We start from the raw sequence: 461,373 nt of genomic DNA, 5'->3' as shown, positions 1-461,373 counted from the left end.
GTCATGGCAACCATATTTAGATTTTCCATCTCCGACTTAAGCGCTGACACCTCTTGGCTCATAACTGAGAGGCTTTGCTCCATCTCTTTATTACTCTTAACAACATCGGTAACTTCTTCCGCTAAGGTATCGATCAAGCGATCTAGCGTTTGCCTATCTGGTGACTTTGACAGATCCTGATGGAACTCACTCAGACTGACACTAAACTTAGCCGTCCCCGTTGTCACTGAGGTTAATTTAGACATCAAACTATTGATCAGAATTTGAGTTTCAACCTGCACATTCTCAATGATCTCGGGTGACTTCTCTTGAATAAAGTTGCTGTGCAAACTCGCGTTAACCTCAGGCGTAAAACTAACCTTATTAGATAACAAACCGTCGATGGCGCGCTTTAAGTCAAGGTTAACACCTAGAAAATACTCATACCATACAGCGTAATTATCAGGAGTTACGGGGATATCAAGTTCAGACATGCGTGGGACTGCATGACGCAAAATTCTAGCAGAGAGTTCGGTTTCACTAAGATGTTGGGCTAAATTCATAGATAGTCGCCGTTGTTTTATCATGGATATTAATTAGCGCAAAAATATGCTGTTAACATCATTAGCTATATAATGCTAACGGCATAATCTACAATAAACAAAAATCCACCTTAATACAGCTTTTTTGTTACTTATTTGTTGATTGCATGCAAGTTTACCGAATTGGACAACTCGAAAATAGATCCATCTCAGGGAGATATATTTGGGCTTTAACCTTCATGAATCCCGAGAGTGTGGAGAACAAGTTGTCATGAGAGAACCCGCATTTATTGGCATAAGCCTTAAGACAATCTGTCTCTATCCTATTTTCCGAAACAAACTCAGGGGATAACCACGTCAGCATAGGACAAAAGTTTGCTCATCAGGCGCGACAACATAGGGGCATCATGCAAATACATACCGCTTTCGCCGACCTTCCCCCTGTTGCCATCAGCCTTTGTCATTTACTGGAATACGTGCTCTCGCGAAGCGAGTGACTACTGTTTTTACTTACAGAGAGCACACTATACGCCCAAACATCTATTTTAAGCTCCTTGCATGAATCACCATCGATGCAAACACCACTAAACCAACTGCCTCCAAACCCTATATTCAGCCCGTTAATAATTATAAAGCATGCTTTTAAGATGTTGTTATTTTGCTTTTTTCATTCAAATGTGAGGATGCTGTCGTAATTTTCAATGAATTGCTATCTGGTGTCAGAATATACGCTGCCAGTAGGATAGTTGACTCGTATTGGATACAAGTTTAGCGACGCTACCTGTTTGTTATCACTCGATCACAAGCCCGATTTTAAATTTAAGAAAAAAGTTTCGTAATCTAGATCACTTTTAAAATACTCATAAAGTACCTTATTCGAAATATCCTTAACATTGTCGGAAAATGCTGGACCACTGAACATTAGAAGAAAATAACTAGGTAAACTTTCAATTAAACACCTTGTAGGTATAACGCCCGCCTCTGGGATACGGGACACGTTGAGAGGGCTAGACTTGCGCGAAGCAAAAAGCACATGACCTTTCGATAACAGGCTTTTTTAATATGGCCGAGAGATAGCCGACGTTAAACAACTAAAACCCTAGGGTTTTAGTTGCTATCTTTAGCGAGTATGAATCACAAAAGTACACAATGATGATACTAAAAACAGCAAAAAGCACATGACCTTTCGATAACAGGCTTTTTTAATATGGCCGAGAGATAGCCGACGTTAAACAATAGGAACCCTAGGGTTCTAGTTGCTATCTTTAGCGAGTATGACTCACAAAAGTACACAATGATGATACTACAAACAGCAAAAAGCCCGTTACCTTTCGATGATGGTTTCTTTAATATCGCGGAGAGATAGCCGATGTTAAACAATAGGAACCCTAGGGTTCTAGTTGCTATCTTTAGCGAGTATGACTCACAAAAGTACACAATGATGATACTACAAACAGCAAAAAGCCCGTTACCTTTCGATGATGGTTTTTTTAATATCGCGGAGAGATAGCCGATGTTAAACAATAGGAACCCTAGGGTTCTAGTTGCTATCTTTAGCGAGTATGACTCACAAAAGTACACAATGATGATACTACAAACAGCAAAAAGCCCGTTACCTTTCGATAACGGGCTTTTTAATATGGCGGAGAGATAGGGATTTGAACCCTAGACGGGCTATAAACCCGTGCCGGTTTTCAAGACCGGTGCATTCGACCACTCTGCCATCTCTCCAGCGGCGGTGATATTATAAGTATCCTTATAGGATGTAAAGCCTAAATACCGCACGTTATAGGAAAATAAAACTGATCGGCCAAGAAATAGGCCACCTCAGTTAATTTTTAAGTCACAACCTCAAAAACAAGCTACATAAAGACCAAAATAGCGAAACTTAATAGGGGCGATACAAAATTGTGCTAACATCTGAACATGTTTAAATAAAGCTCTCCAATATGAACGCAAATCCAATTTCGACTGCTTCGCTATCACCTAGTTTTACTATCCCATCTGTTACCAGTATCGACAAACATATTCAGTCAAGATTACTTGGCCAAGAACGCACTCTCGATGCATTTAAGCTGTTGGCGAATACCCAAGGTCAACATATGTACCTTGCCGACCAGCGTGGTATCGATCGTCTTAAATTGATTGAGTCGCTCGTTAATAGCCAACAGGCTAAATCAGATCTGTATTTAAACCAGATTAACAACGGCAGCAATGATCAAAACCAGCAGTTAAAGTGGCAAGCGAGCATAGGCGAAGATAACGTCAGCCAAGCACGAGTGCAATATCGCTACCTTAGTGGCAACATCAAAAGGCGTGATCTGATAGGACACCTAAGTGCAGCGAAACCACAACAATATCATGCTGGTGCCTTAGCTGATTGCCACTATTTATTTATCTGCGCCGAATCCTTGTGGAAACGCGAGTCTATGTGGGAACTATTACTGCAGATCATCGACCAAGGTTATTATGCAGTGCATTCTGATTGGCCAAACGTACCATTGCAATGCAAAGTCATCTTAGTGGGCAGTAGCGCGTTATACAGTGTGTCTTATGTTGAAGAGCGTCTGTTCTCGAGTCATTTCCCGCTGCTTGGCGAATTAGTTACCGAGATAGCCATACCTCAATATAGCGAGCAAGCTTATCTAAGTTGGCTGCTGACACTTGCAGATGAGCACAATGTCACCCTAGAACAATCAGCCGTTACACCATTGTTCACTTATAGCTCAAGACTTGCCGATCATCAGCAGCATCTGACACTATTAACTGTCCCATTAGTGCAATTAATGGAACAAGCTTGTGCTTATAGTGATTCACGTACCCTTAATGACCAAGCAATAGAACATGCACTGCTGCAGCAAACAAGACGCCATGATGCATCTCAAGAACTGTCGGCGCAGAGTTTTGATGATAACTTTATCAACCTGCCGACAGATGGAACTATGGTGGGGCAGATCAACGGCCTAACGGTGCTCGATACCGCAGAATACTGTTACGGTGAGCCCGCTCGTATCACCGCATCAGTACACTATGGCGATGGAGAAGTGGCTGATATTGAGAGAAAGTCAGAACTTGGCGGTAATATTCATGCCAAGGGGTTGATGATCCTTTCATCTTGCCTATATCGAATCTTTGGCAAGGATGCACCACTGCACTTAAACGCCAACATCGTCTTTGAACAATCATATCAAGAGATAGACGGAGATAGCGCCTCATTAGCAGAATACTGCGCCTTGATGTCAGCCATTGCCGAGCAACCGATTGATCAAGGTATTGCAGCCACTGGCGCAATAGATCAGTTTGGCCAAGTACAGGCGATTGGCGGCGTTAACGAGAAAATTGAAGGCTTTTTCAGTCTTTGTAAACGACGTGGGTTAACGGGAACCCAAGGGGTTATTTTGCCCAAATCAAACGTCCAGCAGCTCAATCTTCACCAGGAAGTCATCCAAGCGATTTCAGAAAATAAGTTCCACTTGTATCAAGTCGAACATATTGATGAAGCTGTCACGATTTTAATGAAGAAGCCTGCCGGTGCCCGAGATGAGAATGGACAGTTCGAAGAGAATAGCTTATATGGATTAGTGCAAACTCGCCTTGAAGGATTAGCGGGTTATCCAGACGAGGAGCCCTCTTTTTTTGCTAAGCTGCTCGAAAAGTTGAAACTTTCTAGCTGATCGGAGTTGTTTAGCTTACACGTGTTCGCTAACCTTGCATCTCTTATTACGGAGTGAAGTTAATAATGAATAAAGCAAACAGTTTCAACAAAGAAGAATTAGTGGCTTGCGGCCTCGGAAACCTATTTGGCGCCAACTCTCCTCGCCTTCCTATCGACAACATGTTGATGATCGACCGAATCGTAAAAATTAACGACAATGGTGGCGAGTTTGGCAAAGGTGAAATTGTAGCCGAACTAGATATTGACCCTTCTCTTTGGTTTTTTGACTGTCATTTTCAAACCGACCCAGTCATGCCTGGTTGTCTTGGCTTAGATGCGATGTGGCAACTCGTTGGTTTCTTCCTTGGTTGGGAAGGTGCTGAGGGCAAAGGCCGAGCACTCGGTGTAGGTGAAGTCAAATTTACAGGGCAAGTATTACCTGATGCTAAAAAGGTCACTTACAAGCTAACCATTAAGCGTAAAGTGTATCGCAAGTTAGTCATGGGGATTGCCGATGCTGTCATGGAAGTTGATGGACGTGAGATCTATTCAGCTAAAGATTTAAAAGTAGGTATTTTCAGTGACACTTCGACTTTCTAGTCAAGCACCTACGACCTATTAATGATATAAAAATGCCCTCTTTTAGAGGGCAACTCTGCGTCACTTGTTAAATAACCCACTGAGGCGACCATCGACGCCTTCACGCCACCCCCCTAACCAATGCGACTTAGAGTCTAATGTTGAATAAGGACAATTCTCCTTGGAACGTCCACCGATTCCAGCCTGAAATCCTTTCGAAAAAGCTCTATCTAGACGATCTCTTTTTTGTCTTTTCATGCAAGCATCCTCTGTTCTAAAGTCCGAGAAGCCGAAGCCTCACTGATAGAAATAGAACTTTTTTCTACTGAGATCAATTAAAAATTTGTCTTTTTGCCTGCTTATTTTTTAAGCTCATGAGTTCTCTATTAAAAAAAAATCGAGGTATTATCCTCGATTTTTAGCTCAAATAGTTCTAACAGCAATTAGCCATGGCGACGACGTCTAAACCACACTAACGGCAGTGCGAAAAGCCAAGCAAAACTTGCTGCACCTTTACGTTTATAATCTCCATTGCCGCTGTTATCATTCTCTTTTTCAGTACAAGCAGTACCCGATGAAGTAGGCTTTAACACCACCATTCTAGGAATATAAGAGGTCACGGGTTGTCCGTCGGCATTTAATAAAAACAATGGCTTACCATTTTCACCAATAACAAGATCACCTTTGATATCAAATTGATAAGACGGCTTACGAATAAACGCCGTACCGACAATGGTGCCGTCATCATTAATACTATTAGCTTCTACGATACGGATCTCGCTCTCATAAGAGAGCTCTTCTCCGCTATCGTCGATCACGGTAACTCTATTGCGTTTCCAATTGCCTTCGGCGTTTTGCACGTACCCTTTAGACTCACAGACTAGCAGGTCATTAATATCGTTAAATTCATCGGCTGCTTTATCAAAAAGGAAACCCGCTTTTATACGTGGCTTCTCCTTTTCGCTACTGACTTCAACATAACCCACCACTTGATCTTTATTATTGATCCCCTTCGGACGCGAGCTGCGATCTGACATCCCATTATAGAAATCATTTGGTGTCACTAAGACCGGGTCGGCTTGATTCGTATCTAAATAAAAGAACTTATCACGCAAATAGCCTTCAATATATTGCTTGTAACTGCCGACCAAAATGCCGTTATCATTGATATCGTAAGCAATAGATGAAAGTTGATCATTGTTCATCTTGACCCAATTGTACTGATACTTGCCAGTATCATCTTTTACCCAATACGCAGCATCATAGGCAAATTTATCTTTATCACCGTTACGATTGATGTGAGAACGACCTACAACCGTGCCATCGGCATTAATACCTAACCCTTGGGCGGTATAGACGCGATCACCTGTGGTATCTAAGTTCTCAGGTAACGCTAACTCAGTCGCAACAACAGAATCATTACCATCAAACTGCCAAACAAATGCGCGAGTTTGATAAAGAATACGACGATAACCATTGCTATCTGGATACTGATCTCTCTGCACACAGACATCGATAGGGTAAGTTTCACCCGAGATACACTTATCAATACGATCAGCACTAGATTTAGCGATATCCGTCGCGGCATAACCTGCGATCAGGTTATTTTCGTTAATTGCAGCTGCCACCGACAAACCACCAACGGTGACGCTAGTATCGTCTTTTATATATACATTATATGGTGGAACTAATGGAACATCGTTACCTGCAGCGGATTTAACAAAGCCTCGGTCTTCGAACTCTCGGAAATACCAGAACTCTTGATCTTCATGAACACCTGTCTTGTCACCGGTATATTCCACTTTTTGTTCTGGTGCGCTATAAGCGCCAACTTTTACACCCGCATTGTTGACATCGTAATAGTAGGCATTAACCGAATTAATGGACTCAGGCACATTTTCATCGGTATCTTTTGGTGGTGTCGTTCCAAATACAGAATCGAACATTGGCAACCAACCATTACCTTCAGCAAGAAAGGTAAAGTTGTTAGCTAAAATGGGCTTATCGACTGAGTAAGTCACCAACTCTTCTGGCGGAATACCATCTTCAATATCAATGAGATCGCCATCTTCATCGTCAACTTCTAGTTTTTTCTTACCCTTAGATATACCAACCACCTGATCATTTTGATTAACAGATATTCCATATCCATTGATCGTTGACTCTAAAGTACCATGGAGATCAAAGTCTTCAATGTTTTGAATCTCATAAACCGGTGCCGCATAAGCAGTTTGCAGTGCACCAATAACTCCAACGGCAACTAACGATAAGGCCCTATCAAACTTCAACTTCATTAATTTTATTCCTATTTATTTGTCGTTTACTTAAGGGCTTCTAACTCTTCCCAACGTTCAAAACAAACTTCCAATTGCTGCTCTAGCTCAGCTAGTTCGCTTAAACGACGACTCACGACATCTTGTTCTTGAACGTAAAAATCTGGTTCACTAATCACCAGTTGTAATGCTTCAATGTCCGCCTCCAGCTGCTCCATCTTTGCAGGAAGTGACTCGAGTTCTCGTTGTAATTTATAAGATAACTTTTTTTCTTGCTTTGCGGCAGGTTTAGCTTGCTGCTTCACAGGCTCGACAACCTTGGGTTGGACAGCGGTGGCGGCAACTGGTTCCTCAGAATAAAATTTTGCTCCTTGAGACACAGCATCTTCATAGCCGCCAACATACTCACTCCAGCCCCCATTGCCGGTAAACCACCATGAACTGGTCACAGTATTATCAATGAAAGCACGGTCATGGCTTACCAACAACAATGTTCCTTGATAGTCAGTCAGCAGAGACTCTAACAACTCTAAGGTCTCAATATCAAGATCGTTTGTCGGTTCATCGAGAATAATTAGGTTTGCAGGACGTAATAACAAACGCGCGAGCAATAAACGGTTTTTCTCGCCACCAGACAATGCTTTCACGGGTGTACGAGCTCGTAACGGCGAAAATAAAAAGTCTTGTAGGTAACTTAAAATATGGCGATCCTGCCCATTAATAGTGACCGTCTTCTTACCTTCGCCAACGTTATCTTCAACCGTCTTTTCTGGGTCGAGCGCTTCACGATATTGATCAAAGTAGGCTATCTCTAATTTTGTGCCGACTTTAACCTCACCCGATTGTGCCTCTAACTGACCAATAAGCAATTTAATCAGGGTCGATTTACCACAACCATTGGGGCCGATAAGCGCAATGCGATCGCCACGCATGACACTAGTGGTAAAGTTTTTGACTAGATTTTTATCGGGTAAATTGTAATTTAGGCTGTCAATATCGAAAACAAGCTTACCTGAGCGATCGGTATCGGCCACAGCCATCTTCGCACCGCCTTGGCGATTGATCCGCTCCATACGCTCCATTCGCAGGGCTTTTAGTGCTCTGACTCGACCTTCATTTCGAGTTCGACGCGCCTTAACGCCTTGGCGAATCCAAGTCTCTTCATCAGCAAGTTTCTTGTCAAACTGGGCATTCTTCTCCGCTTCTACCCTCAGCCATTCGGCCTTTCCATCGAGATAGGCTTGGTAATTACCTGGCCATGAAGTGACCACGCCGCGATCTAAATCGACGATACGGGTTGCCATACGTTGAATAAAACCACGGTCATGACTGATAAAGACGATAGCACCTCGATAACTTAACAGAAACTCCTCTAACCATTCGATAGTATCAATATCGAGATGGTTAGTCGGTTCATCGAGTAACAAGAGATCTGGCTCACTGACTAACGCCCTCGCTAACGCAACTTTACGCTGCCAACCACCAGACAGGCTTGTCAGACTCGCGTCCGCATCGAGTCCCAACAGTTCACAGGTTTGGTTTATACGCGAATCAAGCTGCCAACCATTAAGATGATCGATATCCTCTTGTAGACGCTCCATCTGCTTAAGCATTCTTTCCATCTGCTCAGGTGATGCACTGCCCACATCATGAGATAACTGATGATAACGCTCTAATTTTTCACCTACCTCTTGTAAGCCAGCAGAAATATACGCGTACACACTGCCTTGCTCAGCTTTAGGTGGGTCTTGCTGTAGACGACTCACTTTGATATCGGTAGCGATGTTAAACTCGCCCTCATCAAGTAACACTTCTCCGCACAGCACTTTCATTAAGCTCGACTTACCAGCGCCATTACGGCCAACAATACAAACCCGTTCTCCAGGTTCAATAGTAAAGTCAGCATGTTGAAGTAGCGGAGTGTAACCATAGGCTAATGAGCCATTGTTAATACGAACCAGACTCAATTTAAGCTCCTGTAAACTTTTGCAATTGTTGGATATCGAACGGCCAGTTTAATTCTGACTGATCAGCTTGACGTAACAATACCGGTATACGTGTTCCGTATCGCTCAGCTAATTCTTCGACATCACAAATATCTTGTTTAATATAATCGATACCCAATGTATCAATTAGCGCCTGCGCCTGTTCACACAGATGACAAACATCGGTGTGAAACAGTATATAAGAAGCGACACTAGGCATGGGTAATTAGCCAAGTGTTATGGATCTGAGGGTTACGCTTATAATCTAATGGTAATGTCTGATCATCAATATTGGTCACAGTAAAACCTAAACGAGCGATCGCATCACTATCCATCTTAAACTTACGCTTGTTATTAGAGAAAATAATTTCCCCATTAGCGTTAAGCAGTTTAACTAAACCACTCAATAGATTAACGTGATCACGTTGAACATCAAACGAATCTTCCATACGTTTTGAATTAGAAAATGTCGGTGGGTCGATAAAAATAAGATCATACTTTTCTTGGCAATCGGCTATCCATTGTAAACAGTCACCTTGAATAAACTGATACTGACGACCCGATAAACCGTTGAGCGCAAAATTATCCTGTGCCCAGTTAAGATACGTATTGGACATATCAACAGTTGTAACCGATTTAGCGCCACCTAAGGCAGCATGTACCGAGGCGGTACCTGTATATGCAAAAAGGTTAAGCACAGAGCGACCTTTCGATTTTTCGCCCACCAGTTTTCTTGTTAAACGGTGATCTAAGAACAGGCCCGTATCAAGATAGTCCTTAAGATTGAGCTTAAACTTAGCACCGTATTCGATGGTATTGAGTTCAAGCTTTTCAGCATCTAACTTTTGATATTGATTAGTGCCCTTTTGACGTTCACGGGTCTTTAGAATAATTTTGTCAGGTTCAACACCAATAGCGTTGGGCAACACCAACAAGATATCGGTTAAGCGGCGCTTAGTGACTGCCTCAGGGATATCCTTTGGCGCGGAGTACTCTTGGATCACCACGTAATCAAGATACTTATCGACAGCCACATTGTATTCAGGAATATCAGCATCATATAAACGATAACTGTCGATGCCTTCACGCTTAGCCCACTTACTCAGCTGCTTATAATTCTTTTTAATGCGATTGGCAAAAGGCGTGGCAACATCACTCACCTCTCCACCTTGCGCCAACACTTGGCTAGGATCGATGCGGCGAGTACTTTGTGCATGTAACGTGTACAGATTAAAAGCGCACTCTAACGCGCCATTAAACATCTTCATTTGTTTATCGGCTTTAAGCTTTAATGCCGAAAGTAACTCAATATCACTATTGAGTACGGCAATTTTCCAGCCGCCGAACTCACTCTTAAACTTGTCGCCTAATTGATAATAAAGCTGGAGCAATGAGGTTACCGTGCCAAGACGCTCACCATAGGGCGGATTGGTAATAAGAAAACCATGCTCTACTGGTGGTTTTACATTTAACGCATTTGAAACAGAAAACTCAATTAGCCCAGCGACGCCAGCATTTTCAGCATTGCGCTTTGCAAGGGCAACCAAGCGAGAATCAATATCAGAACCAAAAAACTTGACCTGACAACGGCTAATGCCTAACGACGCACGTGCTTTAGCTTCATCTATAAGGCCTTGCCAAATATGATCTTGATGGCGCAACCATTTTTGAAAACCAAACTTAGCACGGTACAGCGCAGGAGCAACGTCGCATGCCATCATTGCCGCTTCAATTAGAATGGTTCCGCTACCGCAAAACGGATCGAGTAGGTCTTGCGGTTGCTGCTTCCAACCACTTCTGACTAACATGTTGGCGGCTAAGTTTTCTTTTAGCGGCGCCTCACCCGTTGTTGCTCGGTAACCACGTTGATGAAGTGCTGGGCCAGAGAAGTTTACCCCGAGTGTAATTTGGCCGCGTCTGTAGTGCGCATCAATTTTAAAGTCTGCATCGACTCTTGCAACATTAGGACGCTCGCAGCCATCATCACGAAAACGGTCGACCACCGCATCTTTGACCTTTAACGCGCCAAATTGCGAGTTATTAATGAAGCCGCCAATACCATGGAAATCTATACTAAAAGTGCTTTTATTTGAGAAGTGAGTCTGCCAATCAACACAATAAGCTGCATTATAAAGTTGCTCTGGTGTTTCACAGGGACCTTTATAGATGACCAAAATGATCCGGCTAGCAAGACGAGACCATAATGTAATACGGTAAGCAAGCTCTAGCGATGCAGAGAAATAGACCCCTGCAACACTCTCTTTAATCTCACTAGCACCTAATTCGGCAAGCTCTAGTGATAACGCGTACTCATAGCCTCGAGGGGCCGCAGCAAAAAAATTTAACATGGATAAATAGACACACTTCAAAAATCAATGCGCTATTATACATTGTCCAACATCCAAAAGATAAAAAGTTCTGCTAATAGGTAAAGATAAATCTCCCTGCTCGCTTAATTAAACTGCAGTTTGCCGCTTTAATGAACGCTTAACAAATTAAAGCTGAATCTTACTTGCATTAGGCGAACCATATCGATATAGTTCGCCCCGCTTTGAAGGGCATTACGATAAACAGTCAATAAGCAACAGGCTGTTAGCTGTAGATTGACCTTATAAAGTTTCGGACGCGGGATGGAGCAGTATGGTAGCTCGTCGGGCTCATAACCCGAAGGTCGTTGGTTCAAATCCAGCTCCCGCAACCAATTCTTTTAGTAGATAGAATTAAAACAACTACAGCGTTCTTAGATTATAAATACGGACGCGGGATGGAGCAGTATGGTAGCTCGTCGGGCTCATAACCCGAAGGTCGTCGGTTCAAATCCGGCTCCCGCAACCAATTCTTTTAATAGATAGAATTAAAACAACTACAGATTTTCTTATTGCAGAAATACCGACACAAGATTGAGCAGTATACTAGCTAGTCGGGATCAGCGCTTTATAAAGCTAAGTAGAGCGTCGCCAAGCTTTTAAATAAGTAATATCACTCCCGCAACAAATTCTTTAATCTAAAGAGTTCAAACAACTCCATTTGCGAATAGTCATCCTAGAAAATTATCTATCTAGAAAAAATCTTCCCAAAAAATTTCCATAGAAAAAAGATTCGGGTAGAGATCTAATACCAGTTAGTATAAAAATGTGATCGCTCAGCGACCATTTAGCACTGAAGATTAGCACAAAAGGTTAGCGCTGATGAGGCAAGGTCATTAATTGCTCCTCGGCTTTAGCGTCCTCGGAACCGCTCCATGCGTTACCCTACCTTCTATATCCATATAGTCATGCATGAAAGACATTCACAACGTCTGACCTCGAAGGATGAAGGGAATGTCTTAAGTATGCCTGGAACATACAAGACCTCGTTGTTTGCAACAAGTTTGAACATAGTTGAACTAGGCTCAAACTCGTTAACACAGCATCAAAAGTACTAAAACTCGCCTATTAGGCGTGTTTTTACCTGCCTACTTCTGCGTTGAATGGCCTCACAAGGGGACGACGATTCCATCATCCATTCTCCTTGAATGAGTTGCCAAGAAACACATTGAGTCGATCACCACTTTCTTATAATGATTGGTATAAAAAACAAAAAAAGGGAGCTAATGCTCCCTTTCCTATTATTCATTTTTAACACTTAAATTCGTTTCATAATAAACCATACTACGCTGCAGCTGTTTGCCTTGTTATTTTTTTAGGATGAAGGCGATCATTCATCACCTTTATACATTCAAACTGCTTAAGCGATTTATTATCATTCAGCGCTAATTGTGAAGAAAGTAACATAACTAAAGAGGCCTGCAAATTACTTTCCACTACCATTACGTCAGCATCTACACCTTGGCATCTCAGCTGAAAGACTTTACCAAGTTCAGAATAAACACATATAGCCGAAGTATCGAAAAACCACGACTTTGGCATTTGTGGCTTCAGCATAAAATAAGCAGCCGTCGCATTTAACCCTAACTGAACTTTTATCGCGTCAGCAATATTAACTGACTTACCTAAACGCTCAACAAAGTCGATATAGAATCTTGCATGTTCAACACTAAATTCCGTTACAGATAGTGCATCTGGAATTAGCGCTTTAATTTTATAGGGAGTCAGAAATTCCATATCCGAACCTAACGAAACGCTTAATACTCCATACGCGTCGTTATATATCCATTGCCAATCCCTTTGTGGCATTAATAACATAACGTGTACCCATTGTTATAAATACAGCTCGATAATAGATGATATTTCAATCAATATCAAAAATTTTATTAAAAATATAACATGAATAACAATATCTTATACCGATCAAGCGCGATCAAAATTAGATCGCGCAATCGTCTAATAAGATCAAATACGATCCTATTATTTATCTGCTTCGATAAGCCTCAACAATCTCTTTAATTAATTCAGGTCCGCGATAAATAAATCCTGAATATATTTGTACCATAGTGGCACCAGCATCTAACTTATCCATTGCATCAGCAGCAGAGTTTATTCCGCCCACGCCCAGAATAGGAATTTGGCCATTAAGACTATCTGCAAGTTGCTTGATGATTTCTGTTGACAATGAATTCAATGGCTTACCACTCAACCCACCGACCTCATTTGAATTAACCAGTCCACTAACACCATCTCTAGATAACGTGGTATTGGTTGCGATAACGCCATCAAACTCATTTCGGATCAGTGATTCAGCTATTTTATCAATCTCTTCAGTTGATAGATCTGGCGCAATTTTAAGCGCTATCGGAACATATTTTCCATGCTTCTTAGCAAGATCTTTTTGCTTAGCTTTTAATGATCCTAATAGATCATCAAGCAGATCACCGTATTGCAGTGAGCGTAGATCTGGTGTATTTGGAGATGAAATATTTACCGCGATATAAGCCGCATATTGGTACACCTTTTCCATGCAGATGAGATAGTCATCCTTTCCCTGCTCTACTGGCGTGTCTTTATTTTTGCCAATATTGACACCGACCATCGCCCCTGATTTCGCCGCTTTAAGGTGAGCCACTAAACTATCGACCCCCTTGTTGTTAAAACCCATACGGTTGATAATTGCTTTAGCGGGTTTAAGTCTGAATAACCGAGGCTTGTCATTACCAGGCTGAGGTCTTGGTGTTACCGTTCCAACTTCGATATGTCCAAAACCCATTGCATGAAAAGCGTCAATGCACTCACCATCTTTGTCCATTCCTGCAGCTAAGCCAACAGGGTTTGGAAATGTGAGTCCCATAAACTCTACCGGTGCCGGATCAAACTTCTGTGCATAGAAGCAATCTAAAGGCGAATTGGATGTTGACTTCAGACTAGTAATGGCCAGATTGTGTGCCTTTTCTGGATCCATCTGAAACATCACTTTTTGCGCTATTTTGTAAAACATGCTTTCTCCTAGACCAAAAAAAGCCCCGGCTATGGCCAGGGCTTATTATTATTATTAAATTTTACTATTGACCTTCACAATGAAGTATCAATAGATTCAGCTCACGTAACGCGACCGAAAACTTCGCAAACTCATGAGTTTGCGAGGTTTTAAAGTCTGCAAGCATGTGGAACCATCTCTCCAATAAGCCCTGATTGGATTCGATCCACTGTGCAATGATAGTGTCTGCATCGCAACTTGGTGTACAGGTACGTAATACCACCGAACTAAGCGAACGCTGCTGCCAATCAAGCTCTTCTCTAAATGCCGCTCTTGCCAGTGCTTGCCAGTGGTTAGCGACTGGTTGTGCACTGATCTGTTCTAAGAACCAATGCAGGTCAATTCGAGCACCGAGTTTATAGTAAGTCTCGGCAACTAAGGCAACTGGCTTACTTTCAAGTTGAGCGATCTGCGAAATATCAAGCGCAGAGAATAGTGTACTCATATTAACCACATCGGTCGCCACTTTCTCTGGTACGCCCTCTTTTACAAGAGCGGAAATTTCGGAGCAGATGTCTTTAACTTCATCCTCAACCATATATTGATGAACATTCTGACGAAGTTCTTCAAACACAGGGCTATAGAAGGCTACTGTTTGCTCAATACCTTGGTTACGACTGCGGTGACGTAGGAACCAGCGACAAGCTCGGCGTAAGTTGCGTCTTAACTGATGTAACATTTCACCTTGTACGACGGCGGGTACAACACCGTTTAACGCGGTAATTGACTTAGTTAGTTCAGCTAAACCAAACACTTCTCGGGCCATAGTGTAACAAATTGCCGCTTCTGCAACTGAGGCACCAGTCTCATCTTGCATACGTTGTACAAAATTAAGTCCCATATCATTAACAAGTTCATTCGCTAATGAGGTTGCAATAATTTCAGCGCGAAGCGGATGATTTACCATGCGTTCGGTGTATTTCTCTTGTAATTGACGCGGGAAATACTCAATCAGCAGCTGACTTAAGAATGAATCATCTGTAATTTCTGGCGTAAGTAGCTGTTCTTTCAGCACCATTTTTGCATAAGCAACCAAAACAGATAGTTCAGGTCGAGTGAGTGCCTTACCATTAGCCAAACGTTCCGCAAGTTCATCATCGGTAGGTAAAAACTCCAATGCTCTATCCAATTTATCTTCTTTTTCGAGATAATGGATGAAACGGATCTGCTCTTTTAGTTGCTCGGCACCTCGTACTTGAGTAACAGAAATTGTTCGAGTTTGATCTTTACAGTCTTGCAGTACAATACGGCTTACTTCATCAGTCATATCGACTAATAGGCGGTTTCGCTGTTTAACCGTCATCTCGCCTTCTGCTACCATAGCATTAAGCAAAATCTTAATATTAACTTCGTTATCTGAGCAATCAACGCCACCCACATTATCAACGAAATCGGTGTTCATCCGTCCACCGTTAGCAGCATATTCAATACGGCCTAACTGAGTACAACCCAAGTTACCGCCTTCACCTATGATACGCGCTTGAACTTCATTACCATTAACACGAAGCGCATCGTTAGCACGATCACCCACTTCTACATGAGTCTCGCTGCTCGCCTTAACATAAGTACCGATACCGCCATTCCAGATCAAATCGACCTTCATCTTAAGTAACTCTTTGAGCAACTCATTAGGCGTCATAGATGCTTTCTTAGTATCAAGCATCTTTTTGATCTCAGGCGTTAAGGTGATTGACTTCGCCGAGCGTAGGAATATTCCACCACCTTTAGAAATCAACTCTTTATTGTAATCTTCCCAGCTTGAACGAGGTAGCTCGAACAAACGTGCACGCTCTTGATAGCTAGCTTGTGCATCTGGTGTGGGGTCAATGAAAATATGCATATGGTTAAATGCGGTAACTAAACGGGTATGTTCAGACAACAGCATGCCATTACCAAACACATCACCCGCCATGTCACCTATACCTAGACAAGTGAAGTCTGTGGTTTGGCAATCGATCCCAATCTCCCGGAAATGGCGTTTAACTGACTCCCAAGCACCGCGGGCAGTGATCCCCATCTTCTTATGGTCGTAACCGTTACTACCACCTGATGCAAATGCATCACCTAACCAGAAGTTGTACTCTTCAGAAATCGCGTTTGCAATATCAGAGAAGGTTGCTGTGCCTTTATCGGCAGCAACCACCAAATACGGATCATCTTCATCGTGACGAACCACATTCACCGGCGGTACGACTTCACCTTCAATAATATTGTCAGAGATATCGAGTAAGCCACGAATAAACAAGCGATAGCATTCTTGCCCTTCGGTAAAGACGGCATCGCGACCACCTTCGGTCGGCAACTGCTTACACACAAATCCACCTTTAGCACCAACAGGAACAATAACCGTATTTTTAACCTGTTGTGCTTTTACCAAGCCTAAGACTTCGGTACGGAAATCTTCACGTCGGTCAGACCAGCGCAAACCACCACGAGCCACTTTGCCACCACGAAGATGAACACCTTCGACTCTAGGCGAGTAAACAAAGATCTCAAATTTAGGCAATGGACGGGGCATCTCAGGGATATCTGCTGGAGAGAACTTAAATGAGACATACGGCTTGTTATTGCCGTCAGGTAACACTTGATAGAAGTTGGTACGCAAGGTAGCGTTAATTAAATCAAGATAACGACGGATAATACGGTCATCATCAAGACTTGATACATCATCAAGGCGTAAATTAATCTGTTCAACAAACTTTGCTAAAGTGCGAGTCTTAAGCTTCGGATTGAATTTACGAATAAACATCTTGACCAATAGTTCCGCTATTTGAGGGTAGCTACTAAAGGTTTCTTCGATATAAGCCTGACTAAAGGTCGCATCTATTTGGCGCATATATTTAGCATAAGCACGTAAAATAGACACTTCACGACCAGAAAGCCCAGTTGCTAATACTAGGCGGTTAAAACCATCGTCTTCTAATTGTTTATTCCACACTTGCGACAGCGCAGTTTGGAAACGATCTTGACTGTCTGCTAAGTTGTCAACCGCAGCGCCTTGCACTGTCATCAAGAAATCAAGGATCCAGAACGTCGCACCGTCGACTGTCTTAACTTCGTATGGACGCTCGTTAATCACCCGCAGACCGAAGTTTTCAAGCATGGGCAACACATCTGAGAGATGGATAGGCTCATCTTTATGGAACAACTTAAGCCGTACCTTGTTGTCTTTTAGTGCCGTTTCTTGTGGCTGATAGAACAACATCCCTAGCTTATGATCATCATCCAATGCTTCGAGATGTTCTACATCGACAACGGTAGAGCTTGGAAGTACATCTTCTTTGTAGCTACGAGGGAAAGCGTTAACGTAGCGCTTAACCAGATGATTACCCGATTCTTCGCCTTGCGCTGCAATTAATGCGCTGCTGAGTTTATCTTCCCATGAACGCGCGGCTTCAATAAGATTATTTTCGATAGCGACCACATCGACATCCGTATTATTATTATCAACTTTCACTATGTAATGAGTACGAGCCAGAGTCGACTCAGAAAAATACGTAGTAAACTCAACATCTTCTGTCGTATTAAAATGATTAGCCAAGATACGCTGAGTATCTTCACGTAACTTAGTGTTATATCGATCTTTAGACACATAGACCAAACAAGATAAGAAACGGCCAAAACCATCTTTGCGAACAAATAACTTCAACTTGTCGCGCTCTTGCATCTGAAGCACACCACGAGCCATGCTCGCTAGCTCAGATTCACGAGCTTGGATAATTTCATCTCGAGGTAAGGTCTCGAGGATGTGCATCAAGGCTTTATAATCGTGTGAGCGAGGAGTCAAGCCAGAATCATCTAATACACGCTGGATCTTTTCTGCTAGTAACGGGATCTCTCTTGGGCTGCGATTATAAAGATTAGAAGCATATAACCCTATAAACCGGTCTTCACCGATAACATTGCCTTTTTTATCGAATCGCTTAATACCAATATAATCGACATAAGCTGGACGATGAACTCGGCTCTTCTCACTACTTTTAGTCAAAATCAGTAAGCTGTTATCTAACGCTTCCTTCCGAGCGGTCTGCGATAATGTCGATAACATCAATCCCTTATCTGATTTAGGTTTACCCGGCACATTCATCAGACCTAGACTGGTATCATTATCGGGAACTAACTCTAAATCACCTTCAACCTTATTAAGGTTATAACGTCGATAACCTAACAAAGTGAAGTGATGATTATTGAGATAAGTTAAGAAGTTAATTGCTTCATCAAGCTCAGACTTCTCACCTGGGAATGGACGTTTAGCTAACTCTTTAATGGTGCTTGTTAGCTTATTAGACATCATTTGCCAATCGCTAACAGATGCTGAAACGTCACCAAGAACCGACGCAATCTCTTTCTCTAAACTCTTGATATCGGCTTCACTACTTAAACGGTCAATTTCGATCAGGAAAACAGCCACTGTCTCTGCATTATCCTGTTCATCACCATAGATAACATTGGCAATCTCGTCGCCGTCACGCTGCACTGTAAGCGGCGTGTGCAACATCATATGAGTGGTGATCCCCATACGGTTAAGAGCCATACCGACCGAATCAACAAGAAAAGGCATATCTGGATGGATCACTTCAATAATCGAATGTGAAGATTTCCAACCATGCTTAGATTGACTCGGATTGAATACGCGAATATGACTCTCGCCTACAGGCGTTTTATTAACGACATTCCAAAGGCTCAGCACCGCACCATAGAGATCGCTATCGTTACGGGCGTGCAGGTCGTCTTTTGACATGTGTGCATAGATACAAGTCGCGAACTGTTCGACTTGCTTGGCTTGTGCATTGGGAACTTTTGAATGAATTAGATTGACTACATTTTCGAGTAGTACTGAAGGCATTGCATCTTTCAAGGCCATGTTGCTGTTTCCTTTAGGGTCTATGGCAGCGCTTTTTGTAATTTTATGGATGCTTAATCACATGACCGGCCAATATTTGTGACCTAGGTCATGCGGGAAGTCTATTACTAAATGTGCCATATTTCGAGAAGTATTTTAGTGGTAGATCCTCCTGAACGTCAGTTCTGACGCGATTATTTGTTTCTCAATGAAAAAACAATCGCTCTGTTAGCGTTTTTATGCATAAAAAAGGAGAGCGCATGCTCTCCTATTTCATTGCTATCTAGGGTTTCGCCAAAAAACCGCGCCTATCGCAGGCAAAATAATTATTGCCCCCAACATATTTACCAAAAACATAAAGGTCAGCAATATCCCCATGTCCATTTGGAATTTCAGCGCAGAAAAGAACCACGTACTTACACCGATAGCGAGCGTTAACCCTGTAAAGATCACCGCACTACCACGTTCAACTAGGGCTTGATGATAAGCCTTTTGCACAGGCATACCATCTCGGAGCTTAACTGCCATTGTCGACAAGATGTAAATGCCATAGTCGACACCAATACCGACCCCGAGAGCAATCACGGGTAAGGTACTCACTGCGAGGCCGATATCGAGCTGAGTCATCAAAGCTTGCGCCAACGTCGATACCACGTAGAGCGGCAAGATCACCGCCACAGTAGCGCGCAATGAATGGAAACTGATCAAACACAGCACAAACACAGCGCCATAAACATAAAGCATCATGGGTAGCTGAGCCTCAGCAACGGCTTCGTTAGTCGCAGCCATCACTCCAACGGGTCCCGACGCTAGTTTAAAGCTCAACTTGTCATTATCCATTTTTGCCGCGAGCGCTTTGACCTTGTCGATGACCACTTCAATCGTTTCCGCTTTATGATCTTTCAAAAATAGATAAACGGGCATTACTGAGCAATCACCATTTAGCAAACCCGAGGTTGTTGGAATTCGACCCACCGCTTGCACTAAGCTTGCAGTCGTGCGAGGCAACACCTGCCATTTAGGGTTACCCTCGTTAAATCCCGCGTTAACGCGTTTTGCGATAGACGCCAGACTCGCCGTCGATTCAACTCCCGGCGTATTGGACACGAGCCACTCAAACTCATCGATTTGCATCAACGCATCATGATAAGTACAAGCCTCAGGGAAAGCCTCAACGATCACTGTCATCACATCGGTGGTGATAGAAAAATTATCTGTGATGTAAAAAGTATCTAGATTATAGCGACTATCAACATGTAATGCGGGGGCTCCGCCTTGAAGATCGCCTATTTTCATCTCATTAGCTTGCTGTAAACCTACGCCATAGAGCAATACAGTTAATACCAGTACAACGGCTGCATACTTAGGCGTCGCAAAATAAGATAATCGCAGCCACAACTTATCAATCTTGTTGTCGGCCTTTACTGTCAGCGGTTTAACTTCAATAAATGAGATAAGTAATGGCAATAAAATTAAATTCGTCAGAATAATGACCGCGACACCCAGCGATGCCGAAATAGCCAATTCACGAATGATACCGATATCGATGGCCAGTAACGTCATAAAGCCAACAGTATCTGATAGCAGTGCAATACCACCAGGGATCAGCAGGCTTCTAAAAGCCAGTGCCGCAGCCGCTTTAGTGATCTCTCCTTCACTCACTCGGCGACGCACAGCATTAATCATCTGCACGCTATGGCTCACACCAATGGCAAAGACTAAAAATGGGATCAGAATAGACATAGGATCTAATCCAAAACCAACCACAGTCAACAAGCCTAATTGCCAAACCACCGCCACTAAACTGCAAGCTAAGGGCAATAAGGTTAATTTAATCGACTTTGAAAAGAAGTACACCATTACCGCAGTCACAAGAATAGCGATAAGGAAAAACAGCACCACTCCTTTTGCACCTTCAGCGACATCACCGGCCATCTTAGCAAAACCTATGATATGAACTTTAATGTGCTCATTTTCATATTGTCCTCGCAATTCGTTTTCTAATTGCGCGGCAAAGGCCAACGTATCGAGGGGCTTACCCGTTTGCGGGTCAAAGTCCATAAGTTGAGCGGTAACCATGGCGGCAGAATAGTCTTCTGCGATCAGTCGTCCAACGATGCCTGCCTTCTCAATATTACTCCTGACGACGGCTAACCCCGCAGGGGTCGTGGAAAAGTTCGCGGGAATAACAGGTCCTCCCGCAAATCCATCTTCAACAACTTCGGTAAATCGTGTCGACGGTGAATAAAGTGATTTTACTTGCGCCCTATCGACACCGGGAATGAAAAAAAGTTGATCATGAACCTGCTTCAAGGTGTCGAAGAAATTAGCATTAAAAATATTACCGCTAGTATCTTCGACCGCAACCATGATGCTATTTGCGCCACCAAACTGTTTTTGATGCTTCAAATAGGTCTGCATGTAGCTGTGATTTAGGGGAATATTCTTAACAAATGCCGCGTCCATTTTCAGGTGACTGGCCTGAAATCCTAAAAACAGAGTAGCCAGCACAAACGCAAAAATCACATATCCACGTTGCCTAAACAGAAACGACTCTAATCCATTAACTAATTTATCTAACATGTCTGGGCCTTATTATTCTTGTTGTAATTCAACGAAACCTTTTGTACCCGCAACCCATTGTTTACCTTCAGTATCCATACCGATAGTTACTAAGTTTTCACCTTGACGCTGCTCTATCATTTTAACCGAATCATCACTGCCTACGTCGATAACAACTCCAGCATTACCCACCAATCTAACGATATGGTTATTCAGTACTAAACCACCATTTAATGTAGAATCAATTGGCAAAGCGATCTCTTGCCAAGATTCTATCCCCTCTTGACTCTTAAACAGGTGCCCCCTCAACCCCATTACATAGGTGCCCTGCTCAGCAATTAACACATTGAATAAAGAGCCTTCATAAGGAAAATCGATACGCTGCCACGTGACACCTAAATCATTGGACTTCGCGGCTAAACCTAACTCACCAACCATAAGTAGCCGCTGCTTATCGAGTTGAACCACTCGATTAAAATGCGGCAGCAAGGTACTACGCTCACTCAAGTAAAGCGCTTCGTCTTCGGCTTTTAATTCCTCAAGATAAGCATGATCTTCTTCAAATAGTAACTCGCTGTGGAACTCTTGTTGCCAGCTTTTTCCGCCATCAAAGGTGCGAAAGAACAACCCATATGCTCCAATCGCAATCCCCTGCTGCGCATCAAAAAATAAAATGTCCATCAAGGGTTTTTCAATTGCTGGCGAAGTCATCTGTACTTGCCATGTTTGCCCACCATCTTGAGTATGTAAAATGGTCGCATCATGACCCACGGCCCAACCTAGTTGATCGGTTAGCAATGTCACTTTAGTTAAAAGCGCAATTGTCGGTGAAGGACGTTGTTGCCAACCGTTATCGAATCTAAATAGGTGGCCGCGTTCACCAACCGCTATTGCAGTTTGTCCTTTAAGTGCCATATCTAAGACGATCGATTGAGTGGCCAGCGGCTGCAATGTACTTTCGTTTACGGCGGCGTTAACAGAGGTAACACTCGAAAAAATAAAAAGATAACACGAAATTAGTCGAAGCATGCTAAACGACATACAAACTTCCTTTTATAAGACGAGGGGCAGCACAGGCCGCCCCTATCCAAACAATGATTAACGAATACCTGCACGGCGCAACGCTGCTGGAGTGAAGTTAGCTTCACTCAAGCTTGCATCGAAATTGTACATTCTGCCTTCGTTATCAAGCCCCATGGCTAAATAACGACGTGACTGTAAATCATGAATTACCTCTAACGTCGTCCAATGTGTTGGAACTTCGTAGTAGTTAATGGCATGGGCTACCGCCACACGATATAGCTCATCTCGGTTATCATAAATATCGGTTAATGACACCTGCCACGAGTCTTCGTCGATATAGAAAACGCGAGTCTTATAGATATGACGCATGCCATCTTTTAGCTGTGCTTTAACAACCCATACACGATGTTTCTCCCAACGAACGTGCTCAGGATTAATATGACCAGGCGTTAAGATCTGATCGTATTTAAGCTTGTCAGAATGCAGCTTGTAATCGTTGTAAGGAATGTAGATCTCTTTCTTACCTAACAGCTCCCAGTTGTAGCGTACGGGCGATCCATTGAACATATCAAAGTCATCGGTAGTACGAAGACCATCTGATACTGTACCAGGCGTGTCGAACGCGACATTTGGTGCTTTACGTACGCGGCGCTGTCCTGTGTTGTAAGTCCAAGCTTGACGAGGCAAGGCTTCCTGATCCATGGTCTCTTTTACAAGTAAAGCGGTACCAGCCAAACGGGCTGGCTGAGTCACCACTTGTTTGAAGTAAAACAGCGTATTGCTTTCTTTAAGCTTATCTAAGGTCATCTCTGGGCGAGAGTATTCAAAACGAATCTCTTCTGCAGTTTCAACGAGCGTATAACCACCCGAAGCCGTAGGCGCAGCCTGACTACGCGAGGTTTCAACATCCACACCTCGGAAACGTAATATATGGTTCCAGATCGCCTCTAAACCATTTTGAGGTAGTGGGAATGGCACACCGATAGACGCACCTGAAATACCATTACCATCTGCTATTAGTTCAGCACGAATTGCATTAGCCTTAGTCGCATCATAAACAAATTGTGGCACAGCCGCTGTTCTGCGTGTCTGGTACACGTTCATTTCGAAAGTATCTGGATACAGTTCAAAAAGCTTACGTTGACCATCAGTCAGATTTTCTTTGTACTGATCTTTATTCGCATTTGAGATAGTAAATTCAATCTTGTCAGCAGCGAATGGATCTGGATGATGCATGCCCTTGGTATAACCTGCTGGTGCAGTAGTGATCCCACTATCCCAAGCAGGAATAGAACCGTCAGCGTTAGCAGCTTTCTCTGCACCCAATGGCGTTAATGTCGTTCCAAGCTTCGCGGCGTCGGCCTCTGAAACTTTAGCAAATGAAGATGTCGCAGTTAATGCAACGATCACAGCCGCCGACAATATCGTTAATCTTTTCATTATCATTGTCCTTGTGAATTAGATTGAATACTTGATGTTAAATGACACGTAATCGCGATCAGCCATCTGATTAGTCGTGCCTACACCACCAAAGAACGAGTTATAGGAAACATCAGCTCCCCAACGACTCTGATAATCGAAATTAACACCAATCGCTACAGACTTTTTCCCCTCAGTAAACAGGAACATAGGATCGGGGGTGATCCCCTCTACGTCATGGGAGAAAATAATGCGCGGAGACATGTTCACTCCGGCAAACAGGTTGTTATAGTCAGCCTTAGCCACTAAACGATAACCCCAAGCAAAATCCGTTGGGAATGGATTCGTTTCTGGGCCATTATGAACTGCCTCAATGATCCCTGGCATATCTGGGTTACCGCCAGAGCGCGCAGTGCCTGGACCATTTAACCTAAGTTCATCGAAGCCAGGCATATCATGGATCCACACACCACCAACTTCGGCAAGCATAATCAAGTTGCTCATGCCTAATGTGGGGCCAAATAGATGAGTAAAAGTCACCTGAGCCTGAGTCGTATCGAGTCGGATAAAGCCTTCTGCATATTCACCAGGCCCATAATTTGGCACCTGTGATATACCATCGAGATCACCTCTATAATGTGGAAGATTGGGGTCTATGTTTGCTAATTGCTGAGGCATAGCCGCAAACAACAATTCCACATCATCAATTTGTAATGGTTCATCAAGACGATGCGCTATTTCACCCGCTACAGAGGTATCACCGATCAAGGTATTGAAGCTGAAACCGTAAAGCTGAATATCTTCAGGATAAACGATCTGGGCTTTTGAGAAGGTCTCTAAGCCAAGTAGTGTATCGCGATCAACGGTAGCACCAGTAGCACCTATCATGCCTAGCTGAGCAAGGTCGCTCCCAATCGCTTCAGCGGTAAAGTTAGCGGTGGTACCGCTGATCAATGGACGGCGACTATGGTAATTCATGTAGTACAAACCAAACTCTGTTTCACCTAACTCCGGCGCATAATAACCGAGTTTAATACCGTATTGGCCTGAATTACTTGCACTTGCCTGATCTTGGATCAGCGTCGCTTTTGTAGGATATGCCAAGGCTAATTTGCCCAAGGTAGCCGCATCATATTGGCCAGAAGCCACCATAGCCGCCAAGTTTTGATATTCGGAAATAAGGAAATCTAAATTAATATCAGGGTTAGCATTAAAACCTAATTGTGCATTTTGACCATATCCGCCATAACCAGCAAAGTCATTAGAGGAGAAGTACGAACCGGGTGTGGGCACCCAAACTGGTTCCCAGTCATATTGATAGAAAGCTTCAACCGATAATCCGTCAGTCACGCCCAATGAAGCCCAAATCATTCCTTGTGGTCTAAACGCTTCTTTTAACTCAGCACCAGGTGCGTTAAGAATATTCAAGTCAACAGGGTTAATAACACCAATACCATGGGGGATCAGCGTGCTCTCCCCCCAAGAAACGACTTGGTTACCGACACGAACAGTGAGCGGGTTTGCACCATCGTTGAAATCGAAGTCACCATAAATAAAGGCATCGAGTAATCTGACATCTTTACATTGAACTTTTGACGCTTCTGAGTCGGTGCACGGATCATACTCTTTACCAGTAATAGGATCGCTATATCCATAGCTGCCGTTATTGGCTTTTTGATCATAAAAATACATTCCACGAGCAAATAAACCGTAATTCTTATATTTCAAGGACAATTCATGCAGTCCTTTAAATACCATAGAGGTGACATCACCTTGAGAATACAACATATTACTCAAGTCACCGTTGCTCGAATAAGAACCAGGCTGAGCCCAAATCTCAGCAGAGGTATATTTAGTATTGTTAAACGCAGAATAATTAGACCAGTCAAAACGAGGGTGATTAACTTTACCTATGTTGTCATCCCAGTTACGCTCCTCAACACGCCAACTTGCGCCAGCACTCCATGTCGAATCGAACGAACCTTGTACTTCTCCCCAATCAAACGACACAGCCGTAGCGGTAGTTGCCGTCCCAATACTCAACGCTGCGACGATCCCCAAAGCAAGCGTTGACTTATTAAAGCCTTTTTTTAGGTTTTTCATTTTAGCTCTTCTCCGTAACCTGCTGGATTCTTTGTTATAGGAATGATGGCCAACATCTTGTTAGCGTACAGGTAACACCATTGTTACAGCATTTACTGTAGATGAGCAAGATGAAAAAAGAGAAAATTACCTTGAGATTTGTACACTTAAGTCATACTAATACGTCATTTTCAAACGCGCGATTTAAACTATCTGTAACAAATGATTAACCAAGGGTGAAGTTTAAAAAAAAACCAATAATAAACAGGTGATTATATTTATGAAGACTGAAGAGCAGAACGAATAGGAATGCAACTAACCGTTTGGAGTATTGACTCTAATTATAATGTACGAGTAAGAGAATAAAAATTGCCATTACTGTCCAACTCCAATCTAAAATGACCAGATAGTCCAGATGGTGTTAAAAAAGGTCTAAAGTGGCGGGCATGGATCCAGAGAGTCTTGCCCCCAGTCTCTTTCACTTCGACTTTATCCACATACCCTTGGTAATAATTGAGAAAATCCCGATAATCGACAGAAATAGAAAAGAAATAAACCATAATATCATCAACATATTAGAATTAATGGCGAGGTAATCTTACCTCGCCATGTGGCATTTATGCTAAAGCCTTAGTGACTTTTTCATAAAGATCTTTCGATAAATCCGGTAAATTGAGAATAGACTCAAGGGAAGCCTTCATCAATTCTTGTCTCGATTTATCAAACTTTTTAAACAAAATTAATGGTGTAATGATCCGCGCAGCAACTTGAGGATTAAGAGTGTTAAGCTTAATAATTACATCGGTTAGCAACTTATACCCGGCGCCATCATTGCGATGAAAAACTTCAATATTTGCCGCTGAAAATGCGCCAAATAACGAACGAACACGATTAGGATTAGAGAAGCTAAATGCTGGATGATCGCATAACGCCATAATAGCGGCAATACGATCCTCTCCCGGGCATGTCGCTTGCAATGTTAGCCATTTGTCCATCACCAGAGGCGTATCCAGCCAGCGTTGTTGAAAATCGTCCAGCAAAGCTTGCCTTAACTCACCATCTTCACCATTAAGCGCGGACAAAGCACCCAAACTATCGGTCATATTGGTTGCACTATCATACTGAGCTTTAGCATAGCCTTGGTATTGGTCGGATAATGTTAACAACAGCTTCAGTGATACATTTTTCAGTGATCTAGCACCTGCATCATCTAATTGCGCCAGCTCTCTATAGCGCGCAACCAGCTCATCTTCACAGCCACTAGCGATCTCTTCAACCACAAAAGCCCTAGCAGTGATCAATGCATCTAGGTCGACGTCATTTTCTTGCTCAATCAAGGTTGCCACGTTCGGGAAATTAAGGATCTCCGCCAATAATGACCGATCGAGCGATTCGTCTAACAACAAACCTTTTATTGCGTCAGTTATACGACTATCTATATGCATAGCAGTATTAGTATGCAGATAACCAACGTTTTGCCACACTGCTTGACTGAACATGGTCACCGAGGCTTCCCATTTCGCAACTTCACTAGTCGCAAAACGAATAAGGTGAAGTAGCTGCTCAATCCTGTACTCGAAAATGAGTTTCACTGGCGCGGAGAAGTTTTGTAATAACGATGGTATCGGCTTGGCCTCAATACCATCAAAGACAAAGGTTTGCTTATCTTTAGTTACATCCAGTACGCGACTGAGTAAAGGTTGACCGTCAGCGCTGAGTAACTCAATATCAAATGGAATATGCAGCGGCAATTTTTCAGCCTGCTCAGCGGTTGGTGATGTATGCTGGGAAATGTGCAGACGATACTGATTAAGCGCGTGATTATAGTCTTCTTCAACCGTCACTTGCGGCGTACCAGACTGACTATACCAGCGCCTAAACAGTGTCAGGTCGACGCCACTGGCATCCTCCATCGCAGCCACAAAATCATCACAAGTGACCGCTTGGCCATCATGACGCTCAAAATAGCATTTCATACCAGCTTGGAAACCCGCCTCTCCCAATAAGGTATGCATCATGCGGATCACTTCAGCGCCTTTGTTATATACGGTGACAGTATAGAAATTATTCATTTCGATAACAGACTCAGGACGGATCGCATGAGCCATAGGGCCACTGTCTTCAGCAAACTGTTGGTTCTTAATTACTTTGATTGCATGAATGCGGTTTACGGCCCGCGACCCAACATCTGAACTGAACTCCTGATCGCGAAATACCGTTAAGCCCTCTTTCAAGCTCAATTGAAACCAATCACGGCAAGTAACACGATTACCCGTCCAGTTATGAAAATACTCGTGACCAACAACGGATTCAATACCATGATAATCATCGTCAGTTGCAGAGGCAGTATCAGCCAAAACGTATTTAGTATTAAAAACATTTAAGCCTTTATTTTCCATAGCGCCCATGTTGAAAAAATCAACTGCAACAATCATATAGATATCAAGATCGTATTCTAGGTTGAAACGCTGTTCATCCCAAAGCATCGACTTTTTCAGTGATGCCATGGCATGGCCTGCTTTATGTAAATTGCCTTTATCGACAAAAACTTGCAAAGCAACTTCTCGGCCACTTTTGGTGGTAAAGCTATCACTTAGTAAGTCAAAATCTCCCGCAACTAATGCAAACAAATACGCAGGCTTTGGAAATGGATCTTGCCAAGAGACAAAATGACGGCCACTTTCAAGCTCTCCTGCATCAATTTTGTTGCCATTACTGAGCAGATAAGGAAATGCCGCTTTATCAGCTTCAACACGCACATCATAAGTGGCAAGTACATCGGGCCTATCGAGGAAATAGGTAATGCGTCTAAACCCCTCTGCTTCGCATTGAGTACAATAGGCGCCATCCGACATATACAAACCTTCAAGCGCCTGATTAACTTCAGGGTCGAGCAAAGTAACAATACAAAGTTCAAACTCTTCACCAAGATCGTTAAGGATTAACTGCCCCGCTTTAATATCATATTGATAAGCCTCACCATCAACGGTGAGCGACTCGAGATTAAGATCGTCGCCATCTAACACTAAGGTTGATGCACTTTCATTAAGCCGACGAACTTTACTGGTTGCTGTCACTTTAGTGCCTGAACCCGCAAGGGAAAAATCAAGGGCAACATGAGTAATTGTGTAGTCAGGACTTCTGTAGTCCTTTAAGAATTTCGCTTGAACTTGTGTCATCACAGTTCCTCTTAATCGGTGTAAATTTGATAAAAAAAACGCGCCAATAGCGCGTTTTTTTGATGACTGATATCGGCTAATTAACCTGATTTTTTGCCATTTTGTCCATATCGACCATATCAAGGGTGATATAGACTGTTTCATCTAAGAATGCATCTGGCGCTTTAACGTCCACGTCTGCATCATCGAGCGTAGCCAATGGTGCTAAACCATCGACTGCGCGACGCTCATTTAGACGTGCTAACTGCTTATGGTCATTGCTCTCGCGTTCTTCAATACGCTCTTTCTCAACTAAAGAGACACTTTTTTCTTTATGGCTCTTCTTAAATTCAGCGATATCTTGGTAGATATAACCAAACTCAACGTCTTTTTTAATCCGCTGTTGATGGCGCTTATCCAAATTAGTAATTAAGTTTGGATTGATATCACCCAGAGTGCCATATTGTGCAACAGGTACTTTGTCCCACGGCAATGCGTTATCTTCTTCGGCTTCACCATATTCACCAGGTTCAAGCGCACTTGGGAATGGAATATCTGGGGTGACCCCTTTAAGCTGAGTGCTACCACCGTTAATACGGTAAAACTTTGCAATGGTATATTGCACATGTCCGATAGGCTTATCGTACATATCGTAGATTCGACCTAAACTCTTGTGCTGCTGAACTGTTCCTTTACCGAAAGTCGATTCACCGACGATAAGGGCACGATCATAATCCTGCAGGGCTGCAGCAAAGATCTCAGAAGCAGACGCACTATAACGGTCAACCATTACCGTTAATGGACCAGCATAAGATACTCGACCATCATTATCTCTGTTTTGAGAGACCTTTCCATTAGCATCACGAATTTGAACGACTGGGCCTTGTTCGATAAATAAGCCCGTAAGTAATGTTGCTTCAGTTAATGCACCACCGCCATTACCGCGAAGATCGATCACGACACCCTCAACTTTTGCTTCATTGAGTTTAGCTAACTCTTTTGAAACATCTTGAGAAAGGTTCATGTAAAAACCAGGCACTTTGATCACGCCGACTTTACGTCCAGCATAATCCCCAGTTTTAGGCTCAATCACTTCTGATGTGGCTGCACGGTCTTCAAGACGAATCTTATCGCGAACAATGGTCACATTAGTGGGTTTAGCTGCCGAACCGCCTTTCTTAGGTAGGATCTGCAATACAACCTTACTGCCTTTAGGTCCTTTGATTAACTCAACAACATCGTCAAGTCGCCAGCCAATCACATCGACGATCTCTTCGCCTTCTTGGCCAACACCAACAATACGATCTTCTGGTGCAAGCTTTTCACTACCCGCAGCGGGTCCACCGGCAACCAAACTCTTAATCACAGTATAGTCATCGTCCATCTGCAACACTGCACCAATACCTTCAAGACTCAGGTTCATTTCCATTTGGAAACGTTCAGCGTTGCGAGGAGATAGATAACTGGTATGGGGTTCGACGGTACGCGCAAAAGCATTCATCACACCTTGGAACACATCTTCGCTCTTAGTTTGGCTCAGACGTTTTATGGCGTTATTGTAGCGCTTTTCAAGCACCTCAACAATTTCGTCCCAATTTTTTCCCGTAAGCTTAAGATTCAGCGCATCATATTTAACCCGTTGACGCCAAAGTTCATTGAGTTCAGCTTCATCTTTTGGCCAAGCGGCATCATCACGATCATATTGATAACTATCGCCAGCAACAGTGAAATCAATTTCTTTATCAAGCAAAGATAGCGCGTAGGCAAAACGGTCATAACGGCGTTGTTGAACAAGCTCAAACATCTTATAAGCCGCAGTCAAATCGCCACTTTTAAGCATGTCATCAAATTGAGTTGAATAAACTTTAAAACCGTCGATATCGCGCTGGAGCATTACGTTACGACGGTAATCGAGTTGCTTTAAATATCGGTTAAACACCTGCTGGGAAAATGCATCATCAAGCTCAAAACGATGATAATGAGCGCGAGTGAACAAACCTGTCACTCGCTTGCTCGCCACTTTATGTTGTGGCTCTTGAGTTAGTGAGGGCAACTCGCTCGATGGAATTGTAGGCGTCAATGCCCAAGCCGAGAATCCTACAAAAATGCTGGCAATTGAAACAGCCAGAGTTAGTTTTCGCATCAACAAGTTACTCCTTTCACAATGAGACAGCTATAACAGGATGTGTTCAATCTTAACTTTAATGGTCAATCCTGAATCTAACTGTACTTGCACATCTTCTTTTTTGATGTCCAATACCACACCCGCAACGGGTGATTTACCTAGTTTGACATTGACGCGCTGATTTTGTTTCAGCTCCGTCAACACTGCGGGTACTAAATTTTCAACGACAGTCTCTGGCTTAGCGGTTTTTACCGCAGCAGACTTACGTTTCGGAGCAGGTTTCTTAAATGGTTTTTTCTCTGCCTTAGGCGCAGAGTTTTCACCTTTACTGGCCGCCGCTTTTGCAACACGTTTAGCCTTGGCCTTTTCTTGACTATCTTTTAGTGTAGCTTGTGCATGGTCGATATGCTCTTGCTCAAGTTCACCACACTCATTACCGTCAAGGTCTACACGCTGTGCGCCAGCTTTTACACCTTTAAGATAACGCCAGCTGCTCGTATAACGACGTAAGGCAATTCTCAATTGAGTTTTACTGACTTTAGAATCATCAGCTAACCTGTCAGCCAAGTCTTGAAACAATCCAATTTTAAGAGGTTTAGTTTCACCTTCAGCAATAAAGCACAAAGGAAATGTTTCATATAAATACGCAAGAATAGCGTTGGTGTCGGTCAACTTTTCTGTTGATTCCATCATTACTTCCACAGTTTAAAAGGGACTATCACCAAACCAAAACAGTGTTGGTAGGCGTGTCGTTCATATTTGTTAGACTTAAATTAAGAGGCTATTTCTTTATAGGATACTAACCATCTCTTCAGCACAATCCAACATACCTTATCAATTACATTTAACAAACGCCAAGCATTCATTTCAACTAATGAAATGTAACTGGGCATTTTTATGTTCGTCGAGCGGCCTATTATAAGCGTGCCTGAGACGATTGCGACCATCAATTGTGCAAAATTGGTTGTAGTTTAAGCAAATAAAGCATTTTCCAAGCTTTTAAGGACCAACTCTAGGCCAATTTGATCGGCTTCGTCGAATCTTGATAACGAAGGGCTATCAATATCCAATACAGCTATAACCTCTCCATTACATCGCATCGGGATGACAATTTCGGAGTTACTCGCCGAATCACAGGCGATATGCCCTTCAAATTGATGAACATCTGCTACTCGCTGTGTAGAATTAGTTTGCGCTGCAGTGCCACAAACCCCCTTTCCCATCGGAATTCGAGTACAGGCAACTTTCCCTTGAAAAGGACCTAGAATTAACTGTTCGCCTTCGACAAGATAAAAACCAACCCAATTGAGATCATCGAGATGATCATTAATCAAGGCAGAAAAGTTAGCCATGGCGGCAATAAGATTATCTTCTCCAGCAAATAGCGCTTCGGTTTGTCTCACTAAGGTGTCGTAACACACAGATGTCATAAAATTTTCCTAACTATTTTTACGTTTTAGATTCTGGCTTTTTAGCCGCTTTCTTGGTTGGTGCTGACTTTGGTGCTACCCCACCTTTTAGCAAGCCCATAAGTTGATCCTTATTTTCAGCCAAATAGAAACAAAGTTTCTCTGTCGCGCTGTCATCAAGCCCTAAAGCTGATTGCTCGATAAAAGGAAGAAGATTGTCCGCGATATCGAGCATCTTATCGTAGGCGTCAGCCTCCTTCTTAGATGTGAATGTCATCTTCTCAACCCCTTCTCTGACAACGACAAATTTAGTTATTACTGCCATGCCTACCCTCACACTGTTTTTATATACAGTTGTAGAATCTCACAATTATAAGTTCTTATGCAAGTGTTCAAATTTATCTGATAGAATCTTATGCTATATAAATAGTTAGACTCTGTATGCCCAAGGCGATAAAATTTATGTCCAACAGCATCATAGTAATACGTTAACATCAGCAGATTACTGGTCTATATCAATAAAGTGTCTTTCTCATAACGACCCTCAATGATAGGAATATATCAAAACGCATTATGGATAGAGACGTGTTAGATAAGAGTATCGTCCTTTGTCGTTCCTGCGATTTGGTCGTCAGAAAGCGCGCGCTCCCATCGGGAGTTCGTGCCTTATGTCCTCGTTGCAACAGCTACCTCTATGACACACCATATTGTTCAATTAACGGTATGCTTGCTTTATGCCTAGCGGCGCTAGCACTCTATTTTCCAGCAAATTTTTTCCCCGTGCTCGAACTTCACTTTCTTGGCAGTATCAGAACAACGACCATCTTTGGTGGGGCAATGTCTGTGGCAGATCAAGGATATTGGGTGGTGGCTATTGCAGTATTAACGGCAGCGGTAATAGCACCAGGTCTGCTGATCCTATCGGTATTGTTCCAAGTTCTTATTGTAAAATATCAGTTACATAATCCTTTTTTTCGTAAGATTTATAAGGGGTTTTTATGTCAACACAAGCTGATAAGTCAGCTGAGCATGTTAGAAATTTATATGATCAGTATCTTCGTTTCTGTATTTCAACTCTCTGATTATACGGATCTTTACTTCGGCATTGGTACCTTTTGCTTTACGATGTTATTTATCGTAGTCATTTTTTTGCAGAGAGAATATGACATAGAACATATGTGGAGCGTTCTTGATGAGTACCAGTAACACCTCAGTTCAAGGGCAGCGACTCGGGCTTACCTGCTGCCCGACTTGCACCAATTTATGTCAAACACAGCAAACGATCTGCTCTCGATGTGGACAAGCCGTCACCAGCCGAGATCACAGCAGCATACAAAAAAGTTGGGCACTACTGATCACAGCTGCAATCTTGTTGTTCCCCGCTAACCTCTATCCCATTACTGTTATGACTAGTCAAGGGCAGGTGAGAAAAGACACCATATTCAGTGGTATTAACCATCTAATTCAATTAGATCTTTTACCGATTGCTATTATCTTGTTTACTGCCAGTATATTAGTGCCAATGCTAAAAATAGTTGGCCTCGGCATCTATTTACTCGCGATTAGTTTTGAATTACCAATATCGAAAAGAAAACTAATGGCTGGTTTTCATATCATAGAATGGATTGGACGCTGGTCGATGTTAGACCTTTTTGTCATATCCATCACCGCTGCGCTCGTCAATATGGGACAGATATTCGACGCTAAGCCTGCGCCTGCAGCAACAGCGTTTGCATTAGTTATATTGCTGACTCAACTGGCGGCGAAAGTATTAGATACGCGTTTACTCTGGGACCGATTGGAATCGAACGATGACAGAAATTGAAGCACCTAAAGTGGTAAAGAAAAAGCTTTTCTCTCCTATATGGTTACTGCCTATAGTCGCACTCGTATTAGGCGCTTGGCTTGGTATTAAAAGTATTCGAGAATCGGGCGTTGAAGTTCGAATCCATTTCCCTAGTGCAACAGGCATTGACGTCGGCAAAACCTTAGTACGTTATCAAGGCTTAACCGTTGGTAAAGTTGTCGACATTAGTATTGATGATGCACTAAAAGGCGTTTACGTTGACCTTATTATGGATTATCGCTCAACGCCTTTCTTGCGTGATGAAACCAAATTCTGGTTAGTAATGCCTAAAGCTTCTATTACAGGTGTAGAGGGGCTAGATGCGCTGTTTTCTGGTAACTACATTGCAATCCAACCTGGGGATGGTGAATACCGAAGTGATTTTATTGCCGAAGATCAGGCTCCCCCGGTCGCACCAGGCAGCGATGGGCTGATGATTGAGCTTACCAGTGACAGCCTTGGCTCACTGGATGTCGGCTCACAAATTTTTTACCGACAAATTCCTGTTGGAAAAATCGTCAGCTACCGACTCGTTAATGATGACAGCATATTGTTTAATGCCTATATCCAGAAACAGTATGCTCACTTGGTTAAACAAAACTCTACCTTTTGGAATGTATCAGGGCTAACACTCGATGCTTCACTATCAGGCCTAAAAGTAAAAACAGAAAGTCTCGCAGCTATTCTAGCGGGAGGGGTTACCTTCTCTTCCGACCCCAATGCCCAAAAAGCCACAACTAATCATAAGTTCACTATTTATGAAGATGCCGATGCCGCACTCGGAGGTGCATCCTTTAGTTTGCTCGCTGACAATGCAGATGCAATACAGACTGGTGCGAGTATTGTCTTTAGAGGCATAGAGATAGGCCGAATTAACCAAACTCATCTGCTGGATAAAGGCGTTCGATTCGATGCCACAATCGATACAAAGTATGCCGATTTACTCAGTGGCACAGCTCAATTTTGGGCCGAAGGCGCAGACATATCACTCGCTGGAATAAAACATGCCTCACGCCTAGTCACTGGCAGCGTGATTAATTTTACTCCTGGCGTGGGTGAACCTAAATCGGAATATACACTACTTAATACAGCACCAGAGAACCGAGTCAAGCCGCTGCTGTTAACGCTGTCCACTGAGGATAACCCGGGCATAAAACCTGGCGCTGAGGTGCGATTCAAGCAGCTACCGATAGGCACAGTGACAGGCGTCAGATTCAAACCTGACTTTAGTGGTATCGAATATCAAATAGCGATTTGGTCCGAATACAGTCCGCTAATCACCAGTGGTAGCTATTTTATTCCTGAGTCTGCGCTCGCCATAGAAGCATCTCTCGATGGTGTATCTGTAAGCACTAGAGATTTAGACACTTTAACTAAAGGTGCAATTAGTTTAATAAAAAGCAAAAGCACCCAGCAGCTCCCAAGCGGCACATCACTGTCATTATTTGCCTCAATGCAACAAGCACAAGAAACTATTGAACAGCGTGAAATGTTAACGATCACGCTATCGAGTCCCGATGGAGCCAATTTGGCACCAAAATCGCCCATCTATTACAAAAAAATGCAAATAGGAAAAGTGCTTAGCCTTGATTGGAATGTCAGTAACGAAAATTTTGCTATCGTTTTAGGAATAGATAAAGCCTTTCGCAACTTAATCAAGGAAAACACGGTGTTTTGGCGAAATGATGCGATGACTATCGATGCGAGTTTAAGTGGCGTTAAAGTTGATGTTGCGCCCTTAGAAGGTGCACTAAAAGGCAGTGTCTCCCTAGGTTTGTTAAAAGAGGGAGAAACTGGCGATCAACAGCACCTTTACGGCTCACAATCATTGGCACTCGCTAGAGCTCAGCCCATTGAGTTAACTTTCCCAGCCAGTAGTAAAGTTGCCGCCCATGCCCCTATCCGATATATGGGTCACCAAATCGGTGAAGTAGAGCAAGTAAAACTCAATGCCGACCTAAGCGCTTTAAACATCGATGCCTATCTCTATGGGGAATATGCCAACGTTTTCACCCGCAAAGATTCGCAGTATTACCTTGTTGATGCGCAAATATCCCTTTCAGGGATCACTGCTGCAGAAACACTACTTACAGGGCCTTATGTTGCGGCGATCCCAGGGAGCAGTGCGCAAACTATCACTCAATTTGCTGGCACCATAGAGGCACCGATACACCTTGATGATGATGCGTTATCAATCACCTTAGTCGACTCAAATCTCGGCTCAATTAAAGTGGGGACGCCGATTATTTTCCGCGGCATTAAGATCGGTGACGTTAGAGATTATCGTCTTACAGGCGATGGTGTAGAGGTGCTGATAATGGCTCAAATTGATGCCAAATATAAACATCTCGTCAATCAAAGCAGTCAGTTCTGGGATCTTTCCGGGATTAAAGTCGATGTTGGCTTGTTTTCTGGCGCTCAAATTGAAGCAGGTTCTCTGGAAAATATTCTAGCGGGTGGAATAGGCGTTGTAACTGAACAGATTAGTTCAACTAACAATCAAATCAACGCAGATAAGCGCTTTATCTTACATCAGAAAATCGACCAGCAATGGTTAGAGTGGGCTCCTGCTCAACAAAGTAACAACTAATATGGAGAAGCCTATCTCCTCGCGCTATGCTTTGAAGTAACCTGTACACGATAACCTAGACGCCAATCACATTAAGTAAACACGCTTATTATTAATGTGATTGGTATAAAAATCTTTATGGTTGATACACTGGCCAAGATCAGCACTTGGTATACGATTTCAATTGATAGATGGCAAACCAAGTTCATCTAGGAAACAGCTAATTATGTCGAAAGAGTTAATGCGAACCGCGGCAACAAACCTAAAAAAAGCCGTACCTTTGATGTTGAAACATCAAATTCCAACAACGCCGACAAATTATGCTTTATGGTATGCCTATGTAGGTGAACAAGACCCTGCGCTCGTCGAAAAAATGGATACCATAGTTTCACAATACAATACCTGCCCCCCCATTAACGCTGAATTACTTTACCGCGAACATATCTCAGATCCCGTTGAGATTGATGTACTGGATATGCGCCAAAACCTCGAAGCGATGACGGTAGAGCTTGCACAATCTCTAAAAGATACTAACCATGATGCCACCCAATTCCAGCAACGGGTCGACAACAACTTTAATAAGCTTAATCAAATTGAAGAGGAAGGAGTAAGTTTAGAGAAGGTTCTCGGGCTTATCCGCAGCCTAGTAAAAGAGTCTGAAGAGATCCGTTCAAGCACCGAGTATTTTACTGGTCGATTAGAAAAAGCACAGAAAGAGATCGACGCGCTACGCGCCGAACTTAAGCGCTCAGAAAAAGATGTCTACTACGATGCATTAACAGGAGTGCTCAACCGCCGAGCATTTGATCAAGAGCTTGATGGATTGTTAGCTCAAGCGCCAGAAGGTACCTGCCTTATCATGGCAGATATTGATTATTTCAAACAATTTAACGATAACTACGGACATCAACTCGGTGATAGTGTCTTAAAAGCTGTTGCGAAACGCCTTGGTGACTCATGCCGTGATGGTATTAAAATCTATCGTTATGGTGGTGAGGAATTTGCCATTATTGTACCCAATAGCCATCAGCGCAAAGCACGGCACCTTGCCGAAGCGATGCGCCGTTCACTCGAAAAGGTTAGCTTGAAAGACCGCCGAAAAGATCAGCTTATCGACAACATTAGCGCCTCTTTTGGCGTATGTGAATGGCAAAAAAATGAATCGGCTAGCCAATTGATTGAACGTACCGATAAATTTCTCTACGAGGCTAAACGCCTAGGGCGAAATCGCGTCATGCCTATCTAGCGAAGCATTGGCAGCGACATCCGCCAACGCCTCGGTTTTAATTGGCTTAGCCACCACAACAAAGCGCCAGCGGCTTTGGGCAGCTAAACTCTCAAACGGATAGCAAGTGACTAATGTCAGCTGCAATTCGTCATGTAAGCCCATCAGAGAGGTATCATCTTCAGCAAGGATCGCTATCGTATCGACTCGATATAGTCTCTCCCGAGACGAACTATCTTGAAGCGAGATCAACTGGCCAGGCTTTATCCCTTTTAGACGAGCAAAATGAGTATCACGATGGCCAGCTATCACAGTATTACCCCAGGCGTTCATCTGACTATTTGACATGATAGCTGCTGGACCAAATGCCAAATTTCGGCCTGATGCGCCTGCAAGAATATAAAGCGCATCGCCCATTACGCTATGTTGTGAGTTCATAAACTGCATCTTGGCGATAGGATAAGTATCAGCCCAGCTCCAGGGTTTATTTAAGCCGCCATGGCTTAAGGTGTCATTCCACGCCTGCTCAATTAGAAACTGAGCAAAATGAGCTTTTGCCTGCATATATCCTCCCTTAAACAATAATGCACAAGCGACAACGGTGATAACTAATACCATTCGTTGACCTGAAACCTTGCTTGTTAGCCCTTTCATGCCCGAGCACCCAAACGACGCCTAAACAACACACCAGAAAAACTCAATGAATATGCGCCAACTAAAAACAATAACATCCCTCCAATCGCCATATATAGTCGGCTTTCACTCGCTGTTTGTGGCCAAGTCCCAGGAACGGCTAATGGTAATATCGTACTGGAATATGCATCGACACTCGCCTCGCCATAGGGACGAGATGGCGTTTTATCGACCGCAACTAAACTGGTATACGGACTCACAAGATGATAATCCAAGGCCACCTGAGTCACTTGTCGCTTTATCCTGTCACTATTGCTGCCATTTTTACTGAGCAGCAACGCCGCGATCTGTTTGCGTGCCCAGAGCAGATCAAATCCTTTGCCCTTGGCATCGCGCTGCAGCGTTAGGCGTCTTTGCCAAAACTGTCCGCCCAAGGTACCTGAAACGATGAGCTCATCGTTATGGGATTGATGAAATGAAGATTTCAGCTTTACCGCGACCATCACAGGCTCTTGAGCATAGAGATCGCCAATATTCACAGGCCAATAATCGGGTATAGTCCCATCCCCTAGCCTCAACTCCACATTACTCACAATGGGATGCTCAATTTTATCCATTAACTCAGCTATCTTTTGATCAACTTCATTAAGCTTACCTATGTAGGTATAGGTTCCTCGCCCCGCCTGTGCTGCTCGCTCCATAAAGTAACCATTAGGCGCAGCACCGATACCAACGGTGAATAAACGACTGTCACCTAAATGATCCGCTATCAAACTAAAAAGTTGCTCCTCATTGCCGATCGCGCCGTCGGTAATAAACACCACTTGTTTTAACCGACTAACACTGTCTAATGATTTCGAGGACGGTGCGCTCAATGCTCGCATGAAAGCTGGTGCCATCTCGGTGCCACCGTCGGCAACGAGTTCTCTAACAAACAGATTGGCACGCTCTAGATTCGCAGCCGTTGCCATCAACGGCCTAGGCGACAAAGTCTTAATTTTCGACTCAAACGCTATAATGTTAAACGTGTCATCAGCGCCTAAGCCCGCAAGCGCATGCAATAGTGCCCTTTTTGCTTGTACGATTGAGTCACCACTCATAGAGCCTGACGTATCGATAACCAAAGTCAGTTCACGAGCCATACCATGGCGCGATTTGTCTTGCGGAGGCATCAGCATCACTAAGCCATAGTCTTGGTTAACACTAAAGTCTTGGTTAGCACTAAAGTCATTATTGATGTTGGAGAATGAATCATCACTCGGTTTTATGTTCACAGTTTTAGTGCCAAGACTTGCAGGCTGATGAGTCCTCCCCTGCTGAGTAAAGGCTACTGCGGTAGGAAGCTCAGATAATAGAGGTTGCCAGCGCAATACAAAGTCTCGCTCTGCCTTTATCACTTGGGTTAACTCAAGCTCAATCACATTGTCACCAGTCACAGTTTGCTGCATCAAATGATAAGGCGTTTTAATATGGCTAAGCTCCATCCCTCCATTTAATTCAATATGTAAACTGACGTTATTGGACTCACTAGCATTAGTTCCCTTTGCTGTTAACATTGGTTCAACAAAAGACGGGGCAACAAACTGCGCTTGCGGCTCAGTGGGTAACTGATTTTTGGGGGAGTAGCGAGGCGTAATCGCCATAGGGAATCGTAAACTAAACTCCCCTTGTTGATAGTTGACTAGCTGTTGATAGGCGATCTCGACCACAAGGGTCTTACCTGGTGCCAAATTAGCAACTTGAGTAGAGAACAGATTAGGCTTATGTTGCTCAACCAAACTGGCCTTTTGACCACTGGCTTTGGCCACCTCAAACCGTTTTTTAGCCTCTAGCTTAGTTTTTATCTCCCCTTCCAATATCCGCTCACCAACGCGTAATGTCATCGAATCAACAGCCGCATCATGGGGCAATGGAAACTGATACGTGCCATTTAGCCAATGTTCACTATTATTATGAAAATACTGCTTCACCGTTACTCGGTTAAGCCAACCCGAGACCTGCATCTCAACTTGGGTATTAACTGGTAATGCTGTAAAACGCGCCTGCGCCTCCCCTTCGCTATCTACATCGCTACCTGCATCGCTTTTTGCATAGGTATAAACTAACTGAGCGCTGCCCAGTGGAGTCTCATCTTCTGTCAACGCCAATACATTTAACGGTAATAACAGAGTCAATGCCACGAGCAGACTTTTAGTGACAGTCTGCCTAATTGGATTTAAGAGGGAGTGAAAAAATGCCCCCCTCGGGGGGCAAAGGTTGGTTAAACGACAAAACACGGTTTTCATGTGCAAACTCCTTACTGCAACAACGCCAAGATTAATTTCTATGTGAAACCTCTAGTTGGCGGCGATGGCGGTATCGGCTGGCAATAACTTAATGGTCACCCGGCGGTCAAAGAAGTCATTTTCAAAGCTCTGCTCATCTTTCACTGGCGCCGTCGCACCAAATGCTTTGGCATCTAAACGAGACTCATTGACGCCTTGCTTAACCAAATAACGTCTAACTTCGGCGACGCGTTGCTCCGACAAGGCTTGGTTATAACTAGACTCCCCGCGTCTATCGGCATAACCGGTTAAATCGAGCTTAAGCTCAGGTGACATCGCCATCACATCAGCCACCTCGTTAAGCTGCTCCTTAAAGTGTGACTCCACCTCAGAAGAGCCCGTTTTAAACTGCACATTAAGCCCAAGTGCGAGCTCTTCTAATCGTGCACCTTGACGCTGCTTAAGGCCTTCAAGTTCTCGTTGCGCACTCACATACTGCTCATTGAGACTTTCAAAATGTTGTTTTTCCTGATTCAGCATGGCGATTTCACTCTCTTGCTGCGCTAACTGCGCCTGCTGAAACTTTATCTCACTATCATCTGCAACCGATTGACCAATCATTCCACCAGTAAAGGCACCGATAATGGCGCCAACTGGGCCACCGACAACAGCGCCCAGAACAATACCGGAACCCACACCAATTAACGCCTCTTTATCCGAAGGCTCAGAGGCGACCTCTTGGCCTTGAACCGATGCTGCATAGCTCATAGAACTGGTCAGTAAGGTGGTAGAGATAAGTGCTGCTAGGATCTGCTTTTTCATAATGGTCTTCCTTAAAGTATCTGGTGTTAACGAACTGCTTGAGTAATTGAACCGCGAGGTGCGTTTCGATGAGTTCATTAAACCTCAGCTAAGTGGCACACACAGGGAGTAAAAATGGCATTGCAGCTACCAATTGTGGCAACAAAATGGCAATTGCCTAGAACCACTTTTTTCAATGAGAAATTGCTGTATAGTCACAAACAATTAGTCAGTTAAGACCCTATGAGTGGACAATGAAACGTATCGCTATCGTGGAAGATGAAGCGGCTATTCGCGAAAATTACAAAGAAGTGCTTCAGCAGCAGGGCTACAGTGTTCAGGCCTATGCTAACCGCCCAACCGCGTTGCAAGCTTTTACAACGCGCTTGCCTGATCTTGCGATTATTGACATTGGCTTAGAAAACGAGATAGATGGAGGCTTCGCCCTTTGTCAATCGCTTCGAGCGATGTCGAGCAGTCTGCCTATCATTTTTTTAACCGCTAGAGACAGCGACTTTGATACGGTGTGTGGCCTGCGCTTAGGCGCAGATGACTATTTAAGCAAAGATGTCAGCTTTCCTCACCTCATTGCTCGCTTAGCGGCACTGTTTAGACGTTCAGAACTCCAAAATAGTGCAAGCGCAATGGAAAACCTAATTGAACACGGTGACCTCACCATCGACGTCAATCGGATCCAAGTCTACTGGAAACAGCAACCCATTGAGCTAACCGTGACCGAATTTTGGATGGTTCATGCACTTGCCAAACATCCTGGCCATGTTCGTAGTCGTCAAGCCTTAATGCAAGATGCAAAAATTTATGTAGATGACAGTACCATTACTTCTCATGTAAAACGGATCCGTAAGAAATTTATTGCCCAAGACAATAGCTTTGGCTGCATCGATACCGTATACGGCATGGGTTATCGCTGGGATAATCAAGGTTAATCATGTTCCATCTTCCCATTGGCCTGCGCACAAAAGTAGCCATCTTATCGCTATTTTTGCTTTGTTTACCTTGGCTTAGTTATCAATATGTCTGGGAAATGGAAAAATACCTCAGACATGGTCAAGAAAAAACCCTTGAAGGCACCACCCAAGCATTGGCAACGGCGCTACATGAGCGGCCAAAACTATTCGATAAACAAGCCAGTTTTCTGTCGCAAGTTGAGCAGGGGCGCGACCTTTACGCATACCCATTAGCCGGACCTATCCAGCTTGATGGTAAACTTGGCGATTGGGCAAGCTATCGTCATCGCGCGCTCCACTATGGTGAGCATCACCAACTCTTTAGCGCTGATGAGACTAAGTCATTAACCGTTGGCTTTACGCACATGGTCGGCAAGTACGCTGGGTATCTTTATGGCTTTTTTGAGGTCACCGATCCCAATGTAGTTTATCGCGGCAGCAATAGCCTAAGTATCGACAATAACGATCATCTTGCTATCGCCACATTGGCACCAGATGGCAAGTTTCGCCGCTATATTGTCGCGACAATTAAAGATGGCTGGATCAGTGCATTTGAACTGCCAGAAGATCCCAAACTTAAAATACCGGTGACGCCCGAGATAAAAATTCAAGGTAAATGGTTAAAAACCGACAAAGGCTACAATATTGAACTTCGAATTCCACTGGAAATGGTCGGCAGTAAACTCGGTTTTGCTATCGTGGATGTCAACGATAGCAAGTCTCGTCAAATAGAAGCCGTTGTGGGCACCTCAAGTACCGATAATGTCGAAAACTTAGGCACAGTCTTGGTCCCATCTCCTGAAATTGAGAGTATTATCAAAGGAATGAGCCATAACAGCTCACGTATTTGGGTGGTTGATAAACATGGACGTGTACTGGCAAAATCTGGTGACATTCACAGTAGCACTAACGTCTGGGCACAAACGACGATAGAGCAGCAAGATGACAGTTATTGGGGACGCTTTAAACGAGACTATCTGCATCCTTTTTATTACCGAATTCTCACTACGCCGCCCAAGGATTTTGTCGATTCCTTAAAAGACTCTACGGTGCTCGAAGGTAGCCATATTCGCCGCGCGCTTTCCGGTCACCTCGGCTCCACTTGGCGGCTTACTCCTGACGGTAAAGCCGTAGTACTCGCCGCCGCAAGTCCTATCTGGATCGATGATACCGTAATGGGAGTCGTTGTCGCCGAAGAAACCACCCACGGGATCAGAACCTTGCGCAACAAAGCGCTAGAAAAACTATTTAACGTGATCCTCACGGTAATGAGCATGGGCACTCTGGCGTTATTTTTCTTTGCATCTAGCATCTCTAGCCGTATTCGAAAACTCAGAGATGAAGCAGAACAAGCGATTGATAGCCAAGGCCGCATTAAAAAAGCCATTGTCGGATCAAAAGTACGCGATGAAATTGGTGATCTCTCCCGCAGTTTTGCCAGCATTGTTAGTCGCCTCGGGCAATACACCCATTATCTGGAAAACATGTCATCGAGATTATCCCATGAGCTGCGCACTCCAGTTGCTGTCGTACGCTCCTCCCTTGAGCACTTAGCGCTCCAAGAGCTATTGCCTTCACACCAAAAGTATGTGGATCGCGCACAAGAAGGTGTCAGTCGGCTAAATATGATCCTGAACAACATGAGTGAAGCAACTCGTCTTGAAGAAGCGTTAACTCATGCTGAAGTTGATCAATTTCCACTGTCGAAAGTGGTTTCAGGTTGCATGCAAGGTTATCAGATGACCTACCCTAAGCAGGGTTTTGAGGTCGATATCAGCCAAGAGCCCTTATTCATGCAAGGTGTACCCGAATATATCGCTCAGCTAATGGATAAATTAATTGCCAACGCCATTGAATTTAGCCAAGCTGGTAGCGCAATCGAAGTTAGGCTGAGTGCCAAAGGCAAAACGGCGATCTTATCTATCTATAATCAAGGTCCTGCACTACCTGACAACATGAGCGAGCAGATCTTCGAGTCTATGGTGTCGGTTAGACATCAACAAACCCAAGATAAACCTCACCTTGGGCTGGGATTGTATATTGCAAGGCTGATCACAGAGTTCCATCACGGTAGCATCAATGCCAAAGATAGAATAGTCGATGGCAAACACCTCGGAGTAGAATTCACCATAAAACTCCCTATTAGCCCGACATAAAATATAGAGATAAGCATTAAATAACTCACTTTCATTTAGCCATTTAGATGTTAAGATGGCTAAAATGGCAATTTAGATGTGGAATGAGGCGATGAAAAAAGAGACTCAAATAGTCAGTGTTGGCAGAGATAAAAAATGGAGTAAAGGGGTTATTAATCCCCCAGTATTTAGAGCATCCACTGTGGTTTTTGACACTATGGAAGAGATGCGTTTTGCGACCAAAAATCGTGCTAACGGTGAGATGTTTTACGGTCGCCGTGGTACACCAACCCATTTTGCATTCCAAGCTGCCATAGCTGAACTCGAAGGTGGCGTAGGCACAGCTCTGTATCCTTCGGGATCTGCGGCGATTTCTGGCGCACTACTCTCTTTTCTAAACGCTGGCGATCACCTATTGATGGTCGATAGCGCCTACGAACCGACTCGCGATCTATGCGATAAAATGCTTAAAGGGTTTGGCATAGAAACCACTTACTATGACCCTATGATTGGCGATGGTATCGGGGCGCTTATTCGCCCTAATACAAAGGTGCTATTTCTTGAATCCCCGGGGTCTATCACCATGGAAGTGCAAGATGTTCCCACGCTCAGTCGCATCGCCCACCAACACAATATTGTGGTCATGTTAGATAACACTTGGGCATCACCGATCAACTCACGCCCGTTCGACATGGGTGTCGATATCTCAATACAGGCTGCAACCAAGTATATTGTTGGTCACTCCGATGTCATGATGGGCACCGCCACAGCCAATAGCCAGAATTGGGATCAACTTAGAGAAAACAGTTATTTAATGGGCCAGTGTACCTCTGCAGATGATGTCTACCTCGCCAGTCGAGGACTGCGTACCTTAGGCGTTCGCATGGCACAACATGAGCAAAATGCCTTAAAAGTCGCTAATTGGCTACTCACAAGACCTGAAGTCGATCATATCCGCCACCCCGCCTTTGAAACCTGTCCGGGACACGAATTTTTTAAACGGGATTTTAGTGCCTCCAATGGTTTATTCTCATTTGTATTAAAGCAAGGCAACCTCAAATCGGTCACCGCGTTTGTCGAGAATATGGACCACTTTAAGATGGGCTTTTCTTGGGGGGGCTATGAAAGCCTTATCCTAGGGGTATTTGGCATCGATAAACTGCGCACAGCAACCGATTGGGACAGTAGTAAGCCGTTAATTCGCTTACATGTCGGACTCGAAAACCCAGATGATTTGATTGCCGATTTAGCCCGCGGATTTGAACGTTTTAATCAAGTTCAGGGGTAGATCCCCCCAGTTATACCGATTAGACGCTTAGGCTTGGGGGCCCCCCAAGAGATAATCGCCCCCGAGCCTTAACAGCGTTATTAAAATGTCGAGCGAGAAGCTTACTCTTGGGAGTGACGTAAGCTATACAAGATCGAGAGTGATATGGAATAAGTAAGCCAGTAAGCCGCGCGATTTAACGCACAGGTTTATCAGCTGTGCTTGCGCCGTCCTGCCAAGCTTGTGTGCCGTATAAAGGCACGGTTGAAATAGCGTGTTTATGGCTACCATTGGTTTCTTTAGTTGAATAGGATAGGTAAATTAAGGTTTGATTTTCAGCATCATAGATACGGCGCACCTTAAGTACTTTAAACAAAATGCTCAGTGATGCCTTAAACACTACCTCGCCACTGTGACTTTTATCAATATGAGCAAGATCTGCTGCTGTTATTGGCCCAGTTTGACGACAGGCGATCCCCATATCAGAGGGATCGGCAAAATCAAGATTCGCTTCTATCCGGCTAATATGACAGGTCACGCCGGGCACTTTAGGGTCGCTACGCGCATCAATAATCACATCTTTGGTGGTAAACATCCCAAGGCTCACCTTACCAACATCATCACCGCAACCATTTATGCTAAACATTAAAGTCGTCAGCAGTATCGCTTTGCTGAGTTTGCCGTTACTTTTCATCTTTAATAATCCTATTTTAGATCCAATGTACCGGATAAATATGTATTGATAACGCCTAGCCAAATACTTTTTGTGACCAGCGAGTTAAGCCAGCAGTCACACTGCCGAAGTGATCGCCAACCACTATCTCGATATCGGGATAGCTCGCCGCAATACGACTGTAAATCGCTGGGCTCTTAGCCGTACCACCGGTAACATAGATAATATCAGGCTTAACTTGCGCAGCGCTTAACGCCTGCGCCATTAAACTCTGAATTTGACGAACAGGCTGACTTATCGCTTCAACAAGCATTAACTCATCAACATTAGCATCGAGCTTATCACTAATGTAATCTAACGAGATTTGGATTTGAGCACTATCTGATAAGGCTATTTTTGCACTTTCAGCACTTCTTACAATACGGTAACCAAGCTGATCTTGCTGCACTTTTAACAGGCGTTGTAATAGATCGGCTCGCTCAGCATCTTTAATCAAATCCTTAATCATATTGCGACTGCTAAGGGTGGCAAACTCTCGCTGGGCACTAATATCGTTAACCGCGACCGCGTTCCAAAATGGCTTGCTAGGAACAGGTAAACCATTGACCATTTTCGTCTCCAAGCCCATATAAGACATAAAGGCTTTCATGGCCAACGCGATATCAAGATCGTTACCACCAATACGCTGACCGCTGTGACCTAAGAAATCATCACTGCGATCGGCTTTATCTATATGGGATGGCCCCATTTTAACGACAGAACAATCAGTCGTACCACCACCGACGTCGACCACTAACACAGTGTGATCGGCGGTTAGGCTCGCCTCAAAGTCCATCCCAGCGGCTAATGGCTCAAATAGAAACGCGACATCTGCAAATCCCGCCCGTAACGCGGCCAAGGTTAAAATACGTTCCGCTTGCTGGTTGCTCTCTTCCCCGCCAATGCCTTGAAAGTTTACCGGACGACCAATGACGGCATGAGTGATACCATTTGAAGACGAGTTGACTAATGTATCTGCCACTTTTTTGATATGCAGCATCATCATGGTGACAATATCTTCGAACAAGGCAACTTGATCGGCGCGTAATCCTGTCGCACCTAAAAATGATTTAGGTGAGCGGACATAAAATCCCTCTTCAGGCATGTCGAGATAATGCTTAACAGCCGCTTCACCGACGAAAACGGCTTGCTCATCACTATCAAGATCTAATGCTTGTCGAGCATGTCGTGCACGGCTGAGTTGTGCAGCACGAAGTTTTGCATACTCGGCTTGCTGATCGCTGGGCAGAGCCTTAAGCACGGCTTCGCAGATTAAATCGCGATCAAGTGCATAAAGCGTTGAAACCAAGTAATTAGAATCAGTGGCTAACGGTAGTAACTTGACTTCACCTTGCTCCATCACTCCAATGGCGCAGTTGGCACTGCCGTAATCGAATCCAACGAACATACTAAGGGCTCCAACCAATAAAAAGCCGTGCAAAATAGCACACTCCCGTTAAAAGACAACCAATGTCCAAAAATAATCGCGGTGCCAGCAATCAAATAATCTTAATTAGGAATAAATCGGGGCGTAATCTCCCTAACAACAACCATCGTTACCCGAAGCTCTGATGGGTGGTAGCCCCGTTTTGTAAACATTGTTATTTGCTACAAAGATGGCACCTGCCCAATGAAACTTAATGAACTAAACTTAATAATGGCTCGACTTAGGACGCCGTTATGAGCACACAATTAAGATTAGCAAACAGGGAACGCAAGGATAACGATCTGCGCGACCGCAGGCCGAATAAATGGCAAAGGATTAACCGCCAACAACTCAACCTGATAATGAGCATTATCATAGGTATGGTTACGGTACTGCTCCTGAGTATGAGTGTCTCAAGCACCGCTATGACGCAAACGGAGACCAACACCAAGCAGTCTGAACAATCCCATCGACTATCTCAACAATCAAATGCTCAAAAGGTAATCAAACAGCATCTGTCCATGACGCAAAAAATTCCTTTGTTACGCTTTGAAGGGGCAATTGGTCCAGCGGTGAGCGAATACTTGGTCAGCGAAATCACTGAGGCTAATAAACTCCCTGTGTCACAGCGGCCACAACTGCTGATGATCACTATGGATACCCCTGGCGGCCTTGTCAGTAGTTTACACACCATCAACCAAGCGATATTGGCATCAAGAATTCCTATTGTATGCTTAGTATCGCCATCAGGTGCCAGAGCCATGAGCGCCGGAACCTATATCTTGTACGCTTGCCATGTCGCTGCGATGGCACCCGCCACCACCTTAGGCGCGGCAACACCAGTAAAGATAGGGGGGTCGATGTCGCGCCCCCAGAATACGCCCACTCCTAATGAATCCAATCCTACTGTTCAAGGTGATAAAAGGAGCAGTGATGAAAAGAACAAAGATAGCGTCCGCCCAGCAGATAATAGTTCGTCTATAGAACGCAAGACCCTAAATGATGCCGTTGCGAGTATTCGCGCCTTAGCTACACTGCGAAATCGTAACATCGACTTTGCCGAGCGCGCGGTGACCGAGGCTGCCACATTAACGGCAACTGAAGCCTTGGCAGACAATGTCATTAACTTTATCGCTAATGACGCGCCAGATCTGCTGGCGCAACTTGATGGTACCCAAATCGAGTTGGGTGATCAGCGGCTCACATTAATCTTAAGCAATGCTGAACTCATTGCGCATCAGCGCAGCTGGCGTAATCACTTTATTGCGACCATTACCGACCCAAATATCGCTTACATTTTAATGCTGATTGGTATTTACGGCTTACTACTCGAGTTTTATAGCCCAGGCGTGGGTGTTGCTGGGGTAACAGGTGCGATATCACTGCTTATCGCATTATATGCTTTTCAGCTGCTGCCAATTAACTATGTCGGTCTCGGCTTGATGGTATTAGGTATCACCTTGTTGATTGCCGAATCTATGATGCCAAGCGTGGGGATTTTCGGTTTAGGCGGCGCGGTGGCATTTGCCTTAGGCTCCATTTTCCTTATCGACACTGATGTAGAGCATTTTGCCATTTCGCTACCGCTCATTGGCGCTGTAACCCTTACAACCTTGTTGTTTTCGCTATGGGTATTAACCACCCTGTGGCGGCAGCGTCACCGACAAGTGGTTAGTGGCGATGAGGCAATTATCGGTGCAGAGGCCATTGTTATAGAGGGCTTTATTGAAAAAGGAGTTGTCAGCCTTGATGGTGAACATTGGGCCGCAATAAGCAATAAACCCACCTATACGGATCAGCGAGTTTTGGTGGTGGCTAGAGAGCACCTCACCTTAAAAGTGACCCCGGTTCCCACCCTTTCCTCTAAGGAGATAGTCAATGGACGCGATTAGTTACAACCCTTCGGTATTTTTTGTGGCGCTAGCATTTTTATTACTGGCATTACTTTTTAGTACCTTCAAAATCTTACGTGAATATGAACGCGGCGTGATCTTTATGCTGGGGCGCTTTTACCAAGTAAAAGGGCCGGGACTGATCATTGTCATCCCCTTTGTTCAACAAATGGTGCGAGTGGATCTGCGTACCGTAGTAATGGATGTGCCCACTCAAGATGTGATCAGCCGTGATAATGTGTCAGTTAAGGTTAATGCTGTACTCTACTTTCGGGTGATTGATGCGCAAAAGGCGATCATTAACGTGGAAGACTACTTACAAGCCACCTCCCAGCTAGCACAAACGACCCTGCGGTCGGTATTAGGCCAACATGAATTGGATGAAATGCTCGCCAATCGTGAGATGCTCAATACCGACATCCAATCGATATTAGATAGTCGTACCGATGGTTGGGGCATTAAAGTGTCGAATGTCGAGATTAAACATGTGGATCTGAATGAAACCATGGTACGCGCCATTGCAAGGCAAGCTGAAGCTGAACGTACTCGACGAGCCAAAGTGATCCACGCCTCAGGCGAAATGGAAGCCTCGGCTAAGCTAGTTACGGCGGCGCAAACTCTGGCCAAAGAGCCTAACGCAATCCTACTGCGCTACCTGCAAACGTTAACCGAGATTGCTGGTGAAAAAAATTCAACGATCTTATTTCCGCTGCCGATGAACCTACTTAACGGTGTAATGGATCAAACCCTATCTGACGAGGTATCAGCCGCAACAGGCAAAGCGGCGACAAGTCATCATAGTGGTACAAGTAGCGACCTAAATAATAAAGTAAGTAGCGATGCCAGTTATGATGCTGTCAACGAGAATCGAGATGACATCACGCCAAATGAGGATGATCTAGTTCGCTCCGGCCGAGCGGTTCAGAGCGTAGAGGAACAATCGAAACCAGACTAAAAGCTTGGCCTAATAAGTGATAGCAACGACTTAGGCCAACTCTATTTACATCAAAAATTAAAGCAGACTAATGGCCAAAGCGAGTCGCTTCAAAACGATTCAATATACTGTGCACAACATAGCAAACGATAAGCGTGGCAACGATTGCTATCAAAATGCTGCTCGTACGATAAAGCCCACTAAAAATTAGATCATTATTCGGGGTTAAATTCTGTCCGTATAGAATGCCTAAAGTTGTCATGCCCGCAAAACCAACACCTGAGCCTATCGCCTCGGTAATATGCGCCTGACTAAACAGTAAAGTAAATAGCCAAAACAGAGGTAACAACAACAATAATTCATGAGACCAGTTATACAGCAAGAGTTGAATCAATAAACCACAACTGACACCAATGATCGTCCCTAAAGCTCTGCGACGGGCATACCCTAACGCCCCATTCCAATGCATAGGAAAAAGTAAGATTAAAGTCGTTGCCTGAGCCGATAGCGAATCTCGTAGATCCAAGACCTGAAAAACACAAAAGGAAATCGTTGCAACTGTAGCCCCCAGTAATGCTTCATGGCGCATTCGATGAGGTGCTTTATTTCCCCCTGAAAGCGCAGTTCTTGGTGCCACATCTGGAAATATTGCCATCATCAAAAAAGCGATGCCTATCGAGCTAATATGGCCCCAAAAGTTACAAAATATGAGATCGTTTACATTAGTATCGGGATAACTAGCAAAGTGCAGCATGATACTTAGGCTGATCACACCGTTAGCACCGAATAGGAATAAACTCCCTTTTGACATACAAGCAAAACGATACAGAAACAGCACAAAGGCAATTGCGGTCATCATCATTGGCTGGCCGCCAAATAGACCCGCTAACACGCCAACTTCAACAATTGATAATACCGACGAAGCGATCACTTGCCTCGTTATTGCAGCAGAGATGATAGGGACAAGTCCAAGCAATAACATGGGAGTGACCGTAAAAAACACGGCGTAATTAAACCCCATCACTTTGCTGATCATAAAACCCAGAGTTCCCCCTGTCGCAATACGAAGACATTGCCTAAGATCATTGCGACTCATGGGGTGGTGACGTATCAACTGCATACCCACCTCAATAGATGAAATGCAGCAAGCTAATGAGCTTTATTTGCAGCGTGGCCAAGATGCTAAAAAAACGGTTACTCGGTTGTAACTGTACTGTCGCCTTTGCCCCTGCAGGTAAACTATTCATCAAAGGTTGGTCGAGCTCAAGATGCAACCTGAAACGCTGTGCATCACGTACCCATCGATTAGATTCGGTAGGCGTTGCCAAACGACCATCGGCCGCAAATTGTGCATTGCTCACACCCGCATCAACACTTGTCACACTGGCCTGATATAACTGTCCAGGTTGACCATCAAAGGCCACCATTGCCACAGTACCGGGTGAGACATGACGCAGGCTCTTCTCACGGAAATCGGCAATCACATCCACATCACCAAGCACCAAAGCCATCACCGCTGCGCCATTATTAACCATATTGCCCGTGGCCAATTGCAGGTTGGTTACCACACCATCTTGTTCGGCGCGAACCTTGGTATAACTAAGCGACAGTTTCGCCTTTTCGACATTGTTTTTTGCCTGACGTAATTTAAGGTTTCCCTCTCCCGCTTCACCACGAAGCGTCACGATCTTAGCCAGTTGGGCTTTAGCCGCCAGTAACTGCGACAGACTCGCTTTAACCTCGGTCTGAGCCTGATCGATCATCTGCTGCGAGATGCTGTTATTAGCGTAAAGTGACTGCAAACGTTTAGCTTCTCGTTGTTTAAGGGCATAATTAGTTTCACTAGCGTTCACATCAGCTTCTGCAGCCGCGATAGAGGCATCAAGTTCTGCGTTGTCTTGACGAGCCTGTTCTAATGAAAGTTCCGCTTGCTCTAGTGCAAGCTCGTAGGGCGTAGCATCGAGACTAAATAACAGATCACCTTGCTTCACTTGCTGATTGTTTTTGACTTCAACCTTAATCACTCTACCGCTGATCTGCGGAGCAACCTGAGTTATTGTTCGTGTCGCCATCGCTTGAGTTGTGAGCGGCATCTGTAAATCGGCCAACAAGAAGTAACTAAATAACAGCATGAAGCCAACAATGGCAAACTTAACTAATCGGGTAAATTGTTGATCTGGTGTCATACTTTCTCTTATTCCTCGCCTTTTAACATAGTAGGATTTAATTTCTTAATCGCGTTATCACTGATCTGATTAAGGGTCGACTCAAACATCGACAATGCCTCTTCAGAAATGCCGGCATACAGCTGTGCTCGTATCCCCATAATCCGAGCTTCCATAAACTCGATCACTTCAAAGCCAGTTTGAGTTAACGATATTCTCCTCGCTCGCTTGTCAACGGGACAACAATGTCTATCGATAAGCCCTTGCTGCTCTAAATGCCCTAATGTACGCATCAATGACGCCAATTCTATCTCTAGGGCGTCAGCCAGTTCTTTTTGACTAATATCCTGACCCATACGATACAGCTTCCACAGCGCACTCCAACGCGAGTAGGTTAAACCTAACGGTGCAAGCTCTACGTCGGCAACCATACGCCACAAACGAGCTAGTCTGCCTAAACGTTCAGCAATCGATGATTGTGCTAGTTGATTTATACGTTCCATAAGAGGTTACTCATTACTTAGCATGCTAAGTATTATATATATTTAGCATGCTAAGTAAATCTATCGGTAAGGATTTAGATGTAAAAGAGGATGAAAAAGCAGATACACTAGTGCTAATGAATTGATATGCAATGGTAAAATTTTTTATTCGTTTGTCGCGATGATTTAGGCCTCTGTCGGGACAGAACCTTGTACAAGATAGGTTAACGCACATTAACAAGAGAAATAAAAAAGCGAGCATTGCTTAATACAATACTCGCCTTTGTTTTTTACACTAAAAAGTTAATAGAAATTAAACCAAAAACCAACTATTTACCGCTCTATTAACCCTGTCTTAAAACCGATATGTCGCCCGATGCAACTTATCAATGACAGTAATTGGAGTATAGCCCGTTATCCAAAAACTGCCCAATATCTAGTGAAAAAATCGCTTACTTTCTACTGTCGTTTTGGCTTTGTTTCAACGCAAGTTTATCTTGACGACGTTTCTCTATCACCGAGTTTACATCGCTACCTATGTGCGACTCACCACGGGCATTCGCAAGCTGAACCTGGCGCTCACGTTCTGCGAAACGCTGACGCTGCTTCTCGGTCACCTTGTCGATACAATGAGGGCAACTCACCCCTTTAACATAGTGCTCACTGGCTTTATCGGCTTCGGTGATAGGTAATCGGCAGGCGTTGCACTGATCGTAATCTCCTTTCTCAAGGCTGTGATTAACCGAAACGCGATTATCAAACACAAAACATTCACCCTGCCACATACTCTCTTCAGGTTTTACCTCTTCAAGGTATTTAAGCACACCACCTTCAAGGTGATACACCTCATCAAAGCCTTGTTCTTTGAGATAAGCTGTTGATTTTTCGCAGCGGATCCCACCGGTACAGAACATAGCGACTTTCTTATGCTTGGCCGGATCGAGATTTTCTTTCACGTAGTCAGGAAACTCTCTAAACGTTTGCGTCTTAGGATCAACCGCATTTTTAAAGGTACCAATACTCACCTCGTAATCATTACGGGTATCGATCAGCAACACATCGGGATCAGAAATCAGCTGGTTCCAATCTTGTGGTTTAACATAAGTACCGACCACTTTACGGGGATCAATGCCCTCGACGCCCATGGTGACGATCTCTTTTTTTAGCTTAACCTTAGTGCGATAAAATGGCATTTCATCATCGAATGACAATTTATAAACTATGTTATCTAGCCCAGGCTGTTGGTTTAACCATTGTAGTAATCCATCTATGGCTGCTTGAGTCCCAGCCACAGTCCCGTTAATCCCCTCGGCGGCAAGCAACAAGGTTCCTTTGATATTCGTTTGTTCCATTTGAGCCAATAACGGCTGCTGAATATCGGTATAGTTAGGCAGTGAAACAAACTTATATAAAGCACAAACAACAACTTGAGACATACTTTCCTCTATCTGCTGGCTGAGGCTTAATCCCCAGTGCATGGTCATTCGCTAGAAAACGTGATTTCTCGCGCAAAATTGAGGCGGAATAATACCTAAGTCACGCTCAAATAAACAGGGACAAAAAGTAAGGGTATTGGGTTAGCAAAGGCGTGAAGGCAAAGATAACAACGGCGCCAACACTAGCGATTGACAATCGACAGCCAATAATATTTCTATTTCTGTTTGCGATCTTGTCCAAAGCAGTGAAAACTATCTCATTTGAATAGCGATCTCATTTAAACAGCGAGCGCTTTTTCAAAGCAATCGCTTCGATAAAAGATCGACTCGAAGATGGAGAGTTTATGCCCCACCCAATATTATATTCATTTCGTCGTTGCCCTTATGCGATGCGCGCGCGACTGGGTATTTTGCTAGCAACACAAACCGTTGAGCTAAGAGAGATCGTGCTCAAGCACAAACCTCAAGCGATGCTAAAAGCAAGCCCTAAGGGCACTGTACCTGTGTTAGTTCTCGATACTGGTAAGGTAATTGATGAAAGTTTAGATATTATGCGCTGGGCGCTTGAGCAAAATGATCCACTCGATCTACTGATGCAAAACTCAATTAACCATCAGACAACTGCCGCCAAATTGATAGCGCACAACGATACTGATTTTAAGCTCTGGCTTGATAGATACAAGTACGCCGACCGCTTTCCTGAATATGAAGAAAGTTATTATAGAAACAAAGCCGAAAGTTATATATCACAACTAGAAGCACAGCTATTAGATAGAGACAATCTTGTTAGACAACAAGTGTCTATCGCCGATATTGCCATTTTTCCTTTTATCCGCCAGTTTGCCCACGTTAATTTGACATGGTGGAATAATTCGCCCTATCCCCGAGTCAAATCCTGGCTCGATATGCATCTTCAAAGTGAGCCATTCTCATTGATAATGAGCAAATACCCGACTTGGCTAGAAAGCGGGAAATCTGTGTTATTTGGCGCACAATAAGCTATCGACAACCCTTATCGCCCCAGATAGTGGCCAATAGTGCCACTTAAACTGAGCTAGGGTTAAGATACAGAATAACGCAACTCATTTTGCGCCGAATTAGCCGCAATCATTCACCACTCCTGACCGATTTCAACTTGTTTACAGCCTAATCAAGAATATTACTTTGTAAGTCTTAGATATCAGGCTAAATTTGACTTTAAGCGTATTGTTTCAACTTTAACCCCAATCTGGATAAGAGAATTCATGTGCCGGTTTTTAACTTACAGTGGCCCTAAAGCCTTGATGTCGCCATTGATATTTCAAGCGACAAACTCACTGGTGATGCAAAGCAAATATGCGCAAAAGCGTAAAGTCCCTACTAACGCCGACGGCTTTGGTTTGGGTTGGTACCCGACTCAAGATGATCCCATCCCAGCTACATTTGTTAACGTCGATCCCGCATGGAGTAATCGCAACCTTAAAATGATCGCTGAAAAGGTAGAAACAAGACATTACTTTGCCCATGTACGTGACGCATCAAAAGGGATGCCAGTAAGTCAGGCAAACTGTCATCCATTTGGCTGCATGCATTATTTGTGGATGCACAATGGTCGCCTAGATCAGTTCGAAAAATTTCGCCGTCCTTTACTCAATATGCTGACAAATAGAGCGTTTGACTTAATCAAAGGCAACACTGACTCAGAATATGCCTTCGCGCTATTTATGGATAAGCTTGGCTTTATAGCAAATGCGAGTTTAAGTCAGCTCGAACAGGCAATGGAAGCCACCATAGAAACCATTATGTTACTAAGAAAAGAAGCTGGTGCCGATAGTAATGCATTTATCAATTTTGCCGTTACTGACGGTTACCATACCCTTGTGACTCGATTTGCGACGCTCAAGGAAGCTAAACCTGCGTCGCTGTTTTTTGGCCAAGGGATCATATCTAACAATAACGGCATGATAGATTTCACCCCTGATACGAGTAACAGCGCATGCATTATCATTTGTTCAGAGCCCCCAACCGAAAACAACGGTCGCTGGACTAAGGTTGAACGCAATCATATTGTTTGTGCCAGTGGCCATGAAAGTGTATATCAAAGACCGGTCAACTTACCGTTTCAGGCGGAGCTTGGATAACATCGGCTAACATCGGATATGAAAAGTTAATCGCATTGGTCATCGCCGAAATAGCTAACAACAAACACTGCCTTGTTGGGCGGTGTTTTTATATAATACGCAAAAGATTTTGTTACAAAACCTCCATTTTAGATGCGATTCTAACGCAATAAACCATTAGCTAAAATAACTCCAGATACCGTACAATTAGCATTCTCCTAGATAACACCCCACCCATTGTTATCACACCTAATTTTTAATCTTATCGCTCACGAGGTACTAGTGAACAAAGCGTCGATCTCGAAATCAAGCAATCGAGCTAAGGCAAACATGCCTAATTTAGCGCTATTGATCCCCATGCTATCAGCAATTGTGGCGATCACGCCGTTAGCAATCGACATGTATTTGCCGGCAATGGCAACGCTTGCCGCAAGTTTTAACTCAAGCATCACTACAGTACAGCAGTCACTAAGCCTCTATTTAGCGGGTTATGGCCTCGGTATGCTCACTTTTGGCCCAATTGCAGACCGAATTGGACGCCGCCCCTTGGTCATTATTGGCTTATCGGGATTTATGCTAGTCAGCCTATCACTCGCATTTGTGACCAATATTGAACTGTTTTTAGGATTACGCTTCTTACAAGCCTTTATCGGCGCCGCTGCGACCGTGGTCGTGCCAGGTTATATCAAAGAGGTTTACGGCAGTAACACCGCTAAAGGTATGTCTTATGTCAGCCTTATCATGATGTTAGCACCGCTCATCGCACCAACGATAGGAAGCTTTATTTTAGAGTTGGGCGACTGGCACCTGATCTTCTTTATTTTGGCTTTCTATGCCTTAGCTTTGCTGATACTGGTATCAACCAAGCTAAGAATGCCATCTGACACCCAAATAGAAAACCGCAGTCAAAAGTCGTTTTTTGGTGCCTATGCCGTGGTATTCACCAAACCGGGCGTTAAGCTGCATATTGCCAGCGGAGTGATGACCTCTTTTGCCTTTTTTTGCTATTTAACCGCATCGCCTTTCGTCTATATGGAAGTGTTTGGTCTAGACAAATCACTGTTTGCGATTCTATTTAGCACCAACGTCGGCGCGTTAATGTTAGCCAACGTGATTAATAGCCGCATCGTAGGTCGATTTGGCTCAAGGCGAATGTTAAAAGTCGCAACCTTTTTAGCAGCCATCGCAGGTAGTGCACTACTAACGGTTAATCTATTGGGATTAAGTTATCACTACACTGTGGCGATGCTGATCCCATTTATGGGCTTTCTAGGCATAATGTCGGTTAATGCTGATGCCATAGTATTAATGAAGTTTCAAAAAGAAACAGGCACAGCAACAGCCGTAATTGGCACCCTACGTTTTGGATGTGGCGCGCTAGCGGGACCACTTCTCGCACTCTTTTATACGGGTACTGCAGTCCCCTTTTCAGCCTTAATGCTAGGTGCCGTTTGTCTTGTAGGTCTGTTTCAGTTTATCACCCATCATTCCCCCCCTTTAGGTGACGCCGCCTAACGAGACAAGTGTGGTGCAGGCTAGTTTTGCGGCACCACACTTGTCACAAATCAGAAAAGATTTCGACTTAGCATTTGTTTCAGATTAAACACTTCAATATCACCACCCAATCGATTATTTATTTGCCACTCAATAGCGTCTTTTTATCGACTCATCGTTAGTTTTTTTTCATCTTGATAAAGTTTTTCAATAAAAGGTTTGAATTAACAAGATTATTTTATATGATGAAAATCTGTTCATTTTTAAACAGTCACCCAAGCTTAATAAGCTCGAAAACGATTTCAGGGTGGTAAACGAGTTTGAATTACCCTTCAAACTTAAATTTCTAGCGATTACCGTCGCTGTATCAAGATACTGCATACCGTAGCGGTAACTTAATGAGGGATCAAAAATGGAGAAGTTATCCGGCGCCAGCATGATCGTCCGATCACTAATCGACGAAGGCGTTAAACATATTTTCGGCTACCCCGGTGGCTCAGTGCTCGATATCTACGATGCACTTCATCAAAAATCTGGCATCGAACACATACTCGTTAGACATGAACAAGCCGCCGTTCACATGGCAGATGGCTATGCACGCGCTACGGGAAAAGTTGGTGTAGTCCTTGTTACCTCAGGACCTGGCGCAACCAATGCCATCACCGGCATAGCGACCGCTTACATGGACTCAATTCCACTAGTGGTATTATCTGGCCAAGTACCCAGCAATCTTATCGGCAACGATGCGTTCCAAGAATGCGACATGATTGGTATCTCTCGCCCTGTGGTTAAGCACAGCTTTCTTGTGACCGATGCTAAAGACATTCCCGATATCATTAAGAAAGCATTTTATATTGCGTCAACCGGACGCCCTGGCCCTGTGGTCGTCGATATTCCAAAAGACTGTTTAAATCCACAAATACTGCATGAATATCAATACCCTGATGAAATTAACATGCGCTCGTACAATCCAACAACCACAGGACATCGCGGTCAGATCCGCCGCGGTTTACAAGCCTTATTGGCAGCCAAAAAACCGGTACTCTATGTGGGTGGCGGCGCGGTGATCTCTGGCTGCGACAAACAGATTTTAGCGATATCTGAGAAACTAGGTATTCCAGTTGTGAGCACCCTTATGGGCCTTGGCGCGTTTCCGGGCACCCATGCGAACAGCTTAGGGATGCTTGGTATGCATGGTTGCTATGAAGCCAATATGGCCATGCATAATTCAGATCTTATCTTCGGTATAGGGGTTCGCTTCGACGACAGAACCACCAATAACGTCGAAAAATATTGCCCCAATGCGACTATTTTACATATTGATATCGACCCATCATCGATCTCTAAAACAGTTCATGTGGATATTCCCATCGTCGGCTCAGCAGATAATATTCTCGACAGCATGCTTGAGCTACTTGAGGAAGACAATGCTGGCAAAAACGATGAGGCCGCTATCGACTATTGGTGGAGTGAAATTAATCAATGGCGCTCACGAGATAGCTTAGCCTATGACAAAACCAGCGGTCGTATTAAGCCACAGCAGGTGATTGAAACCCTTCACAAGCTCACCAATGGTGATGCCTATGTTGCATCCGATGTCGGCCAACACCAGATGTTTGCCGCCCTCTATTACCCTTTTAATAAACCGCGCCGCTGGATCAATTCGGGTGGACTAGGCACCATGGGGTTTGGTTTACCCGCCGCCATGGGCGTTAAAATGGCAATGCCAGATGAAACGGTCATTTGTGTCACTGGTGATGGCTCGATTCAGATGAATATTCAAGAGCTGTCCACGGCACTTCAATATGATACGCCAGTTAAAATCATTAACTTGAACAACCGATTCCTCGGCATGGTGAAGCAGTGGCAGGATATGATCTACTCAGGACGTCACTCTCACTCTTATATGGATTCGGTACCCAATTTTGCCAAGATTGCAGAGGCCTATGGCCATGTAGGCATGACCATTAGCGATCCCGCGGAGCTAGAAGCGGGTCTTGCCAAAGCATTAGCAATGAAAGACAAACTTGTCTTCGTCGATATTAGTGTCGATGAAACCGAGCATGTCTATCCTATGCTTATTCGTGGCGGTGCAATGAATGAAATGTGGCTAAGCAAAACGGAGAAAAGCTAATGCGTCGTATTATTTCTGTATTACTTGAAAACCAGCCCGGTGCCCTGTCACGAGTGGTTGGCCTGTTCTCTCAGCGTGGCTATAACATCGAAAGTTTAACGGTTGCACCAACTGATGATATTACGCTTTCTCGGCTCAATATTACCGTGGTTGCCGATGAAGCGGTCTTAGAACAGATAGAAAAACAGCTGCATAAACTGATCGATATTCTAAAAGTGTCTAATATCACTGAAGCTAGCCATATCGAGCGCGAACTCGCACTGGTAAAGGTAAAAGCTAAAGGTGCAGGTCGTGAAGAAGTAAAGCGCACAGCCGATATCTTCCGTGGCCAAATTGTCGATGTTACTGCAGAGCTTTACACCATTCAGATGACTGGCACCTCTGATAAACTGGATGCCTTTATTACGGCAATTGGCGAAGTGACTAAGGTCATCGAAGTGTCACGCTCTGGCGTAGTGGGACTGTGTCGCGGCGAAAAATCGATGCGTGCATAAAGCGTAGCTGCAAAACACTGCACATAAAAAACGCCAGCATAATATTGCTGGCGTTTTTTACTTAATAGTTCAGATACTTGATTCTAGTCCCAAAATCTATTCGGCTAGCTTAACCACTTCACCTGTTAGTGCTACACCCGCAATCATAGCACCCGCACCACATTGGAATGTGTCTTCGCTTGATGTCAGATTGTTCTTATAGTTAGATTTAATATTGACGATCGCATTACCACCTTGCTTAACCGCACTCTTTTTCAGCGCGATCATTGCAGAAAGAAATACCCATTCGCAGGCTTCTTTGTCTGACTTATTAAAAGCGTTAGTTTTTTTGTTTGTTTTGAGATCACCCAATTTTTGCAGTGGCTCAGCATAAACTTGTTCGCCAAAGTAAAATTGTACCTCGTTGCCTAACTTAGCTTTTGCGGTTTCTGAGCTCAATGCCTCTGAAATTGAATACGCACCAATGTCATTTCTTGCATAGGCTATCGATGAGAACAGAGTGAGTAAAGATAGACCTAGAATAGTGATTTTTTTCATGCTAACAGTTTCCATTTTATGAGTTATGACCCTAACGAAGATCATAACAACAAGATCTAGCAAGGCTAGATCGTCCTTTTGATAAGGTAGCTAATTTACAGCCCTACCCTCGATTTTGTGTCTTAAGCAATACAGAAGTCCAAAACACAATGACAACTCACGGGCATAATACAGATCTCAAGCCTATTGGTAAATTCCATTTGTCCATCCATTTGGAGATCTATTGTCTAAGGTTAATCAAACAATTAACTTGTTATCGGGCCTATTGTATATATCGAAATTCACAATAAATCGATATTATCCTTAAGGTATTTACGCCATGCACGATTGGGAGCGGTTCATTGAAGCAATTTGATTTTAATTTACTTACTGTACTTGAGGTCCTACTCGAAGAGCAAAGTGTCACCTCTGCAGCAGAGCGCCTGCATTTGAGTCAATCGGCAGTAAGTAAACAGCTCAACAAGCTCAGGGAATCCTTCGATGACCAACTCTTTGAGCGCACCGCTCACGGTTTACGTCCCACACCGAAAGCAAAACAATTAGGGCCCGAAATAAGACAAATACTAAATCAAGTCGCTAAGCTAACCCGTCCTAGCGATTTCGATCCCTCAAAAAGCCGCAGATGTTTTCGCATCGAGTTGGTTGAAACAGCATACTCACTCACCTACCCACATTTTATGCCACAACTTCTCAAGCAAGCGCCTAACGTCACGATAGACAGCCATACTTGGCATAACGACAGCATGGAGCGGCTACTAAGATGCGATAATGATCTTGGTATTACCGTCCGAGAAAGGGATGACCGCTCACTACTGCACATTAAAAACCTACCAAAATCTTTAAACTATGCCGAACTCACTCGCGATCATTCGCTCTGCCTTGTCCGCGAGGGACACCCATTGCTCGATGAAGAGTGGAATTTGGACACCTTTTTAAAATATCGTCACCTGCAAGTGACATTTGGTGGGATCTCCCGTTGGCTACTCGATGATGTATTGCAGATAAAACATTTAAAACGTGACATCGCGGTCAATCTCACTGACTTTCGCTGTGCAATGCAGCTCTGTGAGCACAGTGACTTAATTCTGTGTTCGCCAGCTAAATATGCACAAGAGATGATACCGCACTTCAAGTTGGTCACGCTGCCCGTTCCTACCGAGCTAGTGCCAGGTTCCTATGTATTGTTGTGGCACAAGCATTTCGAATTTGATTCCAGCCACCGCTGGTTGAGAGAGATGATCATCAACTCGGTGAACTCTTGAAGTGAATCGATGACAAGGAGAATCGTACAAGTTGAAAATAAAAACGCCAGCGAGATGATTGCTGGCGTTTTGTTTAGTGGAGATAAAAATAAGGAGTTAGAAGCCTTCCACACCTTTCATATCAGGTAAGTGATGAGCAATACCTTTATGACAATCGATACAGGTCTTTTCACCACTGGCCAATGATGTGGAGTGCATATTAGCCGCACGTGTCGATTGACGAGTAAAATCCATGTAATCAAAATTATGACAGTTACGACATTCCAAAGAATCGTTGGCTTTTAACCGTGCCCACTCATGTTCTGCAAGCTCACGTCGTTTAGATTCAAACTTTTCTCGCGTATTGATAGTACCAAATATCTTACCCCAAACCTCTTTAGAGGCTTGCATCTTACGTGCGATCTTGTCGGTCCAATTATGAGGAACATGACAATCGGGACAAGTGGCACGCACACCGCTTCGGTTAGTGAAATGGATCGTGGTTTTTAACTCTGCATACACGTTATTTTCCATCTCGTGACAACCGATACAGAAAGCCTCTTGGTTTGTTGCTTCGAGGGCAGTGTTAAAGCCCCCCCAAAATATGACTCCAGCGACGAATCCACCTAAGGTTAAAAAGCCTAAGCTATAATGCACGCTTGGTTTTCTTAGCACCTGCCAGATTTTTTTTAACTTATCTAACATAGGTTAACTCCTAGTGCTTAGTAGCTTCAGCTTTAATGAGATGATCAATATCAATGAAGTCATTTTCAACTAACATCTTCGCGTCTAGCTGTGGCACATGGCACTGAGTACAGAAATAACGTCTTGGTGACAAGTTGGCTAAAAAGTTATTCTCTCTATCCATATAGTGAGTCACGCTTACCATAGGAGCTTGTGAGTCGCCAACACGCTTACGAGCATGACAAGACATACACTTATTCACTTTAAGATCAATTTGATACCCGTCAATCTTATGAGGAATAACCGGTGGCTGCATCGGATAATTACGCACCTCTTTTACATCGGTATTGCGCACTTTCTGCATCACAGGTGGCGTTGGGTTCGTCGCTATTGGTGCCTGTCTTAAGGTCGCGATTTTTTCATCAGGAACGCTCGCCGCATCGCCGTAAAATGCCGCACTGAGACTCGTACTCATGATTACCGCTAATGTTACAATTTTTATCAGTTTCATGGTGATGCTCCTTACGCCTTAACCACTTTAACCGCACATTTCTTAAAGTCTGTTTGCTTTGACAATGGGTCTGTCGCATCAAGAGTGACTTTATTAATAAGCTGGCTTGCATCAAACCAAGGCACAAATACCAGTCCGACAGGAGGCTTGTTTCGACCACGAGTTTCCACGCGAGTCTTAATCTCACCACGGCGTGAAATAACTTTCACTTCATCACCACGACGCAATCCGCGCTTTTTAGCATCATCAGGGTGCATAAAACAAACCGCATCAGGGAAAGCACGATAAAGCTCCGGAACGCGCTGTGTCATCGAGCCAGAGTGCCAATGCTCTAATACGCGGCCAGTCGACAACCAGATGTCATACTCTTCATCAGGCGATTCTGCTGCTGGTTCATAAGGCAAGGCGAAGATAACTGCTCTACCGTCAGGCTTACCATAAAATTCAAATCCAGTGCCAGGCTTAACATATGGATCGCTGCCTTCACGGAAACGCCATTTAGTCTCTTTGCCGTTAACCACAGGCCAACGCAAACCATGCACTTGATGGTAGGTATCAAAGTCCGCCAAGTCATGGCCATGACCACGACCGAAAGTGGCATACTCTTCAAACAAACCTTTTTGGACATAAAAACCAAAATGTTGAGCCTCATCATTCAAGAACTTAGGATCCGCTTGTTCTAATGGGAATTTATCAACATTGCCATTTTGATAAAGGACTTCAAACAGGGTTTTGCCTTTGTACTGAGGATTCGCCGCGAGCACCTCTTTTGGCCACACTTCATCGGTGGTAAAGCGCTTAGAAAACTCCATCAATTGCCATAAATCAGAACGTGACTCGCCAGGCGCTTTCACCATTTGGTGCCAGAACTGAGTACGACGCTCAGCATTACCATAAGCCCCCTCTTTCTCTACCCACATCGCCGTGGGTAAAATAAGATCGGCAGCCTGAGTTGTCACAGTAGGGTAAGCGTCTGATACTACGATGAAGTTCTCAGGATTACGGTAACCAGGTAAGCCCTCTTCGTTAATATTAGGCCCCGCCTGCATATTGTTGTTCACTTGGACCCAATAGGCATTGATGTCACCATCTTTAAGACGACGATTCTGCTCTACCGCGTGATAACCAGGCTTTGGCGGAATAATGCCGTCAGGGATCTTCCAGATGTTCTCCGCAATCTTTCTGTGCTCTGGATTATTAACGACTAAGTCTGCAGGTAAACGATGAGAGAAAGTCCCAACTTCACGTGCTGTACCACAGGCAGACGGTTGACCCGTTAACGAAAAAGGACTGTTACCAGGCGTAGAAATCTTACCCGTTAGCAGATGAATGTTGTAAATAAGATTATTACACCAAACACCACGAGTATGCTGGTTAAAGCCCATGGTCCAAAATGAGGTTACTTTGGTATTAGGATCGGCATAGAGCTTGGCCAGTTCGATCAGTTTATCTTCAGGAACGCCTGACAGTTTACTTACCGATGTGACATCATAATCGGCAACAAAGGCTTTGAAGGCCTCGAAATCAATTGGGGTCGAATTACCCGCAGTCTTTACATTCTTGGCTTTTTGTTGCAAAGGATGCGTTGGACGAAGTCCATAACCGATATCGGTTTCACCTTTACGGAAGGTGGTGTGTTTGTTAACAAAATCCCAGTTAACGGCATCATTTTGAATGATGTAATTGGCAATAAAATTAAGCATCGCCAAATCAGTTTGCGGTGTAAAGATGATTCCCAAATCCGCTAAATCAAATGAGCGATGAGTAAAGGTCGATAGCACAGACACTTTGACATGAGGCGCACTTAAACGGCGATCCGTTACTCGGCTCCATAGAATAGGATGCATCTCTGCCATGTTCGATCCCCAAAGCACAAAGGCATCGGCATGTTCCATATCATCATAACAACCCATTGGTTCATCGATACCAAAGGTGCGCATAAATCCACCCACGGCTGACGCCATGCAGTGACGCGCATTAGGGTCAATATTATTCGAACCAAAACCGGCTTTCATCAGTTTCGAAGCCGCATAACCTTCCCAAACCGTCCACTGACCCGAGCCAAACATGCCTACCGCAGTAGGACCTTTGGCCTTGATGGTCTGTTTCCACTTCTGCGCCATGGTATCGAATGCGGTATCCCAACTGATAGGCGTAAACTCACCATGCTTATCATATTTGCCATTGGTCATTCGAAGCATTGGCGTATTGAGTCTGTCTTTGCCGTACATGATTTTTGACAGGAAATAACCTTTAATGCAGTTTAAGCCGCGGTTAACTTCACTCTCAGCATCACCATGAGTGGCGACAACCTTGCCATCACGGGTAGCGACAATCACCGAACAGCCAGTGCCGCAGAAACGACAAGGAGCTTTGTTCCACTCAAGTTTAGTTTGCTCTGAACTGGTAATTAAGTTACTCGCACCAGCAGGTAGCGCTAGTCCAGCTGCAGCAGCTGCGGTCATTGCCGCATTGGCCTTCATAAATTCGCGTCTATTCATGTTCATTTTTCACCTTCTTCAAGCACTTCACTTTGGTGATAAACCATCGCGGCCGACAACACGCCCTCAATATGGTTTATGCTCTCGATATCGGACAATAATCCCTTTTGAGTTTCGCCTTCCAACACCACCACGAGTTTCACCTCATCGTTAACAGACAACTCAGCATTTTCCATCTTCATAATGGCTTGCCTAACATTAGACATGTGCTCAGGCTTTACCTGAACCACTAAGCTTGTTACGTGAAGTTCTTTGCTCATTGATAAAATCACTCTTTATTTGATAACTTTTTCTTACTTATGTGATGACTCTGGATTAGCCTGCACCTGGTGGTCCCATGATGATCTGGCTAAACCAGATGGCAAAACCCAGTCCAGAAACCAATAACACAGAAAGCAGTGGTGCAAGAAAAACGGTTAGAAACACAAATATTTTCAGCTCTAAACTTTTCTCTTCATTTGATGTGGAACTCATACATCCTCCAACAGATCATGTCGGTTTTACACCTAGTGCGCATAACAGTGACATGAGCTAAATTTTGTTAAGTAAGACAGCCTCTTGCAGCGCCAATCTCCTTATGCGTTATGTTATCAATAACGCGTTAACATTCTGTATACCTCTTAATCGGTAAAATGCATGCATGTTTGATCTGGATCATCCTTTTAATACAGATAAAACCTAGATCACTTGCTATAACTGCAATTTCCGATTGAGAAAACAACAAAATGAATGAATTAGCTATTCATAATCTACTGAAACATAGTTCTTATTCGAGTAATTTGTAAGCAATAAAGTGATTTAAAATGACAAAATATATCGATAGAGGTAGTTGTAAAAAAAAAAGCACCTGATAACAGGTGCTTTACATTAGGGGAAACGAATTAAGCTTCGTTAATTCGATTGATGATCCGCTTTTCTGAAATCGGATAAGCCGTACCCAATACTTGTGCAAAACAGGACACTCGATACTCTTCAATCATCCAACGCGCATCAAGCAGAGCTTCTGGTATCGGTGACGTTCTCGGGACCTTCGCCAACTGCTGATCCAGCAAATTTTGCACATTGGTAATGCTGTGCAGGTGTAATCTGTCTCTGTTGGGGTCTACAGGAAGTTTATCGAGTCGATTATCAATGGCTTTTAGATAACGCACTAAGTCAGCGAGTCTTTGCCAACCGCATTGCTCGACAAAGCCTTTAAAGACTAATTTATCGAGCTGGGTCTGTATGTCACTCATGGCAAACGCAATATCTAGGCTTATCTTACCCTTTAGACGCTTTTTAACCTTCTGATATAAAGTTAGAATTTCTTCAACCTGCAAGGCTATTTTAGCCGCTGTAGGATTAAGCTCTTGGCGTACCCACTCTTTTGCGGCATCGAACTGCTCTGCGCTCCGTACATCTAGACCTTTTTCGTCCAATAGCTGCTGCACTGCGGCCGAAAGAATATCGTCAATCAAGATCTGAACTTGGCCAAAGGGATTAAAGTACATTGCCAGCTTAGCTTTGTTTGGCAAGGTATTTTGCAAGTGCTTAACTGGCGACGGAATATTAATTAATAACAATCGCTGTAAGCCAGTACGATGGGCTCGCTTCGCCTCATTCTCATCATCAAACAGCGCAATGGAAACACTGGTTTTGTCATCCACTAATGCAGGAAAAGCCTTAACCTCAAAGTTGCCTTTACGCTTTTCATATTGCTTAGGTAAAGCGCCAAAACTCCACTGAGTTAGCTCTTTCTGCTCAATCCCCGTTTCGGCGACATTTCGAATTGCTTGTGTCACTTGGCCTTGAAGTTGCCCTTTTAGGGAGTCTAAATCACGGCTCTGAGCCACTAATCGCCCTTTATCATCTTCAACCTTAAAATTAATCAACAAGTGCGCGGTCAGCTGGGATGTATCGAAATCATCGGGGGAGATCCGCACGCCACTCATACGTAGTAACTGTTTGCACATCGCGTCGAGTAAACTCATATCGGTCGAATTCATCGCCTGTAAACACGCCCTAGCGTAATCGGGCGCTGGCACAAAGTTACGCCGTAAGGTCTTAGGTAGTGACTTGATTAATGCTATGCATTTCTCTTCTCTCAAGCCTGGCACCAACCAATCAAAACCGGCGTTGTCGATTTGATTGAGCAGCGCCACGGGAATATGAACCGATACACCATCATCAAGATCTGCGGGTTCAAAATGGTAACTCAAGCTCAGCTTTAGGTTACCTTGGTGCCAGTAATCGGGGAAATCCAGTGCTGACACATGCTCATCACCACGCTTCATCAACTGTTCGCGTTCAAAATCGAGTAGATCGGGATTGGTTTTCTTTTCCTTCTTCCACCAGCTCAGCAGTTTCGGCGCGTTATAGATCCCTTGCGGGATCCTATGCTCATAAAAATCGACGAGAGCCTGCTCATCAACCAAAATATCACGGCGACGAGATTTATGCTCTAAGGCTTCAATATCCTCGAGTAGCTTACGATTCTTCACGAAGAAGGCTTCGTTAGTACGTAGCTCACCATCAGCAAGGGCACTGCGAATAAAGATCTCTCGGGCTTCAACAGGGTTAATCGGGCCATACTGGGTACGGCGGCGATTCACTATGGTGAGGCCATATAGCTGCTGATTCTCAAGTGCAACTACACTGCCCTGTTTCGCTTCGAAATGGGGCTCAACATAGTTTTTCTTAATCAGGTGAGCAGCTAATGGTTCCACCCATTCTGGTTGAATTTTGGCGCAGCAACGCGCAAACAAGCGAGAGGTTTCCGTCATCTCTGCCGCCATGATCCATTTCGGCCCTTTCTTTGCCAGAGGTGAACCGGGGAATACAAAGAACTTACGGTTACGGGCACCTAAATACTCGTTATCTTTGTCTTTAAAGCCAATATGACTTAATAGGCCCGTTAACAGTGACTTATGCAGCAATTCGTGATCTGCTGGCTCGCTGTTGAGTTTCCATTTAAGATCATGCACAGCTTGACGCAGTTGGGTGTATAAATCTTGCCATTCGCGCACCCGCAAATAGGCTAAAAACTCCTGTTTACAGAGTTTTCTGAATTGGCTGGCCGATAGTGCTTTTTGCTCTGTCTTTATGTGCTCCCAAAGATTCACCCACGCCACAAAATCAGAATCTTTATCATTAAAACGGCGATGACATTCGTCGGCGGCCTGCTTTTTATCGATCGGCCGTTCACGAGGATCTTGTATCGACAAACCCGCGGTGATCACCAACACTTCATGCAAACAGCCATATTCGTTGGCCTGAATCACCATACGTGCAAGTCGAGGATCGACTGGAATAGACGCTAATTGACGACCAAGCGGCGTTAACTGTAGCTGTCCCTTGTATTTTTTAACCGATTGCAGCTCTTCAAGCAGTAAAAAACCGTCGCGAATGTAACGTGAATCGGGCGGCTGAATAAAGGGGAAGCCTTCGATATCACCAAGTCCGATAGCGAGCATCTGTAAAATAACCGACGCAAGGTTAGTTCGTAAGATCTCGGGATCGGTAAATTCAGGACGATTATTGAAATCTAGCTCATCATAGAGCCGAATACAGATCCCCGGTGCCACACGACCACAACGGCCCTGACGCTGGTTAGCACTGGCCTGAGAAATCGCTTCAATGGGAAGTCTCTGCACCTTTGTGCGATAGCTATATCGGCTAATACGAGCGGTACCAGGATCGATAACATACCGAATGCCCGGCACGGTAAGTGAGGTTTCGGCCACGTTAGTCGCCAGTACAATGCGCCGACCAATATGGCTCTTAAATACTTTAGACTGCTCACCATAGGAGAGACGCGCATACAGAGGTAGAATTTCGGTATTACGGTATTGTTGTCTATTAAGCTGATCGGCAACATCACGAATTTCGCGCTCACCGTTCATGAAAATCAAAATATCACCAGGGCCCTCTCGCATCAGTTCTTCAACCGCCGCAAAAATTCCCTCGGTTAAATCCAGATCTTCATCTTGCTCACGTACTAATGGACGATATCGAGTTTCTACCGGATAGGTACGGCCTGAAACTTCAATCACTGGCGCATTATTGAAATGTTTGGAGAAGCGCTCAACATCGATAGTTGCCGAGGTGATGATCACTTTAAGATCTGGACGCTTCTTAAGAACGCTCTTTAGGTACCCCAAGATGAAATCAATATTCAGACTACGCTCATGAGCTTCATCGATAATAATGGTGTCATATTGATCGAGAAACTTATCCGAGGTCAGTTCTGCCAATAAAATGCCATCGGTCATTAACTTAATATAAGAGCTTGGCTTAATTGCATCGGCGAAACGCACCTTAAAGCCCACCACTTCGCCTAACGGACTGTTTAACTCCTCGGCCACACGAGTTGCGACGCTACGAGCCGCTAAACGACGCGGCTGAGTATGACCAATGAGTCCGCGCGAGCCTAACCCAAGCTCTAAACAGATTTTAGGTAACTGAGTGGTCTTACCCGACCCCGTTTCACCTGCAACAATCACCACTTGATGACCCGCTATCGCGCGCGCAATTTCATCACGCTTTTGTGAAATAGGCAGCTCTTCAGGGTAACAGATCTTAGGTATGCCCTCTCGGCGCTGCTTAACCTTAGTGGCTGCGGCAATAGCAAGCTCTTCGAGTTTAGCTAATTCGTCACGCTTTTTATCGGAGTCGGCTTGCTTATTTAAGCGAAAAAGACGACGTCTTATTTTAGACACATCTGCTTGATAACACTGCTTTAAGAAACCATTAGATAGGGGGTGAAGTGGCGAATTCAAATGCAAAACCCATTAAAGAAAGACACAAAGAAATGATCCTACCAAGTAACAGACGCTTTGGGTATGGCAAATGGCGTATTTATCCCTTAATAACGTTCACCTTTTGTCAAACTATGCGTCTGTTCAAAAGGTGGACGTTTGTGTGCTATTTTTGCAGCGATCTTAAGCGGGCTTGAGATAGCACTCTTGCATCGAGATATTAATGGCTCGTAGAACCAGATTTCTATCGATGATCCCAACGACCCGACCTTGATCGATCACCGGATATATTTTCGGTTTAGCTTGCAACATCTGCTCAGCCAAAGAAATGATGGGGGTTTCTTTCGTTACGGTTAATACATCTGTACGCATACAGTCGCTAACATTCGCAGTTAAATCACAGTGATAAGTACTCTTTAACATCACGGCTAAACAATCTTGTTGCGATAAAAACCCCACTAAATTACCTTGTAAATCCACCACCGCTGCTCCGAGTTTTTTTTGTGTGAGCAGCTTTTCTACCGCCGCAGCCAGTGTCATATCGGGATGTAACAATACTGGTTGACGGTCCATATAATCAACGACTTTCATCGACTCCATAACTAGCTCCTAGTTAGACATTACTCCTTAAGTGTATATAAGGTTGGTCTAAAAAGCTGAAGTTTTAACCAATATTATTTATAAGCCATAAAAACAATCGATTAGCCTAATTTGAATAATATGACGCCCATCATATATCCGTATCCCGTTGCGACATTTTGTCCCACTGGAGCAATGAAACATGATCTGGCTCATATGAATTCATTGTAAAACTTCGACTTATTCATAAGCGGTCAAAAGGTTGATATACATCAATAATTCATCGCAAATTGAGGCCTACACTTTAAAACTGGAACGTGCCACTACAATTTCTCCCCAAAATGACAACAAAGGGTTAACCATGGACACACATGCCGCCTTATATGAACAGGGCCAAGCGCGTATAAAAATGCTACGCAGCTTAGCACCTCGACATGCTCAGTCTTTGCAAAATAAGATGGAAGAGCATGGTATCTCTAGACGAGACTTTATGAAATGGAGCGCGGCGGTCACCGCCATGTTAGCTCTGCCTCTCCCTTTTAGCACCTTAGTAGCCGAAGCCGCCGAACTTGCAGATCGAGTTCCGTTAATCTGGTTACACATGGCAGAATGCACAGGCTGCTCCGAATCCCTCGTTCGTGCCGACACACCCAACTTAGACTCACTCATCTTCGATCACGTTTCATTGGAATACCATGAAACCTTAATGGCTGCTGCGGGTTGGCAAGCGGAAGAAAACTTAGAGCACGCGTTAGAGGCCTACAAAGGTAACTATCTACTTGCTGTAGAAGGGGCTATTCCAACGGCAAACAATGGTGCTTTCCTCACAGTCGGCTGTAAAGGCCATACTGGATTAGAGATCATTAAACACGCAGCCGAAGGCGCTGCCGCCATTATATCGGTAGGCACCTGCGCTTCTTTCGGTGGCGTACAAGCGGCCGCTCCGAACCCAACGGGGGCTAAAGGCGTCGATCAAGTCATCAATAAAACCGTAGTAAACTTAGGTGGCTGTCCACCAAGTGAGAAAAATATCGTCGGTACACTGATGTACTTCATTATGTTCGGCAAGTTACCTGCCCTCGATATGTTTAACCGTCCCAAATGGGCTTATGGCGCACGCGTACATGACAACTGTGAACGTCGTGGTCGTTTCGATGCTGGCGAGTTTGTTGAAGAGTTTGGCGATCAAGGAGCGAAAGAAGGCTTCTGTTTATACAAGGTGGGTTGTAAAGGACCTTATACCTATAACAACTGCCCCACAGAGCGTTTTAATCACCATACCAGCTGGCCAGTGCTTGCGGGTCACGGTTGTATGGGCTGCTCTGAGCCTAATTTTTGGGATGATATGGCTGACTTTGAAAAACCTCTCGGCAGACAACTACTCCACGGGCTAGATGCAACCGCCGACACCGTAGGTGCGGTTATTTTGGGTGCCACCGCAGTAGGTATCGGCGCCCATGCTGTTGCCAGCGTATTTGCCAATTCGAAAGAGGACTAATTCAATGAGCAAACGTGTAGTTATCGACCCCATCACTCGCATCGAAGGCCATCTGCGCATCGAGGTTGAAGTTGATGAAAATAATGTTGTTCAGAAGGCTTGGTCCTCTTCGACACTCTGGCGCGGTATTGAGGTTATCCTCAAAGGCCGCACCCCAATGGATGTTGGACTCATTGTTCAACGTATCTGTGGTGTATGTACCTATTCTCACTATCGCTGCGGTACTGAAGCTGTAGAGAATGCATTAGGTGTGAAAATTCCACTTAACGCTAAGTACTTACGCTCACTGATGCAAACCTCTCTCTATATGCATGATCATATTGTGCATTTCTACCATCTTCATGGACTAGATTGGGTTGATGTTGTCTCGGCATTGAGTGCTGACCCAGCCGCTGCCGCGCAAGTCGCACTAAAATACACCGACAAACCGATTGCTGCTGGTGAAGGTGAACTTCGTGCAGTGCAAGAGCGGGTTAAAGGATTTGTTGAAACAGGTAAACTTGGGCCATTTGCTAACGCATATTGGGGGAACGGCACCTATAAGTTCACTCCAGAACAGAACCTCATTGCCCTATCACATTACTTGAAAGCACTTGAAGTTCAGCGCGTTGCCGCCGAGATGCTCGCCATTTTCGGTGGTAAGCAACCTCACCCACAATCACTTGTGGTTGGTGGTGTTACCTCGGTACGCGACATGCTTAGCCCAGCACGTCTTCAAGAGTGGAAGCAGAAACACGCAATAGTGACTGACTTTATTCATCGTGCCTATAAAGCCGATATCGTGATGGCCGCCGAAGCATTTGGCAGCGAGCCAAGCGTGCTGGGCGGCGTCAATGTGAAGAACTTCATGGCAACGAATGACTTTGTATTAGCCGATGGTCAGTATATGTTCGACCAAGGCGTGATCATGAATGGCGATCTCGCTGGGGTTAGCGATCTCAATCCTGATTTTATTAAAGAGGATGTTAGCCACGCTTGGTACGATGCCGACGGACCACAACACCCTTACGATGGTACAACCATCCCTAACTACACAGGATTTGTCGAGCGCGATACTGTATACGGTAAGTTACCGACACTGGATGGCGACGGTAAGTACAGCTGGGTGAAATCGCCGCGTTATCAAGGTGAGCCAGTCGAAGTGGGCCCATTAGCAAGCTTATTAGTCAGCTATGCACGCGGTAATAAGGTGGTTGTCGATGCGGTTAATGGCTTACTCGAAGTGACAGGTCTGCCGATAGCTGCACTCTTTACCACCTTAGGTCGCACCGCGGCACGTATGCTGCAAACCGTGATTGTTGCCGAAGAAGGCCTTAAAACGTTCGATGCACTCATTAGTAACATTCAAGTAGATGAAGCGACCTATGTTAAACCTGAAATCGATTCAAACAAGGAGTATGTGGGCCACGCCATGATTGAAGCGCCTCGCGGTATGCTCAGTCACTGGATCCGTATAAAAAATGGTTTAGTTGAAAACTATCAAGCCGTTGTGCCCACAACGTGGAACGCAGGCCCTGTCGACAACGAAGGTAAAGTCGGTCCCTATGAAGCCTCTTTACTAGGGCTAAAGCTTGAAGATCCAACTAAACCATTGGAAGTTATTCGTATCATCCACTCGTTTGACCCTTGCATGGCATGTTCGGTACATGTGATGGATTATAAGGGCCAAGAGTTAGGTGAATTTAGAATCGATCCAAACGGAAACGTTTAAGGAGCAACTCATGGATACACAAAATGTACCCTATGAGAGAGCCTTTATCTTTAGCGCCGCGATCAGAATATTTCACTGGTTGCGTGCGCTGTCCATATTGGTTCTAGTCATAACGGGCTTCTACATTGCTTGGCCATTTTTGGTTGCGCCCAGTAGCTCAGATGTATTGGTACAAGGCTGGGTGAGATTATCTCACCTGATCTTCGGCTTTATTTTATGTGCCATTACAATTGTTCGCGCTTACTTGTTCTTCTTTAGCAAAAGCGATATTGAGCGGCGCTCTTTTAAAGATGTAACCAGCGTAAACAGTTGGATAGTTCAACTTAAGTCATACCTATGGATGGGACATTTAGACAAAAAAGGCGTCTATGGTCCTCTACAATTTGTGACCTATTTGGCAGTTTCTGTTTTTGCAGTTCTTATCTGCATCACTGGCTTAGTCCTCTATGCTAATGTTTATCATCTAGGACTCGGTGGCATGCTAGGAGGCTTTGCGGCTTGGGTTACTGGTATCATGGGCGGGCTGGCACCAGTGCGCATTTGGCATCATTACTTTACTTGGGTGTTTATTATCTTTGTGGTGATCCACGTCTATATGGCGGTTTGGACAGGCATTCGATTTAAACACAATTCGGTAGACTCTATCGTATCTGGATACGACTACCATCCAAAGAAGCATTAGAAAGGACGCCATGAAAATACTGTTACTCGGTATTGGTAATGTGCTGTACGCCGATGAAGGGATCGGCGTACATTTCGTTAATTACCTGCAAGAAAACTATCAATTTTCCCATCCGCAGCATCAACTCGATGTGATGGATGGCGGTACCCTCGCCCAGGGTCTTATTCCCATTATTTGCAAATACGATTACCTCATCGTCGTCGATACGGTAAATGCCAATGGCGTTGGGCCGGGCGAAGTGTACTTTTTTGATTTTGATAAAGCACCAAGCGAAATTGATTGGCAAGGCAGCGCCCACGAAGTTGAAATGCTGCAAACTCTCACCATGATGGAAATGGTTGGCGATCGTCCTAAAACCTTTGTCTTAGGATGCACCCCTACCGTGCTGGAACCTATGGTATTAGGACTTACGCCAAGAGTCTCTGCGGCTGTCCCCTTGATGGAAAAAACCATTATTGATCATCTAAACTCACTCGATTTTACGGTCACTCGCGTCAACAACATTGCGATCGAAAACCTCATTCCAGACTCTTATAAGCGCGGTGTAACAACAAATGAAAACAATAAAATTTGAATTTACCTGCTCACGACAGGTGCCGCTCTATGCGTATTTATGCAATCAATACCTAAATTATAATTCACTAAATATCACTGTTAGCTATCAACAGGGTTGTTACACTATCGAAGCCGATGGAGAACAAGCCGATCTTGAATCCCTTGCAGACGCAATAGCTGATGATTTTTTGATATCGGTATGGCTAACGGATTCTCGTATTGCACTTGTTGATAAAACCATCGGCAGCAAAAAAGAACTACAAAATGCAGCTATTGAACAAGAGTTTTGCCAACGATGTGCGCCGTTATTTGGCGACAATCAATCTACTCAATTTGGTGATATCGCACTGGCTTGTGAGTGCTGCCACGGCGAGCTACGCATTAGCCCAGACTACCGCGGACTGACGGCTGCAGATATCCAAGCTCTCTGCAACAAATTAATGACCAATGGCGAGGTAACGCTTGCAGGTAACTTGCCCATAACACTTTATCTCAAAGAGCCAAGCCTTAACACTAACGATATTAATCATCGACCTAGATTACTCATATGCAACCCTAATACACTTAATGCCCAGTTTCACCTCTGCGATCGTCAAGTGTTAGCATTATCAAGTATTGAAAAACCCTTAATCACAGTCAGACCCATTAGCGATCATCCTAAACTCAATGCCCCTTTATACGACCTCTGCTTTGCCTACAACCGACTACTCATTGTGATTGCCGAACGCTTACGTCAACAAGGCATAGATTGGTTATTTATTGACGATAGCCAGAAGTCGACACCATTAGCCTTTATCGATGGCGCTTGGGCAGAAATTGACCACACAGGCCCATCAACCATTAGCCTTACGAGTAAGGTCAAGGCGCTACATGATGAAGCAATCGTCGAAAGTCACGGTAATCACTATTTAGCCAGCAATAAAAAAGCGCTGTTTACGGTTAAACAACTCACTGGGCAACATGATTTAAGTCAATCAACACCGCTCGAACTGACAAATACTGAATATGGTTTATGTGCCTTACACAGTATTTATCTGGAACACGGTATCAATAAACACTGCGCCATACTCTATTTCAGCCAGTATCACGGCGGACAAATACAATCCATAGATGGTAAAGGCGAATCAGAGCTGTTTTTTGCGCTTCCCGAGTTACCACAAAGCGGTTATGAAATTTATCATCAGTTAGAGCAAAGTCCACAAAAACAAGTATTAGATAAGTTTAAACAGCGCTACCCTGACGACTACCTAAGACTGTTGGATCTAAAGCTTGATGCACCGAGCGACAATCTCACTTCATTATGGGCAATAGCTGCTGTGGTCTTGGGCTTAGAGAGTCGTTCAATGCATGTTGCAGATCTTAGTGATGCGCTTATTGCTAGCGCAATGGCTCACCGCGGTGCCAATTCTCCTCGCATCGATTATCCCCTCACCCGTGGCCATGCTTACCGTAGCTTAAACTGGTGCAAAACACTGGGTTCGCTAATGAGCTTCCGCCTCGCTGATGATAGAGACAACGCTAAACTGGCATTTGGGATGCATGACTCCTTTGCCGATTATTTGGCGAACTGGGTAGAGCATCTGGATCTTAACCTCAGCATTAAAGCCGTAGCCCTTGCGGGGAGCGAATGGCGTAATCCAGTGCTTAGTCAAAGAGTCGCATTGCGGGTAGGTAAAAACTTTGCCTTGAAATTTAACCAACAACTTGAAATCGATGGCAACAATTATGCTGTTGGTGCGTTGATGTTGAAAAAACGCAGAAGATAGTATGAGTATTTGCGGAAAAATTGATAGCGTAGATTCGCTTCCATCGAACAAAATCGAGCGGGTTAAATTAGCGGTATCGGGCATAGTTCAGGGCGTCGGTTTTCGCCCTTTTGTCTATCGCCTTGCCAAAGCGTTGCAACTTAACGGGTTTACTTTTAATCACAGCCAAGGAGTAACCATTGAACTGCAAGGTGCACGCTTAAACATAGATAAGTTCGTGTCGACACTCAAACAAAACCCACCCCCCTTGGCTCGTATCGATCGTTTTACCCAGCAAGCTATCGCCCCGAAGCACGAGTGCTACCAATTTGAAATCAAACAAAGCCAAGCTAGTGATGATGCCCAAGTGGCTGTGTCGGCAGATAAGAGTAGCTGCCAAGACTGCTTAGATGAGATAAACGATCCCGATAACCGCCACTATCACTATCCCTTTACGAATTGCACTAACTGTGGTCCACGCTACACCTTAATCAATACACTGCCCTATGATCGTAAAAACACCTCAATGGCCACTTTCGAGATGTGTGAACAATGCGCCAAGGCCTACAATGATCCACTTGATCGGCGTTATCATGCGCAGCCTGTGAGTTGCCCACGCTGCGGCCCATCACTCAGCTTAACCAGTGCAACAGGTGAGATCCTCGCGACAAAAGAGACTGCATTAGAGCAAACCGTTAGCTTGTTGAAGCAAGGCGATATTCTCGCGATTAAAGGACTCGGGGGCTTTCATCTCGTCTGTGATGCCACCAATGATGCAGCGGTCACTAAGCTACGATTGCGCAAACAACGTCCCGCCAAACCCTTTGCGGTGATGTGTAGCGATCTCGCCATGGCAAAAACCTTAGCCAAAGGATCGGATGCCGAGTGGCAGCTATTAAATAGCGCCGAGCGCCCTATCACTCTGTTAGAACGCAATAATGAGCAGCATATCTCCTTAAGCTCAAGTGTCGCACCAGACATCGACAGGTTAGGCTTGTTTCTGCCCTACACGCCTCTACATCATCTGTTACTTAGCGAGCTTAATCGCCCTCTTGTTGCCACCAGCGCTAATCGCAGCGGCGAGCCCATAATCACAGCCGCAAACGAGATATATGCTCATCTAGGCGAGGTAGTCGATGCCATATTGGATCACAACCGCCCTATACTCAACGGCTGCGATGACAGCGTTGTCCAGATGATTAATGGCCAGCTACAAGTTATTCGTTTAGCGAGAGGATACGCCCCCCTAACCTTGCATTGGCAACAACAAGTAAGTGCCCATACACTCGCTCTCGGCGCTCAACAAAAAAATAGCATCGCCTTTGGCTTTGGTCATAATCTGGTACTCAGTCCCCATATCGGCGATCTTTTTAGTGTCGAAGCTGAGCAGTATTTTATTGATACCTTAGCCACATTTAAGCGTTTATACCGCTTCACCCCACAATATTTGGTGAGCGATAAACATCCAGAGTATGCTTCCAACCGCTGGGCAAAACAGTATTGCCAAACTCACGACGATATCGAACGTTTTCAGGTACAACATCATTACGCCCATATTCTTAGCATAATGGCGGTGAATCAATACACAGATAAGGTGCTAGGATTTAGTTTCGACGGCACAGGACTTGGGGATAAACAGCAACTTTGGGGCGGTGAAGCCATGCTTGCCGACATCAATGGCTACCAACGGATTGCCCACCTTAAACCGTTTGCGTTAATCGGTAACGAACAAGCTATTAAAGATCCACGCCGTATTATGCTCGCACTATTGTTTGACCAATATACACCCGATGAACTCAGCGCACTTAATATCGCGGCAGTACAGTCGTTACCACCTTCCGTTATCAATAACCTATATCAACTGTGGCATAAAAAGGTCGCAAGCTATCAAACGAGCTCCATCGGCCGCCTATTCGATGCATTAGCCTGTGTATTAGGCCTAATGGAAAAAACGCTATTTGAAGGCCAAGCAGGAATGCTAATAGAGGCCTGTGCCAACCAAGTATCGGTCGATCAACTAGTCGCAGCTAATATTCATTTTGACCTGCCGTTAATCGATGGTGTTTGGCAAACCGATCTTCTTTGGCAGCAGATAGTCACGCTGTTATTAGCATCAGAGCCACTGGCTAACAAAAACGCATTAATCGCACGCGGATTCATGGATTGTTTGGCGAGGGCAACCGCAAACTTAGCAGCTCAATATCCATCGCTTCCAGTGGTGTTATCTGGCGGCGTATTTCAAAACCGCTATCTGCTCAGTCGCAGCCAAGATTTACTTAAACAGCACTCTTTGTTGCCGTCAAAACAAGTACCAGTAAACGATGGTGGCATCGCCCTAGGCCAGCTGTGGTATGGCATTCATCAACAGCATTAAATTTAAACAACAAATCATTCAAGAGTTTGCGTAAAAGTGACCAGTATCAATGAAGTTATCCTTTTCAAAGCGCAAACTGTCTGTATTAGCATTAGATTAAATGGAGTTTATTATGTGTAAAGATTGCGGCTGTTCCATTCCACGACATGATCATCATGCACACGATCATGACTATAGCCACTCCCATTCTCATGAGCATCATAGTCATTCCCATGATGAGCTTCATAGCAATCCTCAGCTCAATGATAAAAAAACCCTGTCGGTTATTCACAAGATCCTCGATAAAAACGATCATGAAGCGGCCCACAACCGAGCTCATTTTGAAGACCATCAGATCACCGCATTTAATCTAATGAGCAGCCCAGGTAGCGGCAAAACGACCTTACTTGAACATCTAAAAGAGTACACCGACCTTAATTATGCAGTGATAGAGGGTGACTTAGAAACCTCCCGCGACGCCGATCGTCTTATCGCTAAGGGGATTCCAGCCTATCAAATTCAAACCGGTTCAGCATGTCATCTCGATGCTTTTATGGTGCACAGCGCCCTGCATCATGTGGATCTTAAACCACTTGACATCTGTTTTGTTGAAAATGTAGGCAACTTAGTTTGCCCCGCGTCCTATGATGTGGGTACTCACATCAATGTGGTGTTGGTATCGATACCTGAAGGCGACGATAAAATTGAAAAGTATCCCGTCATGTTCCGAAAAGCCGACTTAGTGTTGATCACCAAAGCCGATCTTTTACCTCATTTCGATTTCGATATCGAAGAAGCCAAAGCTCAAGTCAAACGCCTTAACCCGCAAGCAGAAGTGTTAGTGACGTCGGTGAAAGACAGCGCCAGTATGTATGCCGTTGCCAACTGGCTAAATGAACACCGGAGAGCCTAACCATGTGCCTATCGATACCATCTAAGGTGGTCGCACTTCATCCCGATGAACAAGCGGTTACCGTGGAAACCATGGGAGTTAAGCGAAAAGTCAGTAGCCATCTACTCAGTGATCCGCTTGAACTCGATGACTATGTGTTGATCCATATCGGTTTCGTGATGAATAAAATCGATAAAGCCGATGCAGAGCAGAGCTTGGCGCTTTATCAAGAGATCGTCAAGAAAATGGACGAGCAGGAGTACTAGCCATGATTGAGCTCAAACAGCTTTACCAAGGTTTTAGAGATCCTGACACAATTAACAATCTGTCCAACGAGATCCATCGCTTAGCTAATGGCTATAGTGGCAAAATCAACATCATGGAAGTTTGCGGCGGTCATACCCATACCATCATGAAATATGGGCTTAATCAGCTGCTACCAGACAATATTGAGTTTGTGCATGGCCCCGGTTGCCCCGTATGCGTGATGCCCAAAGAGCGCATCGATCATGCGGCGATTTTAGCCTCTCAAAATAACGTCATTTTGGTCACACTTGGGGATATGATCAGAGTGCCAGGCTCAAAAGGCAGTCTCGCGCAGTTTAGGGCTAAAGGTTGTGATATCCGCCCAATTTATGACCCACTTGATACCCTGACTATCGCCAAAGATAATCCTGATAAAACCGTGATCTTCTTTGCCATAGGGTTCGAAACATCAACCCCTATGACTGCAGTGCTTATTGAACAAGCTGAAAACCAACATATCGACAACCTACTATTTCATATTAATCATGTACTGGTGCCACCCGCTATCGATGCGGTGATGGCCGACCCACAAGCCACAGTGAATGCATTTATCGGCCCGGCCCATGTCAGCGTAATTAGTGGTGCAAAGCTTTACCGTCCAACGGTTGAAAACTATGGCACTCCTGTGGTGGTTGCAGGCTTTGAACCTGTTGATGTGATGGAATCTATTCTACGTATTGTGAAGCAGAAAGTGGCTGATGTTGCAGAGCTAGATGTGCAATATAGCCGCGCTGTCAGCGAAGATGGCAATACGCATGCTCAGCAAAAAGTTAACAAGTACATGATGGTGAGACCACAATTTCGCTGGAGAGGGTTAGGTCCTTTAGCCGACTCGGCTTTGATGCTCAGAGCCGAATACGCTCACCGAGATGCAGAGCAGATCTATGCCGATAAGCTAGATGTAGCCGACATCGATGATCACAAGGCTTGCCAATGCGGTGACATATTGCGCGGTATTGCGAAACCTAAAGATTGCAAGGTGTTTGGTCGAGGTTGTACTCCAGAATCACCTCTGGGCAGCTGTATGGTGAGTTCTGAAGGTGCCTGCAACGCTTATTATCGTTATAACGGAGTATAACCATGTCTCAAACATTTGATAAGGCAACAGAGAAATCAGTTCAGCTCAGCCATGGTGGCGGCGGTAAAGAGATGAACCACCTTATAAAGTCCATCTTTTTTAAGGCATTTAATAATCCCATTCTTGCCAGTGAAGAAGATGCTGCGATCGTTAATATTGAAGGTCAAGCTGCATTTACCACCGACTCCTTCACCGTTGCACCACTATTTTTTGCCGGCGGTAATATCGGTAAATTGGCGGTTGCAGGTACGGTGAACGATCTGGCGATGATGGGGGCAGAACCTCAATATCTAAGCTGCAGCTTTATTATTGAAGAGGGCTTCCCTATTCCCCAGCTTAAAGAAATTGTCGACACCATGGCCGCAGAACTTCACAAAAGTTGCACCCGTGTCGTCTGCGGAGACACTAAAGTTGTTCCCAAAGGCTGCGCAGACGGACTGTTTATTAATACTTCTGGTGTTGGGCGCATTTTAAAACCCAATATATCGGTCAAAAACCTCCAAGTTGGTGATGCGATTATTGTCTCGGGTGATATTGGCCGTCACGGCGCGGCAATTTTAATGGCAAGAGAGGGACTAGCCCTTGAGTCAGAATTAACCAGCGATTGCGCAAATCTGTGGCCAATCGTCGAGCAACTGATAGCGGCCAATATCGATATTCACGCCATGAGAGACGCGACCCGTGGCGGCCTTGCCGCCGTGCTTAACGAATGGGCTGCGGCATCTAATGTGGGAATAAAAGTCGAAGAGTCGCTTATTCCTGTGAGTGATGAAGTCAAAGGACTCTGCGAACTCTACGGCTTTGAACCCCATGATCTTGCCAACGAAGGCACCTTTATCATGGCTGTGCCCAATGAGATCGCCGCAGGCGCATTAGAGATCATTCAACGTTATGGTCACTGTGAACAAGCGGCAATAATTGGTCGAGTTGATGCAGATAATCAGGGAAAAGTGGTATTAAAAACCCCGTGGGGAAGCAGTCGCTATCTCGACCTGCCCCACGGAGAGTTATTACCAAGGATCTGCTAATGCATGAATATTCGATTGTCAGTGCATTGCTAGAGCAGTGCGAACAACATGCCGATGAAAATCAGGCTACCCGAATAACAAAGGTCGTGATCAAGATAGGCATACTGAGTGGTGTTGAACCCTCTCTGTTAACGACCGCATTTGATATTTTCAAACTAGAAGGTCGTGCAAAAGAAGCACAGCTTGTGATTGAGATACAACCGATTGTTATAGCGTGCAACCAATGTCACACCACAAATGAAGTGACTGAGCGCAGCGTAATTTGTCCTAACTGCAATAGCTTCGACACCAAAATTACCGATGGTGAAGAGATGCTACTCATGCAGTTAGAGCTGGAAACCGATTAAAACCTACACAAACAAAATAATGGAGAACTCAAATGAACAGAGCCTTACTGCTATTAGCTAGTTTATTACCCGCCGCGGCTTGGGCACATCCCGGACACCATGGCATAGGTTTATTCCATCACCTTAATGATCTGTTACCTATTATCGCATTGGTGATCATAGTTGCTGGTATTATGGCGTGGAAAAAACGCCACTAAGAATACTGAGCAGCACATTGGTATAGTGGCAGTAATAAAAATTAATATATTAAATTGAAAAGCTTATTTCTTTTTAATAGCAGCACTATTGTGGGTTAAAATATCAATTTAACCCACAAGGTGAGTTATTGCCTCTTAAAAACTCGGCCTAAATTGACGATAACACCACCTGATATTAACCCTCTAATGGCTCGAATCAAGCACTTTGATCACTTGCTCTTCTTACTCATTTTCCTGACTCAGCGACAACTAACTCAACGTCAAAAATTTCGCTATTAGTTAAGAATCTGACACTGATTTTTTATTGGCGGAAACGCCTGCATCGATAAACTTTATTCTTTAAAATCAACAAGAAAAAAACATCATCTTAGTACGAGTTTGCGGCAAAACATTGACAGTTTCTTTATTGAAAATTAGCGAGTATAGTCCATGCTAAATTAGACTTTACTGGGTATACACTATGTTCCGTTTTACGATTTACTCCATCGTCGCCTACGCATTTTGGTTAACATTTATTGATGTCTCAAATTACTTTGAACAAAGCACTGGGAGCTCTTGGCTATCAGATCTTAAAAGTAGTTGGGTAGATGAAAATGATGACTCAGCGCCCAAGCAAGACTTCAGCCAGCTAAACGCCACCTTAACCACCGATAACTGTGAAATGAACCATAACTGCTACGCACAACAAGTACCAATGGGTGAATAGCCCATTGGCCACAAGTCCAAACTGCAGAGCTAAGCCTTAAGCTAAACCTCTAAACTAAACCTATGCGCTAAACGATAGAGCGAAGCATCAGCTGCGCCACAGAACTATCATTAGCGACATCGCCAAGCAGAGTCTCAAACCTGAACCAAGCCCGCGGATCAATCCCGTTGCAGTGCAACGATAGGATCTAAACGCGCCGCTTTCTGAGCAGGATAAAGCCCAAAACCAATCCCGATGGTCATACAAACCCCAAGCGCGAGCAATATTGCAAATGGCGACCAAGCCACAGGCCACCCGGCAGCAGTCGAGATCACCATCGCAAGCAATAACCCCACCACGATACCTATCAAGCCACCTGTAGCAGAAATAGCGATACTCTCAATTAAAAACTGTCGCGCAATATCTTTACGTCTCGCGCCTAGTGCCCGTAGCAAGCCGATTTCACCGGTGCGTTCCATTATGGTTGCTAGCATAATATTCATGATCCCAATGCCACCGACCAATAATGAAATGCCCGCTACACAGGCCATAACAATATTGAAGATCTGCTGGGTCTTCTGGTGCTGAGCTAATAAGTCAGCAGGAACCACTATCTCGTAATCTTTCTCTCCGCCGTGTCTGCGTGCAAACAGATGGCCTAAACTCTTTGCAGCCAAAGAGGGTTCAACCTCTGACGCAATAGCCAACTTTATCGAGTCAAGCTCATCTTCTAAACTTTTAAAGTTCATTTTCTTCAGCGCTGTCGCTAACGGAATAAAGACTTGATTGCGTTCACCGCCTAATTTCACTCCCTGAATTTTCGATTGCGCCTGCTCGCCTTCCGATAACACACCAACGACTTCAAACCATTGATGGTTAACTTTAACTAATCCTCCAACAGGCTGACCTTGGGGAAAAAGACTACGCGCAGCTTCTGGCCCCAATACTGCAACTTGACGGTAATGAGATTGATCGTCTGTGGAGAGTGCTCGCCCCTTAGCAAGATTAAACGCACTTAATGCAAAGTAGCTTGGGGTCACCCCCATCACCATCGCATCGCTGCGCCCTTCACGACTAAATAAGCTAAACGTTTTAACCTGTTTTTGGGCGCTCCAGTCGTCGACAAATGGCAAGGTTCCCGCGGCGCTCTGCACATCACGTAAACTCAAACCAACACTGTGCTCTCGAATCGATTTAAGGGCTTCGCCATCGCTGCTACGAGCGTTGACCACAATATTACGCACCCCCATAGACTCGATCATCTTCAACGCTTCGCGCTCTGCGCCCTCTCCAACACTGAGCATAGCGATAACCGCACCAACACCAAATATCATTCCGAGTAGGGTCAATGCTGTGCGTAATTTATGATGACGCATCTCATCAAAGGCCTGAACTATACCTTCAATATATCGCCCAATCACACCGTAGTCCTTCATATACGACTCCTTTTAGGTGGTGTCGTTAATGCGATAACGTCGCCTTTCGTTAAGCCATTTACAATTTCAGTGCTGTCGATACTGCGTTGACCCGGCGTCACGCTCTGCTTGATAAATCCTTCGCTGGTTTTCAAGTACACCCAATACAGCCCCTCTTTCTGAAAGAGTGCTTGATTGGGAATAGTCACCACATCGGTTAACGACAAGGCGTGTACTTGAGCACTGAGTTGACGGCCAGGCTGCATAATATCGACAAGGGTTTTATCTAAACTCACCGTAAATTGAAAATAGTTAACTGGGCTGTCTTTCTCTTTTGGCTTGGCTAGCGCATCGACCTGAGTAACCTTGCCGCGAAAAGGCATATCTGGATAAGCATCAAGATAGACCGTTGCAGACTTGCCAACCGACAACCCTGCGGCCTCAGACTCAAGCACAAACAGCTTTGCCTGCATGACAGAGGTATCTGGCAATGTCCCTATGGTAAAGCCCGACCACATCATGTCCCCCACAACGGGCATTGCACCATCCCAACCCGTTTGATAAACAAATAAGCCATCGTGGGGAGCTAAGATCTCCATCTGGCTTAGGTTATTCTTGTAACGATCGATTTTCGCTTGGTAACCGCCTTGCTTGAGTTTAATTAGCTGCTGCTCCGCTTGTGCTTGGGCATCATGCTGCGCGAGTCCCCAATCGAAATACTCCATTTTCGCCCCAAGATAATCCTGGTTTCGCATCTGCTCAATGATCTCTATTTTGGTATAAACCCGTTCATCTTCACTGAAAAATCGTTCAGCGAGATCTTTCTCTTTAGTGGTGATCTGTGTTCCTGCCTGCAACTCTTGGCTAATGGTCTTATCTTTTTGTTGCTGCATGTCACTATCGAGACTGAGTCGATTAAAATCAAACTTTTCAACTTCAAGCTTATAACGCTGCCGTGTCGGATCCATTTTTGCAACCACATCACCGCTTTTTACCGGAGTAAAATTATCAAGGATCCATGCGAGGGATTGCGGACCTCTCAGTCCATTGGGCACAGTAACGGCGGTGGATTGACTTGCCTCTAACTCGCCAGTTGCAGGGATTTCAACATTAAAATTGGCACGTGTCACCTCCATAGTCAGCACCCCATCGCCTTGCTGTTGACTGCAAGCCACCAGCATCAAGCTGCTAACGATTATCAGCAATTTACCGATTGAATGAACTCTAATCATGGCAGTAATACCTCATCACCCAAGGCTAATCCTTGGCGAACTGAAACTCGCTCAGTTCCCATATCGCCTAGTGTTATTGCTTGCTTTTGAGCGCCAAGCCAAGTGGGGCGCTCTACATAGGCCTGCCCTGCTTCAAATGAGACCGCTTCTGTAGCAACCAAGAGAGAAGGCGTATCTTTGGCAATGTCGATAGCAATTTTTGCTGTCATTCCCGGTCGCATTAATTCGCTGTCGGGGTCATCAATACTGGCAACAGCATCAAACACCACCAAAGGGACTTCTTGATTTTTGTTGCGAAACACTGCGCCTAATTCAACAATCTTTCCATGAAAGACTCGCTCTGGATTGGCATCGAGACGAATTTTTATCGCTTGTCCGAGCTTGACTCGTTGAGCTTCAACCTCTGGCACCGTCATGTTAACTTGCATATGTGACAGATCGGGTATCGATAGCACGGCATCACCTGCGAAGACTGATTGACCTTCCTTAATCTTATTACCTTGAGGATCGTTACCGTAAACCACCATTCCAGCTCTCGGTGCTTTAAGCGTCATAGAAGCTATCCCCGATTCTAGCGCTGCAACTTCTGAGGCAAACTTCTGTTCATCACCTGCCAGCATGGCTTGTCGCTGCTCAGCACCTTTTGACTCTAAAGCGATTTTATTGATAATTAATCCAACTCTATCTTTCGCGATTTCAGCATCACGTTGATATTTTTCTTTTTCAATCAATGCCACCGTTTCATCGGATAGTTTAAATTTGCGCTCCGCTTTTTCAGCATTCATCTTCGCCTCGGCTAAGTCTAACTTCAGCTGCTCCAACCGCTTTGCATTACGTAACTTAGAGGTTTCAATATCTTGTTTCGTCGCCGCTAACTGCGCAGCGCTAACAGATAGTCGCTGGGTCAGCTCTGACGTATCAAGCCTAGCAACCACATCACCTTTAGCCACCGCGCTGCCTTCTGGCGCTAATTGTTTAACTTGGTATTGCCACACTCGACTAATAGCTGGAGGCTTCATCGATACCGTATCTGCAGAAACCAGCTCACCAGTGACTTCTACCTGCTGTATTAATACACCTTCCTCTACTTGTGTCACCGCATGCTGGCCACAACCACCGAGCATCAACCCACAAAGCAGCCCGCACCAGTGCGCTGGCGATAGTCCTAAATGCCTACTCATCTGTTAATTCCTTGGTTGCGATCAACACACTCATCCCAGGCACTAGCTCGATCTGCGCCGTGTCCTTATCAAAATTAATCCCAACTTTAAACCATTTACTACGGCCCCATGCTGGCTGAGACATTGCTTGTTTACCCACTGACGCAACGCTGCCAAAGAAAGTCACGTCCGACTGAGCATCTAGACGCAAGCTGACCTTTTGTTGCAGATGTAAACGATCAACATCGACCTCATTGACCCAAGCAACAACCTCAAGTTTATCGAGGGCCGGAATGGTGGCCACTTGACGACCAATCTGAACCGTATCGCCTACGCCATATTTTTTATCTGACCAAGGATCGCGTTCATATAAAATAGGCCCCTCCAACTGAGCGGTTAACTCGAGCTGTTCAATCCCTTGAAGCGCTTGAGATAACTCCAACTTTGCTTTTTGTTTATCAATTGCTAATTGCTGCTGGCTGGCTTTTTGCTTATCGAGTGCTTCAGTTAATGCTTGTTTCGCTTTAGTCTGCTCAGTCTTCGCTTGCATCAGTTTGAACTGATTCTCAGCATATTCTTTAGCCGCAATATATTGCGCTGGTACTTCGGCGTCCAGCTGCGCTTTTTCAACCTCAAGCGTTCTTTGCTTGAGATCAAACTGCGCTTGCAGCACCGCCCCATTGAGCTCTAACGAGGTACTTTGCTCTTGTGCGGTGACTCTAAGTAAACTTGCTTCGAGTTGCTCTATCTGATTAGTCAACTGACTCTTATCAAAAATCACCACACTTTGACCTAGCTTGGCCAAGGTTCCTTCTGGTAGCATCCACTGTATTTGATATCGCCAAGCATCGCCGGCTTTTGGAACAGTAAAGGTTTGCGAATGCACCGAGCTAATTTTCCCAGTAAGCAACAATGGGATCGGCTCAGCTTGATCACTTGCCATCACAGGCGTGATAACAAGTGCCATCAACAAGCCAATGCTGCGGCGCCAAGAAAGGGGTTTACGCGGCATGTTCACCTCGCTCTTCAATCTCCACAATATCACCATCACGCATGCGAATAATCCGCTGTGCATAGGCCGCGACCTCCTCCTCATGGGTGACCAGAATAATGGTTTGACCCGCTTGATGAAGTTCGGTAAACAGATCCATGATCTCAACCGAGGTCTTACTGTCTAATGCTCCAGTGGGTTCATCGGCTAATAGTATGGTTGGGCGATTGACCAAAGCTCTAGCAATGGCAACCCGCTGACGTTGGCCACCAGATAGTTGATTGGGGCGATGATCTTGTCGCTCAGCTAAACCAACGCGTGCCAGTAAAGATTGTGCATACTCAAGGCTATTGGGATCATGTTCACCAAAGCGAAGCGGTAACAGTACATTTTGTAAAGCACTCATTCTTGGCAGTAAGTGAAAGCTTTGAAACACAAAGCCTATCTCCTTATTTCGTACCGCAGACAATGCATCGTCATCGAGCAAGCTAACCTCTTGCCCATTGAGACTATAGTTACCGCTACTAGGCTTATCTAAACAGCCTATAATATTCATTAAGGTCGATTTCCCCGAACCTGAGGGTCCCATAATGGCCACAAATTCATTTGCTTTAATTGAGAAATCGACACCACGCAGTGCAAGCACTGGCGAATCTCCCATCTGGTAAGATTTAACCAATCTTTTTACATTAATCATGAGATAGCTCTTTACTCAAACTCTGGGGCATCTGTCAGTCCATTGACAATAGGATTGTTGATCTTTCTCGACTGTTTTGCTGCCATTTATCCGCACTTTAGAACAGTGGTAACAATGATGTGCAATCATTATTTTCCATCACCATCAACAGGATAAAAGTGACAAAGATGAATTACTTTGCCCTATATGCTATTAGATATGCAATTGAATTTATATAACATTACATACCGTTTACAATTTGACATATTTGCGCGACGACGGATGAAAATAGCGTTATCAATATTTGCTAGCGAGAAAACGTCCCGAACAGAATAAATCCACTAATGAGTAGAAAAAAAAACCATTGGAACAATGAGCGAAAGGCCCCAGCGATATCTGAAAAATAACCGATATAGATCTGCCAAATGGCGAACAAAATAAAATTAAGCGCGATAAACAATACTAACGAATAACTTTGCATAGCGGGCACCAGCATTAAACCACAGGCAAATAGCACCATGGTTGCTAATACTAAAAACACAGAAACGTAGTGGAACACACAATGCATCGCTGCTTTTGCCGCGGGTTCAAATTGAGCCTGCTGCATCGGCTTTACAAACTGCTTATGCCCAAAAGTAAGATGAGCAATACAGGTGAACAAGGATATTATAGCGGCGATTAGAAAGTAGATATTCATCGTTTCTCCAGCAAAACCATCTTCCATATATCACCAGACCGTTTTAGGTGAGCTGAAGTTTCAAGCTATAAAAAATAAAAGAGCGCCCTAAGGCGCCCTTTATATATAGTATCAACTATATTGGCATCACATGGTTGCCATGATCCAATAGTCTAACCTTTGTTGGGGATTAGCCAATAAACGTTGACAAGCGTCCTTATAGCGGTTCATCAAGCCACCTAAGTTTTTATTACTCGGTAAACTCGCTTGCTGCTCAGCGATATTCTGTTCAAGTAACGCATCGACCTCCGCGTCTGTTTGATACTGTTTCGCTAACACTACCGCATCTTCACCTGACTTTTTTAAACGCTCACCGACCGCTTGCATCTGCGGGGCGTTCATATTACCAATCGCATCTGATGCAATATGATAATAAGCCGCGCATTGAAGCACCTCTTTGTTAAATGCGACTTCAGCATCTGATGCGGCCAATACGGCTTGAGATGCTGTGCCGCATAGCGCCAAGGTTAATACGGAAATTAGAGTGTTGAAACGCATGAACAGATTCCTTGACCATTAACAATATATAAATAATGAACTATTTCTACTTTAGATATCACTCAATATCAAGGTTATAACTCAAAAATTCTTTTTCTTGAACAAAACCTAATGACTCATACAAGGCTTGCGCTTGATGATTCTGCTGATGGGTTTCCAAAAAAATCGTCTTCACATGTTTAGCTTTAGCGTATTCAATAGCCGTATTCATTAAGCGTCGCCCTAAACCAACACAACGGGCGTGTTGAGTAACATAGAGGTCGCTGAGTATAAGCATAGACTGAGCCGAAATAGAGCTAAAGGAAGGGTATAACTGACAAAAACCGAGACCTGAACCTTGGTTGTCGAGTGCGACAAAAATGATTGAATCACGGTTAGCCAGCCTCGTTGAAATGAACTTAGTAGCTAACTGCACATTACTTTGCTGATGATAAAACTGACGATACTCGTCAAATAGTTGAGCCACAACATCAACGTCGTCCAACGTGACTCGTCTAATTTCACCCGACATCCGTTCTCCTTAATTAACGATATTGCACACTTATCGATTTAGCTCAAACTGTTTCATTCGATAAAGTAAATTTTGCTTCACCGACGGCCATTCCGACTCAATAATTGAATACACAACAGTATCGCGAACCGTACCATCTTTCAAAAGGCGATGATTACGTAAGACACCGTCTTGTTTGGCACCTAAACGCGATATTGCTTCGCGAGATCGTTGATTGTGCCAGTGAGTCCGAAACTCCACAGCCATAACATCAAGCACTTCAAAAGCATAGCTGAGCAACAAATATTTTGTCTCACTATTGATACCTGTTCGCTGAGCACGCTTTGCATACCAAGTATGTCCAATCTCCAAACGACGATTGGCCTGATCCCACGACATGATACGAGTCGTACCTACCACCAGCCCAGAAAACCTATCCCTAACGACAAAAGCTAATACTTCACCGCGCTTTTCGCCAGCAAGGGCTTCATCGACATAGTGTTTCATCTCATCAGGATGAGGGGCACTGGTATACCACAACTCCCATAAATTCCCATCACTAACCGCAATCGACAACGCAGGAATGTGCTCAGGTTGCATCGGCTCTAGAACAACTAATTTGCCCGTTAGATAACCTGATTGTGACTGACTATTCATTGTTTACTCCCGACAATCTGGTTATAGCAATACTCTATGAAAATTTCATGAAGCCATATTTGCGTAATCATTATCAATGATTACAGCGCTCTCGCGAATCAATTTCCTCGTTCAATTTTCGACGATGAAGCAATGGCCTAGCTTCACGCTATCAAAAAAGTCTATTTCACTTCAAGCTCTCGTTGACACATTAATACTTGTTTTTCATCGTGCCAGGCTAATAGCTGTTGAAAACAAAAAAACAATTTTTCCAATAAATTAATCGACCTTTATTGTCAGGATTAACGATAGTAAGTTCGGGATTGAGCATCGCGAGGTATCAATTCTCCCTGCGCTGCTTCAATTGCGCATCCTTGGTAATAAATAGTGCATCAACCAGCGTCATTGTTCGCAGTATTAAAGGCTCTCATTCCGCTATAACCACTTCATTCTCCTAAGATCCTTTCACAATAGTAGAACTCGACTATACTGTGAACGGTACTACATAGGAAGTGGTTCGAATGACACAAAAAGCCCCCCATATAAACCAATATCATGTTATCGCTGCAGTGGTCGCTGCAGAGTTAAATCACACCCTAAGTTACTGCAAACAAATTAATTTAACCGCAAGTAATGCCCAAGCGACCTCGGCTCGAATCGGTAATGCCGCATTAGGGTTTAAAGCACTTACAGGCTTTATCGACGATTTGGCTTGTTACACCATGAAAGCGGCAACCGACATCAATGCGCTTGCCCATCAAGCCAGTCTTTTAGCCACCAAAAAAACCAGAACAAGCGCAGCATTAAAACATTTTCAACTTGCACAGCAAAAAGCCAAGCACGCAAAGTATGCCACCACCATTAATGCCGCGGTGAAAACGGCTCAATTAAACCATATCGAACAAACACAGCGTTTTAGACATTTGATAACCAAAATGGAAACCCAACTTGTAGAGCTTAAACGCAATCTAAGAACCGCCAACATTCTTGCTTCGATTTGCCGAATAGAAGCTTGTCGAGTAGACGTGACTAATCAAACGATTTTTAACGATGTCGCAAACCGAGTCGATAACTTAGCAAGTTTAATAAGACAAAGAGTCGACTATGCCATCACGCTATTTAATGACTCTGACGATAGCGCCAATTAATTCAACCTCGTCGCATTACATCGATTTTTCAAAGGAAATTGTTAATGAAAAGCGAATTAATCATAGAAACACCAACCCATAAATGGCTCTATTTTGGGCGAGATCCAGACAAACCAGACAAAATCATCGATACCAATCAATATATGGTGGTCACCGCAAATCAAGCCCTACTCATGGATCCTGGCGGTATTGAACTATTTGCTGCGATGCTCGCGAATATTGTTAAACATATACCATTGGAACAACTCACCCACTTGTTCGCTTCCCATCAAGATCCCGACATCATCTCTTCCTTAGGGTTATGGGACCAAACATTACCGAAAGCCAAACTCTACTCACCATGGTTATGGGAGGGTTTTATCCGTCATTTTGGTATGAACAATATTGCCTATGAGGCCATAAAGGACGCAGGCGCTACTCTGAATCTGGAACAAACCGAACTGCAATTTATTCCAGCACACTACCTTCACGCTTCTGGCAACTTTCATGTATATGATCCCGAGGCTAAAGTGCTCATGAGTGGCGATGTTGGCGCAGCTTTAGAAGAGCACTGCTTAGATATTTATGTCGACGATTTTGATGAACACTGCAAAAATATGCGTTACTTTCATCAACGGTGGATGCCTTCAAATCGTGCAAAAAATGATTGGGTTAAACGAGTAAGAAAGTTAGATATAGAGTACTTATGCCCCCAGCATGGTCGTATTTTTAGGGGTGACCAAGTTAAACAATTTTTGGATTGGTTCGAATCATTAACTGTCGGTGTCGGAGTTTAATATCTGTAGTGTTACAAATTTGGGCGATAAACAGAGCGAATATCTGCCAAAATAGACAAAAAAATGCCCGCTCAAACGGCGGGCAACAATAAAATCACTTAGGATGAAAGCTATGCATGGATTAATGCAGGCTCATTGCTACTTTGACAGATTTATAAGAAGAGTAAACCCGACTAAAGTCTATGTGTAGTAGTTCACAAATAACGAACAAAGTTTTCTGCAGATTTTGTAGGCTTTATTGGCGCGGTAACCGCTGGAGTACCTAGATACATGAAACCGATGATCTGATCATTGGCTCCCAAGGCCAAATCTTGATGTAACTGAGCATTAAATGCCAAGCCACCGGTTCGCCAAATCCCGCCTAAACCTAACGCAAAAGCGGCTTGTTGCATCGCCATACATGCACACCCTACGGCAAGATGTTGTTCAATCTCAGGCACTTTGGGATGTTCGACGACTTTAGCGACAACGGTAATAACCATAGGAGCTCTTCGCGGCATATTGGCCACTTTCGCTAAGGTTGCCTCATCCCCACCATCGGCTGCAGCCGCCTTTACAAACAACTGAGATAATTTATCAAGGCCATCCCCACTCGATACAATAAATTCCCATGGATTAAGTCCCCCGTGATCTGGAACTCTAATGGCCGCATTTAAAATTGTGGTAAGTTGAGACTCATCAGGGGCAGGAGCGACCAACCTTGGTGAAGACTGACGAGTTAAAAGAAGTTCAATGGCGTCCACAAGTTAATCCAACAGAGAAATTATGTTCAGAGATTAACAAATTAGCGACTAAAATCCCACTGATTTGGTGGGACTTACAACCAGCGAATGGCTATAGCAATCGATTACGCTTTGCGATGTAATAATCGACACTGGTATAACGACCACCACCAATAATGACAAGCGCGAACAACATGAGTAAATAGGTTATCGCAAACTCAACACCATTATTGAGCACCACTAAATTACCTGAAGAAGTTAACCAGTCATAATTGCCATACTCTTGTAATAACGATTTTGCCGCTTGTAACTTATCAGCCGAAGCAATAACTTGCTCATTTGCCAACCAAGAACTGGGATCGGCAATTGCAAGCCAGCCATTATCCCAATGCACAGCGAACGCGGCGACCAACATAGTAAACATCAAAGGAATTGAAATTAACCGAGTTCCTAGCCCCAAAATAAGCAATATTCCACCGAAAAACTCCGAGCCTGCTGCTAGAACCACCATAAGCTCAGGCAGTGGTAGCCCCAGTCCCCACTCCGCATTACCAAACCATGCAGCCGTATCGCTAAAATGAGATAGTTTGTTGTAACCCGCTTGAATTAGTACTGGGGCTAAATATAGGCGTAAACCTAATGCAACCACACCATCTATGTGCTTAATCCCATTTAAAAACGATTTATAGAATTGAATTAGCTGCATGAAATTTCCCCAACGTCGTCATTGAGATAATAGACCATTTTGGAGCGTATTTTCTTTCACTCGCCTAGACACCGATAAACGAGCGGCTATTAATCCAATTTAATGACTAGGCTTCGGCAATAACGCTAAAAAATCATCAAAACAAGTAATATAGCTACCAAATGTATGGGAGTTATCCCCTCCAATGTCGGCACTAACGTCATTATTATCTGAAGCATGGTAATGACTAGCCATCAACAGTGCCCAGCAACAGCCAAAGTACCAATACAACTCAATAGCAGCAGGTACTGCGCTCAAGGCGTCAGGCGTTAAACGGGGATGATCATTCAGATAGTTTGAGATTAACCAGTGTCGCTGTATCGTTGATAAACGATGGGTGGCTAAAACACTGGCAAGATCCACTAAAGGATGCGACAAACATGCATATTCAAAATCGATACACCAAAGCTGATGATTTTTTAATAGTAGGTTGTGTGGATTAAGATCCCGATGACTAAACTGAGGCGATATCATGCACGCATCGAGTGTCGCCAGCACATTGGTGATCTGTTGCTTACGAGCTATCAATTGTTGATAGCGCACCCACCATTGTTTCAATCTTGGTGAGGTGAATTGATGAATACTCGAAAAGTGGCTAAGCGTATCAAAATATTCGGCCCACTGCTCAGTGACAGAAAGCACATTACTCGGTGGAGGTAAGGCACTCAACCCCTTCAATAGTCCCAAGAGTAACCTCTCCGATTGAGGCCAAGGTTCGAAACAATCAATCAAAGGATGAGCACAATTGGCAGTCATCAACTGACTCCAATCGCTATCAACTTGGATAAAATCACTTAGATAGTATTTGTAGTCAGACGATACATAATGTAGCCGCGGCGCTAGCTTTGCCTCTTGGGCTAAATGCCAGTTCGCAACCTCGCTTTGACGATGGCATATAGCACTGCTCGCACCGCTGTTAATCCGCAGCGCAAATTGTCCCTGAGCGGTTTTGATAAGATAGTTTTGATTACTCAAACCACGAGAAAGCACTGATAGTTCAGCATCATCAGATAGCGTACACCCGTAACGTTTTAACTCTGCAATAATATCTTCAGGAAGACATAACATCTTAGGAGTCAGCTTATCTTCAGTCATAGGTAACTGTTTTATTCATATGAATAATGGCCTGACTCTTGAGCACTCTGTGTCCGCATATTGGTCCGCCATAAAAAGTAACCACCAATCGCCATACCTACATACAAAATAAACAGCATCGACGTTAGCATCAAGCCCTTATTGAGATACAAGTATATCGAAACAAAGTCGATGACAATCCAATATAACCAATTCTCAAGCACCTTCTTCGCCACTAAATAGGTTGTCACCACGGCAAAACAGCTCGTCGCAGCATCAAGATACGGATAAGAAGCTGAGGTATAGGTTGCCATTAGGTGGCCGACGATAGCAGATATCGCTGCGGTGACACCGATCAGCATACAGTGTCGAGGTAGCGACCAGCTAATGACCTCAACGCCATTAGTATCGCCACCACGAGTCCACAGCCAGTAACCATAGACAGCCATCAGCATGTAATAAACATTCAATACTGACTCCATTAACAGGGCGACTTCCCAAAATAGCATGGTATAAATCGCCGTGCTAAACAGCGCTGCAGCCCAACACCAAACACTGCCGCGCATTGCTAACCAGAGATAAGCGATGGCTAAAACCACAGCCACAGCTTCCCAGGCTGTTAAGCCGTTCATCTCAACAAAAGCGCCAGACAACGCTGAATATAAAGCCGAGCCAAAGTCCGTCATACTTAATTACTACTCTATTTATAGATCGAAGTGAGATGTGAATTTACTGAGTATGTGAGAGGTCTAATTCCCCGCCAATAAACTTCACCACAAAAACAGCCTTGCCCCACTTTTGATGAGCGGCTTGCATCTCAACCGCCAGCATATTCATCACATCGCTGTAATTGCCACAGATCTGAGTGGCCATCGCATTGGTTTTACGCTCAATATTGCTATAACTGTCAACTCGGTCGATAAACCATTGAATAGGTTCAATGTAGTTTTCTTTAAATGGGTACATACTAATTTCGGCGGTTAACTTCATAGCGAATAATTCCTTTACTATTAATTTCAATAAATACTGATAAATTAGGTTTATTAGGGCGCGAAAATAGATTAAGCGTCCTAATAAAACAGAGCGTTAGATAATAACTACATAAATTTGACGTTAATCGTTAAGCCTAGCTGACGCGGATCGCCATAGCGAATGTATTGCTTGTCCGCCCAATCAATATCTGGCTCATTACCGAAATAGAAACCACGTACGCCATAGTTTTCATCAAATAGATTACGGCCCCACAGATAAGCAGACCATGTATCGGTCTCATACCCAATTCGGGCGTTAAAAATCGTATAAGGATCAGATTTAGACTCGTTGCTATCGGAGTAATAGAACTCGCTTTTGCCACTGGTGGTTAAGTTAGCAAACCAGCCATTATCACTGCGATAAGTCGCCCCAGCGCTATAGGTAAAATTAGGTGAATGGGCCAGCTCTCTGCCACTTAAATCCACTAATCCGCCATATTTGTCTTGATACTGATAATCACCATAGGCGGTCTCTAACCAACCGAATGTTGCATACAATTTCAAATTATCGGTGGCATACCAATTAGCATCGAGCTCTGCACCATAGTTATGAGAGCTGCCGGCATTTTCAATATAGAGAATAAATTTCTGGGGCTCTAACGGATTTTGCTGAGAAGCTGACACCTGTTGATCGCGTCTATCCATGTAGAACAGAGATAAGTTAGTCGTCACATCTCCCGCTAACCATGAAGACTTAAGACCGAGCTCATAGTTATAAAGGGTTTCGGTTTGAAACTCCTTTTTGTCACTCAATTCTGTCGGCAGTGACATGTTAAAGCCTCCTGCCTTATAACCTCTAGCGATACGGAAGTAACTCTCATGATCTTCATTAAGCGCTTTGCTTAACGCGATATGTCCACCCCACATGGTTTCTGAAGGCTTAAAGCTATCGCCTGCACTATCTTGATATTCGCTTTCTCTACGTTCAACACGTAAACCAAATGACAAGGCGTAATCATTGCCTAAATCACTGTCTAACTGGCCAAATATCGCCATATTCGTTGCACTGTAATCCGCAAGCAGTTCATCTATCCAACCGTTATAAAACTCTGAAGTATGGTTGTCTTCATCGAGCTGCATTCCATAAAGCCCCACTAACCAATCGGTACTATCGCTAAAAATGCGCCCAGCATCGGTAGAACTTAAACGAAACTCTTGTGATACCGTTTGCCTGTCACCGAGCTTGTCCCAAGTGTAATCATATTCACATGGTGCGCCTTCACAGCTTTTGGCTTGCCAATATTCAGGATTGGCCCAATCACCATCATAACCATGATGGGTATCCGTTTGTGCTATTGAGGTTAGTGACACTAGCTCAAACTGCTCTGCGCCAGAATAGGTAAATTTAAGTGAACTACCGGTGGTACGCTGCTTATCAACACCTGGAGCGTCGGTAAGGGTATTAAAGCCATTATTATCTAATGTCCACGCATCATAACCGTTATCGAAATTCGCATGCATTAAGTTGAAATCGATAGCGAGATCATCGGTTGCATACCAACGCAGCTTTACGCGACCAGTAAACTCATCGCGGCCGTTGGTATCATCACGTCCAAGATAAAGATTATCACGATAACCATTTTGCTCATGTTGTTGCAACGACACGCGATATAACAATTTGCCAGAATCAGTAATAGGTCCTGAACTAAAACCACTCAGGGTTCGCAGTTGGTCATCGCCTAACGATAGTTCTGCACCGTGTTCAAACACCGCTGTTGGATCGTTACTCTTTAGATAGATTAAACCAGCTAGTGCATTTGCACCGTATCGTGTTCCTTGCGGACCGCGTAGCACTTCAACCTGCTGAAGATCATACATACTCGATATCATGCCAATACCAGACATATCTATATCGTCGATGATATACCCAACAGAAGAGTTTGGTGCTCCTTGGTATTCCTCCTGTTCGCCCACGCCACGAATTTGAAAATACTTTGCCCTTGAACTTCCACCAGACCAGTTAAAATTAGCAATAGAATTAAGCACGTCTTCAAAATGTTGTGCCCCTTCATCTTCAATCTGTTGTTGATCAATGACGGTGATACTCGAAGGCATTTTTTCTAAGGCGGATTGACGAAAATCAGATGTCACCACAATGACTTCCATTTCATCAGTCGTGACGGGATTATCGTTAGCAAGTAAACTACAAGGATTTAAAACTGCACAGACGGCAATTGCGACTGGAGATATTGATTTTATTGTAAACATAGGACCCCAAATTAATTTTTGAGATCCGGCACTTAAAAAAGCGAGAAAGAAAGCACAATCAAATTGTAGTAATCAACTAATGTGGCCCATTCCTACGCCGGTATTAGCCGGATCAGGTTCTAAGGGTTTGTCTATAGACATCTCAGTCAGTCAGCAACTAAAAAATAAGTCACCCCTAACACCCCTTGGCAAGGCTGATTATACATAAGTACTACAAATTGTTGACACATTTAATCAAGAAAATGACGTATATCGCAAAAAAAATGCCAGCAGTGCTGGCATCTTAATCAAAAAATGAGCTAATTCGAGAAAGCCCTACGTACATAAAGCTCGCAACGCACCGCTGTCGTATTTGGCGCAACAGCACTAACTTGCATCTGTTGTTTACCATGCAGCTTTAAGGATTTCCAGCTAACGCCTTCATCTTCGATTGTTAAGCCATTAAGATCATACCAAGTAAACTTGTACTGCAAACGCAAATCTGTGGCGACTTGACTACTGATGGTTCCCGCCGCGGTTAATAGCTGACCATTTAGACGAGTCATAACTTGTTGAACAGACACTTCACGATTGAAAGCGCGATTATCAATTCGCTGCTCACCCGTCGAACTCGCCATAATACCAGCGGTATGGGGCGCACAACCCAGCATTGCAAACATGATCACTGCAAGTAAAAATATGTTCTTCATATTTATCCTATCTCCAATTTATGGCCATTGCAGCGCGGTATGCGGGCCGTTTCCTATGCATTAATTAATAGGCGAAAGAATCGACTAATCAATTAAGAAGTGCGCCCTAGCTGTTGCAATTAATGCCTTACGATTGGTTTGCCAACAATTGATATTCACATTGGCAACGCGTCGCCCCTGGCGGGTTATCTTACATTCAGCAAAACTGTCTCTATGGTACCCAGCTCTCAAATAATCGATAGAAAAGTCGACAATTTTAGGCACTTTAGTCGTTTGCATAAATACCATCAGCTGGACAATTGCAGACATCTCCATAAAACCGGCAATCACACCACCATGAATAGCTGGCAGAGTGGGATTGCCAATATTTTCATCTTTAGCTGGCAATTGAAATACAAGTTCATCACCAAAACGTGCCACCTCCATGCCAATAAACTTAGCATAGGGAACATGTTCAAGCAGATGACTAAAATCGTTAAGCTCTGTCGCTTTCTTAACGATCTCTTTTACATTCATTTCGCCTGTGTGTTGCATCTGGCTCATTCGCCCTCTCCCATTAGTGCACGTCTAAAAGGTTCTCCAACCATCTCAGGACTAATGCGCATAAATGAACCTACGGCATGAGCAATAGGATCATCAATCGATTCTTGATAAGCAATCGCACGGGTAAAAGCCACACTAGAAGACAACTTGTAGCATTCAGCAAATCCAAATACGCTTTTATGAGGCTCAGCAGGTTTCATGTAGTCAACCCGCAAATCTAACGTGGGCGACAACTCTAACGACTTATATTTGTCAAAAATGCTACAAACCACAGCGCTGCCACTGGCAGTATCCATTAACGTGGTGATCACGCCACCGTGTATGACCCCAGTATTTGGGTAGCCAATTAATTCAGTGCTATACGGCAACTCTATCAACACATGATGCTCACTCGCTTCGAGTACGCCGAGCTTTAAACGGCGGCATTGAGCCAACTGATCCACAAAGCGTCGCGCTAAATCCGTTAAGGGAAAAAATTCAGGATTGATTTTCATCTTCAACCATTATTTATTTACGAGGAGAAACGAGAGGGCCGATATACTGACCACCCAATAGATGCATATGAATATGGAAAACCTCTTGTCCACCGTGCTTATTGCAATTGATCACAAGACGATAGCCATCTTCTGCAATACCTGCTTCGTCAGCCAATTTGGCAGCGACGGTGATCATCCGTCCAAGGGCCTTCTCATCAGAGGATTTAACATCGTTAACGGTTGGGATCAAATGATTTGGAATAATCAACACATGGGTAGGAGCTTTAGGCTCGATGTCGCGAAACGCGGTGACTAACTCATCTTGATATAAAATATCGGCTGGAATTTCACGTCTGATGATCTTACTAAAAATTGTTTCTTCTGCCATCTTAGAATCCTCTCGGAATAACTTACGCTGCTCATGAAATATCTATTGCAGCTAGTATACTCACAAATTGATCATTTGTGATCAATCAACGGATTAAAGAGATAAGCGGTTGAATCTAAATGGGGTCACTGCTGCACCGCATGTAGGTGCGTTTGTGCCCATGCAATGGCTTGACCTCTACTCGATACGCCTATCTTTTTAAACACACGATATAAATGGGTTTTAATTGTACTTTCGCTAACAAATAACTGATTAGCGATATCAATATTGGTACATCCAGTAAGCAGAGCTTGTAGCACTTCTCGCTCTCGAATAGTTAAATTGTCTGTTCCATCTAATAACTCTTGATCTGTATTGCACAATAGGGCTTCAGGAACCACTGTTTGACCACGTAGGACACTAACGAGTGATTTTCCAATCTGTTCAAGCGTGGTATTGCGATAGAAAACTGCCGCAGTGATAGGAGAAATGAGGAACTTAGCATCAATTTTCTCAGGGTAATGTAAAAAGACGACTCGCGCCGAATATCGTTTTTCTATCAGTTTTTGTAACTGATAGGCACGCTGCACATCGACCGTTGAGAGGTCTATTACAACCAATGAATAGCTTCCCTCATTCATCGTTGTTTCAACATTTTCAGGAGCCACTTTGGCTAGTTTGACCAGAAACTCCTGAGGCCAACGGGTTTCCAACAGATCCGTTAATAACTGCGAACGAGAAACCACAACCCAATTTATAACTTTGAACATCCTGCTCACTCCATGTAGCTATCAATTAGCTTATATCCATCTAAATTGTGCTTATCATAACAACTATAGAAGCAAATAATAACTACCCAATAGCGCTAAAATGACCATTTTTAACCGTGTTATTTATTAGATTATGCTCTAAAAATTAGAAAAACATCTATAATTTACTGCGTTCGTCCACCTCCCTTAGCTTGCACAGACATTGTGATTATTAGCCAATAGCACATTATCATGCCATTAACCGGTTCATGTTTATACACAGCAGCCATCAAGGCCTATAGAATTGATTTACATAGAATTTAATTAGAGCATCTATCGAGTCAATACCCAAATCTACCCACAGTCATCTGGATAAATCATCGATTCACTTTACGACAAAGCATTTTAGGAGGTAGGAGGTAGGATAACGCATGGAGCAATTACCGAGGCGCAATTAAAGACCTTGCCTCAATAGAATATACAGCTAATATATCAATTGCTTACAATAAAAAACACCAGCATTTCGCTGGTGTTTTTTTCTTACTAGCCAATTAACTGATTAAGCAATACTGACTACTTCAGTGTTGACTCAGCAGTACGACCATCGTCATGGCAGCTATCACAAGTTGGTTTGTCACCAACATTTGAATCGTGAGGAGCATGACAATCTGCACACATTAAATTACCATCATGTGGCTTATGTACTGCGTCCATTTCAGCTAGTGTGCCGTGACAACTCTGGCACTGCTCAAACTCATGAGCACCATCAGCTGATGGTTCGCCGTCAGCATGACAAGCTTCACAACCTTCCATTTCTGCATGCATCTCAGCAAGCTCTTGTGGCTCAGCCATCGCAACTGGAGATAAAGCTAATACTGCTAGACCTGCACCAAATAACGCACTTATAATTTTCTTGCTCACAATGATATCCTCTTTATGTTTGGCACAGTGAAGGTTTATTTTTACCACTCATCTTGCCAGTGTCTAAATTGCACAACTAAGCTTAAAATAGCGAAGGAAATACAAATTAGCAACTTTTCTAATTCGCGAGATGCTAACATTTGATTTTCCATAAAAATGTGCACTTAATCAAATATCTAGTGTCCAACCACCCAAAAACATTACAAATGTAGACTTATGTCACGTTTGAGTGATACAAATTCACATTACGCTATCACTTGAAGCATCAACTCACGCTAATAACCAAAACTTAAGATAATAAAGCTATCTCAAACAACCCTTTAGCTATCTAGCAACCTAGTGCTCAATGCCAATACACTGGCCATTGACGCATAAATAGACCTTGGTTAATGCGTGGCGATTAAGATGCCATCACGTCCAAGCGGCTAATCCATCAAATTTTAGCCGAACACTTAATCCAAACTCAGATTAATTAGTATAGCGGCTGCATGATCATTTACTGAATAATGCCCACAAAAAAGGGAGCTAATGCTCCCTTTTGTTAATACGAGTAGTAAATTACTGTGCTTTTAACGCGGCGATGCGTTTTTCAAGTGGTGGATGGCTCATCATTAATTCGGCCATCGATTTCTTACCATTAATACCAAAGGCTGCCATCTGTGCAGGCATTGCCCCTGTTTCAGGCCCTTGACGGAGACGATCTAACGCGGCAATCATCTTATGCTTACCCGCAAGTTTAGCGCCACCTTCATCGGCCTTGAACTCCCTAACACGAGAGAAGTAAGCCACAATCATGGATGCCAAAATGCCGAACAACATATCGAGAACGAATACCACTGCCATATAGGCAAACATGCCTAAGCCTTCACCCTCTTCATCATTACTGGCAACAAAGTTATTAATAATGCCAGCAACCACTCGTGCGGCAAAGATAACAAAGGTGTTAACCACACCTTGGATCAAGGTCAGTGTGACCATGTCACCGTTAGCGACATGGCTAACTTCGTGAGCAAGTACACCTTCAATCTCATCTTGTGTCATGCCGTAAAGCAAGCCACTGCTCACTGCGACCAATGCATTATCTTTACTTGGCCCCGTGGCAAATGCATTTAACTCAGGAGATTGATAAATAGCAACCTCAGGCATTTTGATGCCCGCTTGCTGCGCTTGACGAGCAACAGTTTCAAGTAACCAACGTTCAGTGTTATCGCGAGGCGTGGTGATCACTTCACAGCCCATGGTTTTTTTCGCCATCCACTTTGAGATAGCCAAACTAATAAATGCACCGCCAAAACCAAAGATCGCCGCAAATACTAATAAGCCGCCCATGGTTGAGGTGTTTACACCTAGAATTGACATCACAATTGAAGCAACTAGCAAAATCGCCATGTTGGTCGCAATCAATAAAAATATACGCTTCATTTGAGCTCCTGTTAGACACCCTTTGTGCCATATTTACTTTCTTAATGACATAATATGTCCAAAAAGGTAGATATCAAGGGGGTAAACGTAAAAAAATGTATTTCTGATCCAATTCAGCTTTAAATACATCTGATTAATTATAGATACGCAGTCTAGGAACCAAGTATTAAGCCAATATTAATTTTCACTTAGCGTTAAACAGATAGTTGATGAATCTTAGTTAATAACGCTGAAATAGTATTAAAAGAGCAGCCTAAGCAGACTTAAACCAAGGCATTTAAGTTTAAATAAGTCGCTGCCTTAGCGATATCCATCGAAGGTAAATAAGGAACCACACCTAAACACGGACTCGCCATCATGGTGTTAAGACTGTTTAGGTTCTCTTGAGGACAACTCATATTGGGATCGACCATGTTTGCCACCCATCCGGCAATGTGTATACCATCGGCTAACATCGCTTCTTGGGTTAACAAGGCATGATTAAGACTGCCAAGCTTCACGCCAACAACTAAAATAACCGGAAACGATAACTGTTTGACCACATCAGAGAGGAACTTGCCCTCACCCAAGGGTAAACGCCAGCCGCCTGCCCCCTCAACTAGCGCAAAATCAACCTGATTAAACGGCAGTTGGTTTAGGTGATCGGCAATAGCGCTCGGTGTTAATGACAGCCCAAGCCGCTCAGCGGCAATGTGAGGCGCAATCGCAGGCTCAAAAGCAAATGGATTAACCTGACGATAAGCTAATTTGTGCGTTGACTGAGCAATTAAGCTCAACGCATCACTATTTCTCAGGCCTTGTTCTGTGACCTCACACCCCGATGCGATCGGTTTCACTCCGAGTGTGCTGCCGGTTTGCTTAGCGCTGTGCAGTAGCGCCGAGGCGATAAATGTCTTACCACAATCAGTATCGGTACCTGCGACAAAATACACCATATAATGCTCTACCCTTTTAATTTTGCGCGAATAAACAGGATCTCGTAGGTCAGCGGAAGACCCGCGGGCTCTCGCATAAACTCCGCTTTTTGCTGCATCGCTAACCAGTCTTGGCGACCACGAAGTTTTGCTGACCGGTGTTCGATACCACTATCATCACTATCGCTTAAGCTCTTAACCGACGCGCCCACACCTTTGATGGAATAAAGCAAGTCTTTCAACTGCTCAAAATGAACCGTCATCGATTGGAGCTGCTGACATTCGATCTGCCACGCCGCAGCAGAAAAATAACCCATGATCTCATCGGCTTGTTTAAACTCATTCACTCTAAAGCCTAAATGCTGTAATTGACTAAGGCTGCCGTCGGTGACAATGGCTAAATGACATTCGCCGTCAACACACAGCACACGCGCTATTTCGTCGATCACAGCCCCCAGATCGACGCACCACTGCAAGGCTAGATTGGAATAGACAGTATTAATACTGCCATCAACTAACGGCAGAGCGCTGGCATCGGCACATAAAGGGGTATAATCCGCAAATGTTTGCCCCATGCGCGTTAACATCCCCTGAGCAATATCAAGGGCGATAACGCTTTCAATATTGGCGCGATTAAAATCGGTTCCAGGGCCACAGCCAATATCTAATAATCGCCCCAATGGCGTCATCTCATCGAGCAACTTTTGCGCCGTTAAACGCTGCAACACATCGTGACATTGATACTTGTTAGCCGCTTGAGAAAACTGCTGCGCGATTTGCGCCGTATTGTGGCTGGCATAACTTTCATTGGGCATAGCAGCCACATGCGAAAGCGTTATGGCCCCATGTTCGGCATCAACTACTGGGTGTTTTGGATCATTTCTCACGAAGCAATATTTCCTGTTTACAGCAAAATTAGGCGCTAAAGACTTGGCTTAAGGTCGCAACTAAATGATCAATCTGTGACTGGCTGTGATTTATATTCAGCGTGATCCTCAGCCGTGCGCTGCCCTTAGGCACTGTCGGCGGCCGAATGGCTCCCACCCATAACCCCTGCGCTTTTAACTGAGATGCAATCAACTCCAGCTTATCAAGATCGCCGACGACAATAGGTTGAATCGGCGTAACCGATGGCGTTAATGGCACACCTGCTTGCTCACAAGCCTGCTTAAAATAGTTGATGACAGCCGATAAACTGCCTGACAGCTCAGCAGATCGCATCACCATCTGAGTCGCTTTATATGCCACATAAGCGCTGGCTGGCGACAGCGCGGTAGAATAGATGTAATCGCGCGCATTGGCGACCAGAAAATCAATACACGCACGGGAAGCTAACACCGCTGCACCTTGGCAACCTAACGCTTTACCAAACGTCACAATTTGGACATCACAATTACTGGCATCGGCGCGACACGCTTGCTGGTTAGGTAAAACACCAAATCCGTGGGCATCATCGACAATTAACCAAGCTTCAGATGCTTGACACTGCTTAAAAAGTGCGGCTAATGGCGCACAATCACCATCCATGCTAAATACACTTTCGGTGATGACAGCTTGTGGCTGGTACTGGGCAATCATTGCGGTGGCGGCATCAATATCGTTGTGAGTAAACCGTTTTAAACTGGCACCACTCTCACGCAAGCCATCGATAAGGGAGGCATGAACCAACTTATCGGCAACCACACGTTCATGCTTACCAAAAAGGGTTTTCATCAAGGCGCTGTTGGCACTAAAACCGGAACAAAACAGCAGCGCCGCTTCGTGTCCTGTCGCTTCACATAATGCTTGCTCTAACTGCCGATGGGCATCGCTATAGCCAGTCACTAATGGGGATGCGCCGCTGCCGACTCCAAAGCGTTTAGCCCCTTCAGCCATCGCCGCTATCAACTGACTCGACTGACTCAAGCCCAAATAATCATTGCTGCTGAAATTGATATAAGGCTTATCACCAAACCATATTTGATTAGGCTCAGTAACGTCGGTTGATGCTGAAATCATTCGGCGCTGACGCAAGAGACCCGCGTCAGCAGCCGATTGCATCGTCTGTTCAATCTTACGATTTAAGGCATTCACTCTATTTATGATCTAATCGCAATGGCGCTAAAGTGCAGCCGCATCATAAAAAGGCTGCGTCTGCTTATCTTTAATCGCTTCAGCCTTGGCAAATACCGCCTTATCCTCTTCAATGGTCGCCGCTTTACCCTGCTCTGGATGCAGCCCCAAGCGTTTAAAGAGTGCCATATCATCATTCTCTTCAGGATTACTGGTAGTCAGTAGCTTACAGCCATAGAAAATAGAGTTAGCGCCAGCAAAGAAACACATGGCTTGTAGCTCATCACTCATGCTCTCGCGTCCTGCAGACAAACGTACTCGCGATAACGGCATAATGATACGAGCGACGGCAATGGTGCGAACAAACTCAAGTGGGTCGAGATCATCAAGCTTTTCAAACGGTGTACCAGCCACCTTAACCAACATATTGATAGGTAAAGAATCAGGGTGCTTTTCCATATTAGCTAATTGCTGCAATAGGCCCGCGCGATCAGTCGCCTGTTCACCCATCCCCACAATCCCACCAGAGCAAACCTTCATGCCCGCCGCTCGCACATTCGACAAGGTATCTAATCTATCTTGGTAGGTTCGCGTGGTGATGATATCGCCGTAATATTCAGGTGAGGTATCTAAGTTGTGGTTGTAATAGTCAAGCCCTGCACTAGCGAGCTCTTCCGCTTGCGATGGTGACAGCATGCCTAAGGTCATACAGGTTTCCATCCCCATGGCTTTGACTTCTGCCACCATATCTTTCAGATATGGCATATCTCGTTCATGGGGATTACGCCACGCAGCGCCCATACAAAAACGTGATGCTCCAGCGGCTTTAGCGGCGCGAGCCTCGGTCAGTACCTTGTCAATTTCAATCAAACGCTCTTTTTCTAGGCCTGTGTCATAACGGGCACTTTGGGGACAATATTTGCAATCTTCAGGACAAGCACCCGTTTTAATCGACAACAAACGGCTGATCTGCACTTCGTTAGGATCATAAACTTGGCGATGGATCGAGTGGGCCTTAAACAACAAATCATTCATAGGTAATGCAAAAAGTGATTCGATTTCATCACGTTGCCAATCATGACGTAATGGTATTTGAGACATGGATAACGGCCCTTACAGTTAATATTATTACGATGAACTTATCTAAAACATCGACATTTATGTTGCTTAGCATACCTTTAGGTCTTAACCTGTCAACGCCAACCAGTTAGCCAAGTTGACTAATGGTTATAAATTGACCAAGGAGAAGCGATGACCGCGATCACCCCTATCGATTACGAATTTGACAGACAACACATCTGGCATCCATACACGTCCATGACACATGCGCTACCTGCATTTGGCGTGGTGAGCGCCGATGGTTGTGAACTCACTCTCGACAATGGCAAACGCCTTATTGATGGCACCAGCTCTTGGTGGGCCTGTGTCCACGGTTATAGTCATCCTTACATCGTTAATGCGATGCAATCGCAACTGCAAACCCTTAGCCATGTGATGTTTGGCGGTGTCACTCATCATCCAGCCATTGAGGTCAGCAAAAAATTACTGGCCATGACCAGCGCTAACTTGACCAAGGTATTCTTAGCCGACTCAGGCTCTATCGCAGTAGAAGTCGCCATGAAAATGGCGCTGCAATATTGGCAAGGCCGTCAGCAACCTAACAAGCAGCGCATATTAACGGTCAAACATGGTTATCATGGCGACACTTTTGCCGCCATGAGCGTTTGTGATCCTGAGGGCGGCATGCACACCATGTTTGGTGATGCGGTCACTAAACAACTTTTTGTCGATGCACCGCAAACGCCGTTCGGCGAGCCGTTGCAGCCAGATGATCTCAACGCGATGAGGCAGATGTTAACAAACCAGCATGAGTCCATTGCCGCCGTGATCATCGAACCTATTATGCAAGGTGCTGGGGGAATGCGCTTTTACAGCGCTGACTATCTCAAGGCACTGCGAGCACTATGTGATGAGTTCAATGTCCTGCTGATCTTAGATGAAATTGCCACAGGGTTTGGCCGCACAGGTAAACTGTTCGCCTATGAGCATGCCAGTATTGAAGCCGATATCCTGTGTGTGGGTAAAGCCCTCACCGGCGGTTATATCTCACTAGCGGCAACGCTTTGCAGCGACGAAGTGGCCCAAGGCATTAGCGATTCACCATCTGGTGTATTTATGCACGGCCCAACCTTTATGGGTAATCCGCTTGCGTGCGCCGCTGCTAGTGCCAGTTTAGATCTAATTGCCACGAATGATTGGCAAGCACAGGTTGCTCAAATCGAAGCGCAAATGACCACAGAGCTTAGCCCAGCAACAAGCTTAGTTGGAGTAAAATCCGTGCGTGTATTAGGCGCTGTGGGGGTGATAGAGATGCACCAGGCGGTGAATACCGCCCAGTTACAGCAAGCCTTTGTCGATCTTGGTGTGTGGGTGCGCCCTTTTGCTAATCTTATCTATATTATGCCGCCCTACAGCATTAGCGCCACGCAACTCAGTCAACTGACCAGTGCAATGTTATCGGTAGCAAGCACAATAACAGCGCCAACAAATACTGAAGCAAATAAGCAGTTTATCAGCCACGGTTAATGCGGATCAGTGTTAGCTGCTTTAACAGAGCAAAACGGCTCCGTTATCGACAACGTCTATGGTGACGGTTTCTAGCGTTTATCGAGCTGGCAATAGCACATTTTACCAAGCACATTAAACGCTAACATTGATTCTATTTCTACCATCAGACTTTGCGCGGTACAGCGCGGTATCTGCCGCGCAAAGCAGCGCTGTTGGCGTGCGATACTGACCTAATGTTTCTACGGCAATGCCTTGGCTAACACTAATTCTAACCGACGGATGCAAGCCTAAGTCGGTGAACGACAGTTGATTAATCGCCTTTTGAACCCGCTTAGCCGTCAACTCTGCCGCTGCAGAATCACAATTAGGTAAAATTAACGCAAACTCTTCCCCGCCATAACGTGAAGCTAGACACAGCCTCGATGGTAGGGCTTTATCAATCACATCAGCAATTTTTTGCAAACAAACATCACCATTTACATGGCCATATCTGTCGTTAAATAATTTAAAATAGTCTACATCTATAATGACTAAGCTGAGTGGCTGCTGAGCATTAATACAATCAATCCAACAACGCTGCATCTCTTCATCAAATGCATGACGATTAGCCAAACCTGTCAACCTATCGGTGCGCGCTTGACGTCTTAACGCTTGATATTCGGCTTTATGGTTGGTTAAGTTGTGCATCACCCCGATATACATTGGGCTGTGGCCTGTTTGCTCAACGGGTAAGTAAGATAACGATAGATCCACATCTAACATCAAGCTATCAGCACGGTGAACCACCACCTCTTTAGGCCCATGATTACCAATGTGATCTTGACGTTTTTTCCATTGCAGTAGTAAGGATAAATACTCATCTTTAGACTGATTACCGAGAAAATCACACCAATGCTGACCAACTAAGGTCTCTCTTGAAGCGCCAAATAACTTAATCGCCATTGGATTGAGCATCTCAAAAATGCCATCTTGATTGATGACAAAAATAGCCTCATTCACATGGTTAATCACATTGGCTAATGTATTTAAAAACTGATTATTTAGACCATCTGAATTCAACACTTCTTGAGCGTTATTTGAATGAGTAGCCTCACTGTTTTCAAGTGAAGCTCGACCACCAATACTGACACTCTCACCATCGCTGCAAGCACCGCCGTGAACCGCTAAAAATTGGCCAATGGTTTCAAGTGTCTCAATGCTATCGTCTCGGTATTTATCGACAATATTTTCAGGTCTATTTGCTAACATGCCTCGTCCCTCATCCATAATCGGTGTCACGGTGTTCACCTTATGGGATCTAGACTACAGCAGAAGACCAACTTTAACCTTCCGACAACCTTCTGCGATAAACCTATGTTATTAAATAACTTTATTATGCATAGAAGATTAACAGAAGAGTAAAAGCCACTTAACGAATAACTAATCGACTAATATTTGCACATTGATAGAGGCTATGATTGTGGTTAGCGTCGATGTGATTGTTTCTGAAGATGTAGATGTAAATGTAAATGTAAATGTAAATGTAGCGAGTATTCGACCAATGCAAAAAGCGCTGCAACTCAATGCAGCGCCTAACATTTACATTATTTTACATCTCGATTAATTACCTGTGGATCAGGGCTTAACACTAGCAAAGTATTGGCGGCATTGGATAACACAAACTGGAATTTGGTGGTGCCTGGGGTGTTATCTAGATCCACCATTTGAATTAAGGTGCCATCACTGCTAATCGTTACCGCATCGACAATACCGTCAAATGGCGTAATAAAGCCCACACCGGTGAATTTAAGGCCTTTGCCAGTATTATCATTAAGCTGATAAGTAATCGTACCCGCCTCGGTAATGGTAACATCGCCTTCACAAGGCTCGCCGTTAAAATGGCGATAACTGAATACAGGTTCACCGTTTTCTAAATCGACATTCACTTTCACATAATGGGCCTGACCGGGTGTTTTAGACATTTGATTTCCTTTTAAATTACGCCAGAAACTAGAAACTAGAAACTAGAAACTAGAAACTAGAAACTAAGCACTAGAACAAAATGATGATTGACATCACTACCTATAAATTAACTGTCTTTTGTTACAGCTTTTACTGGTACAGCCAATGTTTACAACTTGATTAACAATGTAAATCGCTTATGTGAGCAGTGCTATTAGCAAATAATGGTTGAACTAGAGGTTAACTACTGGCTGACGACAAAATAAATAAAGCCAAGCACTAAAACGTTATACCGCCAACGCCTGCGCTGCTGAGACGCTGCACTAGCTCGCTGCTGTTATCTAACTCGTCCAAGCAGTCGAGCGCTTTAGCCAGCGAGATCCCGTAACGGGGATCTTTATCCAGTAACACTATCGGGCTAAGCAGGCTGCGGGCCTTAGCGCACAATGCGGTGATCTCTGCGCTTTGCTGTGTTGGGTTATCTGGTGTTTTTTGTGATAACTTTTTTTGTAATAGCTGCGCCTGTAATAACTGGCTTTCTGCCAATCTCAGGATATAGCCAGAATTTTGGCTAAACTCTTTAGTTAACGCTTGATACGACGCAATAGCGGGCTCGATATAGCCCTGGCTTTGTTCATGCTTGCCAGCATTAAACAAGTGCCGCGCCGCCGCGTATTGAAACGCGGCCCACACTTCCCTATTTTTGGCTGAACTAGCCAGTTGTTCATCTGCTGTTAGCAAAGACGCTAATCTCTCAATATTGAAGGCATTGTCGCTGTCAAAATAGTGTTCGCTCAATTCCAACAGCTGAAACACCGAATAATAGCGAATAGTTTTCCATACTTGATTATCTGGATCTTGCACTAATGCCTTATCCATCGTATTCACGCCTTTTAATGTCTTCTTATAAGCGCTGAGTACATCACCTTGATAAAACAGTAATTTTGCTAGGATATGATAACTACTGGTTACTCTATCCAATAAATAAGGCACCTTTTGAAAATTGACATTTTCAAGCTCTTGCTGGATCTGCTGATGGATCTCGATCGCGCGGCTAATTTCACCCGCCGATACCATCGCGCTGGCGAGCCAAGAGCGCGTATCGGCAATATCGGCAATCATTTGGCTGCTATCTGGGTCTCTCGCAAGCGCTTGTAACTTCAGTTGCAGTGATTGCTCAAAGGCGGCGGTAGCGCGGCTAAAATTCTTTTGCTTCATATACACAGAGCCCAGCGAGTTATGAGCGTAGGAGAGCTCCATCATGGCGTCTACATTATCAGGCGCCACTCGATACATCCGCTGGCTATAATCAAGATACTGTTCAAACCAAGGCTGTGTGGCACGCCAATCGCTGTTATCGTAGTGCAGTTTCCCTAGCCAAAAGGCATTGGCACCCAAGGCTTTGAGTAAATCTAAGTTGTTAGATTGCAAGTTAAGCAGTGGTGCCATTTTGTTTTGAGCCGCTAACAGTGCACTGCGGGCTTCATCGACTTTATTACGTGAATAAGCCACCTCACCCATAGCCTCTAAGGTTTGACCATGCTGAAAACGGGCATCGAAACTGAGGTGTTTCTCATCATCATCCACCGAAAAGTCACTGAAATATTCCAGCGCTTTACTGCTTATCCCATCGAGCAAATCCATTCGGCCAATGCCGCGCAGCTTGTCAGCAAAATCCCCCACCATAAACCCGAGTAAGTTTTCTGCAGCCAAGCGCTTTTGCTGGGCTTGTTGCTCGGCATCGTGACTTTTAACACTCATTAAGATAGAGATAAACGAGAGCAGACATAAGAGTGCAACCGTCGCGCGCCCCGTCCAGCGCCTAACTTGGGCGCGACGCCGTGAGGCAGTTATAAACGCCAGCTCTGGTTTATCTAAGGTAAAAAACGGGTTATCACAAAGCTGCTCTGCCTCATTGAGCGGTTTACCTGCAGCAAGCAAATAAGCATTTTGTTTGTTTTCACTCAGCCAGCGCTGAGATAGGTGAAACAGACGGCTCTTTACACTCAAACTGTCGTGGTGAGCCTCTATCCATGCGGTGATCCTAGGCCATCGCCTGAGCAAGGCCTCGTGCGCAACACTAAAACAGGGCTCACCATGTTGCAGATGGGAGACAAACAAGCGGCTATCGACCATGGCTTGTACTAGCAGCTGTTCATCTTGACTGTTTAACTGCGACCAACGCGCGCTGCGGCTGGTAATACTGTTTTCATCTTCCTTTAAGGTCACTAACAGCGATAATACGCTAGGTAAACATGCTTGCTGCTGCGCAGTTAAACAGGTAATCGTCTCTTCGGCTTGTTTGCCTATAGCCCCTTCGATACCGCCAAGTTGACGATAGACACTGGCGCTTAATTGATTATCTTCGCTGCGTTGCAGATACAAGGCCTGCAACATAAATTGCAACATAGGCAGGGTATCGGGGTTGCCTGCCGCATCGGCACAAATGAGTTCATCCAGAGGCGTTGCACTTACTTCATCAAACTCCCAAGTTAAATTAGCCGCAATTGCTGGTAGGCGAATCATCTGTAATAACTCTTGGCGAGTCGGCGGTGCGAGGTCAAAATGGGCACCGCGAGATTTACCCGCCATTAAACTAGGATATTCAACCAACAAAGGGTAAAAATCATTACGACAGGCGCTGACGACTAATACACTACCTGAGCTAGCAAGTTGATCTATTAAATCAACAAATTGATGTCTCTCTGCATCACTAAACAATGGTGAAGAGAGCAGTACTTCTAAGCGGTCGATAAACAGTGCCAGTTGCGACAGATGATCGGCATGGGTTCGAAGCACATTATTGCAGTGCTCGATCACGGATTTTGGCTCGGTTTGCAATAAGTGAGCTAGCTGCTCTGCGCTTGAGCCATCAAATACTGGGACATCATTGATTTCCCAATCTAACATCACGCTGGCTAAGTCTATTAGTAAATGCTGACTCGACACGTCTGCAAGATCTAAGCTAGCAAAAGACTTAACGTTAAGGCCGTTATAGCCGTGTTCGCTCATTAGGTTAGGCATGACCCCTGCACTAACCAAAGATGACTTACCGCTGCCGCTTGGACCAAGGACTAAACAGAAACCTCGACCAAATTGAATTTGCTGACCGATACGTTCGAGTAAAGTGGCTATCTGCTGGCTACGGCCAAAAAATACCCCAGCGTGCTCGGGGCCGAATGCCTTAAGACCTGGATAGGGGGAATCACCTTGCCAACCTTGCTCTTTTGCCGCTTCCTCGCTGCCGACAGGAAAACTGACTTCGGCAAGGGTACGATAACCACGCTTACGTATTGTTTCGATATAAGTGGGTTGAGTCGCACTGTCGCCTAATGCTCGACGTAACTGATTGATTATTTTATGAAGGGGATTGTCACCGACTTCGGCAGTAGGCCAACACTGTGCGACAATGTCGTCACTGCTGAGCACTTCACCATGATGACGACAGAGCAGCTGCAATACATCCATCGCTTTGGGCTCAAGTTGTTTTACAACTGAGCCAGAACGTAGGGTATTAGCACTGGGAACGACTTGCCAATCACCAAAAAAATAGCGGTTTTCGTCCATGTAAGAAAGAAGCCCTAACTTTATTTACCCAAATATCATTTGTGATGCTATTCACTGGTTTGTTAGTTTTTATTTGAGTCGTTTTATTTTTGTTATCTATGTGTGGCAGACTCTATCGTCAGTGGTCGGTGAAGTCAATTAAATCAGGCCTTGCTTTACTTTACGGAAAGTCAAAAGATTTTTTCTACATTAAGGAGATACAGCCGAGTTTTAGCTTGGATCAGGCCGTATGCTCAAAGTGGTACCACCCACACTATTTCTTTTGTTGTAACCAAGATGACAGCCTTAGCATTCCTTCATCGATGGAGACTAAGGGCTGGTAACTAAGATCCCGTTTAGCCGCCGAGATATCAAAATAGTGACTGGTCGATAACTGCTTAGCGACAAATCGCGTCATAATGGGTTCTTGTTGCTTACCTAGCAGTCCGTAGACTGTCTCTAACAGTACGCCCACACCATAGGCCAGTCCAGCAGGGACGCGTTTCGTGACTGGCGGCAGTTGGGCACTCGCTAAGATTTTATTCAGCATTGCAGCCATGGTTATCGGCTCATCATTGCTCAAAAAATAGCACTTCCCTGCACAGCTTGGTTTATCGTCAAACAACGCAAGTGCCGCCAGTATGTGGGCATAGGCAGCGTTGTCGACATAAATCGTATCAACCAATTTATCCTCGCTACCGAGCAGTTTTAATCGTTTTGCTTTTGCTCGCTCAATCACCCTTGGTACTAAGTGAGGATCATTTGGCCCCCAGATCAGATGCGGCCGCAGTGACAAGGTTGATAAGTGGCCCATGCTTGCTAAGGCCTTACCATTAGCCGCCACCACTAATTGCTCAGCTTTCGCCTTAGACTCACCATAATAGTTTAGGTAGTTATCTGCATAAGGTTGTGATTCATCGATACCCGATTCATCGTTACCCGCAAAGGTCACACTCGGTGTGCTGGTATAAATTAACTTGGGCACATTATTGCTAATGCAGGCATTAATAACGTTACTGCAGCCATCGACGTTAGGACGATAATAACTTTGCTTATCGCCCCATACTCCGGCTTTTGACGCCACATGAAATACCGCATCACATCCTTTAACCGCGTTATTAACGGTTTGAGGATTACTTATATCACCAGCGATCATCTTGACCCCCATTTGGGTCAATGCGGGATACGCGCCGCGGGCAAGGCCAATCACCTCGATCCCAGCCGTAACAAGACGTTCACAAATCGCTTTACCTAAAAATCCACCCGCGCCAGTGACCAATACTCTTGAGCAATGCGCAGATAGTTGAGTCAATACTGCCTGCTCTTTAGGGTGCAACTGAGTTATCGTCATCGGAAGTTTACCTTATTCTTTGTATGTTGCTTGTGCCCAAACCGCTAATTTTTCTCTAAAAATCTTGGCATTATGGCGAATATCGACCGGAAAACTAGGATGAATAAGAAAGCGCCTGATCCCTTGGGTTTGCAGATGTTCTTCCCCGAGCAGGGTTAACTCGTGGTATAGCTGCGCCGCGTTAGTGCAGCTCACACCTAGCTTAAGTTCAAGGCAAACCAGTGGCATTAGCTTACCGTGAATCCTAATGCCGACCAATGCAGAGCGCTTGATACTCGGATGGGTGTTGTAGATGCGCTCACAGGGAATTGAAAAATAGCGGCGCATTTCGCTGGCAAGCTCGGCATCGACGCGATGAGCTTTTCGGCCACACATCCATAACTGCTGATGTTTATCAAGATACCCCAAATCACCCATACGATGATAAACTTCGCCATCGCGAGCGACAATTTTTGCCTCAGCCGTCGCCTTATCTCGTTGGTAGTAGCTATGACTGACCATCGCTCCCTTAACGACGATTTCACCAATCTCGCCAACAGGCAGGCACAAGTCATCATTCCACGTGGAAATGACATTATCGGTTATACCAATGATGGCGATATTGACCCCGTCAATGGCGCTACCGACACAAATGCCACCGCCGTTATCTGTGATATCCGTGGTAGCAAACAGTGCTCGACTGCCTATTTTACTGATAGGCAGTGATTCGGTCGCACCGTAGGAGTTAAGCACATCAACATCATCGTTAAGCATCTGGCTGAAACGCTTAATAGAGGCTATGGTTGCAGGCGCACCAGCAGAGATCACGCGTTTAAGACTGGGCAGCTTAATCTTATTACAACCCGCCTCCCCTAAACGCTCAATTAATGCCGGATTAACAAACATATTGGTACACCGATAGCGCTCCACCGCGGCAAAGATGTAATTTGGATTCGCAGTAATAGGTTTACTGGCATCCATCTCTGGCACAATGGATGCCATGCCCAGCGCCGGACCGAAGAGCGAAAACAGCGGAAACGTCGCTAAGTCGCGCTCACCATGAACGATTTGATAATCATGTTTAAGGGCATTGATTTGCGCCTCAAACATCTTATGAGAATAAACAACCCCTTTGGGGGTTCCCGTACTGCCGCTGGTAAATAAGATGGCGCACATGTCATCATTGTCTAGCAGCGCCATTGGATAAGGTTGGCCTGGTGCAACATCGGCTAAAAGCGTATCGAGCGAGCTGCCTCCCCAGAAACCTGAGCCAGCAACCGTGACTAATTTTTTAAGGCTTTTTTGTCCCCAACCAAACAGCCTCCTTGCCAGATGTGCCTTTGGAATCCCGATAAAAGCATCGGGCTCGGCCTCTTCGAAACACTGCTTAAGGTTTTTAACCCCCATACCGGGATCAACTAAAATAGGAACTATCCCCGCCTTGAAAAGCGCAAAAGTCAGTGCGAAAAAATCCAGACTAGGTGTGACCATCAATACAGCTTTCATACCACGGCTAATGCCATATTGATTGAGTGCAAATGCGAGGCGATCACTAAGCTCATCGAGCTGCTTAAAATCCAGCTCTTGGTAACTCAGTGTCTTATTGAAAAAGGGGAAACCTTTCGCTTGTTGCACCGCAACCGCTAACTCTTGTGGCGTTTGGCGGGCGGCTAATTGCAGATGGCGGCAGAGGTTGACGCCATCGGTTTGATTATCTAATCCCTTGATTGGACTATCAGACATGGGGCTTCAACCTCGGTAAAATTACTGTGCCATAAACTCACGGATATGCGCGACAACCTCGTCGCTCGCATCTTCTAAAATGTAGTGACCGCAATCGGCAAACTCATGGACGGCTGCATCAGGGAAACGACGCTTCCATTCATCTAAAAATGCCTTATCAAACACAAAATCTTGTAGACCCCAACAGATCATCATAGGCAGCGATTTAAACTGCTCAAGACTGGCTGCAATATCCGATACCAGCTGATAATTTCTATCACCCTCTTTTAGCGGAATATCTTGTACAAAACGCAGTGTCGAGATGCGGTTAGCCCATGAGTTAAACGGTGCCACATAGGCATTACGAATCGCTTTAGGCATGGCTTTACGTTTAACGCCAACATAAGAGGCAATCGATGAAAATGCATTAAAGCCACGAACCAATACGGTGCCTAGCAGGGTATTACGACAGATAGATAACGCCCAAGGAAAAGGTTTGCTCTCAGGCAGATGAAATGCACCAGTATTGAGAATGACTAACTTTTTAATCCGCTCAGGATGGCGGGCAGCAAACCCCATTCCGATCATTCCACCCCAATCATGCACAATAAGCGTGATGTTTTGCTTAACATCTAAGTGGTCGAGTAAGGCTTCTAAATCATCGATACGATTGTTTAACGTGTAATCATAACCAGCATCATCGGGCTTATCCGATAAGCCACAACCAATATGGTCGGGAACGATACATTGATGGTTGGCGCTCAGCGCTGAGATCACGTTACGGTAATAAAAAGACCAGCTAGGGTTACCATGAACCATAACAACGGGCTCGCCCTGACCTTCATTTACATAATGCAGTTTATTGCCGTTTCTATCGAGATAGTTGCGCTTAAAGGGAAATAGCGTATCGAGCATGAACTTTCCTATATCCAAGTTTTGTCCTCGATAAAGAGCGGCTGCCCTCATCGAGATCATCTGTTTTATTAAGACTAAACGAGATGGCGAATTACCATTTAAGTCCAAGCATCATGCAATTTAGACCACTGCCGATCCCAAGGAAACTCACTTGGTCGCCCTTACGTAGAAACCCTTGATCGTGTGCCATTGCCGCCGTGACAGGCAAGGATACTGTGCCCATATTGCCAAGCAATTTATAGGTCGGAAACTCTTTCTCTTGAGGAATATTAAGCGCACTTAACACCTGTTTGCGGTTTGATGCGCCCACTTGGTGACAAATCACCTTATCAACCTGCTCAACCACCCAATTACGCTGCTCTAGGAAATGGCTCCAAGTATGGCGAGCTAACTCCACCCCCTCTTTCAATAACGCAACGCCGTCGGTACGCATAAACTCACGATACAATTGAGTGCCCGCTTCTTGCAGACCCCATTGACACAAGTTGTGATGCTCAGGCGCTGACAGATGACTCGCCCCCAGTAGCTGATGCTGGCGCTCCCCCTTTAATGGCAAAGTGCCATCGGTGATAAGTACTGCCACCGCGCCCGAACCACCGGTTAAGGTTGCTAATGATTGAGCATAGTTTTGCATAGTCGGTTCGGCCAACATATTGTCGATGGTAATATCCACAATATGGCGCGCTGACTCACAGGAAACCACAAGGCCAGCTTTAATCTGGCCAAGCTCAATGCGATTAGCAATATCGAGAATACCTGACAAGACCCCGAGGCAGGCATTACTGATGTCATAAATGGCGGTATCTTTGGACACACCAAGCTCTGCAGCAATTCTACAAGCGGTAGCAGGTTCGTGCTGATCACGACAAACCCCAGTATATACGACAGCACCAAGATCACTGACACTGATCCCCGTTTCATCAATCGCCTTATTTGCTGCAGCCAATGCACCGTCAGACAAACGATGGCCTTTTGGCCACCAGCGACGTTCTTGAATACCCGTCAGTGCAGCAAGCTGCCCCATAGGGATCCTGAACTTTTGATACAAAGGGGCTAATCGAGACTCTAGTTCTGAGGTGGAGACAACTTCAGGTGCTAGCTCATAGGCCAGACTATTTATAAAAACGCGAGAATATTTCATGAAACCGTTTATTTCGCTCTGTATATAGGTACTTTACGCACCGATATTTATTATTATTCAGTAATAGCCCGACATTTGAGCAAGAAACCGCGCATGATTCAACAGAAAACCGTAATATGCGAGCATTTTTCGGTGCTACGTCTATAAATCCAACATTTCTATTGAGTGAATTTATCACAAATAAAAAACCTACCGATCAATTACTGCTTATTAAACAGTTTGTTAGCAAACAGATCCGCCATAAATGCCATTAATTTACCTTTTTGGCTAAAATTAACGCATTTCTGGGAGTGATTGTTGCCGCACAAAATTCGGTCAAACAGACCTGATAACCTGCCTCTTGCAGAAAACAGACCCTATCGAGCAATAACCATTTTTCCAATGACTCACGAAATAGATGAGCGACCAGATCGATGCGTCTTGTTAATCGTTGCCGCGCTAACCCTAAGGTTAAATAGTGCTCAGCCGACCAAACTGGTGGTAAAGCGACCGATTTCTGCGCCGCCGCCCAGAAACAAAAGCTTTCAAAATCGCCACTCAGCTGACTTTGTTTCACTGACGGAATAGGTAAATAGTGATTATTCCCCGTCACATCGCGTTGCAGGCAATCAAAACCTAATCGCCATGCCACCTCTTGTAAACGCAGCTTTTTAGCCTTGTCATTGGCTATCACACTTTGTTGCAGTGGCAGTTGCAAATCATGACGACTTAGGCGCAAACCGCTGCTTTTACCCACCTCTGACATCCCTTGATAACACTCAGTATTGATCAAATGGTAACAACAGGGTGATATGGCAATCGATGCTGTATTGGCCTTAGATGCATGGCGTAATAATGCCACATGCAGATCGCCACAAGCATGCAGTGCTATCGCCTGCTGCTCCGGCTTCAATAACGCCCCAGCTTGCTTACTAAAAGCATCTGAACAAATAAAGCGTTGCGGCAGTGCCCACTTGTCTGCAAAGGCTTGGCCGTTATCACACAAGGTTTGTTGCCACTCTAAACTGATGACATTTCGCTGCTGCACTTTAGCGATCAGGCGGCCTAAATGCCCCTTACCAGCGCACCACTCGAGTACTTCAGTTTGATCATCAGCAATCGCACTGGCAAATGCGGTGATCTGCTGCCATTTCCGTCCCTTTATATGGGCGCTAAAATGGCCGAGCAGTTGCTCTTCCAATCCGCAGAACGCCTTATTAGCATCGCTATCAGGTGAGACAATCGAACTCGATGAGCTAAGCAAGGACAACGAATCAGATAGTAACCACTTCTCTTTCTCTTCCTGCGAATGATGAGCAAGATCGCGCTGTAACGCTGGCAGTAATGTCTCGACTAATCGGGCGTTATCGAGATCGATGGCGTCTATATCATCATCGCTAATTTGCCATACTAGCTTAGCCAGAGTTGGAAATTCAGCCTCCCAGGGCAACGCCTCACAATCAAACGCTTTAACCTGCCACAACGAGCGGCTGGCAAACAAGAGTTGATCGAGATGGCGCATTAAATCGGGATAAGACATGATATTCCTTAGGCTATCAAATACTCTGTAAAAAGTTAAATAGTCATCAAGTGATTACAATTCTTGGGCTATTTAGACATATTGGCTTTTAAATTCATTCGTTTACCCAACCATACACCTAGCCCCAATGGCGCGAAGAAGATAACAAAAAGAAATAACACAAAGTAGAGAATCATGCTTTTTAAGGTTTTAGTGAGCTCTTGAAATACCACTTCAACCGTATGCTTGGAAATTTCATTAAGATCGGCCGCGGCCGCGACTCGCTCTCTGGCGATCATATCCTCTAACGCCATGCGCTCATTTTTAACCATCAACCCTATAGCTTGACGCTCTGCGGACAACTGCATCAGTTTAGCATCGGCAGACGTATTAAGCTGATCGATCAATGGACTCAATTCACGGCTAAGATCTTTCGCTAAGCTATGCATCATCTCAGGACTTTGCTCCATCAAGCGATGTAACTGTGAAGAGGTATCACTGATACTGGCCAGGGTAGCTTGGATATCGTCGACATTAATGTTCGAATGTAGTGCATAAAGCTCAGCTTTCCACCCTAAAATTTTTGGCGTTTGTTCCGCAATCATTGCCATACGATCAGAAATATCACTCATCACTTCAGGCACACTACCAAACGTAGTCACAGCTTCAAACTCATTAATTTTTCTGAAGCTTAACCAGTCATTAAAAGCCGATTTCCGCACAAAATTAATATCGTGCAATGGGTTGAGGACGACATATTCCATCACAAATGCTTGGTATTTTTCAAACTCATCTGCCGTTACAAAGCCTTTGATGGTACGTTCAAAGTTATCCAGCAGTTGCCTACTGGTATCGATAGCCAATGCTTGATGCTCACCAAATAACGTTTTACCCTGACCGCTTTCAAAAAAAGCACTCATTTGTGCAGTAAAGGTCCAGGTATCAACCATGGCGGCAACGGGTGACGCCTGAAATATCACTCTCTGTACCCCTTGTTCGCTACTAATTTTCCACATCAAGGTATTGGATTTTATCAGAATATTATTCTCATCATTCAACGCTATCTGATCGGCCGTTTGTTCGACACCACTGTAGAATGTATTGCTAAAATCTCGACTAAAAACTCGCATATTTAACTGAGACTGAGGTAACGGCTCTATACCGCTTTCGAGTTTTATCTCCAATAACGAGCAGCCACTTAACGCTAACAACGTCATTACGATAAAAACCGCCTTATTACTCAAACTCATAACTCCACCCCAAAAAAGTACACAATACATTGATATACATAGAAAAAATACGGATGGATTTTAGCAGCAGAGAGAATGCATGACTAACGATTATTTGTCGTTACCTTAAAGTACAGCGTTTTCAGTCGCCGAACTCACGACGTTTAAAACCAAATTAGACGACCAAGCTACCCGAAAAAAGCACACAAATGACGCAGTCCAACTTATTTGAATTGCCTATCTTATGCTTCTGGCGAACGATAAATTAGGTTAAAATTTGGCACTAGGAATCAACAAAGAGTATAACCTTATGCAATCACCTTGCGTTGCACGATGCGGACTAAATGATGATGAGATATGTACGGGCTGTTTTCGCCATATTGATGAAATCGTTGGCTGGGGTAGCGCTAGCGAGGGTAAACAGCAACAGATTTGGCAAAATCTTACACAGCGAAAAGCGCAATACGCTAGTGAGAAGCACAATCGCAGCGAAGAAAACAGTGTAGCTAAAGAAAACAGCCAAATAATCAGTCGAGAAAAATGGCTACAGGCAGAAAAGCGCCTTGCAGAACAAGACGCGTAAGGCTTTTATAAGCAAAGGTTATTTCTTGCTCATCATCCCTTTTAGGTCGGCAAATGGGTTGTACGTTGCCGCTTCGACTTTATTTTCAGTCGTCGAGCCATATTGGATTAGCTCTTCATATTTTGCATGTTCATTATCGTGACAATAGAGACAGAGTAACTCCCAGTTAGAGCCATCAGAGGGATTATTATCGTGATTATGATCTCTATGGTGCACCGTTAACTCACGCAGATTTGAATGAGTAAACTCGCGGGTACAACGCCCACAAACCCAAGGGTAGAGTTTTAACGCCTGCTCTCGATAGCCAGTCTCACGCTTGGCTTTATATTCACGCGCCTCTGCAAGTACGCGATCTAATTTACTTTGACCTTGATTGGTTGACATCAACAATTGCTCTTCTTTAAAAACTGCCTGCAAGAATAATCACTGCTATTAACAAGAGCAACAAAAAGCTGCATCTTTAAGTGCCGTATCACGGTTCGCACCACGGCTAATACCTACAACTATAAAAAGGCAACCAAGTGATGAGATTTCACCTAAGGTTGCCTTTCATAATGGCTAACTATTGAGAATAGCGTAGCTGGCGAGTTTAGATTTTTTTCATCTCTTCATAGGTAATATGACGAACATCTTTACCTTTGACATAGTAGATGATGTATTCACAGATATTTTGACATCTGTCGCCTACTCGCTCTACTGCACGGGCAGCCCAAAGTACATCTAATACTTCAGGAATAGAGCGTGGATCTTCCATCATATAGGTCATCAACTGACGAATAATGCCTTCATATTCACTGTCGAGTTTGGCATCTTCCTTATGCAGCTCCATCGCAACCTCGGCATCCATACGCGCAAGTGCATCAAGGGTTGAATGTAAAGTACGGGTCGCATGACGACCCATGTTCTCGATGCTAACCAATAACGGTTGTTGATTTTTCAAACGCTTATCTAAGGCCGCATTGGCAATTTTCACGCTTGCATCGCCAATACGCTCTAAATCCGCAATGGTTTTAGAAATGGCAATAATGAGGCGTAAATCACTGGCTGCAGGCTGACGTTTGGCGATAATGCGGGTGCACTCTTCATCAATAGACACTTCCATACCATTGACAGTATGATCGCCATCTATCACCTTTTGCGCTAGTTCGACATCTAGGTTGCCAAGCGCATCTAACGCTTGCTCTAACTGACGTTCAACTAAACCGCCCATCGCCAGTACGCGATTACGAATATCATCTAACTCAGCATTAAACTGACCAGAGATATGTTTATTTAAATTCATGTTTTCCATTGCAGTTCAACCTTTTCAATTCAATCTGTAGTGTGACGACATCAATCCTTAGGCGAATCTTAGCCGTAGCGCCCTGTAATATAATCCTCGGTCTTCTTTTTCTTCGGCGTAGTAAAAATGGTATTGGTATCAGCGTATTCAACCAACTCTCCCATGTACATGAATGCCGTTTGATCAGAGACGCGAGCCGCCTGTTGCATGTTGTGCGTCACAATAACAACGGTATATTTAGATTTTAGCTCGGTGATCAACTCTTCAATGGTTAACGTCGAAATAGGATCGAGTGCCGACGTTGGCTCATCGAGAAGCAAAACTTCGGGTTCAATGGCAATAGCGCGGGCGATCACCAAACGCTGCTGCTGACCACCCGATAAACCAAATGCGTTATCGTGAAGACGATCTTTGACTTCATCCCAAATTGCTGCGCCGCGAAGCGAACGCTCGGCGGCATCATCGAGTTGACGACGGTTATTAATCCCCTGCAAGCGTAATCCATAAACCACATTCTCATAGATTGATTTAGGGAATGGATTTGGACGCTGAAACACCATACCGACATTACGACGTAAGGAAGCAACGTCAACTTGTTTGTCATAGATATTTTGCCCATGAAGCAAGATCTCACCACCAATATGGCAGTTATCGACTAAGTCATTCATACGGTTAATACAGCGAAGCAAGGTCGACTTACCACAACCACTTGGACCGATAAATGCGGTAACTTTTTTCTTAGGTATCTTCATTGATACATCAAATAACGCCTGCTTATCGCCATATTTAAGATCTAAATTGCGGATCTCTAGTGCGGTCTGTTCACTGCTTAAGTTATTTAAGTCTAATGTTTCTGTTTTCATTACCGAACTATCTATCGAAATCATATCTGTTCCTAATCACTTCAGGATAAAGGTTTATTCACGCCCAAGCTCGGCTCGGGCGGGTATTAATTTAGCTTTGGTTAGTGCTCTAGTGAGCGATACTTCTCACGTAAATGGTTACGCACCGCAATCGCTGTTAAGTTCAGGCTCACAATCACAGTCACCAGTAAAAATGAGGTGGCATAAACCAAGGGACGCGCGGCCTCAACATTCGGGCTCTGGAATCCCACATCATAAATATGGAAACCTAAGTGCATAAACTTACGTTCCAAGTGCACAAAGGGGAAATTCATATCGATTGGCAAAGTAGGCGCAAGCTTCACAACACCTACCAACATCAATGGGGCAACTTCACCTGCGGCTCGGGCTACCGCCAAAATAAGGCCAGTCATAATCGCAGGGCTCGCCATCGGTAAGATGATACGCCACAAAGTTTCTGCCTTGGTTGCCCCTAACGCCAAGCTGCCTTGACGAACCGAACTTGGAATACGACTTAGCCCCTCTTCGGTGGACACAATAACCACAGGCAGTGTAAGAATTGCTAAGGTCAATGCCGACCAAATGACACCTGGAGATCCAAACGTCGGCGTTGGCAGTGCTTCAGGGTAAAACAGCTGATCGAGCGAGCCACCTAACATATAGACAAAGAATCCCAGACCAAACACACCATACACAATCGATGGGACGCCCGCTAAGTTAATCACCGCGATACGGATCATCTTAGTGATAGGGCCTTTCTTCGCGTATTCATGCAGGTAAACGGCTGCGATAACCCCAAAAGGAGTCACTATCACCGCCATCAGCATCACCATAAATACCGTACCGAAGATAGCTGGAAACACTCCGCCCTCGGTATTGGCTTCACGAGGATCATCGCTAACAAACTTACCGATCCCTTTGAACCAATGACCCACTTTACCGAGTAAGCTCAAGTGATTTGAATAAGTCACATCTAAGATACTATCAAGTGGTAGCGTGACTTCTTCACCACGCATATCGCGGATAATCACCGAATCACGAGCGGCCTCTTGACGAAGGGCAAAGAACGCCTTCTCCATCTCTTGGTAGTCGGCTTGAAGTTTTGCACGCTCCGCATCGAGTTGCTTTTTACGTGCATCAGTTAATGCATTATCCAGCTCAAAACCACGTTCTTTTAAACGTAAATGCTCAAGCTGGTAGTTGACTGAACCGATATCGCCCTTTTGCAACGAAACCGCTTTATCGCTTAGTGCAACTGCGCGTTCAATATGCTCTTCGAACGAGGCTTCAAGGTGGTCATTATCCAGCGTAAGACGCTTGCCATCTTCGATAATGGCTACTGGATAACCATAAAAATCACCGTTTTTAGCGCGCTCTAACTTAGCCAGCTCGATAGGTGTTGTGCGAGAGACGATATCGGTGGCTAATATCCAGCGAAAATCCAATCCAACAAATTCACGGTTACCCGTTTTGACAAGATATCGAGTCACCATCTCACCAGGATGTTGGTTAAATTTGTGTCCCGCCGAGATCAAGCGCTCTGTTGGCACTTCCTCTCGGTCATAAATCTCACCAATCAGCGTTGAACGAACACCTTGCTGGTCCACTAACTCCCACTGATAGATCTCAGCAGGCCAAAAATAACTCAGACCACGAGATGCGATTAACAGCAGCAAACCAATCACAGCAATCAAACTAATGCTGACCGCGCCACCTGTCATCCAGATCCAGGGCGAACCCGATTTAAACCACTTACCCATTACATAAGCCTCTTAAAGTCACAGGCGAAAATATCGAAATCAAAAACATATTGGCCTCCATTACAGTGAGCTATAGCGTTCACGAAGACGCTGTCTCACCACTTCAGCAATGGTGTTAAAGAAGAAGGTAAAGATAAACAGCACGAATGCAGCTAAGAACAGCACTCGGTAATGGGAACTACCGATGGCAGATTCTGGCATTTCAACCGCAATATTGGCCGCCAATGTACGCATCCCTTCAAATACACTCCATTCCATAATCGCTGTATTACCTGTTGCCATAAGTACAATCATGGTTTCACCGACAGCGCGACCGAGGCCCATCATTACCGCCGAGAAGATGCCGGGGCTCGCGGTCAATAACACAACCCGAGTCAAGGTTTGCCAGTTGGTTGCTCCCAACGCCAAGCTACCATTTGACAAGTGACGCGGTACTGAGAACACTGCATCTTCTGCAATCGAAAATATCGTTGGGATAACCGCAAAGCCCATGGCGATACCGACAACCAACGCGTTGCGCTGATCGAAGGTAATACCAAGTTCATTGGTGATAAATAGACGTGAATCACCACCAAAGAGGGCCACCTCAACAAAGGGACTGATATAGAAAGCGAACCAACCAACAAAGATAATCACCGGCAGTAGCATCAGCTCTTGGTAAACTTCAGGCAAACGCTGTTTCCAACGTGCAGGCAGTTGATGCCACGCAAATGCCGTCACCAAGATACTCACCGGTAACATCACCAGTAATATCAAGATCCCCGGCAAATTGTCTTCAATCAGTGGTGCTAACCAAAGGCCCGCTAAGAAACCGAGAATAACCGTAGGTAAGGCTTCCATAATTTCAATGGTAGGCTTAACGACTGCGCGCACTTTTGGCGACATAAAATATGCGGTGTAGATGGCGCCAGCAATTGCGAGTGGCGTTGCAAACAACATGGCATAAAGTGCAGCTTTCATGGTGCCGAAAGCCAGTGGCATTAAACTCAACTTAGCTTCAAAGTCATCTGAGCCCGAAGTCGACTGCCAAACATATTGTGGCTCAGGATACCCTTCATACCACACCTTGTCCCACATCGCGCTCCAAGACACCTCTGGGTGACTATTTTCAATCGCAAATAGATGCAGCTTTCCGCCAGCTTGAACCACTAACGCATTCGAACGAGGACTAAAGCCCATCACACCCGGTTGTTTTAAATCGAAGGTCTTTGAAAACAACTTGCGCTGACTCGTGGTGTAAAGCAGGTTAAGTTCACCTGAGTCGCTAATCGTTGCAAAACTTTTACGATAAAACTCACTGGCGATGCGTTTAACACCAGCCTTGTTACTAAATTCACGTATCTCTTGATATTGACGACCTTTGTCACCGTTAACCTGAAAATACTGCAAAATTAAACCATTATCATAGCTAACCAATACCGAGCTGGCGCCAGCCAACAGGGACACATCTGTCACTCTGGTTTTCGCTCGCTCAAGTTCAATCACTTGAATTAACGACACCTCTTCGGTATCACGAATATCATAAACAAATAAACGATTCGCCGAGCGCAGTAATAACTGACGTTGATCTGGGGTCATCAGCACTTGTTGCACTTGTAACGGTGCATCATCGATAATCGTTGATGTCGATGCCCACTCCACCTCTTCAGTCATCATGTTTTCCTCACCTTCTTGGCGAGTCAGATGCCAGCGGCCACTATCATCACGATAGGCAAAGCTCATTTTGTCAGATGAATAGGTAAAACTCAGTTGATTGAGTGGCAGCGCATTATCATCCACCTGTAAACGCTGTTTACCTAATGGATAACGTAAGCTTGGCGTGATCACCCTTTTATTATCTGGATAAGTCACTGAGAAATTAATGCCGGCTATCACCACTTGGCCGTTTGAGAGACCAAATGCGAAACGCTGTTCACTTGGCACGGCTGATGCGCTGCTAACAATAGACACGCCTTCAGGCAGTTCGATAGATTCCACATCGACAACCTGACCCGTTGCTGCACTGTAAAACGTAACTTTTCCGTTTACTCCAACGCGATAAAGGATCTCATTTTGTTCATCGCTGCCCACCATTAGGGTAGCAACATCGCCATCTTGGAGCTCGGCAGTCATCACTGGCGTCACACTGGCGCCGTCGAAAATTGGTTTAACCACGTAAAGTAGATAGAAAAAGATCAGCAATAACGCGACAAACACCATAGTGCCGCCGAGCGTTACCCCAAATTGGGTTAACTTATCTTTAAAAGCTCTTCTACTTGAGCCCTTCCCCATCAACAAATTTGTTGCTGTAGAACCAGGTTGAGTGACCTGAGTTTCCATTAAGAACCTCGTATATTTTTGTTCAGTAGAGTTTTTCTGGGATTGTCGTCTAGGCTATGTTAACTATAGTGAACCTAATACGACCCCATTTCTGACAGTCGGGATTATATGACGCAAAGATGACACTATTGTTACAGCGATAAAATGTCATCAATTACTTATGGAGCCTTCACCAAATGTTACGATATTTAGTTACACTGCAAGTTGCCGATAAAACAGGATTAGTCGAGCAAATCGCCCATATTGTCAGTCGCCACGGTGGTAACTGGCTGGACTCAGAACTTCGCCACCTCGACGGTATTTTTGCCGCCATACTGCTACTTGAAGTTCCTGCCGCTAATTGGGATACCTTGCTCGAAAATTTAGAATGTATAGAAGGCCTTACGCTTACCTACAGTAAAACAAGCCACACGGCACCAGTCGTACCAAGTAAACGCTATTCGTTAGTCGCCTACGATAGACCAGGGTTGGTTCATGACATATCAAATAAGATCAATGCGCTAGCAATAAACATCGAGCGTCTATCCACCCATTATGAAACCGCAAGTCACACAGGTGTTGAACTATTTAGAGCTGATTTCAGTCTCAATATTGCCGATGATGCAACCGAACAACAACTGACGAAAGCCTTGTACACCATAGGCGATGATGTTGTACTCGACATATTAGCTTGATCTATCTACCTCGATTATTAGCCCAGCCATAATAAGCTGGGCTAAAATCATAAACAGAACAACAAAGAAAACAATCGATAAAACCTATCAAAAATAAACTCATCAATCTGATATACTCACTCTATAAACCACATTCACCATGAAACTTGCTTAGGTTTTCACTCACTTAAGTTTCTAGTTAATACCGGATATCATGATGCCCAACGTTCCACTTATAGGAAACATCAGTAAGATGCGTTCCTCACTCGACAGCAACGGCCAAGTTAATTACCAACTGCCATTATCAGAGCACTTAGTCGAGATGAATCCGCTTATTGGTCACCAAGTAACATTGACCCATACAGGAAACATCTACTGCTGCAATTGCAACAAGAAAACCAAGAAGAGTTTTTCTCAAGGACACTGCTTTGTCTGCATGAAAAAATTGGCTAGCTGCGACATGTGCATCATGAAACCTGAAACCTGTCATTTTGCCGAGGGCACCTGCCGCGAGCCACAATGGGGAGAGGCTAACTGCTTTGTGCCTCATTATGTTTACCTGTCTAACACTTCAGGTCTAAAAGTGGGCATTACTCGCCATACTCAGCTGCCTACACGCTGGATAGATCAAGGCGCCACTCAAGGTTTACCTATTTTGAAAGTCTCTACACGACAACTATCAGGCCTTATCGAAGTTGAACTGGCTAAGATGATCAATGATAAAACCAATTGGCGCACCATGCTTAAAGGCAATGCTGCGCCGCTTGACTTAGTTGAACAAGCAAAAGAATTACTGCCGCACATTGAAAAACGCATCCATGAACTGTCGATGGAGCACGGTGAGTATGCCATCGAGAAGCTCGATGAGGCGATCCTTGCTATTGAGTATCCAGTAAGCGAATTCCCCACAAAAATCGCCTCACATAATTTCGATAAAAATCCAATAGTGACAGGAAAACTGATGGGCATTAAAGGCCAATATCTGATTTTCGATACAGGGGTCATTAACTTACGCAAGTTTACCGCTTATGAGATAAGCCTCAGCGCCGACTAAGTCATTCAAGGGCCTTGTAAGCTAACTTTTCAAGGCCCTTCCTCTCCCAATCATCCATCCTCACACTTTCATCTATGGCGAACATCAACACGATTTAGACTAACGCCACCCAAACAAAATAACAAAATTGCAACATATGTAAATTCGCTGCAACCATTAATGAGAATGTATATCATTCGCGTAAAATCATTACCTTTATAAAATTGGAATCTTTGATGTTGACTCAAATATCATTTAAAGAAATGCAGCTGGAAAAATTACCGTCGAAAAAAATACTATCGAAACAATCTAGAATCGCACTCTATACCAGCCTGTTTTGTTTCGGTTTGCTCCATAACTCAGCGGTCGCTGACGACACCGATATGGAACGTATCATAGTGACAGGCAGTCGCAGTGCAGAAAGTATCGAAGAAGTGCCCTCCTCCGTGACTCTGATCGACAACAAGACGCTCAGCCGAGACATGCAGATCAGTTCAGAGCTGCAAAACATGTTAGCTTTTCGCGTACCGGGAATGGCCCCCAGCACTGGCACCTCCAGCAACTCAGGCCAAACACTGCGTGGACGTAAAGCATTAGTGATGATCGATGGCGTGCCGCAATCGACCCCACTACGCAATGGTCAGCTTGGTATCCGCTCCATTGACCCAAGCGCAATCGAGCGTATCGAGGTGATTAAGGGAGCCACCTCAATTTATGGTAACGGCGCCTCTGGCGGCATCATTAACTATATCACCAAGCGAGCATCGAGCAGCGACAAGGCAAACATCGAACTGGCAGTATCGAGTAAGTTCAGCGCCGTTAAGTTTGAAGACAGCGCCGGCTACCGCTATAACGCCAGTATAGATGGCACATTAGACAAGGTTAGTTACGTGCTCAGTGGTTCGGTCGAGGAAACGGGGCTCGAATATGATGCCGAGGGCGATATCATTGGCCTCATCTATGGTCTATCGGAAACCAAGTCACAAAACCTGTTCACTAAACTGAGCTATGACTTCGACAGTGAGAAGCGACTGCAACTCACCTACAACTATTATGAAGCCCAGCAAAATGCCGATCTAGTGGATGTGACTGGTAGCGTCAATACAGGCGTTAAAACCTATGCGATAAAGAACCGTGGCGGCACCAAACCAGGCGTTCCACAGGGGCCTAGTGGTAACCATAACCTGATGCTGAAATACACTGACGAGGCACTATTTGACAATACTCAACTGACCTTAGACGGGTATTATCAAGAAATTGAAAATATGTTCTTCTACTCAGCGGCGCTAGCCAACCCAAGCGAGGGTTATGATGGTGGTCAGTCTTTAATTCGCTCTAAAAAACGCGGGCTTCGCATCAACTTCAACACTGTCATCGATTGGGATAATGTCTCGGCCACCTTTATCTACGGCATCGATGCCCTCAATGATATCAGTTCGCAGCCACTGCATGATGGTCGTATCTGGGTTCCCGAGATGGATATGAGCAATCTGGCAGGTTACCTGCAAACTAAATGGGTAATTGATGATGATTGGATTGTAAAGGCTGGCCTACGTCACGACAGAGTGGATATCAGTGTCGATGACTACACCACACTGAAGCTATGCAGCACGCCAGCAACCTGCTCCGTGCCTTTCGACGTCACTGGTGGCGAACTCAACTTTACCTCGACCACTTACAATCTAGGCTTACGCTACAGTGCATCGGAATATATCAGCCCATTTGTAAGCTTCTCTCAGGGAGCAGACATCTCTGACCTCGGTCAATTACTGCGCACTGCGACGGTTAATGATATCTCGCTGATCCAAACCCAAGCCTCAATAGTCGACAACTATGAGGTAGGATTCGCCGGACGCTACCAAGCGCTCGATTATCAATTTGCAGCCTATCGCAGCACATCAGAACTTGGTACTAGCAATAAATATGATGCCGAGACAGGTGTCTACATGCCAGTACGAGCACCGCAAAAGATCTGGGGATATGAAGCAGAGCTCAGCTATCAGATATTCGATAACCTCGGCGCCGACCTTAGCTATAGCTGGGTTGAGGGCAAAGATACCGAAAAAGACATCTATCTAGATGGTCAGGTTATCTCTGCCCCTAAATTTACCGCCTCGCTAAATTGGCAACCGATAGATGAGGCAAACATAGCGGTTAACTATCTTTACGTGGATGATCGCAAACGTTTTGAGCCACTCAATGGTAAATATGTTGGTGCTCAGGGACCTATTAGCGCCTACAACCTGGTGAATTTAAGCGGCAGTTATCAATGGCAACAATGGCAATTTAACCTTGGAATTGAAAATCTACTTAACCAAGATTACTACTCGGCACGCTCTCAGGCATACACCTATAAAGGCTATAATACCAAAGGCCTAGGTACTACGGTTAATGTTGGGGTCAAAGTTAACTTTTAACCCTTAGCTTACTTACTAACCATTGATCACAAAAGGCATCACCTCATTGGGTGATGCCTGATCATCGACTCACACCATGGCCAACTAAGGGCGTAAAGCACACTTCGAATTTAATTTTTCAGATCAATTGCTTGGTACAAAAATAGTTATCTTGAGCTAACGTTATGTCCCAATAATGTTATGTATGATTCAATATATGCTTGTAAATCTTCGACAGTCATTTCGCGCTACCCATTGACCATTCCAATGTTCAAATCGACCACTACTCCCCCTAATTTACAGTTAGTTACAAAAGCAATTACCTATATGAATATTTTTCTGGTCAGAAAGATAAATGTCAGCGATCATACTTTGCAAATATCACGTTAAAGAGATTGAACAATTAATGGAACTGGTTTTTGCCATTGCACTGTTTGCATTTTCATCTGGCATCACCCCTGGCCCAAATAACATTATGTTAATGAGCTCAGGAGTCAACTTTGGGGTGAAAGCAAGTTTGCCTCATCTAGCGGGGATCTGTATCGGATTTCCATGCATGGTGCTGGCAATAGGCATGGGCTTAAGCGCTCTCTTTCAAAGTTATCCAATACTGCATTTGGTCATTAAATATGTGGGGATCACCTATCTAATCTATCTTGCTTGGCTCATTGCCAACAGCAGTAGCAAAATGGAAGGCAAACAAACCAGTAAACCTCTGAGTTTCATACAAGCAGCCGCTTTTCAATGGGTTAACCCAAAAGGTTGGATAATGGCTGTTGGCGCTGTCGCAACCTTCACCTCAATCGATCTGCCACTAACACCCCAGGTCATCACTATAGCTAGCGTATTTTTGAGCGTTGCGTTTCCCTGTGCCGTTGTCTGGTTAGGTTTTGGTGTTGCTTTAAAACGCTTACTAAAAAACCAACGTCAACAAAAATGGTTTAACATCACGATGGCGCTATTGCTTGTGCTGTCTATCATCCCTATGATCGTGCCTAATTAATTGTGATAATCGAGAGATGAAGTGACACTGCAACGACCAGCCCCCCATGAGTTTGCCCAAGCTATTGCAACCAAAATGGAAAACAGGGTCGAAGCAGTCATCATGAAATACAATCTCCTATTTTCGATACTGGGGTAATTAATTTAAGAAAGCTCACCTCGTATGAAATAAGCATCGAGATAGAATAACGGTTTATATATAAATAGGTGCGAACGCACCTATTTATAATATCGATTTAGGTCAAAAGATAACGCCAATTATTTATCCTTGGCTTTGCGGCCTAACACTTCGACTTTACCCTTAGCGGAAACGCCAACAAGTCCCAGTTTTTGGTTACCTACGCTGTCATAACTGAGTTCAATGCTATCGATTTCACTATCACCTTTAGGAACAGTAATAGCCCGACTCGATAAACCGCTTGTGAGCACCCCAAGATTATCAACGGTTTTTGATTCACCATCACTCATGTTAATCACGATCTTTCTTAGGTTAATCGTTCCTTGAGTACACTTTAACTTGATACTTTCGACTTTTTTTTCATTCTTATGAGGCTTAATCTTATCCACCTCAGCCTTATAATCGACCGTCTTTTCTGCAATGGTAATCCACTCCTGAGCAGACATGGCAGGAAAACAGATAAAGCTAAATATCAACGTAAGAAAAGCTATTTTTAATTTCATGGAAATTCCCTCTACCTATTAAAACTTATATAGTAACCATCAATGTTATTGAACCAACTTATTAATATCGAATTTAACCATATATCACGAATGAGCTTAATACACTAATTAAGCTAAATATTTCTCATCTACCATATCTTATGAAAACTATTGAGTGATCATTTTACAGCCACATCAAATTCAATATCACTATGTTTAACAATTAAATAGACGCGCTTTATCTATGATATTAACCTGATTCGCGAAACATTATAGTCTCAGTTTCTCCACTACAACCAATACGCTGAGATAGCACCAAGGATGACGGATCAGCAATCGTTAGTTTAATGCGATTTTTTGCTGACAAAAACAATAATACCGTGATGATGTGCCACTAATATACTTGGAGTTAACCAATGACTCACACCATGGAACTTACTTCGCCATTGTATGATTAGGTATTAGCATGCATTAAAGCGCCTACTAAAAAACCAAGATCAATAAAAATGGTTTAACATCGCCATGGCGCTATTGCTTGTAGTGTCTATCATCCCTATGATCGTGCCTATAATTGTGATAGTGGAGAGAGTAAAGTGACACTGCAACGACCAGCCACAGATGAGTTTGCTCAAGCCATTGCAACCGAAATGGAAAATTGGGTAGCGCGAGTCATCATAAAATACAATATTTGCCCGTTCGCGCGTCAGGAAGTCATGAATAACACGATTCGTTATCAAGTTATTGACGATAAAAAACTTGATCATGTATTAACAGCCCTTATCGATGAATGTCAGTTTCTCGATGATCACCCAGAATTAGAAACCACCCTGTTCATTCTGCCGCAAGGATTTGAAGGCTTTTATCTCTATCTAGATTTAGTAGATATCGCCAATGACCTGCTTATCGAACAAGGATATGAAGGTGTATATCAGCTGGCTAGCTTCCATCCGGACTATTGCTTCGACGGTGAACCTCAAGATAGCGCGGCCAATTACACCAATAGAGCCCCCTATCCGACGCTGCATATTATTCGCGAAGAAAGCATGGAAAAGGCCTTGGCACAATACAATGATCCAGAATCTATCCCTGAGCGTAATATTGCCTTCGCCGAGCGTAAAGGCAGTGAGTTCTTCGTCAAACTGTTACAAAACTGCAAGCAATAAAACCGATCAATAATTTAAGCTTGAATTGATTAAGCTGGGCTTATTTAAGCTAACTATTAGAAATAAATGGAACAAAGATGGCAACTAAATATTATGTCGTTTGGGCAGGACGAGAAACGGGTATTTTTACCAGTTGGCCACAAACGAAAGCGCTAGTCGATGGATTTGCTGGCGCCAGATACAAATCCTTTAAAACCGAAGCTGAAGCAAAAGCCGCCTTCGGCAAAGGCAGTTCAAGCTCACGCCAAACTAAATCGCCAACTAAAACCGCCACAAAAACGGTTAGCACGACTAACCATGTTGCTAACAGCGACGTAGATATCTACACCGATGGTGGTTGTGAGCCAAATCCTGGTAAAGCAGGCTCGGGACTCGCGCTCTATCGCCATGGCAAACTCACTGAACTTTGGTATGGTTTATATAATCCTAATGGCACCAATAATACGGCAGAATTAAATGCGCTATACCAAGCATTGTTAATTGCAAAAACTGAGCTTGATCAAGGACACAGCGTACATATTCATAGTGATTCGCAGTATTCCATAAATTGTATTACCAACTGGGCATATGGCTGGAAGGCCAAAGGCTGGAAGCGAAAAGTCGCTGGCGATATCGCCAACTTAGCGATCATCCAAAGCGCCCATGAACTCTATGACACCCTAAAAGAAAAGCTCATCATTTCCCATGTGGCCGCTCATGTGGGTATTGAAGGAAATGAACTCGCCGATCGCATGTCCATCTATGCGGTAGATCAGCAAAGTTATGATTTTGTTCGCTATCCGGAGCCTTTTGACCTCGTAGATATTCTGGCCTTACGGGCGGGATAATGACCTGCTCTCCAGACAGGAAAAGATAATGATTAACATGGATTTTAATGAAAGATTAGTGATCGACACTGGGCAACAAGCGTGGCAACCGAGTCCTGCTAAGGGTGTATGGCGCAAACCCCTTGAGCGTGAAGCCAAAGAGTCGGGACACACGACCAGCATAGTGAAATATGAACCGGGATCGGCCTTTGCAACCCATCATCATCCTTTAGGCGAGGAGATATTGGTCCTTGATGGCGTGTTCTCTGATGAGCATGGCGATTATCCTCAAGGGAGTTATATCCGCAATCCTCCTGATAGTCATCATGCACCCTTTAGCCAACAAGGCTGCACCCTGTTGGTCAAGCTCAATCAGTTTGATCCTAGAGATACAACGACTGTTAGGCTTGATACCCACAATACTCCTTGGCAAGCGGGCATTGGCGGGCTTGAAGTGATGGGATTACATCAGTTTGAACATGAGCATGTCGCCTTAGTGAAGTGGCCAAAGGGCGAGCGATTCCAGCCTCATTGCCATTTTGGTGGTGAAGAGATCTTGGTTATCACAGGCACATTTTGTGATGAATATGGCACCTACCCAAAAGGCACTTGGCTCCGTAGCCCCCATATGAGCCAACATTTCCCCTTTGTGGAACAAGATACCATCATCTGGGTTAAAACGGGTCATTTACCCTTACTATAACTTTGCCGCTAACTGATAGGTCAGCTTGGTTGCACAAATAGACTGACAAGCATCGGGATTTTGACCGCTCCACAGTGGTGAAAAATCATCTTTACCCATGCGTTCAGCGTACTGACGTAAAATCGCCATATCCTTGCCACCGTAAGGGAATGGCGGAACTAACGGATTAAGTGGCCCCAGCTCATGCATCACCCGATTAACGATCCCTCTTGCAGGCTTACCAGAAAACAGTGTCGTTAACGCTGTGTGGTATCGTCTCTCACTTTGCAAGGCATCACGATGAAGCTGACTAATTTTACTTTGATGGCACAATAGATAAGCCGTTCCTACCTGAACCGCACTGGCACCAAGCAATGTGGCCGCTTGTACACTCTCACTATCACCAATACCACCAGCAGCAATAATAGGAACCTCAATTTGATTTCTAAGTTGACCTAGTAGGCTAAGCAACCCGACTTGTGTGCTCAAATCTTCATTTAAAAACATCCCCCTGTGGCCGCCAGCCTCGACACCTTGAGCGATGATCGCATCTGCGCCGTTTATCTGAAGCCACTTGGCCTCAGCTAAGGTGGTCGCCGTTGAAATGACTTTTGTCCCCCAGCCTTTAATGCGATTCATCAATGCTTTGTCGGGTAAACCAAAATGAAAACTAATGATGGGCGGAGAAAAAGGTTCAAGCACATCGGCAACCGTATGACTAAATGGCATCCTTGTTGCGGCAGTACTTTTATAATCATCGGGTACGGCTAATTCATTGAAATAGTCTTGCAACTTTGCGCGCCACTTATCTTGAATCGCAGGACTATCCTCAGGCATCGGATGACAAAAAAAGTTGAGATTAAACGGCCCATCGATCACAGTCTTTAACTGGCCAATTTGTTGTTGCAGTTGCTCAGCATTTAGCATGGCACAAGGTAAGGAACCTAACGCTCCCGCTTGGCAAACTGCTATCGCCAGCTCACTATCTTGAGCCCCTGCCATCGGCGCTTGAATAATTGGCAGTTTAATCCCCAAGAGCGCTTCTATTCCATGAGCCATAATCCTTTTCCTTTTAATATCTCGACATCACAAGCCAGTTTAAGCTCATCAATTCTAATGGGGATACAGTGAAGATTCTACGCTCTTATTGCCATTGAGTCAGTTGCCGCTTTGTGTCTAGTTGTTCTTGCAAATCCATTTGTAGAAATCAATGAAGTTAAGCAAGAGGCTTGAATGAGGATATTTAGTCTGTTGAACAAAAATCGGATGAGAATTTATTGTAGGCAATGGAAAAATTAAAAATCATAGCCTTAGGCTTACTAAAACAACCTGTGGACCGCCCTCTAATGAGTCTTAGAGATGAAACTCACCAGCTCGTTCAGGTTGATATTCGACCACAACCACTTTAACAGTTAACTGCCCCACCAGGTTTAGGCCATTCAATCTCATCACCTTCAGTTAACCCTAGCAGCGCACTGCCGACCGGAGCCAATACCGAAATTTGTCCCACCTCGCCATTATGGTTTTACGGATAGACCAAAGTTAATGAAAACTCTTTGTTTGAAGACGTAACTCTAAAGCGCACAGTCGAGTTCATAGTAACGATATTATCTGGCATATCTTCAGCCGCCACGACCTCTGCGCGATCAAGCTCAGCTACCAAGTCATCTAATTCTGCACCATGTTTTTCATCTAACATTTCAATCATTTTTTTTAATCGTCCTGAGTCGATATAAGATACTGTTATATCTGGATTTTATACATAATCAATATACCTAACATTGACCAATTTATTATCCCTAAGCATTCCATTACACAAAGGGATGCCATAGTTACGCTTAACCTTGTCATCAAGTAATGCCCTTGGGTCAACCACCTGACCTTTATAGTTGCAAATAAGTAAGATTATTATCTTTGATATAAGCGACTAACAATTCTCCCCCATGACGAACATAAACTCCTTATCCATAAAACAGGGCTTATTTAACGCTCGAAACTGACCCGCTTCTATCATGGCACAAAGCAAGAAATAGGCAACAAGCAAAAGAATTACACCTAAAGCAACAAAACTGCACAACTAAAAATAAAAAACCTTTTTTTTCATAATGATAAACCATTCCAAAATACATAATAAATAAACAAAATTTTATTTAGAATAACATCAACATCCAGTACAATACAAAAATCTAAGCTTTCAACTGGAAGCAACAAAACCACAGTTATGATAATAAAAAATATTTATTCATAGTGAGATACAGGCACTATTAAGCAAATATGACTCCAGCTAAAATATGCTTTTAGTGGCTGTTATAGACAGATTTACTTCAAGGGCTAAACATCATAATTAATAGCTTTGACAATGTTGATTTGATCACGTTGAGCCCCAAAACTGGGCATTGTCTCTGTATGCATAGACTCAGGTCATTAATTTTAGCTAGAAGTCCTCGTTCTAAGATAGTTTCGTTCTAGACTTATTAGTATTTCTATTAACGAGAATAGACTAGAAAAGGCAAAGAAAATGGCACAGATAAATAGTCAAATTTTTTATTTTTAAACTTAATCATCAACATTTTTATGCCGCAATTAAATGCGACAAATAACAACACTAAAGAGGAAAGATCAGTGTTTAGAAATCTCGCTATTGGAACTCGTCTTGCTGGCGGCTTTAGTGGTCTAGTCGCTTTAGCGGTGACAGTTATGGCTATTTTTTATCTCGTTAATTCAAATAAATTGATCGCCGAAGCAGAAAAGCGAGAAATGGAAAGCTTATATGGCGCAGTCCGCTCACAGGTTAATACTGAGGCTCTTTTTGCTGAGGCCATGAGCGCAATTGTCGCCAACCAACCATCGATAAAAAAAGCATTTGCCGAGCGAGACCGTAACCAGCTCGCCTCAGAGTTCAAGCCTGTTTTTGATGTGTTAAAACAAAAATATGGCGTTGCCCAATTTCAATTTCATACCGCTCCCGCCACCTCCTTTTTACGCTTACATAAGCTTGAAAAGTTTGGCGATGACCTCTCCAACCTGCGTGAAACAATTATTCAAGTTAATCAATCTCGCCAACCCGTAAGAGGTATGGATGGTGGTGTGGCAGGTGTTGGTATCCGCGGATTAGTCCCTATGGAATATAATGGGCAACACACTGGCTCCTTGGAGTTTGGACTGAACCTGTCCCAAGACTTTGCCGATCACTTTAGTCAAGAGTTTGGTAAAAATATTGATATTGATATTGCTATCCATACGGTCAAAAACAATAGCAGCAAATTATTAGCATCGACGATTAGTGGACAGTCTTTAGTTAGCCAGGAGGACATTTTAGCGGCATGGAACGGGCAAACAATTATAGGGCAAAATAACACCCAGACTCGCCCATGGGCGACCCTAGTAAAAAATATTAATGACTTTTCAGGTAAACCTATCGCTGTGATTGAAATAGCTATGGACCGAAGTTTCTATGCCGACTCTGTCAACAATACACGAAACTTCGTTATCATCATGGCAATCGTCGCAATTATATTCGCCATCTTCATCGCTTATGGCTTATCGCAAACCATTGTGAAACCGCTAAGAACAACAGTAATGACACTGCAGGATATTGCTGAAGGTGAAGGCGATTTGACTCGCAGACTCGATGAGAACGGTCAAGATGAAATAAGTGATTTAGCGAAAGGCTATAACCTATTTATCTCAAAAATTCAAGAACTTGTGCGTCTCGTGGCTGACTCAACCAATCAAATGGCAGCCGCTACTGAGGAGTTATCTGTAGTAGCAAGCGAAACCCGTCAAGGCGTAGTAACCCAACGAGACCAAACCTCTCAGGTTGCCACCGCAATGACTGAAATGGCCGCCTCGATACAGGAAATAGCAGGTAATACCCATAACGCAGCAACCAATGCTCAAGCGACAACCGAAATCGCCTTAGAGGGAAACTGCACCGTAAGTCGCAGTGTCGATGCCATAAACCTACTTGCATCTGAAGTAGAGCAAGCCTCTGAAACCATACGCGACCTGAGAGCACAAAGCAGTAGTATCGAACAAGTACTCGAAGTGATTCGAAATATTGCTGAGCAAACAAATTTACTCGCGCTGAACGCAGCCATCGAAGCCGCTCGAGCAGGTGAAGCAGGAAGAGGGTTCGCCGTTGTGGCCGATGAAGTCCGTAACTTAGCACAACGAACCCAACAATCGACGGGTGAAATTGAGAAGATGGTTGCAGGGATTCAAAATGGCACTCAAGAAGCAGTAACTGTCATGGAGCGTAGCAGTCAAAAATCCAATGACGCTGTCGCTGAGATCACGGGCACACAGACATCGCTAAGCGAAATAAATCGCTCCGTAGAAACCATTTACGACATGAATATCCATGTGTCGGCAGCTGTTGAACAACAGTCATTAGTTGCTGAGGAGGTAAATCGCAGCATTACGACCATAAGTGATATTGCAGAGCAAAGTGGTCAATCTGTTGAGCAAACAGCTCAAGCTTGTGATGATCTTGCTCGCCTGGCTGCTGGACTACAGGTACTAGTGGCACGTTTTCGAGTATAACGGCATGGTAATATAAAGTAATCAACCGCTAATTGAACTAACAGATAGGCTAATTCCTGATGAATTAGCCTATCTACTTTAATCTCCAACCTTGCATCATTTTTTTACTACAAAAACCTATTTACAGCTTGATAATGAGTTAATTTCAAGCGAGTCATCCCCTCAAAAAAACCTTGCTACATCACATATAAAGATATGTCTTAACGCCGGCTTATGAGACAATCTCGCCATGAAAATTTACCATAAAATACACAAAGCGCCTTTTAGAGTGATACGTATTAGCCGTCGCCGTTTTGGGCTACGTTTAAAGCGTGACATGTTAGTGCTTAAAGATGCTTTAGCGCAGGAAAAACAGGAAACCAAAGATATGTTGGTTACCTACAAGCGCTATAGTCGCAAACAAGCCACTAAAGAGGAGTTAAAACTAGCGAATATGCAGCTTGCGGACCTTGTTAAAGGTTTGGGCCTCGGTGTGTTTGCAGTATTGCCATTGGCCCCTATCACCATACCTGTTGTCGTCAAATTAGGGAAATGGGTTGGCGTCGAAGTGCTTCCCAGTTCTTTCAATAACTTATCTGAGCGCAAAGCCCACCTTGGACGCATGGCTCAACAACATAAACGCACTGTCGAAAAAGTCAGCAGTAAATAAGTCATCGCTTTCACCCCACTCCACCAGCGTGCTAATCTTAGGTAATTTTTGACCTCATACAAACTGACATAAGATGGTACCCAATGACCCAACTACTTCTATCTGGTACTGAAGGGATCCCCCTTTCGATAATAACCACCGATGATTACCCTACTTGGCTGACCAAACAGCCGGCCCCGCAACAGAACTGGCTAAATAACACTAAGTTTAGCGGCAAAGGACTGAGCATTATTCCAAGCGCAGACGGCGCAATTACGCAGGTTATTTATGTTGCCAGCGATACTAACTCTTATTGGATCTTCGGCGATATCGTCAATGAATTGCCCGAGAACCATTACTATCTTGATGCCAGTGACGAGCAACTAAAAACCGCTGCTTTTAGTTGGGCACTAGGCGCCTATAAATTCGATCGTTATAAGAAAAATGATAAGCAATATCCAACGCTTGTCATTAATAGCGCCACCATAGTAGAGCAAACATTACAACTCACTCGTTCTGTTGCCATAGTACGAGATTTGGTAAACACCCCTGCCGCCGACATGATGCCGCAGCATCTCGCACAAACCATGGAGTCCTTAGCCGATGAATTTGGGGCTAGCGTCACTCAAATCGTAGGCGATGAGCTTATCGAGCAAAATTACCCAACGATTCATATGGTGGGACGTGCCAGTGAAAATCTTCCACGCCTTATCGATTTAACTTGGGGTGATGAAGATGCCCCAAAAGTGACTCTCGTAGGTAAAGGGGTGTGTTTCGACTCTGGCGGTTTGGATCTCAAACCCGGCGCAGGCATGCGCTTGATGAAAAAAGATATGGGCGGAGCAGCACACGTGATTGGCTTAGCCCATCAAATTATGGCCAGTAATCTGCCTGTTCGTCTGCGTGTATTAGTCCCTGCGGTTGAAAATGCTGTGTCTGCAAATGCGTTCCGTCCAGGGGATGTGATCACCACTCGCAAAGGCTTAACCGTTGAAATTGATAATACAGACGCAGAAGGCCGCTTAGTCTTGTGTGATGCGCTTGCAGAAGCCAACAATGACAAACCTGAGCTACTCATCGACTTTGCCACCTTAACCGGTGCGATGCGTATCGCATTAGGCACAGAGCTCCCCGGCTTTTTTAGCAATGATGATGAAGTCGCCGCGGGTATAACCGCAGCAGGCCTTGATGTTGAAGATCCCGTCTGGCGCATGCCGTTACACAAGCCTTATTTTGATCAAACTGGTAGTGACATTGCCGATTTAGCCAACTGCGGTAAGACGCCGTTTGGCGGCGCTATCACGGCTGCACTCTACCTTGAGGCGTTTGTCGATGAAGATATTAGTTGGAGTCATTTTGACGTGATGGCATGGAACAATCGCAAATTGCCAGGTCGCCCTATCGGCGGTGAAGCATTTGGTATTCGCGCGGTATTTGAGTATCTCTGCCAACGCTTCGCTAAATAACCATTTAGCGACAAATACAAAAAGCCCAAGGCAGTTTAACTGGCTTGGGCTTTTTATTAGCGATAGTTATCGTCTCGCTGATAGTTATCGTCTCACTATCAGCAATTAAGCATCTACGCCTTTGCTACGTAGGAACTCATCATAAGTGCCTCTGAAATCATTTACGCCATCGGCGGTGATCTCAATAATACGAGTCGCCAGTGATGATACAAATGCACGGTCATGGCTGACAAACAAGAGTGTGCCTTCATACATCTCTAACGCATTGTTAAGTGACTCAATCGATTCCATATCCAAGTGGTTGGTTGGCTCATCCATTACCAGAATGTTAGGCTTTTGCATGATCAGCTTACCAAACAACATGCGACCCTTCTCACCACCAGATAGCACTTTAACAGACTTCTTGATGTCGTCAGAACCAAATAGCATGCGGCCTAAATAACCACGAACGCTCTGATCATCATCTTCTGGTTTACGCCACTGACTCATCCAGTCGAACAAGGTCATGTCGTTTTCAAAATCAGACTCATGATCCTGGGCATAATAACCGATAGTTGAGTTTTCAGACCATTGGATAGTACCACTATCTTGCGGAATATCATGAATAAGGGTACGTAACATGGTGGTCTTACCCACACCGTTTTCACCCAATACAGCAATGCGCTCACCCACTTCGGCAATCAGGTTGAAGTCTTTGAACAAGGGACCTTGATCGAACCCTTTACTCAGCTCTTCAACGACTAATGCATTACGGAACAGTTTCTTTTCCTGTTCGAAACGAATAAATGGATTCACACGGCTAGAAGCTTTAACTTCTTCAAGTTTAATCTTATCGATCTGCTTAGCACGTGAAGTCGCTTGCTTAGCTTTTGAAGCATTCGCAGAGAAACGTGCAACGAAGCCTTGAAGCTCAGAGATTTGCGCCTTCTTTTTAGCGTTATCCGATAGTAGACGTTCACGGGCTTGGTTTGCCGCCATCATGTACTCATCGTAATTACCTGGATAAACACGCAGTTCACCGTAATCCAAGTCAGCCATGTGAGTACACACTGAGTTTAAGAAATATCTATCATGGGAGATGATGATCATGGTGCTATTACGCTGATTAAGCATCTCTTGCAACCAACGAATCGTATCGATATCCAAGTTGTTGGTAGGCTCATCGAGCAGCAATACATCAGGATCGCTAAATAGCGCCTGAGCAAGCAATACACGCAGCTTAAAACCAGGAGCGATTTCGCTCATTAAGCCAAAGTGCTGCTCTAGCGGAATACCCACACCTAACAGCAATTCACCGGCACGAGACTCTGCGGTATAACCGTCCATCTCGGCAAATTCCATTTCGAGTTCAGATACCTTAATGCCATCTTCTTCGCTCATTTCTGGTAAAGAGTAGATGCGGTCACGCTCTTGCTTTACTTTCCACAGTTCAGCATGCCCCATGATCACAGTATCAACCACATTGAACTCTTCATAACCAAACTGGTTCTGGCTCAATTTACCTAGACGCTCATTGACATCGAGTGACACGTTGCCTGACGTTGGCTCAAGCTCTCCGCCTAAGATCTTCATAAAGGTTGACTTACCACAACCATTAGCACCGATAAGACCGTAACGATTGCCGCCGCCAAATTTAACTGAGATGTTTTCAAACAGCGGCTTTGAGCCAAACTGCATGGTGATATTAGCTGTAGTGATCAATGTGAAATTCCGAAATTTAGTTAAGCGAAGCGCTGCTAGCTACTCAAAATCTAACCTAGCAAACGATAGTATAAACCCTATCGATCACCGCCTGATTAAAAAGCGCGCTAAAAAAGGACAAATTAAAGCGCGCTACTATAGCGATTTAGGCTAAATTTAGCAACTTTAACTCGCCCTAAAACGATAACCACTAATGACAACAGCGCGAGTTATTTAATCAAAGTAGCTCGAGAGTCACTGAGCGCGACACCTCTCAGCCGATTAGCGTTAGTAACGACGGTTAGCGATGAAAGCGCCATGGCTGCACCAGCCACCACAGGACTCAACAACCATCCAGTGATCGGAAACAGTACACCTGCGGCAACTGGGATCCCTAAGGTGTTATAGATAAAGGCGCCGAAGAGATTCTGTTTAATGTTGACCATGGCAGCCTTGGCCAACGTGAAAGTATCGGCTAACACCATCACGCGCTCAGAGAGTAAAGTGATATCAGCACTTTCTATCGCAATCTCTGTACCGCTTCCCATCGCAATACCGACATTCGCCTCTGCAAGCGCTGGCGCATCGTTAATGCCGTCACCAACCATAGCCACCACCTCACCGGCTTGCTTACGCTCAAGCACTAGCTGCTGTTTTTGCTCGGGACTGACCTCTGCAACGACATCGTTAATCCCCACCTGACTCGCCACCGCTTTGGCGGTATGTTGGTTATCACCGCTGAGCAACACGACTTTCAATCCTTGAGTCAACATGGCGGAAATTGCGGCCTTAGCATCTGATTTTATCGGATCAGCCACCGCCACTATCGCAGCCAACTGTCCATCAACGGCTAAATAGATTGGCGTTTTCCCTTTCGCCGCTAACTCACTGACCTGAGAGGCGACTCGATCTAAACCGTCAATACCTTTTTCGGTCATCAACTTCTGATTTCCCGCCACAATGGCATGACCCTCAATATCAGCGCTAATACCTTGGCCCTTGATATTGGTAAAGTGTTCAGGTTCGTACAGGCTCAATTCCTTCTCGCTCGCATAGGCGAGTATTGCACTGGCTAAAGGATGTTCGGAGCGCTGCTGAGCGCTGGCAAACAGCGTAATAAGCTGATTGTCATCAATTTGCTTTCCAAGGGCATCAACAGAGAGATTAACCACATCGGTTACGGCAGGTTTTCCCTCTGTGATGGTGCCCGTTTTATCTAATATTACGGTAGTGATTTTACTCGCTGTTTGCAGCGCCTCGCCATTTTTAAGCAATACCCCGATCTGCGCTGCTCGGCCAACTGCAACCATGATAGACATAGGAGTAGCCAAACCTAATGCGCAGGGACAGGCGATGATCAGCACTGATGTCAACACCACCAAAGCGTGACTTAACTGCGGCGCAGGGCCGATGAAAAACCAAGTTGCAGAGGCAAGAATGGCAATAATCACGACCACTGGTACAAAATACGCTGATATCTGATCGGTAAGGCGGCCTATCGGCAGTTTAGAAGTTTGCGCCTGCTGCACTAAGGCAATAATTTTAGCCAATTTGGTCTCTTGATGACTGGCGGTTACTCGATAAACTAAGCTACCATTTTCACTTACCGTCCCAGCACTTAAGCTATCACCTGGATTTTTATTTACAGGCACAGGTTCTCCGGTAAGCATCGCCTCATTAATCAAAGCATCGCCAGCAATCACTGTGCCATCGAGCGCCACTCTATCCCCAGGCTTTAAACGCAATTTATCGCCAATACTAATCTGTTTGATATCGACCGTTTCGTCGCCCTTTTCGGTAACCCGAACCGCACTTGTTGGTTGCAAACCTATGAGTTTACTTACCGCCTCGCTGGTTTTACCGCGCGCACGCAGCTCCATGGCGTGACCTAAGTTAATTAAACCTAAGATCATCACGCTCGCTTCGAAATAAACATGACGGGTCTCTTGTGGAAACCACTGAGGTATAACGACCACCATCATGGAGTAGATCCAAGCAGCACTGGTACCCAAAACGATAAGGGTATCCATATTGGCACTTTTTGCCTTAAGCGCACTGTACATACCTTGGTAAAAATGCCCACCAGTAAACACCATCAATAACAATGTAATAAACCCAACAGCTCCCCAAGCCATCTGCTGGGCAGAAGTATTGACCATCATCTCATTACCCAATAACCCCCATAACATCATAGGGATACCAACACCGAGTGCGGCTACCGATTGCAGCAACCTTTTCCGGTACTCTTTGTGCTCATTCTGTTGGCGCTCAGTTATCGCCAGCTGCTGATCGATGACCTGCTTGCCTGGGTATCCAGCACTATTTAACACTTTAGCGATCACTTCAGCATCATCAATTCCGGTCACAATCACTTGTTTATCTGCAAGATTTACCGAGGTTTCGATGCTTTGATCACCCTGGGATTTAATCGTGTCCATCGCCTTGGTGATTTTTGCCACACAGCTAGCGCAGTTCATCGTTGGAACGTAAAAAATAAGCTTATCCATAGACATCTTCCTCGTTGACCAATGCTTTCTATATTGAGATATTGTTAAGCCTAATCCCTCCCCCAACGGGAGAGTCAACAGGTCAGCAATATAAATATGATTAAAATCGGCGAAGTGGCGAAACAAACAGGCTTATCGGTAAAAAGTATTCGTTATTACCACGATATTGGTTTAGTCTGCGCAGAGCGAGATGCCAATGGCTATCGTAGCTACAGCGATGCCCAGATAGACGAATTACATTTTTTGCACCATTGCCGAGAACTGGGGTTTACGCTGGAAAATTGTCGCACCCTGCTCAGTCTTAAAAGCGATAAATCCCGCAGTGCTGAAGATGTAAAACAGATAGCCAATATTCACTTGCAAGAAGTGAATCGTTGCATAGCAAAACTGAATAGCCTAAAACTGCAACTCAGCGAGTTAATCCATGCCTGCACAGGCGGAGAACAACCTGAATGCGCAATATTGAAAGGACTAAGCACTAACTCCGATAGCCAATCTTAAGCAGTAGTTAAAGTTTAGCTCAATGCCTACTGCTAGTGTTTAGTGTTTAGTGTTTAGTCATCGAAGGTAAAGATTCGCTATTTTCGAGCATCAGTTTGGGAATATTTCCACTAGGAACAAACCCAAACACTTGGCCATAAAAAGAGAGCTCAGCCTCTAGAGCAGCGATTTGATTGCGCGGCTTTTGCAATCCATGTCCTTCATCCTCAAAACGAAGCAAGGCTGTGGGCACGCCTCTTTGTTTCACGGCATTAAAAATAGCCAAAGATTGCATCGGTGGCACTAATAGATCTTGCATCCCATGAATAAGCAGCAGAGGTTCTTTAAGGTCGTCTAAATGATAAAGCGGTGAACGCTCACGATAAAGCGCAGAGCCCGGCTTTAAATCGCCAACCAGCTGATCTAAATACCCTAGCTCAAACTTATGGGTATTCTTATCAAGGGAGTCTAAGTCACTAATTCCTGAATAAACCACGCCAGCTTTGAACGTATCATAAAACGCAAGCGCCGACAGTACCGTAAAGCCGCCAGCACTGGTACCGCGAATGGCAAGCTTATCGCCATCGACCCATCCTCGTTCCACCAGATAATTGGCAGCCTGTACCGCGTCTTCAACATCGGCTTGCCCCCATAAGCCATAAAGACTTTGGCGATATTCACGACCAAAACCGGAACTGCCCCGATAATTAAGATCGAGCACGGCAAAACCACGACTGGTCCAGAATTGAATATCTCGGCGAAAGCTCAAACTTGCGCTGGCTGTTGGCCCACCATGGAGCATAATAATAAGCGGCGGGCGCTGATCATTTGGCGAAATAAAATGGGGGTTCATGGGGCCATAAAAATAGCCATACACCGTTTGCTTAGATTGATCTAATGGGCAGCTAATGGTCTCAGATCTGGAGATGAAATCAGGTTTCATCACAGGGATTTTGGGCTCATATACCCACTCGACACCTCGGCCAACAACACGATAGATGCCCTTCTCCGGTGTCACTTTGTTACCAATAAAATAGATGCCATCAGCGGCTTTAATGACTTGCTTTACTTGCGCAAATTCCGCAGCTATCGACTCAAATGTTCCGGTGTCGATATCGATACGGATCAAGGAGGTTATACCTTTACTCATATAACCGGCAACGATTTTACTGTCTGACTCAAATGCATAATTATGATTACCGAGATACCAATCTGGGACAGCAAACTCGGCCCCCATATCCAGCAGTTTCTCTGGCGAACCATCGGGCTTTACTCGATATAGATTCCACCAGTTATCAAAATCGGCAATAAAAAAGAGTTCGCCAGATGGACTAAAAAGCGGTTGTGTGATCGCGCCTTGATACCCCTTAAGCAACTGACGCTCATTCGTTAAAACACCCTCAGCGTCAATATCTGCCATCCACAGTTCTGTATTATCCCAAGGCATATTGGGCTGCTGCCAGCTTATCCAAGCGATCTGTTTATTGTCAGGTGAGATCCGAGGTGCCGCATAAAAATCCTTGCCTGATACTAAGGTCTGTCCTTCATTGACGAAGTTGAGATTTAAGGCAACGATACTCGCTTTCGGTAAGGTTTGATGGCGATGATCTTCTCGTACACAGATAACACGAGAACCTTTAGGAAAAGAGACACAATCAGCATGTCTTGTGTCTTCAGGTGTGATAGCGACTGGTTGCTGATTGGGTGCGATACGGTATACACGTTGATCGACATAGTTAACCGCAAATACACTTTGACCAATGCCCAAAAATGGCGCACCGCCATATTCATGAACTCGGCTTCTAACGTCAAACGACGCATCGATAACTTGGACAACATTATCACCATTTTTCATGCGATAAAGCGCGACTTGCCCCTCTTGCTCCGCATCCGATTGGGTAAAATAGATAGCATCGTTGACGCTTTGCAACGCAGTGATGTTATCGGACGGACCATACACATCATTGGCAGTGACCACGGATCGCCAACTGCCATAGTCAGCAACAATACGGCCGCTTCTGGCATCTATCTCTTGCTTATTTGATGGAGGTTGACACGACACTAACACCATCGCTGTGATCAATATGACTCCAGCACGAAATAATTGCGTTGTCCTAGTAAAGGCCATCAGCGTTTAAACATCAGTTTTTGCATAAGCCAGTCGATACTCTTACGCTGCTTATCAACACTCAAACCAAAGTAGATACATAACCAAGGTGACAGCAATATATACCAAGGTAATGTACCAGACGCTTGTGGCTTAAACAGCAGGTAAAAAAATCCAAAGTAAATTACCAATACGCCAACAATGCCCACAAACAGCATCAGACGCTTGGTCATTCTCTCTATCCACATGGCAAATCCATCCGTCACTTGTTCACCCAAATCTATTGATTCATATCCTAGAGTATCACTTATTTAACGGCCTATTGAAACCACAAGTAAAGAATCCACCTTCTGAGGGAGCTGGCTTTGGTATCACCCCCTCTAGCAGGGAGCTCTCCTAGCCTGCTTTAGCGAGCCATCATGAACCCAATACTTTCAAAACAAGTTGGCGTGCTTATTAAGTCGACTGAAGTAGCTAGTTTAGAGCTGAAAGTAAAAAACGGGCTAAAGCGCCCGTTTTAAACCAAGAATCGCGCATTGGTTAGATACGAATACCACCATCAATTTCAAACACACGACCATTAACATAATCATTTTCAATGATAAATTTCACTGTCGATGCTATCTCATTCGCTTGACCAAGGCGACCAACTGGCACCATCTTCTCTAAGCGCTCTAACGCCTCGGGCTTCATAGCTGCTGTCATTTCGGTTTCAATCACGCCAGGGGCAACAGCCGCACTACGGATATTGTAGCGCGCTAACTCTTTAGCCCAGCCTACAGACATGGCTGCCACACCAGCTTTAGAAGCAGCATAATTGGTTTGACCAATATTTCCGGCCTTAGCAAGACTCGAAATATTGATAATCACGCCCTGCTGCTTAGATTCAATCATGGCCGCTGCCGCTTCACGGCCGCACAGGAATGAACCTGTCAGGTTAACATTAATCACCGCTTGAAATTGCGCAAATGACATCCGATCGGTCACCTTGCCATCTTTGGCTTTAACTAACATTCCATCGAACAAAATACCGGCATTATTAATTAATACATTCACTTGACCGAAATCTTCTAAGATGTAACCAAAACCTGCGACGACATCTTCCTCATCGGTAATATCGAAAGCGTAACCTTGAACTTCGGTCGCTGCACCGATATCGGCACAGGCGCGTTCGAGTTTTTCTTGATCGACATCGATAAGTGCCAATTTCGCACCTGCAGCGGCCAACTCTTGGGCCATCGCAAAACCGAGTCCGCCTGCGCCACCAGTGATGACAACTACCTTATCTTTTAAATCCATCAACTTACCCTTTCTTATTAAACTGCTCAAAAATACTGGAAAAATCGCGCTTACCGTTACCTTGGCGAGCATGATTGACATATAAACTGCGTGCTAGCGCTCCCATTGGCGTACTTGAGTTTGACAATAATGCCGCTTCTTGGGACAGACCAAGGTCTTTCACCATCAAATCGACCATAAATCCACCTTGATAACCGTTCGATGAGGGCACACTTGGCATCACATCTGGGCAAGGATTATATTTATCTAGCGTCCAATTACCACCACTACTAACTTTCATTATCTCAGAAAGCACTTTAGGGTCGAGGCCATGATCAATGCCCATCTGTAACGACTCGCTTGTGGCGACCATCAATACCGACAACAACATGTTATTACAGATTTTGGCAACTTGACCCGCACCTGCGGCTCCAGCATGGAATATATTCGCGCCCATGGCATTTAATACCCCTTGGGCTTGCTCAAACGCACTATTACTGCCACCACAGATAAACGTGAGTGTACCTGCTGCAGCGCCCGCTGTGCCGCCAGATACTGGCGCATCGATAAATTCAAGCCCTTTACCCTTAGCCTGCTCGGCAACAAAACGGGCGCTCTGGGCATCTATTGTTGAGCAATCGATTAATAGCGTGCCCGCAGCAACAACATCGATAATTCCTTTGTTATTGTCATCACCTAAATATAAGCCGCGAACATGCTTGCCTGCAGGTAACATAGTGATAACGATATCTGCCGCTGCTGCAGCGGCGCAGGCGCTCGGTGCAGGAATAGCGCCTTGCTCACTCACATGGTGTAGCGCATCTTTAGACAGATCGAACGCTTTAACTGTAAAACCCGCTTTCACTAGGTTAACCGCCATGGGGCCACCCATGTTACCTAAACCGATAAATGCAACTGTACTCATCTCTTGCTCCTTTTCCCAAGGGCTATACCCTGTCGAAAACCTGTTACTTACTCACTCTGTCATCCAAGCTTGGCGAGCGGATGTAACTCCTCTGGCCATGGTGAAGCCAATAACTGTGTAACCATTTGTGCATCCACTGTATCGACACTGGCATATTTCCACTTTGGCTGACGATCTTTATCAATTAATAGTGCTCGAACACCTTCAACAAAGTCGCCAATAGCGCAGCAATTACAGCTCATCCCCAACTCGCGCTGAAATACCTGTTCGAGTGATAATTCGGTGCCTAAACGTGATTGTTCATAAACCAGATGCAGGCTCAATGGGCTTCCGGCTAACATGGTATTGAATGCACGTTCGAGCCATGGTTGATCTGTATTATAAGCGCTGACTTTTGCCATGATCTGACTTAAGTCTCCGGTCATCAACTCATTAATGAGAGTTTGATGCTGTGCCAAGACACTCTCACCCATTTTAATCGCGCAACGACTCGTCATCGCTTCTAATAACGCATTGAGCTTAGAGTGATTATTTCCTACATCACTTTCCCAATCGACACTGGCTAAGGCGTCAAATAGCGGCTGTTTATCATCGCTATTAAGATAATGATTGCCTAGGCCAACGAAATAGGCGTCGGCGCCATTCATATTGTAAGCCGTCATACCAAGAAAACGGCCAATATGCCCAGGCATACGATTAAGGAAATAGCTCCCTCCTACATCAGGATAAAGCCCAATGGTCACCTCTGGCATCGCAATACGTGAACGTTCGGTCACGACCCTGTGACTGGCACCCGCCATAAGTCCAAGTCCGCCACCCATCACAATGCCATCGCCCCACACCAACACGGGTTTGTCGAAAACGTGCAACAGATGATCTAAATAGTACTCGTCGGTAAAAAACTCACTTGCCATGGTGGTCACTTCACCCTGCATCTCTTTAGAGGCGTGATAAAGTGCGCGCACATCACCACCAGCACAAAATGCTTTTTCACCAGCCCCCTCTAGCACCACCATCGCGATGCTATCATCTTGCGCCCAAACAGTGAGTTGATGGGTAAGCGCTTGGATCATCTCTAAATTAAGCGCATTAAGCGCCTTTTCCACGTTAAGCGTTGCAACTCCAACCAATTTACCAGACAAGGTGCCTAGGGTTTGAAATACCACGCTATTACTCTGCTGAATACTCATTAGCTGTTGGTCCATTTTGCTTGGCGCTTTTCTAAAAACGCGTTAACCCCTTCGGCTTGATCTTTGGTATCAAACAAACCGACAAATAACTCTCGCTCAACTGGCAGCGCTTGCGTACGTGGCATCACTCGACCGGCTTGGATAAGCTGCTTACATACCGCTACGCTACTTGGACTTTGATTTGCCACCTTCTCTGCTAAAGTTAGTGCAGTGTCTAGGGCCAAGCCCTTAGCCACTACCTCTTCGACTAACCTCAGTTGCAGTGCGGTATCGGCATCGACACGTTCACCACATAAAATCATCCGCTTCGCCCAACCTTCACCGACTAATGCGGTAAGATTTTGCGTCCCTCCCGCGCAAGGCAGTAAGCCAACGGTCGCCTCAGGCAATGCCATCACAGAGTGTGCTTCAGCGATACGGATATCACAGGCAAGCGCCACTTCGAGACCACCGCCCATGGCATAACCGTTGATCGCGGCAATCGATACACCGCGAAAAGCGCTAAGGGCTTCGAACGCTTCACCAAAATGTTTAGCCATCGTGGCCGCGTTGCCTTTATCGCCATCGGCAAACAGTTTGAGATCGGCACCTGCACTAAAAAACTTTTCACCTTCACCCGTTAACACTAACGCGTAAATCTCTTTGTTAGCATTAAGCTCACTCACTTTTTGCTTAAGTAACTGTAAACTGTGAGCCGTCCACGTGTTCGCGGGTGGGTTGCTCATGGTGAGCACCGCGGTATGGCCAATCACTTTTTCAATAATAGCTGTCATCTTTATTCTCCTTAACAAGGACTACAAAATCGAATTAGCGTTATCGTCGAGTAAACGACGCGCAATAATCAAACGCATGATCTCGTTTGTGCCTTCTAGTATTTGGTGCACACGCACATCGCGGAAATGGCGTTCTAATGGGTATTCACGGATATAGCCGTAACCGCCGTGAAGCTGCAATGCACTATCACATACGCTAAAGCCAATATCGGTTGCAAAACGTTTTGCCATAGCGCAATAAGCGGTTGCTTCTGGATCGCCACTGTCGAGTTTAAAGGCAGCTAAACGCACCATTTGCCTTGCTGCAACTAGCTCTGTCGCCATATCAGCTAATTTAAACTGCAGCGCTTGAAACGCCGCAATTGGCTTACCAAACTGTTTACGTTCGTTCATATATTGAGTTGCACGATCGAGCGCTGCTTGCGCCGTACCCACAGAGCAGGTGGCGATATTGATACGGCCACTATCTAAGCCCTTCATGGCAAACGTAAAACCTTGGCCTTCTTCACCTAATAAGTTGCTCACAGGCACACGAACATTATCGAAGGTGATTTCACGGGTAGGCTGGGCGTTCCAGCCCATCTTATCTTCCGCTTTGCCATAGCTGATGCCATCGATGTCTGCAGGTACCGCAATGGCCGAAATTCCCTTAGGCCCAGCTTCACCAGTGCGGCACATAACAACCAGCATTTCGGTCGCTCCCGCGCCAGAGATAAACATCTTAGCACCAGAGATCACGTATTCATCGCCTTCACGAACCGCTTTAGTTTTGAGTGACGCAGCATCACTGCCTGCGCCCGCTTCGGTTAAGCAATAAGAGGCAAGTTTTTCACCTGTGGTTAATGGAGCTGACCACTCATCTCGCAGGGTTTGTGAGCCAAAACTCGTGATCATCCAGGTGGCCATATTATGAATGGTCAACATAGCTGTAGTGGCGGTGCAGCCCATAGCAAGCTGCTCAAAGATAATCGATGAATCGAGGCGAGATAGGCCCATGCCACCTTCAGATTCAGGAGAGTACAAAGAGCAAAAACCCAGCTCACCGGCTTTTTGAATCACCTCTTTAGGAAAATAATGTTCTTCATCCCACTTGGCTGCAAAGGGGGCTAACTCTTCATTGGAAAATTGAGTTGCCAGTTCGGCAAACTGACGTTGGTCTTCATTCAGATTAAAATCCATCTGATTAACTCCTCGTGCACCTTAGTTATTCGCCGCTAATGATGATGCGGCATTTTTTAATATCGGTACGTTATTTGTTGATTGTTAATTGTTAATTGTTGATTGTTGATTGTTGATTGTTCGGTATTGCGCGTTGTTCATTAGCTATACACACATGATGAAAAGCCTTGGACTCATTAGTCCAAGGCTTTCACGTTATTTCAGGGCAATAGTCATATTCGGCGCATGATGCTCAGCATCTGAGATATCAGACTCAAACCAGCGCGCAGTAATCGTCTTAGTCTCAGTGTAGAAACGCACCGCCTGCTTGCCATAGGCGTGCTGATCGCCATAGAAACTGCCCTTCCAACCTGTGAATGAGAAAAAAGGTAGCGGCACTGGAATTGGCACGTTAATCCCTACCTGGCCCACTTCGATATTATGCTGATACTTACGCGCTGCCGCGCCGCTAGCAGTAAAGATTGAAGTACCGTTACCATATGGGCTGGCGTTGACTATTTCGATAGCGTCCTCAAGCGAATCACTTTCCATGCAACACAACACAGGACCGAAGATCTCCTCTTGGTAGATGCTCATCTCTGTGGTCACATTAGTGAACATAGTCGGTCCGACCCAGTTACCGCTTTCATAGCCTTCGACAGTGAAATCACTACCGTCGAGCAAGCATTCGGCGCCCTCTTCTTTGCCTTGAGCAATCAGCTTAAGCACGCGTGCTTTCGCTGCAGGGCTAATCACTGGACCATAAGCTGCATCTTTGTCATCCCATAAGCCCGGTCTAACTTTGGCAATGGCATCACGCAGCTCGGGGATCCAGTTTTTCGCTTCACCGACGAATACCGCTACCGACAACGCCATACAACGCTGACCCGCAGCACCGACAGATGCCCCGACCAAGTTATTGATCACTTGCTGTTTATTAGCATCGGGCATGATGACGCAGTGATTTTTAGCACCAGCAAAGGCTTGTACACGCTTAAGATTGTCGGTACCCGTCTTGTAGATATATTGACCGACGCCGACTGAGCCAACAAACGAAATAGCCTTAATATCTTGGTGGGTGAGCAGCACATCGACCGCCGTCTTGTCGCCATGAATTAACTGCAGAACACCTTTGGGCGCGCCCGCCTCTTCAAATAGTTCGACCAAACGCTGGGGCGTCATAGGATCTTGTTCTGACGGCTTAAGTACAAAGGTGTTACCGCAGGCAATCGCCAATGGGAACATCCATAACGGGATCATCGCGGGAAAGTTAAATGGCGTAATACCAGCGCAGACCCCTAAAGGCTGGGTATAACTATAGGTATCGATACTGCGAGCAACGTTTTCAACCGTTTCGCCCATAATAAGACTCGCAATGTTACAAGCGTGCTCAGCCACTTCGATACCACGCCACACATCACCTTTGGCATCTTCAAACGTTTTACCTGTCTCTTGAGCCAGAATCGTTGCAATTTCATCATGATGAGCCTTCAGCAGATGCTGATAGCGAAACATCACCCTAGCACGCTCTGATACCGGGACCTCTTTCCATGTCATAAAGGCTTTTTTGGCGCTGGCAATAGCCGTTTCGACTTCTGAAACGGTCGCCGCATTTATCATCGCTATCACTTCATTATTGGCAGGATTAGTTACCGAGATCTGCTGCGAGCCTTGGCCTAAGGTAAATACACCATCGATGTAATGTTTAACTTGAATCGTCATATTGCTTTCCTAAGATCTTTTTTACTAAAACAAAAATGTAAGTGACAGCTAAAAACTCACATCGTTAATAGAGACGATGCAACTGGACTAACGCACTAGCATTAGTCCTTGCAAATGGTTTAAATTTCGATCGCCATAGCGGTTGCTTCACCGCCACCGATACATAAAGACGCCACACCACGCTTAAGCCCTTTAGCTTTTAATGCATGAATTAGCGTGACCAATAGCCGAGCGCCAGAGCACCCGATTGGATGACCTAAAGCACAAGCTCCGCCGTTAACGTTAACCTTTGTTTCATCCAACCCCATTTCTGAAATCGCGAGCATGGTGACCATGGCAAAGGCTTCGTTGATCTCAAATAGATCAACATCGGCTTTAGTCCAGTTAACCTTGTCGAGCAGCTTAGTCATTGCGCCAACAGGGGCAGTGGTAAACATCGAAGGCTCTTGCGCATGAGTCGTGTGGCCTTTAATCGTCGCCAGCACCTCAAGGCCTTTCGCATCTGCCTGCTCACGGCTCATGAGCAGGAGTGCGGCAGCACCGTCAGAAATTGAACTTGAATTAGCCGCAGTAATTGTGCCGTCTTTGGCAAATGCAGGGCGCAATGAAGGGATCTTTTCTGGGCGAGCATTAGCGGGTTGCTCGTCGGTATCGACAATCACATCACCACGTCGGCTCGATATTGTTACAGGGATGATTTCATCTTTAAACGCACCGGTTTCTATCGCGGCATTGGCTTTTTGCAGTGATCTAAGGGCAAAGTTATCCATCGCTTCACGGGTAATGGAAAAATCATCAGCGGTCTTTTGGGCAAACGTCCCCATAGCACCACCAGTATAGGCATCTTCGAGGCCGTCGAGGAACATGTGATCCATCACCTTGCCATGCCCCATACGCATGCCGCCTCGGGCCTTGTCGAGTAGATAAGGGGCTTGACTCATGCTTTCCATACCACCAGCGATAACAGTATTGGCACTACCCGCTTTAATAAGATCATGGGCTAGCATTACCGTCTTCATACCTGAGCCACAGACTTTGTTAACTGTTGTCGCACCAACCGATAATGGCAGTCCAGCCCCTAAAGTCGCTTGACGCGCTGGTGCTTGACCAAGACCCGCAGGTAATACACACCCCATGAGGACTTCATCAACATCAGCGCCTGCAATTGAAGAGAATTCGATCAAGCCTTTAATTGCGGTGGCCGCCAATGTAGGCGATGTCACGCTTGATAATGCGCCTTGAAAGCCCCCCATCGGGGTACGCTTCGCCGCGACAATCACGATATCTTGGTTTGTTTGCTCTGTTGTCATCTTCCGCTCCAATTAAGGTACTTATGCGATCGGGTCACATTCTATAAGTGACAAACTGTGATCACGCTCAAATAACATCACTCTGACGTTTACGCGAACGTAAAGCAAGTATTAACTGGTCGAATTTGATTAACTTTAGTCTAAGGTATTGTCAGCTTGAATTTACAGCGAACCGAATTCAGGTTAGTTAATTCAAAGCTCACTTATTGGCTGTTTATATAACAGCGTGATCTTCAAATAATATTTTCGGGTAAATAGCGCCAACCAATATGGCTAGAACAGAGATGTTTGCAGATAATGCAGCCAATACTTAAATTGGCAGCATTATTGAAAAAGGCTAGACAAGCGATAGCACCGAAATACCATCGAATAACAATGGCGCACCAAAGCCAATAACATGGTTATTTTGATAAACAACGGCATCGCCGTCTGAGCAAAAAATAAGTGGATAACGGACTAAATCATCATGGTTAAACAAACGCGATGCGGCAACACTGAGGTCGACGCCATTTTGGCTAAAATCAGCGTGGGGAACGAACTGATAAGGGAGCAATGCTAAAGCAGAAAAGTCATCAAGCATCGCACTGTTTTCGTCTCCGCAAAGGAATGCTGACATAATGTTGGGGGTTAACAACATCGCCCCAGCACTAACACCCACAATGATACCTCCCTTACGCGCAAATGCGCGCAATTGATTCAATTTATCGCGGCGCTGTAAATCCGCCAGAAAACCAAAGGTATCGCCACCGGCAAGGTGAATAACGTCCGCTTGGCACAGCGTATTAAACTTTTCATCGCTATAGCCTTGTTGCAGATCGACATAGCAACTCATTTGGCCATTAAACTGAGTATAAAAGCCTTGGGTTTGCTGGAAATAGTGCTTATTTGGTTCATGTTCAGAGGCGAGGTAGCCGATGCTAACGTGGGTATTAAAAACACTAAACAGATAAGAAACGGCCTGAGATGCCGTATTACTTTGTAGGTCACTCAATAGGGCAAGTTTCAAATTTAACACTCCGTTGTCAATTCTTTAGATAACGACTTTTCAGCGAGGTCACATCAACTTGATCACTCCAGTACCATTCCCTTGCACCTAGCAACTGGCCATTTGATGATCGCTACCTTTTCTCCATGCTAATATGTCTGCTTCATCATGCCAATAGGAAATGGCGATCTCTTGCTCCTCTTGAGGAGTACCAATCAGTATAAGAAAGCGATCTACTCAGCGTGTTTTTTGGGAACGCATTCAAGGCTATGGATGATGGAATAGTCGTTCTCTTGTGAGGCCATTCAACACAAAAGTAAGCAGTTAAAAAACACGCCTAACTGACGCAACTTCGACGCTAAACGTGAATATTCATCGGTCTGTTTGACTATTTTGCGTCTAAAAATGACCGCATACATTTATGCTCCTCGCTAGAATGGTTCAAACTTAGTCGCCATCGATTGAATATGATGTAACGAGACCCCATGTTGATTTCGCTGGGCACAGAGTTGTTGATGTGCGTCATCAAGCGGGTCACCGATTAACACTTCACGTACTTGGTAACCTAAGGCTTTTGCTGCCGCGTCGTAGGTCATAAACTCCCACCGAGCCATATTGGTATTGTCGCAAATAACAATTGGCTCACCTCTGCTCAGCGCATGAATAAATGCGGTCAAATTACGTTGATGGTATTCACTCAACCGATTCACATTAAATCGATATTTACCATCAATATAAAACAATTTATCCGTGGAAAAATAACCACGTTGCCTAATACCATTAGCAATATCGATCGGCTGCGCGTTAATAAACTGCTCTACCCAGTAACTCTTACCGCTTCCGGGTAAGCCACGCATAATAATGGCCAGTTTAGTTTGACAAGATGACCAACCGCTCGATGTTAATGGATCTGTATTTAGTTCCATTTACTTTGCCGCTGTAGCGCTATCAGCAGTATCACCTACCACCTGACCACGTAAAATATCATCAACTAGGTTAGGTAAAATCTCACTTGCCTTACCTTGAAGGTGATATTGAAATTGACTGTGCCTATCGGCTGGCATCAAATTAACCTCAACGGTTTGCGCGCCATGATGATTAGCGGTATCAACAAAACCTGCTGCAGGATAAACCGAGCCCGATGTGCCGATAGCGATAAATAGATCGCAGGTATCTAACGCATGTTGAATACGATCTAACCCTATTGGCATCTCTCCAAACCAAACCACATGGGGTCGTAAACGCTGAGCGGGAATACAACAAGTACAGGTATGATTGACACCAAAATGATCGGTCAATAGGAAGGTTTGCTGCGATCGTGGACAGCGGCCTTTGGTCAATTCGCCGTGCATATGTAACAAGCGACGTGAACCCGCTCTTTCATGGAGGTCATCAATATTTTGTGTTACAACCAGCAGCTGCCCATCAAACTCATGTTCGAGCCTAGCCAGTGCAATATGGGCGGCATTAGGCTCAACATGCCCATCATGTAATTGCTGCCATCTTTCGTTATAGAAACGTTCAACCATTTCAGGATCACGTTGATAGCCTTCGGGCGTCGCCACATCTTCTATTTTATGCTCTTCCCAAAGTCCATCCTGATCCCTAAAGGTTCTCAATCCTGATTCGGCAGAGATCCCGGCTCCAGTTAACACCACAATCTGTTGATACATCGACATTCCCTTCTTATTGTTCTATTGGCTTAGGTTAATGATGACCTTAAACAAAGCTGGTTCAAGTTTAGCCTGCCAGATTTTAGCGCCCTAGAATATTGGGCGTTAGTATAAATAACACTACAAAAAGTATGTGAAAAATGCAGTATTTATCGCACAGATAGCGATAATTTCAGCCAAATTATTACTTGAAGGAACAATATACAAGATCAAAGGTTTAAGTTTTTAAATTCAGCCCCTATAATGGTTCCCAATATCAACAACTGAACCTCTATTGGCTTTGCTAATGGTTCTGCAATCAAGAGATTAATAATGACAGATGGAAATCAAGCGCTAAAGAAAGCGGGATTAAAGGTCACTTTACCACGAGTCAAGATCCTCGAGCTGATGCAGGGACCCGAAAACCAACATATCAGTGCAGAAGACCTATACAAGAAGCTGCTCGATATTGGTGAAGAGATTGGGTTAGCAACCGTTTACCGCGTATTGAACCAATTTGATGACGCAGGCATTGTTAGCCGCCATCACTTTGAAAGTGGCAAAGCTGTTTTCGAACTTTCATCACAGCATCATCACGATCATTTGGTATGCCTATCTTGCGGTAAAGTCATTGAGTTCTCAGATGATGTTATCGAACGCCGTCAAGATGAAATTGCGATGAAGTACAATATCAAACTCACAAATCACAGTTTGTACCTTTATGGTGTTTGCACTAATGACGAGTGCGATCACGGTGATGAGTAAGGTTAGTAAACCAATGAAAACCAGCTTTTAAGCTGGTTTTTTTATGTTACAAACATTTATGGAACACATTAACTTTGTGCCCCATAAACTTATCTCGACTACGCAGCTTCATTCCAACCTTACGCGCTACACCTTCTGAGCCTTTATTACCCAGTAAAATCAATGCGATTGCCTGCTGAATATCATAATCTTTAAAATGCGCTAAGGCGGCAAGTCCCGCTTCACTCCCGATGCCCTTTCCCCAATACTCAGGAAGGTAGCGATAACCTAGCTCAACCTCATTAAACTCTTTTATAAATGTGGGCCCACAAAAGCCGATCACTTTACCATCAGATTTGTGTTCTACTGCCCAGCGACCGTATCCACGCTCTTGATAACTTTTTAACACAACATTTTCAAATATCTGCTGCGCCTGAGATAGACAGGTCATTGGCTCGCCTGGAATATAGGTAAGGACTTCAGGAATACTGTTTAATAGAAAGATGACCTCTATATCTTTAGCCTCGAAATGGCGCAGTATAAGTCTGTCTGTTTGTGCAATGATCACAACGAACTCCTTTTTGTCCTTACTGTATTGAACTATCTAATATACCGACAATTTGGTTAATTAAGAAAGTATTAAACCTGATTGCTAAAATACTGACTATGTCGTTCAATAAGGAAACTTGTGGATAATGTAAGCAAAAGGAATGCTTTATATGACTATCATGCAAAAGGTTTTTTGGCTTGTCGCCACCTTAGGCAACCTAGCAGCGCTCTATCTCTTTACTCAAATCGGAGGCTGGACCAGTACACTGCTATTAAGCACTACACTGCTTTACACTATTGTCGGTAGCTACGATATCTATTTTAGCCCTCATACGTTGAACCGACTTTATCCCGTTGTTGCTTATCTAAGGTATTTTCTTGAGTCGTACCGAATAGAGATCCAACAGTATTTCATCGCCAGCGATACCGAAGAAGCGCCCTTTAACCGCGAGCAACGCTCCTTGGTCTACCAACGCGCTAAAAATGTTCGCGATACCATTGCATTTGGTACTCAACATGATCTACTTGAAGAAAACTACCAAAGCCTTTGGCACTCATTATCACCCAAGCATATAGAAGATCAGGCTAAACGCGTACGCATTGGCGGCCCAGATTGCAGTCAACCCTATGATGCATCCTATTTTAATATCTCAGCCATGAGTTTTGGGTCGTTAAGTGCCAACGCTATCGAGGCCCTCAATCTCGGCGCAAAAAAAGCAGCTTGTTACCATAACACTGGCGAAGGTGGTGCTAGCCCTTATCACCTAAAACATGGAGGTGATCTTGTTTGGCAAATCGGCTCAGGCCTATTTGGTTGCCGAGATGATGACGGTAACTTCAATCCAAACAGTTTTGAAAAAATGGCGAAACGGCCACAAATAAAGATGATCGAGATAAAGCTAAGCCAAGGGGCTAAACCAGGTCATGGCGGTGTACTACCCAAGGCAAAAATCACTCCCGAAATCGCGATGATCCGTCATATTTCAATGGAGAAAGATTGCGTTTCACCAGCAGTAAACCCTGAATGTACCACCCCTATAGCACTACTAAACTTTGTCAAAACACTACGCGAATTAAGTGGTGGTAAACCTGTTGGCTTCAAGTTATGTATTGGGAATCCCGCTGAATTTTTAGCGATATGTAAAGCCATGTTAAAAACCGGAATAACCCCTGACTTTATCACCATAGATGGCGCCGAAGGTGGCACTGGTGCAGCCCCCGTTGAGTTCACAAATCGCTTAGGCATGATGTGCCTCGAAGGCGTATATTTCGTCAACAATGCCTTAATTGGTGTTGGGCTAAGGCATAAAATCACGCTTATCTCCTCGGGTAAAACCGCGTCGAGCTTTGATCTACTGACAAAGATCGCCATGGGAGCCGATATCGTTAATGCTGCGCGTACTATGATGCTGGCACTGGGTTGTATTCAGTCACGAAACTGCAATACCAACATGTGCCCCACCGGCATTGCCACCCAAGATCCTGCTCGTTCTAAGGCATTAGAAGTTGAACTCAAAAGTGAGCGAGTCAAAAACTTCCATCATCATACCCTAAGAATGTTTTATGAATTGGTCGGCAGTATGGGATTGGACAATCCAAACAAACTCAAGCCAGGGATGATAAAGAGACGCTCCCCTTACGGACTACTGATCTCCACAGGAAGCTTAGTCGCACCGCTAGAACCCAATGCCATAATAGAGGAAAAGGTAAATGATACAGCATGGTCATCTTGGTGGCAGCAGTGTAAGGCCGAAGAGTTCTATTGCGAAGATACCTATATTTTGACGCCCGCCGAATTCGGGCTTAACAGAAAACCGTAACAATTTATCGTTACAGCTGCAAAAGAGAAGGCTTCCTCTGAAGGCCTTCTCTTTTTTTCGGCAGGTATTTTAAAGCACATTAAAACACAGATGTTCGTACTCTTATTGTCAAAGCACTAACACCTCTCAAGATACTCACATTGGCAACGTATTAACGTTCCCAATACGCTTCTTCTAAACTATCTTCACGCTCAGGTAATCCGCGCGATAGTCTAGGGCTATGCTGCGCCAACACTTCATAAGCGACTCGGTTAGCATATTTACAAATTTGAGAGAATGATGAATAACACAAACCATCGCGTTTGTGTTTACTCGACCCAGGTACATTTGCTTTGTGATACGTATTCGAGGCTAAATCATGCAGCAAGGCCGCCAATGCGCCATCTCCAGCGCCATTAGTATTGCGAATGATCTCTGGGCCGCCCATATAGGGCGAGATATGCGCCATGACTTTAATCGGTGTTTCGCAATCGCTCTTTAATTTCGGTCTTGAAAACTCATAACGATTAAACTCAGGAATGGCACCAGGTAAAAGCGTATGCGTGGTTTCACGCTTCTCTGAATCCTCGGTATAACCCGCCATATAAAGGCCTAATGGCCCTGCAGTAGTGAGCACTAAATCACACCAATCTAACGCCGCATCACTGGCACTTAAAGGATCACGAAAACCCGTTAATGCCTCGCCTTCATCCTCGTTCATAGCCAAAATGGTTACGTTATTTCTAATGAAATTAATCCACCATTGTGGATCTTCCTCAATAAGGAAACGGGTACCTAGGGTCAGCACGACCGGAACGTCAGCCTCTTTGGCATACTCAATCGCTTTTAAGGCAGCATCGGTAATTTGATCACCACCGCTAGCACGCATTAAATAAGCGGTTAACACTAATGCAGATGAGTCTTGTACAATCTTTTTATCAATAAATTCAGGTGTCAATTTATCCATCGACCCTTTACTGATCGCAAACGTACGCTCACCACATTCTGAAATTAATGTAAAACAACGACCAATTGGACCATCAACAGGTTGCAAGTAATTCAAATCGACTTTTGATGATGTATTACAGAGATAACGATATGCATAGCTACCGACTTCAATATTCTTGCTCATCACGCCAAATAAGACCGAGCGATCATCAGCCAATACTGAGTAATTGTGAACCGTGTTACCTATAGTGCCGCCAGCAAACTCATCGCTAATCATATTTGATTGCTTAAGCTCGTTATACAATTGATGCGCTTTAACATCATCAATTAATGTCGAATTTCCCTTAGGTAACTCATAACGGCTAAGTAGCTCGTCTTCGACTTTAGCTTCGATGTCGACCAATGTTTGATCTATGCCACTCACATGGGTAGATATATGTTGTGGCTGCAGGGTTAGCTGTGCCAATAATGGATCACGATTTTTAACTGGAAAGTAATGCTTTGATTTACGTTGACCAGGAAACTTCATACCGAACTCACTCTTATCGCATCCATGCAAAAATCAAATTGAAATAAACAGTGAACTAGACCCCCTTAGCCCACTATCTACCGAGCTGCGTCGATAAAAACTGACGTCAGCACCCAAACCTTACTAAAATGGCGGCAGATCCTACCACATAAAATAGCACTAGGCAGTGATTAATGCGTTAGCGATAGCAATGAATGACTAAGAATTCAACCAATGGCCAGCTTGTTCTGAAACCAATTGCGACAACAGCAGAATTTGAGTCTCATCATCATTTAAACAAGGAACAAAACGATAATCTTCTCCACCAGCCTCAATAAAGCTCTCTTTGCCGCCAATCGCGATCTCTTCTAGAGTTTCTAAACAGTCCACCGCAAAAGCGGGGCACATGATATCGACAGAACGAACGCCTTGGCCAGGAAGTGATTCTAGTAGTGCGTCAGTAGCCGGCGTCAACCACTCCTCTTTACCAAATTTTGATTGAAAACACAGCCGCCATTGGCAGTCATCTAAACCCAACTCTGTGGCCAGTAACTTGGCAGTTGTTTCACATTGTTGCTGATAAGGGTCGCCTTCGGTGACATATCGCAATGGCACACCATGAAATGACATCAATAAACACTGGCTACGGCCATGGGCTTGCCAGTGACGGCGAACAGAGTTCGCTAACGCCAAAATATAGCTCGGATGCTGGTAATACTCTTTGCTGAAGCGAGTTTCAGGATAATCACGGCGACCTGAATATACCTTGGCAATGGCATCAAATACTGGTGCTACCGTTGAACAAGAATATTGAGGATATAAGGGCAACACCACAACCCGCTCGACACCTTGTGCTAACAGTTTATCGATTCCAGTTTCTAGTGAAGGATTGCCATAACTCATTCCTAACTCAACAGGAATGCTTTTGCCATGCTGCTCTAACAACAATGCTGCTAACGCATTTCGCTGCCGTTCACTGATCACCATCAGTGGTGATCCTTGCTCCCACCAAATGGATTGATATAACTTAGCAACGGCTTTAGGGCGAGTGTTAAGAATGATACCGTTTAGGATAGGCTTCCAAATCAAAGGATTAAGATCGACAACCCGAGGGTCGCTTAGAAACTGTTTTAGAAACTGTTTAACATCTTTAGGCGTTGGTGTATCTGGGGTACCCAGGTTAACTAACAATACGCCTATTTTGGCTGAAACGCTTGGTGAGATTGAGCTCAAGTGATTTTCTACCCATAAAGCTAACACGATGATTGCCGTAGGCTAGCACCACATTTGGCATAAAAAAAGCCCACCTAAGTGGGCTTTTTTAAATATGAGAAGCAGCTCATATGATTAGTAGCTCATATACCGATTACTATTAATTACTATTAACTAATAGCAGTTAACCGATAGCTTTTACAATCGCTTCGCTAACTGCAGCAACACTTTGAGTGCCATCAAACTTATTGTAAGTCATGTCACCTTTGGCTGCTGCGTTACCATAGTACTCAACTAGTGGCTTAGTTTGCTCATGATAAATACCTAAGCGCTTACGGACAGTGCTCTCTTCGTCATCAGGACGGATCGCTAAGTCTTCACCTGTGACGTCATCTTTGCCTTCCACTTTAGGTGGATTAAACACAACATGATAAACACGACCAGAACCAGGATGAACACGACGACCGCTCATACGCTTAACGATCTCTTCATCTGGCACATCAATTTCAATCACGTGATCAATTTCAATACCGCTAGACGCCATTGCATCAGCCTGAGGAATGGTACGTGGGAAACCATCAAGCAAGAAACCTTTTGCACAGTCATCTTGAGCAACACGCTCTTTAACTAAGCCAATAATCAGCTCATCAGAAACCAACTGTCCCGCATCCATCACTTTCTTTGCTTCTAGGCCAAGAGGCGTTCCAGCTTTAACGGCAGCACGAAGCATGTCGCCAGTAGAGATTTGTGGCACACCATATTTTTCCATGATGAATTGGGCCTGAGTACCTTTACCGGCACCTGGGGCACCTAATAGCATAATGCGCATCTGAGAGTCCTCTTATTTCGCATAATTTAGATTATTATTTTTTATCATTGGGCGGCGATCTTCGCACAAATGGCCGCCCTTTTGAAGTGTAGATAACGCAGTTTTCGTTCGACTTTAGGCTTATGCAGTTTAATAAACCAAAGAATAACCCTAAAGGTAGAGAAATAAACTCAAGTCGAGCGTAAATATAGATATTATCAGTACAGCAAGCTATATAACTTACGGCGGTATTGATTGGCAACAGGATTACCTTGGCCCATTGCAGTCAATATTTCCATAAAGAGCAGCTTTACTTCACCGTTATGGGCGGCAATATCGGAATGTAGAACCCCATAGAGCTTTTCCAGCGCTTCTTCATCTCGCTTAGCCGCATTAAGGGCTTTGGCCAACGAAAGAAGCAGAGTTAAATCTTGAGGATTGGCTTCAACAGACTCCAGCAAGCTTCTTATTTCTGGCGTATCTGCTGCGTCAAGCGCAAGGGATAATTTCGCCTTCAGACTCTGGTAGTAGCTATCCTGATCGGCAAGGCCGATTCCATCTAATAGCACTTTGGCTTGATTCACATTACCTAATAGTAACAGCGCATCGGCATAAACGAGCGCGACTTCCGCATGCTGAGCAGCTTGATATGCTTCAACCAGTATAGGTAACGCTTGCTCAGCGTTATTCTCAGCCAGCAAAGCCTTAGCACTGTCTAATTGCATTCGCCAAACTTTAGGTAAGTGCTTATCAAACAGGGCTTCTATTTGTGCTTGTTCTTGCACACCAGCAAATCCATCTATCGGTTTACCTTCACTGAGCACTAATGTCGTTGGTAAGCTCTGGATCTGAAAATAGTTCGCAATCTCCATTTCAGCATCGCAGTTAACCTTAGCAAGAACAAATCGCCCTGCATTCATCGCAGCCATCTGCTCTAGCGTCTGCACTAATGCCATACTTTCAGGGCTTTGTTGGCTCCAAAACGTCAACACAACCACTTGTTGCATCGAGGCATCAACAACTTGCTGTATGTTCTCTTTGGTTAAATCCAGTACAGTTTCCATAGTGTCCCTTAGGATAAATAGCATAAGAGGCAGTTAAACTGCCTCTTAATTTATCGAATGATTACTTTATACCTGCAAGTAACATCTTATTCATCAACTTAATGAACGCTGATGGATCGGCCAAGCTACCTTTTTCAGACAGTTGAGCCTGTTGCAACAGTAGCTCTGCCCATTGACCAAACAACTCCTCGTCTTGCTCAGCATCTAAGCGTGACACCAAAGGATGCTCGGGGTTTAGCTCAAACACAGGTTTACTTTCTGGTACCGACTGCCCAGCAGCTTGCATCAGTTTAATCATCTGAGATGACATTTCACCTTCACCCGCTACAACACAGGCCGGCGTATCGGTTAAACGCGTGGTGACTTTAACTGCAGAAACCTTGTCGCCAAGCACATCTTTAACACGCTTCACTAATCCTTCAGATTCGGTTTCTAGCTTCTCTTGCGCTTCTTTTTCACCAGCGTCTTCAAGTTCACCTAGCTCTAGATCGCCACGCGTCACTGAATGCAGCTGTTTACCGTCAAACTCAGTTAAGTGACTGATCAACCACTCATCGATTCGCTCAGACATCAGTAAGACTTCAATCTCTTTCTTACGAAGTAGTTCAAGGTGGGGGCTGTTTGCAGCCGCTTCATGGCTATCGGCAACAATGTAGTAAATCTTGTTTTGCCCCTCTTTCATACGCGAAACGTAATCGCTCAAAGAAACGCTATGCGCCGCTTCGTTGGTGTGGGTAGAGGCAAAGCGTAATAGACCAGCAATTTTCTCTTTGTTAGCAAAATCTTCTGCTGGACCTTCTTTTAGTACTTGGCCAAATTCAGCCCAGAAGCTTTGATACTTTTCAGGATCGTTCTTAGCAAGCTTCTCTAACATACCTAACACGCGCTTAGTCACCGCGGTACGAAGTGCTGTGGTGATCTTGTTATCTTGTAATATCTCGCGTGACACGTTGAGCGGTAGATCGTTTGAATCAATCAAGCCTTGGACGAAACGCAGATAACTTGGCATAAACTGCTCGGCATCATCCATAACGAATACGCGTTGTACAAATAGCTTTAAGCCATGCTTACGATCACGGTTCCACATATCCCATGGTGCCTTCGCTGGGATATAAAGCAAGCTCGTATACTCTTGCTTACCCTCTACGCGGTTATGGCTCCATAACAGTGGATCACTAAAATCATGAGAAATATGCTTATAGAACTCCTGGTATTCCTCATCGGTGACATCGCTCTTGTTACGGGTCCAAAGTGCGGTCGCCTTGTTCATCGCTTTCCAATAACCTTCGGTTGCAGGAATCGCTTCACCACCCTCTTCGCTCGCTTCTTGAGCTGGAGTACCTTCCTGCCACATCTCCACTGGAACTGAAATATGATCAGAGTATTTAGTAATGATAGAACGTAAACGGTAATCGTCGGCAAACTCTTTTTCATCATCACGAAGATGCAAAATAATTTCCGTACCGCGAGTCTCTTTTACAATGTTCTCAACGGTAAAATCACCTTCACCGGCTGATTCCCATTGCACCCCTTCATCAGCAGCATGACCTGCCGCACGAGTACGAACAGTCACTTTATCAGCAACAATAAATGAAGAGTAGAAACCAACACCAAATTGACCAATCAGCTGAGAATCTTTTGACTCATCACCCGATAAGTTTTTAAAGAACTCAGCGGTACCCGATTTAGCAATGGTACCTAAATGTTCGATGACACCGTCACGGGTCATACCAATACCATTATCTTCGATGGTAACAGTGCCTTTTTCTTTATCGGCACTGACGCGAACGCGCAGCTCACCGTCACCTTCATAAAGCTCATCTTTGGTCAATGCTTGATACCTAAGCTTATCAGCAGCATCGGCAGCGTTGGAGACCAATTCACGCAAGAAAATCTCTTTGTTTGAATACAAAGAGTGGATCATCAAATTTAGTAGTTGTTTGACTTCAGTTTGAAAGCCATGGGTTTCTTGTTGTGACATCGATTGTACCTTCCTATTTCACAAATAACGCTCTATGGTTTAAGAGATGGGGTTGGAATTTTACTTTTCAAGCGATAATTTCATTCTCTGTTTTATTTGCTCAAAAAAAATCCAGCGTACAAGACACTGGATTTTTAAATATAGAAAATCAAAATCTTAGACGAACGAGTCGCTACAAAGGCAAACGACCATTGAAAGATAAGGCTAATGTGGTGCTATCGACATACTCTAATTCACCACCGACAGGCACACCGTGAGCAATTCGGCTTACTTTTATCTCGCGTTGCTTTGCCAAATCAGCAATAAAATGAGCTGTAGCATCCCCCTCAACGGTCGGGTTAGTTGCCAAGATCAACTCACTTATTTCACCACTAGCAAGATGTTGCTCAAGCAAACTCAAGCCTAACTCCTCGGGCCCGACACCATCGAGCGGCGATAGGTGACCAAGCAGTACAAAATAACGCCCCGAAAAATGACCACCTGCTTCGATTGCTAAGACATCTGCCGGTGTTTCCACCACGCAGATGATCTCGGATTGACCACGGCGACTGCTGGCACAGATTGGACATAAAGTCTCTTCTGTAAACGTGCGGCACGCGCTGCAATGACCAACATCACTCATCGCACTCGCTAGAGATTGCGCCAATTTTTGACCCGCTTTACGATCACGCTCCAATAATTGAAACGCCATACGTTGCGCAGACTTAGGCCCAACGCCCGGCAAACAGCGCAAAGACTGGATCAACTCATCGACCAAGGGACTGAATTTCATATTTAGAATGGCATCTTCATTCCTGGAGGTAATTGCATACCACCAGTGACTTCAGCCATTTTCTCTTTTTGATTCTCTTCAACACGGCGCGCTGCATCATTGCAAGCTGCTGCGATAAGATCTTCAAGCATCTCTTTATCATCTTCCAGCAGGCTAGGATCGATATCAACCTTACGAACACTGTGAGAGCCTGTCATAGTCACTTTTACAAGGCCTGCGCCAGCTTCGCCAGTCACTTCCATACGTGCAATCTCTTCTTGCACTTTAGCCATCTTGTCTTGCATCATTTGGGCCTGTTTCATCAGGTTGCCCATACCGCCTTTTCCAAACATATCGAGCTCTCTTCAATATTAAAAACCGGCTAATCTTACTCAATTAGCGCCAATAAGCAATCAATGCTGATCACCATTCTAAAAACTTATGAACTAAATGCTTTATGCAGACAGTTTATGACTCGACTTGCTCAATAAAGTTCGACTTATCGATAAGTTCAATCACATGGCCGCGTTTACCGAGTAATTCAGGGGAATAACTTAAACTATCGGGATCCATCTCGACATTCATGGTTTGAGTTAACCAACGAATATTATCATCATTGATAAGGCCTTGATGGGCCTGCACTAATAACTCTTTGTGAAACCGTTGACGAACTTCTAATGGCGTCTCACGCCCTTGCTCAACGCCAACCGAAAATACGACCTGACATGGTGCTCCCAGCGCTTTGCCCAATGCTTCTTCAAGTTGCGCTACAGGCCCTGGAGACTCTAAATGCTTTTGATTGGGTTTTAACACCAAAGGCAAAGGATCGACAAACTGTCGACATACCGAATTAACCGCAAGCTGGCGTACACGTCCACCAATATCGAGGGCTGACATCAGTCGGTACCATTTTAAATCGGTACTATCCCCGGTCACTTCATGACTTATCACCTCAGAGTGCCACGATTCATCTCGCGCCGCAGATACTGACGTATCAACTGCTACGACATCGGTTGATGATGTCAGCTGCTGATATTCAATAGGCTCAGGCTCAGGCTCAGACTCAGTTTCATCAGCTTCAGTGACAGAGTCATTTCCGGCTTGAGGCGATACATTTTGCGGCAATTGGCCTTCATCAACATACTGTTCAGCCACTGGGGCTGTTTCTGCTGGTGCTTCCCAAGGCGGCCTATCATCAAGTGACTCAGCAGTTAGCGAGGTAACAGGATGGGATCCATCGCTATCATCTGCCGCTTCGCCACCTTGTGGTATTTGCTCTTGCGCTTGCGCGCTTTCGTTGTGCTTATTGTTTACATCAGTACTGCGCTTAGGCGGCACATAGGCCTGTCGTCCAACCTCAGGCTTTTTTGTGTCACTCTCCTTAGATGATGTTTCATCTAAGTCGGTTAACAAAAACTGACGAGCGGCGAGAACGGCATCGAGTAAGTCATCTTCAACTGGCACTGCTTCATCGGTAGCCACCTCAGTAGCACTATCAACTGTTGAAGATCCCGCTAACGCTTTAGCAGGTGAAACCGTTAAAGTCGTATTGGTATCTTCAGCCTGACTCGCAAGATAAGCCTCATAATCGCTGGGATCTTGTTCGTCAAGCTCTCCATCATAGATATAAACATCATCGGTCATGCTCTGTTCGAACATCCCCTGCTGAAAAAGATCGGCTTCCGCGGCATCTGATTGTGACACTTCAGGCTTGGATGAGGTTTTATTTTGTGTAGCGTCAATGCCAGTAGAATTTGAGTCTGCGGCAACGCTCGCATCACTGTCACTGTCACTGTCACTGTCAGCAACTTGATTCATGCCTTGGCTAGCCGCTTGACTTAAAATCAGTGCTTGCTCGGCAATGAGCGCATCGGTATCTGTGCTCTCTTCACTTTCTCCAACCTCATCAAGCTTGGTTGAATGTGGCACTGAAGCCTCAGCTTTTAGCTCAACCTCTGATGGCTGAGCAATCACAGCCGTCTTATTGTTTAACCCAGTATCATTGTCACTGACTGATTTACCTACACCGGCGTTAATTTCGGGTAAGGTAACGCCGCTACTAGGCTCACCTTGCCACTGCTTAATAGGCGCTTCGGGGACAAAAGCAACGGCTCGCAGCAGCGCCATCTCTAAACCCGATTTAGGATCTGGAGCATGTGGGAGATCTTTGCGCCCAGTTAATAACAGCTGATAATAAAGCTGTACTTGCTCTGGTCTAAGCTGAGACGCAAACGCTTTTATTTGCTCGGTATATTTAGACAACTGCGCCGCAGCTGGTGCAAATTGCGTGAGGGTTATTTGGTGTAACAGCTCCAATAAACTGCGCAGCACTTCAAATGGATCGGCGCCAAAAGAGAGCACTTCATCTGTAACTTGCATTAAATTGGCAACGTCACCGTCACACAAGGCGTTAAGCAGCACGATAACGTAATGCTCATCTATGGTACCGAGCATGGTTTGCACTTGAGATAAAGTCACTTGCCCCGCACCAAAGGCAATTGCTTGATCGGCAAGGCTCAGGGCATCACGCATACTGCCATTGGCAGCCTTAGCTAACAGTTTTATCGCGCCATCATCAAAAGAGATCGCCTCATGCCCCAGAATATTCGCTAACTGAAGACAAATCTCATCGAGGGTGAGACTTTTTAAGTTAAATTGCAAACAGCGAGATAATACCGTGACGGGCAATCGTTGCGGATCTGTCGTGGCCAAGAGAAATTTAACATGTTCAGGAGGCTCTTCTAACGTCTTGAGCAGCGCATTAAAACTGCTTCTTGAGAGCATATGCACTTCATCAATTAAGTAGACTTTAAAACGACCACGGGATGGACGATATTGCACATTATCGAGTAGTTCGCGGGTGTCGTCGACCTTAGTACGTGAAGCGGCATCCACCTCAATCAGATCAACAAACCGCCCCTGAGCAATCTCAACACAACTTGCACATTCACCGCAGGGAGAAGCGGTGATCCCTTGTTCACAATTAAGTCCTTTAGCAAATAAACGCGCAAGACTCGTCTTACCCACGCCTCGGGTGCCTGAAAACAGATAAGCATGATGTAAACGGTTTTGCATTAATGCATTCGTCAAAGCATGTAAAACATGAGACTGGCCTACAACTTGCTCAAACGTGGCAGGGCGCCATTTTCTGGCTAACACCTGGTATGACATGGAACTCCCCATCAGTGTCATCAATCAACAACGGAAATCGCATCCGACAATCAGCAAACAATAACATGCAAATGCATATCTCGCTAGCAAGGAGCCACCGAACAAAAGCTTATTTCTATCTATTGTCTTAATCTAGAGGTTTGTTTAATCAATATGGTAAAAAAGAAATAAAAATGATTAAAAATCAGACAGATAAAAACAAGAATGCTACGAACACCTAAGTGCAACGTAGCATTCTTAAAACAGGATAAAGGCTGGATTTACTCGCCTTCAAACTCACATAGGGTCACTAAGCTAAGCCCTAAATCAGTAAGACGTTTTTCACCACCTAACTCAGGCAGAGAGATCACAAATGCAGCGTGACTAACCTCGCCACCTAGCTTACGAATGAGTTTGACTGTGGCTTCAATCGTGCCGCCTGTCGCTAACAGATCATCGACGACAAGCACCTTATCATTTTCGTTAATGGCATCGGTATGGATCTCAAGCATGTCATGACCATACTCAAGCTCATAGCTCTCTGAAATCGTCTCACGTGGTAACTTACCAGGCTTACGAACAGGGACAAAGCCTAAACCAAGCTCTAATGCCAAAGGCGCACCAAAAAGGAAACCTCGCGCTTCAGTACCAACCACTTTAGTAAATCCAAGGTCTTTGTACTGCTCAACGAACATCTCTATTGTTGCTTGATAGGCATTGTGATCTTCCATCAGACTGGTAACGTCACGAAACATAATCCCTGGTTTTGGGTAATCAGGGATTGTTTTGATGCTCTCTTTGATCAAGGCTAACTTGTCTATATTCATTACTACCATCTTTTTCAATTAAGCCCACTTAAGGGATAAACTAACCTTTGGCCAGTTTTGACTAGAATTTTCGGCTAAAGCTTAAGGGTCTTTGCTAAGGGTTGCAACACCAAGTGTCATAAAGCATAAAGCCCTGTCACATTACGCAGCAATAACGCTTGCTGGCACCTGTGTTGCTAAATGTTGAGTGTTAATCAATCGTCAATCTCAGGTATTTGCCGTAGATAAAGTAATAACCCTGTCAGCATACAGACCAACATCACCTTCACCCACAGCAGTGGCACTATCATAATGCTGATAACAAAACTCAGCGTTGTTGCAATATAGGCCTTTTTTTTCAATCCTTTACGGATAGACCGTTTGCGTTCCCAATCTTGCAGCGCATCGGCAAACCAAGGGTGAGTCATCAACCAGTGATGTAGGCGATCGCTTGAACGTGCAAAACAAAAAGCCGCTAATAAAATAAAAGGCACGGTTGGCAATAGCGGTACAATTATCCCGATGAGGCCAAGACAAAGACTACATAGCCCTATCATCAGCAATATGCCGCGTTTTATCGCCATGAATTCCTCTCATAAAAAAACCACCCAAAAATGAGTGGTTAGTATACCTGAGTTAAAACTTGAGACTACAGCAGTTGCAGATGCTTTAACCAAGATAACGTTGCGGGTAACGTCGGTAGCATCATAACGAGCAAAAATCCAACAAAATAGACGATATTAAACGGGTCTTTAAACGGCTGACTCATGACTTCCTCACTCAGATTAGATTACTTTATTGATCTAGATCAATTTTTACGGCCATTATAGTGAGGTGTGTCTATGATAGAAAGCCCTATTTGCCAAAGAATTTACCAACGAAATGGTCAACGGTAGCCTTTTACTATTCCTTTACCGATCATCTCTACCAATAACTGACGAGCCCCGCTGATTAACACATGAGACTCAATTTGGGTAAATGTAGTGATAAGCCATTGAGATAGTTGTTCAAATTTTACCATTCTATTTTGTTCGATATACGCTAACACTTGCGCTGTTAACGGATTTAACTGTAAGAAACAAACTTCGTCTTGTTTATCACGGTAGATACAGAAAAAATTAGGTTGCTCACTCGCGGAACAGGGGCGATAGTCTGGGCTAATACGCTGTACATCAAAACAATATTGCGCCACCTTGGCACTCGCGCTAACACACAGCTTTGCTGTGTCTAAGTCACTTTCATCAATTTGATAATGCAACGGATTATCTCGCTCGGTCGCCACAAGCAGTTCTAACCATTCATAGTGTGCTAACTCCAACATAAAGGCATCATCAACTTCTGTCGGTTGATATTCATGTTGCAAAAAAACCAAAAACTCTCCGGCTATCTCAATAAAAATGGGGGTTTTACAATCATGATTGGCAAAAAACTGCTGTACTAGCGCTTCCCATTGTTGCTCTTCATATAAAGAACACAGCACTGGAAATGCATTAGACACGAACCCTTTGATATTATTAAAAAACAGCTCGCGATAGATTTTCATTCTGCGGGTATCTGTGCCAAGGGGAATTGGCATTGATGGATCGCGAATGTGATCGATAAATGATTGTTGCACCGCAGTAAAACTCATCTAAGCACTCCTATGAATAGGTGACAACGCTTGCGCCTGATAGTCATGGATCTGATTAATTTCTTGTAGCAGTAACTGAGTTTCGGGAATATTAAAATCACGTTCCAGTAGCGTTGGGAACACCCCATGGTGTGCATAGCAGTGTTCGAGCAATTGCCACACTGGATCGATAATATCACTACCATGGGTATCGACCATCAAATCGGCAGCCTCTTCATAATGTCCAGCAATATGCAGATAAGCGATTCGCTCTGTCGGCATAGCCTTTAAAAACTCAAGCGCATCATATTGATGATTAATCGAATTGACATAAATATTATTCACATCGAGCAACAGCTTACAATTAGCTTCATTGAGGACTGCTTGGACAAATTCACACTCAGTCATCTCGCTACCCGGCGCGGTATAAAAAGAGACATTTTCTAAAATAAACGGACGCTCCAATATCTCCTCAACCCGCTTAATCCGTTTAGCCACATGCATAACTGCATCGTCAGTAAAGGGGATTGGCATTAAGTCATAAAGATGCCCGCCAGCGGAGCAATAGCTCAAATGTTCTGAATAAATATCAATACTGTGAAGATCAAGAAAATGTTTAATCTGCTTAACAAAACCAATGTCGAGTTCACTAGGACTACCAATCGACAAAGAAAGACCATGACAAAAGAAACGGTGATTTTCGGTTAATTGCCTAAATTGACGCCCGAACTTACCGCCAAGTGTCATCCAGTTTTCAGGAGCGACCTCAAAAAAGTCGATGGCATTAGGCACCGAGTGACAAAACTCATCCAACATCTCTCGCCTGAGCCCTAAACCGACCTTTGCATCTCTAACCATAAAAACCTCTACCACTTAAACAGATTAGGCCAGTAGTTTACTGGCCTAAAAGATTAACGCTCATGATTAACCAATGGATCTATTATTTATTGCCGCCACACTTACCTTCTTTGCCTTTTTTCATGTTTTCTTCACTTTTCCCCTTTTGTTCCCTCATCATCTTCTCACCGCATTTGCCTTCACCACACTTTCCCTCTTTCATGGCTTTCTTTTCTGCGCCGCATTTGCCTTCACCGCACTTACCTTCTTTCATGGCTTTCTTTGCTGCACCGCATTTGCCTTCACCGCACTTACCTTCTTTCATGGCTTTCTTTTCTGCGCCGCATTTAGCTTCTTTGGCGGCTTTTTTCATATTCTCGCCACATTTACCTTCACCACACTTACCTTCACCATCAACAATTTGGTAACCGGCTTGCATTTCACTATAACCAAATGGATTTGCTTGTGCTTCTACCGCGAAGGCGCTTCCAACACAAACGGTACCTAACGCAACAGCCACTGCAGTATTTTTTACTAATTTCATAATAGCTTCCTTTAATGATCAATTTGTATGCAACTGGTTGCCAACATTGCATAGTTTGCTGGCTCGGTTAATATGACCCGATAGCGATCTATTTTATTTCAAAAAACTTATCATACATCACATTTATGATACATATTTCATGATAGAGCAACATGATTCATCGAAATCAACGCTCAGTGATTAATTTTTGCCAGCAGATGTTCGCTTTAATTTTGTATCTATAAATGCCATGTCGTAGAATTAGCGCCCTTTTAGCCTAATCTCAGTAATTGCTGAAAACTTGGGTTAATCGATAGAAGGGATAATTAATCATCCCCAGATAATTACGAATACAGCGAAGAGAGAATTGATTAGATGCGCGTAGTTTTAGCCCCGATGGAAGGTGTTGCAGACGCCCCAATGCGAGCGTTATTGACCAGTGTTGGTGGTTATGACCTAGTGGTAAGTGAATTTATACGCGTCGTCGATCAACTATTACCCGAGAAGGTATTCTTTCGTCTTTGTGCAGAATTGAAATACCAATGTAATACCGCTTCAGGCACCCCCGTTCGGCTGCAGCTATTGGGACAAGATCCTAACTGGATGGCTGAAAATGCGGTTAGGGCTATTGAGCTTGGCTCTCGCGGCGTAGACTTAAACTATGGTTGCCCCGCCCCAATGGTCAATCGCAGTAACGGTGGGGCTGCACTATTAAAAGAGCCAGAAACCATCTACCGTGTGACCAAAGCCGTAAGAGAAGCGGTTCCAGCAGATAAACCCGTATCGGCTAAAATCCGTTTAGGGTGGGATGATAAAAGTCGCTGTATTGAAATCGCTCAGGCAATTGAAGCTGCCGGTGCCAGCGAATTAACCGTACATGCTCGCACCAAGGAAGAAGCCTATCGTCCACCCGCGCATTGGGAATATATTGCCAAAATCAAACAGGCAACCCAACTTCCTATTATTGCCAATGGCGAAATATGGAGTCGAGAAGACTACTTAAAATGTCAGCAAGCAAGCGGCTGTGATGATGTCATGTTGGGTCGAGGCGCACTTACCGTTCCCAATCTTGCTCATGTAGTGAAAGGGCTGCAAGCCCCAATGGCCTGGGCTGAAGTAAAAACCCTGCTGATCCAATATTCAGACTTTGAAATTGTCAGTGAAAAAGAGAAGTACTATCCAGCAAGAATTAAACAATGGTTAAGATTTATTGCCCGTCACTACAGTGAAGGCGAGCAGCTGTTTTTACAGGTCCGAGTCTTGAAAAACACCAAGCAGATCCTCTCTTTGCTGAAAGATAGCTGAGTTCCTCTATAAAAAGGGAGGAACTTGCAGCTAACTCATTAGCGCTAGATTCTCACTGAGCGATCACCTCTTTATGCTCATTGGTATTACTCTTTATTAAATAAGCTTGGCTTAAATTGCTAGGCAGTAATCCATTCGCCTAGATTAAAACGCTTTTATCGTGAACAAAATTTAACTAGGCAAGTTCACTCCCTCTCAGGTAAAAATCATCAAATTTTTAAAAATGTCACTCAGTTTTTGATCTTCGTCATAGCCGAGTTAACAAAGCGGTTTAGACTGAATATCCAATAAAGTTAACTAGGCGATGATTTGTGAGCAGAACCCACATCAGACATGAACTGTCAGAGCTTGAAGCTAATCTCAGGAAAGAGTTAGGTAACCTGCTAGCGCTACATCAACTATCGATTGATCACACAATGCTTTCGCTATCGACGTTGATAGATGAAATGACCGCTGCTAAGCTCTGCGACGAACCACTATTTATGCGATTAACCCAACTCGATGCTGCTATTTGCCAACTCGATATCGGCCTTTATGGTTTATGCGCCGATTGCGAGGCGGAAATTGAATCTCAAAGGTTAAATGATGATCCCTTAGAGCAAAGGTGCACACAATGTGCAGCTGACTATGTTCACGAACATAGACATGAGTTACGCTTAAGCCATTAACGTCAACGCCTAATTATACTTAGCTGTATAAAAAGTGAGTCACTAAAAGCGTTGATTTAGATGTAAAAATCCACCTTCTGAAGAAGGTGGCTTTGTATTAGCCCCCTCAAAGGGGCCAAAAGCGTCTACTTATTTACCCAACCTATTTTTGGCTCTATTTAGCCTGCTTATAGCATTGGGAAAGTAGTTACACTGCCCCGTACGATGGGTAACTGAATCTATCCATCAATGCAAATTACAGGCTAAGCCTAAATGATGATAACCACCTACTGAAGTAGGTGGTTTAGGGCTGAAAATTAAAAAAGGTCGCAATTGCGACCTTTTTTATGAGGTAAAATAACACTAAGTGCGTTGACGAGGTGTCTTACCTGATGTGGTTTTATGCTTACGAACAGCGCGACGAATCTTGGCGCTCTTGACCTTTGAACGGGCAACACTGTGTTTGTCTAATCCCATTAAGGTACGATTCTCATCTTCGAGGCCTGCCATCTTTCTAAGGTAGTTTACTTCCTCAATAGGTAACTCAACCCAACCGCCACGAGGAAGTGACTTAGGCAGCTCAATCATGCCGTAACGGATACGGATCAAGCGGCTAACTTGCACCTCTTGAGATTCCCATAAACGACGAACTTCACGATTACGGCCCTCTGCAAGCGATACATGCCACCACTTATTCATGCCTTCACCACCCGCAGGTTTGACCTTGTCAAAATGCGCTGGACCATCTTCTAACGTCACACCGTTACGAAGACGTTGAATACAAGCATCAGTCACTTCACCAAAAGTACGTACCGCATATTCGCGCTCTACTTCATGAGAAGGGTGCATTAGACGATTAGCCAGTTCACCGTCAGAGGTAAACAGCAATAGCCCAGAGGTATTGATATCTAGTCTTCCCACAGCGACCCAGCGAGAATCGCGGGTACGAGGTAACCGATCAAATACTGTTGGACGCCCTTCTGGATCTTTACGACTGCAAATCTCACCTTCAGGTTTATGATAAGCAATCACTCGACACACTAAATCTTCTTCAGACTTAACCGATACTGCTCTGCCATCGATACGAATTTTTGCATCGGCTTCAATTCTATCACCAAGCTTAGCAATTTCTCCGTCAATACTAACTCGGCCTGCAGCAATCCATGCCTCCATCTCACGACGGGAGCCATGGCCTGCACGGGCCAAGACTTTCTGCAATTTTTCACTCATTAGTTGACTCTTCTGTAGTTTCGGGCACATCTTCTGCATCGTCAGAGTTCACATCTGAACCCTTTACGCCAGAAAATAGTGCCGCTAATGACTCAGCATCGGATAAAGCAGGAAGATCCGCTATCGTATCTAAGCCAAAATAGGCTAAAAATTCATTTGTAGTCGCATACAGAGCGGGCCGTCCCGGCACCTCTTTATGGCCTACGATTTTAATCCAATGTCTATCGGATAAACTCTTTATGATGTGACTACCAACCGCCACACCACGGACAAACTCGATATCACCCCGAGTCACGGGTTGACGATAGGCTATAACTGCCAATGTCTCCAATGTCGCTCTGGAATATCTTGGCGCCTTTTCTTGCCACAGGCTTTGTAAATAAGGACTTAAAGTTTCAATAGACTGAAAGCGATAACCACCAGCCACCTTAACTAACTCGACCCCTCTGCCTTGATAATCTTGCTGCAACTCTTCTAATGCCGTCTTAATCCTGCTGCGTGAAACGTTAAATTCAACTAAAACGCTTTCACTCAACTGCTTTATTGAGACCGTTTTCGCCATCACAAATAAGCTGGCTTCAATGAGCTGCTTAAGTTGTTCAGGATTGATTTGCAGTTTGTTATTCGACAATCAATAAGCCCTTACATGAATGGTCGACAGAGGCTCAGCCTGGATCAGATCCACCAGTAATTCTTTGACCAATTCCATTAATGCCAAAAAGCTGACCACGACACCCGCTCTTCCTTCGCTCACATCGAAAAGCTGTTCAAAAGGCACGTAAGACTTACCTTCTAGCATAGCCAAAATTTGTATCATTCGTTCGCGTGTCGATAGCGTTTCACGTCTCACATGATGATGTTCAGTCGCTTCGACTCGCTTTAATACCGCAGCAAATGCACCCGCTAACTCAAACAAAGAAACACTGGGAGGTACAATAATTGGCTTAATATCAGAAGCAGGCATCGCTTTTGCTTGAAAAATATCTCGCTCTAAACGAGGCAATTCATCAAGACGTTGCTGCGCCTCTTTAATTACTTCATAGGCTTTTAGCTGCCTAATTAGCTGGGCACGAGGATCATCTTCCTCATCTTCTTCAGCTTCAGGCTTAGGTAACAACAGCCTTGACTTAATCTCAGCTAATGTCGCCGCCATGACCAAATAATCAGCCGCTAGCTCAACGCGCGCGCCCTGTAATAGCTCAATATACACAAGATACTGATCCGTTACCGGAGAGATGGCGAGCTCGACGACATCAAGTTTTTGCTTACGAATAAGATAAAGCAGCAGATCGAGCGGGCCTTCAAAAGATTCAAGAAATACTTCAAGCGCTTCAGGAGGAATGAAAAGATCAGCGGGTAACTGCTTTACCACTTCACCTCGTATTACGGCTAAAGGTAAACTTTTCTGTGTACCCTGCATCCGCTCTCCCAATACCCCTTATTTTTCAAAGGGAACCCGCTAAAACAGACCTAAAATCACTAGGCTACTTTACGCCAAACGCGCGATTATACCTACAAAACTTGCCAATAGACAGAGGTTTAAACAAACTGACTCACGTCCCCTGCACCTTCGCGTAAAATATCGATGTCACCTTCAGACAGATCGATAACCGTCGTCGGTTTTTGGCCTAAGTACCCACCATGAATAATCACATCCACTTGGTGTTCTAATATGTCACGAATATGCTCTGGATCTGACTCGGTAAACTCTTCACCGGGCAAGATCAAACTGGTTGACATCAAGGGGGCATCGAGAGCCTCGAGTAATGCCAAGGCTATAATGTTATCGGGAACTCGAATACCAATGGTTTTCTTCTTAGGGTTTTGCAGGCGCTTCGGCACCTCTTTACTCGCCTTAAAGATGAAGGTAAATGGTCCTGGGGTATTATTCTTAAGCACACGGTATGCTTGGTTATCAACCCTAGCATAGGTAGCTAACTCAGACTGATCGCGAACCATCAAGGAGAAATTATGATCATTATCTATCTGGCGAATTCGAGCGATACGTGTCATCGCATCTTTTTCGCCAAGCAAACAACCTAGTGCATAGCCAGAATCTGTGGGATAAACCACAACGCCGCCCTGCTTGATCACATTGACCGCTTGATTAATCAAACGGGTTTGAGGATTTTCCTCATGTACATAAAAAAACTGACTCATGGTGTTTCCGTCCACTTTTCCATTTGCCAAACCCAATCAACACCTTGGGGTTGGAACATATTTTTACCTAATTCTATCCAGCCACTCGGGAAGTGAAAATCACTCCCAAGAGATGCAAACAACTGATTGAGCTTACTCAGCGCAATTAAATTATTACGGTCATCGACAGTTTGCTGCCCGAGTACCACTTCGATGGCATCACCACCCGCCTCTTTAAACTCTCGCACTAGGCGCTTCAACCACTTAGCCGACAACTTGTAACCACTAGGATGGGCTAATACGGCAATCCCGTTCGCTTGATGAATGATCTCGATTGCACTCGCCATATCGGACCAATTGTTGGGTACATAACCTGTTTTTCCGCGTGCGAGATATTTCTTAAACACCGCAGCGGCGTTTACTGCATAACCATTATCGGCTAACCAGCGAGCATAATGCCCGCGACTGAGCGCCGCACCATCGGCTAACGCCTTAGCCCCCTCATACGCACCAGCAATACCCGCCTTCTCTAAGCGAAGTCCTATCTCCATAGCCCTTGCTTCTCGCAGCCTTCGCTGCTGACAAAGAAACTCATTAAGAACAATATTTGAGCGTTCAATATTTAATGCAACGATATGAATATCAAAGTTATTCCAACGAGTTGATATTTCAGTACCGTTAATTAAACGCAGAGGTTGAGGCTGAGCATTATTAAATTGGTGCGCCTCATCTAATCCTGCGAGCGTATCGTGATCGGTAATAGCCAACATCTGTACACCCTTTTCGAGTGCTCGGGCAACTAACTCCGAAGGCGTTAACTGGCCATCGGATGCCGTTGTGTGGCTGTGAAGATCGATTAAAAGCGTTTCATCTGTCATCTGGTTATTCTACTAGAGTTTGTTATTAGAAACATCTAATTGGGTTAAATAGTGCTATAAACTCGTTATAAGCAAGTCGGTTAGACAAAATAAATCTGAAATAGAAAAATATTCAATTGACATAGAGCCCAATCGAATGCTTTTATAGAGCCACTAACAAATTTCAACTTTTACATGACAAATAGAGAAACGATTCAATGACACAGCAGTTCAACAACATCAATTGGTGGTGGCACTTCCCAAATTAGCGGGTGGTGTGAAACTCTGTGCTCATGTAAAAGAGACAAGATTTGACAAAAAGCCCGCATCCAATGCGGGCTTTTTGCATTTAATAATTTAATTTCATTGAAATAATTGGGTTCTTGAATCGTTAGCTAAATAATCTCTAATGATAGAAACGGTCCCAGAGATAACTCGGAGTAATGAATATGGCGTATGACACTCTGGCAAGAGTCAGCACAGTGAAGGAGCGGATCACCTACCATGATGATCCCCTTAATTTGTATCAACACCTGACTCAAAATGCGCCGCACACTATGCTGTTAGAATCGGCAGAGATAGACAGCAAAGATCACCTAAAAAGCATAGTCATGACCCACGCAGCAATGATGATCCGCTGCGAAGGATACAGCCTGACGTTTACCGCATTAAATGCCAATGGTCAGTCACTGCTATTACCTATCAAGGCCCATTTTAAGCTTGATAATGCCATCTTATCTAACGATACACTGACATTACGCCTAACCAAGAATCCTGAGTTACTCGATGAAGATGCAAGACTAAAATCGACATCACCACTAGATGGCCTTAGAGCCTTAATTCAGCATATCGATACCGGTAACAACAGCGCATTTGAATCACTGTTTTTAGGTGGCGTACTAGCCTACGACCTAATTGACACCGTAGAGCCATTACCCCAAGTGCCAGATAGTGATAATAGCTGCCCAGATTATCTGTTCTATCTAGCCGAAACCCTGATTTTGGTCGACCATCAACAGCAACAAGCCGATATCATCACTCACAATTTTTGCGACCAATTAGCGGTATCAGAGACGCTGGCGACGCGGATGAGTAAACTGAAACAAGCCTGCCAACAGTTACACCCGATTGAAGCATTAACGCCTATCGATGCACAGACCCAAGTCAATATCAGTGACGATGCATTTAAATCGATTGTAAATGATCTCAAGCGCCATATCGTTGCTGGTGATATTTTTCAGGTGGTGCCTTCTCGCAGCTTTAGCTTGCCCTGCCCCAACACGTTAGGCGCCTATCGCGCCCTGCGTTTGACTAATCCTAGCCCCTATATGTTCTATTTTAGAGGTGATGACTTTACCCTATTTGGCGCATCGCCAGAGAGCGCGCTTAAATATGAGGCCTCAACCAATCAAGTGGAGATCTATCCCATTGCGGGTACCCGCAAACGCGGCAAAACCAATGATGGTCAGATAGATTTCGATCTCGACAGCCGCATTGAGCTAGAGCTTAGGCTAGATAAGAAAGAGCTTTCGGAGCACCTAATGCTCGTCGATCTCGCTCGTAACGATGTCGCCCGCATAAGCCAAAGTGGTAGCCGCAAAGTACCAGAGTTACTCAAAGTCGATCGCTACTCCCATGTGATGCATTTAGTCAGCCGAGTGACGGGGCAATTACGTGAAGATTTAGATGCACTTCACGCTTATCAGGCTTGCATGAATATGGGCACCTTAACCGGCGCACCTAAAGTAAGTGCGGCACAACTTATCCGCGGCGCAGAGAAAGCCAGGCGCGGCAGCTACGGCGGCGCAGTGGGTTATGTTAATGGCCTAGGCGATATGGATACCTGTATTGTGATCCGCTCTGCATTTGTCAAAAATGGGGTTGCCCATATTCAAGCGGGCGCGGGAGTGGTATATGACTCAGATCCTCAAGCCGAAGCCGATGAAACCCGTCAAAAAGCCCAAGCCGTTATTTCAGCCATTAAGATGGGAGGTGGGCTATGAAACTCTACCTATTAGATAACTTTGATTCTTTTACCTACAATCTCGTCGATCAGTTTAGAAGCCTTGGCTATGAAGTAGTGATCTACCGTAACGACTTAAGCGCCAATTTTATTGCCGACAAATTACTTAGCGAAACGGAAAAATCGGCCTTAGTGCTGTCGCCCGGCCCAGGCGCTCCCCATGAAGCAGGCTGTTTAATGGCGCTTATCGCACTCGTTGCTGGCAAAGTTCCCATGCTGGGGATCTGCTTAGGTCATCAGGCCATGGTCGAACATTTTGGTGGCAAGGTTGAGCGCGCTAATCAAGTAGTACACGGTAAAGCCAGCCCAACGGTACATAATGGCCAAGGTATTTTTACTGATCTACCGTCCCCCTTACCCGTCGCCCGTTACCACAGCTTAGTCGCGACTCAAGTACCTGAGTGCTTAGCAGTGATAGCGACAACCGATGAGATGCCGATGGCGATTTCCCATAAAAGTTATAAAGCCATAGGTTTTCAGTTTCATCCTGAATCAATTTTAACCACATTAGGTAGTCAGCTATTAACCCAAACGCTGACCTATTTAACCAGCGAAGAACCACTCTTGACCACCAACGAAGGAGCACTGTAAATGAGCGACCTACAAGCTATTATCGATAAGTTATACTCAGGTCAGAGTGTGAGCCGTGATGAAGCTGAGCAACTTTTTAGTACCATTATTCAAGGTGAAATGAACGAAGCGACGATGGCTGGAATGTTAGTCGCCATGAAAATGCGTGGTGAAACCATTGATGAGATATCGGGCGCAGCCGATGCCCTTCGTGCCGCCGCGAAAGTATTCCCCATTCCCAGTGAAGCGACCCGTCGCCAAGGCATTGTCGACATTGTCGGCACGGGCGGAGATGGCCATAACACCATCAATATCTCAACCACTGCGGCTTTTGTTGCCGCAGCGGCAGGGGCAAAAGTGGCTAAGCATGGCAATCGAAGTGTATCGAGTAAATCTGGCTCTTCAGATCTGTTATCTCAATTTGGCATCGACCTAACTATGGATCCCGAAGCCGCTCGGGATTGTCTAGATGAACTGGGATTATGTTTTCTATTCGCGCCCCATTACCATGGCGGAGTACGTCATGCTGTTCCTGTTCGCCAAGCGTTAAAAACTCGCACCTTGTTTAATCTATTAGGGCCATTAATCAACCCCGCGCGGCCCGACTATATTCTACTTGGGGTCTACAGCAGTGAGTTGGTCGAACCTATCGCGAATGTGCTCAAAACACTCGGCTTAAAACGCGCGATGGTAGTCCACGGCAGTGGCTTAGATGAAGTTGCCGTTCATGGTGATACCTTAGTGTGTGAACTCAAAGATAATGAGATAATCCAATATACGCTCACACCAGTAGCACTAGGAGTTGCTCAAGCTTCATTGGCCGAGCTTGAAGGTGGCACTCCAGCTGAAAATGCGGATATCACTCGCGCCATTTTACAAGGCCAAGGCAATCGGGCACATCGAGATGCGGTAGCCGTTAATGCTGGCTGTGCGCTGTATATTTCAGGCAATTGCGATAGCCCATTAGCGGGTGTAAAACTGGCGTTAACCACCCTCGACAGTGGCAAGGCGTTTACGCTACTTGAGCAGTTAGCCGATGCTAGCAGCCACCAAATTGGATAATTAGGAGTCATTGTGAGTAGTCAAGCAGCGCCAACTCAAAGTAACGAGCTAACAAAAAGTAACGTGCTAACAAAAATCGTCGCAACCAAAGCAGCCCATATCGCGGCGCTAAAAGATCGATTTCCAGAAGCCTCTTTGCAGCCAAAACAATCTGATCGCAGCCTTTTTGCCGCCTTAAAGGCACCGAGTGCTGGTTTTATCTTCGAATGTAAAAAGGCGAGCCCATCGAAAGGGCTGATACGAAAAGATTTTAATGTTGAAGCCATTGCTGACGTCTACCAACATTATGCAGCGGGGATCTCTGTGCTTACCGATGAGCAGTTTTTCCAGGGCGATATGGACTATATCCCCAAGGTGCGGGCTCGAGTAACCCAGCCTATTCTGTGTAAAGACTTTTTTGTCGACACCTATCAAGTGAAACTCGCTGCGCATCAAGGCGCCGATGCCATTTTACTCATGCTGTCGGTTCTCGATGATGAACAGTACCTTACCCTTGCCGCAGAGGCGAATAAGTATCAGCTCGACATGCTCACCGAAGTCAGCAACGAAGAGGAACTGACACGCGCTATCGCCTTAAATGCAAAGATTATCGGCATCAACAACCGAAACCTGCGCGATCTGTCCACCGATTTAGCCACCACAGAAGCGCTTGCGCCCCATATCCCAGCCGATCGGGTTGTGATAAGCGAATCAGGGATCTATAACCAAGCCCAGGTACGTCGCTTGAGCCCGTTAGTCGATGGCTTCTTAGTGGGCAGCTCGTTAATGGCTGAAGACGACTTAGATTTGGCTTGTCGCACCTTAATTTTTGGCCACAACAAGGTGTGTGGTATGACACGCAGCGCCGATCTGCAAGCGATTGCCGACGCAGGTGCGATCTACGCAGGGCTTATTTTTGCGCAGAAGTCGCCGCGTTATATCACGCCTAAGCAGGCTTTAGCATTGACAAGCGCCCAGCGCGCCAACGGTAAATCCCTTAACTTTGTTGGGGTGTTTGTCAATGAAGCGCCGCAGGAGATCAGCGATATCGCAAAATTACTCGACTTATATGCAGTGCAGCTGCATGGCAACGAATCAGAATATGAGATAGACCAAGTGCGACAAGCTCTCAATGCTGCCGGGGCTCGAGCACAGATTTGGAAAGCCGTTGCCGTCGACATCGATACAGAATCACCCGACTCTAGTGTCGCGGTTCCAGTAAATGTGGATCGCATCCTATTTGACAGCAGAACAGCTCAAGCAAGTGCAAGCCAATTTGGAGGCACAGGGCAAACATTTAACTGGCAATTGTCATTGCCAAACAAGACACAAGCCATGTTGGCTGGCGGCCTAACCGCTGACAATGCCTTTGATGCCAGTAGACAAGGATTCTACGGCCTGGACTTTAACTCTGGACTAGAGAGTAAGCCGGGTATCAAAGCCGCAGACAAAATAGCCGCCGCATTTAGCGCTCTTAGAGCCTATTGATCGTCGATAACACCGAATTGAATATGAATTTAAGGAAACACACATGACTAAGCTCGATCCCTATTTCGGCGAATACGGTGGTATGTATGTACCGCAAATATTGATGCCTGCGCTAAAGCAATTAGAATCTGCATTTATCGATGCGCAGCAAGATGACGCCTTTCAAACCGAATTTAACGACCTACTCAAAAACTATGCGGGTCGTCCAACGGCATTAACCTTGACTCGTAACTTAAGCCCTAACCCGCTGGTAAAAATCTACCTGAAACGAGAAGACTTACTCCACGGCGGCGCCCATAAAACGAACCAAGTGTTAGGCCAAGCCTTACTCGCTAAACGTATGGGTAAGAAAGAGATCATCGCCGAAACCGGTGCAGGTCAACATGGGGTCGCTACGGCACTAGCCTGCGCCTTATTGGGACTAAAATGTAAAGTCTACATGGGCGCGAAAGATGTCGAACGCCAATCGCCTAACGTATTTAGAATGAAGTTAATGGGCGCCGAAGTTATCCCGGTAACATCGGGTTCCTCTACCCTAAAAGATGCATGCAACGAAGCGATGCGCGACTGGTCTGCTAGTTACGATAAGGCCCATTATCTGCTGGGCACAGCAGCGGGACCCCATCCCTTCCCGACCATAGTACGTGAATTCCAGCGCATGATAGGTGAGGAAACCAAGCGGCAGATAATAGAACGTGAAGGGCGTCTTCCCGATGCGGTGATCGCCTGTGTCGGTGGCGGCTCCAACGCCATCGGTATGTTTGCCGATTTTATCGATGAACCCTCTGTACAGCTCATTGGCGTAGAACCCGCAGGCCTTGGTATCGACACGCCTATGCATGGCGCGCCGTTAAAGCATGGTAAAACAGGGATTTTCTTTGGCATGAAAGCACCTTTAATGCAGGATAAAGAGGGACAGATTGAAGAATCTTACTCAATCTCTGCTGGACTCGATTTCCCTTCAGTTGGACCACAACACGCCCACCTTGCAGCCACAGGGCGTGCGACCTATGAATCAGCTACCGATGATGAAGCATTAGACGCATTTCAGCTACTGGCCCGATGCGAAGGGATCATTCCAGCACTTGAGTCAGCCCATGCTCTAGCTTATGCCGTTAAACTCGCAAAGCAAGCGACCGAGGAAACCATCTTAGTCGTCAATCTTTCTGGCCGAGGTGACAAAGATATCTTTACCGTCGCAGATATACTCGAACAAAAAACATCAGCAGCAACACAGGAGAGCGGCAATGAGTAACCGTTATCAAGCACTATTCGCCGCACTAGCAGCTAAACAGCAAGGCGCATTTGTCCCTTTCGTGACATTGGGCGACCCTAGCCCCGAGCTGTCACTTAAAATAGTTGATACCTTAGTGGAAAATGGCGCCGATGCATTAGAGCTTGGATTCCCCTTCTCCGATCCACTGGCCGATGGGCCAGTGATCCAAGGCGCTAACCTACGCTCACTGGCAGCGGGTACCACTCCGACATTATGCTTCGAAATGTTGACAGCGATCCGTGCCAAGTATCCGGATCTGCCAATTGGCTTATTACTGTACGCCAACTTGGTCTATGCCAATGGCATCGATAATTTTTATGCTAAGGCACAAGCGGCTGGCGTAGACTCAGTGTTGATCGCCGATGTTCCCGTTGAAGAGGCAGAGCCATTTATTATTGCTGCTAAATCCCATGGTATCGCGCCTATCTTTATCGCACCGCCAAATGCCGATAGCGATACGCTTAAACTGGTATCAGAAAAAGGTGAAGGTTATACCTATTTACTTTCACGTGCAGGGGTAACAGGAACCGAATCTAAAGCTGGTATGCCGATTAGTGATATTTTAACGCACTTGAAGCAGTTTAATGGTGCGCCCCCACTGCTCGGATTTGGCATTGCAGAGCCTGAGCAAGTGAAAGCGGCTATCGATGCCGGTGCAGCAGGAGCCATTTCAGGTTCAGCTGTGGTCAAGATAATTGCAGCCAATAAAGATAATGAAACTGAGTTATTGTCCTCCCTAGGTGAGTTCACTCGAAACATGAAAGCGGCCACCTAACACGATTATGGTGAACTGACTTCAAAATCCCCGCATTGCGGGGATTTTTGTTACTAGACCATGCCCTTACCCACTAAATTATCAACGACAGGCATTATGCCGTTGGCATTAAACGCCTAGGATTAAACGTCTGGGCACCAAGCTATTTCCGCCTTCAGTAACACGTGCAATAAACAACCTAAACTCAGGTTAAATACCACTGTCTGCCAAAGATTATCGACAATAGTGATCTTAATCTCTAATCATACCGTACTAATACCGATGCAAAACTGATCCCCCTCAGCGCTGCTTTAACCTCACTCTGTCGAGGTCAAAACAGGCAAACCAGCAGGACAGGAGAATATCGATGACACACGATCAACTAAAACAAAAGTTTATGCTTAAGCAGATCGCTCCCACTATCATCAATACAGCCGACTCAACCCATTACCTGCTAGGGGGGGGAAGATAAACATGGCAACTTCTACCAATTAACCGATAAGCAAAATTGCCCGATAGTGTATCCCTCACTCGAGCAAGCAAAAGCGAAAATGAAGTTAATGGGAGTAAGACAAGCCGCTTTTGAGCTAAATACGGCCTATGACGAGATGATAGGGATCGAGACAAATCAAAACAGTAAATCCTCTATTGAACTGCAATTTTAAAGCAGCCTAACGGGTAAAAAGTGATGAACATCGAGATAAACCTAACACGAGCACTTCACGCCTATGGTGCAATCACATCAAAAGGCACAAAGGGAAACAACGCCTATGTTTATCAAGGAGTGACCGCATGGAGCGATTTTGATGGTTATACTTGCTATATCCAATTCAATAAAGTGACGCTGACCTTGTTGTTCCATGGCAAGTATCTACTCGACTATCCTAACCAAACAGAGCTGTCACTGTTTTTAAAAAAGCTAAACAAACTTGCAAGTTAACGCTCAAGTTAACCCAGGAGAGATGATGCAACTGTTTAATAACACATTTAAAGGCGTCATATTTGACCTCGATGGCACCTTAGTAAGCTCAAGCTTAGACTTCACGGCGCTAAAACTGGCGATCGCTTGCCCACTAGATCGCGATATTTTAACCTTTATCGACTCTCTGCCAATCGCTCAGGCCAAGTCTGCAATGGATATTATAGAGCAAGCTGAACTCACCGATGCAAACAATGCAACTCGTTTAAACGGAGCATTAGCCCTACTTGATTTTCTGTTATTGCAGCAGATCCCGATGGCCATAGTGACCCGTAACAGTCGCTTGGCTGCTAGCATTAAAATTGACCGTAATGAGTTGCCAATTGAATTAGTCTACACCCGCGATGATGGTCCAGCGAAACCCGATCCCACGAGCCTTAATCGAATTGCTAATTTGTGGCAAATTGAACCCGAAAAAATTGCCTATGTTGGCGACCATCTCTATGACGTAGAGGCAGCCAATCGAGCGGGAATGCAATCTGTACTACTTAACTTCGACAAACCAAAGCGTTATCAATATCAAGCGAACTTCGTGTTTCGCGATTTACAGCAGTTGCTTCAAGCCATCCCCTCAATTTCATTGTGTGCCTAATGAATAAAATCAGCAGGATTTATTCTCTTTTATGAGCATTACCCTTTTTCTGCGTTGGAGCTGAGATGGAAGCAATCGATCTACTTAAGCAAGAGCATTTTAGTCGTTGGAACATTATCAACGATGGCGTGATGGGAGGACGTTCATCGAGCCATCTCTCTGAACACATCAGCGAAACCCAAAGCTACAGCTTACAATTTATCGGCAATGTTTCATTGGAAAACAACGGTGGATTCGCCTCGACCACATGCGCGATCACCGATGACGCTCGACAAACTTTAGTGGAACATGAAGCGACGAAAATAGTGATAAGCACTCTGGGGGATGGTAAAAAGTATCAACTACGTCTTAAAACAAATAATGGCGCAATCACTTATAAAACATTATTTGATACAGAAAAAGGTGAAGTTCAACACTGGTCATTTACTCCTCAGCAATTTATCGAAACCTTTAGGGGACAAGATTTCCCAAATCGTGATAAACCCGAGTTTGCCAACTTAAGTGATATTGGTTTTTTAATTAGTAATAAACAGTCTGGACAATTCAAATTGCAGATCTTGTCGTTATCGATTCAATAATCGCTTATAGCGTGATAAATGCTCAATGTAACAATCAACCTTCGTGAGATAAAAACGTCATAATCTCATCCATATTAAGGTCAAAGTCATCGGGTCTAACGCATTTTACAATCAAGTCTTCTGGTATGGCCGCTAAGTCAATATGTTCGCAACTTTCAAAATGATTGGGGTTAAGATGATAAAATGGTTTTACCATAGGGCGTATGGGATCGCTCAAGTTATGACTCTCAACGATAGCTAATCGATTAGACTCTAGTTGTACCAAAGCGCCGACCGGATAAACCCCCATGCACTTAATAAAATGATCGACAAGATCAACATCAAGCTCATTATTCTGCCCTAGCATTCTTAAAATACTAAACGCCTTAACTTGTGGATAGCCATCTTTGTAACAGCGATTAGCGGTAAGTGCATCGTAAATGTCGCAAATTGAGATCATCCTGCCATAGAGGGATATTTCGCTGGCCTCTACGCCATAGGGATAGCCCTTACCGTTAAGCTTTTCATGATGCAACTTAGCCACTTCAAGACTCAGTAGACTAATATTAGGCGTCTCTTTGATGATTCGAATAGAGTGATTGGCGTGGGTTTTCATTACCTCAAACTCTTCATCGGTTAAACGACCTGGCTTATCTAATATTTTGGGTGAGATCATAATCTTACCAACATCATGCAAAAATGCGCCAATGGCTAATTCACTGACCACCTCTTTATCCATCTTCAAATAAAACGCAAAGATGGTCATTAGCACGGAAACCGATACTGAGTGCTCTAAAAGATATTGATCTTTATGTCGAATATTGATCACACAGGCTAGTGCATCAGGGTTATCAAAAATCATTTCCATGGAACGGTTAGTAACCTCCTGCACAGGCTCGAGTGATAAGGGCACACCGTTTCTAGCATCCAAAAACAATCGTTGTTGAATGGCTTTCGATTCATCAAACAGCAACTTAGCTTGTTTAACTTCCTCTTTAAACAAAGAACGCTTTATGGGTTTACTGGGTTTATTTAAGTTGGTGGGCTTCTTTCTCTTCAGCGAGTGTGGCTTTCGCACGACAGACTTAAATGCGTGGGGCTTTGATAAGGCAGGCTTTGACGATACCGGTATTTTAGCCTTGGTCGGATCGACTAATAGTTTTTCAACGCCTTTTCGTTTCAAGGCATCAATCACTCTCTGCTCGGAAATCCAAGTCTCGCGAGCCAGCGTAAACTTGTCTTTAGGAACAGTAATATCGACAACATACATACCGACGGTCAGATCTGAAATACTCAGTTCCACGATCATAGCTTATACCTTGTTCTCAATAAAATACTCTGTATATCAATCAAGAGTCTATTACCCAAAGCCTTATCGACTAAAAAGAGGTAACGGCTCAGTTTGATCACACAATCGATCACAACACCGATGTATCAATGTAAACCAATTCGTTATCCATCGAATAATCAACATGTCTCCATGGAGTTGCATCGATATTGATTGGCCGTTAAAAGTTGATCATTCAGAATGTTAATGATTGTAGCTTATCATTACTTAACTAGAACACACATATCACATCGATAGACTTTCATCACCAAATAACTATCCCACGTCGCTGGAGCACTTTTGTGGCCATAGTAGGCATGCTACACTCGACGCACTTTACCTATATATGTATATGACAAGACCCTATGAAACAACTGCTCGACTTTCTGCCGTTAGTGATCTTCTTCGCTGTATATAAATTTTTCGATATCTATATAGCTAGTGGTGCGCTTATCGCCGCAACGGCATTGCAACTTATTGTGACTTATATTTTGTATAAAAAAATCGAAAAAATGCATTTGATCACCTTTGCTATGGTGAGCTTTTTCGGCACGCTAACACTCGTGTTTCACGATGATGCCTTTATAAAATGGAAGGTCACTGTTGTCTATGCGCTGTTTGCTATCGCGTTAGCTGTAAGTCAATTTATTAATAAACCCATACTTAAAGGAATGCTAGGTAAAGAGCTAATAGTGGAAGACAACATATGGGCTAGAATCACTTGGTATTGGGTATTCTTTTTTGTTGCTTGTGGGCTAGTAAACATCTATGTTGCTTTTAGCCTGTCTCAAGAAACTTGGGTTAATTTTAAGGTATTCGGCCTTACCGCTTTAACGTTAATCAACACCGTTATCACTGTGGTGTATCTTTATAAACATATGCCCGATGAACATAAAAAGGAACTCAAATAATGTGGTACATGATCTCATCTCAAGATATTGAAAATAGTTTAGAAAAGCGTCTAGCTGCCCGCCCAGAGCATCTTGCAAGATTGCAGGCGTTATCAGATGAAGGACGTTTGTTAATTGCAGGTCCTCATCCAGCTATCGATGATGAAAATCCAGGTGAAGCTGGGTTTACTGGTTCTCTCGTTGTGGCTGATTTCGATTCTCTGGAAGCGGCAAAAGCATGGGCCGATAACGACCCTTATATTGTGGCCGGTGTTTACGAAAAAGTGATCGTAAAACCATTTAAGCATGTACTGCCATAACGCGGTATTTTAGTCGTCATTATTATCATAGTAGTAAGGGAACAACACTTTGAAAATCGTTTCATTCAACATTAACGGTCTAAGAGCTAGGCTACATCAATTACAGGCACTGATAGACAGCCATAGCCCTGATATCATTGGGCTTCAAGAAACCAAGGTGCATGATGAAGCATTTCCCTTAGCGGATGTTGAAGCCATGGGTTACAAGGTGCATTATCATGGCGGAAAAGCCCATTACGGGGTAGCCATGCTATCTAAGCTTGAACCAGTCAATGTACAAAAGGGGTTTCCTACCGACGCTGAAGATGCTCAGCGCCGCATAATCATTGGCACCTTTACCCAAGAAAATGGAAGGCCACTTACGGTTATCAATGGGTATTTCCCTCAAGGGGAAAACATCAACCACGAAACTAAGTACCCTGCTAAACGTAAGTTTTATCAAGACTTAATGCACTATCTTAATGACCATCAGCAAGCAGACCAAGATATAGCAATTATAGGCGATATCAATATTTCGCCTGTAGACCTAGATATTGGTATCGGTGAAGTCAACGCCAAGCGTTGGCTTAAAACAGGTAAATGCAGCTTTCAACCAGAAGAGAGAGAATGGCTTAATACGCTGTTAAATTGGGGGTTCGTTGATACTTTCCGTAAGCTTCATCCTGAGCGCACCCAGCGTTACTCATGGTTTGACTATCGCAGTAAAGGTTTTGATGACAATCGTGGCCTACGCATCGATGTGGTACTCGCCACACCCTCATTAGCCGAACGTTTAATCGAGTCTGATGTTGACTATGAGCTGCGAGGTATTGATAAGCCCTCCGATCATGCACCGATCTGGAGTACGTTTAAGTAACGCTATTTTCATCACCATTAAAAAAGGTTCAATATCTGATATTGAACCTTTTTTTATTACCAATCATTCGCTATCGATTAACTCAAACTGTATTGTCCTAAGATGCCCTCAAGCGCTTGCGAAGATTGCTTAAGTTCTGCAGCCAGCACTACTGAATGTTCCGCCGTCTGTTTAATCGTCTGCGACTGATCTCGGATATCATTTAACTGCATCGCGATGTCTCTTGCCGATACACTCTGCTCTTCAGCTGACGCTGCGATCTGTGAGCTCATATCAAACACATGATTGATTGAATCTGCCATCTGGTCGATATCACTACCGACAGTCTCAATCGCACTTCTCCCTAACTCCGCTTGTTTAACAATTTCATGGGTGATAGTCGATAATTCACCTGAACCGGTTTGCAACCCTTCGATCATCGATTGGATCTCTACTGTTGCTTGTTGGGTACGTCCCGCTAAGGTTCGGACCTCATCAGCAACAACAGCAAAACCACGCCCTTGTTCACCCGCACGAGCCGCTTCAATCGCGGCATTTAATGCCAGTAGATTTGTCTGTTCTGAAATACCATTAATCGTTGTTACAACGGCTCCAATCTCGGTAGCATTACCTGATAGTGTGTGAACCGCGCTCGATGCGGCATCGATCTGTCCAGTAAGTTGACCAATTCGACTCACTGCATCTGAGATTCGTAGCTTACTGTCAGCGGCTGCGGCTGAATTTTGTTTTGTGTGATCAGACGTATTCGCCGCATTATGAGAGACTTCTTCTATCGCTGCGGTCATCTGATCCATCGCAACGGCAACCGTATCAAGAAATTGATGTTGGAATTGCGCCAACTCATCACTTTGCTGGGCTTGTTGATTAAACTCGTCAGAAGCCTTAGCTAGCGTCGCCGCATTATGACCAATCGCGGTGACCATTTCACTCATATTGTCGGCACTACGATCAATCTCTCTGGCGATTAAACTAAAATCATCTGTACCGAAAAAATTCAATCTAAATGAAAGATCGCCATCAGCTAAACGCTTAATTGCAATATACATATCCCACAACCCACCACCAAGAGACGTGGAGATCCAATAGCTGAGTTGATACAGCGGATATAAAGCGGATAACGCTATCCAAAACATCCACCAGCCGTCACTTTTAACGTCTGTTTCCCAAGGCGTTACATCAACGCGGTATTGCAGATATTGTCCGGCAATAGGCGCGCTAACGGTGACATAATCCCCTTTACGCCCCACTTCGGCTCGAGTCGCAATTTGAAGTCCATATTGCATAGCAAATTGACTCAGCGCTTGCCCTTCAAGTTTTTGCTGCTGAGCCACACGAGCATAAGCGTCAACACTGGCCTGAGCTCGAGCGAGTGAGCCTGCATTTGTATACTCAGTTAACTGATTGAGGTTCATCAATGCGACAAGTAAGGTGATCACACTAACCATAGTGCAGATAACCCAGAACTTACCATTAAGGCTCAGCTTTATCATCAGTGCATCTATCTTTCTAAATTCGATAGCTTTCATGAAAACTCACTTATTCTCAGACTAAATTAGCGAAGACCAGTAAAGTACCTTAGGCCCAAATAATACAAACAGCACTATTGCTGTCTGACTAAACGCAACTTAATAGCGGGTAAGGTTTTAAGGGTAAATGATACCAACTGCTCAGTCAGTAGTGTCATGCTATAACCCAACAAGGCACCTAAAATCAGCGGCGGCAAGATATTAGCGATATCACCACCCATAGCAAAAGTGATACAACAACCAATAAAAGCTCCTGGAATAAAGGATAGTTTGTGATAGCTAGCTTGCAAACACATTAAGCTAGTAACAATTCCCGTCAGAAGATAACCAACGATTGGCGTTTCGAAAAAACTGCTACCAGAAATAACCACCCAAGCCCAAAACACACCCGATAAATTGGTAAACCAACTCATCATCACACCTTGAAAGCCGACTTTAGGTTGTGCGAAATAGGTACTGCAGGCGAGAAAGCCTATCCAAGTGACTAAATGAAATGTATCGGCAACTCCCGCCCAAAAAGCAGCAAGTAAGCCGGCCGCAATAGCGACTTGCCAACGATTTTCCATGTATGACCCCTCATGACATTGGAATATTATTTTTGGTTAAATTACTTCAAAACGATAAACAAAAATAGGACCTAGCCCAAATAATCCAGATTAAATGTTATTAGAGTAACCAAAATGGGAGATTTGTAGTAAAGATACGCAAAAGTGATGATAAAACCAGCAAGAGAGAGGCTTTCTTACTGGCTTAATCTGCAATGAAATGGATAGCGGGTCTTAAACCGACAGTAATTTATTGATCGGTAGATCTCTTATTCGCTGCCCTGTGGCCGCAAAAATGGCATTGACTACACTGGGCGCAATAGGCGGAACGCCTGGTTCACCCACACCAGCAGGCACGGCATCTGAAGTTACAATCAAGGTTTCAATGTCGGGACATTGTGACATACGCAGTAACGGATAATCGTGGAAGTTTGATTGCTCAACGCGTCCATCCTTAAAACTGATCTCACCCATTAATGCAATGCTTAAGCCGAACATCACCCCACCTTCTAGCTGCGATCTGACCCGATCAGGGTTAACCAAGGTGCCTGCATCAATTGCAATTATCGACTTAAGCACTTTCAGCTGTTTATCTTTGACTTCGACCAAGGTAGCGGTTGCCACAAATGCAGTAAAACTACGATGAACGGCAAAGCCCCAGCCCTGCCCTTTTTTCGGCTTAGGTTGTTTTAACATCGCCTCCTCTATCGCTGCGATCACACCTTTAAAGCGAGCGACATCGACAGGATGACGAGTCAAATCTTCGCCATAATTGCCATATTTAAAGCCTTGATCCGCAAATGTCTCTTGTCTATCTTCGCCTAATAACTCTCGCCACATCTGCAGCGTAGGCAGCTGACGCTTTTGAGCTAGTTCATCAACAAAACAGCCAATCCCGAAACCATGTTGAATATTACACACGGATCGCATCCAGCCAATTCGTGTATGTGCGCTTGCCTTAACCGATTCACAACGCAAACTTTTAACTGCTAAAGGCACATCGACAAACCCTAAATCGAGCTCCGAAGCACTCGGTTCATCAGCGGCAGTGTTAAAGGTTGAGCTAATACTGGGAAAGCCAGTACGCTGCAATATCGCCTCAACCGCTGACGCACTCACTTTGGCTTTAAAATACTGGGCACTAATCGCATGTAGGTAACCATTTTGCAGCTCATCTTCTCGGCTCCAACTCACCTTAACCGGTTTACCTGTGTGTTTAGCCAGTAACGCCGCCTCAACGCAAAAATCAGGTTTTGATTTACGTCCAAATCCGCCGCCAAGCAACGTGACATGAACGATCACTTGCTCCTCTTTTAACCCAAGCGCTGCAGCCACTGTTTGCTGAGCACTTTGAGGCGTTTGAGTCGAGGCCCAAATTTCAACGCCATCTTGAGTCATTCGTGCAGTCGCCGTAGGAGGCTCCATCATTGCATGCGCAAGATAAGGTACGGTATAGACAGCGCTAATAGTATCGCTTTCTGGCCAGTCTTGCTTTTCCTCGCCTTGCTGACGTACTAGCTTGCCGGGCTGTTGAACCCGAGAAGTTAACGCCTGTAGATACGCTCGAGAATCATGAGTGTCATTACCTGAAGTGCTCCACTGTGTAATTAACTTGTTTCGCCCCTCGATCGCACTCCAACTATTATTGGCCACCACGGCAACGCCACCTAAGGGTTGAAAACTTGGCGCGCCTTTAGGCACTGGTAATTTAATAACATCAACCACGCCAGCAACTTTTCGCGCGTCAGCATCATCAAGCGATGTCAATTGGCTACCCAATACCGCAGGGCGTGAAATACTGGCATATAACATCCCATCTAAGCGCACATCATAACCATACAGCGCTTTTCCGGTTAAGATATCGTCCATATCAACAATCTTGTGAGACTTGCCAATGTGAGTAAATGCTTGCGGTGATTTGAGTTTAAGTGTCGCGGCATCTGGCAGTGGCAATTTAGATGCTGCCATCGCCAGTTCTCCAAAGGTTAAACTGCGTCCCGATGATGAATGACTCACCTTGTTATCTTCGGTTTTTAACTCGTTCAATGGCACATTTAGCCGCTTGCTTGCCGCTTGTTCTAACATGGTGCGAGCCATTGCGCCCATCTCTCGCATCTTGTCGAATCCACGACGAATACTGCGAGAGCCATCGGTATTTTGACTACCGTAACGCTTATCAGCTAACCCCTGAATAACAACAACATTATCCCAACTCGCCCCAAGCTCATCGGCGAGCACCTGAGGGATCCCAGTTCTGATCCCCTGCCCCATCTCTGAGCGATGGCAGGTTAAATACACCTTATTATCTTCACCAATAGCCACAAACAGATTTAGACGCGATTCCTTATCTTGCGCTATCGCCATTGGGCTCCAGCTCAGTCCACTCGCACCTAGCGCTAACCCGCCGCCAGCAGCACCAAAAAGCTTTAATACATCTCGGCGGCTAAAATTTTGAACAGCAGTAAATGAACTCATGCTTCAACCTCCTGCTCAATAAGCGTGTTAGTAATAGTGCTAGCCGTTTGACCCGAGACGCTCTGGATCGCCGATTTTATGCGAGTATAAGTGCCGCAACGACAGATATTACCCACCATGGCATCATCTATCTGCGCCTCAGTAGGCTGAGGGTATTTGGTTAACAAGGCCGCAGCTGACATTAATTGGCCAGCCTGACAATAACCACATTGCGGCACGTTATGTTGTTGCCATGCCTGCTTTAGATCATCTTGTACTAACCCTTCAATGGTGGTGACCTGTTTACCCTGAACCTGCTTCAAGCTGGTTAAGCACGCCCTTGCTGGCTCGCCATCAATGTGGATGGTACAAGCGCCGCATAAGCCAGCGCCACAACCAAACTTGGTTCCCGTTAATCCAACAATATCTCGTATCGCCCAGAGTACGGGCATATTGGGATCGGCATCCAAACTGTAATCTTTGCCGTTAATCTTCAGTCCTAGTTTGTTGTCGGACATCTTGTTCTCCTTGATAACCCTTACAACGACAGGGATAGTAAATAGATTAATGAGTGCTGCACTCAGTTTTAAATCTCGTCACCGTCTAAAAAATGCTTAAGCTCTTCAGGGGTATCAATATCGACCGCACCTCGAGGCATAAACGCTGCGATAAGTTTGCCTTCTTGATAACGTTGCTTGAGTAAAGGCTTGGCGCCCCTATCCCCCGATAAACTTAATAAGTGATCAAAATCGTCTCGATGGAATATAGCAGGCACAGCTAAAGTGTGCCCATAATAAGCACAGACCCGTGTATCGATCTGCTTTCTCGCTAAATATAGGTTGAGATAATCATCCACTGTTAACGCCAACTGATCCCCTAGCGCGATCATTAACGATGATGCCTGCTCGGTCTGAGCAAACTTGGCCGCAGCGCCGATGGAACTGCTTATCCCTTGTTGCCAATCGGGATTAATAATAAATTCTGCGTTAGCAGGCAAACATGAAGAGACCTTTTCTAGATGACCACCAACGACGACAACTAAATGCGCACCGACTCGCTCCGCAACAACGCGTAAGCGAGCGTAAACCGCGCCGATTAAGGTCGGTTCATTGCAAGAATCAAACTGTAGTGCAGCATCAAATTTGTCCCCAGCATAAAAGCTTGCTCCATCGAGCCGCTGAGCCAACTTTGCATCACCAAAACGTCGGCTCTCACCAGCAGCCAATAACGCTATGATGTTAACCTTAGGCTTATTCACTTCATTACCTCTTTGAGTGCGCCCAGCTTAGCCCCATGAAGTACGCCGTGGCACTCAGACAAAATACTTAACGCAACAGACTGTGGCAGTTCACCGCCCAAAGCAAGCCCTGCTGGAGCCGAAAAAAATAACTTTATATCGGAGAGCTGTACCTGAGCCAACCCCAACACTTTGTCACGTCGATGACCAGGGCCCAATAACGCTAAATAGGCAATATCGCAGCCATTTTTTTGTATCAAAGAGAGTGCTTTGGCATCCAGTTTAAGGTTGTGCTGCATAATAATAGCCGCATCCACCCCCTGCCAGAAATCATCATCTAGACTCTCTAAAGGCTGTTTAAACACCTTTGCGCCAACAAAATCATGGGCGCGGGCATAACTCGTGCGTTCATCCACGACATTCACTTGCCAACCGAGTTCTAGAGCTATTCGGCTTACGGGCTGCGCATCCAATCCGCCACCAAATATGGCAATACGATATCGACTTCTAAGGGGAATAACTAAAGACGGGCAATCAGTTTGATGAATTCCTGCAGTGGTAAAGTCACTCAAACGCAGGTTACTTAACGTTTTATCAACGTCGAACTGATCACGAAATACGGCACTTTGAATGGCTTGTTGAGGCGCGCTTTGCGTGCAAAGACTCAGCTGATAAAAACAGTGAGTTGATTGCACTAATGCTTCACTTAGTTCAGCAAAATGCAGATAATGATTTTCTTTGCATAGTGGAACCAACATAAGCTGCACAATACCACCACAACCAAGTTGATAACTGGCATCAGATTCGTCGCTAGCATCATAACATAGCGCTATCGCCTTCCCTGTCTGTAATGCCTTTTGTCCATGTCGCCTTAAATCGGCCTCTAAGCAACCACCGCTCACTAAGCCAATACTCTTGCCCATCGAATTAATCAGCATCATGGCGCCCACTTTACGATAGGCAGAGCCTTTTACATCGGTGATCACCGCTAGAACCCATTCATCATCGGGTGCCGCCAACCAACCAGAGAGGAGATCTTCTATGTGATGAGACATATCCGTGTGTCTTATATTTAACTGATGTTAGATACCTAACGTAGCAAAATTTTGCTAAGGAAAACAACATTAATACGTTGCAAAAGATGTCAAATTAACAGGAAAAAATGAATTAGGGCAGATAGCGCGTCCAACTCGACGCGCTAAATTTGTGGTAATTTAGCCGTTAAAACTAACTAAATAATTGATCGGCGACAAACGGATTCTGCTCACGCTCAATACCAAAACTCGAAATGGGTCCATGTCCAGGAATAAAACTGACGTCACGACCAAGCGGCCAAAGGACCTGAGTGATAGAAGCAATTAAATCTTTATGGCTAGACTGAGGAAAGTCAGTTCGCCCAATCGATCCCTTAAATATCACATCACCCACCCACGCCAATTTCTCATTTTCACTGTAGAAAACGATATGGCCAGGTGTATGACCCGGACAATGCAATACTTGAAGACTCTGCTCTCCCACTGTGACAATGTCACCGGCTTGCAAATACTGATCTGGTGTAAAGGGCTCGACAGGTAAAAAACCAAAATGTTTACTCTGTTCAGCCAAAGAGCTCAACCAAAACTCATCGTCTTTATGAGGCCCAACAATAGGAACATTAGCGGCGTCACTCAGTAATTTCGCCCCACCCACATGATCGATATGGCCGTGAGTTAACAGAATTTTCTCAATCGTTAATCCTTGATTCTCAAGCTGCTGTTGGATACGTTGGATATCGCCTCCAGGATCAACAACGGCCGCAAGCTTAGTCTTCTCACACCAAATAATACTGCAGTTTTGCTGAAAAGGCGTGACAGGCACAATTTGATATTTCATCTTCTACTTCCAGTTTTTACAGGCTGCCCATAGGTTACGATAAGCGGAGTCATTTCACTAACAACTCTTACAAAAAGATTGATCTAGGATAACCTATCTTGACCAATACTTTTTGTATACAATCAGGCAAAAGCAAGCCACCCAAAGAATAAAAACCAACTCAAAAAGGTTTAAAATGACCAACACCCTGACCCTCTCTGGCATTCACGCCATTAAACACCACTTTGTGCTGCCTTTAGACCACTCACTTCCCGAAGGAAAAAAAATAACCGTCTTTGTTCGTGAGTTGGTGTCACCAGAACATGTCAATAGCACTCTCCCCTATTTAGTCTTCTTCCAAGGGGGACCGGGGTTTGGCGCAGTTAGACCCGCAGCAAATAGTGGCTGGATAAAGCGCGCCTTACAAGAGTTTCGCGTTCTACTTCTCGATCAGCGTGGCACGGGACTTTCTTCACCGATTAACTTTCTATCACTCAATCATTTGGCCCCTTCAGAACAGGCTGAATATTTAAGTCATTTTCGAGCCGATAACATTATTAAAGACGCTGAAGTGATTCGTCAGCAATTCACCGGCGGTAGTAAGTGGAGCATTCTAGGACAAAGCTTTGGTGGTTTTTGCGTACTAAAATATCTGAACGATGCACCTCAAGGCGTAGAAGAAGCCTATATCACTGGTGGTATTCCATCACTCACTCGCCCAGCAGATGAAGTGTACCAAGCCACCTATAAACGGGTATTGGCTAAGAACCAAGATTTCTTTAGCCGTTTCCCCGATGCGCAGCAACTGGTTAAACAACTTGCACGCTATATTACTGACAACGAAGTGCGGATCGCCACTGGTGAGCGGCTGACCGTCGAAATGCTGCAACTGCTTGGCATCAATATCGGAATGGAACAGGGACCTGAATCGGTTTACTATCTGCTTGAACAAGCCTTAATTGATACCGAACAAGGCATGCAGGTCAATCCCTTGTTCTTAGCCCACTTCTGCCAACTGTTGGACTTTAATACCAATCCTATTTTTGCCCTGCTGCACGAAAGTATCTATTGCCAACAAAATGCTTCTCAATGGGCAGCGCAAAGAGTACGTCACCAATACGATGAGTTTAATTATGACCAACATAAGCCCTTCTTGTTTACAGGCGAAATGGTCTACCCCTGGTTTTTTGAGCAATTTACCAACTTAAAACCACTAAAACATGCCGCTCATCTTATCGCAGAAAAAGCTGACTGGCCTATGCTATACGACATAGATAAATTAATTAAAAATCAAGTGCCTGTCGCTGCCGCAATTTACAGTGAAGATATGTTTGTCGAGATGAGTTATAGCCTAGAAACCGCAGCGCAGATAAACAATCTCAAATACTGGCTCACCTCAGAATATGAGCACAACGGTATTCGTATGGATGGTGAACATATTTTAGATAAACTGATCGCACTCAATCGCAGTAAGATACTTAGATAAGCTTGCTCACCTAATTGACAGGAACAGAGTTCAGCATCCCATCAATAATAGCAATGAGTAAAAGCATCGAGTACGCGAGTATACTTGCGACCTCGATGCAATCTTAATAATCAAATATTGGAAACACTCACCGATCTGCGCTAAACCTAAATAAAATAGCGATTACCTAGGGCAACGTTAATGGACTACCAATTGACTCAATTAAGTGGTGATATCCTTGTGGGTATAGTTAATGAACAGCTTAGGCTGAACTGCCAGAATAAGCAGGCACTATTTTACCAACTTGATATTCCAAGTGAACTGTTAGAACAAAAACTCAGTGCAGCCGGATTTCAATATGATCCGTTAAGTAATCAATATCGAGACATAGAATAACCTAGCTATCGATTAAAATCCCCCCACACGCTTTGACGCTGCATCTCATATAGCAGTCAAAAATGTGGTTAACGGATCACACTGACGATTAACTTTAATCGTTTAGCTATTTTTTGCCGATTTAGTCACCTTCTTCTTTTGCGAATAGCGACGCTTCTTAAATTGCCCTTGTGGCGCCTTGACCCCCTGTAATGATGTTGGCAACTGGGATCCTGCTTGGGTGACGAGCTCTGTTAATGATTCGATTAATGGCTGCATAAAACTCTGATATTTCGCTTCCTTACGGCAAATGGCATCTAAGTGACTTTCCCATAACGCTGTCATATCGGGCGTAGTCGTAGATTCAGGCAAGCTATTAATCAGCCCCTTGCCCACCTCTGTCGACACGATAGCTTTACCTTGGCGCACCAAAAAACCTCGTTTGAATAACAGCTCAATGATGCCAGCTCGCGTTGCTTCGGTACCTAAGCCGTCGGTGTCTTTAAGGATCTTACGGATCTCAGGATTAGTCACATAACGGCTAATGCCCGTCATCGCAGCGAGTAAGGTCGCATCAGTAAACGCTTTCGGCGGCTGAGTATGCTTCTCGACCAACTCGCCTTGACCCGAATGTAACATTTGTCCCTCAATCAGTGATGGAAGCGATTGTAAATCATCCCCGTCATTATCTTGTTGTGAAGCGCTATTATTTGCCTTTGGAAACAGCTGTTTCCAGCCTAGAGACTTCTCTTGCTTCGCTTTAGTCTTAAACCGCCCCTTCTCTATTTCAACTTCAACTTCGGTTTCATGGTACTGATATACTGGATAAAACTGCGCGAGGTATTGTCTAGCGACATGAAGATAAATCTGTTTCTCTGCCTGATTTAAACCCGATAAATTCGCCACCTTTTCGGTAGGCACTATCGCATGGTGTGCATCCACTTTTTTGTCATTCCATGCCTTAGATTTAATTTTTGGATCGGGCCTATCAATACCTTCGACTAATTCACTTGCCCCTTTTAACACGGCATTAATCACGTTAGGCGCGAGTACAAACTGCTCCTTAGGAAGGTATCGGCTATCGGATCGAGGATACGTTAATAATTTATGTTTTTCATAAAGCGACTGACACGTATCGAGTACCGCTTTCGCGCTCATACTAAAACGCTTAGCAGCATCAATTTGCAGGGCTGAAAGACTATAGGGTAAAGGTGGGCTTTGCTGTTTATCGCGACTCTGAAGCGATGTCACCTGAGCGCTTTTATCTGTTATGCGTCCAACCACATTCTGGGCTAAGCCGTTAGACAATACTCGCCCATCTTCGTCCATGTAGGGACGACATGCTTCGCTGGGCTGCCATTTGGCTTTGAATGTTTCTTGCTTTTCTGTCGCGAGATTGGCAAGCACTTCATAGAAGGGTTTGCTTACAAAACCCGCAATCGCTTCATCACGACGAACTACAAGCCCCAGCAACGGTGTTTGTACTCGCCCTACAGATAACACACCTTGATAACCCACCTTACGACCTTGTAGCGTATAAGCACGAGTCATATTCATGCCGTAAAGCCAATCGGCACGAGAACGCGCTAATGCAGAAGTTGATAAGGGGATAAATTCACGGTTTGATCTGAGTTGTCCCAAGGCTCTTCTCACCGCCTCTGGGTTTAAGTCGCTCACTAACAAGCGTTGAGTTTGATTAAGCTTGTTACCTTTAACGCCAAGATGAGCGATGACTTCATCGACAAGCAGCTGCCCCTCACGATCGGGATCGCCGGCGTTAACCAATTGAGTCGCTTGCTTCACTAAACCTCGCAACACCGTAAGCTGGCTGCGAGTTTTAGATTTTGGTTTCATCTTCCACTGCTGTGGCACAATCGGCAGATGTTCAAACTTCCATGATTTATAAGCAGCATCATAGCTGTCAGGCTCAGCTTGCTCTAACAAGTGCCCGATACACCAAGAAACACAGTCGCCATTGGCGGCGGTAATAAACCCATCCCCCTTTTTTAATGGTTTGGGTAATACATCGGCAATCGCCCTTCCTAGACTCGGTTTCTCTGCGATATATAAAATCATAACTCAATAAACACTGTATAAATTACCAGCAACTTTAACTCAGCAAAGGTTATGGCGCAAACTCAAAATACATTTTGTTACTTACAACAAAAGCTTTGCATATACAGTTGAGAATAGCTCTCATCATATCAATCAACATAAGAAAGTGATCAACTCAGCGTGTTTTTTGGCAACTCATTCAAGGCAAATGGATGATGAGTCGCCAAACGCTTTGATTTACCAATGATAAATTGACTCGATGATATAAAAAGCAAATAAATAATGAATAGCCTAGATGTCGTGATCACATCTTGGCCATTCTATCGACGAGGCTTAGGTTTTCAACTTACCAAGCTGCTGATGTTGCTGCGCAACTAAATTAGCTAGGCTAACACTGCTTTGCTGTGCTTCATCGGCAAGACGCGCTAACTCAGAAGCCGAATCGGAGATCCCGGTAATATTACGGTTAACCTCTTCGGTGACTGCGCTTTGCTCCTCGGCCGCAGTCGCGATGTGGGTAACTTGACTAGACACCTCTTCAATTTGGCTCACTATAGTATTAAGTGAAGTTAACGCCGATTCAGTCTGTTCAACCGCGCGCTGAGCGCCATTTACGCCTTGGTCAATAATGTTCGATGCACTCTTAACCTCTTTCTGTAACGATTCAATTAGCTTGCTAATCTCATCAGTCGAGCTTTGAGTTTTCGATGCTAATGCCCTAACCTCATCAGCCACCACCGCAAAACCTCGTCCTTGCTCTCCTGCACGAGCCGCTTCGATTGCTGCATTTAAGGCCAACAAGTTAGTCTGCTCTGCAATGGCACTGATCACTTCTAAAATTTTACTGATGTTAGTACTACTGTCTGCGACCTTACTAACCGCCTCTTTAGCCAATAATGATTCCTGAGACATATTCGTCACAAAGCCCATCGCCTTGCTTAAGCTATCCTCGCCCGCTTTAACATTCGCCGTCATCGCTTCGGTTTCGGCCGCGGTTTGCTCAGATGCTTTCGCAACCTCAAGTGCTGTAGCACTCATCTCATTAACAGCTGTGACCACACTTTCAATCTCACTGTATTGACGATTAACGCTGTCTCGCGTTTGCTGAGCAATACCCGCTGCTGTTTGGCTTTCATCTTGGGAACGAGAGGCTAACTCTTTCAGCTCTGTGATTAACAGTCTTAACTTAGTAATAAAACCGTTGATACCGCCACCAAGGGCAATAAGTTCAGCGTGAGATTCTACCGTTATAGATTGAGTCAGATCACCCTCAGCACTTGCAAGGTTCTCCACTCGGCTTTGAATCACTTTCAATGGTGCAATAATTGATCGGATCACTAGACTAATCGTTACCACCGCAATAACAGATACAATACTGCCGACAATCAACAACAGACTGCCAAGAGAACTGGCCATTGCAGACATCGCATTGTCCATCTCCAACGCGGCCTCATAAGCATCGATTTTATTGACTTCTATCACCAACGACCACTGAGCACCCGCAACGGTAATATCGATAGGATAAGCCACGACAATATTATCCCCTTGTTCTAAATATCCACCGTTACTATTCAGCTTTTGATATTGAGATGCGAGGTTAGGATCAATTGATTCAGATAATGGCCGAGCTTTCTTATCATAATGACTCGCTGCTACAACCAAGCCTTTTTGGCTCAGCAAAGTCACTTTGGCTTTACCTTGATAGAGACTGTTTGACAGCTCATCGATCAATTTTTGAAATATCGGTAAATTAAGATCGACGCCAATAACGCCTTTAAACTGGTTACTCACGACCACAGGAACGGTTAACGATGTCATTAACTCGTTGTTACCAGGAGTAATTTCGTATAAGTAGGGTTCCATTAAACAGGGTTTCTTAGTGTCTTTAGCACACAGATACCACTCAGCTTCTCGAATACCAAACTCATTTAATGTGGCAACATACTTCTCTGCGGCATCATCTACTTGTTGATGCTCTACACTGCCATCGTTATTACGAGTGTAATAGATCTCTAATGTTCCAGCACCGGCAACACTATGTGGAGAATCAATGGTAAATTCACTGTCGCGACCATCGTAACCATTAGCCTCGAACTGTGCGTACATTGATGATATTTGACTGTTTTTTTGCAATACACCCGCAACAGCTATCTGAATGCTTTCTCTAGGGAGTTGCGCATCTTTTGAAGTCGTCTCAAGCATACCAGCAAAAGAATAAGGGATTCGATAGGCTTCATTAATAAACCCTGCGACCTGCTCACCATACTCCCCAGCCCTTGCACTTAAGCGTTGTTGAATTTCTTGCTGCAGTGTCTGTTGAACTTGATCCGCGAGTAGCTCATTTTTATCACTTAATGACCACCATAAACTGAATGACAAAATAGCAACAATAATCAAAAACAGCGCAGAAGTGATCCACAGTAATTTGGTACTAATGGACAGTTGCTTCATTGAGTTCTCCTAGATAATTCGATAATGTTAACTCGACGTTAAATAACTACAGTATAAAAGTAGCATTAACTGTTCGAAATCACCAAAAGGATCAATTATTTATATTTAAAGGTTTTCGACATAAAAAAACCGACTTACTCAAAGTCGGTTTTGATATTCGCAATCTTGACACCCATTATAATTGACGTCACATTAGAATATGGAAAGGCTACGGATGGCAGACGTTATGCATCTCTAAGTTCATACCAATATCTTTGATGCGATTAGCCTTAGCATCATCGTTACGCAACTGTGTCAAATGGTCTAAATAAGCCTGATCAACATCATTGGTAATGTACTTCCCGTCAAAAACAGATGTTTCAAAACACTTAATCTCAGGGTTTTGTTGACGTACTGCTTCAATAAGATCACTAAGATCTTGGAAAATAATACCATCGGCACCAATCAGTTTACAGATCTCTTCCGCATCACGACCGTGAGCAATCAGCTCACTGGTGGTAGGCATATCGATACCATAGACATTAGGGAAGCGAATTTCAGGTGCTGCAGATGCAAAATAAACTTTCTTAGCGCCAGCCTCACGTGCCATCTCGATGATCTGCTCTGATGTCGTTCCACGAACGATAGAATCATCGACTAGAAGTACATTTTTGCCTTTAAACTCAGCATCAATAGCATTAAGTTTACGACGCACCGACTTCTTACGCTCCTGTTGACCAGGCATAATGAAAGTACGGCCAATATAACGATTTTTCACAAAACCTTGGCGATATGGCAAATCCATATTGCGGGCGATTTCAAGTGCGATGTCACATGAAGTTTCGGGAATAGGAATAACCACATCAATATCATGATCCTCCCATTCTTTCTTGATTTTCTCACCCAGCATCACCCCCATGTTCACTCGACTGCCATAGACTGACACTTTATCGATAGTTGAATCAGGACGCGCAAAATAGACGTATTCAAAAATACAAGGAGAATAGCTAGGTGACGCCGCACATTGACGAGTATATAACTGACCGTCGAGAGAGATATAAATAGCCTCACCTGGCGCAACATCACGAACCGTCTCAAAACCAACGGCGTCGAGTGCGACACTTTCAGAGGCAACCATGTATTCGGTGCCCTGCTCAGTCTCATTCTTACCGAGCACTAATGGGCGAATCCCAAACGGGTCTCTAAAAGCCACCAAACCTTGGCCAATGATCATCGCTGCCACTGCGTATGCACCACGAGTCAGCTTATGTACATTAGTGATCGCCTCAAACACCTCGTCGGCAGTAAGAAACTGGCTTTCGGTATGTTGTAACTCATCCGCTAACAAATTAAGTAACACTTCAGAATCAGAGGTGGTGTTAACATGTCGACGCTGCTTAACTAAGCGCTCATGCAATTCAACCGTATTCGTTAAATTACCGTTGTGCGCGAGTGAGATACCAAATGGGGAATTTACGTAAAAAGGTTGTGCTTCTGATGCGCTAGAGCTACCGGCAGTTGGATAACGCACATGCCCAATCCCCGCATTACCTTGCAAACGTTGCATATGTTTAGGCTCGAATACGTCTTTTACCAGACCATTGGCCTTACGCAATCTAAATGCATTTCCATCAACAGTTACAATACCCGCAGCGTCTTGACCACGATGTTGTAATACAGTTAGTGCATCATAGATTGTCTGATTAACTGAAGTCCGGCCAACTATTCCGACGATACCACACATGGGTAGGTTTCCTCATTTTAAGATGTTCTGATAGTTATTATTGTTGATACAACACTTGGAAATAACCGTAATGTTGATCAATCATGCTCTAGGCATTGTTATATTTTAGGTACAAAGCTTGAGGTGTTTTCCACGTAGTCAAAAAACCACTGGATAACCACTCCAAATTCAGGGACAAGTTGCGAACTATGCCACCAATCAGTCTTGGGTGCTCCGGTAAAAGCATCCAAAAAAAACAGTATCGCGCTGACAATTAGGGCACCTCTTAAGGCACCAAAACAGAGACCTAACACTCGGTCGGTGCCAGATAAGCCTGTTTTAGCCACTAACTGGCCGATGAGATAATTGATTAGCGCACCAAGAATCAAGGTCGAAATAAACAGAATTGCAATAGCAACACCATTACGAACGAATTCATCTTGCATCTGGGTGAGATAAACGGCGAGATCTTCATAAAACTGACTCGCGACGAAAAAAGCTGCAAACCATACCACGAGTGACATAGCTTCTTTAACAAAACCACGGAGCAAACTAATTAAAGTTGATATTCCGATAACAGCAATAATGGCGTAATCGATCCAAACCATTGAATAAGGTGATCCAGCATTGGTATTAAGACGGCGCGATCTTACCAGAGACTGAAGACATTCTCACCCCCTAGCCCCATTTAAAATCAATTAAGTTTATTCTGAATAATGGACACTGAATTTGCTTATTGGATAAAATCAATTTCAGCAGAAAAAACACCAACAATCACTAACAAAAAGGCCTGAAACATACCGCTTCAGGCCTTGGTGTTAACGCCTTATTAATCTACTCGACTGGATTGAAGCTCACCACGGCAGATTTTAAACCAGTTAATTTATCGATCTCTTTTTGCAGCTTCTGTAATTTAGACATCGAGACATCAGGGCCAACAAACACCTTAGTCAACTCCCCGTCTTTGGGGGTCTTAGGCACAGTGTAGGCTCTAAAACCTTTACTTCTTAGACGTTTTACTAACGCATTTACATTTGCCGCATTTTTAAAGCTACCTAACTGTAACGTATAGGCAGAACTCGGCACGACCTTTTCAGCTGCCGCTTTAGTCGCTTTATTAGCAGACTCTGATAATTGTTCTTGTTTTACGCCTTCTTCCGTCGCTAAGACTGTATCTTTATCACTTACCGTCTCATCATCTGCAATAAATTGAGATTCTGCATTTGAGAGATCAATGGCTTCGAATTCAGCGCTCGCATCAAACGATTCTTCAATGCTAGGTCGCAATGGAATCTCCGCAAATTGCTCCTCTTGATGCTGCTTTTTACCATCAAGAATATCGGGAAGAAAAATAACCCCTAACGCCACTAACACAATGACCCCAACGAGACGATTTTGAAACTGACTAGATAACTTTGTTTGTTTGACTTCTACTTCGTCCACGTTGATTCACCCAAGGTTTAGATTTTTAAACTCTGCCACAGTGTAAAAGGAGCCAAACACAATTACCACATCATCATCGCAGATATTATTTGTTAACGCTTGATACGCTTGCACTATCGATTCAAATGGATAGCCAATGCTACCTTGTGGTAAGCATGAGACTAACAAGTCAGCGCTAGCGCTACGCTCACAGTTTAGGCCAGTAAAATACCATGTATCAACCACGTCATCTAACGTCGATATTACCGCCTGACAATCTTTATCTTTTAACATGCCGCAAAGCGCCACAACTCGGTGGCCAGAGTATGCAGCTAACCGCTGTTTTAGGTAACGAGCGGCATGAGGATTATGGGCCACATCAAGCAGCACTACTGGCGCCTTTGAAAATAACTCTAATCGACCCGTCAATTTAGCGTTTAATAATCCTTGATAAATAACATCTTCAGATATAGATGGTATCAACTGCTCAATAACAGCCAGTGCCGTTGCAGCATTGGGTAGCGGTAACTGAGGAATGGGTATACCCGATAGCGATAGCGACATACCGTTAAAATCCCAGCTATCATCATGCTGTATATAATCAAAAGCATCACCAACCGCCAACAATTGTGCGCCAATCTCATGCGCGGCTTCGGCAACTGACACCGGAAGATCTCGCTCTCCAACAATAGCAGGACAGCCTGCTCTAAAAATGCCCGCCTTTTCTCTGCCAACTAGCTCGCGTGTATCGCCTAAATACTCTTGATGATCGATATCAACAGACGTCACGACACTGATATCGGCATCAATAATATTGGTTGCATCTAAACGACCACCAAGCCCCACTTCCAGGAGCACTAAGTCGAGCGCTGCTTGCTTAAAAATCACCAAACCCGCTAATGTCGCGTACTCGAAAAAGGTGAGAGAAATCTCGCCTCGTGCTTTGTCTATTGCACAAAACGCTTCAATTAATTCTTGATCGCTGGCATCAATACCAGCAACTCGCACTCGCTCATTATATTTAAGCATGTGAGGAGAGCTATATACACCCACCTTATAGCCTGCCTGTGTCATGATCTGCTCTATCATTGCACAGGTTGTGCCCTTACCATTTGTCCCACCTACAGTAATAACTTTGGTTTGACCAAGGTCAGTCAACCCCATCGTTTTCGCTACTGACGATACCCGACTTAATCCCATATCAATTTCTGTCGGGTGAATAGACATCAAATGGTCAAGCCAAGTTGTTAAACTCGAATGATGATTAGGTACAGTTTGCATAAGACACTCTTACTGGTAGTAAAAAGCAATATCACGATAAATAAAGACAATAAAATCAGACAATATCAGCCGTTAATCCAACATAAATAGTGGACCGAGGGCTAATTTAGGTAACTGATAAGATTCAGGATAAGTCACATCGACCAAATACAAACCGTTTGGTTTAGCGGTTGCAGCGGCTTGGGTTCTATCTTTAAGCGCCAACAAATCTTTTATCCAGATCATATCTTGGCGACCGTAACCCACCTCTAACAGTGAACCAACAATATTACGTACCATATGGTGCAAAAAAGCATTGGCTTTGATATCCACACAGATATACATCCCCTGGCGGGTAACATTGACTTCATGAACGCAACGAAAAGGGGTATTCGACTGGCATTGAATCGCTCTAAAGCTGGTAAAGTCTTGTTCACCAAGTAGATATTGCGCTGCTTGATGCATCTTATCTTGATCGATCTCACCTGGATAATGGCTCACTCCAGAACGCAAAATACCAGGTCGAAGCTGGTGATTATAAATCATATAACGATAACGGCGTGCTGTGGCACTAAAGCGTGCATGAAATTCGTCATCAACCTCTTTCGACCAACGAACAGCAATATCATCAGGCAAATTAACATTCACGCCTAAGGTCCAAGCACTCTCTTTTCGTATCGCATTAGTTTCAAAGTGGACCACTTGACCAGTAGCATGCACTCCCGCATCGGTTCTACCGGCACATTGAATAGCGATAGGCTCATTGGCAACTTTAGAAAGCGCCTTTTCTAGTTGGGCTTGAACTGAGTCAACTTCGGCTTGACGTTGCCACCCAAAATAACGACTACCATCATATTCAATACCTAATGCGACGCGCATGTAATACAAACCCTTATTGTAAAAAATTCATTTTGAGCGCGCGATTTTAGCATATCGTTGCCATAATCATGACAACTAAGTCAGCAAAAAGACGACCCAATTGAGCTATTTTAATAAAAAAAACGGCGCCGAAGCGCCGTATCTATCGCGACAAAGGTTATAACTCTTTTAACAACCCTAGTGCTTCCTCTTGCTGACGTTCGTTACCGTCTAACTCAACCTCTTTAAGCAATGCCTTGGCGCTATCAATATCATCGATTTCAATATAGGCACGGGCTAGATCCAACTTTGCATTAACGGCATTTTCTTCGTCATCTACATCGACCATAGATGCGTTACTCATTAGATCATCCAATTCGCCCATATCGACATCGAGTTCTTTATACTGATCGACATCAGCATCATCTTCATCGGCTTCATTTAAAAGACGATCGATATCAATAAAACCATTATCCTGTTGAAATGCGCTAAGATCATGTTCATCGACGGCTTTGGCAGGCTTTTTCTTCGACTCAGCAGCATCTAATGCCGCTAGTGCTTGATCAACCGTTAAACTATCATCATCTTGAATATCTATTGAGAATTCATCATCTGAGTCATCAGCTTCAATGGATTCATCCACATCATCACTGGCAAAACTGCTATCCCAATCGAGCGTATTAGCGTCACTACGCTTGTTGCCTTTTAAATCATTGAAAAAGCCAGACTCTTCTTTATCTTCTTTTTTATCAACCGCTTCAAGATCTGCTAACAATGCATCGAGTGCAACATCATCAGCAGAACCGTCAAGACTAATTTCCGCAGCAACCTCTTCAGGCTCCGAATTTGCTGCATCCTCTATCGCAAAAGATTCAAATTCAAGCGCAGACTTATCATCAACCTTTGGATCTGGTTCTGCTTCTAGTTCTGATTCTGACGATGCCAAAACACTGCTATCACTTTCGTTGCTATCGATAGGTTCGTCATTAGCACCAATTTCAGCGCTGTCGTCAGACGCCACATCACCTTCAACCGGCGATTCAATGTCAACAGCTGGCTGCTCTTCGATATCTTCTGCCGGTTCTGTTTCAAATCCAGCAAGTAAGGCATCAACATCCTCGATAACTGGCGTTTCGTCTTCTTCAGACGCCAGTTCAGCGGCAATTTGGGCAGCAACATCGTCGCTGTCGTCATCAGTCGGCGCCGTAACCTCTTCTATCAATGCATCTTCAGATTTTGGCGCTTGAGACGACGTATCAAATTCTGCAAGTAAGCTATCTAAATCTGCCTCATCAACATCTGACTCTACAGAATCTAACTCTGCAGCAATCTCATCAGTTAAATCCACTTTGTCATCAACGGTCTGATCATCTGTCCCCATTTGAGGTAGATCAAACTCTGCTAAAAGCGCATCCAAATCTTCCTCTTCTGGTGCAGATTCTTTTTCCTCTGTATCTGCAGGCAAATCGAATTCGGACATCATGTCATCAAGATCTGTTTCTTCAACGTCTTTAGGTGACTCATCGTCTAAAGACGCCATTAAATCATCTAAATCATCATTGCCATCACTAGACGATTTGGGTGTGTCTAAATCAGCAAGCAGGGAATCAAGATCATCTTCCTGTGGACTATCACCGGCATTAAGCTCATCTTCTTGCTCACCCATGGCCTCCGCCCATAGATCATCTAAAGACTGTCCCTCTTCCTCTTCAAATGAATCTTTTTGTTGGCTGTCACCAGAATCAACAACCATATCTTCAGCCATATCCAACTTATTTGAATCGTCCGATAAATCGGCTTCAGGTTTTAACTCACTGGCATCCACACTCATTAAAGAATCGAGTGAATCAGCTTCATCAGTATCAAGATAAACAGCAATCATCTCCTCTTCAGTAGGTGCACTAGCACCAAGATCAGGACTCGGCTCAGGCTCTAATACCTTATTATCTTCAACGACTTCTTTATCTTCAGCAGCATTACTGCGGCGTTTTAACGCTAACCAAACAATAACCAGGAGTAAAATAGCGGGTATGACTACGGCCAACGCTAGATATAATGGGCTACTCATAAGCGTACGCCAGTGATCAGTTGGCACCTCTTCGACCACGGGTTGAGTCGGAGCCGTTAGCTGCTCTCGTAACATTTTGGCTTCGTTAGAAAGCTCAGCATTTTGTTCCTTTTGTACTAATAACGCTTCTTCAAGTTCTGCGTTACGGGTATTTAGCTCGTCAATTTTACCTTGTAACATTTCAGAGTCATTTACCCCCAAATTAAGCTTATCTTGTGCTCTGGCTAATTCATCGGTTAAGGACAAGTTACGTGCTTGCAGCGCTTCCAACTTGGCGGTGAGTTCTTCTATCTGTTTTTTTGTTTCAACGCTGACTAATACCGGGACGCTATCTACCGGTGTTACCGTTTTTTGCTCGGCTTTCGTGGGAGTCACTTTCTCTACAGGGGCGGCATTCTTGGCTTGTTGCCAACCTTTATCGTTACGCTGAGCTTGCTGCTTAGCAAGACTATTGGGAATCGCTGCCATGACCTCTTTCGAGGGAATAAGCAATATCATGCCCTTCTCAAGACTATTGTAATTATCACTGCTAAACGCATGGGGATTTGCATCATAAATAGCTGCCATCACCTGATAAATAGTCACACTGGAGTCGGGTCTCATTTTCTGAGCGATACTCCAGAAGGTGTCGACTGAAGTCGTTGGCCCATACTGTCGCAACGTTTGACGACTCTCGCCATCTGGCCCTGTAATTTTTAACGGCTCCGCCGCTGATAACATTCCCGATGTTGATGTTAGGATCACGAGTGCGCTGGCTAGAAGACCAACAAGATGCGATGTGCGAAAGTTCATCAATTCTTCCCTTTCAAGCGGTGTTATGCCGTCATTTAACAGCATGCTTTAGGCAATTGTATTTATTGAGATTACTATAAACTAGAATTTACTGCCCTGCTACTATTCACAATTCAAAAACAAGTGATAACACAAAAAAAGCCTGCAAAATGCAGGCTTTTTCAACTAAGGCTTTAATATCGCCCCAATATCAATAGTAGTCTCGAATCAATACTTCAGCGATTTGCACACTATTAAGCGCTGCACCTTTTCTAATATTATCAGATACTACCCATAGATTAATGCCATTTGGATGGGAGATATCTTTACGTACTCGACCGACATATACCGGATCTGTACCCGCCGAATCTGTTACCGCGGTAGGATACTCATCATCAGACTCAAACAACTCAACACCTTGGGCTCCACGCAACACTGATTTAACATCGTCGGCATCGACGGCTTGTACCGTTTCAATATGCACAGCCTCTGAGTGGCCATAGAAAACAGGAACGCGAACCGCCGTTGGGTTAACCACGATTTGATCGTCACCAAAAATCTTCTGCGTTTCCCACACCATCTTCATCTCTTCTTTGGTGTAGCCATTATCCATAAACACATCAATTTGTGGCAATACGTTAAACGCGATTTGCTTAGGATAAACCTGAGGTTCAACGGGTAAGCCTTGTAATAACTTAGCGCATTGGCTTGCCAGCTCTTCAATCGCTTCTTTACCTGAACCAGATACCGATTGGTAAGTTGCGACGTTAATACGCGAAATACCAAACGCATCATAAATCGGTTTTAGTGCAACTAACATTTGAATCGTTGAACAGTTAGGGTTAGCAATAATATTACGATTACGGAAATCGGCAATCGCCTGAGGGTTCACTTCTGGCACGACAAGCGGTACATCGATGTCATATCTAAAGTGAGAGGTGTTATCAATCACGACACAACCATGCTCTGCAGCGATCGGCGCCCACTTAGCCGATACATCTCCACCAGCAGAGAAGAAACCAATTTGGGCTTGAGACCAATCAAAGGTATCAACGTCCAAAATTTCGACCTGTTTACCGTGGAATGTGACTGTATCGCCTGCGCTGCGGCTGCTGGCCAGTGGGTACAAATTCGCGACGGGAAAATTGCGCTCTTCGAGGATCTCAATCATTGTTTGACCCACGGCTCCCGATGCACCTAATACGACTACGTTATATTCCTGCGACATAATTACAGACCGACTCCTGAAAAACCTAATTTGAACAACCAATCTACATCAGAACCAGCGTTATTGGCTAGCCTTAACGCACTAAATTCACGTCTGTGCTGATGATTTTTTCTCATAAGGTCAAACCCATTGTTATTTTGGAACCGTTTACGGAAAATCTCATCGTCATCGCGAAGGTCATACACCAGCCTCACTAGACTTAATAACGCCTTTTCATCGGGAACATCAATAGGCGAAAGCTGATGACTCCATAACGCTGGTAACAAGCTATCCATCGACTTATCGGGGGTCTTACCTAACTTATGCATCAAAGATTGATAAAGCATAAATGTACCGCGAGCCTTCCCTTCTAGACTATATCCAGCGATATGCGGCGTTGCGATTTCAACATAGGGCACTAACTCAGCTATGGGGTTGGGTTCCCCCTCCCATACATCAAGCACCACTTTGATATCTTCACGATATTGCTTAACCGCGATCAATGCGCGATTATCTATTACCTCTCCGCGGCAGCAATTAAGCAGCCAACACCCAGGCATCAGACTGGCCAATCGCTGTTCGTCAAATAGATACCACGTTGGATAATCACCAGTTTTTGTCAGCGGTACATGTAATGAAATCACGTCACAGCGAGCAATGAGCTCATCCAAATCAACAAAATCGCGCTTATCATTACTCAGTGCTAAAAAGGGATCATGTAGCAATACCTTAACACCATAGGCCTCAAGGCATTTTTCCAGCGCTGAACCCGTATTTCCCGCACCAATAATACCGACCGTTTTATCAATTAAGCCTTGTTCAAATCGACGCGCCAACTCCAACATTGCAATGAAGGCATATTCCCCCACAGCCGTAGCATTGCAACCTGGAGCATTGGTATAGGTAATATTGCGCTGAGTTAAATAATCCTGATCTAGATGATCTAAACCGATTGTGGCACTACCAACAAAAAGCAGTTTATTGTTTAGACCTAAAAGTTGCTGATTAACCTTAGTAACAGAACGCACCAGTAACACGTCAGCATCGCTGACTTGCTCCGCAGATAAGCTACGACCATCGATTAGCTCAACCTCCCCCACATCAGCAAAAAGGGCTTTAACATAAGGCATGTTCTCATCGGCTAGAATTTTCATCAACATCTCAAATATATAGAAAAGGCTAGCGCTATTTTGCCTGAAAACCCAGATACAAAAAAGGAGCCTTGAAGGCTCCTTTTGGTATTAACTATAACGCGCTCAAATTAACGAGTACGTGGGCAAAGCTCTTCAGTGCTGAAGAAGTACGCGATTTCACGCTCAGCAGACGCTACAGAGTCTGAACCGTGAGCAGCGTTTTCATCGATGCTTTGCGCGAAATCTGCACGGATAGTACCAGGAGCCGCTTCAGCTGGATTAGTAGCACCTAGGATATCACGGTGAGCAAGAACTGCGTTTTCGCCTTCTAACACTTGAACCACGATAGGACCTGAAGTCATGAACTCAACAAGTGCACCAAAGAAAGGACGCTCGCTGTGCTCAGCGTAAAAACCTTCAGCTTGCTCTTGACTTAGGTGAACCATTTTAGAAGCGATGATTTTAAGGCCAGCTGTTTCAAAACGGTTATAGATAGCACCAATGTGGTTTTTAGCAACTGCATCAGGCTTGATGATAGAAAAAGTACGTTCGATAGCCATGTTCTAGCTTCCTTTAATAAACAGGTTTTTAAAAATTCGCGCGGATTATACGAAATAAAATGGTAAAAACCTACCTTTAAAGCATGACTAACGAGAGATTAGTCTCATTGAGACCATTCCCTATGGCGAACCAACTCATACTTTTAGAGTAAAAACGTGTATTGAAGTACTTGCTAATCGTACTCGTTGATCCAACAGAGCTGAATTGCCTCCAAAATTCGCTCATTGCAATGGTCAAGATCGTCATCAAATTCCTCAAGTGCGACAATCCAATCATACAAATCGGTAAATCTAACCTGACTTGGATCGACATCAGGATGCGCTTCTAATAGCGATAACGCAATATCGAGAGAATCTATCCACTTCATCATCTACTCCATGAAAATAACGACTTCATAGCCTTCAGCATAGTCTCTGCGCTATTTTTTACCCGTAAATTCGCGTATAAAAATTTCCCATACAAAAAAGCCAGTCGTTAGACTGGCTGTTACTTCACGTTTAGGGTCGCTCTTACCCTTCGCTAACCATATTGATGGTGTATTTAGGAATATCTACAACCAAATCACAATCTGGCACACGAGACTGACATGATAATCGACTCTCAGGCTCTAAACCCCAAGCCTTATCAAGCATATCATCTTCGAGCTCGTCACTCTCTTCTAACGCGTCGAACCCTTCACGGATAATCACATGACATGTCGTACAAGCACATGACTTTTCACACGCATGCTCAATATGAATACCGTTGCGCAGCGCGACATCTAAAACGGTCTCGCCTTGCTGTGCTTCTACTACCGCCCCATCAGGACATAACTCTTCATGGGGTAAAAAAACTATTTGCGGCATATCGTTACCTATATATTGTCAACCGACTGACCTTTAAGTGCCAATCGAATAGAATTATCCATACGTTTTGCTGCGAAAGTTTGACTCGCGTCATCGAGTGCTTCAATCGCTTTTTCAATCGCATCAACATCACCCTCCGCTGCTGTTTGCGCAAGATGTGCCATACCTTTTTCAATCTCTAGCGCTTCATCGGCGGTTAACAGTTCACTGTCTTTAGTTAATGCAGCCGATAATGACTCTAAAACACGGGCGGCTTCTACTTGCTGTTCGGCCAGCATACGGCGCTCAATATCATCTTTAGCATTAGCCATAGAATCTTTTAGCATAGTACCAATCTCTTCATCGGTAAGACCAAAGGACGGCTTCACTTGAATAGTCGATTGAACACCTGAAGATTTTTCCATTGCGGTAACACTAAGCAAACCATCTGCATCCACCTGAAAAGTCACCCGGATATGGGCAGCACCAGCCGCCATTGGAGGGATACCTTTTAAGGTAAAGCGGGCAAGCGAGCGACAATCAGCCACTAACTCTCGTTCACCTTGGACAACATGAAATGCCATCGCAGTCTGGCCATCTTTGAAGGTAGTAAACTCTTGTGCTCTAGCAACTGGAATAGTGGTGTTACGCGATACGACTTTTTCAACTAAGCCCCCCATGGTTTCGATACCCAAAGAGAGTGGAATAACATCAAGCAGTAACAGATCAGATTCAGGCTTATTACCCACTAAAATATCTGCTTGAATCGCCGCGCCAATCGCCACTACGCGATCAGGGTCGATAGAGGTTAGTGGTGTTTTACCGAAAAATGCTTCTACTTTTTCACGCACCAAAGGTACACGAGTAGAACCACCCACCATCACGGTTTCTAGCACTTCGTCAGGCTTAATTCCTGCATCACGCAGCGCACGTCGGCAACTTGCAATGGTCTTTTTAACCAGTGATGCGATAATCTCATCGAACTGCGCCTTAGTCACCTCCAACTCAAACGACTTTCCGTCTGCAAGCACAAGTTTCGCAACCACACTATCATCTGATGTTAGTTGTTCTTTAACGCGGCGACTTTCAATTAACAAGGCGCGCCGCTCTTGAGACGTTAAACTGTCTAAGTTCCAGCTCTGTTGTAGATGCTTTGCTAACTCATAATCAAAATCATCGCCACCTAGAGCAGAATCTCCACCCGTTGCCATGACTTCAAATACACCTTTGTTCAGACGCAAGATGGAGATATCGAAGGTACCACCACCTAGATCATAGATAGCAATAATCCCTTCTTGACCTGAATCGAGTCCATAGGCAATCGCAGCAGCGGTAGGCTCATTAAGCAAACGCAACACCTTGATACCTAATAGACCCGCGGCATCCTTTGTTCCTTGGCGCTGAGCATCATCGAAATAGGCTGGTACAGTGATCACTACGCCTTCAAGTGAACCGCCTAAGGTTTTTTCTGCTCGCTCTACCAAAGGCTTTAAAATTTCGGCTGAAATTTGAATCGGATTAAACTGACCGCCAGCGGTGTTAAAAAGTGGTAATCCATTTTCGCTTGCAGAAAACTCATAAGGCAAAGAGGTTTCTTGAGCTTGAATATCACTTAAACTGCGGCCCATGAACCGTTTGACCGACACGACAGTATTTAACGGATCTTGAGCCGAATAACGCTCTGCCTCGACACCGACTTGTACGCCTGTTTCAGTAAAGCGCACAACCGATGCTAATGCATGTTTGTGTGCTTCATCAGGTAAGGTATCGGCCACACCGCTGCGCACTGCGGCCACTAAAGAGTTGGTTGTACCTAAATCGATACCTACAGCTAACCTGTGTTGATGGGGCGCTGCGCTTTGTCCGGGTTCAGCAATCTGCAAAAGTGCCATATCTATCCAACTTAAAAAAATAAAGGCTCAATAAATATTGAGCCAATCAACAATTAATCGCACCTAAAAAAGGGCATCTTCGGCTCTGGCGAGTTCATCTTGTAATTTTGCCATAAACTTCATCTTACGTATAAGATCTGCTGCGTCTTGCAACGCATTAGGCTGGTCACTACTGATCAGTTGACTCATTTGTGACGTTATCTGAGCTTGATAGTCAGAAAAAGAGTGGTGTAATTGATCGATTAATTCGTCAGGATCATCTGAGTGTTTAATATCTTCAAGAGCCTCACGCCATTCCATCTGCTGCATTAAAAACTGGGTGTCTTTAACCGTTGTGGATTCGTGTCTCAGATCAATGCCTTTCAGGCTGAGCATATGTTCAGCACGTAAAATGGGATGTTTTAGCGTGTTGTATCCATCATTTACCTGCGCCGTTCGCTGAACAGCAATGCGCTTATCCTGCTCACTGGCGTTGGCAAATTTATCTGGATGAACAGTCCTTTGCAGATCGCGATAGCGGTCTGACAACTGGACAGTATCGATATCATATACTGGCGCTAAACTAAACAACTCAAAGTAGTTCATGTATTTAGATTCGGTAGTTAGACTGTAAAGCTTTCGCCGCAGCCACACTCCCCTTTTGCGTTAGGATTATTGAACTGAAAACCTTCGTTAAGACCTTCTTTGATGAAGTCCAACTCAATGCCTTGTAGGTAAATAAAGCTTTTCGCATCAATAATGATTTTAACATCATCAATATCAAACACTTCATCATCGGCATTCAGATCATCTACAAACTCAAGTACGTAAGCCATACCTGAACATCCAGAGGTTTTTAACCCCAAACGTAATCCAATACCTTTTCCACGGCTAGCTAAAAAGCTTTTTACCCTTTCAGCCGCCGCAGGAGTCATCGTTATTGCCATTTTAACTCCGAATATTACTGCTCGTGCTTAGACTTATAGTCTTCTAACGCTGCTTTAATCGCATCTTCTGCCAAAATAGAGCAGTGGATCTTAACAGGCGGTAATGCAAGCTCTTCAGCAATATCCGTATTTTTAATCGCTCGCGCTTGATCGACTGTTTTGCCTTTAACCCATTCAGTTACCAGCGAGCTTGACGCTATCGCGCTACCACAACCATAAGTCTTAAACTTAGCATCTTCGATAATACCGTTTTCGTCGATTTTAAGCTGTAACTTCATCACATCGCCACATGCTGGTGCACCAACCATGCCAGTTACTACTGATGGGTCGTTTTTATCAAATGAACCTACGTTACGTGGGTTCTCATAATGATCTATTACTTTTTCACTGTAAGCCATGATTCTGCTCCATTCGCTCTATTCGTTTATTAGTCGGATTAATGATGTGCCCATTGAACTTTAGATAAGTCGACACCATCTTTGAACATCTCCCAAAGTGGAGACATCTCCCTTAAGTGACCAATAGACTTCGTAATGGTCTCTATCGCATGGTCAATCTCTTCTTCAGTCGTAAAACGACCGATAGAGAAACGGATTGAACTGTGCGCCATTTCGTCATTCAATCCTAAAGCTCGAAGCACGTAGCTTGGCTCCAAACTCGCTGATGTACAGGCTGAACCTGAGGAAACTGCAAGATCTTTTAGCGCCATCATTAATGATTCGCCTTCAACAAAATTGAAGCTAACATTAAGGCTGCCACAATATCTTTGCTCTACATCACCGTTAATATACGTTTCTTCGATATGCTTGATACCGTCCCACAATCTGTCACGTAAGCGACGAATGCGCGCGTTATCACTTTCCATATCCGTTTTGGCAATCGCTGCAGCTTCACCCAACCCAACAATTTGATGGGTCGCTAACGTTCCACTTCGCATACCACGTTCATGTCCACCACCATGCATGGCAGCTTCTAAGCGGATACGTGGCTTACGGCTAACATAAAGTGCGCCAATCCCTTTAGGTCCATACATTTTATGGGCTGAGATTGATAACAAATCGACTTTAGTCTTTTGCAAATCGATAGGTAATTTACCCACACTTTGTGCGCCATCGACATGGAAAATGACTTTCTTCGCGCGGCATAATTCGCCGATTGCGTCGATGTCATGGATCACACCGATTTCATTATTCACATGCATAAGACTCAATAGGATAGTGTCTTCACGCATTGCCGCTTCAATTTTCTCCAGCGGGATAATACCGTTAGCTGCGGGCTCGAGGTAAGTGACTTCATAACCTTCACGCTCTAGCTGGCGACAGGTATCAAGCACGGCTTTATGCTCGGTTTTGCTGGTGATGATGTGCTTGCCCTTTTTATGATAAAAATGAGCAACGCCTTTAATCGCTAAGTTATCAGACTCAGTTGCGCCTGATGTAAAGACAATCTCTCTTGGGTCAGCGTTAATGAGTTCAGCAATTTGGTTACGAGCAATATCCACCGCCTCTTCAGCCTGCCATCCGTAACGGTGCGAACGCGATGCGGGGTTACCAAAAATGCCATCCATTGTTAAACATTGCATCATTTTCTCTGCAACACGAGGGTCAACTGGCGTTGTTGCAGCATAATCTAAATAAATAGGAAGCTTCATCTCACACTCCGTACTTTGGGTCACATAGCAACCACTTACCACGTACAAATAAAAAATATAAATAACAAAGTTAACTTATGCCGTTACTCTTTGTTCCTGTTGTATCTGATCTTGTTTGATAGAGATAAACTGAACGTCTCTTTTGTTCATCAATCCAGCTAAGCTGATCCCATTCAAAAAATCTGAAATCTGTTTGCTTAAATCGCCCCAAAGTGAGTGCGTAAGACAACGCGTACCACTTTGACAATTACCTAAACCTTGACAGCGGGTCGCATCAACTGATTCATCGACTGCGCGAACCACCATACCAACAGAGATATCACAAGCGTCAAAACCTAGGCGATATCCACCACCTGGGCCTCTTACGCTTGACACTAATCCATGTTTTCTTAATTTAGCAAAGAGTTGCTCAAGATAGGACAGAGATATCCCCTGACGTTCGGAGATGTCAGCTAATGGCACTGGGCCCGATGTAGAATGCATTGCAACGTCTAACATTGCCGTTACCGCATACCGACCTTTTGAAGTTAGTTTCATAGCTACCACTGCTCTCTAAAATGCTTAGGTCAATTCAACCATACCCGAGTATTTTAGTCAAGTATTAACCCAAGTAAATTAGTCAAGTATTTGAGCCGATAACGAAAGAACAAATACCCAGCTTCTTTGGTGGGGTATTTAACCCGTTTCATTACCAAGATTCAACGCTGAAATGCAATTAATCTCACTAATTGGCTAAATAATGGGATCGAACTCATCAATTGCACTTTGGCGCTTTTCAGCAGCGGCTTGTTCTACATCGCTAAAATCACCAACTTCAAGTTCAGGCAAGCGCTCAGTACAAACACTTCCGCCCATGCCTCTTACCGCCTGACATACCTCTTGAACTTTAGAGTCCATCAAATGCATATGATCGAGCATCTGACCTATTGCATTAGCAACAGGATCTGGATTATCGGGCGATACAGCGTAAGCATCAAAGCCATACTTCTTAGCCATTTCAGTTCGCCGTTGAGCATGTTCTTTTGACTTTTCTGTCGGTTTAGCGACCACTCTTGCAGGAATACCGACTACTGTGGTGTCTTTGGGAACTTCTTTAACCACTACTGAATTTGAGCCAACACGTGCACCATCGTGCATGGTGATCGGTCCCAATATTTGCGCGCCAGCGCCAATAACAACGTTATTCCCAAGCGTTGGATGACGTTTGCCCGCTTGCCAAGTCGTTCCTCCAAGCGTCACGCCATGGTACAAGGTACAATCGTTACCAATTTCAGCGGTTTCACCGATAACGACTCCCATTCCATGATCGATAAAAAATCGATCACCAATAGTGGCACCCGGATGAATTTCCACTCCAGTTAACCAACGGGCAAAAGTTGAAATACATCTTGCCGTTAAACACCATTTACGTATCCATAATTTATGACTTACCCGATGGATCCAAATGGCTTGCATCCCTGGATAATTAAGTAAAATCTCCAGCGTACCATTTGCCGCTGGATCTCTATGGTAAATCGATTCAATGTCATCTTTAATTCTGGATATCACGCCCATGGAGTTAATCTTCCTTCTTTAGCGCATCAGTGTTTGCATCTTGAGCCGATTTGTCTGCTAACGCCACTTTCTTGTCAACTGAAGTCAAAATACCGCGTAAAATATTCATCTCTTGGCTTTCTATCCTGGCACGGCTGAACAAACGACGCAGCTTAGTCATCACCTGTCCGGGATGCTGTTTAACGATAAAACTTGTCGATAGCAAAGTTTGCTCTAGGTGAACAAAAAAGTTTTCTTGCTCTTTTGCCAGCGGATATTCAACCTCTTCTACCATCTCGGGTGTCTGATTTAAAAAAGCAACGCGGGCTTCATAACAGATAATTTGTACCGCTTGAGCCAAATTAAGCGAGGTATACTCTGGGTTAGCAGGTATCGCTACATGATAATTACACTTTTGCAGTTCTTCATTAGATAGGCCATTGTTTTCCCGACCAAACACGATGGCGACAGGACCATTGACTGCTGAGCCAACCAATTTTTCGCCCGCCTGACGAGGGTCTAGCATTGGCCAATCAAGAGTACGACTGCGAGCACTAGTGGCGATCACTAAACTACAATCGGCAATCGCATCGGCTAATGAGTCAACCGTTACGGCATGTTTTAATATGTCTGATGCACCCGCTGCTAATGCAACGGAATGACCATCGGGTGCCACTTTAGGTTCTGCCAAATATAATGTTGATAATCCCATTGTTTTCATAGCTCGAGCGGTTGAGCCTATGTTGCCAGGATGGGAGGTTCCTACAAGAACTACACGAATATTGCTAAGCATGAAAAGACTTTAATTTATTTCTATAGAACAGTGGCATTGATGGTATCACAGGGGACTGAGATTCTTTATATAAAAATCTCTATTTGATATAACCAGAAAATTTCGTATAATACGCGCCGATTATTTATATCTGTTCTTTAACATCCAGGGGATTGTAATGCATCCGATGCAGACTATTGCTGTGCGCGCCGCTCGCGCTGCCGGCCAAACGATTATGCGCGCCTACACAGAGCTTGACCGTGTAGAAGTTACCGCTAAAGGTATCAATGACTACGTAACCAACGTAGACAAAGAAGCTGAAGCTGCCATTACATATCAAATTCGTAAGTCTTACCCAGATCATACTATCGTTGCCGAAGAAGGTGGCGAAAATAAGGGTGAAAATAAAGACTATATGTGGATTGTAGATCCCTTGGATGGCACTAACAACTTTGTTAGAGGCATCCCACATTTTGCGGTTTCAATCGCAGTTCAATATAAAGGCAAAACTGAAGTCGCAGTCGTTTACGATCCTGTTCGTGACGAGCTATTTACTGCTGTACGCGGTAAAGGTGCTAAATTAAATGATTTCCGTGTCCGCGTGACTAAAGCAAATGATTTAAACGAAGCGATCGTCGGCACAGGTTTCCCTTTCAAAGCAAAACAGCACACTGAAACTTACATGAAGCTATTTGCTTCAACCTTCAGCAATTGTGCCGATGTACGTCGTGCAGGTTCTGCAGCACTCGACTTAGCTTACGTCGCAGCCGGCCGCATGGATGCCTTCTTTGAAATTGGTCTAAAACCATGGGATATCGCAGCAGGCGATCTTATTGTTCGTGAAGCTGGCGGTACGGTAACTGATTTTACCGGTAATCATGGCTACATGAATTCTGGCAATATCATCGCTGGCACGCCAAAAGCAACCGTATCATTAGTGAAAAATTTCCGTCCATTATTAAGTGAAGCGTTAAAGCGTTAAGCTAAATCAGCGACGATTGAAAACCGCCTACCGTTCAACGTGGCGGTTTTTTTATGTCTAAAATGCACTAAAGAGCAAGCAGTATAAGAAAGTGATCCATTCAGCGTGTTTTTGGCAACTCAATTCAAGGCAAATGGATGATGGAATGGTAATTCCACCTCAAAACCGCCAGATTTAATGAACTTTATAGTAAACATCTCACTCATTAAGTCATTATGTGAATGAAATCACAAACATCGGCTAGCGTGCCGCCCAATTGTTGTTACCATCTATAAAAACACTAACGAGACCGATCATGGGAAAGCTTTATATTCAATATGGATCCAAAAGCCTAAAAGCTGTTGAACATTTTGTATTAATCATTATTGCTATTGCAACGATCATCGCCATTGGCCAAGAAGTTGTCCACATTATCAAAGTACGCGAAGTGGCACTTGCCGATCTACTGCTATTATTTATCTACCTTGAAGTACTTGCCATGGTGGCTAACTATGCAGAGTCGGGAAAGTTGCCAGTTCGAATGCCGCTTTATATTGCTATTGTAGCTTTAGCGCGATATTTAATTCTCGACATGAAAGGCATGGATGATTGGCGAATCTTTGCTATTTCTGTATCGACATTGATATTGGCGGGCACCGTCATTGTCATTCGCTGGGGGCAGTTAAAACTCCCCTACCCTAGAAAAGAGGATGATTATTGATTCTCTAAATACGGCGCTGATACAGCGCCGTATTACTATATAGAAGTTACTGATTGAAGATCGTTAAGTGTGCTCTCTAATCATTTTAGCTACTCTCTCCTTAAAGTTAAGTTAAGTTAAACTACGAACAACCCTTTGTGATAGCACTAAGCCAAATTCAGCTGGATTAACCTTAATTCCAGTAAGAATTAAGCTCAAATATTTATTAGTTCCATGTATATCAAAGGACATTGTTTCAACGTAAAACTGTGCTAAGTTTAAAAGGTTACGTGTATCTAAATTTATACGAAGGAATAATCTGATGGACCAACACCAAGAAGAAGTTGATGAACGCCGTAAGTCACTGCGAGTAGATATGGAAGCCGAAAGAATCCTGGTTTCTTGGATCGACGCCAACGGCAAAAATCAAACAGATGAGGGAATTTGTATCGATTTAGCTCGTCGCGGGGTACTCATCGAATACAAAAATCCGTTTGCGATAGGTGAACTGCTTGAAATCACCTTTAATCCCGATACAGATAAACAAAATAGCATTAAAGCCCAAGTATGTCGCTGCAACGAATGTAAGCAGCAAAGCTTTCATATAGCAGCACAAATTATTTAATCATTTCAGGTAACTAAATTATACGAGTTTAAGCAATATCTGTAACTCTGATCTATACTAATTAGCACTTAATCTGGCTCAGCGTAGTGCATATATTCGAGGGAGACAACGGTATGATTCTGCTTGTAGGCGGTGAAAAAGGAGGTGCAGGTAAAAGTTGTATGGCGCAAAATATTGCCGTTCATATAACCCAAAAACATAACGCCAATGTGTTAATGGTCGACTGTGATCCGCAACGCACCACATCAGACTGGATACAAGCACGTAATGAAGACCCGAGCCTCCCAGCGATTAACTGTATTCAACTGTACGGTAAGATACGCAATGACTTATTGGGACTAGACGAACGCTTTGATTACGTTATTGTTGATTGTGGGGGTCAAGATAACTTAGCTATGCGTGCGGCCATGTCTGTAGCGACCTACGTTGTATTACCGCTTCGACCAAAAAGACGTGATTTGAAAACCCTTCCCCACATGGAAGATATGCTTAGTACATGTAAGATGGTTAACCCTAAAATGGTCGCTACCGTGGTAATGACCCAATGTCCGTCACTCCCGAGTCAATATAAGCGAATTCTAGAAGCAAAAGAAGTTGTAGAGTCTTTTGGGCTACGAGTTTTAGATCATGTCACCTTTAGCCGCAATATCTATGATGACAGTGAAGAACAGGGGTCATCGGTACTGGAAATAGAGCCAAACGGTAAAGCCGCTAACGAAATACGCGCTATTGCAGACGAACTCTTTGCTATACCACCAGAAAATTCTTATGAGCTTAACTGATCTTAAACGCCGCAAACCTAAACCTCGAAAAAAACTCACCATCGAGGAATTTATCGAAGATGCCAATAACTATGCATTTGGCCAACCAGGCTTTGCTGGACGAACTAAGAAAAAACACAAAGCTAACGAAATCTTAGGCTTGAAAAAGCAATCGACCAAAATTTTTAAACATGCCACATTTACGTTAACTGAAAGCAGCATCACTCAGCTCAATCAATTATCCAAGAGCAATAAAGCGGCTAAATCTCGCCTTATCCGCATCATGATCACTGAATTTGCAAAAATGTCTAAAGATGAGCTGCAACAGCTCATCGAAAACAGTCATGACTAAACTAGCTAATGGTTACAGATCTTGTCTGCGGCCGTTGCTATTCCATCTGATGATTCAATAAATTTCCCTCTTGCTTCTAAAAAACCAATAAGCTCTTGTGCATCCATCTCACTTGCAGAACACGTATGGTAGCGTGCTTGCTCCCCAAAGTGACTCGCCATAAGCTGTTCTAACTCTTGCTTGGATATTGCCCGACCAAGAGAGAGCATTAACTCCATCACTTGATGACCGTGAATTGAATCTGACATATCGCCTCTTAAAGATATAATTTATTTGAATCTTTATATCGTAAAATTGGCACTGAAACTTTGATCTAATTCCCATTGCAAACAGTTGTTCTCGATTCTTTGCCAGTGCTATGCTCAAACCATTACGCATTACGGTTTTAGGAAGCTCGCTCACAATGCAGCTCATATTATTGCTTACTCAACAGATGTGTTTATATCTGGTTATTGTCTATCTGCTGAGTAAAACCCCACTGTTCAAACTGTTTGCCGAGACAGCCACTCGTCTGCCACATAAAATCTATATCTATCTGATCTTCTCTGGCTTTTGCATTATGGCAACCTATTTTGGCGAGCAAACCAATGATGCAATTGCCAATACCCGAGCCATGGGCGCTGTTTTAGGCGGACTGCTTGGCGGGCCTGTTACAGGTTTCTTAGTCGGTCTCACTGGAGGCTTACATCGATACAGTATGGGCGGTTTTACCGATTTGGCCTGTGCGATTTCAACGACTCTAGAAGGCCTGTCAGTCGGAATTGTGGGCTTATATCTGAGGAAAATAAACAAGAGTGAGCTTGTCTATACCCCACTACTCGTCTGTCTTGTGACCTTTTCAGCGGAAATGCTGCAAATGGGCGTCATTCTCGCGGTCGCAAAACCTTATGCTGATGCGGTAGAACTAGTAAAACAAATTGCTTTGCCAATGTTACTCGTAAACTCTATTGGAGCTGCGCTCTTTATGAGCATGGTTAGAGATCAAAAAACCATGTTCGATAAGCTTTCGTCAGCGTTTTCGACTAAAGCACTCAAAATCGCAGAACGCAGTGTTGGAGTGTTATCAAAAGGCTTCGATCAAGAAAGCAGTACCAAGGTTGCACAAATTATTATTGAAGAAACCAATGTTGGCGCTGTTGCGATCACCGATAAAGAGAAACTACTCGCCTTTATTGGCATAGGCGACGATCATCATATTCCAGGTACACCAATCTCATCACAGATCACTCAAGATGCCATTGAGCAAAATTGTGTGATGTTTGCCGATGGTGTTGAAACCAGTTATGCCTGCTCAATTTCAGCTCAATGCCGTTTAGGATCAAGTTTGGTCATTCCTCTTAGGTGTGAATCAGAAGTCATTGGCACCATTAAACTTTATGAGCCTAAAAATAAGCTTTTTTTAAATATAAACAAAACATTAGGAGAAGGTATTGCCCGGTTAATGTCAAACCAAATTCTTTACGGTCGATATGAGCAACAACAGAGTCTATTGACCCAATCTGAACTCAAATTATTGCAAGCTCAAGTTAACCCACACTTTCTGTTTAATGCACTGAACACCATTGCCGCCATCATCGGCCGTGATCCATTGATGGCTCGTAAGCTTATTCAACATTTAGCGCAATTTTTACGAATTAACTTAAAACGTACAACCGGACTTGTCACTTTGGCCGATGAACTAGAACATATTGATGCGTATCTGACCATTGAAAAAGCGCGGTTCATTGATAGGCTCAGCGTCACAATTAGTATTCCTGAGTCATTACATCACTATAAATTACCAGCATTTACGCTGCAGCCTATCATCGAAAATGCGGTTAAACATGGCACTTCCCATCTATTAGATCCCGGGGAAATCGAGGTCACAGGTCGGGTACAACAAGAGTCATTAGTATTAGCGGTGACAGATAACGCCGGACTTTATCAAACATCGACTGATAAAGATCAGTCGGGCTTGGGAATGTCTATCGTCGATAAAAGAATAAAAAACCTTTTCGGCAATGGATATGGTGTTGCGGTATTATGTGAACAAGACAGCTATACTCGTATAACCATAACATTACCCTTATCAACAACTGCCCACTCGGAAGATTAGCGTGATCACTTGCTTAATTATTGATGATGAATTGTTTGCTAGAGAATCATTAAATGACCTATTGTCAGTTCATCAAGATATCAATGTTATTGGCCAATGCAGCAACGCCATCGAAGCGATGCAATCTATTGCAAAGTATAAACCCAATTTGATTTTTGTTGATATTCAAATGCCCAAAATTAGCGGGCTAGAGATGGTCGCGATGCTCGACCCTGACAGTATGCCTAAAGTCGTGTTTGTGACGGCTTATGACGAGTATGCGATTAAGGCATTTGATAATCATGCCTTTGACTATCTGTTAAAACCAATCGATGAAGCGAGGCTGCAAACGACAATAGAGCGCATCCGCAAAGAGCAAGAACAACGCTCCCTTACTGCCGTATTACCCACACAATTAGAGCATGTTCCCTGCTATTGCGGTAACCGCCTTAAAGTGATCAACGTCGATAATGTGGAATTTGCCTTTAGCGATCTGACCGGTATTCATGTTGCGACTAGCCAAGAGCATGTTCATACCCATTTAACCTTAAAAGTGTTAGAGGAAAAAACCGAACTCGTGCGTTGCCATAAACAATATCTCGTCGCCCCCCATGCCATTAGCGAGATCATAATGCAAGAAAATGGCGCGGAAGTACTCACTCATTCTGGTAAAAAAGTCCCTGTATCACGCCGTTTCCTTAAACCGCTTAAACAGATTTTCGGATTCAGCTAAAACCGTTAACCGCCTCAAATAACCGCTTAATCAACTTATATGACCACTCACTATAATGGCAGTTTTCTTCTGCTATCGTAGCGTTACACTCTTGTTAACTTTAACTGGGGGAAATAATTATGATGTGGTTTCTACTTTGTGTAGGCCTATTACTCGGCGGATATTTTATCTACGGTAAATTTGTTGAAAAAGTGTTTGGCATAAATGAAGCTCGCCAAACACCCGCCTTTACAAAAACCGATGGCGTTGACTTTGTGCCAATGTCAAAAGGTAAAGTATACTTAATCCAATTACTCAACATCGCTGGTGTTGGCCCGATCTTTGGTCCTATCTTAGGGGCGCTTTATGGACCAGCAGCAATGCTGTGGATCGTACTAGGGTGTATCTTTGCTGGTGCAGTACATGATTACTTCTCAGGTATGCTCTCTGTTCGTAATAACGGTCAATCTGTGCCAAATCTTGCAGGTAAATACCTAGGCAAGAGTGCTAAACACTTTATGAACGTCTTCGCCATCATCCTATTGTTGTTGGTTGGTGTGGTATTTATTTCTGCTCCTGCTGGTCTACTCGGTAAATTAACAGGCTGGGATGTCAGTATTTTCCTTGGCGTGATCTTCACTTATTACCTTATTGCGACCATAGTACCTGTCGACAAAATTATCGGCCGGCTATATCCCTTCTTTGGTGCATTATTGCTGTTTATGTCTGTTGGTTTGACTATCGCACTTGCCGTATCTAGCGAACACACATTGATGCCTGGTTTTGAAATCGGTGATTTCTTCAGTAACTTAAACCCAAATGATATGCCATTATGGCCAGCACTATTTATCACCATTGCTTGTGGTGCAGTATCAGGTTTCCATGCAACCCAATCACCACTGATGGCTCGTTGTGTTGAAAATGAATCAAATGGTCGTTTCGTATTCTATGGCGCTATGATAGGTGAAGGTGTTATTGCGCTTATTTGGTGTGCAATTGCGTTATCATTCTTTGGTGGCGTTGAAGGACTAAACGCGGGCATGGCTGGCAACCCTGCAAACGTAGTCTATGAAGCGTCAACGGGCTTACTTGGTGCAGTCGGTGGCTTTATGGCTATCTTAGGCGTGATCATTTTACCTATTACCTCTGGTGATACTGCCTTTCGCTCTGCACGTTTGATCTTGGCTGAATTCTTCAAAATGCCACAAACCGCGCTACCAAAGCGTCTATTGCTCGCAATCCCATTATTTATCATGGGCGCGATTCTGACTCAGGTTGATTTTGGTGTAATTTGGCGCTACTTCGGTGTCGCAAACCAAACGACCGCAGTCATGATGTTATGGACAGCTTCAGCCTATTTGTTACGTCATAACAAGTTTCATTGGATATGTACTGTTCCAGCGATGTTTATGACAACGGTAGTAATAAGCTTCCTGCTAAACTCAGCCACCTTAGGTGCAGGTCTACCTATGACCTTATCGACTATTGCTGGTGTGATTTCAACACTGGTTATTACTGGTCTCATCATAGTCAAAACCAAAGGTAAAGGCGAAGATGAAGATGCATTACTTGAGCAAGCGTAATACAACTAAATAGTGATTAATTATAGAAAAATAGAGAAGCCTGTCATTAGACAGGTTTCTCTTTTCGAAGGGTTATTCTTTTAATACTTCAGGGATGATCTGCACGCTACCTTGGTCATTCGACATCCAGATCTCTCCTTCACTAATATTAAACTGCACTATCATACTGCGGCTAACCAACTCCCCCATTGCCTTAACGGCCTCTTCAGGAATATTCCAGACCTTTAAATTGGCGTAGCGACTAAAGGCTTGCTGATTCTGTTGCCACCAGATAGGTACACTTCTACCACCGTAGGCAAAAAGTTGAACTTGTTTAGAGCGGCCACATGCTTTTCTCACCCACTTTTCATCACTTTGGCCAAATTCGACCCAGAGTTCGATCTCATCGCTTAACGACTTTTGCCAAAGCTCAGGCTCATCATCCACGCATAACCCTTTACTGAACTGTAAGCTATCGCTAGCGTTTAATGCGAATGCAAGTAAACGCAGCATCATACGGGCATCGGTTTCAGATGGATGTTGAGCAAGGGTGAGGTTATGATCGTGGTAGTAGCCACGATCCATATCGGCTATTTGTAATTGTGCTTTATAAACAGTTGCTTTAGGTGCCATATCAATCAAGATTACGAAAATTTGGCTTAGTCTACCTCAATTCCTAGCAAGAAAGCACAACAACGCTGATGATTAAATCGATACCTTACAAGGAGCCCGCTTGCAAACGCTTAGCCATAGGGAAATGAGCCGCTAATTTGCTGATCACACCTACATCAGCGTAAATCAGTAAACGCTCCCCTTTTTCAAAGCGCTGGGTTAGTTCACTTAGCGGAATAAGCGTGCCTCTTGAAGCATCTCGACGACAAAGCTCAAGTAGCTCACTCGGTAGGCTTAAATCACTGCAGATAAGATCTAACCGCTGCATCAACGGCATTGCAGCAATGGGAAGCAATGACAACGGTGTTTCATCATCAATCAGCAATATTTCTCCCTCACTGACAAGGTGATTAAACGCATTGTCATAATGCGTAGTTGTATGACGATCAAAACGGTCACCATTAGCCTTAAAAAACTGTTCCCAAAACAGTTTACGTTGACTAAAAATGGGGAGTCGCTGCTGCACTTCCACTCGACGCTGAGCAATAAAATCAAACAGGGGCTCAAGAGTGTTTGGCAATAACGTCTCTATTCGGGAACGTAATTCCCTAGCAAATACGGGCGCAGCGCCTGCAGTACTGATCGCCACCTGCAGCCTGCCTCTATCAACAATCGAAGGAGTAATAAACTGACACAATGAGGGGGAATCGACCACGTTTACCCATATGCCTTGCGCTTTGGCATACATCGCCATTTCATAATTAAGCGCATCATCCGCTGTGGCGAGATACAAGAGATCAATATCTGCAATATCATCAATACTCGCTTCACGTTGTAATAGTGTGATCCTTCCGCTTTGGGCATAAACTAAAACTTCATCACAAACGGCTGGAGCGATAACCGACAACAGAGCTTCTGTGCGACTAAGGAGATCTAATTTACGGCTGGCAACTTCACCGGCACCAACGATCAACACGCGCAGTGATTGAGTATTAACAAACAGGGGAAAATATTGCATAGCAGGTTTTTTCTCTTAACAGGCGTTAAATTATCTAGAACCTTTGGCACTCATGTCTTTTTACAGATTAATGCTGTCTGAACATGCCCAAGACTCTATTAGCAGCCTAAATCAAATAATTATTAAAATAGTAGGTGCTGGCTAACTTAATAGTTCACTTCTTTCTGCGCCACATTGCCAACAGAGTTCAAAGTTGCCCTCATTAGTTTCATGACACTTAACACATTGCCACTTAGGGCTTTCACTATTAAGCGTATCTAGTTGAGCTCTAGCCTGCTCATACTGAGACTCGGCAACCCAAAGCTCAACATCTAACAGATCGGCAGGTAACTCACCAATACCGCCTAATAATGCTTCGCCACGCAGTTCGACAGCGATACCACACGCTTCTAACATTCCCTTCCAACTATGGGCTTGTAATAGGTTGCCACCAGCAACTAATCGACTTCTCTCTTCCATGTTAATATCCCCGACTGCTATTGCTCTTCTGGCAAATTATTAAGGTAATGCCAGCAAATTAATACTGAGATCCGTTTATTGCTCCTACTAAGGAGTTTATACCCATCATAAACCTTAAAAGTCGTAATTCGATCTTTAAAAATTATAGACCTTAACGACAACATTAAACGGTATAGAAAGCGTACTTAAATAATGCGATTGATATATCGACAAAACATCCTATCTTCAAAGCAACCTGGATGTCGAGTAAGAATATGGCCAATTTTGTCTATTTGAACAATAAAAAAAGCCACATAAAGTGGCTTTTTATCATATTGCAGTGCAAATAAAATTAAGGCATCAAGGCGTCTTGATCAGCACCTTCTTTTTCAATCTCAACAGGCATCATATGCTCGCGATTAATACCAAGCTTAATCGCTAAGAAACTTGCCACATAGATCGAGGAGAACGTACCCACAAAAATCCCCATGAGTAGCGCCGTGGCGAACCCATGGATCATGGTGCCGCCTTTAAGGAACAAGGCCACCACCACAACTAATGTTGTACCAGTAGTAATAATGGTACGGCTCATGGTCTGTGTGATCGACGTATTTACGACGTCTTCGGGTGTCCCTTTACGCATCTTAAGGAAATTTTCACGTATACGGTCAAACACCACAATCGTATCGTTAAGTGAGTAACCTACAACCGTTAATACGCCTGCAAGTACAGTCAAATCGAATTCCAGTTGGAATACCGAGAACACACCTAAGGTCACAATCACATCGTGCGCCAATGCCGCAACCGAGCCCATCGCTAAACGCCACTCAAAGCGGAAAGAGACATAGATAAGAATACAGATAAGCGCAACAAGTACCGCTAAACCGCCCTGCTCTGCAAGTTCTTTACCGACCTGTGGTCCAACGAACTCAACGCGCTTTTGTATCACACTAGGATCAACCGCTGATGCAGCTTCCATTACATGTTCAACTTGAATATCGCTTTTAACCCCTTCTTTGACGGGTAAACGAATCAGCACGTCGCGACTAGAACCAAAATTCTGTACCAAGGCACCATCGGTTTCGTCAGAGGTTAACACGCTGCGCAGCTTATTAAGGTCAACCGCCTGGGTAAACTCCATTTCAACGACAGTACCGCCGGTGAAATCGAGCCCCCAGTTAATGCCCTTAACCGCTAACGAACCTAAGGAACCAATCACTAAAATAAGCGATAAGATACTAATCGGCACAGCGTGGCGTAAGAAGTTGATCGTGCCTTTAATTGATAAAATCTGGAACATGGTCAACTTCCCCTTAAATAGACAGTTTCTTCACGCGCTTACCACCCCAAATCGCATTCACGATTGAACGGGTACCCACGATGGCAGTAAACATAGACGTTGCAATACCTATCATCAGAGTGACCGCGAAGCCTTTAACAGCACCGGTACCCACTGCAAATAGAATTAACGCTGTCATAAAGGTGGTAATGTTAGCATCGGCAATGGTTGAAAATGCATTGCCATAACCTTCGTGTATTGCTTGCTGAACGCTTCTACCAGCGCGTAACTCTTCACGAATACGTTCGTAAATAAGTACGTTACCATCAACAGCCATACCCACAGTCAATACCATACCGGCAATACCTGGCAAGGTTAAAACCGCACCTGGAATCATGGACATTACACCAACAACCATCACTAAGTTAGCGGTTAATGCGAGGTTTGCTATTAAGCCAAAGCCACGGTAGTAGACCAACATAAAGACAAGTACGACAGCCATGCCCCAAATCATCGCCTGAACACCGTTTTCGATGTTTTCAGCACCTAGGCTTGGACCAATAGTACGTTCTTCAACGATAGATACAGGAGCAATCAAGGCACCAGCACGCAGTAACAAGGCTAAGTTTTGCGCTTCAGAGTGATCAAGACCTGTAATAACGAAGTTACGTCCTAGACGTGCTTGAATGGTCGCCACTGAGATAACTTCCTCAATTTTGTCCATCTTAACGCTGCCATCAGGGTTTTTCGCGCCGTTATCTTTATACTCAATGAACAAAGTCGCCATCGGCTTACCGATATTGTCTTTGGTCACGTTTGAGAAGATAGAGCCACCTTTTGCATCTAAGTTAATTGATACTTGTGGACGGCTATATTCATCAAAACTGGGTTGTGCCCCCTGAATATGATCACCCGTCAGCATCACAGCTTTTTGCAGAGCGACCTGACCGCCTTGACGACGCTCATAGATCTGCGAGCTGGCAGCGATGCGACCACTTGCGATAGCAGCTGCATCAGCTTTTTCGTCAACCATATGGAATTCAATCGATGCTGTCGCGCCTAAGATATCTTTAGCACGTGCGGTATCTTGAACACCGGGTAACTCAACGATGATACGCTCTGCACCTTGGCGTTGTACCACAGGCTCAGCAACACCCAATTCGTTTACACGATTACGCAACGTTGTGATGTTTTGCTGCAGCGCCTCTTCCTTAATCTGTTTAAGGTAGACTTCGCTCATGTTGGCAAGCAACTGATAATCGTCACCCGACGTCGTATCGGTAAAGACCATATCGTTGCTGCGCGTTTTGAGGAACTGCTCAGCTTTAGCTAGGTTGTCTGCATCACGAAACTTAATCTCAATCCCTTTTGGGGTATTACGAATACCCGCATAACGGATTTTTTCGCTACGAAGATCGCTTCTAAAATCGGAGATTTTAGCTTCGGTCATCTTACGTATCGCTTCGCTCATGTCCACTTCCATTAAGAAGTGAACACCACCACGCAAGTCGAGACCCAGTTTCATAGGGCTACCGCCCATCGACTCTAGCCACAGCGGCGTAGCTGGCGCTAAGTTCAACGCCACGATGTACTTATCACCGAGTGAATCTGCAATTGCTTCTTTAGCAAGCAACTGCTGTTCTGCATTTGCTACACGCACTAACAACTGACCATTTTCAAGCTCAGAACGCTTAACAGCAATGCCTGTAGCCGACAGTACCTCATTGACCTGAGTCTGAGTTGATACGTTGACTTCAGCACCGCGCGTTGCAACGATCTGCACTGCATGGTCTTCACCAAATAGATTTGGTATTGCGTAGAAAGCACCTACGGCGATAATAATCATCACCATTAGGTTTTTCCACATTGGGTATTTATTTAACACACCATCGCCCTCTTGGCTTAAAGTGACTTAGTTAAAACTTAAAGTGACTTAATAGACCCTTTAGGCAACACAGCCGCAATGTAATCCTTTTTAATTGTGATCTCGCTCGTCTCGTTGATAGTCAACAATACGTAATCATTCTCATCGCTGATCTTAGCTATTTTGCCTAAAATCCCGCCGCTAGTTAACACTTCATCACCCTTGCTCAACGAGCTCATTAGGTTCTTGTGCTCTTTAACACGCTTTGATTGAGGACGGAAAATCATGAAGTAAAAGATCAGGCCAAAGATGACCAGCATGAAAACTAATTCCATAGTACCACCAGCACCACTTACAGGAGCGTCGGCTGCGAATGCATTTGAAATGAACATATTTCTCTCTTCTTATTAGCAGTAAAATTAATCGGATAACTTAGGGACTTCACGACCTTGACTGGTGTAGAACTCCTCAACAAAGGCGTCTAATGTACCTGTCTCAATTGCGCCGCGCAAACCTTCCATCAACATTTGGTAATAACGTAGATTGTGAATGGTGTTTAAACGCGCTCCCAAAATTTCATTACAACGATCTAAATGGTAAAGATATGCCCGCGAGTAGTTCTTACAGGTATAACAATCACACTTAGCATCGAGTGGTGAAGTATCATCGCGATGGCGCGCATTGCGGATCTTGATAACACCTTCACTGGTAAATAGATGACCGTTACGAGCATTACGTGTTGGCATAACACAATCAAACATGTCGACACCACGACGCACGCCCTCAACCAAATCTTCTGGTTTACCGACCCCCATCAAGTAACGTGGTTTTTCAGTTGGGATTTTAGGACAAACATGCTCCAAAATGCGGTGCATATCTTCTTTAGGCTCGCCCACGGCTAAACCACCGATGGCATAACCATCAAAACCAATATTAACCAGACCTTCTAGACTTTCATCACGCAAGTCTTCATATACGCCGCCTTGGATAATACCAAATAGCGAATTAGGATTTTCGAGCCTATCGAACTCATCACGAGAGCGCTTAGCCCATCGCAGAGACATCTGCATCGATTTACGCGCTTCATCTTCTGTGGCTGGATACGGTGTACATTCATCAAAAATCATCACCACGTCAGAACCCAAAGAGTCTTGGATCTGCATCGACTTCTCAGGGTCTAAGAAGATCTTCTCACCATTGATTGGTGAGCGGAAATGCACCCCCTCTTCGGTGATCTTACGAATATCACCCAGACTGAATACTTGGAATCCACCGGAATCAGTCAAAATTGGACGTTGCCAATTCATGAAATCGTGTAAATCGCCATGCTTACGCATGATCTCTTCGCCAGGACGAAGCCACAAATGAAAAGTGTTACCAAGAAGAATATCTGCACCCGTAGCGCGGACCTCTTCAGGCGTCATTCCTTTTACCGTACCGTAGGTTCCTACCGGCATAAATGCTGGGGTTTCTACAGTGCCTCGTTCAAAAACCAAGCGACCGCGACGAGCACGACCATCTGTTGTATCTAATTCAAATTTCATAATTTACCTCGCCAGAGAAACAGTCTGACTCTATTCACGCTAAAATGTTTTAGCACTGATGATCAATAGAGATAAGGGCAAACAATTGAGTATCAACCCTGAATCTTAAAAAACTGCAAAAAAATACCCACCGCAATTGTGGGGTGGGTATTTTAAAACAAAATCACTTCTTAGTTCGCTTTTTTAGTCACAAACATGGCATCACCATAGCTAAAAAAGCGGTATTTTTGAGCAATCGCGTGCTGATAGGCGTTTTTTACCTCATCAAAACCGGCAAATGCACTAATGAGCATGATGAGTGTCGATTCTGGCAAATGAAAATTGGTCACCAGCGCATCAACCACTTTGAACTCATAACCGGGATAGATAAAGATATCGGTATCACTGCTAAATGGCTTTAATTCACCATCACTAGCCTTAGCCGCGCTTTCTAAAGAGCGAACCGATGTGGTGCCAACGGCAATCACACGATTACCCGCATCTTTTGTCGCTTTAATCTGATCGACAACCTCTTGAGGCACTTCTGCCCACTCAGAATGCATCTTATGCTCAAGGATATTATCGACACGTACGGGTTGGAAGGTGCCAGCGCCCACATGCAAAGTAACAAAAGCGGTGTTAACGCCTTTCTGTTTTAATGCGGCAAGCAAGGTGTCATCAAAATGAAGGCCAGCTGTTGGCGCAGCAACCGCACCAGGGTTCTGATTATAAACGGTTTGATAACGCTCTTTATCCGCATCCTCATCTGGGCGATCGATATAAGGAGGAAGTGGCATATGCCCCACCTCTTCGAGCACTTCTAGAATCGTTTTATCGCTATTGAGCCCAAGTTCAAATAGGGTGTCATGACGCTCAAGCATGGTCATCTCATAGCCACCGTCTAAGCAAACTATACTACCAGGCTTAGGCGATTTAGAACTTCTCACGTGGGCAAGGATACGCTTGTCATCGAGCATACGCTCAACCAATATTTCAAGCTTACCGCCAGTTTGTTTTTGCCCAAACAGCCGAGCAGGGATAACCCGAGTATTATTAAACACCATCAGATCACCAGGATTAACTAGTGCGAGTATGTCGGTAAACTGCTTATCAGCCAAAGCACCTGTTACACCGTCAAGGGTCAACAATCTAGAAGCTGTTCTCTCAGGCATAGGATATCTGGCGATCAGTTCATCAGGGAGATCGAAAGAAAAATCGGCAACACGCATAATGGGTCTCTGCTCAGCATAAATCGGCCGCTAGTCTATTTGCAGAAACCGAGAAGATCAACCCGAATTAAGCTTAGCGGCGGCTTTTATCCTCATCATTAGATGAGTTTCTGTGTAAACCGAACTGAGCCTTACGGTAGGTGTGCTGTTCTATAGGGATATCAACCTGTACGCGTCGACGTTTAGGTTGTACTTTTTTATTAAGCAATTTGGAGAACCAGTTCCACATCATCCTTGATCCTTAAAAACCGATAGGTTAATGAATAATCACTATGTGCACTCCGTAAAGTCACCAACTTAATATCATCAACGCGATAATCAAAATAAAGGTTCCTTAGCACAGAGGAGCATGATAACGTGAAAACAATGCTTTGATAAAGAAAAATAAACGCTATCTAATGAACTTTCTAGCACACCTTCACCTCGCAGATAATAGTAAAACCAACCTGGCAGCAAATTTAGCTGGCGACTTCGCTAAGGGCAACATATCTGACCACCCTAAAGCGCTACAACAAGGCATTTGGCTACACAGACAAATAGATTCGTTAACCGACAGCCATGAACTTACTAAAGAGTTACGTGCGGCGTTCCCCTCCAATTTACAACGTGCAGCCCCCATACTCATCGATTTGGCATTCGACCATATGTTGGCGAAATATTGGGATGAATATCACAATCAGTCATTGGCTGAATTTGCCCAAGGGGCTTATTTTGCCATAGAAAATACCCAACAGCTGCCAGCTAAACTTATCGATATTGTGCCTAAAATGAAGCAAGAGAACTGGCTTTTGGCCTACGAGACCCCGAGTGGTTTACATAAAGCTATCGAATCTGTCGCTCAGCGTGTATCAAAACCTGAGATTTTTAATGGCGCCGTAAAAACCGTTAAAAAAATGGATATTGAAATTGAGATAGCCTTTCGCACTTTCTACCCACAATTAATGGCCTATAGCCGAATTTGGACAAGGCAAACTCCAAGCCAATACCTATAGGCTTACGCAAGAATGTCTGCCAGTAACAAATTAAATCGAAGCAAAACACAAACTGGTTTGAAAAAGAAATTGTTTCCCCAAAAGAGACGACATCGCTGGCTTAGAGATCTACTGTTGTTTGGCATCATCGCTTTTTTAGCGCTTTCATACCAACAGCGTCACATGATTAATGGTCACGCACCAGCACTCTCAAGCTTAACAATTGAGGGGGCCCCAATTTCGCTATCAACAACAGAGCCAACACTAATCTACTTTTGGGGGACCTGGTGCCCAGTGTGCCGTGTCACCTCCCCAATGGTGAACACGCTTGTCAATGATCATCATGTGATCACAATTGCGGTTGGATCTGGTAGTGATGAAGAGATCGCACAGTTTATGCGTGAGCATGACTATCAATTTAAGGTCATTAATGACACCTCAAACATACATCAACAATGGGGAGCACTGGCTTTTCCGGCGATCTATATTATCGATCCCCAAGGTGATATACGCTTTGTTACCTCAGGTATTACGAGTAACATTGGTCTAAAGCTGCGGTTGCTTATCGCGAGCATCTACACTAACTGATACTTTTCCAAACGATATACGAATGCCTTCATAACTGAGGCCTAAAAACTGTAAAGCCTTAGTGCGATTGCCATCATGTCTCGACATCGTCTAACAGCACATATCGCTTACTATGCAGCTGTAAAAAATGCTCTACCAAACGCCCAATACTTCACGGCGCCCTCTCAATGCTGGCATATGTATGGGCAGCACATTTAGACGATAATAGAAATCTTCACCAAACTGCCCTTCTGCGACTTCAACCTGTAAGTCTCTGTGAGTAGCGGTGATCACTAACATCCAGCTTTCACTCACCGTTTTTTCCAAGTCTAGAGATAACCCCTGTTGCAAAAAACGCAGTAAAATTGTTTGCTGCAATAGGGAGAAATCAACTATCTCATCGAGAAAAACGGCGCCGCTATAGTGCCAGAATATTCCAAATTGACTAAATTTTATGTGCCGTTGGCGATTATGGGGGCGGTAGTGGCTATGATGCGATGTAGATAAGGATTATGCCTTAATTATGTCTGCAGTCACCTTATTTACCTTAGTCGCAGCATTTTGCTGCAAAGGTATTATCAAACGCCGAACGAAAGCCCAACACGAATAAGAATAAAGGCTAAGCTACGCAGGAAGCTTGCCCAAGTACCACACCTTGCGGTAATCGTTTGGCCACTAATCGACGAGCGATAATATCGACAACCACATTTAATAGTGCTGTCGTTAGCAATAAATATAATGCGTTACTATAGCGAATTTCGGCGAAAGCACTGTCAATATAAAATCCTAAGGTCGCTATTCCCAACACGCCAAAAATAGCGGTTTCACGCAAAATAATCTCAAAACGGTAAAACAACAGCGAGATTAAATTGGGATAGATCCGTGGCAAAACCTCATAAGAAAAATGGTCAAGCCGCGGATAATACAATGCGCTAGTTTTAATCGCACCATCCTGCCTCGAGACCAAATACGCGATCAATGCGCCATTATGAAGTGATAATGCCGCAATTGCGGGTAACATAGATGGCCCTAGCAACATCATAAAGATGAAGGCCAGCAGGTATTCAGGTATCGATCTTAATAGCAGCAGCAAAAGCTGACTAGCTCCTGCGGCAAATCGACCTCGCAAATGTCGACTGGCAGCGAGGTATCCCCACAATGCCAGTAGATGTGTCGCACCTAATGCGCATAGCGCCAAAATCAATGTCGCCAGCATCCCAGGTAAAGCCTGCTCATAGGTCAAACGCTGCCACCAAACAATAAACAGCTCCATTCCCTGAGTCAGCCCAATCTGGCCATAAACAATGCTATTGATCCCGGGGGGTAACAGATCATGGCTAATGAATTGCCACACTAATAAACCGTCAACCGCACCGATAGGAGGTAAAGTCACAATCGCGAACAACAGGTAAACCAGAAGCAACTTTGCCCTCGCCCACCAAGAGATGGTCCCGATAAGCAGCACTAATAACATCAGTAATGCCGCCCCTTCATGATAGTTCCCTTGACGAAACGCTGTCTCAAGGTAGAAACCTATCGTAGGCATACCAATAAAGCCAAGGACAGCACTGCTGCGAAGAGCACACTCAAATCGATAGCGTATATAAGCCAACATCAAGGGGTAAACATGCCCTAACTTGCCATAGGTATAACGACTAACCCTATCAACAGCGCTTGGCATCGTTTGAGTTGTGGTGTTGGGAGACTGCTGCAAAATATCATGGAAAACACGGGCGAATGTTGCACCGTAAGGTAATGCAATCGCTAAAATCCCCGTAATAGGTGATAAACCAAATAGTTGTAAAAATAACAGCGCCCAAAATATCTCGTGAATGCCACGCACCATGGCGCAAATCCCGGCAACAAATCTTGATTGATAAATTAACGACAGTGGCGCGCCCAAAAGCAGACCTAAGGCGACGCCTAACAACGCGAAACTGACGGTTAACCATAACGCACGACCCATAGATTCCGTGGCAAAAAAGTCTGGCGTAATGAAGCCTAATGCCATGCGAGTGAGTTCACTCCATGGCTCTAACGAAATCACAGAAATGTCAGCGAAATAAGCCGAAATAATGGCAATAAACCAAATGCATAGTGTTAATCGCTGCCAAGCACCAAAGAAAGGAAATCTGATCACGCTTGTTGTACTGCGCTCTGAGCCACGCCATCGAAGAAGTCACTAAGTTGCTGTGGACTCAATTGACTAGCGGGTTTATCAATCGCAATCTGACCTTGTTGTAATCCAATAATTCTATCAAAATTTTTCAACGCCAAAGCACAATCATGCAATACCATAATCACAGTGTCATGCTTAGCTAATACCAACTCAACTAAACGTTCGGCCATAATAGGGTCAAGCGCCGAAAATGCTTCATCCCCAATAAACACAGGCTGGTTTTGATAAATGGCTCTAGCAATAGCAACTCGTTGACGCTGTCCTCCCGATAAGGAGGAGACCTTAGTATCAAGTGAGACATCTAAGAAAAGTGAATCACAAAGCAATTTTATATCGCTAAGATGGCGCTTAAACGGCCACGCAAGATTAGCCAAATTATAGAGCCAATAGTGACGGCTCAAGGCTCCCATAAATACATTGTGATAAACACTAAGTGCATCTACCAGTCCTTGAGATTGAGAACATAGTGCGGCGTCGCGCTGAAGTTGCTGATATATATGGGTAAGCAAGGTCGATTTACCCGCGCCAGAAGCCCCGACTATAGCCAGCTTTTCACCTTGGGTGATAGATAAGGATAACTTATCTATCACCTGCTTATCTTGATAATGTAATGATATCGATTCTAACGCTAACACTTGATTAATCTAACAACCCAATCGTTTGCGCTACTGACTCAATCGGCTCATAAGCTTGATTAGTGGCTTCAACAAAAGATTGTCGAGGAAAGCTGGCTAATAGATCTGGATCTTTCATGTTAAGTAACGCTGCCTTTAATTTGTCACTGAAACCCTCACCATACTGCTGATCGACACCCGCTCTTACTGTCCACTGATAGTCTGGATAAGCCGGGCTTTCCCAAATCACTTTGACTTTATTGGTATCGACTTCGCCTTTCTCAACCATAGTGTCCCATACTTTATAGTTGACGGCGCCAACCTGATAAGCCCCAGCTTCAACCTGAGCAATAGTACGGTTATGGTCGCCAGAAAATCCGGTACGGGTAAAAATGTCTTCGATCTTTTTACCCATGTTGCGTTCGATAAAAAACTGCGGCATTAAACGACCCGAGGTTGAACCTTTAGAGCCAAAGGTGAAGGTAAATCCGTTAAGATTAGGGAAGTTAGTAGACTTAACTAATGCAGTGGAGTGATGAGCGATAAAATAACTTTTAAAATATTGGTCTTCATATCCTTGTGCAATCGCATTCGATCCTGGAACCAACCGTCTCGCCTGAACACCAGAAAGACCACCAAACCACGCCAATTGCACTTGATTATTACGAAAGGCCGTAACTGCTGCAGCGTAAGATTTTACAGGAACATAAGCAACTTCCACCCCAAGTTCTGCTTCTAAATAGCGAGCCACCTTGTCAAAACGGGTTTTTAGCTGACTCTCATTCTCGTCTGGAATAGCGGTAAATGTAAAAGTCTGAGCCAAAGCAGCAGGCATAACTAAACATGCAAGTAATAGAGAAACCGTTTTAACTAACGACATTAGATATTTCCATAGATAACAAAGAGAATCGATTTTAACCATTAGTTGACCAGATTCCTAGCTGACACAGCTTGTTTATTCTTACCATCAAAAATTAAATAGTAAATCAGTGGTATGTCAGCGCCTGTTAAGCTACACAGTGATAAACTCAACCCATTCAAATTTTAGACTCAGTTGGCATCATAAATATAAATCGTTAAACTGAACTAAATAACTAAATAGGCAAAACAAATGAGAATATTGGTTGTTGAAGACGATCCTATTTTGTCCCATCACCTAAAGGTTCAACTGAGCGAGCTAGGCAACCAAGTTCAGGTCGCACTGACAGCCAAAGAGGGCTTCTATCAAGCAACCAATTATCCTATCGATGTAGCGATTGTCGATTTAGGCCTACCCGATCAAGATGGAATAAGCCTCATCCAAAGTTTGAGAAATGCAGAACTAAAAGCCCCAATTTTGATCCTTACTGCCCGCGTTAATTGGCAAGATAAAGTTGAAGGCTTAAATGCTGGTGCCGATGACTACCTAGTTAAACCTTTTCAAAAAGAAGAGCTTGTAGCTAGGCTTGATGCACTGGTCCGTCGCAGCGCTGGCTTTGTAAAACCAATTATTACCAGTGGTCCTTTAGCATTGGATCTGGCGGCGAAACAGGTTTCACTAAATGCAGAGCCAATGGAAGTCACCGCATTTGAATACCAGATCTTGGAATATTTAATGCGTCATTGTCATGAGGTTGTGGCCAAGCAGCGGCTACTCGATGTGATTTATGGGGATAAAGAGGGTGACCCAAATACCATTGAGGTCATGGTAAGCCGATTACGTAAAAAGCTTTCAAGCGGCGGTTTAGAAAACCCTATCGTCACAATTCGCGGTCAAGGTTATAAGTTTAATCTTCTATGCAGTTAAAACTTACGTTTAAACGCCGACTGCTGACACGGCTGTTTGTCACCTCTCTGTCAATCATAGCCTTAGTAGGGTTTGGGTTAGCCTGGCTAGTCAATGTGCTTTATGCTCAGAATAATTACAATGAAGAAACCGCTAAACTGATCGCTGAGATCCCAAAAGTGGCTGCTGAGCTAAAAGAGCATAATCTCATTCCAGAAAATACTAACTGGTTAGAAGAAAATAACACCCCTAAAAAATATATTCTTGCGAGCTGCGATCAGAACTACAAGCAAGTATGGACTTCGTCACTTGCGGTAGAGCGCGGTTTATTTGATGCCTGCGAGCGATTTAACGATATTCGCTTAGATGCCCCGCCTTATTATCTGAATCTGTCTGACAACAAAAATTATTTTGTCTACCTACTCTCAGTTGAGTTAGCTAACAAGCAATACAATCTATTGGTAATGAAAGATGCGCACAACTTAGAACTGGAGTTAAACAAATTCAGTCGCCGAACCTATTGGCGCTTAGGAATGGTACTTGCACTTGCACTATTCCTACTCATAAGTGCTGGATATTGGGGTATGCGCCCCTTGGTACAAATGCGCAACGAGTTACAGCAAGTCAGCAATGGCAAAGCCAAAACCCTTTCTCAAGACTACCCAGTTGAGTTAGAAGGGGTTACTCAAGCGCTTAATCAGCTATTAGTTCAATCTAGTGCGCAGCAAGAACGATACCAAAACGCCATGAATGACTTGGCTCATAGCCTTAAAACGCGCTTAGCAGCAGTACATGCCATTACCGATGATGATAGCCTAGATAAAGATGCTGTTAGTGAAAAAGTAATGGAACAGGTCAGTCAGATGGATCAATTGGTCAAGTACCAATTGAAACGAGCGATGCTAGGTCGAAAAGGACTTAAGCGAGAACAAACACTGGTCTATCCATTAGTTGAGCAGCTTTCACAGATGCTATTTAAGGTTTACCGAGACAAGCAAGTGAGTTTCACTGCGGATATTGCTAAAGAACAGGTTTTTCCTGGTGATAAAGGCGATTTAATGGAGCTTTGTGGCAACCTCATGGAGAATGCATTTAAAATGTGCATTAGCCAAGTTATCGTCAGCTCATATTACAATGATCACAGTGAGTTTGTGCTAATCATTGAGGATGATGGTCCTGGCATACCAGAAAAAATCAGACAAGATATCATTGAGCGCGGCGTTAGAGCCGATACCCAAAAAGCAGGTCAGGGAATAGGTTTAGCCGTCTGTAACGAGATTGTCACCAGCTACAATGGTCAACTCGCAATAGAAACATCCCGTCTTGAAGGCGCGAAGTTTACTATTACTATTCCAATCTAGTGCTGCTCAGTATCACTATCGGTATAAATTAACCCGCTGGAGTGTATAGCTTTTCAGCTCGATTGAACATGATCCATGAGGTGGCAATATACTTGTCACCACTAAGGGGCATGTTTCCTCTATGACTATGCGTGAAGCCAGCAGGGGCAATCACCATAGTGCCCTTTTTAGGCTTAACTTTGCGCTGCTGATAATAAAATTCAGTTTCTCCGCCCTCTTCTACATCGTTAAGGTAGTACATATACAATACGACTCGATGCAAGGCTTCATTATGGCCCATTTGCGGAAACTGCTCAGAATGCCAGTGAGGATAGCCGCCCTTACCTTGAATGTACTTCTGAATATTAATCGCCCCGCTACGATAAAGATATTGCACCAAAGGCTGCACGCGATGACGACCCAACTGATCAAAGTTATCTGGAGTGAGCGTTTTCGGCTTACCTTGTTCATCGGAAACAGTAACGGCAACCGCTCCCATTAGCGCTAAAGCATACTTATCAAAATAATGTGCAGCATTTTTTAGCGTATAATTAAGTAATTCGTTTTTAAGCGGTGTGAGCTCTTGAAAATTATCCATAGTAATATCTCGGCTAACTTTCTTATCAAGATCAACACCATGCCCCGTTTGTCCGTCGATAACGCCAGGGTGAGAATCAAACGCCGCGATTAGGCGATCACACAAACCTTCAGGTATCGCATCGGGATAAATTTCAATAAAATCCATTACTCAATCTCTAACTTGCGCTATTTTTATTGTATCTATGCTGACACAGAGCTTAAGTAATTGTAAAGCTGGCAAGTTGAGATAGAATAACATCCACATAAAGGCAAACTAAAAATCACATGAGCAAAAGCTGTAAGGTAAAAGCGAGTCAACTTCAAGTCGGCAATTTTGTAAGATTACCTGTCTCATGGAAAGAGCATCCGTTCCTATTTAATTCATTCCGCCTTAAAGAAGAGGCTCAGATTGAGTTAATAAAAAAACTCGGAATTGAATATGTATTTGTAGATCTGAACAAAAGTACAGCCCCTCCTTTAACCAAAGAGGTCACTAACGACAAGACCATAAAGCAGACGAACGAAGAGATCGATGCATTACAAGCGGAAATGGACAAGAACAAGCTTACCAGAATTGAAAACCTTCAGAAGATGAGACGAGATTTACAGAAGACAGAGCAACAGTTCGGTCGGTCTGTAGCTATGATGCGTAACCTCATTACTAAACTACGTAATCGTCCATTGAATGCGATTAGTGATGCAAAAGAACTAATATCGAACATTACTGAGCAACTCATCAATTCTGAAAATCTGGTATTGCACTTAATGAGCGATGCTAAAGATAGTGAAGGGATCTACTATCACTCACTCAATGTTGCCGTGTTATCTATGATGGTTGCAAAAGAGCTGGAATGGTCACGCGAAGAAATTGAAGCTGTTGGTATAGGGGCACTATTTCACGACACGGGTAAATTAAAAATTCCGTCTCAATTGATGCGCAAAAAGACACCTCTCACTACACCAGAGATTAACTTCATCAAACAGCACCCAGCAATGGGAGTTGAATTATTGAAACTGGCTGATAACTTTCCGGAAGATGCGCTACCGATTGTCAGAGATCACCATGAATACCTTGATGGAACAGGTTATCCCAACGGACTAAAAGGTGATCAAATAACGCTACCAACGCAACTTGTTGCCGCTGTAAATTTATATGATCAACTGTGCCATCCTGAAGGTCAGCAAAAAGCCAGAACGCCCTATGCAGCATTGGGTTTTCTTTATAAGAACTACAAAGAAAAACTGAACCATGCCACGATTGGTAAATTAATCAAACTACTCGGAGTCTATCCGCCAGGCAGTGTCGTAGAGCTATCCAGTGGACAATTTGCAATGGTTATGGCTGTCAATTTAGAAAAAATATTGTTTCCGAGAATCCTAGTTTATGACCCATTAGTGCCAAAAGATCAGGCGCCTATCGTTGATTTAGAGATCGAAGGATTAACTATCGTAAAATGCATAGCGCCCTCAGCATTACCTGAAAAGATCCATAAGTATCTAAGCCCAAGAGAGCGTGTTAGTTACTATTTTGGCGATAACAACAAATAGTAACCTCATAAATATCAAACCGTGATCAACTGGCCTGAACGTAGGTTATAGATGAGCCCTCATCTATAACTTACTGTTTTTTAAGCGAAATCACAATCAGACTTCAGTCTATAGCGTGAACAAACATAGCGCCAGATATTGTCCCAAATTCAAGTAATCTACCCTTATCGTTAATCAGTAACTAACATTGTAGAAGGGATACTTGAGCTTTTGGCTCAACCAGCATCGGGAGTAATATGGTTGAATTACCAGACTTCGATAGTTTGCAGTGGTTAGCGCAACATGCGCCACAGCAGTTAGCTGCCTTGCAAAATAATCTGAATCAAGACGTGATCAATGAAGCCGCTGAACGAAATCGTCCTCAACTAGAGTCTATTTATCATCACCTAAAACTGCAAATGTCTCGTTGTAGCAATCCCTATGCAAGATGCTACTTGTCTTTAAAGCTAATGAACGATAAATTTTTATCACTTAACGAGGTGATAAATAACCCCAAAAGCTATAAAGAAAATAAGGCTGTGATATTGTCTTACCCAAGTAAAAAAGCGCTATAGCCATCCCTTACGTTTGAAAAAAAAGTAAGTTGATGCTGCGCTACCAAACATCATTAAAATGGCCATAGGATAACCCCATTGCCATTCAAGTTCGGGCATATTAGCAAAGTTCATGCCGTAAGCACTTGCTATCACTGTAGGCGGTAAGAAAATAACCGCAGCAACCGAAAATATTTTAATAATTTTATTCTGCTGTAGCCCGCTAAAACCCATTGCCGCATCAAGTAGAAAATTTAACTTATCAAAAATAAACTGGCTATGTGGCATCAAAGATTCAATATCTGACAACATCTCACGTAGATCTTTTAAATCCTCATCACTCAATTGACCACGGTAATAACGCTGCATATAACGCAATGATCTTTGAGTATCGAGCAAACTCAAACGGATCTTTCCGTTAGAATCCTCCTGCAAAGTGATCAGTTTAAATACATCATCAAGCTCATCACTTTCAAAAACTTGCTCACCAACATTCTCAAGAACAGAGTAAACGTCTTCAATCAGATCCGATAGGTAATCGACCTTAAGGTTAAATAACTCAAGGAAAAGTGCTTGCGGCGTTTTGACCTCTAAACGGCCCAAACGCAAATAGTTTCTAAGTAAACGGATTAGACCCACATCATCTTCACGCAATGTCACGAGGAATTGAGAACGTAAGTTAAATGAGATGTTGACGCCTTTTACGTCTTGACCTACACGTTGGGGGAAAAGCGAGTTAATGTGTAAACCATCTTTATTTTGGTAAAAACGTGCAGAAGCTTCAATCTCATTGATATCTTCCTCTTCAGGTAGCTCCTCGACAGAATAACCTCTTAGCCACTCACGCTCTTCCTCTTCAGGTTTAAACAGATCTAACCATAATGTACCCGATGGAACGCTATCTTGAACGTTCAATTCGACGATAGATAACTTACTATCGTCATAGACATAAGCTGTGATCATAGGGCCTCCTGAAAAAACACTAAGAGGAAAACTAAACCCATCTCAGCGCAGGGAAAAATATCGCTTTATTCTACCGAATAACGCGCCATTGACCAGCTTTTACGATCATACTGAGTGGAATATAAACAATGGACAACAAAATATTCCAGGCTGTGCGTTATAGAGCCCAAAAGCGTTAAAAGTTAACCATATTGACTACTGCATCGCTAACGGTGCGATAATAATACGCTCTTGATTAGATAAACGTACTTTAACCCCTTCTATAGTCGTAAGTTCATTAACACCTATGTCGCGCTTGTGTACCTGATAAATAGTCGTCTTCTCTTGTGCAGGGGAGACTATAGTGACACTAACAACCTCATTACCCTCTTGCCATGACCAGTACCAATAAGCGCCACTACCGACAACGGCCAAAACCACAACAGCTAAGGCAATATAACGAAATAATATACGTTGCCCTAATTGGCTTGCGCTTTCCATCTGAGTTACTGATGCAGGCTTACGGATATAAAACAATGCACCGGCAATAACCAACAACGTTACTAATATTTTGGTTAACACACGACTCTCCGTCTATAAAACTACAAACAGTATAACTCTGATAAAAATCAATTACTGTTATTCTACCCCCATCCAACGGATAAACATCAGGATTTTATCTCGTCAGCGTTTGCAAACACATCAACGAATGCTATAAACCTAATACAAATCTATTAACCGATCGTGTTATGAAAAAATCACTATCTATGTTGTTCGTAAGCACATTGATGCTATCGTCGGCCGCACAAGCCACAATCACAATTAATTTGCCCAGTAATACTGAACCGCTCCTACTTAATGCTGTAGAGATAAAGGACTTGTCGTTAAATGCCGATAATGGTGTTCAGCAAATTGTATTCAAATATCTAGGAAACTACAGACAACAAGGCCAAACACAACGTTTCACATCTGACCCCGTCATCGTGACGTTTAACGGCCAAAATAATGACTACACAATAAAATTACCTCCAATTAATTCATCAAAAGATGCCACTAAATTTAATCAAGCTCCCAATATAATGATTACAGATAACGATGGTAAATCTATAGAGTACCGCGTCGACACTCTAACTAAAGACGGGCTCCAATTCGGTAGAAACTATCAGCAAGAACTAGAAGACTACAATCTGACCGCGCGACCAGCCGTAGTAACCTTAGCAATATCCCCCAAACCATCATCAGTAAAAACAGAAAAAATAGTCACTTCCGACAAAACAGATAACATCGAGCAAATCGATATTGGAAAAATGTTAGATTTTTGGTACCAACAAGCAGACCAAGAGACTAGGAAAGCATTCAAGAAACGCATCAATGCGCAAAAGTAATAAAACTTATACTAATTAGTATCAATATTGAGATGGAATGATATCACCGCTGTTTTCAAGGATACGAGGATATCGTTGCAGTCTGCTCTGATGTTTGGAACAACTGCATCAGTGATACGAAAAGAGTGATGTCTTTATGTCGTAGAGAGTGGGCAGTAATGACTAAGTATTAAGATGGAATGGTATAATACCAATTAGTAATGATGTGTGATCTAATATGCGCACCAACCTTAACCCGTATTCCAAATTGAAAACTTATAGTGCCGAAGAGCTTTTAGCTTTATCTAGAGCAGAAAAAGAACCTCGTAAACGTATGCGATTACTTGCCGTCGCTCTCTTCCTCGAGGGAAATAATCGTACTGATGTCGCCTTGAGGCTCAAAGTTGCCCGCGCTAGCGTCAACGCTTGGGTAGCTAAGTATCTTGCCAACGGTATCAAAGGGTTGGATGCTAAGAAAAATAAGGGACGTGATAGCTACTTAACCTCAAGTCAAAAGCAGCAACTCAGTGCCTACATAGAGGAACAATGCTCGAGTGATTCAGGTGGAAGACTGACAGGTGATGCGATCCTAAAATATGTCAAATATCACTTTAATGTTGATTACCATCCAAACGCGATTTACAAATTACTGGAACAATTAGGTTTTAGTTGGATAACGAGTCGTTCAAAACATCCTAAGCAATCAATAGAAGTCCAAGAGGCTTTTAAAAAAGTTCCAACTGGAAACGATCCTTAACATCCCTGGTAGTGTGGCGCTTGAGCGAGTTGATATCTGGTTTCAAGATGAGGCCCGCTTCGGGCAGCAAAACACGACCACACGTTTATGGGCAAGAAAAGGCACTCGTCCTCGCGCTATACGCCAGCAACAGTTCGAATATGCGCATTTCTTTGGCGCTGTTTGTCCGCAAACAGGCGATACTGAAGCGATGATCGTTCCTTACCTAAGCAAAGACGTCATGCGTCAGCATCTATCACTGATAGCACAAAGGACAAAACCAGGTAGGCATGCCGTTGTTGTCATGGATGGTGCAGGTTGGCATACAGCAGATCTCGCAGATGAGTTTAACAACCTTAGCATCATCAAATTACCGCCATACTCCCCTGAACTAAATCCGATAGAGCAAGTATGGAGTTGGTTACGGCAGCATCATTTAGCTAATCGCAGCTTTCAAGGATACGATGATATCGTTGCAGCCTGCTCTGATGCTTGGAACAACTTCATTAGCGATACGAAAAGAGTGATGTCTTTATGTCGTAGAGAGTGGGCAATAATGACTAAGTATTAAGATGGAATGGTATCATTTGTTCAACAGGGTTTGATAATCAAAAAACCTAAATGCAAAAAAGCCCGCTACATCGTAGCGGGCTTTCTCGTATTAGGCGCCTGGAAATGACCTACTCTCACATGGGGAGACCCCACACTACCATCGGCGCGATTGCGTTTCACTTCTGAGTTCGGGATGGGATCAGGTGGTGCCACAATGCTATGGTTTCCAGACAAAATTGGAAATTTGAAAAGCTATTTAAAATTGAGTCACACTAAATCAAGTGCGGTATTCTTTCGCTAAGTATTCACTTAGTTAGAAACTCTTTTGGGTTGTATGGTTAAGCCTCACGGGTCATTAGTACAAGTTAGCTCAACGCCTCACAACGCTTACACACCTTGCCTATCAACGTAGTAGTCTCCTACGGCCCTTTAGAGAGCTTAAAGCTCTAGGGATGACTCATCTTAGGGCTCGCTTCCCGCTTAGATGCTTTCAGCGGTTATCGATTCCGAACGTAGCTACCGGGCAATGCCATTGGCATGACAACCCGAACACCAGCGGTTCGTCCACTCCGGTCCTCTCGTACTAGGAGCAGCTCCCTTCAATCATCCAACGCCCACGGCAGATAGGGACCGAACTGTCTCACGACGTTCTGAACCCAGCTCGCGTACCACTTTAAATGGCGAACAGCCATACCCTTGGGACCGACTTCAGCCCCAGGATGTGATGAGCCGACATCGAGGTGCCAAACACCGCCGTCGATATGAACTCTTGGGCGGTATCAGCCTGTTATCCCCGGAGTACCTTTTATCCGTTGAGCGATGGCCCTTCCATTCAGAACCACCGGATCACTATGACCTACTTTCGTACCTGCTCGACGTGTATGTCTCGCAGTTAAGCTGGCTTATGCCATTGCACTAACCGTACGATGTCCGACCGTACTTAGCCAACCTTCGTGCTCCTCCGTTACTCTTTGGGAGGAGACCGCCCCAGTCAAACTACCCACCAGGCACTGTCCTCAACCCCGATTCAGGGGCCAGAGTTAGAACATCAACACTACAAGGGTGGTATTTCAAGGTTGACTCCACAAGAACTGGCGTTCCTGCTTCTAAGTCTCCCACCTATCCTACACATGTAGGGTCAATGTTCAGTGCCAAGCTATAGTAAAGGTTCACGGGGTCTTTCCGTCTAGCCGCGGGTATACGGCATCTTCACCGCAATTTCAACTTCACTGAGTCTCGGCTGGAGACAGCGTGGCCATCATTACGCCATTCGTGCAGGTCGGAACTTACCCGACAAGGAATTTCGCTACCTTAGGACCGTTATAGTTACGGCCGCCGTTTACCGGGGCTTCGATCATGAGCTTCTCCGAAGATAACCCAATCAATTAACCTTCCGGCACCGGGCAGGCGTCACACCGTATACTTCCTCTTGCGAGTTTGCACAGTGCTGTGTTTTTGATAAACAGTTGCAGCCACCTGGTATCTGCGACTCCCGTCAGCTTAGAGAGCAAGTCTCATCACCAACAGGAGCGTACCTTCTCCCGAAGTTACGGTACCATTTTGCCTAGTTCCTTCAGCCGAGTTCTCTCAAGCGCCTTGGTATTCTCTACCCAACCACCTGTGTCGGTTTGGGGTACGATTCCTGCTAACCTGAAGCTTAGAAGATTTTCCTGGAAGCATGGCATCAACTACTTCAGTTCCGTAGAACCTCGTCATCAACTCTCAGTGTATGTGCACCCGGATTTGCCTAAGTGCACCACCTACTGCCTTAAACGCGGACAACCAACGCCGCGCTAGCCTAGCCTTCTCCGTCTCTCCATCGCAGTTAGCAGAAGTACAGGAATATTAACCTGTTTCCCATCGACTACGCCTTTCGGCCTCGCCTTAGGGGTCGACTCACCCTGCCCTGATTAACATTGGACAGGAACCCTTGGTCTTTCGGCGTGGGGGTTTTTCACCCCCATTATCGTTACTCATGTCAGCATTCGCACTTCTGATACCTCCAGCGTGGGTTACCCCTTCACCTTCAACGGCTTACAGAACGCTCCTCTACCGCACTAGCGCAAGCGCTAGTACCCATAGCTTCGGTGTATTGCTTAGCCCCGTTAAATCTTCCGCGCAGGCCGACTCGACTAGTGAGCTATTACGCTTTCTTTAAATGATGGCTGCTTCTAAGCCAACATCCTAGCTGTCTAAGCCTTCCCACATCGTTTCCCACTTAGCAATAACTTTGGGACCTTAGCTGATGGTCTGGGTTGTTTCCCTTTTCACGACGGACGTTAGCACCCGCCGTGTGTCTCCCGAGTAGTACTCATTGGTATTCGGAGTTTGCAAAGGGTTGGTAAGTCGGGATGACCCCCTAGCCTTAACAGTGCTCTACCCCCAATGGTATTCGCTCGAGGCGCTACCTAAATAGCTTTCGAGGAGAACCAGATATCTCCCGGTTTGATTGGCCTTTCACCCCCAGCCACAAGTCATCACCGCATTTTTCAACATACGTGTGTTCGGTCCTCCAGTTGATGTTACTCAACCTTCAACCTGCCCATGGCTAGATCACCGGGTTTCGGGTCTACACCTTGCAACTAAACGCGCAGTTAACACTCGGTTTCCCTACGGCTCCGCTATTCGCTTAACCTCGCTACAAAATGTAAGTCGCTGACCCATTATACAAAAGGTACGCAGTCACGGTCTCAAGAACCGCTCCCACTGCTTGTACGTATACGGTTTCAGGTTCTATTTCACTCCCCTCACAGGGGTTCTTTTCGCCTTTCCCTCACGGTACTGGTTCACTATCGGTCAGTCAGGAGTATTTAGCCTTGGAGGATGGTCCCCCCATGTTCAGACAAGATGTCACGTGTCCCGTCCTACTCGTTTTCACGTAAAGTTAGTTTTCATGTACGGGGCTATCACCCTGTGCCGCTGTGCTTTCCAACACATTCCACTAACACCCTCTACGCTTAAGGGCTAATCCCCGTTCGCTCGCCGCTACTAGGGGAATCTCGGTTGATTTCTTTTCCTGAGGGTACTTAGATGTTTCAGTTCCCCTCGTTCGCCTCATTAAGCTATGTATTCACTTAATGATGACAGCTTATGCTGCCGGGTTTCCCCATTCGGACATCGTTAGCTCAAATGCTTGTTACTAGCTCGCCAACGCTTTTCGCAAGTTACTACGTCCTTCATCGCCTCTGACTGCCAAGGCATCCACCGTATACGCTTAGTCACTTAACCATACAACCCAAATGAGTTTCATAAACTAATGTCTACAAATCACATCCTATCCAAGCGGGTAAGCTCGGACGTTGTATCGTAACTAATGGTGTTTACTTTCGCCAAAAGAATACTCATGAATCATCATCCTAATTAAAGGTAATGATTCGGCACTTGATTTAAGTGTTTGAGAACTCAATTTTAATTTTCGCGTCAATGCTACAAACCATAACCACCTACAATGTAAGTAATTACAGTCCCTTTCACATCAACACTATCAGCTTTCCAAATTTTTAAAGAGCGGGCTTAAAAAAGCCAAAGATAAATTTTTCATTTATCTTTGGCATCTCTATCCATGTGCAAGTAAATGGTGGAGCTATGCGGGATCGAACCGCAGACCTCCTGCGTGCAAGGCAGGCGCTCTCCCAGCTGAGCTATAGCCCCATTTACATGCAGTCAAACAAAAACATACGTTACTTATTGCTAAGTTATTACCAAATCAAGTGAGACAAGGCTTGTAGAGAGGACGTTTAGCCTGCTAAACGACGAACTACATAACGCAGTAACACGAAGATTTTGGTGGGTCAGAGTGGACTTGAACCACCGACCTCACCCTTATCAGGGGTGCGCTCTAACCAGCTGAGCTACAGACCCATTTATACTTGCATCTTATCCATTGCTTATCGCTCTGAACAAGTTACGTCGTCTAAATAGACACGTATATTTTTGCTCTTTCTTTCTATCAAGTAATCTGTGTGAACACTCAACAAACATTAAGTTAGTCGTATAGGTAAGGAGGTGATCCAGCCCCAGGTTCCCCTAGGGCTACCTTGTTACGACTTCACCCCAGTCATGAACCACACCGTGGTAAACGCCCTCCCGAAGGTTAAGCTATCTACTTCTGGTGCAGCCCACTCCCATGGTGTGACGGGCGGTGTGTACAAGGCCCGGGAACGTATTCACCGTGGCATTCTGATCCACGATTACTAGCGATTCCGACTTCATGGAGTCGAGTTGCAGACTCCAATCCGGACTACGACAAGCTTTGTGAGATTAGCTCCACCTCGCGGCTTTGCAACCCTCTGTACTTGCCATTGTAGCACGTGTGTAGCCCTACTCGTAAGGGCCATGATGACTTGACGTCGTCCCCACCTTCCTCCGGTTTATCACCGGCAGTCTCCCTAAAGTTCCCACCATTACGTGCTGGCAAATAAGGATAAGGGTTGCGCTCGTTGCGGGACTTAACCCAACATTTCACAACACGAGCTGACGACAGCCATGCAGCACCTGTCTCACAGTTCCCGAAGGCACTAAGGTATCTCTACCAAATTCTGTGGATGTCAAGAGTAGGTAAGGTTCTTCGCGTTGCATCGAATTAAACCACATGCTCCACCGCTTGTGCGGGCCCCCGTCAATTCATTTGAGTTTTAACCTTGCGGCCGTACTCCCCAGGCGGTCTACTTAATGCGTTAGCTTGAGAACCCAGTGTTCAAGACACCAAATTCCGAGTAGACATCGTTTACGGCGTGGACTACCAGGGTATCTAATCCTGTTTGCTCCCCACGCTTTCGTACATGAGCGTCAGTCTTTGTCCAGGGGGCCGCCTTCGCCACCGGTATTCCTTCAGATCTCTACGCATTTCACCGCTACACCTGAAATTCTACCCCCCTCTACAAGACTCTAGTCTGCCAGTTCGAAATGCAGTTCCCAGGTTGAGCCCGGGGCTTTCACATCTCGCTTAACAAACCGCCTGCGTACGCTTTACGCCCAGTAATTCCGATTAACGCTTGGACCCCTCGTATTACCGCGGCTGCTGGCACGAAGTTAGCCGGTCCTTCTTCTGCGAGTAACGTCACACCTAAACGCTATTAACGCTTAAGCTTTCCTCCTCGCTGAAAGTGCTTTACAACCCGAAGGCCTTCTTCACACACGCGGCATGGCTGCATCAGGCTTGCGCCCATTGTGCAATATTCCCCACTGCTGCCTCCCGTAGGAGTCTGGGCCGTGTCTCAGTCCCAGTGTGGCTGATCATCCTCTCAGAACAGCTAGGGATCGTCGCCTTGGTGAGCCATTACCTCACCAACTAGCTAATCCCACCTAGGTACATCCAATCGCAGAAGGCCCGAAGGTCCCCTCTTTTCCCCCGTAGGGCGTATGCGGTATTAGCAGTCGTTTCCAACTGTTATCCCCCTCGACTGGGCAGTTCCCTAGGCATTACTCACCCGTCCGCCGCTCGTCAGCAAATTAGCAAGCTAATTCCTGTTACCGCTCGACTTGCATGTGTTAGGCCTGCCGCCAGCGTTCAATCTGAGCCATGATCAAACTCTTCAATTAAAGTTTTGTTGAAGCATAAGCTTCGGCTCAATGAATTCTGATTCCATATTAAAGACTCGGAAGAATCTCTAACATGTTGTACATATTGCTATGAACACTCATCTTACATTGAGTAAAATTTTTGATTGCTTTACATCCGAAGACAGAAAAGCAATTTCGAATAACTCAACACCTGTGAGTGTCCACACAGATTACTTGATAAATTGTTAAAGAGCGTTAGCACATCTCGGTAGTTCCAAGTGGCTAGGGCTGCGTATTCTACGGATTACGCTCCTTGCGTCAACCCCTTTTATTCGATTGTTTAGTAAAAAGCTCTCAAGCGATTAAATATCAAACAAACAGCTTATTCGGCGAGCATTTTAGCGGCTATTTACCTAATGTCACACCATTCAAAGTGACTTTAGGTAAGCAGGAACATCCGCAATTGAGTCTAAAACAACGGTAGCAGCCTCGATCGCCTCATCAGTCAGCTCTTTACCTGTGCGCACTAATATGCGAGTTGGCACACCAGCGGCCTGAGCAGCTAACATATCGTCTCGCTTATCACCCACCATCACCGATTGAGCAAGATCGATCTTTAAAAACTGTGCAGCACTCTTCAGCATACCTGGCTTTGGTTTACGGCAATCACAATCTTGCTTATATTCACCAATGCCTTTCTCACTGTGGTGTGGGCAATAATAGATCCCATCGAGATCAACACCTTTGTCGGCAAAGTTCCAATCCATCCACTCAGTTAAGGAGTGAAATTGATCTTCACTATAAAGCCCTCTCGCTATTCCAGACTGGTTCGTCACAACGACAAGCTTATATCCCATCTGTTTTAACGCGCTACAGGCTTCAAATACACCTTCCACATATTCAAAGTCATCAACTTGATGGACATAGCCATGGTCAATATTGATAACACCATCTCTATCTAGGAATACAGCAAGATTCACAGGAAATACCCCAAATTAGGCCAACGTAAAAAATCTTGCGTTATTATCACACCAGAATCAGTAAATTGCACCGCAGAATCACCAATTATGTCAAACTTTGCTATTGGCAAATAAAACATAGAAATATAGCAAGCGCTAGTGTGTTAGAAATAATAGCTTGAGCCACACGGTGAGTAGCATTGCGGTGCTATGCGATAAAACGCATTATCACTAACGGGATGCCAATATCCTAGCAATTCTGCTTTTCACTTCAGGCAACAGCTTTAGTTCAAACCAGGGATGACGCTTTAACCAGATATTATTTCTTGGGCTGGGGTGTGGCAATGCAAGTAAGGTGTCGTTTGTATTATGCCAGTTGCCTACTCGCTCGGTCACCGTTTGCTTATCATCAAAATAATAATGTTGTGCGTATTGCCCAATAACCAGCGTCAGCTCCACGTGAGTGAGCTGTTCAAGTAATCTTGTACGCCATTTATCAGCGCAAGCTTTTATAGGAGGTAGATCGCCGCTTTTACCTTTACCTGGATAACAAAAAGCCATCGGCAATATCGCAAACAGAGTTTCATCATAAAATTGTGATTTAGTAACGCCTAACCACTGACGTAATCGGTCACCACTAGCATCATCAAACGCAATGCCACTCTTATTGGCGGCGGCACCTGGTGCTTGCCCAGCAATTACAATTTTTGCAGTGGGTGAAATTTGTATTATCGGCCTCGCCTCTTTAGGCAAAATTGCTGCACATTCTTGGCAAGCTTTTAGCTCGCTCACTAATTGACTCAAATGTTCCATAACCTTAACCAACCACAACATCTCTATATAGCATAGCCTGAAGGCGCCCGTATCTATAGTGCTGAACGCTTCCCTTATTTATACGACCGACTAACGAGTAACAAAATGTACTCACATGTTATTACCGCAAAAGTTATCAGATGGCGCTTCAAACCTAAAACACTTCTAAAACACGGATTATATATAAGGTAAACCATAGTTTTCCTTTATTTGTAGTGTTATAAGCGGTAACCTTATGCGGATCGCATACAATCACGAAAGACATATACGGGAACTATGAGCCGAACAGCACCTATCGTTCATAAAACACGCACCCAGGTTGTAGTAGAAGTCCTCAGAGAGAAAATTCTTTCCGGTGAAATTGCTGCGGGAGAGCCTCTGCGTCAGAGCGCATTGGCCGAAGCGCTGAATGTCAGTCGAATTCCAGTTAGAGAAGCCTTACTCCAACTAGAAGCCGAAGGTCTTGTTAAGTTTGAAGCCCACAAGGGCGCAACCGCGAGTGAATTGTCTGTTGATCAAGTAACCGAACTCTTTGAGTTACGCGCTCTCATAGAAACGGATTTGCTTGAAAAAGCCATCCCAAATCTTAACGAAGCGATATTAAGTCAAGCAGAGGGTTATCTTGACGAGTTAGAAGAAGCGTTCAAAAAAGAAGATGCGGTGAGCAGTTGGAGTGAACTTAATACTCAATTCCATACTTGTCTTTACCAAGCCGCGAATCGTCCACACACCCTGGACGTAGTACATGGCCTAAACACCAATTGCGATCGTTATATTCGTCTGCAGCTACTGCTTGCCGGCGGTATACCAAGAGCGGCACAAGATCATCGAGAAATTCTCGCATTTTGTCGCAGTAAAGAAACGGTTAAAGCCGTGGCCATCCTTAAGGCACACATATTACATGCAGCAGAGGCAATACGCACTCTGGTTGCACAACAAGTGGACTAGATCACAGTTGATCTGTTGACTTCTTGCTAGGCTTATTAGATTAGTTCGATAAGGCAGAGCGTTCGCTTCTGCCTTTATTATTTTTGAGAGAATATAAGATGCAGTACGCTACCATAACAGGTTGGGGAAAATGTGTTCCCCCCGCAACGCTTACAAATCATGACCTTGCGACATTTATCGACACATCTGACGAATGGATTAAACCGCGTACAGGGATCAGTCAACGCCACATTAGTCATGTGAATACCTCTGAGCTTGCATCCGTTGCCGCTAAACGCGCGCTTGCCGCAGCGGGACTTAAAGGCAGCGATATTGATCTTATTATTTTAGCGACTGCTACCCCAGATACCTTAATTCCTAATATCGCCTCTACCGTGCAGGCCGATATCGGCGCAAACTGTGGTGCATTTGACGTCAATGCGGCCTGTAGTGGTTTCCTGTATGGCCTTGGTCTAGCAAGTTCACAGATTAAAAGCGGTCAATCTAAACGCGTACTTGTCATTGGTGCTGAGCGCCTGTCATTCTATCTCGACTGGTCTCGCCGTGAAACGGCCGTACTTTTCGGTGATGGTGCGGGAGCTGTTGTGGTGGAAGCGACTGACCAACCTGGCGGCATTCTAGGCTATGAGCTTAACAATGATCCAGCTGGCCGTGACATTCTGAAGGCTAATTTTGGCACCGCGATGGATAGATTCAATGCAGCATCACTTGATTTCTTTATCGAATTCAATGGTCAAGAGATCTTCAAGCGTGCAATCTCAGGCATGGGCAAACTGAGCAAAACAGTACTTGAGAAATGTGGTGTCGACAAAGACGAAGTCGACTGGGTGATTCCACATCAAGCCAATGAGCGTATCATCGATACCCTGATTAGCCGCATGAAAATTCCAAAAGAGAAAGCTGTGGTTAACATTGCTAACTACGGTAATACCTCTGCGGCCACTATCCCAATTGCGATTTGCGATGCGTTAGAAAAAGGAATGATTAAACCGAATCAAACTATCTTATCTTGTGCATTTGGTGCAGGGTTAACCTCTGCTGCAGTCTTGTTCAAATGGGGCGATCGCGTTACACCAATTAATGAATCTGATGCTGAGCTGCCGCCTTGTGAGCAGACTGGAATTGAGCTAGTTGCTGGAGCCGTTAAACATTTCTGTGGTTAAAGTGCAGCAATAATTCAGCCCAAAACGCCAGCAGTTGCTGGCGTTTTTTATATCAATCTGAATCAATAATCGATCACCTTTTTATCTCATCCCAATAGATAGCTTGCTGAAAATACTTTCCTAAGATTTTGTTAAATCTTTCAAAACTTTCAATGGCGAGCTCTTCCCCCGTCATACATGACCACACAAATCGATGACAATTATTGTCAAACAGATCGTAATCTCGGTATTGATAGATAGCCTGCTCTGCGCGCGAAAGAACTTTAGGCGCAATAAGTGCTCGATGCTGATGATCACATGCCTGAAAAATTCGGCTTCCCGTTCGCCCAGCTAAAAAACGTGTAGAAGAGATAGGCCTAACTAAGCCGCTACCATGAAGTTCAACTAAGGTATCTTCCCCGAGCCAAATGCCAGTATGCTCAATCACACCAAATACAAAGCAGCAGACAATAGCACCAGGCTCAGGCTCTACTTTTACCTCACCTAAATGAAATACACTAGGACGTAGCGGTGATACCCGCTTATCATTATGCGCCCTCGGAGCCTTGCCAAGCCGCCTATCTAAGGTTAATTTTTTCTGATTATGGCGCTCATCAGCAACCAATAACGCGCCCAACGCTGCACCACCCAGCAAGATCAACGGTAATGCCATATGCCACTCCATCTATCAGCCTGATCACTACCGCTAATAATGGCAGTTTGAAATAAAACATAAACGAATAAAATGTAACCAACGCTATCGGTTAGATTATTGCGTTAACATACTCAGCAAAACAACTCACTCACCTTAAGCTGTTTTGCATCCCCCATGGCCGCTATCTGCGCAAGGAGTAGTTCACCACAGGCAAGCGCATCGATGAGTGCATTATGGGCGGCGTAGACAGGTAATCCGTAACGCGCTCGACTGGCGCCAAGTCGCAAGCTTCCCTCTTTGAGCACTTCGTGTTGACGCAGTAAGCGTTTTTTCTCTAACGCTAAGGTATCAACCGCCATGAGTTTTACCTTCTCATGACACATTGGCACCAATGCCGCCTGCAAAAAGGCTAAATCTAACGGTGCATGATGGGCCACCAGCACCTTGCCCATAGTCACTTCCAAGAACCACTGCGTCATCTCTTCTACCACAATAGCTCGCTCTAAATGTACATCCAATATGCCATGAATCGTCGCACTCTGCCCGACACTGCCATCGATTTGCACCAACTTATGCTCAGCCTCGCTTAGGATAAGCTGGTTATATCGAATAGGGACTATGCCAATGCTCAATATTTGATCAAACGCTGGGTTAAGCCCAGTCATTTCAAGATCGACCGCCGCAAAAGATGCATCATTAACGGGTTGACTAAGGGTTTCAAGCAAAGCCTGATGATACTGCTTAATAGTCGAATTTTGCGCTTTAAAGGCACGCCAACATAAACGGCTCTTGAGAACTTGATGATTAAGCAAGTTAGAAACTCCGGGTAAACTTAAGTTTTATCCCAGCCTGAGCATCGTGTACCACTTTAAATGCATCCCTCAGTTGATGCCTGACTAACGAAGACAGGTGTTGCGGCATCAAATAATTACTAAGAGGCTGATTGTGGGTAAATTGATACCCTTGATTCGACAAGCGCATATGGGCAATAAACTCATGGGCATCAGCAAGATTAAGGGCATCCTTCCGATTAATAATATTTTGCTCCATCAATATTCGAATCCGTTTTGCGGTATTGACCTCTTTGATTCCAGCCGATAACGCATAGACCCGAGCAATATCATTGATCAGCGCATTACCTTTATGCTTAAGATCGATCCCCTTTACCTCCTGACCATCACGCTCAAGAACAAACTTTTTGAAGAACCCCAGCGGTGGGGATACTTGCAGCGAATTACCCGCCATGCCCGCTAAAAAGATATCGTTGTCTTTAGTGGACTCAAGCACACTCGATTGTAAACTATCAAACAGACTCGACGGCCCGAACACATTGCGCATATCAAAAAAGATACTGGCATGCATTAATGCCTTTGGCTCGGGGCGGACAACCCAGTTATCAAACTTGGCTCGCCACTGTTTTAATGTCATACGCCACTTAGGGTTTTGCGCCATAATGTCACCGGGGCAATAAACGTAGCCACACTTATCAAGACCTGCACACACAGCCTTAGTTAGCGCCTCAAAATAGCCTTGAGCATATTCATCCATTTCATGGGCAAGCAATAGGCCATTATCTTGGTCTGAGCAAGCTGCCTGATCTTGTCGCCCCTGAGAGCCAAACGCCAACCAGCAAAATGGCATCGGTGCCTCACCGAGAATTTGCTGGTTAAGCACGATTAGCCGCCGCGTTAACGCATCGGTCACCGAGGTTAACACCCGGCCTATCTCTTCGGCTCTAGCATCAGCACTGATCAAGTTTTGCAGCAACAGTGGAATTTGTTTACTCACGCCAATAAGACTATCGAGATTATTTTGACGTTCTATTTCACCAATCAGCAAAAGTGGCTGTGAACTTTGACCACGCAAAATATCGGTGCTGGTGATCACCCCAACGGCTTGGTCATTATCGATAATGGGCAGATGATGAATATTATGCTGACTCATCAACAACATTGCTTCAAATACCAAAGCGCTAGAGGCTAAGGTGGTTGGTGAGCAGGTCATGGCTTGATGCACAGGTAACTGACCGTCAAGTCCTTCTGCAAGCACCCGATTGCGCAGATCTCTATCGGTTAAAATACCGGCTAACTTATGATTATCGATGATAAGTACAGAAGAGACCCTTGCATCACGCATCATTCTCGACGCATCGGTCACCGTAGCATTAATATCTAAGGTCAATGGTTGTTTAGACATGAGGCTGCTAACACGGTTTGTCGAGCCTAATTCTTTTGCTTTAAAGCGGCTTTGATGTCTTAGTCTTTTTGCAAAAGCGCGATTAAAGAAGCGGTCAAACTCACGACTTTCACTACGAAGTTGATTGAAGGTATCGGGATCGAGATGATAAACCAATCCATCTTCTAAAATTTGCACCCGGTTACTAACTTTATCACCAGAGAGTAGCGACGGAAAGCCAAAAAAATCGCCGTCACCGAGTCTATCAATCAGATCGCCATCTTCACTACGCACCTCAAAAGCACCGCTGCGAACAATGTATAGTTGCGGGTGCGCTTCATCTAACGGCACATACATCGACGATTTACTGTAATAGCCAATGGTCAATGCACGGCAACACTGCTCAAGCGTAGCCACCGGTAAGCTATCAAACGGTGTTAACTGACTTAAAAACTGTGTGATCGGTTGTAACTCGCTAGCGTCCATAATCAGTCTCATGATTTAGCGATGATGTTACCACTATAGCCTTAGCAAGCAGTCACTTGCTATTCGACTAAAGGCCAGATGGCGCTAGCTTAAATCCCCTTTTTTGCGATTAAAAACAGGTCGACATCACCACGCTCTGGATAATCTTGACGATACGACCACACAAGCGTTAAACCATTGTCATCCAGTTGCCGAGTCAGTTCGTCGCCATCATGATAATAGATAAATACGTTATCACCACTGCTAGAGGTTTGCATACAAGAAGCTAAGTAATCTCCCTCCATGGTACTGAGATACAAGATGCCAGTATCGGTTAAGCAAGCTGACATGGCACTTATCAGCGAGTTAGCTTGCTCCTTGTTTAAATAGGGCAAACAGAAACCGCACACGATCACATCAAACTGTCGGTCCAAGTCAGCAACCGCCCTGCAATCCATCACCTCAAAATGAGCTTCGGGATTATTAAGACGCGCTAGCTCAACCATATTAGGCGCTAAATCAGTACCCAATAACTTAATACTAGGTACATGGTCTAATAGATAGCGGCTGATATTTCCAGGGCCGCAACCAATATCGAGCACATTATCATAAGGATTTATTCGCGCGCACAACACATCATAAGTGCGATGATACAGGGGCAAGTCCATATACTTATCTTGGTAAACCTGCGCCAGTTTATTAAAAGTGCTAACGCTAATTTGATTGTTATCCAATAACTTAGCCTCAAAATAATGTTATCTTACTCTAATATAGAAATAGGGTGAATATCAATCATGCGAGTACCCATTTACACCGCTAAATTGTAAATAGTAAAAAAGCCACCTGCTATGGCAAACGCCGTAAATATCCCTATAGGCTTCTGTCTCGATAACTTTCATTCGCTTTATTTCAGGCAAAGCTCAAATTGATGATAACCACCTACTGAAGTAGCTAATTTAGGGCTGAAAACAAAAAGGAGCGCAAGCGCTCCTTTTTCACTGAACATAGAGATAGTGCCTAGTGATCGTGAGCTTCACCCGATCCCTTAGGGAAACGGATAGACTCAACCATATCAACCACATTTTGTGGTACTGCTGTTGTCACTTTGCTCACAGCAAATGCCACCCCAAAGTTAATGAACATTCCCAGCATACCAATCCCTTCTGGTGAAATACCAAGGAACCAATTAGCAGGATTGTTATCCGCTGGATTAACAAACTTGAAGTAAATAATATAGGCCGCAGTAAAGGCTAGACCGGTTACCATACCCGCAATCGCGCCCTCTTTATTCATGGTTCTTGAGAAGATCCCCATGATAATCGCAGGGAACAGTGAACACGCCGCTAAACCAAAAGCAATCGCGACCACCGCTGCCACAAACCCTGGAGGGTGAATACCAAAGTAACCAGCCATCACAATACCTAATGCCGCTGCGATACGGGCATACATCAGCTCCTTCTTGTCAGAGATATCCGGCATAAAGTTTTTCTTCAGTAGATCGTGTGATACCGACGTCGAGATCACCAACAGCAGACCTGCCGAGGTTGACAGCGCCGCCGCTAAACCACCTGCTGCAACTAATGCAATAACCCAAGCTGGAAGATTAGCAATTTCAGGAGTCGCAAGTACCATGATATCGCGGTCAATCTTCATCTCATTGGTATCGCCTTTAGCATAGTAAATCTTGCCATCGGCGTTCTTATCATCCCACTTAATTAGCCCCGTCTTTTCCCAGTTTTTAATCCAATCAGGCGCCGTTTCATAAGCAACACCAGTAGAATCTGGACCATTAATGGTTTCAATCATGTTTACACGAGAGAACGCCGCCAATGCAGGAACAGTGGTATACATGATAGCGATAAATACTAATGCCCAGCCTGCAGAGATACGTGCATCTTTCACCTTAGGCACAGTGAAGAAACGTACGATAACGTGTGGAAGACCAGCGGTACCAAACATCAATGCGCCAGTAATAAAGAACACATCAATCATGCTCTTAGAGCCTTCGGTATACTGGGAAAAGCCAAGCTCAGCCGAAAGTCCGTCGAGTTTATCCAATAGATAGACTCCTGTACCATTACCTGCTGCATCGACCAATTCAGCACCAAAGCCAAGCTGAGGTAAAATATGACCCGTCATCATCACAGAGATAAAGATAGCTGGCACCATGAAAGCGAAAATCAATACGCAGTATTGCGCCACCTGAGTGTAAGTGATCCCTTTCATGCCACCGAGAACGGCATAGAAGAACACCACCGCCATACCGATATACACACCAGTTTCGACATCCACCTCTAAGAAACGCGAGAACACCACGCCCACACCACGCATCTGACCTGCAATATAGGTAAAGCAGATAAAGATGGCGCAGATAACCGCAACGGTTCGCGCCGCTTGTGAGTAGTAACGGTCGCCGATAAAGTCAGGCACAGTAAATTTACCAAACTTACGTAAGTAAGGCGCCATACATAGGGCTAACAACACGTAACCACCGGTCCAACCCATAAGATAAACCGAACCATCGTATCCCACGAACGAGACAATACCCGCCAATGAGATAAATGATGCCGCAGACATCCAGTCAGCTGCAGTGGCCATACCGTTCATAACAGGGTGTACACCACCGCCCGCAACATAAAACTCTTTTGTTGAACCAGCACGAGACCAAATGGCGATACCGATATACAACGCAAAGGTAAAGCCAACAATAAGATAGGTTAAAGTTTGCACATCCATACTCGTTACTCCTTAATCTTCTTGAACGTTATATTTTTTATCTAACGCATTAGCTTTCGCCACGTAGACAAATATAAGTGCAACGAATACGTACATTGCCCCTTGTTGAGCAAACCAGAAGCCCAACTTGAAGCCCATAAAATGGATTTCATTGAGTACATCAACCAGTAAAATGCCACAGCCAAATGATACTGAGGCCCAAATTGCTAGCAGTCCAAGTACTAAACGTAAATTCTCACGCCAGTAACCCTCTGCCTTTTCGTTATTTTCAAAAGCCATTGCGACTCCCCTGTGCTGATTATTATTAAGTCACCGATTAATCTAGCAAGCAGGGGCATAACAACAATCACGACCTTAGTCTAACGCCAACGTAAACTATTCACACGCATCAGAATTAACAATTTAAAAACAAGTAGATACAGATTTACGCTCGCGTAAACCACTAGAGATATCAGGCGCTTAGATTAGACTAAGGTCGAGGTGGAATGCGAACGAAATGTACGTAAAACTGTAGCGCGCCGCATAATTTGGCAAACGGGTTCGCTTGGTTTGGCAATTGATGAGTTAGTGGAATAGTCGGTTGGTTTGGCAAAAGTCGGTTCGATTACTTTGGCAAATAGAACTATAAGCAACCTCCGTAAACTACTTTTAAACTTTATAGCAGCCCCAAATGAGAAAGGATGAAGGCCCTCAATGGGCCTTCTCTATAGCTACCAATTGCAAATTAAAAGCTCTTTCCGATCCCTCCCCTTGTGATTACCTCCAACCGTGTAATTGTAGCGCGTCGCTTAGTTTGGGAGAAAAACTCTTTCTAAGTGTTTTTAAGTAGAGTTTTAATTGGCTTTAAATATCTATTTCACTAAATGGTAGGTCTGCTGCTTGATCTTGTAGTTGCCCATTGATGAGGTAGATCTTACTGCTTGCGACTAAATCACCTAATACTGCAGCGCTCTCTCTAGAGCGCTGTGCATGTTTTCTTATTGGGCCGTCGCCACGGCTAATAATTTACTCTATATAAGAAACTGCTATGTTGGAAATGTATACCTTATGAGAGTCTTCAAATACTCGAAAGTTTTTTACATTATCCATAATAGATGAAGCTGCCTCTTTAGCACTAGGATTTCTCATTTCAATATTGTTGGGATTAAGAAAGGATTTGATATACCTGTCAGTATAACAACCTGACTCTTCTCCAAAAGGAGGGACTACTACATCAAAAACACTAAACCCATTATCAGTATCAACCAAAAGATTTTGAGAACGATTTCCCTTAAATAATTCAAGGTTAAACGTGATGTCACGTATAGTAGAGAAAGTATTGTTTTTTACTTTAACAAAAATAGGTGATGAAATTGAGCACCTGTTTTTGTTATCACCTCTTTCTATCGTGGCAGTGACTTCAACGCCGTAAAAACATAAATAGCTAATAGCTATAGCTGAAATTACCGCGATCAAAGTTAGAACTATCTTCATGCTGCCCTCCTAATCTCAGAAAGTTGTCGCAATTCATTATGGGAAGTTTACTACTAGATACGAATCAAATGCCAAAATATTTGTATAGTCTGTTCGTACATTTAACAAACTTACTACTTAAGAATTATTAAAGTAAAGCCATTGATTTATAAGCACTATACCAGAGTAAAACAGAATAAACGAGTACGGAAATTATAAGGTTAGGATGTAACTTTGCTGCATAATCTAAAGTGGTCAGCAACAGGCATTATCGGTAAGGCAAATTCGCGCAACTTAAGCAATGTAACGCCCCGTTCTATGTTGTTGAGAATTTTTAAATCTCAATCTCTGAAAACGGCAAATCTGCGGCTTGGCCTTGTACTTGGCCATCGATGATGTAGACCTTTCCGCTTGCGACGGTATCACCCAACACCATCTGATAGCTGCCATCGGCATGCTGTACTGTTGTGGTGCCATTGGTTACTGAAATGACGGTAGCCACCGCGCGTTGCTGCTTAGGGTTCAAGTTGCCTAAGCGTTGATAGATGTTGCTCATGCCGCCACCTCATTACGCAATAGCGTCACGGTTTGGTTAACTGTCACCACACCAGTTGACTCACTGACACTGGCATTAATCGTAAAGCCGTCACATACTGACTTAAACACCTCTGTGCCCTTACGTACGCCCACTAACATACCAGGTCGCATCGGTGGCAAATCCGCCATTACTTTAGTTCTAATGCTGCTGTGAACCTTGTTACCTGCATTAGCCAATTCAACAGTGCCACGCATTCTTGCTGCTTGATTATCCGTGATCAGCTTGTCGACGATATCCGCTGCGAAGTTGTCACCAGCAGTGCCTGTGCGCTTAACTTTTACCGCTACACCTTGTTGCTCACCACGCACAAACACGGCGTTGGCATCAGGTCTAATTTCTCGTTTCTCGCTAAAATCTAAGATCACCGCATCATGTAAGATCACATCTGGTACCGCATTATCGACATCCCACGGCACGGTTGGCCACTGAGGGATCACAGTGATAGTTTTAGTTTCATTATCAATATCCAGCATGGCACCAATGGCACTAGCCATCATATTCAGCACCTCTGCAGGTGTTTTGGCAGCATAGCTAAAGGCATTGGCAGGCACATTGTAATCGGTTATCTCACTGACTAATGTCCAGCCCATATTTTCGATAATGTCACCCATCAACCCCATGAAGCTGCGGGCTTGGGTATTGACGTAATTAATCGCTTTAACATACGGCGCAGACAGCTCAGCAAATCGACCTCGACCAGATGCGCTGTAACTCAACTTCCCAAAGGCTTTGCTCTCACTTGGCACTTCACACAATAGATAAAAATCGTAACCATTGATGGTAATTTTAAGCAGCTCATTGGCTGCACGTTCTGCGTCGATACGCGATGAAAATGTCACATTGCCACTGCTGGTCCACTGTGAACGCGACTGAGAAATCGATACTGACTTGAGCACCACAGCCAAGCTATCGCTTACTCGAATACAACTGATTTGGGGCTGCATGAGATAACTCCTTCTTACCTGCGGCTCAAGGGGAATTTTAAAATCAAGGTTAGGTAATGTTGGGTTGGCATCAAATAAACCACCGCCATTGTCCCAATAACAATACTCTGGCGAGGCTTCAAAGCGCAGCGCTAACGGGCTGGGTGAGTTGGCCCACGGCTCGCTAAAGCGCATTTTAATGAGTCCAGGTTCGGGTGGGCGATAATTGGTTGAGCAAATCCAACGGGCTTGATGCGGCCCCCACGACACTAATAGTTGTGAGTCGCACACTTGACCTCGATAACTGATCGCAAACTCAATTTGATGCTCAGCACCATCGCGCCACACAATGTCAACCGATTGAGTATGAGCGGCAATATCAAGCCAGTGCAGCGCATTATCGACTCGATGACTTAGTGACGTTAGCCATTCAATATTAAGCAGCGCTTGGTGACTAAGCGGCATCGCCCAGCGTAATGAAAAATCACTCCGCACATCAGGATTAAGCGACCAAGGCGCATCATACGCCACCCCAATAGATTGCTTTGAATCCCAGCGGGAAGCTATCTCAATCGTAGGGTTAGCCGTTACCTGGTAAGTGCTATCAACCTCAACACCCAGCTTATTCGCGGCCTCAGCAAGAATGACTTGCTGCTCAATTTGCAATGGGTTAACCCATGTAATGCCACACTCGATGCCAATTGTAGTATCAACGGGTAGTGGTGGCTCAACATCACCATTGAATCGCAAGTATAGTGGTGATGTGTAATTACCCCACGGCTTATCAAACCTAATTGTTACACCTGCAAACGGCTCATTACCCGCAAAATATAGAGATAAAGGTTGGGTGTTATTACTTATTTGGTGAGTAAACCTAATGGCTATCATGTTTTAATATCTATAGCCGATCCGTCTATAATCTGTGGTTCAACACCATCCGCAAACGCAGCGTTAAACACACCATCATCATCTAATATACCCACCAACAAAGTGTTGTTGAATGTGTGGGTAAATGGAACAATCGCTTTGAATGGGTTAGCTGTAACTTTAGTATTGTAATAACACACCATTGTTTCACGATTAAGTATAACCACCCTCTCAGTGTTGGTGTCAAAATCAACCTCAATAAGAGCTTGATTCACTACAGCAGATGACACCACAGGTTCCAATATATAATTAGACATACCATTCACCGCTGCATTTTATCCACAAAAACGGGGTATAATTTCCGCGAATTACGTAATAATCATCACCGTTTATAGTCTTAATTAAAGGAAAGCTAGCGGTTCGATATCCCACAAAACCACATAAATAAAGACCAGGTGGAGAACACCTGACAAATGGTAGCGACACGGAACCACTAGTCGTCTCACCATTAGTGTTAATCAGCATGGTCTTGTTAAGAATTATAGGTAAACCAAGAACTTCCGCATCACCGCCATCATAAGTTGTTGACGTCCAATACTGTAGACCGGGAATTTCATACTGAGCCTTACCAGTACCACCATCTGTATCATAAAGTGTGCAAAGTACATAAGTGGTTGATCCGATAAATTGTGAATAACCTACACCACCATTATCGTCGAATCCACTAATTGCGCTTATTAGCGTAAACACACCTGCATCATTCGGTATATATGATTCAACGTCGCCAATAAAGAATGCATTTTGATATGTAGCATAGGTTGAATTTAGACTACCAGTTGGTTGTGATGACTCATGGATTATCCAAAAACCTATGCTAGTACCGATCACAGTCCAGCCACCAGTGTAAGTTGAGGAACTGCCCACATTAAGTCGCCTAGCACCGCCAGCTTTAATGAAGGTATTAATATCTGACATTTCAGATGCGCATTTTAAATCAATATCACCACCAAGGTTATTATTACCGTCATACGAACTAACTCTGAAATAACCACCGGAACCGTCAACAAGTGAACTCCTAAAAGCCGCCTTATAAGCCCCAACATCTTCAAACTCTAACGTCCATCCAAGTGGAAGTTTTGTACCATAACCATCGACTAAACAGGCTTTTAAAATTTCTATCCAATCTGACGGATACATCGGTAAACCTACGGGGGCGCCAACATCGGTGCTGCGATAAATTGTTACTGGTAATGGCATTGTATTTACTCCTAAGATTCGTTACCACGGAACGCGAGTGTTGCACGATCCGTTGTGATTTGACTGTGGCCGCTCTGTACTGTGCGCAGCAGCATCGCAGGTTTTGAACTTGCGTAAGTCGCAAAGCGCACCGCTTCGCCTGTGTTCCAGCCGCCACCGAATGCGCCCTGGCGAATAACAAAATATGGCGCGAGTGTCAGTGGATTGATGGGTGTGAAATCGTTTAACGTGTCGCCTGTTTCGATTTGGCCGAGGCGTTTACCCACGCAGCGGAATGCCGTTGGGCTAGTGAAAATTAATACCCAATCTTCGTTAATCGCGGTGTTGTTAATGACCTCAATCGGGAAATCGACCACGTTAAGTGAGGCTGTCGCTGGGGTACCGTCTAAATCCCAATTATCGCTCCACGAACTCATATCGCGCACGCTACCTACCCGTGCTTGTAAGTCACCTAAGTCTTGTACGCTCGATACGTTTGACCCCGCTGGATAGCTCTGGCTGAGTGGTGACGCTAAGACTAATTTGTCTTGCTGCACATCGACCACCAAGCCAAGCTCACCGATTGAATCCGTTAATAGATACGGGGCGGTAAAACCGCTGAAATCACTATTGATGGTGACAACACCTGCGGCTTTATCAACGCTGTAATTATCATCTGTTAAGGTCCATAAGCTTGCGCCTGTCGCATCGGTAATATCAACAAAACGGGCATTAGCTCTAACGTTATAGGTTTGCGCGGCTGCAGGGTTATTAACTAGCTGTGTTTGGGTATGCTGCACACTAACGTTTGTCCATGCGCTAAAGGCATTGACCACGCCACTGTTTTTAATCCGCAATGGATTGAGGCCGTAAAGCTCTGGTGGGGGGGATAATGTGACGGTTTCGGTTAAATCATACGTTAATGTCGATAACCACACTGGTGATGAAAACGACAACGATACGATATTTCCATCTACGCTGCCGGTGATCCCATTGCCCGTTATCACCCCATTGGCATCAGAGCTAGCACTGAGTAGCACATCATTGGTGGTAGCGACCTGTATATACAGTGTATCGAGTATGGGTGAGTCTGAATCTAACGGGAATACAACGCTGGTATCACCAGGAGTAACTACCTCGCCAGGCTCTGTTTTTTGCAGTAGTGAGCCAAGCACAATGCTAAAGTCACCACGAAAATCAGGCTCTTTAGTCACCACGCCCGTTACGGCATTTATGGTGCCCACACGATTGTTATTTGTCTCTAAGATTGGGATGGCCGTAACATCGGTCGGACGTGGGTAATCTTGGGTTCGAATCTCGCTGGTACCGTAACTCCCATCTGCAAATGTAATGGCACCAAATGCCTTGCCTAATACTAAGATGTGATCCGCTGGGAACGCCGCTGGGGTTTCCCATACGCCCCACTTTTGCACACTTAAATAACTGAGGCCAACGCTTTGATTACCGCTCGGTGCAGTGCCGCTAAAGGTAACGGTGACTGTGGTTCCAACAATATTAACACTCGCGTTTTGAGCATACCCGCCGTTGTATTTTACACTTTGAATACCGTTATCATCTAACCAAGTGTCTTTTAATAAATCAGGTACCTCAAAAATATACGTTGTTTGACCAGCCACCGAGGGGACATATATATTTTTATAAACCATACTGGGTAGCACCTCAGTGCTACTGCTTGCCGTATTATCATTATCTTCAACACCAGGTAAGGTATTGCCGCCACTCACCGCCGTTGTTCGCACTTTGGGCAGTAATTCAACCACTGTGTTTTCAACGCTTAATTCATTTGAATCTGAGGGGGCGGTTAACGCACTGACACCATGAAACTTAATACCATCATTCTCACTGGTATAACGCAGCTTAGTGCATCCACTTTCACCATTAATCACTACATCATAATTTGGCGTGTCATAAGGGATCTCAGGTTTAAACCGCACCGCGCCCCCTTTGCCACCAGACACGGTTTCTTGTACCTCGCAGAAATGTTCAAACCGAGGCCAATTCGCATCTTCATTGCCCTCATACTCAACTGAGATAACAATAGTTTGCCCTTGCTGCAGGGTTAAAGTCTCATAATATTCTTTGCCGTTGAATTGATAGATAGTCTGCAGATATGAACGAGGAAAGCTGTCTTGCCCTGCGAGCAAACCGATCAAGCGATTGCGAATAAGCTGCCCTGCTCGTACTGAGGATTCAAGGATCTCGACCATATCTGTCATGCGGTCGGCATCATCTAAATCACTTGACTCTGCTATTAACATACTAACCAACTCATCGGTTGGCTTTTGGCTGATAAAAATATGCCCGTTTAATAAAACCGAGGTATCAGCGGTATCGAGTGCCGGATAGCACTTAACGATATCAACAGATGATTGCGAGTGGTCGATATCAGAAATAGCGCGAAACAATTCATTAAGCTGCCCGGATTCAACAGCGTTCTTAGTGCGCTGACCGCCTGCATCAGGGCTGTCACCGAGCAGTTCGGGTTTAAAAATGGCTAAATTGTTGCGGGTAATTGTCATTTTATTCTCACTAATTAAATCAGTATTAAACGGTGATTAATTTCAAGGTGATGGTATCGATTTGCTCAGGATCACCATCGCTGTAATTGATTGCGGGCACGCCGCTAATCGGCTGGTCGCCGTAGTCCCACATCACGCTTAATACAGTGCCATTAATATCAAGGCTAAAAGCGGTTGCACCTGCTGCATTGGCGTGAGTCTCAAGGGTGTCAAATAGGCTTAAGGCTTCACCGTCGCTGTACAACACTACGCTGCGCCCCGCTTGCTTACTTGCCACTTCAACATGCTGCGAGCCATCGAGCGCAAATTCGGCATTGCTGACAAAAGCCGAATAGCCAAAGCGGTTAAGCCAAATAAATTGCGGTAGCTGTATGGTGTCTAAGGTGATCATGAGGTGGCCTTAATCTGTTCTAACTCGCTAAAGAGCAACTGCTTAAACTCGTCAAGCAAGTCGGCTTTTACCACTTGGCCAGATGGCATCACCAACTCAAGGCGCACAGTATCGATTCGGCCAGTGCTAACAGTGGTGATGGTGTTGCGCGTGCTAACCGTCTGCGTTGGTGAGCGACTCGTGCTGGTATCACGACTTGACTGAGATGGCTGGGCTTGCTCTCGCTGGCGACGCTCGGATGCCTCAGCATCAATCTGTTTTAGCTTGGTTTGATAGATCTCTTTACTCAGGCGCAGCGCTTCTTGGGCACTGCTGATCGCCGCTTTGTCCTGGGCAGTCTTGGCCGCGTCAAGCTGGGATTGCAGCTCGGCTTGTTGCTGCTCATAGCGGCGTTTCTCAATCGCAGTTTGGTTGTTGTTGAGCTGGTCTAGCTCATCTTTGAGGCTATTAACTGTGCCATTAATGTCATCACGCAGATCTAAGATACGGTTGCGTGTGGCATCGATAGCCGCTTGTAGTGGCTTAAGCTCTTCATCACCTAGTTCACGGATTTGCCGAGTGGCATAACGGCTGATTTCATTGACCCGCTCTAGGGTAATGCTTGAGCTTTCAAGTTCGCTTGTCCAATTTCGTATCGCTAAGGTTTCGCTGATAATGCGATTTTCACGAATAAACGCTTGGTTACTGGTCTCGGCAAGCAGCTGCCAAAAACCACTAAACACACTCATGTTTTGCATGATCATGGTGCGGAGTTCGTCTTGTCTTGCTTTTAGCTTCTCAGTTGAATCTGCAGAAAAGTCGAACTGTTTATTGAGGTGTTGAAAAGCCCCTGCATACAAGTTCACATATTCAGTCGCACGGCCTGTGGCTTTCTCTAGCGCTTCAAGTTCTTCTTTTTGCTCAGCGAGGGTTTTGGTGGTCTTGCCTGCTTGCTCATCTAAATCTTGCTCACCATCTTCAAGCCCACCCATAAGCCGTTGCAAGATACGCAGTACTTCGATGATACGCTCTTTCTGCTTCAGGTATTCCTCAGCGGTAAGTGCGCCATTTTTATAGGCATCATCCAAACGTAACAGCTCTTTTGATACTGCTTCATATTTGGCTTTTAATTGAATGTAGTTAGCTGACTCTAACGCTTGCACTTCAGTGAGCTGCTTAGTCTGCTCACTCAGTTGGCCTTGCAGCTGCGCCAATTCTTTTTGGGCTTTAGCCTTATCTTTACTCGATGCCGTCGAGCTATTCATCACATCACGACATTGTTTAAGCCTATTTTCTGTTTGCTGCAGTTCCTTTGACAACTTGGCTTGCTCTGGTGACAAGCTTTTAACGCTATCGCGGTAGCCATATTGCTTGGCCACCAAATTATCTAACGTCTGCGATAACCCCAAGGTTGCCGCTTCGGATTTTAGGGTTTCTGGTACGGTTTGGCCTGTTGCCTCGGCGGCTTCAAGTGCTGCCTTAGCCCAAGCATTAAAGGCATCCTTTTGTTGCTCAATAGGTTCGCGGCTGTTTTTGATTAGATTAAAAGCCGCCTCAGCTTTATCGCTGGTTTGTTGCAACGCCTCACTACTGGTGAGGCCAAGCTCTTTATAGGCTTGCTGCAGCGCACCTGCGCCTTGTGCCGTGGCATCTAAATAGACTTGTTGCTGTTCAAACTTACCACGCAGCTCTGTTAGCAACTTCACATGGGCCGCATACTCACTACCCGCGGCCTGCAATGGTGCGATGGCCGCATCGATTTGGCGGATAAAGCCCCCCATGCCGCCTTTGATACCATCAAGGGTTTTGGTCTGTTCGCTTAAGGTGAGTGTGAGTTTAAGAGCCTCATCGACCGTTAATTTAATCGGTTCAACCACCTCAATCGCAGCTTGTTTAACCTGCTCCATAGCCTTTGCGGCATTAATCCACTTACCTGCAGCATCGTCATAGATCAACTTGCCATCATCGACGGCCTGATTGAACTCGGCCATGTTGCTAAAGGCCACGCCAGTTTGCTCGCTTAAGTCTCTAAGTGAGTACTCTAACTGTTTAGCACTGCTCGCAGCTTCACGCTGTGAACGTGCTAAGGCTTCCTCGGCAATCAACAGATCTCGATAAACGCGGGCTAGCTCGACTAATTCGCTAATTAATGCCAGGTATAGTCCTGCGCGCGCAGCAGCGGCCAAAGCTGCTTTTAGTTTTCCTGCCGCTAATGTTGCAGATTCAGATGCAGCAGCGGTTCCCGTGATTGCGCCAGTATAAAGACGCATCGCGCCAATAGCGGCATTGGCTCCGGTGACCACATCACTAAAATAACTGCCGACTTTCAGCGCAAGCCAAGCCTTAGCGACAAAACCAATCTCATCTCTAAAGTGATACAACAAAGCAGCGCCATCTTGCACCGCCGAGCCAATAGTCACTATAGTGTCGCTAACTTGCTGTGCCCATTGCTTTAAACGGCCATCGGCGGCCATGGCGGCAAACTCAGCATTTAGATCGCTAATCTGCCCCTTGAGCCAATCCAGCGCACCTGACTGTGCGATATCGTTATAAAATGAGGTGAGATTATCTTTTAGGTTAGACACTTGGCCACTGAGCAAAGCCATCTGCGCAGCGGCGCTGCCTTCACTGGCGCGGCCCATCTCATCAATCAGCGCCTTCATCACATCGCGACCAAGCTTGCCTTGCTCACTGAGTTTTTGTAGCTCTTGGCTGTTCTTACCTGTGACTTTTGCCAGCATGTCCCACACGGGCACGCCGCGCTCAATGAGCTGCAAAATCTCTTCGCCTTGTAACTTCTGTTTAGCCCAGGCTTGTCCAAGGGCTAAGGTGATGCCCTCTACCTCTTGAAAACCGCCGCCCAATTTAAATGCCTGGTCGACAATGGCCTTCATGGTGCCGTTCATAGGGTCTAGGCCAAATGCCTTGGCCTTAACGAACGCTTGGTTAACTTCATTGAGCTGCAGCGGCACATCGCGAGCAAAGGTTTTTACCCAGTCGGTTGCCTGTTTACCCGACTCAAAACTACCCATCACGGCATTCATCTGCACGCCTAGACGCTCGAACTGATCGCCTGTGGCAAACACATCTTTAATCGCCTGAGCGACGCGATCAAGTCCCACATACGCCCCAGCCAGCGCGGTAACTTGGCCAACCACACCGCGCAGCGATGCCGCATTATCTCGGGCTTTGGTGTCACCGCGCTCTAGCTGCCCGGCAAACTTATCGACTTTACGGCCAGCGCCATCCAGCTCGGCCCCTAATTTACGTTGGGCGGTAGTGAGGTTGTTGTAATCAATGCCCGATTTTGACAGCGCATTTTGCAGCTTAGTATGGCTAGCCGATTGCTTGGCTAGCTCAGCCTGCATCTGCTCAAGCTCTTTTTCGGCAGTGTCAATCGAGCGTGCAAGCTGCACGAAAGGTTGGTCGGTCTCACTGGCGCGTTGCTTAAGATCTTGTAGGCCAAGCGCTGCAGCAGTGAGCGCCAGCTCTTGCTGTTCCAGCTCGTTGCGCGATTGCTTAAAGCTGTTAATCAACTCTTGCTGATTGGCAAGGCCATCGAGTTCAGTGGCCAATGCCGCCGCTTTAGGGTTAGCCACATCCGACTCTTGACCGATGCGCTTTAGCTCATCAACCAAGGCTTCAATGTGTTGCTTACCTGTGGCTTCTGCCACGATACGCAGGGCTAACTCTAAGGTTTTATCGGCCATTGCTGTTCTCGTTTATTTCTCTGGTTTAACGCTGATTTAAAGAGGGGTTAATGCGGCGCTAAAGGGCAAGATATTAATCACTGCTCTTTAGCCACATCCGCTGCTTAACTAGGCCGCAGGGGCGTCTAGCTCGGCATATTCAAACGGATGATCTTTACCTGCGACTAATTGGGCCTTACCCGCAAGCGTGGCACTCACAAACTCACTGGCAGCAAAATCAAGCGCCGCAGTGGGTGATAAGCTGGCATCGAAGATATCGAGCTTAATCGGCTTACCTGTCTCTAAGTTGGTGCCTTCACCAAAGATGCGCGCACGCACCTGGGCGTTAATCCCACCTTTGACTAAGGTGCCGCTAATGGCATTGTGCTGGCCTGTCACCAACACCTCACCACCCGCTTCGACCGCGCCACCTTTGACCGCACGCACTAAACCAAGGGCATAGTTCACTTCATAGTCGGTGCCGAGCACTAATGTGGCGGCATCTTTTTTCACATCAAAACCCACTGCCGCAAAGTTGGACTGTGGCAGCTGTGCCCAGCGCAGCCCCGTAGGCAGGGTTAAGGCTTCATCGGTTAGGGTGCCGCTGCCTGAGTTAATCACTTGGGTGTCGCCCAGCAGCGCCATCGCGATAAGCTCAGCGGGTTGGTCATCGAACATCCATTCCACTTCAACAGGCTTAGCGATTTTTACCACGCTTAATGCCTGGCCATAGTTGGCTTTCTTTTTACTGCCACGCACTTTTTCATCGGCGTCGGTTTTCACCGCCAACTTAGTGGTGTTAATGGGACCGATGATCCCAGTCGATTGCCCTAGGGCATTTAAGCGGTCAACAAAGAAGTTGCCTGCAACGAGTAATCCACTCATAGATAGTTCCTCAATAAGCTTTTAGGTTGGGGTTAAAACGACACTGCACAGTAAAGGCCAACGGGTAATAACCATGGCTCTTACTGAAACGAGGTTTAATTGGGCTGTTAGTACGCAAGAACGGGCCAAGTTTCTGGCCATCCATCACTACGGTTTTGCCCGCGATGGCACTTAATGTGCGAGTGAGTAACTCACCCGCACTGCGCTCATGTATCGATAAGCGGCAAGCCAGCACGACTAGCCAGGTCTGCTTTATCTGAGTTGTCGCGCCGCCTTGGGCGGTATCGGGTAATACATCCCCCATATAAAGCAGGTGGGCGGCAGGTGTGACCTGGCTGCGCTCATCCACTTCGCTTAGCTCGTTTGCCTGGTAGACCTTTTTTAAGGTCTTATTGGCTAACAATGGGGCCAGTAATTCGGTCAACGCATCGCCCGCCACTAAGTAGTCATCTTTAATGTCAAACATCAGATAAACCCCTTAGATGATTGGCGGCTAAACACACTGCCAGCGCTTTCAACCACGACAGTTAGCTCGCTTTGGTCTGCGCTTTCGCCCGTATCAGCCAGCCCCAAACTAATGTCGCCTTTACTGACCGAGGTTAAATACTTCACCACGGCTTGGTAGCGCTTCTCTACTTGTTCGGGCGCACGATCACCGTACAAAAAGTAACGGGCGATATCACAGCAGTTACGCTCAAGCACCGTTGGTACTGTTACCAAAGGCAAGGTGTAGCGGCCCACAATGTAGCCATCAATCTCGGCGCTGGCATCGATAAGCGCTTGGGTTAACACCTCAAGATTAATTTCACCTGGCGTGCTGTCCTCGCGTTCGGTCAGCAAGATAAGATCTTGCTCGCCAAAGCGGCTGAGCATGTTAGCTGTGGTGGCGTACATCACTTGGGCCATGGTTATTCACCACTCTCATTTGAGGGCACGATTGCTTCATTAGGGACAGTAACTTGAACCGCTGAAATTGCCGCCACAAGTTCGGCTTTCTTCATCGGTTTAAAATCGGCAATCTCCATCTGCTCGGCCATCTCTTTGAGTTCCTTTACAGTTAACTCATCAAGGGCTTTGGGCGTGCCGTCAAGCTCCTTCACGCCAGCAATGTGACCCGTAAGATCTATGCCTAATGTCTTATCACCGTCTGAAAGCTCCACACTCCCCTGCGCTGGTGCCACATCAACCACCGATACCCGCAAACGTTTGTCAGCCTTAAACGCAGCAATTTGTTGATCCGACAAATCGGCCAGCGGTAGGTGGTTGTCGCCTTTAGTAAGCGCCACGCCCGCACGGCGGTAGCCAGTTTGCGCCATACAGACCACAAGAAGGACTTGAATTGTTGATACAGTTTTAGCCATTTCATTGTTACTCCTAGTTCAGTTAGAGGTTGGGGGCGTCCTTGCTCCCAGTGCCGTTTAACCAGTGCTTACAGCTGAGGGACAACCAACAGCTCGACTTTGCCTTTCAGCTCGTTCTCGACGGTGGTGCCGTCTTCGTTAACGAGTTCACGCGTCAGCAACTTAGTCGCGGTTTTCTCTAGGCTTGCTGGAACAACTAGCAGGCTTGGACGTATCTTGAGTTTCTTGCCGCCATCACGGGTGAAGGCTTTCATCTTCTCGATGGCATCCCACAGGTTGTCGGCATTTAAGTCGCGCTTGTTGGCAAACGCCATCTGCCAAAAACCAAAGCCCGCTTCACAGCGCATATCAGCACCAAACTGAAACTCGTTTGCCGTCCACACCGCTGGATCGGTTGGGTTAAACAAGGTGTTTAAATCCAACTTACGGCGCTCCTGGAAGATAAGCGGCTTCAATGGGCGCGTGGTATCGAGCAGGAACCACGGCTCACCTGTGTACCCCGTGCCCGTTTCATCGACCATGTTGGCCACAGAAACATCAACACCTGTGCCGTCATGCTTAGGGTTAACAGGGTGGTCGGTATCAAAGAAGTTTTGGCCGTCATAGCAAGCAGTGGTAAAGCCTGCTGCGAGCATTTCAAACACCAAGTCGTCGGGGAACTCTTGCCCCTCTTGCGCCAACATCTGCACCATAGGCTTGTAGGTACCCACGGTGTCATCTTCAACATCATCACGGCTAATACCGATGGTGTTTTCGAAGGTGCGGTTAGTGATTGAGTAACCATGCTCTTTAATCGAGTTGATAACGCGATCACCAATCCACTCACGAAACGACGGCATAGAACCCAGCCAGCCATAGGTGTTGCTCTTGGTGTTACTGGGCACCACGCTGGCGACCTTTAGATACAAGGGGTCAACATTCGCGAGTGCATTTTGAAACTCGCTGCGCACCATAGTGCGTAGCCCTTGCAGCACGGCGGAATTAATTGCAGCCATTAGCTTTGCTCCTTATCTGCGGCCTTTGCTTTGGCATAGTCGTCATGTGACATACCCCAGGCATCGGCAAGTTGCTTTTCATCTGCCGACAAGGCGGCAAGGTTGTCTTTCTTTTCAGGCTTAGCCACCGTGGTGGTTTGGGTGGTGGTCAGCGCATTAATCGGCTTACGCCCATCAAGATGCGCGGTTAACGCTGCCATGCCTTGCTGCTTACCCAGTGCCAGCAAATAGTCTTGCTCGCAGGCCAATACTCGGCCCTCATCGACAGCATCTTTCACCGCTTGGTCGATGGTGAGCAGACCGTTTTGGGCACTGAGCTGCGCCAGCTGGTCGCGCAATGCGTTCACCGTGGCAACAGGTACGTACTCGCTAAGGTTTACTTCATCATTTGCGTTAGTCGACAACGCAACAATGCGCTGATTTAAAACATCAACGCTGGCCGCTGCAGTGCTGAGTTCATCAAGTGCACTTAAGGCGGCAGTTTCTTGCTCAGCGGTTAATGCTTCTGCATCAGATGCCAGCTCGATACCTAGCCCTTCCAATAACTTTTTTAATAGTGGGTTCACATTGCGTTCCTCCGGTTGATTTTTGCTTTGATTAGCATGAGTGCTGTTAGGTTGGGGCCAATTGGCGCTCAGCTGTGCTAACGGCAACATGCCGTCTACGCCAGGACGATTCGTTAGCGCGGCTGAGTGGATATATTGAGGGCGACCTGTAATGGTGTCGTAGCCAAACACCAAGCTGAAATACTTGTATTCTTTGGCATTAAGGTAGGCGATGGCGTTATCGGTAAAGCGCGGCTTTATGAATAAACCTTCGCCCTGTCGATATTGCACATCATCGATACCGAACCAACCTGCAGCGGGGGCGGGTTGGCCGTTTTTTTCTTTGTTGAGGGTTTGGTGTTCGTAGTCGATAACCAGATCACCGGATTTATGCGGGGTATTTGCCTGCAGCGCAGCAAAGGCGGTGGCATCCATTAGCCACTTGCCACTTTTTACATCGGCTGGTCGACCATCTACCGACGCAAACAGGCCATCAGGCAGCGCCTGAATATAACCATCTTCGGCCACCACAAAGGCAGTTTCAGTGTTAGCGTTTAGCTGGCTGCTTAGGGCGGCGAAACCAAAAGCGGTCGATGTTGCTGGCATAAAAAAGGCACTCTCAATAACATTGGAGTGCCCATTTTTGCTTAGGTGGCTTACCTAGCGGATTGGAAAGGTTTCGGGATTAGTTAAATTCTTAATCACCTTCATTACAAAAAAGAGCTGAAATCCTTTTAATAATCATCATGAAGTTCAATATTAAGTTAAATCCAAAAAATATAATCAATGGATCAATAACATTACCATTAAGGTAAACTCCTTTAATGCTAATTCCGTCAGCAAAGTTATGTAACACCGTCAGAATTAACATAATAAACCCAGTCAAAGTTGAAAAGGCTACATTGAAAAACACCTCATTAACTACCTGATGCTTGAGTTGAAGCTCTTTCCATCCTTCTACCTCTACATTAACTTTAGGTGTACGTTCTTTCAATGAGTAGACCAATACTAATAAATTAAGCAGCAAGCCAGACAACAAAGCTTCAATATTAATTAGATTGCTAATAACAGCTTGCGTAAACTCGTAACTATAAAAACAAGCAGTTAACGATAGTATTCCTGGGATACCAAAGAACAAAAATAAATCTACAGGCTTGTAATGCATCTCCTTATCTTTAAAGGTATCGAAATGCCTACGGATAACTTGATTTATATTGACTTTACTTGTCATCACGCCTCCCTAACCTTATTAAAATGAGCTTGATAAGTCTTTCGCAAGAGATTTTGCAAACGTATCAATCGATGAAAAACGAGGAAAATTATCTGTCATCTTTACATCAGCACTTGTGATATCAATTTTAGACTCTGTACCTTGGTTGGAAAGTGTAGTCATCCTTCTTTTCCCTGATACATCAATCTCTGTTTTCACTTCAGCACACATATCTTCAAGCAACTCAACGGTTTCTGAATAATCGGCACTGTTCCAATCGAAAAGTGAGCCAAGAAAATCACCTCTTGGGGCAGTTATAGTCATACTCATGTGAGCATCCTTTGATAACTTATTGGCTACATCAGAAAATTGATCTTTATCCTTGAACTTTTCAAGAACAATTTTTTTAACTTGTGCTTTCCTCATCCAATTTCTTACATCAGTTTCACGTGTTAAGGGCTTAATCCTAAGTTTTAGCCCTTTAGACCAATTTGGAAACTCATTATCTTCATTAAACAAGTCCTCAATAACGCTTTTGGCCCCAACAGTACCTATCTTGTGAAACAAGGCAACACCATAATGGCTGCCTTTCGGTATATAGAAGCAGTAATATAAGTGACTTATATCACTATCACTCTTCGATTTTTTAAAAACATTATTTGAATTATCTACGTTGATGAGCTTACCCGGAACACCATAATGCCCATACTCAACCCACCCCGAAATAAATCTATCATCAACAGTTGTTTGGGTGGTTTTGAATACAGAGTTAATCTCATTGCCAGCAGAGTCCACTAGTTTGAAGTAATCTTTCTCTCTATCTTTCAGAAAGGTCTTTAAATAGACTAATAAGTCTTTTCCTCTTAAGTTACTTAACTCTAAATTACCATTTTTGTTATCTGCGTTTCTTACTGCTCGATCCCTGACAGAAACTGAATACATGCTGATTGAATGCATAACTATCCTTAATTTTGCTCTACGTCGCTTTATTATTAGTGGTTTATGGCGTACCCGCATTTTACCAGTAACCAATCAAAAGTAACACTAAAAGCATTAGCAAGCATTCAATAACCTACTTTAAAACCCGTTTAAATCTCCCTTAAATCGGTTAATCCCTCTCACTGTGAGCCATGATAGTCAGTAGTACAAAGCAAGGCTTAAATCGCTGCTGAGACGTTTTAGGTTTTGATATGCTATGACTGACGACGTAGAATCATGGACATCTATTTTGTCCCCCCAAGGAAGGCACATGACAACCAATCACTCAAAGCAAGAGCAAGACGCTATCCAACAGCAAATCAGACCCGATGTGAACAACGACTTCTCATTTAAGTGGTTAATCATTCTGCTTGCCCTACTAGGTGCATGTATTCTTGCGCTCTATTTTATGAACTTCAGCGGTAGCTGGGGTAATCAAGCTGACTTTGGCGCTTTCGGTGACTATGTTGGGGGAGTGCTTAATCCAGTTCTAGGATTTGCTACCGTCGGCCTACTTGTTTGGTCCCTCAAAATGCAACGAGATGAGCTATCCCTGTCACGACAAGAGCTAGCTCTAACACGTCAAGAACTGGCTGAGACTAAAGAGGAAACATCACTAAGTAGACTAGCAATGGAAGCTCAAGTGGCCCATTTAAAGCAAGAAGCAAAATTGAATGAATTACGGGGAGTATTAAGCGTACAGCTTGGTATCATCAATGACCATCTTGCTGCTCCCGTTTTTAGCAGAGGTGAGAAGGTTATTACCTATAGAGCTATATTAAACAATGAGGATTACGCTAAAAGCCATTTAACTCAACTAGGTACTCTTTTTCATCGTCAGGCCTCTAATCCAGTTCAGAACGTAGGCAGGGCATTGGAAATTCAACTTATCCAGCTTGCCTACTTATGTCTTGAATACTCAAAAGAATCCAACTCACAGCTTTATGCATTACCCTATTTAGTGAATGCGGTATCACTGCTTGGCAGATACCATCATTTTCAACCAAATGAAAATATCAAAGGCCTATTAGAGAGCCTCCACGCCAGAATAGCTGAAGGGAAAACAGCACTCTAAACCTTACTCCAAAAGTCGGTCATGATAACCAATATGCTCTGCTGCTCCTCTGCAGATAACCCCATGTATGGGCGAGCAGGCACAGCGGCTGGCGCGGCGGGCATATCGTCGGTACCACCAAAATGATGGATGGCGGCATAGATCTTGTTGCTGCCAATCGACGCCCAAAAGTCACCACTGTCGGCGCTAATACTGGCAGCTAATCCACCCGCACTGGCTTGCAGCATCTTGCCGCCAATGCGTTTGGGATTGGCTTTAAGGTAGTTATCACTCAATGATGGCCAAGGCGCGCCGCTTACGGGATCGGCCTCAGCCTCAAATGCGCCTTCGGTGGCTGACTCAAGTATTGCTGCGATATCATTCATCGGCTCACTTAAGTCGTCAAACTTATCCAGCAGATCGCCAAGTACCTGAGTCATTAAGCTTGATTCAAAAGCGATATCTATCTTAGTCATGAGTTGTTACTCGCAGCTAGGCTACCCTCAAGCAGCTCGTAGTCACCACTTTGTAACTGGCTTAATGGCAGTTTAAACGCATCAACCTGATGCTCCACCGATGGAGATGCATTGCTATCCCACCCCGTATTGATCACCACCTTAAACTGATCACTGCTATCTGGGTACACATACAGTACAGCGCGGTGTTTGCTGTCCCACAGCACCGCCTCGGGCTTAGCCAGCATCACGGGCAACATACGATACTGCGCCTGCGTTAAGGTGCGCTTAGCTTGGCTAACAAGTGACTTTTCAGTGATAGCCAGCAATGCAGCAGGCTCTTTGCCTAATCGGCTAGTGACCGCCGCTTGTATCGAGGGGGTCATAAACCCCAGCGCTTGTACGTTGAGTCCTGGGCGCTTTAGCTCTTTGTTTACGGCTAGCACTTCATCAGCCCATTGGGCAAACTGTGCCTGACGTAAAGGGCTGTTATTGAGGCTTTGAATAAACTGCGCGCGGGTATCGAGGGATTGAATAGTGCCAAGCTTTTTAGCAACCGCCACATCGGTACCAAACGCGGCCTCCCCTGGACTATAGGCCCAGCCGATATCTGGACTCATGCTACTGCCATCGGGCAGGTCGATACGCGCGTGAGCCACACTGATTAATTCGCCCGTACTGGCTGCCATTGTCTCGGTATCAAAGCGGTTGATGTAGCCCTCGCCATTTTCGACAGTTAGCCCCATGGCCTTAACCTGTGCCTCAGTTAATGCCCGAACGCGGCAACGACAGCCCCAGCCGTTAGGGGGATAGATGATGTCCCATATAGGATCGTCAAAACGAAATACCTTACCATGAAGCCGTGCATGGGCTGGCCGTGTTTGGCCGTCATCAATAGCGACATACTGCCAATAAGGGTGGATCTTAGTGCGTGACAGCATGCGCCGATAGCGCCCAGCCATATAAGCGGTTTGCAGGTTTTGACGATAGATGGTGTTTAGTCGGTACGGGCTACCCAGTTGCACCTCACGGCCATTAACCTCTTGTTTGCCCCACCAGCCCAGTTTTTCAAGCTGGGGTTTAAGGTTTGTCTGAAACTGCTTAGCAGTTAAGCCCTGACTTAGGGCGGCATCCACCTCATTACGGATCGCAGTGAGCACATCCATCTCTGCTGCCTTGGCTACCGTAAACGCCCGGGCATGGGCGCGAGTCCATACATCTTGCCAATCGTCGCTGATGGCATAACCCTTGGCGCGAAAATACGCCACTGCATCACTCGGTGGCATATTAATGGCGATGCTTAAATCAATTTTACCTTTGCCTTTAGCGGCTTGTTTAGGCACTTTTTTTTTAGGCATTAGCCATGCCCCATAACTCGGCGACAAACATCAAGCGCGCCAGCATATCGCTAAGCTGCTCACTGTCCATGCCAGGATAGTCTTGTTTAAGTCGCGCGCGCAGCTGCTCCGGTTCGCTATTAAGTTGACCAATTAATGGCTCAACCATCGCCATGTAGGCTTCGCTCATCTGCCCTTGGGTGAGTGCATCGAGAGCGGTATCGAGCGCGGTTTGGCTTGGGTCGCGGGGCAATGCCTTATCCGATTGAGCCGCCAAAGCCGCTAACGCTGTTTGGCCAGCAGCGGTAGCATTAGGATCTTCTTGCTGAATTTGCAGCACAGCCTCACCATTGGCAGGCTTAGGAATACGGGTCTTTTCGTGTAGCCAATCTTGGGGGATCTGCATGCCCATGCTGACGAACGCCCGCAGCGGATAGGCCAGTGCCCGCAAATCTTCTGCCTCTGTGGTATCAAACACTAAACGCGGGTGACGTCGATGGCTCTGATAGCTCTTGCAATTCAGGGCATACAGCGGCGCAACTAAATCACGGGTTAAGGTTTCGGCCAGCTGGGCTAAGTCTGAGTCGCGCAGCTCTTGGCGCACCTCGTTGTGTACATTACCCAAGGCATTGGTTGAGCTTTTGCCATCGGCCTGTGAGGTTAAGGTGCCACCTAAAATCACCTTACTCATGGTCTTCTCAGCCCAGCTTATCATTAAGTCAAATGGATCGGCTTGTCCTTGGGCTGCACTCTCGAAATCCATCACCATGCCTTTGGGCATAATGCCACCCGCGTTATGGCCAATGCTCATTACCGCCTGCAGCAAGGCGCGCTTTTCATCGTCGTTGGCACCACTAGGATACTGACCAATGCGCAGCGGTAAGCCGTAGATCTCAAGGAACTCTGCCAAGTCGCGCACGCTGTAGTTTTTAAAAATAAAGGGCCACACCAATTGCCGCACTAAGCCACCACGGCTGATGTAACCTGATTTAGCCTGATGAGTGTGTTTAATCCAACCAAAGGGCCATAGCTCAGCGCCTTGATGGCTGGCATCACGCAGACGCAGCTCATTACGGTTTTCAGGATGAGTCATAAACCAGGAAGGATCGCGATACTCTGGCACCTCGATAAACCATTCACCCAGCTCTCGCGTCCAGGCGAGTTCGTGCATGCTAAAACCTTTTAAAATGGCGTCAGCCATCGACTTAAGCAGGCTCTTTATCCAGTTGCCCTCTTCGAGCATCTCTTGCAGGTACTCGGTATCGGCTTTCTCTTGTGCGCTGGGGTTACGTGGTGGGGTTAAGTAATAATCCACGCCGATTAAGGCGCGTTTACGCTTGTCGAGTTCGGCGTAAAGGTGGCCGTCTTTCTCTTCGATATCTTCGGCTAACTCGCACTGGGCAATAAGATCACCCTGCTCTGCTGCTTGCAGTATTTCGGCCGCATAGGCGGGTGTTAAACCGCTCGACGGGTGGCTACTAAAGGTACGGTGCAGCCCCGTAATACGCACATCATCAGTTTGTAGCGCCTTGGCGTCGCGGTGTTTAAACGGGCGACCTGTGGCATCTAATATCTGGCTTGTTCTCTCTTGCATTACCAGCAACCTCGCTGTGATTGAGTGTCATCTTCATTGGCACGCGCATTGGGATTGCGATGATCATTTTTGGGAATTGGAGTAAATTCGATAGGGGCACCGTCGAGGGTGGCAGCGTAAACCATCAAAAATAGACTAATGGCCGCATCACCATGGCGCTCTTTTTCCTGCCCTGTGCGCACATCGCCTAGGCATGGAGTACCTCGGCGGTTAATGGCAAGCGCTCGCAGGTCGGTGCTGGTGTCATCATCCCTAGGGATGGTGATTAACCCGTCTTCAAAATGACTTTTAAAGCGTGGCATCTGCTCACGATAAAAGGCTTCAGACAACATGACGCACTCGATCACCTCGGTGCCATAACGGTCTTGTGCATACTCTGCCAAGGCTTGGCCGTTACCGCGCGCATCCATGCCGCCACCACGCAGCCGAGGCAAGCGGTCGATGATATAAAACAGGATCTGCTCTTGCTGCCGAAACGGAATGTTTTTTAACTCCACTTGCAGCTTTACTTTGATGTGCAAGTCTTGGGCTATCTCACCCACGTCGATCACCGTTAAGTCTCCGCTGCGGGCAAAATCCTCGCCAAAGACATGGGGGCGAGTGGGATCTAGGCTATCGAGTATTGGCTTTAGCTCATCTTCGCACCACTGCAAAATCTCAGCGGCGCGCAGGTTCTCTGGCCACTGACCAAAGTCATCTTTTTTCGCTAGGCGAATAACAGGGCCGCTGTCACCAATACTGGCCATACGCGCTTCAATCAAGGCGCGGTTAAGGTAAGCGCCGCCACCCGATTTAGGCACGCAGCCATATTCTTCTAAGGCATCCTCTTCTGTCGCCGTGGCTTTTAGCAAGGCGGCTTTCCAGCCATCTTCTTCTGCTTGGCTCCACTCGATCCCTCGCACCTGGCAAATGCGTTTATATAAGCCCTCAGCACAGGCATCATCAAGGGTTATTCGGTGAATGCTGTAATCTTTTTTACCCGCACGGGAATCATTAATCAGCTCGTTAAACAGGTTGTCGATGCCATTATGGGTTGAGATTAAACGCACCTTTGCGCCCCACATGGTCAGCGCCAGCGCCGCCTTAAGTACCTCGGCTAAACGGTCATGAAACGCCGCTTCATCTATGGTGACATTACCCTGCATACCACGCAGGTTAGAGGGATTACTTGATAACGCTTGGATCTTAAAACCCGAGGCAAAGTAAATGGCAAAGGTTAAGATCTCTTTGCCGTCTTGGCCCTCATCGATAAAGATCTCTTCTTGGATATCGCCTGCGGCTTTGTCAAACACCTTGGCCCACATGGCGGCAGCGTCGATAAATTCACGCGCCATCTCTTTATTAGAACCGACATAAAAGTGATTGGTACCACCTTGGCCGCGAGCCGCGCCAGCGGTTAAGGATGCATCAGCCGCCTCGGCCCAGGTTAAGCCTGTACGGCGCGATTTTTCGGCCAGCTTGAGTTGTGACTCATCCGCTATCCAGCGCTTTTGGTATCCGAGTAATACCTCCTTGGGATCAAACACTCGCAGACAGCAGGCCTGATATTCAGGATCAAGCGCTGGGTCAAATGCGGGCTTAGTGGTATTAACACTGACCATTAGGCGATCCCCAAGATTTCTTTCTTAAGCAGGCTCACCGCATCGGCGGTTAAACCAGCGGATTTAGCCACCTTCTCGGCGGTATTGGCCGCTTCTTCGGCAAACAGTTTACGGATCTCTTTCTCGCGCTTATGGCTAGCCATGGCCGCGCTTTCAAGCCGCTGCACCGCGAGCATGGCATCTTTAATCATGCCCACATCGGCGGCTTCACCGTCTTCGTTTAATAGGGCTTTAAACAGTTGCGAACGGGCCATCTCTAATATCAGTTTGGTCACTTCGCCTGTGGGCTTATCGCCTAGCTCTGCCGTCCATACTTGGGTGATCTCTCGCATCTCGCGCAGGCTTTTACCCACGGCCTCCATCTTGGTGGCATAACGATTGATCCCCGCGCGCGACAGCTGCTGGTCTTCGGGTAAGCCTGCCGCCTTAATGAGGGCATTAATCTCATCGAGCAGCTCAATTTGGGTAATGGATCCATCGCGCAAGCCAGAGTCTAAGATTTTGCGAATGTCATCTGGCAGTAGATCAACCTTAGAGCGGCGACCTCGGGTGGGGCTGTCTGTTTTGTTAGCAGCAGTCATCATCAGCTCCCTTTGTGTTTAAACGATATAGCAATATCACGCTGTGCTGCGGCCACTGCTTTTCTCAGTGCGCGCTCGGCTTGACCAACTTGAGGTACTTTTCTGAAATAAACTTTACTGAAATCGCCTTTTTTAAACGGTTTACCTTCCTTAAGCGTCATAGGCTTAATGACTTGTTCTTCCATATCGGCCACAACCAGCGCCAATGCCACATGGTATATGGCTTTCTTCTGCGCTGAGGTTAACGGTTTCATAGCCATGATCACTCCCCAGCGCTTGGACGCTTGATGCCTGGCACAAACGTTAGGCCATCGACCACATCTTGGCCGCGTGCTTTAAGCTCGGCGATCAGGTAATTGCCTTGGGTTTTGACACTGACTAAGCCTTGCTCTTCCAGCCAGTACAGCTGGTTTTTTATGGTATCGTTGCTCATCTCTACGCCAAAACTGGCGCAGGTGTCGCGTACCATCGAATGGTTAGCCCCAAAGCCCACCATGGCACTCAGCGCCGTCAATATGCTGCGGCGCTGGTGTTCGTTTTTAATCTCTATGAGTGACATGTTTTCTCCTGGCTACTTTTCCCTGAGTTCGTTTTCGGTCAACATCTCTGTCATTCGCTGCAGACTTTTTAGCTGTGGCGCAATGGCAGTCAGTTGGGCATGGACTTCCACCATCCGGTTTTCGAGTTGGTGAAAATCTTCTTTACTGGGTGAGTGTTCGGCACCGAACTCAAGTTTGGTGACCCGCTTTTCGAGTAATTCTATCGAGTCGGTTTTGGCGTATGTTTTGGCGAGAAACCAATTGGCGATCAGCAGTGCAAGCGAGATAAAGGCATAGATTTGCACCCAATACTTCACAAAAAAATCAAGCACGGCGACCTCCATTTCGTTGGCGCATTCGTAAATCTTCATCTTGCTGGCAACTGATACAACGCAATGCTGTAACGCGCTCAGGTTCAACCGCCTCTAAGCAATCCACACAAATGCCATTGCCTGTTGCTAATGGCTGGCGAGCACGCTTAATACAGCTTTCACGCTCACGCATTTCAAGGTCACTAGCCCAATCATCAGCTTTCATCTAGGCTCCTGCTTTACCGCGTTTAAATAACTGCCCTAGACTGCTGGCAATGCCGCTAACGGTACTGGCCCCTTGACGCCATTTGCCGATTTCACGCAGCCCCATGTAAGCCAGTAGCGGTGCAACCAACAACATGGCCATATCTAAAGAGGCACCAGAGCCTTTATCAAATGCAGCAGCACCATCGAGACCAAGTACATAAATCCCGGTGATATAACCTGAGAGCCGCGCCATATAAGGGCGAGTCTTATTAACGTAAGGATTAGTGCTGTTGTCACCGTTTTGAATTGTCTGCTGGGTTTGCTGATGCAAGGTGGTATCGCGAGTCGCGGCAATGCGCGCAAGCTCAACCTCACATTGGACGGCTACCGATTTAAGCTCTAATAGCTCTACTGGTGACAGAGAAGTTAATGCCTGATTAAGCGCTTGCTCTGGATTAGGCTTACCAGCAGCGATATCGACTAAGTTAGCCACCTTGTTGGCGGTCTCTTGTTTGTCATCATCGAAAAAGCGACCAATACCACGGATAAGATCTGGCCCCGTTTTTATCAGGGTCGAGGCAATGGCGGTTAAAGTGAGGGGGTCCATGATATGTCCTTAATGTGGGCAAGTGGTCGACTGTTCAGCGGTGGGTGTGACCTGCGCTTTACGCTTAGCCTGCAAAATGTGCATGGCGGTTACCGCATGCCAGCCCTTGTTAAAATAACTTTGGCGGGTTTTATGGTGGCTATATAACCGTGGAACGGTGGGCATTTCACCCGCTAATTCTGCTTGTAAACGTGCGTTAAAGCCGTCTTTGGCACACTGGCGATACACCCGATTTTTAATACGTTTTGGCTGGCTTTGATTAGACAGAGTCGGCGCTATGGGTGAGCTATTTACCGCGCTTTTAATTTGGCAATGGTTGGTGTATCGCATCATTGCCCCCTAACCACTAAGGTGTAGGTTTGCTCACCGACCAAAGCTAATAGCTTTTCAAGTGAGTCACGGCTTTGCAAAACGCCCCACTCTTTGCCAACAACACCAAAGGATTCACCAGAAGCGATACAACCTTGCAGCTCGCTGGCGCAATTGGCCACATGGATTAAGCAGTGGGTGCGTTGGCTAGGGCCATATAGGGTAACGCCAAGCGTTGGGGCCTCAATGGCTAGGCAAATCCCCTTACTCGGGCTTTGATGGCGGCGTATTTGATACGTACCCTCAGGGATACAACTCTTACCTTTTTGGTTATTTAACCAGGGGCATTCGACCGTAACGGCAATAGTATTGCCACCAGCGTCTTTGAGTTCGCCAAAGGTGCCGTGCGGAAAGTAGCAGCGGTACAGGGTAAGGTGTTGTGAGTCCATAAAAAAACCGAGACAAGGAACATAGGTTCATTGTCTCGGCTCATTGACTCGGATCGGATTGGAAAGGTTTCGGGATTAGTGAATGTTGCTAATGATACTTATTTAGAAAACGATTCAAAAAACTGACTAGCAAGGGGTTCTAATATCTCGTCATGGAAACGATAAGCTTCATCTTCGAAACCATCATCACTTGCTAAGCTCGTTCTTACTGGATAACCGTCTTTAAATGAAAAGGTTACCACTCCCGCTTTATCAATATAAAGGCACACACAGACTTTTTCCGAAAGTACATTATCATCATCCAACAAATGAAAGCCTACTTTCATGTATACTTTCTCATTGACTATATACGGCTTAACAGAACTCTTAAACTCATAACCAGCAATACTAAATAACTCAGGGGTTTCGGCAAAAAGCAGGTCTAAACCCTCTTCTTTAATATATCTTTTTACAGCATCTAATAAAGGCTCATACCATTTTAGTGTTTTTAGATAATCACGACAAAATATTTGACTAAGGCGTAAATCATATTTCATACAACTTCCTTTTCTATCGTTTGAACATAATTATAGCTGGATGTTTCTAACGTCGAGATTCCCGACCAAATCTGTGTTATTCAGCTCGATATCGGCTGACATACCGTGTCCTGCGTTGACCACCTTTATCCACTGATAGCTTTCATCGGTAAAGGCCAGCTGCCTCTTGGCGCTGCCCATAATAACAACACTATCAAAGCGCGGCATCTGAAAGGTGAACTCCCCCTCCTTGCTGGTTATTAGCGTCTCGATAGCCGGTATGTCGATGCCGTTTAACAGGGTCTGGGTTTCGCAAGCAACAATGCGCTCAAAGGACTCCTTGGCATTGTCTTTGTCTGGGCCGTTTAGGAGATAGGCCCGCTCAACTTCGACTTTATTTGGCAGCGCTACACAATGCTCGTTAACGTAGTTTTGCTTCTCATACAGCGCTGTACGGAAGGCTTTCAATGGATAGACTTTCAGCTCAGTCATCGGCATAGGAACAACCGCCGATGAGTTGGTGACAACGTAGAGTGAGCCGTTAACACTGACAGGAATAAGGACATAGGCCACCGATAAGGAGATAAGTAGCACAAACAGTTTTTTCATTTAAAATCCTTTTTATCAATAAGGTTTACATCGGACTTCCTTCCTTACCGACAATCATACTGACCCATGCTCCAACGGGCTTACTTTCTTTAATATAAAGCTTAGTTAAAACTTGTTCCATGATATCAAAAGCAACCGCGAGATCTTGTTCTTCCAACTCTCCATCATGGCTGCCACTATTACCCAACCATTTAATCGCCTCTAAAAAGTTCAGCACCTCGAGCAACGGGGGATTACCTGCTTCTTTTTCTTTCAATGCTTTTATTTTCTTGCCTAGATTTCTGCCCTCAATAACCTGCTGCACATGTGGCCATAGATCTTTAAGCAATACCTCAACAGTCACGCGTAACACATTACAACTGGCTGGAATATCGCTCCAACAAATGGAGAATGCCCTGTTTAATGACTCTTTCACCGATTCAGGAGTGGCAGGGGGAGGATTAAATAACTTCACTGCAGGCGCAAAAAATTGAGGGGTATATTCAGTGATCTCCAGATCTGTATACTCATTTGTACCGTGATCATAACCGCTATAATAATTAACGGTGCCGACACCGGTGCTAAAGGTTTTATGAGCGCAATAGTTGCATAAAAAAAAGCCACTATACTGCAGCGTGACTTCTTTAAGATGATATGAAGTAACGTCTTCGCAAAGAAAATTTTCTTTCTTTACGACCAATTTACCAGTACTACAATGTGGGCAACTCCATGGTGCAAACCGATTATTTAAAGTAAATGTATTCTTAAAACGATGAAAGCGATATTGAAGCGCATCGACATTTAGTTCTTTAGACTCCATCTAAGCCACCACTGGTATGAGTAAACTAAAAACACTTTACCGCTTTACTCAATTGTTGCAACTACTTACCGCACAATGTTAAAACAACCTCCTCTGCTTCCTTGCCACAAACGCGACTCTTTGCTCGGCAATGATCTGACTGACACGGCGCTCAGTGAGTCCATAGTCGCGCGACAACTGCTCTAGGTTATTGCCTTTGAACTCGCGCCAGATGCGGATATCACGCAGGGCATCTTTGAGGCGTTCGCCGTTGGGAATATAGATGTCGCGGCCACCAAGATAAGTACTTAAGGTAGTGGCGAGCGCCTCGCTAATTTGTACTGAGTTGCTAATGGCCTGCCCCTCTAGTGTCACGCGCATTAGCTCACACAGGCTTTGCAGGGTTGATGGCCAGCGCTTGATGAAGTCTTCGCGCTCATCGGGCTTAAGGTTTTGCAGGGTTTCAAGGGCTTGTTCAAGCTCTTGGTGACTGGTTTGCAGCAGGTCCATCTGTTCTTCACGTGGTCCGTTACGAGATAGATTACTCATGTGTTGCCCCTCCGTAGGCTGCGTTTAAATATAGGTCAACAACTTGGTTGTAGCCAAGGGTTTGATCGTTTGATTTTGTGCTATTACTCGCCGTTCTTAGTGCTATACGCTCTAACAGTTCGCGGCGGTGCCAGTTTTTAAGACTTTCGAGCACACGATAAGCTTGTTGCTCGTTAAGCCATGCAGTGCTGTCTATCAGCTGTTGTGATTTGGTGATGCGGCGCACATAGGCATCGAGCGCGGTTTCGCTGGCGTCTTGTATGACATTGTGATGGCCCATGGTGATCCACACAGCGCGGATTTTATCGATCATGGCCACTTTAGCGCTGCCCGATTTAGGGCTTAAGCGCTTACCTTTAACACCTGTTTGACGACTAGTTGAACGGGGTTTAAAGCCTTTTTGTTTAAAGCATTCTAGGGCTTGCTCAAGTTCACTTAGGCTCATGGCCCGCAATGAGTCTTTACCAGTGGCCGCGTTAAGCATGCTGCGGTATAGCTCGTTATCGAGACACAGCTGGCCTTTGGCTATGTTGATCAAGGTGATCAGCCGTTTCTTGTTTTGCGTAGGTTGTGCGGTATTATTTTGCATGCTTACCTCCCTTTTGCTGCCAATGTGGGCAGTTTTTGTTTAGCCAGTCTTTAGCTAGGTGTTCTTTTTCAGCCTGTTTTGTACGTGGTGGTGCTACCCAGTCCATGACGTATTGCAGTAAAGACTGGGCATAGGCATTTAATTTCATTGTTGCTCCTTGGCTGCTCATCACTCTTGTTATAAAAAGCCCTAACACCACATCAGGCAGACCAACCCACGACGACCGTGGGCGGTTTCGCTTATATTGATTAACTTGCTTCTTGCACCATGGGGTCGATATTTTTTAATGAGCGGCTCATAAAGAAGCCAATGAGCCTGCGTTTTTCTCCGGCGTACTCAGGGCTTAACTCTTTCAGCTCATTAATTAGCGCTGCGCCGATAAGCAGGCAATAGTGCGGCGTGCTTGCCGCCATGGTGCTGAGTTCACTGCGCAGGGTTTCAAAGTTGGCCTCAAGTAACGCAGCAATGCGTAACTTAAATGCCACGCGATCTAAGCTGGCTTGGTTTTGGTCAAACAACTGCTGGGTTGAATTGCTCATAACTTGCTCCTTGCATCGCCCCGCTAAAGGGTGCTGATATCCATTGATAATTGAACATACTTGCCGTTAGGTAGGCGCTCATATAAGCGCAGATATTCGCTGGTACCTGTGATTTGAATGGCGTCGGCGATGGCGTCCATGGCCTTTTTCCAGCTAGCATCGTCGATATCGAGCTGGCGCAAACTTAGCACCTGGTTAACGTTGATTTGACCTTGTTGATCTACCCTAAACGCATGCTCAACCATGGCCATGAGGCGGTCATCTGCCCCACCAGACCAAGAATGAATGCACTCATCGATAAGGGTTTTAGCGGTTTGAATACGCTCATCGAAAACACGGTGCTCACCGACCGCGCGGCGCACCTGATACTGACCGTCGAAACTGGTTAGCGAGACATTGCCTTTTTTGCCCCCCACGTTGATACCGTATTCACTGCCTGAAAGGTCAACAAAATCGGTGATCTGACTCATGGTAGCGAGTTTGAAATCGAGCATGGCTTGGCGTAACGCTTTGGCTTTAATGACGATATCGCTGACCACTTCATCACGTAGTTTGTCTACGGGTTTAATTCGCGCTTCGGGTACTAAATCGCCCTTGGCATTTTTGCGATAGCCCGCAGGGATAGTGTTGGTTTGACTGTTCATTGATTACTCCTCGTTCCAGCGCACGGTGACGCCATGAAATTGCACTACGCAGCTGCGGCGACGAATGCCCTTAATGTTTTCGATGATGTCGACTGCCATGGCCTTAAAGTCTTTGGTTGGGCGGTCAATATGGATCACTTTGTTTTTACTGCTGAGCACCTTGATGCCACGCAGACGCAGCGCGGTAACGACATTGATGTTATTGGTCATTTTGATTTCTCCCTGTGGCTTGTTGCTGCAGCAGTTTGTTGTACCTAAGCTCTAGCGCCTTTAACTCATCTTTTAGCAGGCCGCAAAGCTGCCTTAATCCACCGCCATCGGTTTGAGATTGACGCTCTAGACGGTTGTAGGCCGCATCAGCGCTATAGCGTTTTGGCACATTGCCAACCGAAAAGTCGGCCTGTATAGCGATACGTTTAAACTGTTGCTGTGCTGGTAAGGTGGAGTGTGGACAGCCACCACGACAGGCCCGATATAACCGCAGTTTTAAAGGGTTGCTAGTAACGGTGTTGTTTTGGTGCTTGTCACACTGATGCAAGGGGATCTCTCCCATGATGGGACAGACAACCGTGCGGTGCATGTAAGCGCCCTCCACTAGCTTTCGCATACGAACGAGATCGCCAGGATACTTGCTGTTTATCAGCTGACTGATAACCGTCTTTGATACCCCAAGCTGTTTTGCAACGGCTTCTTGCCCATGTTCGTTAGCCTGCAAGGCTAATATTTGCAGCCATTTACTCATTACCGCGCTCCTTAAATGGGTAGAAGGTTTGGGTGTTTTGGTCCCACATACCTTGCTTTTGCGTGGTTGGATATAGACGCCCAAGATCCTTAATCAACATGTACTTCACGCAGGAGTAGCCACTTTGATTGAGAAAGCGTCCTTGCTTGCGAATAAAGCCAGATTGCTCTAGGTGCCACACGTAGTTGTTAATCAGCGACAACGACGCATTAGTGGTGGTTTGCAGCAGCTCTACACTGAACGAGCGATGAATACGGATGGTGTTCCATATTTGCTGTGACCGAGTGCCTTTTTTAATGCGGCGTTCTTTACGTTTGGGGGCCATAGGCATTTGCAGCTGCAACGCCTGACGCTCGATACAAACGCGATAGAGTGTGCCTTGGTACTTGTTTCTTTTGTCGATCACTTCAATCGCTCGCTTTCTGATTAACGAGCGGGTGAAGCCGACGACTTTATTGGTTTTAATATTCAAAGTTTGTGCAATCTCTTTACAGCTAAATGTTTGCCGACTGCACATGAGTCCCCAAGCTTGATGCCTTATTGAGCTAGGGTTTGTAGGGCTATTCATAGGTTATCCTTATCTATTTTTTATTAGCGCACAGATGCCTGGTTTAGACTTGACGGCGAGTGTGATTAAGGAATAACTGACCATCGCCCCATACCGCTTTGTCTACAAAATCAAGTTCGTTGGACAAGGCGAAGCGCTCAATTTTTTCGAGTGCGATTAGGGTTCGACGCACCTCGCCACCGCTGCGTTGGCGGATGTAATCAAGTAGGTCTTCGCCCACTTCGACATCAATTTCGAGCAGCTCGGAGGCAAACATTGAAACGTCTTCATTGTCGGCAGGCATAAACTCCACCCATTCAGAAATACGATTAAATAACTGTTTGCGGTGGCTAATGCGGCGGGCAATTTCTTCCATGCCGATAAGCACTACAGGTAACTCGGTGGCATCGTAGATATCGCGGATGGTTTCCATGGTTTTGGACTGGCCGACAATGTGGTCAGCTTCGTCGACAAACAGGGCTATTTGCTGCTCGTTCATGGTGTTAATGATGAAGTCAACCGACTTACGTAGCGGAAAAATAGGCTCGCTACCTAGCTCTTTCATTACGCGGGCTAGAAAACTGCTAGGGGTATCGGTAGCGCAGCAACGAACAAACGCTGGCAGGCTGCCCATGCTAGTCAGTTGGTTAACCATGTAGGTTACTGTTGTGGTTTTACCGAACCCGCTGGCACCGTGGATTAAGCCGATACCAGGGGTGATATCGCTACGGCTTTGCAGGTTTGCAAACATGTCTTGGGTGCGTAGGACATTTTTTACTTCGACGATTTTATGTTTCATAATGGCATTCCTTTGGTTTACGTTGGTTTTACTTGCTTGTAAGGCTGTGAGCCTTGGGTTTAAAGGCTGAGCAGCTATTTCACTTGGCGGTGTTGCTGCTCAGCTTTTTTCAAAATTCTGTCTAAACGATTACGCTGTAATACATTGTTTAGGCGGTACTTCTTAAGCCAATCCTGTTCTGTTTGAGTAAGCGGTTTGATTAATGAGTTTTCGGTAAGCATTACTGCTTTTTCGTGATCGCTACGAACGATACGTGACTCTTGAACGGCCATAGACTCTTTGCGTTTAGCAATGGCCTCTCGCTGACGTTCGATGGCGGCCAGTTCAGTGTCACTCAGTTGATGTTGCTTGTTAGTGGTAGCGTGACTTAAGCCTGAAATGGCGTTGTTGTCGTGCCCAGTTGTGCGCTCGATATAGCTGAGGCTGGCCCGCTGTAGTTTCTTTTGTGCCAGTTCGTCGGCATAAAGTGAGTCGATACCAAACTCTTCTTGCAGACGCTTGGCCGATTTACGAAATGCGGCCAGCTCTTTTTGTGTTTGCTTACGACGCTCACGAAATTCGCTTGGGGCAATGCCTCGATTAACTAGATCCATGTTGACGGCATCGACGTAGGTGTCCCATTGATCAATGGGGTAAAGCGTTGCACGTCCGATATCACAAGGGTCGATAAATACTCTGACGGTTTGGCGCTGCCATGCTGCTTCCATGAGTTCGGGTGCGGTATATTGCACGCCATCAGCCTTGACACTGCCGCGCACAACTTTGGCTGTACCGATGAAATTGAGCAGATAATCTAGGGTATGAGTATTGATGATCGCGCGCTTGCGATAACCTGAGCTAGCATAGAGTTCAAACGGTGTTTTACCCGTTTTATCATGCGGCACATGGTTATAGTCGAACTCTAAATAATCGTTAAGTGCCTGCTGCAGCTGCTCTGGCGTGAGCGCTAGGCTTAGACGTTCTGCTTCAGCTTGCTTCTTGCCTTCACCAATACGTTTGGCAAAGTTATACATGGCTTCGATTTGTTGGCGATCACTGACGCTGTGGCCGATGTACCCTGGCATTTTTTCCATGAGTACACGGCTCATGGTGCCAAAGAAGCGCTCGATAAAGGGCTTTTCCCAACCACTAAAGGCGTTGGCTTTTGACAGCTTTAAATCGAGTAGATTAAAGATGGTAGTTGTACGGTTTGAAACATAGTCACTACCGTTATCGGTACGCATGATCGCGCCCTCTTCTGGTAATCCCCACTCTAATAGTGTTTTACGCAGTAATAGGCAGATGGCTTCGCTGTTAGACGTTGGCGCGACAATCAATTGCACACGGTGGGTATATGCATCGATCACCGCAACGATACTGTGGCGCTTGAGCTTACCGTTTACATTGAGTTCAACATCGGTGGGCGTTGAGTCAAATTCCCATACCTGATTTGGCCCATCGATATGCGGATACATACGGGCAAATAGTGGGCGGTATTTATCTGTGTATTGCGTAGGGTTAGTGGTAAAGGCATGCTCTAGTTCATACTTGGCAGCGTATTGATTTAACCAGCGTTTAAACGAGCTAATTGAGGGTAATTGCCAGCCATATTCATCGGCTCTAACAACCGCCATATCGCGAACTTTGGCAGCTTGCTTTAATAGGTGTGGCTTTTTGGTCACCAGTGCTAATAGAAACTCGCTTAGGCGTGGTTGTTCGTCTATTTTGGATTGTTTGACGGCTTTATATTGCGCGGTTAGCCCTATGATCCCTTGTTCAATATGGGCTTTGTGCCAACGATATAAGGTTCGTTCAGCAAGCTGCTTAACGTGTATGCGTACCTCGGCATCAGGTAATATTAGTGATGAATTAAAACCACTGATAAAAGCTTTCACTCCATCACTTTTATTACCAGCATCGATATAGGGTGTAATAAATTGTTCAAAAGCCGTTATAACCCTTTCCCGCGCTTTGGCTTTTTCTTGCTTAGCTTCACTCAGGCACATGAATTGAGCTAAGCCTTGGCTTTTACTGACGATGCGTTGATGCCTTGTTTGCTGAGCAATTACGGACTGCTGCTTTAGCGTCGATTTAGCTGCTACCGTTGCTTTACTATTGCTAACGGCAAAAGATTTGGCTCGAAGATAAGCTTGTGTTTCTAGGGGTAAGCTGTTTATGTGGTACTCAAACCCCTTGCCCTGTTCGCACTTTTGCTTTGTCCAGCCTTCTCGATTAGCTAGCTTGCGGTTGCCCTGCACTGTGGTGTACATGCCAGGCACGTTAACCAACTCTTGAAGGGTAAAATATTGCTTATCCATGGCGGCGACCTATCAAGTCAAAGTCAATTTCAACAGATAAATCACGCAGTATGGTTTGCGATACTTTGCCCCATTTAGGTTTTAATCCGGTATCTGGTGCAAACATTTGTACGCATTTTTGTACTGTGCGCGGGTTATATCCTTCCCTTAATGCCCACGAGCGACAACTAAGCCCCCTTGTCATCAATGCCGCATGGATTTGATTTGCGTTTTCAATCTCCATGTTGATTGCTCCTTATTCCACAAATTTGTGATAACATTTAATTTGTTCGCATTGCGCAAGTTGCTGGCATATACGAAAAGTAACGTTTATACGCATCGCGTACAATTGTGATGATACGATCACATTCGTACGCAGGTCAAGCACATTTATAACGTTTCTTTTCGTGTTGTTTTACACGCGTGGCGGATTACAGGCTTTTACATTTAAATTCAGCAGCATAACTAAGAAAGAAACGACGAATGAAAAATGACAACAGTGTTGCTTTTCCGACAAATGGAAAGGAAACGTTTGCTGAAAGATTAGAAATTGCTATAGGCAGCACAAGCGTACGCGCTTTTGCTAATGCTATTGATATATCTGAAGGTGCATTGCGGAAGTATTTGAAAGGTGTATCCCTGCCGCAAATTGATAAAGCCATACTGATGGCTAAGCAAGCTAACGTTTCTTTGGATTGGTTACTTACAGGCGAAGAAGCCCTGCCTGTTACTGACTCAGGCAGTAATAATGCCATTGCCATTAGTGAGTTTAATGAAGAGTTTGTTCTTATCCCTGGCTATCATGTGGCTGTAAGCACAGGGCATGGGAAACTTTGCCCTGATGAGCAAATTAAGCGTCACTTAGCATTTAGGAGCAAATGGTTAAAGTTCAGAGGTTTTGAAGCAGATAGCCTGGCAGTTGTTTTTGCATCCGGTGATTCAATGGAGCCAACGATCCACGGCAATAACACTTTGCTTGTGAACACTGCAGATACCAAGCTAACTGACGGCAGCATCTTTGTGTTGCGCTTTGGTGATGAGCTGTACGCCAAACGCTTACAGAAGCGTTTCGACGGCGATATCCTTCTTATTAGCGATAATAAGGAATATGAAGACCAGGTAGTGAAAGCTAACGAAATAGAAAAACTCCATATCATTGGCAAAGTTGTTTGGATAGGCAAAGACCTGTATTAAATGAGGTTTAAAGGGCTGTTAATCTCCAGATTGCGGCCCTTATTTCTATTTGCCAAAGCAACCGACCTAAAGCAATCATCAGCTCAAGTTTGCCAAAATAGCTGACTCAGCAATATCCAAACTCAATCTGAGCAGCAATCCACTCAAAGCCCACCACCAAAGGCTTTCCCATTAGATCCTATTAGATCTCACCTATTCTCGGTTTATCACCTTACTTGCCATACCTAATGACTGGTTACAAAAACCATCCTTATATGGTTTAGACTTTTAGCTCTATAGTCGACAGTAAAGAGCCCCTTCTGAAAAAAGTGGCTTTGTAAAAGGCCCCCTCGAAGGGAACCAAATTCACTATGTCATGTATGGACGCCTCATTTATTGTTTGAAAATGTGTAATCTCTTAGCGCGCCACTGAATCTTGCCTCGGTTAAAGGTAAATCCAAGAAGCTTGCTTTGACCTACCTTATCCATTTGGCTTTTCTGTACATTAACAACCAGTTTTAGCTTAGTGGTAAGATATTGATTAATGCTCTTGAGTACCGGTTCACTGGCCCGTTGAGACTTGACCAAAATGATAAAATCGTCCGCGTAGCGAGCGAATTTATGCCTCCCCTGGCTTCTAACCTCTTTATCCATATGATCAACATAATGTTAGAAAGTAATGGTGAGAGTGGGACGCCTTGAGGCACGCCTTCGAAACTTGCTTCAAATTGGTCATTGACCACAACGCCTGCACGTAGGTGTTTACCAATAACTTTAATCTTCATGATGAACACTTCTTAAACTATTTGTCAGCTTCAAGCTTGGCATAATACTGCAAGCTTAAGTACTGAGTCGTCCATCACATCACTACACCTTGCCTGTTTTTGTTGTGATTTAGTCTGCTTATGGCGTTGAGAAAAAGCTCCTAAAGCCCAATTCGATGGGTAACAGCCTGTCCTCTAGATGCTCATTACAAGCAAGCCCAAAGCGATAATAACCACCGACTGAAGTTGGTGGTTTAGGGCTAATAAATTAAACCGTCGTTTTCACAGTTTCACATTACCAAACCAGCCCATGAACAACGAAATAAACAACAAAAAGAGGTCAAATAATCCCTACTTCCGAGGTTGAATTTGATTATAAATGACAAAAAATCAAGATAAATACGACCAAATGATACCGAGTTGTTAATAAAAACAACCTACCCTCCAATGAATAACGAGCAAACATCACCGAGACAATGCTCACAAATAACCTAATTCCACAATATTTTTCAAATTTTAATGATTATTTTTAAATAACATACAAACCATTTAAAAAACCAAAAAACAACAATAATAAAAATAAAATAAAACACAAAAACAACAAAAAGGAACACAAAAAAACACAAGCAACCAAAATAAAAAACAATAAGCCGGTGCCACAAACAAATCGAGGCGAAAAAAACAACAACCGGCCCGACAATGTTGGCGGATTGTTAATATAAAGATAAAATAAACAACCGTTTACCTGGAGTTTCACCTGTGGCGAGGATGTTGCAGTTGTTATCTCGCTATGATTATATCAATGACGAAGTAAAGACATTTCAATATAAGTATATATTTGAGAAGTTTTTACTAATCAATATTAAATCAAAAACAAAATAAGTCTCAGGGAGAAAAAAATGCAGCCAAATTCTATATTGGCCAAAGCTGTGCGCTTTGCGTTAATTGGTGGTGCAGCTACTGCCGTATTAAGTGCACCAGCAGTTTACGCTGCGGATGAAGATAAAGTTGAACGTATTGAAGTAACTGGTTCGCGTATTAAACGTACCGATATGGAAACAGCAACACCCGTTACAGTAATGAGTGCTGATGATATGGCGAAGCAAGGCTTCACCAACGTTCAAGACGCATTAGAAAGCTTAACTTCGACGACTGGCGCAATGACTACGCAGTCTGTTCACGGCTTCACGCCTGCCGCCTCTTCAATCAGCTTACGTGGTGCGGGGGCTAACCGTACATTAACGCTGATCAATGGTAAGCGTCTAAACCAATATCCAAAGCCATCAGGTGGTACAGACAACTTCGTCGATACTGCCAACCTACCGATGGAAGCTGTGCAGCGTATTGAGATTCTTCAATCTGGTGGCTCCGCGATTTACGGTGCCGACGCTGTTGGCGGCGTGATCAACATTGTCCTGAAAAAAGACTTTGAAGGTGCAGCCATAAAATACCGTCATGGTGACACCACCAATGGGGGCGGCGGCAGTGATCGTATTGCATTATCACTAGGTACATCTTCTGATCGAGGTAATGTATCTACATTTATCGAGTTCACCGATAACGAGCGACTCAATGCAACCGATCGTAAGAACTTTGGTCTGCACACAGACAAAGTGCCTCACAGTGAGTTTTCGTCGTACAGTTCATATGGTGCACGTATCGCTGCGGTTGCTAGGGAAGATGAAACCATTCCAGTTGGTCAACGCAAACTAACCCCTGAAGAGTGTACAGCTGGTGGATTCCTTTGGACTGGCTCAACTTGTGGTTTTGACCGCTCTGAGTGGCGCGACCTTCAACCTAAGAGTTCACGTTTCATCAGCTCTACTAATTTCAACTATGAGTTGGCTGATGACGTTAGCTTCGTAGGTCGCCTAGACTTCGCCGAAGCGAAATCAACCACCAACATCGAGCCTATGGCTATCAATGACTACGATATCACAGTCGCAGGCAACGGCGTTACCGTAAGTAATGGCAATCTAAGCAAGACTTTCAACGACAAGACGACTGCCCTAGGCGGTGACTTTGCCAACGCAGAAGATGGCGACTACTACTACGTGCGTCGTCTACACGAGTTCAGCAACCGCGCAGGCGAAACCAAGACTCGTAACTACTTCTTCACCGCTGGCTTTGAAGGCACTGTCGCAGATGAGTACAGCTGGGATGCTTCTGTGAACTACGGTCGCACTAACGTTGATGTATTCCGTAGTGGCTATGCAACTATTGGTGGCATGTTCGATTACATTACAGACGGTGCAAACGGCAACTCTTTACTTAAAAACATGAGTGCTGAAGATGTAGAGCAAGCTTCTTACTCTCCATTTGAAAAAGCACAATCAACACAAAAGAACGTACAAGCTAATATCTCAGGCGCAGCATTTCAGATGCAAGGCGGTGAAGCACAGTTCGCTTTTGGTGCCGAGTACACAAAACAGGATTACGAGACGAATACCGACTCAGAGTCTAAGAAAGGTAACATCTTAACAACTGGTGGTTCATCTGGCGCTGGCGAACGTTCATACTGGGCAACTTATGCTGAATTAAGTATGCCAGTACTCGATCAAGTAACGGTTAATGCTGCAGTTCGTTACGACCGATATGACGACTTTGGTGGTAACGTTTCACCACAGTTAACCGTTGAATACCGTCCTCTTGACGAGCTATTGGTTCGTGGTTCTGTAAGTTCTGTATTCCGTGCTCCTGATATGCATCGTGTTTACGGTGATGCAACCAAAGGCTTCTCAACAGTTATTGACTTTAAGCAATGTACAGCTCTTGGTGGAGTCCCAGGTACAGCTTACGACAATAACCCAGCACTAAATGAAGTGTGTAAAGAACTTCATATTGACACCACAACGGGCTCTAACAAAGATCTGGAACCAGAGACTGGTTACACAGCTAACATTGGTGCGGTTTGGGGAAGTGATTCACTAAATGCTTCGATCGACCTATGGGAGTGGAAACTCGATGACATGGTTAGCGATATCGGTGCTAGTAAAGCTGCTCGTGAATATGAGCAGTATGAAGACATGATCACTCGTGACGCATCAGGTAAAATCACTCACATTAATGATGTAGCACAAAACCTCGCTTACCAAAAAGTACGTGGTCTAGATATCACTGCTGGCTACAACTGGGATCTTAACAACTTCGGTGAGCTAAAACTGAACTTCAACGGTACTTACATTCTGTTGTCAGAGTTCCAACTATCACCAACAGATCCAGTTGAAGATGATATTGATAACGGTGGCCTACCACAGTACCGCGCGAATCTGGTACTAGGTTACTTTATCGAAGACTTCGAAGCGACATTGGGTGCCTACCACACAGCTCGTATGCATGGTATCGAATATAAGACATTTAAGGAAGCTGCACTAGAAGATCACGAAGTGTTTGATGAAAGCGCACATGAAGTCGCTTCTCAAACCAAGTGGAACCTAACTGCAGGTTACACTTTCAATGATACTTTCAAGCTAAAGGCTGGTGTAGTTAACCTGTTTGATCAAGGTCCTAACTTCGACCCAACCGATACTTCTTGGCCACACTACCCACGTTCAGCGTACAACGCACGCGGTCGTGAGTGGTTCATCGAAGGTGAAGTGAAGTTCTAAATTATTCGCTCTTCAACGACAAAACGGCATCCTCGGATGCCGTTTTTTATTGCGTGGTTTCCTAAACTAAAAGCAAAAAAGCATTACACAAAGCCAAGATAATTAAACAAAACCAAAATAATGAGCAGCGACCACCACGATACTCGAGACCACAAACAGTGCCAGCATAAAGCGCCAGATAAACTTAAGCCATACGCCCCAATCGACTCTGCATACACCTAATGTCGCCATCAATGACGCCGAGGTCGGCACTAAGATATTAGTAAAACCATCGCCCAACTGAAACGCCAATACCGCCACTTGACGACTCACGCCAACAATATCGGCAAGCGGTGACATCAAAGGCATAGTTAATGCGGCCTGACCTGAACCCGAAGTCACAAAGAAATTAAATATAGATTGAAACAACAACATAAACCAAGCAGAAAACGCCGCAGGCAACTCACCAATGATACCGCCTGCGCTACTGAGTAGGGTATTTAATACACTGGGTTGAGTGGGATCACCACCACCTAACAAAATTAAGATGCCAGAAGCACAACCCACTAAGATTGCAGGTTCTAGCATAGTTGCAGCACCTTGCTTAAAGCTTGTTGCAAGACGATTGACCGTCATATTATTAAGCTTAAACACCACTGCAATAATGCCAACGACTATCCCCATGGTAAAAAATTGACTCGCTATCTCAGGAATAAACCAAGCATTGGCAACGACGCCCCAAATGACCCAAATGACGGTGAGCAATATAGTGAGTAGCACTAAGATATCACCGAGATTAAATCGGCTCTCTAAGCTGGCGCTAGCTTGATGGTCTCTAAAATACTGATCACTGTTATAGCTATAAGATAATGAAGGCGTTGCTCGGATTTTCGCGCCATATCTCATGGTGAAGATAATCCCCATCAGGGTAAATCCAGCCCACATCACGCCCCGAACGCCCGCCCCAGAAAGCACAGGAACACCAGCGATACCCTGCGCGATAGCAACACTAAACGGGTTCATCCATGAACTGGCAAAGCCGACCTGTGTCGCAACGTATGTCACCATCACAGTGGTAATACCGTCAAAGCCAAGGCGTATCATCAAAGGACAAATGATAATGGCAAAGGCTATCGCCTCTTCCCCCATACCAAAAACGGCGCCACCAAGAGAAAACAATGTAAATAGTGCGGGGATAAATAGACCTTCATTGCCCTGTGTCTTATCTATTAGGCGTAAAATGCCGTTATCGATAGTGCCTGTTTCCATAACGATGCCAAATGCACCGCCAATGACCAACATAAACATGATCACACCGATGGCCGTGCCCCATTTAGACCCTGAGACTAAACCTTCAAAAGCAAAGTTAAAAAAACCAACATCCCCTCCGCCGTTAAATAGCGAGATAGGTTGAAGCACTGGAGCTCCACTATCATCAACTTGATAACGAAACGAGCTTGGATCGACAACACTACGGCTCTTTTCAACACCGTCACTAACATAAGCAACCTCTTGGGTATCGAATGAGCCAACAGGGATGATATAGGTTAAAAGCATTGCCGCTAACGCGACAAAAAAGATGATGACTAAAGTATCTGGCATCTGCCAGGCGTTAACGGGCGAGGTTGACCCAATTGATGAGTGTGTAGAATTAGAATTCATTTTATGGCCAGAATAAAGATTATCTGGCCGCAAATATAAACTAATTCAATCTAGGTTTACACTGCGTATCAGCGAATAACCCAAGCAATAGCAAGCATTAGCATTCGGAGACCACGGCCTTCGATCTAGTTTGCCAGATATGGCTAACTAACATCACAAACGATGACAGCAGTAACGCTGGCACAATAGGATGGATATGCCACATAAAGGGAGCAGCAAATTGCAGCAGTAGATAGCTAATAAGCCCTGCTACCATCGATATTAATGCACTCTTCCCATTCACTTTGGGTAAAAACACACCCGCGATTATCGGCCACAAAAACACGGCCTGAAGCGCCCCAAATGCAGCAAGGTTGATCCAAACAATCATTTCAGGTGGATCCATTGCCCAATAACTAGCAATAAGCGTAATAAGCAAGATAGTAAATCGAGTCAATTTAACCTGCGCGGTCGAACTTAAGCGAGGCCATTTTTTCACGGCCCCATCGCGAATAAGGCTAACAGCCGATTGCAATAACATGGAATCAACTGATGACATTACTGCGGCTATTGGCGCAGCTAATAGGACTCCAGCCCAAAAAGGAGGAAAAATGCCTGATATTAAGCTTGGCATGATCTCATCAGGAACCAACAAATCAGGATAAAACGCCCGACCAAGAACACCACAAAGGTGCGGTAACAAGGTCATCAAGAAACAGATAATGGTTCCCCATACCATGCCACGCTTTAAAGCACTGCGATCTTTTACAGCGAGTAAACGCACTAAGGTATGCGGCAGTCCCATGGTACCAAAACAGAGCAGCACCCAAAAAGAGAGCATCATAGGCCAGCCAAGCGCATCACTTACACCATGCGGCTCGAGCATTTGAGGAGAATAATGGCTAACGCTATCCATTAGCTCTGTTAAGGGAGCCTGAGACAAAATCCCGGCAAATAGCAGCAGTAAGCCAAACAGCATCACTATCCCTTGCAACGCATCTGTTAACACTACCGCGCGGAATCCGCCAGTTAAGGTATAGGCAAGCACCGTGACGACAAACAAAGCTAATCCCAACTCATAGCTGATCCCACTAACGCCCGCGAACAACCTTGCACCGCCAATAAACTGCACCGCGATCATCGCTATAAATCCGGTCACTAAACTTACCACCGCAATATGGCTCAGTAACGGACTTTGATATCGAGCATCGAGCCATTCAATCAAGGTGGCATGTTGCGCATGGCGCTGACTCAAAAACTTATGACCTAAGACGCCTAAGGTTAAAATGGCAACAGGTACCTGAATTAACGCTAACCATACCCAACCCAACCCCATTTTATAAGCAGCCCCAGGGCCGCCGATAAAAGAGCTGGCGCTGGTGTATGTTGCGACAAGTGTTAACGCGAGCAAAGGACCATTTAAAAAAGCACCACCAATAAAGAAACGTTTCGCCTTATCATCGTATAGCCTATCCCCCTTTTGACTCTGGCTATGACTCCACCAACGAGTGATGATCAGACTCAATAACAGATAACCAATGACAGGAATAAGATTAGTCATCTTGGCCTCTCAACAAAACAGCTAGACCTAAGACTAATAGAATAGGGGCAGCGATACAGGAGAACCAAAACCACAAAGGCAGACCAAGCCAACGACCGAGATCGGTAAGCAGTAGCGGACCTAAACACCATAATATGAAATAACCACCGGTTAGCGCTAATGCCATTTTTGACAATGAAGCCATAGAGAGTCATACGAACAGGGAAACTGATAATCGATTCTAAACAAAAGCAGCCGTCAGAGCTAGCGCAATACTAGCTGAGCCTTAAGTATCAAGACCTGTAACACATTATCTTTACATCATAAATTTCCAAAAACGATCACGATAACGTTCACGAAACGCACTGCTAGCCGAAAAGAGTGAACCACCTCTATATTCCACCATTAAAATCAGCCTCTTGCTTGTCTAGGCCATTAACAAGTCATAGAATCAAATTCAATGAGCCATCAATTTAATTGATAGTTTCAATTTATATTAGTTTCAGTTAGGGGCAAATAGCCGTCATGAAATACTCACTCAAGCAAATAATGGTCTTCGATGCGGTAGCCAGCTTAGAAAGTGTCAGCGCCGCAGCAAGAAAACTCTCCATGACTCAGTCGGCAGTCAGCATGTCACTAGGACAACTCGAGAACTTACTCGATAGACCACTTTTTATTCGACAAGGCAATCGGCTCACTTTGAGCCACTGGGGAAACTGGTTACGCCCAAAAGCGCGAAGGCTATTACAAGATGCGCAGCAAATAGAATTAGGCCTTCACGAACAACACCTTATCAGCGGCCGGTTTAGATTATGTTCAAGTCAAACAGCGGCTGAGCACCTACTCCCCGAACTTATCAGTAAAATCGATACTGATTTTCCTGAACTTAGGATCGATCTCACTGTTGAAAATACCGAGAATGTCGTCGAAGGTTTACTCAACTACGAATATGATTTTGGCATTATTGAAGGCCGCAACGATGATAGCCGGCTGTATCAGGAACAGTGGTTAGATGATCATTTAGTGGTTATCGCCTCCCCTCACCACCCTTATGCTCGGTACGAAACCACCAGTTTGTCCCAGTTAGAGCAGGCAAAATGGGTGTTACGAGAACAGGGGGCAGGCACTCGCCGAATTTTTGAAGGTGCTATTCACGGGGTAATCGAAAAGCTTAATGTTTGGAAGGAATATGAGCATGTATCACTGCTTAAGGCGCTTGTTAAGAACGGACCATACTTGAGTAGCTTACCTTTCTTAGATGTAGAAAAAGAAGTGGCCGCAGGTGAACTGGTGATCCTTGAAACACCTCAGCTCAATATGCAAAGACATCTTTCATTTGTATGGCGCTGTGATTCGGGAGAAAACCCGTTAAGAGATTGCGTCATAACAGAAGCACGTAGACTAAGTAAAAATCGCCAAGCTCTCAAAAGCTTAAAATAATCTTACTATAAGAAGTGGGGCTAAAAGCCCCACTTCTTTATTAATAACATAGTGTTATCAACTACATTATTTAAGCGTAAACAGCACAGACTTTAGCGGCGATAGCTTCTCGTGTGATCACCCCAACCAACTTGCCTTCATCAACGACAGGAAAACTGCTCGGCTTGTTTGCATGAGCCTGTCGCAAGCGCTCTTCGTAACTGGCAAAGGTGTTTCCAGTCAATATTCCCATCTCACTGACAGGGAACAGCTTACTTCTATCCACAACCATTAATTCGATTAAATCGGCTACCGCATCATTTAGCGCTACGGTAAGCACTTGAGTTTGCATTAAATCAGCCACTTTATAAGAGATCCCTCTGACATATTCTTCAGACCACAAGCTACGAAGCAGATCTTGCTGTGAAATATAACCAAGTAATCGTTGCTCTTTGTCGACCACAGGAGCACCGCGTTCACCTGAGTCACTTAAACGCTTTAACCCTTCATAAACCGATAGCTCTGGGGTTAAAGTAAAAGGAGTTGAGTTTATAACATCGCTGACATTCAGCTTTTGAATTGATTTAGGCATTGATAGATCTCCAGAGGCTGTCGCTAATAATGAATCGATTTCGTGAACGGTTTTATCTAAAGGTTGAATTTTTTTTGTACTAAGAGGCGCTAAGCACTCCGCCAACAATGGTGGTGCAACATGTAAATCACTGGTCTTATGGGGTTTACGCTCAATAATCCAATAGCCCAAACCAACCAATAGTCCCCCACCAACAATGTTGCCAAGGGTTACAGGTATAAGATTGTTCCAAATGAAGTTAGCTAGCGTGAGATCGCTAAACTGCGCCGCAGTGATACCGGCCGCCTCGAAAAATTCAACAGAGGCAAAATTAGTAATAACGATCCCCAAAGGCACCATAAATAAGTTAGCGATACTATGCTCAAAGCCACTGCTAACGAACATGGCAACAGGTAACATCAATAAAATGGCTTTGGTGAGTGCATCCTTACTTGCAAAAGTCATCCATACACCTAAACAGACCAACATGTTACATAGCACGCCAAGCGCAAATGCCTGTACCCATCCATGATGCAATTTATGTTGCGCTATTTTGAGTGCATTGATCCCCCATTGACCCCCATCAAGCTCATACATACGCGCTGAAGTGATCAGCAGTAGCATCAACATGGCGCCAATGAAATTGCCGATATATACCCTACTCCAGCAAACGAGAAGCTCCTTAGTGCTAACTAATCTTTGCGCCCAAGCGACACTACTCAATACAGTGCTAGTAAATAGTTCCCCCCCACAAATGACCACTAGTATTAATCCCAAACTAAAGGCCAAGCCACCGGTCAGGCGAACTAATCCCCAAGCTCCTGATGTCCCAGTAGTTACAGTGATATAAAACACAAAGGCCAATGCGATAAACGCCCCGGCAAATGCCGCTAAGCCAACCGATTTCCAATAGGCTTTTCTCACTTTAGCTACGCCATAATGCTCCGCCTGTTGATACATGCTTAACGGCATGTTTTCGGGTCGATTGCTGGTCGTATGGCCATGGTTCTGTGGAGCAGAAACTGCAGGGGTAAAGGAAAGAGGTGCCATTAACTGACTCCTTCTCGGTAAAAAATCTGTTTGCTAAATTTGAGTAACATCATCTTCTCCTGTTTATCGTTATAGATAGATTTACTGCCACTTGGCTTATCTCCATAGACACAAAAGTATCGCTACAACGCGCAAAAGAAAATCTGATTATAATGATACAGGCCATCAACAATATTGATACAACGCAGCCTAGGTTGCTAAAATGTAAAGACCTCTGGAAAGGTAGGCAACATATTGTTTTTATGGGTAATTACAGATTTTAAACTCAGTTAAAGCTAACGCTATGCTCAGTTGAGTCGAACAATGGCTAACATTTCAAATAGATCTTTAATGGCAAGAACATCAAACTTGCCTAAGCTATAAAGCAAGTTGATGAGAAAAATAATATGAAGACGCTCTGCTAGCCATGAAGTTAAATCACTAAGTTTGTTAATAAATAATTTGGAATAGGTCACGATATATATCACGCAACGACTACAATACGGGGCGTGTGTCACAATCAAATTTAACAATAAGCGATACAACACCAAAATTTGGTAACTAAGTAGGTTGGCTCGCAAAAGAAAGCCTTAACGAGATCACCGTACAAACGCAATTAATATGCCTAATGTAAAAATCGATAAAGAATCTGGACACAAGTTGTTAACTAGATCTCAAATCACCTAATCACTAGTTTCAAGTTAATTGATACTTAATGCTGATAGCATTTTGCTGTGTTAATATTTATGAGGTAAATTGGTCAGACCAATTTTAAGCATGTTAAGGACACGACTGCTCTCTTACGAAATGGCACTCCATTTTAAGAAAGCAGATAAGTTTTTCGAGTTACATGTTCGGCATTATGGCCACGACAACTTGACTAACTTCCAGGGATACAGTCGAAGTCATCATCAAATAGATGAATCACTAAGTTCTTTTCGGAGAATGAGAAATTATGTCAGAAACAGTCAAACACGAAGAAACGGAAGCCTCTGAGCTGACTTATAAAGAGCTTCATCGTCCCGCTTCAGAGTTTAATACTCGTGAAGAGTACCTAGATCATGAGTTACAAATCATGAAACCTAGACGCTGGGGCCTGAATTTACCTGGTAGAGATTTCCGCTTTGAATGGGAAGACTTAGTTCCCGCGATAGCAGGAACCATTGGCATTACCGTCATGTATTCCGCCGTGATGGCTGCATGGGCTTCTGGACTTTCAGAACGATGGGAACATGTGAATTTAGGTGCCGAATTTGCCATTCAAGTCGTTCGAGTAGAAATGCTCATCCCCGCTTTACTCTTTTGTATTATCAGTTCCGGTTTTATAAACCCTCGCGCCAATCTTGGCGGTAACCATGGCCCGATGATCCCCTTAATTGGTGCCATCGCCTTAGCTGGTGCACATCCATTAGCATTGGCCATTCTCCTCGGTATATTTGGCCTGATCCTGAGTTACTTTAAAGGAGGCTCGCGGCTCGTTAACCTCACCTCTAGTGGAGTGGCTGGTGGTCTACTGGTATTCCTCGGTTTCATGGGGGCTAAAAGTCAGATCACATCGTTATTTGATTGGGCCGGCGGTTTGCAATCCAAACATGAGTTAGATTATAGCTTGGGCTATGTTGCCTTTTTCATTTTACTCGCAAACGTTATTCTTTATGCCTACTTAGCTAAAGTAGGTAAGCGCTGGCTAGCGATCCCACTATGCTCTATTGCGGCAATCATACTGGCATTTGCCCTCGGCGCAGGTCTAGATCTTCAATTTGTCACAGAACCCGGTATTCCAAACCTAAATCCTATGTATTGGTGGGGCTCAACCGAATACGGTTGGCAACTGGGCTTACCTAATTTTGAACATTTCGTTGCCTCATTACCGTTTGCGATTTTGGCCGTTGCCATGTGGTCACCTGATTTCTTGGGGCACCGTATTTTCCAAGAGCTTAACTATCCAAAAGGCACTGAAAAAGTACTAATGGATGTTGATGACACCATGACAACTTGTTCATTGCGTCAAATCGTTGGTACGGCGGTTGGTGGTGGTAACATCACCTCATCGTGGGGAACCTATATGATCCCTGCGGCGATTGCAAAACGTCCAATTCCAGCGGGTGCGATCCTACTCGGTTCATTGTGTATTATTGTGGCTGTCATCGGTTATCCAATGGATGTCACCGTTTGGCGCCCAGTAATGTCAATCGCCTTACTTGTTGGTGTGTTCTTGCCACTGCTCGAAGCGGGTATGCAGATGGTAAAAGATACTCAAAGCAGTCAAGCGGCTGGGATCTGTATCTTCGCCTCATTTGTTGCCAATCCTGTTCTTGCATGGGCACTTACCATGTTCTTAGATAACAATGGCTTAATCGGTGATAAAGAGCGTGCTGCGAGCCTTAGCACTGCTGACCGGTTAATCATTCCGGGACTTGCGTTTGTGATCTGTCTAGCGGCTATGTTAGCGGTTGGCATGATCCAAGGTATACCTGCTCTACTCTAAGTACACCTTATTATGGAGAGGGCCCTGCTCTCTCCATACTTATCTCCTATACTTATCATCGATTTTGCTGATAACGCTTCTATTCTCGAATACCCCCATCCGCTGACTTAATAAATGTCATACTGAATGGCCATTGTGAAAGACACATATTGGCAATAACTTAAACTTAATACCAATCAGTATAAGAAAGTGATCTAATCAGCGAGTTTTAGCACTTTTGACGCTGTGTTAACGAGTTTGGCCCTAGTTCAACTATGCTCTCCACTCGTTGCAAACAACGAGGACGTTGTGAATGTCTTTAATGCAGGAGCAATTAAAGACCTTGCCTCATAAGCGCTCAATTCTCACTGAGCGATCGCATCTTTATACGAATTGGTATTACAAACGCTAAATAGCCGACATCAAGATAGGGTGCAAATAGAAATTGAGTCCAAAAATGATAGGTTGATAACAGTTTTAACATTATCTCGGCCGATTATTGTGCAGCGATTAGAGGGATGTGGTAATATCATTTAGGTAAATTGGTCTTACCAATTTAACGTTGCCGATATAAATACTATGCTTCAATGTTATCGACAATTGTCAGTAAAGATTTTCATCGAAGCGTTAACACGGTTCGATAATCAGTTCCCATCATCAGGGCAATATATTGAAGGGGGCTATTAAGACTTAGCTATTGGTGTATCGCAATCATTGCTACTGCAGCCAAATCGATACCCAATAACCTTTATCTCAAACAGAAGGTATTAGTACGATGACCGAAAAAACTGAGCTGTTCACCAAAGCATGGGAAGGTTTTACTCCTGGTGATTGGAAGTCTGAAGTAAATGTACGTGACTTTATTCAAGCCAACTACTTACCCTATGAAGGCGACGAGTCTTTCCTCGCTGGCGCAACTGATGCGACTAACCAGTTGTGGGACAAAGTAATGGAAGGCGTTAAACAGGAAAACCGCACTCATGCGCCTGTTGACTTTGATACCGATAAGGTATCAACCATTACCTCTCATGAAGCTGGATACATCAACAAAGACCTAGAAACTATTGTTGGTCTTCAGACCGAAGCTCCTCTCAAGCGCGCCATGTTGCCAAACGGTGGTATCCGTATGGTCGAAGGTTCTTGCGCTGCATACGGTCGCGAATTAGATCCTAACATCAAGTATATATACTCAGAACTACGTAAAACCCATAACCAAGGTGTATTCGACATCTACACTCCTGAGATCATGCGTTGTCGTAAATCAGGTATCCTAACGGGTTTACCTGATGCTTATGGTCGTGGTCGTATTATTGGTGATTACCGTCGTATCGCGCTTTATGGTATCGACTACCTAATGCAAGATAAGTTCGCTCAATTTAGCTCACTACAAGAGCGATTTGAAGCAGGTGAAGACTTAACGGCAACCATGCAACTGCGTGAAGAAATTGCAGAACAGCACAGAGCATTAGGTCAAATGAAGCAAATGGCTGCTAGTTATGGCTGCGACATTTCTGGTCCTGCAACTAATGCCAAAGAAGCGATTCAATGGACTTACTTCGGCTATTTAGCGGCAGTGAAGAGCCAAAATGGCGCTGCAATGTCACTTGGCCGTACTTCAAGCTTCCTTGATATCTATATCGAACGCGACATCAACAATGGCGTGCTAACCGAAGAACAAGCTCAAGAGATGGTTGACCATTTCGTCATGAAGCTACGTATGGTTCGTTTCCTACGTACTCCTGAATATGACGAGCTATTCTCTGGTGACCCAATCTGGGCAACTGAATCTATCGCGGGTATGGGTCTAGACGGTCGTACGTTAGTGACCAAGTCTAGTTTCCGTTTCTTGCACACACTGTACAACATGGGTCCAAGCCCTGAGCCAAACATCACTGTACTTTGGTCAGAAAAGCTCCCCCTAAACTTTAAAAAGTACTGTGCTAAAGTGTCTATCGACACCAGTTCTATCCAATACGAAAACGATGATCTAATGCGTCCTGATTTCAATTCGGACGACTATGCTATCGCTTGTTGTGTAAGCCCAATGGTTGTGGGTAAACACATGCAGTTCTTCGGCGCTCGTGCAAACTTAGCTAAAACTATGCTTTACGCCATCAACGGCGGCCTAGATGAGAAACTTAAGACTCAAATTGGTCCTAAGTTCGCACCTATCACTGACGAAGTATTAGATTTCGATGATGTGATGGGTCGTTTAGACACCATGATGGATTGGTTAGCTAAACAGTACGTATCTGCACTAAACGCCATCCACTTTATGCACGACAAATACTCATATGAAGCAGCGCTAATGGCGTTACATGATAGAGATGTTCGTCGTACTATGGCATGTGGTATCGCTGGTCTTTCTATCGCTGCCGATTCACTATCTGCAATCAAGTTCGCTAAAGTAAAACCTGTTCGTGACGAGCACGGTATTGCAATCGATTTTGATATCGAAGGTGATTATCCTAAGTTTGGTAACAACGATGCACGCGTTGATGATTTAGCGACTGAGCTTGTTGAACGCTTTATGGCTAAAATCCGCGACATGAAAATGTACCGCGATGCTATCCCAACGCAGTCAATCCTCACCATTACCTCAAACGTAGTTTATGGTAAGAAAACAGGTACTACACCTGATGGACGCCAAGCAGGTGCGCCGTTTGCGCCAGGTGCAAACCCAATGCATGGTCGTGATGAGAAAGGTGCTGTAGCGTCGTTAACATCGGTAGCCAAACTGCCATTTGCTCACGCTCAAGACGGTATCTCTTATACTTTCTCTATCGTGCCGAATGCATTAGGTAAAGATGATGATGGTCGCCGTACCAACCTTGCAGCATTGATGGATGGCTATTTTGCTCATAACGATTCACGCGAAGGTGGTCAACACTTAAACGTTAACGTAATGAACCGCGAAATGTTAGAAGATGCGGTAATTAACCCAGATAAGTACCCACAACTAACCATCCGTGTTTCTGGTTATGCAGTGCGCTTTAACGCCCTAACACCAGAGCAGCAGCAGGACGTTATTACACGTACTTTCACTAAAGGTATGTAAACTGCGCAATTTTGCGTATTAACGGTAGATTTTTAGTAAATTTAAGCTAGGCTGTCACTAATTTAGTACAGCCTACTTTAATTAAGTTAACGGAGTCGCAATGACAGTAAAAGGTCGGATTCATTCACTCGAATCCTTTGGTACAGTGGATGGTCCTGGCATTAGGTTTATCACCTTTATGCAAGGCTGTTTAATGCGCTGCCAATACTGCCATAACCGAGATACGTGGGATCTGCACGATGGACGAGAAATCGAGGTCGATGAGCTAATGGAACAGATCATTAGCTATCGCCCTTTTCTTGAATCTAGCGGTGGTGGAGTTACAGCCAGTGGTGGTGAAGCCATACTGCAAGCCGAATTCGTCGCTGCACTTTTTAGCGCATGCAAAGCCGAAGGCATTCACACTTGCCTCGATACTAATGGCTTTGTTCGCAAATATACTCCTGTTATCGATGAACTACTCGATAACACAGATTTAGTGCTACTCGATATCAAGCATATTGATGATGCCAAACATATAGAATTAACCCAAGTCAGTAATCACCGCACGCTACAGTTTGCGCAATACCTTCAAAAACGCCAACAAAAAACCTGGATACGCTACGTCGTTGTAGGTGGCTTTACTGATGATATCAACTCAGCAAGAGGCCTAGCTGAATTTATTAAACCCATGAGTAACGTTGAAAAGGTAGAGCTATTGCCTTATCACGAACTAGGCAAACACAAATGGGAAGCCCTAGGTGAAGAGTATGAGCTTGCTAATATCTCACCACCAACTCGGGAAACAATGGAACAAATAAAACAGGTATTTATTGATGCTGGGATCACCGCCGTTTATTAACGGCTATAGCTCTTCCCAGTAGCTGTTATCAAGACGTTCAAAGGCTATTTTTAAAATCACAGCCATATCGAGATAACAAGCTTTGGCACCTAGCGGTGCACAGGGTAGCCCCATGCTTTGCAACTTAGTTGATAAATTATTGCACCAATCAAGCAAAGTTAAGGGTAAAGGATGTGTCGCTCGCCAGCCGAGCCACAATAACCCCTGAATGGGTAAACTGATAAAAAACAGCGCGACGGTAATAGATTGGGGTAAAAAGTCCCAACCATAGAGATAAAGCTGACTACCCGCTGCAGCAATGGCTAATAGCGGCATAATACGAATTGCCAGCTGTGTCGCTCTAACAACGCGATATTCTGGGAAGTAAAAACTGAGTTGTTTGACCATAGGCCACGTCTTCATATAACGACGACCATCACCTAGGGTCTTAAACATTTTAACTGTCAATGATGACACCTGAACTTTGAGACACTGTCTTTACAATAGCACAATCGGCTCAAGAGTCCCAAGTACTCGAAGCCAATCTAAGGCAGTTTATCAGCCCCTAAATTGGGCAACTCACGTGGCGTACACTAAATATTAGTGCTGCCATTAAATTTCGGTCAACGCTACTGATTCATCTACTTTGCAAAAGGTTTTAACATGTCAAATAAACTGGTTTTGGTACTTAACTGCGGCAGCTCTTCATTGAAGTTTGCTATTATCGATGCCCTCACAGGTGACGACCAGATCTCTGGCTTAGCAGAGTGTTTTGGTCTAGAAGACTCACGTATAAAATGGAAAGTCGACGGCAACAAATCTGAAGCTAGACTTGGTGCATTTACAGCTCACCGTGAAGCGGTCGAGTTCATCGTGACCAAAATTCTAGGTGAACACCCTCAAATTGCTGAGAAAATCCAAGCTATCGGCCACCGCATCGTACACGGCGGCGAGAAATATACTCAGTCAGTCATTATTGATGACACCGTACTTAAAGGTATCGAAGACAGCGCAGTATTTGCACCGCTTCACAATCCCGCTCATCTGATTGGTATTCGAGCGGCTCAAGCGTCTTTCCCTAAGCTTCCACAGGTTGCAGTATTTGACACTGCGTTCCATCAAACCATGCCTGAGCATGCTTACATCTATGCCCTACCGTACAAACTATACCGCGAACATGGTATTCGTCGTTATGGCGCACATGGTACTAGCCACCTATTTGTTGGTCGTGAAGCGGCTAAAGCACTCGGTAAAGATCCCGCTGACACGAATGTGATCTGTGCTCACTTAGGTAATGGCGCATCAATTACCGCAATTAAAGGTGGTAAGAGCGTAGATACGTCTATGGGACTTACACCATTAGAAGGCCTCGTAATGGGGACTCGTTGTGGCGATATGGACCCTTCTATCGTTTATCATCTTATTCATCAACTTGGTTACACCGCTGATGAGGTTAATAATTTGATGAACAAACAAAGTGGTCTACTGGGTATTTCCGAACTCACTAACGATTGTCGCGGTATCGAAGAAGGCTATCAAAATGGCCATAAGGGTGCGACGTTAGCACTAGAAATCTTCTGCTACCGTCTGGCTAAGTATATTGCTTCATACACAGTGCCACTTGGCCGTTTAGACGCTCTAGTCTTTACCGGCGGTATCGGCGAAAACTCCGAGCTTATCCGTGAAAAAGTGCTTAACCTACTTTCAATCTTTAATTTTGAAGTGGATAGCGAACGCAATAAAGCAGCGCGTTTTGGTAATCAAGGTCAGATCACGACAGACAATGGCCCTATCGCATTAGTGATTCCGACTAATGAAGAGTGGGTTATCGCTGAAGATGCAGTGTCGCTACTAAAGTAAATTATCTGTAGGTGGGGTGATGCCCCACCTTATTTAAAGCATTAACAGACTTGCTAGCCTATGCTAACAAGGAAAAAGAGGTAATTATGTCTCGCAATATTATGCTGATACCAAATGGCACTGGCGTAGGCTTAACGTCTATCAGTCTCGGTATGGTTCGTGCTTTAGAGCGTCATGGTGTTAAGGTTCGCTTTTTCAAACCGATTGCTCAGCAACGCCCAACCGATACCGGGCCAGAACGTTCAACCACTATCTTAAGTAAGTCGCCTACGGTTAATCCGCTTGAGCCATTCGATATGGATCACGCCGAAAACCTCATTCGTACCGATCAAACTGATGTTTTAATGGAGCAAATTATTGCTCGTGCAACCGAGTTTGCCGATCCAAGCGAAACATTAATTGTTGAAGGTTTAGTACAAACCCGAAATCACCCTTTTTCTGACGACATCAACTACAAGATAGCAAAAGCGCTCGATGCCGATATTATCTTCGTCGCAGCGCCTGGTAATGAAACGCCAACAGCACTAATGAATCGTCTTGAGATTGCCCATAACGCATGGGGTGGTAGCTCAAACAAACGTCTTATTGGGGCGATTATCAACAAAATTGGTGCTCCCGTTGATGACGAAGGCCGCGCTCGTCCCGATCTTTCAGAAGTATTCGATCATCAAGATATTCAGCGTCCAGATCCAGCGACAATGTTCCAACTACCGGGTAAAAGCAAGTTACGTATTCTAGGTAGCGTGCCTTATAATCTCGATCTTGTCGCTCCACGTGCATCTGATCTTGCTAAACACTTACGTGCTCGCATCATCAATGCTGGTGAGATGCACACTCGTCGTCTTCGCAAGGTGACCTTCTGTGCTCGCAGTATTCCCAATATGGTCACTCACATAAAGACCGACTCACTATTAGTGACTTCTGGTGACCGTTCAGATGTGATTGTATCGGCTTGTCTCGCATCGATGAATGGCGTAAAAGTGGGCGCGCTATTACTTACGGGGAGTTATGAGCCAGAACCCGAGATCATGGAGTTATGTGAACAAGCATTTGAAACGGGATTACCCGTATTCTTAATTGACACTAACACATGGCAAACATCGTTAAATATCCAACGTTTTGACCACGAAGTACCAGTAGATGACGCTGTGCGTATCGAACAAGTACAAGAATATGTCGCGAGTCATATCGATCAAAACTGGGTTCAAAGTGTGACCGAGAATTCTCCTCGTGAACATAGACTCTCACCACCAGCATTTAGATATAAACTCACCGAACTTGCTCGTGCTGCACATAAAACCGTCGTGCTTCCTGAGGGCGATGAGCCTCGAACTATCGAAGCGGCTGCGATATGTGCAGAGCGCGGCATAGCCCGTTGTGTGCTCATTGGTAATCGCGAAGATATCTTACGTATCGCTACGCAACAAGGCGTTACATTAGGCGAAGGTGTTGAAATTATCGAGCCAGAATCGGCTCGTGAGCGCTATGTTGAACCAATGCTTGATCTGCGTCGCCATAAAGGTCTAACTAATGTCGTCGCTCGTGAACAACTTGAAGACAACATGGTATTAGGCACCATGATGTTAGCTCAAGGCGAAGTGGATGGTATTGTTTCTGGTGCCGTAAACACCACGGCAAACACGATTCGCCCCCCACTACAGTTAATTAAGACTGCACCAGGTTCTAGCTTAGTCTCTTCAATCTTCTTTATGTTGATGCCAGATCAAGTACTCGTTTATGGTGACTGTGCAATTAACCCAGATCCAAATGCAGAACAGCTTGCAGATATTGCGATTCAATCAGCTGAGAGTGCAGCAGCATTTGGCATTGAGCCTCGCGTGGCGATGATTAGTTACTCTACGGGTAGCTCTGGTACTGGTTCTGATGTGGATAAAGTACGTGAAGCGACTCGCATCGCTAAAGAGAAACGTCCTGATCTTATCATCGACGGTCCGCTACAGTACGACGCTGCAGTAATGCCGAATGTGGCACAATCTAAAGCACCTAATAGCCCTGTAGCAGGTCAAGCTACTGTGTTTGTCTTCCCAGACTTAAACACCGGTAACACGACTTATAAAGCCGTACAACGAAGTGCCGATCTCATCAGTATTGGTCCAATGCTACAAGGTATGCGTAAACCTGTTAACGACCTATCTCGTGGCGCACTAGTCGATGATATCGTCTACACCATTGCTCTAACCGCAATTCAAGCTTCACAAAGCTAAATCAAGCGCAGTGACGAGCCACCTTTGTAAAAGGTAGCTTTGATTGGCCCCCTATCATAAGGGGGCTTTTTTTAATCAACGCTCAATGATAAATGATAGTTGGCGTTCAACCTCTTCCTTCTCTAATTTGTCTTGTTGCCGCACATATCGCCTTATAATGCCAATGAGTATAAATCCCTTTAGTCATGCTTCGCTCTATCTTCTATATCCATATCGTCGTGCATTAACGACATTCACAACATCTGATCTCCAAAGGGAGGGAAGACGGTGGTCTTAACATAATAATTGGTATTGACTACATTTGACGTTTAAACAGGGTTAGTGATATCGACAAAATGATGTGTCAAATCAAACTCACGAGCTAAATGTTCACCTAATGCTTGAATACCGAAACGCTCTGTAGCATGATGACCCGCTGCAAAATAATGAATATTTTGTTCAACGGCGCTATGGAATGTTCGCTCGGACACTTCACCGCTAATAAATGCATCAAGACCCAAGTCAACCGCTATATCAATGTAATCTTGAGCCCCACCACTACACCAAGCTAAATGACTTATCGCTTTATCACTTTCACCTAAACAGAGTGCTTGTCGGCCCAATACGTGACTGAGATGATGAGAAAAATCACTTACTGACATAGGTTCGTCAAGACGTCCCTGCCAAACTAACCCTTGGGGAGAATCAGCGATTGGCTCAGCATCTATGATGCCAAGTGCCCTGCCAAGCTCGGCATTATTACCCAGCATAGGATGAGCATCCAGCGGTAGGTGATAACCATACAAATTGATCCCATTATTGATTAATGCTTTGATTCGCTTATATTTCATCCCAGTAATGACTTCACTCTCACCTTTCCAAAAAAAACCATGGTGTACGAGCAGCGCATCGGCATTGAGTTCGATAGCACGATCGATCAACGCCTGACAGGCCGTCACTCCTGTCACTATGGTTTTAATTTTATTGCGGCCCTCTACCTGTAATCCATTAGGCGCATAATCTTTATAGCTTGAAACCTGTAAAAACTGAGCTAGATATTGAGTTAACTCTATGCGATTCATTACCTCTCCTAATTATTTTCCTAACTAAACAGCCAGCCACAATATCAAGATCGTCGCGAATATGAGGCGGTGATTATTGCGCTTAGTGTAGCCATAACTGAGCGTCAGTTCATAGAAATACGTTGAATTTCTGTGAAAATTGGACTTTTTAACCCGTTAAACTATAAAATTACCCAAAACCTTCAATTAAACATTAAAAGAAATAGGTTAAAACTATGTCAAAGTTGACCAAAGAAGAGGTGATTAGCACGCTAGAGTCTGCACTGAGCAAAGCAAAAGGGCAGACTGTATCTATCGAGCAAAAAGGAAGTTGGTACAAAATCGACGGTGGAAAATCTCTTCGTTTTAGCGAATTAGAAGCAATGCTTGCCGAGCAAGGTAACAGTGTTGAAGCGCCTAAACCTGCAGACAAGGCAAAAAAGGCACCAGCTACAACTAAAAAGTCTGCCCCAACAAAAGCAGCGAAAGAAGTACAAGCTAATAAAACTTCAGGCGCAGGTATGACACCAAAAGAACTTTGGCGTGCAAAATTAGCCGGTAAAGGACAGCTTCCTCGCGGATTTTAGTCTTGACCTTACATTTAAAGGAGCCTGATGGCTCCTTTAAATGTAAGACGCTCCATCAGTACTTTTGGTTTCGATGTTGTTTACACCTAACAGACAATTCAATTCTCGAGATAATTGCCCTTGTTAGTCTCACCGTTCAATCAATCACGTATCACTATAACGATATAAGATCTCAGACTCTTGTTTACATCATTGATCTCTTGTCGATAAGCCATTATAAACTCAACCCAAATTAACTTGATGATTGTTCAGAACTCATCATACTCATTCTGAACTCAAGTTAAGAGATAGAATCACACTAGACTAATTTGCCGCTCCACGGTCAATGACGCTGAAACTTATTATCTCTGTTTGGCGATAAGGTCTGTTTACGCCTCGTTCACCAGTTGATTGTAGGCAGTTAGAGGAGTTGAAGGTTAGTTAAGATATGTTTATTCCCCCATTTCAAGTTACTTAGGGTGTGCCCCACTAAATCATCAGCAACAATATCAACATATAAGGTAGTTCATTAGGTGAAAGGAATTATTTCAATCCAATCTCATGTCGTATTCGGCCACGCTGGTAATAGCTCAGCCGTTTTTCCATTACAACGCATGGGGATGGAGGTTTGGCCTATCCATACAGTACAGTTTTCAAACCATACTCAATACCAACAAGGTTGGACTGGTCGCGCATTTTCAGCCGACCACATCGACGAATTAATCTGCGGTATCGATAACATAGGTAAACTGAGCGATTGTGAAGCAATACTGTCTGGTTATCAGGGCAGCGCTGAACAGTGCCAAGCAATCGTTAACACCGTCAATAAAGTAAAAGCGAAAAACATCAACGCGATTTATGTATGCGACCCGGTTATGGGCGATCCTGAAAAAGGCTGCATTCTAGCTGAAGGAATAACAGAGCAGCTTGTCTCTCAAATAATGCCTATCGCCGATGTAATAGTACCGAATCAGTTTGAGTTAAGTCAGTTTACTCAAATGGAGATCACTAACCTTGAACAGGCCAAATCCGCTTGTGAGAAAGCATTAACCTTAGGGCCTAAAATGGTACTGGTTAAACATTTACATTCTAGCTCTGATGACGTCTTCACCATGATGTTAGCTACCCAATCAGGTTGTTATATCTGTCAGCGCCCACACCTTGCATTCGATAAACAGCCCGTTGGCGTCGGCGATCTGATTTCAGCGCTTTTTACTGGTGGATTACTCAAAGGTATGACGCCTGTTGCCGCATTTGAACATGCGACCAGTGCCAGCTATGGCGTATTGAAAGTGACTCATCAAGATCACCATTGGGAGTTACAAACCATCAAGGCACAAAATGAGTTAGTATTACCAACAACGCAATTTAAAGCCCAAGTCATTTAGCCACTGAATCAATAAAAGTCCGTCTGTATTAAATGAACATTTGGCCCTATAAGAGGGCCAAATGCACTAACGAAAATACCAGAGAAATACCACAAAAATTCAGGATAAAACCCCAAAAAATCTTGTTTAACAACGCCTCAAGTGACACTGAATTACATTACGATGTCGACTCTGACTCGCCCTTGCAGATAAATCACTCTCACTTCGTCATCAGGATTCAATACCATTCCTGGGTCGTAATCCTGAATAACCATTACCTGCTCACCATCTTCAAACGTTATCATTAATTCTACCAGCTTAAGTTCTTGGTAATTATCACGGCTATAACGATTACCGACTCCAGCACCAACCAATGCACCAAGAACGGTTGCCACATCTTTGCCTGAACCGCCGCCAAACTGATGACCAATAACACCACCTAACAGCGCACCACCAAAGGTTTTCCAGCCTTGATGACTATCTTCAACTAATTGGATTTGGGTGATGTTTCGCACCGATGTCACATGACCATAAATGACTTTCTCAACGGGTACAGCTTGATCACGTTCATATGCGGCGAGTGTATATGGTGACATGCCCAATGTGCCTGTCGCGACAAAAACAATACAAACAAGACTAAAGAAACGGCTTATAGGTTTCAACATGGCTGGTTTTCCGCTAACTTATAAAGAGGCTATCAACTAATTTTAATCAATTGTGAACTCACTGTCCTATTTAAATCATGAACTGGCTCAGTTCCCATCGCCAGAATACGCATTGACCGATCCCAATGGGTTATTGGCCATCGGTGGCGATCTGCACCCTAAACGCCTATTAAGCGCTTATTATGATGGGATCTTCCCATGGTTTAACGAAAATGACCCCATCCTATGGTGGTCACCAGATCCTCGAGCCGTTTTTGTTCCTGGCTCAATGAAAATTAGTCGTAGTCTAAAACGTCATGTAAAAAGAAGCCATTGGCGTTTTACAGTAAATATGGCCTTCTCGCACGTTATCGAAAACTGTGCAAAAACCAGAGAAGGGCAAGATGGAACTTGGATAACCCAAGAGATACAGCATGCTTACAAAGCATTGCATACTCAAGGTAAAGCGCATTCAATCGAGGTTTGGGAGAACGACGAGTTGGTGGGGGGGTTATATGGTCTTGCTATTGGACAGGTATTTTGTGGGGAATCGATGTTCCATCATAAAACAAATGCCTCAAAAGCCGCAATGATGATGCTACATCAACACTTACTAACCCATAGGTTTCGTCTTATTGACGCCCAAGTAATGAACCCACACCTTCAATCTTTAGGTGCCAAAGCATTAAAGCGTAGTGATTTTATCAACCTATTAAAACGCTTCCGAGATATCGAAGTCGCCAGTGATGCCTGGCACTGTGCCGAGGTCTACCTTGAGCTCTAAATCTGACACGATTCAAGTCGGTATGACCAACACATTTGCATGTAGCTACCTACCCGAACAACAAGAACAGCTACTCGTTCTGCAAGAAAATACACTTAACGTGGAACTGTTCGAGCAGTTATTAACCTTAGGGTTTCGTCGTAGCGGAGAAACGTTATATAAACCGCACTGCCCCAATTGCCGAGCCTGTCAACCGATACGGATACCTGTAAAACATTTTTCAGCCTCTCGACGACAAAAGCGCACCTTAAAGCACAATAGAGATTTAAGTTGGTCAATCGTCAATACAACATCAGATGAACATTATCAGTTGTACCAACAATATATCGAACAACGCCATCATGATGGCCCCATGTACCCACCCTCAAGAGCGCAGTATGATAACTTCATTCAATGTGCATGGCATCAACCACAACTTATTGAAGTAAGAGATAATAAAGAACTAATTGGCGTCGCAATAACCGATGTCTTACCCAATAGCCTATCGGCCATTTATAGTTTTTTTTCGCCAACGCAAGAGAAGCGTTCAATGGGTTCATTGATGATCCTGATTCAATGCCGTATCGCTAAATTAATGGGAAAGGATTTTTTATATTTAGGTTACCAAATCGATGCATCACGAAAAATGAACTACAAAAAAGCATACCAACCCTACGAAATCCTTACCGCAAACGGTTGGCAGCAAAGTGAATAATACCCTGGTTGTAGAAAAAATAATGCAAACAGTTATTTCGGGATAGCTAACCACCTCTTTACAGCAGGCGTATTTTGCGGCATGATACGCCCGTTTTTAATATTTGAAGGCTAACAGGATAACTGATTAATGGCGAAAGAAGACAACATTGAGATGCAAGGCACTATTCTTGAAACCTTGCCAAATACAATGTTTCGAGTAGAGCTAGAGAATGGTCACGTTGTGATTGCCCATATCTCAGGCAAAATGCGTAAAAACTACATTCGTATTCTTACGGGTGACAAGGTCACAGTTCAGCTGACCCCTTATGATTTGAGCAAAGGGCGCATCGTCTTCCGTTCACGCTAAAGTTAGCTAACGATTAAATAAAAACCGGCAGAGCCGGTTTTTTTGTTTACTAAATTTAGTTTCATATTGTATTTCAAAGCAACTAAAGTCAGTAGACTCTGCATACATCATGCATTTTTTACCGATCGATAGATACGAAAAGGGCTGCAACTGCAGCCCTTTTTATATCTAGATTTTTGACAGATTAATGGGTCACTTTCTCTAGACTGTCAACATTGATGGTTAATTTGTCACCTTCAACATCTACATGAGCGGTGCCACCTTTTTCTAGCTTGCCGAATAAAATTTCATCTGCAAGTGGACGCTTAATCAACTCTGTGACAACTCTCGCCATTGGACGTGCCCCCATCGACTTATCGTAACCTTTTTCGGCTAATAAGGTTCTGGCCTCATCACTCACTTCAAGTACCACAGATTTATCATCAAGCTGTGCTTGAAGTTCAACAAGGAACTTATCAACCACCTTAGCGATAACCGTCATATCCAAATGATTAAACCAGATGATCTCATCGAGTCGGTTTCTAAATTCAGGCGAGAACACGCGATTAATTTCAGATAAGGCATCTTGGCTATGATCTTGTTGCTTAAACCCTATCGATTTACGCACCGTTTCTTGTACACCCGCATTAGTAGTCATCACCAAAGTTACATGGCGGAAATCGGCTTTACGGCCGTTATTATCCGTTAGAGTACCGTGATCCATCACCTGCAATAGCAGGTTATACACATCGGGATGTGCCTTTTCAATCTCATCAAGTAACACCACGCAGTGTGGGGTCTTAATAACGGCATCGGTTAACAATCCACCTTGATCATAACCAACGTACCCTGGAGGTGCACCAATCAAACGGGATACCGTATGGCTTTCCATATATTCAGACATATCAAAGCGAACAAGGTTAAGTCCTAAACAGGAAGCTAATTGACTCGTGACCTCAGTTTTACCGACCCCCGTAGGGCCAGCAAACAAGAAACTACCAACTGGCTTAGTCTCTCCACCCAATCCACTTCGAGACAGACGGATTGCCGCGCTAAGCGCTTCAATGGCCTTATCTTGGCCAAATACAACCATTTTAAGGTTACGCTCTAGGTTCTTGAGCATATCCTTGTCAGTGGTCGATACCGACTTCTCAGGAATACGAGCCATCTTAGCGATAATCGCTTCAATTTCACTTTGACCAATGGTTTTTTTACGCTTACTTGCAGGCAACATCGCCATTCTAGCGCCCGCTTCATCAATCACATCAATGGCTTTATCAGGTAAATGCCGGTCATTAATATGTTTATCAGAAAGACGTGCAGCAACACTGAGTGCCGCTAAGGTATAACGAACACCATGGTGTTCTTCATACTTAGACTTTAGTCCTTTTAAAATCTTAGTCGTCTCTGCGACTGATGGCTCATTGATATCCACTTTTTGGAAGCGTCGAGCCAGCGCGCGGTCTTTCTCAAAAATACTTTGGTATTCTTGGAAAGTCGTCGAGCCCATACAACGTAAGTTACCGCTCGATAATAGTGGTTTTAACAAGTTAGATGCATCCATCACTCCGCCAGATGCAGCACCCGCGCCAATAATCGTATGAATTTCATCGATAAACAAAATGGCTTGTTTATCTTCGGTTAACTCTTTAAGCAGACTTTTGAAACGCTTTTCAAAGTCACCACGATATTTAGTCCCTGCAAGTAAGGCTCCGAGATCGAGTGAATACACTGTAGCGTTGAGCATCACCTCTGGCACTTCTTCATTGACAATACGGTAAGCTAAGCCTTCAGCGATCGCTGTTTTACCAACGCCCGCTTCACCCACTAACAAGGGATTATTCTTACGACGACGACACAATATCTGAATTGAGCGCTCAATCTCTTCTGTACGGCCAATTAGCGGGTCAATATTACCTTTACGAGCTTCTTCATTTAGATTAGCTGCAAACTGAGATAACTTGCTACGCTCCTCTGTCTCGCTATGGTCTTCAATCTGCTCTGGCTCTTGAGCGCTATCTGCATCGTCTCGGCCAACGCCATGGGAGATGTAATTGACCACATCTAAACGTGTCACTTCACAATTACGGAGTAAATAGACGGCTTGGGACTCTTGCTCACTGAAAATCGCAACCAGCACGTTGGCACCAGTCACTTCATTACGCCCAGAAGATTGCACGTGAAACACTGCTCGCTGCAGGACGCGTTGGAAACCTAACGTTGGTTGAGTTTCGCGCTCATCGTTAGGATCAGCGATGATTGGCGTTGTTTGTTCAATAAAACTCGCGACCTCTTCTCTCAGCTTATCGAGATTAGCCCCACATGCGATTAACGCTTCCTGTGCTGCGGGATTATCGATTAACGCCAATAGCAGATGCTCTACGGTCATATATTCATGACGCGCGTCTCTGGCTTGTTGAAAAGCCAGATTCAAGGTGACCTCAAGATCTTTATTTAACATAAGCACCCCCTAAAATTAATCACAACAAGTCGAGATTAGGCTTTCTCTAATGAACACAGTAACGGATGTTGGTTTTGTCTTGCAAACTGATTTACTTGAGCAACCTTAGTTTCTGCTATGCCAAAAGGAAAAATACCGCATATTCCCTTCCCCTGATGATGAATTGCTAACATGATATCGGTCGCTTCTTGCTCATTTTTCTTAAAAAACAGCTGCAATACCTCAATGACAAAATCCATTGGGGTGTAGTCATCATTATTTAATATCACTTTATACATTGAAGGCGGAGCAATTTCTGATTCTACGCGCTCTTCAAGATGTTCAATATTTCCTGCTTTAGCCATGTTTAAATATTAGCCTCTAGTTTTGGCTTCTACCAAATGTTGATCTTAACTATGATTAAACATACCAGTCATCGGACCAATAAAACACTTGATCGCAATATTTGTCTAAAATGTTGCTCTTTTGTTAATTTACCCTTGACATCCGCTTTTACTGGTTTCATTCTGTTCACTGAGCGGTGAATTTTCCCCGCATCATTAGTTTTACTATCTTACTGGTCAGTAAACAACAGAAGGAAGTGGAAGTATGGCAAACGGAACTGTTAAATGGTTCAACAACGCCAAAGGATTCGGGTTTATCTGCCCTGAAGCTGGTGGTGAAGACGTTTTCGCACACTATTCTACCATCGAAATGGAAGGCTATCGAACTCTAAAAGCAGGCCAACCAGTCCAATTCGAGGTCGAACAGGGGCCAAAAGGGATGCACGCATCGGCAATATCACCCACTAAATAGTGAAGTGACAAAATAAAAAAGGTAGGATTTCCTACCTTTTTTTATGTCTAAAAAAAGTGCAACGTATTGAATGCAAAAAAGGGGAGCCGACAGGCTTCCCTTTTCATCAACAGGTATTAACCCTATTAACTTAATAATGCATTAAGGGTTGCGCTTGGACGCATAGCAGCTTCAGCTTTAGCTACATCTAAACGGTAATAACCACCAAGATCGACTGCAGCGCCTTGAGCACCATTTAGCTCTGCAACAATTTTATCTTCGTTGTCGCTAAATGCTTTAGCCAAAGGAGCAAAATACGCTTTCAATTCAGAGTCACCATCTTGAGTCGCTAACGCTTGTGCCCAATACATTGCCAAGTAAAAATGACTACCGCGGTTATCTAACTCGCCAACACGACGCGAAGGTGAACGATTTTCATCTAAGAATTGACCGATAGCGATATCTAACGCATCGGCTAATACTTGAGCCTTAGGATTATTGTAGTTAAGACTTAGGTGCTCTAATGAAGCCGCTAACGCCAAAAACTCACCTAAAGAGTCCCAACGTAAGTGACCCTCTTTCTCTACCTGCTGAACATGCTTAGGCGCACTACCACCAGCACCCGTTTCAAACAGTCCACCACCACTCATAAGCGGAACGATAGATAACATTTTAGCACTAGTGCCTAGCTCTAAAATTGGGAATAGATCGGTAAGATAATCACGCAACACGTTACCTGTCACAGAGATAGTATTGAACCCCTCTTTGGTGCGCTTCAATGTGAAACGCGTTGCTTCAACTGGCGACATGATATGCAACTCAAGGCCATCGGTGTCATGCTCTAGCAAATACTGATTCACTTTGGTGATCAGCTGTGCATCATGAGCACGCTCTGCGTCTAACCAGAAAACGGCAGGTGTAGAAGAGAGACGTGAACGATTTACCGCTAATTTCACCCAATCGCGGATAGGCGCGTCTTTAACCTGACACATTCTCCAAATATCGCCAGCCTCAACAGCATGAGATAATAAAACATTACCGTTGGCATCGATAACGTTAACAACACCGTCAGCGGCAATTTCGAATGTCTTATCATGGCTACCGTACTCTTCGGCTTTCTGCGCCATCAAGCCGACATTAGGAACACTCCCCATGGTGGTTGGATCGAATGCGCCATTCTGTTTACAAAATTCGATGGTCTCCTGATACACACCCGCATAACAACGATCAGGGATCATTGCCTTGGTATCTTTAAGCTTCCCATCAGGGCCCCACATTTGCCCTGATGAGCGAATGGCTGCAGGCATAGAGGCATCGATAATCACATCACTTGGTACATGCAAATTAGTAATGCCGCGATCAGAATCCACCATAGCAAGCGAAGGACGGCTAGCATAAATAGCCGCGATATCCGCTTCGATCTCAGCTTTTTTGTCTGCTGGTAGGGTAGCAATTTTGGCATATACATCGCCAAAACCATTGTTTACGTCCACACCTAGCTCATCAAACAATTGACCATATTTAGCAAACAACTCTTTGTAAAAAACCTTAACAGCATGACCAAAAAGGATTGGATCAGAGACCTTCATCATAGTGGCTTTAAGATGCAACGACAGCAACACATCTTCATCTTTAGCCGCTTCGATTTCGCGCTCAAAATAGGAAACTAACGCCTTTTTACTCATAGTCGACGCATCAATCACTTCGCCAGCCAGCAATGCCAAACCCGACTTTAATGCCGTTTTTGAACCGTCTTTAGCTTCAAACACAATATCAACCGTGGTTGCATCGTCAAGGGTCACAGACTTTTCTGTGCCATAAAAGTCACCCGCTTCCATGTGAGCTACGTGAGATTTTGACTCACGACTCCATGCGCCCATTGAGTGAGGGTTTTTCTTGGCATAATTCTTAACCGATGTTGGCGCGCGGCGGTCGGAGTTACCTTCGCGTAGAACCGGGTTTACCGCACTACCTTTAATCTTGTCATAACGTGATTTGGCTTCAACTTCAGCATCTGTTTTAGGCTCATCAGGATAATTAGGTAAAGCATAGCCTTTATCTTGCAGCTCTTTAATACACGCCTTTAACTGCGGAATAGATGCGCTGATATTTGGCAGTTTAATGATATTGGCTTCAGGCTTGGTCGCCAATTCGCCCAATTCAGCTAACGCATCGGCTATCTGTTGCTCAGGCGTTAAATAGTCAGCAAAGTTAGCAATAATACGGCCAGATAGTGAGATATCGCGAGTTTCAACACCGACACCCGCTGCAGCGGTAAAATTCTTAATGATAGGGAGTAGAGATAGGGTCGCGAGCGCTGGGGCTTCATCAGTTTCAGTATAAATAATCGTTGGATTGTCGTTCATTTTATGTCCTACGTTTTTGTAAAATAAAGCGTTAATGAATCAAGTTACTATTATAATTTTTATCGTTATCAGGCGAATTAATCGCGCCTTTATGGAGACATTATCAAAGGTATACAAAGTAGTGCGCTGGCAAGTTAACTAAATAGCCTTCTTGATAACTTAAAGCTGAATCAATGCTATACATCCTAGAACTAACATCTCAAAAACCATTCACGACTTGCTATCGATCACATTTTCATGGCCGACATCATAAATCATTCACAGTAATATTCAAATTCCACTAATGGCCAATGCACAGTACAATGTCACGAATCGAATACACTATGCCAGAAGTTTACCTTGTGAGTTCATCAAAACCTGCAAAACCAAAATCTTATTCTCAAAAACCTGCATTTAAAGGTCGGACATCACCTGCGGCGAATAAACGCGACCAAAGTGCTAAAACAAGCTATCGTCCAAAAGCTAAATCGAGTAAACCTCGAGCAGCCAATCCTGTTATTGTGTTATTTAATAAACCGTTTGATGTGTTATGCCAGTTCACCGATGAGCAAGGTCGAAAGACACTAAAGGACTTTATTCCTGTAAAAGATGTTTATGCGGCAGGTAGATTAGATAGAGACAGCGAAGGCTTACTATTGCTGACAAATGACGGCCATCTGCAGGCTAAAATCACTCAACCTCAAAAGAAAACCTATAAAACTTATTGGGTTCAAGTTGAAGGTGAACCCAGCGCCGAATCGCTGCAGGCGCTAAGGCAAGGGGTTGAACTTAAAGATGGTTTAACCCTACCAGCAAAGGTTAACGTCATTGCCTCTCCAGATGTTTGGCCACGCACTCCTCCCATTAGGGAGCGACAAAATATTCCAACCACCTGGCTATCTATTGAGATTTGTGAAGGCCGTAACCGACAAGTTCGCCGCATGACAGCGCATATTGGCTATCCGACACTCAGATTAATTCGTTATAAAATAGGTCAATGGAGCCTAGACGATATCGCCAACGGCGAGTATCGAATCATTGAACCCTAACTAAACACAACTAACTAAACACAAGTCATTACTGCTCAATAAAGGGGGCGAAATGAAACGTTACAAGCCCAATGTCACTGTTGCCTGTGTGATAAAATGCCAAGATAAATACCTTATGGTCGAAGAGTTAATCGAAGGCCAGCTGAGATACAACCAGCCAGCAGGACACCTCGAGGCCAATGAATCCCTGCTCGATGCCTGCATCCGAGAGGTATATGAAGAAACGGGCGTAAACGTCAACCCCACCGAGCTTATCGGCATTTATCAATTTTCCGCCACAAATGACCTTGCTTTCTTACGCTTTAGCTATTTTTGCGAACTTCTCACACAGCAAGCCCCCTTACCTCAAGATGCTGCAATAAACCGCGCCTTATGGCTGAGCCTAACCGAAATCAAAGCATTAAAATCACAGCTAAGAAGCCCGCTAGTGCTTCAATGCATCGAAGATCAACTATCGGGAAAACAATTTTCGACTGACGTGGTTAATTGTCAGTTTCTCTAGTTAGCTACCACGCATAATGCATGATAGAATATGCCCCCGCATATACGGCGTTAACCACCTGTTTTCGTGCTCCTTGACATGAGTTGAGCAGAATTAGCAGGTTAACTTCGGCTAACATTCAAGATTGACTAAGGTTAGCCACGCTGTAGCAACATTATTTTAACGGTTTTAGGATCTATGGCATTAATCGAACCCAATCCAAACGGAAAAAAAGTCATCGTCGGCATGTCTGGTGGTGTTGATTCATCTGTTTCAGCATACTTGCTGATGAAACAGGGCTATCAAGTAGAAGGCCTGTTTATGAAAAACTGGGAAGAGGACGATACCGATGAGTATTGCGCCGCTGCAGATGATTTAAAAGATGCTCAGGCCGTTTGCGACAAATTAGGCATCCCCCTCCACACCGTTAACTTTGCCGCCGAATATTGGGACAATGTGTTCGAGTACTTTCTTGCCGAATATAAAGCGGGACGTACGCCGAATCCCGACATCATGTGCAACAAAGAGATCAAATTCAAAGCGTTTTTAGAATTCGCCGATGAGATCTTAGATGCCGATTATATCGCTATGGGACACTATGTTCGTCGCAGTGATGACTCAGGCCAAAGCCAAATGTTACGCGGCATTGATGGCAATAAAGATCAAAGCTATTTCTTATACACCTTAAGCCATGAACAAGTGGCGCGTTCGCTGTTCCCTGTCGGTGAACTTGAAAAAAGCGAAGTGCGTGAAATCGCCAAAGAGATGGGACTAATCACCCATGATAAGAAAGACAGCACAGGGATCTGTTTTATCGGCGAACGTAAGTTTACCGACTTCCTGCAAACCTTCCTGCCAGCACAACCAGGTAAAATTGAAACCAGCGAAGGCGAAGTGATTGGTGAGCACCAAGGCTTGATGTACCACACCTTAGGCCAACGTAAAGGTCTTGGTATTGGTGGCATGAAAAACAGTAACGATGACCCGTGGTATGTGGTTGATAAAGATCTTGAGCGTAATGTGCTTATCGTCGGTCAAGGCGGTAATCACCCTCGTTTGATGTCGCTTGGTTTCTTTGCCGATCAGCTTCATTGGGTAGATAGAAAAGGCCCATTAGATGGCGCAAAAATAACCGTAAAAACCCGTTATCGTCAGCGCGATGTTGCCTGTACCCTTACCTACGAAGGCGAAGATCGCATCAAGGTCATTTTCGATGAACCTGTAGCCGCAGTAACCCCTGGACAGTCGGCCGTATTTTACGATGGTGAAGTCTGTCTCGGTGGCGGTATCATCGATTCGTTGATAAGAGAGTAAACCGTGAGCGAGCCTATTTTTGATAGAACTATGGCATTTGCAGGCATCTTACAAGCTATCGGCCAAGTGCAGCGTGTCGCAAGGCATGGACAAGCAGACAGCGATGGTTTAGCCGCAAGCCTTAATAGTATTTTGGTGACCAACCCTGATAAAACCAGCGATGTATACGCAGATAAAATCGCATTACAACAAGGTTATCGACTGATCCTAAATCAACTCGGTGATGACAAACAAAAAGATGTCGAGATCACCCGTTATCTTATCGGGATTTTAGCCCTTGAGCGTAAACTGTCTCGTTCATCAAGTGCGCTCGGCATGTTAGCCGAACGGATTAACCAAGTGCATCGTCAGTTGCATCATTTCTCGATAACGGACGATCAAGTCGTTGGTAATTTTGCTGGGATCTACAGCGATATTATCAGTAACTTAGGCCCCAAAATTCAGATCTCAGGTAATCCAGAGTTTCTGAAGCAGCCTCTTGTACAACAAAGAATACGTGCTTTACTACTCGCCGCCATGCGCAGCGCAGTATTATGGCGCCAATTAGGAGGCAAGCGCAGGCACCTTGTCTTCTCTAGAAAAGCAATAGTTGATATCGCTAATAAAAGCCTCACCCTATAAATAATAAGCTAAGTTCATTAAAGGAGCTTCTAATGGAACTTTCCGCACTAACTGCTATCTCTCCGGTAGACGGTCGTTATGGTAGTAAAACCGCCTCATTAAGAGGGATTTTCAGCGAGTACGGCCTGACCAAATACCGTGTTCAAGTCGAAATAAACTGGCTAAAGCTGCTTTCCAGCTGCCCAGAAATTGAAGAAGTTCCACCTTTTAGCGAAACCGCATTAGCACTGCTTGATCAAATCAAAGATAACTTCAACGAAGAAGACGCCCTGCGCGTTAAAACCATTGAAGCCACGACCAACCATGATGTAAAAGCGGTTGAGTACTTTATCAAAGAGAAAATTGCCGACAATGCTGAATTAGTCGCTATCGACGAGTTCGTTCACTTTGCCTGTACCTCTGAAGATATTAATAATCTGTCTCACGGTTTAATGCTTACCGACGCTCGCGAGCAAGTGCTTGTACCATACTGTCAACAAATCGTAGACGGCATCAAGAAACTGGCAGCAGAATATCGCTCAGTACCTTTAATGTCGCGTACTCACGGTCAACCAGCTTCACCTTCAACATTGGGTAAAGAGATGGCCAATGTTGCCGTACGTCTTGAACGTCAAGTTAAGCAAATCCAAGCGGTTGAGATCATGGGTAAGATTAATGGCGCTGTAGGTAACTACAATGCTCACCTATCTGCGTACCCAGAAGTGGATTGGCACACATTATCAGAGCGTTTCGTGACCAGCCTTGGCCTTAACTGGAACCCTTATACGACTCAAATCGAGCCACACGATTATATCGCTGAGCTATTCGATGCGGTTGCTCGATTCAATACCGTGCTAATCGATTTTGACCGTGATATCTGGGGTTATATTGCCCTTGGCCACTTTAAGCAAAAAACCATTGCAGGTGAGATTGGTTCATCAACCATGCCACACAAGGTTAACCCCATCGACTTTGAAAACTCAGAGGGTAACTTAGGTATTGCCAATGCGATTATGCAACACTTAGCGGCAAAACTCCCTGTATCAAGATGGCAGCGAGATCTGACCGACTCTACTGTTCTGCGTAACTTAGGCGTTGGTATGGCGCATGCGCTGATTGCATATCAAGCAACCTTAAAAGGGATCAGCAAGCTTGAAGTCAATGAAGCACACCTACGCGATGAACTGAACCAAAACTGGGAGGTACTCGCAGAGCCAGTACAAACAGTAATGCGTCGCTACGGTATCGAAAAACCATATGAAAAGCTAAAAGAGCTAACCCGTGGTAAACGTATCGATGGTGAGCAGCTAGCGCAGTTTATCGATAATCTCGAGCTACCCGCAGAGGTTAAAGTTGAGCTGAAAAAGATGACTCCGGCTAACTATATTGGCCGTGCGGAAGCATTTGTCGACGAACTAAAGTAATCTTATTACATTAGTCTTATAAAGGCGGTAGGCTAATGCTTATCGCCTTTATTGTTTTTATTTTCCGATCTCCTCACTTAGGATCACATCACGCCATGTATACTCTCAATTTCGACCAACAAGCATTTTTAGAGACCTATTGGCAAAAGCAGCCATTAGTGATCAAGGCAGCCTTTAAAGACTTTGCCGATCCCATCGCCGCCGATGAACTTGCCGGACTGGCGTGTGAAGAGGAGATTGCATCACGGATAATCTTAACCAAGCAAAATAATTGGGAGATCATCCAAGGCCCCATCGAAGATTATGCCCCCTTTGGAGAAGATAACTGGCAACTGTTAGTTCAAGCCGTTAATCATTGGTATCCAGATTCTCAGCCACTCGTTGACGTTTTTCGTTTTATTCCAGACTGGCGCTTTGATGATTTAATGGTGTCGTTTGCGACTCCTGGTGGTGGCGTTGGTCCCCATATCGATAACTATGATGTCTTCTTACTTCAAGGTGAAGGCAAGCGTCGTTGGAAAGTCGGCCCAATCGGCAACTATTCTCCTCGCGGCGGCGATACTCATACGGCACTTATCGATGATTTCGAGCCAATAATCGATGTGGTTCTCGAAGCGGGTGATATGCTCTACATTCCGCCGGGATTTCCTCATCGTGGCGAGACTATAGAAACGGCACTAAGTTACTCGATTGGTTTTCGAGCGCCAAGTCAGCAAGAGTTGATCAGTGGCATTGCCGATCATCTCATCGACACTAATAGTGGTCTCAAACGCTTTACCTCGACTCAAGAACCAACAGAGCCTGGACTGCTTCCACTTACTCAGCAAGAGGGTATGCTTGAGCTACTTAGGGAGCTATTAACAAAGCCTGAATATTATCAACCCGTGCTTGGGCAATTACTCAGCCAAAATCGATTTGAACTCGATTTATGTGAGCCAGATGGTGAACACACTTCAGAGGAGTTACTTGAGGCCTTAGAAGATGGCGCAGAGATCCAGCGCATCGGTGGTCTAAAGGTGATCCGTATTGAAGGCGATAGTCAAAAGCGCCTATTTATTAACGGTGAAATTTACTGCTTAGATGAGGTTGAGGCCGATACACTCACGACCTTAGCGAATCAGATTAGTTTCGATAGCGATACCGCTTTAGCTTTGTGTAAGCAACCCGACGTAGCAGAGTATTTTTTATGGCTGCTTGATCAAGGTTATGCCTACCTCGCCTGATACAGCACTAGCCAATAGTCGACAAAAAAGCCGCTAACATGATGGTTAAAGCGGCTTTTTTATCACTTGTGTTTTTTAATCACTCTTATTTGGGGATTAAATACCCCCTTCATTCGCGTTGCTTAACAATAACTTATGAATTTTTCCATAACTTTTCGTCATTATGAATTTGATACAAGCTCTCTGCACGAGACACTAATAGCTTGGCAAATTTAGCTTGAGTCGCATCTTTAGTGACACCTGACTTTATTAGGTTTTCAGCTTTTAATTGCCACATCATTGAAAAGTGGCGAATCGCATCGCGCGCCGTTTTAGCTACGCCAACATCCACATAATCAGAAGGCAAATCACCAGACATCACCCAAAAGGTTTGTGCTTTAGGTTGTTTAGATTCCATTTTCCACACGGCTAAAAATGGCGCGAGATAGCGACTCTCTTCGGCAATAACCTTACTTGGAATCACCCCTTTTTCAGCTAAAAAGCGATTTGCTTTTTGAAAGTGCTCTTTAATCCACTGCTGAGTAAGTGCTTCTTGTTGTTCTGGACTCAAAGGTTGAGTTTGATCGACTGCTTGTTCCGTCATTCTACTTCCTATTTCTTATAATTATGCTGTGATCTCTTGGTTTAGCTTAAATATCTATCGAAAGAAAACCTCTCACTATAGACGTTACCGGACAAAAACAACTTACAGCTTTACGTTAACGTAAAGTGGAAAGCAAAATTGCCAGCAAGATCACAATTAATACTAATCTTTACTTTGTTGAGAGTATCGCTAAATGCTATCGTTCTGCAATAAATATAACAAGTCGTCGAACTAGCGAATTTCGCAGCTCGGCGTTTTAATTTCCAAGCGGAGAACTCGTAAAGTGGCAGTATTCAATCACATCTCATTTGACGACCACGAACAGGTCGTATTTTGTCATGACAAAGAAAGTGGCTTGCGCGCTATTATCGCAATTCACAACACTAATCTTGGCCCTGCTGTCGGTGGCTGTAGAATGTGGAACTATGAATCAGATGACGAAGCGCTGACGGACGTACTGCGTCTTTCTCGCGGTATGACTTATAAGAATGCCCTTGCTGGTCTCTCTATGGGCGGTGGAAAGTCAGTTATTATTGCCGATCCAAAGGTTGAAGACCGCGAAGCACTCTTTAGAGCCTTTGGCCGCTGCATCCATACATTAGGCGGCAAATACTACTCAGCTGAAGATGTAGGCGTATCAACTGCCGATATCATGATTGCCCACCAAGAAACACCATATATGGCTGGACTAGAAGGTCAAAGCGGCGATCCATCTCCTTACACAGCATTAGGCACCTACTTAGGCATTAAAGCGGCAGTGAAGCACCAACGTGGCATCGACAGCCTTAAAGGACTTAAGATCTCAGTACAAGGTGTTGGACACGTTGGCTACTACCTATGCCGTCATCTTCATGAAGAAGGCGCTGAACTGATTGTTACCGACATTCATCAATCATCCCTGGATAAAGTGGCGACTGAATTTGGTGCAACCGTTGTGGCACCACAAGATATCTACCATCAAGATGTTGATGTGTATGCTCCATGTGCATTAGGCGCAACAATCAACGACACCACAATTCCGTTATTAAAAGCGACTATAGTCGCAGGTTGTGCCAACAACCAGCTTGCTGAAGTGCGTCATGGTGAAAAGCTAAAAGAACTCGGTATTCTTTATGCGCCAGACTACGTAATTAACGCTGGCGGTATCATCAACGTATCGTTCGAAAAAGATTACGACTCACAAAAATCGACGGCGAAAGTTGAAGAGATTTATAACACGCTGCTGAAAGTATTTGAATTATCTGACGCACAAAATCGTACCACTGCAGACGTTGCCGACGAACTCGCTCGCGCCATCATTAATGGTCAGAAATAACGTATTATCGCTTACAACAAGCAATCAAAAGCCACTGCACTAATGCAGTGGCTTTTTGCTATTTATACTCTGAAAACCAAAATACCTTTCATCTAAACCACTTACAAAAATTCATAATTTAACAGTCTACATGTTGGCTTTTAGCAAGCAAAAAAAGATAAAAATAAATTTCCGTTTAACGCCAACAAGATAAACTTTTTACACAGTTTATTCATAAAACCGTACTGGAAAATGTCATATTCCTCTGCTTGAATTAGAAGCTCATTATTGGCGTAGGGACACCACCATGATAAGTTTCAAACATGACTTTAATCAGGATTTAGTTGAACTACAAGCAAGTAACTGGTGTGGTTTAGAGCAAGTGTTTGTCAATGGTAAACGCGTTTCTAGAAAACTCAACTTCGGCCCCAAAAGTGAGCACCAAATCAAACTACACGATGGAAACCCCTGTAAATTCCAGTTATTTATCGACCCTAACAGTGAGCAAATGATCTGCCGGATTTACAAAAAAAATCACCTGATCACCAGCATTAAACAGGGCAAAGAGAACTTATTACACAGTCGCCAACTGCTACAAACGGTGATTATTTTTACCGCAATATCAAGTTTGGGAATGTTACTAATCGTATAACCGCGATCTGTTTGATAGGTTCAAGTAACGATGATGTGGTAAGCCCCTAATTTCTTCGACATCCAATGATCCATTCAAACCATAAAGTGCCCCATAAACCACAACCAAATTCTGCAACATGAGTATAGTTTAACTAGACTCAAACTCGTTAACACAGTATCAAAAGCGCTAAAACGCGCCTATTAGACGTGTTTTTACCTTTCTACGTCTGCGCAGAATGGCCTCACAAGGGAGCGGCCATTCCATCATCCATTCGCCTTGAATGAGTTGCCAAAAACACGTTGAGTAGATCACTTTCTTATACTGGTTGATATTAGCCGTTGTTTTTATTAACGTTAAAGAGGGAAAATGGCAAGAGAAACCAAGTCAGTTAATCAGCGATGAATTGATGTAGGCACAACGCTCATAACTCACTTGAACAAACGGACCAATACCACCAACTACGACAAATTAGGATACAGTTAAGTTAATCGACTTAAACTAAAATATAGGCCAAGAGCCTAGACGATGGAGTGAGGCTAAACCACTTAAGCTAGCTCATTTAAAGTATGAGTCTTAAATTAATCGACCAAAATAGTTCGACGTCTTATTTAAGACGGTTTATTTTGTTCAATAAATGAATAAAAGTTATTGACTCTTCATCCGTTAAATTAGCTAAGAACCTTTCATTAATCCATTCAGCTTCACGGGTCAGATCTTGCTCTAAGGCTTTCGCGGTATCGGTGAGGAATATTTGAAAAGCACGACGATTATCCGCTTCTTGATGACGTGTGATAAGACCTTGTACTTGCAACTGATCAAGAAGCCTAGTCATGGTATAATTAGCCACGTCACAACGCTTAGACAGCTCTGTTTGAGTTATCCCCTCTTCTTGCCATAAAGCAAATAATACTGGCCATAACTTAATATCTAATTCATAGCGTTTAAGACGCTCATCAAACGCCTTTTGCAGCTCGATATTGAGGTGAGATACTAAGTATCCCAAACTTTCATAATGTTTCAATCAGCACCTCCCAAAACCAGTTGCCTTGATATTAATACTACCACTTGGCCTTAAAGAAACTAGGGATGAACTCAACTAAATTAGTAACGAAAAACTATTCGCTTTATCAAATAGTAACTTATAACAGATAAACATAGGCTCTGATTTAAAAAAGATCTTCGTCACTGAGTAAAAACTGTTCGACAAAACGATAATAACAAGCTCTTCCTAGTTTCGCATACAAGCCTCTTGCTAGTAATACGAAGATATCTTGTTCATGGATCTCAAAACACTGGTAATTATCGACATAATATTGGGTACCGATAGAGGTGCTAATCTTAAATGCCCCATCTTGCTCAAGCCCATAATCGACGATCAGTAACGGATGAGCCACAACATCAACCATCACTTTTTCTACCGGTGTAATAAGATAATAGCAGCCGTCGATACGCTGCAGAATCGTTGAAAACAGACGACAAAACTTATCGGGTAAAGCCTCTTGCTGATAGAACCAACGCCCCTGCTGGTCAATATGAAACAGCACCTTATCATCGCACAAACTCACATCGTCAGTAAGTTTGTGCAAATGCTGAAAAACAGCTCCTTTATCACTCATTATTTGAGTAAGGCTAGTAAGGCTTGTATCGGATGTTTAGGCTTAAAACCACCAAAACGCTTTACCTGGCTGCGGCATGAATAGCCCGACACCAAAATTTGATCCTGGGGTAGTTGTTTAATGGCTTTGTCCCATGACATATCGAATAATGCCTTAGTACGCTGCTGATTCTCACCTTCGTGACCATAGGTGCCCGCCATACCGCAGCAGCCTAAACTCATCGTATTAAGTGTTGCACCAAACTGATTAAAAATGGCCTGCCACTCATTTGCGGTATTAGGTTTTGCCGTTGACTCGGTACAATGGCTAAACCAAGTAAACTCTTTCCCACTCTTTTTAATATCAGGCGTTTTCTCTAAAATACTCAATAACCATTCGTTAGCAAGCAGCACGTTAAACTCGCCACGGTCATCGCCGAGTACCTCTTTATATTCATCTCGATAACAAAGCACCATAGCCGGATCGACACCAATCATTGGCATTCCAAGGGCAAAAACCTGATTTAAAAAGTCGGCGCTAGATTGCGCTGTTTTAGCAAACTTATCGATGAAACCCTTAATATGGATTGGCTTACCATTGGGTTTAAAAGGCAGAAGCACGGGTTTAAATCCAAGCTTTTCGATAAGTTGGATAAGGTGATACACAGTATCCGCCTCATAAAAACTGTTAAACGGATCTTGTACCACTAAGACATGTTTCTTACGCTCATCTTGGGGGATCTGTTTTAGCGCCTCTAAATCGTAACCCCGGCAACTATGATTCTCTAATCTTTGTTTCAACGTTGGCACAGACAACGCTGGCGCATCAACATAGCCTAAGGATTTTTTGATCACCCATTGGCTAACTGAGTTCTGTGATACTGCATTGGTGACTCTTGGCATCATGGCCATCAGCGGCAACGAGTCTTCAATTCCAGCGACCAAATAATCCTTTGCGGGACGCAGATAGCGTTGATAATAGATATTAAAAAATTGCGCTCGAAACTTTGGTACATCGACTTTAACCGGGCACTGAGATGAGCATGCCTTACAGGCTAAACAGCCTTTTAATGACTCCATCACCTCATGGGAGTAATCATATTCTCTGTCCATCTTTAAAGTGTTCTGAGTGCGTTGTAGCCAGCCTAGCGGCTTGGCTTTAGCTAAGGCTTCGACATCAACACCTTCAGCTTCTAGCAGTCTGAGCCATTCACGCATGAGTCCCGCGCGACCTTTAGGCGATTGCACTCTATCACCAGTGACCTTAAATGAGGGGCACATAGGTGAATAGACACTGTAATTAAAACATAATCCGTTGCCATTACAGTTCATTACGTCAGGAAAGGCTTCTCGGGTATTAACTGGAATTTGCCTATCGAATGCACCGCGTTTGGCACTATCAACATTGTATTGAAGGGGGCCACTGTTTTTAGGTGCCACCAGCTTACCCGGATTGAGTTTATTGAGCGGATCAAACAAGCCTTTAACGTCTTCAAGTACACTAAACAGGGTTTCACCAAACACCGATGGACCATATTCACCTCGAACCCCTTTACCATGCTCCCCCCACATCAAGCCGCCATATTTGAGGGTTAGTGCCGCAACTTCATCAGATACGTTTTTCAACAAACGTTCGTCATTAGGATCGCACATATCGAGTGCTGGTCGCACATGCAGCACACCCGCATCAACATGACCAAACATGCCATATTGGAGTTCATGGCTGTCGAGCAGCGCCCTAAACTCCATAATATAATCGGCTAACTTCTCTGGTGGTACTGCGGTATCTTCGGCAAAAGCAATAGGTTTACGACTGCCTTTGGTTGCCCCTAACAAACCAACCGCCTTCTTGCGCATGGCATAAATAGTATTGATAGAGCCTTTATCAGCAGTCACTTGGTAGCCGAGTAAACCACCTTTTTGAGCCGCTATCTGAGTATCTAGCATCTCACATAACAAGTTTACTTTATACTCGACCTCATCGGTCTCGCCAGCAAACTCCACCATGTTTAAACCATCAATAGATTTACTCGGTATATCTTCTATTAGCGAAGAAACTGAATGCCAGATAATATCCTGTTTAGCCAAATTAAGTACTTTGGAGTCAACGGTTTCAACAACGGTCGCCTTAGCTTTGACTAAATCAGGAGCATGGCGTAACGCCGATTGAAATGAGTCATATTTAATATTGACCATCATGCGAGTCGATGGCAGCGGTGTGATATCCAATTTAGCTTCGGTGATAACCGCAAGCGTCCCTTCAGAGCCCGTTAAAATGCGTGACAAATTGAACTCATCTAAGGATTCATTCCACACATTTTTAAGATCGTATCCCGTCAAAAAACGGTTAAGCTTGGGGAAACGGGCATTCACTTCATCGCGATGCTCTCGGGTAATTTTAGCAATATCACGCTGTAAACACTGAGCTAAATCTGGGTGTTCAAGCGCTTCTAATGCTTTCAGCCCCTCAAGATGAACAGGGCCAGTCTCTAATACACTACCATCAAACAATACACTGGTCAGCTCAAGCACATGATCGGATGTTTTACCATAAACTAACGAGCCTGCCCCCGATGCATCGGTATTAATCATGCCACCTAAGGTCGCACGGTTTGACGTCGATAAGTCGGGGCTAAAGAAGTAACCATGTGGACGCAGCGCGTCATTAAGCGCATCTTTGATAACGCCGGCCTCAACGCGCACCCATCCTTCCTCGACATTAACTTCTAAAACTCGATTCATATAACGAGACAGATCAAGGATTAAGCCATGGGTTAGCGACTGACCATTGGTGCCAGTACCACCACCACGCGCGCTAAATACCACCTTTTCAAACTCAGCGCTTGATGCCAGCTTTAAGGCTATGCGTATATCAGTTTGGTTTCTTGGATAAAGTACGGCTTGAGGTAAAAATTGATAAACAGAATTATCTGTCGCTTGGGCCAGTCGCGCACTGTATCGCTTATCGATATCACCGGTAAAACCGCTTTCTGCTAACACATTAAGAAAAGCTAAGTACACGGGCTCAAGCGTTTGTTGATGAGATAACTTAGGTAGCATGATGATTTCTGTCTTTATTGTTATAAAAATATTGCAACCAGTATAAACAAAAAAAAAGCAGCTAAGAAGCTAACACTGAGCAGTTAAGAAAAATGATCAGTTCAACGACCCTGTCTTTGGGTGACAACCCCCTCAAGCATTGTGTTTGAGGGGATTTTTTATGTTATACCAATTAGTATAAAGATGTGTTCGCTCAGCGACAATTTAGCACTAAAGCTTAGCGCTTGTCTTTAATTGCGCCTCGGCAACTGCTCCATGCGTAACCCTACCCGCTATATCCATATCGTCGTGCATTAAAGACATTCACAACGTCTGACCGATAGTGAGGGCTCCAAACCCTGAGAAAATCCATTCATCAAAGGGACCGTTCAAATAAGCAATACTCGCTATCCAGTTCACGCTAAACATCTCAAGTGATAGGAGTTAGCCTGACGGCGATTTAAACTTCACCATGCTATGACGAAATAAACCTGAAGTTAATGGCAACCTATTCTAGCGTAGAAAGATATTTCAACAGCGCCGATAACTCATCGGCAGAATGGGTTTTCGACGTCACCAGATACTTACCGTTAACCAATAATGCAGGTACGCCGCGAATACCAGCCAGTTGCGCCTGAGTATCATAGTTAGCTAGGGTTAATTTGCGATCGGCCGATTCAATTGCCTTATCAACTTCTGCTTTAGCAATACCTTGCGCAACAAAAAACTCGGTTAACTCGTCTTGGCGAGTAAATGCACCTTTACCTTCGTGAATACGCTTAAATAGATTGCCATGAGCCTGAGAGGTAACTTGGAATTTTTGTGCAAGATAGTAAGCTTCTTGACTCAACTGCCAACTTGGACGTCCAGCCCCTACTGGCGTACGCTCAAAATCAACACTACCATCGAGCTTTGCCATCGTGGCATTAAAGAAGCCATCTTGACGATAACAATGAGGACAATTATAGGAGAAGAACTCACGAACCACAGGCTTAGTGGCCTCAGGAATACCCGCAACCTTAATATAATCACGACCTTCAACAAATTGCGTTTGTGCCGCTAATTGACTGGCAAAAAAGGCCGTGAAAACAACAGCGATAAACTGTACAGCATGGATTAGTTTCTTCATATTTCACTCTTTAAAAAAGTAGACATTAATAAATAGACCTAATGAGTAAATCCACTCAACCTTGAACCTCTCGATTAACAATGCTCGAGCATATTAAATAGATCCTGATGACGATATTGGTAGCCAAGCTGCTTACAGATGAGCGAGCCATCGACCACTTTATCCTCGCAGTCCTCGCCCGATGAGGCAAACTCTGGCTCAACTAGTCCTAACATTGCCGCAGCACGCTGATAAAACGCCGCTTTGTAGGGATGATCGGGGGAGCAGATATTATAAGCAGGTGCCAGTTGCCCTTGATGGGTAAGTAAGGCCATTACACCGCCGACACAATCATCAAGATGGGTCATGTTGACCGAGAGCATCCCCCCAGTTAAGCTCATTTTGCCGGCAAGAAACCGTCCTGGGTGACGCTTAGGTCCGATTAATCCAGCAAATCGAACAATGACCGCATCTTTAAACATGGCTTCAGCCTGCAGTAGTACTTCACTGGTATCGTTGTGCGCTTTTGCATCCGCTTCATGTTGCACCTTGCCATTAGCGGGATACACGCCCGTGGTGCTAATAAAGATAACCCGCTGATAGCGATGATCGCCCATCAACAAAAGAAGCCGTTCAAGCCGCACAAGGTAACCATTGTCACCACGGCGAAGTCCAGGGGGAATATTAATGACTATCGCATCGGTGTGAAGTTTAGCTAATTGCTCATTATCAACAGGCTGCTGAGCGTCGAGATCTAATACAAATCCGTCGATGCCAAGCTCTTTAAGTGCTAACGCTTGCGCTGCATCCCGTTTTGAACCACTAACTGAAAAGCCCTTATCGACCAGAGCTTTTGCTAAAGGTAAACCAAACCAACCGCATCCAACTACGGCAACAGAATGAATCATAAGAGTTTCTTTACAAACGGATAGTTAATCTAAAATACCTTAATCGAGGCCCCCATAAAAGGCTGTTATTGCATTCCACTGAAATAAAAACTGATCCCATTATCGACCTGCAGTACTTTCAAGGCCCCCTCTTTCAGTTCTTCAATTTTTAATACACTCTCAACAAACACCTCTTCTTGCATAAGAAAGCGCAGGCCTGGCTCACTACCATCACTATTACAAGCCCAAACTTGAGGCTGCTTAACCGATGAGGTGGTCATCATCACTTTACCCACACAGCCATCAGAGAGCTGTACTAAAGTCCCTGGTGGATAAATCCCAAGCAACTTAACCAGCACCGCAATTAAGGTCTCAGAATGTTTGCCGGCATGGTTTTTAAACAAGTAGCCTAATGCGACTTGAGGCGAACGGCTGACATCGCTCCAAAGTTGGTCATCATAGTCATTAGCTAGGCTCACTAGCTGAGTACTAATAGGAATTTTCTTCTCGGTGAGTCCATCGGGAAACCCTGAGCCATCGATAAACTCATGGTGATGTAACACGATATTGAGCACTACCTTATTGAATAGCCCTGTCTTCGACAGCATGTCATTGCCAAAATTGGGATGCATCTTTAAAAAGTTGGCTTCTGATGGTGTTAATGGCGTGTTCTTACGTCGAATACTCTCAGGCACTCTTAGTTTGCCAATATCGTGAAATAGGCAGCCTAAGGCGATATCACGCATATCTGATTTTGACATTTCCATCGCTTTGGCGATCATCAGTGAAATCACCGCCACCGATATACCGTGCTGAGTCACACTGTTATCTGACTCCCCAGCCGAAACGAGCGCGAGGTGCGGATGTTTATATTCATACATATGATCGAGCAAGTTCTCGACCAAGGTTGCCGCTTCTCGATATGCCCCCTCAGGATCGCTGGCTATTTTACTAAACATAGAGCGACTATTGTTAAGCGAATCGATGAAACGCTTTTGACTTAAACGTAGAGATTTGCGCACCTGTTGCTTGGCCTCTGCCACGGGATCAACAAGCACCTCTTCATTTTTGACTTGGCTAACCTCTTCGTTCTCTGCCTCTTCGAGCAGTTCATCACCAGAGAGCACAATAACATAGGGCACACCTAAGCTTTTAATTAGCTCAATTTGCGCCTCCTCTTCAATTTTTATGCGATTTAATAAAAATGGATGATTCTTCCAAGACAAGGGAAGTTTAACCGTAAGGCCAATTTGCAATTTTGAAAGTGGTATTTGGATAGGCTCTGCTTTCGCCACGCGAAGTAACTCCATGATGAACTCACGTTGTATGATCTATTATCTGTTGTGAGTCAAACTGGCACATAACAACATATTAAATGAAAACCAGATTAACTTTAATAACATAACTATAGTCAATAGCAACTCAAATTGTACAAGTTGCCATAAAATTGACAATAGATTTGAAATTGTCTTAAGTTTATTGGCAATTAAAGGGAGTTATCATGGCCAAAATAAGCAGTAAATGAATTAATAAAAGTGCACTTAGTCGATCGGTTATTCTGCCGATTGGGATTCTTCGGCCTGTTCGGTGCGCCAATCTCCAAGGTAATAAGCTAAATGTTTAGACTTTGCGATATAGATAAGGCTCCAAAACAGAAACAGCGCGTCGAGGCCAAAACTCCAAGTATATAAAAAGTAATTATGTACTAATCGTTGCAACAACAACCCACCATCGATCATCAACAATATGATGAGTAGAAGCTTGAGCTGATTAAACAACGGCCTGAGCCACAAGGGGCTACGCTTACGTTCGGCGATCACCAATCCATACAGCACCAAAGCACCAAAACCTGCCGCTAGGGAAAGTAGGAAATCTGATTTTTGTGGATAAATTAGCGCGACGAGTCCAGCTCTATCACTAGCTTGAGTTAATGAGGCTATAAATACACACCAACCACGGCCAACAAATGCCAACATAACGTATAGCATCAAAGGCGGTTTAAAATATCCCTTTTCATCAAGCCAATTAATATGACTAAAATTCAACTGCCGCTCTCTTTTTATTTAGTTTGTTAACAATATGGAGACGATTTTATCGAATTCAATCTCACCTTGGTTTATAAACAAAAAACGCCATCGGAGGATGACGCTTTCATTATTAGTCGCTAGGCTTTGTTAACCGTTAAGAAGCGCTAACAGCTGTTCTTCATCAATCACCTTAACGCCAAGCTCTTGCGCCTTCGTCAATTTAGAACCTGCCGCTTCACCCGCTACCAAGCAGTCGGTATTTTTCGATACACTACCCGCGACCTTAGCACCCAAGGCCTGTAATTGTGCTTTAGCATCATTACGATTTAGCTGAGTTAAGGTGCCTGTTAATACCCAAGTCTGGCCTTTAAGTGACAGCGCCTCTTCTGCAACCTCTTCGATAGCTGGCCAATTGACTCCGGCGTTGATCAAACCATTAACTACTTCAAGGTTATGAGGCTCGGCAAAGAAGTGCACTAGATGTTGAGCAACAATCACACCCACATCATCAACCTTAATAAACTCTTCGGCATCGGCTTGTATCATTTTATCTAAAGTTTTGAAGTGATTAGCCAAATTGGCAGCGGTCGCCTCACCCACTTCGCGGATCCCCAATGAATACAAGAAACGCGCAAAAGTGGTTTGCTTAGCATCTTCAATCGCAGCAACCAAGTTGTTAGCCGATTTAAGCCCCATACGATCTAACATAGTCAGTGCTGATGCCGTCACCTTAAACAGATCGGCTGGGCTTTCTATTAACTCTTTGTCGATCATCTGTTCGACCACTTTATCGCCCATACCATCGATATTTAGCGCCTTGCGAGAAGCAAAATGTTTTATCGCCTCTTTACGTTGAGCCTCACAAAATAGCCCCCCGCTGCATCGCGCAACCGCTTCACCTTCAATACGCTCAACATCACTGCCACAGACAGGACAAGCGGTAGGGAAGCGGATCGGCCGGGCATCATTAGGGCGTTTCTCTGCCACAACGGCAACTATCTGAGGGATAACATCGCCGGCACGGCGAATGATCACGCTATCACCAATTTGTACGCCTAGGCGCGCTATTTCATCGGCGTTATGCAAGGTCGCACTAGAGACAGTTACACCGCCGACAAATACTGGTTTTAAACGGGCAACAGGGGTGACGGCTCCCGTGCGCCCAACCTGAAAATCAACCCCTTCTAACAATGTTATCTCTTCTTGTGCTGGGAATTTATAGGCGGTCGCCCAGCGCGGTGCTCTGGCGACAAAACCTAATGATTTTTGCAGGTTAATATCATTCACTTTCAGCACCACACCATCGATTTCATAAGCAAGGGATGCTCTGCGCGCGAGAATATCTTGATAATATGCCAATACAGCAGGGATATTATCGCAAACCTTCACCTCGCTACTAACCGGAAAGCCCCAACTTTTTAGTTGCATCAACTGCTCATAATGACTTGGTGCTAACGACCAAGATTCAGGCTCCACAACGCCAAGGGCATAGGCATAAAATGCCAGCGAGCGACTCGCAGTGATCTTGCTATCTAGCTGACGTAAACTCCCCGCGGCAGCGTTTCGCGGATTAACAAATAATTTTTCACCTTTTTGACGTGCTTTATCATTGACCGCCTCAAATGCCGCTTTAGGCATAAACACTTCACCGCGAACTTCGAGTAACGGTGGGAAGTTCTCCCCACGCAAGCTCAGTGGGATCGATTTTATGGTGCGCACATTTTCAGTAATATCTTCACCTACCGCGCCATCCCCCCGAGTAGCGGCGCGCTCAAACTGACCATCACGATATAAAATACTCACGGCTAAACCATCGAGCTTGGGTTCGCAGCAAAACTGAGGCGATGCGGTGGTCTTATCACTAACCCGTTTATGAAAAGCATTAAACTCCTCTTCACTAAACACATTGTCTAAACTCAGCATTGGCTTAAGGTGGATAACTTGTTCAAATTTAGCTAAGGCCTCACCACCGACTCTCTTGGTTGGCGAGTCGGCCAGCGCCAGCTCTGGATGTTGAGCTTCGAGTTCTTGCAAACGACGCATTAACCTATCGTACTCGGCATCTGGAACCGATGGTGCGTCATCAACATAATAACGATAGTTATGTTGGTTTATTTCACGAGTAAGTTGTTGTATCTCTTGTTGTATAGCTTGCATTTTATGTCGTCCAGATTAAGCAATAGAGGCCGCTGATGCGGCCTCTAAAATAATATCAATCAGTTAGTCTATGCTTATGTTATTTACGCTTGGGCGCGGATACGTTGCAGGTAAGCCTGCTTCTTCTGTTCATTCCAAGGAGAACGAGCACCATCGAGTAATACGCCGCCTAAATCATCGGCAAGCTGATGGGCCGAATTAAGCATATTGGAGAAATTCATTAACGCGTCACCGTAACAAGGTAGCGTCATAAATAATACGATGCCTTGGGTAGTAAACTGTTCCATTTCATCGGGGTTAAAGACCCCAGGCTTAACCATGTTAGCCAGTGAAAACAGCACCTTGCCCGTTCCGGCGTTGTCTTCATGGCGATGAAAAATATCCATCTCGCCAAACTTAAAGTGCAGCGTAAGCAGACTAGGCAAGAGTTCTGCGCCATTTAGGTGCTCCCCCTCTTCGGCAACCACATGCAATACTAAGACATCTTGTGGATCCCCTAAAGGTTCCTCTTTCACCTCTTCAGTCGCAAGTTGTGACTCGACGCTGAGTTCGGCTTCAGCCTGTGCAATTTGAACTTCCGCTTCGACTGACGTTGGCTTTAGTGCTTCTGGAGCAACAGGTTTTGACTTTGGCTTAGCTTGCTCAGGTTTACGTGAGCATACAGGATCTTCAAAAAGTGAAGGTTGAGCGGGTACTTGGCCTAAACCTAACTCCATCTGTTCGATATCATCAGTGCTGCTATCTAAAAGCGTTGGCTCTTGGCGCTGACGAGGTGCTTTTCGTTTAGGCTCGTCAGACAAAGAGAACTTATGTTCGTCAGCAATATCTGAAGATGTCTTGGTTAAATGAGTTGGATTTGCTTGTTCAGTTTCAGCCGATGAGAGAGACTCTGCCGAGCCAAGCTTACGTACTCGAACCGCACCAATACCGTCGGCATCGAAGCCATCACGATCTCTATTTTGCTCTTTATTGAACCCAGTCATCCGCGTTTCTTTTAACGGCTTAGGCTGCTGCCTTTTAATGGACCAAAAACCATGCACAAGTACCGCGATAATGGCAATCGCTCCTAACACTGACAATACCAGTTGCAAATTTTCCATTGATTACCCTGCTTTTCCCATAATTATCCTGCGTCGGCTAATGCCACCGCCTCATCAATATCTACGGCCACTATACGCGAAACCCCTGGTTCATGCATAGTGACACCGATCAGTTGATCAGCCAATTCCATGGTGATCTTGTTGTGACTAATATAAACAAATTGCACGCTTTGAGACATCTCTTTTACCAAACGGCAAAATCTATCGACATTAGCATCATCAAGCGGCGCATCGACCTCATCGAGCATACAAAAAGGTGCGGGATTGAGTCTAAAAATCGCAAACACCAATGATAAAGCGGTTAACGCTTTTTCTCCACCCGAAAGCAGGTGGATCGTACTATTCTTTTTCCCTGGCGGTCTCGCCATAATGGTCACGCCCGTGTCGAGCAGATCATCATCGGTCAATGCCAAATGCGCACTGCCACCGCCAAACACTTTGGGAAACAGCACACCTAAATCTTGATTAACCTTATCGAAAGTCTCTTTAAAACGAGTTTTAGTCTCTTTATCTATCTTACGAATCGCTTCTTCTAAGCTATTTAGCGCCTTGGTCAAATCCGCATCTTGGCTATCGAGATAATGCTTGCGTTCGCTCTGTTGTTCATACTCTTCAATGGCCGCTAAATTAATCGCGCCTAAGTGTTCGATGCGCGAGCGAGTGCGTTCTAACGCTTTCTGCCTCGACCCTAAGGACAAACTCGAATCTAACTCGCACTTAACCGTTTGCACATCAATGTCATGCTCAACTAATAATGCATGTTGGCTATCGGCCTGGCCTTTAATTCCTTCACGACGTAACGACAACGCACTAATAGCTTGAATCAAGTGTTCTATCTTTGCAAGCTGTTGTTTTTGTTTCGATACTATTTGATCTAGTTGAGTTTGTAACTCAGCTTGTTGTGCGCGTAATTTGTCCAGTGATTGCTGTTTCTGCTGCTGAATATCTAGCGCGGCACTCAATTGCTGCTGCATCTGAGATGAAGAGTCATCTTCCGCTTGATGACTCCCATCAAGCTCCAGTCCGAGCGCCTCTAAACTAGTGGTTAACTCTTGTATCTGCTGCTGATATTGACCCGATTGTTGCTGATTAAGCGCTATTTCGGTATTTAATGACTGTAGCAAAGTTTGATGCTTATTTAGCTCAACCACCAAGTCATCACGTTGTAACTTAAGACGCTGAGTCAATGCCCTGCTTTCAGTGTGATTAACCGACGCCATTTCCGCTTGTTTTTGCAACTCATTAGCTTGCAGTTCATCTTTGGCTAAGCGCTCGCCAATGACCTGCAGACGCTGCTCGTCAATCAGCTCACTTTCAGCTAATGCTTCTAATTGATCGCTGTAATGGCGTTGCTGTTCTTGAGCGTGGCTAATACGCTCTTTTGTGGCATCAACTTGAGTACTAATTCGCTCAAGCTCTAGCTGGACGCCTTGTAGTAAAGTAGCACCTTGCTGATTTAATGCGCGGCAGTCGAGAAGCTGCTGGGCTACTACCAGAGATTGTTCACGTAACTGGTGAAGGCTATCTTCGCTATTGGCGATACTGGCGATTAGGGCCTCTTTTTCCATTTGTAGCTGCACTAATGCGCTACTTTGCTCACTCTTTTGTAATAAAAAGCCTTGACCAAGCAGATAACCGTCAGCGGTAACTATGCGCTCAAATGGCGCTAGCGTTGCCAACATAGCCTTAGCACCAGCCAAATCGGTTGCCCAGCGTAGATGTTCGAGCCATGGTGCTAAGTTTACTGACGCGCGAACCCCTTGCCACTGCTTGGGCGCATATTGACTAAAGCCAACTTGTGACTCGTCGACATCCACCTTTTGCGTCAACACTCCATCGAGTGCCAGATCGACCGCGACTTCCCAACCAGGCTCAACGTCGAGGCTTTGCCATAATGCACGGCTGCCAGTCTCTTCAACATGAGGAAGCAATCGCTCAACAATATTAAAACGACCTCGCTCCTCGGCCAACGATTGAGATAGCGCATCGATTTGTTGCTGCAAACGTTTATCTTGTTGCTCTAACGCTGTGAGCTGCTGAGTTTTTTGCTGATTACTGAATGTTAACTGCTCACATTGCGCGATTAAGCTATCACATTGACTCTGCTGCAATTGCAATGTCGTCTCGCCATCAACCGAACTCAGCTTACTCAATTGACTCTGTAGTGCCGATTTTTGCTGTAATTTTTGAGCAAGATTACTGGTTAGATGTTTATATTCAGACTGAGCACCTTGAAATTGCAATTGATGCTGATGCTGTTCCTGCTTCACCCGAGTGAAGCTTTCACTGTGCTGCTCGAGACTCAATTGAGCCTCGCTCATCTGCTCGTCGATAAGCGCTATGCGTTGCTGCGCATCTTGCTGCTGAGCAACCGCCGACTGATAACGCTCATCGAGTGTCGTTGACGCTACATCAAGCGCCTGCCACTGAGCTTGAGTTAACGCCAACTTTTGTTGCGTGGTAGCAAGTTGCTTTTTTAAATGCTCGTCTTGCTGCTGGCGATGTTTAAGCGACTGTTCCAGTTTGGCGATTTGGGTGGCATTAATATAAAACGCTTCGACTTGACTATGTTCATCTTGATCGAGCTCTTCGAGTTTGAGCTTAAGCTCAGTCGCTTGACCTTGCAGTGATTGATTCCCCGCATCCAACTCACTCTTTTTAAGTTCTTGCGCGGTTATTTCAGCGGTAAGCTTTTCTAATTGCGCCTGTAACTCAAGCAAACGAGACACATTGAGCTCTGCGTCTTGACGACGTTCGGTCTGTTTTAATTCCCGATACTGTTTAGCCGCTTGAGCTTGTTCTGCAAGCTTATCGATTTGTCGTCCTAGTTCTTGACGAATATCGCCTAAGCGCTCGAGATTTTCACGGGTATGGCGAATACGATTTTCGGTTTCACGGCGGCGCTCCTTATAGCGAGAAATACCCGCCGCTTCCTCGATAAAGACCCTCAACTCCTGAGGTTTTGATTCGATCAGCCGAGAGATAGTCCCCTGTTCGATAATCGCATAACTGCGAGGACCAAGGCCTGTGCCCATAAACAGATCGGTAATATCTTTACGGCGGCACTTTTGACCATTAAGAAAATAGGAGGAATCGCCATCGCGGCTGACTTGACGCTTAACCGCGATCTCTTGGTAACTTGCGTATTGCCCAGCTAATCTGCCTTCTTGATTATCAAAAGAGAGTTCGACACTCGCAACAGACACAGGTCTGCGGGCCGATGAACCATTAAAAATGACATCGGTCATCGAATCACCACGCAGGTTTTTCGCAGAGCTTTCGCCTAATACCCAACGAACGGCATCAATCACATTGGATTTACCGCAGCCGTTTGGCCCAATAATGGCAGTTAATGGTTGATTAAAAGGGATTTTAGTAACATCGACAAACGACTTAAATCCAGCAAGTTTTATCTGTTTGAGTCTCATTGAGCCCGTTAGGTCGTTATCCTTGGAGGCACTTAAAATGCACCTGTTATTATTGGGTGTCACTTTAGCAAAGCATGCCGCATTTTGTAACGTTTTTTATCGCTAACAGGCCCATTTCACTCTTGTTTTTAGATCTACGCTGACACACAATCATGACTAACACAGATAACGATGATATTGATAACACTATGAATCAAAAAGCAAGCTCTGCGTCCAAAAGTGGCGTGAACTATTTTCTAGATGGCTTTAGACTGATAAAGCAGCCCGGATTAAGACGATTTGTGTTTATTCCCTTGGCGGTCAACCTCATCCTGTTTAGCGCTGTGATCTATTTTGCGATTGGTCAACTTGAACAGGTATTTACTTGGGTGAGTAGCCAACTGCCCGATTATTTGAGCTGGCTGAACTTTTTACTATGGCCACTCGCCGTATTGACCTTGTTAGTTGTCTTATCCTTTGTGTTCAGCTCGGTCATGAACTGGATAGCCGCTCCCTTTAATGGCTTGCTCGCAGAAAAAGTCGAACAATTTCTTACCGGTAAAAACCTCAACACCGGCACGACCACAGATTTAATTAAGGATTTACCCCGTATTCTTGGGCGCGAATGGATAAAGCTTAAATATTATCTGCCAAGGGCTTTAGTGTTCCTGATCTTATTTTGGGTGCCTTTGATCGGTCAAACTGCAGCCCCTGTGTTGTGGTTCCTGTTCAGTGCTTGGATGATGGCAATTCAATACTGTGATTATCCATTCGATAACCACAAGGTACCGTTTCAAGATATGAAATTTGCCCTTAATCAGACTAAAGGCAGTAGCTTTAGTTTTGGCGCAGCCGTCACGCTATTTTCGATGATCCCAATCGTTAACTTTATCGTGATGCCAGTGGCAATATGTGGTGCAACCTCTATGTGGGTCGATAAATACCGCGTTGCCTATAAAAACGACCAGATCGCCCCAGACTAACGCGCCAGCTAAACGTTGTCACATCGCAATATGATGTGACAACACTGGTTTTACCTCAGCTTAAAACGGTCAAATTCACACCTTTTGTAACAATTAGCTATCAATTAACGCTCTGTTTTCTGTCACAATAGCGCCACATCTGTACAACAACCTGCTTATAGACAATTATAATTATTTATGAAACGAACATTGCGACTTTTTTGGCTTGCGCTTTGCGGCCTAATCCTACCTTTTACAGCGCTTGGTGGCAGTGCTGAACAATTTCAACTAACGCTTCCAACGCTCGAAACAGCTGCAGTCATTGACGGTGAATTGGATGATAGCGTATGGCAAAACGCAGCCACCACAAAACTAAGGTTTGAAACCAACCCTGGCGAAAATACCCTAGCTCCAGTGGAGACAGAAGCGAAAATATTTGCCACCAAAACCAGTCTGTTTGTGGCATTTTATGCCTTCGATCCCGATTCCAATGAAACCAGTGATAGGGTGCGAGCCAACTTTGCCGATCGTGATGGCGTTTGGGGCGACGATCTGGTGGGAATAAAATTAGATACTTTTAACGACTCACGCTTAGCCTACCAGTTTTTTATCAATCCCTATGGTGTACAGATGGACTCCATAGAGAATGAACTCACGGGTCAAGAAAGCGATGCTTGGGATGGGATCTGGTACAGCGCTGGCAAAAAGACGGCTAAAGGCTATCAAGTTGAGATAGAGCTCCCGTTAAGGATGCTCAATTTTAACAGTCAACTCGATCGACAAACTTGGGGCATAGAGCTAGTAAGGTTTTACCCAAGAAACCAACAACATCGACTTTCAACTCACAAAATTGACCGTAATAATGGCTGCCAACTGTGCCAGATGGGCATTGCCACAGGACTCAACGAAGCCGAATCGGGTAGCGATTTACAGTTAACACCGGCACTGGTATTCAATCGCTCTGGCACACGTGATATCGATCCCGTCGGCGACTGGAACAACGACGATAACATTGAGCCGGGGCTGGATATTCGCTGGGGGATCACACCAAGCACATTGCTAAATGCCACCATTAACCCTGACTTTTCTCAAGTTGAAGCGGATGCAGGCCAGCTGGACATTAACAGCACATTTGCCTTGTTCTTTCCCGAGAAGCGCGCTTTTTTCCTCGACAATAAAGATTATTTTGATTCGCAAATGTCACTGGTACATACCCGCAACATTGTCTCTCCCGATTATGGCGTAAAGCTCACCAGCAAGGTAGACCAGCATACCTTTGGTTTCATGTTGACCAACGACACTCAAACCAATTTTTTGGTGCCAGGTAATTTAAGCTCGGATATCGCCACCCTCGATAGCACCAGCTATAACTTGGCAGGCCGCTACCGCGCCGATCTCAGTGATGCACTCTCTGTTGGCACTATCGTCACCGCAAAAACCAGTGATGATTACCATAACTATGTGGCCAGCAGTGACATAAAATATCAACCAACGGAGCAAGACACCTTAACGGCCCAGTATGCCTACTCGGATACCCTTTATCCTGACACCCTCTACCGCTCATTTTGTAATAGCGAGGATTGTGAACCACAAATCAATTGTGATTTGGGCCACTGCGGCATCAATGAGCGAGTGTTACGCACCCAAATCGACGACAAGCTCAACGACAGTTATTACAAAATCAAATATGAACATAAGCGCAGAAATTGGTATGCCTTTGGTCAGTATGAATCTGTCGGCGATGAATTTCGTGCCGATCTGGGTTTCATCGACAAAGTCGATATGACAAAAGCCGTCATTGGCGGCGGGTATAATTGGTACCCTAATTCTAGTCTGCTCTCATATGTGTCACTGCGTGGCGATTGGGACAATACCCATAACCAAGCGGGCGAACTGTTAGAACGTGAAACAGAAGCGATGATCGAGATGGAAGGGGCTATGCAAAGCTACACTGCATTTGGTTATGTGCAACGTGACAGAGTCGGTCCTCGCCACAATGGCGCCAGTCTCGCCATTGATGACAATACTCAGCTTTTTAACGAACAGATGGGCTGGTTTTACAGCAATATCACTCCACTTAGTGCATTAAAACTGGAACTAGATATCAATTATGGCGATGCCATCGATTTTGCCAACGACCGTTTAGGCACTGAGCTGATGCTCAACCCAGGGTTGGTGTGGAAGTTGACAGACTCACTCTCGTTAGATCTCTCACATATTTATCGCACTTTGGATATCGAAGACAATGAATTGTTTAGCGCCAACTTGACCGATATCCGCCTAAATTGGTACATGACCATCAATCAATTTATCCGCATATCGAGTATCTATACCAACATCCAACGTGATCCATCCATGTACCTCTACAGCACTCCGCAAGCTCAGTATGCGGAGCTCGGCAATGAGGTACTCTATGGCTATAAGCTCAACCCGCAAAGTGTGTTTTACTTAGGTTACTCAGACGGCATGCGTCGTAATGATGAGATAGATTCGCTCACACGCGATGAGCAAACCTATTTTATGAAAGTCAGTTATGCCTGGTTGTTGTAAGTACTAACATATTCATCGAGATTGAGCGTGGCGCAATCATCTTTTTCACTTTTCATCATCTAGCCAACTTGTTCAGGCTCTGAGATCTCTGACGGGCTTACTTTCTGCTTGGACAAGTCGATCACCACAGTCGCCGAAATTTTATCTTGGATAGCCTGACGGTTAGCATCCCAATAGATCTGCAAGAAACCAAGTAAGCCTGTGGCAAAACCCGCACCATAGCCACCATATCGACCAAAGGCATCCCACAGCGAAATAGCCGAGGCATCAAGCTGAATAACCCGAATATTAAGTAACTTCTTACCTAATGTTTGCCCGTCAAACCAAGCGGTAAACACGGTAAAATAAAACGCTGCCCAACCAAAACCTAAGCCAAGATCATTAAGTAACCCTTTGGCCCATCCGAGTACACTATAAGGCTGCTTCTCATTGTCATTGTCCTCTAGATCATATTGCGACAGAAGAACAGGATTATCTTGTTGAGCCACCTCTTTAACTACTGGCTCTTCTGGCGTCACCGAAAACTCAGCAGTACTCGATATTTCAGCGTAATCAGCAGTAGTGGATTCTAAATCTGTAGATTGAACGCTAGCGGATTTAGAACGAGTCGATTGAGAAGTGGTATCGGCCAGCAACCGCTGGCTCTGATCTGCATCGACTTGAGCATCTATCAGCTTAGAGGACTCAGCATCAAGCGTTTTAGGAAACTTCTCTAGGACTTGTTGTGACAAGGCGTTAATATCATCTTGAGAAAGCTCAAGTTCGGAGATGATCTGCAGCAGCATCTGCCGCTTCTCTTGCACACTGATCGACATGCTATTTACCCGTATCAGTAAAGTCGCAAGCTTGGTGTCTGCACAAGAACGTATTTCACACATCGTTAACCCCAAAATATCGGGTAAGATTTTTAATGAGGCCGCCACACTCGGATCGCGTATCCCTATGGGGTCGTCAATTGATTCGCTTTTAACGTTTGAGTCACGTTTATATTCAATCAAATTATCGCTAGTAACCCAAATGGTCATCAGCAACATCGATAAATAGAGCGCCCATTTAAACGCTTTACCAATTTGATGGCTTCTACGCTCAATCAATAGGGTTAAACCAACCAATAGAATGAATAGCCAACCAGCCTGCTCGGCCAATACGCTAATTAACAAACCATCTATCGCAATAGCAATGCCACGTTTTAATGGTGAGGCTAGTGGCGTATACAACACGCTAGGCGCAATATTAAATGCAAATGGAGTTACCATTGTTTTAGGGTCTTTAGTCGGGCTCACGCATCCACTCCATGTGAGTAAATCGGCAATATATCTTGACGATATAAATAACGAAACTATTTTTAATCACTAACTTAGCAATCCGATCCGTTTTACACTAGCGTTAAACATTTTCTAATTATGATAGATATCACATCATTAATAACTAAATGGAATAAAGAAGATTAAACTATGATTTCTAAAGCAGCAAAAGCACACTATGATTTAGCTGTATAAATTAAGGAGCAAGCAATCCATGAGTAAAATTTTCGAAGATAATTCACATACTATTGGTAATACACCTCTTGTTCGCCTAAACCGCGTTAGCAACGGCCAGGTGCTCGCAAAAGTTGAAGCGCGTAACCCAAGCTTTAGCGTTAAATGTCGTATCGGCGCAAACATGATATGGGATGCTGAGAAAAAAGGCTTACTCACTAAAGATAAAGAGCTTATAGAACCAACATCGGGTAACACGGGTATCGCACTAGCTTATGTTGCTGCAGCGCGTGGTTACAAGCTCACCCTGACTATGCCAAATACCATGAGCCTAGAGCGTCGTAAATTGCTTAAAGCGCTAGGTGCAAACCTCGTGCTTACCGAAGGCGCTAAAGGGATGAAAGGGGCTATAGATAAAGCAGAAGAGCTTCGCCAATCTGCTCCAGAGAAGTACCTCATCCTCGGTCAATTTGATAACCCTGCAAACCCAGAGATCCATGAGAAAACAACTGGACCAGAGATCTGGAACGACACCGACGGTGAAGTCGATGTTGTGGTCGCAGGTGTCGGTACAGGTGGAACCATCACAGGTATCAGCCGTTATATTAAAAATGTCCAAGGCAAAGCCATTACCTCTGTCGCTGTAGAACCGGTTGACTCACCTGTGATCGCGCAAACATTGGCGGGACAAACCGTACAACCTGGCCCACATAAGATCCAAGGTATTGGTGCAGGCTTTATCCCTGGTAACTTAGATTTAGAAATGGTTGATCGCGTTGAAGCAGTAAGCAATGAAGACGCTATCGAAATGGCACAACGCTTAATGAAAGAGGAAGGTATTTTAGTCGGTATCTCTTCTGGTGCAGCGGTTGTCGCAGCAAACCGTATCGCGGCATTGCCTGAGTTTGAAGGTAAAAACATCGTTGTTATTCTACCTTCAGCAGCAGAGCGTTATCTCTCGTCAGTACTATTCCAAGGCCAATTTGGAGATGCTGAGAACGTTCAGTAACATTCGGCGATGAATTAAAGCCCTATTGGTAAGATAACTAATAGGGCTTTTTTATTGCGCCGGTAAAAATATTGTTAATGTAAACAGAAATGATGTCATTAAGTTGGGCTTCACCTCATTTACCGATAACTGCAATTTGATACTCAACCCAACGAATTAAACCTAACTTAATACGCCTCTACTATCACTTGGGAGGAGCCGTGTTGCACAAAGCACTGCTCGATGGTAATTGGCAAAGCTTTGTCTAAGGACTGTATATTTCGCAGCGCTACTTCATGGGAGGCCGCCCAGTATACGATCATCTCAGTGACTGACCAGCGCTTTAATGTGTTCACAAATATAAAACGTTAAATTATCGGTAAGCACGTTAAAGGTACTTCGTTACCCGCCAGGTTAAGAATTTATAATAGCTCAAAACTATTTTGTTCAAGTGCATTGTTCCGCATACGTTTCTTTTTCGGCAAACTAAGTCAAAGCATCACTAATGAGATCGTTAATATCGTTAAAATAATAGGTTGTCCAAGCCAAGAGCGTATTTTCCTCCAACGCGACGGCGCGATGACAAACGCTGCGGTTCCCTTTTTTAACGATTAGCCTAAAAGTGGCTTCTAAAATGGCAACACCTCTAGCCTCGCTATCTGATCTATGTGTTCTTCTCCCGACATAACGTAACGGCAGCAACTCCTCAACACAGGGTTTTACATCTTGATTATTCTATTACTTCCTTCGAAGTTAGTTTTTTTAACTTAAGCAGATCGGTAACCTAGCTCGAAACTCGTACTTAAATCGTTTGACTCGAACAACAATCAGCTCAACAGATCAACATGCCCTAATAATTTCGAGAGCTAGGTCGAGTAACAATAACTTGCCTGATGCCTCGAGTAGAAGATAGGAGTAAAGTCCAATGAGCAATTGTTTATCTCGTACCTACTGAGCCTCTTTACCCATGACATTTTACCAAAAACCAAAATCTATCAACGCATTTGACGCAAAATTTGAAGCTCAAAAAATAGCCTTCGCCCCAGTTGCATTCCAAGTTGCACGTTGTTTACTAAAATTCGGTATTTTGAAATATATCGACAGTGCAAACGGCATAAACGCTACGAAGGAGCACATCACATCTCATTGTAATCTGTCTGAGTACGCGGTAACCGTGCTATTGGATATGGGCTTAAGTATGGGATTGCTATGGCAAGAGGGTGAACAGTACCACCTAGATAAAATTGGCCATTTCATGCTTCACGACAACATGGCGCAAACGAACCTCAATTTCATCCATGATGTCTGCTATCAAGGCCTGTTTGAACTAGAGTCTTCGCTAGTTGAAGGAAAAGCCAACGGCCTTAAAACCTTTGGAGATTGGCCAACTATCTATCCAAGTTTAAGCGAGCTACCCAAGCAAGTTAAAAAAAGCTGGTTTGACTTTGACCACTATTATTCTGATCACGCATTTGATGCATTGCTACCATTAATTTTTAAGAATAAACCTAAATCCATTGTGGATATTGGTGGAAATACGGGTAAATGGGCGCTTGCCTGTACCACTTATGATACCGATGTCATTGTCACTATTATGGATCTACCCGGTCAACTTCGCGTTGCCTTATCCAACGCAAAGCAACATAACCTTCTCGATCGAATTCGCGGTTTTGAATGTGATCTTTTAGACGAGAACAGTCCTTTTTGTTCTGGTGGTGATCTCTATTGGATGAGTCAGTTCTTAGATTGCTTTAGCGAAGAACAAATTCTCACTATCTTACGCAATACAGCCGCCAATATGCATTCCAGTAGCGAGCTATGCATTTTAGAAACCTATTGGGATAGGCAGCCGTTTGAAGCTGGCGCTTACTGTGTAAATGCAACCTCTCTCTACTTTACCGCCATGGCTAACGGCAACAGCCGTATGTATCACTCGAAAGAGATGCTTAAATTGATCTCCCAAGCAGGACTTTATATAGATGAAGATATAGATAATATCGGTTTAGGGCACACGTTATTGCGCTGCAAACTTAAACCACAAGATTAACTTGTTTTACTGAACAAAAAATCAAATTTTGTTAATGTAAATAGACCCTAATATGGTAATGACACTGAAATAATAGGGTCTAAAGTGAAACATGCACTTGTCTCACTTCACCACAGTACTTCTCAAGTGGAATGGGAGGTCAGGCCTTAGATATTGCCAGCCTAGGATGGGCTTAGGGTCGCTTATACCAATAAGTAAATTGGTTAAAATATCCCCAAAAGCGCTAATGCGTCAAAATTTGACCAGAAAAAAATAACAATTAAGCTCAATGACTTAAGAGTTATGCATCTACTCTTCAACATAGTTGTCCACAGATTCTGTGGATAACCATACTAGATGACTTATTCAGATATGACGGATCTGGTAATTTAAGTCAAGAAAAATTAAGCGCTGCACCGCGAAAAAAACGAAAATAGCCTATTCCATAAACCGCATCTTATTAATACTCATCTCTTCTCTGTCCAAGATGTTCCATCCATAGCCATTTTTCTCCCTTGATAAGTATGAGTATAATCGCGATACTAATATCAAATCCCTGTTGTTGAAATATATGAAATATATCCTTTTTATACTGGCAGTCTTAATTACTGGCTGTAGCCAAGAATCAGAAACAATGAACGGCTTACAATCACCTGAGCAAGTATCGTTAGGATTCTTTCAAGCTATCTATGTCGACAGAAACGTTGAACAAGCCAAACAGTTTGTCGATGAACCCATGCAAGAAGTGCTGTCGCACTATTACATCGCTTCAGCAGTGCAACGACATGTACTTAACCTAACAATGACTGACGTTACCCTTGAAATTGAAGAGATTGATATCGACTTCTTCCGCAAATTTACTAAAGATGTCACCGTTATTGTAAAACTGACAGGAATAAGAGGCAGCGAAGATTGGATTGATGATCGCACCATTCGGTTACGCAAAGTGAAAAACCGATGGATGATCGTTGAGATAATGCCAGAAAAAGGCAATCGTAATTAAAGTTTTGCAGGCATAAAAATAGCAACCTAAGGGTTGCTATTTTTTATCTAAAGTCAGATGAAATTTCAATAAAACGTTTACCTCATCTGCCAGCGATTTAGGCTGTAAATCAGTCTACATACGCCTCTTCGTCCATCTCCACGGGTAATGACTCAAGAACATCATCTTGTACTTGGTAATATGCGCTTTCGTAATCACGAGCTTCCATAACGACTCCAGATATTAAGTAGGGTACAGGCATGCTTTTTTTATGCATTTAGCCTTAGGTATTAATCTGCCTACCAGCAAACTAACTGTGTGAGATAATATCATCAAAAAAAGCAAACTTACAGAAAACTTTCAAAAATGAAACCAAAAACATTCAAAAAACGATGAAATATGGTGTTTTAAGATTGGAAATATGAAAGTCTTTCAGTTTTTAATCCCATCCAGCACTTAAAAATAGAGTTAATAAAATTTAAAGTTCTAAAAACACTTCAAACGGTCGCCCTATCCATCCTCACAAATCGAATCCTTGAAATCTACATAGGCAAGAGTTAAACCATCAAGACGATTGTACTTAAGTCAAGCCGCTAACAACGTTAGATAAAAGGCTGAATTTTAAAGCACACTCAAAGGCCAGCTAACAATGGCTTACAAAATATAGGGCTTAATAGTTGGCGAAAAATGACAGATTCACTTTAACTAAAAGTGTCGCAAGATTATTTAAATGGATAACTATTCAATAAAAACATAAGCTTAATTTCATAAATTTAAAAAATGTAGACTGAACTGTAAAGTGAAAGGCATAGATGACTGGTGAGCTGAAATTGAACCGATTCCATCGGCTGCGGTTTCACAATACTGGTTATTGAGAGGTGGAAAATGAATACACTCGTAGAATTTGAAGCAAAAACCTTAGTCGACCTGTTTCATAAAGGGGATATATTATCGATCCACATGTTCATGGATTCGATGTCGATGCCGTTCGATGTGCAAGATAAACTCTTCAACGAAATATCAGCATTAAAAAGTCCAGATCATCATTTGGTCGCTCAACTTATTGAGTCACATGGTACCTCTGTTCTTAATGAGTTTTTGGGATTTTAATCTGAAAATGTCCAAAGAAAATTAGCCATAGTGCTCATGAAATGTCACCGTTCCATAAGAGCTCTATGGCACTTGCGCTTAATCTCTCCCTCACAAGCCCATAGCTAGCAATGTCAACCTATATGCACGATTTAAGTTGGCTTATGTTGGTAACGAAGCACTTTAAGGGCTTTATTAGGGTCCTTATCAAAATACACCTCTGGATTAGCTAACTGCTCGATAAACATCAATGAAGGGCTCTGCTCCTCAACCTGTTGTTTTAAAAAAGCAATATCAAGCTCAGGTGCATTTAAACATAACAGCAGATCCCCCTGCTCTGCCAATAAACTGGGGAGACGTTTAAGTAAACGGGCGTAATCCTTAGTGGCGACAAAGCTACCACGCTGATTACTCGGTGGGTCAGCAACAATCAGATCATAAGGACCAAACTTGGTTAGCTTACCCCAAGACTTAAAAATATCATGACCTAAAAACCGCGCGCCGTGACCAAAGCCATTGAGCAGATGATTCTGTTTACCTATCGATAGTGCGCCTTTGCTCATATCGATATTCACCACCTCATCAGCACCACCTTGCAGTGCCATAACCGAAAAACCACAGGTATAAGCAAATAGATTTAGCACTTTACGTTGCTTTGAATGCTGCTTAACCCAAGCTCGGCCTGCGCGCATATCAAGAAACAAACCATGATTTTGACCACGCAAAAGATGAACTTGAAACTGAGCACCATTTTCATCGACATAATGAGGTTCTGGGACCTCTCCTTGCAAGAGGTGCGTCTGAGTCTGCCCGCCACAGCGATGTTGAAACACAAGATTGAGTTTGCGCTCCCCCTTGAGCTGTCGCCAACGCTGAGTAATACATTCCGTCAAGAAATCGACTTCATCTTGCTCAATGGATTTAAAACTCGTGAGTAACAATACGGGAGGAAACCAATCTAAACATAAATGCTCACATCCATCATACATACCGCCACGTCCATGAAATAGACGCTCAGCTTCATCACATAGAGTGACACCTTGTAATGCTTTAGCAAATAACTGCATTAACGTAAATAACCCTTGTCAGTATTAAGATTCTTGTTGCTCTTCGAGCACATTTTCTTTGGATGTTTCAGGCACCAGATCATCAACATTATCGGCCAACAATATTGCTAACCAGCGCCCGCTTTGACTCGATTCTAATGCTATTTTTACAATCATGGTGAGAGGGACCGATAACAGCATACCGACGGAGCCGAGTAACCACCCCCAAAAAATCAATGATAGAAACACCACTAAGGTCGACAAGCCCAATCCACGCCCCATATATCTAGGCTCTACTACATTTCCCATCACCATATTCGTACCGAAATACAACAGCGCGGTTCCACCAGCAGCTGCTGGCCCCATCTGAATAAACGCGAGTAATACGGCAGGAATTGCCGCAATGATGGAACCAATGTTAGGAATATAGTTAAAGAGAAATGCGACTACACCCCATAAAAGCGCATAATCAACACCAATAATAGCTAAACCGATCCCAACAATTAACCCCGTCCCCAAACTGACTAACGTCTTAATCACCATATATTGATTCACTGAATGCAAAAACTTGTCGATCTGCTTAAGGCGCATATCAGGATCATCTAGAGCGAAATGTAATTTTTTGGGTAAATCTTCAGCTTCAAAAAGCATAAAAACAATGGTTAATATGATCAAAAACAGATTGGCCATCACCCCACCGACACTAGACAACATATTTGTCGTCATCGACAGTGCAGCACCAGGATCAAAATAGGCAAGGATCTGTTCACGAGACAGGTCGATATTAAAGGTCCGCAGCTTGGTTAATATCCATGCGAATTGCTCCACAAGCTGGCCTCGATAAACCGGCAATTGCCGCGAAAACTCGTTGATAGAGCTCCCAACTAACGAAGCCAACCATAATCCCATTAACACAATAACAATCATCATCAACATAACGGCAAGTAACCTAGGAATACGCAGCCGTGTCATCCCATTGATGGCGGGATTACAGATCACCGCAATGAAAGCTGACAGTACAAAGGGAACCACTATTGGGCTCGCAGCTTTTATCCCTGCAAGGATCACAACAATAAACGCCATGATCGCAAATCCTTTTAACGCGACACCTTGGTTTTCAAATCGAGTCATCTAAATAAAGTCCTTCTGAGTTACTCATAAAGTTGATAGGCTTAACTCACCTAACAAAAATACCCTAACGCTTATGAATCCTGAAATAGCCATCATCCGCATCAAAAATTTACGCCTACGCACCTATATTGGCATAAAAGAAGATGAAATAAATAATAAGCAAGATGTCACCATTAATGCCGAAATTCATTACTGTGCGTCCAAAGCCCGAAATAGTGACAACATGGAAGACGCATTAAATTATCGCACGATTACTAAAAAAATCATCGCTTTGGTTGAAAACAATCGCTTTTCATTACTTGAGCATTTAACCGACCAAGTACTCAGCATCACCTGTGAGCATGAATGGGTTGATGTTGCCAAAGTCGAAATTGACAAGCCCCATGCATTAAGGTTTGCTGATTCTGTCTCTATGCAACTTTGTTACAGTAAAGGCCATTACAACAGGTAATTCTCCTGTTATTGGTAATTATATCCATTAGCTCGCTAAATCAAACTGACGGCGAGCCGATGGCAGTCTGAATAATCTCCGAAACAATTACCTAACTAAATATGATCCTAACTTGGTTTGTTAGTGTATATTTTTGATATCCCCAAGGAAAAGTGGAGTCAAAATGAAAATACTCATCACCGGTGGCACGGGTTTTATTGGAAAACAGCTCGTCAATGCATTAAGTCAAGGAAACGAGCTAACCCTACTGACTCGCTCTGCGGGAAAAGCACACCTTGAACTTGGCTCGCATCACAAACTATTGGGTAATTTAGGTGCGCTAACGTCATTAGATGGCTTCGATGCCGTTATCAATCTCGCGGGTGAACCCATAGCGGACAAACGCTGGACGCTTGAACAAAAACAAAAAATTTGTCACAGCCGCTGGAATATCACAGCGAGATTAGTGGAGCTGTTTAAGGTGAGTAAAACACCTCCAGCGGTATTTGTCAGTGGTTCTGCCATTGGTATCTATGGGGATCATGACGCCAATACCAAGATAGACGAACACTTCAGCTTGGCCCATTTTAAAGAAACCGGCCAAGAGGAGAAATTTACCCACAGCGTTTGTGCCAGATGGGAAGAATCAGCGCAGGAAGCGAGTGAATATACTCGTGTTTGCATCGTTCGAATCGGCTTAGTGCTTGGTCTTAAAGGCGGCGCACTCAAAAAAATGCTACTGCCTTTCAAACTGGGTGGAGGTGGGGTTATTGGTAACGGGAAACAGGGCATGAGCTGGATCCATCAAGAGGATCTGATTGGCTTGTTCCTATTTCTGCTTCAGAACAATCAATGCCAGGGGATCTATAATGGCACGGCGCCAAACCCTGTCAGTAATCGTGAGTTTACCAAGTCTCTGGGCAGCGCATTACACCGACCAACGTTTCTCCCCATGCCTGCAGCAGCACTCAATATCGCGCTTGGAGAACTCTCTGAGCTATTACTTGAAGGCCAATATGTCTATCCAAACAGAGCATTAGAGGCTGGGTATCATTTTAAGTACCCAGACATTGATAGCGCATTTAAACAGTTATTCGCCGAACAATAATCACGAGTATTAGGCTCTCAAGCGAATCGCTATTCAATATTAAACACAAAAAAGCCAGCTAATCCTTGTGTCGATTAGCTGGTTTTTTTAATTAAATTAAGCGCTTAACAACTCGCTACATGATTTTTGCAACAGCTGACGACATCGCCAGGTTCCCAGTAATGCAACGATCAATGCGCCACTCAGCGGTGCTAACACCCACCAATTCCAGTGCATATAGACCACTAATTCGAACACCTGGGTTTTCAACAAATAAAGGGTAAATTCGGCAACAATAACCGCTAATATTCCAGAAATGACACCTAACAAGGCAAATTCCAGTGCTGTTGCCATTCTTAGCAGCCAACCTGACGCGCCAAACGTTCTGAGCACGGCCAGTTCTCGCTGACGTGTTGCCATCCCCGCCTCTGTTTGCGCTATCATCACTAAGCTGCTCGCCAGTAACACCAGTACGAGTACCAGGGTCAATGACAAAGAGACTTGATCGATGATCTGCCTGAGCTGCTTGACCATGGCCCCCACATCGATAATCGATACCGTAGGAAACCCTTTAATCAGATCGAGCACAAGATGCTTTTGGCTATCCTCAAGATAAAAGCTTGCCATTGAAGTATACGCAAACGGTGCTAGCGCCTCTTGGCTGAATATCATAAAGAAGTTAGGTTGTAGCGTTTCCCAATGTACACCACGCACACTGGTAATTTTCACCGTTAGCCTTTGATTATCAATAATGTAAGTTAGCGAGTCACCTATACCAACCCCAAGACGCTCAGCGACACCAGACTCAATAGACACCTCATCAGCAGCTTGATTGAAAGTGCCTTCGAGTAGGTCGTTATTTGGCGGCAGATCATCGCGCCACGTCAAGTTTAATTCGCGAGAGATCCCGACTCGTCCTTCCACGCCTTCCTCGGCTTGCTCAGAAGAGATAAGCGTTTCGCCATTGATCTCCACTAAACGACCACGGATCACTGGGTAAATATCTGTGGCGTTAATATCATTTTGACTAAAATAGTCTGTTAACGGCTGCTGCTCATCGGGCGAGATATTCACCAAAAAGTAGTTAGGCGATTGCGCTGGTAGCTGCTTTTGCCATTCATCCAATAGATCCTGACGCAGTGCGATAATGGTAAGTAACAATACCAAGGCACTACTAAAACCGACCAACTGCACCGCATTTTGCTTTGCTCGGCGCCTAAGTCCCGCTAACGCAAGCTGTAATGGGTTGGTGGTCTTCATACCAACACTATGGCCGGCTCTGATTAACAAGAAACCAAATAGACTCAGCAAGACACCTAACAACAGCACGCCTGCGACAACCGTCATCGTTAGCGCAAGACTTTGCGAATAGAGATAACCCAGTAACGCCATGGCAGCCAAACTCAGCAATAGGTGCAACCACATCCCTAACTGAAGCCCTTCCAACTGACGCTGTAATACCCGCAGTGGCGGGATTGATAATAAGCGCATTAACGGATAAGCCGAAAACATAAAGGCAGAGATAAGTCCGGTTGCGACACCGAGCAACAGTGGCCTCGCCAACGGCGCGCCATAATCGGCGATAGCCTGAGGCAAATACGCTGTGATAAGGGCATCTAACGCCAATCCACCAATCAGCCCCAACACAATCCCTAACCCGGTGACGAACAGCAGATGTAAACCAAATAAAATACGGATCTGCTTGCTAGAAGCGCCGAACGTTTTCAACATCGCGACCACATCAAAGTGGCGCTGACAGTATCGCTGAGCTGCAATACCAATGGCGGCACACGCTAATGCGATACCGAGTAAACTCGCCAAGAGGAGAAAACGCTCCGCCCGCTTCACAGCACTGGCGATAGGGGAATCACCTGATTGGACATCGACCCAGCGCTGGCTATTATTCAGTAACGGCTTAACGGTAGCTTCAAATGTTTTAAGTTGCGACTCTTCACCGGCAAACTGATGAATGTAGCTCACTCGACTGCCAGGTTGAATTACACCCGTTTTGTCGACATCTTCTAAACGCATCAAGACCACGGGAGACGATGCGAAAGGATTGAACCCCGCATCAGGCAATCTGGCGATTTCGGCGCTAAGACTAAACTCTGCATTGCCAACCTCAAGCGACTTTGGATAAGCCAATATTCCACCAAGGCGAGTCTCGTACCAAAGCGTGCCAGCTTGAGGTAATGTATCTGTAACCCCTGTCGACAGCTCGATTTTCCCTTTTAACGGATATCCTTGCCCAACCGCCCTAACCGTGATCAACTGAAAGTTATCATTGGCAAAGGCCATAGAATTGAACTGCATACTCGCCACATGCTTTAATCCCATTGATTGGGCTGTGGTCACAATAGTGGGATCAATGGGCGTAGGTGAATTGATAATGCGATCGGCAGCGATGAACTTAGATGCCTGACCGTTAATGGCGATCTGCAATCTTTCACTCACGCGAGCAAGGCCTGTGACAGATAATACCGCTAGGGTAATGGCCAAAATAATCAACAAAAGTTGACCTTGAAATAACTCGCGTTTAAACAGTTTCCAGGCAATACGCTTTTCCATTAAGTCGCCTCCGTCAACGCCGCTGAAGAGTGCTGCAGATGACCTTTATCATCTATCTGGTCGTCCTTTTTCGACTCAGTTAACTTTCCAGCTTGCATCGAAAACTGTCTCTCACAGCGACTCGCTAGCTGTAAGTCATGAGTGACCAAGACTAGGGTCGTGTCACTCTCTCGATTAAGCTCAAACAACATGTCAGCGACTTTTTCGCTATTTGCGCCATCTAAATTTCCCGTAGGCTCATCGGCAAACAACACTTTAGGCTCACAAATAAATGCCCTAGCGATAGCCACTCGCTGCTGCTCCCCCCCTGAGAGTTGGTTGGGAAAATGGGTCAAGCGATGACTTAAGCCCACTCGCTCTAGCATTGCCTCCGCTTTCTCTTTCGCTCGCTCAATACCAGAGAGTTCGGCAGGTAACATCACATTCTCTAACGCGTTTAAGGTGTCAACTAACATAAATGATTGAAAAATGAAGCTTACCTTTTGCTTTCGGAGCGCCGCTTTGCCTTCCTCGTTGAGACCATGAAGCGCACTACCATCTAGATAAATATCACCCGATGTAGGAGAGTCCAGTGCTGCGAGTAATCCCAGTAACGTTGACTTACCCGAACCAGAAGGGCCTAAGATGGCGACACTTTCACCTAACTTGACATCCATGTTAATGCCGTTGAGGATAGTAAGCTCTCCTTCTTGGGTAGCCACTGACTTAATGAGATTATTAACCGTGATAGCTCTATTATCTGACATAAAATCCTTATTCACTCATCGTTTTAGTAATGTACTTAGCCTTTTGGGCGTGGCTATGATGCTAAACATTGTTCCAGCCCATGCTAACCCGATATTAATCTTAGGTGATAGCCTAAGTGCAAGTTATGGCATGGAGCAAGACAAAGGTTGGGTACACCTGTTACAGAAAAAAATGCCAAATGTCACCATCATTAATGGCTCAGTTAGCGGTGAAACATCTGCAGGCGGATCCCGCAGATTACCCGCGCTGCTTGAGTCAACCCAAGCAAAAGTGGTGCTAATTGAGCTAGGTGGCAACGATGGCCTCCGAGGCTTCTCACCCAAACAACTGAAAGAAAATCTTACAAAAATGATCACGGCTTCCAAACAGTCTGGTGCAAAAGTCTTGTTAAGTGAGGTCATGGTTCCACCTAACTATGGCCCACGATATGCCAAGATGTTTTCTCAAGTATATAAAGACCTAGCCGTTGAGCATGACATCACCTTAATGCCGTTCTTCATGACCAAGATTGCTATTCACCCCGAACTGATGCAGGCCGACGGTATCCATCCAAATGAAGATGCACAACCGCAAATTGCCGACTTTGTCCAACCTTGGTTAGATACGTATCAACAATAACGTTGGGATCACAACTACTTGTTCTATCAACTCGCAGTTAACACTCACCTCTATCTGTATAAAGGTGTGGTACTCCTGCGAGAATCTAACATTTCTGAAGCAAGCCCTTATTAATTGCTCCTCGGTAACGGCTCCATGTGTCACTCGACCTTCTGAATCTCTTCCTTCGTGGATTAAGGGCATTTACAACGTCTGATCTTTAGGGATGAAAAGAATGTCTTAAGTATACTGGGAACATACAGGACCTTAGTGATGACAACGAGCTTGAACATAGTTGAACTAAGTTCAAGCTCGTTAACACAATAGGAAGCGTTAAAACTCGCCTGCTAGGTGTGCTGTTTACCTGCCAACTTCTAGGTCGGGTTCCCTCGCAAGGGTGCAACTATTCCATCATCCATTAACTTGAATTAGTTACCCAAAAACGCTGGGCAGATCAGTTTATTATACTGATTAGTATAATAAAAAACCCACACGATGTGGGTTTTTAATTGGGTTTATTCGCTATAACTAGACAAAATCACTAGCTCATCGGCTGGTTTTTCTCTGCCATACGGTTAAAAACGGCATTGATACAAAGAGACGCACCGTGGGCGATTTTATCGGCTAACTTTTTCTTCAGCTGGTAACGCACTTTTATCACAGTTTTGTCTTTGGCAAGATTCATGACTATATCGTCGCTGGTCGATAAACCATCGATCAATCCCAACTCTAACGCTTGTTGGCCATACCAATGCTCACCAGTTGCGACCTTAGCAATATCGAGTTCTGGACGGTATTTAGCGATGAAGGCTTTAAACAGCACATGAGTCTCTTCTAGCTCCTGCTGAAACTTTTCACGCCCTTCATCGGTGTTTTCTCCAAACACAGTTAACGTACGCTTAAAGTCGCCCGCTGTATGCTGCTCATAATCGATATCATGCTTTTTTAGCAAACGATTAAAGTTAGGGATTTGGGCAACCACACCAATAGAACCGACTATTGCAAAAGGCGCGGCGTAGATTTTATTAGCCACACACGCCATCATATATCCACCGCTGGCAGCCACCTTATCGACACAGATGGTCAAAGGAATATTTGCGTTTCTCAAGCGATCAAGCTGGCTTGATGCCAATCCATAGCCATGCACCATGCCGCCACCGCTTTCAACGTTAACAATCACCTCATCACCAGCCTCTGCTATCGCTAAAATGGCACTGATCTCTTCACGAAGAGATGCGACTTCACCTGCATCTATGCTTCCCTTAAAATCAACGACAAACACTCGAGGTACAGCAGCGGATTCACCTTGAGCCTTCTCTTTGGCCTTCTCTTCTGCTTTTAAGGCTTTCTCATAAACTTTAAACTGCTTCTTTGACAGTAACTCTTCCTTTAAATCATGCTTAAGCGATTTAAGATCTTCAGACAAATTAGTCAACCTAAGCTCGCCCTTATCGGCCTTTTGCTTCACAGCAGAAGCCAAAACAATGATGACTACAGCTGCAATCGCGACCACTATGGTTATCGCTTTAGCCAGAAACAATCCGTACTCGTACAAAAATTCCAAAATAAGCTCCGTTTTAAGCCGATCTAATATGTATAAATAATTGGCCGCTATTCTATCAGCACTGCTTTGAATAACAAACGCAGCAATAAAAAAACCCAGCAATCGCTGGGCTTTTAATCACTAACAGATAAAGATTATTGGCAAGGAAGGATCACAGACTTATCCTGAACCAGAATATTCGCCAGCTCTTTGCCCGCAGTTAATGCAAATGCAGCTACCTGCTGTTGCATTTCAACCGTGGCAGCTGCAGCTTTGCCATCGGTAACACTAGGGATCTCACTTGGGCTCACGATTGAACTATGATGACCCTTACTAAAGCGTACCGCACCCGAACCTGCTGTAGTGGTATCGACACACTCAAGACCAAGATTAGCAATTAACGGCTCTGTACCTGAAACAGGGAAGTTCTCAACGCTATTAGGTAATACTTGATCTGGTAAGTTGCTACCGTCACCAGCAATTTCAATTAAATGAACAGGCAAGCCTGTCGCCTTTAACGCTGCAGCGTGGTTAATTGGGTCCATTCCATCAACAGCCGTTTGCACTGCAAACGCAAACGTCGGCAGGAACTCTGCGTATACCGTCTGAACAAGCGCAGCATATTCAGGCGAACCTGGTTCATAGTTTGTGTTCTTATTGGCTTCATTCACTAAAGCTTGAAACGTATCTGTAGCAGCAACACGGCTAAATAATACAGGACCAAAAGTCGCTGAGCCAATAAAAGCACCGGCTACACCACCAGCAGGAGCAACCAATGACACAGCATTAAGCTTATGCACATAGCTTAAATCTGCACCGTTTTCTGGGTGTATGAGACCAGTACTGGCATAGGTCGCAAAGTCAGTTCCGACGATCGCCCCAAGACTCAAACCTTGTGCGCTAATTTTAGTAATATCGAACATCTGCGGCATCTGCGCCGCCGCAAGGCCGCCAGCTAACCCTGTAAGTGCCGCACGAAGACCTAAATGATCGACGGTCGCTTGTCTGAAATTATCTCTAATCGACAAGGTACTGCCGATGTTGATAAAGACGAGTGGACTTCCATTTGTAAATGCATCTGGCGTCCCGACAACAGTGCCATATGACGGGTCTGTCGCCGAGACTTCATAGGTACCATCGCCATTAGCATCAAATGAACGTGCACCGTGAAGCGGCATGTCGATAGCAACAGTTGCCAGACCCATTGCTGCATAGCTGCCCGCGTAAGCTAGAGACATCTCTTTACCGCCACCTAAACCATGCATGGCAATTGTTGTCGGCCAACCTGCAGCAGGAGGTGTAAAGGGTAAACCTTGTGCAGCATAAAAAGCGGCTAATCTCTCTGCATTTGGCATAGAGATGAGTACTGGTACAGTTTCGCTCCCCGTTGGTACCGGGATCGGATTAAATTTAGTCAGATGTTTCGCTTTATCTGCTGCAGTACCATCATCTAATAACCACGTTTTACCAGCGAGTAATGCAGGGTTTGCTATACCCGCAGCAGGATCGATACCATAGCCGATGGCTTGAGCACCGTAGGTTTGTTGGCTCATGGTGCCAGACTGAAGTGCTAACAATACAGACACAGGGCTATCGCCTAATGCTTTCCAATTACCATTCCTGCCAACGCTCCATTCATCATCGATACTGCCAGCACACCTTACAGAGTTACACTGCCCATAGGTTGGTAACGTCAGCTGCGCCACATAAACATCAGCAAGGCTTGATACGACATAAGCAAGGCCATCGGCTTCCGTCAAACCTGCAGCCTGGGCGACGGTAAGACCTAACGGATGTGGCTTAGGTACTGTCATTGAAGGAGCAAATGGCGAGCCCTCTTGTAACATTAATAGCTTACTGGTTTCATAAACATCACTAATGGCCTGAGTGGTAAACAACCCAGCGTAGCTTATCGTTGCGCTATCAACACCGTGAGCTTCCGCAATGCCCTTCTCATAGCTATTGACTAACGTTTGCAGCATTAACTGCTCAGGGGTTTCTAATGGCTTAGTCTCTATATCTAATTTCAATAAGCCATAAGTTGAAGATGGTGCTATTGCACGCCCTTCAGAATCTTGGATCATACTCGTCGTCGCATAGACATACGATTGCCCAGCCTTAAGTGGCTTTAATGGCACAATCGCAATGGTGTTGCCAGAGGCTTTAGACACAAAATCAACACCAAACTGTAATTCGGCACCGACTTTACACGCTGACACTGATGGTGCAGATTGGCACTCAGGGTCACTCGACAATGGACCACCTACTGTGGCTTCAAACATACGCACTGCACCAGGTTGAAACACGGATGCAGCTGCAAGAGTTAACTTATTGCCGTCGTGATCGGTCGCTGGTTCAACTGTAATTGAAATTGGAGATGTGGTAGACCAACCATCGAGGGCACCGAGCGCCATTTGAGGATCAGTATAATCGCTAGTGCCGTCGGCCATTTCACCAGGCATAGACAAGGTACCATCTGTCGTGCCACTAAAGAGGAGATCATTTGGTAAAGGAACTTTACTATTAGCAGGATCGAACACCATACGTGATTGAGGGATCAGCGGTTCGGTCTTATCAACGAGTTCATCAACACTGTCTTCGCTACAACCTGCCATTCCCAACGCGGATGCAATTGCGACACCCAAAAAGAGTCTTTTCATCTTTTTTCCCCAAATCTTGTTGTAATAATTTTGTTTTCCCCAAAAATTGGTCACAATAGTCTTCCTTGTGTGACCAATAAGGACTTTTTAGTCCCTAACGCTTTTCAAGTTAACGTAAAATTATCGAGTTAGCTACAAATTTGTCACAAGCGAAAGATGGATAATCGGCGGTTAATTAATCATTTGTTTAAAACAATCGTTTCAGGCTCGAATAAATCATAGAAATGGCGGGAAATTCCGCTAATAGGAAAAATTGACTCATGTTGGAATATCAGGCAGCAAAAGATTTATTAAAAGGTAAAACAATTCTAGTTACTGGTGCAGGTGATGGCATTGGACGCGCCGCTGCATTGGCATATGCTGAACATGGTGCGACGGTTATTCTATTAGGCAAAACCGTAAGTAAGCTTGAATCCGTTTATGATGAAATAGAACAAGCGGGATACCCCACCCCAGCCATCGTTCCGCTCGATCTCAAAGGTGCAACGGAACAGCACTATATCGATATGGCAGAGACAATTGAGCAGCAGTTTGGCCACCTTGATGGACTATTACATAACGCCAGTCTTCTTGGAGTCCTTGGACCATTTGAGCATATATCGATAGATTCGGTTAAAGAGGTGATGCAGGTAAACCTAATCGCAGAGATCATAATGACTAAAGCACTATTACCTGTATTGAAAAAAGCACCTTTGGCATCACTCATCTTCACTTCTAGCAGTGTTGGTCGACAAGGTCGTGCATTCTGGGGCGAATACGCTATATCCAAATTTGCGACAGAAGGCATGATGCAATCAATCGCTCATGAATATCAAGGTACTAATCTGCGCGCTAACAGTATTAATCCGGGCGCAACCCGAACCAAGATGCGCGCCAATGCATATCCCGCTGAAAACCCACAGACACTAAAAACCCCAGAAGAGCTCATGCCAACCTACCTGTACTTGATGGGTGATGACTCAAAGGATATCACTGGTCAGCAGCTAAACGCACAATAATCGCTTTCAGAGTGAGTTATTGACATTAAATAAAAAAAGGGAAGCATTCGCTTCCCTTTTTTAATAACCTCAAAGCTGATGCAGCTTATAGAAGTTACTTATATTTGCGCATCACTAACGTAGCGTTTGTGCCACCAAAACCAAAACTGTTGCTCATAATCGTGTTTAGCTCTGCATCACGATATTCGGTAACAATCGGCATGCCTGCAGCTTTTTCATCGACATTATCGATATTGATACTTGGCGCGATGAAGCTATTCTCCATCATGATCAGGCTATAGATAGCCTCATGCACACCCGCCGCGCCTAACGCGTGGCCAGTCAGAGACTTGGTTGACGCGATAGCTGGCAGATTGTCACCAAAGGTTTCGGCCAAAGCTTCTAGCTCACGCATATCGCCAACAGGTGTAGAAGTACCGTGAGTGTTGATGTAATCGATTGGCGTATCCACATCCGCAAGCGCCATCTGCATACAACGTACAGCGCCTTCACCAGATGGAGCAACCATGTCGTAGCCATCAGATGATGCGCCATAACCAATCACTTCGGCATAGATCTTAGCGCCGCGAGCGAGTGCATGCTCAAGCTCTTCGACAACCACGATCCCGCCACCACCTGAGATCACGAAACCATCACGGTCTGCATCATAGGTACGAGACGCCTTAGTTGGCTCATCATTGTATTTTGTCGACAGTGCGCCCATGGCATCAAAGCCCATAGTCAGAGTCCAATCGACCTCTTCAGCCCCACCGGCAAAGACCATATCCTGTTTACCCATCTGGATAAGCTCAACAGCATGGCCAATACAGTGCGCGCTCGTTGCACAAGCCGAACTAATTGAGTAGTTCATGCCTTTAATCTTAAAAGGGGTAGCGAGACAAGCACTTGCGGTGCTCGACATAATGCGAGGCACGATATAGGGACCAACACGCTTAACCCCCTTCTCACGCAAGGTATCAGCGGCTTGAACTTGGTTGGCAGATGATGCGCCACCCGTACCAGCGATAATACCAACACGATGATTAGAATACTGCTCTTCTGTCAGACCCGCATCGGCGATGGCTTGCTCCATAGCGATATACGCATAAGCAGCGGCATCTCCCATAAAGCGCAATGCTTTACGATCGATATGCTCTTTAGGGTCCAACTTAATGTCGCCCCAAACATGGCTACGAAGCTTCATTTCTTCAAACTGATCCGAGTGGGTAATACCACTGCGTCCAGCCTTAAGTGACTCGGTGACTTCTTGCTTGTTATTACCAATACTTGAAACTATGCCAAGTCCGGTGATCACGACTCTTTTCATTATTAACTATCCATTCCGTACGTCTAGTACCAATTTTGCTGGGCCAATAGTAGCGCTTTTACAGCAATTAAGTGGTCAGCTTTCCATAAAGGCAGGTAAAATAATGCCTAATAACAACGTGAGAGTAAATTCATTGGCTAAAGAACGTGAAGAAAAAACACAAATTAGTGTAAACAAAAGTGATATCGACGCTATTTTTAGTGATTTATCGCCTAATTCACTGCCTCCTAAAGCGACGACTTTAGCACTACTGGGGCAAGATATGGCGCCTGTTATCTCAGCCTTTGCCCATAGCGCGAGTAAGAAACAGTTAGCTCAAGCAAGGTGCATTCATGTGTTTGTTGACCGCAGTAAAGAGTTAATTCACATATCCAACGCTCTTGGTGACTTGCCTGAACTTGCAGCGCAGCTAGATGAGATAGCGAATAGTAACGTCGATGGCTGTCACTCGGTGATTGCCTGCGATGGCGTCTTGTCACTGGTGATTCATATCGGTGAACTAGCTAACCAACTGAAAAACATCAGCAGCGGTAGTGAGCAGAGAATAATGCGTTGGCTCATCTGCTCGTTATCTTCTACCGAGCAGTTAAACAGCCAGACCCTTTGGCAGATGGCTAGGCTATCAAACAGTGACGCAGACTTGCTATTAGTCACAGCTGTTAATGAACTCATCGATTTTGCCCCGCTAACACCATTTTTAACACAAGCAAGTCAATGTGGTTTTCGCGTTGTTCACTGGTGCGGCCAAACACTGAAGTTTCTCCGTTCGCCTGATAAAACAGATATTGATCTCGCTAAAACCGAGCGCAGCGCACTGCGCCGGCAATATCAGCAAGCGTTTAATTACAACCCATTGCATAAAGCAAATCCTGGTGAAACTGCAATTATTGGCGGCGGCGTTGCCAGTGCCTGTTTAGCCTTATCTTTGGCTGAGCGAGGGCAAACGGTAAGCCTGTTTTGTATGGATGAAGCGCCGGGACAACAAGCATCGGGAAATAAACAGGGCGCAATTTACCCACTGCTCACCCCCGAACATGGCACACTTAGCCATTTCTTTCTGCAGGGATACCTTTTCAGTCGTCAACGAATTAACACCTTGGTTAAACAGGGATATCAGATCAGCCATGATTTCTGCGGTGTGCTACAAACAGGCCATGATGAGCGCAGCACTAAACGTTTACATAAAATCATCTCCTCTCAGCCTTGGGCAAATAATATTGCCCAATCGATAAGGGCGAATGCAGCATCGACCTTAGCCGGAGTCGACATCGGCCTTTCTGGGATCTACTACCCACTCGGCGGCTGGGTATGCCCACAGGAGTTTACCGCCGCTGCGATTGAAAAAGCAGCCAGTTTAGCCCAATTAGAACAACACTATAAAACCAACATAACCAGTCTTAAGCAAATTGATGGTCAGTGGTACCTCATTACAGAGCAAGGTCAGGAGAGTCAACAATTTGGGCCTTTTGCTAATGTCGTCTTAGCTAATGGACGACATATCACTGACTTTAGTCAAACCGCTCAGCTTCCTATCAGCGGCTTTCGAGGTCAAGTCAGCCATATTCCTAGTCGTGGTGAATTAACACGCCTGAAAACCGTGCTCTGCTCTCATGGCTATTTAACCCCACAACAAGATGGCCTGCATTGCACTGGCGCGAGTTACATCAAAGATCCAATCAACCTAGACTATAGTGCGACGGAGCAATTTGAAAACCTCAATAAGATCCGCACAAGTTACCAAACTGCCTGGACCCGTGATGTCGACATTACTGGCCATAGTGCCAGAGTCGGTGTGCGTATGGTTACCCGAGATCATGCGCCAATGATGGGCTGCGCCCCAGATTTCGATGCGATTTCCAAGGTTTATCAGTCGCAGCAACCAAGTAGAGAAAGTGCTAAGTATTGGCAAAGCACCAAGGCGCCAGTGCATGATGGGCTATTTGTTCTGGGTGGTTTGGGTTCAAGAGGTTTGACGTCTGGGCCGTTAGCCGCTGAAATATTGGCAGCGCAGATGTGTGGCGAGTTGCTACCCACAACCATGGATGTCCTGAGTTTGCTCAATCCTAATCGAATGTGGATGCGAAAACTGATCAAAGGCAAAGCATTGCTTTAGTAATAGCAAAATCATTCTTTATTATACTGATTGGCATAAACTAGGGCAGTTAATACCTGTTTTATCTTGATAAAACAATAATGCCAGCATTGACGCTGGCATTATTATAAAAAGAGAAATTGAAGAGTACGGAAAACGTTTATCTGGGCCGTTTTACTCTAACACGATTATTGGTATCACGGCTTTGCTTGATCAACTCATCACTGCCCGAGTGCTCGCCTTTTGCAAGCCTATCGTAAAGCAACACATTTACCGAAGAGGCCAAATTCATACAACCTACGGTAGGCACATAGACAACCGCATCGGCGCTATCTATTAGCGCCTGATCTAAAGTGCCATCTTCTGGGCCAAACAGGTATATCGCTTTTTTGGGATGATGAAACTGCGGCAGTGGGATCGCCCCTTCGACAAGGTCAACGCAAACCACCTGAGTGTCATCATCTAGCCCATCTAGCAAGCTATCAACGGCAACCAAGGGAATATTCAAGCTTGCTCGTTTAGTATCGGTATTATATTGCTCACCGCGATTTTTTGCCGCTAACGCGTAACGCTTGCCGGTGTAGCGTACTTCATCGGCCTGATAGCAACCCGCTGCGCGCATCACGCCGCCAACATTAGTAGGACTCTTGGGATTCAGTAAACCAATCTTAACTAAAGAAGCATCGCTCATCGTTAAGCTGCAACCAAAGCGTTAATTTTCTCACTTAATTCATCCCACGCATCTTGTACTAACACAAAATCATTTGGCGCTAGCTCAGTTTTAGCCGTCGCGAGACACAGTTGCATCCTATCGGCTAGAGCCTCGCAACCTTGCTCATCTTCAACTTCAAGTTGCGACAACACGACGGCAAAATGGCCTTGCAAATAGCCGCTAGCAAAAAGTTGGTCATCATCTCCCTGCGCGACTTTCGTTGCAATCCACTCATCTAATGCTTGTTCGTACTGCTCTAACATGGTCTCTCCAATCTATAAAATGCTTTATCCAAATTAACTTATGATGCCATAAGATCAGGGTTTGCAACCTGATACATCACATAGTCATGGTAACCCGTAACGACTTTATAATAGCCACAGAGTTCGCTGTCGAGTTCTGGGTCGCCACTATCTACAATTAATGGCCGTCCTTCAAGTGCTTTTAGCTTAGTTTTTGTGGCTAAGATAATAATATTTTCTTTCCCCACATGACGAATGAGCGCCGGCGATAGCTGCTGATTGCCTCGCCCCAAAATATGCCCTTGGCCACCTATTAGAGTAATAACCAGTTTACATGGGCGGTTTTGGGTGAGTTCGCGCAGCTCTGATGCACTAAGATCACTCGCTATCAAGGCTTGTTGCTCTATAAGATCGACGCCTAAAAGTGTGTTGTCTAAACCCAGTTCAGCCATTACAGCAGCGACTGTACTGCCCGATCCCATGATACAGAGTTCATCTTCCATCTGTTCAATCGCTTCGGCAGCAATATCGCTTAGCACTAACTCGTCGACCTCTTTTCCGCCCATTTTTACCGCTTGGATATAACGAGGTTCTGCTGGCACTAACATTTCACCAAACCGACGAGCTCTAACTGTCCCTTGACGAAATGCGGCTTCATCGATATCCATCACATCGGCAGACATTAAGCTTACCAGTTCACCATCGAGTAGAAGCTTAATCACCATGCCAGAGGCATGAGGCGTGATACCATAGACACCAGAATGAATTTTAACCCCAGCAGGTACGCCAAGCACGGGCAGAGACTCATCTACAACCGCAAACAGATCCCGAGCCGTCCCATCACCACCAGCAAACAGGAGTAAATCTAAACCAACCTCTTGCAATGCTTTAGCAGCATTGCTTGTATCTTGTGCTACGGTTTCATTGCCCACTTGATAAACAACCTGGGTAGAAAAACCCATCTGCTTGGCTAACTCTTCCCCCATGGCACCTGATGCCGTAAAGATTTCAATTTTATCTTTATAAGGTAAGATAACCTCTAATGCCTGCGCCATGCGTAAATGAGACTTAGGCTCAGCGCCTCGAGCGAGGGCTTCGCTGGCAACACCATCACTTCCTTTGAGGCCAACACTACCACCAAGGCCCGCAAGCGGGTTAATGATGAGACCCAAACGAAATCTACTTTTCACTGCTATTCCTTATCTCTTTAGCGAACTAATGCTGAGTGACTATTACCATTAGCTGAGTGCTTTATCTTCAGCTGGCTGACGCTTGGGGATCAATATTACCGCTATCATAGACAAACCAGCACACGCCCCAGCAACGGCCCAGCTCAGCCAAGCACTAGAACCATCACCCCAAATATATCCACATAACCAAGTGCCAAGCGCACCACCAACCCCAAAACTTAAACTCGCGTATAAGGCCTGACCTTTACTTCTATGGCGAATATCAAATCGTTGATGCACAAACTGAATCGATGCGGCATGTACTAGACCAAAAGTAAAAGCATGCAGTAGTTGGCTAATACTGAGTAAAACAAGATATTGGGCACCAAACGCCATTAATAGCCAGCGCACAGCGGTAAAGCCAATACTCACTATCAACAAGGTTTTAACGCCATAACGCCCCATCAGCCGGGGCGCAAACATAAACATGATAATCTCGGCTAGCACACCTAATGCAACAAAAACACCCGCTGCAGATTCGCTATAACCCACTTGCTTGAGATAAAGTACGAAAAATCCATAGAAAGGGCCGGCACTCATTTGCAATAAAAGTGCAGAGACCAAAAACCAAAATATCCCTTTATCGATTTTAAGTGGTTCAGTGGCGATGGTGCGGTCAACAACGACTCGCGTGTTGGGTAAAGAGAGCGAACACCCCAGCAAACCTAGAAATAGGCCTAAACCGACAAAGGGCAAAATTTCGGTGCCAAATTGGCTTATACCAAAACCAACCGCAACCACAAAAATAAGATAACCAAGACTACCAAAACTTCTAATACGACCATAGCCTCCGGTATTATCGCCGAGGCTTTCTAAAGTGATCACCTCTAACTGTGCCAATATCGCATTCCAAAAAAAGGTATAGATACTCAGGCTCATCGCAAGATAGAGAAATCCACCGTGATAGAAAAAACTTAAAAATGCCACCGCAGAACACGCAGCGCCAAACTTAACCAGCTGACCTCGCATTCCGGTTTTGTCGGCGACCATCGCCCAGATATTTGGCGCAATAATCCGTGTCGCCATTAAAATTGCCAGTAAAAAACCTATCTCTTGTGCATCAAAACCACGATGCTCAAAAAATACGCCTAAATAGGGAACTAAAACACCGAGAATGGCAAAAAAGAAGAAGTAGCAAGCGCTAATCCAACCGAGTTGATGTGGTGAATCTGCATTGGGCATGATGTACGGCTTAGTCTCTGAAAAATAACAATAGGTTCAACGAAAGAAGGCACTGAAATGTGCCCTCTTATGTTGTCATTTTGGGTTATCGCATTCCGATAACTGGGGTAATACTGTTTACATCGCTATTTTGTGCTCTATGCCTTAACAGATGATCCATCAACACGATGGCGAGCATAGCCTCAGCAATGGGCACAGCTCGAATGCCGACACAAGGATCATGACGTCCTTTCGTTACCACCTCTGACACATCGCCGTGCACTGTCATGCTTTCACCCGGAACGCTAATACTCGATGTTGGTTTCATTGCTATGTGGGCAATAATCGGCTGACCAGAAGAGATCCCACCTAAGATTCCACCCGCATGGTTGGACGCAAAACCTTCTGGAGACATTAAATCTCTGTGCTCAGAGCCTTTTTGGTTAACCACCTCGAAGCCATCACCGATCTCAACGCCTTTAACCGCATTGATCCCCATTAATGCATGGGCGATGTCGGCATCGAGTCGATCAAATACTGGTTCACCCAGACCAACAGGAACATTGGTTGCGATGACTGAAACTTTAGCACCGATAGAATCACCGCTCTTTTTCAAATCACGCATATATTCATCAAGCGCATCGAGCTTATCGACATCGGGGAAAAAGAACGCATTTTGCTCAACCTGAGTCAAGTCGACCTTCTCTGCGACGATAGGACCCAGCTCAGAAAGATAACCGTTGATTTCGATGCCATGTACCTGTTTTAAATATTTTTTAGCTACAGCTCCCGCCGCAACACGCATCGCAGTTTCACGAGCAGACGAACGACCGCCACCACGGTAATCACGCAGACCATACTTTTGTTGGTAAGTGTAATCGGCATGTCCCGGTCTGAACTGATCTTTAATATTGGAGTAATCTTGACTACGTTGATCGGTATTTTGAATCACCAACCCAATTGATGTGCCTGTAGTTTTACCTTCAAAAACACCAGATAGAATTTGCACTTCATCTGCTTCACGTCTTGCGGTGGTATAACGAGAGGTTCCAGGACGACGACGGTCAAGATCATCTTGCATATCGGCTTCAGACAGTTCAAGCCCAGGAGGACAACCATCAATAATACAGCCTAATGCTTTGCCATGGCTTTCGCCAAATGTGGTAACCACAAAATTTTGACCAATACTGTTTCCCGACATCAGCTTCATTCACCTCGTTATTAGTAGACGCTTTCGAGCATAGCTCAATTTCTATCTGGTATATATTCCTAAATCAGCTTACTCATTCGTAAGCGATAGCAAGTCAGGTCTATTATTCACTATCTTTGTAGATAGCGAAAAGTGATTCATTTTCAACTAGCTGATCGTGGGTTAATACAAACACACCATCACCACCATTTTCAAAGCTCACCCAAGTAAACGGCACTTCTGGGAATTGTTCAATCAGATGCACCATTGAATTGCCCACCTCAACCACTAACAGACCATCTTCTGTAAGGTAATCGGCCGCATTAGCCAAAATACGCTTAGTCAGATCGAGGCCATCACGACCAGAAGCTAAACCGAGCTCTGGCTCATGGTGATACTCATCAGGCATGTCGCCGATATCTTCTGCATCAACATAAGGTGGGTTTGACACAATTAGGTCGTACTGAGGCGCTTTAGGAATGGCACTAAAGAGATCAGACTCAATCGGGAAGACTCTATCCATCACCCCGAGTGTCTCGATATTGATCTGGGCAACATCTAACGCATCAGTACTAAGATCTAGCGCATCAACCTCGGCATTTTCAAACTCATAAGCACAGGCTATGGCGATGCAACCACTCCCCGTACACAGATCTAAGATACGGTTAACAGGCTTGTTGTATAACCAAGGGCTAAAACGATTAGCGATCATCTCGGCAATTGGCGAGCGAGGCACTAACACACGTTCATCAACGTAAAACTCAAGCCCTGCAAAGTAAGCTTTATTCGTAAGATAAGGCACTGGCAAGCGCTCACGTACACGACGAATGATTAACTCAACGATTTTATGCTTCTCGCTGCTCGTAAGGTTTGCATGTATCACCTGCTGACCAATCTCTTCAGGAAGATGCAGAGCGTGAAATACTAGAGCAATAGCTTCATCCCATGCGTTATCGGTGCCATGTCCATAGTAAACATTCGCATCATTAAAACGGCTTACAGCCCAACGTAACATATCGCCGATCGTGCGTAATTCGGTCACGGCTTCATCAACAAAAATCTTATCCAAAACTTGCTCCAACTAGATAGTTCCGCCTCATTGTAACTGAACTCTATTCATATGGCATCGGATTCACTAAAATAGCACCATGAATAAAGAAAAAGATGAAGGGCTGGCACTTTTTTCTGCGCTAACCCAGGGCATAAAGCCGCTGACACAAGATAAGCGTCACTTTAATGCGCCCAAAAAACAGAAACGTGAACTTGACGTTAAAACCACACAACTTCATGCCGATAGCTATTTTTCCGATACCTATCAACCTCACCTGCCGCTAGAGGGCGCGATGCGCTGGTCAAGGGAAGATGTCGATAGCTTCGAGGTGAAGCGGCTTCGTCGTGGTGATTACCAACCTGATTTGTTATTGGATCTGCATGGCATGCGGCAAAGCGAGGCTAAACTCGAACTTGCAGCTTTAATCCAAGCATGTATTAAGCAACATAGTGCTTGTTGCTGCGTAATGCATGGTCACGGCAGTGGCATACTGAAACAAAATATTCCAATGTGGCTCGCTCAACACCCTCATGTAAAGGCGTTTCATAAAGCCCCTAAAGAATGGGGCGGCGATGCTGCCCTGTTAGTTCTGATCGATATTGGCGATAGTCCTGAATGGGACTGATCTCTTAGTGACGAAAAAAGGACGCATGATGCGTCCTTTCTGTTATTGACCGCTAGCGATGACTAACTTACCGTATGTGGAGTATGTTGCCAGCACATTGACGCACTTTCGCCATGTTTATCAATCAATGTAATTCCTGAGGTTGCAAATAAGGGAGGCTCGATACCTGCGACCAAATCACTGACCATATAACCTAATAACGGCATGTGTGAAATAACCAACAGCTTATCGGCTTTATATTGCTCAGCATAAGCCAATAGGAGATCGACAGCCCTCGTTGGCTCGGCTGACGGGACGAGGTCATCAAGCACTAGCCACTTTCGTGGCTCTGGAAAGTGTCGACTCACCTCTTGCCATGTTTGCTGCGCACGTAAATAAGGACTGACAAGCACTAAGTCAAAATCAGTAATACTTCGGGCTAACCAATTACTCATCAACTCTGTTTGGTAACGACCTACTTCGGTCAAAACACGTTCTCTATCAGAATGTGCATTGTAGCCAGCTTCACCGTGTCGCATCAAAAATAGCTGCATACTACTTCTCGCTATGAATTTTTGTTCTTCCTTGCAATTGTAGCCCTAAACTAGTGTGCAACAAACCCAAATTCAGTTAATAATTAGTCGAATAGACGATAAGATATTTGCTAAAGTCCATTTTCAAGCCCAATATGTAGGCTTACTGTTTTAATTAGCTTTTTAGTCAGTAAAATTTCTCCCGCTTATTTCTTCATATGGATGGAGCTACCAATTGCCAACAACGACGCAAATTACCAAGAGTCCCAACGACCATCGCCAATATCGATATTTGCAGCTTGGCAATGATCTAAGAGTACTTTTGGTGGAAGATCTGCAAGCCACTCAGGCGGCAGCATCTATGGCTGTTAATGTTGGTCATTTTGACGATCCCGTTGCCCGACCAGGTATGGCTCACTTTCTTGAGCACATGTTGTTTTTAGGCACTGAAAAGTATCCACAATCTGGTGAATATCATGCCTTTATTAATCAACACGGCGGCAGTAATAACGCCTGGACCGGCACTGAACAAACCAACTTTTTCTTCTCTATCGATAGCGAAGTATTTGAAGAGTCACTGGATCGTTTCAGTCAGTTTTTTATCGCACCTTGCTTTGATTTAACCTTAGTCGATAGAGAACGTCATGCGATTGAGTCTGAATTTAGTCTAAAACTGAAAGATGATATTCGCCGTACTTATCAAGTTCAAAAAGAAACAGTCAATCAAAAGCATCCTTTCTCCAAGTTTTCTGTTGGCAACCTAGAGACATTATCGGGTAGCGAACAAGATTTACGACAGGAATTGCTCGAGTTTTATCAAAGCCATTACAGCGCAAATTTAATGACCCTCTGTTTAGTTGCGCCATTAACACTCGATAAGCTCGCGCAACTCGCACAACACTATTTCGCTGCAATAAAAAACACTAAGTTGCAAAAGCAATACCCTGATACGCCAATTTATAAAGCAGAACAACTCCAACAACAGATTAATATCGTCCCGCTCAAAGAGCAGCGCAGAGTGGCAATTACCTTTTCCCTGCCAGCAATTGATCACTTTTATAAACGCAAACCGCTAACATTTATTAGTCATCTATTGGGCTATGAAGGTAAAGGCAGCTTACTGAGCTATTTGAAAAATCAGGAGTTAGCCAGCAACCTTTCAGCAGGTGGTGGAGTTAATGGATATAACTTTAAAGACTACAACATCAGCATCCAGTTAACCGATAAAGGATTAGCACAATTAGATGATGTCGTTAAAGCAGCATTTGAATACCTAGAACTCATAAAGCATTATGGACTTGAGCAATGGCGTTATAAAGAAAGAGCTAACTTATTGAAGTTAGCGTTTAAATATCAAGAGCAAATTAAACCGCTAGATTTAGCCAGTCATCTCAGCATTAATATGCATCACTATGATGTAGAGGATCTGGTATACGGTGACTATCGAATGGATGGTCTCGACATCCCCCAAACGATGACACTATTAGAGCTGATGACGCCAGAAAATATGCGTATCCAGCTAATATCGCCTAATTTAGAAACTGATAAACAGGCTGCTTGGTATCATTCGCCCTATCAAGTAAAACCGATAGCAAGTGAGCGCTTAGCTGCTTGGTCTGCTCCTAAAATCCGTAGCGAGCTCACCTTACCTGAACCAAATCCGTTTATTATTGAAGATTCTGTTGCCAGAACAGACAAGAGCAAGCACAAGGTACCAATCATAGTATCTCAAGAAACGGGTTACCGTATTTGGCACCGAAAAGATGATGAATTTAACGTCCCTAAAGGACACATGTATCTTTCCTTGGACTCAGAGCAAGCCGCATCGACTCCTCGGCACGCGACGTTAACTCGCTTATATGTAGAAATGTTATTGGATTATCTGACCGAATACACTTACCCTGCAGAAGTCGCGGGGCTAAGTTACAACATCTACCCCCATCAAGGTGGCATTACCCTTCATCTCACAGGTTTTACAGGGAAGCAGGAAGCACTACTCTCACTATTAATAAGCAAGGCTCGAGAGCGTAATTTTACCCAAAGTCGCTTTAAGTTAATAAAACGCCAGATCCTACGTAACTGGTATAACCAAAGTCGTGCTAAACCAATATCGCAGCTATTCACCAGCCTGACGGTGACATTGCAAAAACGCAGCTACGAACCGTTAAGAATGGCTGAAGAGCTAGAAAACTTAACCTTAGATGATCTACATGACCACGTACGTCATTTTTATGAGAAAATTCATCTAGAAGGTTTAGTTTACGGTGACTGGCTAACGAAAGAAGCTCAGTCACTCGGCAAGCGTCTAGACCATATTCTATCGCTTGTGTCGTCACCAAGTGGTGAGTCTGAACGTGAGCTTGTTAACTTAGATAACGTAGGTACCTTGATTCGAGAGGTGCCTGTCGCACACCAAGACAGTAGCATTATCGTCTACTATCAATCGTCTGAAGCGTCACCGCTCAATATGGCTCTATTTAGCCTGTTAAACCACACAATGTCTTCAACCTTCTTTCATGAACTAAGAACAAAAAGACAACTTGGCTATATGGTCGGAACCGGCTATCTACCTTTAAATCGATATCCCGGAATGATTTTCTATATCCAATCACCCACAACTGGACCTTTACAGCTATTAGAAGCAATCGATGAGTTCATCGCCGACTTTAACTATGCCGTTATGCAGATCACCAATCAGCAATGGGAACAAACCAAACAAGGTCTAGTTAACCAGATCATGGAACACGATCCCAATTTGAAAACTCGTGGTCAGCGCTACTGGTCAAGCATTGGTAATAAAGATTATGAATTTAATCAAAGAGAACTGGTTGCTGAGCAGATTGCCGAGCTGACCCGCTCCGATCTGATCAAATTTATGATGCAAAAGATGCGAACCAAACATAGCGACCGCTTAGTGTTGTTCACAACCGGTGAGCAGCACCTAAGCCAAGAAAGATTATCTTCTAGTAATATGATCACTGATTTACGCTCGTTCAAGCAACAAGCAGCGAAATTCAACTATTAACGATAGTGTCTTCAATTGAGATCAAGCTAATTAACGCTGGTGCACTCTACATTCGAAAGCACGAGAAGCTCATCTACGCCTTCATTCGTAATGAGTTAGCATCGATCAGTGTTACCATCGATCAGTCTAGGCATCACTAGTTAGCATTCTTCAGCATAATGCAATGACATCTATCATCTTAAGCTTATAAACTCAAACTTGGGTTAGCTTAGTAACGCTTGTTTACCACATGAACAACTCAATGAGGCTTCCAATATTCAACCCTTGATTGAACATTGCCTACAACAACACATTTTGTTAACGAAAACACTAAGGCAAACAATCTAGATAAAACCCTATTTTAAAACCAAAAGCCAGTGAATACATGGTGATAACGCTCAAAAAACAGCAATAACCACCAATATGGAATAAAAATAAAAATAATTAACAACTAACTATTTTCAGTGTTCTTTTGACAAACCCTCAACTTTCTGAAAAAGTAGGTTAAACATCTGTTGCCTATGCACTATTGGCTAATAATCAAACTAATAACTATGCCTAATTCTTTGATAAAATTTCTACTAGTATTCTTAATGGCTCTGTCGTTTACCAACCATTCTTTCGCTATAGACCATACATTTAACTCACCGACACTTAATATTTATCACTACAACGTACCAGAAGGATTATCTCAAAGTACTGTAACCTCTGTTGTAGAAGATCAACATGGTTACCTTTGGATAGGTACTTTGAACGGCCTAAATAGATTCGATGGTCGAAAATTCAAACATTATTTTTCAGACAATAGCGCCTCATCTCTTCCTAGTTCATTTATACGTAGTCTATATAAAGATAAAAGTGGTAGGTTATTGATTGGTACAGAAAAAGGGTTAGCTATATATGATGAAAAATCAGATAGTTTCATAAAGATAGATTACATTGAATCACTTTCAAAAAAATCAATAAGATCGATAACAGAAAGTAATACAACTATTTTTATAGCAACATCAAATATAATAATAGAATTAGATACCACACTAACAGATTCATCTAGAAATATAACTGTAGGGAATTCAAATATAAAAAAAATAATCTACGCAGACAATCGGCTATACATAAGAAATTATGAAGGAGACATATACCAAATAGAAAAAGATATCCCAAAAAAAATAATGGACAAAACAAAAGATATTATCAACTTCAACGACGAACCAATCGCACTTGATGATGAGAACCTAAATTATTTAACAAGAAAAATAAAAACAAAAATACCATTCTCAACAAGCGGGATATCAACGAACAAAAACAAAATAATACTTTTCAACAATGATTTAATTTACTCAGAAAACAACAATCAATATATTGTCGAAGGTAATACAAGAAAAATATCAGAAAAGATTGAATCATCTGATTTTTACCCAACAAGAAAAGGTCTTATCATTGCGACACAAAACAATGGATTTTCTTTTATTGATAACAAAAAAAACACACTTAAAACATATAATTTAAATGGTAACGCATGGTCAATTAATACTGTAAAAGATGAAAAACTAGTAATAAGTTATGACTCGGAAAATATCATTTTATATGACAAAGACCTCAATGAGGAATCGATTTATGACACTGGTATAAGTGGTCCAAAGTCTGCTATATTTAAAAATAAAAACTTATATGTTGCAACTCTAAACGGTCTAATTAAATTTGACCAAAGAACAAAAAAAATTACCACATTGAGTAATGATAGTTTTTTTATGTTGAAAGATATAAAAGATACCGAATTCATTGTTGCTGGCACAATCCATGGAACGCTCAAAAAAATCAACATCTTAAATGGCGAAGTTACCGAAAAAATAATTGATGATGGCAACCCGATATTTGACATAAATATTGAGAAAGGTGTTATTTGGGCTGCTACTCAGGGAGGCTTGTTCAAAGTAGAAGGCGATGAAATTAAAAAAGTTTACAGCGAAGATTTAGTCATTAGCATTTACAATGAAAATAATCGAATGTTCTTTGGAACAAGAACGTCTTTATTCTCAATGGATTTAGAAACCAACAAATATGAAACATTAATTCACAACAACAAACCCATATATGCCATAACGGGCTACAATGAATACTTAATAGCTTCATCTAACGCTGAAGTAATTATATTAAATAAAATTAAAAATGAACATTTCACATTATCTTCCTTATACGGAAGCCAGGATGAATACAACACTCAAGCAATATCAAGGATACATGACACATTTTATATCGGTGGAATATCAGGCGTAACAACCTTAAAAATTGATGATGTATTATCCATGTACAACAAAAAATCCCCACCAAAGGTTCTATTAGATGACTTGCTAATATTTAACATCCCTGAGAGAATTGGTTATGGAACGTTAAATAAGAGCCTACTGCATACAAATAAAATAAAACTAAAGTATTCTGATTATCCTTTCACACTGAAATTTATAACACCAGGAAATGTAGATAACAGTCTACAATACTCATATCAAATGGAAGGGTTATCTGACACTTGGTTAGATTCTCAAGGTAATAATAGTGCTACATATACAAATTTATCACCTGGAAAATATATATTTAAAGTTCATGCAATCGATCCTCTAACAAATCATCTCGGTCCAACTAACAGTTTAGAAATTGAAATAACCCCCCCATGGTGGCTATCCGTTAATGCAAAAATATTCTATTTGATCATTTTTTTAATGATTTCTGCAATCATAACTAGAGCTATCCTACGTCGCCGAGAAGTACAAAGACAAATCGCCAAGTCCGAAGAACGTTTAAAGCTGTCATTGTGGGGCAGCGGCGATGAAATGTGGGACTGGGACATAGAAACTGGTCAAATTTATCGCTCTAACATTTGGGGCTCTCTCGAATTTCCGCGAGATGGTCAACGCTCCGGCGAAGCAGGTGAAGAAAGTAACATTCACCCCATGGACCAAGAGCGAGTCAATACCGCGCTCAACAAACATTTCTATGGCGAAACCGATCACTTTGAAGCCGCCTATCGGGTCAAAGGTAAAGATGACCAATGGATCTGGATCTTAGATAGGGCAAAAATCGTTGAGCGTGATGAAGATGATAAAGCCCTGCGTATGACAGGTACGATCAAAAACATCAGTAATTTCAAACAAGCCGAAGAGCAACTCAGGCTGTTTGAGCGCGCCATAGAAAATATTTCCGAAGGCATGTTTATCTTAGATAACCAATTTAAGTTCGTTGAGGTCAACGAAGCCTGTTGCGATCTCTGTGAAAAGAGTCGCAATGACTTTATAGGAAAACTTTTCCAGTTTGATCTATACCCCGAGAGCTACTCAGATCAAATTCGCAATATTTTACAACAACAGGGAAGCTGGAGTAATGAAGTGGAGTCTGCCAGAGGCGATGGTTCCAGCTTTTTAATGGAACTAACAGTCGATGCTATCTACGATGAGCAAGGTGTACTCTCCCATTATGTTGGCGTATTTTCCGATATCTCTCGTCGTAAGCAGCAAGAAGAGGAGCTGAGAAAACTGACCAATAGTGATCTGCTCACTAACCTGCCCAATCGTTCTAGCCTTATGGTTACCCTCGGCAACTTGGTGAAAAAAGACACCCACCACACGCTTATGGTGCTCGATCTTGATAACTTCAAAAAAATTAACGATTCCCTAGGCCATCAAGTCGGAGATGAGTTGTTAATAAAAGTAGCCAGAAGAATTGAAGCAACAGTTCCCTACCATACTAGTATCTATCGTCTTGGTGGCGATGAATTTGCCATACTCGTCGACAATAACCCAGATATTGGCTCTAGCGCGGTGATCGCTAACAATATCGTCGATGCGTTTACCAATCTATTTGAGTTAACAAAAGACAAAGTGGTCGTTGGCGTCAGCATTGGAATTGTGCTCTATCCAGAGGACGATCAAAATGAACAGGCGCTGCTGCGTAAAGCAGACATCGCCATGTACCATGCAAAATCGGCTGGCGGTAATCGCTATCAGTTCTACTCTGAATCACTTAACCGTAACGCAATACGTCAACTTGAGGTAGAGAATCTGATCCGTGAAGGGTTAAGGGACGATCTCTTTGAAGTTTACTACCAACCTAAGATTGACCTTAAAAGTAGCAAGATGGCGGGGATGGAAGCTCTCGTCAGATTAAACCATCCTAAGCATGGCTTAATCTCCCCTGGTGACTTTATTCCTCTGGCAGAGGAAAACGGGCTTATCGTCGAGATTGGCGAAGTTGTATTACGTAAAGCCTGCTTTGCTGCGCAAAATTGGCGCCGTCAAAACTTGTTCAACGGCCGAGTTGCCGTCAATTTATCATCACAACAATTCGCACTTCCGGACCTACAACAACGAATAGAGTCAATTTTACGACTCACTCAACTGCCTGCAGCCAATTTGGAATTAGAAATAACCGAAGGCACCGTCATAAAACAGCCAGAAAAGGCGATTAAGGTGATGATGCAGCTTTCAAAAATGGGAGTTAGCTTAGCATTGGATGACTTTGGTACCGGATATTCGTCACTGTCATATTTAAAACGCTTCCCTATCGACACCCTTAAAATCGATAAGGCCTTTGTTGACGACATAGATAAATCTGACAGAGATCTGAAAATGGTCGACTCGATCATTACCATAGCCCACAACATGGGCTTGTCCGTCGTAGGCGAAGGGGTTGAAGATGCTTCTCAGCTTAGCATATTGAAAGCACTTAAATGCGAAGAAATTCAAGGCTTTATATTCAGCAAGGCCGTGTGTGAAAGTGATTTCGTCGAATTGTTAAAGCGCGACGCAATCACGCCACACGCTATACATATGGCGCAAAATAGAAAGTAATAACAAAGTAAAAACTAACTATTTAACAACTTTTAGGAAAATAAAAAAAAGATGGCATAACACCTGCAAAAGTTCTTTCAGACGTCAACAAATTGTTGGCAATGATAAAATCACTAACTCTGAGAGAATACGACAATGATTAACGGACTAGTTACTGCCATCGCTTTTGCTGTTACATGCTCACTATCGACTTCATCCGGAATACTAGACAGCTCCGCTACTAACCAAGTAACTGGCATTCCTAATGTAAAACTTAAACCACTCGAAGTTACTGGTATTCCTAACGTGAAGCTTAAGCCACTCGAAATTGCTGGTATTCCAAACGTAAAGCTTAAGCCAATCGAAGTTGCTGGTATTCCTAACGTGAAGCTTAAGCCACTCGAAATTGCTGGTATTCCTAACGTAAAGCTTAAGCCAATCGAAGTTGCTGGTATTCCTAACGTAAAGCTTAAGCCAATCGAAGTTGCTGGTATTCCTAACGTAAAGCTTAAGCCACTCGGAGTTGCTGGTATTCCTAACGTAAAACTTAAACCACTCGAAATTGCTGGTATTCCTAACGTAAAGCTTAAGCCACTCAAAGTTGCTGGTATTCCTAACGTAAAGCTTAAGCCACTGGAAATTGCTGGTATTCCTAACGTAAAGCTTAAGCCACTCGAAATTGCTGGTATTCCTAACGTAAAGCTTAAGCCACTCAAAGTTGCTGGTATTCCTAACGTTAAACTAGTCAACTCAGCTGTAGCTTAAGTCTTAAGGAGAATGATTATGTTAGATTCATTAAAGAAAGCTCTTGGACTTAACCACAAACCAGAGCGCAAAAGAGTACAACTTCCTGCTGGTTTAGATCACTTAGAAGTGATCCCGGCCAAAGGTTGGTGGAACTAGTTGAATCAAGCGACAAAGCGATTAAGACTACCCATAGTAGATACGTAAAAAGGAGCGAATACGCTCCTTTTTACTTTAAACTGAAGTGATGAAACCAACTTAACCAATTGATTAAAAAATAAATTAAGTTGCTACAGCTCAAAGGTTAATTTGGCTAGTCCCTTTACCTTGGGCTCGTTTGATGGCAAAGCGTTTATGGGTCGAAAATAAGGGATAACCTACGGGACCTAACACCAATCCTAACAATGCCCAGCGCTTAACGCCTAAACCCGCTCTGAAGGCTAAGTTCCCCATCACCACACTGCTCACGGTCAAAACACTGACGACAAATACAATCACTTATAACCTCTTTAACGACACATATCAGTTAACACACTTAGCGATCGACTAAGACTTGCAACCACCAACTAGCGAATACGAAGCAGCTCAAGGTCACATCAAGCTTAAAAAATAGCGGCATCATACCTAAAACCGTCTCAAAAATGAACAAAAAACAGGCAAGCAATATCCTGCAGGCAAAAAAAATGCGGCATCATGTTGCCGCATTGTTAAAACCAATTAAAGGTGACTTAATCGTGAAATCGAGTACCAGCGGTCGCCATCTCGACAAGTCGGTCACAAGGTTTAAAGCGCTCGCCATGAACATTGGCATACTGATTTAATGTCTCAACCAGCTTATCAGCACCTAAAGTATCTATATAACGGAAGGGACCACCTAGGAACGGTGGGAAACCTATGCCAAAAATTGCGCCTATATCGCCGTCACGAGCAGAAGCAATGATCCCCTCCTCCAGACAGCGCACCGCCTCATTCAACATCTGCACAACACAGCGCTGAGCTAGCTCTTTCATATCACCAGCAGAAGAGGGGGTTAACCCTAAAACGCTGTAGACGGTTTCATCGACCAACTTTTTCTTCGACTTACTACCGTATTGATAGAAACCTTTGCCGTTTTTACGACCTTTACGATCATCAGCCAATAATTTGTCAAACGCAGCTGGAGCCTTAAAGCGCTCACCCAGCTCTTTCTCCAATATTGGCGAGATCTTGGCCCCCACATCGATACCGACTTCGTCAAGCAAAGTCATTGGCCCGACAGGGAAACCAAATTGAACCAGTGCTTTATCAAGATGCTCAACACTCTGCCCTTCTAGCAACAGATTAGCGGCTTCATTCATATACAGCGCTAAGATACGATTAACATAAAAACCAGCGCCATCTTGCACCACGATTGGTGTCTTCCCCTGCTTACGGGCGAAAGCGACGGTAGTGGCAATGGTCTCGGCCGAGGTCTTCTTATGGGCAATAACCTCTACCAATGGCATTTTTTCCACAGGAGAGAAATAATGCAAACCAATCACATTTTCTGGACGTTCTGCAGCTTCTGCAATTTGCGAGATAGGTAGTGAAGAGGTGTTAGATGCAAAAATGGTATCCTCATTACACTCTCTTTCTACATCTTTAACCATCTGATGCTTAAGCGCTAAGTCTTCAAATACCGCTTCAACAACGATATCGGCATCTTTAATCCCTTTATATTCGGTTGTCGTGGTCATCAATGACATCAAATTATCACGCGCGGCGGGCGTCATATGGCGGCGCTTAACCCCTTTATCGAGCAATTTATATGCATAAGCTAGCGCATTACTTAAACCAGTTTCGTTGATATCTTTAACCCTTGCAGGAATTTTCGCTTTAGTGGTGGTCACCGAGGCAATGCCCCCCCCCATTAATCCACCACCTAGCACCATCACCTTCTTAACGGGTTTGGGCTGAACATCACCTGCGCCCGACTCCTTTTTCATCTCTGTGGTCGCAAAAAAGATACTGCGAAGCGCTTCAGATTCAGCAGAAATAACCAAGTCGCCAAAATGATTGGCTTCCGCATCTAAGCCGACCACCATACCTTTGGTCATCCCTTGTCGAACACAATCGATGATCTTAGCCGGTGCGGGATAGTTTCCTTGGGTCTTCTTGTTAACCTGCTTTAACGCTTGATCGAAAATGATATTTCGTCCAACCGGCGTGCCTTCAAGTAAACGATTAACAATACTAGTCTTACGCTTTGGTTGTGTTTTCTTACCTGCCAGCGCCATCTCAATCGCCGTTTGCAATAAAATGGACTCAGGAACCACATCATTGACTAAGCCCATTTTGAGCGCTTGCTTAGGGCGTAGTTGCTTACCGGTTAACATCATATCCAGCGCTGCGCTGATCCCCACCAAACGAGGCAGACGCTGAGTACCGCCACCGCCAGGTAACAAGCCAAGTTGTACTTCCGGTACACCCATCATGGTTTTAGGGCTATCGGTGCAGACTCGTTGATGACATGCTAACGCTAGCTCCAAGCCACCTCCTAAACAGGCCCCGTGAATCGCTGCTACAACGGGGATATTGAGAGACTCCAAGGCAAAGAACACTTCGTGTCCCTGTTTTGAAAGCTCTCTAGCATCATCGGCGGTCTGACATGCTGCTAACATTGAGATATCAGCACCAGCAACAAATGAATCTTTTTTGCCAGAAACCAGTACAATGCCACGGATCTGTGGATCTGCCTTAATTTCGGCAAGCATCTCACAAATCTCAGGGCCAAACTCGGCCCGTAGGGTATTCATTGTTTCGCCGGGGACATCCATGGTGAGCACGGCAATACCATTTTCTAGACGATTTAAACTAAAACTCTTTTCCATGAGATCACTCCACTTCTACAATCATTGCTGCGCCAAGACCACCAGCCGCACAGGCCGTTGCCAACCCAGTACCACCACCGCGACGTTTAAGCTCACGACACACCTGAGTGATCAAACGTGTACCCGTTGCCGCAAACGGATGACCATAAGCAAGTGAGCCACCGAGTACATTGAATTTACTCATATCAATTTCGCCAATGGCGCGGTTACGACCGAGCTTTTCCTCTGCAAACTTTTTAGAAGCAAACATCTGCATATTGGCCAGTGTTTGGGCTGCGAACGCTTCGTGCATTTCAATCAGGGTTAAATCTTCAAGCTCCATTCCTGCGCGTTTTAGTGCAAGTGGCGTCGCGTACGATGGACCCATCAACATATCTTGCCATACATCAATGGCAGTAAACGCGTAACTCTTTATGTAACCAATCGGTTGATAACCCAAGGCCTTAGCACGGCTTTCACTCATTAGCAGCACCGCTGAAGCACCGTCAGTCAATGGCGTACTGTTAGCCGCAGTAACAGAGCCGTGTTTACGATCGAATGCAGGTCTCAATTTGGCATACGACTCGATAGATGAGTTTTCACGAATATTGTTATCACGATCGATAAAAGATTTATATGGAGGTACATGCGCTGTCATCACCTCCTCACGCAAATGCCCCGAATTCCAAGTATCAGTGGCTAAAGAGTGAGAGCGATGTGCGAGTGCATCTTGATCGGCGCGGCTGATATTGTAGGTCTTAGCCATCTGCTCTGCGGTTTGCCCCATAGATAACCCAGTTGAATATTCAGCAACCGCAGGTGGAACAGGTAACAAGTCTTTTAAACCTATGCGTCTAAAGATGGCGAACTTTTGACCAAAGCTGCGGGCCTTATTGAGATCAACCAGTGCATGAGCCAGCTTTTTCGACACGCCAATGGGCAATACCGATGATGAGTCCGCGCCACCCGCTATACCAATCTCAATATTTCCCGTCATGATAGATTCGGCGACATTCACCGTTGACTGAAAACTAGTAGCACAGGCACGAGTCACACTGTAAGCATCGGTCGCAACATTCATACCTGTACCAAGTACGATTTCCCGGGCAATATTAGGCGCTGCTGGCATCTGTACGACTTGGCCATACACCAACTGCTCAATCTCTTTAGGGTCAAGTTCAGAGCGAGATAGCAACTCATTGACCACCATTTTCCCCATATCCAATGCCGAAACACCATGAAATGCAGTGGCCTGCTTAGCAAAAGGGGTCCGAAGCCCCATCACAATCGCAATGCGATCGCCTTTTGCATTGGTTACTTGCTGTAAATCACTCATCTTTTGCCCTCTTTTTACACCTAATAAGCATTATGCTATTGGCGCAGTTATTATTGTTTCCTTACACTGCTGCCTCAAAAATCATCACTTAAGCAACAGGTCAGACCATCAAAGTGTGATCTGATTCTAACTTCTTATTTCGAAGTTTTAAACAGCTGTTTGGTTTTTACTGGTAAATTATCCAAAAAGATGTTGATTAACAATGTTTAATAAAAGCCAATTTATCCCCCTTAATCGGTTTAAATCCCCTATCAAGCATGCTAACTTATTTTGCTGATTTACATTTAGGATGAAGCTGCCACATTCATTCGCAGTGCATTACTGCCTTGAAATTAGCAAAACCGCCCCTATATGAATTCTTACCCTATTTCGCTGTCTACAGCTCACACTATTGATAAAACTGAGTAGCAACATGCCGTTAAGTCGATTTCATGCATTACGTGAATACCTAAACAAAGTCATTTTAGGTCAGCCCACTCTCACCGAAAACTTATTGATTGCATTAATAGCCGATGGTCATTTATTGGTTGAAGGCCCGCCAGGTTTAGCTAAGACTCGTGCGGTTAAAGCGCTAAGCGATGGCGTCGAAGGCGATTTCCATCGAATTCAGTTTACGCCCGATCTTCTACCTGCTGATTTAACGGGTACCGATATTTATCGCGCCCAGACCGCCACCTTCGAATTTGAAGCGGGTCCAATTTTCCATAACTTGATCTTGGCAGATGAGATCAACCGAGCACCGGCTAAAGTTCAGTCAGCCTTGCTCGAAGCGATGGCGGAAGGTCAAGTCACCGTAGGTAAGCATAGTTATCAATTACCTAAGCTGTTTTTAGTTATGGCAACCCAAAACCCGTTAGAAAACGAAGGGACTTATCCGCTACCTGAAGCGCAACTAGACCGTTTCTTAATGCATCTCAACTTGGATTACCCTAGTGCTGAAACTGAATTTGAGATCATGAGGCTCTCTCGCAATGAAGCCAAAGCACATGATCTGCCAAAAGTATCACCTATCGCTCAAGTAGAAGTGTTTGCAGCACGCGCCGAAGCGTTGGAGATCTACTTAGCAGAGCCGCTAGAACAATATATAGTCAACATCGTCATGGCGACGCGTCAACCTGAGCAATACAGCGATACCTTAGCCAGCTGGCTTGAGTATGGCGTTAGCCCTCGCGCCACCATCTCTATCGAACGATGCGCTCGAGCGCGGGCATGGTTAATGGAGCGAGACTACGTATCGCCAGAAGATATTCAAGCTGTGGTGCCTAACGTACTGCGTCATCGCCTGTTGCTCAGTTACCAAGCACAAGCTGAAGGCGTGAATGCCGACCAAGTGATCAACTATATTCTTAGCCAAGTTGCGGTGCCTTAATGTTAAGTAGTGAGTTACCACTCTTTGCCGATGGCGTATCACTCAATCAAAAAGAGTTACTCGCCTGTCAGAATATCGCCAGAGCACTACCACAACGACACACCAAAGCGCGTGCGGCACTAGCAGGTCATAGAGCCAGCACGATAAAGGGGCGTGGTATGGAGTTTGCGGAAGTCCGTCATTACCAGAGTGGTGATGATGTGCGCACCATTGATTGGCGCGTCACGGCACGAACCGGGAAAGCCCATACCAAACTTTTCGTTGAAGAGCGTGAGCGTCCGGTGCTGCTGTTGCTCGATTTAAGCCACAGCCTCTACTTTGGCTCAAGTTTGATGCTCCAAGCAGTACAAGCGGCGCATCTTGGCAGCACATTAGGGTGGAACGCGGTAGCAAATGGTGATCGATTAGGCGCCCTAATTGCTAGTGAGCAACAGCATATCGAGTTAAAACCTCGTAGCCGCCAAACCGCGATGTTGGCATTGATCTCGGCAATCCAGACTGTGCATCAACAACAGCTTGATGGTATCAATCAGCAACAACATGAGCCCGACCATCTATTTCGCGCATGCCAGCGCCTGCGCCGCATCGCAAAGCCGGGTTCGTTAATCTGGATCATCAGCGACGGCAGCCACTTCACGCCTAAATGTCTTGCACCATTAAGTGAATTGAAACGCCATTGTGATATTGGTGCATTCCTCATATCAGACCCATTAAGGCAAGGAGAGTTACCTCTGCCAGCACAATTTCAGCTACCAGTGAAAGATGGTAATAACGAGCTTATTTTGAATCGCAATAGTTATGATCGCTGGCTGGTAAGCCAACAAACCCAGCAACAAGACTTTATCAATATGATGAGCCAACTGAACGCCCAACCACGGGTAATAAGCGCCGCGATGCCACTAAACCAACAGATTGGAGCCTTAAGATAGATGCAAACGGCGAACAATCCCGCTTTAGCTGCGATGAAAGATATCCAACCACCAGAGCCCATCGGAGCATGGCCATTGGCATATGGTTACTGGCTGTTAATGGCTGTGATAATAGTGACGATAATCGCCTGCGCTTTTTGGCTAATAAAACGTCATCGACACAGCGCAGCTAAACGCGAAGCAATAGCTCAGTTAGATAGGTTAGATATACACCACAAGCAGCTGGCTATCGAAGTCAATGCCTTGCTTAAGCGAAGCGCGATGAGTTATACGCCAAGAGAAAACATCGCCTCACTCGATGGAGATAACTGGTACGCTTGGTTAAGGCAACAAGACCACAAGATGGACGAGACTCTCCCTAAATTGCTGGCTAAACGCTATCAAGCACAAGCGCTTACTACCGCGGAAGCCAAACAACTCAAAATTGCAGCGAAGCAGTGGCTTAATAACGCCCTACCGCTAGAACAAAATGGCACTGGTAAGGAGGTATTATGTTCACAATAGCGTGGGCTTGGTTACTCCTGTTATTGCCACTACCGCTAATATTTAAACGCGCCCAGACTGAGCAGGTTCAAGTGAGTGGTCATCTACAAATGCCTGGCGTTGCCGATTCTGGGGCCGTTGGTCACAGTAAAAGCTCACGGATAAGTCAAGTTCCACAATGGATCATATGGACACTATTAGTTTTTGCTGTCGCTCGTCCACTTTGGGTTGGTGACGTGATAGAGCTGCCTAGCAAAGGCCGCGACTTAATGCTCGCGGTTGATTTATCGGGCAGTATGCAGATTGAAGATATGGTATTAAATGATAAACCCATCGATCGTTTCACCATGGTTCAACACGTCATGAGCGATTTTATCGAACGGCGAAAAGGCGACAAATTAGGCCTAATTCTATTTGCCGATCATGCTTACCTGCAGGCCCCTTTGACTCAAGATCGACGCTCTGTCGCCCAATTTTTATCTGAAGCACAAATTGGCTTGGTCGGTAAACAGACGGCGATAGGCGAAGCGATTGCCCTTGGTGTAAAGCGCTTCGATAAAGCCGAGGAGAGTAATCGAGTATTGATTCTATTAACTGACGGCTCAAACAATTCAGGATCTATCTCTCCAGAACAAGCCGCAGCGATCGCAGCCAAGCGTGGCATCACCATCTATACCATAGGTGTTGGCGCAGATGTCATGGAAAGACGAACCCTGTTTGGCCGCGAGCGAGTCAACCCCTCAATGGATCTTGATGAGGCCCAGTTAACCAAGTTAGCAACCACAACCAACGGCCGTTACTTTCGTGCTCGTAATTCAGCCGAGTTAGACCAAATTTATCAAGAGATAGACAAACTCGAGCCGACCAATAGCGATCAGCTAACTTATCGTCCGCAATCGGAGTTATTTTATTATCCATTAGCCGCAGCGCTATTAATCAGTGTGTTGCAGATGCTATTACGTCTACCTTTTATTTCATCACGTTTGATTTTTAACAAACGGGGAGCATTATGATCCATTTTTTACGCCCCGAATGGCTGCTGGCACTAATACCACTGGCGTTAATGCTGTGGCAACTTCGCCGCAATGAACAGCAGCAATCGAGTTGGACTCGTTATATCGCCCCTCACCTTGCTAAAGTGTTGGTATCTACCCAAGCTCAGTCAAAAAAGAGTAACCTCAATGTCATTACTTTTAGCTGGTTAGTTGCCGTTATCGCCTTATCCGGCCCCGCGTTTACCAAACAAAGCTTACCCGTATTTGAGACCAATCAAGGACGGGTGATCGTCATGGATATGTCCTTGTCTATGTACGCGACCGATCTTGCGCCAAACCGATTAACTCAAGCCAAGTTTAAGGCGACCGACCTTATCAACAGTCTTACAGAAGGTGAAACTGGACTGGTTGCCTACGCAGGCGACGCCTTTACCATCAGCCCTCTCACTCGAGATATGTCAACACTGCTTAATTTATTACCCACTTTGTCACCACAAATTATGCCCGTTAGAGGCTCTAACCTCCCTGCTGCGCTGACCCAAGCTAAAAGCTTACTGGCTCAGGGGGGCCACCTTCGCGGCGATATTATTTTGCTCACAGATGGTGTAGCAACAGCACAAATTAATGAATCGATCCGTGTTCTTAGTGATAGTCAATATAGACTGTCTATTATTGCCCTTGGCAGTGCCCAAGGCGCACCAATCCGCCTCCCCGATGGACAGTTAATGCGCGATAATAGCGATCAAATTGTTGTCCCTAAAACCGATCACAATGAACTCTCCACAATCGCTAGCGCCAATGGCGGTAACCTCTACCCTTACCGAGCCGATGGTGGCGACCTTCGTGCGCTGAACCAATGGTTAGAGCAGAGTCAGTCAACTAAGGCATCTGATCTTGAAGGTGAAACCTGGCTTGACTTAGGTCCTTATATCGCACTGTTACTGCTATTACCCGCACTGATGAGTTTTAGGCATGCTATCGCCACATTGGCTTGCTTGATGTTAGTCGTCCCTCATACGCCCGCCTATGCCGATAGCTGGCAACATCCTTGGCAAACTGATGACCAACGAGCAATGGAAGCCTATAACCAACAAGATTATCAGCAGGCAGCCAAGCTATTTAGCGATCCCAACTGGCAGGCTGCAGCACACTATCGTAATGGTGATTATGAGCAAGCACTTGAACAATATGAAAAAGATAACTCTGCAACAGGCTTATACAACCAAGGTAATAGTTTGATGCAGTTGCAAGATTTAGACGGTGCAATTAAGCGGTATGAGCAAGCTATTGCCAAGAACCCTAGCTTAGCTGAAGCCAAAGATAATTTAGCGCTGGCAAAGCAGCTAAAACAGCAACAACAACAACAAAATAGCGCTGATCAAAACCAGCAATCTCAAGACAATCAAGACAATCAAGACAATCAAGACAATCAAGACAATCAACAGCAGCAAAATTCGAATCAACAGAATCAGCAACAAGACCCGTCGCAAGGCGGTGACGAGCAGCAGTCATCAAAAGAGCAGCATGGCGATCAGCAATCGGGAGAGCAACAAGGTCAAGATAGCCAATCATCGCAGCAAGGCTCGCAAGAGCAAACTCAAAATGAACAAAGCCAGCAACAAGATGGCACAAATGACGACAAAAATAGTCAGTCAGATGCAAATACCCAATCTGATGAAAATCAGCAATCAGATGGAACGCCGCAAGATAACGAAGCGCAAATGAGCGCCGATCCCGAGCAGCAAGAACAGCCGCGACAAGCGAGCGCTGAACAAGCGGCTAACGATGACTCACAGCCGCAAACCGAGCAATCTATGGCCGCAGCTCAAGCAGACACCGATGAAAATAATGCTTCTGAGTCTAAAGAGGACGTCCAGGCAATGACTAACGCCATTGCACCTGAAGATCTGCCTCCAGAAATGCAGCGTGCACTCACCGGCGTTATCGACGATCCGCAGGTGCTACTGCGCAACAAAATGCAACTTGAATACCAAAAACGACGTCGTCAGGGCGTGACTTCAAAGGACAGCGAACAGTGGTAATACGATATTTTTTGACTCTTTCTCTATTGGCGCTTTGCCTCTCAAACTCCGCTTATGCATTGACTAAGCTAGAGACCTCTGTCGATCGAAACCCTGCGATTGAGGGAGAGTATTTAGTGCTGACCATCAAAGCCGATGATGATGTCGATAACGGTAGCCTTGATACCTCAGGCCTGCTAAAAGATTTTATTGTCGGACGCACCAGCGTCAGCCGCAGCACTCAAATCATGAACTTTGATGCCAGTAAGGAAACCCGCTGGCAAATTTTACTCGCGCCCAAAAAGACAGGGACAGTTACCATCCCTTCACTCACGATCGACAATATCAGCTCAGCTCCCATTGCACTTCAGGTTGCCGCTTCGGGCAGTCAGCCGGAGCAAATGAAAAACTTGTTTATCCGCTCTAGCCTGTCAAGCGAAGAAGCCTACGTAGGTCAGTTAATTACTTATAAAGTTAAACTTTATCTTGCTGTCGAATTACAGCGAGGGGTATTAAGTGCACCAAATGTTGAAGGGGCTCAGCTTAAGCAATTAGGCGAAGACAGTGATACAACTGAAATTCTAGATGGCAGGCGTTACCGTGTTATCGAGCGAACCTACAGCATTATTGCCGATAAGCCCGGGACGCTATCACTCTCTGGTGCCAGTTTTTCTGGCGATGTGCTAGTTGAAGCTTCGCGCCGAGGGGGAATGTTCTCCTTTAATGAAAGCAGGCCGATGCAGGCCAAAGCCGCGCCAAATGAAATCACAATTTTACCTGTCCCAGAATCTTTCCGTGGTAAATGGTTAGTGAGCGATCTGGTCGTGTTAAAGGAGGATTGGCCTGAAAATAACGCGACGGCTAACAGTAACGGCAACAGTAAGGAAGAGAGTATTGAGGTAGGCACGCCTATCACTCGAAATATTAGCTTGCTAGCATCTAATACTGACGATGCTAGCTTGCCAGAAATCACGCTCCCCGTGCCAGATAGCTTTAAAAGCTACCCTGAAAAGCCACAACGCCAAACCTTTGTGCGCGAGAAACAAGTGGTATCTCAGCTAACACAAACAACGGCGATAGTTCCGACAAAAGCAGGGACATACACGCTCCCGGAAATTAGCATCCCGTGGTGGAACAGCCGTACTAAAAAGCAGGAATTTGCGACCTTACCGGCACGAACTGTCACTGTCGTAGCCTCTGCAAGTACACCGACTAATAGTGCCTTATCATCTCCCACCGCACCAACCGATATGACCAATAGCTCCGCTGGTGTTTGGCCCTATCTAACCGCTCTGTTTGCATTACTTTGGCTAGCCACCCTCATCCTTTGGCGTAAACAATATAACGCTTCTGCGGCTATCGTGGCTGAGCCGAAAGCAAATTTAGACAGTAAACCGGCAAAAATGAATGGATTAGCTCAACTAGAGTCGGTATGTAAAACCGCTGAAGCGGGACCAATAATCTTAGCCTTACAAGCGTATTTTAGCGAGCAATATGGCAAACCTATGGTCTTAAACGATATCGCGTCCCTAACGAGTGCACTGAGTAAAGCCGTCAACGACTTACAACGCAGCGCTTATGGTCAAAACAAGTTAAGTTTAGATCCCGTGGCACTAATGACTGCGGTGAAACAAGCCCCTTTAATACATGAGCAAACCGCTAAGAGCGCCCTAGCGCCACTAAACCCTAACGAGTAAGCTTGCTTCACATCATTATTAAGGGGTAACGTAAAGTTACCCCTTTTTGTTATCTTATCGACGTAATGGATCATCTCGAGTGAAAAATGTTTAGCCTTAAGCGAAATAAAAAACCGAGATCCTCGGTCAATAATGACATGCTAAGTAAACAACGACGATACGATAGCCTTGTCAGAGCACTTCATGCCGATCTGTTTCGTTACGCCTATTGGCTTTGTGGCGATAAACATATTGCTGAAGATATCACCCAAGAGACCTTTTTAAGGGCCTGGAAATCTTTAGAATCCCTAAAGGATGATAAGGCCGCTAAAGCGTGGTTAATTACCATTTTACGCCGAGAAAATGCGCGACGGTTTGAACGAAAACAGTTCGATTACTCCGATGTAGAACAGTCTGAGCTTGAAGATAATCAATCACCATCAAGTGACGATAAAGTGGAGCAGCATTTTATACATCGTCAAATAAGTAGGCTCGAAGTGGAATATCGAGAACCCCTCATTTTGCAGGTGATCGGCGGATTTAGCGGCGAAGAGATCGCCGACATTTTAGCGCTCAATCGAAATACGGTTATGACTCGCCTATTTAGAGCACGTAACCAACTCAAAGAATTACTTGATAACACGCAAACTAGGGGGCGCTCTAATGGATGAGCTCAAATTCCGCCGAGAGGCCTATGAAAATCCAAATAGTCACGATGTGGATTTTTTACAAGCCATGCGTGAATCTAAAGAACGTACAGCATTTGTGAATGACTTAAAGCGCTTAGATAATCAACTTGAATCGGCGTTAAAGATTGATGTCCCCGAAGGACTAGCAGCCAAACTATTGTTAAATCAACAATTACACCAACATCAAGTGCAACGCCGTAAAATGGGATTTACGCTAGCATTGGTCGCCTCAATTGCATTTGTCGCAGGCATCAGTTTTAGTTTGCTACGCCTAGGTCCTGTCGATCTCGGTCAACATGCATTAGCGCATGTTTATCATGAAAACGTCGCGATGCAGATGGAAGATGATATTAGTTTTGATACCATCAATACTCAGCTCGCCTCTATGGGCACCTTGCCTAATGCCCGTTTTACCGAACAACCAGGTCGTGTCCTGTTTAGCACCTATTGCGATTTTCAAGGAGTGAAGAGTATTCACTTAGTCATGCAGGGAGAAAAAGGTAAAGTCACCCTGTTTATCGTACCTGTAGAAGAGCGGATGATCTTGGAAGACGCTTTTGCCGACAATCGTTATCAAGGAATGGGGTTCGCCGCTGATAATGCGTATATGTTACTGGTTGCCGAGAATCGCACCGATCTTGACAATATAAAACACGAAATTAAGCAATCTTTCATCTAAGCTTGTCACAACCTGTGGCAATAGTATCTTTGCCACAGGTTAGAACTTCATCACAACCTCTAGATTTATTGAGATGGCGCTCAAACTTCTGCTAGCATAGCGAGCTTACACCAAATCATAACAATAAAACGGCTTAAGCATGACTATTGAATTACCGATTTTAATTACATTTTTCGGCTATCTCATCTTGATGATGGGTATTGGCCTTTGGGCATACAAAGCAACAGATTCTGTCGATGATTACATACTGGGCGGACGCTCAATGGGACCGGCAGTCACTGCGCTTAGCGTTGGCGCATCGGATATGTCTGGTTGGTTGTTACTTGGCTTACCGGGTGCGGTATACCTTGGTGGCTTAGGTGAAGCATGGATAGGTATAGGATTAGTATTTGGCGCATGGCTCAATTGGCTACTGGTTGCTAAACGTCTACGGATCTATACACAATTTACCGACAATGCCCTCACCTTACCTGACTTCTTTGAGAAACGTTTTGCCGATCATCAGGGAATTCTCAAACTCGTATCGGCTGTTACCATCTTAGTCTTTTTTACCTTTTATGCATCATCAGGCATGGTTGGCGGCGCCATCTTATTTGAAAAAGTCTTCGGCCTAGATTACACATTGGCACTTTTTATCGGCTCAACCATTATCGTGGCCTATACCTTCGTTGGTGGCTTTTTCGCGGTAAGTTGGACCGATTTTTTCCAGGGCTGTTTAATGCTAATTGCATTGCTCATTGTCCCTGTGGCCATTTTTAGCCAACCAGAAACACAAAATGGTATGCACGAACTGGATCCTGCGATGCTAGCAATGTTCAGTGAAAACACGACTGTGATAGGCTTAGCGTCGCTGCTCGCATGGGGGCTTGGCTATTTTGGCCAGCCACATATTTTGTCTCGTTTTATGGCAATCGGCAGCGTCGACGATCTAACGGTCTCAAGGCGTATCGCCATGAGCTGGATGATAGTTGCGCTTATCGGCGCCCTAGCTACAGGCCTCGCGGGCAGCCTCTATTTTGCAAGTAAGCCTATCGCGAACCCTGAAACCGTATTTATTCAGCTAGCACATGCCGCATTTAATCCTTGGATTGGTGGATTACTTATTGCCGCAATTTTGTCGGCAATAATGAGTACTATCGATTCTCAGCTACTGGTGTGCTCAAGTGTGATCACCGAAGATTTCTATAAAAAGTGGTTACGCCCTGAAGCAAGCAATAAAGAGTTAATGTTGGTCGGTCGTATTGGCGTACTCGCCATTGCCCTTATCTCAGGGATCATCGCGCTTAATCCAGAAAATAGTGTATTAGGGTTAGTTAGCTACGCGTGGGCAGGATTTGGCGCTGCGTTTGGCCCAGTGGTGTTGTTATCACTATTCTGGAGGCACTATAGCCGAAATGGCGCTGTGGCGACTATTCTCGTCGGTGCACTGACGGTTGTATTATGGAAACAAGCCACTGGCGGCATATTTGAGCTATACGAAATACTGCCCGGTTTTGTATTTGCCACTATAGCGGGAATACTCATTAGTCTCCTGTCGAAAACCAGCGAGGATATTACCGTTCAATTTGACGAATTCAGCCAAAAGCTTTAATTAAATTTGAACAAATAAAAACATTAACACACCAAAAAGCGTACACATGTACGCTTTTTTTATACTTTCATTTTTTTACTAAACTTAAGGCTGTTTACAAGTAATTAACCTTTGCATGTCTTGGCCACACCCCAGAAAACCTCAACCATAGGGCATACCAAGCGAATATCAATCAGCTGATCCAACCAGTTGTATTTCGCCCCACCACATTTAACATAAAAACAACAAAAAATGCAGTCTGGTCGGAGTTGTTGCTAAGTCGTCGCCCCCCTACTATGGCGCGACTAATAAATGGACCTCAATAGCTGCTATGCAGCAATAGAATTGAGGCCAGACACAATGAGAAAAAATCATGAAGCTTTTTAACAAGACATTACTAGCCGTTGCCGTAACACTTGCGAGCTCTCAAGCTATGGCAGCTGGTTTTCAACTAAATAGCCAATCGGCAACGGGTTTAGGTCGCGCATTTGCTGGTGATGCAGTTATCGCAGATAACGCCGCAGTGATGGCGAGAAACTCTGCTGCGATGGCACTATTTGACACAACTGCAATCAGTTTAGGTGTGACGTATATCGATACCGATGTCACACTTAAAGACGCTAGCCTCACTTATTTAACCAATACAGGCTATCAATCAGTCGGTCTGCCTGATGTGTCAGATATTGGTGGCGCAACACCTGTACCCAATATTTTTATCGTTCATCCAATCAATGAGCAATGGTCTATTGGTTTTGGGGCTTACTCTAACTTTGGCACAACGACCGAGTACTCAGATAGTTTTGCAGCTGATATTTTCGGTGGCACAACCAAAGTGCGTAGTGCCAATATCCAAGGCAGCGTGTCTTACCGTATTAATAATAATTTTAGTATCGGTGCAGGCCTTGATATCGTGTCTGGTTCTGGCGAACTTTATCGTGAATTCAAAAGCGCAGGAATGGGGCCAAGCGCTCCAGCACTTGATGTTGAAGCTGAAGGTTATGGACTCGGCTGGAATATCGGTGCCGTTTATGAAGTCAATGACAATCACAGATTTGGTTTAAGCTATCGTTATTCTCCAACCATTAAAGCCGACGGTGACTTTGTTTACCAAGGTCAAGCAGCGGCTGACGATACATTGCATTTACCACTGCCTTCAATTGCGGAGTTTTCTGGTTATCACAAATTAACCAATCAATTTGCCGTGCACTATTCGGCGCAATTTATCCAGTGGAGCAACTTCGATACCCTAGATACCGATGCGTTCGGCACGATCAAAGAGTATAACTGGCGTGATACCTGGCACTTCTCTGTCGGTGGAACTTACGACATAAACAATGCTTGGACCGTGCGTGCAGGTTATATGTATGACATGGGAGCAGTAGATGAGATCCAATCAATTGCGATTCCAGATTCTGACCGTCATTGGTTCTCTGCTGGTTTAACCTATCGCTTATCTGAGCACTCAGACCTAGATTTTGGTTTAACCTATCTTATGGGCAAAGATATTGATGTTACTGAAAGTCAGTATCTTGGACCTCTGCCTGTAGCAACGGTTAACGGCACGACTCGTGCAAATGCTTGGATGTATGGTATTCAGTACAGCTACAAGTTTTAAATCTTGCTAAATGATTGAAGTTAAAAGCCACACATCATGTGTGGCTTTTTTGTACTTATACGAAATCTTTCCTACAGTTAATATACAAATTAACTGTGATCGAATTGATAATGGCTAAAGTAATTGGACTCGGTGGCATATTCTTTAAAAGCGAAGATCCCAACGCATTGGCGCTGTGGTACAAGACCCACCTTCAAATACCTGTCGAAAACTGGGGCGGTGCCGCCTTCTATCTGAATAATCTCATGCCGACCGCAGCTTCGGGCTACAGTGTTTGGACGCCGATGTCGGCTGATTCAGATTACCTTCATCCCTCTGAAAAATCTTTTATGTTTAATTTAATTGTCGATGATCTAGACGGCGCGCTAGAACAGGTAAGAAATGGCGGTGCACAAGTCATTGCAGAAACAGAAGAGTCAGAGTTTGGTCGCTTTGGTTGGTTTGTTGATCCCGATGGTAATAAAGTCGAATTATGGCAAGCTAGCGAAACACCATGAGCGATACTAAAAGGCCCTGAAACTAACCTAGAAAAATCAAGTTAACAAGCATATGCTATTGGTTTAAAAGCAACTTGGACGCTCTCTCATGCATAAATCACTTGCAACTATCCTACTGGGATTATTCATCTGCGGTGGACTATATCTACTCGGTAACAGCATAGGTAAAAGTTTGGTGACCATTCGTGCAATGGAACGTACCGTAACGGTTAAAGGTCTTGCCGAGCTAGAAGTTGATGCCGATACCGCTATTTGGCCAATTCGGTTTACAGAAGTCGACAACGATCTCAATAGCTTATATAAGAATGTTCAGGACAAGTCCGATAAAGTGGTCGCATTTTTAATCAAACAAGGCTTCACTACTGAAGAGATCTCCAGTTCTTTGCCCTCCATCCAAGATCGCCAGGCTCAAGGTTATGTCGACCCTAATGTTCGTTATCGCTATGCTGCCCAAGTAACCATTTCACTTTATACCAAAAGAGTTAAATTATTACTCAGTATGCAACGCAATTTACTCGATCTTGCAAAAGAAGGAATCGTCATCTCCAATCAAGATTATAACGGCCGTACCGAGTTTCTATTTACCCAACTCAATAGCATTAAGCCTAAGATGGTGCAATCAGCGACCGAAAATGCACGTCAAACCGCAGAAAAATTTGCCATCGACTCTCAATCAAAACTGGGCAAGATAAAGAGTGCATCCCAAGGACAATTCACCATTAATGATCGTGATAGCAACACACCCAATATCAAAAAAGTCAGGATAGTCTCAACCCTGACCTATTACTTAAATGATTAACTGTTAGCATGATTATCTCATATCGGTGAATAAGGACGCTGGCACCCTTATTCATCACTTTTTTCTAATAAATGATTGCACTCGTTTCAAAAGTCCATTAGAATTTTCTTATGAAGTTTTTGGAGGTCGTCAGTCTTATGCGTATTCAACACCCATTATCAGTTGGTTTTATTCTCTCTATTTGCAGTCTATTTGCATCTGCAGAGCCCATAAAAACCATTACCGTTAATCCTCAACAGTTGCCGCAATGGATCACCCTTGATGCACAGCTTGAGTCAGTTAAGGCCGCGACGGTATCGGCGCAAACCTCTGGACGCATCCTAAAAATCAATTACGATGTGAACGATATTGTGCCTCAAGGTGCGGCGCTATTAGAAATTACAAGTATCGCCCAAGGTGCAGAGCTAGCGGCGGCCGAAGCCGATTACGCTAGAGCGCTTGCACAAAATGAGGAAGCACAAAAGCAGCGTAAACGTTATGAAGAACTTTTTCCTAAAGGCGCAATATCACAAGGCGACATGGATCAAGCCATTGCCAATGCAAAGTCGACCGCACAAGCAGTAAGTGCTGCAAAAGCACGCATTATTCAGGCCAATGAGTCGGTCAAATATACCAGCGTTAGTGCACCATTTGCAGGCGTAGTCACCCAACGTTTTGTTGAAGTTGGTGAAACGGTCGCTCCAGGACAGCCACTATTAAGTGGATTCTCTACCGATCAAATGCGAGCCGTTACCCATGTACCACTGCGGTATATCGACGCTCTCAGAGCGCAGCCAGATATTGAATTAACACTCAATGATCAACACAAAATTAAGTCACAAGCATTAACCATCTTCTCTTTTGCCGACCCCAAAAGTCATAGCTATAAGACTCGGATAGCTCTTCCCCAAGGTCTACCCAATTTAATGCCAGGAATGTGGGTCAAAGCCAAATTTGTTGCAGGTCAACGCAGCACTATGGTCATACCAAAATCAGCCATTATTTTTCAAAATGAGATCTGTGCCGTTTATTTACAGCAACAAGGAACATTCCTACTCAATCAGATCCGATTAGGTGCCGAACACGATGATAGTTATGACGTACTCTCTGGGCTAAATGCTGGCGATGTTATCGCAAAAGATGCTTATAACGTACTGCTTAATATCAATAAATAGTAGATTTGATCGCTTTTTAGGAGTCGCAAATAAAATGAGCTCGCAACAAATGCATAATGGCGATAAACAAACGACAAAACTGGGTTTTTCTGGCCGTATAGCCGCCCTTTTCCAGTTGAGTGCAATAACGCCCTTACTAGCACTCCTTGGGTTATTACTTGGCCTGTTTGCCGTATTGGTCACCCCAAAAGAGGAAGAGCCACAAATCGATGTCACCTTTGCTGATGTCTTTATCCCCTTCCCTGGCGCAACGCCTAGCGAAGTTGAACAACTAGTTACCCTGCCGATGGAGCAAGTGCTGTCGCAAATAAAAGGCGTAGACACCCTCTACTCATTCTCTCAACCCGATGGCGCACTGCTAATCGCCATTTTTGAAGTGGGTATTCCCCGCAACGAAGCGATCGTCAAACTGTATAATCAGGTCTATTCCAATATGGATAAGGTCGCGACCCAGGCTGGCGTCGGCGAACCACAAATCAAACCCCGTGGTATTGATGATGTGCCCATTGTCAGCCTAACCTTATGGTCAAAATCGACCGAGACCTCGGCAGAACAATTGACTCATATCGCCAAAGGATTGGAAACCGAACTCAAACGCATTCCTGGCACACGTGAGATCTATAGTGTTGGACGCCATGACGTTAGTCTGAATGTCCGTATCGATCCGGCAAAAATGAGCTTTTATGGCCTAACCTATGATGACATTAGCAACAGCCTTGCGAGCAACAATCACGTCTCTATGCCTGTTTCGCTAATTCAAGATAACCAAGAGATAAAAATACAAACCGGCCAATTTTTACAATCTCAACAAGAGGTTGAGCAACTCGTTGTCGCCGTATACCAAGATGAATCGGGCAAGAGTGCGCCAGTCTATCTCGCTGATATCGCAAGCGTTAGCCTCAATACAGATATTCCAACCAAAAATGCTTGGCACAGCGACAAACAGGGAACTTTTCCTGCGGTCACCGTCGCCATTGGCAAACAACCTGGCGAAAATGCGGTCGACGTCGCCAATGCGATATTAGATCGTCTCGATAAAGTCGATAACATCTTAATACCTAACGATGTTGAGGTCACCGTATCGCGAAATTATGGTAAGACAGCAGGCGATAAAGCCAATACCCTGATTTTAAAGCTAGTATTTGCCACCTCTGCCGTTGTCATCTTAGTGTTCTTAGCGATGGGCCTACGTGAAGCTATCGTAGTTGGTATCGCCATTATTATTACCTTAGCGATCACCCTATTTGCTTCATGGGCTTGGGGCTTTACGCTTAATCGGATCTCACTATTTGCCCTCATCTTCTCCATCGGGATATTGGTCGATGATGCCATTGTCGTGGTCGAAAATATTCACCGTCATATGGCTCTGGGAAAACGTTCATTTACCGAATTAATTCCCGTCGCTGTCGATGAAGTGGGCGGCCCGACAATATTGGCTACTTTCACCGTGATAGCGGCATTGATGCCTATGGCATTTGTGTCGGGTCTTATGGGGCCTTATATGAGTCCTATTCCGATTAATGCCAGTATGGGAATGCTGATCTCACTTGCTATCGCTTTTATTGTCACGCCTTGGTTAGCGACTAAACTGCTCAAAAAACATCAACCCACCAACGGTGCTCCAGAGACAGATGAACCGTCTACAACACGAATGGTGAAGATATTTACTACGCTCATCTCGCCCTTTGTTCACGGTAAACAAGCACGTAAAGCTAGATTAGGTCTGGCAGCAGCCATAGCGCTACTGATCGCTATCGCTATCGCCTTGCCTATTAGTCAGTTGGTGGTTTTAAAAATGCTGCCTTTTGATAACAAATCAGAGTTCCAAGTGATGGTCGATATGCCTGAAGGCACTCCTGTTGAACAGACACAAAAAGTGCTTAAAGCGCTGGGGCAACAGCTTAATCAAGTTGAAGAAGTCGATAACTATCAGATGTACGCCGGCACCAATGCGCCAATGAATTTCAACGGTCTAGTTAGACACTATTTTTTACGAGAAACCCAAGAACTAGGCGACATCCAAGTTAACTTGGTCGATAAGTCTGAGCGTCATCGCGATAGCCACGCTATTGCGGTCTCTGTAAGAGAGTCACTGCAACAGATTGCGACCCAATACAATGCCAATGTTAAGGTTGTCGAAGTGCCTCCAGGACCACCAGTATGGTCGCCCATTTTGGCAGAGGTCTATGCGCCAAATGAAGCGCTTAGAGAGCAAGCGGCATTACAACTGCAGCAACTGTTCCATCAAACTCAAGATGTTGTTGATATCGATATCTATTTACCCGCTGCGCAGCAAAAGTGGCAAGTGAATATTGACCGCTCAAAAGCCAGCCTATTGGGTGTGCCGTACAGCAACATTGTTGATTTAGTCGCAACATCGATTGGCGGTAAAGAGGTCAGCTATCTGCACAAAGCAAACCAAACGACCCCAGTACCTATAAAATTACAGCTTGATGAGGGCGCCAAAGTCGATCTGGAGCAAGTACTTAATCTCAGATTGAACACCATAAGTGGCAACTCAGTTCCTGTATCTGAACTGGTTAATATCAATAAGACTCAAATTGATGCACCAATCATTCACAAAAACATGATCCCGATGATCATGGTCGTTGCAGATATGGCGGGACCACTAGATAGCCCACTCTATGGCATGTTTGAGATGGCAGCGTCGATTGATGATAAAAACGGCTTAGGTTTCGAGCAGCACTATGTTAATCAACCTTCAGGGCTCGATAGCATTGCAGTACTTTGGGACGGTGAATGGAAGATCACCTATGAGACCTTTAGGGATATGGGTATTGCCTATGGAGTTGGCATGATAGCAATTTATTTGCTTGTTGTCGGTCAATTTAAATCTTACACGGTGCCGCTGATTATTATGGCGCCTATTCCATTAACCATTATTGGTGTGATGCCAGGCCATGCTCTCCTTGGGGCTCAGTTCACGGCAACGTCGATGATTGGGATGATAGCCCTTGCAGGCATAATTGTGCGTAACTCAATTCTATTGGTCGACTTTATCAATCAAGAAACAGCTGCGGGCATCCCATTTGAACAAGCGGTTATCCACTCTGGAGCCGTCCGAGCCAAACCCATTATGTTAACTGGACTCGCGGCGATGATTGGCGCCCTATTCATTCTCGATGACCCCATATTTAATGGATTAGCCATCAGTTTGATCTTCGGTATTTTCGTATCAACCTTGCTGACATTAGTCGTCATCCCAGTGTTGTATTACGCCGTCATGCATAAAAAATTGTCACATAATGCTGCTAACTAAGCAGTCCATTTAAGGAGTTAATCATGTCTATCGAACGTAGTATTTTCGCTTTTGCTGGCTTTATGGTGTTACTGTCTTTAGTACTCACTGCATTAGTACATCATAATTTTGTCTGGCTTACTGTCTTTGTTGGCGCTAATCTATTTCAAAGCGCTTTTACTGGCTTCTGCCCTGCAGCCATGATAATGAAAAAACTTGGTATTAAGAGCGAAGCTGAGATAGAGCGTGCCAAACAACAAAGTTAAACAAGGAGTTCACGTGGAAAAATCCACATATACACTGGTAAAACAATTTAACACGCTTATTGCACTGTTATTTTTAGCCGTTGTAAGCCTCTCTGCACCAAGTGTAGCGGCAGAAACTGATGCTCAAACTACAGCATGGAAGATGATCAACAATGGCGCGCTCATCATTGATGTTCGTACTCCAGAAGAGTTCCATCAAGGGCATTTAGATAATGCGGTAAATATTCCATATGAGAGTATCTCTACAGAGTTTACTAAACGAAAAATAGCTAAAGATCAGCCTGTTGTAGTTTATTGTCGAAGTGGACGCCGCAGCAGTATTGCACAATCGAGTTTAATAGAGCTCGGCTACAGTAACATCCATAATGGTGGTGGTTACGAACAACTTGCCGGACAAAAATAATCCTGATGATATAGATATTACCTTGCTAAAAAGCACCATAAGGTGCTTTTTTTATATCTTAAATTTAACCTGATCAGCCTGTTACATTTGAATAAAACGATTAACCCAAACCAGATATAACTTATGAGAATAAGTTATTCTTAAAATAAATATTAAATTAACTTTAAATAACAGATAGATAATACTTCAATAATCTGCCCTCTTCAGTATCTACCCCTTCACAACCAGAAAAATAAACAATCACAAAAATCGAGTAAATATTCAAATTTTCACTATTTACCCCCTAAAATCACGCTACAAATATCGTATTTTTTGCATAAATACATTTCTATCTACTTGATAGATAGACAACAAATCAACACTTAACAACATATTTACAAATGCATCACCAAAAGATAGATTCACTGTCGAGTAACATGTTTTACGGCGGTAACGCTGCAAAACACTCTAATAATAATTATTAATTCTAAATTTGAAATGGAAGACTAAAAATGACAGTTAAAAAAACAACTGCGGTCGCTATGTCTTTATCTGCATTAGCTTTGGCTATTGCGGCTAACGTTAACGCTGCACCTTCTAAAGGACTTCAACTGCAAGCAGAGTCGGCTCGATTAGCTCACGCTTCACCACTGCCAAAACGCTATATTGTTAAATTTAAAAACGCACAGGCTAGCGCCGCGCTTAGCTCAAATGCAATTGAAACTGCTGATTATCAACCCCGTGCAAATGAAGTTTTTTCTCATCACCGTGCACTAAATAGCGTTGCAGCAAAGCAGATGAAGCGTATTGGCCGCAGCAACGCTTATTCTGCACAGCTTGATTCTAAAGCGATAAAAGCATTAAAACTGCGTGCCGACGTTGACTATGTTGAAGAAGATATGCCGCGTCGCCTATTAAGTGAAACCACACCTTGGGGACAAACTTACGTCGGTGCAACTAGCTTGAGTGATAGCCAAGCTGGTAACCGTACAATTTGTATTATTGACTCTGGTTATGACCGCAGTCATAGCGATCTCAGTGGAAATAATGTCACTGGTACCAATAATTCTGGTACCGCTAACTGGTATGAACCAGGTGCAGGTAATGCTCACGGTACTCACGTCGCTGGAACCATCGCTGCTATCGCCAACAATGATGGTGTCGTTGGTGTTATGCCAAACCAAAATGCCAACATCCACGTGATTAAAGTATTCAATGCCGATGGATGGGGCTATTCATCATCTTTAGTGTCGGCGGTAGATACCTGTGTCAATAATGGCGCGAATGTTGTCACTATGAGTCTAGGTGGCGCAAGTTCTAGTACCACTGAACGTAACGCGTTAGCCGCACATGCTAACAATGGCGTGTTATTAATTGCTGCTGCGGGTAATGATGGCAATAATACCCACAGTTATCCAGCATCTTACGATGCGGTAATGTCGGTTGCAGCTGTCGATAACAACAAAGATCACGCGGCATTTTCTCAGTATACCAACCAAGTTGAGATCTCTGGTCCTGGTGAAGCGATTCTTTCAACTGTGACTCGTGGTGAAGGTCGTTTAGCCAATATCATCGCAGGCGGTCAATCATATTTTGCCAGTGGCGTCGTGCCACACAATCGCTACGTTCAATCTTCAGGTAACTATGTGGGGACTCCGATAGTCGGCTCTGTTACGGCTGAATTGGCCGAATGTTCGGTTTCTGGCAGTACTTTTAATTGCGGTAATATGACGGGTAAAGTGTGTCTGGTTGAGCGTGTCGGTAACCAAGGCACAAGCTATCCAGAAATTGATGCCGTTAAAGCCTGTAACAATGCAGGTGCTCAAGCGGCCATCGTATTCAGTAATGCTACCCTTCCTGGGCTTCAAAATCCTTTCCTAGTGGACACCAACAATGAGGCACCGATGGTATCGGTATCGGTTGACCGCGCAACTGGGCAAGCACTAAGAGCTCATATTGGCACATCGGTTACTGTGGCGAACACTGATAATGAAGATTACGAATACTACAATGGTACTTCAATGGCTACGCCACATGTATCGGGTGTGGCAACCTTAGTATGGAGCTTCCACCCAGAATGTAGCGCCGCTCAGGTCCGCACTGCATTGACGGCGACAGCTGAAGATCTAGAAACCGCAGGTCGTGATGACAAAACTGGTTACGGTCTTATCAATGCGGTTGCAGCCAAAGCCTACCTTGATGAATCTTGTGATGGACCAACCGATCCTGGAACAGGTGGAGGAACAGGCGGTGACAATGTATTAGTGAATGGTGTTGCGAAAACAAACTTAACTGGCGCTAAAGATGATCAACTGCACTTCTCTATCGATGTTCCTGCTGGTGCTAGCGATCTAAACTTCGCCATGAGCGGTGGTACTGGTGATGCCGATCTGTATGTACAGTATGGCGCAGCACCAACCAGTAGCAGATATGATTGTCGTCCATGGAAAAGTGGTAACAGCGAGTCATGCCCTATCAGTACAGCGCAGGCGGGCACTTACTATGTGATGGTACAAGGTTATAGCGCATTCAGTGGCGTCAACCTAACGGCTAGCTTCACAGAGCAAAGCAGTGGCGGTAACACTGGTGGCGGTGGAGCTGCTAGTTATACCAATAACACGACTTATGCCATCCCAGACAACAACGCAACGGGTATTAAAAGCCCAATAAGCGTTGTTCGAACTGGAGATTCAGGAATGGTTAGTGTGACAGTCAATATCACTCATACCTATATTGGCGATCTTCAAGTGGAGTTACATAGCCCTTCTGGACAAGTCGCGATTTTGCATGATAACACTGGCGGAAGTGCTGACAATATAGTCAAGACCTACACGGTAGATATGTCAGGCGTTGATTCAGCCGGCACTTGGAATCTAAAAGCCGTAGACAGCGCCCGTCGTGACACTGGTAGCATAGATGCTTGGCAGATAAGCTTCCAATAATCACTCCAACCTAAAAGAGAGCCTATATGGCTCTCTTTTTTATCTGATCCACCTCAGATAAACTGGTATAATTGGCAAAATTTTCAGTGATAAACAGATCGACATGACACAAGCGAACAACCCACTCCACGGAATAAAGTTAGAAAACTTACTCAACGACTTGGTCGACCATTATGGTTGGGAAGAACTAGGTCAGCGTATCGATATTCGCTGCTTTAATCATGATCCAAGCATCAAATCTAGCCTCAAGTTTTTACGTAAAACCCCTTGGGCACGAGAGAAAGTTGAATACCTGTATTTAAAGATGAACAAATTACCATTGCCAAAGCTAAAGCCGCAGCAGGACCGTCCGGTCTCAACATCATCCAGCACTAGCGAAGATAAGCATTCAAGTTCAGTCAATGCCAATATTTGGGGCAAGAACGAGTAAAACTAATCAAGGTTAGCCTCTTAAAGCCATACAGATAATGACGCCAGAGAGTGTGCAGGCAACTGATAGAAATATGCGTATCAGCATATAGGAGAAGACACTTTAATTGACAGAGGAATTAGAAGCTAAAAACGATAGCGACTCGCTTAGCTAAAAGCTAGCCGCCACAAGTTAAGTCGAGGGATTAAGAGTTGCTACCTTTATCTTCAGTAAAATGATATTCGGACATCATATGACCAAGTTCGGTCGACTTGGTTTTTAAATAATCTTCGTTATAACGATTCTTACCGACTTGTAATGGTACTCGTTCAATCACTTCAATCCCCAGCTCTTTCATTGCTTTGACCTTACGAGGATTGTTAGTCATCAACTTAACCTGATGAACACCAATTTTGTCCATCATCGGCTTGATCATATCGTATTTACGCATATCAGCATCAAAACCTAAACGCTCGTTAGCTTCGACGGTATTAGCTCCTTGATCTTGCAGCTCGTAGGCACGGATCTTATTTAACAAGCCTATGCCGCGTCCTTCTTGACGAAGATATAAGATAAAACCTTGACCCAATTCAGCAATATTTTGCATCGCGGTTTGCAGCTGAAAACCACAGTCACAGCGCAAACTAAACAGTGCATCACCCGTTAGGCACTCTGAATGAATACGCCCAAGAATAGGTGTATTGGAGTCTAACTCACCAAATGTCAGTGCGACATGTTCTTTGCCTGTGTCAGTGTCTTCAAAACCGTGCATTGCGAAAACACCCCATGGCGTAGGTAATTTTGAAGTAGCGACATACTTAATCGACATGAAATAACCTTTACTACGTGCTCAGCTTTAAACGTCAACGATAAATAAAATCTAAAGCAGGAAAGCGACTTTAATTCTCAGAGCGAGCATTCTATGTGTTTTTAGCTGATAGTGAAATAGCCGACTAATTGAATCGGTTATTGCTTCACCGAGTAAGCTCAAAAATGGTTTATAAGGATACGCTGTGTCACTATTGAGCGATATGACATCGCTCACGCACTCTTAATAAACATTAACGACGGTTTAGAATGGCTTAAGGGCAAAGCCTGTGACTTTAGTCAGTCCCATTTCACGACCTAAAGCGGTCATTGGGTGTACCACCACTAGCCCGCGCACTGATTTTTTAAGCTTACCCATATCGGCTTGTTCAGCTTTAGTTAATTCACGACTAAACGGCAGCGATTTTACATCAGTACCTTTTTGATTAAGTAATCGTGTTTGTTGATTTCTTACACTGGAAATCTGTTTAGTTACAGCATTAATCTCTTGCTTAAACTGTAAAATAACCGCTTGATCACCGCGCTTCTCTGCCGCATCTAGTTTACGACGACACTTATCTAAGCGATCATTAAGTTGCTGCAACTCTTGCTTTAAATTCATTAACTTGCCTTAAAAAATAACCATAATATCGGGTTAACCAAGCATCAAAATTGACGCTCCCCGCTTGTCTGCTAGGGATTATACCACTATTGAGAGAAATGATGGATCACCTGATTACTACTACCACGAAATATCAGGCTAGGATCGGCAAGGGACTGCTCAAATTTGCCATCAACCAACACATCAATATAATTAAGCACTTCACGCTGCGCATCATTTAACTCATCAAGCGTATAGCCAGTCCAAAGCCAGATATCTTTGGTTGGGCATTCAGCTTTTACACGTTTAACTAAGGCTAAAATAGCCTCCACATTTTGCGGATAAAGTGGATCTCCGCCACTAAGCGACAAACCCCGACGATGAATACGGCTATCTTTTAAATCAGTTAAAATCTGTTCAACCATAACATCGTCAAATAGATGCCCAGAGCAAGGGTTCCATGTCGATTGGTTATAGCAACCACGACATTGATGCTCACATCCCGACACAAATAAGCTTGCGCGCGTGCCTGGACCATTAACAACATCGATAGGAAAATATTGGTGATAATTCATTAATTGAAACCTTTATCAGGCAAAAAGACGCCAATTAAGACGTCTTTTTACCGTACAAACAATCGCTGTAAATGCCATACAAGAACTATAAATGTTTTATGCGACGCTTCACTTCTTCCTGCTTACCATAATTAAATGGTCTCGCATCAGGACTGCCTAAATAGCCACATACACGGCGTGTCACCGACACTCTGCTTGGTTCATGGTTGCCACATTTAGGACACGTAAACCCTTTACTCGTACAGCTAAACTCGCCAGTAAAACCACAGTCATAGCATTCATCAATTGGCGTGTTAGTACCATAATAAGGTACCCTGCTGTAGCTATAATCCCATACGTTTTCAAGCGCTTCGATATTATGCTGCATATTGGGATACTCGCCGTAGCAGATAAATCCACCATTAGTCAGCGCTGGGTATGGCATCTCAAAGTCAAGCTTATCGTACGGGTTAACCTTTTTCTCGACATCGAGGTGGAAACTATTGGTGTAATAACCACGATCAGTCACACCTGAGATCACGCCAAACGCTTTGGTATCTAGCTTACAAAAACGGCTACAAAGGTTCTCACTTGGCGTACTGTACAAACTAAAGGCGTAACCTGTCTCTTCACGCCAACGCACAGTTGCTTCTTTTAGATGCTCGATGATAGCAAGGGCCTTATCACGTAATTGCTCGCTATCAAATAGGTGAGTTTCGTTGCCATAAAGTGCATTCACCGTTTCATGTAAACCGATATAGCCTAACGAAATTGACGCTCGGCCATTTTTGAAAATTTCGCTAATATCATCATCGGCGCGTAAACGTATGCCACAAGCGCCTTCCATATAAAGGATCGGCGCAACACGAGCTTTAACCCCTTCTAGACGCTCAATACGAGTATCTAATGCGCGACGCGCGGTAACTAAACGCTGATCCAAAATCGCGAAGAAACGAGCTTCATCTCCATCGGCTTCTAACGCAACTCGTGGTAAGTTGAGACTAACCACGCCTAAATTGTTGCGTCCCTCATGGACTAACTCACCATCCTCCTCGTAGGTACCAAGAAAGCTACGGCAGCCCATCGGCGTCTTAAATGAGCCAGTGACCTTTTCAACCTGTTCATAATTTAAAATATCTGGATACATGCGCATGGTCGCGCATTTCAGGGCCATCTGCTTAATATCGTAGTTACAGTCACCGCCCTTATGATTAATGCCATCACGAATGGCAAATACCAGCTTGGGAAATACCGCTGTCTTGCGGTTTTTACCCAAGCCCGCCATACGAACTTTCAACATAGAGCCTTGAATAAGACGCGATTCCCATGAAGTACCTAGACCAAATCCAAAGGTCACAAACGGTGTTTGACCATTCGCGGTATGCAGGGTATTTACTTCATACTCTAACGATTGAAATGCATCATGACACTCTTTCTCGGTTTGCTGGGTCGCAAATGCTTTAGCATCTGTAATACCCCACTTGAGCGCTACTTGATAATGTTTGTCATAACTTTTTGCCACAAATGGTGCCAACACCTCATCGATACGATTAATCGTGGTGCCACCATAGATATGACTCGCCACTTGAGCGATTATCTGTGCCGTTACCGCCGTCGCAGTAGAAATCGATTTGGGTGTCTCAATTTCAGCATTACCCATCTTAAATCCATGGGTAAGCATACCTGCCAAGTCAATTAGCATGCAGTTAAACATAGGAAAAAATGGCGCGTAATCAAGATCGTGATAATGGATCTCACCCGCCTCATGGGCAGACACCACATCTTTAGGCAAGATATGGCGAGTGGCATAATGTTTTGCCACAATGCCAGCAAGCAGATCCCGCTGAGTTGGGATCACCTTTGAATCTTTATTAGCATTTTCATTTAACAGTGCAGCATTGCTCTGCTCTACCAGGCCACGAATATCCTGATTGAGACGGCTACTGACTTCACGGTGAACATCGCGATCATGGCGATACTCAATATAAACCCGTGCAAGTGACTTATAGGGCCCTTCCATTAATTGATTTTCGACGGCATCTTGCAGATCATGAATATCGACCTCTGCAACATCTGCCATCTTTTCGGTCACTTGAGTCGCGACTTGCGTCGCATAGGCAACATCTTCAATACCTGCTGAGTGAGCAGCCGCTATGACCGCATCCCTAATCCTTGTTTCGTCAAAAGGCGTGCGGTAACCATCCCGCTTAATAACTACTGGCATTGTTTAATATCTCCTCAAGTAACGTTTAAAATGACACCATATATAGTGCAATTATAACGTCAAAGCACAATATGTGGTGTATTAAGCTACAAACTGCGGGAGAGTACCTTGATCCAGATCATGATTTTACGGATGGAATTTTGTGACAAGAGATTACTGCAAACTAGGCCACTTATCTTATACAGTGGCCTTGACCGCAAAGGCAAACAGAGCTAGATAATGTAAAAAGTTGGTAAAAACTGTGGGTAACTGTTGAGAAATTACGTAATTCGCTTAGATAAGGCCAAATAACTGTTCATTTGTCCCGAAAACTGTTGTGAATTTCCCATCGAAGCCGCTAACTGCATGGTTGACTTTAGTCCCTGCCACTGTTGCTTCTCAATCTGTTCCATTGGCGCGTCAGCATTAATAAATACCGATAGTTGTGCCGACACTCTAGCCGCTTTTTGACTGTATTGTGCCCCATCAACGCTGTCCATATTATTCAATACTGACTTGGCATCATCGAGAACCGTCATTAATACGCTATCGGGATCGGTCTGCGTCAAGGTCTCTTTTTGCTCGTTAATGAAATCCATTAGGCTTTGTTTATGCGAACTTGTTTCGGGGATATCAAATCCAGCCGAGCTTAAACGATTTAATTGATTGTCAGACAAAATTCCATCTTGATGCAAACGCTGGATCAGCTTGGGAATTTGAGCGGTGGTGAACTGTCCATCGGCAAAGAAATCTTTAGCCATTGCCTCAATTTTTTGAGCGCGCATTGCTCGAGAAGACAATGACACCGCCTCCTCTGCAATCGCTGGCCCCGTCGCCTTATCAGCATTGGCCTGATTAGACAGGCTAACTTTATCACTGTGTATGGAACTAGCTTGGCTTTGCGGTTCACGACTAACCTCGTTCCCATAAGCCTCTGCTGCAATAGTGTTATTGGATGAAGATAGAAGGCTACTAATTGGATTCATTGTCAAAATATCGACTACTGCTAAACGTTTAATCCAACCAAGCAAAAACTAAGCCGTTTTATACTATCTGCAGTAAACACTTTTACCACCTCTCCGTTAAGCTGGTACAACGCGTGATAGTGGCACTTTATTCGTGGCGCTCGGCAAATCTTGCCTCGATAATATGCGCCACTTGTTTGACCGCAAATTCACCCGCCGCAATGGCTTCATCGGCGCGATGAAACTCCATAGTGCCAATATCTGCAACATTCGGGGTGATCAATAAATCCGGTGGATCGCCCATCAAGCGAATACGCTTGTGACGCTGCTCGAGAATATCCATCGATTGGGACATCACCGCCAACATGCCAGGTTGACTGTTATTCCCCAGGGAGAACTTATCGGTTAACCCCGACACATATTCACGGCCACGCGCCAACAGATCCATAAATCCAACGTCTTGGCCACGGTTAGCATCATGCTTGCTCGCCACCACCTTATCGCTAGAAGAGAGTGATACAGGTAACTGTTCTAGTCGCGTTTTACGATGGCCATACAGATCGACGGCAATCACCAAATCGACCCCCATAGCCCGGCTCACTGAGATAGGAACAGGATTAACCACAGCGCCATCGACTAACCATCGCTCACCGATTTTTACTGGCGGTAAAATACCAGGCATTGAACATGAAGCTCTCACAGCATGACGTAAGCTTCCCTTTTGAAACCAGATCTCTTGGCCGTTATAAAGGTCGGTTGCCACCGCGGCAAAGGGCAAATTCATATTTTCAATATCAAGATCACCAATGTGCTGCTGCATCACATCAAATACTCGCTCACCACCGATGAGGCCACCTTTACGCCAACTTAAATCCATCAAACCGAGTACATCCCAGCTCGAGAAACTACTAACCCATTGTTGTAAATCATCGAGGTTATCTTGAGCATACGCCGCACCGACGACAGCGCCTATCGAACAGCCAGCAACCTTGTTTGGCTTAATACCCATTTTTTCCAGTTCGTTGAGCACCCCAATATGCGCCCATCCCTTTGCCGCGCCACTGCCCAAAGCGATGCCAATATTCGCCATCTCATTACTCCCCCATCTCACTAAGGTCTATCTCGATCAGCTGTGGATATAACTGACACCACTTAAGTAACCCATCATATGCCAAAGCATCTAGCTGATCAGCTTATAACCAATAAATAATTCAACTCAGTTCAATTTCCTGCTCACCTCTCGGTTAACAAACATCAATGCTAATGGCTGAAACGTACAAGTCGATGTATAATGCCGCCTTACTGTTATTTTGGAGCACACCTTTGCAATTTTCAGATTTTTCACTCGATAAACGCCTACTAACCAGCCTAGAACATATGGGCATCGACAAGCCGACCGAGATCCAAGAGCAATCGATACCTGTAGGCTTATCGGGAAGAGATCTAATGGCATCATCTAAAACAGGCTCAGGTAAAACCCTCGCCTTTTTATTACCAGCGATGCAACGCATTATCTCCACTAGAGCATTAAGTAAACGCGATCCTCGTGTACTTATTTTATTGCCGACTCGTGAGCTTGCGACCCAAGTGTACAGCCAGCTTCGGTTGTTAGTGGCCAATACTCAATATAAAGCGATGAAGATTTTAGGTGGTGAAAACTTCAATGATCAGGCAAAAGGATTGGCAAGAGATCCACATTTTGTGGTGGCGACTCCTGGTCGCTTAGCCGATCACCTAAAGCAAAATCACCTGCACCTGAATGGGCTTGAATTATTGATTTTAGATGAAGCCGATCGAATGTTGGATTTAGGCTTTGCAGACCAGCTACGTGCCATCAACAAAGCTGCCGACCATAAGCGCCGTCAAACCTTGATGTTCTCGGCAACCTTAGATCATGGTCAGATCAATGAGATCGCCAGTGAACTGCTTAAAGAGCCTGAACATGTTTCGATTGGCGCATCCCATGTTGAAAACCAAGATATTGCCCAAAAAGTCTATCTTTGTGACCATCTCGATCACAAAGAAAAGTTACTGTTAGCCCTGCTAAAACAGCAGCAACACAAACAAGTGATAATCTTTACCGCGACTCGTAGCGATACCGACAGGCTCGCGCTCAAACTGGCAGAGCAAGGGTTTACGACCGCATCACTGAGCGGAGAGCTTAAGCAGTCGGCGCGAAATCAGATCATGGATCAGTTCAGTCGTGGTCAACAACAGATCTTGGTCACCACAGATGTCGCCTCACGAGGTTTAGATCTGCTTAATGTATCCTTAGTGATTAACTTTGATATGCCTAAGCTGGCAGAAGAGTATATCCACCGTATAGGCAGAACAGGACGTGCTGGCGCGAAAGGCGACGCCATCTCCCTCGTTGGCCCTAAAGATTGGGACAACTTTAAGCAAGTGCAATTATTTTTGCGCAGAAACTTTGAGCTGAGTGAAATTGAAGGGCTAAAACCTAAATTTAGTGGTTTAAAAGCGAAAGCTACCCCAGGTAAAAGCACCGCTAAAAAGGCGACAAAAGTTAAAGCTCGTCCTGCCAAAGCTAAGTCCGCAACGAAAGCGAAAGACAATCGTGATAAACGCTTTATTACCGGTGTTGATGTGGGTGACGCGCCAATGCTGCGCAAGCCTAAATCAAAACTGCAAGACACGCCTGAAGATTAATCTCAAAATGAGCGGTCATCGCACCGCTCTTTTCAATTTGTTATCAAAGAAAAATTACTAAACAACAATTTTCTATGTGAATTTATTTTCGCAACTACTGCTCATTTGACCAATTAAGGTTACAATAAGCGTCATTATGGTTTTTATATTAGGTTTATCATGAGAGTTTGTGGCATTGAGTTAAAAGGTGGCGAAGCCATCATCAGTTTATTAAGTTATGAAGGTGATACTTTTAACGTGCCAGAATGCCGTTCTCGTTCATTAACGGTATCCAATTCAGCCAAGACAGAATCAATTAAAGAGTTCCACTTTGCTTTCACCAAATTGATGGAAGACTACAAAGTCGATGAAGTTGCGCTAATTGAGCGCGAGCAAAAAGGCAAGCTAGCAGGCAGTGCCACCAGCTTTAAAATGGAAGCGGCAATTCAGTTATGCGGTTTACCCGTCCACCTTATTTCACCAGTAGCCATAAAAGAGCAACTAAAGCGTAATCCGCCGATGGTTGACTTTGATGGTCTTGATCTTAAGCGTTTTCAAAAGAGTGCATTTGAAGTGGCTTATACCCTGCATAACCAACGCATATTTGCTAAAGACGAATAGTTGATGATTAGCTAATTTCGCTAAATCACTTCACTTCGACTACTGATAGGCTTGCCGGGCGACTCTAGCCCGGCTTATCACAATGAATACTTTGACTTATCTCCAAGGCTACAACAGCGACATTCTATCTCAAGTCGACACCCTTATCGCCGAGAACAGACTCAGAGCTGTGCTTGAGAAACGCTACCCAGATCTACATGAACTTCGCAGCGATAAAGCCTTATACGACTACACTATTGCACTTAAAAATCGTTACCTTAAAAAGTCTCAGCCACTTAATAAAGTGCTTTATGACGACAAAATCACCTTAAAAAAGCAAGCGTTAGGCCTTCACAGCTATATCGCCAAAAATCATGGTGGTAAAACTAAGTCGAAAAATGAGATCCGTATTTCATCCAAGTTGAAACTGGTACCTGAGCCACTTTTACGAATGGTAGTTGTGCATGAACTTGCTCATTTAAAAGAGAAAGATCATAACAAGGCGTTTTATCAGCTCTGCTGCCATATGGAAGGTGACTACCATCAGTTAGAATTTGATTTGAGGCTTTGGTTAACCATGCTCGAATTAGAAAACGCTTCGGTATAAAAAACGCCGCTATATTCAGCGGCGTTTCTATTGATGCTATCTCTGCGATATACCTAGCTGACTTTATACTTGCCCCATTAACATCTTACGAACTTTCACCAATTGACTAAATTCATTCATTTGCTTTTTAGACAAGGTACTGGCCATCGGAATGTCGGCTTTCATTGGGTCAACTGGACGGCCATTAACATGGAACTCATAATGAAGGTGCGGCCCGGTAATACGACCCGTAGCACCAGACAAGGCGATCACTTGACCACGAGAAACCCGCTGGCCTTTATGCACTAACGCTTTGGAAAGATGCAGATAACGAGTGCGATATTTATTACCATGTTCAATCACCACATACTTACCAGCATACCTATGGTCGGTCACCATAGAAACGATACCATCACCCGGTGCAATAATTTTAGTGCCAGTCGGCGTCGCGAAATCGGTGCCATTATGGGGCGCCGTACGGCCCGTTACTGGATGATGACGATGACGGTCAAACCTTGAACTAATTCGATAATTCTTTTGCAACGGAATACGCTGAAATGCTCTGGCTAGACTGCGCCCTTGCTCATCATAAAAGTTACCATCTGTATTTTGATAAGCGTTGATTGCGCTGCGTCCACGCTGGATATGAACCCCTAAAATATCTCGATTACCAGTAACTTCACCATCGATATACTGCTCACTCATCAACACAGAAAATTGGTCACCGGCACGTAAGTCCCTAGCAAAGTTCAGCTTCTCTTTAAGCAATGATTCAACGCGTTGAATATCTCCTGCGGTCAATCCTGCTCGCTGCGCCGACAAATAAAACGAGCCCTGTATGTCACCAACTAGCGACTTATTTTGCCAGATCCCCTCGATATTAATCTCATCTACCTTGAAGCCGCCCTCTTCGTAACGGCTAAAAACTACTTGGCGAGCGGCATTAAAGTACAGTTCCAGTTTGGTTAATTGGCCGTCATCATCAAGCCAAAAACGAATGATATTTCCAGGTTTTAAGGTGTCTAGAGCTAAAATATCAAGATCGGCCTCAAGCACTTTATACATGGTCTGCTGATCAACATTAGCCTCAACGAATAATCTACTTAAGGTATCTCCGCTAACGATCGTCTTAACATAATTAGGTTGGATTTCTGCAATGGTATCGGTTTCAACAGAAGAGATATCTGAAACCAGAGATTCGAGATCAAGTGCAACCGGAATGCGCTGAGGTAACACCTGCTTCTGACTTGGCCATAATAGCGATATCCCAACCAACAAGCTTGCACCCATTAATATCTTTTTATGAGGCGATGGAAGCGCTAATAAACGAGACGGAGACATATTCAAAAAAGAAAATTTACTTGTACGCAACCTATGCCTCTACTTTCATTATTATGATGAACATTTCCCCCCAAATACCCCATGAAATGGCGGGTTGATGACCAGTTATATCAAAAAAAATGCAATTAACAAACCGATCGACTGCACAAATTTATCGAAGATATGGCGGTAAATAACATAAGAGGTAGTATAAACCGATATTGAACGATAAAAAAACGTGCCTTTACAGCACGTTTCTCTTTTAACATATACATGTTTTCTATGGCAGAATAAGTTCTACTTTACTGCCCATTGCACTCTTAACAATATCGATGCGGCTGCCAATCTGCTCTTTCATCTCGGTAACATGAGAGATCACTCCAACCATACGTCCAGCTGACTGAAGATCCATTAGCGTGCGGATCGCAAGTTCGAGTGAATCTTGGTCTAGGCTCCCAAAACCTTCATCGATAAACAGGGTATCGAGTTTAATGCCACCAGCATAAGCTTGCACCACATCCGATAATCCTAGCGCCATGGACAATGCCGCCATAAAGCTTTCTCCACCACTTAGGGTCGCCACTGAGCGCACTTTCGCGGTATAGGCATCTTCAACTTCAAGTTCGAGCCCTGAAGCCTTGTTACCCTTAGCCCTATCCTCTTTACGCAACAAGCGATAACGCCCCTTACTCATTAGCTGTAATCTATGGCTGGCTTCAAGTAGCACATCATCGAGCAACACACTGAGCACGAAACGTTGTAAGCTAATTTTATTGCCGGTATTGCCATTGGCGACATCAGACAGTGTCCCAACGAGGCCATACTGCTTTTCAAGTTTTTTCGATTGCGCATCTAGGCTTTTGAGCTGTTCAGCGGTTTGTTCTAACTGACGCATACGCCCACTCAATTGCTGCCACTGATTAAGCACATTTTGTTGCGCTGTCTCAAGTTGCGACTTAGCCGCTGTTATTGCGGCGATATCGGGTTGTGTGCAGTCAGCGAGTTTTGTCTCTAACTGAGCGATGTTCGCTTGGTTAGTAATACAGCACTGCTCATATTGCTTGATCTCCTGCTCTAAAACCGCAATGCGATCGTCTGTTAGCATGGCAACTTTAAATGCAGACAAGGAGTCAAACTTAGAGGTTTGCAACTGCCGCTCAAATTCATTTACAGCAAGCTGATGTTGCTCATGTGCTCTCGCCCATGTGTCATTCGCCGATTGTAGCTGCGCCGCGGCGCTAGCCAACTGCTGCTCGGCTTGAGTATGTTGCTCTCGCAAAGATGAAATTTGTAACTTTAACTGCGCTGCATTTTGTTCCAGCTTAGCGATCTCTTGCTCTAGCGCGGCTAAATCCACCAGCTCTTGCGGTATCGCGGCCTGTAACTGTTTAAGCTGGCCCGCAGTTTCATTAAACAGTTTTTCCAGCAGGCGATACTGTTCGCGCTCTTGTTCAAGCTGCTGATTAAGTTGTAACTCTTGCTGTTGTAGTGCCGTTAGACTATTTTCAATATCGACCAGTTGTTGCTGCGCTTTGGTCGCCTCAGCAAACTCTTGCTCCAGCTGCCCTAACGCTGTTTCTAAGCCAGCTTGCGTAAGGCTATCAATACCAGGTAACTGCTCAGCCAGCTCATGCTTTCTTTGCTCAACATCCTTTAATTTCTCGATTAACTGACGATAATCGGAGCGCGCACTAGTCAATTCGGTCAGTGCACTCTGTTCATTGACTTGCGCTGCTTCACGCTCCTCATCGGTAGGGATGACGTCCTCACTTTGTGCCAGCTGTGGGTGATCACGACTGCCGCACACAGGGCACGGTTCACCAGCAGATAACTTGGCCGCTAAAATGGCCGCCTGGCCCTGATGCCAGCGTAATGTCACCGTTTGACTGTGGATTTCGCACTGTTTATGGTGCGCTTGTAGTTGTATTCCACGCGCTTTTGCCTCAACCAAGCGAGAATTAATTTGCGTAATTTCAGCGCAGCCCCGCTGCCACTGTGCATAAAGTTGCAGATGATGCTTGGTATCACTTATCTGCTGCAAGGTCAGTAACTGCTGACTATGGGCTTTTAGCTGCGGCACTCGCGCTGAAGCTGCGAGTTTTTCACCTGTTAACTGCGCAAGCTTGGTTTTTGTATGCTTACCTTGCTGCTCAGCATTCAACATTTGCTGCTGACTGTCACTCACGTTGGCTTTAAGCTGTTCGAGCTGTTTGAGTTGCGGTAATAGCGCGCGTCGCTGCTCAGCGGTCGTTAATGTCTGTTGCTGTTCAGCTTCTAACTCAGGGAGCTTCTCTATCGCAGCTAGGCTTTGATTAAGCAAATCTTGGCTCTGCTGGTGATAAGCTTGCGACTTTTGCTGCTGCTCAGTAGCTTGGGTTAACTCAAGCCTTCGAGCCTCAACCGCCTGATAAACCGGTTGCAGTAGCTTGGCATTCCGCGCGGCGACTAACTGCTGTTGCTGTTGATCTATCTGCGCTTGTTGCTCATCGAGTTGTCGAGCCAATAACTTAAGCTGCGCTAGCGTGGAAAACTCATCGGTTAATTGCTTTGCCTGCTCCAGTTGCTGACTCGCTTGCTGAACTTGTTTATCAGTCTCAACTTTTTTTGCCGTAACGCTGGCAAGCTCGGGAGCAAGCGCTTTAAGCTCGTCGTTCAGCTCTGTATCGGTTTCAAGCTCCACCCCTTGCAAGACACCATCGCGACGATTGCGCATGGCCTCGACCTCTTTTTTTATACCTAAGGCTTGCTGCTTTAATTTATCCTCAATTTTACGATAGATGTGGGTTTGAAATAGTTGGCTAAAGATTTTTTCGCGGGCCTTGGAATCGGCCATCAACAGTTCACGAAACTTCCCCTGTGGCAACACCATAACCTGACGAAATTGATCGACATCTAGTCCGGTTAATTGCTCTATCTGCGCTGTCGCCTCTGACACCTTAGCCGCCACCAGCAAGACTTCGGTGCCATCACGATGAAAACACGTTAATTGGGCTTCAGGCTTTTGCAGCGTGTAACCATCACCGCTTTTCTTGGATCTAGGTTGTTCTGGCACGCGGCGAATATGGTATTGATGCTCAGCTAACTCAAATGTAAAACTCACCTCGGTCAATCGTTCATCATCAGCCATGTCGCAGCGCATTTGCGACCCTTCGCGTTCATCACCGGTGGTTTTACCATAGAGCGCAAAACAGATGGCATCTAAAATGGTGGTCTTTCCTGCCCCTGTTGGACCATTAATAAGAAACAGGGGATTTTTGCCAAGCGTTTTAAAATCGATGATCTGCTCACTAGCAAAAGGACCAAAAGCGGTCATAGTCAGAGTCAAGGGTCTCATTGGGTATCCTCCGCTTTATGCAAGCTGTCGAGAATATCCGTCATTAACTGTTGCTGCTCGTCACTCATCGACTCACCAGCGACCTGACTAAAAAAATCGCTAAACATCTCAAACTCGCCTTTTTTAATGTGATCGCTTCGAATGGCAAGCTGGTCACTTTGCGCCATCAGCCCTGTGCGCTCGAGATGCAACACATTAGGATAAACCGTTCGTAATTTGCCCATAGCATCTAAAATGGCGCTTTTATCGGCTAAGCGCACCATCAAATAATCCTCTCGATGAGGATCATTAACCCCTTGAGTTAACAGCTCGTCAAGCAGCCCCTCGATAATACGCACGTCACGCATTGGCGTTAACGGCAATAGCTCAATACTCGCCTTTCCCGACGCGTCGATTTCAACCAACGTGACCGATTTATTTTGATGCTGCTCGCTAAACGAGTATTTTAAAATTGAGCCTGAATAGCGAATGTGCTCCTCCCCTTTGTACTGCGGCCCATGCAGATGACCGAGTGCCGTGTAGGAATATTCAGCGAATAAACTTGGCGATATTTTGTCAGCACCGCCAATACTCAAGGGGCGCTCTGAATCTGACTCACTGCCGCCATCTAAGAAACAATGACTAATCACCACCTTTGGCAAACCTTGACTATCGTGATCACTGACTTGCTCAAGCAACTTTGCCATCGCTTCTTCATGGCTAGACACATCACAATCAAATAGATGACGCACCGTCGCGGGTTCAACATAGGGCAGCGGATAAAATAGCGCATCACCACTAGGGCTAGTCAGTTTAATCGGCCGAACAGTGTTACTAATAGGCCCAATGATATGCAGGCCACTGCCCAACATCTGCCGCGAAGCAAAGCCTAACCGTTCATGCCCATCGTGGTTGCCGGCAATTAAGATGGCAGGAATACCGAGCTCATTGACCACTTGATTAAGCACATCATCGAGCAAAGCCACGGCGTTGGCGGGCGGCACAGAGCGATCGTAAATATCGCCAGCCACCACTATGGCATCGACTTGGTTCGCCTCGGCTAATTCGATGATCTGCGCTAACACGTGACGCTGATCGTCCAGCAAACTTTGATTATGTAGCTGACGACCGATATGCCAGTCCGAAGTATGGATAAATTTCATCAGTTCTCGTTTAAAAATGAGGAGGATACGAACGTATCTAATGACAGTTATAGTAAGAAATGCAGCGACAGATGGCAATGAAGTTACGCGGTGAGCGTACTATTATTCTTCCGCTGTCACCAACAGCAGACCGACCAAGATTTATTCGCCATCGCACAGTAATAGTAGCCAATTTTTACAGTAAAACATGATGTCCCGCAAATACGCTGACTAAAATTCAAAAAACATGTGCGTTTACCATAAAATCTTGTTACTACAGGCATCATTATTAGGAAGTTTTAGTTTTCAAGGTGTTCGGCGCAATGCAATTTTCAAAGTTTGGAGAGAAGTTTACTCGTTATTCTGGTATTACCCGTTTGATGGACGATCTCAATGATGGCCTGCGAACACCTGGGGCGATTATGCTCGGCGGTGGCAACCCCGCAGCTATCCCTGCGATGCAGGATTACTTTCACCAAGTTAGCGCCGATATGTTGAAAAATGGTGAGCTAGTTGCCGCCTTAGGCAATTATGATGGTCCACAGGGTAAAAATGGCTTTCTCACATCCTTAGCTCAGTTATTGCGTGATACCTATGGCTGGGAGATCACCGAGAAAAATATTAGCCTAACCAATGGGAGCCAGAGTGCGTTTTTCTACCTCTTTAACCTGTTTGCTGGCACTCAATCAGACGGTAGTCATAAGAAGATTCTGTTACCTCTCACACCCGAATATATCGGTTACAGTGACGCAGGACTCGATGATGATATTTTTGTCTCCTATCGCCCCGATATCCAGATGCTAGACAACCGCATGTTTAAATACCATGTGGACTTTGATAGCCTAAGCATCGACGACTCAATAGCGGCCATCTGTGTCTCACGCCCCACCAATCCTACAGGCAATGTACTGACCGACGATGAAATAGTTAAGTTGGACAGATTAGCCCAAGAAAACAATATTCCGCTTATCATCGACAACGCCTATGGCACACCATTTCCCAACATTATCTTTGAAGAGGTAACACCGTTTTGGAACCGCAACACAGTATTGTGCATGAGCTTATCCAAACTCGGCTTACCCGGCGTGCGCTGTGGCATAGTCATCGCCAATGAAACCATCACCACCGCACTGGCTAACTTGAATGCTATCGTCAGTCTTGCCCCTGGTGGCGTAGGCCCCGCCATAGCCGATCAGATGATCAAATCGGGGGACCTGTTGCGCTTGAGTGAAACTGTGATTAAACCCTTTTATCAGCAAAAATCGCAATTTGCGGTATCGCTATTACAGCAATCAATAATGGATGAAAGGTTTAAAATCCATAAACCTGAGGGCGCTATGTTTCTCTGGCTTTGGTTTGAACAATTGCCTATTAGTACCATGGAGCTCTATAACAGACTCAAGGCTCGAGGCGTGCTGATTGTCCCCGGGGAATACTTCTTTTTTGGACAAAAATCGTCCTGGCAACATGCACAACAATGTTTGCGCATGAACTATGTGCAAGATGAAACACAGATGCGTGCTGGCATCGCCATTATCGCCGAAGAGGTACTTAAGGCCTACGCAGCGGGTTAATTACCGAAAACTAGGCTTGGCGCGCCTAGCAATAAGCTAGGCAGCCCCTAATGCGCGGCCTCTTTGTTACTCTATAAAACCCCGCTTCGTTTTAACCCGCGCCTGACGTTTTTACAGAGTTTACCAAAACGGGAGATGTCACCCAGCAGCGGGGTATCCCCATTGGCAATGGCGGCTTCCCAGTAAGACAATTCACTATCAACTAACTCGAGTAACTTTTTAGGGCAACCGATACAAGTACCCTCAGGACCACAGACAAAATTAGCAGGTTCATCTAGCGGCAACTCCAGCTTAACCTGCTCGATGAGCTGCAACATCGCCATCGTTGGTTTAGGTTTTAATGCCACTCTTCACCTACTTAATCTGGGTCGATTTATACAAATCGACCTCATTGGTATTAGCTTGCCACATCATAGCCGCCTAAAGTTATCATCCCCCCCCCCCTACAGCTAACGTTAACCTACTGTTGAAACGTTACTTGACCAGATTCATCATAATATAACGATTGCAGTACTTTGCCCTTACCATCTAGGGTTTGGCTTATCAGCAAATGACCTGTATCACTATAGGTTTTAACCTCTTTGTCGATAATAATGCCCTGCTGGTAGCGCTTAGTTACTCTATGCTGGCCATTACAATAGAACTCCTTGAACACCCCATGTTCACCCCCCATCTGGTAATGTCGTATCGCTTCCAATTGACCATTGCTATTGCAAAAACTCAGCTGTTTGCCATGAAGCACAATAAGAGGATGATAACCATAATGTTGCTGTGATTGACGCTGGCCATTTGGCCAATAAGTATCAAACTGAGCACCATTTGACGCTTTATCATAGTCAAATTGTGTTCTGATCTTACCATCTGCAAAGTAAGTTGTTTCTGCCAACATCTTAAGATCTTGGTTACGAAAAAGCGCAGTACTCTTTAGCGATTCATTGTCAAAATAGGTTAACTTACGTACCCTTTGCTCACCTTCCTCAATGAAGGTGTGCATCCATTCTCTGCCTTTATCATAGATGATTGACTCGACATTTTCGCCGTTTTCATATCGTACGTAACGGTCAATAATGCCATTGAGACCATAAATGTAAACCGCTAGTTTTTGATCAGCGCCATACACTTCACGACTCAATAATTTATCGCTGTCATCGCGATATCTTATATGTTCGCCATCTCGCAAGCCGTTGATATACCATCCTTGGGACGACAAGTGACTGCCTTTGGCTGCAAAGCTAAAACCATCTCTTTTGCCATCTCGATATTGAGTTGCACTAAAATAGCTTGCAGGGTCGCCACTCACCATAATGCCCGTAAAGGGCTGCCCTTGATAACCGATTAAGCAGTTCTCTTTAAAGCTAATACCATAACGTTCAAAGGTGGTGCATTCTATCTGCGCTAACTCTTGCTCATCTATCGGCCTGGTTGCCTTCGAGTTACATGCAGTTAATGCAAACACCGAGACCAGTGCAGCACTACTCACCTTGAGTAATCGCCAAGAACCCTTTAAACGGTAAATAAGTAGGTTTACCATTAATGATGTTCCGTCTTAATCAACTTGCCAAACTGATCATAATAGTGCCATTCGCCTGACTGCCGATTGCTGATGTAACTCCCCTCAACACGCTTTTCTCCATTAGGCCAAAAGCTCTGCCAAAGTCCCTCTTTTCTGTCTTTGAGGTAGCTACCTTTTTCCGATAGCTTGCCATTGGTATGAAAATAGCTCGCCAGCCCGTCCTTGACCCCTTTTAACCACTGCTCTTGGTACTCAGTCTTACCCGTTGGATAATATTGGGTTAACTCACCACTCAGCTTGCCGTTATCATAAATTGCTTGGCGCTTAAGTTGACCATTACTGTAATACTCCAGCAGTTTGCCCTGTTGCTCCCCATCGACAAATTCAGCACTAACGGCGAGTACGCCATCTTCAAACCAGGTTTCCCATAAGCCAGTTTGTCTGCCTTTGTTCATTTTTCCCTGACGCTTGACTTGGCCGTTACTGACGTAGAATTCACTAAAGAATCCGGTCTGCTTTCCAGCCTGATAAATCTCACTGCGGTAAAGTACCTCGTTGAAACTGTAATACTCAACGACGCCGTCTAACTTATCTAATTTGTAATGGCTAATACGATAGATATTACCTTCAGGGATACTGCCAAAGGTCGGATCATTTTCTTGATAACGATACTCTGCCCATTGACCATTTTTTTTATCATCAAGGTACTCGCCTACCGCGCGTCGACGCCCATGATAATACTCTGCATATTTACCGTTGAGCTTGCCCTGCTTGAAACTCTGTTCGCGGCTAAGCACTCCTTGTTGATATTGCTTCCATAGCCCCTCTCTTTCACCATTAACATATTCCCCTTCCTCATTAAGATCACCATTGGCATACCAACGCGCAAAGTGTCCATGATAGGGATAACGCATACGACTATCAGGTTTCTCCGAAGCATAATTAATCAACTCTCGTGGAGAGCCGTTATCATAGAAAGATTCATATTTATCGACCCATTGACCCGCTTTGCGCTCTCCACGTTCTTTTAGCGTGCCGTCTTCAAAATAACGCTCTGATTTACCTGTTTGCTCATTATGCTGATATTGATCTAAGCTGCGAACTTTGCCACTCGTGTAATAAGCAATGAAATCACCGTGACGCTCGCCCTGTAGCCACTGTTCTTGCTTGACTAAGGTTCCCTGACGATATGATTCGAAGGTGCCGTCCTTGAGTCCCATATCATAATAACTTCTTGAAACTAGATTACCTTCTTCATCAAAACGCTCTTGAAGACCGTGAAGAGGATACTGACCGCTGTCAGCAAGCTTTTCGCTGTGGTAAGTAAATACTTTTTTGAGTTTGCCATTATCAAAATAGGTTTTCTGTAAACCCGCTTGTAGACCCTGCTTATAGTTGAACTCACCATCGAGGACACCCGATAGGTTAAAATAACGCTGCAAGCCGTCTAACTGCCCATTAAGGTAATGTTCCTGCTCTAACTTAGTGCCATCGTCATTAAAATGCAGGTACTCGCCCTCACGTCGACCATTGTTATAACGCTCTTGTACAGAAAGCTGCCCATTGGGGTAATACTCTAGTGCTGTGCCATGTTGTAGACCCGCTTGGTATTCATTATTACTCTCGGGTGTACCGTCATCATAAAAGGTTAACCAAGCTCCCTGACGTTTACCATTAGCGTCATATTGTCCTTTTACTCGTGTTTGTCCCTTACTGTTTTGCTCAAGATAAGGGCCCGACAATTGATGATTAGTATACTGTTGACGCTGAGCTAGCGTGCCATTTTCGTGAAATGTCTCCCACACACCATGACGCAGATTGTCAACATAGTGCTCTTCTGCCCGTAATTTTCCGCTGGCGTAAAAACGCTGTACCTTAGTTTTTTCTCCGCCCACATAGTCAGTACGCTGCTCAAGCTTACCTTGATAGTCATATTGCTCCCATTCACCGCTTGGAACACCTTTGGTAAATTGCTGTACTTCTCTCAACGCCCCAGCTTGATTGAATAGCTGCCAGCGACCATCTTGATAACCATTAAGGTAATGACCATCGACTAACTTTTGGTTGTTAGGCAAAAACACCTGCCAACGGCCATTAGGCAAGCCTTGAGAAAACTGTCCTAAGGTATAGCCCTGATTATCTCTGACTATTGCCAACTCTCCCTCTAAGGCCATGCCAGTTGCTAGGTTATAGTAGAATCCAACGCCGTCTTGCTGACGCACCTCGACCATCAATGAAGAGATTTTTTGTGATGCGATGACTGGACTACTAACGAGTGTGACCGCAGTTAACGCAATGCCCGCGAGAGTTGATGGGTAAAAATTCATTTAAGCTTCCTTGTTATCTGCACGTATTCATTGCAGCGATAGCATTGTACTAATTGTGAGGGAAAGAAGAGAGGCCATCATCGATTTCGCCGTGATGATAGTGCAGATACTCACGCAGTGAACCGTCAATATTGAACTGATACTGTTTACCGTGCTTGAGGCCCAATTTATCATAATGTTCAATAGCCATAATATAATTCTCGGCCGTGCGCAGCTGCCAAGACCCCACCTGCTTGCCTAAAGCATAATGACCATACCAATATTGCCGATATGGGTTCGGAGTCGGATCATAACGGTTACTCGTATTAGCAAAGATCCAGTCTCCATCCCTAACACCGTCGACATACAGACCTTGCTCATATTGTTGACCATTACTCGATAGCCGCTCAAAGCTTCCCGATAGCTTTCCTTGACGATAAAAAATACGCTCAAGTAACTGCCCAGAAGGACTGTTAGATAAATACTCACCATCGAGCTGCCCCGCTAGATTATATTGACTCGTGGTGATCATTTTGGCATCACGCTTTATCCACTGGCCAACCTGTTTGTCATCACGGTATTCACCGCTTAAAATAACCTCTCCTTTATCATTGCGGCTTTCTAACAATCCATTTCGTTTACCGTCACGGTATAACTGCTTAGTGATCTTAGCGATTTTACCTTTATAGGCAGTAGATGAGCTGATGTGCATCCCTGTGCGCAGCCCATTTAATAACTCCTCTCTGCCCACAAGCCGATCTTGATAAAAATGCTCTTCGAGACACCAATGCTTAAAATAATCATGCTGCTTACGTTCAAGCAATTGTCCATCTTTAAAGCGTTCACGGGTCACTCGATGTTTCTGTTTTCCCTGATATGCGATCGCTTGGTGCAGTCGTTTATTACCGAGCTTATCGAACTCAATAGATGAAACGAGTCGTCCTTGCTCATCAGTTACATCGCTTTGTGCAAGATTACCGTTATCAAAATAGGACAACTGCTTACCCACCTTAACGCCATCTAACCATTGATGGTGCTGCTTAATTTGACCATTATCGTAATACACAAAGTAATCGCCATGCTGCTTGCCATCTTGATAAGACTGAGTCACTTCAACCCGCCCCTGTTTCCAATAGGTTTCGATGCCATGTTTACGTCCCGCTTTCTTGGGGCTCTCTAAATAAAGCTCACCAGTATCGTCAAAATAACGATCACTGCAATCACCACTATGACAGAGGATCCCTCTTAGCTTGCCGCCCGCGGAGTAGAATCGTTCACTCCCAGAAAGTTGACCATGTTCAAGGAAATGCTCCGTTTTGAGTTGACCGTTAGGATAGAAAACCTTCTGTGTTCCCTGGGGCTTATCATCTACAAACTGGCAGGCACAATTGAGTACGCCATCTTGATCGTAAATATTGACTAAGCCTTGTCGCCGGCCATTTTCATCAAAATGCCCATGCTCAGCCAAGTTGCCATTAGGATGAAAAAATCGGTAATCACCTATAGTCACATTATCCGTAAGGCCAAGGGCATCACCTCGAATAGTCCCCTTAAACTGCACTCTGTCACTGTCGATATAATAGGTCTCGACACTAAAAGTGCCGTTAATAACCTCTATTGGTTGTTTAAGATAAAAGCGCGCTTGCTGTTTATCTGATGTTGGCAACCAATCCTTGTCTAATAGCTGAATATCCGCATTAACTTGAGCGGAAATGCACAGCATAAGGCAAGTTAACATGGCTAATAGTTTGCTTTGCATGCGCCCTCTCGCCTAAGGTAATGACTGAAAATGAAATTGATAAGGCACAGTAAAAGGCTCATCCGAAATGGTCAGATAACGCGCACTAGCGGCAGCCCCATTGACGCTGAGTCGTTTGCCATCAATCAAAGCCTGCTTAACGCTAAGTTCATCACTTTTTACGGGCAATCGAATGGAGAGGCGTTGTCCATTAATGTCCCAAACATTGAGATATTGAGGTAATAATTTGCTCGACATATCGGCAAAATGACTGGCCTTCAACCAAGCGCTAACATCAACCAACCAAGGAGTATGGTGATTGGATTGATTGTCAGTCATCGGCAAATCATGCCAATCAGGCTTACCTTGGCAAATAATTTGGCCGCTAATCGTTTTGTCATAAAAGTAACGACGCACATCATCTGTTGTGGTTAACACATAGGCACTATTTGCATGATTAATTTGTTGTAAATGCCACTCCACAGGACTATCACCGTCCTTAAATCCCTGTTCAATTGTCGGAGAACAAATAGAGGTCAATACTGTTGCTATCGGAATAGAAAGATCGTGCCCATCAGTTGAGATAACGCCTAAGCTTTTAGGAACATCCGATTTCTGCTGCTCATTTTTTAAATCTACAGAATAGAAATCCGTAGCGACTGGCGCCAGACGCAGATCCTCTTCATAACTCGATTGGCTAACAAACATTACCGTCTTTGTTATTTGGCGGCCTTGCTGTTGTTGAGTTTGCAATATTGGTAACTGCTCAGGACGCTCAGATAGGATTAACTCAATGACCTGGCTGGGTGAACCTGACGGAAACAGTTCATTTAACAGATCCTGCTCGGTGATTGATAACCAACTTGGCCCTAGCACCGCTTGGTTAGGAAAGTCCATTTTTCCCTTCAACGTGGCTAAATCAGGGTAAATCGCGTTGGTCTGGCCATTTACAATCTTAAGCAGATAATGGCTCGAATCCCCATCTAATGATGCCAACGAGAGCTTTGCATCACCATATTGATAGGGGTTGAGCAATAGCTCATCCCAAGACAAAGAATGATGACTTGCTAATATTGGCGTTAGGCTAACCTCTGCAGTGATATGATCTACCCGCTCTATCTTTTCTTTCATTCTTGTTTCCGCATTAGTCCAG

401 protein-coding genes, 5 tRNA genes, 3 rRNA genes, 3 pseudogenes, 1 riboswitch and 1 other annotated feature (2 of these 414 running past the window's edge) are annotated in these 461,373 nt (G+C 44.5%); of the genes and pseudogenes, 144 read left to right on the top strand and 268 right to left on the bottom strand.

Features of this window, described 5'->3' with window-relative positions:
• Positions 1-542 carry the 5' portion of a GGDEF domain-containing protein gene (locus tag K0I62_RS08950; protein WP_220071095.1) on the bottom strand. 487 nt of this gene lie to the left of the window's left edge, so the window shows 542 of its 1,029 coding nt (coding positions 1-542); its start codon is at positions 540-542; its stop codon lies beyond the left edge, outside the window.
• A gap of 1,619 nt (positions 543-2,161) precedes the next feature.
• A tRNA-Ser gene (locus K0I62_RS08945) sits at positions 2,162-2,252 on the bottom strand.
• A 218-nt stretch (positions 2,253-2,470) separates the two neighbouring features.
• On the opposite strand from K0I62_RS08945, the gene K0I62_RS08940 reads away from it, so the two are divergent.
• Both K0I62_RS08940 and fabA read left to right on the top strand, forming a co-directional pair.
• Complete coding sequence (locus K0I62_RS08940; protein ID WP_220071094.1) at positions 2,471-4,195, top strand: S16 family serine protease; 1,725 nt, start codon at positions 2,471-2,473, stop codon at positions 4,193-4,195.
• Positions 4,196-4,260: 65 nt separating this feature from the next.
• Complete coding sequence (fabA, locus tag K0I62_RS08935; RefSeq protein WP_220071093.1) at positions 4,261-4,776, top strand: bifunctional 3-hydroxydecanoyl-ACP dehydratase/trans-2-decenoyl-ACP isomerase; 516 nt, start codon at positions 4,261-4,263, stop codon at positions 4,774-4,776.
• 60 nt (positions 4,777-4,836) lie between these two features.
• Here the strand turns inward: fabA and rmf are convergent, their stop codons facing one another.
• The 5 genes from rmf to rlmKL form a co-directional block, all read right to left on the bottom strand.
• Positions 4,837-5,013 carry a ribosome modulation factor gene (gene rmf / locus K0I62_RS08930; protein ID WP_220064026.1) on the bottom strand — a complete coding sequence of 59 codons (177 nt, stop codon included), beginning with the start codon at positions 5,011-5,013 and terminating at the stop codon, positions 4,837-4,839.
• Between the two features lie 185 nt (positions 5,014-5,198).
• A complete protein-coding gene (locus K0I62_RS08925; RefSeq protein WP_220071092.1) occupies positions 5,199-7,049 on the bottom strand; it encodes a DUF3466 family protein in 1,851 nt (616 codons plus the stop codon).
• A 26-nt stretch (positions 7,050-7,075) separates the two neighbouring features.
• Complete coding sequence (locus K0I62_RS08920) at positions 7,076-8,995, bottom strand: ABC transporter ATP-binding protein (protein ID WP_220071091.1); 1,920 nt, start codon at positions 8,993-8,995, stop codon at positions 7,076-7,078.
• Between the two features lies 1 nt (position 8,996).
• Positions 8,997-9,233 carry a glutaredoxin family protein gene (locus tag K0I62_RS08915; RefSeq protein WP_220071090.1) on the bottom strand — a complete coding sequence of 79 codons (237 nt, stop codon included), beginning with the start codon at positions 9,231-9,233 and terminating at the stop codon, positions 8,997-8,999.
• Entirely contained in the window at positions 9,226-11,361 is a 2,136-nt protein-coding gene (gene rlmKL, locus K0I62_RS08910) for a bifunctional 23S rRNA (guanine(2069)-N(7))-methyltransferase RlmK/23S rRNA (guanine(2445)-N(2))-methyltransferase RlmL (protein ID WP_220071089.1), read from the bottom strand. Before rlmKL ends, K0I62_RS08915 begins: the two co-directional genes overlap by 8 nt.
• Before the next feature lie 276 nt (positions 11,362-11,637).
• Between rlmKL and K0I62_RS08905 the strand changes: the two genes are divergently transcribed.
• A tRNA-Met gene (locus K0I62_RS08905) sits at positions 11,638-11,714 on the top strand.
• A 57-nt stretch (positions 11,715-11,771) separates the two neighbouring features.
• Positions 11,772-11,848: transfer RNA gene (locus tag K0I62_RS08900), tRNA-Met, on the top strand.
• Positions 11,849-12,663: 815 nt separating this feature from the next.
• Here the strand turns inward: K0I62_RS08900 and K0I62_RS08895 are convergent.
• The 13 genes from K0I62_RS08895 to K0I62_RS08835 form a co-directional block, all read right to left on the bottom strand.
• Entirely contained in the window at positions 12,664-13,197 is a 534-nt protein-coding gene (locus K0I62_RS08895) for a cell division protein ZapC (RefSeq protein ID WP_220071088.1), read from the bottom strand.
• Between the two features lie 166 nt (positions 13,198-13,363).
• Positions 13,364-14,383, bottom strand: coding sequence for a quinone-dependent dihydroorotate dehydrogenase (pyrD, locus tag K0I62_RS08890; RefSeq protein ID WP_220071087.1), 1,020 nt, complete (start codon positions 14,381-14,383; stop codon positions 13,364-13,366).
• A 64-nt stretch (positions 14,384-14,447) separates the two neighbouring features.
• Entirely contained in the window at positions 14,448-19,286 is a 4,839-nt protein-coding gene (locus K0I62_RS08885) for an NAD-glutamate dehydrogenase (protein WP_220071086.1), read from the bottom strand.
• A 258-nt stretch (positions 19,287-19,544) separates the two neighbouring features.
• Positions 19,545-21,848 (bottom strand): efflux RND transporter permease subunit, encoded by a 2,304-nt coding sequence (locus tag K0I62_RS08880; protein WP_220071085.1) that lies wholly within the window; start codon positions 21,846-21,848, stop codon positions 19,545-19,547.
• A 12-nt stretch (positions 21,849-21,860) separates the two neighbouring features.
• Positions 21,861-22,868 carry a WD40/YVTN/BNR-like repeat-containing protein gene (locus tag K0I62_RS08875; RefSeq protein WP_220071084.1) on the bottom strand — a complete coding sequence of 336 codons (1,008 nt, stop codon included), beginning with the start codon at positions 22,866-22,868 and terminating at the stop codon, positions 21,861-21,863.
• A 57-nt stretch (positions 22,869-22,925) separates the two neighbouring features.
• Positions 22,926-24,290 carry a DUF1329 domain-containing protein gene (locus K0I62_RS08870; RefSeq protein WP_220071083.1) on the bottom strand — a complete coding sequence of 455 codons (1,365 nt, stop codon included), beginning with the start codon at positions 24,288-24,290 and terminating at the stop codon, positions 22,926-22,928.
• 18 nt (positions 24,291-24,308) lie between these two features.
• The gene (locus K0I62_RS08865) at positions 24,309-26,372 is read right to left on the bottom strand and encodes a DUF1302 domain-containing protein (protein WP_220071082.1); all 2,064 of its coding nucleotides are present in this window, start codon (positions 26,370-26,372) and stop codon (positions 24,309-24,311) included.
• Positions 26,373-26,692: 320 nt separating this feature from the next.
• The gene (locus K0I62_RS08860) at positions 26,693-26,911 is read right to left on the bottom strand and encodes a DUF2835 domain-containing protein (protein ID WP_220071081.1); all 219 of its coding nucleotides are present in this window, start codon (positions 26,909-26,911) and stop codon (positions 26,693-26,695) included.
• A 57-nt stretch (positions 26,912-26,968) separates the two neighbouring features.
• The gene (gene pepN / locus K0I62_RS08855; RefSeq protein WP_220071080.1) at positions 26,969-29,530 is read right to left on the bottom strand and encodes an aminopeptidase N; all 2,562 of its coding nucleotides are present in this window, start codon (positions 29,528-29,530) and stop codon (positions 26,969-26,971) included.
• Positions 29,531-29,606: 76 nt separating this feature from the next.
• Entirely contained in the window at positions 29,607-31,652 is a 2,046-nt protein-coding gene (gene prc, locus K0I62_RS08850; protein ID WP_220071079.1) for a carboxy terminal-processing peptidase, read from the bottom strand.
• 30 nt (positions 31,653-31,682) lie between these two features.
• Entirely contained in the window at positions 31,683-32,324 is a 642-nt protein-coding gene (gene proQ, locus K0I62_RS08845; RefSeq protein ID WP_220071333.1) for an RNA chaperone ProQ, read from the bottom strand.
• A gap of 281 nt (positions 32,325-32,605) precedes the next feature.
• Positions 32,606-33,064 carry a GAF domain-containing protein gene (locus K0I62_RS08840; protein WP_220071078.1) on the bottom strand — a complete coding sequence of 153 codons (459 nt, stop codon included), beginning with the start codon at positions 33,062-33,064 and terminating at the stop codon, positions 32,606-32,608.
• A gap of 19 nt (positions 33,065-33,083) precedes the next feature.
• Positions 33,084-33,368: a YebG family protein gene (locus tag K0I62_RS08835; protein ID WP_220071077.1), complete on the bottom strand. Its 285-nt coding sequence runs from the start codon at positions 33,366-33,368 to the stop codon at positions 33,084-33,086.
• 248 nt (positions 33,369-33,616) lie between these two features.
• Here K0I62_RS08835 and K0I62_RS08830 point away from each other — a divergent pair, with 248 nt between their 5' ends.
• The 4 genes from K0I62_RS08830 to K0I62_RS08815 all read left to right on the top strand — a co-directional run bounded on the left by K0I62_RS08830 (position 33,617) and on the right by K0I62_RS08815 (position 38,704).
• Positions 33,617-34,249 (top strand): paraquat-inducible protein A, encoded by a 633-nt coding sequence (locus tag K0I62_RS08830; protein ID WP_220071076.1) that lies wholly within the window; start codon positions 33,617-33,619, stop codon positions 34,247-34,249.
• Positions 34,236-34,868, top strand: coding sequence for a paraquat-inducible protein A (locus K0I62_RS08825; RefSeq protein ID WP_220071075.1), 633 nt, complete (start codon positions 34,236-34,238; stop codon positions 34,866-34,868). Before K0I62_RS08830 ends, K0I62_RS08825 begins: the two co-directional genes overlap by 14 nt.
• The gene (locus tag K0I62_RS08820; protein WP_220071074.1) at positions 34,855-37,479 is read left to right on the top strand and encodes an MlaD family protein; all 2,625 of its coding nucleotides are present in this window, start codon (positions 34,855-34,857) and stop codon (positions 37,477-37,479) included. Before K0I62_RS08825 ends, K0I62_RS08820 begins: the two co-directional genes overlap by 14 nt.
• A 205-nt stretch (positions 37,480-37,684) precedes the next feature.
• Positions 37,685-38,704 (top strand): GGDEF domain-containing protein, encoded by a 1,020-nt coding sequence (locus tag K0I62_RS08815; protein ID WP_220071073.1) that lies wholly within the window; start codon positions 37,685-37,687, stop codon positions 38,702-38,704.
• On the opposite strand, the gene K0I62_RS08810 is transcribed toward K0I62_RS08815, so the two are convergent.
• Genes K0I62_RS08810 through pdsO form a run of 3 tightly spaced genes read right to left on the bottom strand, consistent with a single transcriptional unit; the run spans position 38,675 to position 42,402 of the window.
• Entirely contained in the window at positions 38,675-39,337 is a 663-nt protein-coding gene (locus tag K0I62_RS08810) for a class GN sortase (protein ID WP_220071072.1), read from the bottom strand. The two genes, K0I62_RS08815 and K0I62_RS08810, sit on opposite strands and share 30 nt — an antisense overlap.
• Entirely contained in the window at positions 39,334-41,601 is a 2,268-nt protein-coding gene (locus K0I62_RS08805) for a marine proteobacterial sortase target protein (protein ID WP_220071071.1), read from the bottom strand. Before K0I62_RS08805 ends, K0I62_RS08810 begins: the two co-directional genes overlap by 4 nt.
• Before the next feature lie 51 nt (positions 41,602-41,652).
• Positions 41,653-42,402: a sortase-associated OmpA-like protein PdsO gene (gene pdsO, locus K0I62_RS08800; RefSeq protein WP_220071070.1), complete on the bottom strand. Its 750-nt coding sequence runs from the start codon at positions 42,400-42,402 to the stop codon at positions 41,653-41,655.
• Between the two features lie 233 nt (positions 42,403-42,635).
• On the opposite strand from pdsO, the gene pdsR reads away from it, so the two are divergent.
• From pdsR to K0I62_RS08785, 3 genes are all read left to right on the top strand, one after another.
• On the top strand, positions 42,636-43,328 hold the full coding sequence (gene pdsR / locus K0I62_RS08795) for a proteobacterial dedicated sortase system response regulator (RefSeq protein WP_220071069.1): 693 nt from the start codon (positions 42,636-42,638) through the stop codon (positions 43,326-43,328).
• Between the two features lie 2 nt (positions 43,329-43,330).
• Positions 43,331-45,505 (top strand): proteobacterial dedicated sortase system histidine kinase, encoded by a 2,175-nt coding sequence (gene pdsS / locus K0I62_RS08790; protein ID WP_220071068.1) that lies wholly within the window; start codon positions 43,331-43,333, stop codon positions 45,503-45,505.
• Positions 45,506-45,596: 91 nt separating this feature from the next.
• Complete coding sequence (locus K0I62_RS08785) at positions 45,597-46,772, top strand: cystathionine beta-lyase (protein ID WP_220071067.1); 1,176 nt, start codon at positions 45,597-45,599, stop codon at positions 46,770-46,772.
• Positions 46,773-46,947: 175 nt separating this feature from the next.
• On the opposite strand, the gene K0I62_RS08780 is transcribed toward K0I62_RS08785, so the two are convergent.
• Together K0I62_RS08780 and yegD are read right to left on the bottom strand one after the other, a co-directional pair.
• Positions 46,948-47,397 (bottom strand): CreA family protein, encoded by a 450-nt coding sequence (locus tag K0I62_RS08780; protein ID WP_258405144.1) that lies wholly within the window; start codon positions 47,395-47,397, stop codon positions 46,948-46,950.
• 103 nt (positions 47,398-47,500) lie between these two features.
• Positions 47,501-48,871, bottom strand: a complete 1,371-nt coding sequence (gene yegD / locus K0I62_RS08775) for a molecular chaperone (protein WP_220071065.1) — start codon at positions 48,869-48,871, stop codon at positions 47,501-47,503.
• A 272-nt stretch (positions 48,872-49,143) separates the two neighbouring features.
• Between yegD and K0I62_RS08770 the strand changes: the two genes are divergently transcribed.
• Positions 49,144-50,781, top strand: a complete 1,638-nt coding sequence (locus K0I62_RS08770) for an NfeD family protein (RefSeq protein ID WP_258405121.1) — start codon at positions 49,144-49,146, stop codon at positions 50,779-50,781.
• Positions 50,768-51,526: pseudogene (locus tag K0I62_RS08765) on the top strand (slipin family protein); the annotation flags it as partial. The gene K0I62_RS08770 and the pseudogene K0I62_RS08765, both read left to right, overlap by 14 nt.
• Positions 51,527-51,803: 277 nt before the next feature.
• Here the strand turns inward: K0I62_RS08765 and K0I62_RS08760 are convergent.
• The 4 genes from K0I62_RS08760 to trhO form a co-directional block, all read right to left on the bottom strand.
• Positions 51,804-52,835, bottom strand: a complete 1,032-nt coding sequence (locus K0I62_RS08760) for a DUF2955 domain-containing protein (RefSeq protein WP_220071064.1) — start codon at positions 52,833-52,835, stop codon at positions 51,804-51,806.
• A 7-nt stretch (positions 52,836-52,842) separates the two neighbouring features.
• Positions 52,843-53,901 carry an HlyD family secretion protein gene (locus K0I62_RS08755; protein ID WP_220071063.1) on the bottom strand — a complete coding sequence of 353 codons (1,059 nt, stop codon included), beginning with the start codon at positions 53,899-53,901 and terminating at the stop codon, positions 52,843-52,845.
• Positions 53,902-53,909: 8 nt separating this feature from the next.
• Positions 53,910-54,383 (bottom strand): MarR family transcriptional regulator, encoded by a 474-nt coding sequence (locus tag K0I62_RS08750; RefSeq protein WP_220071062.1) that lies wholly within the window; start codon positions 54,381-54,383, stop codon positions 53,910-53,912.
• Positions 54,384-54,814: 431 nt separating this feature from the next.
• Positions 54,815-55,798 (bottom strand): oxygen-dependent tRNA uridine(34) hydroxylase TrhO, encoded by a 984-nt coding sequence (gene trhO / locus K0I62_RS08745; RefSeq protein WP_220071061.1) that lies wholly within the window; start codon positions 55,796-55,798, stop codon positions 54,815-54,817.
• Between the two features lie 344 nt (positions 55,799-56,142).
• Between trhO and K0I62_RS08740 the strand changes: the two genes are divergently transcribed.
• The 5 genes from K0I62_RS08740 (at position 56,143) to ilvN (ending at position 62,019) form a co-directional block, all read left to right on the top strand.
• Positions 56,143-56,796, top strand: coding sequence for a glutathione S-transferase (locus K0I62_RS08740; RefSeq protein WP_220071060.1), 654 nt, complete (start codon positions 56,143-56,145; stop codon positions 56,794-56,796).
• Positions 56,797-57,042: 246 nt separating this feature from the next.
• Positions 57,043-57,918, top strand: a complete 876-nt coding sequence (locus K0I62_RS08735; RefSeq protein ID WP_220071059.1) for a class II glutamine amidotransferase — start codon at positions 57,043-57,045, stop codon at positions 57,916-57,918.
• 309 nt (positions 57,919-58,227) lie between these two features.
• Positions 58,228-59,412, top strand: a complete 1,185-nt coding sequence (locus K0I62_RS08730; protein ID WP_220071331.1) for a multidrug effflux MFS transporter — start codon at positions 58,228-58,230, stop codon at positions 59,410-59,412.
• Between the two features lie 391 nt (positions 59,413-59,803).
• The gene (locus K0I62_RS08725; RefSeq protein ID WP_220071058.1) at positions 59,804-61,525 is read left to right on the top strand and encodes an acetolactate synthase 3 large subunit; all 1,722 of its coding nucleotides are present in this window, start codon (positions 59,804-59,806) and stop codon (positions 61,523-61,525) included.
• The gene (ilvN, locus tag K0I62_RS08720) at positions 61,525-62,019 is read left to right on the top strand and encodes an acetolactate synthase small subunit (RefSeq protein ID WP_220071057.1); all 495 of its coding nucleotides are present in this window, start codon (positions 61,525-61,527) and stop codon (positions 62,017-62,019) included. The genes K0I62_RS08725 and ilvN overlap by 1 nt, the downstream gene beginning before the upstream one ends.
• A 96-nt stretch (positions 62,020-62,115) precedes the next feature.
• Here ilvN and K0I62_RS08715 read toward each other — a convergent pair whose 3' ends face one another.
• Positions 62,116-62,556, bottom strand: a complete 441-nt coding sequence (locus K0I62_RS08715) for an excinuclease (protein WP_220071056.1) — start codon at positions 62,554-62,556, stop codon at positions 62,116-62,118.
• Between the two features lie 341 nt (positions 62,557-62,897).
• On the opposite strand from K0I62_RS08715, the gene K0I62_RS08710 reads away from it, so the two are divergent.
• Positions 62,898-63,818 carry a LysR family transcriptional regulator gene (locus K0I62_RS08710; RefSeq protein WP_220071055.1) on the top strand — a complete coding sequence of 307 codons (921 nt, stop codon included), beginning with the start codon at positions 62,898-62,900 and terminating at the stop codon, positions 63,816-63,818.
• 96 nt (positions 63,819-63,914) lie between these two features.
• Here K0I62_RS08710 and K0I62_RS08705 read toward each other — a convergent pair whose 3' ends face one another.
• The 7 genes from K0I62_RS08705 to K0I62_RS08675 all read right to left on the bottom strand — a co-directional run bounded on the left by K0I62_RS08705 (position 63,915) and on the right by K0I62_RS08675 (position 72,829).
• Positions 63,915-64,502 carry a cytochrome c3 family protein gene (locus tag K0I62_RS08705; protein ID WP_220071054.1) on the bottom strand — a complete coding sequence of 196 codons (588 nt, stop codon included), beginning with the start codon at positions 64,500-64,502 and terminating at the stop codon, positions 63,915-63,917.
• Positions 64,503-64,512: 10 nt separating this feature from the next.
• The gene (locus K0I62_RS08700; RefSeq protein ID WP_258405143.1) at positions 64,513-64,956 is read right to left on the bottom strand and encodes a nitrate reductase cytochrome c-type subunit; all 444 of its coding nucleotides are present in this window, start codon (positions 64,954-64,956) and stop codon (positions 64,513-64,515) included.
• 47 nt (positions 64,957-65,003) lie between these two features.
• Positions 65,004-67,493 carry a nitrate reductase catalytic subunit NapA gene (gene napA / locus K0I62_RS08695; protein WP_220071052.1) on the bottom strand — a complete coding sequence of 830 codons (2,490 nt, stop codon included), beginning with the start codon at positions 67,491-67,493 and terminating at the stop codon, positions 65,004-65,006.
• A gap of 2 nt (positions 67,494-67,495) precedes the next feature.
• The gene (locus tag K0I62_RS08690; RefSeq protein WP_220071051.1) at positions 67,496-67,753 is read right to left on the bottom strand and encodes a chaperone NapD; all 258 of its coding nucleotides are present in this window, start codon (positions 67,751-67,753) and stop codon (positions 67,496-67,498) included.
• Positions 67,754-67,808: 55 nt separating this feature from the next.
• Positions 67,809-67,967, bottom strand: a complete 159-nt coding sequence (locus K0I62_RS08685; RefSeq protein WP_220071050.1) for a periplasmic nitrate reductase, NapE protein — start codon at positions 67,965-67,967, stop codon at positions 67,809-67,811.
• Between the two features lie 407 nt (positions 67,968-68,374).
• Positions 68,375-72,256 (bottom strand): ATP-dependent RNA helicase HrpA, encoded by a 3,882-nt coding sequence (gene hrpA / locus K0I62_RS08680; protein WP_220071049.1) that lies wholly within the window; start codon positions 72,254-72,256, stop codon positions 68,375-68,377.
• A 156-nt stretch (positions 72,257-72,412) separates the two neighbouring features.
• A complete protein-coding gene (locus K0I62_RS08675; protein WP_220071048.1) occupies positions 72,413-72,829 on the bottom strand; it encodes a CBS domain-containing protein in 417 nt (138 codons plus the stop codon).
• Positions 72,830-73,169: 340 nt separating this feature from the next.
• Here K0I62_RS08675 and hyaA point away from each other — a divergent pair, with 340 nt between their 5' ends.
• From hyaA to K0I62_RS08610, 13 genes are all read left to right on the top strand, one after another.
• Positions 73,170-74,306 carry a nickel-dependent hydrogenase small subunit gene (gene hyaA / locus K0I62_RS08670; protein WP_220071047.1) on the top strand — a complete coding sequence of 379 codons (1,137 nt, stop codon included), beginning with the start codon at positions 73,170-73,172 and terminating at the stop codon, positions 74,304-74,306.
• Positions 74,307-74,310: 4 nt separating this feature from the next.
• The gene (gene hyaB, locus K0I62_RS08665; protein ID WP_220071046.1) at positions 74,311-76,017 is read left to right on the top strand and encodes a nickel-dependent hydrogenase large subunit; all 1,707 of its coding nucleotides are present in this window, start codon (positions 74,311-74,313) and stop codon (positions 76,015-76,017) included.
• Between the two features lie 10 nt (positions 76,018-76,027).
• Positions 76,028-76,699 (top strand): Ni/Fe-hydrogenase, b-type cytochrome subunit, encoded by a 672-nt coding sequence (cybH, locus tag K0I62_RS08660; protein ID WP_220071045.1) that lies wholly within the window; start codon positions 76,028-76,030, stop codon positions 76,697-76,699.
• Between the two features lie 10 nt (positions 76,700-76,709).
• Positions 76,710-77,273 (top strand): HyaD/HybD family hydrogenase maturation endopeptidase, encoded by a 564-nt coding sequence (locus K0I62_RS08655; RefSeq protein ID WP_220071044.1) that lies wholly within the window; start codon positions 76,710-76,712, stop codon positions 77,271-77,273.
• Complete coding sequence (locus K0I62_RS08650) at positions 77,254-79,020, top strand: NiFe hydrogenase (protein WP_220071043.1); 1,767 nt, start codon at positions 77,254-77,256, stop codon at positions 79,018-79,020. Before K0I62_RS08655 ends, K0I62_RS08650 begins: the two co-directional genes overlap by 20 nt.
• Before the next feature lies 1 nt (position 79,021).
• On the top strand, positions 79,022-81,373 hold the full coding sequence (gene hypF, locus K0I62_RS08645) for a carbamoyltransferase HypF (protein WP_220071042.1): 2,352 nt from the start codon (positions 79,022-79,024) through the stop codon (positions 81,371-81,373).
• Between the two features lie 112 nt (positions 81,374-81,485).
• Positions 81,486-82,265 carry a hydrogenase nickel incorporation protein HypB gene (hypB, locus tag K0I62_RS08640; protein ID WP_220071041.1) on the top strand — a complete coding sequence of 260 codons (780 nt, stop codon included), beginning with the start codon at positions 81,486-81,488 and terminating at the stop codon, positions 82,263-82,265.
• A gap of 2 nt (positions 82,266-82,267) precedes the next feature.
• A complete protein-coding gene (locus K0I62_RS08635) occupies positions 82,268-82,510 on the top strand; it encodes a HypC/HybG/HupF family hydrogenase formation chaperone (RefSeq protein WP_220071040.1) in 243 nt (80 codons plus the stop codon).
• Between the two features lie 2 nt (positions 82,511-82,512).
• Positions 82,513-83,628, top strand: coding sequence for a hydrogenase formation protein HypD (gene hypD, locus K0I62_RS08630; protein ID WP_220071039.1), 1,116 nt, complete (start codon positions 82,513-82,515; stop codon positions 83,626-83,628).
• A 2-nt stretch (positions 83,629-83,630) separates the two neighbouring features.
• The gene (hypE, locus tag K0I62_RS08625) at positions 83,631-84,656 is read left to right on the top strand and encodes a hydrogenase expression/formation protein HypE (RefSeq protein WP_220071038.1); all 1,026 of its coding nucleotides are present in this window, start codon (positions 83,631-83,633) and stop codon (positions 84,654-84,656) included.
• Entirely contained in the window at positions 84,656-85,003 is a 348-nt protein-coding gene (gene hypA / locus K0I62_RS08620; RefSeq protein WP_220071037.1) for a hydrogenase maturation nickel metallochaperone HypA, read from the top strand. Before hypE ends, hypA begins: the two co-directional genes overlap by 1 nt.
• Before the next feature lie 32 nt (positions 85,004-85,035).
• Positions 85,036-85,200 (top strand): hypothetical protein, encoded by a 165-nt coding sequence (locus tag K0I62_RS08615; RefSeq protein ID WP_220071036.1) that lies wholly within the window; start codon positions 85,036-85,038, stop codon positions 85,198-85,200.
• Between the two features lie 460 nt (positions 85,201-85,660).
• Complete coding sequence (locus K0I62_RS08610; RefSeq protein ID WP_220071035.1) at positions 85,661-85,906, top strand: hypothetical protein; 246 nt, start codon at positions 85,661-85,663, stop codon at positions 85,904-85,906.
• A 158-nt stretch (positions 85,907-86,064) separates the two neighbouring features.
• Here K0I62_RS08610 and K0I62_RS08605 read toward each other — a convergent pair whose 3' ends face one another.
• From K0I62_RS08605 to K0I62_RS08565, 9 genes are all read right to left on the bottom strand, one after another.
• The gene (locus K0I62_RS08605) at positions 86,065-87,321 is read right to left on the bottom strand and encodes an ABC transporter permease (RefSeq protein ID WP_220071034.1); all 1,257 of its coding nucleotides are present in this window, start codon (positions 87,319-87,321) and stop codon (positions 86,065-86,067) included.
• Complete coding sequence (locus K0I62_RS08600; RefSeq protein ID WP_220071033.1) at positions 87,318-88,532, bottom strand: efflux RND transporter periplasmic adaptor subunit; 1,215 nt, start codon at positions 88,530-88,532, stop codon at positions 87,318-87,320. Before K0I62_RS08600 ends, K0I62_RS08605 begins: the two co-directional genes overlap by 4 nt.
• Positions 88,529-89,713, bottom strand: coding sequence for an efflux RND transporter periplasmic adaptor subunit (locus tag K0I62_RS08595; RefSeq protein ID WP_220071032.1), 1,185 nt, complete (start codon positions 89,711-89,713; stop codon positions 88,529-88,531). The genes K0I62_RS08600 and K0I62_RS08595 overlap by 4 nt, the downstream gene beginning before the upstream one ends.
• Complete coding sequence (locus tag K0I62_RS08590) at positions 89,706-90,704, bottom strand: HlyD family secretion protein (protein ID WP_220071031.1); 999 nt, start codon at positions 90,702-90,704, stop codon at positions 89,706-89,708. Before K0I62_RS08590 ends, K0I62_RS08595 begins: the two co-directional genes overlap by 8 nt.
• Positions 90,694-91,380, bottom strand: coding sequence for an ABC transporter ATP-binding protein (locus tag K0I62_RS08585; protein ID WP_220071030.1), 687 nt, complete (start codon positions 91,378-91,380; stop codon positions 90,694-90,696). Before K0I62_RS08585 ends, K0I62_RS08590 begins: the two co-directional genes overlap by 11 nt.
• 286 nt (positions 91,381-91,666) lie before the next feature.
• Positions 91,667-92,056, bottom strand: a complete 390-nt coding sequence (locus K0I62_RS08580) for a hypothetical protein (RefSeq protein WP_220071029.1) — start codon at positions 92,054-92,056, stop codon at positions 91,667-91,669.
• A gap of 126 nt (positions 92,057-92,182) precedes the next feature.
• Positions 92,183-92,593 (bottom strand): hypothetical protein, encoded by a 411-nt coding sequence (locus K0I62_RS08575; protein ID WP_220071028.1) that lies wholly within the window; start codon positions 92,591-92,593, stop codon positions 92,183-92,185.
• A 58-nt stretch (positions 92,594-92,651) separates the two neighbouring features.
• Positions 92,652-93,104 carry a GNAT family N-acetyltransferase gene (locus tag K0I62_RS08570; RefSeq protein ID WP_220071027.1) on the bottom strand — a complete coding sequence of 151 codons (453 nt, stop codon included), beginning with the start codon at positions 93,102-93,104 and terminating at the stop codon, positions 92,652-92,654.
• 30 nt (positions 93,105-93,134) lie between these two features.
• Positions 93,135-93,740, bottom strand: coding sequence for a GNAT family N-acetyltransferase (locus tag K0I62_RS08565; RefSeq protein ID WP_220071026.1), 606 nt, complete (start codon positions 93,738-93,740; stop codon positions 93,135-93,137).
• A gap of 500 nt (positions 93,741-94,240) precedes the next feature.
• Here K0I62_RS08565 and K0I62_RS08560 point away from each other — a divergent pair, with 500 nt between their 5' ends.
• Together K0I62_RS08560 and K0I62_RS08555 are read left to right on the top strand one after the other, a co-directional pair.
• Positions 94,241-94,867: a chemotaxis protein gene (locus tag K0I62_RS08560; RefSeq protein WP_220071025.1), complete on the top strand. Its 627-nt coding sequence runs from the start codon at positions 94,241-94,243 to the stop codon at positions 94,865-94,867.
• Positions 94,868-94,911: 44 nt separating this feature from the next.
• Positions 94,912-95,643, top strand: a complete 732-nt coding sequence (locus K0I62_RS08555; RefSeq protein WP_220071024.1) for an oxygen-binding di-iron domain-containing protein — start codon at positions 94,912-94,914, stop codon at positions 95,641-95,643.
• A 194-nt stretch (positions 95,644-95,837) separates the two neighbouring features.
• Here the strand turns inward: K0I62_RS08555 and K0I62_RS08550 are convergent, their stop codons facing one another.
• The 17 genes from K0I62_RS08550 to bioB all read right to left on the bottom strand — a co-directional run bounded on the left by K0I62_RS08550 (position 95,838) and on the right by bioB (position 110,657).
• Complete coding sequence (locus K0I62_RS08550; protein WP_220071023.1) at positions 95,838-96,386, bottom strand: NAD(P)H nitroreductase; 549 nt, start codon at positions 96,384-96,386, stop codon at positions 95,838-95,840.
• Positions 96,387-96,477: 91 nt separating this feature from the next.
• Positions 96,478-97,071: an HvfX family Cu-binding RiPP maturation protein gene (locus tag K0I62_RS08545; RefSeq protein ID WP_220071022.1), complete on the bottom strand. Its 594-nt coding sequence runs from the start codon at positions 97,069-97,071 to the stop codon at positions 96,478-96,480.
• A gap of 99 nt (positions 97,072-97,170) precedes the next feature.
• Positions 97,171-98,205: a phosphotransferase gene (locus K0I62_RS08540; protein WP_258405120.1), complete on the bottom strand. Its 1,035-nt coding sequence runs from the start codon at positions 98,203-98,205 to the stop codon at positions 97,171-97,173.
• 11 nt (positions 98,206-98,216) lie between these two features.
• On the bottom strand, positions 98,217-98,870 hold the full coding sequence (pnuC, locus tag K0I62_RS08535) for a nicotinamide riboside transporter PnuC (RefSeq protein ID WP_220071021.1): 654 nt from the start codon (positions 98,868-98,870) through the stop codon (positions 98,217-98,219).
• A gap of 43 nt (positions 98,871-98,913) precedes the next feature.
• Positions 98,914-99,174, bottom strand: coding sequence for a YkoF family thiamine/hydroxymethylpyrimidine-binding protein (locus K0I62_RS08530; protein ID WP_220071020.1), 261 nt, complete (start codon positions 99,172-99,174; stop codon positions 98,914-98,916).
• 107 nt (positions 99,175-99,281) lie between these two features.
• The gene (locus tag K0I62_RS08525) at positions 99,282-101,423 is read right to left on the bottom strand and encodes a TonB-dependent receptor (protein ID WP_220071019.1); all 2,142 of its coding nucleotides are present in this window, start codon (positions 101,421-101,423) and stop codon (positions 99,282-99,284) included.
• 72 nt (positions 101,424-101,495) lie between these two features.
• Positions 101,496-101,619: riboswitch (TPP riboswitch) on the bottom strand.
• 103 nt (positions 101,620-101,722) lie between these two features.
• On the bottom strand, positions 101,723-102,112 hold the full coding sequence (locus K0I62_RS08520; RefSeq protein ID WP_220071018.1) for a YcfL family putative periplasmic lipoprotein: 390 nt from the start codon (positions 102,110-102,112) through the stop codon (positions 101,723-101,725).
• Between the two features lie 84 nt (positions 102,113-102,196).
• On the bottom strand, positions 102,197-102,655 hold the full coding sequence (locus tag K0I62_RS08515) for a PaaI family thioesterase (protein WP_220071017.1): 459 nt from the start codon (positions 102,653-102,655) through the stop codon (positions 102,197-102,199).
• Positions 102,652-103,149, bottom strand: coding sequence for a PaaI family thioesterase (locus K0I62_RS08510; RefSeq protein ID WP_220071016.1), 498 nt, complete (start codon positions 103,147-103,149; stop codon positions 102,652-102,654). Before K0I62_RS08510 ends, K0I62_RS08515 begins: the two co-directional genes overlap by 4 nt.
• 13 nt (positions 103,150-103,162) lie before the next feature.
• The gene (gene hinT / locus K0I62_RS08505) at positions 103,163-103,519 is read right to left on the bottom strand and encodes a purine nucleoside phosphoramidase (protein ID WP_220071015.1); all 357 of its coding nucleotides are present in this window, start codon (positions 103,517-103,519) and stop codon (positions 103,163-103,165) included.
• A 125-nt stretch (positions 103,520-103,644) separates the two neighbouring features.
• Positions 103,645-104,268: a response regulator transcription factor gene (locus tag K0I62_RS08500; protein WP_220071014.1), complete on the bottom strand. Its 624-nt coding sequence runs from the start codon at positions 104,266-104,268 to the stop codon at positions 103,645-103,647.
• Positions 104,269-104,820: 552 nt separating this feature from the next.
• A complete protein-coding gene (gene cctA / locus K0I62_RS08495; RefSeq protein ID WP_220071013.1) occupies positions 104,821-105,168 on the bottom strand; it encodes a tetraheme c-type cytochrome CctA in 348 nt (115 codons plus the stop codon).
• A 558-nt stretch (positions 105,169-105,726) separates the two neighbouring features.
• The gene (gene htpX / locus K0I62_RS08490; RefSeq protein WP_220071012.1) at positions 105,727-106,590 is read right to left on the bottom strand and encodes a protease HtpX; all 864 of its coding nucleotides are present in this window, start codon (positions 106,588-106,590) and stop codon (positions 105,727-105,729) included.
• Positions 106,591-106,853: 263 nt separating this feature from the next.
• Positions 106,854-107,522 (bottom strand): dethiobiotin synthase, encoded by a 669-nt coding sequence (gene bioD, locus K0I62_RS08485; protein WP_220071329.1) that lies wholly within the window; start codon positions 107,520-107,522, stop codon positions 106,854-106,856.
• 11 nt (positions 107,523-107,533) lie between these two features.
• Complete coding sequence (locus K0I62_RS08480) at positions 107,534-108,391, bottom strand: methyltransferase domain-containing protein (RefSeq protein WP_258405119.1); 858 nt, start codon at positions 108,389-108,391, stop codon at positions 107,534-107,536.
• A gap of 28 nt (positions 108,392-108,419) precedes the next feature.
• Positions 108,420-109,544, bottom strand: coding sequence for an 8-amino-7-oxononanoate synthase (locus tag K0I62_RS08475; RefSeq protein WP_220071327.1), 1,125 nt, complete (start codon positions 109,542-109,544; stop codon positions 108,420-108,422).
• A gap of 60 nt (positions 109,545-109,604) precedes the next feature.
• The gene (gene bioB, locus K0I62_RS08470; protein ID WP_220071011.1) at positions 109,605-110,657 is read right to left on the bottom strand and encodes a biotin synthase BioB; all 1,053 of its coding nucleotides are present in this window, start codon (positions 110,655-110,657) and stop codon (positions 109,605-109,607) included.
• A 150-nt stretch (positions 110,658-110,807) separates the two neighbouring features.
• Here bioB and bioA point away from each other — a divergent pair, with 150 nt between their 5' ends.
• A complete protein-coding gene (bioA, locus tag K0I62_RS08465; RefSeq protein WP_220071010.1) occupies positions 110,808-112,142 on the top strand; it encodes an adenosylmethionine--8-amino-7-oxononanoate transaminase in 1,335 nt (444 codons plus the stop codon).
• Positions 112,143-112,256: 114 nt separating this feature from the next.
• Here the strand turns inward: bioA and K0I62_RS08460 are convergent, their stop codons facing one another.
• The 9 genes from K0I62_RS08460 to K0I62_RS08420 form a co-directional block, all read right to left on the bottom strand.
• Positions 112,257-113,402, bottom strand: coding sequence for a sensor domain-containing diguanylate cyclase (locus tag K0I62_RS08460; protein ID WP_258405118.1), 1,146 nt, complete (start codon positions 113,400-113,402; stop codon positions 112,257-112,259).
• A gap of 305 nt (positions 113,403-113,707) precedes the next feature.
• Positions 113,708-114,085 carry a DP-EP family protein gene (locus K0I62_RS08455; RefSeq protein WP_220071009.1) on the bottom strand — a complete coding sequence of 126 codons (378 nt, stop codon included), beginning with the start codon at positions 114,083-114,085 and terminating at the stop codon, positions 113,708-113,710.
• A gap of 259 nt (positions 114,086-114,344) precedes the next feature.
• The gene (locus tag K0I62_RS08450) at positions 114,345-117,632 is read right to left on the bottom strand and encodes an nSTAND1 domain-containing NTPase (protein ID WP_220071008.1); all 3,288 of its coding nucleotides are present in this window, start codon (positions 117,630-117,632) and stop codon (positions 114,345-114,347) included.
• A gap of 253 nt (positions 117,633-117,885) precedes the next feature.
• On the bottom strand, positions 117,886-118,962 hold the full coding sequence (gene oleD, locus K0I62_RS08445; protein ID WP_220071007.1) for a 2-alkyl-3-oxoalkanoate reductase: 1,077 nt from the start codon (positions 118,960-118,962) through the stop codon (positions 117,886-117,888).
• A gap of 12 nt (positions 118,963-118,974) precedes the next feature.
• Positions 118,975-120,684: an olefin beta-lactone synthetase gene (gene oleC / locus K0I62_RS08440; protein ID WP_220071006.1), complete on the bottom strand. Its 1,710-nt coding sequence runs from the start codon at positions 120,682-120,684 to the stop codon at positions 118,975-118,977.
• Positions 120,685-120,705: 21 nt separating this feature from the next.
• Complete coding sequence (locus K0I62_RS08435; protein WP_220071325.1) at positions 120,706-121,578, bottom strand: alpha/beta fold hydrolase; 873 nt, start codon at positions 121,576-121,578, stop codon at positions 120,706-120,708.
• Between the two features lie 91 nt (positions 121,579-121,669).
• Positions 121,670-122,719 (bottom strand): 3-oxoacyl-ACP synthase III, encoded by a 1,050-nt coding sequence (locus K0I62_RS08430; protein WP_220071005.1) that lies wholly within the window; start codon positions 122,717-122,719, stop codon positions 121,670-121,672.
• A gap of 250 nt (positions 122,720-122,969) precedes the next feature.
• Positions 122,970-124,238, bottom strand: coding sequence for a methyltransferase (locus K0I62_RS08425; RefSeq protein WP_220071004.1), 1,269 nt, complete (start codon positions 124,236-124,238; stop codon positions 122,970-122,972).
• A 68-nt stretch (positions 124,239-124,306) separates the two neighbouring features.
• Entirely contained in the window at positions 124,307-125,467 is a 1,161-nt protein-coding gene (locus K0I62_RS08420; protein WP_220071003.1) for a chemotaxis protein, read from the bottom strand.
• Positions 125,468-125,756: 289 nt separating this feature from the next.
• Here K0I62_RS08420 and K0I62_RS08415 point away from each other — a divergent pair, with 289 nt between their 5' ends.
• The gene (locus tag K0I62_RS08415) at positions 125,757-126,029 is read left to right on the top strand and encodes a DUF1289 domain-containing protein (protein WP_220071002.1); all 273 of its coding nucleotides are present in this window, start codon (positions 125,757-125,759) and stop codon (positions 126,027-126,029) included.
• 18 nt (positions 126,030-126,047) lie between these two features.
• Here the strand turns inward: K0I62_RS08415 and K0I62_RS08410 are convergent, their stop codons facing one another.
• From K0I62_RS08410 to K0I62_RS08390, 5 genes are all read right to left on the bottom strand, one after another.
• Positions 126,048-126,413: a YajD family HNH nuclease gene (locus tag K0I62_RS08410; RefSeq protein ID WP_220063940.1), complete on the bottom strand. Its 366-nt coding sequence runs from the start codon at positions 126,411-126,413 to the stop codon at positions 126,048-126,050.
• Between the two features lie 205 nt (positions 126,414-126,618).
• Complete coding sequence (gene phoU / locus K0I62_RS08405; protein ID WP_220071001.1) at positions 126,619-127,320, bottom strand: phosphate signaling complex protein PhoU; 702 nt, start codon at positions 127,318-127,320, stop codon at positions 126,619-126,621.
• Between the two features lie 59 nt (positions 127,321-127,379).
• Positions 127,380-128,198 (bottom strand): phosphate ABC transporter ATP-binding protein PstB, encoded by an 819-nt coding sequence (pstB, locus tag K0I62_RS08400; RefSeq protein ID WP_220063938.1) that lies wholly within the window; start codon positions 128,196-128,198, stop codon positions 127,380-127,382.
• Positions 128,199-128,275: 77 nt separating this feature from the next.
• Entirely contained in the window at positions 128,276-129,934 is a 1,659-nt protein-coding gene (pstA, locus tag K0I62_RS08395) for a phosphate ABC transporter permease PstA (RefSeq protein WP_220071000.1), read from the bottom strand.
• Positions 129,935-129,994: 60 nt separating this feature from the next.
• Entirely contained in the window at positions 129,995-132,253 is a 2,259-nt protein-coding gene (locus tag K0I62_RS08390) for an ABC transporter permease subunit (RefSeq protein ID WP_220070999.1), read from the bottom strand.
• A gap of 176 nt (positions 132,254-132,429) precedes the next feature.
• Between K0I62_RS08390 and K0I62_RS08385 the strand changes: the two genes are divergently transcribed.
• From K0I62_RS08385 to K0I62_RS08370, 4 genes are all read left to right on the top strand, one after another.
• Positions 132,430-132,927, top strand: a complete 498-nt coding sequence (locus K0I62_RS08385; protein WP_220070998.1) for a glycine cleavage system transcriptional repressor — start codon at positions 132,430-132,432, stop codon at positions 132,925-132,927.
• 232 nt (positions 132,928-133,159) lie between these two features.
• Complete coding sequence (locus K0I62_RS08380) at positions 133,160-133,960, top strand: DUF2797 domain-containing protein (RefSeq protein ID WP_258405117.1); 801 nt, start codon at positions 133,160-133,162, stop codon at positions 133,958-133,960.
• A gap of 215 nt (positions 133,961-134,175) precedes the next feature.
• Entirely contained in the window at positions 134,176-136,356 is a 2,181-nt protein-coding gene (locus K0I62_RS08375; protein ID WP_258405116.1) for a TonB-dependent receptor, read from the top strand.
• 385 nt (positions 136,357-136,741) lie between these two features.
• Positions 136,742-137,338, top strand: a complete 597-nt coding sequence (locus tag K0I62_RS08370; protein WP_220071322.1) for a LysE family translocator — start codon at positions 136,742-136,744, stop codon at positions 137,336-137,338.
• 257 nt (positions 137,339-137,595) lie between these two features.
• Here the strand turns inward: K0I62_RS08370 and K0I62_RS08365 are convergent, their stop codons facing one another.
• Entirely contained in the window at positions 137,596-138,018 is a 423-nt protein-coding gene (locus K0I62_RS08365) for a DUF2541 family protein (RefSeq protein ID WP_220070997.1), read from the bottom strand.
• A 626-nt stretch (positions 138,019-138,644) separates the two neighbouring features.
• Here K0I62_RS08365 and K0I62_RS08360 point away from each other — a divergent pair.
• The 3 genes from K0I62_RS08360 (at position 138,645) to K0I62_RS08350 (ending at position 140,669) form a co-directional block, all read left to right on the top strand.
• Positions 138,645-139,160, top strand: a complete 516-nt coding sequence (locus K0I62_RS08360) for a DUF1415 domain-containing protein (RefSeq protein ID WP_220071321.1) — start codon at positions 138,645-138,647, stop codon at positions 139,158-139,160.
• A gap of 77 nt (positions 139,161-139,237) precedes the next feature.
• Positions 139,238-139,987, top strand: coding sequence for a ribonuclease H family protein (locus tag K0I62_RS08355; RefSeq protein WP_220070996.1), 750 nt, complete (start codon positions 139,238-139,240; stop codon positions 139,985-139,987).
• A gap of 28 nt (positions 139,988-140,015) precedes the next feature.
• Complete coding sequence (locus tag K0I62_RS08350) at positions 140,016-140,669, top strand: cupin domain-containing protein (RefSeq protein ID WP_220070995.1); 654 nt, start codon at positions 140,016-140,018, stop codon at positions 140,667-140,669.
• Here the strand turns inward: K0I62_RS08350 and K0I62_RS08345 are convergent.
• Both K0I62_RS08345 and rnk read right to left on the bottom strand, forming a co-directional pair.
• Positions 140,664-141,707, bottom strand: a complete 1,044-nt coding sequence (locus tag K0I62_RS08345) for an NAD(P)H-dependent flavin oxidoreductase (RefSeq protein ID WP_220070994.1) — start codon at positions 141,705-141,707, stop codon at positions 140,664-140,666. The genes K0I62_RS08350 and K0I62_RS08345 overlap by 6 nt on opposite strands.
• Before the next feature lie 294 nt (positions 141,708-142,001).
• A pseudogene (gene rnk / locus K0I62_RS08340) lies at positions 142,002-142,356 on the bottom strand (nucleoside diphosphate kinase regulator).
• A gap of 914 nt (positions 142,357-143,270) precedes the next feature.
• Between rnk and K0I62_RS08335 the strand changes: the two are divergent.
• The 3 genes from K0I62_RS08335 to K0I62_RS08325 all read left to right on the top strand — a co-directional run bounded on the left by K0I62_RS08335 (position 143,271) and on the right by K0I62_RS08325 (position 147,287).
• A complete protein-coding gene (locus K0I62_RS08335; RefSeq protein WP_258405115.1) occupies positions 143,271-145,193 on the top strand; it encodes a methyl-accepting chemotaxis protein in 1,923 nt (640 codons plus the stop codon).
• Between the two features lie 229 nt (positions 145,194-145,422).
• Positions 145,423-145,842 (top strand): hypothetical protein, encoded by a 420-nt coding sequence (locus tag K0I62_RS08330; protein ID WP_220070993.1) that lies wholly within the window; start codon positions 145,423-145,425, stop codon positions 145,840-145,842.
• Between the two features lie 83 nt (positions 145,843-145,925).
• A complete protein-coding gene (locus tag K0I62_RS08325; protein ID WP_220070992.1) occupies positions 145,926-147,287 on the top strand; it encodes a leucyl aminopeptidase family protein in 1,362 nt (453 codons plus the stop codon).
• Positions 147,288-147,392: 105 nt separating this feature from the next.
• Here K0I62_RS08325 and K0I62_RS08320 read toward each other — a convergent pair whose 3' ends face one another.
• Both K0I62_RS08320 and K0I62_RS08315 read right to left on the bottom strand, forming a co-directional pair.
• A complete protein-coding gene (locus tag K0I62_RS08320; protein WP_220070991.1) occupies positions 147,393-148,988 on the bottom strand; it encodes an ABC-F family ATPase in 1,596 nt (531 codons plus the stop codon).
• A 209-nt stretch (positions 148,989-149,197) separates the two neighbouring features.
• Positions 149,198-151,474, bottom strand: coding sequence for a heavy metal translocating P-type ATPase (locus K0I62_RS08315; protein ID WP_220070990.1), 2,277 nt, complete (start codon positions 151,472-151,474; stop codon positions 149,198-149,200).
• 96 nt (positions 151,475-151,570) lie between these two features.
• On the opposite strand from K0I62_RS08315, the gene K0I62_RS08310 reads away from it, so the two are divergent.
• The gene (locus tag K0I62_RS08310) at positions 151,571-151,975 is read left to right on the top strand and encodes a MerR family transcriptional regulator (RefSeq protein WP_350354799.1); all 405 of its coding nucleotides are present in this window, start codon (positions 151,571-151,573) and stop codon (positions 151,973-151,975) included.
• Positions 151,976-152,021: 46 nt separating this feature from the next.
• Here the strand turns inward: K0I62_RS08310 and K0I62_RS08305 are convergent, their stop codons facing one another.
• The 12 genes from K0I62_RS08305 to cobB form a co-directional block, all read right to left on the bottom strand.
• Positions 152,022-154,082, bottom strand: a complete 2,061-nt coding sequence (locus K0I62_RS08305) for a S9 family peptidase (RefSeq protein ID WP_220070989.1) — start codon at positions 154,080-154,082, stop codon at positions 152,022-152,024.
• Positions 154,082-154,309 carry a hypothetical protein gene (locus K0I62_RS08300; protein WP_220070988.1) on the bottom strand — a complete coding sequence of 76 codons (228 nt, stop codon included), beginning with the start codon at positions 154,307-154,309 and terminating at the stop codon, positions 154,082-154,084. Before K0I62_RS08300 ends, K0I62_RS08305 begins: the two co-directional genes overlap by 1 nt.
• 292 nt (positions 154,310-154,601) lie before the next feature.
• A complete protein-coding gene (locus tag K0I62_RS08295) occupies positions 154,602-155,360 on the bottom strand; it encodes an SDR family oxidoreductase (protein WP_220070987.1) in 759 nt (252 codons plus the stop codon).
• A 4-nt stretch (positions 155,361-155,364) separates the two neighbouring features.
• A complete protein-coding gene (gene mmsB / locus K0I62_RS08290; protein WP_220070986.1) occupies positions 155,365-156,264 on the bottom strand; it encodes a 3-hydroxyisobutyrate dehydrogenase in 900 nt (299 codons plus the stop codon).
• Positions 156,265-156,323: 59 nt separating this feature from the next.
• Positions 156,324-157,469, bottom strand: coding sequence for an enoyl-CoA hydratase/isomerase family protein (locus K0I62_RS08285; protein WP_220070985.1), 1,146 nt, complete (start codon positions 157,467-157,469; stop codon positions 156,324-156,326).
• Positions 157,454-158,227 (bottom strand): enoyl-CoA hydratase, encoded by a 774-nt coding sequence (locus K0I62_RS08280; RefSeq protein ID WP_220070984.1) that lies wholly within the window; start codon positions 158,225-158,227, stop codon positions 157,454-157,456. The genes K0I62_RS08285 and K0I62_RS08280 overlap by 16 nt, the downstream gene beginning before the upstream one ends.
• 21 nt (positions 158,228-158,248) lie before the next feature.
• Positions 158,249-159,406: an acyl-CoA dehydrogenase family protein gene (locus tag K0I62_RS08275; RefSeq protein WP_220070983.1), complete on the bottom strand. Its 1,158-nt coding sequence runs from the start codon at positions 159,404-159,406 to the stop codon at positions 158,249-158,251.
• A gap of 195 nt (positions 159,407-159,601) precedes the next feature.
• On the bottom strand, positions 159,602-161,107 hold the full coding sequence (locus K0I62_RS08270) for a CoA-acylating methylmalonate-semialdehyde dehydrogenase (RefSeq protein ID WP_220070982.1): 1,506 nt from the start codon (positions 161,105-161,107) through the stop codon (positions 159,602-159,604).
• A 119-nt stretch (positions 161,108-161,226) separates the two neighbouring features.
• Positions 161,227-162,417 carry a thiolase family protein gene (locus K0I62_RS08265; protein WP_220070981.1) on the bottom strand — a complete coding sequence of 397 codons (1,191 nt, stop codon included), beginning with the start codon at positions 162,415-162,417 and terminating at the stop codon, positions 161,227-161,229.
• A 337-nt stretch (positions 162,418-162,754) separates the two neighbouring features.
• Positions 162,755-163,423, bottom strand: a complete 669-nt coding sequence (locus tag K0I62_RS08260; protein ID WP_220070980.1) for a Type 1 glutamine amidotransferase-like domain-containing protein — start codon at positions 163,421-163,423, stop codon at positions 162,755-162,757.
• Between the two features lie 410 nt (positions 163,424-163,833).
• A complete protein-coding gene (locus tag K0I62_RS08255) occupies positions 163,834-164,328 on the bottom strand; it encodes an AAA family ATPase (protein WP_220070979.1) in 495 nt (164 codons plus the stop codon).
• Positions 164,329-165,075, bottom strand: a complete 747-nt coding sequence (gene cobB, locus K0I62_RS08250; protein ID WP_220070978.1) for a Sir2 family NAD+-dependent deacetylase — start codon at positions 165,073-165,075, stop codon at positions 164,329-164,331. It lies immediately after the preceding gene.
• A 312-nt stretch (positions 165,076-165,387) separates the two neighbouring features.
• Between cobB and fur the strand changes: the two genes are divergently transcribed.
• A complete protein-coding gene (fur, locus tag K0I62_RS08245) occupies positions 165,388-165,819 on the top strand; it encodes a ferric iron uptake transcriptional regulator (protein ID WP_220070977.1) in 432 nt (143 codons plus the stop codon).
• A gap of 46 nt (positions 165,820-165,865) precedes the next feature.
• Here the strand turns inward: fur and K0I62_RS08240 are convergent, their stop codons facing one another.
• Positions 165,866-166,366 carry a GNAT family N-acetyltransferase gene (locus K0I62_RS08240; protein WP_220070976.1) on the bottom strand — a complete coding sequence of 167 codons (501 nt, stop codon included), beginning with the start codon at positions 166,364-166,366 and terminating at the stop codon, positions 165,866-165,868.
• A 151-nt stretch (positions 166,367-166,517) separates the two neighbouring features.
• On the opposite strand from K0I62_RS08240, the gene K0I62_RS08235 reads away from it, so the two are divergent.
• The gene (locus K0I62_RS08235; protein ID WP_220070975.1) at positions 166,518-168,167 is read left to right on the top strand and encodes an FMN-binding glutamate synthase family protein; all 1,650 of its coding nucleotides are present in this window, start codon (positions 166,518-166,520) and stop codon (positions 168,165-168,167) included.
• A gap of 151 nt (positions 168,168-168,318) precedes the next feature.
• Here the strand turns inward: K0I62_RS08235 and K0I62_RS08230 are convergent, their stop codons facing one another.
• From K0I62_RS08230 to K0I62_RS08170, 13 genes are all read right to left on the bottom strand, one after another.
• On the bottom strand, positions 168,319-169,623 hold the full coding sequence (locus tag K0I62_RS08230; RefSeq protein WP_220070974.1) for an inosine/guanosine kinase: 1,305 nt from the start codon (positions 169,621-169,623) through the stop codon (positions 168,319-168,321).
• Between the two features lie 198 nt (positions 169,624-169,821).
• The gene (gene hemH / locus K0I62_RS08225) at positions 169,822-170,826 is read right to left on the bottom strand and encodes a ferrochelatase (RefSeq protein ID WP_434086842.1); all 1,005 of its coding nucleotides are present in this window, start codon (positions 170,824-170,826) and stop codon (positions 169,822-169,824) included.
• A gap of 172 nt (positions 170,827-170,998) precedes the next feature.
• Positions 170,999-171,643, bottom strand: coding sequence for an adenylate kinase (adk, locus tag K0I62_RS08220; protein ID WP_220070973.1), 645 nt, complete (start codon positions 171,641-171,643; stop codon positions 170,999-171,001).
• Between the two features lie 197 nt (positions 171,644-171,840).
• Positions 171,841-172,686 carry a co-chaperone YbbN gene (locus K0I62_RS08215; protein ID WP_220070972.1) on the bottom strand — a complete coding sequence of 282 codons (846 nt, stop codon included), beginning with the start codon at positions 172,684-172,686 and terminating at the stop codon, positions 171,841-171,843.
• A 61-nt stretch (positions 172,687-172,747) separates the two neighbouring features.
• Complete coding sequence (gene htpG / locus K0I62_RS08210; RefSeq protein WP_220070971.1) at positions 172,748-174,667, bottom strand: molecular chaperone HtpG; 1,920 nt, start codon at positions 174,665-174,667, stop codon at positions 172,748-172,750.
• 172 nt (positions 174,668-174,839) lie between these two features.
• Positions 174,840-175,439, bottom strand: coding sequence for a recombination mediator RecR (gene recR, locus K0I62_RS08205; RefSeq protein ID WP_220070970.1), 600 nt, complete (start codon positions 175,437-175,439; stop codon positions 174,840-174,842).
• A 2-nt stretch (positions 175,440-175,441) separates the two neighbouring features.
• Positions 175,442-175,771 (bottom strand): YbaB/EbfC family nucleoid-associated protein, encoded by a 330-nt coding sequence (locus K0I62_RS08200; protein ID WP_069672062.1) that lies wholly within the window; start codon positions 175,769-175,771, stop codon positions 175,442-175,444.
• A 115-nt stretch (positions 175,772-175,886) separates the two neighbouring features.
• Positions 175,887-178,589 carry a DNA polymerase III subunit gamma/tau gene (gene dnaX / locus K0I62_RS08195; protein ID WP_220070969.1) on the bottom strand — a complete coding sequence of 901 codons (2,703 nt, stop codon included), beginning with the start codon at positions 178,587-178,589 and terminating at the stop codon, positions 175,887-175,889.
• A 260-nt stretch (positions 178,590-178,849) separates the two neighbouring features.
• Positions 178,850-179,404 carry an adenine phosphoribosyltransferase gene (apt, locus tag K0I62_RS08190; RefSeq protein ID WP_220071317.1) on the bottom strand — a complete coding sequence of 185 codons (555 nt, stop codon included), beginning with the start codon at positions 179,402-179,404 and terminating at the stop codon, positions 178,850-178,852.
• 185 nt (positions 179,405-179,589) lie between these two features.
• Entirely contained in the window at positions 179,590-179,958 is a 369-nt protein-coding gene (locus tag K0I62_RS08185) for a YbaN family protein (RefSeq protein ID WP_220070968.1), read from the bottom strand.
• Between the two features lie 302 nt (positions 179,959-180,260).
• Entirely contained in the window at positions 180,261-181,004 is a 744-nt protein-coding gene (locus K0I62_RS08180; RefSeq protein ID WP_220070967.1) for an HvfC family RiPP maturation protein, read from the bottom strand.
• Positions 181,005-181,841, bottom strand: a complete 837-nt coding sequence (locus tag K0I62_RS08175) for an HvfB family MNIO-type RiPP peptide maturase (protein WP_220070966.1) — start codon at positions 181,839-181,841, stop codon at positions 181,005-181,007.
• Positions 181,842-181,923: 82 nt separating this feature from the next.
• A complete protein-coding gene (locus tag K0I62_RS08170; RefSeq protein WP_220070965.1) occupies positions 181,924-182,364 on the bottom strand; it encodes an HvfA family oxazolone/thioamide-modified RiPP metallophore in 441 nt (146 codons plus the stop codon).
• A gap of 354 nt (positions 182,365-182,718) precedes the next feature.
• Here K0I62_RS08170 and dusC point away from each other — a divergent pair, with 354 nt between their 5' ends.
• Both dusC and K0I62_RS08160 read left to right on the top strand, forming a co-directional pair.
• The gene (gene dusC / locus K0I62_RS08165) at positions 182,719-183,648 is read left to right on the top strand and encodes a tRNA dihydrouridine(16) synthase DusC (protein WP_220070964.1); all 930 of its coding nucleotides are present in this window, start codon (positions 182,719-182,721) and stop codon (positions 183,646-183,648) included.
• 311 nt (positions 183,649-183,959) lie between these two features.
• Positions 183,960-184,316, top strand: coding sequence for a TraR/DksA C4-type zinc finger protein (locus K0I62_RS08160; RefSeq protein WP_220070963.1), 357 nt, complete (start codon positions 183,960-183,962; stop codon positions 184,314-184,316).
• Between the two features lie 342 nt (positions 184,317-184,658).
• Here K0I62_RS08160 and rluB read toward each other — a convergent pair whose 3' ends face one another.
• The 5 genes from rluB to rnm all read right to left on the bottom strand — a co-directional run bounded on the left by rluB (position 184,659) and on the right by rnm (position 188,542).
• Entirely contained in the window at positions 184,659-185,525 is an 867-nt protein-coding gene (rluB, locus tag K0I62_RS08155; protein WP_220070962.1) for a 23S rRNA pseudouridine(2605) synthase RluB, read from the bottom strand.
• A complete protein-coding gene (gene scpB, locus K0I62_RS08150) occupies positions 185,518-186,141 on the bottom strand; it encodes an SMC-Scp complex subunit ScpB (RefSeq protein WP_220071316.1) in 624 nt (207 codons plus the stop codon). Before scpB ends, rluB begins: the two co-directional genes overlap by 8 nt.
• A gap of 15 nt (positions 186,142-186,156) precedes the next feature.
• Positions 186,157-186,945, bottom strand: coding sequence for a segregation and condensation protein A (locus tag K0I62_RS08145; RefSeq protein WP_220070961.1), 789 nt, complete (start codon positions 186,943-186,945; stop codon positions 186,157-186,159).
• 119 nt (positions 186,946-187,064) lie between these two features.
• Positions 187,065-187,685: an L-threonylcarbamoyladenylate synthase gene (locus tag K0I62_RS08140; protein ID WP_220070960.1), complete on the bottom strand. Its 621-nt coding sequence runs from the start codon at positions 187,683-187,685 to the stop codon at positions 187,065-187,067.
• Positions 187,682-188,542: an RNase RNM gene (rnm, locus tag K0I62_RS08135; protein ID WP_220070959.1), complete on the bottom strand. Its 861-nt coding sequence runs from the start codon at positions 188,540-188,542 to the stop codon at positions 187,682-187,684. The genes K0I62_RS08140 and rnm overlap by 4 nt, the downstream gene beginning before the upstream one ends.
• 218 nt (positions 188,543-188,760) lie before the next feature.
• Positions 188,761-188,869: a sequence feature (Trp leader region), on the top strand.
• A gap of 101 nt (positions 188,870-188,970) precedes the next feature.
• On the opposite strand from rnm, the gene K0I62_RS08130 reads away from it, so the two are divergent.
• From K0I62_RS08130 to K0I62_RS08085, 10 genes and pseudogenes are all read left to right on the top strand, one after another.
• A complete protein-coding gene (locus tag K0I62_RS08130; RefSeq protein ID WP_220070958.1) occupies positions 188,971-190,524 on the top strand; it encodes an anthranilate synthase component 1 in 1,554 nt (517 codons plus the stop codon).
• Positions 190,521-191,135, top strand: a complete 615-nt coding sequence (locus K0I62_RS08125; protein ID WP_220070957.1) for an aminodeoxychorismate/anthranilate synthase component II — start codon at positions 190,521-190,523, stop codon at positions 191,133-191,135. Before K0I62_RS08130 ends, K0I62_RS08125 begins: the two co-directional genes overlap by 4 nt.
• Positions 191,136-192,176 carry an anthranilate phosphoribosyltransferase gene (gene trpD, locus K0I62_RS08120; protein ID WP_220070956.1) on the top strand — a complete coding sequence of 347 codons (1,041 nt, stop codon included), beginning with the start codon at positions 191,136-191,138 and terminating at the stop codon, positions 192,174-192,176. It abuts the gene before it with no gap.
• Between the two features lie 12 nt (positions 192,177-192,188).
• Positions 192,189-193,643, top strand: coding sequence for a bifunctional indole-3-glycerol-phosphate synthase TrpC/phosphoribosylanthranilate isomerase TrpF (gene trpCF, locus K0I62_RS08115; RefSeq protein WP_220070955.1), 1,455 nt, complete (start codon positions 192,189-192,191; stop codon positions 193,641-193,643).
• A 43-nt stretch (positions 193,644-193,686) separates the two neighbouring features.
• Positions 193,687-194,898: a tryptophan synthase subunit beta gene (trpB, locus tag K0I62_RS08110; protein ID WP_220070954.1), complete on the top strand. Its 1,212-nt coding sequence runs from the start codon at positions 193,687-193,689 to the stop codon at positions 194,896-194,898.
• Positions 194,891-195,694, top strand: a complete 804-nt coding sequence (trpA, locus tag K0I62_RS08105; protein ID WP_220070953.1) for a tryptophan synthase subunit alpha — start codon at positions 194,891-194,893, stop codon at positions 195,692-195,694. The genes trpB and trpA overlap by 8 nt, the downstream gene beginning before the upstream one ends.
• Positions 195,695-196,161: 467 nt before the next feature.
• Positions 196,162-196,338, top strand: a pseudogene (locus K0I62_RS19335) (DUF6482 family protein); the annotation flags it as partial.
• 23 nt (positions 196,339-196,361) lie between these two features.
• Complete coding sequence (locus K0I62_RS08095; protein ID WP_220070951.1) at positions 196,362-196,613, top strand: DUF3081 family protein; 252 nt, start codon at positions 196,362-196,364, stop codon at positions 196,611-196,613.
• A complete protein-coding gene (locus tag K0I62_RS08090; RefSeq protein WP_220070950.1) occupies positions 196,603-197,244 on the top strand; it encodes an HAD family hydrolase in 642 nt (213 codons plus the stop codon). The genes K0I62_RS08095 and K0I62_RS08090 overlap by 11 nt, the downstream gene beginning before the upstream one ends.
• A 65-nt stretch (positions 197,245-197,309) precedes the next feature.
• A complete protein-coding gene (locus tag K0I62_RS08085) occupies positions 197,310-197,822 on the top strand; it encodes a CIA30 family protein (RefSeq protein WP_220070949.1) in 513 nt (170 codons plus the stop codon).
• Positions 197,823-197,856: 34 nt separating this feature from the next.
• Here K0I62_RS08085 and K0I62_RS08080 read toward each other — a convergent pair whose 3' ends face one another.
• Positions 197,857-199,110, bottom strand: coding sequence for a cyclic di-GMP phosphodiesterase (locus tag K0I62_RS08080; RefSeq protein ID WP_220070948.1), 1,254 nt, complete (start codon positions 199,108-199,110; stop codon positions 197,857-197,859).
• A gap of 383 nt (positions 199,111-199,493) precedes the next feature.
• On the opposite strand from K0I62_RS08080, the gene K0I62_RS08075 reads away from it, so the two are divergent.
• From K0I62_RS08075 to xthA, 3 genes are read left to right on the top strand one after another with little or no spacing between them, the layout of a single operon-like run.
• Entirely contained in the window at positions 199,494-200,039 is a 546-nt protein-coding gene (locus K0I62_RS08075; RefSeq protein WP_220070947.1) for a septation protein A, read from the top strand.
• A complete protein-coding gene (locus K0I62_RS08070; protein ID WP_220070946.1) occupies positions 200,039-200,338 on the top strand; it encodes a YciI family protein in 300 nt (99 codons plus the stop codon). Before K0I62_RS08075 ends, K0I62_RS08070 begins: the two co-directional genes overlap by 1 nt.
• Positions 200,339-200,387: 49 nt before the next feature.
• A complete protein-coding gene (gene xthA / locus K0I62_RS08065; protein WP_220070945.1) occupies positions 200,388-201,194 on the top strand; it encodes an exodeoxyribonuclease III in 807 nt (268 codons plus the stop codon).
• A gap of 77 nt (positions 201,195-201,271) precedes the next feature.
• Here the strand turns inward: xthA and K0I62_RS08060 are convergent, their stop codons facing one another.
• The 7 genes from K0I62_RS08060 to K0I62_RS08030 form a co-directional block, all read right to left on the bottom strand.
• The gene (locus K0I62_RS08060) at positions 201,272-202,720 is read right to left on the bottom strand and encodes a methyl-accepting chemotaxis protein (protein WP_220070944.1); all 1,449 of its coding nucleotides are present in this window, start codon (positions 202,718-202,720) and stop codon (positions 201,272-201,274) included.
• 74 nt (positions 202,721-202,794) lie between these two features.
• Positions 202,795-203,286, bottom strand: coding sequence for a DUF1097 domain-containing protein (locus tag K0I62_RS08055; RefSeq protein ID WP_220070943.1), 492 nt, complete (start codon positions 203,284-203,286; stop codon positions 202,795-202,797).
• A gap of 213 nt (positions 203,287-203,499) precedes the next feature.
• Positions 203,500-205,740 carry a xanthine dehydrogenase family protein molybdopterin-binding subunit gene (locus K0I62_RS08050; protein WP_220070942.1) on the bottom strand — a complete coding sequence of 747 codons (2,241 nt, stop codon included), beginning with the start codon at positions 205,738-205,740 and terminating at the stop codon, positions 203,500-203,502.
• Entirely contained in the window at positions 205,737-206,252 is a 516-nt protein-coding gene (locus K0I62_RS08045) for a (2Fe-2S)-binding protein (protein ID WP_350354801.1), read from the bottom strand. The genes K0I62_RS08050 and K0I62_RS08045 overlap by 4 nt, the downstream gene beginning before the upstream one ends.
• Positions 206,253-206,305: 53 nt before the next feature.
• Complete coding sequence (locus tag K0I62_RS08040; protein ID WP_220070940.1) at positions 206,306-206,977, bottom strand: nucleotidyltransferase family protein; 672 nt, start codon at positions 206,975-206,977, stop codon at positions 206,306-206,308.
• The gene (locus K0I62_RS08035) at positions 206,974-208,011 is read right to left on the bottom strand and encodes an XdhC family protein (RefSeq protein WP_220070939.1); all 1,038 of its coding nucleotides are present in this window, start codon (positions 208,009-208,011) and stop codon (positions 206,974-206,976) included. Before K0I62_RS08035 ends, K0I62_RS08040 begins: the two co-directional genes overlap by 4 nt.
• Positions 208,012-208,183: 172 nt before the next feature.
• The gene (locus K0I62_RS08030; protein WP_220070938.1) at positions 208,184-208,828 is read right to left on the bottom strand and encodes an MBL fold metallo-hydrolase; all 645 of its coding nucleotides are present in this window, start codon (positions 208,826-208,828) and stop codon (positions 208,184-208,186) included.
• Between the two features lie 175 nt (positions 208,829-209,003).
• On the opposite strand from K0I62_RS08030, the gene K0I62_RS08025 reads away from it, so the two are divergent.
• Together K0I62_RS08025 and K0I62_RS08020 are read left to right on the top strand one after the other, a co-directional pair.
• The gene (locus K0I62_RS08025) at positions 209,004-210,293 is read left to right on the top strand and encodes an alpha/beta fold hydrolase (RefSeq protein ID WP_220070937.1); all 1,290 of its coding nucleotides are present in this window, start codon (positions 209,004-209,006) and stop codon (positions 210,291-210,293) included.
• A 180-nt stretch (positions 210,294-210,473) separates the two neighbouring features.
• A complete protein-coding gene (locus tag K0I62_RS08020; RefSeq protein WP_220070936.1) occupies positions 210,474-210,668 on the top strand; it encodes a DUF4250 domain-containing protein in 195 nt (64 codons plus the stop codon).
• Positions 210,669-210,770: 102 nt separating this feature from the next.
• On the opposite strand, the gene K0I62_RS08015 is transcribed toward K0I62_RS08020, so the two are convergent.
• The 21 genes from K0I62_RS08015 to trmJ all read right to left on the bottom strand — a co-directional run bounded on the left by K0I62_RS08015 (position 210,771) and on the right by trmJ (position 233,754).
• Positions 210,771-212,723 carry a DNA topoisomerase III gene (locus K0I62_RS08015; RefSeq protein WP_220070935.1) on the bottom strand — a complete coding sequence of 651 codons (1,953 nt, stop codon included), beginning with the start codon at positions 212,721-212,723 and terminating at the stop codon, positions 210,771-210,773.
• A 312-nt stretch (positions 212,724-213,035) separates the two neighbouring features.
• Positions 213,036-215,153 (bottom strand): methyl-accepting chemotaxis protein, encoded by a 2,118-nt coding sequence (locus K0I62_RS08010; protein WP_220070934.1) that lies wholly within the window; start codon positions 215,151-215,153, stop codon positions 213,036-213,038.
• 208 nt (positions 215,154-215,361) lie between these two features.
• Entirely contained in the window at positions 215,362-216,876 is a 1,515-nt protein-coding gene (gene purF / locus K0I62_RS08005; protein WP_220070933.1) for an amidophosphoribosyltransferase, read from the bottom strand.
• Positions 216,877-216,974: 98 nt separating this feature from the next.
• On the bottom strand, positions 216,975-217,463 hold the full coding sequence (locus tag K0I62_RS08000; RefSeq protein WP_220070932.1) for a CvpA family protein: 489 nt from the start codon (positions 217,461-217,463) through the stop codon (positions 216,975-216,977).
• 226 nt (positions 217,464-217,689) lie between these two features.
• Positions 217,690-218,298 carry an SPOR domain-containing protein gene (locus tag K0I62_RS07995; RefSeq protein ID WP_220070931.1) on the bottom strand — a complete coding sequence of 203 codons (609 nt, stop codon included), beginning with the start codon at positions 218,296-218,298 and terminating at the stop codon, positions 217,690-217,692.
• Positions 218,299-218,304: 6 nt separating this feature from the next.
• Entirely contained in the window at positions 218,305-219,558 is a 1,254-nt protein-coding gene (gene folC, locus K0I62_RS07990; protein ID WP_220070930.1) for a bifunctional tetrahydrofolate synthase/dihydrofolate synthase, read from the bottom strand.
• A 72-nt stretch (positions 219,559-219,630) separates the two neighbouring features.
• A complete protein-coding gene (gene truA, locus K0I62_RS07985) occupies positions 219,631-220,416 on the bottom strand; it encodes a tRNA pseudouridine(38-40) synthase TruA (RefSeq protein ID WP_220070929.1) in 786 nt (261 codons plus the stop codon).
• 157 nt (positions 220,417-220,573) lie between these two features.
• Positions 220,574-223,255, bottom strand: coding sequence for a FimV/HubP family polar landmark protein (locus K0I62_RS07980; RefSeq protein WP_220070928.1), 2,682 nt, complete (start codon positions 223,253-223,255; stop codon positions 220,574-220,576).
• Between the two features lie 190 nt (positions 223,256-223,445).
• Positions 223,446-224,462 carry an aspartate-semialdehyde dehydrogenase gene (locus K0I62_RS07975; RefSeq protein ID WP_220070927.1) on the bottom strand — a complete coding sequence of 339 codons (1,017 nt, stop codon included), beginning with the start codon at positions 224,460-224,462 and terminating at the stop codon, positions 223,446-223,448.
• 2 nt (positions 224,463-224,464) lie between these two features.
• Positions 224,465-225,595 (bottom strand): 4-phosphoerythronate dehydrogenase, encoded by a 1,131-nt coding sequence (locus K0I62_RS07970; RefSeq protein WP_220070926.1) that lies wholly within the window; start codon positions 225,593-225,595, stop codon positions 224,465-224,467.
• A gap of 107 nt (positions 225,596-225,702) precedes the next feature.
• Positions 225,703-226,134: a nucleoside-diphosphate kinase gene (gene ndk / locus K0I62_RS07965; protein WP_220070925.1), complete on the bottom strand. Its 432-nt coding sequence runs from the start codon at positions 226,132-226,134 to the stop codon at positions 225,703-225,705.
• Between the two features lie 173 nt (positions 226,135-226,307).
• On the bottom strand, positions 226,308-226,502 hold the full coding sequence (gene iscX, locus K0I62_RS07960) for a Fe-S cluster assembly protein IscX (RefSeq protein WP_220071315.1): 195 nt from the start codon (positions 226,500-226,502) through the stop codon (positions 226,308-226,310).
• A 142-nt stretch (positions 226,503-226,644) separates the two neighbouring features.
• Entirely contained in the window at positions 226,645-226,980 is a 336-nt protein-coding gene (gene fdx / locus K0I62_RS07955; protein WP_220070924.1) for an ISC system 2Fe-2S type ferredoxin, read from the bottom strand.
• 8 nt (positions 226,981-226,988) lie between these two features.
• On the bottom strand, positions 226,989-228,851 hold the full coding sequence (hscA, locus tag K0I62_RS07950; protein WP_220070923.1) for a Fe-S protein assembly chaperone HscA: 1,863 nt from the start codon (positions 228,849-228,851) through the stop codon (positions 226,989-226,991).
• Positions 228,852-228,914: 63 nt separating this feature from the next.
• Positions 228,915-229,436 (bottom strand): co-chaperone HscB, encoded by a 522-nt coding sequence (gene hscB / locus K0I62_RS07945; protein ID WP_220070922.1) that lies wholly within the window; start codon positions 229,434-229,436, stop codon positions 228,915-228,917.
• Between the two features lie 17 nt (positions 229,437-229,453).
• Entirely contained in the window at positions 229,454-229,777 is a 324-nt protein-coding gene (gene iscA / locus K0I62_RS07940) for an iron-sulfur cluster assembly protein IscA (RefSeq protein ID WP_220070921.1), read from the bottom strand.
• A gap of 14 nt (positions 229,778-229,791) precedes the next feature.
• On the bottom strand, positions 229,792-230,175 hold the full coding sequence (iscU, locus tag K0I62_RS07935; RefSeq protein WP_220070920.1) for a Fe-S cluster assembly scaffold IscU: 384 nt from the start codon (positions 230,173-230,175) through the stop codon (positions 229,792-229,794).
• A 38-nt stretch (positions 230,176-230,213) separates the two neighbouring features.
• Entirely contained in the window at positions 230,214-231,428 is a 1,215-nt protein-coding gene (locus K0I62_RS07930) for an IscS subfamily cysteine desulfurase (RefSeq protein WP_220070919.1), read from the bottom strand.
• Positions 231,429-231,503: 75 nt separating this feature from the next.
• Complete coding sequence (gene iscR / locus K0I62_RS07925; RefSeq protein ID WP_220070918.1) at positions 231,504-231,965, bottom strand: Fe-S cluster assembly transcriptional regulator IscR; 462 nt, start codon at positions 231,963-231,965, stop codon at positions 231,504-231,506.
• 195 nt (positions 231,966-232,160) lie between these two features.
• Positions 232,161-232,982 carry a serine O-acetyltransferase gene (cysE, locus tag K0I62_RS07920; RefSeq protein ID WP_220070917.1) on the bottom strand — a complete coding sequence of 274 codons (822 nt, stop codon included), beginning with the start codon at positions 232,980-232,982 and terminating at the stop codon, positions 232,161-232,163.
• 4 nt (positions 232,983-232,986) lie between these two features.
• Entirely contained in the window at positions 232,987-233,754 is a 768-nt protein-coding gene (gene trmJ / locus K0I62_RS07915; RefSeq protein ID WP_220070916.1) for a tRNA (cytosine(32)/uridine(32)-2'-O)-methyltransferase TrmJ, read from the bottom strand.
• Positions 233,755-233,911: 157 nt separating this feature from the next.
• Between trmJ and suhB the strand changes: the two genes are divergently transcribed.
• The 5 genes from suhB (at position 233,912) to K0I62_RS07890 (ending at position 237,132) form a co-directional block, all read left to right on the top strand.
• A complete protein-coding gene (gene suhB / locus K0I62_RS07910) occupies positions 233,912-234,715 on the top strand; it encodes an inositol-1-monophosphatase (RefSeq protein WP_220070915.1) in 804 nt (267 codons plus the stop codon).
• 295 nt (positions 234,716-235,010) lie between these two features.
• A complete protein-coding gene (locus K0I62_RS07905) occupies positions 235,011-235,415 on the top strand; it encodes a phosphate-starvation-inducible protein PsiE (RefSeq protein WP_220070914.1) in 405 nt (134 codons plus the stop codon).
• Between the two features lie 301 nt (positions 235,416-235,716).
• Positions 235,717-236,019 (top strand): PilZ domain-containing protein, encoded by a 303-nt coding sequence (locus tag K0I62_RS07900; RefSeq protein WP_220070913.1) that lies wholly within the window; start codon positions 235,717-235,719, stop codon positions 236,017-236,019.
• Between the two features lie 113 nt (positions 236,020-236,132).
• Entirely contained in the window at positions 236,133-236,801 is a 669-nt protein-coding gene (locus tag K0I62_RS07895; RefSeq protein ID WP_220070912.1) for an AAA family ATPase, read from the top strand.
• Complete coding sequence (locus tag K0I62_RS07890; RefSeq protein WP_220070911.1) at positions 236,788-237,132, top strand: replication protein RepA; 345 nt, start codon at positions 236,788-236,790, stop codon at positions 237,130-237,132. Before K0I62_RS07895 ends, K0I62_RS07890 begins: the two co-directional genes overlap by 14 nt.
• Positions 237,133-237,137: 5 nt before the next feature.
• On the opposite strand, the gene K0I62_RS07885 is transcribed toward K0I62_RS07890, so the two are convergent.
• The gene (locus tag K0I62_RS07885) at positions 237,138-237,380 is read right to left on the bottom strand and encodes a YecH family metal-binding protein (RefSeq protein WP_220070910.1); all 243 of its coding nucleotides are present in this window, start codon (positions 237,378-237,380) and stop codon (positions 237,138-237,140) included.
• A 155-nt stretch (positions 237,381-237,535) separates the two neighbouring features.
• Between K0I62_RS07885 and K0I62_RS07880 the strand changes: the two genes are divergently transcribed.
• The 3 genes from K0I62_RS07880 (at position 237,536) to K0I62_RS07870 (ending at position 241,501) form a co-directional block, all read left to right on the top strand.
• A complete protein-coding gene (locus K0I62_RS07880; protein WP_220070909.1) occupies positions 237,536-239,227 on the top strand; it encodes a sensor histidine kinase in 1,692 nt (563 codons plus the stop codon).
• A 1-nt stretch (position 239,228) separates the two neighbouring features.
• Positions 239,229-239,939, top strand: coding sequence for a two-component system response regulator BtsR (gene btsR, locus K0I62_RS07875; RefSeq protein WP_220070908.1), 711 nt, complete (start codon positions 239,229-239,231; stop codon positions 239,937-239,939).
• Between the two features lie 119 nt (positions 239,940-240,058).
• On the top strand, positions 240,059-241,501 hold the full coding sequence (locus tag K0I62_RS07870) for a carbon starvation CstA family protein (RefSeq protein ID WP_220070907.1): 1,443 nt from the start codon (positions 240,059-240,061) through the stop codon (positions 241,499-241,501).
• Positions 241,502-241,573: 72 nt separating this feature from the next.
• On the opposite strand, the gene K0I62_RS07865 is transcribed toward K0I62_RS07870, so the two are convergent.
• From K0I62_RS07865 to K0I62_RS07825, 9 genes are all read right to left on the bottom strand, one after another.
• A complete protein-coding gene (locus K0I62_RS07865) occupies positions 241,574-242,113 on the bottom strand; it encodes a YaeQ family protein (RefSeq protein WP_220061181.1) in 540 nt (179 codons plus the stop codon).
• Positions 242,114-242,198: 85 nt separating this feature from the next.
• The gene (locus K0I62_RS07860; protein WP_220070906.1) at positions 242,199-243,110 is read right to left on the bottom strand and encodes a precorrin-2 dehydrogenase/sirohydrochlorin ferrochelatase family protein; all 912 of its coding nucleotides are present in this window, start codon (positions 243,108-243,110) and stop codon (positions 242,199-242,201) included.
• A gap of 141 nt (positions 243,111-243,251) precedes the next feature.
• Entirely contained in the window at positions 243,252-243,569 is a 318-nt protein-coding gene (locus K0I62_RS07855; RefSeq protein WP_220061183.1) for a putative signal transducing protein, read from the bottom strand.
• Between the two features lie 331 nt (positions 243,570-243,900).
• On the bottom strand, positions 243,901-244,848 hold the full coding sequence (secF, locus tag K0I62_RS07850) for a protein translocase subunit SecF (protein WP_220070905.1): 948 nt from the start codon (positions 244,846-244,848) through the stop codon (positions 243,901-243,903).
• A 13-nt stretch (positions 244,849-244,861) separates the two neighbouring features.
• Positions 244,862-246,712 carry a protein translocase subunit SecD gene (gene secD / locus K0I62_RS07845; RefSeq protein WP_220070904.1) on the bottom strand — a complete coding sequence of 617 codons (1,851 nt, stop codon included), beginning with the start codon at positions 246,710-246,712 and terminating at the stop codon, positions 244,862-244,864.
• 38 nt (positions 246,713-246,750) lie between these two features.
• Positions 246,751-247,083 (bottom strand): preprotein translocase subunit YajC, encoded by a 333-nt coding sequence (gene yajC, locus K0I62_RS07840; RefSeq protein ID WP_220070903.1) that lies wholly within the window; start codon positions 247,081-247,083, stop codon positions 246,751-246,753.
• 27 nt (positions 247,084-247,110) lie between these two features.
• On the bottom strand, positions 247,111-248,235 hold the full coding sequence (tgt, locus tag K0I62_RS07835) for a tRNA guanosine(34) transglycosylase Tgt (protein ID WP_220061186.1): 1,125 nt from the start codon (positions 248,233-248,235) through the stop codon (positions 247,111-247,113).
• 170 nt (positions 248,236-248,405) lie between these two features.
• Positions 248,406-249,443 (bottom strand): tRNA preQ1(34) S-adenosylmethionine ribosyltransferase-isomerase QueA, encoded by a 1,038-nt coding sequence (queA, locus tag K0I62_RS07830; protein ID WP_220070902.1) that lies wholly within the window; start codon positions 249,441-249,443, stop codon positions 248,406-248,408.
• 73 nt (positions 249,444-249,516) lie between these two features.
• Complete coding sequence (locus K0I62_RS07825; protein ID WP_220071472.1) at positions 249,517-249,675, bottom strand: hypothetical protein; 159 nt, start codon at positions 249,673-249,675, stop codon at positions 249,517-249,519.
• Positions 249,676-249,841: 166 nt separating this feature from the next.
• On the opposite strand from K0I62_RS07825, the gene K0I62_RS07820 reads away from it, so the two are divergent.
• Together K0I62_RS07820 and K0I62_RS07815 are read left to right on the top strand one after the other, a co-directional pair.
• Positions 249,842-250,435: an acyl carrier protein phosphodiesterase gene (locus K0I62_RS07820; RefSeq protein ID WP_220070901.1), complete on the top strand. Its 594-nt coding sequence runs from the start codon at positions 249,842-249,844 to the stop codon at positions 250,433-250,435.
• 57 nt (positions 250,436-250,492) lie between these two features.
• Positions 250,493-251,002, top strand: coding sequence for a protein disulfide oxidoreductase (locus tag K0I62_RS07815; protein WP_258405113.1), 510 nt, complete (start codon positions 250,493-250,495; stop codon positions 251,000-251,002).
• Positions 251,003-251,134: 132 nt separating this feature from the next.
• On the opposite strand, the gene K0I62_RS19230 is transcribed toward K0I62_RS07815, so the two are convergent.
• From K0I62_RS19230 to K0I62_RS07795, 4 genes are all read right to left on the bottom strand, one after another.
• Entirely contained in the window at positions 251,135-251,359 is a 225-nt protein-coding gene (locus tag K0I62_RS19230) for a sigma 54-interacting transcriptional regulator (protein WP_258405112.1), read from the bottom strand.
• 241 nt (positions 251,360-251,600) lie between these two features.
• A complete protein-coding gene (locus K0I62_RS07805; RefSeq protein WP_220070899.1) occupies positions 251,601-253,121 on the bottom strand; it encodes a PhnE/PtxC family ABC transporter permease in 1,521 nt (506 codons plus the stop codon).
• Positions 253,118-253,795: an ATP-binding cassette domain-containing protein gene (locus tag K0I62_RS07800; RefSeq protein ID WP_220070898.1), complete on the bottom strand. Its 678-nt coding sequence runs from the start codon at positions 253,793-253,795 to the stop codon at positions 253,118-253,120. The genes K0I62_RS07805 and K0I62_RS07800 overlap by 4 nt, the downstream gene beginning before the upstream one ends.
• 4 nt (positions 253,796-253,799) lie before the next feature.
• A complete protein-coding gene (locus tag K0I62_RS07795; protein ID WP_220070897.1) occupies positions 253,800-254,654 on the bottom strand; it encodes a putative selenate ABC transporter substrate-binding protein in 855 nt (284 codons plus the stop codon).
• 231 nt (positions 254,655-254,885) lie between these two features.
• Between K0I62_RS07795 and K0I62_RS07790 the strand changes: the two genes are divergently transcribed.
• Together K0I62_RS07790 and K0I62_RS07785 are read left to right on the top strand one after the other, a co-directional pair.
• Positions 254,886-255,560: a response regulator gene (locus tag K0I62_RS07790; protein WP_220070896.1), complete on the top strand. Its 675-nt coding sequence runs from the start codon at positions 254,886-254,888 to the stop codon at positions 255,558-255,560.
• Complete coding sequence (locus K0I62_RS07785; RefSeq protein ID WP_220070895.1) at positions 255,551-256,900, top strand: ATP-binding protein; 1,350 nt, start codon at positions 255,551-255,553, stop codon at positions 256,898-256,900. The genes K0I62_RS07790 and K0I62_RS07785 overlap by 10 nt, the downstream gene beginning before the upstream one ends.
• Positions 256,901-256,928: 28 nt before the next feature.
• On the opposite strand, the gene K0I62_RS07780 is transcribed toward K0I62_RS07785, so the two are convergent.
• Positions 256,929-257,624: a 2OG-Fe(II) oxygenase family protein gene (locus K0I62_RS07780; protein WP_220070894.1), complete on the bottom strand. Its 696-nt coding sequence runs from the start codon at positions 257,622-257,624 to the stop codon at positions 256,929-256,931.
• A gap of 119 nt (positions 257,625-257,743) precedes the next feature.
• Between K0I62_RS07780 and K0I62_RS07775 the strand changes: the two genes are divergently transcribed.
• Together K0I62_RS07775 and K0I62_RS07770 are read left to right on the top strand one after the other, a co-directional pair.
• The gene (locus K0I62_RS07775; RefSeq protein ID WP_220070893.1) at positions 257,744-259,006 is read left to right on the top strand and encodes a cyclic di-GMP phosphodiesterase; all 1,263 of its coding nucleotides are present in this window, start codon (positions 257,744-257,746) and stop codon (positions 259,004-259,006) included.
• A 236-nt stretch (positions 259,007-259,242) separates the two neighbouring features.
• Positions 259,243-259,560 (top strand): DUF3135 domain-containing protein, encoded by a 318-nt coding sequence (locus tag K0I62_RS07770; RefSeq protein ID WP_220070892.1) that lies wholly within the window; start codon positions 259,243-259,245, stop codon positions 259,558-259,560.
• On the opposite strand, the gene corA is transcribed toward K0I62_RS07770, so the two are convergent.
• The gene (corA, locus tag K0I62_RS07765; RefSeq protein WP_220070891.1) at positions 259,555-260,502 is read right to left on the bottom strand and encodes a magnesium/cobalt transporter CorA; all 948 of its coding nucleotides are present in this window, start codon (positions 260,500-260,502) and stop codon (positions 259,555-259,557) included. The genes K0I62_RS07770 and corA overlap by 6 nt on opposite strands.
• A 195-nt stretch (positions 260,503-260,697) precedes the next feature.
• Positions 260,698-261,063, bottom strand: a complete 366-nt coding sequence (locus K0I62_RS07760) for a hypothetical protein (RefSeq protein ID WP_220070890.1) — start codon at positions 261,061-261,063, stop codon at positions 260,698-260,700.
• A 167-nt stretch (positions 261,064-261,230) separates the two neighbouring features.
• Between K0I62_RS07760 and K0I62_RS07755 the strand changes: the two genes are divergently transcribed.
• The gene (locus tag K0I62_RS07755; RefSeq protein WP_220070889.1) at positions 261,231-261,866 is read left to right on the top strand and encodes a YccT family protein; all 636 of its coding nucleotides are present in this window, start codon (positions 261,231-261,233) and stop codon (positions 261,864-261,866) included.
• A 217-nt stretch (positions 261,867-262,083) separates the two neighbouring features.
• Positions 262,084-263,152, top strand: a protein-coding gene (locus K0I62_RS07750) for an IS630 family transposase (protein WP_220068015.1) whose coding sequence is annotated in 2 segments (ribosomal slippage) — positions 262,084-262,580 and positions 262,579-263,152 — 1,071 coding nt in all. Because the reading frame shifts where the segments join, the coding sequence is not laid out codon by codon here.
• 96 nt (positions 263,153-263,248) lie between these two features.
• On the opposite strand, the gene rrf is transcribed toward K0I62_RS07750, so the two are convergent.
• From rrf to K0I62_RS07715, 7 genes are all read right to left on the bottom strand, one after another.
• Positions 263,249-263,364: ribosomal RNA gene (gene rrf / locus K0I62_RS07745) — 5S ribosomal RNA — on the bottom strand.
• Positions 263,365-263,467: 103 nt separating this feature from the next.
• Positions 263,468-266,361: ribosomal RNA gene (locus K0I62_RS07740) — 23S ribosomal RNA — on the bottom strand.
• Between the two features lie 347 nt (positions 266,362-266,708).
• Positions 266,709-266,784 (bottom strand) — tRNA-Ala (locus K0I62_RS07735).
• 133 nt (positions 266,785-266,917) lie between these two features.
• Positions 266,918-266,994, bottom strand: a tRNA-Ile gene (locus K0I62_RS07730).
• A gap of 137 nt (positions 266,995-267,131) precedes the next feature.
• Positions 267,132-268,674: ribosomal RNA gene (locus tag K0I62_RS07725) — 16S ribosomal RNA — on the bottom strand.
• The 16S, 23S and 5S rRNA genes sit together here with 2 tRNA genes alongside, the layout of an rRNA operon.
• A 389-nt stretch (positions 268,675-269,063) precedes the next feature.
• The gene (gene gmhB / locus K0I62_RS07720) at positions 269,064-269,615 is read right to left on the bottom strand and encodes a D-glycero-beta-D-manno-heptose 1,7-bisphosphate 7-phosphatase (RefSeq protein WP_220070888.1); all 552 of its coding nucleotides are present in this window, start codon (positions 269,613-269,615) and stop codon (positions 269,064-269,066) included.
• 210 nt (positions 269,616-269,825) lie between these two features.
• Positions 269,826-270,407, bottom strand: coding sequence for a uracil-DNA glycosylase family protein (locus tag K0I62_RS07715; protein WP_220070887.1), 582 nt, complete (start codon positions 270,405-270,407; stop codon positions 269,826-269,828).
• Between the two features lie 276 nt (positions 270,408-270,683).
• On the opposite strand from K0I62_RS07715, the gene K0I62_RS07710 reads away from it, so the two are divergent.
• Together K0I62_RS07710 and K0I62_RS07705 are read left to right on the top strand one after the other, a co-directional pair.
• The gene (locus K0I62_RS07710; protein ID WP_220070886.1) at positions 270,684-271,355 is read left to right on the top strand and encodes a GntR family transcriptional regulator; all 672 of its coding nucleotides are present in this window, start codon (positions 270,684-270,686) and stop codon (positions 271,353-271,355) included.
• 98 nt (positions 271,356-271,453) lie between these two features.
• The gene (locus K0I62_RS07705; RefSeq protein ID WP_220070885.1) at positions 271,454-272,518 is read left to right on the top strand and encodes a ketoacyl-ACP synthase III; all 1,065 of its coding nucleotides are present in this window, start codon (positions 271,454-271,456) and stop codon (positions 272,516-272,518) included.
• A 73-nt stretch (positions 272,519-272,591) separates the two neighbouring features.
• On the opposite strand, the gene K0I62_RS07700 is transcribed toward K0I62_RS07705, so the two are convergent.
• The 22 genes from K0I62_RS07700 to K0I62_RS07595 all read right to left on the bottom strand — a co-directional run bounded on the left by K0I62_RS07700 (position 272,592) and on the right by K0I62_RS07595 (position 296,156).
• A complete protein-coding gene (locus tag K0I62_RS07700) occupies positions 272,592-273,170 on the bottom strand; it encodes a lecithin retinol acyltransferase family protein (protein WP_220070884.1) in 579 nt (192 codons plus the stop codon).
• 113 nt (positions 273,171-273,283) lie between these two features.
• Positions 273,284-273,964: an exonuclease domain-containing protein gene (locus K0I62_RS07695; RefSeq protein ID WP_220070883.1), complete on the bottom strand. Its 681-nt coding sequence runs from the start codon at positions 273,962-273,964 to the stop codon at positions 273,284-273,286.
• A 1-nt stretch (position 273,965) separates the two neighbouring features.
• A complete protein-coding gene (locus tag K0I62_RS07690) occupies positions 273,966-275,813 on the bottom strand; it encodes a DUF294 nucleotidyltransferase-like domain-containing protein (RefSeq protein ID WP_220070882.1) in 1,848 nt (615 codons plus the stop codon).
• An 89-nt stretch (positions 275,814-275,902) separates the two neighbouring features.
• A complete protein-coding gene (locus tag K0I62_RS07685; RefSeq protein ID WP_220070881.1) occupies positions 275,903-276,526 on the bottom strand; it encodes a class I SAM-dependent methyltransferase in 624 nt (207 codons plus the stop codon).
• A 283-nt stretch (positions 276,527-276,809) separates the two neighbouring features.
• The gene (locus tag K0I62_RS07680; RefSeq protein ID WP_220070880.1) at positions 276,810-278,528 is read right to left on the bottom strand and encodes a sodium:solute symporter family protein; all 1,719 of its coding nucleotides are present in this window, start codon (positions 278,526-278,528) and stop codon (positions 276,810-276,812) included.
• A gap of 12 nt (positions 278,529-278,540) precedes the next feature.
• Positions 278,541-278,807 (bottom strand): DUF4212 domain-containing protein, encoded by a 267-nt coding sequence (locus K0I62_RS07675; protein WP_220070879.1) that lies wholly within the window; start codon positions 278,805-278,807, stop codon positions 278,541-278,543.
• A gap of 726 nt (positions 278,808-279,533) precedes the next feature.
• The gene (locus tag K0I62_RS07670) at positions 279,534-280,001 is read right to left on the bottom strand and encodes a hypothetical protein (RefSeq protein WP_220070878.1); all 468 of its coding nucleotides are present in this window, start codon (positions 279,999-280,001) and stop codon (positions 279,534-279,536) included.
• Positions 280,002-280,314: 313 nt separating this feature from the next.
• Positions 280,315-280,536 carry a hypothetical protein gene (locus K0I62_RS07665; RefSeq protein WP_220070877.1) on the bottom strand — a complete coding sequence of 74 codons (222 nt, stop codon included), beginning with the start codon at positions 280,534-280,536 and terminating at the stop codon, positions 280,315-280,317.
• Positions 280,533-282,389, bottom strand: coding sequence for a hypothetical protein (locus K0I62_RS07660; protein ID WP_258405111.1), 1,857 nt, complete (start codon positions 282,387-282,389; stop codon positions 280,533-280,535). Before K0I62_RS07660 ends, K0I62_RS07665 begins: the two co-directional genes overlap by 4 nt.
• Complete coding sequence (locus K0I62_RS07655; RefSeq protein WP_220070876.1) at positions 282,386-282,685, bottom strand: hypothetical protein; 300 nt, start codon at positions 282,683-282,685, stop codon at positions 282,386-282,388. The genes K0I62_RS07660 and K0I62_RS07655 overlap by 4 nt, the downstream gene beginning before the upstream one ends.
• Positions 282,678-283,625, bottom strand: a complete 948-nt coding sequence (locus K0I62_RS07650) for a hypothetical protein (RefSeq protein ID WP_220070875.1) — start codon at positions 283,623-283,625, stop codon at positions 282,678-282,680. Before K0I62_RS07650 ends, K0I62_RS07655 begins: the two co-directional genes overlap by 8 nt.
• Before the next feature lie 11 nt (positions 283,626-283,636).
• On the bottom strand, positions 283,637-286,144 hold the full coding sequence (locus K0I62_RS07645) for a hypothetical protein (protein ID WP_220070874.1): 2,508 nt from the start codon (positions 286,142-286,144) through the stop codon (positions 283,637-283,639).
• Between the two features lie 25 nt (positions 286,145-286,169).
• On the bottom strand, positions 286,170-286,535 hold the full coding sequence (locus tag K0I62_RS07640; protein WP_220070873.1) for a hypothetical protein: 366 nt from the start codon (positions 286,533-286,535) through the stop codon (positions 286,170-286,172).
• A complete protein-coding gene (locus tag K0I62_RS07635) occupies positions 286,532-290,224 on the bottom strand; it encodes a tape measure protein (RefSeq protein WP_220070872.1) in 3,693 nt (1,230 codons plus the stop codon). Before K0I62_RS07635 ends, K0I62_RS07640 begins: the two co-directional genes overlap by 4 nt.
• 108 nt (positions 290,225-290,332) lie before the next feature.
• Complete coding sequence (locus K0I62_RS07630; protein WP_220070871.1) at positions 290,333-291,088, bottom strand: phage tail tube protein; 756 nt, start codon at positions 291,086-291,088, stop codon at positions 290,333-290,335.
• 10 nt (positions 291,089-291,098) lie between these two features.
• Entirely contained in the window at positions 291,099-291,554 is a 456-nt protein-coding gene (locus K0I62_RS07625; protein ID WP_220070870.1) for a phage tail terminator protein, read from the bottom strand.
• Positions 291,554-291,994, bottom strand: a complete 441-nt coding sequence (locus K0I62_RS07620; RefSeq protein ID WP_220070869.1) for a gp436 family protein — start codon at positions 291,992-291,994, stop codon at positions 291,554-291,556. Before K0I62_RS07620 ends, K0I62_RS07625 begins: the two co-directional genes overlap by 1 nt.
• Before the next feature lie 2 nt (positions 291,995-291,996).
• Complete coding sequence (locus K0I62_RS07615) at positions 291,997-292,449, bottom strand: HI1506-related protein (RefSeq protein WP_220070868.1); 453 nt, start codon at positions 292,447-292,449, stop codon at positions 291,997-291,999.
• 68 nt (positions 292,450-292,517) lie between these two features.
• Complete coding sequence (locus K0I62_RS07610; RefSeq protein ID WP_220070867.1) at positions 292,518-293,444, bottom strand: Mu-like prophage major head subunit gpT family protein; 927 nt, start codon at positions 293,442-293,444, stop codon at positions 292,518-292,520.
• Positions 293,444-294,595, bottom strand: coding sequence for a phage protease (locus K0I62_RS07605; protein WP_220070866.1), 1,152 nt, complete (start codon positions 294,593-294,595; stop codon positions 293,444-293,446). Before K0I62_RS07605 ends, K0I62_RS07610 begins: the two co-directional genes overlap by 1 nt.
• Positions 294,596-294,686: 91 nt before the next feature.
• Complete coding sequence (locus K0I62_RS07600) at positions 294,687-295,220, bottom strand: hypothetical protein (protein WP_220070865.1); 534 nt, start codon at positions 295,218-295,220, stop codon at positions 294,687-294,689.
• Positions 295,221-295,238: 18 nt separating this feature from the next.
• The gene (locus K0I62_RS07595; protein WP_220070864.1) at positions 295,239-296,156 is read right to left on the bottom strand and encodes a hypothetical protein; all 918 of its coding nucleotides are present in this window, start codon (positions 296,154-296,156) and stop codon (positions 295,239-295,241) included.
• A 292-nt stretch (positions 296,157-296,448) separates the two neighbouring features.
• Here K0I62_RS07595 and K0I62_RS07590 point away from each other — a divergent pair, with 292 nt between their 5' ends.
• Positions 296,449-297,252, top strand: coding sequence for a hypothetical protein (locus tag K0I62_RS07590; RefSeq protein WP_220070863.1), 804 nt, complete (start codon positions 296,449-296,451; stop codon positions 297,250-297,252).
• Here the strand turns inward: K0I62_RS07590 and K0I62_RS07585 are convergent.
• The 26 genes from K0I62_RS07585 to K0I62_RS07460 all read right to left on the bottom strand — a co-directional run bounded on the left by K0I62_RS07585 (position 297,249) and on the right by K0I62_RS07460 (position 314,052).
• Positions 297,249-297,707 (bottom strand): phage virion morphogenesis protein, encoded by a 459-nt coding sequence (locus K0I62_RS07585; RefSeq protein ID WP_220070862.1) that lies wholly within the window; start codon positions 297,705-297,707, stop codon positions 297,249-297,251. The two genes, K0I62_RS07590 and K0I62_RS07585, sit on opposite strands and share 4 nt — an antisense overlap.
• Positions 297,704-299,044, bottom strand: coding sequence for a phage head morphogenesis protein (locus K0I62_RS07580; RefSeq protein ID WP_220070861.1), 1,341 nt, complete (start codon positions 299,042-299,044; stop codon positions 297,704-297,706). The genes K0I62_RS07585 and K0I62_RS07580 overlap by 4 nt, the downstream gene beginning before the upstream one ends.
• Complete coding sequence (locus tag K0I62_RS07575) at positions 299,037-300,617, bottom strand: DUF935 domain-containing protein (protein ID WP_220070860.1); 1,581 nt, start codon at positions 300,615-300,617, stop codon at positions 299,037-299,039. Before K0I62_RS07575 ends, K0I62_RS07580 begins: the two co-directional genes overlap by 8 nt.
• On the bottom strand, positions 300,617-302,218 hold the full coding sequence (locus K0I62_RS07570) for a hypothetical protein (RefSeq protein WP_220070859.1): 1,602 nt from the start codon (positions 302,216-302,218) through the stop codon (positions 300,617-300,619). Before K0I62_RS07570 ends, K0I62_RS07575 begins: the two co-directional genes overlap by 1 nt.
• Positions 302,218-302,802 (bottom strand): DUF3486 family protein, encoded by a 585-nt coding sequence (locus tag K0I62_RS07565; protein ID WP_350354798.1) that lies wholly within the window; start codon positions 302,800-302,802, stop codon positions 302,218-302,220. Before K0I62_RS07565 ends, K0I62_RS07570 begins: the two co-directional genes overlap by 1 nt.
• Entirely contained in the window at positions 302,802-303,059 is a 258-nt protein-coding gene (locus K0I62_RS07560) for a hypothetical protein (RefSeq protein WP_220070858.1), read from the bottom strand. Before K0I62_RS07560 ends, K0I62_RS07565 begins: the two co-directional genes overlap by 1 nt.
• Before the next feature lie 2 nt (positions 303,060-303,061).
• Entirely contained in the window at positions 303,062-303,358 is a 297-nt protein-coding gene (locus K0I62_RS07555) for a VpaChn25_0724 family phage protein (RefSeq protein WP_220070857.1), read from the bottom strand.
• 12 nt (positions 303,359-303,370) lie between these two features.
• Positions 303,371-303,670, bottom strand: coding sequence for a DUF2730 family protein (locus tag K0I62_RS07550; RefSeq protein WP_220070856.1), 300 nt, complete (start codon positions 303,668-303,670; stop codon positions 303,371-303,373).
• Positions 303,663-303,875 (bottom strand): hypothetical protein, encoded by a 213-nt coding sequence (locus K0I62_RS07545; RefSeq protein WP_220070855.1) that lies wholly within the window; start codon positions 303,873-303,875, stop codon positions 303,663-303,665. The genes K0I62_RS07550 and K0I62_RS07545 overlap by 8 nt, the downstream gene beginning before the upstream one ends.
• Positions 303,876-304,463, bottom strand: a complete 588-nt coding sequence (locus tag K0I62_RS07540; protein WP_220070854.1) for a hypothetical protein — start codon at positions 304,461-304,463, stop codon at positions 303,876-303,878.
• Positions 304,464-304,472: 9 nt separating this feature from the next.
• On the bottom strand, positions 304,473-304,796 hold the full coding sequence (locus K0I62_RS07535) for a hypothetical protein (protein WP_258405110.1): 324 nt from the start codon (positions 304,794-304,796) through the stop codon (positions 304,473-304,475).
• Positions 304,793-305,221 carry a DUF5675 family protein gene (locus K0I62_RS07530; protein WP_220070853.1) on the bottom strand — a complete coding sequence of 143 codons (429 nt, stop codon included), beginning with the start codon at positions 305,219-305,221 and terminating at the stop codon, positions 304,793-304,795. The genes K0I62_RS07535 and K0I62_RS07530 overlap by 4 nt, the downstream gene beginning before the upstream one ends.
• Before the next feature lie 98 nt (positions 305,222-305,319).
• On the bottom strand, positions 305,320-305,757 hold the full coding sequence (locus K0I62_RS07525; RefSeq protein ID WP_220070852.1) for a hypothetical protein: 438 nt from the start codon (positions 305,755-305,757) through the stop codon (positions 305,320-305,322).
• A gap of 30 nt (positions 305,758-305,787) precedes the next feature.
• On the bottom strand, positions 305,788-306,345 hold the full coding sequence (locus tag K0I62_RS07520) for a hypothetical protein (RefSeq protein WP_220070851.1): 558 nt from the start codon (positions 306,343-306,345) through the stop codon (positions 305,788-305,790).
• Positions 306,346-306,370: 25 nt separating this feature from the next.
• Positions 306,371-307,144 carry a DUF4145 domain-containing protein gene (locus tag K0I62_RS07515; RefSeq protein WP_220070850.1) on the bottom strand — a complete coding sequence of 258 codons (774 nt, stop codon included), beginning with the start codon at positions 307,142-307,144 and terminating at the stop codon, positions 306,371-306,373.
• Between the two features lie 78 nt (positions 307,145-307,222).
• Positions 307,223-307,672 carry a Mor transcription activator family protein gene (locus K0I62_RS07510; protein WP_220070849.1) on the bottom strand — a complete coding sequence of 150 codons (450 nt, stop codon included), beginning with the start codon at positions 307,670-307,672 and terminating at the stop codon, positions 307,223-307,225.
• The gene (locus K0I62_RS07505) at positions 307,665-308,261 is read right to left on the bottom strand and encodes a gp16 family protein (RefSeq protein ID WP_220070848.1); all 597 of its coding nucleotides are present in this window, start codon (positions 308,259-308,261) and stop codon (positions 307,665-307,667) included. The genes K0I62_RS07510 and K0I62_RS07505 overlap by 8 nt, the downstream gene beginning before the upstream one ends.
• A complete protein-coding gene (locus tag K0I62_RS07500) occupies positions 308,251-308,409 on the bottom strand; it encodes a hypothetical protein (RefSeq protein WP_220070847.1) in 159 nt (52 codons plus the stop codon). Before K0I62_RS07500 ends, K0I62_RS07505 begins: the two co-directional genes overlap by 11 nt.
• Positions 308,410-308,509: 100 nt before the next feature.
• A complete protein-coding gene (locus K0I62_RS07495) occupies positions 308,510-308,800 on the bottom strand; it encodes a hypothetical protein (protein WP_220070846.1) in 291 nt (96 codons plus the stop codon).
• Between the two features lie 23 nt (positions 308,801-308,823).
• Positions 308,824-309,444 (bottom strand): DUF3164 family protein, encoded by a 621-nt coding sequence (locus tag K0I62_RS07490; protein WP_220070845.1) that lies wholly within the window; start codon positions 309,442-309,444, stop codon positions 308,824-308,826.
• Between the two features lie 3 nt (positions 309,445-309,447).
• Positions 309,448-309,654, bottom strand: a complete 207-nt coding sequence (locus K0I62_RS07485) for a hypothetical protein (protein ID WP_220070844.1) — start codon at positions 309,652-309,654, stop codon at positions 309,448-309,450.
• Positions 309,644-310,186: a helix-turn-helix domain-containing protein gene (locus K0I62_RS07480; protein WP_220070843.1), complete on the bottom strand. Its 543-nt coding sequence runs from the start codon at positions 310,184-310,186 to the stop codon at positions 309,644-309,646. The genes K0I62_RS07485 and K0I62_RS07480 overlap by 11 nt, the downstream gene beginning before the upstream one ends.
• Positions 310,179-310,754, bottom strand: a complete 576-nt coding sequence (locus K0I62_RS07475; RefSeq protein ID WP_220070842.1) for a hypothetical protein — start codon at positions 310,752-310,754, stop codon at positions 310,179-310,181. Before K0I62_RS07475 ends, K0I62_RS07480 begins: the two co-directional genes overlap by 8 nt.
• A 43-nt stretch (positions 310,755-310,797) precedes the next feature.
• A complete protein-coding gene (locus K0I62_RS07470) occupies positions 310,798-311,532 on the bottom strand; it encodes an AAA family ATPase (RefSeq protein WP_220070841.1) in 735 nt (244 codons plus the stop codon).
• 74 nt (positions 311,533-311,606) lie between these two features.
• A complete protein-coding gene (locus tag K0I62_RS07465; RefSeq protein WP_220070840.1) occupies positions 311,607-313,829 on the bottom strand; it encodes a DNA-binding protein in 2,223 nt (740 codons plus the stop codon).
• Positions 313,822-314,052, bottom strand: coding sequence for a helix-turn-helix domain-containing protein (locus K0I62_RS07460; RefSeq protein ID WP_220070839.1), 231 nt, complete (start codon positions 314,050-314,052; stop codon positions 313,822-313,824). Before K0I62_RS07460 ends, K0I62_RS07465 begins: the two co-directional genes overlap by 8 nt.
• Positions 314,053-314,291: 239 nt before the next feature.
• Here K0I62_RS07460 and K0I62_RS07455 point away from each other — a divergent pair, with 239 nt between their 5' ends.
• A complete protein-coding gene (locus K0I62_RS07455) occupies positions 314,292-315,002 on the top strand; it encodes an XRE family transcriptional regulator (protein WP_220070838.1) in 711 nt (236 codons plus the stop codon).
• A 372-nt stretch (positions 315,003-315,374) separates the two neighbouring features.
• Here the strand turns inward: K0I62_RS07455 and K0I62_RS07450 are convergent, their stop codons facing one another.
• Entirely contained in the window at positions 315,375-315,635 is a 261-nt protein-coding gene (locus K0I62_RS07450; RefSeq protein WP_258405109.1) for an RNA-directed DNA polymerase, read from the bottom strand.
• A gap of 1,009 nt (positions 315,636-316,644) precedes the next feature.
• On the opposite strand from K0I62_RS07450, the gene K0I62_RS07445 reads away from it, so the two are divergent.
• Positions 316,645-319,353 (top strand): TonB-dependent receptor plug domain-containing protein, encoded by a 2,709-nt coding sequence (locus tag K0I62_RS07445; RefSeq protein ID WP_220070837.1) that lies wholly within the window; start codon positions 316,645-316,647, stop codon positions 319,351-319,353.
• A 102-nt stretch (positions 319,354-319,455) separates the two neighbouring features.
• Here K0I62_RS07445 and yfcC read toward each other — a convergent pair whose 3' ends face one another.
• The 3 genes from yfcC to K0I62_RS07430 all read right to left on the bottom strand — a co-directional run bounded on the left by yfcC (position 319,456) and on the right by K0I62_RS07430 (position 322,718).
• Complete coding sequence (gene yfcC / locus K0I62_RS07440; RefSeq protein WP_220070836.1) at positions 319,456-320,994, bottom strand: putative basic amino acid antiporter YfcC; 1,539 nt, start codon at positions 320,992-320,994, stop codon at positions 319,456-319,458.
• 97 nt (positions 320,995-321,091) lie between these two features.
• Complete coding sequence (gene panF / locus K0I62_RS07435) at positions 321,092-322,534, bottom strand: sodium/pantothenate symporter (RefSeq protein ID WP_220070835.1); 1,443 nt, start codon at positions 322,532-322,534, stop codon at positions 321,092-321,094.
• A complete protein-coding gene (locus K0I62_RS07430; protein ID WP_220070834.1) occupies positions 322,527-322,718 on the bottom strand; it encodes a DUF997 family protein in 192 nt (63 codons plus the stop codon). The genes panF and K0I62_RS07430 overlap by 8 nt, the downstream gene beginning before the upstream one ends.
• Before the next feature lie 320 nt (positions 322,719-323,038).
• Between K0I62_RS07430 and K0I62_RS07425 the strand changes: the two genes are divergently transcribed.
• A complete protein-coding gene (locus K0I62_RS07425) occupies positions 323,039-323,953 on the top strand; it encodes a LysR substrate-binding domain-containing protein (RefSeq protein ID WP_220070833.1) in 915 nt (304 codons plus the stop codon).
• A 70-nt stretch (positions 323,954-324,023) separates the two neighbouring features.
• Here the strand turns inward: K0I62_RS07425 and focA are convergent, their stop codons facing one another.
• A complete protein-coding gene (gene focA, locus K0I62_RS07420) occupies positions 324,024-325,475 on the bottom strand; it encodes a formate transporter FocA (RefSeq protein ID WP_220071311.1) in 1,452 nt (483 codons plus the stop codon).
• Between the two features lie 1,012 nt (positions 325,476-326,487).
• On the opposite strand from focA, the gene K0I62_RS07415 reads away from it, so the two are divergent.
• The 3 genes from K0I62_RS07415 (at position 326,488) to pflA (ending at position 331,898) form a co-directional block, all read left to right on the top strand.
• Positions 326,488-328,020 (top strand): DUF3360 family protein, encoded by a 1,533-nt coding sequence (locus K0I62_RS07415; RefSeq protein ID WP_220070832.1) that lies wholly within the window; start codon positions 326,488-326,490, stop codon positions 328,018-328,020.
• Between the two features lie 754 nt (positions 328,021-328,774).
• On the top strand, positions 328,775-331,057 hold the full coding sequence (pflB, locus tag K0I62_RS07410; RefSeq protein ID WP_220070831.1) for a formate C-acetyltransferase: 2,283 nt from the start codon (positions 328,775-328,777) through the stop codon (positions 331,055-331,057).
• 100 nt (positions 331,058-331,157) lie between these two features.
• Positions 331,158-331,898: a pyruvate formate lyase 1-activating protein gene (gene pflA / locus K0I62_RS07405; RefSeq protein WP_220070830.1), complete on the top strand. Its 741-nt coding sequence runs from the start codon at positions 331,158-331,160 to the stop codon at positions 331,896-331,898.
• A 3-nt stretch (positions 331,899-331,901) separates the two neighbouring features.
• Here the strand turns inward: pflA and yfbV are convergent, their stop codons facing one another.
• A complete protein-coding gene (gene yfbV / locus K0I62_RS07400; protein ID WP_434086841.1) occupies positions 331,902-332,333 on the bottom strand; it encodes a terminus macrodomain insulation protein YfbV in 432 nt (143 codons plus the stop codon).
• A 207-nt stretch (positions 332,334-332,540) separates the two neighbouring features.
• On the opposite strand from yfbV, the gene ackA reads away from it, so the two are divergent.
• Both ackA and pta read left to right on the top strand, forming a co-directional pair.
• A complete protein-coding gene (ackA, locus tag K0I62_RS07395; protein ID WP_220070828.1) occupies positions 332,541-333,737 on the top strand; it encodes an acetate kinase in 1,197 nt (398 codons plus the stop codon).
• Between the two features lie 86 nt (positions 333,738-333,823).
• Positions 333,824-335,962: a phosphate acetyltransferase gene (pta, locus tag K0I62_RS07390; RefSeq protein WP_220070827.1), complete on the top strand. Its 2,139-nt coding sequence runs from the start codon at positions 333,824-333,826 to the stop codon at positions 335,960-335,962.
• Positions 335,963-336,270: 308 nt separating this feature from the next.
• On the opposite strand, the gene K0I62_RS07385 is transcribed toward pta, so the two are convergent.
• Positions 336,271-337,023: a Nif3-like dinuclear metal center hexameric protein gene (locus K0I62_RS07385; protein ID WP_220070826.1), complete on the bottom strand. Its 753-nt coding sequence runs from the start codon at positions 337,021-337,023 to the stop codon at positions 336,271-336,273.
• Between the two features lie 215 nt (positions 337,024-337,238).
• Here K0I62_RS07385 and K0I62_RS07380 point away from each other — a divergent pair, with 215 nt between their 5' ends.
• Complete coding sequence (locus K0I62_RS07380; protein ID WP_220070825.1) at positions 337,239-337,589, top strand: hypothetical protein; 351 nt, start codon at positions 337,239-337,241, stop codon at positions 337,587-337,589.
• A 512-nt stretch (positions 337,590-338,101) separates the two neighbouring features.
• Complete coding sequence (gene pdxY / locus K0I62_RS07375; protein ID WP_220070824.1) at positions 338,102-338,956, top strand: pyridoxal kinase PdxY; 855 nt, start codon at positions 338,102-338,104, stop codon at positions 338,954-338,956.
• Positions 338,957-339,108: 152 nt separating this feature from the next.
• Here the strand turns inward: pdxY and K0I62_RS07370 are convergent, their stop codons facing one another.
• Positions 339,109-339,600 (bottom strand): outer membrane lipoprotein, encoded by a 492-nt coding sequence (locus tag K0I62_RS07370; RefSeq protein WP_220070823.1) that lies wholly within the window; start codon positions 339,598-339,600, stop codon positions 339,109-339,111.
• A gap of 52 nt (positions 339,601-339,652) precedes the next feature.
• On the opposite strand from K0I62_RS07370, the gene aat reads away from it, so the two are divergent.
• From aat to infA, 3 genes are all read left to right on the top strand, one after another.
• The gene (gene aat, locus K0I62_RS07365; RefSeq protein ID WP_220070822.1) at positions 339,653-340,363 is read left to right on the top strand and encodes a leucyl/phenylalanyl-tRNA--protein transferase; all 711 of its coding nucleotides are present in this window, start codon (positions 339,653-339,655) and stop codon (positions 340,361-340,363) included.
• On the top strand, positions 340,353-341,057 hold the full coding sequence (locus tag K0I62_RS07360; RefSeq protein ID WP_220070821.1) for an arginyltransferase: 705 nt from the start codon (positions 340,353-340,355) through the stop codon (positions 341,055-341,057). Before aat ends, K0I62_RS07360 begins: the two co-directional genes overlap by 11 nt.
• A 129-nt stretch (positions 341,058-341,186) precedes the next feature.
• Positions 341,187-341,405: a translation initiation factor IF-1 gene (infA, locus tag K0I62_RS07355; RefSeq protein WP_011865366.1), complete on the top strand. Its 219-nt coding sequence runs from the start codon at positions 341,187-341,189 to the stop codon at positions 341,403-341,405.
• A gap of 184 nt (positions 341,406-341,589) precedes the next feature.
• Here the strand turns inward: infA and clpA are convergent, their stop codons facing one another.
• Both clpA and clpS read right to left on the bottom strand, forming a co-directional pair.
• A complete protein-coding gene (gene clpA, locus K0I62_RS07350; protein WP_220070820.1) occupies positions 341,590-343,845 on the bottom strand; it encodes an ATP-dependent Clp protease ATP-binding subunit ClpA in 2,256 nt (751 codons plus the stop codon).
• Between the two features lie 35 nt (positions 343,846-343,880).
• Positions 343,881-344,189, bottom strand: a complete 309-nt coding sequence (gene clpS / locus K0I62_RS07345; protein ID WP_220070819.1) for an ATP-dependent Clp protease adapter ClpS — start codon at positions 344,187-344,189, stop codon at positions 343,881-343,883.
• Between the two features lie 244 nt (positions 344,190-344,433).
• Between clpS and cspD the strand changes: the two genes are divergently transcribed.
• On the top strand, positions 344,434-344,640 hold the full coding sequence (gene cspD, locus K0I62_RS07340; RefSeq protein WP_028764803.1) for a cold shock domain-containing protein CspD: 207 nt from the start codon (positions 344,434-344,436) through the stop codon (positions 344,638-344,640).
• Between the two features lie 125 nt (positions 344,641-344,765).
• Here cspD and K0I62_RS07335 read toward each other — a convergent pair whose 3' ends face one another.
• Positions 344,766-346,985, bottom strand: coding sequence for an NADP-dependent isocitrate dehydrogenase (locus tag K0I62_RS07335; RefSeq protein ID WP_220070818.1), 2,220 nt, complete (start codon positions 346,983-346,985; stop codon positions 344,766-344,768).
• 302 nt (positions 346,986-347,287) lie between these two features.
• Here K0I62_RS07335 and K0I62_RS07330 point away from each other — a divergent pair, with 302 nt between their 5' ends.
• The 6 genes from K0I62_RS07330 (at position 347,288) to K0I62_RS07305 (ending at position 353,055) form a co-directional block, all read left to right on the top strand.
• Positions 347,288-348,013: an rRNA large subunit pseudouridine synthase E gene (locus K0I62_RS07330; RefSeq protein WP_258405108.1), complete on the top strand. Its 726-nt coding sequence runs from the start codon at positions 347,288-347,290 to the stop codon at positions 348,011-348,013.
• 52 nt (positions 348,014-348,065) lie between these two features.
• Positions 348,066-348,515: an NUDIX hydrolase gene (locus tag K0I62_RS07325; protein ID WP_220070817.1), complete on the top strand. Its 450-nt coding sequence runs from the start codon at positions 348,066-348,068 to the stop codon at positions 348,513-348,515.
• Between the two features lie 177 nt (positions 348,516-348,692).
• Entirely contained in the window at positions 348,693-349,808 is a 1,116-nt protein-coding gene (mnmA, locus tag K0I62_RS07320) for a tRNA 2-thiouridine(34) synthase MnmA (protein ID WP_220070816.1), read from the top strand.
• Positions 349,809-349,811: 3 nt separating this feature from the next.
• Positions 349,812-350,429: a high frequency lysogenization protein HflD gene (gene hflD / locus K0I62_RS07315; RefSeq protein ID WP_220070815.1), complete on the top strand. Its 618-nt coding sequence runs from the start codon at positions 349,812-349,814 to the stop codon at positions 350,427-350,429.
• A gap of 32 nt (positions 350,430-350,461) precedes the next feature.
• On the top strand, positions 350,462-351,832 hold the full coding sequence (gene purB, locus K0I62_RS07310; RefSeq protein WP_220070814.1) for an adenylosuccinate lyase: 1,371 nt from the start codon (positions 350,462-350,464) through the stop codon (positions 351,830-351,832).
• A 95-nt stretch (positions 351,833-351,927) separates the two neighbouring features.
• Positions 351,928-353,055 carry a ribosomal protein uL16 3-hydroxylase gene (locus K0I62_RS07305; protein WP_220070813.1) on the top strand — a complete coding sequence of 376 codons (1,128 nt, stop codon included), beginning with the start codon at positions 351,928-351,930 and terminating at the stop codon, positions 353,053-353,055.
• A gap of 133 nt (positions 353,056-353,188) precedes the next feature.
• On the opposite strand, the gene K0I62_RS07300 is transcribed toward K0I62_RS07305, so the two are convergent.
• Positions 353,189-353,638 (bottom strand): DUF4826 family protein, encoded by a 450-nt coding sequence (locus K0I62_RS07300; protein WP_220070812.1) that lies wholly within the window; start codon positions 353,636-353,638, stop codon positions 353,189-353,191.
• A gap of 283 nt (positions 353,639-353,921) precedes the next feature.
• On the opposite strand from K0I62_RS07300, the gene K0I62_RS07295 reads away from it, so the two are divergent.
• A complete protein-coding gene (locus K0I62_RS07295; protein WP_220070811.1) occupies positions 353,922-354,953 on the top strand; it encodes a Glu/Leu/Phe/Val dehydrogenase dimerization domain-containing protein in 1,032 nt (343 codons plus the stop codon).
• Between the two features lie 286 nt (positions 354,954-355,239).
• Positions 355,240-355,584 (top strand): hypothetical protein, encoded by a 345-nt coding sequence (locus tag K0I62_RS07290; RefSeq protein WP_220070810.1) that lies wholly within the window; start codon positions 355,240-355,242, stop codon positions 355,582-355,584.
• 586 nt (positions 355,585-356,170) lie between these two features.
• On the opposite strand, the gene K0I62_RS07285 is transcribed toward K0I62_RS07290, so the two are convergent.
• The 10 genes from K0I62_RS07285 to K0I62_RS07240 all read right to left on the bottom strand — a co-directional run bounded on the left by K0I62_RS07285 (position 356,171) and on the right by K0I62_RS07240 (position 370,906).
• Complete coding sequence (locus K0I62_RS07285; protein ID WP_220070809.1) at positions 356,171-356,587, bottom strand: MarR family winged helix-turn-helix transcriptional regulator; 417 nt, start codon at positions 356,585-356,587, stop codon at positions 356,171-356,173.
• 145 nt (positions 356,588-356,732) lie between these two features.
• Positions 356,733-357,152 carry a DUF1285 domain-containing protein gene (locus K0I62_RS07280; RefSeq protein WP_258405107.1) on the bottom strand — a complete coding sequence of 140 codons (420 nt, stop codon included), beginning with the start codon at positions 357,150-357,152 and terminating at the stop codon, positions 356,733-356,735.
• Between the two features lie 29 nt (positions 357,153-357,181).
• Positions 357,182-360,220 (bottom strand): D-2-hydroxyglutarate dehydrogenase YdiJ, encoded by a 3,039-nt coding sequence (gene ydiJ / locus K0I62_RS07275; protein ID WP_220070807.1) that lies wholly within the window; start codon positions 360,218-360,220, stop codon positions 357,182-357,184.
• 487 nt (positions 360,221-360,707) lie between these two features.
• Entirely contained in the window at positions 360,708-361,328 is a 621-nt protein-coding gene (locus tag K0I62_RS07270) for a thiol:disulfide interchange protein DsbA/DsbL (RefSeq protein WP_220070806.1), read from the bottom strand.
• Between the two features lie 74 nt (positions 361,329-361,402).
• Complete coding sequence (locus K0I62_RS07265) at positions 361,403-362,215, bottom strand: Rossmann-fold NAD(P)-binding domain-containing protein (RefSeq protein WP_220070805.1); 813 nt, start codon at positions 362,213-362,215, stop codon at positions 361,403-361,405.
• A 65-nt stretch (positions 362,216-362,280) separates the two neighbouring features.
• Positions 362,281-363,489, bottom strand: coding sequence for an HD-GYP domain-containing protein (locus tag K0I62_RS07260; RefSeq protein ID WP_434086840.1), 1,209 nt, complete (start codon positions 363,487-363,489; stop codon positions 362,281-362,283).
• Between the two features lie 258 nt (positions 363,490-363,747).
• Complete coding sequence (locus K0I62_RS07255) at positions 363,748-364,239, bottom strand: DUF2919 domain-containing protein (protein ID WP_220070803.1); 492 nt, start codon at positions 364,237-364,239, stop codon at positions 363,748-363,750.
• Positions 364,240-364,368: 129 nt separating this feature from the next.
• Positions 364,369-366,378, bottom strand: a complete 2,010-nt coding sequence (gene ligA / locus K0I62_RS07250) for an NAD-dependent DNA ligase LigA (RefSeq protein ID WP_220070802.1) — start codon at positions 366,376-366,378, stop codon at positions 364,369-364,371.
• 83 nt (positions 366,379-366,461) lie between these two features.
• Complete coding sequence (gene zipA, locus K0I62_RS07245) at positions 366,462-367,478, bottom strand: cell division protein ZipA (RefSeq protein WP_220070801.1); 1,017 nt, start codon at positions 367,476-367,478, stop codon at positions 366,462-366,464.
• A 23-nt stretch (positions 367,479-367,501) separates the two neighbouring features.
• On the bottom strand, positions 367,502-370,906 hold the full coding sequence (locus tag K0I62_RS07240; protein WP_220070800.1) for a chromosome segregation protein SMC: 3,405 nt from the start codon (positions 370,904-370,906) through the stop codon (positions 367,502-367,504).
• A 188-nt stretch (positions 370,907-371,094) separates the two neighbouring features.
• Between K0I62_RS07240 and cysZ the strand changes: the two genes are divergently transcribed.
• Both cysZ and K0I62_RS07230 read left to right on the top strand, forming a co-directional pair.
• Positions 371,095-371,868, top strand: a complete 774-nt coding sequence (cysZ, locus tag K0I62_RS07235) for a sulfate transporter CysZ (RefSeq protein ID WP_220070799.1) — start codon at positions 371,095-371,097, stop codon at positions 371,866-371,868.
• 177 nt (positions 371,869-372,045) lie between these two features.
• Complete coding sequence (locus K0I62_RS07230; RefSeq protein WP_220070798.1) at positions 372,046-374,397, top strand: carbohydrate binding family 9 domain-containing protein; 2,352 nt, start codon at positions 372,046-372,048, stop codon at positions 374,395-374,397.
• A gap of 59 nt (positions 374,398-374,456) precedes the next feature.
• Here the strand turns inward: K0I62_RS07230 and K0I62_RS07225 are convergent, their stop codons facing one another.
• On the bottom strand, positions 374,457-375,680 hold the full coding sequence (locus K0I62_RS07225; protein ID WP_258405106.1) for an RDD family protein: 1,224 nt from the start codon (positions 375,678-375,680) through the stop codon (positions 374,457-374,459).
• A gap of 235 nt (positions 375,681-375,915) precedes the next feature.
• Here K0I62_RS07225 and cysK point away from each other — a divergent pair, with 235 nt between their 5' ends.
• The 4 genes from cysK (at position 375,916) to K0I62_RS07205 (ending at position 380,981) form a co-directional block, all read left to right on the top strand.
• Entirely contained in the window at positions 375,916-376,884 is a 969-nt protein-coding gene (gene cysK / locus K0I62_RS07220; RefSeq protein ID WP_220070797.1) for a cysteine synthase A, read from the top strand.
• Positions 376,885-377,830: 946 nt separating this feature from the next.
• Positions 377,831-378,910: a methyltransferase gene (locus K0I62_RS07215; protein ID WP_220070796.1), complete on the top strand. Its 1,080-nt coding sequence runs from the start codon at positions 377,831-377,833 to the stop codon at positions 378,908-378,910.
• A 550-nt stretch (positions 378,911-379,460) separates the two neighbouring features.
• Positions 379,461-379,892: a hypothetical protein gene (locus K0I62_RS07210; RefSeq protein WP_220070795.1), complete on the top strand. Its 432-nt coding sequence runs from the start codon at positions 379,461-379,463 to the stop codon at positions 379,890-379,892.
• 864 nt (positions 379,893-380,756) lie between these two features.
• Positions 380,757-380,981, top strand: coding sequence for a hypothetical protein (locus tag K0I62_RS07205; RefSeq protein WP_220063826.1), 225 nt, complete (start codon positions 380,757-380,759; stop codon positions 380,979-380,981).
• Between the two features lie 131 nt (positions 380,982-381,112).
• Here the strand turns inward: K0I62_RS07205 and K0I62_RS07200 are convergent, their stop codons facing one another.
• Both K0I62_RS07200 and K0I62_RS07195 read right to left on the bottom strand, forming a co-directional pair.
• The gene (locus tag K0I62_RS07200) at positions 381,113-382,027 is read right to left on the bottom strand and encodes a class I SAM-dependent methyltransferase (protein WP_220070794.1); all 915 of its coding nucleotides are present in this window, start codon (positions 382,025-382,027) and stop codon (positions 381,113-381,115) included.
• Positions 382,028-382,051: 24 nt separating this feature from the next.
• Entirely contained in the window at positions 382,052-383,137 is a 1,086-nt protein-coding gene (locus K0I62_RS07195) for an AI-2E family transporter (RefSeq protein WP_220070793.1), read from the bottom strand.
• A gap of 73 nt (positions 383,138-383,210) precedes the next feature.
• Here K0I62_RS07195 and folX point away from each other — a divergent pair, with 73 nt between their 5' ends.
• Entirely contained in the window at positions 383,211-383,588 is a 378-nt protein-coding gene (gene folX, locus K0I62_RS07190; protein ID WP_220070792.1) for a dihydroneopterin triphosphate 2'-epimerase, read from the top strand.
• Between the two features lie 163 nt (positions 383,589-383,751).
• Positions 383,752-384,675 (top strand): TIGR01777 family oxidoreductase, encoded by a 924-nt coding sequence (locus K0I62_RS07185; protein ID WP_220070791.1) that lies wholly within the window; start codon positions 383,752-383,754, stop codon positions 384,673-384,675.
• A 96-nt stretch (positions 384,676-384,771) separates the two neighbouring features.
• On the opposite strand, the gene K0I62_RS07180 is transcribed toward K0I62_RS07185, so the two are convergent.
• Together K0I62_RS07180 and K0I62_RS07175 are read right to left on the bottom strand one after the other, a co-directional pair.
• The gene (locus tag K0I62_RS07180; RefSeq protein ID WP_220070790.1) at positions 384,772-387,222 is read right to left on the bottom strand and encodes an ABC transporter permease; all 2,451 of its coding nucleotides are present in this window, start codon (positions 387,220-387,222) and stop codon (positions 384,772-384,774) included.
• Positions 387,222-387,968, bottom strand: a complete 747-nt coding sequence (locus K0I62_RS07175; protein WP_220070789.1) for an ABC transporter ATP-binding protein — start codon at positions 387,966-387,968, stop codon at positions 387,222-387,224. Before K0I62_RS07175 ends, K0I62_RS07180 begins: the two co-directional genes overlap by 1 nt.
• A 55-nt stretch (positions 387,969-388,023) precedes the next feature.
• Between K0I62_RS07175 and K0I62_RS07170 the strand changes: the two genes are divergently transcribed.
• The gene (locus K0I62_RS07170; RefSeq protein WP_258405105.1) at positions 388,024-388,587 is read left to right on the top strand and encodes an arylesterase; all 564 of its coding nucleotides are present in this window, start codon (positions 388,024-388,026) and stop codon (positions 388,585-388,587) included.
• Positions 388,588-389,107: 520 nt separating this feature from the next.
• On the opposite strand, the gene sohB is transcribed toward K0I62_RS07170, so the two are convergent.
• Positions 389,108-390,130 carry a protease SohB gene (sohB, locus tag K0I62_RS07165; protein ID WP_220070787.1) on the bottom strand — a complete coding sequence of 341 codons (1,023 nt, stop codon included), beginning with the start codon at positions 390,128-390,130 and terminating at the stop codon, positions 389,108-389,110.
• 134 nt (positions 390,131-390,264) lie between these two features.
• Positions 390,265-392,769: a VolA/Pla-1 family phospholipase gene (locus K0I62_RS07160; RefSeq protein ID WP_220070786.1), complete on the bottom strand. Its 2,505-nt coding sequence runs from the start codon at positions 392,767-392,769 to the stop codon at positions 390,265-390,267.
• Positions 392,770-393,029: 260 nt separating this feature from the next.
• On the opposite strand from K0I62_RS07160, the gene K0I62_RS07155 reads away from it, so the two are divergent.
• Complete coding sequence (locus K0I62_RS07155; protein ID WP_220070785.1) at positions 393,030-393,767, top strand: YciK family oxidoreductase; 738 nt, start codon at positions 393,030-393,032, stop codon at positions 393,765-393,767.
• A 94-nt stretch (positions 393,768-393,861) separates the two neighbouring features.
• Here K0I62_RS07155 and fabB read toward each other — a convergent pair whose 3' ends face one another.
• Positions 393,862-395,073: a beta-ketoacyl-ACP synthase I gene (fabB, locus tag K0I62_RS07150; protein WP_220070784.1), complete on the bottom strand. Its 1,212-nt coding sequence runs from the start codon at positions 395,071-395,073 to the stop codon at positions 393,862-393,864.
• Between the two features lie 103 nt (positions 395,074-395,176).
• Here fabB and mnmC1 point away from each other — a divergent pair, with 103 nt between their 5' ends.
• Positions 395,177-397,186 carry an FAD-dependent 5-carboxymethylaminomethyl-2-thiouridine(34) oxidoreductase MnmC1 gene (gene mnmC1 / locus K0I62_RS07145; protein WP_220070783.1) on the top strand — a complete coding sequence of 670 codons (2,010 nt, stop codon included), beginning with the start codon at positions 395,177-395,179 and terminating at the stop codon, positions 397,184-397,186.
• Positions 397,187-397,325: 139 nt separating this feature from the next.
• On the opposite strand, the gene K0I62_RS07140 is transcribed toward mnmC1, so the two are convergent.
• The 6 genes from K0I62_RS07140 to prmB all read right to left on the bottom strand — a co-directional run bounded on the left by K0I62_RS07140 (position 397,326) and on the right by prmB (position 402,767).
• Complete coding sequence (locus K0I62_RS07140; protein ID WP_220070782.1) at positions 397,326-397,856, bottom strand: RNA methyltransferase; 531 nt, start codon at positions 397,854-397,856, stop codon at positions 397,326-397,328.
• Between the two features lie 2 nt (positions 397,857-397,858).
• Positions 397,859-398,140, bottom strand: a complete 282-nt coding sequence (locus K0I62_RS07135) for a YfcL family protein (protein WP_220070781.1) — start codon at positions 398,138-398,140, stop codon at positions 397,859-397,861.
• A gap of 38 nt (positions 398,141-398,178) precedes the next feature.
• Positions 398,179-399,309 (bottom strand): ATP-NAD kinase family protein, encoded by a 1,131-nt coding sequence (locus K0I62_RS07130; protein ID WP_220070780.1) that lies wholly within the window; start codon positions 399,307-399,309, stop codon positions 398,179-398,181.
• Positions 399,310-399,357: 48 nt separating this feature from the next.
• Positions 399,358-400,530 (bottom strand): MFS transporter, encoded by a 1,173-nt coding sequence (locus K0I62_RS07125; RefSeq protein WP_220070779.1) that lies wholly within the window; start codon positions 400,528-400,530, stop codon positions 399,358-399,360.
• Positions 400,531-400,615: 85 nt separating this feature from the next.
• Positions 400,616-401,710 (bottom strand): chorismate synthase, encoded by a 1,095-nt coding sequence (aroC, locus tag K0I62_RS07120; RefSeq protein ID WP_220071308.1) that lies wholly within the window; start codon positions 401,708-401,710, stop codon positions 400,616-400,618.
• Between the two features lie 112 nt (positions 401,711-401,822).
• Positions 401,823-402,767 (bottom strand): 50S ribosomal protein L3 N(5)-glutamine methyltransferase, encoded by a 945-nt coding sequence (gene prmB / locus K0I62_RS07115; RefSeq protein WP_220070778.1) that lies wholly within the window; start codon positions 402,765-402,767, stop codon positions 401,823-401,825.
• Between the two features lie 79 nt (positions 402,768-402,846).
• Here prmB and smrB point away from each other — a divergent pair, with 79 nt between their 5' ends.
• A complete protein-coding gene (gene smrB, locus K0I62_RS07110) occupies positions 402,847-403,374 on the top strand; it encodes an endonuclease SmrB (protein ID WP_220070777.1) in 528 nt (175 codons plus the stop codon).
• 62 nt (positions 403,375-403,436) lie between these two features.
• Here smrB and sixA read toward each other — a convergent pair whose 3' ends face one another.
• A complete protein-coding gene (gene sixA, locus K0I62_RS07105) occupies positions 403,437-403,907 on the bottom strand; it encodes a phosphohistidine phosphatase SixA (protein WP_220070776.1) in 471 nt (156 codons plus the stop codon).
• Positions 403,908-404,121: 214 nt separating this feature from the next.
• On the opposite strand from sixA, the gene K0I62_RS07100 reads away from it, so the two are divergent.
• The 3 genes from K0I62_RS07100 (at position 404,122) to K0I62_RS07090 (ending at position 412,475) form a co-directional block, all read left to right on the top strand.
• Positions 404,122-406,911, top strand: a complete 2,790-nt coding sequence (locus K0I62_RS07100) for an insulinase family protein (RefSeq protein WP_220070775.1) — start codon at positions 404,122-404,124, stop codon at positions 406,909-406,911.
• Between the two features lie 572 nt (positions 406,912-407,483).
• Positions 407,484-411,731, top strand: a complete 4,248-nt coding sequence (locus K0I62_RS07095) for an EAL domain-containing protein (protein ID WP_258405104.1) — start codon at positions 407,484-407,486, stop codon at positions 411,729-411,731.
• 135 nt (positions 411,732-411,866) lie between these two features.
• Positions 411,867-412,475 (top strand): hypothetical protein, encoded by a 609-nt coding sequence (locus K0I62_RS07090; protein ID WP_220070773.1) that lies wholly within the window; start codon positions 411,867-411,869, stop codon positions 412,473-412,475.
• Between the two features lie 276 nt (positions 412,476-412,751).
• Here K0I62_RS07090 and K0I62_RS07085 read toward each other — a convergent pair whose 3' ends face one another.
• The 3 genes from K0I62_RS07085 to fadI form a co-directional block, all read right to left on the bottom strand.
• Entirely contained in the window at positions 412,752-412,952 is a 201-nt protein-coding gene (locus K0I62_RS07085; protein WP_220070772.1) for a hypothetical protein, read from the bottom strand.
• 230 nt (positions 412,953-413,182) lie between these two features.
• The gene (fadJ, locus tag K0I62_RS07080; RefSeq protein ID WP_220070771.1) at positions 413,183-415,303 is read right to left on the bottom strand and encodes a fatty acid oxidation complex subunit alpha FadJ; all 2,121 of its coding nucleotides are present in this window, start codon (positions 415,301-415,303) and stop codon (positions 413,183-413,185) included.
• Positions 415,304-415,307: 4 nt separating this feature from the next.
• Positions 415,308-416,618: an acetyl-CoA C-acyltransferase FadI gene (fadI, locus tag K0I62_RS07075; RefSeq protein ID WP_220070770.1), complete on the bottom strand. Its 1,311-nt coding sequence runs from the start codon at positions 416,616-416,618 to the stop codon at positions 415,308-415,310.
• Between the two features lie 412 nt (positions 416,619-417,030).
• Here fadI and K0I62_RS07070 point away from each other — a divergent pair, with 412 nt between their 5' ends.
• The 18 genes from K0I62_RS07070 to K0I62_RS06985 all read left to right on the top strand — a co-directional run bounded on the left by K0I62_RS07070 (position 417,031) and on the right by K0I62_RS06985 (position 438,373).
• Positions 417,031-417,987 carry an AAA family ATPase gene (locus K0I62_RS07070; protein WP_220070769.1) on the top strand — a complete coding sequence of 319 codons (957 nt, stop codon included), beginning with the start codon at positions 417,031-417,033 and terminating at the stop codon, positions 417,985-417,987.
• Positions 417,987-418,916, top strand: a complete 930-nt coding sequence (locus tag K0I62_RS07065; RefSeq protein WP_220070768.1) for a DUF58 domain-containing protein — start codon at positions 417,987-417,989, stop codon at positions 418,914-418,916. Before K0I62_RS07070 ends, K0I62_RS07065 begins: the two co-directional genes overlap by 1 nt.
• A complete protein-coding gene (locus K0I62_RS07060; RefSeq protein ID WP_220070767.1) occupies positions 418,917-419,420 on the top strand; it encodes a DUF4381 domain-containing protein in 504 nt (167 codons plus the stop codon). It abuts the gene before it with no gap.
• Positions 419,408-420,412, top strand: coding sequence for a vWA domain-containing protein (locus K0I62_RS07055; protein WP_220070766.1), 1,005 nt, complete (start codon positions 419,408-419,410; stop codon positions 420,410-420,412). The genes K0I62_RS07060 and K0I62_RS07055 overlap by 13 nt, the downstream gene beginning before the upstream one ends.
• Positions 420,409-422,436 carry a vWA domain-containing protein gene (locus K0I62_RS07050; RefSeq protein ID WP_220070765.1) on the top strand — a complete coding sequence of 676 codons (2,028 nt, stop codon included), beginning with the start codon at positions 420,409-420,411 and terminating at the stop codon, positions 422,434-422,436. Before K0I62_RS07055 ends, K0I62_RS07050 begins: the two co-directional genes overlap by 4 nt.
• Positions 422,430-424,112, top strand: a complete 1,683-nt coding sequence (locus tag K0I62_RS07045; RefSeq protein WP_220070764.1) for a BatD family protein — start codon at positions 422,430-422,432, stop codon at positions 424,110-424,112. Before K0I62_RS07050 ends, K0I62_RS07045 begins: the two co-directional genes overlap by 7 nt.
• A gap of 86 nt (positions 424,113-424,198) precedes the next feature.
• The gene (locus K0I62_RS07040) at positions 424,199-424,762 is read left to right on the top strand and encodes a sigma-70 family RNA polymerase sigma factor (protein ID WP_220070763.1); all 564 of its coding nucleotides are present in this window, start codon (positions 424,199-424,201) and stop codon (positions 424,760-424,762) included.
• Positions 424,755-425,459, top strand: a complete 705-nt coding sequence (locus K0I62_RS07035; RefSeq protein WP_220070762.1) for a DUF3379 domain-containing protein — start codon at positions 424,755-424,757, stop codon at positions 425,457-425,459. Before K0I62_RS07040 ends, K0I62_RS07035 begins: the two co-directional genes overlap by 8 nt.
• 139 nt (positions 425,460-425,598) lie before the next feature.
• Positions 425,599-427,050, top strand: coding sequence for a sodium/proline symporter PutP (gene putP / locus K0I62_RS07030; RefSeq protein ID WP_220070761.1), 1,452 nt, complete (start codon positions 425,599-425,601; stop codon positions 427,048-427,050).
• Positions 427,051-427,402: 352 nt separating this feature from the next.
• The gene (locus tag K0I62_RS07025; RefSeq protein ID WP_220070760.1) at positions 427,403-428,644 is read left to right on the top strand and encodes an OmpP1/FadL family transporter; all 1,242 of its coding nucleotides are present in this window, start codon (positions 427,403-427,405) and stop codon (positions 428,642-428,644) included.
• Between the two features lie 110 nt (positions 428,645-428,754).
• Positions 428,755-429,141, top strand: coding sequence for a VOC family protein (locus tag K0I62_RS07020; RefSeq protein ID WP_220070759.1), 387 nt, complete (start codon positions 428,755-428,757; stop codon positions 429,139-429,141).
• A gap of 88 nt (positions 429,142-429,229) precedes the next feature.
• Positions 429,230-429,940: an SIMPL domain-containing protein gene (locus K0I62_RS07015; RefSeq protein ID WP_220070758.1), complete on the top strand. Its 711-nt coding sequence runs from the start codon at positions 429,230-429,232 to the stop codon at positions 429,938-429,940.
• Between the two features lie 110 nt (positions 429,941-430,050).
• A complete protein-coding gene (locus K0I62_RS07010; protein ID WP_258405103.1) occupies positions 430,051-431,094 on the top strand; it encodes an efflux RND transporter periplasmic adaptor subunit in 1,044 nt (347 codons plus the stop codon).
• Positions 431,095-431,128: 34 nt separating this feature from the next.
• Entirely contained in the window at positions 431,129-434,374 is a 3,246-nt protein-coding gene (locus tag K0I62_RS07005) for an efflux RND transporter permease subunit (protein WP_258405102.1), read from the top strand.
• A 23-nt stretch (positions 434,375-434,397) separates the two neighbouring features.
• Positions 434,398-434,619 (top strand): YgaP family membrane protein, encoded by a 222-nt coding sequence (locus K0I62_RS07000; RefSeq protein ID WP_220070757.1) that lies wholly within the window; start codon positions 434,398-434,400, stop codon positions 434,617-434,619.
• Between the two features lie 13 nt (positions 434,620-434,632).
• Positions 434,633-435,022: a rhodanese-like domain-containing protein gene (locus K0I62_RS06995; RefSeq protein ID WP_220070756.1), complete on the top strand. Its 390-nt coding sequence runs from the start codon at positions 434,633-434,635 to the stop codon at positions 435,020-435,022.
• 491 nt (positions 435,023-435,513) lie between these two features.
• The gene (locus K0I62_RS06990; RefSeq protein WP_220070755.1) at positions 435,514-437,943 is read left to right on the top strand and encodes a S8 family serine peptidase; all 2,430 of its coding nucleotides are present in this window, start codon (positions 435,514-435,516) and stop codon (positions 437,941-437,943) included.
• A gap of 103 nt (positions 437,944-438,046) precedes the next feature.
• Positions 438,047-438,373 (top strand): VF530 family protein, encoded by a 327-nt coding sequence (locus K0I62_RS06985; RefSeq protein WP_220070754.1) that lies wholly within the window; start codon positions 438,047-438,049, stop codon positions 438,371-438,373.
• A 184-nt stretch (positions 438,374-438,557) separates the two neighbouring features.
• Here K0I62_RS06985 and ribA read toward each other — a convergent pair whose 3' ends face one another.
• From ribA to rssA, 6 genes are all read right to left on the bottom strand, one after another.
• Positions 438,558-439,181 (bottom strand): GTP cyclohydrolase II, encoded by a 624-nt coding sequence (gene ribA / locus K0I62_RS06980; RefSeq protein WP_220070753.1) that lies wholly within the window; start codon positions 439,179-439,181, stop codon positions 438,558-438,560.
• A 243-nt stretch (positions 439,182-439,424) separates the two neighbouring features.
• On the bottom strand, positions 439,425-439,781 hold the full coding sequence (locus K0I62_RS06975) for a YibL family ribosome-associated protein (protein WP_220070752.1): 357 nt from the start codon (positions 439,779-439,781) through the stop codon (positions 439,425-439,427).
• A gap of 86 nt (positions 439,782-439,867) precedes the next feature.
• Positions 439,868-440,335 carry an anaerobic ribonucleoside-triphosphate reductase-activating protein gene (nrdG, locus tag K0I62_RS06970; protein WP_220070751.1) on the bottom strand — a complete coding sequence of 156 codons (468 nt, stop codon included), beginning with the start codon at positions 440,333-440,335 and terminating at the stop codon, positions 439,868-439,870.
• Positions 440,336-440,420: 85 nt separating this feature from the next.
• The gene (gene nrdD / locus K0I62_RS06965; protein ID WP_220070750.1) at positions 440,421-442,538 is read right to left on the bottom strand and encodes an anaerobic ribonucleoside-triphosphate reductase; all 2,118 of its coding nucleotides are present in this window, start codon (positions 442,536-442,538) and stop codon (positions 440,421-440,423) included.
• A 260-nt stretch (positions 442,539-442,798) separates the two neighbouring features.
• Positions 442,799-443,503 carry a hypothetical protein gene (locus K0I62_RS06960; RefSeq protein WP_220070749.1) on the bottom strand — a complete coding sequence of 235 codons (705 nt, stop codon included), beginning with the start codon at positions 443,501-443,503 and terminating at the stop codon, positions 442,799-442,801.
• Between the two features lie 127 nt (positions 443,504-443,630).
• A complete protein-coding gene (gene rssA, locus K0I62_RS06955; RefSeq protein ID WP_220070748.1) occupies positions 443,631-444,572 on the bottom strand; it encodes a patatin-like phospholipase RssA in 942 nt (313 codons plus the stop codon).
• A gap of 233 nt (positions 444,573-444,805) precedes the next feature.
• On the opposite strand from rssA, the gene K0I62_RS06950 reads away from it, so the two are divergent.
• From K0I62_RS06950 to K0I62_RS06940, 3 genes are all read left to right on the top strand, one after another.
• On the top strand, positions 444,806-446,149 hold the full coding sequence (locus K0I62_RS06950) for a DEAD/DEAH box helicase (protein WP_220071305.1): 1,344 nt from the start codon (positions 444,806-444,808) through the stop codon (positions 446,147-446,149).
• Positions 446,150-446,308: 159 nt separating this feature from the next.
• The gene (locus K0I62_RS06945; RefSeq protein WP_220070747.1) at positions 446,309-446,749 is read left to right on the top strand and encodes a DUF3010 family protein; all 441 of its coding nucleotides are present in this window, start codon (positions 446,309-446,311) and stop codon (positions 446,747-446,749) included.
• Positions 446,750-446,831: 82 nt separating this feature from the next.
• Positions 446,832-447,335 carry a M48 metallopeptidase family protein gene (locus K0I62_RS06940; protein WP_220070746.1) on the top strand — a complete coding sequence of 168 codons (504 nt, stop codon included), beginning with the start codon at positions 446,832-446,834 and terminating at the stop codon, positions 447,333-447,335.
• A 63-nt stretch (positions 447,336-447,398) separates the two neighbouring features.
• Here the strand turns inward: K0I62_RS06940 and K0I62_RS06935 are convergent, their stop codons facing one another.
• The 3 genes from K0I62_RS06935 to K0I62_RS06925 all read right to left on the bottom strand — a co-directional run bounded on the left by K0I62_RS06935 (position 447,399) and on the right by K0I62_RS06925 (position 453,110).
• Positions 447,399-448,685: a peptidoglycan DD-metalloendopeptidase family protein gene (locus K0I62_RS06935; RefSeq protein ID WP_434086831.1), complete on the bottom strand. Its 1,287-nt coding sequence runs from the start codon at positions 448,683-448,685 to the stop codon at positions 447,399-447,401.
• Between the two features lie 229 nt (positions 448,686-448,914).
• Entirely contained in the window at positions 448,915-451,968 is a 3,054-nt protein-coding gene (locus K0I62_RS06930; protein ID WP_220070745.1) for an AAA family ATPase, read from the bottom strand.
• Positions 451,965-453,110 (bottom strand): exonuclease SbcCD subunit D, encoded by a 1,146-nt coding sequence (locus K0I62_RS06925; protein ID WP_220070744.1) that lies wholly within the window; start codon positions 453,108-453,110, stop codon positions 451,965-451,967. The genes K0I62_RS06930 and K0I62_RS06925 overlap by 4 nt, the downstream gene beginning before the upstream one ends.
• A 302-nt stretch (positions 453,111-453,412) precedes the next feature.
• Between K0I62_RS06925 and K0I62_RS06920 the strand changes: the two genes are divergently transcribed.
• Entirely contained in the window at positions 453,413-454,663 is a 1,251-nt protein-coding gene (locus K0I62_RS06920; RefSeq protein WP_220070743.1) for a valine--pyruvate transaminase, read from the top strand.
• 71 nt (positions 454,664-454,734) lie between these two features.
• On the opposite strand, the gene K0I62_RS06915 is transcribed toward K0I62_RS06920, so the two are convergent.
• The 5 genes from K0I62_RS06915 to K0I62_RS06895 all read right to left on the bottom strand — a co-directional run.
• Positions 454,735-455,010, bottom strand: coding sequence for a hypothetical protein (locus K0I62_RS06915; RefSeq protein WP_258405101.1), 276 nt, complete (start codon positions 455,008-455,010; stop codon positions 454,735-454,737).
• Between the two features lie 113 nt (positions 455,011-455,123).
• Positions 455,124-456,194, bottom strand: coding sequence for a toxin-antitoxin system YwqK family antitoxin (locus K0I62_RS06910; RefSeq protein ID WP_220070742.1), 1,071 nt, complete (start codon positions 456,192-456,194; stop codon positions 455,124-455,126).
• On the bottom strand, positions 456,194-458,503 hold the full coding sequence (locus tag K0I62_RS06905) for a toxin-antitoxin system YwqK family antitoxin (protein WP_220070741.1): 2,310 nt from the start codon (positions 458,501-458,503) through the stop codon (positions 456,194-456,196). Before K0I62_RS06905 ends, K0I62_RS06910 begins: the two co-directional genes overlap by 1 nt.
• A 49-nt stretch (positions 458,504-458,552) precedes the next feature.
• On the bottom strand, positions 458,553-460,241 hold the full coding sequence (locus K0I62_RS06900; protein ID WP_220070740.1) for a toxin-antitoxin system YwqK family antitoxin: 1,689 nt from the start codon (positions 460,239-460,241) through the stop codon (positions 458,553-458,555).
• A 12-nt stretch (positions 460,242-460,253) separates the two neighbouring features.
• Positions 460,254-461,373, bottom strand: partial view of a hypothetical protein gene (locus K0I62_RS06895; RefSeq protein ID WP_220070739.1) — the end only. 1,151 nt of this gene lie beyond the right edge of the window; only the last 1,120 of its 2,271 coding nucleotides appear in the window; its start codon lies beyond the right edge, outside the window; it ends in the stop codon at positions 460,254-460,256.

The organism is Shewanella psychrotolerans (genome assembly GCF_019457595.1).
GTDB classification, from domain to species: Bacteria; Pseudomonadota; Gammaproteobacteria; order Enterobacterales; family Shewanellaceae; genus Shewanella; species Shewanella psychrotolerans.
Note: the sequence above shows the minus strand (reverse complement) of the source record. Positions and strands in the feature narration are given on the sequence as shown.

Bases quoted from the DNA above. Each gene is read 5' to 3' on its own strand.
- oleC (WP_220071006.1), bottom strand. From the start codon at position 120,684: ATGTCTGATAGTCCAATCAAGGGATTAGATAATCAAACCGATGGCGTC.
- nrdG (WP_220070751.1), bottom strand. From the start codon at position 440,335: ATGAATTATCACCAATATTTTCCTATCGATGTTGTTAATGGTCCAGGC.
- K0I62_RS07580 (WP_220070861.1), bottom strand. From the start codon at position 299,044: ATGCCTAAAAAAAAAGTGCCTAAACAAGCCGCTAAAGGCAAAGGTAAA.
- K0I62_RS07980 (WP_220070928.1), bottom strand. From the start codon at position 223,255: ATGAACTTTCGCACATCGCATCTTGTTGGTCTTCTAGCCAGCGCACTC.
- K0I62_RS08180 (WP_220070967.1), bottom strand. From the start codon at position 181,004: ATGAGTTTTACTGCGGTGCAACAATCATTTATCGATCACATTCGCGAT.
- K0I62_RS07795 (WP_220070897.1), bottom strand. From the start codon at position 254,654: ATGTCGTTAGTTAAAACGGTTTCTCTATTACTTGCATGTTTAGTTATG.
- K0I62_RS08925 (WP_220071092.1), bottom strand. From the start codon at position 7,049: ATGAAGTTGAAGTTTGATAGGGCCTTATCGTTAGTTGCCGTTGGAGTT.
- pepN (WP_220071080.1), bottom strand. From the start codon at position 29,530: ATGACACAAGTTCAAGCGAAATTCTTAAAGGACTACAGAAGTCCTGAC.
- K0I62_RS06960 (WP_220070749.1), bottom strand. From the start codon at position 443,503: ATGAATCCAATTAGTAGCCTTCTATCTTCATCCAATAACACTATTGCA.
- K0I62_RS07900 (WP_220070913.1), top strand. From the start codon at position 235,717: ATGGACCAACACCAAGAAGAAGTTGATGAACGCCGTAAGTCACTGCGA.
- K0I62_RS08410 (WP_220063940.1), bottom strand. From the start codon at position 126,413: ATGTCAACCAATCAAGGTCAAAGTAAATTAGATCGCGTACTTGCAGAG.
- K0I62_RS07545 (WP_220070855.1), bottom strand. From the start codon at position 303,875: ATGAAAGCTGATGATTGGGCTAGTGACCTTGAAATGCGTGAGCGTGAA.
- K0I62_RS07415 (WP_220070832.1), top strand. From the start codon at position 326,488: ATGTCAGAAACAGTCAAACACGAAGAAACGGAAGCCTCTGAGCTGACT.
- K0I62_RS07015 (WP_220070758.1), top strand. From the start codon at position 429,230: ATGCATAAATCACTTGCAACTATCCTACTGGGATTATTCATCTGCGGT.
- ndk (WP_220070925.1), bottom strand. From the start codon at position 226,134: ATGGCTATCGAACGTACTTTTTCTATCATCAAGCCTGATGCAGTTGCT.
- pta (WP_220070827.1), top strand. From the start codon at position 333,824: ATGTCTCGCAATATTATGCTGATACCAAATGGCACTGGCGTAGGCTTA.
- K0I62_RS07525 (WP_220070852.1), bottom strand. From the start codon at position 305,757: ATGAAATATGATTTACGCCTTAGTCAAATATTTTGTCGTGATTATCTA.
- htpX (WP_220071012.1), bottom strand. From the start codon at position 106,590: ATGAAGCGTATATTTTTATTGATTGCGACCAACATGGCGATTTTGCTA.
- K0I62_RS08355 (WP_220070996.1), top strand. From the start codon at position 139,238: ATGGCAACTAAATATTATGTCGTTTGGGCAGGACGAGAAACGGGTATT.
- folX (WP_220070792.1), top strand. From the start codon at position 383,211: ATGAATCCTGAAATAGCCATCATCCGCATCAAAAATTTACGCCTACGC.
- K0I62_RS08075 (WP_220070947.1), top strand. From the start codon at position 199,494: ATGAAACAACTGCTCGACTTTCTGCCGTTAGTGATCTTCTTCGCTGTA.
- K0I62_RS08635 (WP_220071040.1), top strand. From the start codon at position 82,268: ATGTGCCTATCGATACCATCTAAGGTGGTCGCACTTCATCCCGATGAA.
- K0I62_RS07895 (WP_220070912.1), top strand. From the start codon at position 236,133: ATGATTCTGCTTGTAGGCGGTGAAAAAGGAGGTGCAGGTAAAAGTTGT.
- K0I62_RS08860 (WP_220071081.1), bottom strand. From the start codon at position 26,911: ATGGTTTATTTCTTTTCTATTTCTGTCGATTATCGGGATTTTCTCAAT.
- K0I62_RS08055 (WP_220070943.1), bottom strand. From the start codon at position 203,286: ATGGAAAATCGTTGGCAAGTCGCTATTGCGGCCGGCTTACTTGCTGCT.
- phoU (WP_220071001.1), bottom strand. From the start codon at position 127,320: ATGGAAAACATGAATTTAAATAAACATATCTCTGGTCAGTTTAATGCT.
- K0I62_RS08595 (WP_220071032.1), bottom strand. From the start codon at position 89,713: ATGAGTAGGCATTTAGGACTATCGCCAGCGCACTGGTGCGGGCTGCTT.
- K0I62_RS08285 (WP_220070985.1), bottom strand. From the start codon at position 157,469: ATGGACCAACAGCTAATGAGTATTCAGCAGAGTAATAGCGTGGTATTT.
- K0I62_RS07785 (WP_220070895.1), top strand. From the start codon at position 255,551: ATGCAGTTAAAACTTACGTTTAAACGCCGACTGCTGACACGGCTGTTT.
- K0I62_RS07325 (WP_220070817.1), top strand. From the start codon at position 348,066: ATGAAACGTTACAAGCCCAATGTCACTGTTGCCTGTGTGATAAAATGC.
- K0I62_RS08675 (WP_220071048.1), bottom strand. From the start codon at position 72,829: ATGGAGTCGATGAAAGTCGTTGATTATATGGACCGTCAACCAGTATTG.
- K0I62_RS08615 (WP_220071036.1), top strand. From the start codon at position 85,036: ATGAACAGAGCCTTACTGCTATTAGCTAGTTTATTACCCGCCGCGGCT.
- hypF (WP_220071042.1), top strand. From the start codon at position 79,022: ATGAGTATTTGCGGAAAAATTGATAGCGTAGATTCGCTTCCATCGAAC.
- sixA (WP_220070776.1), bottom strand. From the start codon at position 403,907: ATGCAGCTATTTTTGATGCGACACGGTGAAGCTGGCTACAATGCACAT.
- K0I62_RS07290 (WP_220070810.1), top strand. From the start codon at position 355,240: ATGATAAGTTTCAAACATGACTTTAATCAGGATTTAGTTGAACTACAA.
- K0I62_RS07610 (WP_220070867.1), bottom strand. From the start codon at position 293,444: ATGGCTGCAATTAATTCCGCCGTGCTGCAAGGGCTACGCACTATGGTG.
- K0I62_RS08915 (WP_220071090.1), bottom strand. From the start codon at position 9,233: ATGCCTAGTGTCGCTTCTTATATACTGTTTCACACCGATGTTTGTCAT.
- K0I62_RS07160 (WP_220070786.1), bottom strand. From the start codon at position 392,769: ATGAAAAGACTCTTTTTGGGTGTCGCAATTGCATCCGCGTTGGGAATG.
- K0I62_RS07790 (WP_220070896.1), top strand. From the start codon at position 254,886: ATGAGAATATTGGTTGTTGAAGACGATCCTATTTTGTCCCATCACCTA.
- K0I62_RS07095 (WP_258405104.1), top strand. From the start codon at position 407,484: ATGGCTCTGTCGTTTACCAACCATTCTTTCGCTATAGACCATACATTT.
- K0I62_RS07035 (WP_220070762.1), top strand. From the start codon at position 424,755: ATGGATGAGCTCAAATTCCGCCGAGAGGCCTATGAAAATCCAAATAGT.
- K0I62_RS07205 (WP_220063826.1), top strand. From the start codon at position 380,757: ATGAATACACTCGTAGAATTTGAAGCAAAAACCTTAGTCGACCTGTTT.
- aroC (WP_220071308.1), bottom strand. From the start codon at position 401,710: ATGTCGGGAAACAGTATTGGTCAAAATTTTGTGGTTACCACATTTGGC.
- mnmC1 (WP_220070783.1), top strand. From the start codon at position 395,177: ATGCCTAATAACAACGTGAGAGTAAATTCATTGGCTAAAGAACGTGAA.
- K0I62_RS07300 (WP_220070812.1), bottom strand. From the start codon at position 353,638: ATGACGGAACAAGCAGTCGATCAAACTCAACCTTTGAGTCCAGAACAA.
- K0I62_RS07185 (WP_220070791.1), top strand. From the start codon at position 383,752: ATGAAAATACTCATCACCGGTGGCACGGGTTTTATTGGAAAACAGCTC.
- K0I62_RS07000 (WP_220070757.1), top strand. From the start codon at position 434,398: ATGTCTATCGAACGTAGTATTTTCGCTTTTGCTGGCTTTATGGTGTTA.
- yfbV (WP_434086841.1), bottom strand. From the start codon at position 332,333: ATGTTTAAGACCCTAGGTGATGGTCGTCGTTATATGAAGACGTGGCCT.
- cysZ (WP_220070799.1), top strand. From the start codon at position 371,095: ATGAATCAAAAAGCAAGCTCTGCGTCCAAAAGTGGCGTGAACTATTTT.
- trpA (WP_220070953.1), top strand. From the start codon at position 194,891: ATGAGTAACCGTTATCAAGCACTATTCGCCGCACTAGCAGCTAAACAG.
- hyaA (WP_220071047.1), top strand. From the start codon at position 73,170: ATGGACACACATGCCGCCTTATATGAACAGGGCCAAGCGCGTATAAAA.
- K0I62_RS06910 (WP_220070742.1), bottom strand. From the start codon at position 456,194: ATGGTAAACCTACTTATTTACCGTTTAAAGGGTTCTTGGCGATTACTC.
- K0I62_RS07670 (WP_220070878.1), bottom strand. From the start codon at position 280,001: ATGAAGATAGTTCTAACTTTGATCGCGGTAATTTCAGCTATAGCTATT.
- K0I62_RS08870 (WP_220071083.1), bottom strand. From the start codon at position 24,290: ATGAAAAGATTAACGATATTGTCGGCGGCTGTGATCGTTGCATTAACT.
- K0I62_RS07590 (WP_220070863.1), top strand. From the start codon at position 296,449: ATGACAACCAATCACTCAAAGCAAGAGCAAGACGCTATCCAACAGCAA.
- ribA (WP_220070753.1), bottom strand. From the start codon at position 439,181: ATGTCGATTAAGTATGTCGCTACTTCAAAATTACCTACGCCATGGGGT.
- K0I62_RS08310 (WP_350354799.1), top strand. From the start codon at position 151,571: ATGATTAAAATCGGCGAAGTGGCGAAACAAACAGGCTTATCGGTAAAA.
- K0I62_RS08565 (WP_220071026.1), bottom strand. From the start codon at position 93,740: ATGAATAGTCAGTCACAATCAGGTTATCTAACGGGCAAATTAGTTGTT.
- K0I62_RS07305 (WP_220070813.1), top strand. From the start codon at position 351,928: ATGTATACTCTCAATTTCGACCAACAAGCATTTTTAGAGACCTATTGG.
- K0I62_RS08545 (WP_220071022.1), bottom strand. From the start codon at position 97,071: ATGCAGCTAATTCAATTCTATAAATCGTTTTTAAATGGGATTAAGCAC.
- K0I62_RS06940 (WP_220070746.1), top strand. From the start codon at position 446,832: ATGAATACTTTGACTTATCTCCAAGGCTACAACAGCGACATTCTATCT.
- K0I62_RS07380 (WP_220070825.1), top strand. From the start codon at position 337,239: ATGTCAAAGTTGACCAAAGAAGAGGTGATTAGCACGCTAGAGTCTGCA.
- focA (WP_220071311.1), bottom strand. From the start codon at position 325,475: ATGCCGTTAAGCATGTATCAACAGGCGGAGCATTATGGCGTAGCTAAA.
- K0I62_RS08280 (WP_220070984.1), bottom strand. From the start codon at position 158,227: ATGACAGCTATTATTGAAAAAGTGATTGGCCATACCGCGGTGCTCACC.
- K0I62_RS08685 (WP_220071050.1), bottom strand. From the start codon at position 67,967: ATGAGTTCCACATCAAATGAAGAGAAAAGTTTAGAGCTGAAAATATTT.
- K0I62_RS08585 (WP_220071030.1), bottom strand. From the start codon at position 91,380: ATGATTAATGTAAAAAGATTGGTTAAATCTTACCAGATGGGAGATTCG.
- K0I62_RS08275 (WP_220070983.1), bottom strand. From the start codon at position 159,406: ATGGATTTTAATCTGAATGAAGACCAACGTCAGTTTGCCGAACTGGCA.
- cobB (WP_220070978.1), bottom strand. From the start codon at position 165,075: ATGTATCAACAGATTGTGGTGTTAACTGGAGCCGGGATCTCTGCCGAA.
- K0I62_RS07710 (WP_220070886.1), top strand. From the start codon at position 270,684: ATGAGCCGAACAGCACCTATCGTTCATAAAACACGCACCCAGGTTGTA.
- K0I62_RS07125 (WP_220070779.1), bottom strand. From the start codon at position 400,530: ATGCCCAATGCAGATTCACCACATCAACTCGGTTGGATTAGCGCTTGC.
- K0I62_RS08015 (WP_220070935.1), bottom strand. From the start codon at position 212,723: ATGATTTTATATATCGCAGAGAAACCGAGTCTAGGAAGGGCGATTGCC.
- pflB (WP_220070831.1), top strand. From the start codon at position 328,775: ATGACCGAAAAAACTGAGCTGTTCACCAAAGCATGGGAAGGTTTTACT.
- K0I62_RS08380 (WP_258405117.1), top strand. From the start codon at position 133,160: ATGCGTTCCTCACTCGACAGCAACGGCCAAGTTAATTACCAACTGCCA.
- K0I62_RS08030 (WP_220070938.1), bottom strand. From the start codon at position 208,828: ATGAAATATCAAATTGTGCCTGTCACGCCTTTTCAGCAAAACTGCAGT.
- K0I62_RS08360 (WP_220071321.1), top strand. From the start codon at position 138,645: ATGGAAAATTGGGTAGCGCGAGTCATCATAAAATACAATATTTGCCCG.
- K0I62_RS07155 (WP_220070785.1), top strand. From the start codon at position 393,030: ATGTTGGAATATCAGGCAGCAAAAGATTTATTAAAAGGTAAAACAATT.
- K0I62_RS08255 (WP_220070979.1), bottom strand. From the start codon at position 164,328: ATGGAACTAAATACAGATCCATTAACATCGAGCGGTTGGTCATCTTGT.
- K0I62_RS08415 (WP_220071002.1), top strand. From the start codon at position 125,757: ATGCAATCACCTTGCGTTGCACGATGCGGACTAAATGATGATGAGATA.
- K0I62_RS07270 (WP_220070806.1), bottom strand. From the start codon at position 361,328: ATGAAGAAACTAATCCATGCTGTACAGTTTATCGCTGTTGTTTTCACG.
- purF (WP_220070933.1), bottom strand. From the start codon at position 216,876: ATGTGTGGTATCGTCGGAATAGTTGGCCGGACTTCAGTTAATCAGACA.
- iscA (WP_220070921.1), bottom strand. From the start codon at position 229,777: ATGGCAATAACGATGACTCCTGCGGCGGCTGAAAGGGTAAAAAGCTTT.
- K0I62_RS08230 (WP_220070974.1), bottom strand. From the start codon at position 169,623: ATGAAGTTTCCTGGTCAACGTAAATCAAAGCATTACTTTCCAGTTAAA.
- fadI (WP_220070770.1), bottom strand. From the start codon at position 416,618: ATGAGTGATTTACAGCAAGTAACCAATGCAAAAGGCGATCGCATTGCG.
- K0I62_RS08580 (WP_220071029.1), bottom strand. From the start codon at position 92,056: ATGAATATCTACTTTCTAATCGCCGCTATAATATCCTTGTTCACCTGT.
- K0I62_RS07170 (WP_258405105.1), top strand. From the start codon at position 388,024: ATGATGCTAAACATTGTTCCAGCCCATGCTAACCCGATATTAATCTTA.
- pstB (WP_220063938.1), bottom strand. From the start codon at position 128,198: ATGATTTCGATAGATAGTTCGGTAATGAAAACAGAAACATTAGACTTA.
- K0I62_RS08520 (WP_220071018.1), bottom strand. From the start codon at position 102,112: ATGAAGAACATATTTTTACTTGCAGTGATCATGTTTGCAATGCTGGGT.
- corA (WP_220070891.1), bottom strand. From the start codon at position 260,502: ATGATCACAGCTTATGTCTATGACGATAGTAAGTTATCTATCGTCGAA.
- K0I62_RS08270 (WP_220070982.1), bottom strand. From the start codon at position 161,107: ATGACGATTCAAGTTAAACATTACATCGATGGTGTATTTACCTTAGGC.
- nrdD (WP_220070750.1), bottom strand. From the start codon at position 442,538: ATGCCAGTAGTTATTAAGCGGGATGGTTACCGCACGCCTTTTGACGAA.
- K0I62_RS07020 (WP_220070759.1), top strand. From the start codon at position 428,755: ATGGCTAAAGTAATTGGACTCGGTGGCATATTCTTTAAAAGCGAAGAT.
- dnaX (WP_220070969.1), bottom strand. From the start codon at position 178,589: ATGTCATACCAGGTGTTAGCCAGAAAATGGCGCCCTGCCACGTTTGAG.
- K0I62_RS08010 (WP_220070934.1), bottom strand. From the start codon at position 215,153: ATGAAGCAACTGTCCATTAGTACCAAATTACTGTGGATCACTTCTGCG.
- K0I62_RS07385 (WP_220070826.1), bottom strand. From the start codon at position 337,023: ATGAATCGCATAGAGTTAACTCAATATCTAGCTCAGTTTTTACAGGTT.
- K0I62_RS06925 (WP_220070744.1), bottom strand. From the start codon at position 453,110: ATGAAATTTATCCATACTTCGGACTGGCATATCGGTCGTCAGCTACAT.
- K0I62_RS07465 (WP_220070840.1), bottom strand. From the start codon at position 313,829: ATGGATAAGCAATATTTTACCCTTCAAGAGTTGGTTAACGTGCCTGGC.
- K0I62_RS07575 (WP_220070860.1), bottom strand. From the start codon at position 300,617: ATGCAAGAGAGAACAAGCCAGATATTAGATGCCACAGGTCGCCCGTTT.
- K0I62_RS07565 (WP_350354798.1), bottom strand. From the start codon at position 302,802: ATGATGACTGCTGCTAACAAAACAGACAGCCCCACCCGAGGTCGCCGC.
- K0I62_RS07755 (WP_220070889.1), top strand. From the start codon at position 261,231: ATGAAAAAATCACTATCTATGTTGTTCGTAAGCACATTGATGCTATCG.
- K0I62_RS07630 (WP_220070871.1), bottom strand. From the start codon at position 291,088: ATGAGTGGATTACTCGTTGCAGGCAACTTCTTTGTTGACCGCTTAAAT.
- K0I62_RS07135 (WP_220070781.1), bottom strand. From the start codon at position 398,140: ATGTTAGAGCAGTACGAACAAGCATTAGATGAGTGGATTGCAACGAAA.
- pnuC (WP_220071021.1), bottom strand. From the start codon at position 98,870: ATGACGGACTTTGGCTCGGCTTTATATTCAGCGTTGTCTGGCGCTTTT.
- K0I62_RS08515 (WP_220071017.1), bottom strand. From the start codon at position 102,655: ATGAGCCAGATGCAACACACAGGCGAAATGAATGTAAAAGAGATCGTT.
- K0I62_RS08750 (WP_220071062.1), bottom strand. From the start codon at position 54,383: ATGGAACGTATAAATCAACTAGCACAATCATCGATTGCTGAACGTTTA.
- K0I62_RS08785 (WP_220071067.1), top strand. From the start codon at position 45,597: ATGAAAAAAGAGACTCAAATAGTCAGTGTTGGCAGAGATAAAAAATGG.
- K0I62_RS08475 (WP_220071327.1), bottom strand. From the start codon at position 109,544: ATGCAATCGGCTGCTGACGCGGGTCTCTTGCGTCAGCGCCGAATGATT.
- K0I62_RS08820 (WP_220071074.1), top strand. From the start codon at position 34,855: ATGACAGAAATTGAAGCACCTAAAGTGGTAAAGAAAAAGCTTTTCTCT.
- K0I62_RS07715 (WP_220070887.1), bottom strand. From the start codon at position 270,407: ATGGAACATTTGAGTCAATTAGTGAGCGAGCTAAAAGCTTGCCAAGAA.
- K0I62_RS07560 (WP_220070858.1), bottom strand. From the start codon at position 303,059: ATGGCTATGAAACCGTTAACCTCAGCGCAGAAGAAAGCCATATACCAT.
- K0I62_RS07090 (WP_220070773.1), top strand. From the start codon at position 411,867: ATGATTAACGGACTAGTTACTGCCATCGCTTTTGCTGTTACATGCTCA.
- K0I62_RS08540 (WP_258405120.1), bottom strand. From the start codon at position 98,205: ATGACTGAAGATAAGCTGACTCCTAAGATGTTATGTCTTCCTGAAGAT.
- K0I62_RS08805 (WP_220071071.1), bottom strand. From the start codon at position 41,601: ATGAAAACCGTGTTTTGTCGTTTAACCAACCTTTGCCCCCCGAGGGGG.
- prc (WP_220071079.1), bottom strand. From the start codon at position 31,652: ATGCGAAAACTAACTCTGGCTGTTTCAATTGCCAGCATTTTTGTAGGA.
- K0I62_RS07775 (WP_220070893.1), top strand. From the start codon at position 257,744: ATGAGCAAAAGCTGTAAGGTAAAAGCGAGTCAACTTCAAGTCGGCAAT.
- K0I62_RS08715 (WP_220071056.1), bottom strand. From the start codon at position 62,556: ATGAAAAAAATCACTATTCTAGGTCTATCTTTACTCACTCTGTTCTCA.
- K0I62_RS08770 (WP_258405121.1), top strand. From the start codon at position 49,144: ATGAGCACACAATTAAGATTAGCAAACAGGGAACGCAAGGATAACGAT.
- suhB (WP_220070915.1), top strand. From the start codon at position 233,912: ATGCATCCGATGCAGACTATTGCTGTGCGCGCCGCTCGCGCTGCCGGC.
- K0I62_RS06975 (WP_220070752.1), bottom strand. From the start codon at position 439,781: ATGAATTTAAAGCAAGAGTTGCAGCAACTTAATGATCGCTTAGATAAG.
- bioA (WP_220071010.1), top strand. From the start codon at position 110,808: ATGACCGCGATCACCCCTATCGATTACGAATTTGACAGACAACACATC.
- K0I62_RS07495 (WP_220070846.1), bottom strand. From the start codon at position 308,800: ATGAGCAATTCAACCCAGCAGTTGTTTGACCAAAACCAAGCCAGCTTA.
- mmsB (WP_220070986.1), bottom strand. From the start codon at position 156,264: ATGAGTACAGTTGCATTTATCGGTTTAGGTAACATGGGTGGCCCCATG.
- K0I62_RS07460 (WP_220070839.1), bottom strand. From the start codon at position 314,052: ATGGAGATTGAAAACGCAAATCAAATCCATGCGGCATTGATGACAAGG.
- K0I62_RS08730 (WP_220071331.1), top strand. From the start codon at position 58,228: ATGCCTAATTTAGCGCTATTGATCCCCATGCTATCAGCAATTGTGGCG.
- K0I62_RS07240 (WP_220070800.1), bottom strand. From the start codon at position 370,906: ATGAGACTCAAACAGATAAAACTTGCTGGATTTAAGTCGTTTGTCGAT.
- K0I62_RS07860 (WP_220070906.1), bottom strand. From the start codon at position 243,110: ATGCAATATTTTCCCCTGTTTGTTAATACTCAATCACTGCGCGTGTTG.
- ydiJ (WP_220070807.1), bottom strand. From the start codon at position 360,220: ATGCTACCTAAGTTATCTCATCAACAAACGCTTGAGCCCGTGTACTTA.
- clpS (WP_220070819.1), bottom strand. From the start codon at position 344,189: ATGGCTAAAGCAGGAAATATTGAACATCTTGAAGAGCGCGTAGAATCA.
- K0I62_RS07970 (WP_220070926.1), bottom strand. From the start codon at position 225,595: ATGAAAATTCTAGCCGATGAGAACATGCCTTATGTTAAAGCCCTTTTT.
- K0I62_RS08020 (WP_220070936.1), top strand. From the start codon at position 210,474: ATGGACTACCAATTGACTCAATTAAGTGGTGATATCCTTGTGGGTATA.
- K0I62_RS08840 (WP_220071078.1), bottom strand. From the start codon at position 33,064: ATGACATCTGTGTGTTACGACACCTTAGTGAGACAAACCGAAGCGCTA.
- hscA (WP_220070923.1), bottom strand. From the start codon at position 228,851: ATGGCACTTTTGCAGATTGCTGAACCCGGACAAAGCGCAGCGCCCCAT.
- K0I62_RS07180 (WP_220070790.1), bottom strand. From the start codon at position 387,222: ATGGAAAAGCGTATTGCCTGGAAACTGTTTAAACGCGAGTTATTTCAA.
- K0I62_RS06920 (WP_220070743.1), top strand. From the start codon at position 453,413: ATGCAATTTTCAAAGTTTGGAGAGAAGTTTACTCGTTATTCTGGTATT.
- K0I62_RS07690 (WP_220070882.1), bottom strand. From the start codon at position 275,813: ATGGACGCTAGCGAGTTACAACCGATCACACAGTTTTTAAGTCAGTTA.
- K0I62_RS08060 (WP_220070944.1), bottom strand. From the start codon at position 202,720: ATGAAAGCTATCGAATTTAGAAAGATAGATGCACTGATGATAAAGCTG.
- K0I62_RS08450 (WP_220071008.1), bottom strand. From the start codon at position 117,632: ATGGACGAAAACCGCTATTTTTTTGGTGATTGGCAAGTCGTTCCCAGT.
- K0I62_RS08735 (WP_220071059.1), top strand. From the start codon at position 57,043: ATGTGCCGGTTTTTAACTTACAGTGGCCCTAAAGCCTTGATGTCGCCA.
- K0I62_RS07635 (WP_220070872.1), bottom strand. From the start codon at position 290,224: ATGGCCGATAAAACCTTAGAGTTAGCCCTGCGTATCGTGGCAGAAGCC.
- K0I62_RS08025 (WP_220070937.1), top strand. From the start codon at position 209,004: ATGACCAACACCCTGACCCTCTCTGGCATTCACGCCATTAAACACCAC.
- K0I62_RS07230 (WP_220070798.1), top strand. From the start codon at position 372,046: ATGAAACGAACATTGCGACTTTTTTGGCTTGCGCTTTGCGGCCTAATC.
- K0I62_RS08330 (WP_220070993.1), top strand. From the start codon at position 145,423: ATGAAAATTTACCATAAAATACACAAAGCGCCTTTTAGAGTGATACGT.
- pstA (WP_220071000.1), bottom strand. From the start codon at position 129,934: ATGGGTAAGTGGTTTAAATCGGGTTCGCCCTGGATCTGGATGACAGGT.
- K0I62_RS08650 (WP_220071043.1), top strand. From the start codon at position 77,254: ATGAAAACAATAAAATTTGAATTTACCTGCTCACGACAGGTGCCGCTC.
- K0I62_RS07650 (WP_220070875.1), bottom strand. From the start codon at position 283,625: ATGCCATTACCAGTAACAATTTATCGCAGCACCGATGTTGGCGCCCCC.
- K0I62_RS07585 (WP_220070862.1), bottom strand. From the start codon at position 297,707: ATGACTAAGATAGATATCGCTTTTGAATCAAGCTTAATGACTCAGGTA.
- K0I62_RS08835 (WP_220071077.1), bottom strand. From the start codon at position 33,368: ATGGCAGTAATAACTAAATTTGTCGTTGTCAGAGAAGGGGTTGAGAAG.
- K0I62_RS08170 (WP_220070965.1), bottom strand. From the start codon at position 182,364: ATGAAATTAGTAAAAAATACTGCAGTGGCTGTTGCGTTAGGTACCGTT.
- K0I62_RS07070 (WP_220070769.1), top strand. From the start codon at position 417,031: ATGCCGTTAAGTCGATTTCATGCATTACGTGAATACCTAAACAAAGTC.
- K0I62_RS08390 (WP_220070999.1), bottom strand. From the start codon at position 132,253: ATGGAAACTCAGGTCACTCAACCTGGTTCTACAGCAACAAATTTGTTG.
- iscU (WP_220070920.1), bottom strand. From the start codon at position 230,175: ATGGCTTACAGTGAAAAAGTAATAGATCATTATGAGAACCCACGTAAC.
- K0I62_RS07370 (WP_220070823.1), bottom strand. From the start codon at position 339,600: ATGTTGAAACCTATAAGCCGTTTCTTTAGTCTTGTTTGTATTGTTTTT.
- dusC (WP_220070964.1), top strand. From the start codon at position 182,719: ATGCGCGTAGTTTTAGCCCCGATGGAAGGTGTTGCAGACGCCCCAATG.
- K0I62_RS08600 (WP_220071033.1), bottom strand. From the start codon at position 88,532: ATGATTAGAGTTCATTCAATCGGTAAATTGCTGATAATCGTTAGCAGC.
- bioB (WP_220071011.1), bottom strand. From the start codon at position 110,657: ATGTCTCAAATACCATTACGTCATGATTGGCAACGTGATGAAATCGAA.
- K0I62_RS08940 (WP_220071094.1), top strand. From the start codon at position 2,471: ATGAACGCAAATCCAATTTCGACTGCTTCGCTATCACCTAGTTTTACT.
- K0I62_RS08815 (WP_220071073.1), top strand. From the start codon at position 37,685: ATGTCGAAAGAGTTAATGCGAACCGCGGCAACAAACCTAAAAAAAGCC.
- K0I62_RS07055 (WP_220070766.1), top strand. From the start codon at position 419,408: ATGTTCACAATAGCGTGGGCTTGGTTACTCCTGTTATTGCCACTACCG.
- K0I62_RS08345 (WP_220070994.1), bottom strand. From the start codon at position 141,707: ATGGCTCATGGAATAGAAGCGCTCTTGGGGATTAAACTGCCAATTATT.
- K0I62_RS08555 (WP_220071024.1), top strand. From the start codon at position 94,912: ATGAAAAGCGAATTAATCATAGAAACACCAACCCATAAATGGCTCTAT.
- secF (WP_220070905.1), bottom strand. From the start codon at position 244,848: ATGTTCCAGATTTTATCAATTAAAGGCACGATCAACTTCTTACGCCAC.
- K0I62_RS07335 (WP_220070818.1), bottom strand. From the start codon at position 346,985: ATGAACGACAATCCAACGATTATTTATACTGAAACTGATGAAGCCCCA.
- trpB (WP_220070954.1), top strand. From the start codon at position 193,687: ATGACTAAGCTCGATCCCTATTTCGGCGAATACGGTGGTATGTATGTA.
- K0I62_RS07660 (WP_258405111.1), bottom strand. From the start codon at position 282,389: ATGATAGCCATTAGGTTTACTCACCAAATAAGTAATAACACCCAACCT.
- K0I62_RS08760 (WP_220071064.1), bottom strand. From the start codon at position 52,835: ATGCAGTTGATACGTCACCACCCCATGAGTCGCAATGATCTTAGGCAA.
- K0I62_RS08385 (WP_220070998.1), top strand. From the start codon at position 132,430: ATGTTACGATATTTAGTTACACTGCAAGTTGCCGATAAAACAGGATTA.
- iscR (WP_220070918.1), bottom strand. From the start codon at position 231,965: ATGAAACTAACTTCAAAAGGTCGGTATGCGGTAACGGCAATGTTAGAC.
- oleD (WP_220071007.1), bottom strand. From the start codon at position 118,962: ATGACGATAACTCAGTTGCACCCTAAAGAGCAGGCAGTATTGACTCAA.
- hypA (WP_220071037.1), top strand. From the start codon at position 84,656: ATGCATGAATATTCGATTGTCAGTGCATTGCTAGAGCAGTGCGAACAA.
- K0I62_RS08530 (WP_220071020.1), bottom strand. From the start codon at position 99,174: ATGAAGTTAACCGCCGAAATTAGTATGTACCCATTTAAAGAAAACTAC.
- K0I62_RS07455 (WP_220070838.1), top strand. From the start codon at position 314,292: ATGAAAAATGACAACAGTGTTGCTTTTCCGACAAATGGAAAGGAAACG.
- K0I62_RS07060 (WP_220070767.1), top strand. From the start codon at position 418,917: ATGCAAACGGCGAACAATCCCGCTTTAGCTGCGATGAAAGATATCCAA.
- trmJ (WP_220070916.1), bottom strand. From the start codon at position 233,754: ATGCTTAGCAATATTCGTGTAGTTCTTGTAGGAACCTCCCATCCTGGC.
- K0I62_RS08655 (WP_220071044.1), top strand. From the start codon at position 76,710: ATGAAAATACTGTTACTCGGTATTGGTAATGTGCTGTACGCCGATGAA.
- K0I62_RS08295 (WP_220070987.1), bottom strand. From the start codon at position 155,360: ATGGATTTAAAAGATAAGGTAGTTGTCATCACTGGTGGCGCAGGCGGA.
- truA (WP_220070929.1), bottom strand. From the start codon at position 220,416: ATGCGCGTCGCATTAGGTATTGAATATGATGGTAGTCGTTATTTTGGG.
- K0I62_RS08880 (WP_220071085.1), bottom strand. From the start codon at position 21,848: ATGTTAGATAAATTAGTTAATGGATTAGAGTCGTTTCTGTTTAGGCAA.
- K0I62_RS07265 (WP_220070805.1), bottom strand. From the start codon at position 362,215: ATGATTCATTCTGTTGCCGTAGTTGGATGCGGTTGGTTTGGTTTACCT.
- rnm (WP_220070959.1), bottom strand. From the start codon at position 188,542: ATGACAGATGAAACGCTTTTAATCGATCTTCACAGCCACACAACGGCA.
- hyaB (WP_220071046.1), top strand. From the start codon at position 74,311: ATGAGCAAACGTGTAGTTATCGACCCCATCACTCGCATCGAAGGCCAT.
- K0I62_RS07500 (WP_220070847.1), bottom strand. From the start codon at position 308,409: ATGAAATTAAATGCCTATGCCCAGTCTTTACTGCAATACGTCATGGAC.
- K0I62_RS07535 (WP_258405110.1), bottom strand. From the start codon at position 304,796: ATGATGCGATACACCAACCATTGCCAAATTAAAAGCGCGGTAAATAGC.
- K0I62_RS08350 (WP_220070995.1), top strand. From the start codon at position 140,016: ATGATTAACATGGATTTTAATGAAAGATTAGTGATCGACACTGGGCAA.
- K0I62_RS07770 (WP_220070892.1), top strand. From the start codon at position 259,243: ATGGTTGAATTACCAGACTTCGATAGTTTGCAGTGGTTAGCGCAACAT.
- K0I62_RS07520 (WP_220070851.1), bottom strand. From the start codon at position 306,345: ATGAAAAAACTGTTTGTGCTACTTATCTCCTTATCGGTGGCCTATGTC.
- K0I62_RS07490 (WP_220070845.1), bottom strand. From the start codon at position 309,444: ATGAACAGTCAAACCAACACTATCCCTGCGGGCTATCGCAAAAATGCC.
- K0I62_RS08725 (WP_220071058.1), top strand. From the start codon at position 59,804: ATGGAGAAGTTATCCGGCGCCAGCATGATCGTCCGATCACTAATCGAC.
- hypE (WP_220071038.1), top strand. From the start codon at position 83,631: ATGTCTCAAACATTTGATAAGGCAACAGAGAAATCAGTTCAGCTCAGC.
- K0I62_RS07425 (WP_220070833.1), top strand. From the start codon at position 323,039: ATGAAATACTCACTCAAGCAAATAATGGTCTTCGATGCGGTAGCCAGC.
- K0I62_RS07885 (WP_220070910.1), bottom strand. From the start codon at position 237,380: ATGTCAGATTCAATTCACGGTCATCAAGTGATGGAGTTAATGCTCTCT.
- K0I62_RS08375 (WP_258405116.1), top strand. From the start codon at position 134,176: ATGTTGACTCAAATATCATTTAAAGAAATGCAGCTGGAAAAATTACCG.
- trpD (WP_220070956.1), top strand. From the start codon at position 191,136: ATGAGCGACCTACAAGCTATTATCGATAAGTTATACTCAGGTCAGAGT.
- K0I62_RS07930 (WP_220070919.1), bottom strand. From the start codon at position 231,428: ATGAAGCTTCCTATTTATTTAGATTATGCTGCAACAACGCCAGTTGAC.
- fabB (WP_220070784.1), bottom strand. From the start codon at position 395,073: ATGAAAAGAGTCGTGATCACCGGACTTGGCATAGTTTCAAGTATTGGT.
- clpA (WP_220070820.1), bottom strand. From the start codon at position 343,845: ATGTTAAATAAAGATCTTGAGGTCACCTTGAATCTGGCTTTTCAACAA.
- K0I62_RS07530 (WP_220070853.1), bottom strand. From the start codon at position 305,221: ATGGACTCACAACACCTTACCCTGTACCGCTGCTACTTTCCGCACGGC.
- K0I62_RS08305 (WP_220070989.1), bottom strand. From the start codon at position 154,082: ATGGCCTTTACTAGGACAACGCAATTATTTCGTGCTGGAGTCATATTG.
- K0I62_RS07890 (WP_220070911.1), top strand. From the start codon at position 236,788: ATGAGCTTAACTGATCTTAAACGCCGCAAACCTAAACCTCGAAAAAAA.
- K0I62_RS07510 (WP_220070849.1), bottom strand. From the start codon at position 307,672: ATGAGTAATCTATCTCGTAACGGACCACGTGAAGAACAGATGGACCTG.
- K0I62_RS07200 (WP_220070794.1), bottom strand. From the start codon at position 382,027: ATGCAGTTATTTGCTAAAGCATTACAAGGTGTCACTCTATGTGATGAA.
- mnmA (WP_220070816.1), top strand. From the start codon at position 348,693: ATGGCATTAATCGAACCCAATCCAAACGGAAAAAAAGTCATCGTCGGC.
- K0I62_RS07195 (WP_220070793.1), bottom strand. From the start codon at position 383,137: ATGACTCGATTTGAAAACCAAGGTGTCGCGTTAAAAGGATTTGCGATC.
- K0I62_RS07865 (WP_220061181.1), bottom strand. From the start codon at position 242,113: ATGGCACCTAAAGCAACTGTTTATAAAGCACAATTACAAATAGCCGAT.
- K0I62_RS08575 (WP_220071028.1), bottom strand. From the start codon at position 92,593: ATGCGTTTCAACACTCTAATTTCCGTATTAACCTTGGCGCTATGCGGC.
- K0I62_RS07600 (WP_220070865.1), bottom strand. From the start codon at position 295,220: ATGACAAGTAAAGTCAATATAAATCAAGTTATCCGTAGGCATTTCGAT.
- K0I62_RS08690 (WP_220071051.1), bottom strand. From the start codon at position 67,753: ATGAGCAAAGAACTTCACGTAACAAGCTTAGTGGTTCAGGTAAAGCCT.
- proQ (WP_220071333.1), bottom strand. From the start codon at position 32,324: ATGGAATCAACAGAAAAGTTGACCGACACCAACGCTATTCTTGCGTAT.
- K0I62_RS07655 (WP_220070876.1), bottom strand. From the start codon at position 282,685: ATGTCTAATTATATATTGGAACCTGTGGTGTCATCTGCTGTAGTGAAT.
- K0I62_RS07820 (WP_220070901.1), top strand. From the start codon at position 249,842: ATGAACTTTCTAGCACACCTTCACCTCGCAGATAATAGTAAAACCAAC.
- K0I62_RS08420 (WP_220071003.1), bottom strand. From the start codon at position 125,467: ATGAGTTTGAGTAATAAGGCGGTTTTTATCGTAATGACGTTGTTAGCG.
- K0I62_RS07975 (WP_220070927.1), bottom strand. From the start codon at position 224,462: ATGTCGCAGGAATATAACGTAGTCGTATTAGGTGCATCGGGAGCCGTG.
- K0I62_RS08035 (WP_220070939.1), bottom strand. From the start codon at position 208,011: ATGTCTCATCACATAGAAGATCTCCTCTCTGGTTGGTTGGCGGCACCC.
- ligA (WP_220070802.1), bottom strand. From the start codon at position 366,378: ATGCAAGCTATACAACAAGAGATACAACAACTTACTCGTGAAATAAAC.
- K0I62_RS08590 (WP_220071031.1), bottom strand. From the start codon at position 90,704: ATGCCGCGTAAACCCCTTTCTTGGCGCCGCAGCATTGGCTTGTTGATG.
- cysE (WP_220070917.1), bottom strand. From the start codon at position 232,982: ATGGGCGTGATATCCAGAATTAAAGATGACATTGAATCGATTTACCAT.
- K0I62_RS07825 (WP_220071472.1), bottom strand. From the start codon at position 249,675: ATGATGTGGAACTGGTTCTCCAAATTGCTTAATAAAAAAGTACAACCT.
- K0I62_RS08430 (WP_220071005.1), bottom strand. From the start codon at position 122,719: ATGAAATATTCTCGCGTTTTTATAAATAGTCTGGCCTATGAGCTAGCA.
- fdx (WP_220070924.1), bottom strand. From the start codon at position 226,980: ATGCCGCAAATAGTTTTTTTACCCCATGAAGAGTTATGTCCTGATGGG.
- K0I62_RS07780 (WP_220070894.1), bottom strand. From the start codon at position 257,624: ATGGATTTTATTGAAATTTATCCCGATGCGATACCTGAAGGTTTGTGT.
- K0I62_RS08810 (WP_220071072.1), bottom strand. From the start codon at position 39,337: ATGAAAGGGCTAACAAGCAAGGTTTCAGGTCAACGAATGGTATTAGTT.
- K0I62_RS08215 (WP_220070972.1), bottom strand. From the start codon at position 172,686: ATGGAAACTGTACTGGATTTAACCAAAGAGAACATACAGCAAGTTGTT.
- rmf (WP_220064026.1), bottom strand. From the start codon at position 5,013: ATGAAAAGACAAAAAAGAGATCGTCTAGATAGAGCTTTTTCGAAAGGA.
- K0I62_RS08315 (WP_220070990.1), bottom strand. From the start codon at position 151,474: ATGGATAAGCTTATTTTTTACGTTCCAACGATGAACTGCGCTAGCTGT.
- K0I62_RS07905 (WP_220070914.1), top strand. From the start codon at position 235,011: ATGGGAAAGCTTTATATTCAATATGGATCCAAAAGCCTAAAAGCTGTT.
- K0I62_RS08125 (WP_220070957.1), top strand. From the start codon at position 190,521: ATGAAACTCTACCTATTAGATAACTTTGATTCTTTTACCTACAATCTC.
- purB (WP_220070814.1), top strand. From the start codon at position 350,462: ATGGAACTTTCCGCACTAACTGCTATCTCTCCGGTAGACGGTCGTTAT.
- K0I62_RS07665 (WP_220070877.1), bottom strand. From the start codon at position 280,536: ATGAGCAACATCTATCAACGCTTAGGCAACTTGAACCCTAAGCAGCAA.
- K0I62_RS07675 (WP_220070879.1), bottom strand. From the start codon at position 278,807: ATGGCTTTTGAAAATAACGAAAAGGCAGAGGGTTACTGGCGTGAGAAT.
- K0I62_RS06945 (WP_220070747.1), top strand. From the start codon at position 446,309: ATGAGAGTTTGTGGCATTGAGTTAAAAGGTGGCGAAGCCATCATCAGT.
- cybH (WP_220071045.1), top strand. From the start codon at position 76,028: ATGGATACACAAAATGTACCCTATGAGAGAGCCTTTATCTTTAGCGCC.
- K0I62_RS08365 (WP_220070997.1), bottom strand. From the start codon at position 138,018: ATGAAATTAAAAATAGCTTTTCTTACGTTGATATTTAGCTTTATCTGT.
- K0I62_RS07625 (WP_220070870.1), bottom strand. From the start codon at position 291,554: ATGTTTGACATTAAAGATGACTACTTAGTGGCGGGCGATGCGTTGACC.
- rssA (WP_220070748.1), bottom strand. From the start codon at position 444,572: ATGGCGAATATTGGCATCGCTTTGGGCAGTGGCGCGGCAAAGGGATGG.
- K0I62_RS08085 (WP_220070949.1), top strand. From the start codon at position 197,310: ATGGAAGCAATCGATCTACTTAAGCAAGAGCATTTTAGTCGTTGGAAC.
- K0I62_RS07330 (WP_258405108.1), top strand. From the start codon at position 347,288: ATGTCACGAATCGAATACACTATGCCAGAAGTTTACCTTGTGAGTTCA.
- recR (WP_220070970.1), bottom strand. From the start codon at position 175,439: ATGAAATTCAGTCCCTTGGTCGATGAGTTGATCCAGTCTTTGCGCTGT.
- fadJ (WP_220070771.1), bottom strand. From the start codon at position 415,303: ATGGAAAAGAGTTTTAGTTTAAATCGTCTAGAAAATGGTATTGCCGTG.
- iscX (WP_220071315.1), bottom strand. From the start codon at position 226,502: ATGAAGTGGATAGATTCTCTCGATATTGCGTTATCGCTATTAGAAGCG.
- K0I62_RS08425 (WP_220071004.1), bottom strand. From the start codon at position 124,238: ATGTCTTATCCCGATTTAATGCGCCATCTCGATCAACTCTTGTTTGCC.
- K0I62_RS08145 (WP_220070961.1), bottom strand. From the start codon at position 186,945: ATGCAGGGTACACAGAAAAGTTTACCTTTAGCCGTAATACGAGGTGAA.
- K0I62_RS06905 (WP_220070741.1), bottom strand. From the start codon at position 458,503: ATGAATTTTTACCCATCAACTCTCGCGGGCATTGCGTTAACTGCGGTC.
- K0I62_RS08885 (WP_220071086.1), bottom strand. From the start codon at position 19,286: ATGGCCTTGAAAGATGCAATGCCTTCAGTACTACTCGAAAATGTAGTC.
- fur (WP_220070977.1), top strand. From the start codon at position 165,388: ATGACAGATGGAAATCAAGCGCTAAAGAAAGCGGGATTAAAGGTCACT.
- K0I62_RS08560 (WP_220071025.1), top strand. From the start codon at position 94,241: ATGACACAAAAAGCCCCCCATATAAACCAATATCATGTTATCGCTGCA.
- K0I62_RS08895 (WP_220071088.1), bottom strand. From the start codon at position 13,197: ATGTTATTAATGCCACAAAGGGATTGGCAATGGATATATAACGACGCG.
- K0I62_RS07040 (WP_220070763.1), top strand. From the start codon at position 424,199: ATGTTTAGCCTTAAGCGAAATAAAAAACCGAGATCCTCGGTCAATAAT.
- K0I62_RS07025 (WP_220070760.1), top strand. From the start codon at position 427,403: ATGAAGCTTTTTAACAAGACATTACTAGCCGTTGCCGTAACACTTGCG.
- K0I62_RS08370 (WP_220071322.1), top strand. From the start codon at position 136,742: ATGGAACTGGTTTTTGCCATTGCACTGTTTGCATTTTCATCTGGCATC.
- K0I62_RS07470 (WP_220070841.1), bottom strand. From the start codon at position 311,532: ATGAAACATAAAATCGTCGAAGTAAAAAATGTCCTACGCACCCAAGAC.
- K0I62_RS08000 (WP_220070932.1), bottom strand. From the start codon at position 217,463: ATGGTTTGGATCGATTACGCCATTATTGCTGTTATCGGAATATCAACT.
- K0I62_RS07880 (WP_220070909.1), top strand. From the start codon at position 237,536: ATGCAGCTCATATTATTGCTTACTCAACAGATGTGTTTATATCTGGTT.
- K0I62_RS07615 (WP_220070868.1), bottom strand. From the start codon at position 292,449: ATGGCTAAAACTGTATCAACAATTCAAGTCCTTCTTGTGGTCTGTATG.
- pdsR (WP_220071069.1), top strand. From the start codon at position 42,636: ATGAAACGTATCGCTATCGTGGAAGATGAAGCGGCTATTCGCGAAAAT.
- K0I62_RS08570 (WP_220071027.1), bottom strand. From the start codon at position 93,104: ATGTCGGGTGAAATTAGACGAGTCACGTTGGACGACGTTGATGTTGTG.
- ilvN (WP_220071057.1), top strand. From the start codon at position 61,525: ATGCGTCGTATTATTTCTGTATTACTTGAAAACCAGCCCGGTGCCCTG.
- K0I62_RS07445 (WP_220070837.1), top strand. From the start codon at position 316,645: ATGCAGCCAAATTCTATATTGGCCAAAGCTGTGCGCTTTGCGTTAATT.
- K0I62_RS06930 (WP_220070745.1), bottom strand. From the start codon at position 451,968: ATGAGACCCTTGACTCTGACTATGACCGCTTTTGGTCCTTTTGCTAGT.
- K0I62_RS08185 (WP_220070968.1), bottom strand. From the start codon at position 179,958: ATGGCGATAAAACGCGGCATATTGCTGATGATAGGGCTATGTAGTCTT.
- htpG (WP_220070971.1), bottom strand. From the start codon at position 174,667: ATGTCACAACAAGAAACCCATGGCTTTCAAACTGAAGTCAAACAACTA.
- hinT (WP_220071015.1), bottom strand. From the start codon at position 103,519: ATGGCAGAAGAAACAATTTTTAGTAAGATCATCAGACGTGAAATTCCA.
- K0I62_RS08755 (WP_220071063.1), bottom strand. From the start codon at position 53,901: ATGACACCAGATCAACAATTTACCCGATTAGTTAAGTTTGCCATTGTT.
- K0I62_RS06990 (WP_220070755.1), top strand. From the start codon at position 435,514: ATGACAGTTAAAAAAACAACTGCGGTCGCTATGTCTTTATCTGCATTA.
- cysK (WP_220070797.1), top strand. From the start codon at position 375,916: ATGAGTAAAATTTTCGAAGATAATTCACATACTATTGGTAATACACCT.
- tgt (WP_220061186.1), bottom strand. From the start codon at position 248,235: ATGAAATTTGAATTAGATACAACAGATGGTCGTGCTCGTCGCGGTCGC.
- K0I62_RS07855 (WP_220061183.1), bottom strand. From the start codon at position 243,569: ATGGAAGAGAGAAGTCGATTAGTTGCTGGTGGCAACCTATTACAAGCC.
- K0I62_RS08875 (WP_220071084.1), bottom strand. From the start codon at position 22,868: ATGTCGTTTAGCATGCTTCGACTAATTTCGTGTTATCTTTTTATTTTT.
- K0I62_RS07645 (WP_220070874.1), bottom strand. From the start codon at position 286,144: ATGACAATTACCCGCAACAATTTAGCCATTTTTAAACCCGAACTGCTC.
- K0I62_RS08510 (WP_220071016.1), bottom strand. From the start codon at position 103,149: ATGAAAATCAATCCTGAATTTTTTCCCTTAACGGATTTAGCGCGACGC.
- cspD (WP_028764803.1), top strand. From the start codon at position 344,434: ATGGCAAACGGAACTGTTAAATGGTTCAACAACGCCAAAGGATTCGGG.
- K0I62_RS08455 (WP_220071009.1), bottom strand. From the start codon at position 114,085: ATGTCTAAAACACCCGGTCAGGCCCATTATGTGAAAGTGAATGTCGAT.
- K0I62_RS07010 (WP_258405103.1), top strand. From the start codon at position 430,051: ATGAAGTTTTTGGAGGTCGTCAGTCTTATGCGTATTCAACACCCATTA.
- K0I62_RS08130 (WP_220070958.1), top strand. From the start codon at position 188,971: ATGGCGTATGACACTCTGGCAAGAGTCAGCACAGTGAAGGAGCGGATC.
- adk (WP_220070973.1), bottom strand. From the start codon at position 171,643: ATGCGCATTATGCTATTAGGTGCCCCAGGTGCCGGTAAAGGTACTCAG.
- K0I62_RS07570 (WP_220070859.1), bottom strand. From the start codon at position 302,218: ATGGTCAGTGTTAATACCACTAAGCCCGCATTTGACCCAGCGCTTGAT.
- K0I62_RS08080 (WP_220070948.1), bottom strand. From the start codon at position 199,110: ATGATCGTGGAACTGAGTATTTCAGATCTGACCGTCGGTATGTATGTT.
- K0I62_RS08265 (WP_220070981.1), bottom strand. From the start codon at position 162,417: ATGACAACAGAGCAAACAAACCAAGATATCGTGATTGTCGCGGCGAAG.
- ackA (WP_220070828.1), top strand. From the start codon at position 332,541: ATGTCAAATAAACTGGTTTTGGTACTTAACTGCGGCAGCTCTTCATTG.
- pdsO (WP_220071070.1), bottom strand. From the start codon at position 42,402: ATGAAAAAGCAGATCCTAGCAGCACTTATCTCTACCACCTTACTGACC.
- hscB (WP_220070922.1), bottom strand. From the start codon at position 229,436: ATGAACTACTTTGAGTTGTTTAGTTTAGCGCCAGTATATGATATCGAT.
- K0I62_RS07640 (WP_220070873.1), bottom strand. From the start codon at position 286,535: ATGATCACCTTAGACACCATACAGCTACCGCAATTTATTTGGCTTAAC.
- yegD (WP_220071065.1), bottom strand. From the start codon at position 48,871: ATGTTCGTTGGATTCGATTACGGCAGTGCCAACTGCGCCATTGGAGTG.
- K0I62_RS08140 (WP_220070960.1), bottom strand. From the start codon at position 187,685: ATGAGTCAGTTTTTTTATGTACATGAGGAAAATCCTCAAACCCGTTTG.
- zipA (WP_220070801.1), bottom strand. From the start codon at position 367,478: ATGGAAAATTTGCAACTGGTATTGTCAGTGTTAGGAGCGATTGCCATT.
- K0I62_RS07065 (WP_220070768.1), top strand. From the start codon at position 417,987: ATGTTAAGTAGTGAGTTACCACTCTTTGCCGATGGCGTATCACTCAAT.
- hypB (WP_220071041.1), top strand. From the start codon at position 81,486: ATGTGTAAAGATTGCGGCTGTTCCATTCCACGACATGATCATCATGCA.
- apt (WP_220071317.1), bottom strand. From the start codon at position 179,404: ATGGTAGTAATGAATATAGACAAGTTAGCCTTGATCAAAGAGAGCATC.
- yfcC (WP_220070836.1), bottom strand. From the start codon at position 320,994: ATGAATTCTAATTCTACACACTCATCAATTGGGTCAACCTCGCCCGTT.
- K0I62_RS07515 (WP_220070850.1), bottom strand. From the start codon at position 307,144: ATGGAGTCTAAAGAACTAAATGTCGATGCGCTTCAATATCGCTTTCAT.
- K0I62_RS07175 (WP_220070789.1), bottom strand. From the start codon at position 387,968: ATGTCAGATAATAGAGCTATCACGGTTAATAATCTCATTAAGTCAGTG.
- K0I62_RS07210 (WP_220070795.1), top strand. From the start codon at position 379,461: ATGAAATATATCCTTTTTATACTGGCAGTCTTAATTACTGGCTGTAGC.
- K0I62_RS07485 (WP_220070844.1), bottom strand. From the start codon at position 309,654: ATGACCAATAACATCAATGTCGTTACCGCGCTGCGTCTGCGTGGCATC.
- panF (WP_220070835.1), bottom strand. From the start codon at position 322,534: ATGACTAATCTTATTCCTGTCATTGGTTATCTGTTATTGAGTCTGATC.
- K0I62_RS07140 (WP_220070782.1), bottom strand. From the start codon at position 397,856: ATGAGCGATGCTTCTTTAGTTAAGATTGGTTTACTGAATCCCAAGAGT.
- K0I62_RS08610 (WP_220071035.1), top strand. From the start codon at position 85,661: ATGTTCCGTTTTACGATTTACTCCATCGTCGCCTACGCATTTTGGTTA.
- K0I62_RS08500 (WP_220071014.1), bottom strand. From the start codon at position 104,268: ATGTTCAAAGTTATAAATTGGGTTGTGGTTTCTCGTTCGCAGTTATTA.
- K0I62_RS07680 (WP_220070880.1), bottom strand. From the start codon at position 278,528: ATGGATGTGCAAACTTTAACCTATCTTATTGTTGGCTTTACCTTTGCG.
- smrB (WP_220070777.1), top strand. From the start codon at position 402,847: ATGAATAAAGAAAAAGATGAAGGGCTGGCACTTTTTTCTGCGCTAACC.
- fabA (WP_220071093.1), top strand. From the start codon at position 4,261: ATGAATAAAGCAAACAGTTTCAACAAAGAAGAATTAGTGGCTTGCGGC.
- hypD (WP_220071039.1), top strand. From the start codon at position 82,513: ATGATTGAGCTCAAACAGCTTTACCAAGGTTTTAGAGATCCTGACACA.
- K0I62_RS08325 (WP_220070992.1), top strand. From the start codon at position 145,926: ATGACCCAACTACTTCTATCTGGTACTGAAGGGATCCCCCTTTCGATA.
- napA (WP_220071052.1), bottom strand. From the start codon at position 67,493: ATGAATAGACGCGAATTTATGAAGGCCAATGCGGCAATGACCGCAGCT.
- K0I62_RS07475 (WP_220070842.1), bottom strand. From the start codon at position 310,754: ATGAATAGCCCTACAAACCCTAGCTCAATAAGGCATCAAGCTTGGGGA.
- K0I62_RS06900 (WP_220070740.1), bottom strand. From the start codon at position 460,241: ATGCAAAGCAAACTATTAGCCATGTTAACTTGCCTTATGCTGTGCATT.
- K0I62_RS08865 (WP_220071082.1), bottom strand. From the start codon at position 26,372: ATGAAAAACCTAAAAAAAGGCTTTAATAAGTCAACGCTTGCTTTGGGG.
- K0I62_RS08705 (WP_220071054.1), bottom strand. From the start codon at position 64,502: ATGTTAGATAAGTTAAAAAAAATCTGGCAGGTGCTAAGAAAACCAAGC.
- K0I62_RS08095 (WP_220070951.1), top strand. From the start codon at position 196,362: ATGAACATCGAGATAAACCTAACACGAGCACTTCACGCCTATGGTGCA.
- K0I62_RS07450 (WP_258405109.1), bottom strand. From the start codon at position 315,635: ATGGATAAAGAGGTTAGAAGCCAGGGGAGGCATAAATTCGCTCGCTAC.
- K0I62_RS07870 (WP_220070907.1), top strand. From the start codon at position 240,059: ATGATGTGGTTTCTACTTTGTGTAGGCCTATTACTCGGCGGATATTTT.
- yajC (WP_220070903.1), bottom strand. From the start codon at position 247,083: ATGTTCATTTCAAATGCATTCGCAGCCGACGCTCCTGTAAGTGGTGCT.
- K0I62_RS08780 (WP_258405144.1), bottom strand. From the start codon at position 47,397: ATGTTTAGCATAAATGGTTGCGGTGATGATGTTGGTAAGGTGAGCCTT.
- K0I62_RS08525 (WP_220071019.1), bottom strand. From the start codon at position 101,423: ATGTTTACAATAAAATCAATATCTCCAGTCGCAATTGCCGTCTGTGCA.
- K0I62_RS07480 (WP_220070843.1), bottom strand. From the start codon at position 310,186: ATGAGTAAATGGCTGCAAATATTAGCCTTGCAGGCTAACGAACATGGG.
- K0I62_RS07540 (WP_220070854.1), bottom strand. From the start codon at position 304,463: ATGGACCCCCTCACTTTAACCGCCATTGCCTCGACCCTGATAAAAACG.
- K0I62_RS08175 (WP_220070966.1), bottom strand. From the start codon at position 181,841: ATGGTTAGAGATGCAAAGGTCGGTTTAGGGCTCAGGCGAGAGATGTTG.
- rlmKL (WP_220071089.1), bottom strand. From the start codon at position 11,361: ATGTTAAATTTTTTTGCTGCGGCCCCTCGAGGCTATGAGTACGCGTTA.
- K0I62_RS06985 (WP_220070754.1), top strand. From the start codon at position 438,047: ATGACACAAGCGAACAACCCACTCCACGGAATAAAGTTAGAAAACTTA.
- K0I62_RS08050 (WP_220070942.1), bottom strand. From the start codon at position 205,740: ATGAGTTCATTTACTGCTGTTCAAAATTTTAGCCGCCGAGATGTATTA.
- K0I62_RS08235 (WP_220070975.1), top strand. From the start codon at position 166,518: ATGACTATCATGCAAAAGGTTTTTTGGCTTGTCGCCACCTTAGGCAAC.
- K0I62_RS08070 (WP_220070946.1), top strand. From the start codon at position 200,039: ATGTGGTACATGATCTCATCTCAAGATATTGAAAATAGTTTAGAAAAG.
- infA (WP_011865366.1), top strand. From the start codon at position 341,187: ATGGCGAAAGAAGACAACATTGAGATGCAAGGCACTATTCTTGAAACC.
- K0I62_RS08830 (WP_220071076.1), top strand. From the start codon at position 33,617: ATGGATAGAGACGTGTTAGATAAGAGTATCGTCCTTTGTCGTTCCTGC.
- K0I62_RS07700 (WP_220070884.1), bottom strand. From the start codon at position 273,170: ATGGCATTACCGTTGATCTTGCTGGGTGGTGCAGCGTTGGGCGCGTTA.
- folC (WP_220070930.1), bottom strand. From the start codon at position 219,558: ATGCAAACTGTACCTAATCATCATTCGAGTTTAACAACTTGGCTTGAC.
- K0I62_RS07005 (WP_258405102.1), top strand. From the start codon at position 431,129: ATGAGCTCGCAACAAATGCATAATGGCGATAAACAAACGACAAAACTG.
- K0I62_RS08300 (WP_220070988.1), bottom strand. From the start codon at position 154,309: ATGTGGATAGAGAGAATGACCAAGCGTCTGATGCTGTTTGTGGGCATT.
- K0I62_RS07605 (WP_220070866.1), bottom strand. From the start codon at position 294,595: ATGCCAGCAACATCGACCGCTTTTGGTTTCGCCGCCCTAAGCAGCCAG.
- K0I62_RS08700 (WP_258405143.1), bottom strand. From the start codon at position 64,956: ATGAGTACGAGTCTCAGTGCGGCATTTTACGGCGATGCGGCGAGCGTT.
- K0I62_RS08435 (WP_220071325.1), bottom strand. From the start codon at position 121,578: ATGCTCGATACGCTATTTCCCTTTAAGCGCAACTATCTCGATAGAAAC.
- trhO (WP_220071061.1), bottom strand. From the start codon at position 55,798: ATGTCTCAAGTTGTTGTTTGTGCTTTATATAAGTTTGTTTCACTGCCT.
- K0I62_RS07705 (WP_220070885.1), top strand. From the start codon at position 271,454: ATGCAGTACGCTACCATAACAGGTTGGGGAAAATGTGTTCCCCCCGCA.
- K0I62_RS08605 (WP_220071034.1), bottom strand. From the start codon at position 87,321: ATGAAGGACTACGGTGTGATTGGGCGATATATTGAAGGTATAGTTCAG.
- pdsS (WP_220071068.1), top strand. From the start codon at position 43,331: ATGTTCCATCTTCCCATTGGCCTGCGCACAAAAGTAGCCATCTTATCG.
- K0I62_RS08740 (WP_220071060.1), top strand. From the start codon at position 56,143: ATGCCCCACCCAATATTATATTCATTTCGTCGTTGCCCTTATGCGATG.
- K0I62_RS07620 (WP_220070869.1), bottom strand. From the start codon at position 291,994: ATGGCCCAAGTGATGTACGCCACCACAGCTAACATGCTCAGCCGCTTT.
- pflA (WP_220070830.1), top strand. From the start codon at position 331,158: ATGACAGTAAAAGGTCGGATTCATTCACTCGAATCCTTTGGTACAGTG.
- K0I62_RS08200 (WP_069672062.1), bottom strand. From the start codon at position 175,771: ATGTTTGGAAAAGGCGGTATGGGCAACCTGATGAAACAGGCCCAAATG.
- K0I62_RS08825 (WP_220071075.1), top strand. From the start codon at position 34,236: ATGAGTACCAGTAACACCTCAGTTCAAGGGCAGCGACTCGGGCTTACC.
- K0I62_RS07215 (WP_220070796.1), top strand. From the start codon at position 377,831: ATGACATTTTACCAAAAACCAAAATCTATCAACGCATTTGACGCAAAA.
- K0I62_RS07430 (WP_220070834.1), bottom strand. From the start codon at position 322,718: ATGGCTTCATTGTCAAAAATGGCATTAGCGCTAACCGGTGGTTATTTC.
- queA (WP_220070902.1), bottom strand. From the start codon at position 249,443: ATGCGTGTTGCCGATTTTTCTTTCGATCTCCCTGATGAACTGATCGCC.
- putP (WP_220070761.1), top strand. From the start codon at position 425,599: ATGACTATTGAATTACCGATTTTAATTACATTTTTCGGCTATCTCATC.
- pyrD (WP_220071087.1), bottom strand. From the start codon at position 14,383: ATGTTTTACAAAATAGCGCAAAAAGTGATGTTTCAGATGGATCCAGAA.
- K0I62_RS07505 (WP_220070848.1), bottom strand. From the start codon at position 308,261: ATGCAAAATAATACCGCACAACCTACGCAAAACAAGAAACGGCTGATC.
- rluB (WP_220070962.1), bottom strand. From the start codon at position 185,525: ATGAGTGAAAAATTGCAGAAAGTCTTGGCCCGTGCAGGCCATGGCTCC.
- K0I62_RS07595 (WP_220070864.1), bottom strand. From the start codon at position 296,156: ATGCATTCAATCAGCATGTATTCAGTTTCTGTCAGGGATCGAGCAGTA.
- K0I62_RS07555 (WP_220070857.1), bottom strand. From the start codon at position 303,358: ATGTCACTCATAGAGATTAAAAACGAACACCAGCGCCGCAGCATATTG.
- K0I62_RS07050 (WP_220070765.1), top strand. From the start codon at position 420,409: ATGATCCATTTTTTACGCCCCGAATGGCTGCTGGCACTAATACCACTG.